The 342,660-nt window shown below is 40.6% G+C and carries 307 protein-coding genes, 1 tRNA gene, 2 other RNA genes, 11 pseudogenes, 1 riboswitch and 2 other annotated features; of the genes and pseudogenes, 44 read left to right on the top strand and 277 right to left on the bottom strand.

Annotation, left to right across the window (positions count from 1 at the left end):
* Positions 1–309 precede the first annotated feature (309 nt).
* The 26 genes and pseudogenes from LI126_RS03645 to LI126_RS03770 form a co-directional block, all read right to left on the bottom strand.
* Positions 310–2,049: a UvrD-helicase domain-containing protein gene (locus tag LI126_RS03645; protein WP_227164839.1), complete on the bottom strand. Its 1,740-nt coding sequence runs from the start codon at positions 2,047–2,049 to the stop codon at positions 310–312.
* The gene (locus LI126_RS03650) at positions 2,049–4,211 is read right to left on the bottom strand and encodes an ATP-dependent nuclease (RefSeq protein ID WP_227164840.1); all 2,163 of its coding nucleotides are present in this window, start codon (positions 4,209–4,211) and stop codon (positions 2,049–2,051) included. Before LI126_RS03650 ends, LI126_RS03645 begins: the two co-directional genes overlap by 1 nt.
* A gap of 132 nt (positions 4,212–4,343) precedes the next feature.
* A pseudogene (locus tag LI126_RS03655) lies at positions 4,344–5,438 on the bottom strand (helicase); the annotation flags it as partial.
* On the bottom strand, positions 5,431–7,287 hold the full coding sequence (locus LI126_RS03660; RefSeq protein ID WP_001820670.1) for a recombinase family protein: 1,857 nt from the start codon (positions 7,285–7,287) through the stop codon (positions 5,431–5,433). The pseudogene LI126_RS03655 and the gene LI126_RS03660, both read right to left, overlap by 8 nt.
* A 54-nt stretch (positions 7,288–7,341) precedes the next feature.
* A complete protein-coding gene (locus tag LI126_RS03665) occupies positions 7,342–7,533 on the bottom strand; it encodes a hypothetical protein (RefSeq protein WP_001820669.1) in 192 nt (63 codons plus the stop codon).
* 71 nt (positions 7,534–7,604) lie between these two features.
* Positions 7,605–7,835 carry a YdbC family protein gene (locus tag LI126_RS03670; protein ID WP_001206986.1) on the bottom strand — a complete coding sequence of 77 codons (231 nt, stop codon included), beginning with the start codon at positions 7,833–7,835 and terminating at the stop codon, positions 7,605–7,607.
* 45 nt (positions 7,836–7,880) lie between these two features.
* A complete protein-coding gene (locus LI126_RS03675) occupies positions 7,881–8,735 on the bottom strand; it encodes a ParB/RepB/Spo0J family partition protein (protein WP_000743700.1) in 855 nt (284 codons plus the stop codon).
* A gap of 8 nt (positions 8,736–8,743) precedes the next feature.
* Positions 8,744–9,709 (bottom strand): MobV family relaxase, encoded by a 966-nt coding sequence (gene mobV, locus LI126_RS03680; RefSeq protein WP_001820668.1) that lies wholly within the window; start codon positions 9,707–9,709, stop codon positions 8,744–8,746.
* A 517-nt stretch (positions 9,710–10,226) separates the two neighbouring features.
* A pseudogene (locus LI126_RS03685) lies at positions 10,227–11,259 on the bottom strand (AAA family ATPase).
* A gap of 154 nt (positions 11,260–11,413) precedes the next feature.
* Positions 11,414–11,888: pseudogene (locus LI126_RS03690) on the bottom strand (RNA polymerase sigma factor).
* Positions 11,889–11,971: 83 nt separating this feature from the next.
* On the bottom strand, positions 11,972–12,397 hold the full coding sequence (locus LI126_RS03695) for a sigma-70 family RNA polymerase sigma factor (protein WP_000323895.1): 426 nt from the start codon (positions 12,395–12,397) through the stop codon (positions 11,972–11,974).
* 94 nt (positions 12,398–12,491) lie between these two features.
* Complete coding sequence (locus tag LI126_RS03700) at positions 12,492–13,001, bottom strand: sigma-70 family RNA polymerase sigma factor (RefSeq protein ID WP_105116765.1); 510 nt, start codon at positions 12,999–13,001, stop codon at positions 12,492–12,494.
* 490 nt (positions 13,002–13,491) lie between these two features.
* Entirely contained in the window at positions 13,492–13,665 is a 174-nt protein-coding gene (locus LI126_RS03705; protein ID WP_002779755.1) for a cysteine-rich KTR domain-containing protein, read from the bottom strand.
* 51 nt (positions 13,666–13,716) lie between these two features.
* A complete protein-coding gene (gene tet(O), locus LI126_RS03710; RefSeq protein ID WP_000691758.1) occupies positions 13,717–15,636 on the bottom strand; it encodes a tetracycline resistance ribosomal protection protein Tet(O) in 1,920 nt (639 codons plus the stop codon).
* 366 nt (positions 15,637–16,002) lie between these two features.
* A pseudogene (locus tag LI126_RS03715) lies at positions 16,003–16,377 on the bottom strand (TnpV protein).
* Positions 16,358–17,041, bottom strand: a pseudogene (locus tag LI126_RS03720) (helicase); the annotation flags it as partial. The pseudogenes LI126_RS03720 and LI126_RS03715, both read right to left, overlap by 20 nt.
* A 255-nt stretch (positions 17,042–17,296) precedes the next feature.
* Positions 17,297–17,692: a flavodoxin family protein gene (locus LI126_RS03725; RefSeq protein ID WP_227164841.1), complete on the bottom strand. Its 396-nt coding sequence runs from the start codon at positions 17,690–17,692 to the stop codon at positions 17,297–17,299.
* Between the two features lie 17 nt (positions 17,693–17,709).
* A pseudogene (locus tag LI126_RS15860) lies at positions 17,710–18,492 on the bottom strand (alpha/beta hydrolase).
* A gap of 176 nt (positions 18,493–18,668) precedes the next feature.
* Positions 18,669–19,436, bottom strand: a complete 768-nt coding sequence (locus tag LI126_RS03735; protein ID WP_227164842.1) for a carboxymuconolactone decarboxylase family protein — start codon at positions 19,434–19,436, stop codon at positions 18,669–18,671.
* A gap of 28 nt (positions 19,437–19,464) precedes the next feature.
* Positions 19,465–19,935: a flavodoxin gene (locus LI126_RS03740; protein ID WP_227164843.1), complete on the bottom strand. Its 471-nt coding sequence runs from the start codon at positions 19,933–19,935 to the stop codon at positions 19,465–19,467.
* Positions 19,936–20,060: 125 nt separating this feature from the next.
* Entirely contained in the window at positions 20,061–20,942 is an 882-nt protein-coding gene (locus LI126_RS03745) for a LysR family transcriptional regulator (RefSeq protein WP_227156056.1), read from the bottom strand.
* 42 nt (positions 20,943–20,984) lie between these two features.
* Complete coding sequence (locus tag LI126_RS03750; protein ID WP_227156058.1) at positions 20,985–21,686, bottom strand: transglutaminase-like domain-containing protein; 702 nt, start codon at positions 21,684–21,686, stop codon at positions 20,985–20,987.
* Positions 21,676–22,344 (bottom strand): class I SAM-dependent methyltransferase, encoded by a 669-nt coding sequence (locus LI126_RS03755; RefSeq protein WP_227164844.1) that lies wholly within the window; start codon positions 22,342–22,344, stop codon positions 21,676–21,678. The genes LI126_RS03750 and LI126_RS03755 overlap by 11 nt, the downstream gene beginning before the upstream one ends.
* A 335-nt stretch (positions 22,345–22,679) precedes the next feature.
* Positions 22,680–23,552, bottom strand: a complete 873-nt coding sequence (locus tag LI126_RS03760; RefSeq protein WP_227164845.1) for a damage-control phosphatase ARMT1 family protein — start codon at positions 23,550–23,552, stop codon at positions 22,680–22,682.
* 81 nt (positions 23,553–23,633) lie between these two features.
* Complete coding sequence (locus LI126_RS03765) at positions 23,634–24,125, bottom strand: HD domain-containing protein (protein WP_155203130.1); 492 nt, start codon at positions 24,123–24,125, stop codon at positions 23,634–23,636.
* A 68-nt stretch (positions 24,126–24,193) separates the two neighbouring features.
* Complete coding sequence (locus tag LI126_RS03770) at positions 24,194–24,886, bottom strand: Crp/Fnr family transcriptional regulator (protein ID WP_155203132.1); 693 nt, start codon at positions 24,884–24,886, stop codon at positions 24,194–24,196.
* 98 nt (positions 24,887–24,984) lie between these two features.
* Between LI126_RS03770 and LI126_RS03775 the strand changes: the two genes are divergently transcribed.
* Together LI126_RS03775 and hcp are read left to right on the top strand one after the other, a co-directional pair.
* Positions 24,985–25,704, top strand: coding sequence for an ATP-binding protein (locus LI126_RS03775; RefSeq protein ID WP_155203134.1), 720 nt, complete (start codon positions 24,985–24,987; stop codon positions 25,702–25,704).
* A 17-nt stretch (positions 25,705–25,721) separates the two neighbouring features.
* A complete protein-coding gene (gene hcp, locus LI126_RS03780) occupies positions 25,722–27,326 on the top strand; it encodes a hydroxylamine reductase (protein WP_227164846.1) in 1,605 nt (534 codons plus the stop codon).
* 129 nt (positions 27,327–27,455) lie between these two features.
* Here the strand turns inward: hcp and LI126_RS03785 are convergent, their stop codons facing one another.
* Entirely contained in the window at positions 27,456–27,926 is a 471-nt protein-coding gene (locus tag LI126_RS03785; RefSeq protein ID WP_196020453.1) for a GNAT family N-acetyltransferase, read from the bottom strand.
* 203 nt (positions 27,927–28,129) lie between these two features.
* On the opposite strand from LI126_RS03785, the gene pepT reads away from it, so the two are divergent.
* Positions 28,130–29,356, top strand: a complete 1,227-nt coding sequence (pepT, locus tag LI126_RS03790; protein ID WP_227164847.1) for a peptidase T — start codon at positions 28,130–28,132, stop codon at positions 29,354–29,356.
* A gap of 124 nt (positions 29,357–29,480) precedes the next feature.
* Here the strand turns inward: pepT and LI126_RS03795 are convergent, their stop codons facing one another.
* From LI126_RS03795 to LI126_RS03935, 29 genes are all read right to left on the bottom strand, one after another.
* Entirely contained in the window at positions 29,481–31,298 is a 1,818-nt protein-coding gene (locus LI126_RS03795; protein ID WP_227164848.1) for a DUF6320 domain-containing protein, read from the bottom strand.
* Positions 31,295–32,245, bottom strand: a complete 951-nt coding sequence (locus LI126_RS03800; protein WP_055156621.1) for an alpha/beta hydrolase — start codon at positions 32,243–32,245, stop codon at positions 31,295–31,297. Before LI126_RS03800 ends, LI126_RS03795 begins: the two co-directional genes overlap by 4 nt.
* A 290-nt stretch (positions 32,246–32,535) precedes the next feature.
* Complete coding sequence (gene iadA / locus LI126_RS03805) at positions 32,536–33,684, bottom strand: beta-aspartyl-peptidase (RefSeq protein WP_015529810.1); 1,149 nt, start codon at positions 33,682–33,684, stop codon at positions 32,536–32,538.
* A 32-nt stretch (positions 33,685–33,716) separates the two neighbouring features.
* Positions 33,717–35,237: a putative basic amino acid antiporter YfcC gene (gene yfcC, locus LI126_RS03810; protein WP_020435618.1), complete on the bottom strand. Its 1,521-nt coding sequence runs from the start codon at positions 35,235–35,237 to the stop codon at positions 33,717–33,719.
* Positions 35,238–35,557: 320 nt separating this feature from the next.
* Positions 35,558–36,592 (bottom strand): alcohol dehydrogenase, encoded by a 1,035-nt coding sequence (locus LI126_RS03815; protein ID WP_227164849.1) that lies wholly within the window; start codon positions 36,590–36,592, stop codon positions 35,558–35,560.
* A 38-nt stretch (positions 36,593–36,630) separates the two neighbouring features.
* Positions 36,631–37,548, bottom strand: coding sequence for a 5'-nucleotidase (locus LI126_RS03820; RefSeq protein WP_196020444.1), 918 nt, complete (start codon positions 37,546–37,548; stop codon positions 36,631–36,633).
* A gap of 106 nt (positions 37,549–37,654) precedes the next feature.
* Positions 37,655–38,422, bottom strand: a complete 768-nt coding sequence (locus LI126_RS03825; protein ID WP_227164850.1) for a TIGR03915 family putative DNA repair protein — start codon at positions 38,420–38,422, stop codon at positions 37,655–37,657.
* Positions 38,422–39,927: a putative DNA modification/repair radical SAM protein gene (locus tag LI126_RS03830; protein WP_227164851.1), complete on the bottom strand. Its 1,506-nt coding sequence runs from the start codon at positions 39,925–39,927 to the stop codon at positions 38,422–38,424. Before LI126_RS03830 ends, LI126_RS03825 begins: the two co-directional genes overlap by 1 nt.
* 89 nt (positions 39,928–40,016) lie before the next feature.
* Positions 40,017–40,613 carry a class I SAM-dependent methyltransferase gene (locus LI126_RS03835; RefSeq protein WP_227164852.1) on the bottom strand — a complete coding sequence of 199 codons (597 nt, stop codon included), beginning with the start codon at positions 40,611–40,613 and terminating at the stop codon, positions 40,017–40,019.
* The gene (locus tag LI126_RS03840) at positions 40,610–41,224 is read right to left on the bottom strand and encodes a M48 family metallopeptidase (RefSeq protein WP_227164853.1); all 615 of its coding nucleotides are present in this window, start codon (positions 41,222–41,224) and stop codon (positions 40,610–40,612) included. The genes LI126_RS03835 and LI126_RS03840 overlap by 4 nt, the downstream gene beginning before the upstream one ends.
* A gap of 24 nt (positions 41,225–41,248) precedes the next feature.
* On the bottom strand, positions 41,249–41,485 hold the full coding sequence (locus LI126_RS03845; protein WP_227164854.1) for a hypothetical protein: 237 nt from the start codon (positions 41,483–41,485) through the stop codon (positions 41,249–41,251).
* A gap of 192 nt (positions 41,486–41,677) precedes the next feature.
* The gene (locus LI126_RS03850) at positions 41,678–41,941 is read right to left on the bottom strand and encodes a hypothetical protein (RefSeq protein ID WP_020435624.1); all 264 of its coding nucleotides are present in this window, start codon (positions 41,939–41,941) and stop codon (positions 41,678–41,680) included.
* Between the two features lie 298 nt (positions 41,942–42,239).
* Complete coding sequence (queF, locus tag LI126_RS03855; protein WP_015529797.1) at positions 42,240–42,722, bottom strand: preQ(1) synthase; 483 nt, start codon at positions 42,720–42,722, stop codon at positions 42,240–42,242.
* A gap of 11 nt (positions 42,723–42,733) precedes the next feature.
* Complete coding sequence (queC, locus tag LI126_RS03860) at positions 42,734–43,417, bottom strand: 7-cyano-7-deazaguanine synthase QueC (protein ID WP_055148056.1); 684 nt, start codon at positions 43,415–43,417, stop codon at positions 42,734–42,736.
* 21 nt (positions 43,418–43,438) lie between these two features.
* Complete coding sequence (gene queE, locus LI126_RS03865; protein WP_227164855.1) at positions 43,439–44,089, bottom strand: putative 7-carboxy-7-deazaguanine synthase QueE; 651 nt, start codon at positions 44,087–44,089, stop codon at positions 43,439–43,441.
* Positions 44,090–44,512, bottom strand: coding sequence for a 6-carboxytetrahydropterin synthase QueD (queD, locus tag LI126_RS03870; RefSeq protein ID WP_196020430.1), 423 nt, complete (start codon positions 44,510–44,512; stop codon positions 44,090–44,092).
* 285 nt (positions 44,513–44,797) lie between these two features.
* Positions 44,798–45,895 (bottom strand): glycerol dehydrogenase, encoded by a 1,098-nt coding sequence (locus LI126_RS03875; RefSeq protein WP_015529793.1) that lies wholly within the window; start codon positions 45,893–45,895, stop codon positions 44,798–44,800.
* A 171-nt stretch (positions 45,896–46,066) separates the two neighbouring features.
* Positions 46,067–46,609: a hypothetical protein gene (locus LI126_RS03880; protein ID WP_117861399.1), complete on the bottom strand. Its 543-nt coding sequence runs from the start codon at positions 46,607–46,609 to the stop codon at positions 46,067–46,069.
* Between the two features lie 141 nt (positions 46,610–46,750).
* A complete protein-coding gene (gene bilR, locus LI126_RS03885; protein WP_227164856.1) occupies positions 46,751–48,757 on the bottom strand; it encodes a bilirubin reductase, long form in 2,007 nt (668 codons plus the stop codon).
* Between the two features lie 102 nt (positions 48,758–48,859).
* Positions 48,860–50,785, bottom strand: a complete 1,926-nt coding sequence (locus LI126_RS03890; RefSeq protein ID WP_227164857.1) for an NAD(P)/FAD-dependent oxidoreductase — start codon at positions 50,783–50,785, stop codon at positions 48,860–48,862.
* A gap of 257 nt (positions 50,786–51,042) precedes the next feature.
* On the bottom strand, positions 51,043–52,065 hold the full coding sequence (locus LI126_RS03895) for a LacI family DNA-binding transcriptional regulator (protein ID WP_227164858.1): 1,023 nt from the start codon (positions 52,063–52,065) through the stop codon (positions 51,043–51,045).
* 332 nt (positions 52,066–52,397) lie between these two features.
* Positions 52,398–53,408, bottom strand: a complete 1,011-nt coding sequence (locus LI126_RS03900; protein WP_020435632.1) for a GGGtGRT protein — start codon at positions 53,406–53,408, stop codon at positions 52,398–52,400.
* A 14-nt stretch (positions 53,409–53,422) separates the two neighbouring features.
* Positions 53,423–54,115: an iron-sulfur cluster assembly scaffold protein gene (locus LI126_RS03905; RefSeq protein WP_023923083.1), complete on the bottom strand. Its 693-nt coding sequence runs from the start codon at positions 54,113–54,115 to the stop codon at positions 53,423–53,425.
* A gap of 330 nt (positions 54,116–54,445) precedes the next feature.
* Positions 54,446–54,970, bottom strand: coding sequence for a CinA family protein (locus LI126_RS03910; protein ID WP_020435633.1), 525 nt, complete (start codon positions 54,968–54,970; stop codon positions 54,446–54,448).
* A 3-nt stretch (positions 54,971–54,973) separates the two neighbouring features.
* Positions 54,974–55,516, bottom strand: coding sequence for a CDP-diacylglycerol--glycerol-3-phosphate 3-phosphatidyltransferase (gene pgsA / locus LI126_RS03915; protein ID WP_015529784.1), 543 nt, complete (start codon positions 55,514–55,516; stop codon positions 54,974–54,976).
* Position 55,517: 1 nt separating this feature from the next.
* On the bottom strand, positions 55,518–56,840 hold the full coding sequence (gene rimO / locus LI126_RS03920) for a 30S ribosomal protein S12 methylthiotransferase RimO (RefSeq protein WP_055156636.1): 1,323 nt from the start codon (positions 56,838–56,840) through the stop codon (positions 55,518–55,520).
* Between the two features lie 159 nt (positions 56,841–56,999).
* Positions 57,000–57,245 (bottom strand): DNA-directed RNA polymerase subunit omega, encoded by a 246-nt coding sequence (gene rpoZ, locus LI126_RS03925; protein ID WP_020435635.1) that lies wholly within the window; start codon positions 57,243–57,245, stop codon positions 57,000–57,002.
* 1 nt (position 57,246) lies between these two features.
* Complete coding sequence (gmk, locus tag LI126_RS03930) at positions 57,247–57,882, bottom strand: guanylate kinase (RefSeq protein WP_015529781.1); 636 nt, start codon at positions 57,880–57,882, stop codon at positions 57,247–57,249.
* 19 nt (positions 57,883–57,901) lie between these two features.
* Entirely contained in the window at positions 57,902–58,780 is an 879-nt protein-coding gene (locus LI126_RS03935) for a YicC/YloC family endoribonuclease (protein WP_118113786.1), read from the bottom strand.
* Between the two features lie 140 nt (positions 58,781–58,920).
* On the opposite strand from LI126_RS03935, the gene LI126_RS03940 reads away from it, so the two are divergent.
* A complete protein-coding gene (locus LI126_RS03940) occupies positions 58,921–60,657 on the top strand; it encodes an Rqc2 family fibronectin-binding protein (protein WP_227164859.1) in 1,737 nt (578 codons plus the stop codon).
* Positions 60,658–60,786: 129 nt separating this feature from the next.
* Here the strand turns inward: LI126_RS03940 and LI126_RS03945 are convergent, their stop codons facing one another.
* From LI126_RS03945 to pheA, 3 genes are all read right to left on the bottom strand, one after another.
* Entirely contained in the window at positions 60,787–61,671 is an 885-nt protein-coding gene (locus tag LI126_RS03945) for a DUF6612 family protein (protein ID WP_227164860.1), read from the bottom strand.
* 6 nt (positions 61,672–61,677) lie between these two features.
* Positions 61,678–62,970: an ATP-binding protein gene (locus LI126_RS03950; protein WP_195942021.1), complete on the bottom strand. Its 1,293-nt coding sequence runs from the start codon at positions 62,968–62,970 to the stop codon at positions 61,678–61,680.
* 84 nt (positions 62,971–63,054) lie between these two features.
* Positions 63,055–64,197, bottom strand: coding sequence for a prephenate dehydratase (gene pheA / locus LI126_RS03955; protein ID WP_020435639.1), 1,143 nt, complete (start codon positions 64,195–64,197; stop codon positions 63,055–63,057).
* A gap of 257 nt (positions 64,198–64,454) precedes the next feature.
* Here pheA and LI126_RS03960 point away from each other — a divergent pair, with 257 nt between their 5' ends.
* The 3 genes from LI126_RS03960 to LI126_RS03970 are packed head-to-tail and all read left to right on the top strand — an operon-like array spanning position 64,455 to position 66,418.
* On the top strand, positions 64,455–64,991 hold the full coding sequence (locus LI126_RS03960; RefSeq protein ID WP_055171104.1) for a nitroreductase family protein: 537 nt from the start codon (positions 64,455–64,457) through the stop codon (positions 64,989–64,991).
* Positions 64,992–65,020: 29 nt separating this feature from the next.
* Positions 65,021–65,941, top strand: coding sequence for an aspartate carbamoyltransferase (gene pyrB, locus LI126_RS03965; RefSeq protein WP_020435641.1), 921 nt, complete (start codon positions 65,021–65,023; stop codon positions 65,939–65,941).
* A gap of 36 nt (positions 65,942–65,977) precedes the next feature.
* Positions 65,978–66,418 carry an aspartate carbamoyltransferase regulatory subunit gene (locus LI126_RS03970; protein WP_015529774.1) on the top strand — a complete coding sequence of 147 codons (441 nt, stop codon included), beginning with the start codon at positions 65,978–65,980 and terminating at the stop codon, positions 66,416–66,418.
* 99 nt (positions 66,419–66,517) lie between these two features.
* Here the strand turns inward: LI126_RS03970 and LI126_RS03975 are convergent, their stop codons facing one another.
* The 12 genes from LI126_RS03975 to LI126_RS04030 form a co-directional block, all read right to left on the bottom strand.
* Positions 66,518–67,549 carry a 3-deoxy-7-phosphoheptulonate synthase gene (locus LI126_RS03975; protein ID WP_015529773.1) on the bottom strand — a complete coding sequence of 344 codons (1,032 nt, stop codon included), beginning with the start codon at positions 67,547–67,549 and terminating at the stop codon, positions 66,518–66,520.
* Positions 67,550–67,663: 114 nt separating this feature from the next.
* Positions 67,664–68,017, bottom strand: an RNA gene (gene rnpB, locus LI126_RS03980) — RNase P RNA component class A.
* 96 nt (positions 68,018–68,113) lie between these two features.
* Entirely contained in the window at positions 68,114–68,587 is a 474-nt protein-coding gene (gene rnhA, locus LI126_RS03985; RefSeq protein ID WP_015529772.1) for a ribonuclease HI, read from the bottom strand.
* Positions 68,588–68,620: 33 nt separating this feature from the next.
* Positions 68,621–69,088, bottom strand: a complete 468-nt coding sequence (locus LI126_RS03990) for a molybdopterin-binding protein (protein ID WP_020435645.1) — start codon at positions 69,086–69,088, stop codon at positions 68,621–68,623.
* Positions 69,089–69,388: 300 nt separating this feature from the next.
* On the bottom strand, positions 69,389–69,649 hold the full coding sequence (locus tag LI126_RS03995) for an HPr family phosphocarrier protein (RefSeq protein WP_015529770.1): 261 nt from the start codon (positions 69,647–69,649) through the stop codon (positions 69,389–69,391).
* A 27-nt stretch (positions 69,650–69,676) separates the two neighbouring features.
* A complete protein-coding gene (locus tag LI126_RS04000) occupies positions 69,677–70,000 on the bottom strand; it encodes a PTS sugar transporter subunit IIB (RefSeq protein ID WP_117497198.1) in 324 nt (107 codons plus the stop codon).
* Between the two features lie 144 nt (positions 70,001–70,144).
* A complete protein-coding gene (locus tag LI126_RS04005) occupies positions 70,145–72,040 on the bottom strand; it encodes a BglG family transcription antiterminator (protein ID WP_227164861.1) in 1,896 nt (631 codons plus the stop codon).
* 83 nt (positions 72,041–72,123) lie between these two features.
* A complete protein-coding gene (gene spoIVA / locus LI126_RS04010) occupies positions 72,124–73,596 on the bottom strand; it encodes a stage IV sporulation protein A (protein WP_227164862.1) in 1,473 nt (490 codons plus the stop codon).
* Positions 73,597–73,681: 85 nt separating this feature from the next.
* Positions 73,682–74,695, bottom strand: coding sequence for an NAD(P)H-dependent glycerol-3-phosphate dehydrogenase (locus LI126_RS04015; RefSeq protein ID WP_227164863.1), 1,014 nt, complete (start codon positions 74,693–74,695; stop codon positions 73,682–73,684).
* Positions 74,696–74,721: 26 nt separating this feature from the next.
* Positions 74,722–75,372, bottom strand: a complete 651-nt coding sequence (plsY, locus tag LI126_RS04020) for a glycerol-3-phosphate 1-O-acyltransferase PlsY (protein WP_015529766.1) — start codon at positions 75,370–75,372, stop codon at positions 74,722–74,724.
* 1 nt (position 75,373) lies between these two features.
* Positions 75,374–76,702 carry a ribosome biogenesis GTPase Der gene (gene der / locus LI126_RS04025; RefSeq protein WP_226870635.1) on the bottom strand — a complete coding sequence of 443 codons (1,329 nt, stop codon included), beginning with the start codon at positions 76,700–76,702 and terminating at the stop codon, positions 75,374–75,376.
* Positions 76,703–76,751: 49 nt separating this feature from the next.
* Positions 76,752–78,131 carry a DUF512 domain-containing protein gene (locus tag LI126_RS04030; protein WP_227164864.1) on the bottom strand — a complete coding sequence of 460 codons (1,380 nt, stop codon included), beginning with the start codon at positions 78,129–78,131 and terminating at the stop codon, positions 76,752–76,754.
* A 321-nt stretch (positions 78,132–78,452) separates the two neighbouring features.
* Between LI126_RS04030 and LI126_RS04035 the strand changes: the two genes are divergently transcribed.
* The 4 genes from LI126_RS04035 (at position 78,453) to LI126_RS04050 (ending at position 82,588) form a co-directional block, all read left to right on the top strand.
* Positions 78,453–79,454, top strand: coding sequence for an ABC transporter substrate-binding protein (locus tag LI126_RS04035; protein WP_015529763.1), 1,002 nt, complete (start codon positions 78,453–78,455; stop codon positions 79,452–79,454).
* A gap of 217 nt (positions 79,455–79,671) precedes the next feature.
* Positions 79,672–80,610, top strand: coding sequence for an ABC transporter permease (locus tag LI126_RS04040; protein WP_015529762.1), 939 nt, complete (start codon positions 79,672–79,674; stop codon positions 80,608–80,610).
* A gap of 8 nt (positions 80,611–80,618) precedes the next feature.
* The gene (locus LI126_RS04045) at positions 80,619–81,413 is read left to right on the top strand and encodes an ABC transporter ATP-binding protein (RefSeq protein WP_181966547.1); all 795 of its coding nucleotides are present in this window, start codon (positions 80,619–80,621) and stop codon (positions 81,411–81,413) included.
* A 209-nt stretch (positions 81,414–81,622) separates the two neighbouring features.
* Positions 81,623–82,588 (top strand): P1 family peptidase, encoded by a 966-nt coding sequence (locus tag LI126_RS04050; protein ID WP_227164865.1) that lies wholly within the window; start codon positions 81,623–81,625, stop codon positions 82,586–82,588.
* 178 nt (positions 82,589–82,766) lie between these two features.
* On the opposite strand, the gene LI126_RS04055 is transcribed toward LI126_RS04050, so the two are convergent.
* The 43 genes from LI126_RS04055 to LI126_RS04265 all read right to left on the bottom strand — a co-directional run bounded on the left by LI126_RS04055 (position 82,767) and on the right by LI126_RS04265 (position 123,733).
* Complete coding sequence (locus LI126_RS04055) at positions 82,767–83,105, bottom strand: hypothetical protein (protein WP_227164866.1); 339 nt, start codon at positions 83,103–83,105, stop codon at positions 82,767–82,769.
* 4 nt (positions 83,106–83,109) lie between these two features.
* Positions 83,110–83,544, bottom strand: a complete 435-nt coding sequence (locus LI126_RS04060; RefSeq protein ID WP_227164867.1) for an Rpn family recombination-promoting nuclease/putative transposase — start codon at positions 83,542–83,544, stop codon at positions 83,110–83,112.
* A 200-nt stretch (positions 83,545–83,744) separates the two neighbouring features.
* Positions 83,745–84,515 carry an FRG domain-containing protein gene (locus LI126_RS04065; RefSeq protein ID WP_227164868.1) on the bottom strand — a complete coding sequence of 257 codons (771 nt, stop codon included), beginning with the start codon at positions 84,513–84,515 and terminating at the stop codon, positions 83,745–83,747.
* A 295-nt stretch (positions 84,516–84,810) separates the two neighbouring features.
* Positions 84,811–85,797 carry a hypothetical protein gene (locus tag LI126_RS04070; RefSeq protein ID WP_227164869.1) on the bottom strand — a complete coding sequence of 329 codons (987 nt, stop codon included), beginning with the start codon at positions 85,795–85,797 and terminating at the stop codon, positions 84,811–84,813.
* A 109-nt stretch (positions 85,798–85,906) separates the two neighbouring features.
* Entirely contained in the window at positions 85,907–86,830 is a 924-nt protein-coding gene (locus LI126_RS04075; RefSeq protein ID WP_227164870.1) for a hypothetical protein, read from the bottom strand.
* A 62-nt stretch (positions 86,831–86,892) separates the two neighbouring features.
* Positions 86,893–87,693 (bottom strand): FRG domain-containing protein, encoded by an 801-nt coding sequence (locus LI126_RS04080; RefSeq protein ID WP_227164871.1) that lies wholly within the window; start codon positions 87,691–87,693, stop codon positions 86,893–86,895.
* Between the two features lie 34 nt (positions 87,694–87,727).
* Positions 87,728–88,999 carry a DUF4062 domain-containing protein gene (locus LI126_RS04085; RefSeq protein ID WP_227164872.1) on the bottom strand — a complete coding sequence of 424 codons (1,272 nt, stop codon included), beginning with the start codon at positions 88,997–88,999 and terminating at the stop codon, positions 87,728–87,730.
* A 32-nt stretch (positions 89,000–89,031) separates the two neighbouring features.
* On the bottom strand, positions 89,032–89,919 hold the full coding sequence (locus LI126_RS04090; protein ID WP_227164873.1) for a TIR domain-containing protein: 888 nt from the start codon (positions 89,917–89,919) through the stop codon (positions 89,032–89,034).
* Positions 89,879–91,141: a hypothetical protein gene (locus LI126_RS04095; protein ID WP_227164874.1), complete on the bottom strand. Its 1,263-nt coding sequence runs from the start codon at positions 91,139–91,141 to the stop codon at positions 89,879–89,881. Before LI126_RS04095 ends, LI126_RS04090 begins: the two co-directional genes overlap by 41 nt.
* A gap of 225 nt (positions 91,142–91,366) precedes the next feature.
* A complete protein-coding gene (locus tag LI126_RS04100) occupies positions 91,367–92,137 on the bottom strand; it encodes a hypothetical protein (RefSeq protein WP_227164875.1) in 771 nt (256 codons plus the stop codon).
* A 135-nt stretch (positions 92,138–92,272) separates the two neighbouring features.
* A complete protein-coding gene (locus LI126_RS04105) occupies positions 92,273–92,911 on the bottom strand; it encodes a DUF6088 family protein (protein ID WP_227164876.1) in 639 nt (212 codons plus the stop codon).
* 1,089 nt (positions 92,912–94,000) lie between these two features.
* On the bottom strand, positions 94,001–94,549 hold the full coding sequence (locus tag LI126_RS04110) for a DUF4231 domain-containing protein (RefSeq protein WP_227164877.1): 549 nt from the start codon (positions 94,547–94,549) through the stop codon (positions 94,001–94,003).
* A gap of 23 nt (positions 94,550–94,572) precedes the next feature.
* Positions 94,573–95,016 (bottom strand): hypothetical protein, encoded by a 444-nt coding sequence (locus LI126_RS04115; RefSeq protein WP_227164878.1) that lies wholly within the window; start codon positions 95,014–95,016, stop codon positions 94,573–94,575.
* A gap of 364 nt (positions 95,017–95,380) precedes the next feature.
* Positions 95,381–96,292: a macro domain-containing protein gene (locus tag LI126_RS04120; protein WP_227164879.1), complete on the bottom strand. Its 912-nt coding sequence runs from the start codon at positions 96,290–96,292 to the stop codon at positions 95,381–95,383.
* Positions 96,285–96,896 carry a hypothetical protein gene (locus tag LI126_RS04125; protein ID WP_227164880.1) on the bottom strand — a complete coding sequence of 204 codons (612 nt, stop codon included), beginning with the start codon at positions 96,894–96,896 and terminating at the stop codon, positions 96,285–96,287. Before LI126_RS04125 ends, LI126_RS04120 begins: the two co-directional genes overlap by 8 nt.
* A gap of 32 nt (positions 96,897–96,928) precedes the next feature.
* Positions 96,929–97,474 carry a histidine phosphatase family protein gene (locus tag LI126_RS04130; RefSeq protein WP_227164881.1) on the bottom strand — a complete coding sequence of 182 codons (546 nt, stop codon included), beginning with the start codon at positions 97,472–97,474 and terminating at the stop codon, positions 96,929–96,931.
* A gap of 61 nt (positions 97,475–97,535) precedes the next feature.
* Positions 97,536–99,410, bottom strand: coding sequence for a hypothetical protein (locus LI126_RS04135; RefSeq protein ID WP_227164882.1), 1,875 nt, complete (start codon positions 99,408–99,410; stop codon positions 97,536–97,538).
* A gap of 166 nt (positions 99,411–99,576) precedes the next feature.
* On the bottom strand, positions 99,577–99,924 hold the full coding sequence (locus LI126_RS04140) for a toll/interleukin-1 receptor domain-containing protein (protein WP_227164883.1): 348 nt from the start codon (positions 99,922–99,924) through the stop codon (positions 99,577–99,579).
* A 693-nt stretch (positions 99,925–100,617) separates the two neighbouring features.
* Positions 100,618–100,878, bottom strand: coding sequence for a hypothetical protein (locus LI126_RS04145; protein WP_227164884.1), 261 nt, complete (start codon positions 100,876–100,878; stop codon positions 100,618–100,620).
* On the bottom strand, positions 100,844–102,631 hold the full coding sequence (locus LI126_RS04150; RefSeq protein ID WP_227164885.1) for a DNA adenine methylase: 1,788 nt from the start codon (positions 102,629–102,631) through the stop codon (positions 100,844–100,846). Before LI126_RS04150 ends, LI126_RS04145 begins: the two co-directional genes overlap by 35 nt.
* The gene (locus LI126_RS04155; protein WP_227164886.1) at positions 102,603–103,517 is read right to left on the bottom strand and encodes an HAD-IIB family hydrolase; all 915 of its coding nucleotides are present in this window, start codon (positions 103,515–103,517) and stop codon (positions 102,603–102,605) included. Before LI126_RS04155 ends, LI126_RS04150 begins: the two co-directional genes overlap by 29 nt.
* A gap of 11 nt (positions 103,518–103,528) precedes the next feature.
* The gene (locus tag LI126_RS04160; RefSeq protein WP_227164887.1) at positions 103,529–104,527 is read right to left on the bottom strand and encodes a DNA adenine methylase; all 999 of its coding nucleotides are present in this window, start codon (positions 104,525–104,527) and stop codon (positions 103,529–103,531) included.
* 60 nt (positions 104,528–104,587) lie between these two features.
* The gene (locus LI126_RS04165) at positions 104,588–106,174 is read right to left on the bottom strand and encodes a dCTP deaminase domain-containing protein (protein WP_227164888.1); all 1,587 of its coding nucleotides are present in this window, start codon (positions 106,172–106,174) and stop codon (positions 104,588–104,590) included.
* Positions 106,175–106,207: 33 nt separating this feature from the next.
* Positions 106,208–106,834 (bottom strand): uracil phosphoribosyltransferase, encoded by a 627-nt coding sequence (gene upp, locus LI126_RS04170; protein WP_227164889.1) that lies wholly within the window; start codon positions 106,832–106,834, stop codon positions 106,208–106,210.
* Between the two features lie 193 nt (positions 106,835–107,027).
* On the bottom strand, positions 107,028–107,165 hold the full coding sequence (locus tag LI126_RS04175; RefSeq protein WP_227164890.1) for a hypothetical protein: 138 nt from the start codon (positions 107,163–107,165) through the stop codon (positions 107,028–107,030).
* A gap of 490 nt (positions 107,166–107,655) precedes the next feature.
* Positions 107,656–108,762 (bottom strand): Coenzyme F420 hydrogenase/dehydrogenase, beta subunit C-terminal domain, encoded by a 1,107-nt coding sequence (locus LI126_RS04180; protein WP_227164891.1) that lies wholly within the window; start codon positions 108,760–108,762, stop codon positions 107,656–107,658.
* 41 nt (positions 108,763–108,803) lie between these two features.
* Complete coding sequence (locus LI126_RS04185) at positions 108,804–110,342, bottom strand: oligosaccharide flippase family protein (RefSeq protein WP_227164892.1); 1,539 nt, start codon at positions 110,340–110,342, stop codon at positions 108,804–108,806.
* Positions 110,343–110,675: 333 nt separating this feature from the next.
* Complete coding sequence (locus LI126_RS04190; RefSeq protein ID WP_227164893.1) at positions 110,676–110,897, bottom strand: hypothetical protein; 222 nt, start codon at positions 110,895–110,897, stop codon at positions 110,676–110,678.
* Between the two features lie 54 nt (positions 110,898–110,951).
* Positions 110,952–111,242, bottom strand: a complete 291-nt coding sequence (locus tag LI126_RS04195; protein ID WP_227164894.1) for a hypothetical protein — start codon at positions 111,240–111,242, stop codon at positions 110,952–110,954.
* Positions 111,227–112,411 (bottom strand): O-antigen ligase family protein, encoded by a 1,185-nt coding sequence (locus tag LI126_RS04200; RefSeq protein ID WP_227164895.1) that lies wholly within the window; start codon positions 112,409–112,411, stop codon positions 111,227–111,229. Before LI126_RS04200 ends, LI126_RS04195 begins: the two co-directional genes overlap by 16 nt.
* Before the next feature lie 2 nt (positions 112,412–112,413).
* Positions 112,414–113,520 carry a polysaccharide pyruvyl transferase family protein gene (locus tag LI126_RS04205; protein WP_227164896.1) on the bottom strand — a complete coding sequence of 369 codons (1,107 nt, stop codon included), beginning with the start codon at positions 113,518–113,520 and terminating at the stop codon, positions 112,414–112,416.
* A 21-nt stretch (positions 113,521–113,541) separates the two neighbouring features.
* On the bottom strand, positions 113,542–114,492 hold the full coding sequence (locus LI126_RS04210) for a glycosyltransferase (protein WP_227164897.1): 951 nt from the start codon (positions 114,490–114,492) through the stop codon (positions 113,542–113,544).
* Entirely contained in the window at positions 114,482–115,780 is a 1,299-nt protein-coding gene (locus LI126_RS04215) for a glycosyltransferase family 4 protein (RefSeq protein ID WP_227164898.1), read from the bottom strand. The genes LI126_RS04210 and LI126_RS04215 overlap by 11 nt, the downstream gene beginning before the upstream one ends.
* Entirely contained in the window at positions 115,781–116,380 is a 600-nt protein-coding gene (locus tag LI126_RS04220) for a polysaccharide pyruvyl transferase family protein (protein WP_227164899.1), read from the bottom strand.
* A 236-nt stretch (positions 116,381–116,616) separates the two neighbouring features.
* Positions 116,617–116,799 carry a hypothetical protein gene (locus tag LI126_RS04225; RefSeq protein ID WP_227164900.1) on the bottom strand — a complete coding sequence of 61 codons (183 nt, stop codon included), beginning with the start codon at positions 116,797–116,799 and terminating at the stop codon, positions 116,617–116,619.
* 9 nt (positions 116,800–116,808) lie between these two features.
* Positions 116,809–117,594 (bottom strand): glycosyltransferase, encoded by a 786-nt coding sequence (locus LI126_RS04230; protein ID WP_227164901.1) that lies wholly within the window; start codon positions 117,592–117,594, stop codon positions 116,809–116,811.
* On the bottom strand, positions 117,591–118,880 hold the full coding sequence (locus tag LI126_RS04235; protein ID WP_227164902.1) for a glycosyltransferase family 4 protein: 1,290 nt from the start codon (positions 118,878–118,880) through the stop codon (positions 117,591–117,593). Before LI126_RS04235 ends, LI126_RS04230 begins: the two co-directional genes overlap by 4 nt.
* 3 nt (positions 118,881–118,883) lie before the next feature.
* The gene (locus tag LI126_RS04240; protein ID WP_227164903.1) at positions 118,884–119,948 is read right to left on the bottom strand and encodes a hypothetical protein; all 1,065 of its coding nucleotides are present in this window, start codon (positions 119,946–119,948) and stop codon (positions 118,884–118,886) included.
* 38 nt (positions 119,949–119,986) lie between these two features.
* Positions 119,987–120,565, bottom strand: a complete 579-nt coding sequence (locus tag LI126_RS04245) for an acyltransferase (protein ID WP_227164904.1) — start codon at positions 120,563–120,565, stop codon at positions 119,987–119,989.
* A 15-nt stretch (positions 120,566–120,580) separates the two neighbouring features.
* Positions 120,581–121,342: a glycosyltransferase family 2 protein gene (locus tag LI126_RS04250; RefSeq protein ID WP_227164905.1), complete on the bottom strand. Its 762-nt coding sequence runs from the start codon at positions 121,340–121,342 to the stop codon at positions 120,581–120,583.
* A gap of 21 nt (positions 121,343–121,363) precedes the next feature.
* Positions 121,364–122,368, bottom strand: a complete 1,005-nt coding sequence (locus LI126_RS04255) for an NAD-dependent epimerase/dehydratase family protein (RefSeq protein ID WP_227164906.1) — start codon at positions 122,366–122,368, stop codon at positions 121,364–121,366.
* Positions 122,369–122,424: 56 nt separating this feature from the next.
* Positions 122,425–122,955: an antiterminator LoaP gene (loaP, locus tag LI126_RS04260; RefSeq protein ID WP_227164907.1), complete on the bottom strand. Its 531-nt coding sequence runs from the start codon at positions 122,953–122,955 to the stop codon at positions 122,425–122,427.
* A gap of 199 nt (positions 122,956–123,154) precedes the next feature.
* Positions 123,155–123,733, bottom strand: a complete 579-nt coding sequence (locus tag LI126_RS04265; protein ID WP_227164908.1) for a hypothetical protein — start codon at positions 123,731–123,733, stop codon at positions 123,155–123,157.
* 269 nt (positions 123,734–124,002) lie between these two features.
* Between LI126_RS04265 and LI126_RS04270 the strand changes: the two genes are divergently transcribed.
* Both LI126_RS04270 and LI126_RS04275 read left to right on the top strand, forming a co-directional pair.
* Positions 124,003–125,151, top strand: a complete 1,149-nt coding sequence (locus LI126_RS04270; protein ID WP_227164909.1) for a tyrosine-type recombinase/integrase — start codon at positions 124,003–124,005, stop codon at positions 125,149–125,151.
* Positions 125,152–125,766: 615 nt separating this feature from the next.
* Positions 125,767–126,945: a ribose-phosphate pyrophosphokinase gene (locus LI126_RS04275; RefSeq protein ID WP_055148109.1), complete on the top strand. Its 1,179-nt coding sequence runs from the start codon at positions 125,767–125,769 to the stop codon at positions 126,943–126,945.
* Between the two features lie 70 nt (positions 126,946–127,015).
* Here the strand turns inward: LI126_RS04275 and LI126_RS04280 are convergent, their stop codons facing one another.
* The 7 genes from LI126_RS04280 to LI126_RS04310 all read right to left on the bottom strand — a co-directional run bounded on the left by LI126_RS04280 (position 127,016) and on the right by LI126_RS04310 (position 135,625).
* Complete coding sequence (locus LI126_RS04280; protein WP_020435679.1) at positions 127,016–127,492, bottom strand: methylglyoxal synthase; 477 nt, start codon at positions 127,490–127,492, stop codon at positions 127,016–127,018.
* Between the two features lie 150 nt (positions 127,493–127,642).
* Complete coding sequence (locus LI126_RS04285; RefSeq protein ID WP_227164910.1) at positions 127,643–128,527, bottom strand: NAD(P)-dependent oxidoreductase; 885 nt, start codon at positions 128,525–128,527, stop codon at positions 127,643–127,645.
* A 75-nt stretch (positions 128,528–128,602) separates the two neighbouring features.
* On the bottom strand, positions 128,603–129,277 hold the full coding sequence (locus LI126_RS04290; protein ID WP_055171022.1) for an acyltransferase: 675 nt from the start codon (positions 129,275–129,277) through the stop codon (positions 128,603–128,605).
* A 54-nt stretch (positions 129,278–129,331) separates the two neighbouring features.
* Positions 129,332–131,479, bottom strand: a complete 2,148-nt coding sequence (locus LI126_RS04295) for a DNA topoisomerase (RefSeq protein WP_227164911.1) — start codon at positions 131,477–131,479, stop codon at positions 129,332–129,334.
* Positions 131,480–131,505: 26 nt separating this feature from the next.
* The gene (locus LI126_RS04300; RefSeq protein ID WP_227164912.1) at positions 131,506–132,555 is read right to left on the bottom strand and encodes an aldose epimerase family protein; all 1,050 of its coding nucleotides are present in this window, start codon (positions 132,553–132,555) and stop codon (positions 131,506–131,508) included.
* A gap of 29 nt (positions 132,556–132,584) precedes the next feature.
* Positions 132,585–134,711 carry a polyphosphate kinase 1 gene (gene ppk1 / locus LI126_RS04305; protein ID WP_227164913.1) on the bottom strand — a complete coding sequence of 709 codons (2,127 nt, stop codon included), beginning with the start codon at positions 134,709–134,711 and terminating at the stop codon, positions 132,585–132,587.
* A 50-nt stretch (positions 134,712–134,761) separates the two neighbouring features.
* Positions 134,762–135,625 carry a patatin-like phospholipase family protein gene (locus LI126_RS04310; protein WP_226865630.1) on the bottom strand — a complete coding sequence of 288 codons (864 nt, stop codon included), beginning with the start codon at positions 135,623–135,625 and terminating at the stop codon, positions 134,762–134,764.
* A 269-nt stretch (positions 135,626–135,894) separates the two neighbouring features.
* On the opposite strand from LI126_RS04310, the gene LI126_RS04315 reads away from it, so the two are divergent.
* Positions 135,895–137,529 (top strand): ABC-F family ATP-binding cassette domain-containing protein, encoded by a 1,635-nt coding sequence (locus tag LI126_RS04315; RefSeq protein ID WP_015529731.1) that lies wholly within the window; start codon positions 135,895–135,897, stop codon positions 137,527–137,529.
* A 64-nt stretch (positions 137,530–137,593) separates the two neighbouring features.
* On the opposite strand, the gene LI126_RS04320 is transcribed toward LI126_RS04315, so the two are convergent.
* From LI126_RS04320 to LI126_RS04365, 10 genes are all read right to left on the bottom strand, one after another.
* Entirely contained in the window at positions 137,594–139,132 is a 1,539-nt protein-coding gene (locus LI126_RS04320) for a polysaccharide deacetylase (protein ID WP_227164914.1), read from the bottom strand.
* A 157-nt stretch (positions 139,133–139,289) separates the two neighbouring features.
* On the bottom strand, positions 139,290–141,443 hold the full coding sequence (locus tag LI126_RS04325) for a SulP family inorganic anion transporter (RefSeq protein ID WP_227164915.1): 2,154 nt from the start codon (positions 141,441–141,443) through the stop codon (positions 139,290–139,292).
* A 37-nt stretch (positions 141,444–141,480) separates the two neighbouring features.
* The gene (recQ, locus tag LI126_RS04330) at positions 141,481–143,442 is read right to left on the bottom strand and encodes a DNA helicase RecQ (RefSeq protein ID WP_227164916.1); all 1,962 of its coding nucleotides are present in this window, start codon (positions 143,440–143,442) and stop codon (positions 141,481–141,483) included.
* Positions 143,443–143,478: 36 nt separating this feature from the next.
* Positions 143,479–144,144 (bottom strand): YkgJ family cysteine cluster protein, encoded by a 666-nt coding sequence (locus LI126_RS04335; protein WP_055156682.1) that lies wholly within the window; start codon positions 144,142–144,144, stop codon positions 143,479–143,481.
* Between the two features lie 215 nt (positions 144,145–144,359).
* Positions 144,360–145,376: a UDP-glucose 4-epimerase GalE gene (gene galE / locus LI126_RS04340; RefSeq protein ID WP_117497225.1), complete on the bottom strand. Its 1,017-nt coding sequence runs from the start codon at positions 145,374–145,376 to the stop codon at positions 144,360–144,362.
* 201 nt (positions 145,377–145,577) lie between these two features.
* A complete protein-coding gene (locus LI126_RS04345; protein ID WP_055148135.1) occupies positions 145,578–146,498 on the bottom strand; it encodes a nucleotidyltransferase family protein in 921 nt (306 codons plus the stop codon).
* A 188-nt stretch (positions 146,499–146,686) separates the two neighbouring features.
* Positions 146,687–147,982, bottom strand: coding sequence for a phosphopyruvate hydratase (eno, locus tag LI126_RS04350; RefSeq protein WP_015529725.1), 1,296 nt, complete (start codon positions 147,980–147,982; stop codon positions 146,687–146,689).
* A 212-nt stretch (positions 147,983–148,194) separates the two neighbouring features.
* A complete protein-coding gene (locus LI126_RS04355) occupies positions 148,195–149,220 on the bottom strand; it encodes a threonine aldolase family protein (protein WP_227164917.1) in 1,026 nt (341 codons plus the stop codon).
* Positions 149,217–149,909 (bottom strand): flavin reductase family protein, encoded by a 693-nt coding sequence (locus LI126_RS04360; RefSeq protein WP_054753988.1) that lies wholly within the window; start codon positions 149,907–149,909, stop codon positions 149,217–149,219. The genes LI126_RS04355 and LI126_RS04360 overlap by 4 nt, the downstream gene beginning before the upstream one ends.
* Positions 149,910–149,988: 79 nt before the next feature.
* Complete coding sequence (locus tag LI126_RS04365; RefSeq protein ID WP_015529722.1) at positions 149,989–151,632, bottom strand: putative manganese-dependent inorganic diphosphatase; 1,644 nt, start codon at positions 151,630–151,632, stop codon at positions 149,989–149,991.
* A gap of 268 nt (positions 151,633–151,900) precedes the next feature.
* Here LI126_RS04365 and LI126_RS04370 point away from each other — a divergent pair, with 268 nt between their 5' ends.
* Positions 151,901–152,596: a S1 RNA-binding domain-containing protein gene (locus LI126_RS04370; RefSeq protein WP_015529720.1), complete on the top strand. Its 696-nt coding sequence runs from the start codon at positions 151,901–151,903 to the stop codon at positions 152,594–152,596.
* Positions 152,597–152,733: 137 nt separating this feature from the next.
* Here the strand turns inward: LI126_RS04370 and LI126_RS04375 are convergent, their stop codons facing one another.
* The 10 genes from LI126_RS04375 to LI126_RS04415 form a co-directional block, all read right to left on the bottom strand.
* Entirely contained in the window at positions 152,734–153,015 is a 282-nt protein-coding gene (locus LI126_RS04375; RefSeq protein WP_055156688.1) for a DUF2325 domain-containing protein, read from the bottom strand.
* Between the two features lie 414 nt (positions 153,016–153,429).
* On the bottom strand, positions 153,430–155,529 hold the full coding sequence (locus tag LI126_RS04380; RefSeq protein WP_227164918.1) for a heavy metal translocating P-type ATPase: 2,100 nt from the start codon (positions 155,527–155,529) through the stop codon (positions 153,430–153,432).
* A gap of 6 nt (positions 155,530–155,535) precedes the next feature.
* The gene (locus tag LI126_RS04385; protein WP_055148145.1) at positions 155,536–155,865 is read right to left on the bottom strand and encodes a DUF6110 family protein; all 330 of its coding nucleotides are present in this window, start codon (positions 155,863–155,865) and stop codon (positions 155,536–155,538) included.
* Between the two features lie 83 nt (positions 155,866–155,948).
* Positions 155,949–156,356 carry a Fur family transcriptional regulator gene (locus tag LI126_RS04390; protein WP_020435697.1) on the bottom strand — a complete coding sequence of 136 codons (408 nt, stop codon included), beginning with the start codon at positions 156,354–156,356 and terminating at the stop codon, positions 155,949–155,951.
* A gap of 67 nt (positions 156,357–156,423) precedes the next feature.
* Positions 156,424–156,786, bottom strand: coding sequence for a heavy-metal-associated domain-containing protein (locus LI126_RS04395; RefSeq protein ID WP_055163071.1), 363 nt, complete (start codon positions 156,784–156,786; stop codon positions 156,424–156,426).
* A 15-nt stretch (positions 156,787–156,801) separates the two neighbouring features.
* Positions 156,802–156,936, bottom strand: coding sequence for a hypothetical protein (locus LI126_RS15695; protein ID WP_015529715.1), 135 nt, complete (start codon positions 156,934–156,936; stop codon positions 156,802–156,804).
* Positions 156,937–156,948: 12 nt separating this feature from the next.
* Positions 156,949–157,131: a FeoB-associated Cys-rich membrane protein gene (locus tag LI126_RS04400; RefSeq protein ID WP_054753981.1), complete on the bottom strand. Its 183-nt coding sequence runs from the start codon at positions 157,129–157,131 to the stop codon at positions 156,949–156,951.
* Between the two features lie 106 nt (positions 157,132–157,237).
* The gene (feoB, locus tag LI126_RS04405; protein WP_227164919.1) at positions 157,238–159,421 is read right to left on the bottom strand and encodes a ferrous iron transport protein B; all 2,184 of its coding nucleotides are present in this window, start codon (positions 159,419–159,421) and stop codon (positions 157,238–157,240) included.
* Between the two features lie 59 nt (positions 159,422–159,480).
* On the bottom strand, positions 159,481–159,699 hold the full coding sequence (locus tag LI126_RS04410) for a FeoA family protein (RefSeq protein ID WP_015529712.1): 219 nt from the start codon (positions 159,697–159,699) through the stop codon (positions 159,481–159,483).
* Between the two features lie 48 nt (positions 159,700–159,747).
* Positions 159,748–159,957 carry a FeoA family protein gene (locus LI126_RS04415; RefSeq protein WP_055148154.1) on the bottom strand — a complete coding sequence of 70 codons (210 nt, stop codon included), beginning with the start codon at positions 159,955–159,957 and terminating at the stop codon, positions 159,748–159,750.
* 323 nt (positions 159,958–160,280) lie between these two features.
* Here LI126_RS04415 and LI126_RS04420 point away from each other — a divergent pair, with 323 nt between their 5' ends.
* On the top strand, positions 160,281–160,649 hold the full coding sequence (locus tag LI126_RS04420; protein ID WP_015529710.1) for a metal-dependent transcriptional regulator: 369 nt from the start codon (positions 160,281–160,283) through the stop codon (positions 160,647–160,649).
* Positions 160,650–160,749: 100 nt separating this feature from the next.
* Here LI126_RS04420 and LI126_RS04425 read toward each other — a convergent pair.
* From LI126_RS04425 to hypB (LI126_RS04435), 3 genes are all read right to left on the bottom strand, one after another.
* Positions 160,750–160,835: transfer RNA gene (locus LI126_RS04425), tRNA-Ser, on the bottom strand.
* 74 nt (positions 160,836–160,909) lie between these two features.
* Positions 160,910–161,575, bottom strand: a complete 666-nt coding sequence (hypB, locus tag LI126_RS04430) for a hydrogenase nickel incorporation protein HypB (protein ID WP_055148156.1) — start codon at positions 161,573–161,575, stop codon at positions 160,910–160,912.
* Positions 161,576–161,599: 24 nt separating this feature from the next.
* Complete coding sequence (gene hypB / locus LI126_RS04435; protein WP_055156696.1) at positions 161,600–162,268, bottom strand: hydrogenase nickel incorporation protein HypB; 669 nt, start codon at positions 162,266–162,268, stop codon at positions 161,600–161,602.
* 190 nt (positions 162,269–162,458) lie between these two features.
* Here hypB (LI126_RS04435) and LI126_RS04440 point away from each other — a divergent pair, with 190 nt between their 5' ends.
* The 4 genes from LI126_RS04440 to LI126_RS15765 all read left to right on the top strand — a co-directional run bounded on the left by LI126_RS04440 (position 162,459) and on the right by LI126_RS15765 (position 168,498).
* On the top strand, positions 162,459–162,950 hold the full coding sequence (locus LI126_RS04440) for a sporulation initiation factor Spo0A C-terminal domain-containing protein (RefSeq protein ID WP_227164920.1): 492 nt from the start codon (positions 162,459–162,461) through the stop codon (positions 162,948–162,950).
* Positions 162,951–163,195: 245 nt separating this feature from the next.
* Complete coding sequence (locus LI126_RS04445) at positions 163,196–163,894, top strand: ABC transporter ATP-binding protein (protein ID WP_227164921.1); 699 nt, start codon at positions 163,196–163,198, stop codon at positions 163,892–163,894.
* Positions 163,895–163,909: 15 nt separating this feature from the next.
* The gene (locus LI126_RS04450; RefSeq protein ID WP_227164922.1) at positions 163,910–166,276 is read left to right on the top strand and encodes an ABC transporter permease; all 2,367 of its coding nucleotides are present in this window, start codon (positions 163,910–163,912) and stop codon (positions 166,274–166,276) included.
* Positions 166,277–166,509: 233 nt separating this feature from the next.
* The gene (locus tag LI126_RS15765; RefSeq protein WP_196020334.1) at positions 166,510–168,498 is read left to right on the top strand and encodes a hypothetical protein; all 1,989 of its coding nucleotides are present in this window, start codon (positions 166,510–166,512) and stop codon (positions 168,496–168,498) included.
* A gap of 122 nt (positions 168,499–168,620) precedes the next feature.
* On the opposite strand, the gene LI126_RS04460 is transcribed toward LI126_RS15765, so the two are convergent.
* The 4 genes and pseudogenes from LI126_RS04460 to LI126_RS16280 all read right to left on the bottom strand — a co-directional run.
* Positions 168,621–169,001 (bottom strand): hypothetical protein, encoded by a 381-nt coding sequence (locus tag LI126_RS04460; protein WP_196020332.1) that lies wholly within the window; start codon positions 168,999–169,001, stop codon positions 168,621–168,623.
* A 40-nt stretch (positions 169,002–169,041) separates the two neighbouring features.
* The gene (locus LI126_RS04465) at positions 169,042–169,653 is read right to left on the bottom strand and encodes a hypothetical protein (protein WP_227164923.1); all 612 of its coding nucleotides are present in this window, start codon (positions 169,651–169,653) and stop codon (positions 169,042–169,044) included.
* Entirely contained in the window at positions 169,640–170,119 is a 480-nt protein-coding gene (locus tag LI126_RS04470) for an RNA polymerase sigma factor (protein ID WP_118114151.1), read from the bottom strand. Before LI126_RS04470 ends, LI126_RS04465 begins: the two co-directional genes overlap by 14 nt.
* 228 nt (positions 170,120–170,347) lie before the next feature.
* A pseudogene (locus LI126_RS16280) lies at positions 170,348–170,506 on the bottom strand (winged helix-turn-helix domain-containing protein); the annotation flags it as partial.
* Positions 170,507–170,623: 117 nt separating this feature from the next.
* Between LI126_RS16280 and LI126_RS04480 the strand changes: the two are divergent.
* Positions 170,624–171,553, top strand: coding sequence for an AEC family transporter (locus tag LI126_RS04480; RefSeq protein ID WP_196020326.1), 930 nt, complete (start codon positions 170,624–170,626; stop codon positions 171,551–171,553).
* Here LI126_RS04480 and LI126_RS04485 read toward each other — a convergent pair whose 3' ends face one another.
* From LI126_RS04485 to argC, 37 genes and pseudogenes are all read right to left on the bottom strand, one after another.
* Positions 171,554–173,296 (bottom strand): amino acid ABC transporter ATP-binding/permease protein, encoded by a 1,743-nt coding sequence (locus tag LI126_RS04485; RefSeq protein ID WP_227164925.1) that lies wholly within the window; start codon positions 173,294–173,296, stop codon positions 171,554–171,556.
* Positions 173,296–173,895 (bottom strand): annotated as a pseudogene (locus LI126_RS04490) (ATP-binding cassette domain-containing protein); the annotation flags it as partial. The gene LI126_RS04485 and the pseudogene LI126_RS04490, both read right to left, overlap by 1 nt.
* 7 nt (positions 173,896–173,902) lie before the next feature.
* Positions 173,903–173,965, bottom strand: a pseudogene (locus LI126_RS16285) (Maff2 family mobile element protein); the annotation flags it as partial.
* Positions 173,966–173,985: 20 nt separating this feature from the next.
* On the bottom strand, positions 173,986–175,599 hold the full coding sequence (locus LI126_RS04495) for a recombinase family protein (RefSeq protein ID WP_009255332.1): 1,614 nt from the start codon (positions 175,597–175,599) through the stop codon (positions 173,986–173,988).
* 110 nt (positions 175,600–175,709) lie between these two features.
* Positions 175,710–175,871, bottom strand: a complete 162-nt coding sequence (locus tag LI126_RS04500) for a transposon-encoded TnpW family protein (RefSeq protein ID WP_286161366.1) — start codon at positions 175,869–175,871, stop codon at positions 175,710–175,712.
* A 46-nt stretch (positions 175,872–175,917) separates the two neighbouring features.
* The gene (locus tag LI126_RS04505) at positions 175,918–176,760 is read right to left on the bottom strand and encodes an ATP-binding protein (protein WP_009255334.1); all 843 of its coding nucleotides are present in this window, start codon (positions 176,758–176,760) and stop codon (positions 175,918–175,920) included.
* The gene (locus tag LI126_RS04510; RefSeq protein WP_009255335.1) at positions 176,757–177,503 is read right to left on the bottom strand and encodes a phage replisome organizer N-terminal domain-containing protein; all 747 of its coding nucleotides are present in this window, start codon (positions 177,501–177,503) and stop codon (positions 176,757–176,759) included. The genes LI126_RS04505 and LI126_RS04510 overlap by 4 nt, the downstream gene beginning before the upstream one ends.
* Positions 177,493–177,699: a hypothetical protein gene (locus tag LI126_RS04515; RefSeq protein WP_009255336.1), complete on the bottom strand. Its 207-nt coding sequence runs from the start codon at positions 177,697–177,699 to the stop codon at positions 177,493–177,495. Before LI126_RS04515 ends, LI126_RS04510 begins: the two co-directional genes overlap by 11 nt.
* 188 nt (positions 177,700–177,887) lie before the next feature.
* Positions 177,888–179,510, bottom strand: coding sequence for a relaxase/mobilization nuclease domain-containing protein (locus LI126_RS04520; RefSeq protein WP_044983951.1), 1,623 nt, complete (start codon positions 179,508–179,510; stop codon positions 177,888–177,890).
* A complete protein-coding gene (locus tag LI126_RS04525; protein WP_009255338.1) occupies positions 179,482–179,877 on the bottom strand; it encodes a plasmid mobilization protein in 396 nt (131 codons plus the stop codon). The genes LI126_RS04520 and LI126_RS04525 overlap by 29 nt, the downstream gene beginning before the upstream one ends.
* Entirely contained in the window at positions 179,864–180,343 is a 480-nt protein-coding gene (locus LI126_RS04530; RefSeq protein ID WP_173011514.1) for a hypothetical protein, read from the bottom strand. The genes LI126_RS04525 and LI126_RS04530 overlap by 14 nt, the downstream gene beginning before the upstream one ends.
* Positions 180,344–180,411: 68 nt before the next feature.
* Positions 180,412–180,822 carry a hypothetical protein gene (locus LI126_RS04535; protein ID WP_015527903.1) on the bottom strand — a complete coding sequence of 137 codons (411 nt, stop codon included), beginning with the start codon at positions 180,820–180,822 and terminating at the stop codon, positions 180,412–180,414.
* Positions 180,823–180,879: 57 nt separating this feature from the next.
* Positions 180,880–181,077: a helix-turn-helix domain-containing protein gene (locus LI126_RS04540; protein ID WP_156066934.1), complete on the bottom strand. Its 198-nt coding sequence runs from the start codon at positions 181,075–181,077 to the stop codon at positions 180,880–180,882.
* Positions 181,055–181,513: an RNA polymerase sigma factor gene (locus tag LI126_RS04545; protein ID WP_431733421.1), complete on the bottom strand. Its 459-nt coding sequence runs from the start codon at positions 181,511–181,513 to the stop codon at positions 181,055–181,057. The genes LI126_RS04540 and LI126_RS04545 overlap by 23 nt, the downstream gene beginning before the upstream one ends.
* Before the next feature lie 158 nt (positions 181,514–181,671).
* Positions 181,672–182,376, bottom strand: coding sequence for a zf-HC2 domain-containing protein (locus LI126_RS04550; RefSeq protein WP_005946129.1), 705 nt, complete (start codon positions 182,374–182,376; stop codon positions 181,672–181,674).
* The gene (locus tag LI126_RS04555; protein WP_008818014.1) at positions 182,369–182,854 is read right to left on the bottom strand and encodes an RNA polymerase sigma factor; all 486 of its coding nucleotides are present in this window, start codon (positions 182,852–182,854) and stop codon (positions 182,369–182,371) included. The genes LI126_RS04550 and LI126_RS04555 overlap by 8 nt, the downstream gene beginning before the upstream one ends.
* Positions 182,855–183,143: 289 nt before the next feature.
* Positions 183,144–184,283: pseudogene (locus LI126_RS04560) on the bottom strand (ABC transporter transmembrane domain-containing protein); the annotation flags it as partial.
* A gap of 19 nt (positions 184,284–184,302) precedes the next feature.
* On the bottom strand, positions 184,303–184,641 hold the full coding sequence (locus LI126_RS04565) for a nitrous oxide-stimulated promoter family protein (RefSeq protein WP_055148185.1): 339 nt from the start codon (positions 184,639–184,641) through the stop codon (positions 184,303–184,305).
* Positions 184,642–185,067 carry a YbaN family protein gene (locus tag LI126_RS04570; protein ID WP_055148187.1) on the bottom strand — a complete coding sequence of 142 codons (426 nt, stop codon included), beginning with the start codon at positions 185,065–185,067 and terminating at the stop codon, positions 184,642–184,644.
* A gap of 398 nt (positions 185,068–185,465) precedes the next feature.
* Positions 185,466–186,284 (bottom strand): MarR family winged helix-turn-helix transcriptional regulator, encoded by an 819-nt coding sequence (locus tag LI126_RS04575; protein WP_195941956.1) that lies wholly within the window; start codon positions 186,282–186,284, stop codon positions 185,466–185,468.
* Positions 186,285–186,296: 12 nt separating this feature from the next.
* Positions 186,297–187,115, bottom strand: coding sequence for a metal-dependent transcriptional regulator (locus LI126_RS04580; protein WP_227164926.1), 819 nt, complete (start codon positions 187,113–187,115; stop codon positions 186,297–186,299).
* 32 nt (positions 187,116–187,147) lie between these two features.
* Complete coding sequence (locus tag LI126_RS04585; RefSeq protein WP_055163089.1) at positions 187,148–187,912, bottom strand: DeoR/GlpR family DNA-binding transcription regulator; 765 nt, start codon at positions 187,910–187,912, stop codon at positions 187,148–187,150.
* 42 nt (positions 187,913–187,954) lie between these two features.
* Complete coding sequence (gene pfkB, locus LI126_RS04590) at positions 187,955–188,872, bottom strand: 1-phosphofructokinase (protein ID WP_020435706.1); 918 nt, start codon at positions 188,870–188,872, stop codon at positions 187,955–187,957.
* 139 nt (positions 188,873–189,011) lie between these two features.
* Positions 189,012–190,169 carry a radical SAM family heme chaperone HemW gene (gene hemW / locus LI126_RS04595; RefSeq protein ID WP_227164927.1) on the bottom strand — a complete coding sequence of 386 codons (1,158 nt, stop codon included), beginning with the start codon at positions 190,167–190,169 and terminating at the stop codon, positions 189,012–189,014.
* A gap of 59 nt (positions 190,170–190,228) precedes the next feature.
* On the bottom strand, positions 190,229–192,043 hold the full coding sequence (gene lepA, locus LI126_RS04600) for a translation elongation factor 4 (RefSeq protein WP_155203304.1): 1,815 nt from the start codon (positions 192,041–192,043) through the stop codon (positions 190,229–190,231).
* A 16-nt stretch (positions 192,044–192,059) separates the two neighbouring features.
* Complete coding sequence (gene holA, locus LI126_RS04605; RefSeq protein WP_015529690.1) at positions 192,060–193,043, bottom strand: DNA polymerase III subunit delta; 984 nt, start codon at positions 193,041–193,043, stop codon at positions 192,060–192,062.
* Between the two features lie 65 nt (positions 193,044–193,108).
* Entirely contained in the window at positions 193,109–195,406 is a 2,298-nt protein-coding gene (locus LI126_RS04610) for a DNA internalization-related competence protein ComEC/Rec2 (RefSeq protein WP_227164928.1), read from the bottom strand.
* Complete coding sequence (locus LI126_RS04615; RefSeq protein ID WP_227164929.1) at positions 195,403–196,335, bottom strand: GerMN domain-containing protein; 933 nt, start codon at positions 196,333–196,335, stop codon at positions 195,403–195,405. The genes LI126_RS04610 and LI126_RS04615 overlap by 4 nt, the downstream gene beginning before the upstream one ends.
* A 10-nt stretch (positions 196,336–196,345) precedes the next feature.
* Complete coding sequence (locus LI126_RS04620; protein ID WP_055148198.1) at positions 196,346–197,719, bottom strand: sensor histidine kinase; 1,374 nt, start codon at positions 197,717–197,719, stop codon at positions 196,346–196,348.
* 58 nt (positions 197,720–197,777) lie between these two features.
* Positions 197,778–198,467, bottom strand: a complete 690-nt coding sequence (locus tag LI126_RS04625) for a response regulator transcription factor (protein ID WP_015529686.1) — start codon at positions 198,465–198,467, stop codon at positions 197,778–197,780.
* 36 nt (positions 198,468–198,503) lie between these two features.
* On the bottom strand, positions 198,504–199,205 hold the full coding sequence (locus LI126_RS04630) for a helix-hairpin-helix domain-containing protein (RefSeq protein ID WP_226900676.1): 702 nt from the start codon (positions 199,203–199,205) through the stop codon (positions 198,504–198,506).
* Positions 199,206–199,341: 136 nt separating this feature from the next.
* A complete protein-coding gene (locus LI126_RS04635; RefSeq protein ID WP_177999277.1) occupies positions 199,342–199,773 on the bottom strand; it encodes a DMT family transporter in 432 nt (143 codons plus the stop codon).
* A gap of 63 nt (positions 199,774–199,836) precedes the next feature.
* Positions 199,837–201,018 carry an aspartate aminotransferase family protein gene (locus LI126_RS04640; protein ID WP_055156725.1) on the bottom strand — a complete coding sequence of 394 codons (1,182 nt, stop codon included), beginning with the start codon at positions 201,016–201,018 and terminating at the stop codon, positions 199,837–199,839.
* Positions 201,005–201,907 carry an acetylglutamate kinase gene (gene argB, locus LI126_RS04645; protein ID WP_055163095.1) on the bottom strand — a complete coding sequence of 301 codons (903 nt, stop codon included), beginning with the start codon at positions 201,905–201,907 and terminating at the stop codon, positions 201,005–201,007. Before argB ends, LI126_RS04640 begins: the two co-directional genes overlap by 14 nt.
* A gap of 62 nt (positions 201,908–201,969) precedes the next feature.
* The gene (argJ, locus tag LI126_RS04650; RefSeq protein ID WP_015529681.1) at positions 201,970–203,193 is read right to left on the bottom strand and encodes a bifunctional glutamate N-acetyltransferase/amino-acid acetyltransferase ArgJ; all 1,224 of its coding nucleotides are present in this window, start codon (positions 203,191–203,193) and stop codon (positions 201,970–201,972) included.
* Between the two features lie 16 nt (positions 203,194–203,209).
* A complete protein-coding gene (locus tag LI126_RS04655) occupies positions 203,210–203,656 on the bottom strand; it encodes a GNAT family N-acetyltransferase (RefSeq protein WP_227164930.1) in 447 nt (148 codons plus the stop codon).
* Positions 203,657–203,680: 24 nt separating this feature from the next.
* The gene (gene argC / locus LI126_RS04660) at positions 203,681–204,721 is read right to left on the bottom strand and encodes an N-acetyl-gamma-glutamyl-phosphate reductase (RefSeq protein ID WP_015529679.1); all 1,041 of its coding nucleotides are present in this window, start codon (positions 204,719–204,721) and stop codon (positions 203,681–203,683) included.
* Between the two features lie 552 nt (positions 204,722–205,273).
* Between argC and LI126_RS04665 the strand changes: the two genes are divergently transcribed.
* Complete coding sequence (locus LI126_RS04665; RefSeq protein WP_015529678.1) at positions 205,274–206,503, top strand: argininosuccinate synthase; 1,230 nt, start codon at positions 205,274–205,276, stop codon at positions 206,501–206,503.
* A gap of 181 nt (positions 206,504–206,684) precedes the next feature.
* Here LI126_RS04665 and LI126_RS04670 read toward each other — a convergent pair whose 3' ends face one another.
* Entirely contained in the window at positions 206,685–208,049 is a 1,365-nt protein-coding gene (locus LI126_RS04670; RefSeq protein WP_227164931.1) for a radical SAM protein, read from the bottom strand.
* A gap of 304 nt (positions 208,050–208,353) precedes the next feature.
* Between LI126_RS04670 and LI126_RS04675 the strand changes: the two genes are divergently transcribed.
* Positions 208,354–208,926: a TetR/AcrR family transcriptional regulator C-terminal domain-containing protein gene (locus LI126_RS04675; RefSeq protein ID WP_227164932.1), complete on the top strand. Its 573-nt coding sequence runs from the start codon at positions 208,354–208,356 to the stop codon at positions 208,924–208,926.
* A 37-nt stretch (positions 208,927–208,963) separates the two neighbouring features.
* Here the strand turns inward: LI126_RS04675 and LI126_RS04680 are convergent, their stop codons facing one another.
* The 4 genes from LI126_RS04680 to nrdG form a co-directional block, all read right to left on the bottom strand.
* Complete coding sequence (locus LI126_RS04680) at positions 208,964–209,374, bottom strand: type II toxin-antitoxin system HicB family antitoxin (protein ID WP_227164933.1); 411 nt, start codon at positions 209,372–209,374, stop codon at positions 208,964–208,966.
* 28 nt (positions 209,375–209,402) lie between these two features.
* A complete protein-coding gene (locus LI126_RS15865) occupies positions 209,403–209,507 on the bottom strand; it encodes a type II toxin-antitoxin system HicA family toxin (RefSeq protein ID WP_334300928.1) in 105 nt (34 codons plus the stop codon).
* Positions 209,508–209,800: 293 nt separating this feature from the next.
* Entirely contained in the window at positions 209,801–212,233 is a 2,433-nt protein-coding gene (gene leuS, locus LI126_RS04690) for a leucine--tRNA ligase (protein WP_255651151.1), read from the bottom strand.
* 55 nt (positions 212,234–212,288) lie between these two features.
* Positions 212,289–212,521: a binding site (T-box leader), on the bottom strand.
* 55 nt (positions 212,522–212,576) lie between these two features.
* The gene (nrdG, locus tag LI126_RS04695; protein WP_227164984.1) at positions 212,577–213,116 is read right to left on the bottom strand and encodes an anaerobic ribonucleoside-triphosphate reductase activating protein; all 540 of its coding nucleotides are present in this window, start codon (positions 213,114–213,116) and stop codon (positions 212,577–212,579) included.
* Positions 213,117–213,469: 353 nt separating this feature from the next.
* Between nrdG and LI126_RS04700 the strand changes: the two genes are divergently transcribed.
* On the top strand, positions 213,470–214,375 hold the full coding sequence (locus LI126_RS04700) for a hypothetical protein (RefSeq protein ID WP_055170912.1): 906 nt from the start codon (positions 213,470–213,472) through the stop codon (positions 214,373–214,375).
* A 262-nt stretch (positions 214,376–214,637) separates the two neighbouring features.
* On the opposite strand, the gene LI126_RS04705 is transcribed toward LI126_RS04700, so the two are convergent.
* The gene (locus LI126_RS04705; protein WP_055170909.1) at positions 214,638–215,522 is read right to left on the bottom strand and encodes an HNH endonuclease; all 885 of its coding nucleotides are present in this window, start codon (positions 215,520–215,522) and stop codon (positions 214,638–214,640) included.
* A 134-nt stretch (positions 215,523–215,656) separates the two neighbouring features.
* Positions 215,657–215,836, bottom strand: a complete 180-nt coding sequence (locus LI126_RS04710) for a hypothetical protein (protein WP_227164934.1) — start codon at positions 215,834–215,836, stop codon at positions 215,657–215,659.
* 106 nt (positions 215,837–215,942) lie between these two features.
* Here LI126_RS04710 and LI126_RS04715 point away from each other — a divergent pair, with 106 nt between their 5' ends.
* Together LI126_RS04715 and LI126_RS04720 are read left to right on the top strand one after the other, a co-directional pair.
* Positions 215,943–216,491, top strand: coding sequence for an RNA 2'-phosphotransferase (locus tag LI126_RS04715; RefSeq protein WP_227164935.1), 549 nt, complete (start codon positions 215,943–215,945; stop codon positions 216,489–216,491).
* Positions 216,492–216,514: 23 nt separating this feature from the next.
* Positions 216,515–217,213 carry a metallophosphoesterase gene (locus LI126_RS04720; protein ID WP_055170903.1) on the top strand — a complete coding sequence of 233 codons (699 nt, stop codon included), beginning with the start codon at positions 216,515–216,517 and terminating at the stop codon, positions 217,211–217,213.
* Positions 217,214–217,580: 367 nt separating this feature from the next.
* On the opposite strand, the gene LI126_RS04725 is transcribed toward LI126_RS04720, so the two are convergent.
* Positions 217,581–220,166: a leucine-rich repeat domain-containing protein gene (locus LI126_RS04725; RefSeq protein WP_227164936.1), complete on the bottom strand. Its 2,586-nt coding sequence runs from the start codon at positions 220,164–220,166 to the stop codon at positions 217,581–217,583.
* Entirely contained in the window at positions 220,163–220,876 is a 714-nt protein-coding gene (locus LI126_RS04730) for a TetR/AcrR family transcriptional regulator (protein ID WP_081021279.1), read from the bottom strand. The genes LI126_RS04725 and LI126_RS04730 overlap by 4 nt, the downstream gene beginning before the upstream one ends.
* Positions 220,877–221,203: 327 nt before the next feature.
* On the opposite strand from LI126_RS04730, the gene LI126_RS04735 reads away from it, so the two are divergent.
* The gene (locus LI126_RS04735) at positions 221,204–221,536 is read left to right on the top strand and encodes a DUF285 domain-containing protein (RefSeq protein ID WP_227164937.1); all 333 of its coding nucleotides are present in this window, start codon (positions 221,204–221,206) and stop codon (positions 221,534–221,536) included.
* 62 nt (positions 221,537–221,598) lie between these two features.
* Here the strand turns inward: LI126_RS04735 and LI126_RS04740 are convergent, their stop codons facing one another.
* From LI126_RS04740 to LI126_RS04790, 11 genes are all read right to left on the bottom strand, one after another.
* Positions 221,599–224,031: a DUF7601 domain-containing protein gene (locus LI126_RS04740; protein ID WP_227164938.1), complete on the bottom strand. Its 2,433-nt coding sequence runs from the start codon at positions 224,029–224,031 to the stop codon at positions 221,599–221,601.
* Between the two features lie 202 nt (positions 224,032–224,233).
* Positions 224,234–230,425 carry a SpaA isopeptide-forming pilin-related protein gene (locus LI126_RS04745; protein WP_227164939.1) on the bottom strand — a complete coding sequence of 2,064 codons (6,192 nt, stop codon included), beginning with the start codon at positions 230,423–230,425 and terminating at the stop codon, positions 224,234–224,236.
* On the bottom strand, positions 230,418–231,089 hold the full coding sequence (locus LI126_RS04750; protein ID WP_227164940.1) for a Spy0128 family protein: 672 nt from the start codon (positions 231,087–231,089) through the stop codon (positions 230,418–230,420). The genes LI126_RS04745 and LI126_RS04750 overlap by 8 nt, the downstream gene beginning before the upstream one ends.
* Positions 231,090–231,153: 64 nt before the next feature.
* Positions 231,154–232,422: a DUF7601 domain-containing protein gene (locus LI126_RS04755; RefSeq protein WP_227164941.1), complete on the bottom strand. Its 1,269-nt coding sequence runs from the start codon at positions 232,420–232,422 to the stop codon at positions 231,154–231,156.
* A 56-nt stretch (positions 232,423–232,478) separates the two neighbouring features.
* Entirely contained in the window at positions 232,479–233,225 is a 747-nt protein-coding gene (gene srtB, locus LI126_RS04760) for a class B sortase (RefSeq protein WP_227164942.1), read from the bottom strand.
* 16 nt (positions 233,226–233,241) lie between these two features.
* Positions 233,242–233,769 carry a signal peptidase I gene (gene lepB / locus LI126_RS04765; RefSeq protein ID WP_227164943.1) on the bottom strand — a complete coding sequence of 176 codons (528 nt, stop codon included), beginning with the start codon at positions 233,767–233,769 and terminating at the stop codon, positions 233,242–233,244.
* Between the two features lie 241 nt (positions 233,770–234,010).
* Positions 234,011–235,579: a helix-turn-helix domain-containing protein gene (locus tag LI126_RS04770; RefSeq protein ID WP_227164985.1), complete on the bottom strand. Its 1,569-nt coding sequence runs from the start codon at positions 235,577–235,579 to the stop codon at positions 234,011–234,013.
* A gap of 129 nt (positions 235,580–235,708) precedes the next feature.
* Positions 235,709–237,868: an anaerobic ribonucleoside-triphosphate reductase gene (gene nrdD / locus LI126_RS04775; RefSeq protein WP_227164944.1), complete on the bottom strand. Its 2,160-nt coding sequence runs from the start codon at positions 237,866–237,868 to the stop codon at positions 235,709–235,711.
* A gap of 370 nt (positions 237,869–238,238) precedes the next feature.
* The gene (locus tag LI126_RS04780; RefSeq protein ID WP_227164945.1) at positions 238,239–239,651 is read right to left on the bottom strand and encodes an alanine/glycine:cation symporter family protein; all 1,413 of its coding nucleotides are present in this window, start codon (positions 239,649–239,651) and stop codon (positions 238,239–238,241) included.
* A 2-nt stretch (positions 239,652–239,653) separates the two neighbouring features.
* A riboswitch (glycine riboswitch) is annotated at positions 239,654–239,760 on the bottom strand.
* A 155-nt stretch (positions 239,761–239,915) separates the two neighbouring features.
* Entirely contained in the window at positions 239,916–240,341 is a 426-nt protein-coding gene (locus tag LI126_RS04785) for a flavodoxin (RefSeq protein WP_015527880.1), read from the bottom strand.
* 1 nt (position 240,342) lies between these two features.
* The gene (locus LI126_RS04790; RefSeq protein ID WP_227164946.1) at positions 240,343–240,954 is read right to left on the bottom strand and encodes a DUF3793 family protein; all 612 of its coding nucleotides are present in this window, start codon (positions 240,952–240,954) and stop codon (positions 240,343–240,345) included.
* A gap of 278 nt (positions 240,955–241,232) precedes the next feature.
* Here LI126_RS04790 and LI126_RS04795 point away from each other — a divergent pair, with 278 nt between their 5' ends.
* On the top strand, positions 241,233–241,652 hold the full coding sequence (locus tag LI126_RS04795; RefSeq protein WP_020435926.1) for a hypothetical protein: 420 nt from the start codon (positions 241,233–241,235) through the stop codon (positions 241,650–241,652).
* A gap of 120 nt (positions 241,653–241,772) precedes the next feature.
* Here LI126_RS04795 and LI126_RS04800 read toward each other — a convergent pair whose 3' ends face one another.
* The 4 genes from LI126_RS04800 to LI126_RS04815 all read right to left on the bottom strand — a co-directional run bounded on the left by LI126_RS04800 (position 241,773) and on the right by LI126_RS04815 (position 248,815).
* Positions 241,773–243,455 (bottom strand): hypothetical protein, encoded by a 1,683-nt coding sequence (locus tag LI126_RS04800; RefSeq protein ID WP_055170889.1) that lies wholly within the window; start codon positions 243,453–243,455, stop codon positions 241,773–241,775.
* Positions 243,456–243,643: 188 nt separating this feature from the next.
* A complete protein-coding gene (locus LI126_RS04805; RefSeq protein WP_055170886.1) occupies positions 243,644–245,089 on the bottom strand; it encodes a TrkH family potassium uptake protein in 1,446 nt (481 codons plus the stop codon).
* A gap of 10 nt (positions 245,090–245,099) precedes the next feature.
* Positions 245,100–246,458 (bottom strand): Trk system potassium transporter TrkA, encoded by a 1,359-nt coding sequence (gene trkA / locus LI126_RS04810; protein WP_117497308.1) that lies wholly within the window; start codon positions 246,456–246,458, stop codon positions 245,100–245,102.
* Positions 246,459–246,739: 281 nt separating this feature from the next.
* Entirely contained in the window at positions 246,740–248,815 is a 2,076-nt protein-coding gene (locus tag LI126_RS04815; protein ID WP_178741316.1) for an elongation factor G, read from the bottom strand.
* A 341-nt stretch (positions 248,816–249,156) separates the two neighbouring features.
* On the opposite strand from LI126_RS04815, the gene LI126_RS04820 reads away from it, so the two are divergent.
* On the top strand, positions 249,157–250,254 hold the full coding sequence (locus tag LI126_RS04820) for a prephenate dehydrogenase (RefSeq protein ID WP_117826206.1): 1,098 nt from the start codon (positions 249,157–249,159) through the stop codon (positions 250,252–250,254).
* Between the two features lie 23 nt (positions 250,255–250,277).
* On the top strand, positions 250,278–251,576 hold the full coding sequence (gene aroA / locus LI126_RS04825; RefSeq protein ID WP_055170874.1) for a 3-phosphoshikimate 1-carboxyvinyltransferase: 1,299 nt from the start codon (positions 250,278–250,280) through the stop codon (positions 251,574–251,576).
* A 179-nt stretch (positions 251,577–251,755) separates the two neighbouring features.
* Here aroA and folK read toward each other — a convergent pair whose 3' ends face one another.
* From folK to LI126_RS04890, 12 genes are all read right to left on the bottom strand, one after another.
* Complete coding sequence (gene folK / locus LI126_RS04830; protein ID WP_055171203.1) at positions 251,756–252,592, bottom strand: 2-amino-4-hydroxy-6-hydroxymethyldihydropteridine diphosphokinase; 837 nt, start codon at positions 252,590–252,592, stop codon at positions 251,756–251,758.
* Positions 252,593–252,599: 7 nt separating this feature from the next.
* Positions 252,600–253,415 carry a dihydropteroate synthase gene (folP, locus tag LI126_RS04835; RefSeq protein WP_015527869.1) on the bottom strand — a complete coding sequence of 272 codons (816 nt, stop codon included), beginning with the start codon at positions 253,413–253,415 and terminating at the stop codon, positions 252,600–252,602.
* Complete coding sequence (locus LI126_RS04840) at positions 253,412–253,903, bottom strand: HD domain-containing protein (RefSeq protein ID WP_055171201.1); 492 nt, start codon at positions 253,901–253,903, stop codon at positions 253,412–253,414. The genes folP and LI126_RS04840 overlap by 4 nt, the downstream gene beginning before the upstream one ends.
* 46 nt (positions 253,904–253,949) lie before the next feature.
* Positions 253,950–254,507 carry a GTP cyclohydrolase I FolE gene (gene folE / locus LI126_RS04845; RefSeq protein ID WP_055170872.1) on the bottom strand — a complete coding sequence of 186 codons (558 nt, stop codon included), beginning with the start codon at positions 254,505–254,507 and terminating at the stop codon, positions 253,950–253,952.
* A gap of 21 nt (positions 254,508–254,528) precedes the next feature.
* The gene (locus tag LI126_RS04850; RefSeq protein ID WP_055170869.1) at positions 254,529–255,839 is read right to left on the bottom strand and encodes a bifunctional folylpolyglutamate synthase/dihydrofolate synthase; all 1,311 of its coding nucleotides are present in this window, start codon (positions 255,837–255,839) and stop codon (positions 254,529–254,531) included.
* A 99-nt stretch (positions 255,840–255,938) separates the two neighbouring features.
* A complete protein-coding gene (locus LI126_RS04855) occupies positions 255,939–256,574 on the bottom strand; it encodes a precorrin-8X methylmutase (protein ID WP_015527867.1) in 636 nt (211 codons plus the stop codon).
* A gap of 13 nt (positions 256,575–256,587) precedes the next feature.
* Positions 256,588–257,580 (bottom strand): bifunctional adenosylcobinamide kinase/adenosylcobinamide-phosphate guanylyltransferase, encoded by a 993-nt coding sequence (locus LI126_RS15770; protein ID WP_331469870.1) that lies wholly within the window; start codon positions 257,578–257,580, stop codon positions 256,588–256,590.
* An 88-nt stretch (positions 257,581–257,668) separates the two neighbouring features.
* Complete coding sequence (locus LI126_RS04870; protein WP_227164947.1) at positions 257,669–258,469, bottom strand: MBL fold metallo-hydrolase; 801 nt, start codon at positions 258,467–258,469, stop codon at positions 257,669–257,671.
* Between the two features lie 29 nt (positions 258,470–258,498).
* Positions 258,499–259,038: a DUF3877 family protein gene (locus LI126_RS04875; RefSeq protein ID WP_195937284.1), complete on the bottom strand. Its 540-nt coding sequence runs from the start codon at positions 259,036–259,038 to the stop codon at positions 258,499–258,501.
* Between the two features lie 48 nt (positions 259,039–259,086).
* Positions 259,087–259,953 carry a DMT family transporter gene (locus tag LI126_RS04880; protein ID WP_015527864.1) on the bottom strand — a complete coding sequence of 289 codons (867 nt, stop codon included), beginning with the start codon at positions 259,951–259,953 and terminating at the stop codon, positions 259,087–259,089.
* A gap of 189 nt (positions 259,954–260,142) precedes the next feature.
* A complete protein-coding gene (locus tag LI126_RS04885) occupies positions 260,143–262,236 on the bottom strand; it encodes a beta-propeller domain-containing protein (protein WP_227164948.1) in 2,094 nt (697 codons plus the stop codon).
* A gap of 50 nt (positions 262,237–262,286) precedes the next feature.
* Complete coding sequence (locus LI126_RS04890) at positions 262,287–262,820, bottom strand: RNA polymerase sigma factor (RefSeq protein ID WP_227164949.1); 534 nt, start codon at positions 262,818–262,820, stop codon at positions 262,287–262,289.
* Between the two features lie 411 nt (positions 262,821–263,231).
* Here LI126_RS04890 and codA point away from each other — a divergent pair, with 411 nt between their 5' ends.
* Together codA and LI126_RS04900 are read left to right on the top strand one after the other, a co-directional pair.
* Positions 263,232–264,497 (top strand): cytosine deaminase, encoded by a 1,266-nt coding sequence (gene codA / locus LI126_RS04895; RefSeq protein ID WP_227164950.1) that lies wholly within the window; start codon positions 263,232–263,234, stop codon positions 264,495–264,497.
* A gap of 14 nt (positions 264,498–264,511) precedes the next feature.
* Positions 264,512–265,717: a PucR family transcriptional regulator gene (locus tag LI126_RS04900; protein WP_227164951.1), complete on the top strand. Its 1,206-nt coding sequence runs from the start codon at positions 264,512–264,514 to the stop codon at positions 265,715–265,717.
* Positions 265,718–265,939: 222 nt separating this feature from the next.
* On the opposite strand, the gene LI126_RS04905 is transcribed toward LI126_RS04900, so the two are convergent.
* The 10 genes from LI126_RS04905 to cobT all read right to left on the bottom strand — a co-directional run bounded on the left by LI126_RS04905 (position 265,940) and on the right by cobT (position 276,357).
* Complete coding sequence (locus LI126_RS04905) at positions 265,940–267,487, bottom strand: WD40/YVTN/BNR-like repeat-containing protein (protein ID WP_227164952.1); 1,548 nt, start codon at positions 267,485–267,487, stop codon at positions 265,940–265,942.
* Between the two features lie 81 nt (positions 267,488–267,568).
* Positions 267,569–268,249, bottom strand: coding sequence for an HAD family hydrolase (locus LI126_RS04910; protein ID WP_227164953.1), 681 nt, complete (start codon positions 268,247–268,249; stop codon positions 267,569–267,571).
* Positions 268,227–269,567: an MATE family efflux transporter gene (locus LI126_RS04915; RefSeq protein WP_155203340.1), complete on the bottom strand. Its 1,341-nt coding sequence runs from the start codon at positions 269,565–269,567 to the stop codon at positions 268,227–268,229. Before LI126_RS04915 ends, LI126_RS04910 begins: the two co-directional genes overlap by 23 nt.
* A gap of 25 nt (positions 269,568–269,592) precedes the next feature.
* On the bottom strand, positions 269,593–271,101 hold the full coding sequence (locus tag LI126_RS04920; RefSeq protein WP_227164954.1) for a cobyric acid synthase: 1,509 nt from the start codon (positions 271,099–271,101) through the stop codon (positions 269,593–269,595).
* Positions 271,102–271,115: 14 nt separating this feature from the next.
* Positions 271,116–272,165 carry a pyridoxal phosphate-dependent aminotransferase gene (locus LI126_RS04925; RefSeq protein ID WP_195937415.1) on the bottom strand — a complete coding sequence of 350 codons (1,050 nt, stop codon included), beginning with the start codon at positions 272,163–272,165 and terminating at the stop codon, positions 271,116–271,118.
* A 40-nt stretch (positions 272,166–272,205) separates the two neighbouring features.
* On the bottom strand, positions 272,206–272,790 hold the full coding sequence (locus LI126_RS04930; RefSeq protein WP_226870788.1) for a GNAT family N-acetyltransferase: 585 nt from the start codon (positions 272,788–272,790) through the stop codon (positions 272,206–272,208).
* Positions 272,778–273,770, bottom strand: coding sequence for an adenosylcobinamide-phosphate synthase CbiB (gene cbiB, locus LI126_RS04935; RefSeq protein WP_227164955.1), 993 nt, complete (start codon positions 273,768–273,770; stop codon positions 272,778–272,780). Before cbiB ends, LI126_RS04930 begins: the two co-directional genes overlap by 13 nt.
* Positions 273,767–274,381: a histidine phosphatase family protein gene (locus LI126_RS04940; protein WP_227164956.1), complete on the bottom strand. Its 615-nt coding sequence runs from the start codon at positions 274,379–274,381 to the stop codon at positions 273,767–273,769. Before LI126_RS04940 ends, cbiB begins: the two co-directional genes overlap by 4 nt.
* 86 nt (positions 274,382–274,467) lie before the next feature.
* Positions 274,468–275,220: an adenosylcobinamide-GDP ribazoletransferase gene (cobS, locus tag LI126_RS04945; protein WP_227164957.1), complete on the bottom strand. Its 753-nt coding sequence runs from the start codon at positions 275,218–275,220 to the stop codon at positions 274,468–274,470.
* An 18-nt stretch (positions 275,221–275,238) separates the two neighbouring features.
* Positions 275,239–276,357 carry a nicotinate-nucleotide--dimethylbenzimidazole phosphoribosyltransferase gene (gene cobT, locus LI126_RS04950; RefSeq protein ID WP_227164958.1) on the bottom strand — a complete coding sequence of 373 codons (1,119 nt, stop codon included), beginning with the start codon at positions 276,355–276,357 and terminating at the stop codon, positions 275,239–275,241.
* A 365-nt stretch (positions 276,358–276,722) separates the two neighbouring features.
* Here cobT and pckA point away from each other — a divergent pair, with 365 nt between their 5' ends.
* From pckA to LI126_RS04965, 3 genes are all read left to right on the top strand, one after another.
* Positions 276,723–278,327 carry a phosphoenolpyruvate carboxykinase (ATP) gene (pckA, locus tag LI126_RS04955; RefSeq protein ID WP_055156784.1) on the top strand — a complete coding sequence of 535 codons (1,605 nt, stop codon included), beginning with the start codon at positions 276,723–276,725 and terminating at the stop codon, positions 278,325–278,327.
* Positions 278,328–278,627: 300 nt separating this feature from the next.
* A complete protein-coding gene (locus LI126_RS04960) occupies positions 278,628–279,671 on the top strand; it encodes an SPFH domain-containing protein (protein WP_155203354.1) in 1,044 nt (347 codons plus the stop codon).
* A gap of 2 nt (positions 279,672–279,673) precedes the next feature.
* Positions 279,674–279,883 (top strand): hypothetical protein, encoded by a 210-nt coding sequence (locus tag LI126_RS04965; protein ID WP_015527809.1) that lies wholly within the window; start codon positions 279,674–279,676, stop codon positions 279,881–279,883.
* A 60-nt stretch (positions 279,884–279,943) separates the two neighbouring features.
* Here the strand turns inward: LI126_RS04965 and LI126_RS04970 are convergent, their stop codons facing one another.
* The 9 genes from LI126_RS04970 to LI126_RS05010 form a co-directional block, all read right to left on the bottom strand.
* The gene (locus LI126_RS04970) at positions 279,944–281,419 is read right to left on the bottom strand and encodes a cobyrinate a,c-diamide synthase (protein ID WP_227164959.1); all 1,476 of its coding nucleotides are present in this window, start codon (positions 281,417–281,419) and stop codon (positions 279,944–279,946) included.
* Between the two features lie 44 nt (positions 281,420–281,463).
* Positions 281,464–282,732, bottom strand: coding sequence for a precorrin-6y C5,15-methyltransferase (decarboxylating) subunit CbiE (gene cbiE / locus LI126_RS04975; protein WP_227164960.1), 1,269 nt, complete (start codon positions 282,730–282,732; stop codon positions 281,464–281,466).
* A gap of 119 nt (positions 282,733–282,851) precedes the next feature.
* A complete protein-coding gene (gene cobJ, locus LI126_RS04980) occupies positions 282,852–283,583 on the bottom strand; it encodes a precorrin-3B C(17)-methyltransferase (RefSeq protein WP_196020701.1) in 732 nt (243 codons plus the stop codon).
* The gene (gene cobM, locus LI126_RS04985; protein WP_227164961.1) at positions 283,580–284,410 is read right to left on the bottom strand and encodes a precorrin-4 C(11)-methyltransferase; all 831 of its coding nucleotides are present in this window, start codon (positions 284,408–284,410) and stop codon (positions 283,580–283,582) included. The genes cobJ and cobM overlap by 4 nt, the downstream gene beginning before the upstream one ends.
* A gap of 17 nt (positions 284,411–284,427) precedes the next feature.
* A complete protein-coding gene (gene cobI / locus LI126_RS04990) occupies positions 284,428–285,186 on the bottom strand; it encodes a precorrin-2 C(20)-methyltransferase (protein WP_227164962.1) in 759 nt (252 codons plus the stop codon).
* Complete coding sequence (cbiD, locus tag LI126_RS04995) at positions 285,183–286,352, bottom strand: cobalt-precorrin-5B (C(1))-methyltransferase CbiD (RefSeq protein WP_227164963.1); 1,170 nt, start codon at positions 286,350–286,352, stop codon at positions 285,183–285,185. Before cbiD ends, cobI begins: the two co-directional genes overlap by 4 nt.
* Positions 286,352–286,879, bottom strand: a complete 528-nt coding sequence (locus LI126_RS05000; RefSeq protein ID WP_227164964.1) for a cob(I)yrinic acid a,c-diamide adenosyltransferase — start codon at positions 286,877–286,879, stop codon at positions 286,352–286,354. The genes cbiD and LI126_RS05000 overlap by 1 nt, the downstream gene beginning before the upstream one ends.
* Complete coding sequence (gene cobK / locus LI126_RS05005) at positions 286,864–287,712, bottom strand: precorrin-6A reductase (RefSeq protein WP_227164965.1); 849 nt, start codon at positions 287,710–287,712, stop codon at positions 286,864–286,866. Before cobK ends, LI126_RS05000 begins: the two co-directional genes overlap by 16 nt.
* Before the next feature lie 20 nt (positions 287,713–287,732).
* Positions 287,733–288,134 (bottom strand): metal-sensing transcriptional repressor, encoded by a 402-nt coding sequence (locus LI126_RS05010; RefSeq protein WP_081016906.1) that lies wholly within the window; start codon positions 288,132–288,134, stop codon positions 287,733–287,735.
* A gap of 250 nt (positions 288,135–288,384) precedes the next feature.
* On the opposite strand from LI126_RS05010, the gene LI126_RS05015 reads away from it, so the two are divergent.
* Both LI126_RS05015 and LI126_RS05020 read left to right on the top strand, forming a co-directional pair.
* On the top strand, positions 288,385–289,623 hold the full coding sequence (locus tag LI126_RS05015) for an ammonium transporter (protein ID WP_227164966.1): 1,239 nt from the start codon (positions 288,385–288,387) through the stop codon (positions 289,621–289,623).
* Positions 289,624–289,673: 50 nt separating this feature from the next.
* Positions 289,674–290,039, top strand: a complete 366-nt coding sequence (locus tag LI126_RS05020; protein ID WP_020437135.1) for a P-II family nitrogen regulator — start codon at positions 289,674–289,676, stop codon at positions 290,037–290,039.
* Positions 290,040–290,088: 49 nt separating this feature from the next.
* On the opposite strand, the gene LI126_RS05025 is transcribed toward LI126_RS05020, so the two are convergent.
* Both LI126_RS05025 and LI126_RS05030 read right to left on the bottom strand, forming a co-directional pair.
* On the bottom strand, positions 290,089–291,237 hold the full coding sequence (locus tag LI126_RS05025; protein ID WP_020437134.1) for a cobalt-precorrin 5A hydrolase: 1,149 nt from the start codon (positions 291,235–291,237) through the stop codon (positions 290,089–290,091).
* A gap of 27 nt (positions 291,238–291,264) precedes the next feature.
* Entirely contained in the window at positions 291,265–291,801 is a 537-nt protein-coding gene (locus tag LI126_RS05030) for a zinc ribbon domain-containing protein (RefSeq protein ID WP_020437133.1), read from the bottom strand.
* Between the two features lie 188 nt (positions 291,802–291,989).
* On the opposite strand from LI126_RS05030, the gene LI126_RS05035 reads away from it, so the two are divergent.
* A complete protein-coding gene (locus tag LI126_RS05035) occupies positions 291,990–293,696 on the top strand; it encodes a S8 family peptidase (protein ID WP_227164967.1) in 1,707 nt (568 codons plus the stop codon).
* 58 nt (positions 293,697–293,754) lie between these two features.
* Here LI126_RS05035 and LI126_RS05040 read toward each other — a convergent pair whose 3' ends face one another.
* The 14 genes from LI126_RS05040 to LI126_RS05105 all read right to left on the bottom strand — a co-directional run bounded on the left by LI126_RS05040 (position 293,755) and on the right by LI126_RS05105 (position 311,012).
* Positions 293,755–295,008 (bottom strand): cation:proton antiporter, encoded by a 1,254-nt coding sequence (locus LI126_RS05040; RefSeq protein WP_020437130.1) that lies wholly within the window; start codon positions 295,006–295,008, stop codon positions 293,755–293,757.
* Positions 295,009–295,099: 91 nt separating this feature from the next.
* Positions 295,100–296,569 (bottom strand): ATP-dependent Clp protease ATP-binding subunit ClpX, encoded by a 1,470-nt coding sequence (clpX, locus tag LI126_RS05045; RefSeq protein ID WP_227164968.1) that lies wholly within the window; start codon positions 296,567–296,569, stop codon positions 295,100–295,102.
* A 13-nt stretch (positions 296,570–296,582) separates the two neighbouring features.
* Positions 296,583–297,608 (bottom strand): tRNA preQ1(34) S-adenosylmethionine ribosyltransferase-isomerase QueA, encoded by a 1,026-nt coding sequence (gene queA / locus LI126_RS05050; RefSeq protein WP_227164969.1) that lies wholly within the window; start codon positions 297,606–297,608, stop codon positions 296,583–296,585.
* 18 nt (positions 297,609–297,626) lie between these two features.
* Positions 297,627–300,047 carry a phenylalanine--tRNA ligase subunit beta gene (pheT, locus tag LI126_RS05055; RefSeq protein WP_227164970.1) on the bottom strand — a complete coding sequence of 807 codons (2,421 nt, stop codon included), beginning with the start codon at positions 300,045–300,047 and terminating at the stop codon, positions 297,627–297,629.
* 111 nt (positions 300,048–300,158) lie between these two features.
* Positions 300,159–301,178 carry a phenylalanine--tRNA ligase subunit alpha gene (gene pheS, locus LI126_RS05060; protein ID WP_015527792.1) on the bottom strand — a complete coding sequence of 340 codons (1,020 nt, stop codon included), beginning with the start codon at positions 301,176–301,178 and terminating at the stop codon, positions 300,159–300,161.
* Positions 301,179–301,242: 64 nt separating this feature from the next.
* Positions 301,243–301,517: a binding site (T-box leader), on the bottom strand.
* Between the two features lie 193 nt (positions 301,518–301,710).
* Complete coding sequence (locus tag LI126_RS05065) at positions 301,711–302,523, bottom strand: hypothetical protein (RefSeq protein ID WP_055156808.1); 813 nt, start codon at positions 302,521–302,523, stop codon at positions 301,711–301,713.
* Between the two features lie 326 nt (positions 302,524–302,849).
* The gene (locus LI126_RS05070) at positions 302,850–303,689 is read right to left on the bottom strand and encodes a YihY/virulence factor BrkB family protein (protein WP_020436050.1); all 840 of its coding nucleotides are present in this window, start codon (positions 303,687–303,689) and stop codon (positions 302,850–302,852) included.
* Positions 303,690–303,850: 161 nt separating this feature from the next.
* Positions 303,851–304,034, bottom strand: a non-coding RNA gene (gene ssrS / locus LI126_RS05075) — 6S RNA.
* A 200-nt stretch (positions 304,035–304,234) separates the two neighbouring features.
* A complete protein-coding gene (locus LI126_RS05080; RefSeq protein ID WP_020436049.1) occupies positions 304,235–304,582 on the bottom strand; it encodes a hypothetical protein in 348 nt (115 codons plus the stop codon).
* Between the two features lie 4 nt (positions 304,583–304,586).
* Positions 304,587–306,074 (bottom strand): threonine synthase, encoded by a 1,488-nt coding sequence (thrC, locus tag LI126_RS05085; RefSeq protein ID WP_020436048.1) that lies wholly within the window; start codon positions 306,072–306,074, stop codon positions 304,587–304,589.
* 136 nt (positions 306,075–306,210) lie between these two features.
* Positions 306,211–307,503: a Na+/H+ antiporter NhaC family protein gene (locus LI126_RS05090; RefSeq protein ID WP_020436047.1), complete on the bottom strand. Its 1,293-nt coding sequence runs from the start codon at positions 307,501–307,503 to the stop codon at positions 306,211–306,213.
* Between the two features lie 133 nt (positions 307,504–307,636).
* Positions 307,637–308,722, bottom strand: coding sequence for an aspartate-semialdehyde dehydrogenase (gene asd, locus LI126_RS05095; RefSeq protein ID WP_020436046.1), 1,086 nt, complete (start codon positions 308,720–308,722; stop codon positions 307,637–307,639).
* A gap of 115 nt (positions 308,723–308,837) precedes the next feature.
* The gene (gene argH / locus LI126_RS05100) at positions 308,838–310,217 is read right to left on the bottom strand and encodes an argininosuccinate lyase (RefSeq protein WP_054753472.1); all 1,380 of its coding nucleotides are present in this window, start codon (positions 310,215–310,217) and stop codon (positions 308,838–308,840) included.
* A gap of 156 nt (positions 310,218–310,373) precedes the next feature.
* Positions 310,374–311,012: an epoxyqueuosine reductase QueH gene (locus LI126_RS05105; protein WP_054753470.1), complete on the bottom strand. Its 639-nt coding sequence runs from the start codon at positions 311,010–311,012 to the stop codon at positions 310,374–310,376.
* A 134-nt stretch (positions 311,013–311,146) separates the two neighbouring features.
* Between LI126_RS05105 and LI126_RS05110 the strand changes: the two genes are divergently transcribed.
* Complete coding sequence (locus tag LI126_RS05110; protein WP_055166857.1) at positions 311,147–311,914, top strand: ABC transporter ATP-binding protein; 768 nt, start codon at positions 311,147–311,149, stop codon at positions 311,912–311,914.
* A gap of 40 nt (positions 311,915–311,954) precedes the next feature.
* The gene (locus LI126_RS05115) at positions 311,955–312,695 is read left to right on the top strand and encodes an ABC transporter permease (protein ID WP_373107512.1); all 741 of its coding nucleotides are present in this window, start codon (positions 311,955–311,957) and stop codon (positions 312,693–312,695) included.
* Positions 312,696–312,718: 23 nt separating this feature from the next.
* On the opposite strand, the gene LI126_RS05120 is transcribed toward LI126_RS05115, so the two are convergent.
* From LI126_RS05120 to LI126_RS05180, 13 genes and pseudogenes are all read right to left on the bottom strand, one after another.
* On the bottom strand, positions 312,719–313,837 hold the full coding sequence (locus LI126_RS05120; RefSeq protein WP_227164971.1) for a nitrogenase component 1: 1,119 nt from the start codon (positions 313,835–313,837) through the stop codon (positions 312,719–312,721).
* Complete coding sequence (locus tag LI126_RS05125; RefSeq protein WP_227164972.1) at positions 313,834–315,195, bottom strand: nitrogenase component 1; 1,362 nt, start codon at positions 315,193–315,195, stop codon at positions 313,834–313,836. The genes LI126_RS05120 and LI126_RS05125 overlap by 4 nt, the downstream gene beginning before the upstream one ends.
* Positions 315,188–315,964 (bottom strand): nitrogenase iron protein NifH, encoded by a 777-nt coding sequence (locus LI126_RS05130; RefSeq protein ID WP_055148546.1) that lies wholly within the window; start codon positions 315,962–315,964, stop codon positions 315,188–315,190. The genes LI126_RS05125 and LI126_RS05130 overlap by 8 nt, the downstream gene beginning before the upstream one ends.
* On the bottom strand, positions 315,957–316,229 hold the full coding sequence (locus LI126_RS05135; RefSeq protein WP_117539562.1) for a TM1266 family iron-only hydrogenase system putative regulator: 273 nt from the start codon (positions 316,227–316,229) through the stop codon (positions 315,957–315,959). The genes LI126_RS05130 and LI126_RS05135 overlap by 8 nt, the downstream gene beginning before the upstream one ends.
* A gap of 182 nt (positions 316,230–316,411) precedes the next feature.
* Positions 316,412–317,431 (bottom strand): hydrogenase expression/formation protein HypE, encoded by a 1,020-nt coding sequence (gene hypE / locus LI126_RS05140; protein ID WP_227164973.1) that lies wholly within the window; start codon positions 317,429–317,431, stop codon positions 316,412–316,414.
* Positions 317,432–317,482: 51 nt separating this feature from the next.
* On the bottom strand, positions 317,483–318,568 hold the full coding sequence (gene hypD / locus LI126_RS05145; RefSeq protein ID WP_020436037.1) for a hydrogenase formation protein HypD: 1,086 nt from the start codon (positions 318,566–318,568) through the stop codon (positions 317,483–317,485).
* Between the two features lie 29 nt (positions 318,569–318,597).
* Positions 318,598–318,807 carry a HypC/HybG/HupF family hydrogenase formation chaperone gene (locus tag LI126_RS05150; protein WP_015527775.1) on the bottom strand — a complete coding sequence of 70 codons (210 nt, stop codon included), beginning with the start codon at positions 318,805–318,807 and terminating at the stop codon, positions 318,598–318,600.
* Between the two features lie 26 nt (positions 318,808–318,833).
* Complete coding sequence (hypF, locus tag LI126_RS05155; protein WP_227164974.1) at positions 318,834–321,230, bottom strand: carbamoyltransferase HypF; 2,397 nt, start codon at positions 321,228–321,230, stop codon at positions 318,834–318,836.
* A gap of 16 nt (positions 321,231–321,246) precedes the next feature.
* Entirely contained in the window at positions 321,247–322,497 is a 1,251-nt protein-coding gene (locus LI126_RS16290) for a nitrogenase component 1 (RefSeq protein ID WP_442919966.1), read from the bottom strand.
* Positions 322,474–323,739: pseudogene (locus tag LI126_RS16295) on the bottom strand (nitrogenase component 1); the annotation flags it as partial. The gene LI126_RS16290 and the pseudogene LI126_RS16295, both read right to left, overlap by 24 nt.
* A gap of 22 nt (positions 323,740–323,761) precedes the next feature.
* Positions 323,762–324,529, bottom strand: a complete 768-nt coding sequence (locus tag LI126_RS05170) for a nucleotide-binding protein (protein WP_227164975.1) — start codon at positions 324,527–324,529, stop codon at positions 323,762–323,764.
* A gap of 354 nt (positions 324,530–324,883) precedes the next feature.
* Positions 324,884–326,254: a sodium-dependent transporter gene (locus LI126_RS05175; protein ID WP_055156816.1), complete on the bottom strand. Its 1,371-nt coding sequence runs from the start codon at positions 326,252–326,254 to the stop codon at positions 324,884–324,886.
* A gap of 3 nt (positions 326,255–326,257) precedes the next feature.
* Positions 326,258–326,854, bottom strand: a complete 597-nt coding sequence (locus tag LI126_RS05180) for a TetR/AcrR family transcriptional regulator (RefSeq protein ID WP_227164976.1) — start codon at positions 326,852–326,854, stop codon at positions 326,258–326,260.
* A 282-nt stretch (positions 326,855–327,136) separates the two neighbouring features.
* On the opposite strand from LI126_RS05180, the gene LI126_RS05185 reads away from it, so the two are divergent.
* Complete coding sequence (locus LI126_RS05185; RefSeq protein WP_227164977.1) at positions 327,137–329,677, top strand: YhgE/Pip domain-containing protein; 2,541 nt, start codon at positions 327,137–327,139, stop codon at positions 329,675–329,677.
* 1 nt (position 329,678) lies between these two features.
* On the top strand, positions 329,679–331,859 hold the full coding sequence (locus LI126_RS05190) for a YhgE/Pip domain-containing protein (RefSeq protein ID WP_227164978.1): 2,181 nt from the start codon (positions 329,679–329,681) through the stop codon (positions 331,857–331,859).
* A 79-nt stretch (positions 331,860–331,938) separates the two neighbouring features.
* On the opposite strand, the gene LI126_RS05195 is transcribed toward LI126_RS05190, so the two are convergent.
* The 6 genes from LI126_RS05195 to pdxR form a co-directional block, all read right to left on the bottom strand.
* Complete coding sequence (locus LI126_RS05195; RefSeq protein ID WP_020437170.1) at positions 331,939–332,925, bottom strand: BMP family protein; 987 nt, start codon at positions 332,923–332,925, stop codon at positions 331,939–331,941.
* A gap of 55 nt (positions 332,926–332,980) precedes the next feature.
* The gene (hydA, locus tag LI126_RS05200; RefSeq protein ID WP_020437169.1) at positions 332,981–334,372 is read right to left on the bottom strand and encodes a dihydropyrimidinase; all 1,392 of its coding nucleotides are present in this window, start codon (positions 334,370–334,372) and stop codon (positions 332,981–332,983) included.
* Between the two features lie 95 nt (positions 334,373–334,467).
* The gene (locus LI126_RS05205) at positions 334,468–335,925 is read right to left on the bottom strand and encodes an NCS1 family nucleobase:cation symporter-1 (RefSeq protein WP_117499531.1); all 1,458 of its coding nucleotides are present in this window, start codon (positions 335,923–335,925) and stop codon (positions 334,468–334,470) included.
* 190 nt (positions 335,926–336,115) lie between these two features.
* Positions 336,116–336,835, bottom strand: coding sequence for a response regulator transcription factor (locus tag LI126_RS05210; protein ID WP_117499534.1), 720 nt, complete (start codon positions 336,833–336,835; stop codon positions 336,116–336,118).
* The gene (locus LI126_RS05215) at positions 336,813–338,558 is read right to left on the bottom strand and encodes a cache domain-containing sensor histidine kinase (RefSeq protein WP_227164979.1); all 1,746 of its coding nucleotides are present in this window, start codon (positions 338,556–338,558) and stop codon (positions 336,813–336,815) included. The genes LI126_RS05210 and LI126_RS05215 overlap by 23 nt, the downstream gene beginning before the upstream one ends.
* Before the next feature lie 32 nt (positions 338,559–338,590).
* Positions 338,591–340,027 (bottom strand): MocR-like pyridoxine biosynthesis transcription factor PdxR, encoded by a 1,437-nt coding sequence (gene pdxR, locus LI126_RS05220; RefSeq protein ID WP_227164980.1) that lies wholly within the window; start codon positions 340,025–340,027, stop codon positions 338,591–338,593.
* Between the two features lie 99 nt (positions 340,028–340,126).
* Between pdxR and pdxS the strand changes: the two genes are divergently transcribed.
* Positions 340,127–341,008, top strand: a complete 882-nt coding sequence (pdxS, locus tag LI126_RS05225; RefSeq protein ID WP_226901200.1) for a pyridoxal 5'-phosphate synthase lyase subunit PdxS — start codon at positions 340,127–340,129, stop codon at positions 341,006–341,008.
* Position 341,009: 1 nt separating this feature from the next.
* A complete protein-coding gene (gene pdxT / locus LI126_RS05230) occupies positions 341,010–341,588 on the top strand; it encodes a pyridoxal 5'-phosphate synthase glutaminase subunit PdxT (RefSeq protein WP_226901201.1) in 579 nt (192 codons plus the stop codon).
* Between the two features lie 152 nt (positions 341,589–341,740).
* Here the strand turns inward: pdxT and LI126_RS05235 are convergent, their stop codons facing one another.
* Together LI126_RS05235 and LI126_RS05240 are read right to left on the bottom strand one after the other, a co-directional pair.
* Positions 341,741–342,103 carry a VOC family protein gene (locus LI126_RS05235; RefSeq protein ID WP_227164981.1) on the bottom strand — a complete coding sequence of 121 codons (363 nt, stop codon included), beginning with the start codon at positions 342,101–342,103 and terminating at the stop codon, positions 341,741–341,743.
* A gap of 24 nt (positions 342,104–342,127) precedes the next feature.
* Entirely contained in the window at positions 342,128–342,469 is a 342-nt protein-coding gene (locus tag LI126_RS05240; protein ID WP_117961726.1) for a VOC family protein, read from the bottom strand.
* Positions 342,470–342,660 lie beyond the last annotated feature (191 nt).

Raw genomic sequence — 342,660 nt, forward strand, 5'->3', positions numbered from 1 at the left:
ATATACATATCATATCAATTTAATACTTTGAATTCAACTAACAATGGAAAGAACCGCTCAACAGCGAGTACGTATTTCCTCCATCTGCTTATTTTTTGCATGACAAAAGGCAGTCATTATTGACTGCCCTTGCACAATTACGATATTCACTTATATCTTTATTATTACTGTCCTAATTCGTTTCCATTTCTGCAATATAATCCTATCTCCTTTCTGCCCCTATCGCTGTAAATAGCAAAAAAACAATTAAGATTTATTAGCTGTCCTTTCCTCCGCTCCATATTAACTACAATTATTTAATGACTTATTCTAAATTAAATTGTCGTATTTATAATCAATTGCTACTATCTCATCCGTTGATGTAAGCAGAGCTCCTTTTTTTGTTGTACGCCCCTGTTCAGAAAAGAGATATAATTTTTTTTTCGCTCGTGAACAAACAACGTATAATAACTTTTTTGTTTCACTTTCTCGATAATCGTGTGACTTTTTTATTATAGTATTCCAATGCGGAATATAACCATTTAGTATTCCAAACGCAATAACCGTAGTATATTCCTCACCTTTCACACCATGAAATGTATTGATAACCACACCCTCTTTTTCTTTAAAACATTGTTTAAATGTATCTACATCTGTAGATAAGTGGTTATTTTTTACTCTATCCTTAACCATTAAAATAAAATCTTCATATGCTTTCTGCAAGCGTGATTCTAGGTTTAAATCAATACCTAGTTCTATCAAAAAACTATTTATGGCTTTCTGTAAATATACCACACCATTTTCATCTGATTCAGATATAGAATTAATGATTTTTAAAACCTTATAATTATCTATTTTATCAAATAAATGAATCTTATATTCTTCTGTTAGAATCTCGATGATTTCACTTGCAATTTTCTTTCTTAAATAGATCTTTCGTCCAGACTCTGTAAATAGTAATTTTGAAATCAAATAAAAGACATTCATTGGATCATACTTTATCGGCGTGATATCTGGTGCATCAAATTTTACATTTGGCAATAATTCTTTAATTTTCTTCGATAGCGGAAAAAGCAACCACCATTGTGGTGCAATTATACATATCTCATTATCTGGAATTCCTCGAGATAGTTCTTCTTTTACAATATAAGCAATTTTCTCAAACAACTCAGATTTACTTATGGTATTATCATAAACCAAACATCCCTTTTCATCCTTTATGTCCGAGACTGCATATATTTTTGCACTCTGTAATTGAAAATTCGAGTAATAATCAACTATACGTTGCGTTGTACGATAACAACCATCTAGTCTTTTCTCTTGGAATTTTACTCCAAACTCTTTCTGCAATTCATCACAGGTCTTTGCAACTCCACCAAGTCCCCCATATATTGCCTGATCCGTATCTCCTACGAATGTTACTTGTATATTCTTATTACATTTTACAATACTGCTCAATATTTTATACTGAAGTTCATTCGTATCTTGATATTCATCCACCAGAATTGTTCTCATTATTCCAGCAATATTCTCCGCAATAAATTTATTCTGATTTACTAAATCATAAGATATGCTTAAAATATCATTAAAATCTATCTCTTTTTCATTTAATAGCTTTGTTTGATATTTCTCAAATATTTCCGGATATTTAAAAGGCTTATCATATCCAATATCAATTCCCAGTTCTTCTATTATTTCATCAGTATATTGTTTTGTGACATAATCATCTATGATATGATACCCTTTCCGCAAACGTTCATTGTACATTGTATAAGGTCTGATAATAAACTCAAGACAAAATTGATGTATAGTCCCTACCCAAACCTTATCCTCCGGAATATCTATTTTTTCTAGTCTTTCCTTAATTTCATCAGCAGCTCTATTGGTATAAGTTATCGCAATATTAAGTTTTTTTGAAGTAATATATTTTTGGACAGAATATGCTAATTTATAAGTCAATGTTCTTGTTTTTCCACTTCCCGGACATGCTTTAAGCAATATATTCCCCTCATTAACACAAACTTGCCTTTGCTGCGGATTTAATTTATCTAAAAAAGTCATGGTATCCATTATTCACACCAACCCCTACAATATTTGTCAACTTCTTCTAAGAATTTTGCAACAACATCATCCTTATATCTTTCTCTAAATTTTTTAATAAACTCCTTTCTTTCCTCCTGTGTTTTAACTTTTTCACTCTCTTTTTTCAAGGCTAATACTTCTTTTTCATCATATCCACTTAATGAATACTCTATCATTTTAAAAACGATATCTATCGAAATTACTTCTTTACTTGCAAATGCAATCGCTCCCAAAATATATTGTGGAACAGTAACTGCTATATCAATGTAATTTGAAAGGGTGGTGGCATACCAGCCCTTTCCCATATCTCTGGCTAATGTTAAAATTGTATTAGCACATGCCGCATCTGTTCCTTGTTTTAAATTTTCTTTATGTCTCTTAATCGTATTAGTATCAACATAATTTAATTCTACAACTTCACTAATATAGTCACTGTTCGCCCGTGCATCAGCCAATGCAAAATCAACTTCTAATGTATGTGGCGCAAAAAAAGACTCAACCCAAGGATTCGTGCCATATAAATCTGCTAACTTTTTCTTCCTACTTTTTCCTCTTTTCTCTGCCTCAGCTTTATATAATTTACTGTCTGTTTCTACAATTTGTATATCTTCATCGGTAACAATAGCACATGTTCTCTTAATTCTTTCTTCACTGAACAAACTTGCAATATATTCAAACGACACACTTCCTACATTGACCAAACCAATCCCCATCTCATCCAAAGATACTCCTAATGCATTTTTAATAAGATTTGGAATTAATATTTCTTCCCCATCACCTTCTACTAAAACAACTCCCTTTGAAAAAAGTAGAACTGACCGTTTAGAATCCAAATATCGTTCAATACAGTCGGATAATTTCAAATTCTTTAACTGTAAATTCTTTTTTCCAAATTCGTCAAGTCCCTGACTCGGTTGCATTGAAATACTATTGCTACCAATTGACTTCAGGATATTAATATTTTTCACCTCTGATACTTCCGCTAAATGAGTAGAATGTGTTGTTGTTATAATCTGAGTATAGTCTTTTGTTACTTTTAATTTATCGAATAGCGTTCTCTGAATATGTGTATGTATATGAGCCTCTGGCTCTTCAATTATCATGATATTTATCAATTCTCGTGTTCTATTTACTTCATATTCCACAATTTTTAAAGCCATATAAATCATGTTTAAATGCCCTAATCCCAACGAATCGATATCATTCTGTTTTGAAGGCTTCATAAATAAATATCGTGACAAAGAATTTATATCATCCTTCAATCCAGATTGTAAAATTATCTCTGGCGAATAGACCATCCCTATCATATCAAGTAGCTTTTCGTTGATTTTTCGTCCTACCAATTCAACTTGTTCCACTTCTGAAATAGACTTATTTAACTGAACAATTTCAGATTTAATTGTATTTAGCTCGGATTCTTTTATTAACGATTCTACTGATTCTATAATTCTTCTAATTGGATTTTTTGGCTTACCTAATTCGCTTGCAGCATCACGCAATGCGTCAATAAATACAACCGAAATGTGATCTTGTACATCTGCAATGTTCAATTTGCATCCTAAAATTCTGTCATCATCTTCATCAGGATCTGAACATTGTCCTTTTTCTAAGTCCCCAACAATTTTTGTATATATATCTTTGTCTGTAAAATCAGTTTGTGCTCTACTTGTATAATAAAACTCATAATCTGATATTTTTATCTTTTTTCTTTCTTCCTCAAACTCGGCAATATCTGTTATTTCACTCAATTTCTTTCTCACCTGCTTTTGTGGACGAATAAAAAGAGAAATAACACCAATATCATCTTCCCCACTCTTTATATAAGACTTTAAAAACTCTTCATTCTCATTTTCTGGTACAATTCCAGCACAAACCTCTGTTTCTTTGTCTTCAGAAGTAATTTTTCCAAATACTGCTGAGAGAATAATCCAATGTCCTTTCCAATTTCCCAACGAATCCGAAAAGTCATTTTCCTTTAATCTTTTAGTATTATAATAATATGTATCATCTAATAAAATTCTTAATGCTGTCATTGCATTAGATTTTCCCGAATCATTTTCACCAATAACTGTATTAACACCTTCAACAAAAGAAAAGCGTGCAGATCTAAGATTTTTATAATTAACTATCTGTAAATATTTTAAAAACATAGTTCAATCCTCCTATGATAATCTTCAATAGAATTTACTAGTATTATAACATACAATACAACATTTTAATAAAATATCTACTTTTTTACCGATAGGGAGGGAGGACCCTCCCTATCACATTATAATCTCTTTTTACCTCTTTTCTTTTGAAATATCTGGCGTTTCTAGTGATTTCTTCCCATATGCCTTCTCGCGCATCTGGGCAAGTTTCTCCTTGACAGATATTCGTCCTCTAGGGACATCCGCTACCTCCTGTGTACTTTCCGCCCTGTCCGGCTCGCCCTCCTGTGCCTGTGCGCTCTGCTCTCCGGTTTCTTCCTCCGGCTCATAATCGCCCATATCCAGCGCATTATCGCCTTTTTCGTCCATATTCAGAAGCGCATTTAACTCTGCAAGATGCTCTAACTTCTCCTCCAGTTCCTGCTCCTGTGCAAAAGGTTTTGTGACTTCCACCTTTGCGGTTTCAAGCTGATGCTCCACGTTGGAAAGCTTCTGCTTCACATCTGCCATTTTCCCGGTCATTCCCTCTAGTGCATTGGAAAGCCTTTGCAGATTTCCAAGCGGATCGGCTCCGATTTCCACCTCATGATTAAGACTTCCTTTTAAGCTGATCGTAAACTTTGAGAGGAACGAGTCAAAGGATACGATCAGGTTAAAGCCCTGATATTCCCCAATTGTAACCGCCTTGTTTGGCTGTTTTGCACTCCGGCACATATCAATCAACGCCGCACCCGCTTCCTTTTTATCCGTATAGGTACGGTTTCCTATCTTCATGGGAAAAGCATCCTTATCCACAGGCTTATGCGCTGCATAGGTCTGAATGTCCGTCCGATACCCTTCAAGCCTTTCTTTTAAGGCTGTGACCTGCATCGGGTAATGCTTTGCGATATTGTCCTCCAGACGGTAACGCTGGCTTGTGTGGTTCGCCTTTAAGAGTTTGAGTTTTGACACCTGTATGTCTAAGTCCATCTTCTCCTTGATGTAAGAGTTTCCGGTTGCAAGTGCCTTGACCTCTGCATAAGAAAGCGCCGCTTCGTCAATGTCCTCACTGGAACGTACTGGGGACTTGCTCGTCATGATCTGCCCGATAAACTTCTGCTTATTCTCAATGAGCTGCCATGAATAGCTGTCGAAGGTGCCTTCCGTCACATACCGGAAAATCTTGACATTATCATTCATATTGCCCTGTCGTAAAATACGACCTTCCTGCTGTTCAATGTCAGTCGGTCATTTTTTGCGGACAGTTCATACATGCTATCCTTTTCTGTTCTCTGCTCCTGCGTTTGCTCTCGTTTGATTTCTCCCTCCGTATCTTCTTGGCACAAGCAGGACAATACCTTGATGCACCAGAGCCCGGGACATATTCAACGCCGCACACCGTACAATTTTTAGCGGGCATTGCTGCCCACCGTTTTGTAGGTATGATATGTAATTCATCGACAAAGCCGATGAATTTATAGTAAATCTTGATTTCCTGCTTCACTGTTCCGTCTGCCATCTTCTCACGCTCCGAAACAAGTATCTTGTCTATGAGTGCGTTTATAACTGTTGCATCCAGTTCTTTTAAGCCTTGATAATTTCGGATAAGGGCGAGGAAGTCACGGATTCCCCGTGATTTCTCGTAGCTTTCATTAAGAGTTTCCGTCACCTCTTTCAGCCTTGCTTCAATTTCAAGCTGCTCTTTCTGGTATTTCCCCGACATCATCTCAAAATTCCGCTCGGTAATACGCTCCATGACCTTATCCTCGTAGAGAGAGGAAAACAGCCTGTCCAGTTCCGCAAGGCGTTTGTTCAGCTTCTTACGTTCTTTCTCTAATGCTTTCGCCCTGCTCTGGTCTGTTTCCGTGAGCCGCTTTTCTATGGCCCTGACCGCCTTTTCATCATTCACTGCCATATCCGCAAAACAGTTGATGTCGGCAAGAACGGCATTGAATAAATCCCTTGCTTCTATATTGTGGGCACTACACTCGCTTCTTCCGTTTCTTGCATAATTATTACATGAATACTGTACACAGTCGATAATCTCTGGGCGTTTCCTCCTGTGTACGTTCATTGCCCGCAGAGCACATCCGCAGTCCACACACTTGATAACGCCTGCAAAAATATTTACAAATCCTCCCTTGTTCTGTGGAAGCCTACGACTTGTAATAAGCTGTTGGACAATATCAAATTCCTCCTGCGTGACTATTCCCTCATGGGTATTGGGTATCACTTCCCATTCTTCGGGCAGCTTAGAGGGGCGTTTCTTGCTTTTCATATTGGCGGCAATCCGTTTGTAGCCTACAAGATTTCCCGCATATATCGGGCTTCTTAAAATGCTCCTCACGCTGTTCCCACTCCAAATATAGCGTTTGTCCTCGTTCCCCTCAAAATGACGTTCAAAGCCTGTTTCGCCACGCTCCGCCGCATAAGCGGCAGGGCGTAGGATATGCTGTTTATTAAGATGTCTGCAAATTTTGGCAACTCCATTCCCTTTTAATGCAAGGTCGAATATCTCTTTTACAACATGTGCCACTTTATCATCTATCAGCAGATGGTTGTGGTCGGCAGGGTCTTTGATATAGCCATAAGGGGCGGTAGTTCCCATGAATTTCCCCTGTTGAAACCTCGCCCGATATGCCGATTTTATCTTAACAGATATGTCAGCGGCATACATTTCGTTTAAAATGTTGCGGAAAGGCGTGATGTCCATAGCAGATTTATTCAAGGTATCTACGCCGTCATTGACCGCTATATACCTCACGTTATGCTCTGGGAAGAAAACTTCCAGATATAACCCACAATCAAGATAGTTTCTCCCCAGACGGGATAAATCTTTCGTAATCACGCAGTTTATCAGACCGCTTTCAATGTCTTTTATCATATTCTGGAAACTTGGTCTTTGGAAATTTGTACCAGAATAACCATCGTCCACATACGTTTTTGCTATGTGCCATCCCTGCTTTTTCACATAATCCGTGAGGATGGATTTCTGTGTCGCAATGCTCGCACTCTCGTTATCCGTACCATCGTCTTTAGATAAGCGGCAATAAATGCCGACTAAATAGATTTTCTTTTCTTCTTTGATTCCTGCCATACTGTAAAACCTCCGTATCTGTCCTATCTGTTTTCATGTCCCATTGCGTACATTCTAAGCGGACAGCCCCTCATTGTCGAAGGTGTCGCCCTCGGCAATCTTCTTCCGAATATCCTCGGAGATAATCGGGACAAACGCTTCTGTAACGGTCTGTGTGCCGACATATTCACGGCTGATTATCATCTGCACTGGTGCTTTTGGCACGATACGCTTTCTCTTTTTATCTGCTTTCTTATCCTCGCCCATACTTAAATCTTCCTTTCCAGACAGGGCAGGGAAGAGTTTGGAAATGTCCCCGCCCTGCCAATCAGATACCATTAATCCTCGCTGTTTAATTCTTTCTGTAATGCTTTAAGGAGTGCCGCCGCTTCATCAGCGTTCAGCGTGATTCCCTTGCCGCACTTTTCACGGTTCGGGGAAAAGCTGCGGATGTCATACTTCGGCTCTTTCCCATTCCATGAAATGAGATTGATTTCCTTTGTGTAGCCACTGTCGCCCGTAGACAATACTGCGATTTCCTTTACGATTTCATACTGGATTTCTCTCATTCTCCATACCTCAACTCTCTGTATTTACTTCCCGAAAAAAGAAGATTAGCGGCTGTCACGGTTGCGTTTCCTCTGCAACTCACGCTCCAAAAGTTTGATGATGGTTTCCTCCATCTGCTTCGGCGTTGTGTTCTTCGGAAAGTATTTTTTCAGCTTGCTTGTGTTGATTTTCAAGGTTTCTTTCTGGTTGCCCTTTTCCTCCGTCATAATCGCAAATATCGTATCCATGTCAAGCCGCCCGCTCTGGCTTAACTGTTTCATCCGCTGTGCCTGTGAGAGTGAGGGCGTTGCTTCTTCGCTCTCCATCGTGGCAAAGAGGTTTTCCTGCTCGTCTTTCTTCAAGAAGGACAGTTCCACCGCAGGCGTGAGGGCGATTTTCCCCTCGTCCACCATCTGCAAAATCGGCGGTATCAGTTCCGTCAGGCGGATAAAACGCTGCACGGTCATCCTGCCCACGCCGAAGCCCTGTGCCACCTTGTCGTCCGTCCGCAACTTCGTCACAACTTGTGACGAGGTTAAGTCTGTGCGGAAACCCTGCCGCTTCATGGCTTCGGATTTCATCTTGTAAGCAAACGCCCGCTCCGATGGCAGGATATTCTCACGCTGCAAATTGCTGTCTACAAGGGTGATGATGGCTCGGTCACGGTCTAAGGGCAGGACAAACGCAGGCACGGTATTTATCCCTGCAAGTTCAGAAGCACGGACACGCCGCTGTCCTGCAATCACTTCATAACCGTCCCCGTCCTCTTTCGGGCGTGTGATTATCGGCGTGACAATGCCAAATTCCTTGATGCTTTCCGCTAACTCTGACAGTGTTTCATCTTCTGCCACATGAAACGGATTGTCGGGGAACGGGTACAAGTCTTTGGTTTTTAACACCTTAAAATCCTGTTTCTTCATTCACATATCTACCTTTCTTTCGCTCTGCTTCTATGATTTTTCTGCAATTCTTCCAACACTTCGGGCGGTATTTTTGACAGCAGCCGCCCCATCTGCTCGTTGGTTCTCTGCAATTCAAATATCTTCTGATTCGCTTTCTGCACCTTTAGTTCCTGCTCGTACTTTTCATCACGCATACGCCCCGCATAGTCTGATTCCTGCCCAATTCTCTCTTTCAAACTGTCGATATACGCCTGCTGTTTCCCGATTTCCTTAGAGAATTTCTCCACGTCTGGCAGCCATGCAGAGAGTAAATCTAACGCTTTATCCCTTTTCTTCCCTGCGTTAAAGGCGTTGATGTCGGATAGGGCAGACACGATTTCTTCATACTGTTTATCAAGCCTGCCGCCTAATTTATAGAGCCATGTGGGGACGTGTTTCCGCTTGGTTTCCATTGAGGACTGCCCCCGTTCAAGCTGATTCCACCGTGAGGACATCCGCTCATGGTAGGCGGTCTGCCACTCGGATAATGATTTCTGGTTGCCTAAGATAGCTTTCGCTGACAGCTTATTGTCTGGCGTAATCGGCACAAAGCAGAGGTGCATATGGGGCGTTCTCTCGTCCATATGGACGACAGCGGAGAGGATATTCTGCTTTCCAACACGCTCCGAAATGAAGTCAAGAGCCGTCTGGAAATACGCTTTTTGTTCTTCGGGCGGTAACTGGTTCATAAATTCTGGTGAAGCTGTGATGAGCGTTTCCACCATCATCACGCTGTCTTTCCTTGTCCTGCACCCCGCTTCGGCTACCATGCGGTTAATCTCTTTCTTGTAGGTGTACTTTGGTGGTGCTATGAGATGGTAATTGTTTTTAGAGCGTTCCATATCTATATCTGGGTTGCTTTTGTAGGCTTCTTTCTTCCGCTCGTTGTGGCGTTCACAAGCCGCAACGCCGCCCGCTTTTCGTTTCTGGAAACGCAGGATTGCATAAGGCATAGGCGGATTCCTCCTTTCTTTCGGCGGGTGACCGTCCTTTGGGGTGACAGCGGTGACGGTGGTGACAGCAGTTTTGGGATACCCCCTGCCGACTGCCGCAACTGTCACCCTCACCCCCTGCATGACGGTCATGTCGATGATGACGGTGTTTTTGGGATACCCCCCTCGCAAGAGCCGTCACCGTCATGCCGCCATTCTTTTATCCGAAGCCGTAAGGCGTAGGATAGCAGGGCACAGCCCTGCCTTAAGGGAGTCCAGAGGGAACGTCTGGCACACGACTTTGCAGGGCAAAGTGTAGTGTGTTACACCCTGTAAACGCAGTCGGAAAAATCGGAATGATTTTTCTGACCGCAGGGGTGGTTTTACACGACCGAAAAGGGCGAGTAAATCTCACGCCTGCATTTTGCGTTTACGGGGTGTTCTCCCGTAGGGATGACAGCGGCAGGGTATCCTAAAATCACTGTCACCACCGTCACTGCTGTCACCCGCAGGGCAGAGCCGCCAGCTTTACATGGCTTTAAGCGTCAATGACAGTAACAGGGGGGTATCCTAATATCGCTGTCACCACCATCACCGCTGTCACCCGCCCTCCTTGCAAGGGCAATCCGCCTGCCGTCTTTCCTGCGGCTGTACTGGTAGCAGATACGGTTCTCGCTTAAAAATGTGGTGCGGTATTCATTCAGCCATTTCGTAATCACCGTGGGTATGGTTTCCGTTTCCCCCATAGCGGCTAACAGTTCCGTTGCCGTGCCTATCCATTCTTCCTTATCCCTCATAAAATCCACCAACCGAAAAAGGACATCTGGTATCGTTTCTTTCGCAAGCTGCTCCTGCGTTTTCCGCTCCACAAGCTCCCAACGGCAATCACGGAAACGCAGCGTGTATTCCTGATAAGGCGTGTCCCTGCCCGTCACATACAGCTTGGCGGTGTCAGACGCACGTTTCTCCTTTTCCAGAACAAAGGTAGCGTCCGCACTCCCCGTTAATCCTGTCGTCCCAGACACCTTGTTGAACACGTCGCTGTCATTCTGCTTTCGGATGTGGTGTACGACAATGACCGCCAGAGAGTGCCTGTCGGCAAAGTCTTTGATGAGGGAGATGTCCCCATAGTCGCTTGCATAGGCATTGTCTTTTGAAGCTGTACGGACTTTCTGCAAGGTATCAATGACAATGAGCCTGCTGTCTGGGTAATCTTTCAGATAATCTTCAAGCTGCACGATAAGACCGTCTGACAGCTTGCAGCTTGCCACGGCAAAGTGGAGCCGCCCGCTTGCTTCGTCCGTCAAACGAAATAACCTGTCCTGTATGCGGCAGAACGTGTCCTCAAGGCAGAGGTAAAGCACATCGCCCTCCATTGTCGGCATATCCCATAAAGGGATTCCCTGCGACACGCATAAGCATAGCTTCAGCATGAGCCAGCTTTTGCCTATCTTCTGTGAGCCGCAGAACAGCGATAAGCCTGTCGGGATAAGGCTGTCCACCACAAAGGATGGTTTCTCAAGCGGTTCATAAAGGAGCGTTTCGGCGTTGACTGTCTGTAACTTCTGCATGGCTTTCCTCCTTTCGGGCGGTGTCTTTGTTTTCGTTGCACATAGGCGTTGACCTCCTTAAAAATAGATTTACTCCCACGGAAAAAAGTGAGAGTATGTAATGCCGCCAATCCCACACAAATAAAAAACAGATTTCTTTTTCGGGCGGTGTCGGTCACGGTTGGAGATATTTCTTCAATTTCCGCCTTTACTTTCTCCTTTGCAATCGCAACAGATTTCTGTATTGCCGAAGCGGTGCAATGCTCCATAGCGGCGATTTGGTAAAAATTGAACTCATACTCGTAGTAGAGCAGGAAACGCCGCCTTTGTATCTCTGGAAGGCTCCCAACCGCCTTATAGAGCGTTTCATTCCGTTCTTCCTCAACCATGCGTTCATCAAGGCTCTTAGGCACACGCAACGCCCGTCTGTAAAGGGTTTCGTCCCATACCTCGTTAAACTCCCTGTGCCGCTCGTCCCATTAGAAAAGATTCCTGTTCCTGCGCTCCATCTGCCGAAACTCCATAAAGAACTGTTCCGACACTTCCAACTCGTGGGATTTGCCCTGCCCGTCCTTAAAGCTGATAAAATACCTTGTGCCGCTTTCCGTGGATTCCTCCCGAAGCGTGTATGCCTTAACCCTGTATGCCATCCTGTTGTCCTCCTGCAAAAAATGAGTGAGGGGATTTCCATCCCTCACCCAGTAGCCCGCAGGATGGCAGGCTGTTTTAGAAGCTATAAAATTTTCCGCAGCTTCTTCCGCAGATGGTCTAACCTCGCATAGATGGCACCAGTCGTCAAATGCACAAGCGGGGCAATCTCCTTTGTGGAATACCCCTGCATTTTCAGCAGGACGATTTTCAAGGTACGCCCGTCCACCGTGACTAATACTTGATAGAGATTTTCGCTCTCAATCTCTTCCAGTAACTCCGCAACCGTACCCACTTCCGCCTGCCGCTCCCTGCCTGCCATGTCCTCAAGATATTCCGCAACGTCATTCGTCCATCGGTAAAACCGCCTGTTGGAATTGAAGTCTGCCCTGTCCGCCATGCGTATCTGCTCAATGGTCGCTTCATCAACGCCGCACTCACGCAGCAGCTTTTCCTCCGCTTCTTTCCAGATACGCCATTTCCTGTCCTCCCGTCCGTGGTTGTATGCCATTCTTACTTCCTCCAATCAGAATTGATTGAGAGGGCAGAGAAAAGCCCCCTCATCTTCCCAAAGGAAAAAACAAGGGGGCTGAACGCCTTAAATTTTAATTTTCTATTATCTTTCTTAGTTTTATTAGGATTCTGGCTTTGCGTTTGTTTACAACGCTCTGGGTTATGCCCAACCTCGCCCCGACTTCACGCTCGGAAAGTCCGTCAAAAAAGATTGCCTGTATCAGCTCCTGTTCACTATCCGACAGCAAAGGCAGGGCGGCTTTCAGCCTGTCCACCATGACCGCATTGACAACGGTTTCTGCAATGTCCACCGCTTCATCAGTGATAAAGTCCAGAGGATTCCCCTCGCTGTCCGTAAATCCGTCGAGAGATAGCAGTCTATTCTTTGTATCTAATTTTTGCAGATAACGCCACCGTTCCTTGTCACGGTAGAAGTCTGTGTATTGCTCCCTCACGACTTCAAGCAGACAGCCTTGAATGGGGATAAACAGCTTGTCCATATAGGTCTGGTCGGATTCCCTGCAACGGCAGAACTCCGTGTAGGATAATTCCACATAGCCGCCACTTTCTCTGATATATACCTTTCTTGGTGCATATTTCACCATAAATACCTCCCATCTGAATTTTTGAAATGTAAAAAATCCAGATGGAGAGGCGGAGAACGACACCGCATATCAGAAACAGCCCTACGGCACTTTCCAACAAAAATCGACAAAAGAAAAACCGCAAAGGCTCTGTGACCTTTACGGTTATAGGAAATAGTAATTCTATTGTATGGAGATTGTACTTCTACTTTCAAGGTGAGAAGTACCGTTGCACTGGCAGAAATTTTTTTAACTGGTTTCCTGCCGTTCTCTGATATGCTATGTATTGATAAATTTTGCTTCGTATGAGCAGATAGATAACTGCCCGAAAAAAGGACATAAAAAAATCCCTCCAAATTTAAAAACAAATTCAGAGGGTAATTTAGGGTATAACAAAATAACCCACCCGAATATCGTTTTTTTTATTTGGTGAGTTTGTTCTTTCAAATACGAAACAAAAAGAGCCGATGATTCGTGAATTGTTCCACAATTTCATCGGCTCTGCGTCTTAAGCGTCTGGCTCTTTGATGACAGTTATCTTCAAGTTGTCAACTTTAATCAATCTTTCTTGTCTGCATTTTGGACAATAAAGGGGATAATTCTCCAAAACAGTGTCCTTCCTAATTTTATTACGGGTTTTGCTCCCACAAACAGGACACAATATCCATTCGCATTTCATCATAATTAGTCTCTAATCCTTTCAAATCTCATTTTATATGACTTTTGCAAGCTGTTAAGCTAACTTGTGGAACATATGCCGAACCTTATCTATACGGCTATTCGGGCGGCGGGGTTGGCAAATAAATTTACCAATAGCTGGCTGGTATCCTTTTAACTCTGTCAAGCAGACTCCCTGCCCATTTGTGAAATAAGTTAAATCGTTCCTGTATTCTTGAATACATCTAGCAGGGATTTCTCCTTTCAGAATGACCTCGTCATTCTTTATCTGAGTACTTACAATATCTGCACAATACCTTGGAGCATCATGATACGCCCGTGAGAGATATTCCTGCGGTGCATAAATTTCAAAGTGGAGATATGGCTCTAATAGTTCTGTCCCTGCTTTTTTTAAAGCCTGCTCCAATACGATAGGGGAAAGCAGCCGAAAGTCTGCGGGGGTACTTACAGGACTATAATACAATCCATATTCAAAACAGATTTTACAGTCTGTCACTTTCCATCCATACAGCCCCTGCTCGCAGCCATAAAGAACCCCCTCCATAACCGCATTTTGGAACGATTGATTTAAATATCCAAGTGAAACTCTGCTTTCATACTGCACTCCGCTTCCAATAGGGAGCGGCTCTATGGACAACCCGACAGAAGCCCAGAAAGGATTTGGCGGGACTTCTATGTGGATGGTATATTCTGCTTTTCTAAGCGGTCTTTCCATATATATAACAGTAGGCTCTTTTATTTCTGCCTCCACATGATATTTTTCCTCAAGGATGGCACAAATGACTTCCATCTGCACATTCCCCAAAAAAGAAAGTATAATCTCATGCGTTGTAGTATCCACATAATATTTTAAAAGAGGGTCGCCATCTGAAATTTCTGTAAGTGCCCCAAGCAATATTTCCCGCTGTTCAGATTTCTTTACTGCAATCGTTGTTTGGAGCATAGGGAGAGGATTTTCAATAAATTTTCTCTGCGGCAACAGTATTTCGTTCCCCAAAATACTGTTTAGCTGCAAAACATCATTTGGTAAAATTACAATATCACCAGAGCAGGCTGTATCGGATGAATATAATTCACCGTTTGTCGGAACACACATCTCTGTGATTTTTATTTTCTCTTTTTCAGATATTCTAATAACATCCCTCAAATGCAATGTTCCGCTATATATACGCACATAAACAAAACGCCGCCTTTTCTCTGAATATTCAATCTTAAAAACCTGCCCGCATAGTTCAGATTGACCTTCAGGCGTTGATGAATAAAATTTACTGGCAATTACTTCTATAAGCTGCCGAATCCCCAGATTGTTTTTAGCGCTTCCGTGATAAACGGGAAATAACGTTCCGTTTTGGAATCTCCTGTTTTCTTCCTGTTCCAGTTCTGACATTTTAAACGGTTTCCCTGACATATATTTCTCTAATAGTTCATCGTTTCCCATAATTACCGCATCCCACTGTTCCATATCGTCATTGTCCGTTACATTTATATGGGGATGCTGCCCAACCTTTTGCTTCACTATAATTTCCGAAGAAAGCTTTGCTTTCATTTCCCGATATACCATTGGCAAATCAATCCCCTCTTGGTCAATTTTATTGATGAAAAAAATTGTCGGAATCTTCATTATCTGTAGTGCATGAAACAGTATACGGGTCTGTGCCTGTATGCCATCCTTTGCAGAAACTAATAATACTGCTCCGTCTAATACGGATAAAGAACGGTATACTTCCGCCAAAAAATCCATATGGCCTGGCGTATCTATAATGTTGACTTTTACATCCTCCCACTGAAAAGATGTCACTGCTGTCTGGATAGTGATTCCCCTTTGACGCTCCAAATTCATTGTATCTGTCCTTGTTGTGCCTTCATCTACGCTCCCTAGTTCTGCAATTGCACCACTGGTATACAATAAACTTTCCGTTAATGTTGTCTTTCCTGCGTCAACGTGAGCCAGAATGCCTAAGTTAATTATTTTCATGTGATTTTCCTCCTATCAACACCCAAAAAAGGGCATAAAAATACCCAGTGATAAATACTCCTATCACTGGGTAAATAACTCCAATAGCCCCAAAACACTTATATGTTTTCGGGCATATAAAATTACATGATAAAAGTATTCTTAAACTGGGTACAAAAAACTAAGCCCCATATTAAAAGTGAAACGGGACTGCTACTTTTTGTTCCCACTATCAAATTGACAGTTTATTTAAGAATACCTTGCCGCATATTTATTAACTCCTTGTATAATACTGAATCTAATTATATTCCTTAACCCTTTATTTGTCAAGCTGACAAACTAAAGCAGAAAAAGCGGCAGGATTTCCCCCTGCCACTAATCATCTGTTTATGCAAAAATAATTTCCTTTTCCACAATCTCCCTCGCACAAGCCCTTATGTTATTGAGGCATCCTGTCCATTCTAAGGCGTTTTCTGCCTTTAGCTGTTCCGTTATGCCCTGTGCCTGTTTCATACCCTCTATGAGCCTTTCAAAGCGTTCCTGTGCCTGTCTGTTGATGTCGGCAAGGTAGGCGTTTAGCCTGCCGCTTGTAAGAAGATTGGTGTATGTAACTTTACGGTACTGTTTTAGATAATCTAAATGCCGTTGCCCCTAGATGCCTATTGCCTGTTCTTCTTCGGCGGGTACAGTTAAGCACGGTATCAAATAATCCCCTTGCCTTTCGTATTTGCCGCCCAGTTCCTCAAATAATGATTTTGCCATTGTCTGTTACCTCCACATTCTTTTTTATTTTGAATGTCCGCAAAATCCGTCCTACATCAGATGGACGCCAGGGCACATCCAAATGGTGTAATGCAATCAGTCTGTCCTGTACGTTGGTTCCGGCTCCCATTTTGGCAGTAGAACCCAACAAAAAACGAACCTGTCCGCTTCTTACCTTTGCAAACAGCTCCGCTTTCCTTGTTTCAGTATTGGCATTATGGATAAATGCGATTTCTTCCGGTGTGACACCCTTCTCTATCAGTTTGCCCCGAATGTCCTCATAAACATTAAATGTACCATCTCCTTTCGGTGTCGATAAGTCACAGAAGATAAGCTGTGCTGACTTCTGTTCCTTTGCTTCCTCCCAAATCTCAAATGCCTTGTCCACACAGGAGGTGGCTTTGGAATTATCCTCATCGGGAAGCATATCGTTGATTAAACGCTGGTCTAATGCCAGTTTTCTTCCGTCATTCGTGATTTTGAGCATATTATCAACCGTTGCATCTACTCCGCGGTCACGCACTGCTTCCGGTACAGGAAGCTTTAGCATATCCGGTGTCTGAATATCCGCACTTTCCTTGAAAAGTGAAATCAGCTCCAGCAGATTGAAAAACTTGGCAAACCTTGTCTTTGCCAGGTATCCGGTTCCCTCGGGATTGAGTTTGTCAAGATGATTTCTGTAACTTTTCTAAGTTAAACGATTTGTCCGTAAAGAAGCCGCCCAAAACCTCGTGTTTGCATATATCCTGAAGCACCGTATTCAAGGGCTTTTTGGCACTTTCGGACTGCTTTACATTTACGATAAATGTTGTTTTTCCTATACGTTGCGAATAAGAATATTTCTGTTCTTTGCTGCATCAATTCCACCGCCACCGACCATGCCTTTTAAGGAAGCCTTTTCAAAACAATCTACCCAGCCTTACAGCCCATTATAGGCTTTCTCAAATGCACTTTCATTATTCTCTGCCGCAGTTGCAATCATATAAATATCTCTGAATAAATAATCTGCCGAATATAAAGGATTCAATCTATCAAGAAGTGTTTTCATCTGACCGCACATCTCATAATAATAAATTGGGGTTGCATAGACAATAACTTCTGCATTCTTTACCTTTGCCATAATATCTGCAATATCATCCTTCTGTACACACATCCCAGTCCTCTGGCAGGATAGACAACCGATACAATATTTTATATCTTTTCCTTTCAAAGAAAGAAGTTCTACATCATGCCCCACTTCTTTTGCTCCCTTTGCACACTCATTTGCAAGTATGTCAGAATTGCTCCCTCCTCGAAGACTTGTCGATATGATCAATACTTTTTTTACGATAATTAACCAACTCCGTTTTCTTCAAAAAATTTCTGGATTTTATCAAATGGGATTACATCCAGGTTATCGTAAAGATCTGTATGAACAGCCTCTGGAATTGTTAGCAGCTCTTTATTGGATGTGTACTTGCTGTCCTTAATCATATTTTCATAAGCATCTTTTCCAAAATAATAGCTGTGTGCTTTTTCTCCATGAACGATGAGGACTGCACTTCTTATTTCATTACTGTACTTTAATATTGGCTGATTCATAAATGACATACATCCAATACTGTTCCAGCCATTATTGGAATTCAGGCTTCTTTTATGATAACATCTGCCTTTATAATACTTTTATTCTTGTATCGAGTGCAGCTGCGTTAAGAGCCATCCCACCCCAGCCACAGATTCCAATGATTCCTATTCTATCTTGATCTACCTCTTCCCGAACAGAAAGGAAATCAACAGCAGCCATGAAATCTTCTGTATTTATATCCGGAGAAGCCATGTATCTTGGATTGCCTCCACTTTCTCCCGTAAAAGAAGGATCAAATGCAATAGTAAGGTATCCTTTTTCAGCCATCGTCTGCGCATACAGTCCGGAACACTGTTCTTTGACTGCACCAAATGGTCCACTTACAGCAATCGCTGGATATTTCCCAAATGCATTTTTCGGCTTATACAAATCTGCAGCAAGTGTGATTCCATAACGATTTACAAATGTCACTTTCTCATGATCTATTTTTTCACTTTTTGAAAAGTTTTATCCCATTCAGATACTAGTTTTAATTCTTCTGCTTTCAACATAAATATAACCTCCATATGCAAATTGTCTTATAATTCAAGAATGCCTCGGCATTCTTGCTGCGAGGTGCGCGTCATGCAATTGCATGACATACTTCTACAGCGCACCTCTGCAATCCTGCCGGAGGCTATATCAGCTGGGGGATTGACTCCCAGCTGATATACTTTTTTCAACCTTCCTATTTTAGTTTTCTATATTCTTCATCACTTACCGGTTCAAGCCATTCATTGGAACTATTTTCGCCCGGAACTTCTATTGCCAGATGTGAAAACCATTCATCCGGTGCTGCGCCATGCCAGTGTTTTACTTCTGCCGGAATATTGATGCAGTCGCCTGGCTTCATTTCCACAGCTTCTTTACCTTCTACCTGATAATATCCTCTTCCGGCAACGCATACCAGAATCTGTCCGCCTCCACTTTTTGCATGATGAATATGCCAGTTATTTCTGCATCCTGGTTCGAATGTCACATTGAAAATTCCAACCTGAGAGGTAGAGATCGGTGCAAGAAAACTTCTGCCGGAAAAATACTGTGCAAAACAATCATTTGGTGCACCAATTGGAAATACCATCTCTTTTGCATGCGCGCGCATCGCTTCCTCTTCGTATGGCAAATCTCCTTCGCCTGTTTCCCACACTTCCTTTGCAAGATTGAAAACAGCCCATGCTTTTGGCCAACCTGCATAGAATGCGGCATGTGTGATCACTGCAGCAATCTCTTTTTGTGTCACACCATGATTTTTTGCATTTTGAAGATGATATTTTAAAGAAGAATCCGTAATTCCGGAAGCCATCAGAGCAACCACGGTAATAATACTTCTTGTTTTTACATCGATATCCTGGTTATTCCAGTTTTCACCGAAAAGTACATCATCGTTAAAATGTGCAAACTCCGGTGCAAATTCACCAAGTGCATTTTTTCCTGCTGTCTGTACTATTTTTTTCATATTCTGTATACCTCCATAGCACTGTTATTTATAAAGATTTTACCCACTCACTGATTTCCTGTTTTGTTCCACGATTTAACAGACTGCCTTCTGTGATCACCGCATCTGGTGCGGATATCTGCAATTCCTTTACAGTATTACCAAATCCACTTCCTCCGGATGTTGCAAAAAGCACAATCTTTTTACCACTGAAATCGTAAGCTTCTAAAAATGTATTGATGATTGTCGGAGCCACATACCACCAGATTGGGAATCCCAGAAAGATCTCGTCATAAGAACTCATATCGATCTCTTTTTCCATAATCTCCGGTCTGTATTTCTTATCACTCATTTCCACACTGCTTCGGGATTTTTTATTCATCCAGTCAAGATCTGCCTTTGTATATGGAATCTTCGGCTCAATCTCAAACAAATCCGCTTTTACTTCCTCTGCGATCATCTGTGCTACTTTTTTTGTTGTTCCGCTTGCACTGAAAAATGCTACTAATTTTTTACTCATAATAAAAAGCCCCTTTCTATACGTATTTTTCACAAAAAATAGATGTATAAGATTTACATTCATCTTACACATCTATTTTAAGCTCTATCGCTTCATTATGTCTAATGCTTATATTGAATTTTGTTTTATGCCTGAAAAGCATTAATCTCCTCGATCATTTTACGGACTGCCAAAGAATATGGGATATTCCGTCGCCAGGCAATCACCGTACTGGTCGTGATTTCAGGAGAAATTCTTCGCTGTACAAGAATATCCTCTCGCCAATACTTTGTTGCAGCACCCTCAATTGAAATTGGATACCCCAGTCCATTTGCTGCCATAACTCCGGCATTCGTTCCAAGATTACTTGTAAAAGCAATCTGCAGTTTCGAAAAGTCTTTTCCAAACCAATTGGCAAGTTCACTTTGAACATTTACTCTTTCCGGCAGGATCAATGGTTTTCCAATAAGATCTTCTTTTCTTATAAACTCTTTTTCTGCCAGCGGATCATCCGGCCGCATTCCGACACACCAGTGATCGCAATCTGTGATCCGGATATAATCCAGCCCTTCGGTGTCCACCGGCTCCATGAATAATGCAATATCTACAAGTCCTTTGTTCATCATCTCATACACTGCATCTGCTGTTGCAGTATGCAATACAATCTGAACCAGCGGATATTTTTCTTTATATGTTTTACATATCTTCGCCAATGTCTCCACTGCTGCAAATTCACCGCATCCAATGGTTATCGTGCCCTCTACAACCTCTTCTTTTCCTTTCAGTTCCTCAAGCGTTCTTTCCTCAAGATTAAGAATCTCTAAGGCACGCCTTTTTAATAAAATTCCCTCATCAGTAAGCGATATTTTCTTCCCGTTTCGAATAAATAATGTTATTCCCAGTTCCTCTTCAAATGCCGCCATTTGTCTGGATAGCGTTGGCTGGGTAATATGCAATTGTTCTGCTGCTTTTGTAAAGCTCTGTTCTTTTGCTACTGTTAAAAAATAACGTAATAATCTTAATTCCATGTCTTTATATTCCTACAAATTTTTAATTCTAAAAGTTTAAAACTATCGTTCTCTAATCTTCCTGACATTACGATTCATGAGGTGTCTTCCAATATGTCTATAAACAAATGCCTTAAAGGCTGAAATTTCTTGATGATGTTCCTTCAACAGTTCATCTGGACAATCATAAACACCAAAATCCTGATTGATTCCCTCGCTCTGAATATAAGTATTGTTCCTATCAAATTCGATAATGAGATTTCTGAAATCCTTGACTGCTACTCCATAACCGCAAAATGCACCTTTACATTCCGGATTTCGTTCCTGTAACTTCTTTATATAGGTTTTATCCAAAATGAAAGCTTCCAGTTCATACCACTGATTTTCAAAATTAATTTCTACCCAGCTATGGAAAATATTTTTTGGAGCATTACGGTAAACAAACCCGGTCATAGCTCCTTTCTGCAGGCTTTTATCAATCGTAAAACCATGTACTCTGCATGGAATATTGCAGGCACGTAAAAGTGCCATGAATAAAGTTCCTTTAGTATTACATTGTCCATAACCATCTGCAAGTACTTTTGAAGCCGAAATTCCGTCATCAATATTATATCCAAATAAAATATCATCTCTTACATAGTTGTAGATTGCCTTAATCCTTTCAAATTCACCCATTTCCTTCCATTTCATATTTTGAATAAGTTTTTGAATTGCCGGATTAGAAAAATCAACCATTCGTGTTTCCTTAAGATACTTATCTTTCATTTCCTATCGCCTTTCCCATAGGTTTTCTCACAACACAATGCATTCGCATACCTTTACGAATTTCAAATTTTTCTACTTTTAATCCTGCTTTTTTGCAACATTTTATGACCACATCTCTTGTTGGCACCTGGACATCTCCATGTCCGCATATATTTGCCAACGGCATTTCCAATGTATTCATTAGCCATACCAATACTTTGTTGTCACTGGTCACATCTCTAAGAACCAACCTTCCATTTGGGCGAAGACATCTCTTCACACTGTCAAAAAATGCCTGTGGATTCGGATAATGATGGAAACTCATAGAACAAATAATTGCATCAAATGAATCCTTTTCAAAAGGAAAGTTCTCACAGTCTCCTACAACAAATGTTGCATTTGAAATATTTTTCTTTTTTGCCTGTTCAATCATGGCCGGAGTCAGATCCAGTCCTGTATAATGTCGGTCTGGATATTTTTCTGCTAATAAAGAAATCATCGGAGCAGGTCCGCAGCCTGCATCCAATAAATCTCTAAATGGCTCCTTCTCTAATTCTTCCAGAATATCCGGATAATCTTTCTTGCACATTTCATAAATACCAGCATGGCTACTTTCATATCTTCCTGCTGCTTTTGTAAATTCTTTAATTGACAATTTTTTATATTCTTCATTTTTCATGCTTTTTCTCCAATCACAGTACCTTTTTCGTCTTGCATCCGCATTTCTTCATTGATATGTTCGAAAAAATTCATTGGCAAAAATAATTATCTTCAGCGGTATAGTATTAGTTCTATAGCTTATTGATTATATTACTTAATATCTGATATTCCATAATCTTTCATTATGTTAGTTTTAACTAACTATCTAGTATAAAGAAAACCGTGCAAAAAGCAAACTGTAATTTCACACGGTTTTCTTATGCTTAAGTATATCACTTACGTAATCATATAACAATATATTTCTTTCAACAATTTACAAAACTAGGCGGTGGAATTTACTCTTTCACACAAGTATTACTTTTTATTAGTTTCTCTTGCCATAATTCCTGTAAATTGTTCGACACCGAAACGTCTCATAAACATTTCACATTTACACAGGAATAAATAGTAAATATTTAATCCGCATCCACTTAGTCCTTCATAATTTCCCTGTCCCTTAGAAATTAACAGCTCAGCATTCTCAACCTCATCCATTGATTCCTTAGAGATTGCTCCAACCACATTACCTGGTAATCCGGTACCGTTTCCAAGTACCTTTTGTGCAACATCTTCCATGTGAATGTATTTTGCATCTTCTAGTGTAGCATCATTTAAAACTGGTTTGCCTCTTACAATCACAGTTATATGTAAATTAGGATTAATATCGCGAAGAGTTGAAATCAATAACTTATCTGTTACAATTTCTCCGCAGTTATCCGTAAAATAAACCAGCCTTTTCGCATTGACCAAATCGTTTTTAAAAACATCCAACAGTTTAGAATCTATATTTATATTTATTGCTTCATCTAATTGAGCTTTCAGCTCACCTTCATTTACATTTTCTAAAGCTCCAAAATCAATATAGTTTCCAACCATTGCATACTGTATTGCTGTTTTTAAATGATTTTCAGATGTATCAACTTTATTTTTCATATACGGAAAGTGATCAAGCATTAATTGATTGTAATGCTGTTTGATTTCTGTATAATCCATCACATTTCCAAAAAGTTCCTGACGAAGATTATCCATTTTTTCTGCAACCTGTGGTGTAGATACCCCATCACTATTCTTTACAATCTCCTTCACCTTATATTGATATTCTGTTATCTTTCCTTCTGTTGCATCAATAGGATATTTATTAATATTTCGTTTTATCTGACATTTTTTACATTCTTCATTTATTATCATAACTTCCGTTAATAACCTCCACTTTTGCCGTATTTAAATGCTGCTTTATCTTCACAGCTGGTCTCAGTATTCGTCTGATTATCAACTGCAAAAATCAAACATCTCCCTGCAAATCATTTTCCCGCATGTTGTTTTGAAAATACTTTCATAAGCTTTTAATGCAGCTTCTTTCGATAAACCATCCTCCATAATATTAACCAGGAAATCAGCCTCTACCAATATCTGATAATCAATTTCATCAATATTATTATATGTATGGTGATGTGCAATCAAATACTGGACACGATCAGATACATCTTGATCAAAGCCTAATTCTTTGAGCATCTTTTCTGCAATTGCAGGGCCTTCTTTTTCTTGTAATTTTCCATTGCAGTTTCCATATTTTTCTTCGCAGGAATGAATTCCAATATCATGTGTCAAAGCTGCTGCTTCAATGATAAACAAGCATTCCCTATCTACATTTTCTGTTTCTGCGATCAATTTTGCATAACTATGCACTTTACAAAAATGTTGAATCCTCTTTGCATCTCCTCTGTATAATTCAATCATTGCCAAATGTAATTTATTTATCATTTTAATGCTTCCTCCTCTTGCACTATATAATAGCTTTTGAATTGATTCTCTATTTTCCGTGACATATGTCACATTTTTATTCCTGAATCTGTGTCATTAGAAACGGTCAATTCAAAATGTTTTCTATTTGTTTTTAGATAGCCTTCTTTTTGTAACTTTGATATCTCTGTAGACATTGCCGCACGATCTATACAAAGATAATCTGCCAGCTGCTGCCGGTCAAAAGGAATATCAAAAGATAACGACGAATGTCTGATAGATTCTGCTGACAGATACGACAATAGTTTATCTCTGGTTGTTCGTTTCCCGACATGGGTGATCTTATCGTTCAGGATCAGTATCTTATTCGCCAGGACACTGACAAGGTTACGGATCAGTTTCTGATGATGCTCGCATGCCGTCGGGCAGGAAATAAGGAGTCTTTGGACATTCAGGGAAATAATTTCACAATCCTCATCTGCTATCACACTGATATTTAAAACAGCTCCCGGGCTTGCTGCATATGGCTCACCAAAAAAATCACCGGTATGGCATTTTGACAGAATATTTCGATGTCCCCAGAGATCTTCCTGAATCACAAGAACACAGCCTGACAGCACAAGTCCCATTACCTCGGTAGAATCTCCCGCTCTGAAAATATAAGAATTTCGTTCTTTGGAAGTTATTGTTGCATTTACACAATGCAATATGGATAATATCTCGTTATCTGTAAGGCCTTTGAAGAATGGACTGTTTCTTAGAATAGGCAAATATTTTTTCAAAATCGTTCCTCCTGTTGGAAATCAAACATACAAGTTGTATTTATTATACTATGATTCTAGCAGAAACAAAAGTGAAATGTTATAAATGGAGGGTAAAAATGATAAGAAAGATTATTCGAATCGATAAAGAAAAATGTAATGGATGCGGTGTCTGTGCAGATGCCTGTCATGAAGGTGCCATTGATATCATTAATGGAAAAGCAGAATTGGTGAGAGAACATTTCTGTGACGGACTTGGTGATTGTCTCCCGGAATGTCCTACAGGTGCCATTTCTTTTGAAGAAAGGGAAGCTCCTGCATATGATGAAGAAGCCGTAAAAGAAGCTCAGAATAAGAAAATTGCTCAAAATCAGGCAATGTCTATGCACACCGGCTGTCCTGGTTCTAAAATCATGCAGATTCGGCAGACAGAAACACCTGAGTCTGTAAAACCATCTTCAACCGTAGATTCTGTATCAAAACTTCAGAACTGGCCAGTCCAGATTAAACTTGCACCAGTCAGTGCACCATATTTTGACGGTGCAAAGCTTTTAATCGCAGCCGATTGCACTGCTTACGCTTATGCAAGTTTTCATAAGGATTTTATTCAGAATAAGGTAACATTAATCGGTTGCCCTAAATTAGATCAGGTAGATTATAGTGAGAAATTAACTGCAATCATTCAAAATAACAACATCCAAAGCGTAACGATCGTAAGGATGGAAGTTCCTTGCTGTGGTGGTCTGGAGATGGCAGCAAAAAAAGCGCTTCAAAATAGTGGAAAATTCTTACCATGGCAGGTTATAACAATAGGTATTGATGGGAAAACTATAGAATAAAAAAGGAGAATGCAATAATGGATAAGAAAATGTTTTGTTTTCAGTGTGAACAGACAGTCGGATGTACCGGCTGCACAGGAAATGCCGGTGCCTGTGGGAAAAAGGCAGATACAGCCAGATTACAGGATGAACTGACAGGTGCGTTGATCAGCCTTGCAAGAGCTGTTGACGGTTCAACTGCTATTTCTAAAAGAACCGGGCAAATCATAATTGAAGGATTGTTTACTACAGTTACAAATGTGAATTTTGACGATGCATCAATTGAAAACATGATACAAAAAGTCAGAGTTGAAAAAGAAAGACTGGTTCCTGACTGCAGCAAATGTCAGTCACCATGCGGTAAAACAGATGAATACGATATGCAACAACTGTGGGATGCCAACGAAGATATCCGTTCTCTGAAGTCTCTTATTCTTTTCGGGATTCGTGGGATGGCAGCCTATGCCTATCATGCAAATGTTCTGAATTATGAAGATGCCGAGGTGAATCGATTCTTCTGCGAAGCATTGTTTATGATTGGTTATGGAGAGAGTGTGGAAACTCTGCTTCCCACAGTGCTCAAAGTAGGAGAAATCAATCTGAAGTGTATGGCACTTCTTGACAAGGCAAATACAGAAACCTATGGAATACCAGAACCAACCGATGTGACACTTACAATAGAAAAGGGACCTTTTATTGTCGTAACCGGACATGATCTGAGAGACCTGCAGCTTTTACTTGAACAAACAGAGGGAAAAGGAATCAACATCTATACTCATGGTGAAATGCTCCCTGCCCATGCATATCCGTTCTTAAAAAAATTCTCTCACTTAAAAGGGAATTTTGGAACCGCATGGCAGAATCAGCAGAAAGAGTTTGATCATCTTCCTGCTCCGATTCTCTTCACTACCAACTGTCTGATGCCGCCAAAAAGCAGCTATGCTGACAGAGTATTTACAACAGAAATGGTTGCTTTCCCAGGTGCTGTTCATATCGATGAAAAGAAAGATTTTACGCCGGTTATTGAAAAGGCACTGGAACTGGGTGGTTACAAGGAAGATCAGATACTCACAGGCATCAATGGCGGTACAAAAGTGACAACCGGTTTTGGTCATGCGGCTATCCTGTCTCATGCAGGTACTATAATAGAAGCTGTAAAATCAGGAGCAATCCGTCATTTCTTCCTGGTTGCCGGCTGTGATGGTGCCAAACCGGGCCGAAACTATTACACAGAATTCGTAAAACAGACACCTTCTGACAGTATTGTCCTCACCCTGGCATGTGGAAAATTTCGTTTTAATGATCTTGAGCTGGGAGAAATCGGTGGTCTGCCACGGCTGATGGATATGGGGCAGTGCAATGATGCTTATGGTGCGATTCAGGTTGCTGTGGCACTTGCAGATGCATTTGGATGTTCCGTAAATGAACTTCCACTCTCCTTTGTTCTCTCCTGGTACGAACAGAAGGCTGTCTGCATCTTGTTAACACTTCTGCATTTAGGTATCAAAAACATTCGTCTTGGTCCTTCTCTTCCGGCGTTTTTGTCTCCTAATATTCTGAATTTTCTAGTGGAGAATTATGGCATTGCACCTATTACCACACCGGAAGAAGACATTAAAGCACTGCTGAACCATAGCAAATAAAGTTTTAACGGTTCAGCACCTTTACAGTTGCATAAGCTTTCGAGTTATCTATAAATTCAACAAAGCCGATGCGGGATTCAAAATCCTCCACCGGCTTTATTGATTGTAATCCCCGAAGTGAAAACGATCTTATAATATGTACTCCATTTGTCTTTCTTTTGTTCGCATTCCCATTTTTTCATAAAATTTCTCTGCGGAAATATTTCCTGCCCATACATTTAATGTTACTTCATAACATCCCAGCTGTTTCGCTTCACTTTTTACATATTCAAACAGACTTTCGCCAATATGCTGGCCTCGAGCCTCTTGATCGACACATAGATCATCAATAAAAAGAGACTTAAACTGCACCATATTATTTGAAAAGGGCTGCTCCTGTAATTGACAAAATGCATACCCCCTGCAAACATCATTCTCATCTACTGCAACATATATCGGCTTTTCTTTATTTTTCAGAAGCTCTGCCAATTCATCTATAGTATATTTTGTCGTACCCGGAATAAAAATATCAGGTCTTATGTCTGCATGAATTTGTAATACCTGTTTTAATAGCTCTAAAATTCTTGGAATATCTTTTTCTTCTGCTTTTCTGATAATCATTTTTACTCTCCCGTTATTATATTTGTTTTCTCCATCTACTTGTGAAAAAACAACGTCAATCTATTGTCCAGTATACCACATCACTGTTAAGAATACCATTCTTCCTATATGAATAAAAACGTACTTTTTCAGATTTTAAATATACACTTCCTGCCAAATATGATACGATATACCCAACAAATTACATTTTAAGGAGATTTTATATGAAAGCCTATGAACGTTTACTAAAATATGCAGTTATAAAAACACCTTCTGATGAATCCAGCGATTCAACACCTTCTTCTGCATGCCAGTTTGATCTAGCCAATCTTTTAAAGAAAGAAATGGAAGAACTTGTGGTTTCAAATATTCAGCTGACTGATAATTGTTTCCTCTACGGGAAACTTCCCGCAACAAAAGGATATGAGAATGTACCTGCTATTGGCTTTATCGCACATATGGACACTGTAGCCGATTACTGTGAGCAGCCGATTCGTCCGATTATTACAGAACATTATGATGGTAAAGAACTTGCTCTTGGTAATAGTGGATTAATTTTAAGCCCGGAAATGTTCCCACATTTGGAATCATTAAAGGGACATACACTTATTACCACAGATGGAAATACGATCTTAGGAGCTGATGACAAAGCCGGAATTGCAGAAATCCTGACTATGGTTGAACATCTGCAGGCGGAATCCATTCCTCATGGTCCGATTTGTATCGCCTTTACTCCTGATGAAGAAATTGGTACCGGTGCTTCTCATTTTGACATGGAGTTATTTGGTGCAGATTTTGCCTATACATTGGACGGTTCTATAGAGGGGGAACTGGAGTATGAGAACTTTAATGCATGCAGTGCTTCTTTTGATATTCATGGGGTAAGTGTGCATCCGGGCTCTGCCAAAGATACAATGGTCAATGCATGCCTTCTTGCTATGGAAATCAACAATCTTCTACCTTCAAACGAGATTCCACGCGATACAGAAGGATATGAAGGTTTCTATCATTTGATACATATGAGTGGAGATTGTGGACATGCTACTCTAAATTATATCGTCCGAGACCATGACACAGACAATTTTCAACGCAGAAAAGACAAACTCGCTGATATCACTAACGAGTTGAATAAAAAATGGGGAGAAAATACAGTTGAACTGCATATAAAAGATCAGTACTTTAATATGAAAAATATTATTGAAGAACATATGCACCTGATCGATAATGCAAAGCTTGCCTGTGAAAGAACCGGACTCACTCCAATTGTCTCACCGATCCGAGGCGGTACTGACGGATGCCAGCTGAGTTTTCGTGGTCTTCCATGCCCGGATATTGGTACAGGAGGTCATGGATATCATGGCCCTTATGAACATATTTCTGTTCAGAGTATGGATAAAGTAGTTGATATGATGATTGAACTTGTAAAGATATATTCTACATTTTCAGTATAATGGTGAATCCGATTTATAGGTTCTAGATGTAAAAAGCACAAGGGATAATTGATGTCCAGCTTGTGCTTTTTACTTTAGCAATTTATTTCTCTTTTAACTTTTACGCTCTTCTCTTCTGCTTATTTTATACATGCAGATTTTTCTGCATCTCTTCTTTAAATTCTCTTCCCTTGAACAAAATCACTGCTACAAGGAATAAGAAACACGTCAATGCTCCAAACATACTCACTGTTGGATTTTTCACCACCCCGCATAAAAGCAAGATTACCGGAAGGATTAATCCATATCCAGCGGCCATAATTTCATAAATAAGATACTCTCGCACCGGACTTTTCTGCACTTTAGCAGTTACAAACATTGCTGCAAGTGTAGATACACTCATGATCGGCAACACAAGATCTACAGACCAGCTGTGCCATCCGGTCAGTGCATCCCATATAAAACAGATGATTGTACCGATAATAAGCTGCCACATCGCATTTTTCAGTAGATTATGACGTTTGAAAAATCCGATTGACGAGGCAATCCACATCGTCACAACGCCTCCTGCTGTAAATAAAGTCCATCGAATTCTTGGGTGGAAATTCAAATCCGTAACAAGCATTGCCGCAACAATCGCAATACACAGAAAGCTATAGATCTTATAGACTTTCATTTCCTGTTCGCTTGGCTTACCTGTCTTTGGAAATTCAGGCTTTACTTTTTCAGATGTAATTCCCTGTTCTTTTAACAAGCGATAAAAGTTGCGTTCAATGTTCACTGTGTCGTATCTGGATGTAAATGCAAATGATAATTTATCCTGGAAGGAACACAAACATAATTCAAGCTTCGGGGTATTTGTATATACGCCAAATCGTTCAATATAAGGTACATAACTTGCAGGCATTTTAACTGCGCTCATATTAGAAAAGATTGCTGTTGTATTCTTCTCCGAATATTTTGCTCCTGCCTGAATACAAAGGTTTTTAAGTTCCAATGGCGCAAGTCTCAAAATCGGATGCAATTCCAGTGCTAGTAACTCGCTGATATGTGCTGACATTTTTTCTTTCGTTAATTCTTTCTCAAAAAATTCTTTCGTATATTTCAGAACTGCTTCAAAGCTTTGATCCTGTGTTGTAAAATTATATCCCGGTTCGATCCAGTTAAAAAAATTCAACATCGATGAAGACGGAAAAAACTTTCTTAGGTTAACCGGAACCATTAACACAACCGGCTTTTTCTTCTGCATCTTAGACATTTCTTCGTTTATTGCCATCATAAATAATGCTGTCAAAAAGATCGTCATGGATACTCCGAGTTCTCTGCTTCGCTTTAATACTGCCTGTACTGAGACAACAGATTCATGGACATGCAGATGATTTCCATCTTTCTTTTTCCTTCGTATCTGAAAAGCATTTAGTTTTCTTTTTTTCGGTCGTTTTTGATTTTTTGAATAATATTTTAAGAAACTGTCATCTTCCTGATCTTGTACAGTCATATCTTCCGGCAGTAATGTAATCTGTTCTAATCCTTCTTCTTTATGCACAAGGTATAAATAATTCTTTACCAGTTCTTTTAAGAATTCTGTTGCCCCTGTACCGTCTGTCAACACATGAAACACTTCAAAATTGATTCGTTTTTTATAATAAGTTACTTCAAATAGTAGGGTCTTCTTATCTCTTATATAGAGTCTGCTGCATGGCTCTTTATATTCTTCTTTAACAATCGGCCGTAGATTACACGGTTCAAGATAATGCCAAAAGAATCCCTTACGAAGTACCATTAAAAACGTAGGAAATGTTTCTATCGTCTGATTCAGTGCTTCCTGTAAAGCTTTAGGATTTACTTCTTCTTTTAATTCACAGTAAAATCGAAATACTCTTGTATCTTTTTTGTTACTGGCAGCAGAATATAATTTCGCTGCGTTGTCTAATTTCCTCCAGCGTGCGTTTTTCTTACTCACTGTGTTTCCCCTTTCAGAAATTCATTAATATAGGTGAAACTTTCCTGTACATGAAGCTGCTTGATCCCCAACGCGAAGTATCCATGTAATGCATCTTTAATCCGATGTATCTCCACATGATTTCCAGCCTCTTTCAAGCGTTCCCCATACGCTTCCCCTTCATCTCGAAGTGGATCAAATTCACATGTAAGGATCAATGTATCCGGCTGATTCGTTAAATCTTCAGCTATATATGGTGCAAAATAAGGATTCTTCTTATCCTCCTCATTTCTCGCATAAAGATCAATATAATCCTGCATTTTTCCGGCCGTCAAAAGATAATCGGATCCATTTTCCTTAACAGATACAAATGGTGAATTCTCTGTATAATCATTATAGGTAGCCGGATAGATCAGAATCTGTCTGTTTGGCATGAATTCTCCGCGGTCTCTTGCCATCAAAGATAATGCTGCGCAGAGATTTCCCCCAGCACTGTCTCCGATCAAAGTAATGTTTTCTGGTCTTATATTTAACATAAAATCTCCAGAATATACCGCTTTTGCAACAGCATAACAATCTTCCAGACCTGCCGGGAATTTATCTTCCGGTGCCAGTCTGTATTCAACTGCAACTACATATTGTCCGGTTGCATTCGCAAGCCGAGCGCAAATTCTTTCATAATTATCAATACTTTCTGTAACCCATCCACCGCCATGTATGAACAAAAGCAATTTTTTATCCTGAATATCATGCTTCTTTTCTTCACTTTCTCGAAAGCTTTTCTCGCTTGGAAAAAATATTCGAATCGGAACTGCATGACTTCCGTTATATATTTTCTCGTCTACTTTCTTATAAAAAATCTTCATTGGATCCAGTCGTTTTAAATCCGCCATATGACGAAATGCTTCCACTTCTACTCCATCAAAAGATAATGCTTTCAAGATTTTCTTTGCTGTCTGATTGATCAATAGTACATTCTCCTTATATCCGTTCTTATGTCTGTAAAAGACTACGAGTCCATTATATCATAAAGTGCTCTGAAAAATAAATTTAATGTTGAAAAAAGCACCAGCCAACTGAATGACTGATGCCTCTGACATCAAGATACTTTATTTGTAACTGTTCAGAGCCAAGCAAAATTTCAAAAAAAGGTATAAAATGCTTGCATTTTTTAGACCGTTTTTGAAATTTTATTTGGCGGATACGCCACACCTCCGAAATGCGTAGCATTTTGGAGGTTGGCTCTGAACAGTTACCTTTATTTTTTATAAACTGTGTTGCCTTTTGCAATCACTTCAACAAGCTGAAGTTCTTGATCAAGAATACAAAGATCCGCATCATAGCCTTCTTCAATCTTACCTTTTCCTTTGAGGCGAAGAATCTCTGCCGGATTAGATGTAATCGTAGAAATAGCTATTTCTAATGGAATTTTTGTTTTGAATACACATTCCTTTACTTCTTTCAGAAGGCAGCTGGACTGTCCAACGCCCATTCCAAGGAATTCACCATCACTACTATACATCGGAAGGCTTCCCTGTCCATCGGAGGAAATTGTCATACGATCAGGATTTACTCCTGCATCCAACATACGTTTGATACCATTGCATACACGTACTTCATCACAGATAGTTTCCCAATAGTCAATATCTTCATTTCCGGTAAAATCTACTGCTCCACCCTTCAGTGCATACTCAATTGACTTACAGAAAAGCATCTCATTCCGGTTGATATGTGTTGGAAGTATTTGAGAAGCCGGTATCTCTGTCTCATCTACCACCCGTTCAATAAGATCTAAGCATCTCGGACTGTCGCCAAGATGAACATTTACAATACCAGCTTTCCCGGAAAGAACGCCACCAAGTCTTGTATCAGCAACGACACGTGCAAATTCTTCAAAAGTCGGCTGTGAAGAACGATGATCAGAAATTGCGATTTCTCCTGTTCCAACAATTTCCTGAATCATCATAATGTCTTTTACAATACTGTCCGTCAGTGTGCGGACCGGAATCTGATAACTACCTGTATAGCAATATGCAGACATCCCCTGCTCATTCAAGCCTTTTGTCTTTGCAACCAGTGCACACATATCACGACCGATTCCATCTGTTCCAAGGCAGCCAACAACTGTTGTTACTCCAAACTTCGTAAGTCCTTCTATAGTTGCTTCTGGAGTACGGTTGGCGAATCCACCTTCGCCACCGCCTCCGAGTACATGAACATGACTATCAATGAATCCCGGAGTTAAAAGTAACCCCTCTCCATCGATCACTTCTGCATCAGAAAGAAATCCGTCTGCTGACATAGAACCTGCATCTTTAATCTTGACAATCTTGTCATTGATCGTCAATACATCTTTTTTCCCCAGATGCTGTGGGGCATAAACATCAATACTCTGAATTAATTTCATCTTAAATCACTTTCAATTATCAAATGCCTGTTTTAGAATCCAATTCCGACAGCGATCAGAACTGTAATAATTGCACCAATCATCAATACGCCAAGGAATTTCCACATGAATTTGATCCAGTTAGACCACTCGATCTTAGCAATTGCAAGAGATCCGATCAGACATCCTGATGTAGGAACGATCAGGTTTGTAAATGCATCACCAAGCTGGAATGCAACTACAGCTGTCTGACGTGATACACCTAACAGGTCTGACAGTGGAGCCATAATCGGCATTGTGATTGCAGCCTGTCCTGTTCCGGATACAACGAAAAAGTTGAATACGGACTGGAATAGATACATAAGTACTGCTGCAACTGCGCCGGATACTCCTGACAGTGCATTTGAAATATTATACATAATTGTGTTGATAACTGTAGGTGTAGTCGGATCAGATCCACCAAGAACCTGCATGATACCCTGAGCCATAGCAACAACAAGCGCTGCACCGATCAGATCTTTTGCTCCATCTTTGAAAGAAGTTGCAATATCATTCAATCTCATATCGTTCAGCTTAAAGATAACTCCGATCACACCGGAAACAATTCCCATAATAAAGAACTGTGTCGCGATCTCTGGCATGTAATATCCCTGAGTCATAACTCCCCAAATCACCCAGACTACGGTAGCAGCCAGTGTCAGAAGAACTAAAATGTGTCCAAGACCAAAGGAATGTCCTTCGTCAATACCTGTTTTTTCGTTCTGTTCACGGAAATACGCATCCGTCTCATATGCGATTGAGATTGTCGGAGCCTTTTTGATCTTTGCCGCATAGAACATCGTCATTCCACAGCCAAGTGCTGTAAATACTACCCACATTACCATACGGAATCCTGCTCCTGAGAATACGTCAATCCCTGCAATACCCTGTGCAATACCTACAGAGAATGGATTCATCCAGGATGAACCGAAACCAATCTGTGTTGCAACATAAGTAACAAGAACTGCAATAACGGAGTCATATCCAACTGCTACAAATAATGGACAAAGAATCATAGTAAATGGAAGTGCTTCTTCTCCCATTCCGAAAACTGCTCCACCAAGAGAAAACAGTACGAAAAGTACTGGAATCAACAGTTTTTCGGCTCCCTTTGCCTTACGGATCAATCCAATCAATCCGGATTCGATCGCACCGGTACGGATCATGATACCAAATGCACCACCTACTACCATAAGGAATGCGATAATCTCGATCGCAGAACTACTTACGATTCCGTTATACATATAGTTGAAGAATCCTGTTCCACCATCTCCACTAAAGAGTGCTACTCCTTCTGTTACTACGTTCCCTGCATCATCTGTCAGATACTGGAAACTTCCGTCTTTGATTACTGTACGGGTTTTCTCAACACCATTAATCATGTATGAAATGTCCTGTGTTTCGTAAAATCCCTTTGGTACAAGAAATGTCAGAAGTGCTGCTACAACAACTACTAAAAAGATAATGATGTAGGTGTCAGGCACTTGAAATCCCTTGTTAAAAGACTTTAACCCTTTTCCTTCTTTTTTGCTCATTTTTGAGTTTCCTCCCACATTTTTTGATATACTATGTTAGTGTACCATAGAATGCCGAAAAAGTAACTAAAAATTTATATATTATGTCAAATTGTTTGTCATTTTTTGTATTTTTATACATTTTAACCGTAAATAAATCTGTGATAATGCAAAAAATTAACGCTTCTGCCATAAAAACAAAAGCGTTATGATACAAAATCAATTATTACGAGTATGAAATTACAAATGTCCAATCAGACTATGATTATGCTTTCCATAATCCATTAAGATTACAATAAGCATAAACTTTCACTTCGCTCTTTTCGAATACTTGTGCTATCTCAACATTCAACAGCTACTTTTATAACACCATCTTTCTTATTCTCAAAGAGATCATAAGCCTCTTCAATCTTACTGAGAGGATAGGTATGCGTGATAAGGGGTTCGGTATTGATTTTTCCTTCAGCAATCAGTTTTAATGTTTCTTCACAGTCGCATCCATCCACTCCACCGGTTTTAAAGATGAGATTCTTACCATACATGTCTGGAAGTGGTAAGCTTTGTGCTTTATCGTAAAGTGCAACAACTGTCACAATCGCATTCGGTCTTGCGCATTCCCAGGCTAAACGAAATGTAGACTCTGCACCTGCAACTTCCAGGACAACATCTGCACCGCCGTGGTCACTTGTATTCTTAACAAAAGTCTCACATTCTTCCGGAGAAATAGTAAGTACATCTGGGTAATGTTCATTGATAAAATGTATACGTTCCTCATCTTTTTCACACATAATAATGTGTTTCGGATGCTTTAGCATAACACAAAGTAATGTACAGATACCAGTCGGTCCTGCACCGATGATCAACACCGTATCATCTTCTGTGATTTCAGAGATACGAGTTGCCCAGTAACCCGTAGCCAGTACATCTCCTACGAATAATGCCTGTCGATCGGTAACTTCATCCGGAATCTTATTTAATCCCTGATCTGCGAACGGTACACGCACATACTCAGCCTGACCGCCATCAATACGACATCCAAGAGCCCATCCGCCATTCTGATCCGTACAGTTATTGACATACCCTTTTTTACAGAAATAACATTCACCACAAAATGTCTCAACATTTACAGTTACTCTGTCTCCCGGCTTCACATGAGTTACAGCTTCGCCAACTTCTTCAACAATTCCAACCATCTCATGACCAACTGTAATTCCTGGAACTGCACGAGGAACACTTCCATGCTTAATATGTAAATCACTGGAACAGATACTGGCAAGTGTAACCTTTACAATCGCATCCCTTTCATGCATAATCACCGGTTTAGGTTTTTCTGTTAATTCAAATTTTCCTTTTGAAACATATGTATATGTCTGCATCGTTTTCCCCCATCATCTTCAAAATAATATAAAGTTGCTTATTCTTTTGGATTATCTCCATCACGATAAGGTACAGTAGCTGCCGGAACAACCGTTGAAGCCGGTTCGGTATGTATATCCTGATCATCAAAGAATATATGCGCTCCAAATGCTGCAAGTATTTCTGTCTTGCTGACACCGCCTAAGAAGAACGCTTCATTGATTGATACGCCCCAGTTGCGGAGCGTTTTCACTGCACGTTCATGCGCCGGAGCATTTCTAGATGTAACCAGTGCGGTTCGGATTGGCTGAATATCCTTTTCTTTAAACAGCTGTTGTACATAAGACAGCTTTGTCAGGAAGTTAGCAAACGGACCTTTTGCCATCGGCGTGTTCGCATTCGCTTTCTCATGTTCTTCAAATGCCTGTATTCCGTTCTTCTGAAAAATCTTTTCAGATTCGGCTGAAAAGAGAACTGCATCTCCATCAAAAGCAATACGGATCTGATCTATCTTTTGCTTTGCATCCGCATGTGCCGCTCCAGTCAAAATAAGACCCGCTGCAATTCCATCGTTAATAGCCGATTGTACATCAACAGAATTTGCTGACAAAAACAAGTCTGTCTTAAAGGCTTTTAAATAGGGAGCAATTTCCGCTCCGCTTGTCAAAGTCGCTCTTGTAATATCCAAGCCATAATACTGTATAGAATTAAAGATACGAAGACATGTGTTTGCATTGTTCCGTGACATAATGATCACTTCCACCAGTCTTCCCAATCCTGTGTTATTCAGTTTCAGAAAAGCTTTGATCAATTGGAACGCAGCACCTTTCTGAAGAATCTCATTCTCATGTGCTACCTGGTAAGCCTCATATGCTTCAACGCCTTGTTCTTCGAATATTTTATTCTCCTGTTCAAGATTAAATAAAGCTCTCGAACTAATCCCTATTACAAGAGGTTTTGATAAATCATATGGCATATTTTATCGCCTCCGATCAAAAAAAGAATCACGTATCAATCACATCTTTCTTACATTATACGTTTCCATACTATGAGATACAAGTAAGAATATATATAAGAAAAGATTATTTTTTGAATTCCACTGCGTGTTTTCTCTTCCACAGTGGAAATAAGTTACGCTGACATACATAATTCTTTCGTTCATCTATTGCAATCGCATGAAAGAATGTCTTCCACAGATCCGTATACTCATCTTCGTACTCTTCTGTCTTTCTCAATGTCTGAAATTCTTCATCTGTCAGATATCGGAGATAGTTCTCACCATCTTTCGGATGAACACAAGCTGTTTTGCGATTATCATCTATGATCATCCACTGTTCTGAAGGCATGCGGTCTGCAAAATGTCTGCCAATCAACATAATGACATCACTTTTTGGCTCCAGATGGCTGACATAGACGTTACTTGAATTCAATCGTTCAAATCGTGCGAACTCTCTGAAATGATGACTTTCGTTAGACACTTTACGACGCAATTCTAATATCCGCATCACACGTGGATTCGCATATTGCTGTAGTACACTCTCTCCAATTTTGAATCCGACACGAAGGAAATTATAAATTGCCTGCAGTGCATCTTCCTCGACAGATAAAGTCACCAAATAGATATTCAGATATGCTTCATCCGAAATATCTCTCCGAATCGAGCGAATTACTTTTTCTGCTTTGGAAAGATCTTGGTCTACATGAATATATTCATCAAATATCGTTTGCTGAAATACAGGTTCTTTTTTTAATTGTATCTGGTCATGACCAATCAGTAAAGCTTCAGACCATGCATCATAGATACAGGTCATGATATCTTCCAGACGGTCTTTACAAGTAAATATCTTCATCAGCATACTCCAAAATCTGTCAATGTCATCTGGGTAAATGATTCATTCGCATGTTGTGTGTTCCATAGATCTTTCTTGTCTACACTTATTAGTTGTCGCGTAATATAAGATGCCTCAATAGGAGTATGGTACATCTGTTTTCCGCCACACGTGATGAAATAATGCGCACGCTTTAATACTACTCCCATCTTCTTCAGGCTTGCATAATCAAGTCTGCCATAACGTCTTGCATAAGTGATACGACTTGCTGATTTCGGTCCGATTCCCGGAACACGAAGCAGTGTTGCATAACTCGCTTTCTCTACTTCTACTGGGAACTGCTCCAAATGGCGTAATGCCCAATCACACTTTGGGTCAATCATTTCATTAAAATTCGGCTGTTCTGAAGATAATAGTTCTCCTGCCTGAAATCCATAGAACCGCAATAGCCAATCAGCCTGATACAGTCTGTGTTCACGTAAAAGCGGTGGTGGCGTTCCTATCTCCGGCAACACATTATCTTCGTTCAATGGAATGTATGCTGAATAGAAGACACGCTTCAGATCAAAGCCTTGATACAATGCCTGTGTCGTCTGCAATAATGTATAATCACTCTCACCGGTCGCACCAATGATCATCTGCGTGCTTTGTCCTGCCGGAGCAAAACTACGCTTCAATCGGGACATATCATGAGGTGCCAACTGGTTCGCATTCTCCCAGGTAAGTGCATGATCCAGTGACGTGTATTTTTTGTAAGATTCTAATCGATTCATCTGAGAATTCTGAGAAATGGCTTTATCCTTCTTCTGAACATTCAAGCACTCAGAAAAAATACCTGCAATCAAAAACTTATTCCCGCCACTTCGCTCCATATAAGCTGACTTTCCGATTGCCATTCTGTGAGATGCAATCGTACTCTGCACCTTACCCATAGGATTCAGAATGTTCTGCATGGTCTTGTTTGGAGCCAGTGTATGCAATCCTTCTTCCGTGGGCAATTCAAGGTTGACACTGATACGATCCGCAAGATATCCTGCTGCCGCAAGTAGCTCGTCGGATGCTCCCGGAATCGTCTTAATATGAATATAACCGTTAAAATGGTATTTTGTTCGAAGCAGCAATAATGTCTCGCACATCTTCTCCATCGTATACGTCGGATTCCTTAAGATTCCGGAACTTAAAAACAAGCCTTCGATATAATTACGCTTATAAAACTCTACTGTTAAGTCACAGATTTCCTCCGGAGTAAAAGTAGCCCGCTTTACGTCATTGCTCTTGCGATTAATACAATACTTGCAATCATAGGCACAATGATTCGTCATCAAAATCTTAAGCAACGAAATACATCTTCCGTCTGCTGCAAAGCTATGACAAATGCCACATGCCTCTGCATTGCCGAGCTCTCCTTTCTTTCCCCGTCGGCTGGATCCACTTGAAGTACATGCAACGTCATATTTTGCTGCGTCAGCAAGAATCTGCAGCTTTTCCTGTGTTGTATAATTACTATTTCTAATTTCTGTATTCATATTTTCATTATACAAACAGTTGTTCGATAATGCAAGTATTATTTCGAACAGACGTTCTTTTATAACTGCTCAATATGTTTTGAGCATTCTTAAAATACCTGAAAAATCAAGATTTTTTCTCTATTATCCTCACCCGGAAACAGATCTGAAGTATTAATCTCATCATAAAAAATCAACTGTTCCTGAGTCATTAAAATACTGATATATTCTTCTGAAGGATAATAGAAAAATAATAATATATCTCTCGGATTTTCATAATAAGATTCGTAAATCCTTGCTAAAACTGACTGTAATATCTCTACAGAAAAAGGATTAAAAAAGTAACAGCGATCCACTTCCGACGGAACTTCATAATTTTCTGCACTGCATAATACAAACTCCGTGCGTGATGCGGAAACGGATACTTCTTTATTATCTGCTGCTCCTTTATAAATCCGTTCATCATACTCTACGCCTATTGTCTTGCATCTTGTTTGATACGAAAGATAAAAACATACCCGCCCTTTTCCGGTTCCATAGTCAATTAGAGTATTATTTTTCCTGATCAGTCCACTGTTTGCCAGGCGCTCCAATACCATATAAGACGTTGGTTCATAAGGATATCGATACTGATCTGAATGAGAGTCATCCCGCCCGGTTGTCTTTATCTTCAGGAGTTTATCCCATTGTGTTTCATTTTGATTCATTTCTTTCGATCCTTCATTTTTATGTTTGAAATATCCCCCGGTATTTTCCCAAGTTCTGTTACCATGTACATAATCTGGCTTCCTTCTTCTTTCAGCCACTTAATTGACTTTTTATAATCTGGGAACACCTTCTCCACTTCCGACCAAAATGCTTTCGAATGATTCATCTGTTTTCTATGGCACAATTCATGAACCACAACATAATCCAACACCTCAGGAGGCGCAAGCATCAACAGACAGTTAAAATTCAAATTCCCTTTGCTGCTGCAACTTCCCCATCTTGTTTTCTGATTTCTGATGGTTATATTCCCGTAAGTGACTCCGATTATTCTTGCGAAATATTCTACTCTAGCCGGAATTATTTTAAGAGCCTGGTCTGCAAGTGCCTTGATTTTATCGAGTGTCACGTTTTCTACATTTCCCGATTCAACACTTTTCTTCTTTACTTTTATTTCATTCATCTGTTTGCTTATCCAAGCTTCATTCTTATTAAGAAATTCCTCAATGTATTTCTCTGTGACACCATACGGAGCCCTTACAGTGACACTTAGATCAGAATTTACCTGAATAGCTATAGTTTTTCTTCGGGATTTAATTACTGTAACTTCCATAAAATGTACCTTTATAATAAATTTTTATATATTCTTTTGCATCTGATTGCGTACCTTATCAATCAACGTAACATCCGGCGGTTCTGTAAATGTCAGATAACTTGTCGTTAATATCTTTCCCGGTATACCTTTATCACGCAATTCAGCTAGTACTTGCTTTAACGGTACCAGTCCATCTTCGGTAATAAATGCCACGCTAATATAAAAAGCATCACAATGGCGAAGCTCTCGCTCAATTGCAACAGATACTTTTGTAATCATTTATAATTTCTACAATATCATTTAACGTACTAACTCAAATTATATCATACATACGTTTATCTGTGGAAATAAAGTGCATGGATTAGAATGGGTAGATTATTTAATTGTGAAATAATTTCCAAAATATATTCGTTTCTTTTTATTGACTTTTTGCTACTATGGGGGTACAATCGTAGCTAAGAAATGGGTTTTTTACTGAGTAATGTCTTCGGACTGGAAAAGGGTGCTCGTTTCTTTTTTTATGTTCATTATATCATACAGATACATTTTACCATCTTTTGCATGTCGAATAACCATTATTACATTAAAAACATTATATCTTTCAATTTCCCCAACTTCATTAAACACTGGCAAAGCAAATCTTGACTCATAACGATACCAACCATACATTGCATCTATAGTATGTTTTTCTTTATAATTTTCAGTAAATTTCTTTCCGGCTGCAATTTCAATCAATTCTGGTAATCCCTGTGCGGCATTAGCTTTTGCCTTCGCATTTGCTCCTTTTAAAATATGTGTATAATTTGAATGAGTATACTCATCCGGTAAATCTGTTCCAATATAAACTGCATCTATGCTATGTTGTCAATCAACTACCGTCTCACCTCTCATCATATTTTCGCCCATATGTTTTTATGAAATAGAAAAGACAGGCCCGAACTCCTTGTAAATCAAGGTTTTTCGTCCTGTCATTAATATAACATGTGCTCCTGTAACTGATATCAGCAAAGCACGTTTCCTCCGTTCTGTTATCTTACCGATTATCAATTTTCTCCGGAAACATATCATGATTACTCATACGATTCCAGGCAACCTGCTCCCAGTTGGTACCTGGCTTTCCATAATTACAATACGGATCGATGGACAAACCTCCACGTGGAAGGAATTTTCCCCAGACTTCTATATATTTTGGTTCAAGAAGCTTGACAAGATCTTTCATAATTATATTGATCACATCTTCATGAAAATCTCCATGATTTCGGAATGAGAACAAATACAATTTCAAGGATTTACTCTCCACAAGACGTTCGTCCGGAACATAGGAAATCGTGATCGTTGCAAAATCTGGCTGTCCGGTGATTGGGCACAGACTTGTGAATTCCGGGCAATTGAACTTGACGAAGTAATCGTTTTCAGGATGTTTATTCTGAAATGCCTCCAATACAGACGGATCATAATCCATACGGTATTCTGTTTGCTGATTTCCCAATAATGTTAAATTTTCTTTTTCTCTCATTGCTTCCTCCTCTATCTCAACGCAGGGTCTTCTACGTGATTCGCCTGAAATGCTGCTGCGCGATCAATGCATGTTCCGCATTTTCCACAAGGCTTCTCTCCCCCTTCGTAACAGGACCATGTCAACTCATACGGAACTCCCAGTTCTAATCCAATCCGTACTACTTCGGCTTTGGATACATTTACAAAAGGAGCCTCTATTTTCAGCTGATGTCCGGAGCCTTCCCAGATTGCTTCATTCATCGCCTGATTGAATACCGGTGAGCAATCCGGATAAGCAAAACCGGCAGAATCATCTGCATGAGCTCCATAATAAATCACTCCACATTCCTTACTCAGTGCGATACTTGCTGCCGAAGAAAGAAATAACCCATTTCGGAACGGTACATATGTGCTTACAGGCTTATCGCCATTTGTTTTTGAAATCTGCTCTGCGTAACTCTCCTCCGGAATTTCTTCCGTGGACTGTTGAAGCAGTGAACAATTGCTATATTGAAATATCTTGCTTAAATCCAGGAACAGATGCTCCACGCCATAATATTCGGCAACTGCTATTGCAGCCCTGATTTCTTTATCGTGCTTCTGTCCATAGGAAACCGAGAGTGCAATCACCTGCTCTTTCCCGTACTTTTTGATTGCCAGTCCTAATGCCGTTGTTGAATCAATTCCTCCACTAAAGAGAACTAATGCTTTCATCTCTATCACCTCACTACTTATTTATACGCCCCGTTCATTTGGATCCCAGATTACTTTATGCATCTGAATCTGCAGACGCACACCATTCAACCGATGTTTCAGCATAAATTCTACAATCTGCACTGGTTCTATGGATCCAAAAACAGGACTAAGATACACATGACACCTGTTTGTCAGATTATAAATCTGAATCACGTCCAGTGCTTTTAACAGATCTTTCTGGCTGCCACATACAAACTTTACAGTATCATCCTTTCCAAGCAGTTCCATGTTCTCTGGTATCATATATTCTTCGCACCCACTTGACGGTAACTTATAATCCATTGTAAATACCGGTCGTTCTTCACAAAATGCAGATAAATCAACTGCGCCATTTGTCTCAATTTCGACCTGTAAACCGGCTTGTAAAAGAAGGTGGATCAATTCTCTGATGTCTTTTTGCAGTAACGGTTCTCCACCTGTAAGTGTCACATTGTGAATTCCGGTTCCTAAAACATAATTTAAAATCTCTTCCGGGGTTTCCTCTTCATATGGGCAATCCGGTTCATTGGCCCACATAGTATCACAATAGCTACAACGCAGGTTGCACCCTTTGAAACGAACAAAGACTGCCAATTCTCCCGCCCGTGTGCCTTCCCCATTAATACTGGTGAATTTTTCTACTACTTTCATCTACTCTTCCTCATAAACCGCACAATTATTCGGTGTCTCATATACTTCCACACAATGAACCTCATATCCCAATTCCGTTAATTCCTTGTAGAAATAATATGCGAAATTCTCTGCCGTAGGACGAAAAGAAACTTTCTCCAGATGAAAGTCCTCATTCTGAAGTGCAGCTACTGTTTCTGCTTTCAGTGATCCTGTCTCGTAAATCAGACTATGATCAAAGGAATCGCAAAGTTTTTTCAGATCCTTTTTCAGATTACCAAAGTCCACTACCATTCCTCGTGTCTGTCCTTCTTGCTCCAGCTCCTGACTTTTGATTTTTGCAACAACATTCCAACGATGTCCGTGGATATTTCTGCATTTTCCTTCGTATTTCCATAAAAAATGCGCTGCGTCAAAACTGGCTTTTGTTTGCAAATAATACATATTTCAACTCTCCTGTATTTGAAATGTATGTACCTTTTAAGAGCTGTGTATCCTAAGCGGAGCGTTTTATATATATGGAAAATATTTCCTGAATATAAAAAGCTCTGCGTACTTCTTTGCACGCAGAGCCTAGAATCTTCTTAACTAGCCCTGGTTTTGTTTTTCGACAGGAAGGTACAAATGAACTGTCGGCTGTTTTTCACAGCATGAAAATTATACCACAGAAAATCAGTTTGTCAAATTGGTTTTTCTATTTTAACGAAATGGTGTCCTATTTCCTATATTCTATTCTCCCAGGAAATATCTTCCGTAAGCATCTGCTGCTTTAATTGCTGCGCATACAGTCTCAGGTGTCACCTCAAATGGCATGTTATGAAGTGTATCATTCTCTGCACAGGCTGCTGTCGCAACTGCCATAAGCTTCTCGTCTGTCACTTCTGTAATACCAAGTTCTTTTAATGTAACAGGAAGTCCCAGTTCAATGCACCAATCTATAATGTCTTCCAGTTCTTCTGCCGGAATGTCTTCCAGAACAAGCTGTGTGATTGTTCCAAATGCAACTTTCTCTCCATGATACATATGATGACACTCGTCCAAAACTGTGAATCCATTATGGATTGCATGTGCTCCTGCAAGACCGCCACTCTCAAATCCGATTCCACTAAGCAATGTATTAGCTTCAATTACCTTCTCAACAGCTTTTGTGCAGGCTCCTGCTTCCAGAGCAAGTTTTGCCTTCACACCTTCATTCATCAATGTATCAAAGCACAGTTTTGCGAGTGACATCGCTGCCATAGTAACATTTCCACCAGCACAAGTTGTTGCTTCGCTAGCCTGACAGGCTCTTGCTTCAAAATAAGTTGCAAGTGCATCACCCATTCCGGAAACTGTCAGTCTGACTGGTGATTTTGCAATGATTTCTGTGTCCATCAGAACCATGTTTGGATTAGCTGGGAGGAATAAGTATTCTTCGAATACGCCTTCATCAGTATAAATAACAGAAAGTGCACTGCATGGCGCATCTGTAGATGCAATTGTCGGACAGATCAGTACCGGCACTTCTTTGTAATAAGCAACTGCTTTCGCAGTATCAAGGATCTTTCCTCCGCCAATACCAATAACAACATCACAGCCCTTTTCATTCATAACGGCTACCAAACGATTAATTTCTGTCTTGCTACATTCTCTGTTGAAATACTCATACACTGGTTCAATATCATATCCTTCAAATCCAACTTTGAGAACGTCTTCAATACGTTTATACCCCGACTCTGTGATCAGTACAAGTGCTTTTTTACCATACTTCTGAGCATATTCACCCAGCTTTTTCATCTCACCTGCACCTTGAACATATTTGCTTGGACTACATAAAATATTTGCCATTTTTGTCTGCCTCCTAAACTCCTTATTTGTATGTTATTAAATTAACAATCTAAAGATATTGTAGTCCTTCTCAGCAAAAGTGTCAATAAAATCCAATTGAATTTTCTGTAAGAAATCGGCTATATAATCACTACTCACAGCTGTCTGTATCAAACAACCCTTTTATTCATCTCAACGTGCAAACACCCCTGCTAAAAATCCCCTCTTCTTCACCTGCTGGACTTCTGCCCCACTTCTCATAATCAGCGCAAACATTCCCATATTGCGAAGATCCTGCCGCAGGTTCACTGCCTGTTCTTCTGCCAAACCATCTTTTACTAAGAATGGCGTATCATTCAGGCTCACATTCTTCGGGAAATCATATTTTCTCGCGATGCTTACAAACTCTGACCTCTTTCCGATGTAATCAACCATACTTCCAAGCGCGATCACCTGTTTTGAAGGATACACCGATGGATCTACTTCATACACTTCTTTTTCATCACCGACTGGTTCAAACTTATATTTTGCTGTATAGAAATCCAGTGCCTCCTCAATATAAGAACACGCCTCTCCGTCAAGCTCTTCATACAAAACACACGGTAAACTCGCTACAATTCTTCTTGTTTCTGTTTTTTCCATTCCTGTTAAAATCTGCAGAAATTTAGCAACTTCCAATTCTTTTCCGTTACAATCAATTAATGTTACTTTATAAAATAGTTCTTTGTTTATCATAGCCTTGCTCCATTTTCATTTTTTATAACAAAAATTTTATTTTATTATAACTGAAACAGGGTGATACTGTCTACAGATTTTCTGTTTACAGCACCACCCTGTATTTTACTTATTTTCTCACTGAATAAAATTTAAAAATTCTCAGATTTCATTTCCAGCCTGATATCCGCTGCGGATTGCTGCTGAGATATCTGCTGTTCTCTCACCGCTACAGTCTCCAACATATACAAATGGAACTGTCAGCTTACTGTCGTCGAAGAGATTCTTCTTAGACCCAAGTGCATTCACAATTGTATCAGCTTCAATTGTAACCTCTGACTCGTCTTTTGTATTCACAGCATGAATCACATTATTCTCGATGGAATTCACTCTTGTATTCACATACTCTTTTACATCGTGTTCTTCAAAGTCTTTTTTGATCAGTGGCATTACTGTCTCGGATTCTCCTGTTGCAATCTGATCCAGCATCTCGACAATGCTTACTTTGAGACCTTTCTGTGCAAGGAATTCTGCTGTTTCAGTTCCAACTAATCCTCCGCCAAGTACTGCACATGCTCCACTCACTTCGCATCCTGCAAGAACATCCCAGGCAGAAACAACATTGCTGTCTGTAACAGACATTGGAAGATCCATGTTATGCGCACCGATGGCAAGAATTACATGATCAAACTTATTCAGCTCTTCACAATCTGCTTCTGTATTTAATTTCACATCTACAGAAAGTTCTGGTAGAATCTTCTCATAATATTCAATAGATCTTAAAATCTCGCTCTTTCTTGGCGGAACTGCTGCCAAATGAATCTGTCCACCAATCTTATCTGATTTCTCAAATACGGTTACTTCATGTCCACGTTTTGCTGCAACTCTTGCTGCCTCAAGTCCGGCGATTCCTGCACCTACAACTGCAACCTTTTTCTTCTCGTCTGCAGGTTTGATAAATATAGTTCCTTCGTTTCCGTTCTCTGCATTTAATACGCAGGAAATGTATTTACGTCCCTGAATTGCATCTACGCATCCTTTATTACAGTTCAAGCATTCTCTGATGCACTCTCCGGATATAGCTTTATTGGCAATATCTGCATCTGCAAGCATGGAACGTCCATAAGCTACGATATCGGCATCTCCGTCTTCGAGGATCTTCTCTCCTGCTTCTAAGCTGACAACACGACCAACTGTTGCAACCGGAACTGATACCAGTTTTTTCACTTCTCTGGCTACCGGAAGTGTCCAGTTATACGGAACATCTCCCATCGGCGGGATTGTATCTCCCATGTTTCCTGTATGGTTCGCCTGAGCAACCTGAATCATATCGATTCCAGCCTCATCAAGCATCTTTGCAAACCGGATTCCTTCTTCTGCCTCAAGTCCGCCTTTTCCACGAAGTGATCCATCAGGATTTACTGTAATGATTGGCAGTTTATACTCAATCATAAGATCCGGTGCAGCTTCTTTGATTGCTGCTACTACTTCGAGTGCATATCTTGTACGGTTCTCAAGACTTCCTCCATACTGATCTTCTCTATGGTTCAGAATTTTTGAACAAAGGGAACCAAGAAGACGATCTCCATGTACTTCAATCGCATCGATTCCTGCTTTCTGCGCCTTTGCTGCACATGCAGCGATACTGTTTTTAATATCTTCTAACTGCTCAACCGTTGCCTCTGTTACAAAATGCTGCATATCATGATGAAGTTTTGCATAAGCGCCTTTCGTAAGTCTGTCGCATTCTTCCATCTGTTTCTTTGCTTCTTCTGCGTTTCCCTCTGCCTGTGCTTTTGCCGCAGCCTGTCTTGCAATACCTGCCTCCATGATCATGCGTCCAACTCCAGGAACATCATACTCCGGATGGAATAACTGAAGTGCAAGCTTACAATCATACTTATGTAATGTATCTGCCAGATTTTTATATACTGGAATCTGACTGTCATCATAAAGCTTTGGTGTCGGTGAAGCTGTTCTTACAGGAGCTACATCTCCGATAACAACATATGCTGCTCCACCTTTCGCAAGTCTTTCATAGAAATTCAGACTTCTCTCCCCAATCGATCCGTCTCTTTCTTCATAACCTGTTGTGAGCGGTGGAAACATGATTCTGTTTTTAAAAGTAAGATCTCCAACTTTAATTGGTTCTGATAATTTATTCCCCATCTTTTTTCTCCGTTCTGCTTTATTTTTAATGTCTTTCAAATTAACATACTTGAGACTTCATGCATAATTTTTGTCAGCATTTGCTGACATCTCTTTTAGCAATTATAATTCTTCTGCCAGTTTATGTCCTGCAGCAATTGCATCTTTCAGAGTTCCGACTTTATCACAGTCTCCGATAAAATGAACTCTCTCTTCTGTAGTCTCTACCTTGTTCGGTGCATAACCGACTGCAAAGATCAGTGTATCCGCATCTGTGATATGATATTCCTGTCCGTCTTTCTCATAAGTGATCGTAGTCTCATCAACCTTCGTCACCTGACTGTTCAGTTCAATCTTCACACCTTTTCTCTTGAGTCTCATTGTCAGCTGACTCTTAGCTGCTCCGCCTTCACCCGGCATCAGTGATGGCGTCATCTCGATCACTGTAATGTCACGGTTTGCAGGGAACATGTCATCAATCAGTGGTGCAAGATAATCTGCTGTCTCACATCCGACCGATCCGCCTCCAAGAATAACAATCTTTCTTCCCGGATATTTTCTTCCTGCAAGTACATCATCTGCTGTCATTGTCTGCTTAAATACTTTGAATGGAGGGATTTCCTTCGGAACTGCTCCTGTAGAACAGACAACCTCATAATCCTTAAATTCTCCCGCAAGCATTTCCGGTGTTACTTCGCAGTTCATACGAACTTCAATTCCTTCGTTTTTCAGACGACGTGCCATGAATTTGATTACTTTACAAAGTTCCTGCTTGGCGATTGGAACTGCTGCAAGTCTTAAGAGTCCTCCGAACTCACCACTCTTTTCGCAAAGAACAACCTCATGTCCGCGTTTCTTGGCAACATAAGCCGCTTCCATTCCTGCCGGACCTGCACCGATCACAAGAACTTTCTTCTTCTCGTCTGCTTCTTTGATCTCGTCAGACTCTACAGATGGATTCACTGTACAGCTGATCGGATTACCAAACATGATTCCTGTCAGGCAACGTCCACATCCGATACATGGACGGATATCATCTGTTTTTCCTTCTGCAGCTTTATTAACAAATTCACTGTCACACAGGTTCGGACGACCAATCATACAGATATCTGTCTTTCCGTTTGCGATAAGTTCTTCCGCTACCCATGGTTCATTGATTCTTGCAACTGTAGATACCGGAATATTCACATGCTTTCTGATCTCCTCACTTGCGTGTGCATGCGGTGCCGGTGATGTACCAGGTGCAGGCATGGAACTTCCTCTCTTGATCGTATTTCCTCCGGAAACATGGATGAAATCAACACCTGTTTTCTCAAGCTGTTTGGATACATAGATCATGTCGTTCAGTGTCAGACCACCTTCACTGTACTCATCTCCTGAAATACGAACATCAATAATGAAATCATCACCACAAAGTTCACGGATCTTTGCAATTACTTCAAGTGTCAGTCTGAGACGTCCGTTAATGTCTCCGCCGTACTCATCTGTTCTCTTATTATAAAGTGGTGTGAGGAATCCACCGAGCAGTCCATGCGCATGTGCACACTGGATCTCGACTCCGTCTCCGCCTGCGATCTGGAAACGGCGTGCAGCCTCTCCAAACTGCTGAACAAGTACATGCAGTTCTTCTACTGTTACTGCTCTCGGTGCTGACTTCGCATAATAAGGACCGACATTGGACGGTGCGATCAGCTGAGGCGTTCCCGGAATTGGAAATGCCATATAAGCCGGATGAAATAGCTGTGCTAAGATCTTCGTATCATACTGATGCACTGCATCTACCAGTTTCTTCCATCCCGGAATATAAGAGTCATCATAGATTGACATATCTCCCGGCAAGTATGTATATACCGGCTCTACTGTCGTAACTTCTGTAACGATCAGTCCAACTCCGCCCTTCGCTCTGGCTGAATAATGCTCAACCAACGCATCTGTCACATAGCCTTTATCTGCCATGTTTGTGGAAATCGGCGGCATAAAGATTCTGTTCTTTACCGTTGTCTTCCCAATCTTAATTGGTTCAAATAAATGTGGAAAATATTCATTCATTTTCTGTTCCTCCAATTTGTTTTCTTTTCCCGTTCTTTTATCATCTCGCTGCAGATTGAAATTGATAAATTTTTCACTATTATATTATACCAGTTTTTTAATAATTATGGTGTTGTATTTGTATGATTTTTACAACTCATTCTCTTACAAATCAATATAATTATGCGAATAATCAAAAAGAGTTTCTGAATCTTGTGAATTTTCACACAATCCAAAAACTCTTTTTGTTCATCTTGTTCTTTTGTCTTACGATTATTTTAACTTATAATCATTTCTGCTTCTGTGTATATCTTAACTTTAGACATTGAATACTGACGAATCTTTTTATCCAGTAAATCCATTGTAAGAAGAACACCTTCTATTTCAGATATTCTCATTTGTACCAACTTTAGATCCTGATATATATAGTCAGGAATCATACCAAATCCGACAATTTTCACTTCCTGTGGGATGTTCACTCCATACTTTCGAAGCGCCGTCAACGCACCGATTGAAATCTGTTGATTTTCAAATAAAATTCCTTGCGGAAGCGGATTTTTTCTCAACCAGTCTAACAAAGTCTCCGTTATCTTTGGAATTTCATCTCCAAGATCAAGAATATGTTTTGCAGATGCAGTATCTTCGTTAGACTTTGTATTTAAAAATGCTTCTTTACGAACTCGATAATTATAATTATCTTTCCCTGTGCAGAAATAATAAATATCTGATGCACCTTCCTTGTACAGATAATCCACAGCACTTTTTAGCATTTGTCTATTGTCTGTACATACGCTGCTATACCGACTATCTGGAAGTTCACAGTCATAAAGAACCAATGGTTTTTTGATTCTTTCAAGCAGGTTTTGATCTTCTTCTTTTAATTCGGTTCCAAAAAGAAGAACGCCTGCCACAAAATCCATATTACATTCCGTAATTACTGCTTCTGTTTGCGCAATGTCATCATTTAAATACGTCACTCCATAAAGATATCCAAGTCTTCTTGCTTCAGAATCAAATGTAGCAAGTACATTTGACCAGAGATCTGTTTCTGAATTACACGCAGCACCTTTGCTGTGATTAACGATCACTATTTTGATCATCTGATTCACCGGATGGCCAGACACTGTAACGATATTCTCTTTTACCGGAATCACTCCGTTATTCTTCTTCATTTCTTCCAAACATTCCAAAACCATTCTTCTGGTTTCTTCATTCACACCGGGTTTTCCATTCACCGCAAGCGAAACTGTCGCTTTGGAAACTCCGAGATGCCTTGCAATGTCTACCATCTTTATCTTCATGTGTGATGCCTCGTTTTTTCTAGATTGTAGTAAAATTAATTTCAAAATCGTCATATATTCAAACTTTAACTATTTCTGAAAATGAATACTGTTCGTAATCATTAATTCTTATATTCCTTTATTATCCTATATAACTCATTGTTTTATTATTATAACAAACTATCTTGAAATAAGACAGTTTTTTGTGGGTAATATTTATGGATTATATTTTTGTTGCTCTTCATTTCATACATGTAGCTATGAACACATTTTTAGGAAAAATAAAAAATAGACAATGAACACTTTGAATTGCGAACATTGTCTATTTTCAACCTTTGATTTTACTGGGATTCTTAGAATTTACCAGCCTTTGCAGCTTCTTCTACAGCAACTGCTACAGCAACAGTCATACCAACCATCGGGTTGTTTCCTGCTCCGATAAGTCCCATCATCTCAACGTGAGCCGGTACAGATGAAGATCCAGCGAACTGTGCATCAGAGTGCATACGTCCCATTGTATCTGTCATTCCGTAAGAAGCCGGTCCAGCTGCCATGTTGTCTGGGTGAAGTGTACGTCCTGTACCACCACCTGAAGCAACTGAGAAGTATTTCTTTCCAGCTTCGATACGCTCTTTCTTATATGTTCCTGCTACTGGGTGCTGGAATCTTGTAGGGTTTGTAGAGTTACCTGTGATAGATACGTCTACATTCTCTTTCCACATGATCTTAACACCTTCTACTACGTCGTTAGCTCCGTAGCAGTTAACTTTCGCACGAAGTCCTTCAGAGTATGCTTTACGGAATACTTCTTTCAGTTCTCCTGTGTGATAGTCAAGCTCTGTCTCAACATATGTAAATCCGTTGATACGTGCGATGATCTGAGCAGCGTCTTTTCCAAGACCGTTCAGGATAACACGCAGAGGTTTTTTACGAACTTTGTTTGCTTTCTCAGCGATACCGATAGCACCCTCAGCTGCTGCGAATGACTCGTGTCCAGCCAGGAATGCGAAGCACTCTGTATCTTCTTCAAGAAGCATTTTTCCAAGGTTACCATGTCCAAGACCAACTTTTCTCTGATCTGCAACAGATCCCGGAATACAGAAAGACTGAAGTCCTTCTCCGATTGCTGCTGCTGCATCAGCTGCCTTTGTACATCCCTTTTTGATTGCGATAGCAGCACCTACTGTGTAAGCCCACTTAGCGTTCTCGAAACAGATTGGCTGAATTCCTTCAACCATCTTGTAAACGTCAAGACCAGCTGCTTTAGTTACTTCTGCAGCTTCTTCGATGGAGTTGATTCCATACTCAGCGAGTTTTGCAAGAATCTGTTTTTCTCTTCTTTCATATGATTCAAATAATGCCATTGAAATAGTCCTCCTTACTCTTTTCTTGGGTCAATGATCTTAACAGCATCGTCAACACGTCCGTACTGTCCTTTTGCTTTCTCAAGCGCTACAGCCGGCTCGTCTCCAGCTTTGATGAAGTCCATCATCTTACCGAAGTTTACAAACTGATATCCGATGATCTCGTCATCTTCGTTCAGTGCGATTCCTGTTACATAACCATCTGTCATCTCAAGATAACGAGGTCCTTTTTTCAGTGTTCCGTACATTGTACCAACCTGTGAACGAAGTCCTTTTCCAAGGTCCTCAAGTCCTGCTCCTATCGGAAGTCCGTCCTCTGAGAATGCACTCTGAGTTCTTCCGTAAACAATCTGAAGGAACAGTTCTCTCATAGCTGTGTTGATAGCATCACATACAAGGTCTGTATTCAGAGCTTCAAGAAGTGTTCTTCCCGGAAGGATCTCAGAAGCCATAGCTGCGGAATGTGTCATTCCTGAACATCCGATTGTCTCAACAAGTGCCTCCTGGATGATTCCGTCTTTTACGTTCAGTGTGAGCTTACAAGTACCCTGCTGTGGAGCACACCAGCCTACACCGTGTGTAAGTCCGGAGATATCTTTGATTTCTTTTGCCTTTACCCATTTAGCTTCTTCTGGAATTGGAGCTGCGCCATGGTTTACGCCCTGGGCTACCGGACACATCATTTCTACTTCGTGTGAATAAATCATGTTAATACTCCTTTCAATATGTATGATTTTCTTCGTATACGGTACACTATTTTTTTCGCACAAAAACTGACAGCTCTGCATTATTTTTTAACACTGAACTGTCTGCGCGGTGAGAAGTTGATTTGTCACCTGCCACAAACTCTTTCTCCCTGCACCATATGTATTTATTTTCGCACAATTTGTCGCATTCGTCAATCACAACTTTGACAAGATTTTCACCATCTGAGGGAAAGAATTATATAAATATGACACTTGACAAATTTATGTATAAGAAAAGCAGCTTCTGTATCCTTTTGGAAACAGTTACTGCTTCAACTTAATCTTTTCTTATTACACCGGCATCTCTTCCACCAGACGTTCCTTCAGCATCTCCAACGCTGCTTTCACAGTATCCAGTCTGTTCTCCATCCGGCTTCCATTCCAACGACACTCTTTCACTGTCGTCTTCCCATTCAGATAACATCCAATATATACAAGACCAACCGGCTTTTCTTCTGTTCCACCTCCAGGCCCTGCAATTCCTGTTGCACTTAGTGCCGCATCCGCATTCGCAGCCTTTGCCGCACCCTCAGCCATCTCATGCGCTGTCTGTTCACTCACGGCACCGTAAGTTTCAAGTGTCTCATGAGAAACGTGAATTAGACGTTCCTTTGCCTCATTCGAATACGTAACATATCCCTCGTTCAGCACATCTGATGCTCCTGCCACATTGACTAACGTTCCTGCAATCAATCCACCTGTACAGGATTCTGCTGTTGTCACATGAAGTTTACGCTCTGCAAGAAGATCTACTACAACTTCTTCCAGACTTTTCTCACCTGCAGCTTTCTCTTTAAAAAACCACTCCAGATACATCTCTTACATGCCTCCCTTTGTAAGAACCTCTCTGTTTGCCCACACATAGTCTACCAGAGAAATCACAGTAAGTGCTGTGGCAATCCAGATCAGTACTGTTCCAACCATGTCGAATACACCGCCAAAATCAGCAATCAGAACAATGATCATTGCCATCTGGGATACTGTCTTGAATTTTCCCCAGTAATTTGCTGCGATAACAACGCCATTATCAGATGCTACCAGACGGAAACCACTGATAATAAACTCTCTTGCAATAATAACAATAACAACTGCTGTCGGAAGTTTTCCTGAAGGAATCAGACAGATCATTGCTGAGCAGACAAGAAGTTTATCTGCCAGCGGATCCATAAACTTTCCAAAATTTGTTACAAGATTGTATTTTCTTGCAATCTTACCATCCAGCATATCTGTCAGACTTGCAACAATAAAAAGTACAAGTGCGATCCATTTATTCGCAGCTCCGCCTACATCTGTCAACATAAAGAAAACAAAAAACGGAACCATTATCACACGTAATACTGTTAATTTGTTTGGTAAATTCATACTACATCAACTCTCCTATCAAATCATAATCTAATGCTCCGGTCACTTTAACCTTTGCAAAATCTCCGGAAATCAATTCTACGTCAGTATTGATAAAGATCAGGCCATCTACATTCGGTGCATCACGATAAGTTCTTCCAACGTAGGCATTCTCATCTGCAACTTTACCTTCGATCATGACAAGAACTTCTCTTCCAATCATGTCTTCCGCTTTATCGAATGCAATTTCCTGCTGAAGTTCCATGATATCTGCCTGACGATCCTCTTTCACTTCTTCATCAATCTGATCTTCAAATGTGGCTGCCGGTGTATCTTCCTCCGGAGAATACGTAAATGCTCCAAGACGATCAAACTCAAGTGTGTCAATGAATTCCATCACCTCTTCATGCTGCTCCTGCGTCTCTCCCGGAAAACCTGTGATCAATGTTGTTCTAAGACAGATATCCGGGATTTCCTTACGAAGCTTCTGCACAATGTCAATCAGCTCCTGTTTTGAAGTTCTACGTCCCATTCTCTTCAAGATGGTATCATTCGCATGCTGGATTGGGAGATCAAGATAATGACAGATCTTCGGTTCTTCTTTCATTACCTGGATCAGTTCATCTGTGATTTCCTCCGGATAACAATATAAAATACGGATCCAACGGATTCCACTGATCTTGCAAAGTTCACGGAGCAGCTTTGGAAGAGATTTCTCTCCATAAAGATCTTTTCCATAAAGCGTTGTCTCCTGAGCAACAAGAATCAATTCTTTTACGCCCTGCTCTGCCAGATCCTGTGCTTCTTTCAGAAGGCGTTCCATCGGTACACTTCTAAAGTTTCCACGGATTTTCGGAATGATGCAGTACGTACAATGTTTGTCACATCCTTCTGCGATCTTCAGATATGCAAAATGTCCTCCTGTTGTTACAAGACGCTTCGTCTCCGGTAATGGAAGAGCATCAAGGTCAGCTGTCATAACTTCATGTTGTCCTGCAAGTGCCGCATCTACCGCATCCAGAATGCGATCATATGCAGTTGTTCCAAGAACTTCATCTACCTCCGGAATCTCATCAAGAATCTCCTGACGATAACGCTCTGCCATACATCCTGTAACGATCAATGCCTTTGCACTGCCATTCTTCTTATATTCTGCCATCTCAAGAATATTCTGGATGCTTTCCTCTTTCGCATCATGGATAAAACAACAGGTGTTGATCACAATAATATCAGCCTCCTGTTCATCATTCGTCATCTCGTAACCTCTTGAAGCAAGCATTCCAAGCATTACTTCTGTATCCACCAGATTTTTATCACATCCTAAGGATATAAAAAGTATCTTCATATATTAGTAAAACCTCCTGGTCATCCTCTCTAAAAAATATAAATAAATCTCACCTTCTGTGCATCATTTCATACATTCCATGCATGTACAAAACGTTCAACAACAACGTCAAAAGAGCAGATTGCACTTTTCTGCATCTGCTCCGTTACTGTTCTGATTCTACTCTTCGTCAGTGTCCTCAGGTAAGATCTTAAGCTCACCTTCATTCAGTTCTTCGATTGCAATGGAAAGCGGCTTCTGTCCGTCTTTCACAGGTACAAGCGGAAGTTCTCCGGCGATCAGCTGTCTTGCACGCTTAGATGTAGCCATTACGATAGAATAACGGCTGTTTACAACCTTAGAATCTCCCTCTTCAACGTCTTTGTTAACTACTTTCATCAAGTCAGTATAAGATGGATGCAGCATATTAATTTTCTCCTTTCAACTCTTCCAATTCTTCTTTTATGTCATTCATAAAATTCACATTGCGTGAACTTCTGTGGTGTTCTCCCTGGATAATAGAATGCATCTCTTCAACACAATCATCCAGTTCATCATTCACGACAAGATAGTCATAAGCACTCATTCCCTCTGCCTCTTCACAGGCACGGTTCATTCTGGACTCAATAACCTCCATCGTCTCTGTCCCTCTTCCTACCAGACGGGACTTCAGTTCTCTGGCATTCGGCGGTGTCACAAACATCAGAAGCGTATCCGGGAACTTTTCTTTCACTTTCAGTGCTCCCTGAATCTCGATCTCAAGAATCACATCTTTCCCTTCATCCAACATCTTCTCAACATATGCACGCGGTGTGCCATAATAGTTTTCCACGTATTTAGCATACTCTATCAATTCATTATTGGCAATCATTTTTTCAAATTTCTCCCTGGAAAGGAAGAAATATTCTCTGCCATCTACTTCCCCGTCACGTGGACCTCTTGTTGTCGCAGAGATGGATAAAGCATAATTCTCCGGATATTTTCTCATTAATTCTTTCATCAATGTACCTTTTCCGGCTCCTGAGAATCCGGATACGACAATCAAAATACCTTTTTTATTCATGATCCTGCCCTCTTTTACTCTATTCTATATTCTGTATCTGCTCTCTGATCTTCTCAATCTCTGTCTTCAGACTGATCGCATGATTGGAAACCTCGATATCATTCGCTTTAGACAAAATCGTATTTGCTTCGCGATTCATCTCCTGCGCAATGAAATCCAGCTTACGCCCGATTCCTTCTTTCTCCTCCAATGTTGCTCTCATATGCTGAATATGGCTCTTCAACCGCACAACTTCCTCATCTGTACAGATCTTATCTGCATACAGAATCACTTCTGCTGCCAGGCGGTTTTCTTCCATCTGTGTATCTGCCAGCAACTCAGCCACTTTCTCTTCCAGCTTCTGTCGGTATTCTGCCACAATCTGTGGAGAACGTTCTTCTACCGCAGCGACTTCCTGCTCCAGAAATGTAAGCTTCGCAAGAATATCTTTCTTCAGGTTCTCACCCTCTGTTATTCTCGTCTCAACAAACTGTGTAAAAGCCCCTTCCAGTGCTTTCTTCAGTCCATTCCAAAGCTCCTCTTCATCTTCCACTTGCTCTTCCATCGTAAGAACTTCCGGAAATCTTGCAAGTGCAGATACGCTGATGTCATTTTCCAGCCCGAATTCTTCTTCCATCTGCTTAAAATACTTCATATATTCTGCCGCGATCAATGGATTATATTTCACAGAGCTCTGCGCCTGTGACAGATCTTCATATGTAATAAAGATATCAACTTTCCCGCGGTTCGCATAAGACTTCAGAAGTGTCCGGATGGATGTTTCAAAAAAATTAAGTTTCTTCGGCATTCTGATGTTCACATCAAGATAACGGTGGTTTACACTCTTTAACTCAACGGTAAACTTCTTGGAATCCTGCTGAATCTCACATCTGCCAAAGCCTGTCATACTTTTGATCATTGTCTTCATCCTCTGTTTACTATAATCTAATCTATTATACATCAAATGTTTGTAAATGGTCAACAAGTCTTTTATAAAGATTCGATTTATGTTACAATTAAAAAATGTGAAAACAAACCTTTTATTCAGGAGGAAACAATATGGCTTTTGATGGAATCGTTGTGGCGAGTCTCACCAGCGAATTAAAACATAAATTATTAAACGGAAGAATTTCAAAGATTGCACAACCGGAAGCGGATGAGCTTCTTCTGACAGTCAAATCAACGGAAGGTCAGTATCGTCTGTCGATTTCGGCGGATGCTTCTCTTCCGCTGGTCTATCTGACCTCGAAGAATAAGCCAAGTCCGATGACTGCCCCAAACTTCTGTATGCTTCTTCGTAAACATATCAGCGGCGGCCGCATTGTTGATATCTGGCAGCCGGGACTTGAGCGTATTATTCATTTTACAATTGAACATCTCGATGAACTTGGTGACCTCTGCCGGAAAGATCTGATCGTCGAGATCATGGGAAAACACAGCAATATCATTTTCTGTAACGATCAGGGTAAGATCATTGACAGTATCAAACATGTATCTGCACAGATGAGTTCTGTCCGGGAAGTTCTTCCGGGAAGAGAGTATTTCATTCCGGACACCATGCAGAAAGTAGATCCGCTCACGGTAACTTCTGAAGAATTCGCAGCGCATCTGACAGGTAAACCAATGCCACTTGCCAAAGCAATTTACACAAGTTTTACCGGAATCAGTCCTGTAACCGCGGAGGAGATCTGCTCCCTTGCAGGAATGGATTCTTCTGTCCCGGCCCAGGAGTATTCTGCTGATATTTTACTTCATCTATATACACAATTTGAGATTTATTTATCCGCGATCAAAGAAGATACCTTTTCACCTGGTATTTATTTCGATGGAAAAGAGCCAAAAGAATTCTCTGCTCTTCCGCTGAGTCATTTTGTCAACTATACAAGGGTAGAATATGATTCTGTTTCCGAAGTACTTGAGACTTATTATTCGACACGCAGTCTCATTACCCGCATCCGACAGAAATCGGTTGATCTGCGTCACGTAGTTCAGACTGCATTAGAACGAAACCGGAAAAAATATGACTTGCAGCTGCGTCAGTTGAGAGACACAGAAAATCGTGAAAAATTTAAAGTGTACGGCGAATTGATCAACACTTATGGATACAATCTGGAGGAAGGCGCAAAGGCTCTTGAATGCCTGAATTATTACACCAATGAAATGGTATCCATTCCGATGGATCCATTAAAGACACCGCAGGAGAATTCCCAGCGTTATTTTGCAAAATATAACAAGCAAAAACGTACTTTTGAAGCACTTTCTGTTCTTTGCAAAGAGACATTGGACGAGATCACTTATCTGGAATCTATTCAGACAGCACTTGATATTGCACTGACAGAAGATGATCTTGCTGAAATCAAAGAAGAGCTCACAAACTCCGGCTATATCCGCAGAAAATATACAAAGAAAAAAGTCAGGATAAAAAACAAACCACTCCATTACATTTCCAGTGACGGTTATCATATGTATGTCGGAAAGAACAATCTTCAGAATGAAGAACTGACATTCCACTTTGCAGTCGGAAATGACTGGTGGTTCCATGCAAAACAAGCTCCGGGATCCCATGTCATTGTCAAAACACATGGGGATGAACTTCCGGACCGTACATTCGAAGAAGCAGCCAGACTTGCAGCTTATTATTCCAGCATGCGTGGTTCCGATAAAGTTGAGATTGACTACGTGGAGAAAAAACAGGTCAAAAAACCAAATGGTGGGAAACCTGGATTTGTCGTCTATTATACAAATTACTCCATGGTGATTGACAGCGATATCAGCAATATAGAAGAACTTGAGTAATATGAAACCTGTATAATATGAAAGAAGTGGTAATAACAAAAAGAAGGAAGACTTCAGCGGCATGAGCCCGGTCTGAAGCTTCCTTCTTTTTATATACCATCAACCACAGGATTTCTGGCAACGTTTCTTTTATTTCGCAGAATTCTTTATTTCATCCGGAACATGGATTTCATCCACCTTGTTATAGTCCGTAAACTGAAGCACGATCGAGTAAAGATTTACTTTCGTAGTCTCTCCGTAAGACTTATATAAATCTCCCATTACATCACTCATGTCTACAACGATCTTCGCCGGAAGCAGTTCTTCTTTGTAAATGTCAAAAATAACAGGAATTTTCAAATTACGGATTGCATCCTCCTCCGGGAGATTCACCAGATGATATGCTTCTACCATCTCTTTGCCAAGAAGACCCATAAGCTCCGTTCCTGTTACATCGCCATACAACTGATAACATGCCTTGCCATTTACTGTTGTCTCCTGCTCGGACAGGTGGAAAGACTCAAGCGCTTTCCCCTCCTGTGCAAAAATATTTCCGTCAATACCAAGGTGATTCTCGCTGCTTCCTTCTGCACTCTCTTTCTTCCAGGATCCATTCGTGCCACTATATGTCACTTGTTTTCCATCTTCCTCTACCTGATAAAGTTCCAGATCTGCAGATACTTCAGAATCTTTGATCGTCACCCTGGCAGTTCCTTTCGCATGACCAGCCGGAGGCTCTGTCGTGTTCTCCAGATCCATCTCCATGTTTACTTCCATCAGATTTAAAATATCAGACATCTGAATTGCCAGCTCCACATGGTTTGCTGAAGAAGTTACTTTCTGCATATTTTCCGAAGACTGACGAAAAATCTTCTTTGCATTCATCTTCCCGGCACATCCAGAACAAAACAGCATAACCGCAACAAATACGATCAGTAACTGTACAGATATCAGCTTTTTGCGAAATCCACTCTTGTTTTTCTCTTCTGTTATTCCATTTTCCAAGTTCTGTTTGACTCTAAAAGCCTTCCACACAATGCATTACTCCCGTCCTGCCAGATAATCAATAAACTGCTGTGCTGTTCTTCCAGACAAACCGCCATGAGACAGTTCCCATGCATTCGCCTCAAGAAGCAGCTGCTCTTCCGGCATATTGATTCCATTCTTTTTCGCAAGTACACGCACGATCTCCTGGAATGCCTTCTTATCCGGTGAACCGAAATAAATCGTAACGCCAAATCTTGCAACCAATGACAGCTTCTCCTGTACTGTATCATTTGTATGCATATCTTCATCTCTGTCCTGCTTATCACGGAATGTCTCGCGGATCAGATGACGGCGGTTTGATGTCGCATAGATCAACACATTCTTCGGTTTCTTCTCCAGACCACCTTCGATTACTGCCTTCAAATATTTGTATTCAATTTCAAATTCTTCAAAAGAAAGATCATCCATATAAATAATGAATTTATAATTTCTATTCTTAATCTGAGCGATTACATCATTCAGATCCTGGAACTGGTGTTTATACACCTCGATCATACGAAGTCCCTGGTCATAATACTGATTTAAAATAGCCTTGATCGAGGAAGATTTTCCTGTTCCGGCATCTCCGAACATCAGACAGTTATTTGCTTTCTTTCCTTCTACAAATGCTTTCGTGTTATCAACCAGCTTTTTCTTTGCATCTTCATAACCTACAAGATCATCAAGATGTACATGGGCAATGTTTGTAATCGGTATGATCTCCACATCAGAATTCTCCGGATGCTCCACACGAAATGCCTTGTGAAGTCCAAGTTTACCAACTCCAAATTCCTTATAAAACTGCGTCAGTGTACGCTTGAAATGATCTACGTTCTGCGTCGCGGCAAGGGCACGGCTGAGATCACAGATTCTGTCCCTGACACGACGGTTGAACACTTTACCGCCACTGTTACCACTCTTATAATCCATGATGATCTTCAGGCAGTCAGCGTCCAGACTCTTTTCCAGTTCCTCGAAATCATAGTCAAACATTTCCTTAAAAATAGCAAAATCATGAAGTGCAATCTCATTCAGACTACCTTCAATCTGTCCTACGATCTCACAGGAAGTGCTGTATGCATTCTCATCACTTGCAAGAAGAAATGTCAGATAAGTATGCCACAGATTCCCTTCAAAACCGTGGCTTACTGATAATTCCAAAAGTTCATTGATACAATCAAAAAGGAGTCCTCTTAAATCTTCTTTGTTATAAAATTCACTCTCATAATTATCAATCAGGAATGTGATATCCTTTAGAATCTCTCCATATTCCATATTTTTATACAGCATCAGTTCGTTTGTACGCATTCTAAATAACCTCTTTTCCAGTAAATCCCTCTAGAGCTTTCGCTCCACCTGCTCTGTATTCTGTTTTTCTATCTATTCTAATATCTAGTAATTTCCAAGAATTCTCAAATTCGTTGCTTCTTCTCTCAGTCCACGCAATGCATTCTTCACTGCTGCGTCCTCCAGACTTCCATCAAAATCTACAAAGAAACGATATTCCCACTGTTTTCCTTTCACAGGTCTTGATTCAATCTTTGTCATATTTATATTATTGTATACAAAATGTGACAGAAGATCATAAAGAGAACCACTCTGAGCCCCACTCTGATGCGGAAGTTCGAATTCAATACTGATCTTTGACGCATGTTTCAGATAAACCTTCTGATTCGTCACCACGATAAAGCGTGTACAGTTATCCGGCTCGTCATTTATATTATCTGCGAGAACTTCCAACCCATGAATCTTCGCCGCATAGGCACTACATACAGCTGCCTGTGCCTTATCTCCATCTTTTACTACTTTCTGCGCAGCGATTGCCGTATTCACTACGCTGATCTGCTGCCATTCTGCATGGTCATTCAAAAACCCTGTCGTCTGCATAAGGGCTTCTGCTTTCGAATAAACACGTTTGATATCTGTAAGTGTTGTTCCCGGAAGTCCTGACAAAGTATGCACTACCGGAAGGATCGTCTCAGCAACAATATAATTCTCAAATTCATCCAGAAGATCATACATCTCATTCACCGGACCTGCAGATGAATTTTCAATCGGAAGAACCGCATAATCCGCAGCCCCTTCTTCAATCGCAGTCATTGCATCACGGAATGTTCTTACATGAAAGCAATTCACATCTTCTCCAAAGAACTGATGCATTGCTGCTTCTCCGTAAGCACCTTCTGTTCCCTGGAACACAACTCTGGCAGTATCCTTCTCAAGAGAATCAATCTGAATAAAAGGAAGCCTTCCAAGTGCGCCTGCTTCTACCAGCTTCTGATACTGCAGTTTTCTGCTCATAGACATCAGCTGCGTATATAATTCACGAACTCCGTTCTTATCAAAATCATTGTCAACCTTTGATGCCACATCTGCAAGTTTCTCCTGCTCCCGCTGCCGGTCATACACTTTACGTCCGGCTTTCACCTTATAATCTCCAACTTCACGGCAGACATTCATTCTCTTCTGATAAAGTTCCACCATCTGGTTATCTATCTTGTCGAGCTCTACTCTCAGTTCTTCAAGTGTTGCCATCCTAACTTCTCCTTACTAAAAAACTCCATCCATACTGCATCTCTTTTATACTGATTTGTAACACAATTAATTATAGTAAAAACACTGCATGAACAGTACCAAGTATAATACATTTTTTCCACAAAATCTATCCTTTGAAAAAAGTTTATTTTCCTGTTGAAAATCTTCTCGTTTTAGTATATCATGGTATGGAATACGAGAACAATCGGTTTTTATCTGATTCAAGCGTCTCGAATAAAACATTGGGAGGTATACAAATGAACGTTTCTGATTGTATCAAGATGCGCAGAAGCATAAGAAAATATAAACCTGATCATATTGATCATTCTATTATTGATTCTATTATTTCTACTGCTTCCTATTCTCCGTCTTGGAAAAACACACAGATCACTCGTTATATTGCAATTGAAGACCCCTCTATTCTCAAAAAGATCGCTGATGATTATACCCCTGTTTACAATTCTAATATTATCCGTCAAATTCCTATGCTGGTTGCTGTTACTTTTATCAAAGGCAGATCCGGTTTTGAACGTGACGGATCCTACAGCACAAAAAAGGGAGACAGATGGCAGATGTTTGACGTTGGTGTTGCCTGCCAGTCTTTCTGTCTTGCTGCAAAAGAACAGGGACTTGGCACTGTGATCATGGGCATCTTTGATGAAGAAAAAATTACAGAACTTTTAGAGATTCCGCCAGAGAGGGAACTGGCAGCTCTGATTGCAGTCGGCTGGCCGGATGATGATCCGCAAGCACCTAAGAGAAAAGCCGTTACTGATCTACTAGAATATAAATAATGTGATTCAATCACACAAGGAGGTTACTTATGAGACATTTAATGAGCCCACTGGACTTCTCAGTGGAAGAACTGGACGAACTGTTGAAACTTGCGCAGGATATTGAGGCACATCCTGACAAATACGCACATGCCTGCGACGGAAAGAAACTTGCGACTTTATTCTATGAGCCAAGTACTCGTACACGTTTAAGCCATGAAGCCGCAATGCTGAACCTTGGAGGAAGCGTTATGGGATTCTCTTCCGCAAGCTCCAGTTCTGCTTCAAAAGGAGAAAGTGTATCTGATACAATCCGTACAATCTCCTGCTACGCAGATATCTGTGCAATGAGACACCCAAAAGAAGGTGCTCCGATGGTTGCCTGCCAGCATTCCAAAATTCCGGTGATCAACGCAGGAGACGGTGGACACCAGCACCCGACACAGACACTGACAGACCTTCTCACAATCCTTAACGTAAAAGGAAGACTTGACAACATGACAATCGGTCTGTGCGGTGACTTAAAATTCGGTCGTACTGTTCACTCACTGATCACAGCACTCGTGAGATACACAGGCATCCGTTTTGTACTGATCTCTCCAGAAGAATTAAGACTTCCGGAATACATCCGTCATGATGTACTTGACAAGATGAACATTCCTTACGAAGAAGTTGTACGTCTGGAAGAAGCAATGCCAAAGCTTGATATTCTGTACATGACACGTGTTCAGAAAGAACGTTTCTTCAATGAAGAAGACTACGTACGTATGAAAGACTTCTACATTCTCGACAAAGAGAAAATGAAACTCGCTCCGGAAGATATGTATATTCTTCATCCGCTTCCGCGTGTAAATGAAATCTCTGTTGACGTTGATGACGATCCACGTGCTGCTTATTTCCGTCAGGTTCAGTACGGAGTATATGTGCGTATGGCTCTGATCCTTACACTTTTGGATATTCACGTTGACTAATATAATCATATTTCATAGTACGAAAGGGGTAACAAAATGTTAGAAAATACATTAACTGTAGGACGCATCTCTGAAGGATTCGTTCTTGACCACATTGAAGCCGGCAAAAGCATGGAGATTTATAAATACCTTCACCTGGATAAATTAGACTGCTGTGTTGCCATCATCAAAAATGCAAAAAGTAATAAAATGGGCAAAAAAGATATCATGAAGATTGAATGCCCGATCGATTTCATGGATCTTGATATTCTCGGATTCATCGATCACAACATTACTGTAAATATTATTGAAAACGGAGAGATCATCTCCAAGAAACCTCTGACTCTTCCTAAGAAGATCAAAAATGTGATCCGCTGCAAGAACCCAAGATGTATCACATCAATCGAGCAGGGACTTGATCATGTATTTGTACTGACTGATGAAGAGAATCAGGTATACAGATGCCAGTACTGCGAGGAGAAATATAGCCGCAGATAATCCATCGTTTATCTATATCAGATGTGGGATTGACTCCCACATCTAATATAAGAGCCAGAACAGTTACCGTGTGTGGTATCTGTCCTGGCTCTTATAAATTTAACACTCTTCTGCAATTTTATAAATCAGCTTCTCTGTATCTTCCCATCCCAGACATGGATCTGTAATAGATTTTCCGTAAGTCATATGATCGCAGATCTTCTGATTTCCTTCTTCGATGTAACTCTCGATCATAACTCCCTTGACCATCTTCTTCACATCATCATTGTATCTTCTGCTGTGAAGAATTTCGCTGACAATACGAATTTGTTCTTTGAACTGCTTATTGGAGTTGGAATGGTTCGCATCAATGATCGCTGCCGGGTTTTTCAGGTCTTTCTTCGCATAAACATCTACCAGACGGACAAGATCCTCATAATGGTAGTTCGGAATACAGGTTCCATATTTGTCAACACCACCACGAAGAATTACATGTGCAAGATCATTTCCTTCTGTTGTAACATCCATTCCTCTGTAAATGAAGTTATGAGAGTTCTGAGCAGCAATTACGGAGTTCATCATAACTGAAAAGTCTCCACTGGTCGGGTTCTTCATACCAACCGGAATGTCCATTCCACTGGCTGTCAGACGGTGCTGTTGGTTCTCTACCGAACGGGCACCGATTGCCTCATAAGAAAGGATATCGTCAAGATAGCTTCTGTTCTCCGGATAAAGCATCTCGTCTGCGGATGTCAGTCCTGTCTCTTTGATCGCGCGGATATGCATTCTGCGGATTGCAATGATACCCTCAAGAAGGTTTGGAGCCTGATCCGGATCCGGCTGATGGAGCATTCCCTTATATCCTTCTCCTGTTGTACGTGGTTTGTTTGTATAAATACGAGGAATGATCATCAGACGGTCTGATACCTTCTCGTTCACTTTTGCAAGACGATTCACATAGTCGCACACAGAATCTTCATTGTCTGCGGAACATGGTCCCACGATAACAACAAATTTATCGGATTTTCCTTCAAAAATCTCCCGAATCTCCGCATCACGTTTCTTCTTGATCTCTGCCAGTTCTTTCGGAAGCGGGTATTCCGCCTTCAGGTTTGCAGGTAATGGTAATTCTGCATTAATTTTCATTCCCATGGTCTTAATTCCTCCGTTGTCTGTCTCTTGCAAAAGAATCTATCTCAAATAACTTCTTCCGCATTATTAATAACTAAAATACAAAAGGAGTTTCTAAACAGAAACTCCCTCCATTGATTGAGCAAAACGATAAGCCGGGTTATGTCGTTGAACAATCATCTATCTAGGCGCCGCGTTACCGCTGCGCTCAAGCGACCCACCTTAAGCGTGACGGGCAGCCACATTGCTTATATTCGGTCTTGCTTCGGATGGGGTTTACATGTGCCCTTCCTGTTACCAGCAAGGCGGTAGTCTCTTACACTGCCTTTCCACCCTTACCTGCACAAAATGCACAGGCGGTTTATTTCTGTTGCACTGGCCTGGGAGTCACCTCCACCGGACGTTATCCGGCATCCTGCCCTATGAAGCCCGGACTTTCCTCACCTGCGGCCTTTCGGCACTTGCAGCCGCGATTGTCTGTCTTACTCAACACAGTTTTCAATTATACTAAGAAATCCCTCTGTTGTCCACTGTTTTCAAGATTTTCTTCTTGATTTTTATTAATCAATCATTGTTTTCGAATTTTTACAGCCCTTCATCTACGATAAGATTTGTTCCATCTGCTGCAGTTGTCGCAAGCTCATCGCATCTTTCATTCTGTGGATGTCCATCATGCCCCTTTACCCAGTGAAATGTCACACTGTGTTTCTGCTTTGCTTCTAACAGACGTTTCCAAAGGTCTACATTCTTCACCGGTTCATTCTTCCCGCGTTTCCATCCCTTCTTGATCCAGCCGTCTACCCAGTGCTGGTTAAACGCATTCACAACATATTGTGAATCCGAATAGACTTCTACTTCACAGGAACGGTTTAAAGCCTCCAGACCTGCAATTACAGCCATCAGCTCCATTCTGTTATTCGTTGTCTTCTCATATCCCTGGGACAATTCCTTCTTATGAAGCTGTCCCTTCGTGTCGACATACTCAAGCACTGTTCCATATCCACCCGGTCCGTCCGGGTTTCCGCGCGCTGCACCATCTGTATATATTTTTACCAGCATTTTCAATCTCTCCTGTTATTCCATCCTTCTGTTTTATCTTAATGAAAAAGTATCTACCACCTGTACCACTTCTGGAAGTATATATTCTAGATCTTCCTTTGCCATCTTGGCACTCTCCGGCAGATTGATCATCAATGTCTTCTTTCTGATTCCAGCCTCTGAACGATCCAGAATCACTTTCTTTGTATGACGAAGATTATAAGCCCTGAGTGCTTCCGGAATACCTGGAAGCAGACGGTCTGCTGTCTCCCTCACAGCATCCGGCGCACAATGCTTCTCCAGGAATCCGACTGCTCCGGTTGTCAGAACCAGTTCAACCATTCCCGCATCTGCCAGCTTACAGAGCACTGTTTTCAGCATTTCTTTATCCTCTGGAAATGCTTTTGCTGCCCGGACTTCAATCCCAACCTGCTCCAGCATTCTTTTGAGTGATGCTGCCGCTGCCACATCCGCTTTTGCTTTATATGCCCCTGTATCTAATGATAAAATAACCGCTCTCATCTTCTGTCTGCCCCTTTCTTAATTCTACTATGATCTCCACTCGTACTTTCTCATTATACAGAACAATAAACTTTTGTGCAACTAGAACAAAGAATGTGCCTCGGCACATTCTTGCGCCTGCGGCGGTCGCTTGCGACGCCTACATTATACGCCGCAGTGCGCATCCTAAGCGGAGCGTTTTCAATAAAAACAAAAAGATGTCCTGACAGATCTTTCTTCCGGAGGGCTAATCCTTATTATCGATCTGTTAAAACATCTTTTCTTAACTAGAAATTAAATGAGTATATGTATGACTTTCTCTTACAGGTTTGCTTTGAAGAACTCTTCCATCTTAGCTGCTGCAGCTTCTTCGTTCTCACCTTCAACTGTTACTTCAACTTCCATACCTTTTTTGATACCCATAGCCATGATAGCCATCAGTCTTGTAGCGTCAGCTGTTTTTCCGTTTCCAGCGATTGTAACCTTAACTCCCTCAAGAGCTTTTGCTTCTTTTGCAAGCATTCCTGCCGGTCTTGCGTGGATTCCTTCGTTGTCCTGTACTACATAAGTAAATTTTGCCATGATACATTCTCCTATCTTTAATTTATTTTATTTATCACCTATTTGTCCAGACAGGTCTGGAAATGCCTGCTCCAGTACAGCCTTCGCATCCATTGCTCCGAAACGCTCCGGATCAATCCTGTCTATGCGGATGCCTTTGGACTCATACTGTTCTTTCAGGCTTTCGAACCGATGTCCCAGCTGCGGACCAAGCAGCAGAACATCTGTCTGACCTGTGTAACCCTGAAATGCACGTTCCGACATCGCTGTGACTGCGATTTCAAGATTCTCATTCCGAATCAGCCGTTTCATCTTATTCACTAAGAGGCTCGTTGAAATACCTGCCATACAGATCAATGTTAGATGTCTCATCGTCATTTCCTTTCCTGTCCCTCGACTGACCTTAATTTAACATATATTTTTAAAAAGCTCCACTCAAAAAATGACCACAATCAATGTGGTCACTTTTGAATCACTGAACATATAATCACATTCATCAAGGAGATTAAATACATTTTATTCTTCTGCTCTGCGCAATAACTGGATCAACCTGTCATAATCCGGATGACGAATCAGATTCTGCACATCTGCCGGACGAAGGATCAGATCTGTCGTTGCCTCATAGAACTGCTGCAGATTCTCATCCTCTTCCCTTCCGATCGCCGTCAAAAATACGACCTGCACCTTCTGCCGGAACCAGAATATCGGTTCTTTCAGAACTGCCACTGCAACAAAAGCACGCTCCTGGAAGGCACGCTCCGGGTGTGGAAGTGCCACCAGATTACCATAATCTGTTGGTGTAAGTTCCTCTCTCTTCAAAACAGATGCAGTGAATGTCTCCGGAAGTCCCTTCTCCTGCTCAACCTTCCGGCACAGGTTCTTCAGAACCTCATCCTTCGTCTTTCCTTCCACATCCGTAAAAAATAATTCCTTCTTAAAATATTTCTGCAGAAAATCCTTACTCTCTCTTACAAAAAGCTTTCTCACCCTGTCAATGTCATTGTCCTGCAGAAAGGAACCAATCTCCAAAATCGGTACCGGTACATAAGAAGAGATATGTACCGTTGTAAATACATAATCCACTTTTTCAAACGGAAAGTTCTCCAGTTCATAAAGATTACATACATAAATCTTTTCAATATACTCTTTAAATTCTCTGCTGTACTTATATCTGAGAATTTCTGAACTCGTCTTCCCAGATGCACATACGATCAGAATCGAAAACTTCTTCTGTTCATTCTCCTGCTGCTCCAGAGCCAGTTCAAGAACCTCTGCGAGTCCGGCAATCTCATCTTCTGAAATCGACTGCTGAAAATATTCCCCCAGTGCAATTGCCGCCTGGGACGCCATCGTATAAGAAAGCACATAATTCTTACGGATCTCTTCCAGCATCGGGTTTCGCAGGATCATATGATATTTCATACGAAGGACAAACGGAACCATATGTCGGTTCAGCTCCATACGCAGATGAAAATCATTCCTGAAATCAACATGGAATTCCCTGTAGATCATCTCCAGCATCTCAGTAATAAGACGGTCGATCTCGCTTTGCATCACGAAATTTTCCTGTTCTGTCTCACTGTCGATATAAACCTTCCCCACAAGCTGCAGTGTCAGATAATTCTTCTCATCCTGAGAAAAATGAATCTGATAATGCGTGCCCACCAGCTCTGTCAGTTCTTCCACAAACTGCTTCTCTTTTCTTCCAAGCATATCCGCTGCCTGCGATTCAACATATTTCTCCTGACGTATCCTTCGCATCGCCACATAAATATGTTCCACAAAGTCATTGTAAGCAATCTCAGAAAGTTCGATTTCATATTTCTTCAGACACTGATAGACCATTTTCCCCAGTGTCTCGATCTCATCCGTCTGATGCCGTCTTCCAATTCCTTCCAGACTATCCTGCTTTACAAAGACATCCACCATACACTGACGAAGATTAAATTCACTGCCTTCCACACGGATACCATATCCCGGCTTCTTATGAACTGTAATACCATACTTCTGATAAGTTTCCTCAACCTGCCGGAGTGTATTCGTCAGCGTCCCCTTAGAAATATAAAGGAAATCACACAACTCCTCTGACTTGATATATTCCGTTCTGTTCAGAAGATATGCAAGGAGAAAATGTACTCTCTCCTGATTATTCGACGGAATCACCGGATCTTCATTCTCCTTCGGATTCAGCAGTCCTTCGATACCTTCCGGCTGTCTTGGATTCAAATAATATCCGTACCTGGACTTTGATAAAATCTGGATTCCTTTCTTCTCAAGCTCCGGATTCAGTTCCTTGATCCTGACTCTTACCGTCTTCACGCCAATTCCAAGCTGACCGGCCAGTTCACTCGCAGTCACATGTTCTGTTTTACACAATAATTCAAGAATCTTTCTCTGTTGGTGATTCAGCAACACTGAATTCCTCGCTTTCTTTTGCATATTTTACTTACTGTTTATCTTATCATATTTTCCTGTAAAAAAAAAGCTCACGATCACTATATAATAATGCAGACCAGACCACCATTGCTGTCGTTTACGATCTTCTGCATAGAATCCTGCAGTTTTACCTGACTTTCTTCGTTGATCAGCGTAATCTTATTACGCATACCATCCATCACAAGATCTTCAATTGATTTGCCGAAAATATTCGTTCCCCAGACGCCTTGTGGACCTTCGCTCTCTTTTTTAATATATGCAACAAGGTCTTCTGCCTGTTTCTCACTTCCCACGATCGGTGCGATCTCCGTTTCTATATTCGCACGAATCATATGGATCGATGGTGCCTCGGAACGGATCTTTACCCCATATCTGCTTCCCTGCTTGATAATTACCGGCTCATCCAGATGAATTTCTTCTTTCTTCGGGCTGACTACTCCGTAGCCTTTCATCTTCACATCCGCAAATGCATCCTTGATCTGACTGAATTCTTCTTTTATAGAAGAAAGCTCTTTCATCAGAGAAATCAATTCATACTCACTGCGGATCTGAGTTCCTGTCAACTCACTCAACACTTCATAATAATACTTCTGGCAGAAAGAAATCCGCAATATAACCTTGCCTGTGTCCATCTCTACCTGATCCAACAGGATCTGGTCTATGTATGGACTTTCTGTCTTCCAGTCTTTTCCGGAGACACTCCGCAGATCCGACATCTGAGCCATATTTTTCTTCACATTCTCAATCAGATCTTTCTTGATTCTGTGATCGCATGACAACATTTCCACCCATTTCGGAATATAAAATTCTATTTCCGTAACAGGAAATTCATACAGTACCTGGCGCATCATTTCATAAATATCATCTTCCTTGAGCTGTTCACAATTCACCGGATAAACAGGTGCTGCATATTTCTCCTCAAGAGCTGATCTCAGACGTTCTGTCTCTTTCGAATACGGTTTCTGGCAATTTAATAAAATAAGAAATGGCTTCCCAATCTGTCGAAGTTCTTTCACTGTCCGCTCTTCTGCTGCCACATAGTTTTCTCTTGGCAGATCTGTCACACTTCCATCTGTAGTTACAACAAATCCAATTGTCGCATGATCGTGTATCACCTTTTGTGTTCCGATCTCGGCTGCCTTTGTAAATGGTATCTCATAGTCATACCATGGCGTCTTCACCTGACGCTCCTGCCCATTCTCGGTATGGCCATTCGCTCCATCCACCATGAACCCAACACAGTCTGCCAGCCGGATCTTCACCTCTATGTCATCTGAAAGCTTTACATCCGCTGCTTCTTTTGGAACAAACTTCGGCTCTGTTGTCATGATCGTAGTTCCCGATGCTGCCTGAGGAAGTTCATCTTGTGTCCGCTGCTTTACATGCTCTTCCTTAAGATTCGGCAAAATCAAAAGCTCCGCAAAACGCCTGATGAACGTTGACTTGCCTGTCCGAACCGGCCCCACAACTCCGATGTAGATTTCTCCGTTTGTCCGTGCTTTCATATCTTTGTATACCTGAAATGAATCCATAAAAATACCCCCTTGTTCTGCTGATACCAATGTATGCAGCCAGACAAAGGGGTATGACTTTTAATTTTATATTCGTTTCGTTCTCTTATTCTTCCCAGAGAAGAGAAGAGTTCTCAATCTTAGACTCACGAAGCATCAGATCATCTACTGCCTGTTTTGGATCCTTTCCTTCAAAAAGAACCTTGTTGACCTCATCTACGATCGGCATTGGAACCTCATATTTCTGTGCAAGCTTTGCAGCTGCTTTCGCAGAATAGACACCTTCAACAACCATGTTTACTTCCTTCATAGCCTCTTCCATCGACTTGCCCTGTCCCATTAAGTAACCGGCTTTACGATTACGGCTATGGACACTGGCACAAGTAACGATCAGATCACCGATTCCGGTAAGTCCACAAAAGCTCTCGAACTTGCCGCCCATCTTCACGCCAAGTCTTCCGATCTCAACAATACCACGTGTGATCAGAGCCGCCTTTGTATTATCTCCATAGCCGAGACCATCTGCAATTCCTGCCGCAAGTGCGATGACATTCTTAAGAGAACCTCCAAGCTCGATTCCAAGCATGTCAGGACTTGTATACACACGGAATACTTTACTGTTAAATGCAGACTGCAAGTACTCTGCTGTCTTTTTTGTCTTTGCACCGATCACGCAGGATGTTGGAAGCTTTCTTCCTACTTCTTCTGCATGTGTCGGTCCACTGAGCACTGCTACGTCCGCCTGCGGAATCTCCTGGCTGATCTGCTGAGACAGCGTCATCAGTGTATTTTCCTCGATTCCCTTCGCTACATCAACGATCATCTGCCCATCAACAACATACGGCTTCATCTTTGCCGCTGTACTCCTTGTAAAGATAGAAGGAACTGCAAGAACTAAAAAATCTTTTCCTTTAATAGCCTCTTCCATCTCATTTGTGATCATAATCTCTTCTGAAATATGGACACCCGGAAGTTTTGATACATGCTCCCGCTTCTCGCTCAACATCTCCACTTCTTTCGGATCGATCGACCAGACAGTTACATCATGTCCATTATCATGAAGAAGGATTGCCAGGGCTGTTCCCCAGCTTCCTGCCCCAAGAACTCCTACTTTTGCCATATCATCTCTCCTTTTCTTCGCTTCTTTTATTTCTTTGAACCGAATTTATTCTCTGTTCCATTCAACAGACGTTTAATATTGGCGCGGTGTCTGTACCATGCAAGTGCTGTAAGTAAGAACGTGATCACATATAACTCATATACCGCACCCTTCGCCATATCAAACCATCCAAGCTGTCCGAAGATCACCATCTGGATAAAAAACACTGCATAAGCAAGCAATGAACCAAGGGAAACATATCTTGTCACAAGCACCGGCACAAGAAAGAATGCCAGTGTGACAAAAAACAGGATGGAACTGTACGGCAGATGCCAGAAACAGTTGCTTACCACAAGTGCTGCCATAACAGCGATTCCCTTCCCACCTTTAAAATTCATATAAAATGGGAAGTTATGTCCCAAAGTAACTCCTGCTCCTGCATACATCATCAGAAGCGGAAGAATATTACTTCCATGATATATTGCACGGACAATGAGCACTGCTGCAAAACACTTCAACACATCTCCTGCGAATGTCATAAGTCCTGCTTTCAATCCCATAACACGCAGTGCATTCGTCGAACCGGAATTTCCGCTTCCTGCTTTTCTTATATCAATATGATGCATCTTTCCGACCAGATAACCGCTCTGCAGAAGTCCGCAGGCATATCCGATCACCAGACAGATAATACGTTCCATTCTACTGATCCTTTTCCTTTCTCTCACGGATGAAGAACTTCAGTGAAGTTCCTCTGAAGCCAAATGCCTCTCGGATCTTATTCTCAAGATATCTTGTATAGGAGAAATGCATCAGCTCCTTGTCATTTACAAAGATAACAAATGTCGGTGGCTTAACAGCAACCTGTGTAATATAGTAGAGTTTTAATCTCTTACCTTTATCTGACGGTGGCTGCTGCATAGCAACTGCCTCTGTCATGATCTCGTTGAGAACTCCTGTCGCAATACGAAGTGTCTGGTTCTCAATGACCATATCGATCATATCATACAGTTTCGGAAGTCTCTGTCCTGTCAGTGCAGATACATACATGATCTCTGCATATGGCATATAAGAAAGTACCTGACGGATCTTTCCTTCGTATTCTTTCATTGTCTTATCATTCTTCTCAATGGCATCCCATTTATTAACGACAATGATAACTCCCTTGCCTCTTTCATGAGCGATTCCGGCAATCTTCGCATCCTGTTCTGTGACACCTTCTGTCGCATCGATCACCATAAGTACAACATCGGCACGCTCTACTGCACTTACAGTACGGATGATACTATAACGCTCCAGTTCTTCCTTGATCTTATTCTTTCTACGAAGACCTGCTGTGTCGATAAAAATGTATTCCTTTCCGTTATGCACGATCTCTGTATCGATCGCATCTCTTGTTGTACCTGCGATATTGGATACAATTACGCGGTTCTCACCAAGCAGACGGTTTACGATAGAGGATTTACCAACATTTGGTTTACCTACGATTGCGATACGCGGACGGTCATCATCCTCTTCTGATGGATCCCACTCCGGGAAATGTGCTGCAACCGCATCAAGCATATCTCCAAGACCAAGTCTGGATGCTGCTGAGATTGGCACCGGATCTCCGATTCCGAGATTGTAGAATTCATAGACATCAGCCATATATTTATCAAAATTGTCAACCTTATTTACAACAAGGACAACCGGCTTACCGGAGCGGCGAAGCATATCCGCAACCTTAGAATCTGAATCCACAAGTCCCTGCTTTACATCTGTGATAAAGATAATAACATCTGCTGTGTCAATGGCGATCTGAGCCTGCTCTCTCATCTGGGAGAGAATGATATCACTGCTGTCCGGCTCAATACCACCTGTGTCGATCAGTGTGAACTCTCTGTCAAGCCAGTCAACATCTGCATAAATTCTGTCTCTTGTAACACCCGGTGTATCCTTAACGATGGAGATCATCTCTCCTGCCAGGACATTGAAAAGTGTTGATTTACCCACATTCGGGCGCCCTACAATGGCAACTACTGGTTTACTCATTCTATTCTTACCTTCCTGTTTTCTCTTATTTTCTCTTAAATAGTTTCTCTTAAGCCGTAGTGATCCTACGGTCTTTCATCTGATTCTCATCTATATCTGTGGGATTCGGACCTGCGACACCTAAAATAGCATCGATCAGATCCTGTCCGCTTGATTTTACAATATCTATAGGAACTTGTAAAGTATCTGATACTTCTTTCAATGTAAAGTCATCAAGAAAAATATCCTCATCCATCTTCAGCATATTGCATGGGATCAGAAGCCTGCTTCCAAGTGGCTGATCTTTTAATTGCTTCATCAGATCCTGTCCTGTGATCAGACCAGAGACTGTGATACGCTCTCCGAAGAAATCATTCCGGATACAATATGTGTGAACCTTAAGTCCCTCATACTTCTCCTCCATCTTCTTCGCCATACGCTCAAGATACGGATATGCAAGCTTTGCTGTTGCAAGAGAAATCTCTTCCTGATGTTCTCCGCTTTCCAGCTTCGCATAACCTTCTTCAAACTCATTAAATAAAAGACGAAGCATGCCGACTCCATTCTCCAGCTGAAGATATCCGTCATAACGTTCCTCTTCCGGAACTTCTTCCTCTGCCAGCAGATACCACTCATCTCCTGCATGAATAAAATGGATCCCGTATTCTGCGTAGACTTTCTTCTGCCATTTCTCAATCGTGCGAATGACTTCCTTTGCCTCTTCCTTTGTAAATGGCTCTAATGGATACAATCCATCTCGATACTTGGAAAGTCCAACCGGCACAACTGACACACTGCGTAAAAGCGGCAGATACTGCGTCAGGTCACGAATACTCCGTTCCAATTCTTCCCCGTCATTCACTCCACGGCAAAGAACAATCTGTCCGTTCATCTCAATGCCGCCCTGATACAGAATATCAACTTTCTTCAAAGCCTCCCCTGCAAAACGGTTATGAAGCATCTTACAACGAAGCTCCGGATTCGTCGTCTGGAACGAAATATTGATCGGTTCCAGTCTATAACGGACAATACGATTCATATCTTTCTCGCTCATATTTGTCAGTGTGACATAGTTTCCCTGAAGGAATGACAGTCTGGAATCATCATCCTTAAAATACAGCGTATCACGCATCCCAGGCGGCATCTGATCGATAAAGCAGAAAATACATTTATTATGGCAGGAATGATACTCATCCATCAGTCCCTTACCGAAATCAATTCCCAGATCCTCATCAACATCTTTCTCAATTTCAAGCTCCCATTCTTCCCCGTTCGCTTTTCGGATCACAACAAGCAGCTCCTCAGATTCCACATAAAACTGATAGTCAAAAATATCCTCGATCACCTGACCGTCAATCTCCAGCAGAATATCTCCCGGTTCAATCCCCAGCTCTTCCGCAATACTTCCCGGCCGCACATCTTCTATAATGTGTTCGTGCTTTTTCTTCATCTATAAAAATAAACTCCTTTATTCAATTCCATAAAAATCCTTCTGTTAATTTCTTTGCAGCAAAAATCCCCATATTATAGAAGAAAGACTTTCATGATTCTTAATTTTACACCATATCTTATAATATCACAATTTTCCAGACGAATAAAGCATTGTTTTTTTGCAACATTTTTTCAACAATCTTGCATTTTTGTTCCATTTTCACTTGACGTATCAAATAATCGTGCTATAATTTATCACATGACATCTTACAGTTTAGTGCTTTAAAGCGTAACGGTTTAAAGCGTAGATTGTATGAATCGAAAAAGGGAGGACACAATCATGAAATCTAAGAAAATTTTAGCAGTACTTATGGCTGCCGGAATGACACTTTCACTTGCAGCTTGCGGAAGTTCATCCGACTCTACAGATAAGAGCGCAGACAACGGATCTGATTCAGGAAAGACTTATAAGATCGGTATCTTACAGCAGTTAGAGCATGCTGCTCTTGACGAAGCAACAAAAGGATTTGAAGATGCCTGTACAGAAAAGTTCGGAGAAGGCAATGTCAAATTCGACCTTCAGAACGGCCAGGGCGAGCAGGCTAACTGTGCTACAATCGCAAATAACTTCGTAGCGGATAATGTGGATCTGATTCTTGCAAATGCAACAACAGCACTCCAGTGTGCAAGCGCAGCAACAAGTGATATCCCGATTCTCGGAACATCTGTTACAGACTACGCTACAGCACTTGATATCTCTGACTGGACAGGAACAACAGGAATGAACATTTCCGGAACAAGCGATCTTGCACCGATTGATGAGCAGGAGGCAATGCTCAAAGAACTCATTCCTGATGCTAAAACAGTCGGACTTCTCTACTGCTCCGCTGAACCGAACTCAGCATATCAGGCAAAGCTTTTCGCTGAAGCATTAGAGAAAGATGGAATCGCATACAAAGAGTACACAGCTGCTGATTCTAATGAGATTCAGTCTGTTGTAACAAATGCAGTTTCCGAATGTGATGCACTTTACATTCCTACAGATAACACAATGGCTTCAAACACAGAAATCATCAATAACATCTGTCTGCCGGCTAAGGTTCCTGTAATCGCCGGTGAGCAGGGAATCTGTAAAGGATGCGGTATTGCAACACTTTCTATCAGCTACTACGATATCGGATACAAAGCCGGTGAGATGGCTTACGACATCCTTGTAAACGGTGCTGACATTACTACAATGAAGATTGAAAGTGCCCCGAATGTAACAAAGATGTACAATCCTACCATCTGTGAGGAACTTGGAATTACTATTCCAGACGGATATGAGGCAATCGAAGAATAAGATTCTTCCATTCAACCGGAACATATTAATTAGAAGATATTAAACAGAACATATTTTTCTCAAGAGCGGGCTTCATCCAAATGAATGGTCGCTCTTGATTCTAGTTACTGTTCACTCCGTTCACAGCAACTTGGTCAAAATTCATTCCAAATCACCTTCGGTGATGGAATTATCTATTTATATGAAACAATAAAAAGAAAGATTAGAGGGATAAATCATGGCAGCATATTTCGCAGCCCTTGATCCAATGACTCTGGTACGTGCTCTCCCGGGCAACGTGGCCCAGGGCATTATCTGGGGAATTATGGCACTCGGTGTTTACATTACATTTCGTATACTTGACTTTGCGGATCTGACCGTAGACGGTTCACTTGCAACCGGTGGTGCAGTCGCAGTTATGCTCATCCGCGCAGGTGTGAATCCTGCACTTGCACTTGTCTTTGCATTTCTTGCAGGTATGGCAGCAGGATTTGTAACAGGAGTCTTACATACATTTTTCGGAATTCCTGGAATTCTGGCAAGTATCCTGACACAGATCGGACTTTACTCCGTAAACCTTGGCATTATGGGGAAATCCAACCAGGCGGTCAATGTCATGCAGTACAAACTGGTTGCTTCTCTTCGTTATGTAACCGGAGAAGGCAACTGGATCTTCTTCCTGAAATTAATCCTTGCAGCACTGATTCTGATCGCACTCTGCTACTGGTTCTTCGGAACAGAACTCGGTGCATCCATCCGTGCGACAGGATGTAACGAACAGATGGCTCGTGCTCAGGGTATCAATACAGGATTCAATAAAGTTCTTGCACTTATGATCTCCAACGGTCTTGTAGGACTTTGCGGTGGAATTTACGCACAGTACCAGGGCGCAGCTGATGTCAATATGGGACGTGGCGCGATCGTTATCGGACTTGCAGCAGTCATCATCAGCGAAGTGATCTTTGGAAAATTCTGTGCACACAGAAAAGCAGCTTTTGCCTTTACACTCGGCGCAGTCTTCATCGGAGCAATCCTTTACTACCTTGTAATCGCATTAGTACTCTGGCTGAAGATGCCATCTGATTATATGAAACTGTTCTCAGCTGTAGTTGTTGCATGCTTCCTCGCAGTTCCTTATATGAAAGATACTTACTTCAAGAAAGGACGGGCAAAATAATGGGATACATGTTAGAAATCAAAGATATTTATAAGACATTTAACGCCGGTACAATCAATGAAAAACGTGCCCTCAACGGAGTTAACCTCAACTTAAATCCTGGCGATTTTGTAACGATCATCGGTGGAAACGGAGCAGGAAAATCTACAACACTGAATGCGATTGCAGGTGTATGGGGAATCGATAAAGGAAATATCATCATCGACGGTACTGACATCACAAAACTTTCTGAACATAAACGTGCACTCTTCCTTGGCCGTGTGTTCCAGGATCCTATGACAGGAACCGCAGCAACGATGTCTATTGAAGAAAATATGGCCATCGCTGCACGCCGTGGTCAGAAAAGAGGTCTTGGCTGGGGCGTTACAAAGAAAGAACGTGAACACTATAGAGAAGCGTTAAAAGAACTTGATCTTGGACTTGAAGACCGCTTAAGCAGTAAGGTTGGTCTCCTCTCCGGCGGACAGCGTCAGGCGATCACGCTTCTGATGGCTTCCCTTAAAAAGCCGAAACTTCTGCTCCTTGATGAGCATACAGCCGCTCTTGATCCAAAGACTGCTGCAAAAGTACTTGCACTCTCCGACAAGATCATCAGTGAAAATAACCTGACAGCCATGATGGTAACACATAATATGAAAGATGCCATCGCACACGGCAACCGCCTGATCATGATGCATGAAGGAAAAGTCATCTATGATGTATCCGGAGAGGAAAAGAAAAACCTCAAAGTATCTGACCTTCTTGCAAAATTCGAGGAAGTCAGCGGCGGAGAATTCGCAAATGACCGTATGATGTTAAGTTAATCATCTGCATTATAATTATGCCATCTTCATAATAAACTTTTTATAACCTTAAAAGGAAAGACGATAGGTTCAAATATGAGCTTATCGTCTTTTCTTAAATAATCTTTCGTTTGTCTGTTATAAAACTCAAGATACCTGTTTATTGCATGAGATAAGAGAAAGTTGTACAATAAAGATACTAGTAAAACGAAAGATGAAAGGAAAAACTCATGAAAGAAATCTCCATCACATCCTTTGAAAACCTTAAAATCGGTCAAGCAGAAAACAGCGTGGCAGGCACCGGATGTACTGTCTTCCTGCTGGGAAAGAGCGGTGCTCCAGCCGGGCTGGATGTCCGCGGCGGCGGACCGGCTTCCCGTGAAAGTGAATTGCTTCACCCACTCGCAGCTGCACAAGCCATCCATGCCATTGTGCTGGCCGGAGGCAGCGCATTTGGACTGGATGCTGCTGGCGGTGTTATGCAATATCTTGAAGAGCATGATATCGGCTTTGATGTCGGCGTCACAAAAGTTCCACTCGTTTGTCAGGCTGATCTGTTTGATCTAACTGTAGCAGATGCACACATCCGTCCAGATGCCAAAATGGCCTATCAAGCCTGTATCAATGCTGAATGCGGCAACTATCAGGACGGAAACTATGGTGCAGGCACCGGTGCTACCGTAGGTAAACTGCTTGGAATGAGCCAATGCATGAAATCCGGCATCGGCAGCTACGCTGTTCAGGTTGGTCCACTGCAGGTTGGTGCTGTTGTCGCCGTTAACGCACTAGGTGATATCTATGACTCTGAAACAGGTCGCAAAGTGGCCGGACTCCTTGCAAACGACGGGAAAACTTTCCTGGACTCCGAGCTGCTCACATTACAAAATATTGATGTGAAAGAAAACAAATTTGTTGGTAATACGACCATCGGTGTTGTGTTCACAAACGCACAGTTTAACAAATCCCAGTTATGCAAAATTGCAGGTATGGCGCATGACGGCTACGCACGTGCCATCCGTCCGGTACACACCTCAGCTGATGGGGACAGTATCTATGCCGTCTCATTGGGAGATGTAGCTGCAGATCAGGATGTCGTAGGAGCACTGGGAGCACGTGTCATGGCTAAAGCAATCTTGCGGGCTGTACAAGCAGCAGAACCTTCCTATGGATTTCCTGCTGTATGCAGCCTGAAGTAAAAACTGACCCTGTGCTGGCAACAGCTGGTTCTGCTGTTGCCACTGAACAAAAAGATATCGAAGCTTCCGTGTGCCTCGATATCTTTTTTATCTGTCCTTAGAAGCTGTTTCAGACCAAGACCAATAGCTCTTGAATTCTCCTCTCAGCATTACACTGACAACAGCTTTAGGATTCTTTTTATAAATCAAATTCTTCCAACAACTTTTTCTGATATTGCTCATCAGCTGCTGCTTTCACGATATCATCTGTACGTCCACGCTTCGATAATTCAAGAATTAATTGATTAATCCTGCTTACTCCCAAAGTTTCTCCTTCTGCTCTTCCCGCTGCTCGTCCTTCTTCTATTCCAATCTTGCGTCCAGCCTCAATTCCTCGTCTTTCCGCGGTCAACATTCCGATATTATAATCCCTGATTGCTCGTTGTCTTGTCTCGTATTCTAATCTCTTCTTTTCATCTGCGCTTAATTTATCCAACACATCATATGCTTCTTCCAATTCAGAATTTTTCTTTGCCATCTCTTTAAAATCCTTTCTGTTTTTTCTGTAACAGGCTTGTCTCATTCTTCTCTTCCGGTGGAGGTTTCGACAATTCTAAGATATGCATCTCCATAAGATCTGTATACTCTTTTCCTGTTTTCGTATCACAAAATGCAATTCTCCGATAGCATTCTTTATCATCTCGAAAATGATCATATGCAAGAATACTCACATGGATACACTTCTTCAACCGGTCGTATCCCTCGCCTTCTTTTATTTCACTTGTATACATCTTACTCAAATAATAAACAGAACGATTTGCCCAGCAATCAAATGCTTCTACCTGCATTTCAAAATCAATCTGTTCTCCATCTTTCAGTTTCACCCGGACATCTAAAATCCCATACTTATCATCTTTCGATGTTTTGCATTGTGATATTTCTTTCTTAGTTGATACACTTTTCCTGGTTTTTCTCATTAATGGTGCCTGTCACCTTGTATGCCAATGCTTCCTGCCCACTTATTTTATCTGGAAGACTCCAGTTGTTGGATTTTCTTCTTTTTATCGCATTTTTTTGTGCCCGACACCGCACACTTTCTTAAATATAAATCCAATATCTAGCTTAATAACATATGGAGCGCACTGTCTGACACCTTTTGTATGACTTCATGAATATCTTAATATTTTTTACAAATTTCTTTGATTTGACTTTCCAGTTCTGGATAAATAAAGGCTTGATTTATTCCACAACTATTTAGTTCTGATAAGATGCCTGCTTTACGATCACTTGGTATAATTATTCTTTCTTGAATACAATTATTTTCTTCCAACGGATTAAATAAATTATCTTTATATTCCCCAAAATATGAAAAAAGTGTAAAATATCCATCCTGATTTTTGATTCTTTCATTCCGTAGTTTTGCTTTAATTCCAGCCATAGTACTCTCATTCAAAATTGGATCAACTGTAGGTGAATTAATTTGTATAAAATTATTTGAACGATCTGGAAATAACTTCTTTAAGAGCAAGGATAGCGGTACTTCGCTCTCATAAAACATAGGTATATTACATAATAATACAACACCATCTTCCTCTTTTTGTGTATCATCATTACAAGCAAAATATAATGCTATTAATGAATTGCCTGTAAAATCTAATAAACGAGTTGGTGTCCCATAATGTTGCATTTTCACCAGTTTTTCAAATGCGTCCAATCCCTCAAAATCATTTGGACATCTTCTAAGTATTTCATCTATTATATTCTTCTCATTCTCAAACCATTCTATTTTTCGAAATAATTTTGGTATACATTTCCAAGACTTATTTGCTTGTCCACGATATACAATTTTATCAAACCGCCCACCTTCAGAAATTTCTGGATATTTTTTATTTCCACATTCTCCAACATAATTTATAAAGTCACCTAAATCTTGAATTATCTTTTCCATATGTACTTCTCCATTCAGCAGATATTGTAAATTTAAAACAGCACTGGAAAATCATCGCATATTCTTGCGATGAGATTCATTTTCATCATCTTCTTCATCATCTATATCAAACAAAACAGATCTATTTCCAATCAATCTCAATAATTCCTTTCGCTCTTTTCTTAACATCTTTCATCTCTTCATACAACTTGTCTACATAATCAATCAGCCAAGCCAGTAAAATCAATAGATTTAGGCTTAACAGAATAGGGAGAGGAAATGTCTATCCTATTTTTCATTTCTAATTTTACTTCTGTTATCTTTTACTACAATTTAACATTTTCTCCGGCCAAGACATTGACGAATAACCATTTGAATTACAGATTTTTCCGTCTTCATTCTTAAAAAATTCGAGTTTGTCCTCCTGCTTATAACATCTTTTTCCTTGAATATCTTCATATTCATATTCAAACACAAGTGTTACACGACTATTATTTTCTGTTCCTTCTAAATGAATTTTTAACAAAATATTAATCTCATTGTGCGGAAGTAATGAGATATTTGAACCCAAATCCTCACCATTAAACCTAATCGAGACTTTATTAGCACTGTAATTTGCTGTATTACTCACTGTATACATAATAAATTTATATTTTTTTACTACTTCTTCATCTCGTGCATACTCTTCAAATGTTTCAGAGTCATAAGCCTCTCCATTTCCTGCCTTTTCTGCTGAAATTTCTAAAACTAAGCCATTACTTTCTCTTAAAGCCTTTAAATCGTCAAGTGTAAGTCTTACATATTTACTACTTAAAACCGGGCGTATTTTTTCAATATATTCTTCTCTCCGAATCTTATTCTCATGCTTAATCGTCATTCTAATTCCAAATAATGTTGCAAACGCTCCAATTAAAGCACTACCATAAATCTTCCAAAAAGTATGTCCTTTATTTATTATCATCACCAATACGCTAGTTTTCAATAAACAATAAAATATAAGCGGAACTGATACTATTCCAATTCCTACTAAAGTCGTATATATAATCGTATTTTTTGATATTTCAAAATTCAACTTTAAATTTGATACGATTTCAAAAATGGAAGAGATTATTACCGCCATGCCTATTCCTATTTTTGTATTGGAATTATTGTACACTAAATCTAATATGGTTAACACAATTATTCCTACATACGTAATCGTCCTACACAGCGGAAGTTGTTTATCTAACCATCCTTGTAAAGCTGAAATAATAATCATCAGTAATAAAATAAGCACTAAACATAATTCAATAACTATATACATTGTCATTCTGCTAAAATCCTTATATATACTTTTTCCAGTCCATTAGTTTTCATCTACATTCAATAGATATTTGTAAATTAAAAACAAAACTAAAATAAATCATCGTAATCTACAGTGTTTTTACCTCTCCCAAATTCTCTAAGATTTCCTTCACCATCACTTTATTTATCTTCAAATAACTGTCTACTACTTCTACAACCAATTCATTTCCATTCAGATTATATCCTATGTTTATTCCTTTATTTATTATCCGATTGAGTGCATCATTTACTTCCTCACGAGTTATACTTTTCTTCAATTCGACAAGGAATTTCTCCCTTTTCCAGATATTTTTTGACTTGTCCAAATTAGTTGGTTCTTCAAAATTGAATGTAAAGTTCTCCGGATGGATCGTTGAGACCGTTGTTTCATAATTTTTCAAATACGATTTTCTGTCTGTCGTATTCCGAATTTCTTTGATTTCACTCATAATACTGTTCAGCATTACTTCCATTCGATCTTCCTGTGAAACTTCTCCCGTCTTCATACTTGCTGATTCTGCCCGAACGATCTTAACAATTGAATTTACCTTTCCATCTCTTGTCGATATAAGCGCGTCTGTTATCTTCTCCCTTGCTTCCATGACATTTTCAAATAATCGTTCGCTGCTATACTGTACAGTATTAATTCCTGAAACATCGAATATCCGAGGAGTCTTTTCATCCTGAACTAATACAACCGGCTTATCATAAGCCTGACGAAGTCCTAATTCATACAACACATTCGGATTTCGGTTGCTTAAATCACAAAGTGCCATCGTACAATTCTGAACCGCATCGAAGATTTTGTTAATGATTGGATTACTGATTTTATCTTCATCCACCCGAAATGGTTCATAACCGGCAGCAATAATTGCCGGTTTAAAAATCTGATTATAGACCTTTGTAAAATGTCCTTTCGGATAATCTCCCTGGTCACTGATCGGCATAATTACAAAGCATCTTTCTTGTTCTTCTTGCAATTCTTTTGATTTCTTTTCTGTAGTATTCTCCACCTTATTCCCTCATTCATTTGAAGCATCTAACAATCCGTGACTTCCTAAAATCGTCTTTCTCTCTATTTCACATAATAATGTCTCTTCAGCCACAGCGTAAGTCCATCCAGTCCCGGATACGCAATTCGTTCATTTATATTCATCTGATCCAGCATATCCCGTACCCTCCACTTTATGTTCTTATCAATGACATATTTCTTTGTTTTCGTTGTATGTTCTTCCAAAAACCGCTCGATATCTTTCATCTGAGAAGGAACAACCGAAAAGTAAGAGTACTGATTGATGATTCTCTGATCGATTGACGGTGGTTCCAACAGCGCCATTGCTTTATCAGCCATCTCAGAATCATATTTCTCTAAATTTTCTGTCAGTTCTCCTAACATATCTACTGTGAACAGATATGCACTCCGCTCGTTCAATTTATCACGATATCTTTTGGGGAGTAATCCGTTTATTTCATTGATATCTATGCTCCAGACAACACAGTTATTGTTCTCCATGTTTGCGAGGTCTTCTCCACTTGTCGCAAAATGCAACGCCATCATCGGCGAATAGGACCAGTCTAACAATCTAGTCGGTAATCCGTGATGCTGACCAATAATCAACTGCCTCCAAATCGAATCCTTGAGCTCACTGTCTTCAATTGCTGCATACTTAGTGAAATTTCGTAATATTGATTTTTCAAGTTCCTTCTGCTTTTCTTTGCAATTGCGCTTTAAACTTGTAACCAATGAATAACTTTCATTCGGCAATCCTCTATAGAGACAGGCACTTCTAAATCTTCCTATCTTTTTATCTTCTTTCTGTTCATACAATAATGTACTTAATTCTTCAATTGTATTTAATTCTATAATGGTTATCATTCGTCATCCCCTCACATAATATCTACTCTGGCTTTTAATGATTCTCCTCTGATTTCTTCTTCAAAGTCACTGTATACCCCATTCCGGGTACTGCCCATTCAGGCAGTGTCAAACTACAAACACCAAAATTCTTCATCTCATTGGCTTCAAAAGATCCAGCATATGAATTACTAAAAATAGAGTTTGTTGAAGTTACAATTGAGAATTTCTTCTTCAATCCATCTCTTAAATGTATGTCAATACTAAAGTTCTTACATGGGAAGAACAAACTATATGCCTGGAAGAAATCTAAAGCAGGGCAGAGATAACTGCTTTTGTAAAATATATTTGCAGGATAGTTTTCTCCCATTGGTATTGATTTTTCACTTTGCACGCAATATCTCAATTGACCACGATTGTCATTTTTTGATATTTTCATTTTAAATTCATCCGTAAAATCAACATTGTTGATCAACAGTTTTTCAACATTATACGATTCTGCCTGTTGTTTTGTTGCAAAAAATTTCTTTCCGAAAGAACGATGCTTTGGATCTAGATATCTATACTCAAATTGATCCATGAGTTCTACTTTTATGGTTGTATCTGAATCTTTATAAATTTCTATAATCCGATGAAAAGAATTCATTATCCCCTGTTTTCTTACAACAGTAAGAAGATTTTTTCCCATCGTAGCAGCGAAATCTGACATATCCACATCTTTATAATAACGTTCTATATAAAGCGAAAGAATCTCCGCATACGTAGATGACAGTACTTCTTCTTTGACTGCCTCCCACTCTATTTCTACCGAATCAGCTCTTATCCACCCAATCAAATCATAGGATGAATCATTCATAACTTTTGTAATGTGGCTATAAACTTTTGCTTGTATGTCATCTATGCTCGAAACTTCAAGAGTCCAATTTTCCTTATGTAATCTTTTTACAAACTCTTCATATTTATCCGGATGATCCATTTCAAAAACCTGCGTATCACCTTGTTCAGCAGCTTTTCTATATAACATTCTCTTACTCAACACGATAACACATATCGGTTTATTTTTTGACATTGCATACCTGTATTCCCATTCAACAAATCCTATATTCTCTTTTTCGTAAATGGATCCATATTTTCCACCTATAAGTAAAAAGAAAATATCTGAGGCATCTATCATTTTTTTGATTGTACTTGTAATTGTATTGGCTCCTCCAAGCAATTCCATGCCTACCGGAATATGCCCGCTGTCCAATATAGCTTCAACTACTTTCGCACGTTCTTTTTCCAAATCATAAATTGTAGATGAAACAAATACCTGTAGTTTTTTCAATTTGAAATACCTCCGTATAAAACATCTTATAACTACTTTTTATTGTACTTTTGATAACATATATCAACGATTTTTCCAATACCTTCTGCTATCTCTGAATATGCTTTATCCCTATCTTCATATCCCTTAACTGACTTTCCGTTTTTCGGCAAAGCCAGTATATCCTTTAATGGTGTGTATTGCCATTGACAATCCCTTACAATTACCGGTACAACATAGCATTCTTCTTTCTCAGCTCTACTTATCGCATTTTTCATTTCTTTTTCATAACAATAATCGGAAGCTATAAAATCCGCACTAATCAGCAGAATAATAATATCACTCTGCTCAAGTTCTTCCTTAATCTCGTCATTAAACGAACTTCCAGGTAATAATTCTTCATCACTCCACATCTTAATCTTTTCAGATCTTTTTAATGGTGACATATGCTTATAAAGTTCATCTTTAAACGATTCATCTGCGTGTGCATATGAAAGAAATATCTTTACTTTCCGTTCCTTTTGAACTTCATCATGCCGTTCATATTCCACCGGGAATCGTAACTCATCTTTCTCTTCTCCCACTATTCTGAGACGCTTTTTTAAGTCAATCGATGATTGGTCATATCTTAGTAATGATTTCTTATCTATTTCATACAGAACTGTCGCTTTTCCTGCAATTTCATTCGGTATGTAATTCCTGTCACATTCTGGGCATACAAAACCGTTTCTTTCCAGTTCTTTCTGATATACGGTACAATCATTTCCACAATCGCACTGAAAATCATACTTTTCTTCCATCAAATTAGCATTTAACAATTCATCAATAAATGTTCCTAATTCTCTTTCCTCTACTCCAACCCACTCCTGTAATTGAAATGGATAAATTCTCCGCAGTTCATTACACGATATTTCTTTGATCTTGGTTTTTAATTTCTCCAACAGTTCCATTCGCATACTGATTATATATCTCCTCTGCTATCTCCAGATCTTCTCTTTTGAAACGAATCCTAGATTGTATTCCAATTTCAAGGAATTCATCCTTTGCCGCATTGTAAGCCAAAGACAGTTTTCCTCTGGTTCTGCTTTTTTCGATCCACAATCTATCAACCACTTTTGCATCTTCCAATGATTTTTTTAATGATAAAAATGTTTTTGTACAAAAAATAGGCATCTGACTTGATTCACTACTCATTATAGTCAGCACATGCTCAATATCCTGAAATTTTATCTTAGATACAATCATTTCCACTCCCATACCCCATACTGCTGTTTCATATTGCACGTCATAGAAATAATCGCAAATACACAATTTTTCAATCACTTTCTTCAGTTCTTCCTGAAAATCGAACACATATTTTGGAATTGAGCCTTCTTCCTGTTCACCTAAATGTTTCAGCGATAATTTTTCCAATGCTTTCTTCTCAAACTCACTGCTCTCCTGCTCTATGTTCCGTATCTCGTTATAAGCCGGAATCTTATTGTATAAATCGGTTACAATTCCCTGACTCATATTATGAAGTGCCTTTTTATGTTCAGACATATAGTTTCGTGTTATTACATTAAAGTTACTCGATAATAATCCTACAATACGATCCATATACTCTTCTGTCTTATAGTTCTCAGTCAATCCCTTACGATTCCATGCTTTGATGCTCATTGTTTCTTTCTTTAGATCAATCTCTACCGGATAGTAAGAACATGTCTCATTTATTCTTCCCGCCTCCCATGTTTCAGCATAACGTACTAATAGAATCTGAATTTTGGAGAGATTTCCTTTATAATCTGTTTCCGACGTAATTGCTGCTATCTTCTCCGGTTCCTCTTTTGATGGAATCGTTGTTAGAATACTATTAAAATTCAGTTCACTTTGTCCAAATACACGATTTAAATTTGAAACCCAATCCCTCAGATTCCTGATCTTGTTCAGAAAATCTAAATGATAAATCCTAATACACTTTCTCTTTCCGAAAAAAAGCTCCTCATATAAGAAATCTTCAAACTCCTGGATATCTATCTCCTTCTGTGCTATCAAATCGTTAACCCAATATTCAACTCTCTTTGCCTTCTCTTCCTCTGTTCTTACGTGCCCTTTCTTCTTTAAATATGTCTCGATATAGTTATCCCCTATATTAACTACAATCTTTCTACTCAATGTCAGCATGATTCTGCCTCCCACTTTATCAATGTCATCTGGTTCATCAAAAAATTTTTTGTCTTTTGTACAAAATATTCATTCAAAAAAGTGGATAATACATCTTAAAAATCGTCTTTTCAATTCCTCAGATCTATCATTCACTTCTTTCATCGCAAACCACCACTTGAAGTGGTGGTTTGCATCAGTATGACGCATTTCGACTTTGTTTTGAATGAGTAAGTTTCTATAGTATTATACTACATACATTGTTCCGTTTGAGTCCTGTAATTCTTTTATCTTTTTCTCTGCTCTCTCCCCTATCTCTGACATTTTTTTCTCATAATAACTCTGAATTTCTTTTCCATTCACATTATTGTTAGGATCATAGAAATTAAGATTGCTATTTGTGTTTAAATTCCAAACATCTTTTCTGTTATCCTGACGCTTCAGCTCCGCTTCTATATCATCAATCTTCTTTAACAATAATGAAAAAATCTGTTTGGATTCTGGATCCTTAATATCCTTTTCTGCGTTTTCAAAGGCAGCCGCTGTTTTTAACGTTGCAATGATCGGACCATAGTCATTTGCACTAAAATCAATTTTATTAACAAACTTTTTTATATTATTTTTTAATTCTGCTGCTCCTGTCGGATCATTTACATAAAATAATGTATTTTCTTCAATCATATCAAATGGTAATTTTGTATTTTTTTCGGCAATTACAATGGCTGGTTTTCCATAGCTATATCTCATTGCTAATTCAAACATAACATTTGGATTCAGAGTAGTTAAATTTGCAATTACTAAATCCGCATTATATACATTCTTTATCACCCGGTCATTTATCGAACCAATCTCAAATTCTCTATGTGCAACACGAATATCAAATTCACCACCTATGGCCGGTTCGATTGCCTGATCAATAATTCCATCTATATGTCTTCGTATTTCGGTATTGTCATCGCCGATAGGTGTAACAATAAAACAAGTTTTTCTTTTTATCTTTTGATTATTTTCTTTCACATTCTTCTCCACGCTGTCACCATCTTAGTTAATTCATCAAAATTCTTTGCATCAGGAGCTTTCTCCATCTCTCTCCGATATTACTGTGTACCGTGAGCAAAACTGTTGGAAATTGCATTCTTAAATTGTTCCTTGTCATTGTGCAAGTAAGCCTTTGTAAATCACCCTCGTTTCCACTAGATTTTTATATAGCTTATCAGGATAATACGAAAAGTACGGTTCCATCTCCGAAATGCTCAGGTTTGCATCATCCATATAGCGATACAGCTGATCCTGCAACTGCTTTCCTGTCACTTCTGAATATACCTCTACATCTTTCAGCATATCCAAAAACTGAAGTACTTTATAATTTTTCTCTGTTACAGGCACTTTCGGCTTTCGCACGATCACACGAGACTTTGCTAGAGATGTTTCTCGATAATCATTTGTTGCCTTGTTCGACACGACCTCATACATCATAGGGATCTGCGTAGTAAGCCCCATCTGGTTAAAGAACATCAGACCGCTCACATAGCCGCAGCGTTTATCTTTGTCCCTCAAATACTTACACTCCAGTACCTTTTCAGGTGTGAGCTGCGAACTAGACTTGAAAATTGTCTTTTTGGGCAAAAAGTAAATGCCATTATCAAAGCGTTTCACCTTGCCCGTATCTGCCAGCTTCTTAATCTGTTGACGAACATTTGTACGGGTCATGCCATCAATCTGAATGTCTACAAGAAAGATTGGCTCATTTTCTTTATAGTTATCTAACAGGTACTCATATAAAGTTTCCATACTCGCCTCCTGTCACAACATCGTGTATCATTATTTCTATTCTGTTATTATTATACCCACTTTTTGTAACAATATCAAGCCTGCTATTGTTGCAAAAAAGAAAAAAAGAAAAAGGCAGCTTCTTCCTACCCACTTATTTTATCTGGATTCAGATAAACAGTATCTGGAAGATTCCAGTTGTGGATTGCGCGTCCATTCCAGCGTTCCGGATGTTCTGCTTTGTGTCGAGAATTATCTCTGTCATCTTTACGATTATTTTCACCGCCAGTTACTAATGCGTAGATGCAAACCACCACTTGAAGTGATGATTTGTGTTTAACTTGTTCTAATTACTGATCCATTTTATAAATTCTTCTGAAAATTTTCATTTGGTCTTTATTCTTTTTATCGCATTTTTTGTGTGTCTGACACCAATGTGGTCAACTTAAATTCTTTTTTAATCTTAAGATTTCTCGATAATCAACCATAATTATCGAACCTCCCTATATGAATAGTCACACGTATCTTGTGCCAACTTCATTATAGGATAAATTTATATGAATGGCTCACCTTCCGTAAAGGTGGCTCTGAATCCCCGTGCAGATGGTTCCATGTCCAGACAGTTGGCTCAGAGAGCCTCGGAATAATCAGGAACAGACAGAACTCTGTCCACTTCCCTCTTCGGTTTCTTCAAATTCATAATTATTTATAATTCCTACCTTCAGCATTCGTCTGATAAGGCGGAGGATATTGGAATCTTTGTTCCTTGATCCTATAAGACGTATAATCCATTCATAGTCAAGATGTTAAAAAAATCCTTTAATGTCTGCATCCACTACATAGTTTATTGGTTTTCTCTCCAACATTATGTTTAGTTTTCGACTACCTGCATTTCTTTTGCCATCCTTCTTTTGGTTGTCTTCCATCCAAACCACGATGTCGGCCTTCTGATGGCTTTGAAATTTCGATGCTCAATAGCTATCCCTGTTTATCTTGCTGTCTACGCTTAGCCTACAACGTTACCGCGACAGATTCAAGACTTGCTTCAAATGCTGTGGTTAGCAGCTTATTTTTTTTTGGGGGGGATTCCCCCACCGAACTATATAACCCTTAGCTGGACGCACAGTCTGCCCCCGAGGTGTGGTCTTGACCCCGAGATGCTTCTGAACTCTTATGCGATATGTCTAGCAGCGTGTTATATGTATCTGACCATCTTTCATATTCTGAATCTTTTAATTTTTCTATTTCATTCATCAAGTGTTTTAAACTATGATCATTTGTCAAATCGCTCCAGTACAAAACCAATAATCTTTTGAGTCTTTCTATAGAATCCCTATAAATCTTCCATTTCTCTCTACACCCAGTTAATGCAAGATATGATGTAGAAAATGAAGCTACTAAAGAACACACTACTGTTACTAGTTTTATCACATCCACAGATACTATATTCAATGTATTAAAAGCAGTTACTATTAATGGTGCTATTATCCCAATAAAACTAACTAAATAAAATTTGAACTTATTCACACATGCATACTTTATATACCATTCTCCTAAACTTTTTATTCGATTCTTTAAAACTTCATCTGAAATATTTTCATACAATATTTTCAGGATTATCAGTTTTCTTTTGAGAGTTGGACCCCAATATGCTGTCAATTTAATAAGTCCGTACTTTTTATCTATTTCTTTTCTTTTAATTCTTCCTCTATCTTCTGTACGACAAACATAATTTTTCTAACCTTTGTCTCTTTTTGTTTTAATTTTATAGCTATAATACCAACTACTATAACTAAAAATATAATTAACGCAGCTGTAAATCCCAATGTCAAAGCCATATCCTGAATTTGAGATTTTTCTTGTAAATCAACAATCGATATGAACACCGCTAACAATGATATAATAACCGCTACAACACTCATATTAAACTCAATAAATCTTGCTTGTAAATATGCATCGCAACATATTTTATAATCCTCTATTACATGTTCTCTATTTTTATATCCTTTTGTACTTTTCTCTATTCTTTTCATCAAATGCTCTGTAAGAGTCTCTCCCATATTCAAATCATGGTCACACTCAGCCTGTTGGTACATCTTCATTAACTTTTGCAACTCTTTCTCCATATCCATCTTCTCCTTCTTGTAAAAACGTAAAAAGACAAAGTCTCCCTGTTCCTAAAGAAACTTTGCCTTTTTAATCACCACAAGTTAATTATACCACTTTTCAATAAAAGAACAATCCTCTACGTAAGTCTTTTTTGTTTTTGAAAAAGATAACTTTTTTATTCATTTAGGTGTAAAATTTACTGGAAGTTCACATTATTCCTGTTCCAAATCGGCTACCGATTCCGGCCACCATGATAAGTAATGTTGTTTTCATAAGCTCTCCTTACTGTGTATTGGTGTTTCATAAAGTCTGACTCTAATACCAAACTGAATCATCACTTCCTTTCATTTCATCCAGAAAAAGCAGAAATTTCAGTTAAGATTACTTAAATTCGCACTTATATTCCATATATTTCTTAACTTTTTTTAAGTCTACTTTATCGTCCAGATAGTCTTTAGGTCTTATGGAAATAATTAATTTTTGTACTATTTTATCATGAGAATTCACAAATCGATCAATCATATCCTCTATCACATTTTCTAATGTTGCTTCACGAATTGCAGCCTTTCCAGTCCCAATAAGAGGCATAGCAAGGTTATCACAATGTCCAAACTTATTTATAAATTCCAACAATCTATTCAATGCAGTATCAACATTGGTATAGTCCTGATTTTCCGGTTTTCCAAATTTATTTACATCATTAATAGCTAAAAAATAATAATGCTTTCCTCTGTAATCAACTTTAGCTACAGTTCCTATTGGATACTTCTTTGTTTGACCATGTATGTCTGAACTATCTTCACCCTCAATTCCCTGTTGCATAAGACTTTCAGCAATTAAGTTATCCAATTCACCTATATTATTTTTGAAATATCTAAGTTGAAATGCCCCCTGCACACTTTCCGAACTAATATAGTCGCCCTCCATCACTGTTCGGAAAAATGTATTGGTAGGTATAACATAGCTGGACGCTTTAATAGAAAATAAATCACTCACTTTAACTTCAATCTGCAAATCGGCATCTTCCATTGTTCCTTTGCAAGATATTTTTTCATGATTGTGAATAAAAGAAGCAACAATGCCAATCAGCACTAATCCTAACCAATAGTTTTTACACAATATTTCAGCTTTATCAAAACCTGCTAAATCTTTCAGAAGCACTGCAAATGCAAAAATCGATGAGATATATCCTATGGCTGTATACAACAACTTCCATACTGCATCCAGAGAATTTTTCTCGGTGCCAAAACTTTTTAACAACACTTTTATTCTATCCCACACATCCTTATTCATATCCAAGTGCATCCTTTATGTACTGATAATCTCCAACTCTTTTTCCCCATGAATTCTTTATCCAAAATGGATGCGCATCTTTTTCATAGGCACTCATATAGTCTGGAAGCCAGCCAGATTGTTTGTTTAATGAGTTATATACAATAATAATTGTCCTTTTTTTCTTTTCTGCCTGTCTAAACTCATGTTCAAGATAAGAGCATGTATTGATCTTACCATAATTTTCATCAGGTCCTGGAGTATATGTCCTTCCATAGATTTTACATATACCAGCTCCATTTGAATTTTGCTTATATGGCGTACATGCACACCCTTCTCCTTCACTGTTTCTCTTACAATAACTTCCTGCTGTCCGAAAAGCCGTTTTATCTCCTATGATAAATATAACTGCCGAAGAAGCATTAATCTGTCTATTAAATTCTTCCTTCAAATCACATGGACGACAGTCCTCATCTTCAGATATGCTTCCAGAAACCACCTGAGCTGTATCTACATAATCCACTTTATGTTTATTATCACGTCCCCATATATGAAGTTCTTCCACAACATCCCGATCACCATCATTTTCAGAATAATCTGCACTAATATAAACCCGTTTACTCAAAACTTGTTTTCTCCTTCCTCTTAAATAATTTCTTATTCAAAATAATATTCATACATTTTTCCATTTTCAAAATTATTCTTACCCCAATAGTCTAATGTGATTTCGTCTTGGAATAAAATTGCTTTCAAAACTTTTAAAGTTTGATTATGAGCACATACCAGAACATTCTTCTCTGCTTTTACAAGTCTATCCAGATAAAATGAATATACTCGTTCATAAAATTCACTAAACGTTTCGCCTTCAGGAATCGTTTTAAATACATTAAGCTTTCCCTTAATAAAATATTCTGGGAATTTCTGTTGCATTTCAAACCGTTTATTCCCTTCGAAAATACCCATGCAACGTTCTGTTAATCTTGAATCATAAACTACAGAATCCAACAACTTCGGACACAATTTTTCTAATGTCTGTCTACATCTTTTTAGTGGTGATGAATAAATTACTCCGGTAAAGTCGTCAATAAATTCTAGTGCCGTATCCTGTAAAATTGCTATATCCGCCTGTCCTGAAATACGTTTTGTTTCATTATACTCTGTTTTAACATGCCTTATCAATATAACTCTATGCTTCCCTGTCATTTACCTTCCCTTTCTTTGTATTGCAATACAGATACAAAGGCCTAAGCGTCTTTACAATTTCTCACTTCAACATTTTCTTTCCTCTTTCAAAAAATTCTGCCCCATCCTGAAAATCCCGAATATGTTTACCTTCAGTTATTCTTGACTTGGAATGTACTTTATATATTTCTCTATCAATTTTTAACTGTTTCTTTTTAAAGTCAGAACTAATAGATCGAACATTATCTATCACCTGACCCCATCCATGTGGCACCAAACACCTTTCTTCTCCATTGATTCTGATTTTCCAATTTTCATCAGATACTTTAAACAGATAAATATCTTTTCCAACGGATGAAAAAATTGGAAGTATTGTTCCTGGTTTTTCCACAAAAGTTCCTATCGCAATAGTAGAATCATTTGGCATATAATAATGATGAAACGTATTTTTCTTTATAAAAGCATCTTCTTGTATTCCAATCTGCTCTGCATACCATTTATGAATCTGCACATTATATTGTTCCAATTTATGAGCATAGGCGGCAAATTGTCTTGCATCTTCATCCTTAATGTATCTTAAATATCTTCCATTATCATGATATGTGCGTATCGAATCACTAAACCAGTTTTCTTCTACCGGATATAATCCCATATAAGAATCCTTAAATTCTTTCACTGAAGAATGCATAACAACATACAAAGCTTTATCATCCAGGCTTTGTGCAATCATTATAAAATGATTTCCATTGTCAAAACTAAATGAATATCCCTTCTCTTTTGTCGCTTTCATAACAATACTATCAATATATTTTTCAAATTCCTGATCACTCATTTCCGGAAAGTCATTAATTCGGTATACACTGCTGGAACATACATTCACAGTTGCATCAACTGGTATTATGGCTGTTCCACATTTCCATGTAACAAGCATTCCTGTTGCGAAGCCGCCCGCCAAACGCTGAACATTATTTGGAAAGCCTAAATCCAGAGACGGATAAATCATAATGCCACTACTTGGCACTTCAACACCATCAATCTCAAGTGTACTTGAATCATACTTTTTGAGCACCCCTTCAAATAATTCTTTTGTACGTTTTATATATTTAAGTAATACTGTCTGAGTTGCATCACCTAACAAATTTTTTGCCTTAAACAATTCTCCATATTCTCTTATATCATCAGATGGAATAAATGCCGCATTAATACGTGGTTCCTTTGTCCAATCTTCTGTCACATAATTTACAATTTGCGAATGATACAATTTATGCAGCTTCACACGATCATACTTTAATTCTTTAATTCTTTTTCTCCAATGTTGATGACTTTCCTGTGCCTTTGTTTTTACCTGTTGCGGTTTTAATGTATCTATTTCAAAATCTATTCTGGTACTTGTACTCATCAACTTTTCCAAATATCTGCGGTGTGCATCGTATTCTGAATTTTTCACATGAATATTTCGATACACTGAAAAGTCTCCTTTAAATCTTCCATCTACAGTCCATAATTTTGTACTTCTGTAACCCATATATTCTTCACTGATTACAGCATGATCAATTTCAAGCAATGGTACAAAATAAATATTAATTACGCAATTCATTTTTTTACATATTGGAATAATTTCAGTAATCAATGTATTCATTGTAATTGTCACACGACTTAAAGGCGTTCCAATTTCATATTCATTTACATTGCTAAACATTGATGGATCTACAATCAATATACAGACTTCTGTTATTTCTTTTGCTAAAATCGTTGATCTCAGAGGTTCAATTATTGTCATATCCGTACTTTCACTAAAAGCCTCATCTAATGACTGTCCTGCCAGGATAATCTTTCCACTTGCAAGATTAATAATCTTTTTTCTCGTTTCTCCAAAAACTGATGGGGTCAATTCAGCAATAAAACTTTTGTCATCTGCATAGAGAGATACTCCTTTACTGAACAGAAATTTTTCCAAAGCATCTTTTGAAAAACAGATTCTTTTTCCTTTGAAAAACGTTCAAATTCTTCACTGATTATTTCATCTGCTCTCAAAATATGTTTCCACTCCATCTGCTTATATAAAATTCCGCATAAGTGTAATATACCTTCTAAGTTAAACTCAATTCTGCTTTGAAAAAGCCTTAATGGATGTTCCGCAATTCTATTCTTATTATCAACATCAATAAATACAGGAATAACAAGAGAATCATACTCCGATGCGTATAAAGAGCTCCAGCTTCAAAATTCAACCATGGACGTGAAATATCTTCTCTTGTCACAAGTATAATACCTATTTTAGATTCTTTCAGTGCCTTATCAATTTCCTGAATCCACATTCTTCCATCAGTAATCTGCCTTGAACAAAAAACTATTTCATTTTCCTCAAATATTTTATTCAGCAAATCTGAAAGAAAATCCGCACACGTTCTCGCTTTGTTCTCACTCCAGCTTATAAAAGCTTTATTTTTCTTCTGTAATATTCCATCCATCGTGTTCTCTCCTTTCTTTACATAATAGTCCTCAAATAATCTCTAAGCCTGAATTTCTCTAGCTTTTAAGATACTTATATTTTTCATAAGGGCTGACTCAAAGAATCATATACTCATTCTATTATGTATTTTATGTAAATAATAAACACCTTTGTCATGGTCTTGTTTCAAAAGCAGTAATTCTGCTTTTCAAGCAAAGCTACAACGCTTAATTTAGAACAGCGTGTTATGGTAAATGTTTTGAAAATTGTAAGCTATCAACATCTATCATAATATCTCCTTCATGGGGGCTAACCCCAAGAGTTGTTCATAAATCTCTACTGTATTATCCATGCCACTTCACCCCATCAAACTTTTTTATATCATCTATGATATATCCGGTCAATATAATTTCATGTGTTTATACTTTTTTAATGGGTCGAGTAGATACATCCGTTACCAGATGTATCTACTCGACCTTACATTTGCTTTATAGATAAAATCCTATTCCTTCGATTCTTGTAACGTTCAATCAAGTGTAACGCTTCAAAATGACTTTTTATAATTTCAGTAGTTTGTGTTTCTGTTTCAAAGTCCAACCAGAAGGAAATTGGTAGAATATTGTCCTCTACATAAAAAACAGTTTTTAAGTAATCTGTCTGTGGAAGGATATCATAATGAAATGAATAATGGTTCTTTTTGAAATTGATTTTTTTACACAAACGCCTTTTCTCCAATGTTAATCAAATTACACTTATCCTCTTCAATCTCAGAAATAACTTTTCGAATGTCCGCATTATTAATGGTAATTCCTATTATCACCTGACAATCAGGCTCCAACTTCAAAATGCTATCGGAAAAGGCCCTCGTATCATCCGCTCCTATACTATGTTGCGCCGGCTCATCAAAAATCAGCATTCCCGGATGATTGCCTCCGCATTTATACTGCTGCTTTAAAAACAATACAGTATTCAACTGTTTTCCCTCTCACTCTTTCTTTCCTTTTTTTCCCTTGGCTCATATGCCTGTGTTCTACAGCATATATATATATGTCACATGGTTTTTTTTCTAAAACGCCCTCTATAACTCTTATCATATCCGCAGAGCCATTATTCGAATAACTCCATGCACATACATAGTTATTTTTCAACACTTCCGTAATAAGAAAGACAAATTGATTTTCTACTTTTCCAACATTCCGTGTAGAAAATTCTGACCGGAAACGTTCTCCTTTACTTATAGACCGTGTTCTGCTTTTATATTCTGAATCAGGATAATCATATCTTGCCAATGTTTCAAGAACATGATAGTATCTGCTATAATCATCTCTTTTGTATGGAGCATCAACATACACCAGTGCATTTCCAATATTGCGTGCTTTTAAAAATGCCAGTGCGTCCTGCCATGGTCCTGGGATTATGTGAATAGAGTTTTTTCTCTTTTCACTTTCCTCTGCAATTGCCATTAATCTTCTGGAAAATTCAAGCCATACTGATTTTTTTCTTTGATCAAGTATAGATTCCAGATTCTCCTGACAGATCTTTTTAGGTTGTGCAAAATGACCACCATAATTAGATGCAACAACACTTGCTGTTATAATCAAAACTCCTGTCATCCAGTCTTGTAACTGTTTATCCTCAAACTGTTCGATTGCATAACGGATGCTATCAATCTGAAAAGATTGTTCCATTCCAAAATAAATATTTGAAAAATAAGTAGTAAATAAACAATAGGGAAAGGATTTATGATTTTGTTTTCTTTGATCCACTAACAACTGAATCTGTTTTGAAGTATTATCTGTTGAAGAATACAGTTGTGTATTATTTACAAACTGCGTATAGAGGTCTAAAATCTTATTTTTATTCGACAAATCCATGTGAAATATATTGTTTTCAGTAATTATACTTTCGCCAAAGAGATCTTTTAATTTCTCCATGTTATATAAATAATCGTAATAAATTTGTGTTAATGCTTCTAATGCCCTGTTAACAGAAATTCCTTTTCCCTGCACTTTGGCTAATAGTGTGCAAAATAACTGCGAATCTGAAGCATATGTAGTTCCCAATTTTGAAAAAGTATTTGCTACGGAACCTGATCCACACATCAAATCTACAAACACACTTTCAGGATTACAATGTATGATAATTGATTCCATTACAAAATCAATTATATTTTTCTTAATCCCCATATAAGTGCTTGTATTTGCAAAATCATTATTTTCAAATTCCGTATACATTCCTTCTCTATTTTTTACATCATCTAAATAATGGATAACAAACAGATTGTCCGAAACTACAGTACACTCTGGCAGATTAAATGTCTTTTCATCTGTTTTCTCATAAATCTTATTCTCTGACAGAAATAAAAGGTTTCTTATATAAGCCGGAACTCTTTTCTTTTCGGTTCCTTTAAGCGTCTTAAGAAAAGTTCCGTCTGTTATTTTGGTAATATCGAAAAACACATCCATCCTAAAGCCAAAGAAAGAAATAATCTCGTCTGATATCTTATAATTCTGCTCGAGTAGTTTTTTGCATAAGTAAACGTCTTTTTCAATAAAATACTGTGTCTGCTCCCTGTTAAGTGAGACGATAAATCCCCTGTCTACAATATCATCCAATATTTCTTCATCATATTTTTTTTCAAGTTCCACACTAAGCCAGTTTTTCAACTCACAGTATGTATAAAAATATTTTTGCATGTTATTTCCAATACCTTTTCGCTGTTTCAATAACTATCAACATATCCAGATATCCCTCTGCACAATCTCTTCTGCACAAATAGTCAGCACTTTTTCTGGCAGTTGATGATGAATTTGCAACAGCCACACTAATGTCAGCTATCTTAAATAAATCGATATCATTATCATTATCGCCTATTGCCAGTATTTTTCCTTTTTTTTCACTGTCCCGTTTTTTTAGTTCCTCGATCAAAATACTCTTTTTATTCTGCACTGCACGTATTTCAATAAATCCACTTCCACTGTCTGTATAAGATACCTTTGGATTAGATTCTAAATATTTGATGATCTGACTGCCGATTAATTCTGTAAGTTCTCTTCTCTCAATTAAAATTGAAACTACTTTTTTATCCTTTATCTCTCGCAGGAGCATTGGTTTTACATAATTTCCATTTATATCTGTTCTTCTTTCAATATTTCCTGCATACCAGACTTCTTCGCAAAATTTGCCTGATGTAAAAAAGGACTGAATATCTGACATATCCTCATCACATGTATAGACATAGATTCCCGCCCCACATTTTCCGGCAAAACAGAGTAATGTCTGAACTTCCTCAAAAGCAATACTGCATTCTCTGATGATATGTCCGGTATTGTGTTCCAAAAGAACACCACCATTATATAATACCAGTGGTGTTCCATCTGCAATCCCCAATTGTTGAATCACATTGTAAGCTCCACGGTAAGGTCTGCCGGTAGCCACTGTTGTAATTACTCTTTTTTTTCGTAAATGAATTGTTTTTTTTCTTATCTGCTCAAATATTGGGCTGCTTCCCTTCGTAAGTGTTCCATCAATATCAGAAACAATATAATTGACCTCTGAAAACAAACAATATTCATTCAGCAGACTATTATTATCCGGTAAATATGATATCATTTTTTATTCTCTCACCTGCACACTTTAATAATATGATGCTTGTTTTCTTTTCTTTCATGACTTGATGTACTATATCCCTTACTGTTGAAATAACATTCTTTTTCTACTGTTCCATAGGAACTTAAAACTTTTTGTGCATCCTCAATTCGAATCAAGCCATAATCCGTATAATGAAATATGATACATTTTGCATCTGCATGGTCAATCAATTCCTTAAATGCTTCCAAAGCATGATTCTTCTTATTATATTCAGAAGTTTTTTCTCCTTCTAATCGAAACACTCCTGATTTCCCACTTGGTACCGGTACGACTCCTGCCGCTATCGTTTCTGGCAGGTGATAGTATCTTGCATAATTCCGTTCATTATACGGTGGATCCAGATATAATACATCACATTTACAGTTACTTACTAATTCGATTGCATCTGCCTTTAGCGAATAAGATGTTTTTCCCCTGGCTACCGGTAACATGGCAAATCTGAACTCTTTTAATGCACGTCTGTCAAATTGTTTCAAATATCCATAATAGGTTCCTGCTGTATTTGCCACCTTATCAAAAGAATTGATCAAAGATGCTACAAGTACTTTTCGTCCATTGTCAGTAATTAATTCTTCGCTATACCATTCCTGTATTAAGTTTATGCAGCCTTGAATTCTTTTTGCATTGTCCTTTGTAAAAAATCTCCTTTGCTCTGAATATTCCTTAATCAGCCATCCATCGTTTACAACTGACCGGTTCATCAGATTTTCAAATTGTTCTTTACTATTAATCTGTAATGCCTGATACAATTTTGTAAAGTCCGATTCCGCACTTCTTTCAATTAAAGTATACTGAAAAAAATGTGCAAAATTTAAGATATCACCTGTAATAACATGAAAATCTTTCTTTTTCATGTAAGAACCTACTGTTCCAATGCCGCCAAATGGATCACAAAAAATTCCTTCCCTATATTCCTTGATCAAATCATAAATTTGTTCTAATAGAAGCGTCTTTGAACCTAAATACCGCATGGTCATCTATTCCTTGCTGTCATAATCATAATATATGTATTTTCTGTTATTCCTGAACTTTTATCTAATCCGTTCCCTTATCTTCCGGATCACAAATTCTACAAAGCTGATCAATAATCTGCCTATGAAATCAAAGAGATGACTAAACAGCCATATTCCTATTGCAATAAGCATAACTTTAATCAAAATCGGAGAAGAATTAAATATTGGAATTATATATGTCTTCAAAAAAGCTTCTGCCTTTGTTGCAACTGTAACGATGATTCCACATGTAAAAAGAATTCCAACAATTGCCTCTACCATTTGATTTCTGAATGCTCCTGCAACACTTTTTATGAAATTTTTTCCTGGCTTTTTTGCATTTGCAAGCTCTTTGTTATCATCTCTGAATTTCGAAATTGGAGACACACTCTCTTTATCATAGCCATGAGTTCCTGTCTTATCACAATATTTTGCTGAACTCGGCTGAACTGTCCGAAACAGTAACAATTGGGCAACCTGAATTTCTGGATAGATACAAATAGAATTGGCTGTATTGTTCTTGATCTGAAAATGTATCTTTCCTTCATGTCCCGGCTGGATCACACTGGTTCCCAACTCTATTGAGAGTCCCAGCTGTGTATATGAAAATTTGGAAGAAACAAGACCATAAATATCATGCGGCATTGTTATACTTTCAACAGATGAACATAAAATCGTTTCATCTGGTTTTAACACATAACCAAGTGAAATATTTTTCTCTTTATAAATACTTGACAGCTTTGAATCCAGAACACATTCATCCTGTGCCATATCTATGTAATTATTAATCAAAGGCCTTTTAATAATTCGTATAGTACTGGACAAGGATAGTTGAATCGCACAGCCTGAAAGTATCTTTTTGCTTTCTGAAGCAGACAACGTATTCTCCTTATGTTTGATCAACAACTTGTCTTTCAGACGCTTTTCAATCATATACATAATATCGTCATCACTGAGTGGTCCCGGTATGCGGTCAGGTGATGTTGGCATGACCATGAGTTTCGGCAGAATGTAGTTTTCAAGACTTGAACAGATACTATATGGCTGGTCACCTTTTATCTCCTCATCAAAGTACTTCGTATTTTTTGAATATACACTTCTCTCCTTTTTTGCATGGGCAAATCTTCTCCGAAATTGCTCTTCGTCAATATTATTCTCTAGATCACTGCCATTCTGATACTGTGAGTCCATTTTTATAAATCTTTTTCTGAAAAACTCCTCTGTTAATGCCTCACTGTAATCCAAAAATATAATATATAAATGCCCCTTGCTCTTTGCTCTATATTCCTTGGAAATATTGATTGCATTTCCTACAGATGCATGGATTATAAAATTTGAATAACTATTGATCGCCTGTTCTATGTCTGATTTCTTGTATGCATAAATTATCTGGTCGCCATTATTTTTATATCTAAATGGACGATCATGTATAAATGCATCATTATCGATATCAGTCGCATTATCCTGATCCACATAATGATATTTGATTCCTTCCACTTCTCCGCTTTGTCTTTTTACCGGTTTCGTAGTATATGGAATAATGCTTGAAAAAGAATATAATTTCATAAAATGAGATAACGCTGTTTTTTTCCCTACATATGAAGGACCTGCTAAGACAAATAACATTCACTTCACCCCCATCAATTCAGATTTTCTTAATTATCCATATAATCTGTCTCCTGAATCTCCCACTCCCGGATAAATATATGCTCGTTCATCCAATCCATCTCGTTCGGAAGCTGTTATTAATGCTGTAATTTTATCTGAAAGATTGGAAATCCCCAATGGAGTCGACAATATTGATGCACAGATTATCTGTTTCGGCTCATACTTCGTAATTAATTCAACAGCAGCATTTACGGTACCTGCTGTTGCCAGCATGGTATCAAGAATAATGATTGTTTTACCTTGAAGATCAACATCTCCATTTTCATTTCTCGGAAATTTTGCTTTATCTATAACCGGAAGAACTTCCTCTGTTCTATGTGCCCACACAAAACCTGTTTTCGTCTTTGGCAATAATCTTTGATATGCACTAAGCATAGATACCCCTGCCCTTAATACAGGTACCAGTACTACTTCTTCATCAATGACGGGGCAGATTATCTGCCCAAGAGGAGTAGTGACATTTTCTTCTGTAGTCTGTAAAAATTTTGAAGTCTCTCCTGCAAGAAAAAAAGAAATGTTTTCCACCGCAATATTGCAGTTGTAGGTATCCGTGTCTTTGTTTCTGAATGATGCCAGAAAATAATCTATAATCGGATTGTTAACAATAATCTTCCTCATATACTCTCTCCCTTCAAGTGATAGGTACATCCACACTCTGCAACATAAGACGTTCCATCATCTCCCCAAATACTCACAAATATCCTTGAAACTTTGTTACCATAGCTTCCGAGGGGGCAAACCATGTTGTCTTCAATTTGAGTCCAAATCATCATTTTCTAATTTGGCCATAAACTTCTTGCTATTCCAAAGTTCAAAACTTTTCTCTATCCTTTGGCTTTGAAAATGGTTTTTGCATAGTAGACATCATACATTTTTCTATTATACTAGCTTGATAGATTAATTGCTTATGAAATGCATCGATTTTTCCATACATATACTGACCGATCATAATGCAGCATCCCGGTTCAGTTGCTGTACTGGTCTCCTGTAATATCACTCAATACTCCCATTCTCTAATGTGAGCCACACATGACTTTCCGATTTATTCTCTCTAGATGTGTATCAACTTCTTACATTGTCATATTCCAGAAAGTATCTCACCAGCAAATTGTAGACTATTCAACAGTTGCCTCTTGAAAACAGTTCAATAAAACCGTCTCTAAAGAATTCACCGTTCGCATTTGTCCTCAATATGGCGCTCCTAAACTTTTCAGCTAATTGAAAAATTTCATTATCAGTCATTGTCTTGGATCACTTAATTTTCCCTTCACATCTCAGCCGCCCATATAGACGTTGCCTGCCGCTCACCACGGAGAGGTGTGTGAAGATTTGAGCAGCTACCGTGTGGATAATATTATCCACACGGCCAAAAAAAGTTAGCACTTGATGCTTTTTGCTGATATCCCAAACTTATTCTTTATAGGAAAGATCATAAATACTTACTGCATTCTCCCCCCCCCGAAAGATTTTAATGTATTAAGGACAGATTTAAGTCGACGTTTGTAATACATCTTGGGGTAACATTTTGCAATTGCTCGATAAAAGCCTTTATCTATATTTTCAAAAAACAAATCCCTTTTTTCTGGCATTTCAGAAGGATGTCTTAATTGATGATTTGCTGCCACAGCCTTTTCCAAATCAACATCTCTGATTTCAAATCCCGCCGCACGAACAAGTTCAACGCCTTTTGGAGATTGGCACAGAATCAAAGATATTCCTTTTTTTTGTTCCATATCGCTAAGTTCACTTCCCCAAGAATCACCTAATGTGATATCAGAAACTCTTTCCAATGATGCATATCTGCATGAATAACAATTTTCTGTATAATCCAGCGATGTGAGGAAAGCAAAAGTGTACAAATCTTGTTGATTGTCAAAAGAAATTCTTTTATAGCCAGACTCCAATCCAAATGCCGTTTTATTTCGGAACTTCAAATCTTTAATTGCTGCAATGTCGATTCTATTCTCGTTTAAGAATCTTTCCAAAATTCGAGGAGATGGTGAACCATGACAAATCAAATCGACAGTATATAAATTTTCTCTGTTTCTTACAAAGTTCTTTAAAGCCGCCACTTGGCATGGTAGGCCAATAAACATCACCTTGTTTCCGTCTTTCAATTTCTCTGCAATTTTAGAATAAATATTAGCTGGATTACTCTTTACATATTTTGATCCAGCAAAACGTTTTGCATAATCAATGTCATTGGTGATGTCAAATAAGAATTGTCCATCTCTAAAAAGACATGCTGCGACATAGCCACCATTTAGTATAAATGTCTTTATCAGACCGGAGGCTGCACCCCCGGATGACGAGTGATTCCGCACAGCCGGAACCCAACCCTGATACCACTCGATAGGTTTTTCTTTTTTTGCCTCAGTGTTATTGGGGCATACTTTCTCACAGGCGCTACAATTGACACAAAGACTTTCATCAATTACAGCGTTCATTGTCTTTAACGAATCTTTTATGGAAATAGCATTTTTCTTACATACATCCACACAAGCTCCGCAACCGGCACACTTGTTCAAATCACATACCGTTTTCATTTCTCTTTCTCCTTTTCTAGAAAAGAACGATGAAAACCATATTATCTTGATTTTCTCTTAAAAATCATCTGAATAACTTTCTTCCGTTCGTTCTTATTGAATAACAAAATTAAAACCACAATATAGCCTACAATTCCTGCACACGCACAAACAAGCATAAATGTAAGCCATGAGTTTATAACGGCAAATCTTCTAATTGCTTCAAAAAGCGCATAAATAACGCAGGAAATGAGTATACTTTTAATCAGTGCTGGATAAAAAGTCAGCTTTGGCAAATTTAAAACATGAGAGCAATACAATGGTGTAACGATTGCATGTCTGACAATCATGAAGCACGAACTTGTTCCCGCGATAATAATCAAGGGATTAAAACTTGTTGCCTTCAAAAGTAGGAATTCCGTACCAATACTTGCTACACTGAATATTGTTGTAATGATTACCGATCCTTTAATCTTATTAGTAAGTGTATTCGCATAGTATAATCCTTCTACATACGCATTGACCAACAATGGCAACACCGTAAGAATCGAAAGAATCTGAATTGTATTTATTTCTTCTACTGACTTTCCATTAAGCCAAAGGGTATAAAATTCTTTGCCAAATACCACAAAACCTATAAGTGGGACTATCATCATGAAACTCAAGAAATTTATAGTGAATTTAAATTTTTCAATAAGTTCTTCTTTCTTGTTTTCAGCATACAATTTTGCCAATTCAGGATTGAAAACATTTGCTACAAGTTGTGGTATCTGAGCCAGAACAACTGGAATTTGTTTAGCTATTGAGAAAAGGCCCATAGCACTTGGATTAACAAAAAGATTCGTCACCAACAGATCAAGACCTGTTTGAAGCATCTTATTAAGACTCTCCAAGCTGACCCAGATACCGCTCTTTAAGATTTCAAGAACACGCTTTAAGTTGAAATACTCACGTTTAATCTTTATTTCTGGTAGAAGTTTTTTGGTAATACAATATTGCAACGTCATTGTAATAAGTCCCGTACAAATTGCTGCAATAGAATAGTACCACATATGTGGCACAAACAACCAGAACGAAACCACTAGTATAAGCACCCTCGTGATATTTGCAGTCATCTGTGCCAATGAATTCATGTATAATTTGTTTTTTATAAATGCGGCTACACCGAATACAACGCCAACTAAAGAAATTGCCGAGCTAAAAAAGGCTAAAATAACTGTAATTTTAACATCCTTAACTAAGCTGTCCGGAATATTAATCAAAGATTGGATATTGATGCACAAAATAACTGATGCAATCAAAACTATAATTCCAATAAAAGTATCCGCAAAAAAGACTGACGAGTAATATTCTCTCACCTTTTTTTCGTCATTTTTATGATAGGAAAGTGTAATAAATCTTCCGGCCAACGAATTGAGTGCAATAGTGATAACAGATAAATAGCTCACAAAGTTATTTACCAATCCGATGAATCCATATGCTTCCGTGCCCAATTTACTTATGATAAATGGTGTAAAGAAAAAACTAATAATCATATTAGTAGCAAACACCATCATCTGTGCTATTAAATTAATCAAAAAATCTCGATTACTGCTTTTCATATTCTTTCATTACTAGTCCTTTCTCATGATAAATTTATTCATCAACTTAATTGCTTTTCTTCGTGAGTATAAAAGCGTTTCATATATGCCCACAATTTTTACCGAAAACCACAATGGAGACTTCATTCTATTTTTACACGACTGATATAGTTTTTCCATTTGCCATGTATCGTAGTCCATCAACTTTTTTAGCGCAATGAAAGATATCGCACATCCATGCACTTTTGAACAAATTTTAATCACCTTAACACTATGGCACATCATTGCATACTGGGCCTGCTCAATATCCTGCTCACAAAATGCCAGCTCAAAATAATATATTGGAGAATCCCCCTAGATGCAATATGCTGCTCCAATACAATTTGAATTTTTTGAATACATAGCTTGCAAAAATGAATTTGTTTCTACATGCGTCCAATGATGCAGTAACGAAAACTGTCCTGCAAAATCTAGGCAAAACTTTGCATTAAGGCTAGATGCCAATATTGCAGCCATAAATCCACCCAAAGAGATTCCTACTGTCATTACTTCTAATCCGGTTGTTTCTTCCTTCATCTTTTCAATAATACTCTCTAAAGTATAATATCTTGAATTCAAGCCATTACTGTACTAGCTTAGCCATACATCCCTTATGTAAATTACTTTTTCGTGATCTACATCCAACGTTATGTTTTCCCACTCAAATCTATTGTTTTCTATAATTTTTGAAACAAAGTCTACCCTATCATCTTTTTTGTACAGTGCATTCGAAGAAAAGTATATATATGCCACACCATCTTTTTTCCCGGTTCGTATTTTTATATTACTCTCTTCAGATGCATATACTTCTTTTATATCAGGATTATTCCAATCCAATGTTTCCCAATTGTCATGACAATCCGTCTCTATGTCTCCACACACTGTTTGTCCTCCCATGCCAACCCAACAAAAGCAAGTAAAATAATGAATTTCAGGTTTAATGTTACTTCTACCATTGATAGTATTCCAAAAATATATATTCCACTTAGAAATGCATAGTCGCTTTTTTCTTTTCCTTTTTTTATCATCGCATATGCTAGAGCAAATATCATAGCAGTTCCAATTACACCACAAGACACCATGCTGTCAAATACGCCATTCTGTGCATTGTAAATCGGTAGTAAGCTATTACTTGTTAATCCCCTCAAACATATCCAATAGTTATGATCCAAGCCATATCCTATCAAATAATGTCCTCTCATCATTAAGAAAAATCTAGCATATGCTCCCATTCTCCCTGTTAATGTTATATCTTTTCCTAATACATTGGTAATAAAATTGCTAATAGCTGGCACGTTAAGAATTGCACTATTTACAATCAGCAGCAAATCCAATCCCAATGTCAATACGATAAAAAACAATGGTTTTTCCATGAGTTCATATATTGCTTTTTTCATAACAAGAAATACAGCCAAGATAACAAATGAAATGATTCCCGTTGTACAATTTACCGATGAAGCAATAGCTATGGACTCTAATAGAAAAGCTGCAAATACAATCCTATTGCTCTTTTTATTTATCTGATACACCGCTAAAAAGAATATCAATAAATAGAGATGCGTATAGCAGACATTAAATTTATTGCCAACCAAATATGCATCATTATGTAGTAAAAAAGAATACTTTGCTGGAAACACAACCATAAGCATATCATTTAGCACGCAAGAAATGAAACAGCAAAAGAATATTATCTTACATCCATAATCTACTTTTTTTGTTTCTCGAAAAATCTCAGCCGTAAAAAAAGTTTCGAGAATACTAAAGCCAAAAACCATGACACTTACATAGTCTGTTCCTTGATATCCACGGTTTAGGAAAGAGCTTGCACCACATAGAAACACAAAGAATAACAACCCCGCATTAAGCAACTGATATTCATTTTTTAACATTATACGGGCGCGTTTCAATATTACAACTCCGCCCAAAAATAGCATTAGAATTTTCAGTTCTCTATAATTGGAAATATGGAATGTACTAATATTTATAAATGAAGTAAAAGCAATGATTGTCGCCAACAATCCCATTTCCAAATCTATATATTTAATTTTCATTTTTACCTCTCTTTGGAAACCGACAAATTATCGCGTAAATAATTCATGCTTTTTGACATTTCGCTTTTCCGAATCAAATCGACATTTTTATAATCAATTTCATGCTGCAAAACGTCCCCTATTTTTCCCACATCTTTAATAAGCTGTTTTTCCAAATGTAATCTAACCAATAAATCCAAAAGCTTTTCCTGATTTGTGGAGCCTGTATTTGATTTGACCCTACAAAACGTTCCAAATTGCTTATGATATATGACAGAAAAGATCGTTCCATGAAATGTGTCTGTCACAATATAATCCGCATTCTTAAAGTACCCTAAGATTTCGTCTGGGCGACATACAATATGCTGGTCACAAAAATCTTGATAGTCGCACAAAGAAATGGTTATTAATCCGTTTTTGTGCGCAAACCTTATAATCTCTTTCTTTTCATCATCTGAAAAACGATTTGCATAGCCATACACAATCATATAGTTCTTCAGCGTTGGTTCCTTCCAGGATTCCTTTTCCACTCCTGACACTAAAACCGGATCCAAGTTTAATATTGGTTCTCTATTGCATAATTTTTTAATTATATTATATGAATTTTGGTCTCTTACTGATATAACTGAAAAACGATTCAAATCTCTCTTGATTTGTTGTTCAATATTGAAGAAGCATATTTTTTCATATGTCGTGCTCCCAAAAGAAGCGGCATATGTTATTAATTTTTTTGCCTTGCTATTTTCACCAAAAAAGTCTAAAGCAAATCCAACTTTAGGATTTCTTTGAGTACAGTTAAAGACCTCATCGCTTCCTACTATAAGAACATCAACTTTCGTATGGTATGCTTTAAACTTTGAAATTCCTAATAAAGGATAGCATTCAACAAATTTTTTCTGCTGTTCTCCATACTTTCTTAAGATATGGAATTTTATACTATCTTTAATTTCCTGATAAAACAGTTCTTTTTTTTTCTTTTTATCATTTCGATCTTCAATTAAAACATTGGTTTTATAATCAACAAAAACCACTCTGTGACCTAACGATTCAACCATCTTTTTCAGTGAATATGCTTGCATAAATGATCCATAATTCACAATTTTTTGCATTGAAAGAATGCCTACTAACATGATTTTCTCCTTTTCATATAACTATTTCTTTTTTATGTATACCTTATACAGTAACTCAAAATAGTATTTTCTTTCTCCCAATGGCACAAATCTATTTAATATAGCTGTATTTAATTGCGTGCGAGCGAGTTCTTTTACTCGTTTTAAATCTTTTTCACTTATCTGTGCAGCATCTGAAGCACTCCGCAATAAGGCACATGTACATCTAAACAAAAAATATTTTGCTTTTTCTTCAAGCTCTTTATATGTGTCTTTAACAAACTGGCAATTCAATCTTGCCTGTTCATAAATATCGAATTTTTGTGTGGTAAATGGTTTATTGCATATACTATTTTTGCGAATCAAGTAATTATATAAAGGCATCCCTGTCAGAACAATCTTATTACTTTCACTAAATAGTTTAGACGTAAAATTCAAATCTTCATGAAGTACCCCAACTGGATATCTACGCCCTCTGAACAGTTTCACCTTATAAAGTTTATCCCATGCTGCCGAATCGCAACCATCCCATACAAGTAGTTTTCCTATCGCCTGACAAGGTGATAATACTTGTTCCCTATCCGAGGTAAAATATGATGTTTTTGTACCATCACTTTCTTGAACCACATACCTTCCGCAGCATGAAATATCCGCCTCGTTTATGCGCATTCTTTCCTCAAGAACCTCATACATATTTTTTTCAATGCAATCATCGCTGTCAACAAAACCTATAAGTTCACCTGTTGCTCTATCTAATCCGGCATTTCGTGCATCAGAAAGTCCACCATTTTTCTTATGTATAACTGTTACTCGATTATCCGAGCAAGCTAACATATCACAGATCTTACCACTTTCATCTGTCGAGCCATCATCCACCAATATAATTTCAAGATTTTTATAAGTCTGCTGTAAAATACTTTCAACTGACTTTCTAACATATTTCTGTACATTATATACTGGAACAATAACGCTAATCAACGGCTTATTTTCCATCCTTATCTACCTCTCTATTTTTTTGCATAATTGATCTATAAATATCGATCAAAGCACTCAGGTTCCGATTCGCATCATGAGTTGTTTTTGCATGTTGTTTTGCATTTTTTGAAAAGTTTAAACATTTTTCCTTATTTTTAAATAACTCCATCACATAAAAAGCTAGCATATATTGTGCATCATGTTGGTACAAAAAGCCTTCTTCCTTATGTGTCAACATGTTTTTCACTCCACCAACATCAGAACTTACAACAGGAGTTCCTAAAATCATCGCTTCCCCTACAGAATTTGGGGAATTTTCAATTGATGAAGGAGAAACAAATACATTTGCCAATAAATACTGTTCCTTCATTTCTTCGGCATTTAAACTTCCCAAAAACTCAATGCTATTTTCCAGACTATACTGTCTTATAAGTTTCTCCAAATAATTAATGTATACAGATCTTTTTTGTTTTTCAATCCAATTTCTACTCAGTGGGCTTGTCCCTGTAACATATAGTTTTACATCCGGATAAAATCTTTTGATTATATTTAAGGCTTCTAACATATAATGCATTCCCTTGATACTGTTGTACCCTTGACTCATGAAAACGCTGTGCTTTCTGCATTTTTCGTAATTCCACTCTCCTAAGTAGAACTCCGGTCGAAGAGTTTCATTGCAAAAGTGGTATTCCGCAGATGGATTAATCTCCATTGTACAAGCTCTATCCCAATCTGTTCTTCCCATAATATGATGAACTTTTTGGATTGCCTGAATCTCATATGTTCCACGTAATTTCATCGTTTGTTTAGCTTTAATCGGATTATTCATGCGGATAATATCACGAATAGTCCACGACTTTAAAACGCAAATGGGAAGATTTGCATAGGTATGTTCTGCATACACTGATACCATTCCCTGAATTGAAATAACAACTTTATTTATTTCGCCACAGCTTTCTGCCGCCAAAACTGCTGACAAACTGTGTCCATACTCTGTCCCCATTATGTGTATAACATCAATTTGTGGGATTTCATTTAAAATTTCTTCAAAGATACGCTGGTGTGATTCTTCAAACTCCCAATCATATCTTTTTGTCTTTGGATATCCATAATATTGAATATTTTCAATTTTTCCCTTTATAACTTCTTTAGTTTTTCTTTGTGGAAAAACATAGAATATATTGCATTCTACAGTTTGCAACATCGCTATCGCTGCACTTACCCAACCTTCCTTAGGCGAAAACGGTAAATTTAATGCATCCGTTATTCTTTTTATTGGTGCATTACTAAAAATCACAACATTCATTTATGCTTTCCTTTCATCTTCTTCTAATCCACTTATGCCTTTCTTCAACGCAGCGAACCCAAGTTCAACATTCCTTCTAACTTTTGCCAGCTCTATACCAGAATCACAATACTCCCGTTTGAAGACTTCCAATTTATCTTTCCATTCATATGGCACGCAAATGCATCCCTGTTGCATTGCTAAAATCATAGCATGCATTCTTCCAGAAATGACATAGTCTACATCTTCTAATTGGCTCCAATACTCATCCACAGTATCAGGAAAAGATACACAACTTTTCTGCCAGACATATTTCTTTGAAAATTCTTCTGTTGTCTTTCTATCTTCTATTGTAGTTGAACTAAACAGAATAATAGTATCTGAATCAGTATAGGAATCTAGAATTTCTTTCCACTCATCAAAATACTCTTCTTTTGATTTGCTACCGCCTGCACTCTTGTAATAATCATACGATAAAATATTGCAACATACTTTCTTTCCTTTACTATTTTTATCGTATGTTTTTTTCTCTTTTCCATACAAAAATACAACATCCGGATAACAGGCGTTCTTGCATAACATTTCTCTACAACCTGCTTTGAATAAGCATCCCTCACGCAAATCTCATCGGCTTTTGCCAGTGCTGATTTATACCTCATGCGATAAATTGGGTTTGTATACCCTCCCCGATTTTCCAAAGGAACACAGGGATTTTTCTTTTATGTAACTGCTCTATCCAAATTTTCATAGCAGAATTAAAGTTCATATTTGTAGCTAAAAGCTCTCCGCCTCCAATAATAGCCGCGCTAATAGGTTCACTAATCTCATTTAGCTGCTTCTTTATCCACCTTCTATATCTACCGGTCAAGTTTAATCAGTCCAAGGATTTTTGAGGCAGTAGTCTGTGCTGGTTTTGCCATAATTGGAGCAAACTGCAACTCAAGTGGGTGAAAGTCTTTCAGTTCTTTCTTTAACGTCTTTCCAATTGCTACATCTCCTAAGTTATCAGTCCAGCCTTGATTTATAATAATAACCCCCATAGATTCTCCTCAATTTCCATAAATTTTGCTGATAAATCTCCTATATGCGCGCACAATAGACTTATTATTCAATACTTTTTTTCTAAGAGTTGGGAATGTTAACTTATGCTGGATTCCATATTTCAAACGCTCTGCTACTGAAAAATACATTTTTGTCAGTCGTTCTTTCTCACTTGCCAACAGTTTCTTTGCTTTATCTGTTGTACAAAATCCCCCACCTTGAAATGCAACAACAACTACTGGAAGATAAGTACATCTCACCTTTTCCTTAATAACGGCATATAACATTCTTTCTCGGTCTGCACTTACCGTATATGAAACATCATATCCACGTTTTTTCAGCATACTAGCTTTATAAATCGTTGCTTGATGACAGATCATTGATCTGTAGCAGAAATATTTTGTCAGTTTTTTAGGGGCGGGATCCACCACATCTAGTATTTGATTGTAACATCTTCCATAATACAAATCTCCTGGGTTTTTCTTAATTCCATTAGCAATATGTCCAAGAACCTCATAATCATAAAATCTGTCACCTGCATTCATAAAAATTAAGTAGTCACCTTGTGCAACTTCAATTCCTTGATTCATTGCATCATATATACCTGAGTCCTTTTTTTGTACAACATGAATCCTTTTATCCTGTGGTAACTTACTAATAGATTCATCTTTTGAAAAGCCATCTTTTACAATAATTTCAAACTCATCATAGGACTGCTTTAATGTACTCTCAACGGTCTCTAATAAATCATTTCCAGCATTTAAGCACACTGTTATGATACTAAATTTAATCATTTTCCTATCCTCCGCAAAACATTTCTTGCAAAGCTTTCTACTCCAATTACAGATATCGGATATTCTACTCTGATTATGTTTTTTATTTTCCGATTTAAACATCGATATTTTTTCAAATTTGTTCCCATGAAACTATCTGGTTCTATGTATTTCATTTTTTCGTCATTCAGGACTTTCAAAAAAAGTTGATTCCATTCTTTAATTATCTTATCTGGCGTGAATTTTTTGCACAGCTGAACACCGTCTCGCCCGTATTGTTCATTAAGTTTGTCATTCTTCAACAACATTATAATGTCTTTTGCAAAATCATTTGTATTTCCATAAAGCAGTCCGGTCTTTTCATTCAAAACGGTATCTAAAAATCCCCCTTTTGCAATGGTAACCACCGGCACATTCATACTTTCAAAATCGAGTGCGCTAATTCCAAAAGTTTCTGTCCGTCCCGTAGGGTTAATGACTCCCACACAAGTATCACGAATTACGTCATTCTTTTCGACACCAAGAACTCCAAAAAAGTGTACTGATGGCAAAATGTTTCCTTCATCATCAGTTAAGCCGGACATAAACTGTTCTTCATAAGATTCTTCTGCAATATTATATTTTCCCAATTTCGAGTTTCGACCATATAACTTTCCACTTCCAACAACATTAAGTGTTGCATCTGGAACCTCTTTCAAAATAGTTTTCCAAATAGCAGCAAGTAAATGAAATCCTTTTGTCGGAACTAATGAACCAATATACGTAACTGCATGGTTTTCTATCTTCTCTCGATGTAATTCACCAGTTTCTGGATACATATTATATATGTATGTTGACTTTTTAATAACAGTATGATCAATATATCGATCATACTGCTGTCTACCAACAAATACATTTGCCCTTGCATATTCGCATCTGCAAATTTTATTACAGAAATCGCTTAAATAAAAGTTATGTCCCCACAGAATTGTTTTGACTTTTTTTTCATCAATATGATTGAAAAAGCTCTGTGGAAGTGGCATACCATTGTGAACAGCACTAACAACAAGAATATCAATGCCTTCTTCTTTTGCTCTGTTTGGCAGATCGTCAATATCATTAACAATCACATAATTATCAACTTCTGGTAAATTTCCCTGATTAGCCACAAATAATGTAACCTTATTGTTTGAATAATACATCTTATATACTTGGGCTAACAGTAAGATACAATATTCGGTCCCACCTATTCCCGGATTACCCAACAACAAATTTTTACAATTAACATCTGCTATGTTTTCATTATTTATATAAATTCCAATATGCATTCTTTATTCCTTTATAAACTGCAACAACCTCTGTTCAAAATATTGGTCATCGTCCTTAATTTGAATATATTCTTTTTCATATGGATAACTTTTTAAATTTAAATTTTGATACCACTTTATAAACTCTTCAAAATCAAAGTTATCTATATCAGTAATATACGCATACTTATTAGTTTCCATTATTTCTGCCATATAAGAGCCTTTTGAAATAAGCATTGGCAATCCATAACGGATAGCATCATAAAGCTTAACCGTCATAGCTAACTTTTGTTGTGCATCGTTTGCGTATAAATTAAGCAAAACATCTGTTTGCTCTGCAAAAGATGAGATTTGATCTGTTGTATATCTACCTGTAAAAGCAATATTCTGATATTTGGCACAGTATTCTTTTAGTTCCTCTGTATGTCCTTCTCCACGATATACTAGTTCTATTCCAGACACATTTCCAAATACATCACAAATTTTTTTATTCCACTCGACCTGCCTTATCATTCCCCAAAAAACAATCCGAATATTCTGATTCTGTTGCTTCGGCAAAAATTCCATCTTCAGATTACTTACATTATGTGAAACTACAAATTTATTGCTTTCCCCTAAAACTTTTTTAAATCCCATTGAAGAAATAGCTGTGAATTGTGATTCAGTAATTAATTTTTTTATAATTTTCTTGCAGATAGAATTTTGTTCATATGTCAAATCTCTGTAGTCAAATATGTATTTTGAGTTTCTTACTGTTTTACTTAATATATAAACAGGTAATGCCGTTTGAGTTGTCAGCAAAATTATATGATCATACTTTTTATCTCGAATAATTTTGCAAAAAAACTTTATACAGCCTATAAAGCCTTTAACTTTTTTCCATTTGGGTTGATAATTACTCATCTTATATCGGTACGCTATCTTATTCCCTGAAAATGTTTTATACTTAATACTAGAATCCATGTCACGATCCCAATATAATACATCATAAGAAATACCTCTTGAGTCTAATATATCCGTATATTTATATAAAAATTGCATTAAATGTAAATTGTGAACTCCAACAATAGCTATTTTACTCATACCCATAATGCCTTTCCAAATTATATAACTACTCGCTTTTATTATTAAGAAAGTTTCTTAATAACCTTTGCTGGATTCCCAGCTATTATGCAATTATCTTCAAATCTACCGCTTACTACAGCTCCTGCTCCAACCACACAATTATCTCCCAAAACCGTTCCTTTTAAGATAATGCTGTTGCATCCAATAAAGCAATTTTTACCTATTATTACTTCTTTCATCGGAATAATATCAGTAAGTTCCCCTGGATGATCTGCATAGATTTGTTCAAGTCTTAAATTAGAATCTATTGGATGAAAATCGTTATCAATTATCTTTGCATTTCCACCTATCAACGTATTGTCTCCAATATAAATCTTCTTTCGTGCATATATTGTTGCCCCGGAAATGCCTACATGATCTCCAATTTTAATTTCTGCTCCATGTGTACGCGTCACAATAATTGTTCTTGAATACAATCCTACTAAATTACTTAAAAAGCTACTATTGATTGTTACATTTTCACCAATTTCAATTGTTGCACCTTTTTTGTTGAAAACAATCGGCATGCCTTTCAATAGCAAGTTTTTTCCATACTGCACTTTGGTCATTTTCATCAATACTTTGAACCAATTGCTACTCATAAATTCTTCCCTTCACTAGCTTATTATTGTAAAGTAAACTGCTTTGAACACTTCCCATCCATAAGACTCTATCCAATATATTTTTGAATATCCATTTCCTATGTATGCTTCATACTTTTCCTTGGCTCGTCTTATTACTTTTTTCATGTTTGTGTTTGTACTGACACCATCAGCAACAAAGTTAGTTATCACTTTATCAATTACTCTGATTTTCACACCTTTTTTTCGCATCTTGAGATATAAATCAAAGTCTGCATACGCACGAAACTTCTCATTAAATTTATATTTTTTATAAAGTTTTGTACTCATAAACATGCTTGGGTGATTCCAATGGCGGCTGGTTACTATTCCTTTTTCATCATTTTTAGACATTTTATTAGTAATTGTTCCATTTGGATTCACATAATGTAATCCCCCATATGTCAAATCAAAGCTATCCTCTTCATAGAATTTATTAATATTCTCCAATGCATCTAGTTCATACCAGTCTCCTGCATTAAGAAATGAAATAAAATCACCTTCTGCGAGATCTATTCCTTTATTCATTGCATTATAAATCCCATTATCTTTTTCGCTCACAATTTTCAAGGTAATATTCTTTTCTTCAAAATGCTTGGAATACTTTCTTATAATCTCTACTGTTTTATCACTGGATTTTCCATCGATAATGAGATATTCATAAGGAGTATATGTTTGATTCAAAACGGATTTTATGGTTTTTTCAATTACATCTTCTGCATTAAATACAGCAGTTACAACCGTAAACTTTAAGCTCATCCCTTAACCTTCTCCTTACTTTTAGAACAATCCTTCTTTATTACAATCATTGAACCAATCTCTAAAGCTCTCTTCTAATGTATAATGGAATTTATAATCTGAAGCTGCTAATTTCTTTCCACAAATATTAGTTGAAACCATCAATTTCTTTACACGATCTGGATGAATTCCAACTTTTTTTCCACCAATCGGACCTAATACAGAAGCAGCAAACATTAACAGACCTCCTGGAATCAATGGAATATTTCGTTTCATATTTATTGCTTTCTGCATTGTAGTACATATTTCTTCAATCGTATAAGCTGGCTCAAATGTACAATTAAAAATATCTGTTCCAACAAAATCATTATCAATCATCCTGTATTTAAAGAATCTGACCAATTCTTTCACATAAATGCTAGCTTTTACTGTATCCTTTCTTCCGGCATAGAAGAAATATCTTTTTTTCTGTCCTTTATATAAGCGGGTCATATTTCCATGTTCACCTTTTCCGTATACGATTCCCGGACGAACAATTGTCAGCTCCCTCTTCTCATCTTTTACCTGCCACATTTGATGTATTTTTTCTGCTACTAATTTACTGATTCCGTAAGGTGTGTTCGGTGTCGGTAATGTTTTCTCTGTTTTCAATTCTTCTGCAGCACCATAAGGAGCAATAGAACTTGTAAATAGTATTTTCTTAATATTATGTTTTTCAGCAAAGGCTGTTACATTTTCCGCGCCTCTGATGTTAGTTTCAAAATATGCGTGATCCGGATGTCCCGGTGTACGATGAACCGCAGCAAGGTTAAAAATAATATCATCCTTCGTAGGTTCAAAATCAAACTCAATTGCTTGTCTTACATCTAATCTGATATATTCAACGCCTTCATTTTTTTCTACGATTCCAGGTACAACACCTTCTTCTCCAGGCATAACAATATCCAAATCGTATATTTTATCACCCGGTTTTAAACATTCATCTTTTAATAAATGAATCAAATGAGTTCCTATAAATCCTGAACCACCAAAAATAATATAATTCATCTTTTTTTCCTCACATTTCTTTTAAATCATATCTTTCTATTTACTGATGAAAGTTTCTATTTATTAACCTTCCTCACAACTTCCAGCCCCACCGTCACCTTCGTCTTTCTTCCCAAAAACTCCAGTTCCAGCACTGCTGTCCGTTTATGCCGGTCAATCTTCATGACCTTCCCCTGATAATCTTTCAGAGGTCCGTCTGTTACAACCAACTCGGATCCAACCAGATATCCTTCGGACATCTTCAGAATCCTCTCATCACCCGTGTACCTCTGAAGGAATTCTACTTCCTCCTGATACAGCGGAATTGCTCCATCATCATCACCAAGTGTTTTTGCAAACTCCGGAATTCTTTTCAGAAGTTTCTGAAGTTCCTGCGGATGGTCACTGACAAAGAAGAGGTATCCAGGCAATAAATGAGCCAGCTGTTTTGTTGGCTGGCCTTTTACTTTTCTATATTTTTCATACGTTGGGATAAAGCATTCCTCGTATGCATCCGGATGATAATGACGGAATGTCTTACATAACTCCAGAACTCTGTCTTCCTGTCCACTTCGCACCCATACTGCATACCACATAATTTTATTCACTCAACTTTCCCTGATTTTAAGTGCGCTTCGCCATATCACAGGGAATTTCATGAAACATATCGTTTCTTTCTCTGTGACTCTCTTCTTTCCCTATGACCATATACACTGGAAACGCGGCGATGCGACGATTTCTTCCTGTATAATCCTGCCTGCCGCTCACCTGATTCCGATAAACTGCAGGGAATCATTTCTATCTATCTCAATTACTCTTAATTTCCTGACATCCTGCTTCTACCTGTAATTCTCCGTTCACTTTCCGAACATTGAATACAAGCGGATGTTCTTTTCCCCACTGTGGGTCTTCCTGATCTTTCTGATTCCATTCCTTCCATATATTAATGAAACTGTTATGGATCAGATTTTCTGCTTCCAGACGCGCCTGAACTGCTTCGTCATAATCTTCAAAAAGTCCGACATAATACCGTTTCCCTTTGAATCCGATATCCACGCGGTAACGGTTGCTGCTCTTCAGATAAAAGACACCTCGGAAACCACTTTCATTGTCTCTTCGTTTCTTTCTCTTCTCCAGAACTTCCACACAGGTTCCATCGACAAGGTGTCTTCTCTGTGCAATCTGCTTCTGGTTCTTGTCTTTCAGACATCCACAGCTTCTGTTATTGCCATTCATCAATGCACCTGCTGATACATCGATCTCATTCCCACATTCACAGACACAATGCCAGTACACAGAACCTCTATGGTCTCTGCGTTCTGTCGGATACATGGCAGTAAGTAGTCCAAACTTCTGTCCACTTAGATCTCTGGGGCTTCTTCCCATACTCATTCCTATCCTTATTCTGTTTTTGAATTTCGTAGAGTATACAACTCTACGAATTCATTTATAGTTAATTTACGGTTTAAAAAGACTTTAATCATTGATATCTTACTCTCATTATACGTTCAAGTCAAGGCAGAAATGTCGAAATTTGTGTATTCTTATCAATAATACGCGAAAATTTAATCGTTTTCATCACACAGCACTGCTTATTTTTTGTGATTATTGACTTATTTACCGTCAAAAAAATGGTCAAAATGGAGGAGAAAAACATGCCACGAAAAGGAGAAAATATTTACAAAAGAAAGGACGGACGCTGGGAAGCCAGATACATTTATGCATTCAAAGAAGATGGAAGTCCCAGATACCGTTCTATCTATGCAGCAGATTATTTAACTGTTAAGAAAAAGCAAAATGATGCAAAGAGAAAGATGGATCCACGTCTTTTTCAAAGTGTCCGCATGAAGAAGAACATTTCCTTTTATGGACTGCTTTGGTTGGAACGGCTGAAGCCTTTCAGCAAGGAATCTACTTATGTAAGATACCATTATCTTTTCAGTCACTATATCAGTCCTATGATTGGTGATCGCCTTGTCTATACGTTCAGTAATAAAGATTGTGAAGTATTTCTGAACAAGTTGTTGCTTTCAGGAAAAAGTGATGGTTCCGGATTGGCTCCGAAAACAGTTACCGATATCCGTTCTGTTGTCAAATTGATTTTAAAAACTGCTGAAAAGGAAGGGGAACTGTCTCTTTGTAATCCGGAACTTTGTCTTGTTAAGCCTGTCAGAAAACCGCTTCGGATTCTCTCTTTAAAGGAACAGCAAGCCTTGCAGGACTACTTATTAGGGAATCTGACACATAAAAACATCGGGACGCTGATTGCACTATATACAGGAGTACGTCTTGGGGAACTTTGTGCAATGCAGTGGAAGGATATTCATTTTCAGGAACAATATCTGGAAATATCTAAGACTTTACACAGAGTTAAGGATCACACAGATGATTCGGAACATAATACAAAAATCATTATCACTCCACCAAAAACAGAAAGCTCCATCCGTAATATTCCGATTCCGGATTTCCTGTTTGAGATCTTGCAGCAATACGTCCAATCTCACACGATAGATCCCGAAGCATATATCCTCACTGGAAAGAAGATGAGTTTTCGCGAGCCGCGGTCGATCGAATATTATTTCAAAAAAACTTTGAAAAAATGTCAGATCGAACCACTTCATTTTCATTGTCTGCGACATACTTTTGCAACACGTTGCGTAGAACTTGGGTTCGATATGAAGACATTAAGTGAGATTTTAGGACACTCCAATATTAACACAACTCTAAACCGGTATGTGCATCCTTCTATGGAGCAGAAACAACAAAACATGGATAAGCTAAACGCTGTATTTACCGTCAAATAATTGGTCATATCTTTTAAAAACCCCATAAATTCAACTTAATTTCATTTTTTTCGTAGAGTTGTATACTCTACGAAATTTATAACTGTTCAGAGTCAAGCAAAATTTCAAAAAACAGGTTTAAAATGCATAGCATTTTGGAGGTTGGCTCTGGCCAGTTACCATTTTCCCTTATACATGAAAAGAGCCTTAATATCTTCCACAATACCCTCGTATCATTCAGATATTAAAGCTCTTTTTATTCCTTTTATTTTTCTTTTCTTATACCACAGCTTCTATGATCGTCTTAGAATCCACTTCTACCTGCTGCACTCCGATTTCTTTCTTCTGATAAAAGCATGCGGACAGCTCATATCAATATTAAACTCTGCTGCACATTTTCCTACTTAAGATTCTACCATTGCACCTTATAAAAGGCAAGTTTGTTATTTTCTGTCTTGTTCTGTAAAAAATACATTTTATCGTCCACTCTCCGCCCTGCCCTCCTTGAATTTTCTCCTGAAAAATGGTATAACGTTAAATGTATAATGATTAATCTGTTAATTCTAATTAATCAATTCGCGTTACCGTCCGATTTCTTAAGACGGTTAAAAATTAATTCACACTGAGGAGAAGAAAATGACGAACATCGAAATGTTAGAAAACACACTCCCGATTGCACCTCTGAAACTGATTGCTATGGAGAGCTGCAAACCTCTGGGACAGAAGGTAAATGATTATATTGTTTCCTTCCGTGAGAACACGATCAACGAAGTAACAGAATCCCCACTTTACAGAAACTATAAGGCCAACAATTACCAGGTAGACTGTAGTTGTCCGAGATTCGGTTCCGGTGAAGCTAAGGGTATCCTGAAAGAGACAATCCGTGGTACTGATCTTTTTATCATGACTGATGTATGCAACTACAGCCTGACCTACACAGTAAACGGACATCTTAACCATATGTCTCCAGATGACCATTATCAGGATCTGAAGAGAATTATCGCTGCTGCAACAGGTAAGGCTCGCCGTATCAATGTTATCATGCCTTTCCTTTACGAAAGCAGACAGCACAAGCGTACAAGAAGAGAGTCTCTGGACTGTGCTCTTGCACTGGAAGAACTGGACGCAATGGGCGTTTCCAACATCATTACATTTGATGCTCATGACCCACGTGTACAGAATGCAATTCCACTTAGTGGATTTGACAGCTTTAACCCGCAGTATCAGTTCTTAAAAGCACTGTTCCGTGAAGTACCAGATCTGAAAGCTGACAAAGAACACCTGATGATCATCAGCCCGGATGAAGGAGCTATGCACCGTGCAGTATACTTCTCTAACGTACTTGGTGTTGATATGGGTATGTTCTACAAACGCCGTGACTACTCTACAGTTGTAAACGGAAAGAACCCGATCGTTGCCCATGAATTCCTCGGTGATGATGTGACAGGAAAGGATGTTCTTATCGTTGACGATATGATCTCTTCCGGAGAAAGTATGCTTGATGTTGCAAAACAGCTGAAAGAGCGTAAGGCCGGACGTGTCTTTGTATGTACAACATTCGGACTGTTCACAGACGGATTTGATAAATTCGATGAGTATTACAATAAGGGATATATCAGTAAAGTTATTACAACAAACCTTACATATCTCCCACCGGAACTTTATGAGAAACCTTACTTTGTAAAAGCTGATATGAGTAAATTTATCGCACTGATCATTGATTCCCTGAACCATGATGTGCCGATCAGCTCTGTTATCAGCCCGACAGATAAGATTCATGCTCTTCTTGAGAAGCGTGAAAAAGGACTTCTGTAAAAATCTATAAAAATACCTGCAAGATGTCAAAATTGATATCTGCAGGTATTTTTTTAATACTTAAATTATTTTATTTCATCTCCGCAACGCGGTCCTGAATCGTCTTATTGAAATTCTCAATCTGTCTGGAATAAGGCTCATTCATGAACTTGCTGTTCAGCATGAAGTCTGCTGTTGCAAGGTTGTTCGCAACCGGAATATCATATACTACTGCGATTCTAAGAAGTGCCTTAACGTCCGGGTCATGTGGCTGTGCCTCTAACGGATCCCACAAAAAGATCATGAAATCAATCTGTCCTTCTACGATCTTCGCACCGATCTGCTGGTCTCCACCAAGTGGACCACTGCAGTATCCTTTTACCGGAAGTCCTGTTTTCTCTGCGATCAGACGGGCTGTTGTTCCTGTTCCGCATAGGAAATGTCCCTGTAATACTTCTTTATTTCTATCACACCATTCAATCAGTTCTTTCTTCTTTCCATCATGGGCTACGAGTGCAATGTGTTTTGCTTTTCCAATTTCCATTGTTACAAAATTATCTGTAAGCATTTTCGTGTCCTCCTTCAAGTCTTCCTGTTGTTGATTTTTATATTCTTCAACAGTTTTTTCTCTGATGTCTATTATATTTTCTTTTCCCTGTTACTTCAACCTGTTTTGTTGATTCTTAACAGAATTTTTACGGTTACCATTCACAAATTTTTACTCTTCCGTATTTCGATGTTCTTCATCATAGAATTTCATCAACGCCTGTGTTCCGAGATCTCCGTATCCTTCCTGCTCAAGTTCTTCGTAATTGGCAAGAACCATACTGAGTACATCAAGGGAAAGTCCTTTTCTGTTCGCTTCGATCAGTGCAAGCTTCATATCTTTGATGAAGTGTTTCATAAAGAATCCCGGTGCATAATCATCTTTTAAGATCTTTGGTCCGAATGTGTCAAGCTGCTTGCTTCCTGCTGCCCCAGTCGCAACGGACTTCATGAATACTTCCGGATCCAGTCCCTGTTCTTTTGCATAAGTAAGTGCCTCGCACACACCGGACAGTGTTCCGGCGATCATGATCTGGTTCGCCAGCTTGCAGTGCTGTCCGCATCCAGCCTTACCCTGATAATTAATGTTTGTTCCCATTGCTTCAAAGAGTGGCATACAGGCTTCGTAATCTTCTTTCTCTCCGCCAACAAGGATGGACAATGTTCCGGCTTTCGCTCCTGTATCTCCGCCTGTGACAGGTGCATCCATCACATGGAAGCCTCGCTTTGTGCCTTCCGCGTAGATCTTCTCAGCAATCTGCGGACTTGTTGTTGTCATATCGATCAGATAAGCACCTTTCTTTGCACTGTCTAAGATATTCCCCTGGTCAAAGTATACTTCTTCTACATCCTGTGGGAAACCGACAATTGTGATAACTGCATCACAATCCTGCACGCAATCCTTGATCGACTCATGGAACTGTGCTCCTTCGCCGATCACATCTTCTACTTTACTCTTTGTTCTTGCATAGATATGTAATTCAAATCCGGCTTTCATGAGATTTCTGACCATGGATTTTCCCATGATTCCTACACCGATAAAACCTACTTTATTCATCTGCTTTATTCCTCCTGTCTAAGATAGCTCCCATGTTATCACACAGGAGCCATTCTTATCATTTTCTATTTTCAACTATCTTTCTTCTTTTGTCACAACTTCGCCCTGTTTTTTGTAAATACTGTTTGCCGGAACGAATCCTCGTACAGAGGAAAGTGGATAGATGTTACTGTGATTTCCAACAACTGTTCCCGGATTCAGAACGCTTCCGCATCCTACTTCTACTTCATCTCCAAGCATTGCGCCGAACTTCTTCATGCCTGTCTCAATCTTCTCTTCTCCGGCTTTTACCACAACAAGTTTCTTATCTGATTTTACGTTAGATGTAATTGATCCGGCTCCCATATGAGATTTGTATCCAAGAACAGAATCACCTACATAATTATAGTGCGGAACCTGAACTTTATTAAAAAGGATCACGTTTTTAAGCTCCGTGGAATTTCCTACAACAGCTCCTTCTCCTACGATCGCATTTCCACGGATAAATGCACAGTGACGAACCTCTGCATCCTTTCCGATGATTGCCGGTCCATTGATAAATGCAGTCGGAGCAACCTTTGCAGATTTCGCTACCCATACATTTTCTCCGCGTTTCTCGTATTCATCTTCGCTTAATGTAGCTCCAAGCTCAAGGATGAAGCTGCTGATCTTCGGAAGTACTTCCCACGGATAAGTAACTCCGTTGAAGATATCTTTTGCGATTGTCTGGTCTAATGAATAATTTTCTTTTACTGTTAATGCTTCTAACATGGTAATTCCTTTCTGCCGGCTAGAACCGACTTACATTTATGTCTTATTATTGTGTCATTTACTTTTGTTTCCTGTTTTTGTTCTACCTGTCGTTTTATTACTATTTACAGACGGATAAAACCCAGCGGCTTTTTCATAGCAGGCTCTAAGCTGATATTGATTGTTCAGCCCTTTCACCCCAACGGTTCTGCTGGTGATGAAATGATCGAGTTTTCTCATATATTCATCTGATGTGATGGAACCTTCTGCCACATAGTTCAGCCCCTTCTCCCAGCTTGCTGTAAGTTCCGGGTTCAAAAGTGACCGGATGGAATGATCAACAACATCATAGATCATCTCTCCCTGCAGCGTCGGTGTGATCACCTGTGTCTTCTTGTTCAATGCGAGATACTTGATATTCACAAGCTTTTTCAGAATCTCTGCTCTTGTCGCACTTGTTCCGATCCCGCTTCCTTTGATCTGGGCACGGAGTTCTTCGTCCTCGATCAGCTGTCCTGCATTCTCCATTGCAAGGATCATAGAACCGGAATTGTAACGCTTCGGAGGTGAGGTCTCTCCTTCTTTGATATCCAATGCTCTGACCTGAAGGACTGCACCCTTCTTTAATGACTTGATCACTTCGAACAATCCGGTGTCCAGGCTTTGATCGGAAGAATCGGAACCTGCCTCGTCATTTGTATCATTATTATTATTCTCACTGTTTCCATTACTGCTATCTTTTGTGGCTGTCTGAGAAGCTTTCTTCTTCGGAATGCCTGCCACTTTCAGATAACCTTCCTCAGCAAGTACTTTGAAGCTTGAGAAGAAGCTTTCTTCTTTGATCTTCGTCACGATAGCAACCTTCTGGTAAACTGCCGGCGGATAGAAGATACTTAGGAATCTTCGCACGATCAGATCGTACACGCCTTTTGCAGTAGAGGATACGGTATTTAGTGCATTCAATCCTTGTCCTGTAGGAATGATTGCATAATGGTCTGTGATCTGCTTGTCATTCACATAACGTGTCTTGGCAAGTGTCTTATAGCTTCCGAAACTCAGGATATCCTGCATATACGGTGCAGCCATCGGATATTTTGACAGCCCGTTCAGATTTCTTGTGATTTCCTTTGCCACTGCGGTAGACAGAACACGGGCATCTGTTCTCGGATAAGTCACAAGCTTCTTTTCATACAACTCCTGCACGATTCGCAATGTCTCATCCGGACTGATCTTAAATCTCTTGGAGCAATCATTCTGAAGCTCCGCCAGGTTATATAAAAGAGGGGGATTCTTCTTCTCTTTCTTTTTCTCAATCGACTCGATCCTGCAGTTCAATCCTGACTGTCCCTGTATTCCTGCTACATTTACAGACTCGTCATCCGGTGTCTGCAGGTATTGAATCAATTCTTCCGCTTTCTTGCGCTCCTTGAATCCATTTTCCTTATAAAGGTCATAGGACTCAAAATAGCGGGAGCCTTTCACTGCTCTCCACTCACCCTCGAACGTATGCCCCTGTGCATCAATTGTGCTGAGTACACGGTAAAACGGTGTCTTGACGAAATCACGGATCTCACGTTCTCTGCGCACAACCATGCCAAGAACACACGTCATAACACGTCCTACAGATACAACGGAATACTTCGTTTGCAGAAAATTTGAAATACTGTTGCCATATTTCAAGGTCAGCAGACGGGAGAAGTTGATTCCCATCAGATAATCTTCTTTGGCGCGCAAGTATGCGGATGCTCCGAGATTATCATACTCTGACAGATCTTTGGCTTCACGGATTCCTCGAAGAATCTCTTCTTCTGTCTGGGAATCGATCCACACTCTCCGGCGCTTTTTCCCCTCAACGTGTGCTTCCTGTTCCACGAGACGATAGATATATTCTCCCTCTCGCCCGGAGTCGGTACAGACATAGATCGTATCGACATCTTCCCGGTTCAGGATCCCACTGACAATCTGGAACTGCTTTGCCACTGACGGAATGACTTCGTATTTGAATTCTTCCGGGATAAATGGCAGCGTCTGCAAGTTCCATTTCTTAAGTGCCGGATCATATTCCTCCGGATAGCTCATCGTCACCAGATGGCCGACGCACCAGGTGACGATGGCTTCGTCTGACTCAAGATATCCGTCCCGTCGTTTTGTATTTAGTTTCAATGCTTTTGCGAATTCCTGGGCAACGCTCGGTTTCTCCGCAATGTATACTGATTTTCCCATAAACTAGTTATCTATCTTCCATTCAATTATTTTACACGAAATCTGTAGGCAGTGCGGGTATCGTATTTCTCACCTTTCTTACAGATCGGTCCCGGGAAGTTCTCGTGGTGGATCGCATCCGGATAGTACTGTGTCTCCAGACAGATCGCATCTCTCATCTCATAAACCGCTCCGTCTCTTCCTTTCACTCCGTCAAGGAAGTTCGCAGTATAGATCTGCACTCCCGGAAGGTCTGTCAGTACACTCATATGGATTCCACTTTCATCCCCAGCCACTTCTGCTACTTTATCAAATTCGCCTTCATTTTTCAATACCCAGTTGTGGTCGTATCCATTTCCGAATACCAGCGGTTCATAGTCTACTCCAATGTCTTTTCCGATTGTCTTATCTGTTCTGAAATCCATCGGAGTTCCTTCCACACTGCGGATCTCACCTGTCGGAATGGATGCTGCGTCTGCCGGTGTAAATGCATCCGCATTCAGCCATAATGTATGATTCAGAACGTCTCCGCTCTTATGTCCGTTCAGGTTAAAGTAACTGTGATTTGTCATATTGATGATCGTATCCTGATCCGGCTCTGCTTCGTAGTGGATCATCAAAGTATTCTCTTCATCCAGAGAATAGGTCACTTTCATAACAAGTGCTCCCGGATATCCCTGATCCCCATCCGGGCTGTCCATCTCAAATGTTACATGAGTATCATCTGCATCCACAACCTTCCACATTCTTCCGTGATAGAAATCAAGTCCGCTGTGCAAGTTGTTCTCTCCGTCATTCTTTGTCAAGTGATATTCTGTTCCATTGATCTCGATCACTGCCCCACCGATACGGTTTGCGTTACGTCCGACAGATGCTCCGAATGCATTTCCAAGTCCGGCTTCATATCCGGTTGCATCATCATATCCAAGTGTCACTTCTACCGGATTGTTATCTTTATCCGGAACAAGTACGCTTGTCAGCGTTGCTCCGAAGTCAGATACGCTGATCTGCATTCCTGCTTCATTTTCCAGTGTATATACGGTAGCCAATTCCCCTTTCGATGTCTTTCCAAAGTCTTTTTTCTGTAACGGTTTCATCTTTCTCTGCTCCTCCATCTCTCGTCCTTCTATTGTTTTTTTCTGAAAATCTTCAGTACGGTTGTTAAGAATCCTTCTTTTTTCTTCTTCGGCACATTGGCTGCAGCCGGACGTTTTGCCTGTGATGCTTCTCTCATAAAGGTCTCCTGTGCATTCACAAGACTTGCTCCGTCTTCCACCGGTTTCTTCACATATGTTCCGTCACTTGTCATCGCACGGGCTTTCACATTGTCAGAAAGCATTACATGAAGCTGATGGAACAGGCGTTTCCGAATCTCTACATCATAGACCGGGCACGCGACTTCTACACGCTTCTCTGTATTTCTTGTCATCATATCAGCAGATCCAATATAAACTGTTGCATCTGCTCCTTTTCCGAAGACGAAAAGTCTTGGATGCTCCAGATATCTTCCGACGATACTTGTCACACGCAGATTCTCTGTCTTTCCCTTGATTCCCGGGAGGATACAGCAGATCCCACGCACGATCAGATCTATCTTCACCCCTGCCTGAGATGCTTCTGTTACTTTTCGAATGAAATCCATGTCCGTAACAGAATTCATTTTCATAATGATTCTTCCGTTCTCACCTTTTGCAATTTCTTCATCCATCAAGGCAAGTACTTTCTGTTTCAGGCTTGTCGGTGAAACAATCAGATGCTTGTAAACTCCATTCAGATTGCTGATCGACATATTCTGGAAAAAGACTGCTGCGTCTTCACCAATCTCTTGTCTGCTTGTCATCAGCGAGTAATCGGTATACATCTTCGCTGTCTTTTCGTTATAATTTCCGGTTCCAATCTGTGTAATGTAATGAATTCCGGTACGGTTTCTGTATGTGATCAGGCAGATCTTGGAGTGTACCTTATAACCCTCGAATCCGTACAGAACACGGCATCCGGCCTCTTCCAGACGCTCGGACCAGTCAATGTTGTTCTGCTCATCAAAACGTGCTCTCAGCTCGATCAGGACCGTAACCTCTTTTCCATTCTCAGCCGCTGCGCAGAGATATTCTACAAGTCGTGCTTTCTTCGCCAGACGGTAGATTGTGATCTTGATCGTAAGAACTTCCGGGTCTGTTGATGCTTCTTTGATCAGCTGAAGGAACGGTTCCATGCTTTCGTATGGATAGCAAAGGAGTACATCTTTCTTCTTTATCTGCGGAATCACCTTACCCTCTGCAAGCATGGAAGACGGCTGCGGAGAAAATGGTACATCCACGAGCGTTGTTTTCTTCGAATCCGGAAGTTTATCAGCGATTGCAAAGATAAAGTCCAGCTTCATCGGCATCTTTGTTCGGAAAATGCATTCCGGATGGATATTGAATTTCTCACAGAAATATTTCTCCATCTCTTTACTCAGAGAATTGGCTGCCTCAAGACGGACAACGGCCATCCTTCTTCTCTTATGAAGTGTCTCCTGCATCACATGACGGAAATCTCCGCTGTCTGCATAAGCTTCATCATCCGGTGATACATCTGCATTTCTCGTTACACGTATATAGTTCTTGTCTGAAATCTGATACTGGTCAAAAACAAGATCAATAAATTCCAGGATAATCTTTTCCATACGGATATAACGGATGTCATACCCCGGAAGATAGAGAATATTAGAAATATATTGTGGTACCGGGATGATTCCGAGCATCGTCTTTTCTCCCTGCTTCAAATTCGCAACCACATACAGTTCTTTACTTAACAGATGTGGGAACGGATGGTTCGCATCTACGATCTGTGGGGAAAGCACCGGCATTACTTCTTCTTTGAAATATTTCTTTACAAACTTCTTCTCCTGCTGTTCCAGTTCCTTGAAGTCAAGACCGCAGACACCATACGGACTTAACTGTTTCTTGATCTCTGCATATGTCTTATCTCGTTCCTTGTAAAGTGGGGAAACAGCTCGATAAATTGCATCTAACTGCTGTTTTGCTGTCATACCGGATCGCTGATCGATCTTTTTGCTGTCTGCTGATGCCATATCATACAGACTTCCTACGCGGATCATAAAAAACTCGTCTAAGTTACTTGTGAAAATAGCTACGAATTTCATACGTTCCATCAAAGGAACTGTCTCGTCCCGTGCTTCTTCGAGAACGCGCTGATTGAACCGAAGCCACGATAATTCACGGTTCTGAGTTTCTTCTAAAATCTCTCTCATATAACTCAACTCCCTTTTCTCTCTTCTTTTAACAAGTCGATTTATTTTTATTACTGTTCAAGATACTTCAGCATTTCTTCTGTCTTTCGCTCCATCAGATGATATCCATGCTCATAAAATGCATGCAGGACATCCGGATGCTGTTCGAGCCGTGATACTGGTTTTACATGTGGACGAAGGACGTAGATCTCTCCACGCTTCTCAAGCTGATCCAGATAATTCATCGTCTTATTATAGATAAAACTTCTTCTGAAGATTGTCCGGACTGCATTCGGATAGGACTTATATGCCTGTCTGTAAAGCTTCTGCACTGCCGGTGAGATCACTTTCTTACGATAGCCCTGATTTCTCGTCAAGATCACTATGATCTTCTCATTCCCAAGCTTCTGTGCACGACGGATCGGAACAGAATCTGCAAGTCCGCCATCCAGATACGGGACACCGTCAATATTCACCATCGGAGTCACAAGCGGCATACTGCTTGATGCACGACAGATCTTCATCAATCGGTCAGGATCTTCTGTTTCCGTCATATATTCTGCATTTCCAGTCAGACAGTTTGTCGTTACCAGCTCACAGTGCATCTCTGACTGAAAATATGTATCAAAATCAAATGGGATCAGTTCATTCGGATATTTATCAAAAATCAAATCCATATTCATCAGACTTTTCTCCCTGATCGTATCTTTCACTCCATTAATATACTTCATATCTTTTGTATTCGGAATCATACAGTCCCTTGTACGTCCCGGCTGTCTGGAAACATAATCTACTGCATTACATGCGCCGGCAGACACACCGATCACATCTGAAAAATAAATATCCTGTTCCATAAGGTAATCCAGAGCACCAGAAGTAAATATGCCTCTTGTTGCTCCACCTTCCAGTACGATTGTTGCTTTCTTAAGTGCCATGGTTTCTCCTCTTTTCTACTGCTATTTATATTGTGAGATTCTTAGTAACATTATAACTTTTTACAATGGAAAGAACAAGGATTAGTTCTTATACATTTTCACACAGTTTGCCCTGCTTTTTCGTATGCATTTTTCTATTTCAGTACTTGTCAGCACCCTTTCTTCTATGTTAATATATGGATTGGTATGTTCTTATTCACACGTATTTGAAAAAGGACAATTATAACAACGTAATCACAATTCTAATTTATTTACAAGGAGACTTTCAAATGATTAGTGCAAATAATGTAACCCTTCGCGTCGGGAAAAAGGCGCTGTTTGAAGATGTTAACATCAAATTCACAGAGGGGAACTGTTACGGAATGATCGGTGCGAATGGTGCCGGTAAATCTACATTTCTTAAGATTCTTTCCGGACAGCTTGAGCCGACATCCGGTGATGTAGTTATCTCCCCGGGCGAGAGACTTTCTTTCCTTCAGCAGGATCATTTCAAATATGACGAATTCCCTGTTCTTGATACAGTTATCATGGGAAATGCACGTCTGTATGAAATCATGAAAGAGAAAGAAGAAATTTACGCAAAAGAAGATTTCACAGATGAAGACGGAATCAAAGCAAGTGAGCTGGAAGCTGAGTTCGCTACAATGGATGGATGGGAAGCAGAATCTGATGCTGCCAACCTTCTGAACGGACTTGGTATCGAGACAGAGCTTCATTATAAACTGATGAAAGACCTGACAGGTTCTGAGAAGGTTAAGGTTCTTCTTGCACAGGCACTGTTCGGAAACCCGGATATCCTGCTTCTTGACGAGCCTACCAACCACTTGGATCTTGATGCGATCGCATGGCTGGAAGAATTCCTGATCAACTTTGACAACACTGTTATCGTTGTATCCCATGACCGTTACTTCCTGAACAAGGTATGTACACAGATTGCCGATATCGATTACGGCAAGATCCAGCTTTACGCAGGAAACTACGACTTCTGGTACGAGTCAAGCCAGCTGCTGATCCGTCAGATGAAAGAGGCCAACAAGAAAAAAGAAGAAAAGATCAAAGAGCTGCAGGAATTTATTTCCCGATTCAGTGCGAACGCTTCCAAGTCCAAACAGGCTACTTCCAGAAAGCGTGCCCTGGAGAAAATCCAGCTTGATGAGATCAGACCTTCCAGCCGTAAATATCCTTACATCGACTTCCGTCCGAACCGTGAGATTGGTAATGAAGTTCTCACTGTAGAAGGACTTTCCAAGACAATTGACGGCGAGAAGATTCTTGATAATCTTACATTCACACTTGGCCGTGAGGATAAAGTTGCTTTTGTTGGTGGAAATGAGTTTGCTAAGACAATCCTCTTCAAGATCCTGATCGGCGAGATGGAACCGGATGAGGGAACATATAAATGGGGAGTTACAACTTCTCAGGCTTACTTCCCGAAAGATTTCGGCGGAGAATTCGACAATGACTACAATATCACAGAATGGCTGACACAGTACTCTGAGGAAAAGGATGTAACTTATGTTCGTGGATTCCTTGGAAGAATGCTCTTCTCCGGTGAAGACGGAGTGAAGAAAGTTGCTGTACTTTCCGGTGGTGAGAAGGTTCGCTGCCTGCTCTCCAAGATGATGATCTCAGGAGCAAATGTACTGCTTCTTGATGAGCCAACAAACCACCTGGATATGGAGTCTATCACAGCACTCAACAACGGTCTGATCAAGTTCCCTGGAGTACTTCTCTTTACTTCCAGAGACCACCAGATCGTACAGACAACAGCGAACCGTATCATGGAGATTGTTCCGGGCGGTAAGCTGATCGATAAGATCACAACTTACGATGAATATCTTGAGAGCGATGAGATGGCAAGAAAGAGACAGACTTACTCTGTACAGACAGATGATGAGGATTAAGATATAATTAAGAGCCAGAACAGACACCGTGTGTTGTGCCTGTCCTGGCTCTTTCTAATATTTATCAATTATTCACTCCATGGTGCGCTGCCACACTATCAACGGTCAGTCCTTTGAATGTGTATCCCTGACTTCTATAGTAATCAATAATCTGTGGCAATGCCTGTACGGTTGTATCTTTTGCATCTGTATCATGCATCAGAATATCAACATGATTTGCCGTGCAGGATGTTGCGTTGGAAACCAGCTTTTCTACCGGCACATTATTTCCGCTTGCGTCAGTAGAATCACAGTTCCAGTCAAAATACTGATATCCTTTGTCTCTCACTGCTTTCGTAAGTGTTGTCATCAATCCTTTGACATATTTTGCACTGATGGTGTTGCTGGATCCTCCCGGGAAACGAATGATCATGGATTTTGTTCCTGTGATACTCTCTACCAGATCCGATACTTTCTGCAGATCTGCGAAGTATGCATCTTCAGATGCGTAAACTGTTGCATAATCGTGTGTATAGGTATGAAGTCCGATCGAATGTCCTTCGGAAAAGGCTCTTTTTATCATATCATCATGTTCCTGATTATTTCCTGTAACGAAAAAGGTTGCCTTTGCATTTTTTTCTTTCAGGATATCAAGAATCTCTCCGGTATTCTCTGACGGACCATCATCGAAAGTCAGATAAACAACTTTCTCATTCCAATCCGGATTCTTCTTCACTTTGATCTTTCGCTCAATCTTTGTCTCATTTCCGGAACGGTCTTTTGCAAGATAGGTGACAATATAGGTTCCCGGTGTCGCAAAATCCACTTTGTCAGCACCCTGTACTTCCAATGTTGGCTCTGGATCCATATCATCCTTTATCGTAACCCCTTCATTCAAGTCCATCGTATCGCCCTGTGCAAGTTCTTTATCATCTGCTCCTTCAATAGTCGGTCCTGTTGTATCCTCTTCCAGATTCAGTGTTGATTTACCTTCTGTTTTATGACCGTCACTATCTGTTGCAGCAACAGTTACTTCGTATTTTCCTTTCTTCTCCCAGGAATCCTGTCCGACAAATTCAAGTGTGACATCTGATGCATCTTTTACTGATTCTACAAAATCTTCCGGCTTGATATCTTTCGGAAGTTCTGTTGTATAACTGTCTTTCATTTTAAGCTCAGGTGCTTTTGTATCCTTAACTTCGACTTCAGCTTTTACTTTTTGTTTACCATAGACATAGTAAACCGTATATTTTCCTTCTTTATTCGTATCTACTTTGCCTTCTGTCTTCACATCTTTCGCTTTTCCACCAACAACGAAACGGATGTTGGACATCAGATCCATACTTTCTTTCTTTTCCTGCGCGATCACTTTACTCCGTAATACAATCGGATTCATTTTAAAATAAGTAAATGTTGAAACTGCCGGAACTAATACAACGAGCAGAATCAATACGATTGCAATTCTCCTTCGTCTCTTGAGGCGTCGAATGCGTTGTTCATTCCTCTTGCGTCTCTCCCACTCTTTTCTAATGGAATCTGTGCTTTTTCCCATCGCGCTATAATGTTCGTAAAACGCTTGTTCTTTCTTGCGTTCTTTTTCTTCTTTTGTTTCTTTAGACCACATGCTTATCCCTTTTTTTCTTTTCTATTCTTAGAATCAGGGGACAATCAAAATTGTCCCCTGACTTTTTCTTCCATATTAATCATAGCATTCCTTTTTTGCAGAAACAAGGGAACTCCATCAATCCTAATGATTTATTAAGAATCTTAAAGATTGTTCTTTAGATTTCTTCATCTTTCCAGTGTTTCAGACGCTTTACTGCATCTGGATTCTGTTTCTCAAGTCTTCGCTCCAGCCGCTCTCTTCGCTCTTCAATATGCTCAACAATCTCTGGATGCTCTTTCAGAAGACGATCTCTAAGTTTTCTTCTTCTACGCTCGATTAATTCAATGACGAGTTTTTTGTTTTCTTTTACATCACTTGGAAGATCATCTAAGTGAAGTTCCATTCTGCGGAGCAACTCATCTTCATCAAGTGCTCCAAGTGAATTCCAAAATTCCAGTTTTTCTTTGATTCCTTCATCGGAAAGTTTTTCGAGATCTGTAATCTCATGGATCTGCTTCACAATAGAAAGCACTCGTTTCTCAATTTCTTTGACTGCATCATCACCAAATGCCCATGCAAACTCTTCCAATGTATTTTCTTCTTCTGCAGGAAGGGAAAAATATTCTCTTCGCTTAAGTTTTTCGAGATCTTCTTCTGGAATATCCAATGGGCAAGGCTGCTCAATCCCCGCATCATGAAGTGCCGCAAGAATTGTTCTTCGCACAGCACCTTCTTTTATCAAATGTCCGATTCCAAGCTTTCTCATCTGATCGTTAACTTCTCTGGAATGTTCTGTGATATAGAACTTAATTCCACGTTTTTTCAGACTTGCTGCAAGCATTTCGAGTGCATCTGCCGCTGTAATATCCAGGCTGTTGATTGCTGATGCGTCCAGAATTACGACCTTTGTATCCTCTTTGATGCTGTTTTCAATATCTGAAACCAGCACTTTGATATTTGCAAAGAAAAGGTTCTCACTAAATCTGTAAATAATCACATGCTTGATTGGATATGCAAAACGGTTTCTCTCCAGATCATAATAAACTTCTTTTCCCGGAATCATTCCACGGAAAGATCTCGGAGGGTTTGTAGCCCTTAAAATCACTGCTACAAAAGATAACAGAATTCCGATCACAACTCCGTAAATCGTACCAAGGAACAGCACACCGATCCCTGCTGCAATAAAAATATAGAATTCGTTTCTGCTTACTTTAAATAAGCGTACTGCAAGATGTGTCTCTACAACATTCATCAGTGCAGAGATTACGATTGCCGTCAATACCGGAACCGGAAGATATTCGATAAATCCGGTTGCACCTATAAGTACAACTGCCATGGTCAATCCCGCTGTAATGGATACAACCTGTGTCTTTCCTCCATACTGTTCATTCATGGAAGTCCTGGAAATACTTCCATTTACCGGGCAGCATCCAACTGCACCGGCAGCAAGATTTCCTGCGGCACAGGCAAGGATTTCCTGACGGTCATCCAGTTCATATCCGTTTTTGGATGCAAAATTGTTCTCTGACAAAAGTGTCTCTGCCATGATCACAACAGCAACCATAAGTGCTCTTCCCACGGCCTGTGTAAGATTGATTCCTGTAAAATCCGGGAAAATAAGCCGCGGAAGCCCTGGTTGAACTGCCTGCAGGAGAACTACACCATACTGGTTTACATGAAAGACAATTGTCGAGAGAACTCCGGCAATCATAATAACGATTGCCATCGGGAACTTTGGAATCAGTTTTTTGGATACAATCAAGATTACAAGTGCTCCAATTCCCATTCCAAAGGACAACCAGTTTATCTTTGTGATTGCCAGAAAAATATGTTCTGCAAGTTCTATGAATTCTCCAGTCCCCGCCGGGCTTCCCATCAGTTTCGGAATCTGCATCATAATAATTGTCACTGCAATACCACTGATAAATCCGCCCATAACCGGTGTCGAGATAAAATCAACAATCTTATCTGCATGTAAAAGATAAAACAACAATAACCAGAGTCCTGTAAACAATGCGATCAATGGTACATACTGCAATGCCTGGGCTGATTCTGCCGTCACTCCAAGTGTTGCCAGTGCAGCTCCGACAATTGCCGCCGGTGCCGCATCTACTCCGAAGATAAACTGTTTTGAAGTTGAGAGCATGGCAAATAGCAGGATCGGCAGAACAGATCCATAAAGTCCATACACCGCCGGAACACCTGCGATCTGTGCATACCCCATAGAGATTGGGATTGAGACCGCTGCCATGATAATTCCGCTTAAAATATCTTTTGGCAAATATTCTTTTTTATAATTTTTTAATGTTGAAAATATTTTTACAGACACTTTTATGTCACTTCTTTCTTTTACTTCTTTTTTGCTGTTAATTCTCTACGCTTCCAAATGGTCCGATGTCCAGAGGATTCTTGTTCTGAACTGCGTCTGTCCCATCAGCATCTTCTGATATACCGTAACCTTTTTTATCACCTGCTGTCACTTCTTGAATCTTATCAAGAAAAACTGCTCCGTACTGTTCATATTTCTTAAATCCCATACCGTGTACTTCAAGCAATTCCTCTTTTTCAAATGGAACAAGTACACACATCTCATGTAATGTACGATCTGAAGCGACCATATATGGCGGAATTCCTTTTTTCTTTGCCAAAGAATAACGCACAGAGCGCAATTCTTCGAATAATTCTCGGCTTTTATCTGTAAGATTCCCGAAACTCTCTCCCTTTCTATGAGACGCTTTCTTTCCACTTCCGGACTTCTTCTTTTCTGTAAGTTCTGACTTCTTGCAGCGAAGTTTCAATTCTCTCGATTTCAGTAATTCTTCTGACCGGTCTGTCAGTTTCAGGATCGCATAACGATCTGCGCTCTGTTGAAGGTATCCGTGTTCGAGCAGTGTATAAACTACGTCTTTCAGCCTCTGCTGAGAACATTTACTCTGTCTTCCATAAATGGAAAGTTCATTCATCCCTGCACTTCTGATCTTCGCTGTATTCGCTCCCGCCAGTGTGGAAAGGATCATTGTCATACCGTATCTCTGTCTGGATTCGCGCACACACTCGATCACGTCTGCCGCAATCTCTCCGACATCAAACTCTACGAATTCTTCCAGACAATTGGAACAATTCCCACAATGTTCTTCTGTCTCTTGTCCAAAATAATTCAATATGTATTTTCTAAGACACATGCTTGTCGTACAATAATTACTCATCTTACGCAGCCGGAGAACATCCTGTTCCCGGATCACCTGGAGTTCTTCTTCTGTGTATTCTCCAATCTGCTCTTTACTATCCAGCAGGAGCTGATTGATCATGATATCCTGCGGTGAATAGAAAAGGATACATTCTGCCGGTTCTCCGTCTCGTCCGGCTCTGCCTGCCTCCTGGTAATAATTTTCCATGCTCTGCGGCATATTATAATGAAGTACAAAACGGACATTGGACTTATCTATTCCCATTCCAAATGCATTCGTTGCGATCATAATCTCTGTCCTGTCATAAATGAAATCTTCCTGACTTTCATTTCTTGCCTCTGTCCCCATTCCTGCGTGATATCTTCCGACAGAGAATCCGGCATTCTGCAATTCCAAATAGAGTTCATCTACATTTTTTCTTGTTGCACAGTAAATAATTCCGCTGTCTTCTCTGTGCTGTGTGAGATATTCCTTGATTGCTTCCTTCTTCCCACGCGCCGTTCTTACTTCGAAGTAAAGGTTCTCTCTGTCAAAACCGGATACATTTATATAAGGAGATTCAAGATCAAGTACTTCAAGAATGTCTTCTCTTACTTTCTGTGTTGCTGTTGCTGTAAATGCACTGACGACCGGGCGTCTTGGAAGCTGGCGGATGAATTCTGTGATCTTCACATAACTTGGGCGAAAATCCTGTCCCCACTGGGAAATACAGTGAGCCTCATCGATTGTCACCATGGAAAGTTCTGTATGACATGCAAAGTCCAGAAACCGTGGTGTCAACAAGCGTTCCGGAGCGACATAGATCATCTTATATCTGCCTGCTGCTGCCAGTTCTAATGCTTTTGTAATCTGCCGTTCTGTCAGTGCACTATTAATATACGCTGCATGAACTCCTGCTTCATTCAGTGCCTTCACCTGATCGATCATCAATGAAATCAGCGGTGATACTACGATCGTGATCCCAGACATCAGAAGTGCCGGAACCTGATAACAAAGTGATTTTCCTGCTCCGGTCGGCATGATTGCCAGCACATCTCTTCCATTCAAAATCTGATCTACAATCTCCTCCTGTCCTTTACGGAAAGAATCGTATCCAAAAATTTCTTTTAATATCTGTGTTTTTCTACTGTTGCTTTCCATCTACTGATGCCTTTCACCTGTTGTTAACTTTCACTTCTAAAATCCAAACATTGCATTCAGTCTTTCCAGTCTTTCTTCAAATTCCGGATAAAACTGTGCTTCTTCCTCTGCCTGATAAGGCATTTGATAAAAGTTGCGGAGAACCACAACCGTCAGTACTTTCGCGTTCTGCTCATCAAGTTCTTTCATTCCTTCTTCACAGTTCTTAAGAAATGTATGCCATCTCCACACGAAATCTTCGTATCTCTTCTGATCTGCAATTCCAAGCCACTTCTTAATCTTCACTTTACCACGTTCCTGCTTCTTACACTCATGCACCTGGATAAAATACTTGAATCCATTCTCCTCATAAATACGTCCAAGAGGGAACAAACGGCAGATTCCCGGTCTGTATCCATGAATAGAACATCTTCCATCTTTCAAGAACAGACAGGCTTCTTCCTCTCCTGCCATCTTTAAATTAGGAAGTACCATCCCGTCAACTACATTCAATTCCAGATAGTTTGCAAGCAGTGTATCAAAATTCTCTTTTTTTCCGAGTTGCAATCTCCACAGATCCATTGGATCCAATATGATGGAATTTCCCATTCCCTGGCAGCATGCAGAGCAGCCTTCACAATCATGACAGTCCACCTTAACCATATCTCCGGAGGAATACAGACGTCCGTCTGAAATTTCATTAAGATCTACTTCGCGCTTCATTTTTCTATCTCCAATTTCTTCTGAATTTAATCGTGTTCTATTAGTATAATACAGATGGACTGTTGGTTGCAAGAGCTGTGTTATTGTTCGCGGTTGGTCAACATAATTTACAAATGATACAAAAAAGTTGTTGATGGCACAGGAAACTACACTATCATCGCGCGCCCCTGCTCATCAACAACTTTCTATTTCACATTATAAATGATTAATCAATCTTAATCCTCGTATCCGTTTGGATTCATGCTCTGCCATCTCCAGGAATCTTCACACATCTTGTTCAGATCTCTCTCAGCTACCCAGTGCAGTTCTTCCTTTGCCTTGGAAGCATCACAGTAACATGTAGCAATGTCACCTGCACGACGTGGTTTAATCTGATAAGGGATCTCTTTTCCACAAGCTTTGGAGAATGCTTTTACCATATCAAGTACGGAATATCCGTTTCCTGTTCCAAGATTATATACGGAAACTCCTGCTTTCTCTTTCAGTTTTTCTACTGCGCGGACATGTCCGATTGCAAGATCGACTACGTGAATATAATCACGTACACCTGTTCCGTCATGTGTATCATAATCGTCTCCAAATACACCAAGACACTCAAGTTTACCGATTGCGACCTGTGTAATGTATGGAATCAAGTTGTTCGGGATTCCCTTCGGATCTTCTCCGATCAGTCCGCTCTCATGAGCTCCGATTGGATTGAAGTAGCGAAGAAGTACGACATTCCACTCCGGATCTGCTGTATGAAGATCTGTCAGGATCTGCTCCAGCATCCATTTTGTCCATCCGTATGGGTTTGTACATGTTCCCTTTGGACACTCTTCTGTGATCGGGATAAATGCCGGGTCACCATATACTGTTGCAGAAGAACTGAAGATGATATTCTTCACGCCGTGATTTCTCATTACATCACAGAGAACTAAAGTTCCGGCAATGTTATTCTCGTAGTATTCGAGTGGTTTAACAACTGATTCACCTACTGCCTTGAGTCCTGCGAAATGAATAACCGACTCGATCTCTTCTTTCTCAAAGATCTCGTTCATTGCTTCTTTGTCGCGGATATCTGCTTTATAGAACTTCAGGTCTTTTCCTGTGATCTGTTTTACTCTGTCTACAGCTTTCTCTGATGCGTTGTAAAGGTTATCTGCGATTACAACATCATATCCTGCATTTAAAAGTTCTACACATGTGTGGCTTCCGATAAATCCGGCGCCTCCTGTTACTAAAATTGCCATTTTAAAATTCCTCCTCTGAGCTTTATTGCTCAAATTGCTGCTCCTCACAGTAACTGTGTTCAGCAGCTTGCTTATCTTTGCTTTGTTGTCTCTGATTATAACACATCCACCACAAAAATCTTTATACGAATAGTTCCTCTTATGGTAAAAATGTTGCATGATTATTATGATTCACAAATTCTGTAACTGACAACACATAATCTAATCCCACAATTTCTGTGGATAAAGACCTTCGTCTTTCAAAGCCTGTACCGCTGCAACTACAACCGGCTTGTCCTCTTTGTATGTAACTCCATACCATTTATCTTCGGATTCAAGCACTCTTACGGTTGCTCTGCCCTCTGCCAGAAGGTCACTGACTACGGATGGCAGGAAGTACTCACATTTCATCGGATTCTCCTTAATACCTTTATCAAGGAATGCCGGGAATCCTGCTTTGATCTCATCTAAAATACTTCTTGTGAATCCCCACATATTCATGGATACAAGAGTATCTCCGTCGATAGTTGTCCATGTCTCTCCGTCGTCTTCTGAGAAAGCGATTCCACCGTCACGCTTCTCGATCTTTGTACGCTCTGTGATTCCAACCAGCTCTTTCGCCTCATTGAGTTCACATACGCCACGAGCAACATGTCCGTTATCTGTAACTGTATTCTTCAGACGATAACCTACCATTGTATAACGGTACTTATCATCATCTTCATGTGTTGTAAGAAATTCATAGATCGTCTCAAATGCATGACGTCCGTAATAATCGTCCGCGTTGATTACTGCAAATGGTCCATCCACCTCATCGATCGCACTTAAAACAGCATGTGCTGTTCCCCAAGGCTTTACACGTCCTTCCGGAACTTCGTAGCCCTCCGGAAGATTGTTCAGATCCTGGAATACATACGCTACATCCATGATCTTCTCAATTCTCTTTCCAACGGCTTCTTTAAAATCTGCTTCATTTTCTTTCTTAATAATAAATACGACTTTCTCAAATCCTGCGCGTTTTGCATCAAAGATCGAGAAATCCATAATAATATGTCCTTCCTGATCTACCGGGTCAATCTGCTTCAGCCCGCCATATCTGCTTCCCATTCCTGCTGCCATAATGACCAGAACCGGTTTCTTCATAATGAAATCCTCCAAATATTATTAAATATTATGTTGCCTGACGGCAATTACATTTCTATTGTATGACATATAGCTAAAAAAATCTAGATGGAAATCAAAGAAATACATGCACAAAAATCCATGCATTTCATCCCACTGAGATCATAAAATGCATGGATTTTCCTGACTGTCAGGTTATTTTACTGATGTTATTTCACATTAAATGCGTCATTTCCCGGATATACTGCGCTTGTTCCAAGTTCTTCCTCGATGCGGAGTAACTGATTATATTTCGCTACACGCTCCGAACGGCTCGGCGCTCCGGTCTTGATCTGGCAGGTATTCAGTGCTACTGCAAGATCTGCAATCGTTGTGTCCTCTGTCTCACCGGAACGGTGGGAAGAAATTGCTGTGTAACCTGCTTTGTGTGCCATCTTGATTGCTTCAAGAGTCTCAGATACAGATCCAATCTGATTCAGTTTGATCAGAATAGAATTTCCGCATCCAAGCTTAATTCCTTTCGCCAGTCTCTCTGTGTTTGTGACAAAAAGATCATCTCCAACCAGCTGGACTTTATCTCCCAGCTCTGCTGTCAGCTTTTTCCAGCCTTCCCAGTCTTCCTCATCAAGTGCATCTTCGATTGAGATGATCGGATATTTCTCTACCAGTTTCTTCCAGTGGTCAATGAGCTGTTCTGAAGTATAAACTGTTCCTGCCTTTGGAAGTTTATACTCTCCAATCGTCCCTGTCTTCCATTCTGAAGATGCCGCATCCATCGCGATCTTGAAGTCTTTTCCAGGCTCATATCCAGCCTTCTTCACAGCCTCAAGAATTGTCTCGATTGCTTCTTCGTCTGATTTCAGTGCCGGGGCAAATCCACCCTCATCACCTACAGATGTTGCAAGTCCTCTGTCTTTCAAGATTCCTGCAAGTGCATGGAATACCTCTGTACACCAGCGGATGCATTCTTTAAAAGACGGTGCTCCCACCGGCATGATCATGAACTCCTGCACATCCAGTCCAGAAGAAAGTGCATGACACCCGCCATTTACAATGTTCATCATTGGAACAGGAAGTCTGTTTCCATTCACTCCTCCAAGGAAACGGTACAGCGGAATCTCAAGTGCATCTGCTGCCGCTCTTGCACATGCGATTGAAACCGCAAGAATTGCATTTGCGCCAAGATTTGATTTATCTTTTGTTCCATCTGCCTGGATCATTGCCTGATCAATTGCATAAGTGTCTCCTGCATCCATTCCAACCAATGCACTGTTGATCGTTGTATTAATATTTTCTACTGCACGGGAAACACCTTTTCCACCGAATCTTGACTTGTCTCCATCACGAAGTTCAAGTGCCTCAAATTCTCCGGTAGAAGCACCACTTGGAGCTGCACCTCTTGCTACAGTTCCATCTACAAGATGCACTTCTGCCTCAACCGTTGGATTTCCGCGTGAGTCGATAATTTCTCTTCCAATTACTTTTTCAATTTCCAGATAATTCATAGTTGTCCATCCTTTCTGAGGACTCCCTCGCCTGTGTTCAGGTATTACAGACAAAGGAGTATACATGATTTATTCACACAGTTAGTTTTCTCTAACCATATGTATTCTATCAAGTTTCTTTACAAAACGCAATATTTCTACATGATAATGATTCTCATTTTATAGGCTTCTACATATTATCTGCACTTGCTATTATTTATATTCTTACTTTTTTATAAATACTCCCTCAGCTTCTCAACCTTCTCCATATCTGTCGCCCAGCTCGTAGCAAATCTGACTACCGTATGTTTCTCATCCGTCTTCTCCCAGAAGCTGACCCTGACATTCTTCTCAAGTTCTTTCAGCTTCTCGTCTTCCATCTCAACAAAGATCTGGTTCGTCGGGGAATCAATATAGAAATCATATCCTTTTTCTTTCAGGATTTTCTTCAGTCTCGCAGCTGTTTCGATTGCATTCTTACTGATTTTCATATACAGATCATCTGTAAATAACGTATCAAACTGAACACCAAGGAACCAGCCTTTGGCAAGCAGTGCTCCGTGCTGTTTGATCAGCGTCACAAAATGTCTCGGTGCATTTTCTTTTGTAAATACAACTGCCTCTCCGCAGAAGGCACCTACCTTTGTTCCACCAATATAGAAAATGTCACAGTATTCTGCAATATCTTCCATTGTCACATCTGTATCTTCTACTGCAAGACCATATCCAAGACGTGCTCCATCGAGATACAGTGGAATATGGTACTGCTGACAGATATCAGAAAGCTCTGCGAGCTCGCCACGTGTATACAGTGTGCCATACTCTGTTGGGTGAGAGATGTAGACCATCCCCGGAAAAACCATGTGTTCATGATTCCCATCACTATAAAACTGATTCAAATAATCTGCCACATCTTTGGGCTGAATCTTTCCTTCCAGCTGCGGAAGGGTCAGTACTTTATGACCGGATGCTTCAATCGCACCCGCCTCGTGTGATGCAACATGACCTGTCTCAGCCGCGATAACACCTTCATAGCTCTGGAGCACGGAATCAATTACTGTCTGATTTGTCTGTGTTCCTCCCACAAGGAAGTAAATGTCTGCCTCCGGGCATTTACATGCCTGACGGATCTTTTCCTTTGCGAATTCACAATATGAATCATTTCCGTATCCTGTAATTCCTTCTTTATTTACTTCTGCCAGTCTGCGCAGGATTTCCTCATGTGCGCCTTCTGAATAGTCATTTTCAAATGAAATCATTTCTTAGCTTTTCCTTTCTTTCTGAATGTTGCATTTTTATTTACAGTTCTTTTCTCCGGAGATTTCTTGCTCCTTGATTCATTTTTTGTTGTGATCTTCTTAGCAGTTCGTTTGTCAACGGTCTTCTTTTTTCTCACGCTGTATCCAAACGTTCCGATCTTTTTTCCAAGTCCAAGATATTCTCCATGGGAATATGCCAGAAGACCTGTCTTATTGAGTTCGAATTTGCCCTTCTCATCCATATAGGACTCGTCCACCTGAACCGCTTTCACTTCTGCAAGAAACATATGGTGACTTCCAAGTTTCTCAATTTTTGTCACTACACATTCAATATTGACCGGTGCTTCTTCAATGACCGGTGCGTAAGTAAGCTTCTCTGCCTTTTTCGCAGTCAAATGACACTCTTTCCATTTATCCACATCCCGGCCGGAGCGCACACCACAGTAATCAGTCGCATGGGCGAGCTGTTCGGTTGTCAGATTGATCACAAACTCTCCGCTCTCTTCAATCATATGATACGAATATCTTTCCGGTCTTACGGAAATGTATACCATCGCCGGATTTGTACATACAGTTCCTGTCCATGCAACGGTAAAAATGTTCGTATTTCCTTCTTTATCTGCCGTACTTACCATAACTGCCGGAAGCGGGTAGACCATATTACCGGCTTTCCATACCTGTTTCGCCATTTCTCTTTCCTCCTGAAAACCGTCCCCTGTTACGGAGACGGTTCTGACTTTTCTATATTAAAAATTCTTATAACTGTTCTTACTGCTGCAATGCTGATACAAGTGCCGGAACAAGCTGTTTCTTACGTGATACGACACCTTTGAGCATCAGTTTCTGTGCATTATCTTCCAGATCATAAGCTCCGATAATCTTCTCTCTTGACTCATTACCACAGCAGATCAGTTCCGAAGATTCTGTAATAATATTTGTCAGCATAAAGAAAATCATATCCAGACTGTGATTTTGTCTTGTCTTTTCCATCTCCGGAAGTACTGTTGCCTTAATCTCTTCAAGCTCTTCTTCGCTCATTGAATTCACCTGACCAACACCAAATACCGTATCATTCACTGTAAACTGTTTGAAATCAAGGAAAAGAATCTCTTCTGCTGTCTTTCCTTTCAGGTTACTTCCTGCCTTGAACATTGCCTGCGCAAGCTTCTCTATATTGATCCCTGCAATCTCTGCAAGCTTTTTCGCTGTGCTTTCATCAAGTGGTGTGCAAGTTGGGGAACGGAACATCAATGTATCGGAAATGATCGCGGAACAAAGAAGTCCTGCATTCACCGGATCTATTTCGACACCATTTTCCTCGTACATCTGAGATACAATTGTTGCTGTACATCCAACCGGCTGATTTCTGAAAAATACAGGTCCGATCGTCTCGATACTGCTCAATCTGTGGTGATCAATAATCTCCTGGACATCTGCCTCTTCCACTCCGTCTACTGCCTGGTTCTTCTCATTATGATCAACAAGGATTACCTGTTTCTTGCTGACATTGAGAAGTCTTCGTCTGGAAACAAGACCTAAGAACTTTCCATCTTCATCTACAACAGGGAAGTCGCGGAAACGCTTGCGTGCCATCACTTCTTTCACATCATCTACATAATCATTCTTACGGAATGTTACAAGTTGATCCTTTGTCATGAAAGATCTTACCGGAATACTTTGGCTGATATGCTGCGCTGCCGTAAATGTATCATGCTGTGTCCAGATAACGACAATTTCTTTTGCCTCTGCCTGACGCAGAATATCTTCTGAGATCGGATCATTCTGGCAGACTACCATACAGCTTGCATCCAGATCAACTGCACACTGCTGTGCATCAATTCGATCCCCAATGATAACAAGATCATCTTTCTCGATAAAGCTTGTCATCAACTCTTTGCTTGATGCTGCAACAGTTACTTTTCCTTTATAAAAATAACCATGTTCATTTCCTGTTACAATTTCACCTTCTACTGCCGCTGCAATATTACGGTACTGTGTTCTTGCCTTCGCAAGCATTGTGTTATCATAGACTTCCATATAGGATTTCGCAATATCACCTTTTGTGATCACACCTTCCAGCACACCATTACGTGTGATCGGAATCGTATGAGTATTCATCTCTGACATCTTTTCCCATGCTGTACGGATTGAGAGGCTTCCCTGAATTTCCTGACTTTCTTTCAATTCCACATTTTTAATCTGTTCTCTAAGATCAGAAAGTAATAACGGAACTTTTACGCCAAAGTGTTCCAGTACATATTGTGTCTCCTCGTTAAGCTGCCCTGCACGACGAGGCTCATACGTTTCTCCGGTAATCTTTGTCTTAAGATTTGCATAAGCAATTGCTGTACAAATAGAATCTGTATCCGGATTCTTATGACCTACAACATACACCTTTTTATTCTCAGCCATTTTTCTATCTCTCCTTCTCAAATTTATCTCTTATTTACTTTTACACTCACATCAATTTATCTCTGTATTCTGTCGTCTTACATGAACAGCTTCTTCATTAAGTATTAAACCTGACAATTCACTATTCAATAAGTAGAGTAACATTTTTTTTCTATTAATCCAACCGCATTTTTCATTTTCTTCACGGATTTTGGCTCTTTTGTTGTATTTTTTCTCATACATATGTTATACTTTTGATTAACGAGAAAAAGAAAATGAGGTGCTTTTAATGAGCGAAGAAATGAAAGAATTACAGACAAATGAAGTAACAGAAACAATGGCAGACTATGAAGATCATTTCGATGATGCGAATCCATGGAACAGAGTCCAGGATTATATGGATAAGAAAACTGTTCTTCCTGTTAAAATTGAAGGTGTTGTCAACGGTGGCGTAATTGTAATGGTAGAAGGACTTCGCGGATTCGTTCCGGCTTCTAAGCTGTCCCTTTCCTATATCGAGAATCTGGAAGATTATCTTCTCAAGGATATCGAAGTACAGGTGATTGATGTTGACCAGGCGAATAATCGTCTTGTCCTTTCTGCACGTGAGCTTCTGAAGGAAAAGGAAAAAGCAGCACGTGATGCACAAATTGCAAGTATGAAGGTTGGAACTGTTCTGAAAGGAACTGTAGAAACACTTCAGAACTATGGAGCATTTGTAAAGTTGGAGAACGGACTTTCCGGTCTGGTTCACGTTTCACAGATCTCCCAGAAACGTATAAAAATGCCTTCTGATGTTCTCACAGTTGGCGATGAAGTTGAAGTGAAAGTCATCGGTATCAAAGATGGCAAGATCAGCCTTAGCATGAAAGCTCTCGAAGAAGACAAAGAGAAGGCTGAAGAGAAAGCTGAAAAGGTTGTGATTCCGAAAGCGGAAGATATCGGAACAAACCTTGGAGATCTCTTTAAAAATATCCAGTTATAGAAATTGGTGCTGTGATCCTGTTCAGATTGATAATCTGCGTAATTGGCAGCATGATACAGAAAAAGTCCCTTTCAGAAGTTTATTTCTTCTGAAGGGACTTTTCTATTTTCATAGTTTCAATAATTCAGCAATATTTATTATGCACAAACATTCTCCAGAATCTCTTCCAGTGCATTCTTACTGCTAGTGTGACAACGAACCACATCTGCATTACATCTGCCGGCTTCTTCTACTGCACAGCGAACCATTTTATGGGATACTGTGTTTGTGAAAAGAACGATCAGATCAGGACTTCCAATCTGTTTGCTTAAGCTTGCTGACATCTGGGTGAAGATCTTCGCCTTACAATTAAACTGTTTACAGACTTTCTTATACTGACATACCATTCTGTCATGTCCTCCAATGATTACTACACTCATACTGAACCTCCTGAAATTAAGATCTGATTATCTATTGCTTTACTTATTACTTTCCTGTATGTTTTATGAATTCATTTCCACATATCTTCCTTGTTCGTTAGTTGTGTCTAACCTATGTATTTACTATACTATAACGGAAACGTAATATCAATATTATTTACTGATAATGTTTCTCATTAGAATAAAGAATGTGCCTTGGCACATTCTTGCGCCTGCGGCGGTCGCTTGCGACACCTACCTTGTACGCCGCAGTGCGCATCCTGAGCGGAGCGTTTTTTATATGTTAGGAAAGAACTTTCCTAACATATAAAAAAGAACTACCGGGACAAACCTCTATAAAAGTTAATCCCGGCAGTTCTTTTTCTTGCCTTTTTTATTTTATATTGTTTCACTCAAGATTGCTGTTCACAGTAACTACTCAAGTTCTGTTCTTTTATTTTCATCCAGCAGATTCTTCATACTTCCAAGGCTTATCATCAATGTAGACGCATTGTGCAAAAGTGCAGATACTGTCGGCTGGACAATTCCTGTCACGCCAAGCAGAATCAGTCCTGAATTGATTCCGACGATATTTCTGTAATTCTTATGTATCCGCTTCATCATGGCATTTGCCAGAAGTTTCAGCGTCACAACTTCACGCAGATCATCTGCCGCAATCGTGATATCTGCAATCTCTCTTGCAATCTCTGCGCCGTCACTGATCGCAATCCCCGCATCCGCTGCTGAAAGAGCAGGTGAATCATTGATCCCATCACCGATCATAATTACTTTTCTTCCTTCTGCTTTTTCTTTCTCAACGAAATTCGCTTTATCTTCCGGAAGAACCTCAGCATAATACTCATCAACGCCAACGCGTTTCGCAATTGCCGCCGCTGTACGTTCACTGTCACCTGTCATCATAACGACTTTACGGATACCGGCTTTCTTCAGATTACGAACCATTTCTGTTGCCTCTTCACGAAGTGGGTCTTCAATGCAGATAACTGCAACAAGTTGTTTCTCGATTGCCAGATACAGATGAGAGTATTCTGGTTTTAGTGAATCGTATCTATCCTGATATTCGGATGGAATCGTACATCCTTCATCTTCGAAAATGAAATGACTGCTTCCGATCAGAACCTTTTTATCATCAATAGAGGAAGAGATTCCATGTGCCACAACATATTCTACCTTTGAGTGCATTTCTTCATGAGACAAATGTCTTTCTTTCGCTGCATCTACAACGGCCTTTGCCATAGAATGAGGAAAATGTTCTTCCAGACATGCTGCAATACGAAGCAGATCATTTTCTGAGTATTCACTGAAAGCAACAATCTCTTTCACTGTCGGCGTTGCCTTTGTCAATGTTCCTGTCTTATCGAAAACGATTGTATCTGCATCGGCCACGGCCTCTAAGAACTTACCACCCTTTACTGTGATATTGTTCTCGCCTGCCTCACGGATTGCCGAAAGTACAGTGATCGGCATCGCAAGCTTCAATGCACAGGAGAAATCTACCATCAGAACAGATAGTGTCTTCGTAATATTTCTTGTCAGGAGCCAGACTGCACCTGTCCCCAGTAATGTATATGGAACAAGTCTATCTGCAAGATGTTCTGCCTTCCCTTCTACAGAAGACTTCAGTTTTTCAGAATCCTCGATCATTGTCACAATCTTTTCAAATCTGGTAGAGCCTGATACCGCTTTGACAAGAACTTCAATCTCACCTTCTTCGAGAACTGTTCCGGCGAAAACAGACTGTCCTACACTTCTTCTTACAGGAAGTGACTCACCTGTAAGAGATGCCTGATTGACCATTCCTTCACCAGTAACTACTTCCCCATCAAACGGGATCACATTTCCCATACGGATCACAACATGGTCTCCCGGCTCAATATCTGATGATTTTACAAGAATCTCCTGTTCATTTCTCTTCAGCCACACTTTATTGACATTAAGTGACATACTGCGCGCAAGATCTCCGACAGACTTTTTATGCGTCCATTCTTCTATGATCTCACCAATTCCAAGCAGGAACATGACAGATCCGGCTGTAGCATAATCTCTACGGAATACGGAAACGCTGATTGCTGTAGCATCCAGGACAGGAACCTCTATCTTACCATGCATCAGGCAACGGATTCCGTGCCAGATATATTTCACTGATTTTACAGATGTAATCACTGCACGGACCGGCATTGGAAGGAATAACTTGCTTCCATAATGAAGAACTGTCTTCATGACCAGCTTTTCCTGATAAACAGCATTCAGCTCTCTTCCAGAACCTGCAGCAACATGTTCCGGAAGAATTGCATTTTCATAAGAAAACTGCTTCAATAAATTCAAGATCTCTTCCTTATCTCCAACATAACAGATCACAGCATCTGCGGTGCGTTCATATACTTTTACATCTGTTACATTCTTCTGATTGGAGAGAAACCAGGATAGAGTATCCGCCTCCGTATATGTCATCCTTTTCTGGACAACATGGATACGAAGGCGGCCATTGATCTCATGCTTTACAATAAATTTCATAGAGATTTAAACTTCTTCCTCTTTGAAATCCTGCGCACCTATATTCTCTTCCTGAGTTTCTGTCTCTTCTGCTTCTTCTGCTTCGTAGACAGCCTCAGCCTCTTTTGCTGCACGTGACTCATTGATCTGCTGAGCCTCTGCAAGGATATCTTCTGCATTCTCCTGAACAGTTGTTGCTGTCTTCATCACACAGTCTTTTGCTCTTAAAACTGCTGCTGTACAGTTTGTGTAAACTTTCTTTGCATCATCACTTGCAAGAATTTTCACTCCCGCTGTTCCGAAAAGAACACCTCCTGCAAAGATTCCTGCTTTTTTCAATTTAAATATATCCCACATTGTATAAAACCTCCTAAAATTTTTATACATCATATCAACTCACTATGCGGATAGTCAATTCTAACTGCATTTGTCGATAAATTTTATCGTTTATTATCCGGTAATTTAATTGATGTTACTTTTTGATCTTTTACATAACCGCAATGTTTCAGTCCTTCGCGGATCACCTTGTTCCACCCTGTTTCCGTAAGTTTAAAGATCGTATCATCATCCAGCATGATGATACATCCCCCATCTTCCGGACAATCCTGCGCACAATCAACTTTATACATATTTTTTCTGTTGATTGCTCCGATTTCTTCTAATGCATTGATCATTCTGTAAACAGTTGCCACACCGATCTTTTCATCTGCCTGGGATGCCTTATAAAAGATTTCTTTACAGCTTGAGCATTCATTTTCTAAAATAATATCAATCAACATTTTACGCTGTTTTGTGATCCGGCACCCGTTTTCTTTTAGTTTTTCAATAATCTGTTCTTTCTTACTCACGGTACACCTCCTGCTTCCTGGTTTTCGCTGTATCAGTTGCTTTGCCATCTCTCACAGAGTTTTACTCTTATGAGATAGAAGTGACCTCATACCCTGCTTTTTTTACTGCATTTTTCAAATCTGTCAGATCAATTTCTCTGTCGTAGGAAACTTCTGCACTATTGTCCTTTAAATTCACTTTTGCAGTAATACCGTCCAATCCATTCAATGCATTTGTTACGGTATTCGCACAATGCTCGCAGTGCATTCCTGAAATCTTCAACGTTTTTCTGCCAATCACCGGACCGTCTAAAAACTTTGTTTTTGCTTTCTTGTTGCTTCCTGAACCGCCTCCGCAACAAGGACCTTCTCCTTTAAAATGTTTGATTGATCCTTTCAGAGCCAACCCAAGCAAGATGATTACAATTAATATAATGATAATATCTGCCATTTTGTGATCCCTCTTTTAGTCTTCTTTCTCTTCTCTGTTTTCTCGCCATTTCTTGATCCACAGATAAATCTGATAGATGGATACACCAACAAGGTAAATCAAAAGAAATGCACCAAATGCGTAAAACATAGAACCTGTTGAATTTCCCATTCTAATCACCTTTTACTTTTTCTTTGTATATTGAGATTTTCCAGCTGCCGCACTGCATCCGCCGCAGCTTCCACAGTTGCCACTGCATCCGGCGCATCCGACATGTTTCCCTTCTTTATGGTTCTTATATCCTTTATAAATGAGAAAAATACAATATCCGATAATTAAAGTTATTATTACAATATTTGCTATCATTGTCATCAACACCTCTTTTTTCTCTTATTATAACAGAGAGCCGGATACATTTCCTGCATCCAGCTCTATTTTTCAAGAACGCTTTCACGTTCTTGTTTCTCTCATATTACGCTGCCTGCACAGAACGTTTTGAGTATACTTTCTGATCTTTGTACGGATCTGGTCTGAAGAGCATGAACAGAAGGAAGATCAATAAGATAAATCCTACTGCTGTACCTACGCCAAATGCTCCGCCTGTTACGAAAGATCCTACCTGGTATACGATCAGGCAAACAACATAAGCAAATACATTCTGGAACAGGATTGCAAACCAGAACCATTTTCTGGACTGCATCTGCTGTGCCATTGTCGCGATTGCTGCAAGACAAGGTGAGTCAAGCAGGTTGAACAGAAGGAATGTAAATGCTGCAATTGTTGACGGGAACCAGGAAGCAACTCCCTGCGCTACTGTCACTGCGTCTTCTGTATCTCCGGACACATTTGCAAGAACTCCCATTGTAGAAACGATTGCTTCTTTCGCTGTAAATCCTGAGATAGATGCTGCTACAGGCTGCCACTCACCAAATCCAAGTGGTGCGAACAGTGGAGCGATCACTCCGCCGATTGCTGCCATCAAGCTGTCTGCGCTGTCTTCTACAAGTCCAAATCCATCTGCTGTAAATCCGAATCCTCCAAGGAACCACATTACTACGCATGCAAGGAACAGGATTGTTCCGGCTTTGATGATGAATCCTTTCAGTCTCTCCCAAACATGAAGGAGAACTGTCTTAGCCTGTGGAATATGGTACTGTGGAAGCTCCATTACGAACGGAGCCGGTTTTCCTGAGAAAGGTTTTGTCTTCTTCAGGATGATTGCAGAAACAAGTACTGCAACGATTCCTACAAAGTACATCAATGGTGCAATGAAGGAGCTCTCCTGATATCCTGCTACTTCACCGGCAATAACTCCACCCATCATAGCAATAACCGGAAGTTTTGCTCCACATGGGATAAATGTTGCTGTCATGATTGTAAGACGTCTGTCGTTGTCCTGCTCAATTGTCTTGGAAGCCATGATTCCAGGGATTCCACATCCTGAAGAAATCAGAAGCGGAATAAAGCTCTTGCCTGAAAGTCCGAAATGTCTGAACACACGGTCCATGACGAATGCGATACGTACCATGTATCCACAGTCTTCAAGAATAGACAGGAAAAGGAACAGGATTGCCATCTGTGGAACGAATCCAAGTACTGCTCCAAGTCCGCCGATGATACCATCCACTACAAGTCCGTTGATCAGATCACTTGCTCCGACATTTGTAAGGAATCCTCCAACTGCCTCCTGAATGGCTCCAACGAATGTATCATTTGTCCAGTCTGTTACAAATGTACCTACTGTTGTGACAGATATGTAATATACAAGCCACATAACTGCAATGAAAATCGGAATACCGAGGATACGGTTTGTAACGATACGGTCAATTTTATCCGATGTTGTCAGTTTTTCTTTTGCTTTTTTAACAGTAGTTCCTACAATTTTCTGAATAAACTGATAACGTCCGTCAGTTACAATACTTTCCATATCGTCATCATGTTTCTTTTCCAGTTTTGTTCTTTCATCTTCAACAACTGCTTTTGCTGCACCTGAGAGCTTTATCTGATCTACAACTTTGCTGTCATTTTCAAGGAACTTTACAGCGTACCATCTTTTTTTATCTTCTGTAATTGTATCAGGAAGGATTTCCTTTACGCTTTCTACAGCAGCTTCTATATCTTTTGCAAAGATCTCACTAGGAAGTTTTACTTCCTTCTGCTTTGCAACTTTGATTGCTTCATCGATCAGTTCATCCAGACCTTTCTGCTTCAATGCTGAAATCTCAACAATTGGGCATCCGATCAACATGGAAAGACGTTTTACATCAATCTTAATGCCTCTCTTAGCGAGAAGATCGCACATGTTCAATGCGATTACAACCGGTACTCCTGTCTCAACAAGCTGTGTTGTAAGATACAGGTTACGTTCGATGTTAGTTGCATCAACAAGGTCGACGATTACATCCGGATTCTCATTCAGAACGTAATCACGGCTGACAACCTCCTCAAGTGTATATGGAGAAAGGGAATAAATTCCCGGAAGGTCAGTTACTGTAACGTCTTCCTTTTTGTATTTCTTATTCTTGATCTTACCTTCTTTTTTCTCTACCGTTACTCCCGGCCAGTTTCCAACATACTGGTTGGCTCCTGTAAGAGCATTAAACAGTGTTGTCTTACCGCAGTTCGGGTTTCCTGCAAGTGCAATTGTGATTGCCATTACTCTCTTTACCTCCTTAAATTCTAGAATCTCTCATCAGGTTCTTTGTATCTGTAGGCTTATTTAACCTCTACACACTGTGCATCTGCCTTTCTGACAGTAAGCTCGTATCCACGAACTGTAATTTCAACCGGGTCACCAAGTGGTGCAACTTTTCTGATAAAAAGTTCACTTCCTTTTGTTATTCCCATGTCCATAATACGGCGTTTGTAAGCACTGTCTCCTTCGATTTTTGTAACTACAACAGTAGTTCCTACTTTTGCATCACCTAAAGTCATAACACATACTCCTTTCTTAATTTACTCATCACTTTTTCAGCGTCTCAATCAGATCATGATATGGCGCGCCATATCAGCATTTACTGCTACTCTCGAATCTTTAATATTAACAATAACGTTACCGCCAATTGCAGATAGCACGATCACTTCTGCTCCGGGCACAAATCCAAGATTCGCAAGAAAACGCTTTGTCTCATCATTTCCGCTTACTCTCTTAATTGTATTGGTTTCGCCAATGTTGGCCATTGTAAGTGGCATAATCTCACGCTTCTTTCTTAAATGATATTAGAATCCATTCTCATTTGATATAGATTATTAAAAACAGTTGAGATTGATAATTTTTTTCATTTTCTCTTCCGCTCGTAAGTTAGTATATGCTAATCTCTATTAGTTGTCAATGACTAATTTGCAGTTTTTCTATTTTTTTCTGTTCAACGACTTTCCAAATCTATGTTGAATTTGTCTGGCAAATTATTTGCTGTGAGGAATAAATTATGATATACTAAGCAAAGACATGAAATTTCACTGTAAATAGTGATACAGATAAATTATAATTTATTATATAGAGGAGGCCATTACCTATGCATGTAAATGAATCATCTGAAAATTATCTGGAGACAATCCTCATGTTAAGCAAAAAGCTTCCTGTCGTACGTGCCGTCGACATTGCAACAGAGCTTAACTTTAAGAAATCAAGTGTCAGTGTGGCAATGAAAAAGCTCAGAGAAAGCGAACACATTATTGTATCTCGTGAGGGCTATATTACATTAACAGAATCCGGACAGGCGATTGCTGACATGATATATGAGCGTCACACTCTTCTCTCTTCCTGGCTTGAGAGACTCGGAGTTGATCCACAGATTGCCGCTGATGATGCTTGTCGTATGGAGCATGTGATCAGTGAGGAAAGTTTCAATGCAATTAAGAAGCATATTGTTTCTCATTCTTAAAACGAAAAAGCACTAACAGAAGAGTGATATCTCTTCTGTTAGTGCTTTTTTCTTACTTTTACTTATCGTTATAATGATACCTACATGGTAAATACACAAGCGGAGTTGGTGGGATTCGAACCCACGTGCCCCGGAGGGCTAACGCATTTCGAGTGCGCCCCGTTATGACCACTTCGATACAACTCCTTCTCTTGCATCTGCCAAAGCAGACACAAGAATAATTATAGCATTTTCCTCTGAAAAATCAAGGGAGAATTTGCTTATAGTTTTTCTCTTTCTTTCATAATCCAGTCAATCACCTGTTCCAATCCTTCTCCCGTTTTTGCACTAACCGGAAGAACAACTGCATTTGGATTTAATTTCAAGATACGTTCCTTAGCAAGTTCAAAATCAAAATCAAAATACTCCAGAGTATCTATTTTATTGATCAGCACTAGATCACTTACCTGAAACATCAACGGATATTTCAGTGGTTTATCGTCCCCCTCAGGCACACTAAGAAGCATCACATTCTTATGTGCCCCAGTATCGAACTCTGCCGGACAGACAAGATTCCCGATATTTTCAAGAATTAACAGATCAAGGTTCTCTGTATCATATTCAAGCAGTGCGCGCGATACCATATCCGCATCAATATGACACAATCCGCAATTATGGATCTGAATGGATTCCACGCCTGTCAGATCTGCGACTCTCTGTGCATCTAGACTTGTCTCGATATCTACATCCATCTCACCAATTCTCAGCTGATTTTTTATTCTGTTGATCAATGCACTTAATAATGTTGTTTTTCCACTCCCCGGTCCGGACATGACATTTAAGAATAGTGTCCCCTGGGCACTCATTTTCTCGCGGATTGCCTTTGAAGTAGCATCATTATCCGCAAATACACTTTCTTTTATCTCAATCACTCTGACGTTTCCCATGTTTTTATTCCCTTCTTTTATATATTATGCATTCACTTCCTGTATCTTTTCCAACAGATAATCAGCCAATTCCTTCATACCCTCTCCTGTCTTTGCAGAGATGTAAAAAATCTTAATCTGTGGATTCAATCTTCTTGCACATGCTTCAACATAGTCTTTTCGGAAATCAAAAACAGGTAATGCATCGATTTTGTTTATCACTAACACATCAGATACTTCATACATCAACGGATATTTTGCCGGTTTATCGTCTCCTTCCGGAACTGAAAGAATTGTCAGATTAAAGTTTGCGCCTGTATCAAACTCTGCCGGGCAAACAAGATTTCCAATATTCTCAAGTACAACAAAATCCAGCTCATCTCTGTCAAATGCTCTTATTCCTTGCCGTGTCATATCTGCATCTAAATGACACATTCCTCCTGTATGCAGCTGAATCGATGGAATTCCCGCCTCGATCAGTGTATTCGCATCTACATCAGAATCAATGTCTGCCTCCATCACACCCCACTTGATTTTCCCTTCAAAATACGGTTTCAATGCCAGAAGCGTGCTTGTCTTTCCACTTCCCGGACTGGACATCAAATTCATCAGACACGTTTTCTGTGCCTTTAATTCCTGACGTAACACCTGTGCATCTGCATTGTTGTCTTCAAGAATTGTTTCTTTTAATTCTATTACTTTTGCTTTTTCCATGCGTTCTCCCCTCGGTGTCGAACACCGCTATTATTTTCTTTTCATTATAACAAAAAGAAATAATTTTGTACATTTGTTTAGTCACTCATAAATTTTATCGTTACAAATATAATAAATACGTATATAATAGATATGATATCAAAAACAGGCTCTTCCTTCTTATCTATATTACTTTCTAAGGGGGACTCTCATGAACCACAATACACTCGTAATTGAAATCAAATCTACACTTGATAAACTTATTGCTGCCAGAACTAGTCTTGGTTATGATTACATTGTGTATGGATTACTCTTGATAAACGAGGATCAGACTCGTGTATCCAATATTACCAAAGCTTTGTACATCGATATTGCTGCCCATTATGAGACAAGCTGGTCTTGTGTAGAAAAAAACATCCGCAACACGGTCAATGCAATCTGGACTTCGGAAAATAAAACTATTCTTGAAATGATTTTCAACAGAACCTATATGGACAGAAAACCAACGAATAAAGAATTTTTGAATATTTATACGATTTTATTTTCTTATCACAAGAAACCGTCCCGACCCAATCAGAAGAAAATGTATCTTCCATCCTCTGCCCTGTCTGTAACAATAAATGTCAGGTACTCGAAAGCATGCTTTCTTTTGTGGCAAAACGACTTCAACCTGAACCTGACTGCACGCATGTATGAAATATAATAATCAATCCGTTTTTCAAAAAGGACCTCCCTTCAATCATCGGGAAGCCCTTTTTATATCTGAAATAATTATAATTTTTTACATTTCTTATAGTGTCTTTTTCATCTTCTTTGTGGTATAATCGTTAGTTGTAACTAACGTATACTATTCATTTCTAATATGTGTGAGTTTTATCTATCCTTTTTCCAAACAAGGGAGCCTGAAATAAGATAAACTCAATTCTCACACAAGACAGGAGGCTGACTATGTTTTTATCCTTAACCAATATCAAAAAATCCTTTGGACAAGGCGACAGTCGTGTAGAAGTCTTAAAAGGCATTGATCTATTGATTGAAAAAGGAGAATTCTGTGTTCTTCTTGGACCTTCCGGCTCGGGAAAATCCACTTTGCTGAATATCATCGGAGGTATTGACCGGGCAGACAGCGGGCAGATCACAATTGAAGGCGAATTGATGGAAAAAATGACTGCAAAACGTCTTAGTCAATACCGAAGAAAACATCTTGGATATGTTTTCCAAATGTATAATCTGATTCCCAATCTTACTGTGCGCGAAAATATTGAAGTCGGTGCTTACTTAAGTGATCACGCGTTAGATGTAGATGAACTTCTTGATACCCTTGGTCTTTCTGCACATCAGAAGAAGCTGCCGAATCAGCTCTCTGGTGGCCAGCAACAACGTACTGCCATTGGCAGGGCGATTGTAAAGAATCCGGATATTCTGCTCTGTGATGAACCAACCGGTGCGCTTGATTATAAAACGTCGAAAGAAATACTGAAGCTAATTGAAACGGTCAATCAAAAGTACGGTAATACAGTTGTAATGGTAACACACAATGATGCGATCAAAGATATGGCAGACCATGTTGTCCGAATTCGTGACGGTATGATACGAAAAAATTATCTGAACGATCATAAGGTCAGTGCCCAGGATCTTGACTGGTAAAGGAGGCAACAGACAATGAAAAATCCATTAAACAAACGTCTCCCCAGAGAATTCCGGAAAGACTTTGGTAAGTATCTTGTTATCTTCCTTCTTCTTGTAATAACCATCGGATTCGTCTCCGGATTTCTTGTTGCCGATGGCAGCATGATCAAAGCTTATAATGAAGGAATTGATAACTATAATACAGAGAACGGACATTTCCGTACTTCTGAAAAAATGAATGATGCGCAGATTCAGTCTGTGGAAGAAAATGGTATCCGTATCTATGACAATTTCTATCTGGAACAGGATTTAACAAATGGCAGCACAATGCGTATTTTTGCAAACAGGGAGCAGGTGAATCTTGCCTGCCTCATGGAAGGAGAATTTCCAAAAGCGGCAAATGAAATCGCCATCGACCGTATGTATGCTGACAACAATAAGATTTCCATCGGAGACACACTGAAAAGTGATACACAGAACTGGAAGGTAACCGGATTCATTGCTCTTCCGGATTACAGCTGTCTCTTTCAGAACAACAACGATTCCATGTTTGATTCTGTCAAATTCGGAATTGGAGTTGTAACGTCCGAAGCATTTGAATCATTGGATTCTCCACTTGTAAAATACTGCTATGCGTGGAAATACAACGATGAACCTACGACAGAGAAAGAAGAAAAAGAAGTATCTGATGATCTGATGAAAGCAATCAACAAGGAGGTTTCTCTGGAAGAATTCGTTCCGCGTTATCTCAACCAGGCAATCATATTTACCCGGGATGATATGGGAAGCGACCGCGCAATGATGATCGTATTTCTTTATATTGTAATTGCGATCATGGCGTTTGTCTTTGGCATTACGATCAGCAACACCATTGCAAAAGAGGCAAATGTCATTGGAACTCTTCTTGCCAGCGGCTACACCAGATATGAACTGATCCGCCATTATATGGCCATGCCGATCCTTGTCACACTGGTCGGTGCTTTGATTGGAAATGTTCTTGGCTATACGATCATGAAAGATATCTGCGCCGGCATGTATTACGGAAGCTACAGTCTACCAACTTATGTGACCGTATGGAACGCAGAAGCATTTCTGCTTACCACGATCATTCCAATCTTGCTAATGCTTCTCGTCAATTACACAGTACTTCGCAGAAGACTATCGCTTTCTCCTTTGAAGTTCCTCCGCAGAGACTTAAAGAGAAGGCAACAAAAGCATGCATTATCACTGAACAGAAGAATTCCATTTTTCAGTCGTTTCCGACTGCGTGTGATTTTCCAGAATGTCAGCAATTACCTTCTGCTGTTCCTCGGAATCTTATTTGCAAACCTTCTGTTGATGTTCGGTCTGCTCTTCCCTGCTGTACTCGATCATTATCAGACTGTTCTAAAAGATAATCTGCTTTGTAACTACCAGTACATTTTGCAGATACCGATCAACGCCATGGACGAAGATCATAAACTTGAAAGCCTTGTAAATATGCTCTATTTTCAGCACGAGGTAGAAACCGATAACCCTGATGCGGAGAAATTCAGCGCTTATTCACTGAAAACAACAGATAAGAAATATAAGGAAGAGGAAATCCTGCTCTATGGACTTGCAGATAACAGCCGCTATCTTCCGATTGATTTTCAGGAAACTGTATCTGACAAAGATGTTTCAAAGAAAGAGGATGCTTCTGATGCAACTCCTGCATACATCTCTTCTGCTTATGCAGATAAATATCTTCTGGATATCGGTGATGAAATTACTTTAAAGGAAGCTTATGAAGATGATACATACACGTTTTCTATTGAAGGAATCTACGATTATGAAGGTGGTCTGACCGTTTTTCTTCCACAGGATACATTCAATGAACTGTTTGACCTTGGTTCCGATTACTTCAGTGGTTATCTCTCTGACAGCGAGATAACCGATATTGACCAGAAATACATCGGCTCTGTGATCGACCTCGACAGTCTGTCTAAAATCTCCAGACAATTGAATGTTTCGATGGGAAGCATGATGTATCTGTTAGACGGATTTTCAATCGTGCTCTTTATGATTCTGATCTATCTTTTGTCAAAGATCATTATCGAAAAGAATGCACAGTCAATCTCTATGACAAAAATACTTGGATACTCTGACCGGGAGATCAGCAGTCTGTATCTGCTGTCTACAACCATTATGGTCGTGATCTTCCTGCTTCTGAGTTTTCCGATAGAAACAGTTCTCATGAACGCTCTCTTCCGCGGAATTATGATCAGCAGTATTTCCGGTTGGATCCCGTTGTATATTGATCCGGTCCTGTATGTAAAAATGTTCCTGCTAGGATTTGGAACTTACCTGCTTGTTGCATTGATTGAATACCGCAGAATCAAGAAAGTTCCTATGGATCAGGCCCTAAAAAATATTGAATAATCGTGACTGTACCTGCATCTGCTGCCTAAGGACGTTACTGTTCACACGATGTGCGACCAGCAACGCATCTCGCCATTTTAAATCGCCTTTGGCGATGGGGCGAGATGCATTCAAGCCAAAACATGTATCCTCCGTGTCAATCAGCGAAGTGATTGACACGGGAGTGAACAGTAACCTGCAAACTTCTAAGTTAGGCATAACAGTGCAGGTACCATTTGAAAGGAGGATTTCTCGTGAAAAGAAAACTATTACAAAAATTAGTTCCCGGTCTGTGCGCCAGTCTTGTCCTGGTTTCTGCCACAAGTCTGACCGGATGCTCCACTGACACAAAGACAGCTGCCACAGCTTCAGATGCTGACAAATCAGAAACGGTATATGTAAAAGCTGATGCAAGCGGAACGATAAATGAGATCAAAGTCCAGACAGACTTGAAAAATAACGGAACATCAAAGGAAATCAAAGACTTCTCAACTCTGAAAGACATAAAAAATACGAAAGGAAATGAGTCCTTCACCCAGTCCTCTGACGGAACGATTACCTGGGAAAACAAAGGGGAGGACATTCATTATGAAGGTACTTCTACAGAAGAACTTCCTGTAAATGTAAAAATCAGTTACACACTGGATGGAAAATCTATACAACCGGAAGATCTCTCCGGAAAAAGCGGCAAACTTGGAATTCGTTTTGATTATGAAAATACTACCGAAGAAAATGTAACCGTAAATGGTGAAGAGATGACTTCTCCGGTTCCATTCGCAGTGATCTCCGCCATGATCCTTCCGGAAGACACCGCTTCTAATATCCAGGTAACAAATGGTAAAATATTTACCATGAATGACCAGAGCGTTGTTGTCGGTTATGCCTGCCCGGGACTCAAAGACAGTCTGAAACTCACTGATTACGAACCTACGAAAGATGTCTCTATCCCAGAGTCAGTGGAAGTAACTGCAGATGTAACAGATTTTGAGATGGACTTTACTGCAACTGTGGTCTCCTCCGGTCTGTTTGAAGATCTCGAAGAGGATTCCTTTGACGATATGGAGGATGCCGCTGACAGCCTGCAGGAACTCGGAGATGCATCCGGCAAACTTGCTGACGGAGCAGCGCAGCTGCTGGGCGGTGCTTCTACTTATCAAACTTATCTTGGGCAATATGTAGACGGTGTCTCACAACTTGCCGAAGGAACAGACACTCTAGATGACGGTGTAACTGCACTTAATGAAAATTCTGGAAAGCTGGTTTCAGGTGCTTCTTCTCTTCAAAATGGTCTTGAACAGCTGAATTCTGCTCTCTCTGTCCAGATAAGCACGGATTCTGGTTCTCTTCCGTCTGCTGAGACACTTTCAGCACTTCAGGAACAGATCAAATCACTCAGCCAACAGCTGGATTCTGTTGACTCCTCTCTTGCAGAGGCAAAATCTTCTTTCGCATCCATCAACTGGGATACTCTGAAATCTTCTATCACAGAAGATGCAAAAGAACAGTCCAAAACTGCTGCGACAGATGCTGTCCAGTCTGCGATCGATCAGATTGTTTCTGAAACTGCATCAGATTCAGAATTATCAGAAGAATCTAAAAATGCTGTCAACGATAAGATGTCACAATTGAAGAATGAAATAAATGATACGATTGCATCTGCAATTGATCAGAACCTTGATCTTTCTTCTTCCTCCACAGATATCGATCAGCTGAAATCCGCCACGGAAGGAACATTAAACAGCCTGACGGAACTGATTGCTTCCTGCCATACTACGCTTGACCAGATGTCTTCCGGTGCCGGTTCCTTTACTGAGGCAATGCAGAGTCTTTCTTCTCTCAGTGAGACATTAAAGACTTTGCAGAGCTCACTTTCAGCTTTATCTGCCGGCAGTTTACAGCTCACTCAGGGACTTACCTCTTTCCAACAGGGAATCAGTCAATTGTCTGAAGGCAGCTCAACGCTCTCTCAAGGAGCTACTAAACTGGGCACAGCCGGGAAAGAACTAAAAGAAGGATACACAACCCTTGCCGAAGGAATCTCTTCTCTTTCTGAAGGACTTACTCTCTTTGATAAAGAAGGAATTCAGGAACTTGAAAAACTAGGCGGGGATGATCTGAAGAATCTCTCCAAAAGAATGAAAGCTGTCAAAGAAGCGGACGCTGAATACGATAATTATGGCGGTAAGTTAGAAGAACAGACCGGGGAAGTACGGTTTATTATTGAGACAGATGGGATTGATTAAGAAGAAGGCTTTGGGTCAATAGAAATGACCCAAAGCCTTCTATAATTTTTTCTACATAAATCTTGTTCTACATTCCACTGCCTGCCCAAAGCTCCACATATACTGTTGCTCTTGGAACCGCTTTACCTCTTTGTAACAGTAGCTGTTGCTGTAGTTGTATTTGTAGGTTTACAAACTCCACTTCCACTTTCAATAATATCCTTCGCTTCTAATTCTGCAAATTTTTTATCAGCTTCAGCTTTAGCCCGGTTGTTTTCAATAATTTGTTCCCTCAAATTCTTTTCGAATTCCTCTGGTGTAATATCTATCTTTTGCTGTTTCTCCATTGAATATGTGCGTAATTCTTCCGAGTTCATAAAATGAATATCCATCGAATACTCTTTATTCAATTTATCAATCACTGTCTGATACGGATCTTCTGATGCAGCACATACAGAAATAGCTGTAAAAATACTTAAAACCAATGCCATAAAAGTTACCATAAATTTAATTTTTATTTTCATATTCTACCCCAAAAACATATTTTTATTTCCAAACAATAATTTACTTTTTTAATGTAACAATACATTCTCCATTTACTAATTCAAATTTTATAACCTCCTCATATGAAATTTCTTTATTTTCATTGTAAACTACTATTTCAAATTCACATTCGTTCACACAATTTGGACTACTATTTGTTAACTTCTCATTTTCGCTACTATAAATTTGTCCAAATGTATTTGACTCGGGAATCCAATATATTTTTTTCCCTTTTTGGTAAATTGTAAAAATACTATTTTCTTTTTCTGATGACTTGCAATTATACATATAATTCTCTGGTATATCTATCTGAAAAATATAACCATTTCCTACCGGCGTTTCCATCAATTTTAAAGTTTCTTTATGTTCTGGTATTAAAACAGAACCTTTCTCATTTCCATCTTGCGTCATCGCATAAACTGTGATTATTGATTTATTTTTTTGCAAGATATTTGTAAACACACACAAAAAAACTATGGCAGTTGCAACTATCCCCGTTGTAATTCTCTTTATGTGAATTTTCTGTTTCAAATTTTTTCTTCTTTCAATCCCATCAAAAATTCTCTGTTTGGATTCTTCTGTAAATTCAATTCCAGTCACAGCACTTTTAATTGAATTTTTATCCACACTCATTCACTCCCAACTTCTTTTTTAATAATTTTCGACCTCGTTCCAAACGCTTTTTCACAGTCGATTCCGTAATTTTCAAAATCTTACTTATTTCAAAGCATTTATATCCTTCTACATAATACAATAAAAGTACTTCCTTATATTTAGATGGTAATTCTAAAAGGATAGCAAGTATCTGATTATCTATACTATCCTCAGGATATGTAGTCTTAATTGTTTCGATATTTATATATGGATGTTGTTTATAGAAACGCAATTTATCTTTACAAAGATTTATTGTAACTCTAATTAACCATGCCTTTTCATGTTCATAAGTTTCAAAAAGAGGCTTTTTTGTCATATATTTTATTAATACATCTTGCACTGTATCTTCTGCATCATACGTATTTTTAAGCATTACGATACATATTTTATATAGCATTTCTCCATATTTCTGAAACATCTCCTCAACTGAAGCTTGTTCAAGCATACCTTTCACATTCCTCCCCCGATATCCTACTCAATTCCTTTTATAATAAAACGTTTCAAAATTTAAAAAAGTGACAAATTTAATCAAATATTTTTCCTATCGTATCGACATAATATCCTCTGCACCAAAAATGTCTGTTACCATATTTATACATGGAAAATCTCCGTCATTCTACAACAGAACAATGGAGATTTCAAAATAACATATTTTCTTTTACTCTTTTACAATTCAACTGCCAGTTTTCTTTGAACCAACTCTCTCTAATCGTCCTAATTCAGACAACTCTTTGATCATTCTCTGAACAGTGCTTCTCGACAAAGAGACTCGTTCAATAATTTCTTTTTGCGTAATTGTTGGATCATTGCGCAACATATCAAGGAGCATTTTCGTATGCGATACAGATTTTACTTACACACTTTACTTTTCTTGAAAAAGTACTATACTTATTTATGGTTTAAATCAGTTCTATTATGAAAGACTTTACAAGAATACGGAGATAATTTTATGACCATCAGTATACTTCTCATGAAACAAATTGCACAGCTTTTTCTTATGATCTTTATGGGATACTTAATTGTAAAAACAGGTATTGTCGAGGATACCGACAGTAAGGTATTATCCAAAATCATCCTTTATCTGGTCATCCCTTGTGTAATTATAAACGCTTTTCAAGTTGATTATACTTCTGACACTGTGAGAGGATTGCTACTGGCTTTTATAGCATCTGTTCTTACACAGATTATCCTTCTTATTGTTGTCTCTGTTTTAGGGAAACTTTTTCATTTAAACGAAGTAGAAATTGCCTCTATCTATTACTCTAATTCTGGTAATCTGATCGTACCAATCGTAACTTTTATCTTAGGAAAAGAGTGGGTATTATATGGATGTGTATTCATGAGCGTGCAACTCATTTTTATATGGACTCACTGTAAGAAAATTATCAGCCAAGAGGCTTCTTATGACTGGAAAAAGATTGTCCTCAATATAAATATGATTTCTATTTTTATTGGAATCCTGCTTTTCTTTACAAAAATCCATTTACCGGAAATCATAAATGATTCGATAAGTTCTGTCGGTAATATGATTGGACCAGCAAGTATGATCGTAACAGGTATGCTTTTCGCCGGTATGGATCTGAAACAGATTTTTACAAATAAGAAAGTATATTTTATCTCTATTCTCCGGTTAATCGTATTACCCGTATTTGCACTGATTCTGATTAAGTTGAGCCATCTCGCTGCTTTTTCAGCAGATGGAGATAAAATCATGCTCATTGTATTTCTTGCAATCATTACTCCATCCGCCTCAACTGTAACCCAGATGTGTCAAGTATACGGAAATGATTCTCAATATGCCAGTGCGATCAATGTTGTTACAACACTGTTTTCTATTGTTACCATGCCGCTTTTAGTGATGCTATTTCAAATGTTTTAGCTATGAAATTCTTCCATTCTCCATTTCATATACCACATCTGCCACGTTCATTGTGGATACTCGGTGGGATACCAGGACAACCGTTTTCTTCTTGGCCGATTCTTTCAATGATTTTAAAATGATTCCCTCATTTAAAGAGTCGAGGTTCGATGTAGGCTCATCGAGCAGGATCAGAGGGCATTCATGGAGAAATGCTCTTGCAATTCCGATTCTCTGTTTTTCACCACCGGACAGCGTATCACCTAGTTCTCCGACTTCTGTATCATATCTTTTCGGAAGTGTCATAATGAAATCGTGGATAGAAGCCTTCTTTGCGGCTTCCATAATCTCTTCTTTGGATGCTCCCGGCTTTGCGATTGCGATATTATTTGCAATGGAATCATGGAACAGGTGTGTTTCCTGCGTGACATAACTTTCCATATCTCTTAAATGCCTGATCGGAATCTTTCGGACATCTGTACCGTCTACCGACATGCTTCCACCCTGCACATCCCAAAAACGCATCAGCAGTTTTAAAAGTGTAGATTTTCCGGAACCGCTCGCACCATGAATCCCTGTGATTTTACCCGGCTGTAATTTCAGTGAATAGTTATCTAAAATAACTTCTTCACCGTAAGCAAATGTTACGTTCTCTGCCTCTGCTCCTGTAAATTCATGTTCCATGCTCTCTGCACCAGAAGTTTCCACATCACCCGAAATTTCTTCCACAAGCGGTGTCTCTTCCAGAAGAGAAAGGACACGCTCACCACTTGCCAGTGTCTGGTTCAGGTTGTTGGAAAGGCTTGATAATGCTACTACCGGTCCGAAAGAACCCATCATTGCGATGGTACAGGTTAAGATTCCCTCGAATCCCATCACACCTTTGTCGTACAGCCAGATCGTCAATGCCAGCATCCCAAAAGATGCAAGCAGAATAACCATATTCGTAAATGAACGCTGTGAGCCTTCCATTTTGCTTAATGATTCCTGCATTCCTGCAAGATTTTTGGATTGCTTGCTCATCTGCTCTCTTCTCTTTTCACCCTGTCCATACTGAATGGTCTCGTCCAGTCCACGTAGGGAATCCAGGACAAAACTATTCAGTTCTCCAAAGTTTGTCCGAAATTCCATTCCCTTCTGACTGCCACGTTTTCCATTCCACATTGGGATAGCTACACCGACAATAAGATAAGCTGCCAGTGCAAGCAGACCTGCCAACCAGTGATATCTTCCAATAAAAATCACCATAATGATAGAAGTCAATGTTGCAATCGCAATCGGGGAAATGGTATGTGCATAGAACACTTCCAGTAATTCGATATCGGTTGTAATAATCGAGATTAGATTTCCCTTATCCCGTCCTTCCAGTTTTGCCGGGCAGAGTTTTCTCAGTGCAGCAAACACTTTGTGGCGGATGATTGCCAACAGCTTAAATGCAATAAAATGATTACAATACTGTTCCATATAATGTAGGATTCCACGAAGCACTGCAATTACAATCATGACTGTGATAATCGTTTTTACCGGGGTAAATACTAACCACATATTGTTCACCGGAACAATCATTCCGGCTACCCCTGACAGAAGTCCATGCATGATGACCTGCCCTGCCAGTATCGTCAGGAAGATTGCACACAAGTAACCTAATGTTCCAAGGATGATTGCTGCCAGCATGATATGGAGCAGGGGTTTTACCAGACCAATCAGACTTCCCATGATCTGGATGGCACTTCTGCGTTTGGTTGTATTCGTATTTTCACTCATTATGCCACTCCTCCTTTTCCATAGTTTTCCAATGCCATCTGACTTTCATACAGATGTCTGTACGCACCATTCTGGCTCATCAGTTCTTCATGCTTTCCGCTTTCTTTGATTTCTCCGTCTTTTAAGAAATAAATCCTATCAGACTTCACAACATTTGCCAGTCTATGGGAAATCAGAAGCACCGTCTTTGTCTTTGCCAGATCATGAATCACATTCATGATCAGTTCTTCACTTTCCACATCGATATTAGATGCAGCTTCATCAAAAATGTAAACCTTGCTGTCTTCTTTTAATAAAGCTCTTGCAATCACCAGTCTCTGACACTGACCGCCGGACAGGTTGCTTGCTTTTTCCAATAACTGTGTCTGTAAGCCACCCTGTGTCTGCAAGAACCCTAAGAGATTGACTTTCTGAAGAACAGCTTCCATCTCTTCTTTCGTTGCGTCCGGTTTTGCCATCTTCAGATTTTCTTCTACTGTACCTTTGAACAGATAACTGTTATGGCGAACCAGAACAACCCTCTGCATCAGATTTGTTTCATTCACTTCATTAAGCGGTACGCCACCGATGGTGATTTCTCCGTTATATCCCCTGTTCTTTTGCTTATGTGTGATAAAGAAGTAATAGAAGTGTAAAAAATTTTGCCGTTCCTATCCGGCACTTGCGCAGGGTGTCGGATAGGTCGGGCTTTATTCTTCGGGCAAGTCAATCTTGCCTACAAAGCTGTAATAAATATCAATGCGCTGGCGGCGTACTTCGTTCTCGTCATACTCACATTCATAAACAACGATTTTCTCCACCATTTCACGCAAAAGAGTGTGTGTCAGTTCTTCGATAGAAAGGTACTTGCGGACAACGCTCATAAACTTTTCAGCGTTTACCGTGGCTTCCTGTGCCTTGTCCAGCTCGCCCTGCAAAGCGGCGGCTCTGTCTTTCAGTTCCCGCTGCTCGGCTTCGTAGTCTGCGGACATTTCCATGAAACGCTCATCACTGATTTTCCCGTTTACATTGTCCTCATACAGACGCTTGATGTAGCGGGAAAGTTCTGCAATGCGGCTCTGCACCTGTTCAAGCTGCTTGGCTGCCGCCGCCAGCTTCCGCTTGCCGCCCATTTCATTCTGCTGGATAAGCAGCTTCACGAACCGGGCTTCGTGCTTCTGTGCATAGGCGGTCACTTTCCGCAGATTGTCCAGCACACCCGCCGTCAAAAGGTCGGTGCGAATGAAGTGCGCCGTACAGTCGGCGGTGCGCTTCTTATAGCTGCCGCAGATGTAGCAATCCTGCTTTCTCTTGTCGGTCTGATACCGCTGCTGGTACATCACATGACCGCAGTCGGCGCAGAACAGCAAGCCGGAGAACAAGCCCACATCATCGTAGCGGTTGGGGCGTTTGCGCTGCTTGCGTAACTCCTGCACCCGTTCCCATGTCTGCAAGTCGATGATTGGCTCATGGTGGTTCTCGAAAATCGCCTGTTTCTCAATGGGATTGTCTATGCTGTGCTTCATCTTGTAGGACGGTTTTTCCGTCTTGAAGTTCACAAGACAGCCTGTGTACTCCCGGTTTTCCAGAAGATGAACAACAGTATTGGTCGCCCACTTACATTCATAGCCGGGGTGGTAGCGGCGTGTGCTGCCTGTGCGCTGGTATTCCAGCGTCCCCGGCGTGGGGATTTGCTGCTCGGTCAGCATACGGGCTATCTTGGTAGGCCCGTTTCCGGCAAGGCAAAGCTGGTAAATCTGCTTGACTACCGGGGCGGCTTCCTCGTCAATGATGAAATTCTCGTCATCGTCCATGAGGTAGCCGTACACGGGCTTGCTGGTAACAGGCTTTCCGCTTAGACCTTTTGCTTTCTTAACTGCCTTGATTTTTTTGCTCGTATCTCTCACCATCCATTCGTTGAAAAGATTACGCAGCGGGGTAAAATCGTTGTCGCCCATTGCGCTGTCCACTCCGTCATTGATAGCGATAAAGCGGACGCCTTTCTGTGGGAAAAGCATTTCTGTGTACATTCCCACTTGGAGATAATTTCGCCCTAAACGTGACATATCCTTGACTATGACTGTGCCGACTTTTCCGGCTTCAATGTCTGCAAGCATGGCTTGAAACCCGGGTCTTTGGAAGTTCGCACCACTATAACCATCGTCCGTGTACCAGCAGAGATTGGTAAAGCCGTTCTGCTTGGCGTAGGTTTCTAAAATGCGCTTTTGGTTGGATATAGAGTTGCTCTCCCCCTGCAATTCATCTTCATGGGATAATCTCGGATAAAGGGCGGTAATAAGGTTTTGGGTTGTCTGTCTTAACATGGTTTCCTCCGTTTCTGACAGCCAGCCCCACTATTCCGTACTTCGATTGTACCACATGGCGGGGCGGCGTGTATAGCGGCAAAATGTGAAAAATGCTTCTTTACCGCCCGTCATATTGCCGATTTTTGTGTAGCAGCTTCCGCTTCCAGCACCTTAGCCATTTTGTCGGCTGCGGTTTCCGTGGCACTCTGCTTGAAAAAGCCGGACACCACAAGAACAGAGTTCCCTATGCGGATTTCCGTCACGCAGTCGGCGGGTGCGGTGCTTTTCATGCTGTGTTTGATATGCTCTTTTTTATCGGTCATAGGCAAACTCCTTTCAATCGTTCATCAGCTTTTTCAGCCGTTCCATTTTCTCCTGTGCCTTTTCCCTGCGGAAATTCACGCCGGAGCAGCAGACAGGGGTACACATCTCTGTTACCCGGTCATAAATCCGCTTGTGGGCTGTGTCCGGGGGATTGTTCAGCTCGTCAAGGCTTAGATTGGTCGTGACGATCAGCGGCTTTTCGCTTCGGTAACGACTGTCAATCACATTGTAGACCTGCTCTAAGCCGTACTCTGTTCCACGCTCCATTCCAAAATCATCAAGAATAAGCAGCGGATAGCGGCAGAGCTTGGAAATATATTCGTTCCTGCCCTCAAAGGTGGCGGCAAGGTCATTGAGGACAGCGGCGAAGTTCGTCATTTTTACGGAGATTTCCTGCTCCATGAGGGCGTTTGCAATGCACCCGGCAAGGTAGCTTTTGCCTGTGCCGACGCTGCCCCAGAGCAGATAGCCGATGTTCCCGGCTTTCATGTCCTCCCAATGCTCCACATAGAAACGGGCGGTTTTCATCTGCGGGTTTCTGCCGTTGTCATTGGCAAAAGTCCATTCCCGCATAGCCGGGTCGGTAAAGCCCAGGCGTTTCAGTTCTTCTACCTTGTCCCGGTGCTTTCTCTGCTGTTCGGCGGCTTCACGCTCCATGCGCTGCGCCCGCTGGCAGTCACACTCTGCCGGGTGTCGGTCACGCCCGAACAGGGCAACCTTATCAGCCGGAAAATAGGCTTCTTTCGGTGTCCGGCACTTGCCGCAGTAGAGTAGACCGTCCTCACCTGTGTAGTCCTCCGGCTCGGCGGTGGCTGCTGGTATCTGTAAACTCATATCTTCAAAAGCTGGTTTCATAGACTTTCTCCCTCCTTGTAGCTGTAATCGGGTATGCCCTTTTTCGGGGCAGCTTTAGCGGTATCGTCAGCCGCCCATCTGCGGATAGTGGCGGCATGGTTCTTGTATTTCCTCCCGGTAGAAGCGATATAGCCGGATAGCCGGTCAATGTAATACTCCCATTTGTCGGGCAGTTCTGCTTTCAGTTCAGAAAGCTCTGTATCTGTCAAAATCACATTTTTATATCTGCCGTAAGCTGCGGGGGCGGCTCGTCCCGGTTTTAACTCTCTCTCTTTTTCTATCTCTATATCTATCTCTTTCTTTATCTCTATCTCTGGTGGACAAATGTCCGCTTTTGCTTCGGACACTTGTCCACTAAGCCGTTTTTGCTCTGAAATCTTCATTCTTGCCCTGCGCTTACGCTCCCCCTCGGTAGAGGACTGACCGATGAAAAGCTCGATATTGCTCATATACAAAGCCCCGTTGTCCAGCGGTTCAACAAGCCCCAGTTTCATAAAGATTTGCAAAGCCCTCTCGACTGTGCCGACCTGCTGGCGGGTAATGGTGGCTATCATTTGGGCGGTGTAGGGGATATTTTCGTCAAGCTGCAAAGTGCCGCCGTATTTCAGCGATTTTAAGTACAGCTTCAAGAGGATATTGGAATACAGCATACCGTCCTGCATACTTTCCAGCAGCACGATAGCGTCATCGTCAAAATAGCTTTCTTTCAGTTTGAGGTAATAATATTTGCGGTTATCTGACATAATCTTGGTTCTCCTTATCTGTGGGGCGGGCTTTCCATCTCTTTGAATAATACCGGGGGCAGAGTACCACGATAGCCCTAAAACTCTGCTTGCAGTCATGGGTACAGCCCCGGCAAAGGGCATTGAAAGTAATGCGGTTTCGCTCATTGAGGAAGAACGCCCATTCCAGCCGCCGCTTCTTGCTCATTCTCGGCATGAAAAAACGCTCCTTTCTTCGGTTTGGTCGGGTATGAGGGGACAGGGGCAAAATCTGTATGTTCCCGGTGCCATTTTCGGGAAAAATCTGCCCTGTAAGCCCCGTTGGAAAGGTCAGGGGTATTGCGGATAGGGTATGGCATACCCCCCTGCCTTTTGTATGGTTTCGGTATCATTTCGGGGCGGTTTTTAACGCTCCTGTTCATGCTTTTTCTGTCGGCTCGGTGTGCCGTGTAGTATCTGCTCTGCGTTCCGTTTGGCGGTGGCAAGCTGCTCATACTCGGCTTTTGCGGTGCGGTAGGTGTTGTAAGCTGCGTTTTTCTCGGAAATGAGGGCTTCAATCTCCGTATTCAGCTTGGAAGTGGCGGGCAGCTTCTTTCCCGGTGCAAGCACCTTTAGCTGGCGCAGGGCAGCTTCATAGATGATAAATTCCGCTTCGTGGGACTGGCGGTAGTTCTCCGCTTTTCTGCCGGACAGCTTTTTATGAGCGTCAATGGTGGGGCGGGTGCGGCGGTAATCGTTGACAACCTTTCGCAGACTTTTCTTGTCGGAAATGCTCTGCTCAATGCCCCGCAGACTTTCCCTTGCTTCGGAAAGAGCTTTCCGGCTGCTCTCCACGGCTGCGTCCAGCTTGTCAAGGTCAAGCAGTTCGTTCTCCATGAGGAAGTTGTGGGTAGCCGCCATCTGTTTGAGGTTGTGCAGGGAAGCCCAACGGTCATAGCCCACGCCCTTGCCCTCAGCTCGCTTGGCTTCCCGGTCAACCATGCGCTGCAAGGTGTTGTCTGCCGGGGCGGTTTTTGCGGTTTTTTCCTCTCGCAAGCGTTCCTTTTGGGTGTGGGGGTATTCGGGTATGGCTGTGGTCTGTTCGGCGGCTCTGTGGGCGTTCTGCGTGAGCAGGGCAAGGACAGCAGCCTTGTCAAAATCGTCCCCCAGCTTCCGGGCTGTGATAGGCTTTGTCCTGTCCGGCGTGAGGTAGGAAAGCCGCCCCCGGCTCTCCTTGACAGTTACGCCCTCCCGCAAAAGCAGGGAAGCAAACTCGTCAAAGCTGCCAGCTTGGGAAAGTGCCTGCCGTATCGTCCGGCGCAGCTTCGCCTTGTCCGTTTCAAACTTGGTGGGCTTGGTCGGCTGTCCGGTGGCTTCTCTGGCGGCGTTCTCTTTATCAAGGGCAAGCTGCCCTTTCTTCTGCGCCCAGTATTCACGCTCGGTCACTCGGTTCTTGCTGCCATGCAAAAGGTCAATCTGATACAGATTTTCCCGGTGGCACATCTCCATGACTTCGGACTTGAAATATTCCATAGCTGCGTCTGTGCAGCGGTGCTTGCAGCCGTCCTTCGTGTCCGCTGGTCTGTCCATGTAGGGCAGAAGCGGGACGGCTTCAATCCGCAAGCTGTTTATGACGATATGCACATGAATGTTGCCAGAGTGATTGTGCCCGTCCGGGTGGGTGCAGACAATGGCTTGGTGTCCGGGGAAATGCTCGTTGCAAAATTCCTCGCCCAGCGACTGCGCCTTATCAACGGTCAGACCGTTGTCCGTTCCGTCCCGTGGGTCAAAGCTGATGATATAGTGGTGGGATTTCACATCTTCCCGTTTTTGGTTCTTGCCATAGCGGAGATTGGAGCGCAGACAGGCAACAGCAAAATCTTCTTCGCCGCAGTTCAGCGTGGCAAGGCGGTAGCCCTCACGGGGAACAAGCCGTCCGTTTTCATCAAGGGTGGGTTTCATGGTAAACTCGTCATGCTCAAAAGTGAGGTAGGCTTCCGCTGCTCCGTAGTCGGCATTTTTAGAGCTGATATGTTTGAATGTTGCCAACAGCTTCACCCACTTTCTGCAAGACTTCAAACTTCAAGGCTGCAAGGTCGGAAATGGCGGCTCGGACTTCGCCGGACAGGGCGTTATACGGTACGCCGTATTCGTTCAGATACCGGGCAATCTGATTGAGGTTGCCGCCGATCCTGCCGTATTCGGCGGTCAGCTTCCCGACAGCGGCAAGCAATTCATCATTGACCGGGGAAACGGTAACAATGGGGCGTATGGTTGCCCGTGTAATGGCTTGCCGGATAAATTCGGACTGGCTCATACCATAAGGGGCAAGCCGGGCGGTAAAGTCGGCGTATTCTTCATCGGTCAGCCGGGTCTTGACTACCCTGCTGCGGTGGGGCATGTTATATCGTTTCATAGGTGGTTGACCTCCTTTCTGTGCGTGGTGTCCTCTCACTAATAGGAGAAAAACGGGGTGTGTAGCGGAACTGTTTTTGAAATAATCCGAAAAGAATTTGCGGGAATTTTTCAAGCGGCGTAAGCCGCATAAGCAGGGTTTGGGGAAGGCACTCCCCAACAAGATTCCCGCAAGGACAAAATGAGCGATAAGCGAAATTTGGTACTGCGGTAGAATCTTGCTCTAAAAAACTACCGCTTTCCTCGGCGGCTCTGGTTTGCGGATATACTGGCTTGCTCCACCAATATAGCGATTGCGGCGGCGTGTTCTGCCCGCTGTTCACCACTACAACGGTGAAAAGGGGGCGTTTTGGCAAACGCAGCGAAAATTTTTTTATTTTCCCTGTCTGCTCCCTACAACAATCCGGCGGTGTGGTTTGCCAAAGATTTTTGAAAATGGGCGCAAAAAAAGCAGTAAACCTTTTCAAGATTTACTGCTTATCTGCCGCTGTGATGGGCGGCGGTATTAAATTGTCAGCCGTTTTTCAAATGGAATTTATCTGCAATCGCTTTCTTTCCGCTTTCCAATTCCTTTTCTGTAATCTTCCATAATCCTAACGCAATGATCTGCTATCTTTTGCATTCCGAGTTCTTCAAAAAAGGCAATTTGTATTTTCATCAGTTCTTCACAAACAGTCAACTTCTGCTCATCCATATTGCTAATAGCAAGCCATGGGAACGCTTTATATTTCTTAGTGTCCCCAATGAGAAAATTGTACCCTATCAACTCATTTTCACGGAAAACGAAATAGAATTGTGGGCCTGAACCTGGAACTGACTTTTCCATAATTTGCTGCATTGTTCTCACGCCGCCGTATGCCGGAAAAAAACCTATTCGCTCAAGAGCATTTAATATGTCAATCCTTTTATCTGTGGGTATGTCTCTATAATTGATAATCTGTTCCATTTGCTCTACCCTCATTGAAGTTTAATTTGTCAGGCTCTAATTATACAACTTTTCTGTTTAGCGGTCAAAGCGGAACTTCAACAGGCTTTCTATCAGTTGCCTGACGATATGCTCCTGCATATCCGTGTTAATCTGTCCGTCCATTTTCGCACAAGAGCGGACATATCCCGCATAATGGGATAGGACGGCGGCAACAGCTTCCGGGTCGCCCCCGCTTGCCTTAACGATTGTCTCATAGGGAAGTAGCTGGCTCATAGGACAAACCCTCCAACTCTGCCCGTAGCCGCCGTAAAATCATCTGAATACGCCGCCCGGTTGTGTTGCCAGCCCGTCCATATCTCCGTCCAATCTCCCTATGCGTCAATCGTTGGAAGTAGTACAAGAAAATGATTTCCTGTTCCATCTGTGATAGTGCGGACAGGGCTGCGGCAAGCTCTGGACTTTCCAAAAGCACCATCTGACCACAGACGAAAAGCGGATAGCTGGTCATGCCGGATTGCTCCGCAAAGTATTTATCTGTGGTACTGAATGGATAGTGTTTTTCTTCTATCAGATATTCAAGCGAGATTTCCCGCTTGCGGCGGCTCCGTATGCTCCGGGCTGCGTCTATGGCAGCGTGGCGAATAACAGTCTTGCAAAAGGCATCATATGTATGCCGGATATGTTCTTGATACTTTTCGTGTTCGGTCATGGAAAATCCCCATTTCTGAATAATGGCAGAGGGCGGCAGCATCTTGTGCTGTCGCCCTCTTGATTACCGAACAGCAAAGACGGGCGGGGCTGTCAACGGCGGCGCATTTGCGCCGTTCATCTTGACCGTTGACAGGCTCGGCTGGGTTTGCTATCTGCTCACGGCAATTCACTCTCATTGATAGGAATTGCCTCAAGTTCCGTATTCAAATTGTTCCAATAAGAGCCGATATCCGCACTTGTGAAATACTTAAAACCGCCTGCTGCTGACTTCAATTCGCCGTTTTTAACCCCATAGCAGGCGTAAATCAAATCGTAGCTTGTTCCATCTGAGAGGTTAAATCTAAAGCTGGTCACATCTGCTCCGGCAGTTTCCTCAGTCGTTTTGTCTTTTAGGGATAAGCCCTTGAACTTATCATACAGGGTCTTTATATCATTTTCAGCAACAACTACTTTCTTTTCTGCTGATGCAGGCACTCCGTCATAGTGGTACATTTCAACGTTTTCGACATCTTCAACCTCAAATGGGAAGTCGATTTTGACAGGCTCATAAGCAATGTTTATAGGTAACAGAAAGAGAGCTGTAAAAATTGCAATGATACAAAGAGCGATGGAAACGAGAACAGCAATCGTTATCTTTTTTCTGCCTCTCTGCTTTTCTTTTGCCTCATGGCGCATAATAACGCTTTCGCTTTCTTCGTGAAGAACATCTTCGCTCGTGTGAGAAAGCAATTTCTGATAAATTGCGTTACAGTCAGCACAGGCGTTCAAATGCTCTTTTACCATCTCTGCGCTTGCTTCGCTGCAAGCACCGTCAACATACAGCGGAAGAATATCTCGAACAATATCGCATTGTTTACTCATGCTTTTCATCCATCCTTTCTTGAATTTTTAGCTTTGCACGATGATAAGTAACTCTCGCCCATGATTCTGTTTTTCCAAAAATTGCAGCGATTTGTGAAAAAGATAGTTCCCCGAATACGCGAAGCTGAAAGACTTCTTTGTATGGTTCTTCCAAACGGTGAAGAACGAGGTGTATGCGGAACGCCATGTCAGAATCTGCAACTGAGTTCTCAACATTTTCATTTGATGGCAAGTCATTGATTTCACTCACATCAGCTACTCGCTGACGGCTTCGCATTTCATCATGGTAAAGATTTTTTGCTATGGAGCAGAGCCATGTCAATTCATCTGACTTACCTTTGAATTGTGATGTTGTAGAAACAGCCTTATAGAATGTGTTCTGCGTGATTTCCTCTGCTATCTCACGATTTTTGGCAAGAGAAATAGTATACGAGTATACCTGTAAATAGTAGGCTTTATAGAGCTTTTCATAGTCCATACTTGTCATCACCTCCTTCAGCTTCATAGGTTAGACGGAGAAATCGGAATTTCGTTACAAAGAAGTTTGAAATTTTTATACCTTTACGCTACTCTTGCTTTCTGCGGACTATTGGTAGACGCGCATTAACGGCAAGCAAAGAGATTGCTGTGTCAGCTTGATATGTTCAAATGCTAATTAAGTATAGCATACAGCTATGAATTTTTCTATTGCGTTCCCCTGACTTCGGAATAGTGGCAGGACTGGCTGTCTTTGTTTTGCTTTGTGCTTCTCTACCGTACATGAGCATTGCTGCAAGGATTCCGGCAATCGTACTCTTACCACATCCGGATTCACCAACCAGTGATACAAAACTTCCTACCGGAAGATTTAAGTTGATTCCTTTTAAAATCTCTCTGTCCTCTTCATAAGAAAAGTGCACATCTTTTAATGTAATATCTAACGCTCCATCCGGTAGTGTTTTTTCTCCTGCCTGTGGTTCTGGTAAATCTAAAATCTTGAAAATCTTATCACTCGCTGCCATACCATTCATTGCGATATGAAAGAACGAACCAAGCAGTCTGAGCGGCAGGAAAAACTCGCTGGCAAGCAGAACGATACATAACGTTCCTGCTACACCGATATTTCCTTTTAAGAATTCAGATACCGCAACCGCCATACCGATCGCAGCTCCACCATACGCCACAATATCCATCACGCTGGTTGAATTGAGCTGCATGGTCAGAACTTTCATCGTAATCCTGCGGAAGTTCTGGGATTCCACATCCATCTCGTCTGCTTTCTGCTGGTCTGCCTGATAGATTTTCAGTGTAGTAAGTCCCTGTAAATTCTCAAGGAACGAATCCCCCAGTCCGGTATAGATACTCCAATAGTTATTTAATAATCTCTTCGCCACTTTCTGTACGACTACAATTGAAATTGGAATCAGCGGTACACAGACCAGCAGGATGACACTCGCTTTCAGACTCACTCTACAAAGAATGATAAACAAGGTCAGTGGTGCGATCAGGCTGTAAAATAACTGTGGGAGATATTTTCCAAAGTATGTCTCCAACTGCTCCACACCTTCGGTTGACACCTGTACGACCTCCGAAGAGGATACTTGCTCACTGTAGGAAGCTCCCAGCTTCAACATTTTCTCATAAATCTTTTCTCTTAAAATTCTCTTTACATCTACACATGCAAGATACGAAGACCTTGCCCCCATCCGTTCGCATACAAATCGTATGATCACCACCAGTGCGAGGATCATGATTGTCTTCTCAATCACCGGCACTGTCACCGCACGATAGACTACGCGCTCCAACAAGTCAGCAATCGTAAATACTGCCAACACCTGTGAGAGCAATGCTGCCCACTGCCACAGGATGGTGTAAACAATATACTTTTTTGCGTGGGATAAAAGTCCCACCAGTCTTGTTTTAATCATAAAAATCTTATCCTTTTGTTTATTTCTTCGATTCTTTTTTACTGCATATCAAATGCCACACTGCAAGTGCCGGATGATACAGAAGCATCCTCGGTCCGGAAAACCGCATAACCTTCCGAATCTTCTCCCTCATCTCCGGCTTGTAGCAATGCACCTTACAGTTCGCACAGAATGTTTTCTCTTCCATAAAGGGACATTTCTGGCTTCTGAGTCTGGCATAATCCGAAAGTTCCTGACAGGAAGGACACATCTTTCCTGTCGTTTTGTCATATTCCTTATGATTCTTCCGGCAGTACAGCCGGATCATTTCTTCCACAACGCGCTGTTCCTTCTGCCGCTTCTTTTCGATTGAATCCATTTATTCTGCTGCCTCCAGTTCCTGTTCCCCAGGCTTTATCGTTTGAATTTTCAGGAAGAAATATAACAAATGACATACCCAAACCACTGCGATACAGATTCTTCCAATCGGTACATTCTTCATGCAGATAAAACCAATCAACATAACTGCTGTTACCATTCCGATAATCTTGCATTTTGTTCCCATGGTCATAGCTCTTTTCTGAACAAAACTATCCAGATGTTTCTTATATAAATTCGTTCCTATGAACCAGTCGTGCAGCTTCTTGGAACTCTTTGCAAAGCAAAACAGTGTTGCCATATAAAATGGAACGGTTGGCAGGATAGGAAGTACAATTCCTACCGTACCAAGTCCCAGGCAAAGAAATCCAAACACAATCCATACTATTTTTAAAGGATTTTTTCTCGTTTTATTTTTCTTCTCCATACACCTCTCCTTTATCACTTATTTTCATCTGTATTTATAAGATAATGATGGTCATTTCCGAACACGCAAAGTTAGTTTCTTCCATTTGTTGTTAGTTATGACTATTATCCTGTTAAAATATATATTATACTCTTTCTGATTGTCAATATTTTTCCACTTATTTCGTACCCTTAAGTACGAAATCTTCATTTTCTAATCTCCTTATAAATACGTTATTTTTCATATTATTTGATAATTTTTATCAATATTTTTTTCTTTTTACTTGTTAATAAATTGTAAAACAGCGGCATTATACCATAAAAAAAGAAGTACTATATGCTCCTGATTTTACATACATTACTTCTTTTAAGACATATTTATCAAATCTATTATCTGTTAACCTCTCGCATTTTTAACACTTAAAGCTTAAAAATCAATCGTGCTGTACTCTCTGGCATATGTGCTTCTCCAACCGAACTGGACACAGTAATCAAAAGATTTCCACGTAACGTTCCATGGTCAAAATTCTGAAAAACACATGCATTCAAAGGTATTTTTATCCTTCCGTTCTTTACATCTGCAATTTTATACATATCCCCTTGCAAATATTTCAGACAGGTAAGATGCCCTTTCATCTGTTTTCCATTAATCCGAGATACCGCATGCATTTCTCTGATTGTCAATTCGAGATAACAGCCTCTTTTATTACGTTTCACAATCCCGAGAGGTTCGAATCCATTTTCTGCCATGGATCGACGACTCCCATCTGTCTGCAGGATAGAAATCACAACTGGATGATTGCCATACTCCACAAGTTCTTCTATGTTTCTAATCTGATTCTGTTCTTTTTGCATTCGAATTTCTTTATTGATTCGCATATGGCTTTTTGTAAGTTCTTCCAGTCTTCTGTAATCAATATTTTCGATCATTCCTTTCAGAACATCATCGATTCCTTCTGTAATCCCACTGCGTTCCAGATACTCCCTAACGTCTTTTTGGACTTTCTGATGCCAACGGAGCATCTTTTTCCCTTTATCCGTGAATTCAAGACTTTCGGTCAAATATCCTTTTTCTATACAACTTTTAAAGAATCGGCTTACTGTTGGATGTTTTACGCCACATTTTGTAGCAACTGCACCAATTGTCCCTCTTCCCTTTTCCAATTGTTCCAATTCTGTCAGATACTGAATTTGTAATACTGTCAGATGATTAATTTCTACTGTCTGGTTCCTGGTCATGACTCAATTCCTCTACCATATTTCCACTTCTAGTTGTCCACAGTCCCACACTTCCGGTTCTGTCTGATTCTCCGGCATAAATGCAATCAGAAATTTTCCCTCAATCACTCTGTCATTCGGCTTTATAATAAATTCAAAGACTCTGGATGGAATCTGTTCTCCTTGTGCTCCTTGTTCAGCTAAAACCCACTGTTTATCATAGTTCTTATACCATAATCTTTTGTTTCCCAGACTGCTCACTTTCTGTAATTTAAAATAACCCTTTTTTGTTATTTCAAGAATTACATTCCTGGAATAACAATGATATTCCTTCTTTAATTTTCTAGGACAGCGTTGCTCCAGACTATACATCTGCATTGAAAAAATATAGTTTCCTTTTTCATAACGGTCTGTCAGTTCTGAATTTCTTATTCTTCTCTCATAGTACATGTTTTCATAATTGATAAACTGGCAGATTGCTCTCGTAGATTCATCGGTTACAATGTGTTCAATCCGACATGCATCCTGGTCTGCCGTCTTTTCATTTACACCAATAAACTGTAACATCTGACTGATTGAATTATGCCGGTAAATACAATCATTTCCTACAGATAGCCCATAATCTGTCAATTGTATCTCCTGTCCTGCAATTAATTTTTCAAGATATCCTTCCTTTTGCATCCTCTTGAGACACGCCACTATATCTCTTTTCTCCATTCTGAAATGCTGACAGATTCGTTCCAGATCTAATGAGATATTCTGTGTCTTCCAGATACACAACTGCTCTAAGATATCCTCTTCTTTCTCTGATTTTGAATGTGGAAAATTATGTTTTTCAGTACTTGTATCCATTTTTATTTCACCTTGCCCACTAAGAAATGAACTCAAATTAACGAGCTTTCTTCCACCCCTATCACACAATCCATCTCCTGATAATCTGCCGGACAGCAATCTGTCAGAATCTTTGCATTCGCAAAAGCAGAAAATGTCACTGAACTGATAGATCCGAATTTTGAATGATCTGCAAGGACAAACCTGTTCCTGCATCTCTCGATCGCCGTTTGTTTCACCAGAGCCTCATTCGCATCCGGTGTCGTGAATCCTTCTGCTTTTGTGATTCCATTTGCTCCAAAGAATCCTTTGGTAAAATGATATTCCTGCAGATTTTTCATTGCCTGGGCACCGATCACTGCCTCTGTAGAGTTCTTAAGTTCTCCGCCGATCAGAAACACTTTGATTCCCTTCGCTGCCAGTCTCTGTGCATGTGAAACAGCATTTGTCACAAAAACTGCATTGGTATGTCCAAGAGCATCAATCATATAACCTGTCGTTGTTCCTGCATCGAGATAAATAAAGTCTTCCTCCTCGATCAGTTCTGCCGCATATTGCGCGATTTTCCTTTTCTCTTCCACATAGAGTTCGCTCTTCTGCTCAACTGTCGGTTCATAAGCAGAGACAGTGCCTTCATCTTCTAGCGCAACCGCTCCGCCAAATACCTTGATAAGCTTTCCGGCTTTATGAAGTGCAGTAATATCTCTTCTTACCGTAGACTCTGATGTATCTAAGATTTCTTTCAATTCTGTTGCTGTGACACTTTTCTTCTCTTTCAGCAAATCCAATATAATCTGATATCTTTGTTCTGTAAGCATTTTAGTATCTCCTTTTAAAAAAGAACCTGAAGCCATGAATCCCTACCGCTCCTCCTTTACAACCTGTTGATATACTCCGGCAATCTCTTCTTTTGTTGCCAGATTCTCTGAAAATGCACTTGCACTTCCTGATGCAACTCCCATGTGGAATGCATGTCTGTATTCATGTTTCTCCATCCAGCCTGCCATAAATCCGGCTACCATAGAGTCTCCTGCTCCAACACCGTTTTTTAATTCCCCTTTCGGCGCCGGAGTATCATAAACACTTCCATCTTCTGCTACAAGAACGGCACCTTCTCCTGCCATGGATACAAGAACATTTCTTGCTCCTTTTTCCTGCAGTTTCTTTGCATATGGTACAACAGATTCTCTTGTCAGAAGTTCCACATCAAAAATCTCTCCAAGTTCATGATTGTTCGGTTTTATTAAAAATGGATGATATTCAAGAACGTTCAACAGCAGATCTCTCGTTGCGTCTACAACGATCATGACGCCTTTGCCATCAAGCTTCGCCATAATCTTCTGATACATGTCATCCGGCATAGATGTTGGAATACTTCCTGCCAGAAATAAAACATCACCTTCTCCAAGTTTGTCAAGCTTCTCCATCAGCTTCTCTACATCTTCCGGAGAAATCACCGGTCCACTTCCGTTAATCTCTGTTCCGTCGATTGATTTTAACTTCAGGTTGATTCGAGATACACCTTCATTGATCTCAATAAAATCAGATGCAACTCCCATCTCTTTGAGTCTTCTTTCAATCTCTTTTCCGGTAAATCCGGCTAAAAATCCAAGTGCAGTATTCTCGATACCAAGATTGCCAAGCACTGTAGAAACATTGATGCCCTTTCCACCTGGAAGGATCAGCTCTGAACTCGTTCGATTCGTAAGTCCAAGCTTAAAGTCCTCAACAGAGACAATGTAATCCAATGACGGATTAAATGTTACTGTGTAAATCATTTTGCATTCTCCTTCTCTCTGACCATTGTTTTTCTTTATGCTTGTATTATACGTTCAAACTCGTTCATAGTCAATCAAACTAATCAACAAATTTCATGACTGTTTTTGGTTGGTTTTGCACAATTTTGGTTTTCAGCCTTTAAAACAAGAACTCCGCCAGCACACAATTGCTGACATCCATCCCACGATGCGTCAGTCTGATTCGATCTCCACTAAATTCCAGCAATTGTTCTTCTTCTAATTTATCAAGAATTTTTCCATATACATCATTTGCATTCTTTCCAAAATAGTTCTGAAAATCTGTTCTCGAAACTCCCTCTACTTTTCGAAGCCCCAGATACATGAACTCTTCCATCTGCGATTCCACGGAAAGAATTTCTCTGTCAATAAGAATCGACTCGCCATTTCTAATCTTTTCAATATATGCTTTCCGATCTCGAATATGATCAAACCGCTCTCCTTTGATCAATGAGGAGGACCCTGCTCCAATCCCAAGGTATTCCGTTCTGTCCCAGTATCCCAGATTATGTCTGCATTCTTTTCCCTGCTTTGCATAATTGGAAATCTCATATCGATGCATTCCGGCTTCTGCGAGTCTTAGTATTGTCAACTCTCCCATCGCATATTCTTCTTCCTCAGACGGAAGTTTCCATGCGCCACGGTCTAATTTTCCTTTTTCATACCAGTCGTAAAATACTGTTCCTTCTTCCAATATCAAACTATATGCGGATATATGTTCCGGCTCAAGTGCCAGAACTTTTGAAAGTGTATCTTCGTAGCTTTCTATCGTCTGTCCCGGAAGTGCGGACATGAGGTCTATGTTCCGGTTTTTGAATCCAGCCTGTTCTATCAGTTTCCAAGTCTCAAGGAATTCTTCAAATGTATGGATTCTTCCTAGCATTTTCAGTTCTTCATTTTGTGCCGACTGAAGTCCAATACTCAGTCTGTTCACCCCTGCTGCTTTCATGGCATGAAGTTTCTCGATATCAACTGTTCCCGGATTCATTTCCATTGTGATCTCTGCATTCTCATTTACTGAAAATGTATGATAAATTGCATTAAAAATCTGTTCTATCTGTTCCGGTGTCAGAAGAGACGGTGTTCCGCCTCCCAGGAAAATGGTCTGAACTTCATACTCTCCAGATAATTCCTGATAACTCTGAATCTCCTGTACCATAGCACTGACATAAGCTGCCTGTTCTTCCTCTGTTCCACTTGCTGAAAAAAAATCACAATAATTACATTTTCTTACGCAGAACGGAATATGGAGATATAATTCTAAATTTCTCTTTTTCATCTTTAAATACAGAAAGATACTGTCTGATAAAAACAGTATCTTTTCCTTCCTTCTTTTATCTAGTTTTCATCCAGCTTCAGGACACTCATGAATGCACTCTGTGGAATCTCTACATTTCCAACCTGACGCATTCTCTTCTTTCCTTCTTTCTGCTTTTCAAGCAGTTTCTTCTTACGTGAAATATCACCGCCGTAACATTTCGCAAGAACGTCCTTACGCATTGCCTTAACTGTCTCTCTCGCAATAATCTTACTTCCGACTGCTGCCTGGATCGGAATCTCGAAAAGCTGTCTTGGAATCTCTTCTTTCAGCTTCTCACACATCTTTCTTCCACGCTCATAAGCGCTTCCTTCGAATACAATAAAGGAAAGAGCATCCACTTCTTCTTTGTTAATCAGAATGTCAAGTTTGACAAGCTCGGAACGTACATAACCAAGCATCTCATAATCAAAAGATGCGTATCCTCTAGATCTTGATTTCAATGCATCAAAGAAATCATAAATAATCTCGTTGAGTGGCAGATGATATGTCAACACGGCTCTTGTCTCTTCAATATATTCCATTCCCTGATAGATTCCACGGCGTTCCTGACACAGATCCATGATCGCTCCGATGTACTCGGATGTCACCATGATCTCTGCCTTTACCATAGGCTCTTCCATATATTCAATCTCTGCAGGATCCGGCATGTTTGTCGGGTTTGTCAGATCGATCACATCACCGTTTGTCTTATGGATCTTGTAAATAACACTCGGTGCTGTTGTAACAAGATCAAGGTTGTACTCTCTTTCCAGACGTTCCTGAATGATCTCCAGATGAAGGAGTCCCAAGAATCCACAACGGAATCCGAATCCAAGTGCTACCGATGTCTCTGCCTCAAACTGAAGCGCAGCATCATTAAGCTGCAGTTTCTCAAGTGCATCTCTCAAGTCCGGATACTTTGCTCCGTCTGCCGGATATAGTCCGCAATATACCATCGGATTTACTTTCTTATATCCCGGAAGTGGTTCTGCACAAGGATTCTCTGCATTCGTGATCGTATCTCCGACACGGGTATCCTTTACATTCTTAAGACTGGCTGTGATATATCCTACCATTCCTGCTTCAAGTGCGTCACATGGAATGAACTGTCCCGCTCCAAAAGTTCCAACTTCTACAACTTCTGCTTTCGCACCTGTTGCCATCATAAGCATCGGTGTACCTTTTCTGACCGTACCTTCCTTGATACGGCAGAATACAATAACTCCCTTGTAAGAATCGTACTTGGAATCAAAGATCAGTGCTTGAAGCGGTGCATCCGGATCTCCGACCGGTGACGGAATCTGCTGTACAATCTGCTCGAGAACTTCATGTACATTCAGTCCTGTCTTAGCAGAAATCAGTGGTGCATTCTCCGCATCGATTCCGATCACATCTTCTATCTCTTCTTTTACACGCTCCGGCTCTGCGCTTGGTAGATCAATCTTGTTGATAACCGGCATAACATCCAGATCATGATCCAGTGCAAGATATACATTCGCAAGCGTCTGTGCCTCAACTCCCTGTGCTGCATCAACAACAAGAATTGCTCCATCACAGGCCGCCAGACTTCGGGATACCTCATAGTTGAAATCGACGTGTCCAGGTGTATCGATCAAGTTGAAAATATACTCTTCTCCGTCATCTGCCTGATATACAGTACGGACTGCCTGTGCTTTGATCGTGATTCCACGCTCTCTCTCCAGATCCATGTTATCGAGAACCTGTGACTGCATTTCTCTGCTAGTCAAAAGTCCTGTCTGCTCAATGATACGATCCGCCAGTGTAGATTTACCGTGATCGATATGTGCTATAATACAAAAATTTCTAATATGACTCTGATCAATTGTTGACAATACTTCTTACCTCCATCTATCTTTCTGACTGTTTTACAATAAAAAGTTCTACCGCAAGATTGTCTGTCAGCAATCCTGTCTTTACATCCTGCTCCAACTGTGCCCCTTCTTCCATCACACGGCGCAGCTGTCCCATCTTAAACCGCTTCGCCTGTTCCATGTTCTTTCCTGCCACAAATGGATGTAAGCCTGCTTTAGACGCAATCTCTTTTCTTCCATACCCCTGGTTTGCAAGTGCCTTGACATGGAAAAGCATCCTGTACTGACGTACCAACAGAAAAAGAATACGCATCGGCGGTTCTTTTAAAGCCAGCAGTTCATAATACAGATCCAGTGCTTTCTGCTGATTTCCGGCTGCAACCGCATCTACCATCTCAAAAATATGATTCGTGATCTGCGTCACACAGACAGCATCAATATCTTCCTTCGTGATTGTATCCCTCTCCAGTGCATAACAGAATACTTTCTCCAGCTCTCCCTGGATATTTTCCATATCTGTTCCAACTTTATCCAGAAAATACACGATCACAGACTCCGAAATCTGCTTCTGCTCTTTTCGGACCAGACCTGCAACCCAGCGTTTCAAAGTTCCTGCATCCTGCGTGGACAGCTCTGCAATATATCCTTTTGATTTCACTGCTTTATAGAGCTTATTTCTCTTATCAATCTCTTCTTCCACAAAGATAAAACAGGTTGTCTCTGGCATGTCCTTAATATAATCCGCCAGATCTGCCCCTGCCGCAGTTTTAAAAAATCCCGTATTCTCAAATACGATCAGTCTGCGCTCTGCAAAGAAAGGTAAGGTCTCTGCAAGATCGATTGCTTCTTTCACTGGCGTATTCTTCCCTTCATAATACGAATAGTTCATCGTATCACCTTCCGGAAGCATTGCCTTCACAAAACGGTTCTTATACTGTTTCTTCAGATATCCTTCTTCTCCACAGAGAAGATATACCTGCTTAAATTGTCCTGATTTTAAATCTTCATTTAAGGTCTTCATAACTATTCTATTATAAATGAATAACCAACACTTTGACAAGAGCCTTTTTATCACCTATTCCTGTTTTATAAATACTTGTGAACCTTTATTTTTCGTCCATCGCTCCTTAGTGTAATTGCACCACATTCCTGCGTGGACAATACTTCACTTCCGATTTCCCGCAGGCGTTCCAGCGTCTCCTCATGTGGATGTCCGTAGCGATTTTCTATCCCCGCTGAGATTAATGTTAATCTGGGTTTCACAATCTGAAGAAATTCTTCACTTCCCGAATTCTTCGACCCATGATGTCCTGCTTTTAAGATTGGACAGCTTTCCAATGCTCCGCTTTCCACCAGCTGTTCCTCTCCTCTTCCTTCCAAATCTCCTGTCAGAAGCATTTGAAACGCCCCATCCTTCAATTCAAGTACAACAGATGCTTCATTTCCCGCTTCCAGACGAGGCATCTCCTCTTCCTTGCCACGAATACGCTCGTTTTTCCTCGTTGTCAACGGAGCAATGCATTTTAAATACGTTCCTGCTTTTTCTCCGGCATAAATTGTCAACACTCTCGTCCCATTTTCTTTCGCTATTTCTGCAAGATGGAGTAATTTCTCATCCATATATTCTTCCGGCGGCAGAACAAGCGCATCGATTTCCACTCCCTGTTTCTGATTTTGCAGAAGTTCCTGAATTCCATTGATGTGATCCGCATCACCATGTGTCACAAAAACATACTCCAGTTTTCTGACCCCCTGCGATAATAGAAACGGCTCTATCCGGTAAGTACCGACAGAAGACAGATCACTGCTCCCTCCATCCACCAGCATTCTCTTTCCTTCCCTGTCTCTTATAAAAATACAGTCCCCCTGTCCAACATCCAGAACCGTCACCTGAAGGTTTTTTGAATCATTATTGAGTATTCCGCATCCGCAGATCGATCCTGCTATGACAATACAAACAAGAAGTGAAAATCCCGCCTGTTTTCTTCGGTTATCTGTCTTATTTTTCATTGCATGAAACAGGAAGCACAAAAACAACAGCACACCATAGTAAATAAGCACCCACCATAACTCTGGCTGTCCGGTCACGATCCTGCTGCCCGGAAGCGCTGATGTCAGCTCACATAATTTATCATAGAAGGACAACAGGCGATCACAGCTTCTGAATCCAATTTTTCCTACGGTTCCCGATAATTCTGAAAACAAAATTCCACCTATACCTGTCAACATCACAAATGGAAACAACGGAATTAAAATAACATTCAAAACGAGTGCATACGGTGGTATCTCAAAATAATAATACAGCATGATTCCCAGAAGCATTCCATTAACAGCTAAACTAATCTTAAATCCTTCCCATGCTTTCAAACGTGTTTTCTGTTCAAAAATTGGATACAATAATAAAATCCCAAGAATTGCACCAAACGAAAGTAAAAATGCTGCGTCTAACAGATACAGCGGTTGATATATGCTTAAGATAGCTGCTGTAACCGCCAGGCTTGTAGGTTGATCCACATCTCTCCCGGTAATTTCTGCCCCCATGCGGATAAAAAACATAAGAAGTGCACGAAGACTGGACACCTGTGGACCTGTCATAACCAAATAAAAAAACAAAATCCCTCCTCCGGCAATTCCGGAAAACAGAAATGAATTTCCCATTCTTCTTAATAACCGGTAAACAGACATTCCGATCAGTGACATGTGTAATCCCGAAATTGCAAGCAGATGTCCTAATCCGTTCTTCTGATACAATTTTTTCATCTCCGGATCAAGTCCGCTCTTTTCTCCCAACAAGATTGCAGAAAGCATCGCGCCATGTGTTTTTCCCATCTGGCTTACAATCTTCCAGTTCCAGTAATTTTTCAGCCGGTCCAGCTGATTCCGTATGCTATTCCATCGTGATACAATCCAGTTCTTGTCTTTTTCAGACAAAACTATCTCCACCTGTTCTGCCTTTGTTAAAACCCCAACATGGATTCCCTGTTTTTGATAATAACTTTTTTGGTTAAAATTACCCGGATTCCTTGGCGGATGAAACGACTGTTTTGTCCCCCACACATTCAGCTTCTGTCCTATTTTCATTCTGATTTTTTTACCGGATTTATTATTTTTTATTGTTACAAGGATTTTCTTTTCTTTGATTATCTGATTCTTACTCTTTTGATCTGTACAAGAAACAACCGCATCTTTCAGATAAATTGCAGTTGATTGTGATTTATTTTCAATTTTATAAACCGTGCCCTCGCAAATCACATCTTTCTCATCTGAAATCAATGTTTCTGCAAGGGACGGTTTCTGATCTTTTGTATTCTGTAAAAAACTCACTCTTACAAGCTGTATGGCAAGCAGTATAAGACATACCATACAGAGCGGGCGTTTTCTCATTCTTTGTTATCTGCTGCTATCCAGTCCTGCTCTTCATTCAATGGCTGTGACAAGTCCACCTTCTCCATGTATTTTGCATTCGATTCACCATTGATCGTAATCTGTACCTGCCTTACTCCTGTTCCCTCTACAAGAGAATCCACAATAGAATAAATCGTGATCTCAGGCAGTACATCATACGCACTGATCAGAAATGTGCTGTCAAAATTCACATAACAGATTCCATCCTTTGTCGTTACACTCAACAGATTAGCCGCCGGATTGATCGTTGGATATGCCCCCTCCTCAGATGGGCCTTGCATCAGCTTTTCTACAATCAGTTTTTCTTTCAAGACATTACTGCTGTAATGAACGTCCACCTCTTGTTTGACCAGTTTGGATCCATTCTGATCTGCAAAATATAACTTCAATGTATCACTCTGATAAGAACTTAACGAAGAACCTGTCGTGTCAACAATATCGTCCTCATTCATCAGACCGACCTCATTTCCTTCATCGTCTTTGAGTGGTTCTCCTTCCACACGGACAGATACCGCATCAATTCCGTCAATCTGAAGCAGTGACTGCACAATTGCTGCCCGCATCAGTTTCTCATCTAAGGATTTCACTTCATAATATTCTTCGCTGAAATTAATCTCAAGGATACTGCCCTTTAAAGCACAGTCGAGCAATTTCACCTGTTCCGGAATTGCCTGTGTATATTCAATTTCATTCGTTGGTTTCTTCATCTCATCGATTACAGATTCCGCCTTTTTTATCGCAGAATTGCCGCTGATCTTAGCTGCAACCTTTACAAGTCCTGTCTTATCTGTATTCATACAGTAAATGTAAGATTCGCCTTCCTTTACTCCATAACGATCCCCACACGCAGTTACTGCGAGAGAAAGAATCAGAATAAGCAACACTGCGATCCCTTTTCTTTTTTTCATAACTTTTCTCCTAAGAAGCTGTATAGATCAATGGAATTCTCACAGTAAATGTTGTTCCTTCGCCTTCTTCACTGAATACTTTGATCGCACCTCTATGTGCAATCACAGCATTTCGCGCAATTGCAAGTCCAAGTCCTGTTCCTCCGATTTCTCTGGAATGAGATTTATCCACACGGAAGAAACGTTCAAAAACATGCGCCTGATCCTCTTTCGGAATTCCAATTCCTGAATCTTCTACTTTTACATAGAAAAATTTGTGGTCTGCATTCAATGATACATGAACCCATCCATTATCATGATTATACTTTACTGCATTTTCTACCAGATTGGAAATCGCAAGTGACAGCTTTGTCTCATCAATCTCCGCCGTAACCGGACGAAAGCTCTCCATTACGATCTCCACATTCTTTTTCTCTGCAATTGGTTTTAATCTCTTCAAAATCTGTTCCAGAAGTTCATTGATATTAATGGATTCAATATTCAGCGTCTGCCCCTTCTTGTCCATCTTCACAAGTGATAAAAGATCTGTAATGATCTTATTCTCACGGTCAATCTCTTTTGCAATATCACCCATGAATTCCTGATACATCTCAACCGGAAGGTTCTCCTGCTCCAGAAGTGAATCGGCCAGTACTTTCATCGATGTCATCGGAGTCTTCAGTTCGTGAGATACATTGGATACAAATTCTTCCCTGGAATCATCCAAAAGCTTCAGCCTTCCCATCATCTTATTAATTGCTTCACTGATACTTTTCGTTTCTGTAAATGTATCCACATGCAAAACATCGTCGCTATACCCTGCACTTACATTCTCGATCGTAGCTGCAATCTGATGCAGCGGACGTACTACACGATCTGCTGCAAACACTGCAACAATCGTCAGAAAAATCATCACAAGACCAATAATCACGCTCCCCTGTGTATATAATACATCCAGAGAATCCTCAATACTATCAGTTGAAACACTTGCCAGCATTACACCGCGAATCTGATCATCTCCGGGTATTGCAATCGGTGCAGTCACCTCGATATAATGATTCTTCTTATCATAATTATTCGTGCTCGTCCCCTTCATACAGCGCACTACACTTTCAGATACATCCAGCTTTCCCTCATCCAGACTGTAAGTATCCTTGACTACCCTCAGCTGATCGTCAATTACCATAACTCTTCCGTTATAAATGTTAGTCAGCTGATTCAGGCTGTCATTGACCACCTCTTGTGAGGTGTCCTCAAAATAATGGCTCGCACTGATCTGATTCGTTAAAATTGTACATTGATTCTGAATTTCTGCTGTTCGAAGTGACACAGCACGTGACTCATAGACTTTTACGATTCCAAATAGTGCTACTACGCTGGGCACAAGCCCGGCAAGAAGCACCATAATAAAAATTCGGAATCTAAGATTGTTAAAGATCTTTTTCTTAAATGAAAATGTATTCTTACCCCTGGAAATAATAACCCACTCCCCACTTCGTATGTACGTATTTTGGTTCACTTGGATTCTGTTCTATCTTCTCTCGTAAACGACGGATATGTACATCTACAGTTCTTGCATCACCCGGATAATCATATCCCCAGATCAGATTCAGCAGATTCTCTCTGCTGTAAACCTTATTCGGATTCATTGCCAGAAGCTCAAGCACATCAAATTCCTTCGCTGTAAGATTGATCTCACGTTCCCCGATGAAAACACGGCGTCCTTCGCAATCAATCTTCATATTTCCTTTCACAAGCACCGGACTGCCAGCCGGCTCTTCCTTGCGTTTCGCTGTTCTGCGCATGATTGCCTTGATTCTTGCCTTCACTTCAAGAATATTGAACGGCTTTGTGATATAATCATCCGCACCATATTCCAGACCAAGGATCTTATCCATATCCTCACTCTTGGCAGTCAACATAACAATCGGCATATCTGAAAATTCACGAATCTGCTGACATACCTGGAAACCATCCAGTTTCGGAAGCATGACATCAAGAAGTACAAGATCATACTCACATCTTCTCGCATATTCTAATGCTTCTTCTCCATCATAAGCGCAATCCACTTCCATTCCTTCCTGTTCCAGACTGAACCGAATCCCCTTTACGATTAATTTTTCATCATCAACAACTAATATCTTCTTGCTCATACTCCTCTTTCTGGCCGTTCTTCTGCCTGCCCGCTCCTATACCGTAATATCGTCTTTTATCTTATTAAACACGCCATCCTTGATTCCCTCGATCTTCTTGAGATCCTCTATACTCTGAAAGTTTCCATGCTCCTGTCTGTATTTCAGAATACTCTCTGCCTTTGATGCTCCGATTCCACTCAAGGTCATCAATTCTTCTTTTGCGGCTGTATTTATATTAATTTTATCACTGACTGATCCACCTGCATTTCCATTCGGATCTGCCCACTGACCGGAAACAGATTGTGCTGACTCCTCTGCTTCTTCCTGCGTTGGCACATAGATCCGCTCTCCATCACTCAAAGCTTCTGCCTGATTGATCCAATCTGCGGCAGCATCTTCTGTCATTCCACCGGCCGCTTCCAATGCTTCGTAAATCCGTGCATCTGTCCTCAGTTCGTACACCCCCGGAGCATTCACAGCTCCACATACATGAACATATAACGTCTCCGGCATTCCTTCTTCTGCATCTGTGCCACCCTGAGATCCTTTTTCTGACTCTGTTTTGGAATTTGAGGAATTCTTTCCTACATCAGATTCTCCCTCCAGTGTGAACTCTTCAAGTTCTTCCGCTGCGTCATGCTTCTCTGCACAGCCACACAATCCCATGGTCAAAAAAGCCAAAGTTAAAGTCAATACAATTCCTTTTAGCATCTGCCCTTTACGGCATCTGCATATTTTCTTCCATCCGTTCTTCATCCTATTGCCTCACTGTTCTCAGACAGTCAGACTTCCCCTTAAAACCGGACATAAATATTGTAACGAATTTTTCTCAAAAATACAATAGACAATTTAACGCTTTGTTACAGACTTGTTACAATACCCGCAAAACTTTCTATTTCCATTGGAAAAGAACAATTCCACCGGCTGCGATCAACAATCCAATCAATTTTCTCCATGAAAATGGTTCTTTTTCCATTCCGAACATTCCGGATAGTGAGATCAGATAAGCAACCGCCAGCTGGGAAACAACAATGAAAAGTGCTGATCTTGCAGGTCCCAGGGCATCCACACTTTTAATGACAGTCCATGTGATCCCTGCTCCGATCACACCTCCCAGCAACATATAGCGCGGCTGGACTTCCATAAGTGCTGCAACAGAGTCTCTTCCAGTTGCCAGCCAGACAAACAGACACAAAAAAAATGCTGAAAGTTGCACCCACCCATTGCTTACCCAGATTCCTGTCGTCTTTGTCACCTGCGCGTTGAACACTCCCTGTACACTCATCAGCGCACCTGATAGCAGTGCAATCAAAAAACCGGCCATAAGCTCATACCTCCCTATAGAAATAGTATAAGCAAATGCCGGCTTTTTTATGTATAAGATTTCTTATGCAAGTGCACGTTTCAGTTTTTCGATCATCTCATCAATATGCTTTTCTTCTACGATCAGCGGTGGAACAAAACGGATCACATTTCCTTGAGCCTGAATAATCAGAAGTCCTTCTTCAATTGTCTTTTTATTTACTTCTGCAAGAGGTTTTGTAATCTCGATTCCCTGCATCAGACCTTTTCCTTTTCTTTTGACAACACAGTCCAGCTCATCCACAAGCTCATCCAGTTTTTTTGTCAGATATGGAGCAACCTGATTTACATGTCCTACAATATCTTCACGTTCAAAAATCTCGATCACTGTCTTAACAGCTGTACATGCCAGTGGATTTCCTCCATAAGTTGCGCCGTGATCTCCCGGCTGCAGAGAATATTTTGCCACTTCTTCCGTCATTGCAAATGCACCGACCGGAATTCCGTTTCCGATTGCTTTCGCCATAGTCAGAATATCCGGTTTTACACCAAATCCCTGCCATGCAAACATATTTCCGGTTCTTCCCATTCCGCACTGCACTTCATCACAGATCATCAGGATTCCATTTTCATCACAGATCTTACGGATTCCTTCCATAAATTCCTGTGTTGCAAGATTGATTCCGCCTTCGCCCTGCAGCGGTTCCAAAATAATTGCACAAGTCTTATCATTTACCAGTGCTTTCACACTGTCAAGATCATTAAACTCTGCAAATCTTACACCTGGAACAACCGGCTCAAACGGTTCACGATAAGAATCATGTCCTGTCACAGAAACTGCTCCGAAGCTTCTTCCATGGAAAGAATTCTGCATTGCTATAAATTCATATCTTCCTGTCTTCTTTGTGTAAGCATATCTTCTTGCCGCTTTCAGAGCACCTTCATTTGCCTCTCCACCACTGTTTGTAAAGAAAACTCTGTCCATTCCGGAAATGCGGTTTAATTCTTTTGCTGCCTCTCCACAGCTCTCGTGGAAATAAAGATTTGATGTATGGTATAACTTATCAATCTGATCTTTTAATGCCTGATTCAGTTCTTTATTATCATATCCAAGTCCTGACACAGCAAATCCTGCTGCAAAGTCAAGATATTCTTTTCCTTCTGTATCATACAGATACATTCCTTCTCCGTGATCCAGTGCAATCGGGAATCGATTGTATACATGGATCAGGTTCTCTTCTGCCGCCTGTATTTTACTGTTCACCATCATAATACCTGCTTTCTTTCTGATTTAAAATTGCTGTACCGATTCCTTTGTTTGTAAAGATTTCAAGCAACAGACAATGTGGGATTCTTCCATCCAGAATATGAACACGGGATACACCACTTTCAATCGCATCAATACAATTCTGGAGTTTTGGAAGCATTCCACCTCCAATATATCCGTCAGCAATCAATTCCTTGGCTTCTTTGACCTCCAGTTCAGAAATCAATGTAGAAGGATCTTTTGGATCTTTATAAACACCTTCAATATCTGTCAGGAATGCAAGCTTCTCAACTTTCATTGCACGGGCGATTGCGCAAGCTGCATCATCAGCATTGATATTATACGTATTGTATTCGTCATCCATACCAACCGGGCAAATGATCGGAAGGAAATCTTTTTCCAGAAGGTCATACAAAATCTCTGCATTTACTTTCTTGACATCTCCTACGAATCCGATATCCTGTCCGTCTGAAAACTTCTTCTCAACCTGGAGAAGATTTCCATCCTTTCCACTGATTCCGATCGCACGCACGCCAAGACTCTCTACAAGCTGTACAAGACTCTTATTCACGCGTCCCAGAACCATCTCAGCAATCTCCATTGTCTCTGCATCTGTCACTCGAAGTCCGTTGATAAACTCTGCTTCTTTTCCGACTTTTCCAACCCACTTGCTGATTTCCTTACCACCGCCATGCACGATGATCGGTTTGAATCCACACAGTTTCAGAAGTGTAACATCCTCGATTACTCTGCGTTTCAGACTTTCATCCACCATGGCACTTCCGCCATATTTTACTACGATGATTTTACGGTTAAAGCGCTGGATATAAGGCAGTGCCTCGATCAGCACCTGCGCTTTATCCAGATATTTCTGCATATTGCTTGTCATTTTTTCTGTCTCCCTTTTTTATCTTTTCAGCGTCTTTAAAGAAATAATAATTTCTCTATAAATCAACTTCTGTAATCCGCATTGATATCAATGTATCCATGTGTCAGGTCACAGCCCCACGCAGTAGCTTCTGCATCTCCGGCTTTTAAGTCAGCAATGGCTGTCACTTTTTCCTGTGAAAGAATCTCTGTTGCCTTTTCTTCGCTATAATCTGTTGCTGTTCCATTAGCAATGATCTGAAGCTTTCCTGCACAGCTCTCGAAGAAAAGATCTACCTGCTCCGGATCAAACTGCGCTCCGGAATATCCCATTGCACAAAGGATTCTTCCCCAGTTTGCATCGTGTCCTGCGATTGCAGCCTTTGTAAGATTCGAGCATACAACAGATTTTGCAAGAACTTTTGCCTGCTCTTTTGTCTGTGCTCCGACAACCTTTACTTCAAAAAGTGCTGTTGCACCTTCTCCGTCTCCCGCCATTGCCTTCGCAAGTGTCTCATTTACATAATGAAGAGCCTCTTTGAATGCATCGAATTCCGGTGTGCCTTCTTTAATCTTCTCATTTCCGGCCATTCCATTCGCGAGAAGAAGTGCTGTATCATTTGTTGAAGTATCTCCGTCAACAGAGATCATGTTATAAGTATCCTCAACATCACTGCTCATTGCCGCCTGAAGTGCTTTTTTGGAAATTTTTGCATCCGTTGTAATAAATGCAAGCATTGTACACATATTCGGATGAATCATTCCGGAACCTTTCGCCATTCCTCCGATCGTTACTTCTGTATCTCCTGCCATAAATGTAACCGCAACTTCTTTTTTCTTCGTATCAGTTGTCATGATTGCTTTTGCAGCTTCTGTTCCACTTGCCAGATCAGCTTTCTTTCCCTTGGCAAGTTCTGTAATTCCGGCTTTGATCTTATCAATTGGGATCTGCATTCCGATGACTCCTGTAGAACCTACAAGAACACCTTTCTCATCGATTCCAAGAACTTTTCCTGCCTCTTTTGCTGTCTCTTCACAGTATTTCATACCTTCCTCTCCGGTACACGCATTTGCAATTCCGGAGTTTACAATAACTGCCTGTGATTTCTGTTTGCTCTCTACAATCTGTCTATCCCACTTCACCGGAGCTGCCTTTACTACATTCGTTGTAAATGTTCCGGCAACTTTACACGGTTTCTCACTGTAAATAATCGCCATATCTGTACGTCCCTGGTATTTGATTCCTGCTGCTGTTGCCGCTGCTTCAAATCCTTTTGCTGCGGTAACTCCGCCTTCGATAATCTTCATATGATCTGCTTCCTTTCTACTGTTCATTAAATGCTGTAATATTTTCTTCATTTAAAATAAAATCATAATAATTCACATCAAGTCGTTCCGTCCATCCGATTGTATTCCAAAATGCATTTCCTACATTATTCTGTGCAAATGCGATCAGGCAGACTTTATTAATTTTCTCTTCCTGAAGAGCTTTCATGCTATGCACGACCATGTCTTTTCCGATTCCATGTCTTCGGTATGCCTCATCCACACATACATGATAGAGACTTCCCTGTCTTCCATCATGACCACAGAGAATACTTCCGACGATTTTTCCTTCTTTCACTGCGACAAAACTCGTTGTCGGATTCCGTCGCAGAAAACGTTCGACACCTTCTTTCGAATCATCGATACTGCGGATTCCCAATCCCCGGATCTTCTTCCACAATTTATATACTTCATCATAATCCTCTATTGTCATTACACGTATCATACATACCACCTTTATCAATATAACCTATGGGAACATCGGAACGAGTTCAAGTCCTTCACTCTCCGGAAGACCAAACAGCAGATTCATATTCTGAACCGCCTGTCCTGCGGCACCTTTTACAAGGTTATCAATAGCTCCCATCATAATGATCCGTCCTGTTCTCTCATCGATCTTAAATCCAATGTCTACATAGTTGCTTCCTTCTACCCATTTGGTCTCCGGACACTGATCTTTCTCCAGAACACGAACAAATTTCTCATCTGCATAATATTTATCATAAATTGCTTTTACTTCTTCATATGTAACTTTTTTCGTAAGCTTTGCATACTCTGTCGCAAGAATTCCACGATTCATTGGAACTAAATGCGGTGTAAAGTTTAATACAACTTTCTCTCCTGCTGCATATCCGAGCTGTTCTTCAATCTCCGGTGTATGGCGATGTGTAGCTACTCCATATGCTTTGATATTTTCATTCACTTCACAGTAAAGATTCGGAAGCTTTGCTCCTCTTCCTGCTCCTGAAGTTCCAGACTTCGCATCGATGATCAGAGTGCTCATATCGATCAGTCCTTCCTTTGCAAGCGGATATGCTGTCAGGATAGAACATGTTGTATAACATCCCGGATTGGCCACGATACGTGCATCCTTCACTTTGTCCCGGTTGATCTCGCACAATCCATAGACAGCTTCATCAATATACTGCGGTGCTTTGTGTTCGATTTTATACCACTCTTCGTAAACCTTCACATCTTTCAGGCGGAAATCTGCACTGAGATCAATGATCTTTGTCTTTGAAAGGATTTCTTCATTGATCAGAGATGCACACAGTCCCTGCGGAGTTGCTGTGAAGATCACATCTACCTGCTCGGCAAGCTCATCCATGTTATCATCCATGCATTTTGCATCTACAATCTGAAACATGTTTCTATATACATCTGCATATTTCTGATCTACATAACTTCTGGATCCGTACCAGACAATCTCTGCATCTTTATGTCCCATCAATATTCTTACGAGCTCGCCGCCTGCATAACCGGTTGCTCCAATAATTCCGACCTTAATCATCGTTCTCAAGTCCTTTCTTTTACCATTTCCATGGGAGCCAATAGAAGTTCCCTGGGAATTGCATATTTACTGTACTGTGGTAACGTGTTACCGCAATCACTTCTCCTTATAATATACCACTTTAATCGGGATGTAAAGTATTTCCTGAAATTGAATGTATAAAAATACACTTCCCCTGCTTTACTTGCATAATAATACATCTTCCATGTATAATATGCAAGCGTTTTTTCAAAAAAGTTTGTATATAGTATTTTCCTACTATATAAAGATATATAAAAAAGGCGATGATATTGTCCTAAATATTTTTTTGATTTTCTTCTTATTTTATTCTTTTCATCATATCTTGTATATTTTTTCTTATAGCCTATTGTTTTATGCATTCTTTTTGTTTATTATGTGTGTCTTTATGCATTTTATTCATTTTTTTAAAATAATACTTGCATAATTATAAAATGTGGTGTATAGTATGTTTTAGCTTGTTAAAGCAGAAATCTTTAGAACTCAAGAAACTGAGAAACAGAAATTGATAAAATACATTCAGGAGGCAATAAAATGAGTAAAGAAAAAGTTGTATTAGCATATTCAGGTGGTCTTGATACTACAGCAATTATCCCGTGGCTGAAAGAAACATTTAACTATGACGTTATCTGCTGTTGCATCGATTGTGGACAGGGAGAAGAACTGGACGGACTGGATGAAAGAGCAAAACTTTCCGGAGCTTCTAAATTATATATTGAAAATATCATTGATGAATTCTGTGATGACTTCATCGTTCCTTGCGTAAAGGCCGGAGCTGTTTATGAGAACAAATACCTTCTCGGAACTTCCATGGCTCGTCCGGCAATCGCTAAGAAACTGGTTGAGATTGCACGTAAAGAAGGCGCTGTTGCTATCTGCCATGGTGCAACAGGAAAAGGAAATGACCAGATCCGTTTCGAGCTTGGTATCAAAGCTCTTGCTCCGGACATCAAGATCATCGCTCCATGGCGTATGACAGATGTATGGACAATGCAGTCCCGTGAAGACGAGATCGATTACTGTAAAGCTCATGGAATTGATCTTCCATTTGACGCAAAGCACAGCTACAGCCGTGACCGTAACCTGTGGCACATCAGCCATGAAGGACTTGAACTTGAGAATCCGGCAAATGAGCCAAACTACGATGATCTTCTCGTACTGAGCACAACACCAGAGAAAGCACCAGACAAAGATGAATACGTTACAATGACATTTGAAGCAGGTGTTCCAAAGAGCGTAAACGGAAAAGAGATGAAAGTTTCTGAAATCATCACAGAACTGAACCGTCTCGGAGGAAAACATGGAATCGGAATCGTTGATATCGTTGAGAACCGTGTTGTTGGAATGAAATCCCGTGGTGTTTACGAGACTCCTGGTGGAACAATCCTTATGGAAGCACATGACCAGCTTGAAGAGCTCGTTCTCGACCGTGCTACATATGAAGTTAAGAAAGATCTTGGAAATAAATTTGCTCAGATCGTATACGAAGGAAAATGGTATACACCACTTCGTGAAGCAATCCAGGCATTTGTTGATGTTACACAGCAGTATGTAACAGGAGAAGTTAAGTTCCGTCTCTATAAAGGAAATATCATCCGTGCCGGAGAGACATCTCCATACTCACTGTACAGCGAATCCCTTGCAAGCTTCACAACAGGAGATCTGTATGATCACCATGACGCTGACGGATTCATCAACCTGTTCGGACTTCCTCTGAAAGTTCGTGCTATGAAAATGCAGGAAGTAGAATCACAGAAGAAGTAAGAGGAATTTGTTGAACTTGGATTCATACAATTAAATCGAATACTTTCATTAGAATGATACACAAGGACAGCCCTACTATTACCATGGGCACCGGCCCGCTCTACCTCATCCCTTTGAAAGTATGTAACATAAGAGCCAGAACAGTTACCGTGTGTGGTGCCTGTTCTGGCTCTTACTTTAATTATCTCTCACCCCAAAGTTCGTCTGCTTTTGTTTTCCACTCTTTGGCGTAATGTTCGCATTTTCCGCAAAGGTGTTCTACAGTTTCCGGGGACTGAAGGTCTGTTGATTTTGCGCCGGTTTCGTGTACCATCTGCTGCAGTTTTTCTGGATTTTCGAGCATTGGGCACGGACGCAAATGATTGTTGTTAAATGGCTGATTGTTATGGTAAGCCATAAACAGTGGCTGGCGCAGTGCATCAAGCACGCTCACTTCTTTAATGTTTGCACTTGAATAATGGATAAATACGCATGGCTCTGCATCTCCATTTGCATTAATATGGAAGTAATTTCTTCCGCCGGCAATACATCCTCCTACAAACTCTCCATCATTCTGGAAATCGAATGCAAAGAGCTGTTTTCCACCTGTCAATCCACGGATCTCACGGATGCGGTGATACATGTATTCTCTCTGCTCTTTTGTTGGAAGCAGATCCAGTGCTGCATCATTTCCAACCGGCATATAATGGAAATACCATGCATAACGACATCCTTTTTCAATAATCATATCAAGGAATTTGTCGGATGTTACTGTGTCAATGTTAGCGCGTGTATAGCAGATTGATGTTCCAAAGATCAAGCCGTATGTTTTCAAAAGATCCATTGCATGCATAACTTTCTGATAAACGCCTTTTCCACGGCGGCCGTCGTTGACTTCCTCATATCCTTCCAGACTTATGGACAATGACAGATTACCAACACGCTGCATCTCCTGGCAGAACTCTTCATCTACAAGTGTTCCGTTTGTAAATGCGTGGAATACGCAGTCGTTGTGTTTCTCGCACAAACGGATGACATCTTTCTTTCTCACGAGTGGCTCTCCGCCTGTCAGCATATAAAGATAAATTCCAAGTTCTTTTCCCTGTGTGATCACACGATCCATATCTTCAAAAGAAAGATTCAAAAGATGTCCGTACTCTGCTGCCCAACATCCGGTACATTTCAGATTACATGCGCTGGTTGGGTCCATCAGGATCAGCCATGGAATGTTACACTGATATTTTTCACGTGACTCGTGCATTAACTTTGTTCCATAAAGCATTGCGTCAAATCCAAGATTTAATGCTGTTGTCTTAAGGACATGCGGATCTACTTCATCAAAAAGTCTGTTCAGATACTGAACCCATTTGTTGTCCGGATCCTGAATCATCTTTCTTGCAGCTTCATAAGACTCTGGCTGGAAACGATCTTTTGCAAAATTTTCTGTAAGATCTACAAGCTTAAGAAGTGCTTTCGTTCTATCATCTGTCTTGTTCATATATTTAAGTACTTTATCTGCTGCCAAACCAAATGCTGCTCTTTCTGCCTGAAATTTTAATCCTGCCATTTTTTTCACCTTTTCCTTACTTTTCAAGGAACCTTTCTTAAGTATAAGCTATTATTCCATACTTTAGCATTTTCCTTTTTTTCATGTAAGATTCAGTTTTTTCCAAATGTGCTGTAGTTTGAACATTTTCTTTTTGTTGTTCTTTTTTGGCTACAAATCACGTGAAATGTATCCGAAATATCAAGAAATTTCAACACTATGTTCTTGAAAAGTCATGTTAAAGAACTGTCAATCTTAGAAACTTTTTTAATCACATTCTCTTTTTTATGGTATAATATTTCCATTGTAGAAAGGATTTGAACAAATGACAGAAGTGAAAAAAGAACTGACAAAAGATTTGCTGGCACTCTCTTTCAAAGAACTTATTATGAAGATGCCTTTTGAAAAGATTACAGTTAAGATGATCACCGACGGAGCTGATGTGATCCGTCCAACTTTTTATAAACATTTTCAGGACAAATACGAAATCATCGAATATATCCTCGAAAAAGAAATCAAAGATAAGATCCAGGTACTGATTGAAAATGACATGGAAGACGATCTTCTCCGTCTTCTTTTCACCTGTCTTTCTAAAGACAAAGAATTTTATAAGAGACTTTATTTGATCGAAGGTCCTAACTCCTTCGATCATCTGATGTTCCAATTTATTTATGATACATTGCTTACATTATTAAACAAATATCCATTGACATCACCTGCGAAACTCCAGATACTCAGTCGCGAGACAATTGCGCGATTTTATACCTTTGGGCTCGCAGATTCTGTAAAATATGCGATCATGCATGATATCACATATACCCCGGAAGAGATTGCAGCTGCTTATGATTATCTGATTCATAACTCTGCATTTGATCTTGTGGAACATCCAAGAATCTGATGATACATAGAGGACTTAGGAATAATTTTTAGACATGTTACCGCAATCTTCCATTTACCCCTAATTTCACCATAAGAGCTTCTTGAAGAATCTGAGAAAAGTTAAGATTCTCTCGAATAGCCGCTTCATTTAACCATTCCGGAATACTGAGAGTCTTTTTTACAGCCTTTGATCTGTGCTTTCTCCGATACTCTGCCATATCAAATTCTATAATTACCAAAATCCCATCTTCAGGATCCACCGTTTCAAATTCTGATGCTTTTGGGATATCAGCACCTTCATCTTCTATACTGGACAATGACAAACCTAATGCATCTATCGCCATTTCATATGCTTCATCCATGCTATCGCCCTGTGTCATGCATTCAGGAAAATCTGGAAAGCTAACCCAGAAACCGCCTTCTTCTGCTTTATGAAAAACAGCTGGATAAAATAATCTATTCTTCATCAAATAACCTCTCTTTCAAGCGACAGGACTATCTAAGCCCTGCCTGTTTAAGTATTGCCTGCTCCAATCCTTTTTTTAAGTCCTTGGAGTGATAAGGAACAATTACCGTCTTATCAGTTTTCAGATTCTTCATTTTTACATGCTAACCATTCTGACTGATTACTTCAAATCCATTTTCTTTCAGGAGTTTTAGCATCTCCTTCGAGCTCATTGGCATCTTTTGTGTCTCCTTTCCTTATCATATTTATATGTTACTACGTAAAAATACGTGTGTCAACGTATTTTTACGTATCATTGCAAGGACGCTGGAAATCTTTAACCTTACTATATTTCTCTCCTCTTAGAAACTACGAAATCATAAAGTTAAACATCAAAAATAACGCAGACAATATCTCTACCATCTGCGCCATTTCTCATTTATTTGAATTATTTCATAACAATATTGATAATCTTCTTCGGAACATAGATCTCCTTGATCACATTTCCTGTCAGCTTATCAGCGATCGCCTCTTTACCTGCTGCGATTGCATCATCTTTGGAGATATCTGCCGGGATCTCGATTACAGCTTTTGTCTTACCGTTGATCTGAACCGGAATCTTGATCTCATCATCTTTCATCTCGTTCTCATCATATTTTGGCCATCCTGCATTGAAGATTGTCTCTTCATGTCCGAGCTGCTCCCACATCTCTTCTGCAAAGTGCGGTGCGAATGGAGAAAGAAGTACTGCGATTGTCTCGAGTGTCTCTTTGTCGATTCCGCCCTCTTTCTTTGCAATTTCCATGAACTTGTTATTGTACTCCATGAATCCGGAGATAACTGTATTCAGGCTGAAGCTTTCAAGTCTTGTTGTGATGTCATAAACCATTCTGTGACGAAGTTTGATCATCTCTTTTGTAGGCTGAACATCCTTCCCCTTGCTTTCCATAAGGATATTCCAAAGACGTTTCAGGAAACGGTTTACGCCGTCAATTCCACGGTCATCCCACTCTGCATCCAGCTCCGGTGGTCCTACGAAGAGTTCATACATTCTCAGGGAGTCACATCCGTAATCACGTACGAGGTCATCCGGTGATACAACATTTCCTTTGGACTTACTCATCTTAATTCCGTTTTTACCTGTGATCATACCCTGATTGAACAGTTTGTGAAATGGCTCATCAAAGTCGATTGCCCCGATATCGCACAGGAATTTTGTATAGAATCTGGAGTACAGAAGGTGAAGTACAGCATGTTCTACACCACCGATGTACATATCTACCGGAAGCATCTCGTCTGCTTTTTCTCTGGAAACAAGTGCTTCTGAATTGTGGTTATCTACATAACGCAGGAAATACCAGGAGGATCCTGCCCACTGTGGCATTGTGTTAGTCTCTCTCTTGGAATCACTTCCACAAACCGGACACTTGCAGTTTACCCACTCATCGATTGCAGCAAGTGGTGACTCACCTGTTCCTGTTGGCTCGTAGGAATCTACCTCTGGCAGACGAAGTGGAAGTTCTTCTTCCGGTACCGGAACATTTCCACACTTCGGACAGTGAATGATCGGGATTGGCTCTCCCCAGTAACGCTGACGGGAGAATACCCAGTCACGCAGCTTGTAGTTTACTGTTGCGCGTCCGATTCCCATCTCTTCGATCATATGTGGAGCTTCTTTCTTAAGCACAGAAGACTCCATACCGTTCCACTCACCGGAGTTGATCATTGTTCCGACTGCATCTGTATATGCCTCTGTCATATTCTCGATCTCTTCTCCGTCTTTTGCGATAACCTGAATGATCGGAATATTGAATTTTGTTGCGAACTCGAAGTCACGGTCATCATGTGCAGGTACACACATGATTGCTCCTGTACCGTAGTCAGCCAGTACATAATCAGACAGCCAGATCGGTGTCTTTGCTCCATTCAGTGGGTTGATCGCATAGCTTCCTGTGAAAACTCCTGTCTTCTCTTTGTCCTGCATACGGTCAACATTGGACTTCATAGATGCATCATAAATGTATTTCTCTACTGCATCTCTTGTCTCATCTGTTGCGAGAGATGCTGCCAGTTCGTGCTCAGGAGCAAGTACCATAAATGTAGCTCCGTGGAGTGTATCCGGTCTTGTTGTATAAACAGTGATCTTCTCATCTCTTCCTTCTACCGGGAAGTCAACTTCTGCACCGTAAGATTTTCCGATCCAGTCAGCCTGCATCTTCTTAACCTTCTCCGGCCAGTCAAGTTTATCAAGGTCATTCAACAGACGGTCTGCATATTTTGTAATGCGAAGCATCCACTGACGAAGGTTCTTCTTTGTAACCTCTGCACCACAACGCTCACATTTACCATTCACAACCTCTTCGTTCGCAAGACCTGTCTTACAGGACGGACACCAGTTGATCGGGAACTCTTTCTCGTAAGCAAGACCTTCCTTGAACATCTTAACGAAGATCCACTGTGTCCACTTGTAGAACTCAGGATCTGTTGTATTTACTTCCATATCCCAGTCATACAGTGCTGCGATATCATTGATCTGTCTCTTAATATTCGTGATGTTCGCCTCTGTGGATTTCGCCGGGTGAACGCCCATCTTGATCGCATAGTTCTCAGCCGGAAGACCGAATGCATCCCATCCCATTGGATGAACGATGTAGTATCCCTGCTGTAATTTATAACGGCTCCATACATCAGAGATTACATATCCTCTCCAATGTCCTACATGAAGACCATTTCCTGATGGATACGGGAACATATCCAGGCAGTAATATTTCGGTTTCTTGTTTCCGTCTTTTCCATTTCTTGGATTGACCGGTGTCTCTTCCCATTTCTCACGCCATTTTTTCTCAATGGCTTTGTGATTGTAAACAATCTTTGTACCCATGTACTTAATTCCTCTCTTTCATCAATATAAAGAAAAGCCTCTTCTTCTCATATATCCAAGAGACGAAAAGGCTTTAATTCCGTGGTACCACTCTTATTCATCTGACACAAAGTTCAAATGCACTCATTCATTCTATAACGGGAACTCCCGCCTCCGGCTAATCAATATAACATCTTTTCACCGAAAGAACTCCGAGGTCAGTTCAAAGTCTGTGCTGCTGTCTCACACCTGCCGACAGCTCTCTGAAAAGCATCTTTTCCTTCTACTACTCCTCATCTGCGTTTTTACAATATACCTATTTATTATAAAAACTATGCGAATATAAGTCAAGGCTTTTTTCCGTTTAAAGTCCTCTTTTTATTGCCGGTTTCCATTCTACAACCTTGTCTTGTTCCAGTGATTTCTTCACATCGATCAAGCGCTGATTTTCTGATCCTCTGAACAGCAGTGTAATATTTTTCTTATCTTCCTCGAATCTTCCATCCACAAGTACGTCCAGCATAGAAAGCATCTCATCCGTATACTCGCATCTCGCCCTGCTTTCTTTCTTCAATTCCTCATCGAACAAATAACCACTGTAACACCAGATGTTCTTCTTCGGATAACGTTCCTTCACTTTTCTTAAAAGCTTCACAAGCACTTCCTGATTCTCCGGTTCGAATGGTTCGCCACCAAGCAATGACAGTCCATCAATATAATTCGGCTTCAACGCTTCCAGAATCTCTTCTTCTGTTTCTTCCGTAAATTTCTTTCCATAATTAAAATCCCATGTCATACTGTTAAAACATCCCTTACAATGATGCCTGCAGCCTGACACGAAAAGGGCAACACGAACACCCTCTCCATTTGCAATATCACATTTTTTAATCTCTCCGTAGTTCACTTTGAATCCTCTTTTCCACTTATTCCAAAATACATTTCGTATCATAGCATTGATTGGAATTTTCTTTCCATTTATCCCTATCATACCATATCTTTTCATCTTTTGCTATCTTAAGTGATGCTGCTTAGAAGTAACAGTTCATTATCGAAAAGCATTGAATATTGTACATAAATATGTTATCCTATTTCAAAGCATATTTTCTAAAACATCTAAATTCATATAAACGGTTTCATTACAGGTAGAATACACCTGTCAAATCAGAAAATTCATGCTTTTAAAATCCATTATTTAAAGCAGAGGTTTTCTGATGAAGAGAGAACTTCTGTGAAAAATCACATAAGGAGGTCTCTTAGATGAAACAAAAGAGAAAACAATTGCCGGAAGAACAGCAACCGGCAGATGGAAAGCTGCTTCAGTGGCATCCAGCATTTTATGCAGACTTGCAGATTGAATTCAGAGAAGAAAAAGAAAAATTAAAATTTGAACGGGAGTATCTATTAAGTTCAAAGCCAATGGCAATTGATGTGTTGATCATTAAAAAGAAGAATGCGGAACCGATCCATAAAAATATTGGGAAAATATTCCGTAAGTATAATATCATCGAATATAAATCACCATCCGATTCCCTTTCCGTGGACGATTTCTATAAGGTATATGGATATACAAATTTTTATAAAGCAGATACAGGGAAGGTAAATGAAATTCCGATCCAGGAGCTGACAATCACCTTAGTGTCAAAACGATATCCAAGAGAACTGATCCGACATTTGAAAGAAGTCCGCCACTACATTATTGATAATCCGGAAGAAGGGATTTATTATGTAATTGGAGATATCTTACCGATTCAGATTCTTGTAACAAATCGATTATCGCCGGAGAAAAATCTCTGGTTATATAGTTTGACAGATACTCTGGAAGACATGTCTGTCACAAGACGGCTTTTAGAGGATTATAAAAAGAACAAAGAAGATCAGCTGTATCAGGCTGTTATGGAGATCATAGTAAAAGCAAACGAGAATCGGCTAAAGGAGGGAAAACGAGATATGTGTAATGCGTTATTAGAATTAATGAAAGATGAATTAGATGAAAAAAGAGAAGAAGGGATAAGAGAAGGCATAAAAGAAGGGGAATCTCTTGGAGAAAACAGGATTAATCAACTGATTTTGAAATTGTCCGAACTTAACAGAACTGATGAGATTCTCAAAGCAGCTGCAGACCGAGAATATCAGAAAAAATTATTGAAGGAGTTTGGACTTTAAAAAAGTCCAAACTCTAGGGATGGCACTCATTGACTTGCTGAAACTTTACATCCGTATCATCATATTATAAAATACTTAGATTTAAGTTCTTTTGATATCAGTAAGTCAAAAAATTGGAATTTTATGATGGATACAAACACTTCAACAACTATAAAGGCAAATCCAGATCTCAAAGCAAAATTTACAAGTACTCATTCAGGTACAAAAATTACATGGGAATAATACGAGAGGCGACAGATACTATTATTCCGTCGCCTTATTGTCACATTTTGTTACTTTTAGACCTATTGCATCTCCAACAAAGAGTTTGTAAATTACTAGCTTCCGTTTTCCCACCTTTAGAAATTGGGACAATATGATCGACTTCAAGTAATAAATTTGGTTCATTAAATACGCTATTACCACATATACAGCACGTATAATTATCCCTTTTCTTTATTGCCTCACGTAAATCGTTGGTCATCATCTGTCTCTGTGTCGTAGAGAACCCTTTTTTGTCCAGCTTTTTATATATTTCTGACTCAACCTTCGAAAGCAATGATGGTGTAATATTAATATCAAATGCTCTCTCACTTCTACCCGCTGGACTTACATATAAAAATGAAAACTCTGGTTCCACATTCTCTGCCAGTTTGTAAGATATATCACATACTTTATAAGGTATTTTATTTTTTAATGCAAACATTCTCACATGTGCTGGTAAATACTCACTTATATCATCTTCCAATATTTCCATATCATCCATCATTTGTTCATATAAATGCAAATATCTAATACAAAAATCAATTTTTTCGAGAGTATCTTGATCATATCCGATATCGCTATATTTGATCAAATATTTAACTACGTTATTAGAAGCATTTGATACTACTGAACTGGAACATGTATATTCTTGATCAAGTCCTAATTCATCTATATATGCCCAATAAGTCCGTAGTTCATTTAACAACTTGTTTCCTGCCTCAACACACTTATCTGATAAGGGTCTTGTTTTATTAAATAAGCTTCTTCTATTCTTATCTATATAATTATCAGCCACAGACCTGCAGATTGCTTGTATTATTAAAACTATAAGTGTTATAACTAAAGCTACTATTATTACTACTAAAACTACAAAAAGAATACTATCGTTTAGAGCTTGTTTCATTGATAACTCACCTGTATTTCATAATAATTAAAACTGCTAACATTATAGCAAGCAAAGGACAATTTTTCAATGATGTGCTTTTTTTTGCTCAAGTATAAATTATGATATGACAAACCACGAGAATCAAAGGAAAGTTATGACATTTCTTCAGCCTTTTTAATTTCTTCATCTGAAGCACCTGTATACTTCTTGATATCCTCTACTGGCATTTGCTGCGAAAGCATATGCCGAATAAGGCTCAAACGTCCTAGTTCTATACCTTTTTCTATACCGCGCTCTTCGATTCTGTAAGATAAATCAAACATTGTATTCATACACATCCTTTTCATTGCGAAAAATATTGTAAGAATAGTATAATAAATTTTATACAGTTAAGCAAACAGAAACGCAAACGTCAGATTACGGAAGAAGGTATGACAAATGGATCTAAATAAAACAAGTCGGTTTTTGAGTTTGATTTTACGACATCATCCAGAAAAGATTGGAATCACATTGGATACACATGGCTGGGCTTCTGTCGAAGAACTTTTAATCGGTATGTCAAAAACACATCCTATCGACATGGATACACTGGAAGAAATTGTTAAAACAGATAATAAGCAGCGATATTCATTTAATAAAGATAGGACTCTAATCCGGGCAAATCAGGGGCATTCCATTGTTGTTGATGTCGAACTTCTCAAGAAAGAACCTCCTGCAGTGTTATATCACGGGACAGGAAAAAAATACGTTTCATCCATTGATGAAAACGGACTAATTTCGAAAAGTCGCTTATATGTCCATTTATCAGATAACGAAAACACAGCAATCACTGTTGGTAAAAGACATGGAAAGCCCATTATTTATGAAGTTTTATCACATAAAATGTATATAGACGGATATGAATTTTATCAGTCTGTAAACGGTGTATGGCTCACAAAATCTGTGCCAATACAATACCTTAGGAAGATTTGTTCTCATGCTAATTAATATAGACAGGGAGGTGCTTTAACGTGAGTTTATATGCTATGGGAGACCTACATCTCTCCTTCTCAAACAATAAACCTATGGATATTTTCGGCCGACGTTGGAAGAATCATGTTGCTAAGATAGAAAAGAACTGGAAAAAGAAAATAACATCCAAAGATACCATCGTACTTACCGGAGATCATTCTTGGGGACGGAATTTAGATGAAGCACAGGAAGATTTAAACTTTATCATAAATCTACCAGGGCGTAAGATTCTTCTCCGCGGAAATCATGACATGTTCTGGGATGCAAAAAAAACACAAAAGCTCAACAATCTCTTTCAAGGAAAGCTCGAGTTCCTACAAAATAATTTCTATAACTATCAGGATTATGCACTTGTTGGAACAAAAGGATATTGTTATGAAGGAAAAGATTCGATAGAACATTTTTTAAAACTTCGTACTCGCGAGATAGATAGGCTTCGCGTATCATTCGAAGCTGCCCGCACTGCCGGCTATGATAAATTTATCATATTCCTGCATTATCCGCCGACAACAATCGGTGAACAGGATAGTCCATTCACAAAAATAGCTTTAGAGTATAATGTTTCCAAAGTAATCTATTCACATTGTCATGGGGAGGAACGCTTTGATGACAGCTTTAAAGGATACGTAGACGGGATTGAGTATAAACTTGTTTCCGGAGACTATTTAAATTTCAAACCTGAATTGATACTGCCATAATTTCCTAATGAACGTAAATCCTCTCACGAATGGATTTTCCTCTCTTTCAAACACAAAAGCGGAACAAAGTTCCGCTTTTGGTGTCTTCTCTGTAATTCTCTCTGGAGTTTATTTGTTCATTTCATCTGTGATCAGTTACCTTAAAAACTTATTGTTAATTACATTTTATCTCCAGAATCAACTGAATTAATTGCTCGGAAGATGGAACAAAGGAATGCTATTCCATTATCTGTTTTACTTTTTCTTTCTACTGACAACCGTTGTGCCAATGGCTTCATCAACATTAGCGTAGTCGGCAGACTGGACACACCCCAAGGTAAAGGTTAGGCGCTTACCTTTTCCACGCGGGTCAGGTAGCTGTCAGTCGTTACTTCTGCGTCACCTTGCCATTCTCATACAGCCAATTGGTGACATTGCCCTTGGAATCCGTCACGCGGATATAGAACTTGGTAATTTCCGTGTCGCTGGTAAAGCTCGTGCCGGTGAGATAATGTTTCCCATCGTCGGAATACTCCACCTTATCAATATCCACGCCGGTACCAGTTGCGGTGATGCGTGCCTCCCACGTTGTGGTCGTCGGGCGGTTCCACCACCACCAGCCGCCACCGCCGGAGGTGCGCTTGGTTACGGTCGCGCTGACCGAAACGCTGGCATTGTCCGGATCCAGTGCGCCGCAAACCGTGCACGCACCGTTTTCATAGGTGCAGTCGCCGGTCTCGGTCGCGCCGCAGATCGTGCAGGTTCTTGTGTGCTTGCCATCTTCCGCAGGCGTCCACTTGCCGAAGCTGTGCTCCGTGGATTCCATCGCGTCATACAGCTTCACATCCGCGTTTGTGTCCGACTTGGAAATCGACAGGTCTGTTCCGTCACCGACGAGATACCAGTTGGTCACCTTGGTGCTCGGACGACCCCACCAGCCCCACCAGCCCCAGCCGGAGCTTGTCTTTTCTTCCGTCGTCGTGTAGAACTTCGCGTCATACTTCCAAACATACGCCGTGTCACGCAAAACCAGCTTGCCGTTGTCAAAGGACAGGTACTTGCCGTCGGCATTCTGAATCGACCAGCCCGCCTTGTCATTTACCCACGCGAAGGTAAACGTGCCGTAGCTCTTGCCGTGGATGCGCATTTCGTGCGCGCCGTTGGAAATCTTCACTTCCTTGCCGCCCTTGCAGATCTTCGGCTTTTCCTTGTATTGCAGGGCTGCAATCGCATCTTCAATTGCCTTTGCCATTGCATCTACTTCGGATTGCTCGGTAATGTTCTTACCACGGACAACAGCGTTGACAGCGGATTCTACAGCGGAGAAATCCTTGTAGTCGTCCTTATTCAGTGCATTCGCCTTGGCAATGGCTTCGTCAACTTTGGTGTAGTCAGCATCCTTATATTGCAGGGCTTCAATCGCATCTTCGATCGCTTTCGCCATTGCATCCACTTCGCTCTGCTCCGTAATACTTTTACCACGAACAACAGACTTAACGGCGGTTTCCACGGCAGTGAAATCCTTGTAGTTGTCCTTCTTCAAAGCATTTGCCTTCTTAATGGCTTCATCAACTTTGGTGTAGTCCGCAGACTTGACGCACTTCAAGGTAAAGGTTCTTCGTCTATTCTTTCCACAATCATATTTGTATGTAACGCTATCTTGGTCACTATCCACTGTCAGCGTGTTTCCACTTACTGTCCCACCGCTCCAATCGCTTGTCTTGGCAACGTTGAAGTTTCCCGGCAAGGTGGAAAGGTCAAATGTGCGGTCATTGCCAACAACGATCTGGTAGATATTACCGTCACAATCCAGACCACTCATATCTGTGTTGCTGATATCCAGAGAGGTCAATTGGTTGTTTCTGCAGTCCAAATCAGTCAACGCCGTATTCTTGCTGACATCTAGAGATGTCAATTGGTTGTTTCCGCAGTCCAAATAAGTCAACGCCGTATTCTTGCTGACATCCAGAGCGGTCAATTGGCTGCTTCTGCAGTCCAAATAAGTCAGTGCCGTATTCTTGCTGACATCCAGAGCGGTCAACTGGTTTGCGTAGCAGTTTAAATAAGTCAGCACCGTATTCTTGCTGACATCCAGAGCGGTCAATTGGTTGCTTCTGCAGGCCAAATCAGTCAACGCCGTATTCTTGCTGACATCCAGAGCGGTCAATTGGTTGCTTCTGCAGTCCAAATAAGTCAGTGCCGTATTCTTGCTGACATCCAGCGTTGTCAACTGGTTTGCGCCGCAGTCCAAAGAAGTCAACGCCGTATTCTTACTGACATCCAATTTAGTCAGCGAATTGCCCCAACAGTGTAATTTCGTCAACGCCACATTCTTACTGACATCCAGAGCGGTCAATTGGTTATAGTCGCAGTCCAAATAAGTCAACGCCGTATTCTTACTGACATCCAGAGCGGTCAATTGGTTATTGAAGCATTTAAGAGACTTCAATGCTGTAAAATGACTGATACCGGTAAGATCGCTGATTCCTTTTTTTGCGCAGTTTATATTCTCGGCCGCATTGATCTCCGTATCGCTCAAATAATTGTCGTTGTCCTCGTCAAACGAAGAAGCAACAAAGCTGCGGAAATTTGCATCCGGAAAGTTGGTATTGTCAATAGCAACACCGGCACTCTGAACAGCGATGCCATTCTCTCCTTCGCCACTCATCTGTGCTAGAGTTGCTTCGGATTGTGTATCCGGCATATCGCTGTCCTGCTTCTCCTGAGTTTTCTCTCCTTCCAGCTGGGATTCTTCACCCTCGGCTGCTGGTTCGACATATTTTCCACAGTTTTCCGCCAAAGCTCCCTCTGCGCCGCAGATAGGGCACTCTGCATTCATTGTTTCTTCCGTGCAAGCCGTTTCGCAGGTGCATACAGGTGTTTCTTCCGTCTCGCTCTCGGCAAATGCCGTGGTCGGCACAAGACAGAGCACCATGCACTGAGCAAGCAGGATACTGAATAATCGTTTTCTCATCTTGTTCCCCCCATTTCACTATTCTTTGACAGCTTAAAATCGTATTTCATTTCCAGCATTGCAAACAGCTTATACATAACCTCTGTAGCAATTGCTTTAATATCCAGTGATTGAATAAAGGCAAGCACCTTTGCCTGTTCTTCCTCTGGCACACGATATACTCTCATTGCTGCCGTCAAAAAGCGACTGAGCTTGCGTTCCAACGGAAAATGAATATCACATTTTCTCGCCATATAGCTGCGCATCAATCCCGCCGTGCCAATTTCCATCTCATAAAAATCGCTCTCGGTATCATCGGGAAAATTTTCACCGAAAATCTGCTTCAGCTCTGCCGTAGTATGCAAGTAAATATATTCCGACGTATCGGGCAGGGAATAAGCTTCAATGTAGATTTCCCTCAGGTTCTCATTCAGCTCGGTCAGTGTCAGTTGGATCGCCGTTTCCACCGCATAGGCATAAACCGGTGGCAGCTTGCTGTCTGCAATGCTTCTTGCCACACCGAACTGTCCGCCGAACATCGTTTCGGTCAATTCCAGCAAAATTCTGTCCTTGGTAGGAAACAGATTCAAATAGCTTCCCCTTGCCACACCTGCCTCGTCCACAATCTGACTGACAGTGGTGTTTTTATACCCCTGCTCCAAAAAGAGACGGACGCATACGGTCAGTATTTTCCTCTTTGTTTCGCTGCTGTCTCTTCGCAAATATATCACCTCTCTTCAAATATTTTAGTATTTATACTAATAATATCACAGCAAGTACAAAAAGACAATATAAAAAGAGCCTGACGATTAATCGTCAAGCTCCATTTTTACTTTACATAACTTAAAAATCGTGAACTATATCAATTTTGCTACAAAAGTCAGCAACCACAAGGGTTTACGTATAAAGTTCACTATTTTTTTAATTAGACTTTATTGCAAAATGAACTTTATGATTCCACTTCATAATGTTTATTTTTCACCTACTACAATAAAGAGATTATTATGTTCATTCCCATCTATTTCTATTTCACTAACAGGTAGAAATAATGTTCATGGTTGTCTTATTGTACTAAGTTAATTGAAATAAAAAATATTGAAAATCTCTATACTGATGAATGTACTAATGTGGCTAGTATGTTTGATCAATGTATATCATTAAAAGAAATAAATTTAAAATATTTTGAAACAAGTAATGTAGAAAATATGAAATATATGTTTTTTGGTTGTTCTAGTTTGAAATACTTAGATTTAAGTTCTTTTGATATCAGTAAGTCAAAAAATTGGAATTTTATGATGGATACAAACACTTCAACAACTATAAAGGCAAATCCAGATCTCAAAGCAAAATTTACAAGTACTCATTCAGGTACGAAAATTACATGGGAATAATACGAGAGGCGACAGACCCTCGTCTCTTAAAGAGAGCTGTTGCACATAGCAACAGCTCTTTACTATCTTGTCTCCTTCCGTTTCTTCCACAAAATGAATCCAACTCCTCCAATTGCAAGAATCACAAGCACGAATGGTATCTTCGTGTTCATATCTGCAAGTGTCGGGACTGATCCGTTCTTTGTATTTACAAATGAAACGGTTGTATCGGCTTTTATTGTTCCTGTAGCATTCTTCTGAGTTACTGTATACCCGTTTGATTCACCGTCTACCTCGGTAACTGTATAAGTACTTTGGGAAGGAATTCCTTTGATGACTATAGTCTCCTCATGTGCCAATGTGAATTCGTACACATCATTCTTAAGCTGCATCGTTTTAGTCTCGTCACCTTTTGTATACTCCAATTCTGTCGGCAAGACTTGTCCTTCCGGAGCTGTCAACTTAAGTTGGAATTGGAATTGTTTTGTCTTGCTTCCCATGCTTCCCTCTACCGTCTTTTCGACCGTTAACTGGCGTTTTGCTTCATAGGTATTCTTCACTTTGATTTCTGATGACGTATCTTTTTTGATTTTGCCCCTCCAGGCAGTATTGTTTAACAAAGAAGGAGTCCAATCTTCATATGCTGTTTCTTTTACATCATATATCGCACCCTCCGGCAATCCGGTAATATAAGCGGATTCTCCGTGTTTTAAGGAAATGCTTCCCTTTCCGTCTTCATCAAAATAAATGGTTCCTGTCTTCGTGCCTTTGCCCTTCCCACTGTCTAAAGCAAAACTTCCCTGAAGCGGTTTCTCGTCCTTTGTCTTCATGATAAGTTCAAAACGGAATTCTTTCTCTGTGTCGGCTCCATCGCCATCGACTATCTTGGACAACATCAGGTCTCCAGTTTCTACTGTGGACAACTTATTAATAATGGTATATTTTTTGCCGGTTGTTGTATCTTCCCCTGTAATCTTAGATTCATATCCAGATACCGGATCTTCTTTGACTGTATAAATGTATGGGGTTTTACTATTGACCGGAAATTTATCCATGTCTTTAAAAGTAGTCTTCCATCCACCCGACTCGTCTAACTTTGCAGTGGCGATCATGTCACCTTCTTCATCTTTCGATGTACTCTGGTATAGATGCACTGTAATCTCAGACGGGCGAAGCTTCTCTGAATTGTTATTGTCTTCCCAGCTTTTCTCGACTTCAATATCTACCGTATCCGTTTTCGGTGCCGGTTTTCTGTTGGTAAATGTGATCACTGCCCTTTCATTTGCATCCAGTGTCTCTTTCTGTGTAGCCAGTTCCTTATTTGATTCATAATTCTGGTTCTGACTCATGACTGCAATCAGATTCGCCGGACTCTTTTCATCTGCAATCGCATAGGATGCTGTATAATCATTCGCAGCTTCCTTGATCTGATAGTTGCTTCCGATTGGAAGATTGACAAATTCAGCGGTTTCTCCATTCTTTAACTGGAATTCTACATAAGCTGTTCCGGCAGCATTTGAAGTTATTGATTGACTTCTTATAGAAGTATCAGCACTTGTAATATTTACCGTATAACTCTTCTGTGCCTTCAGTCCTGTGAGTGCAGCTGAAAAATAGAATTCATCTGTATCTCTTCCATTCTCAACCACTTTCTTTACCTTGAAAGAACCTGTCGGGTCTTCCGGTGTCTCTCCTCCACCCGGATTGGAACTAATCTTTGTATTCGTATATTTCACTTCTGTTGTTACATCTTTTTGAATCTCTCCTGTTGAAGTGTCGTTCTCTGTCGCAGGATAAGTTCCTACAGCCACTTCTGTCTTATATCCCTCTGTCGCTTTTTCTTTGATCTTCCATGTAACACCAGCCGGGATATTCCTTAGTTCAACAACATCTTTATCCTTCAAGTAAACGGTTGCATTTCCATCTTTGAAATTCACGTCACCAAATGTGGTGCTTCCTTTTAGTTTATCGCTAAGCGTAGAATCCGTAGATGTCAGATTGATCTCAAAGAGGAAATTCTGTGATGAATCAGCACCCTTACCGGCAACGACTTTCGAAAGCTTTAGGGAACCATATTCTGGCTCTGTAACGGTTTCCTCTTCGTTGGTGATGGAGAAATCTGACTGATTACTTATAGCTGGATCCTTTCGTTCGCCCTTTCCAACCACCTTATATCCATCCGGAACTTTCTCTTCCCATCCATAATACACTGCACCCGGATCTTTTGTCTGGAACAGATATTCCCACTGATCTCCTTTTTTCACCAGAGTGACATCTACTCCTACATTGCTATCCGTATCCATCGTCCAGGTGTTCTCATCTACTTTAACCCAGGTGCCTCCTGTTGTACTATATGTCGCATCCTCTGCCGAAGTACTCCCTTCTGTTGAATACGTCGTCGTAGTACCGGGTACACCACCGGATGCCGCGAATGTGGTCATCCCTAGAAGCAGGATCACTGCGAGACATTCCAGTATCTTTTTTGATAATCGGAATGGTTTGTCTCTTTTTTTCAATTTCTATCAACTTCTTTCCCTTGCCGTATCCACATATTCCCTTCCTGTTGATACCGGTCTTTGATATTTTTTCGCCATATTTTTCGCCGCCCTTACGGGCGGTCCCTCTTTTCTTCCTTCTCGTCGGGATACGGGGACTATGCCCCGCATCCCTGGTAAATTGCTTCTCCCCATATCGTGCCACACTTTTTGATGACTCGTGTCATCGCTCAAGCGTGAAGCCGACTGAAACACCATAGGTGTAGTACGCATTACTAGAGCTGACGGGGCCCGCTTTACCTAGCATCAGCACTTTTTGATTAAGACCTTCATACGACGAGCGCAGCCACGCCCCAAAAAAACCACCGATTGCGTTTCCAGTGATTGAGTTTGCAATGCATGGTCTTCTTGCATATTCAACGCCTTCGAATGTATATTTAAACTTCTTATATACACTGCCTTCTAATGGATGGTTATAAACACTATAGCTTATCATATCCGCCACTTCATTTGAACTAAATAACCACAGTTTATCATTTGTTGTTTTTAGATTATCTTCATTCTTCTGATTATTTACGGAATCATACTTCACTTTACGCTTTCCGATTGCAGCCTGCAGTTCTTGCGGGAAGGTTGCGAACAGACAGTTATATGGTGTATAAATGTTTGCAGACTTATTCACATCACTTGATGCATTATTACTGTAGTTATTCTCTCCTTTGTCGGTCAAATCGTCTGCACCGTTTAGCATTGCACGGATCCTGGTCGCTCCCCATCCATCTGTGTTGGTTCCATAAGTTCCGCCATTTGGATGCCATCTCAGATTTTCAAAACAGGTTCCTTTATTTGTTACAAGTTCATAGTACAAGGTGCTTGGACCATCTCCGGTTTCCATGATAGGATCAAATTGTTCACTTAAGATCGTCGTTGTTGTATTTTTACTAAGTGCTACGCTGTGAGTACAACCTTCTTTAATACAATCTTCATATACGTATGGATCTGTCTTATTCCATTCGATAATCGTGTTCCAATTATCATTATGTACACAACGATGCTCATGTCCTGCCTCTGTTATTCCACTTGGATTATGGTTCTTAAAGCGCTGTACATAATTCTCTCCCAGTGCCGGGCCAAAGGTTAATCCTCCTTTTGAGATATTACCAGTTGCTTCATCATATACATCATCCACACAGATTCCATAGATTGCTACTGCATATTTCATCGGTGGCTTATAGTGAGCATAGACGGTGATATCCTCTGTTAAGTTTTTAACAGGATTTCCTGACTTATCCACCTCATATTTTGTTCCATCTTTTTCCTGTGTATACCATCCAATGAAACTATTTCCTTCTTGTTTTGGTAAAGCATATGTTCCACTCACTAAACTTCCATCTGCTGAATATACCATCTCATTTATAGTCACACCACCTGCAAAGGTTCCTCCATTTGCATCAAAGGTAATCGTATATCCTTTGAGATCTTTCGACGGTTTCTTCGTGGAAATTGTCATATTCGGAATCTCTCGTTGAGCATTTGTCTTACTGTCTTTCCAGATTTTTGTAAGCTTTACCACTCCTCCTGTCGGAATATTTTTGAAATCATAGATCTGTGCTGAACTTATTGTTATCTTTTGAAGTCCATCGATCGTAAAGTCCCCATTACTCTTTACAACAACGGTATAAATCGTTGTATTTAATTCATAGTTTTCCGGTGCCTTTGTCTCTTTCAGCTGATAAGTTCCCGACTCCAGCCCTTTGATCGTTACGATTCCATCACTGCCAGATACTCCTGTTTTGTCTGTATTCGTTCCGTAATCGGATATTCCGGTCAAGGAGAATTCTGCACCTTCCAGATAATTATTTGTTCCATAAGTGCTGGTCTTTATAAACCGGATACTGTGCAGTGGTTCGTTTGTGATCGTGTAAGTACTGTCTGTATCTCTCTTCACTTCGCTTCCATCCGGATTACGAAGGATTACCATACCGCTTTCATTCACCTGAACCGTCCATTCTGTCCGGCTTAAGATATAACCATCTTTCGCCTTTGTCTCAGAAAGCTTGTATGTTCCAAGTTCCAGGTTATTGAATGTCACCTCGCCGGCGTCATATTTTCCTGCATCTTTTCCTTCGGATGCCGCCTGTTGGAATACATCGTTTCCATAATCAGACGTTCCGGTCAGAAGGAATTCCACATCATTGATTGGATTTTCTGTAATGCTGTCTATTTTCTTAAAGTGCAGATCTCCATGAATACGAGGTGCATCTTTTACAAGGAACTGTCCGTTTGCATCATGGCTCTGTCCTGGCATTGTTACAGTTCCCTTTCCGTCAATCTTCACAGTGTAGACGGTTGTGTTTAATAACCAGTCATTCGTACAGGCTGTTTCTAAGAGTTCGTAGGTTCCTTTCTCAATCTCTGTAAAGCTGAATTCTCCGTTTCGGTCAGATACCTTCGTAGTCTCGTAGGTTGTTCCGTAATCAGAAGTTCCGCGAAGCAGATAGGTCGCTCCGGATGCAGGAATTGTATCATCTGTCTCATCCACCTTTTTCAGCCTAATATCTCCGGTCACACGGTAATGCAGCGAAGTATAATCCTGATGTAAGAACTGCGGTGTTCCTGCTGAAGTTGCGTCTTCTCCGTGGAGAAAGTTCTGCTGCATATAGATATTATTATAAGCCACCGGATCCGCATCATTCGTGCTGTCTGACTCTGGTGCTTTCATATAAAGGGTAAAGGAAAGAGACTTCTGTCCTTCCAGAATAAATTCTGATCCATCTGTCTTCTTGCTTGCATCGACTGCGACAGCATGTGCATCCTCAAGCTTATGCGTCTTTAAGAATTCATTATATTCAATCCATACCAGTGTTCCATCTTCCTGTTTTTCTGTCAGATCATGATGCTGATTGAGATTCATCCGATCCACGGTTGACAGGTATACAACCGGCTGGATTCCATTCTCTCTTAATGTAGAGACATCGATTCCTGTAAGTGTTCCTTTCCAGTCGGATACTTTTACTTCTGTAGTCTGTCCCGATGAATTATAATAACTTTCCAGTGAATCATAGAAGATCAGATTTTTACAGCGGGTCACTTTATTGTTCGCCACACGGATCCTGTAGGAATAGTTTCCACCCTGGTTCACATAAGATTCGTTCCGATACTCGTCTTCTTTTTCATTCTTGACTTGTTTTTTCAGACCATTGTTTCCTGCCATCAGAACATGGATATAATGTCTGGCTTCTGCATAGAGGAATTTATTTCCACTTGAAGCGGCATCCAGTCCTGCCATCAGATTCTTTTCTGTGATCGAACCACCATCATCCGGCGATCCACTCGCGATTTTCGCATTCCCAGTCTCATATGCTGCTGAATTCAACAGATTTTTGCCGTGATCCTGGATCGCATCATAATCATGTGAGGTCTGATAAGAAACCTGATACCCTGTTGTAGTTGGCTCTTTGATCTGTATCGTCACCAACGTGCGTCCTGTATCCTTATAATTTTCTTTTAATGTAATGTTATAATTTCCGTCATTTAATTTTGACCCGGAAGCCTGCACTTCAACAGAGCTTCTTGTCAGCGCTGCCCCTGCCGGAAGCAGATCATAGAAAGTACCGGCATCCTGACGTAAATAATGTGATCCGTCATTATCTGTATAACGCTCCTGCACCTGCACACGCCAGTTTACAAGATACCGTTTCTTGCGTTTATCATTTTTTGTCTGTGTGATATCTTTTCGTATATCGGAGGTCGATATCACCTTCTGAATGTAGTCTGATCCGCTCCGCGTTCTCTGAAAGATAATTCTCTCTCCCTGCTGCATCGTGCTTTCTGCCTGATTGTTCAGCTCGACCTTCGTTTTTTCTCCGATGATTCCAAGGACATTCGCTGTTCCTTTCAAAGAGACGGACAGATCCATATTCAGAGTGGTATAGTAGTAAGCATTCGCACAAGATAACCGTACTCCTTTGACTCCGGCTGCGAATGTCAGATTTCCGCCGGAACTATCCGTTACCAACGTGCTCTCTGTAGATTCATAGCTGCCTGTCTTCATACTGTAGACCGCTGCTTTTTTCCATGCATTAGCCCCATCTTTTGTACCGGTACGAACTTCAATTGTTATTTTGTCTTCGTCTTTGTAGTTTTGAATCGCTGTTTCTGTAAAACTTTTCTTATCTTCGTTATAGGTAGCAGTACGCATCTTTGCGCTCCACCGGATTCCAAGGATATCATAGTCCTCATCGTTGAGTGATGTTCCTTCCAGAGATAAGGTATCATCAACAAGCTTATAAGATACCTTCTTCTTACCATAATGACCTGCCAGTGCATCTGCTTCTGTTCCTGGTTCTTTCCCTTCCTCTAGCGTGTATGGATACGGATATCCTGTCATGGACATACTAAATTTTAATGGATCTATGGATTCTTTCGTTTCACTGACAAGTTCATCCAGTGTATAATCTGAGATATCCTGTGAAGAATATACTCTTGAGTCCTGACCATAGATACCATATTTCTCTGAGTACAGTCCCGCAGTTGGAATCTCGTAACCCGGATCATTCTTCTCCTGGTTCTTATAGGTCCATGTCTGTGAGGCATCCGCTGTGGTTGAAGAATCCTTTCCGTCTGTTGCTGTCACAGTTGCTTTGATCTTATTGGAGAGCGTATAATTTTTATCTGTTTCCAATTTCTCATCTGCCTGTGTTTTGCTATAACGGGTCAGTACATAGTCATAACGGGTTCCATCCCAGCGGTTGTTTTCTGAGGTATTCTTCTTTGTAAATGTACTTTGTCCTGAGAATTTATACCCCACCACGTCTCCTGACAGATCCGTGAACGAATCATCCAACTGAAACGTATAAGGGGACGTAATCTTGTTGACAGAACTTCGAATTTCCCACACCAGATAATAATATTGTTCCGCATCTGCCGGTTTGTCTCCCCATCCGCTTTGCCATTCGCTATAATAAGACGGATTTGGCATTTTCTGTGTCCATGCAATCGTAGCATGGGTATCTATATATACCGGATCACCTGTCGCTGTTTTCTCATCACTGGTCCCATTTGTTCCCTTTACCTGAATCGAAGCGGTCATCTTATCAGATGGTTCCATATCTTTATAATCTAATGTGGATTTCGTCGTACTGTATCCAACTTCGATATAACCTGCATTTGTAGTGGTTTTTTTATAATTAGAAATGATTACTTTATTATTCTCTTCATCAATCTCATAGACAAAGTCTATGTCATCCCCTTCCTGCACTTCTGACTTTAAGAGATACGGACATTCGAATGTATCTGCCCAGTTTCCATCCCTGTCTTTTAAGATGTGCAGCGGAAGTTCGAATCTCAATGCTCCCGGCTCGTCTGAAACAAAATAAGACAGATTATAGACAAACAGATGTCCTGATGCCGATTCTGTCGGATTCCATACCCATTGACTGGCTGAATTCTTCGTAGCTCCATCTGAAAAAACGACATTAAGCTGCTCCACATTTACTTTATCTTCCGAAGCCACGGAAGCTGTTTCTCCTGCCACTGTACCGGAAGGACTTTTCTGAAGTTTTGGTGCCTCTGTTTTCTCCTCTTTTTTCTCCTCTTCCTGTTTCTCTGTTGTCTCTACAAACAGGAATGGACTCATGCTCTCTGTTTTGAATTCAATGTACGCAGGAGCATCCTCTGTCTTATCATAAAACTGGTAGTCCAGTTTCTCCCATTCATTTCCTTCTTCTGTTTTTTTCTGATGATAAAGAAGTAACTTTTCCTCCTGATTCAGTGCTTTCAACTGCTGATAAAGTTCTTCCTCACCTGGTGTTATGGTTACTGTTACTTGTTCTTTCTTTTCCTGTTCTTCTCCGGCTTCATTTACAAAGCCGATCTCCATTGGAAGGTTCACTTCCAAAAGTTCTTGTTTGTCTTTCTCAAGATAGAGGTTTAAAGACTTCTTCAGATTGTCAAGACCTTCTCCCTCTAAGACATTGATCTTTCCGACAGCATCTTCCGGAAAGTCTGTCTGCGCTGTCAGTGTCACAGACAGTTCCGGACTGATCTTTTGCTGTGCATCTTCTTTTTGTTTCTCTTCCTGTTCTTCTCGCTGTGCTGTATTATCTGCCTGCAGAACATTGGCCGGCTGTACCTGTTCCTGATCTGCTGTAGTTTCCTGTGGCTTCTGGCTCTCCTGTGCTTCCTGTGGTTGCACTTCAGACTGTTCCTGTAAGTTGTCATTTTCCGGCGTTTCATCCTCTGGCACTGCATCTACTGCATCTACTTCTTCCGGATCTATTTCTTCCGCCTGAACCTGACCGATGTGTTCAAAATGTGGCAGGATAGAGCTGTTGACCATAGCCATGATCAGACAAACGCTTAAAATCCTTCGATACCATTTTCTTTTATCTGATGGATTCTGGTTGTTATTCATGCTCTTTTTCCTCCCCTCTTCTTCTGTATTTCTTCCAAAATGCAAGTATCAGAAGTATTCCTGACGCACCCAGGATTACACTCCACTGTAACAGATCTGTCGCATCTCCTGTTTTTACTTTTTGTTTGGTTTGCCTCGTCTGTCTGGTCTCGGTTTTTCCCTTCGCTGTATCCGGGTTGTTCTGAGACGGTTTTTCTGCTTCCCTTGTATTTTTGAATACAAGTTCTGCTTTCTTCTCATCCGACCCTTGCAGATAAAGGATTGGCTGGGCGAATAATTTGCCTTCCTCATTTTCTATCACACAGACATCAACCTGATATTCTGTGCTGTCATACGTGGTCTTCTTATCCGCCCCGGCAATCTGGCTGACGGTGTAGTAATAGGTTCCCGGATAGGAGTAACTTATCTGGAAATATCCTTTTTCTCCGCTTTTCAGTCCCAGCTCCGTCTGTATTATCTCTTCAAATTCAGACGGAGCTCCCTTTATCTGATATTGGAAAGTTTCTTCCGAATCAACTTTTTCACAAGAAACCGGAATGCTGACTGTTACCGACTTTTCTGTATGCTCTGCCGCCTCCACACTTATGGAGTTACATACCGCAGCACTTAGCAGTGTCATGACCAGTATTGTAATCGCTATGACATTCTTTTTCTTATCATGCATTCGTACATAACTCCTTTCTCGTATAGGGTTTCTTCCCTGCATACTATCTACCTTCCTTATCGGATTACTCTGCGTCATCCTCTTTCTTTCTCATCTTGATTGTTACCATTCCGGCTGCACCAAGTAATGTTACGGCTGCGAATGGGGCAACTGTCATGATGACACCTGTTGGGATGACACCTGCACGGGTGTTGAGGTAACCTGTTGTAAGGTCAGTAGATACGATTTTTCCATCAACCGGTGCGGCTTCTGTATTTGTCTTTGTTGTTACAACTGGATCGTCTTTTGTATTCGCTGTAGACTTGTAATCTTCTGTATTCTCTGTTACTTTATAGTCTGTATTTTTTGCAATACCCTGAACAGTTACCTGCTGTCCGTGCTGCAGATAGAATTTCTGTGTTGCTTTACCAGTAGCGTCTGTTGTAATAGATGTAACATTTGCTTGTCCAGCATTTGCTTTAATTGTTGCTGTATTTGTTCCTGATGTAGCGTCTGCGTCGTCAATAACAACATTATATTTTGTATTTGGCTGTGCCTTATCAATATTCAGAGTAAACTCGAAGTATTTATCACGGGAAGCCTGATTACCTGTAACCTGTTTTCTAAGAGTCAGGTCAGATGTATCATAGCTGTTTGTAAAGCCCTGGGATTTTGTTTCTACATATTTGCCAGTAGAACCAGCGTTCTCTCCAGCTGCTACGTCTGGCTCATCGTTTTCATTGGAATGCAATACATATCCTGCGATTGTCAGTTTCTTTGTAAATGTTCCATCAACATCTGCAGATGCGTCATTTACATATACATCAAGAACTCGAGTTAGGTCAGCATCGTTTGTAATAGCCTGGTTAGTACCGGACTCTGTGATGATATAACGATATACACCTGGTTCTGTAAATGTAACTGCTGATAAATCAAGTTTAGCTGTCTTCATAGCATATTTCTGTTTTGTGCTATCTAGATCCTTTACATAAGCATCTTTTGTTGCGTCATGTTTATCGGAATTATCGCCCTGTTTGAACACGATTTTGTTTGCCTCAGCGCCTTCTCCAACTCCTGCCATAGTGATCTTATCTGCATCAACACCAGCGAGAACCTGGAACTGCTTTCCATTAACATCGTAAGCCTTTGCATTACCTGCTGTTACTGCATATGTGAATGTTGCATTCGGTACATTTGCTTGACTGTCCATTACCAGATATTTGTCAAAAGTAGTTGTTTTTGTTCCTTCAATTGTACCGTAATTTGTTCCTGCCGCAAATACTGTTGTTCCGTTCAACAGCATTGCCATAGTTAACATAGTTGCTCCTGTTTTTGCAATAGTTCTTTTTTTCATAGTCTTTTCTCCTTTTTTCTTCTTTGTTTCGTATAATTAAGCAAGTAGACTTCTTGCTAATTATCATGTGTTTTTGTCGGATGTGGATTCGTCAGTTCTGCGAATACAACAACTCGGTAGACAGAATCCGGATATTTGCAGGTAGACAGTGCCACGATCCGGGTATCTTCTGTCAGATGTTCCTCTACATCTTTTCTGTAATTTTCTGATGTCTTTCTTATATGATCGATGATGTCTTGTAGCTTATAGGTTGTCGGTGAGAAGATCAGATCATCTGTCGCTTCCGTATTCATAACAGCAAAGAGATTAAGATCATAGGTCGTATCCCCAACGATCAATTCTCCCTTCGTATGCTTCTTGAAAAAATCTTCTTTTAGATAAGAATGAAGTGACCCGAACATATAGTTTCCTTCCATGTGATGACCGTAGATCAAAGAATAGGAATCTGTGAAATCCGGCTGATTCCGAAAGTCCAGGAAGATAGACCCTGACAGGGAATAATCACCGTATGGATCTTTATTCAGATATTCTTCATTATCAATACCCTGCATGACAGGATAATCAATATTCGTACCTTCCAGAGATACCCACGCCACCATATTTCCTACAATTTCTCTGTCAACTTCTTCCGCTTCATAGCCTGGTTTATGTTTCAACAGACTCGTATCATTTGCATGTTGATAGACAAGGTAACTGTCGATCAATGCATATAAACCGATCAGAAACAGTAGAACACAGATCAGAAAAACGAACGCATCTTCTATCTCACTTAAGATATGGATAACTTTTTTAAACTTGCTCATGTGATTTTCCCCAATTTTAAAAATTCCTTCGTCTCATAAGGAATAAAAGCTTTCCTTTGATCTGACTCTTTTTAATTCCACCGAGCTCCCGGCTGTCAGTTGTGATCTGCCGGAAATCATTTAAAATAAAGTATTCATCTTCTTTTAGCAACAGCGGATAGTTCACCTTCCCCTTTTCCGCTTTATAAGTCTCATATGGATTTTCTTCAATCGGCTGATAATCATTGACCAGATATCCGCCTTCTTCTGCAAATGTAACACTTTGACCTCCGGATGCAACAATGCGTCCTACCCGCTCTTTCCCCTTTTCATCCTCATAGAGGACAACATCATTCAGATAGATCTTGTCTAACCGGTAGAAGATACAGAAGTCTCCATCTTTCACATATGGATACATGCTGTTTCCCGTCATTCGGAAAATCTGGAATACAAATGTCAACAGACACACGATAATCAAGATCAGTACAACTGTTTTTCGTATAAAACGAAATAAAAACCTGTATTTTCCCACTTTTTTCTTTTTGTCTTTGGTATTTTCTTCCACCAGCGAACTCCCCCATCCGAGTTAATCTATCTATAATGTCCTATGATTTCAACAATACGTTTATTCTTTCGAACTTTTTCACTAATTAATTATATATTTTTAATATTTTTTGTGTAATGCGCCAAATGGTTATATTTTAGCCCTCTCTTTTTGTCTAAAGTGTGCCAAAAAAATAATGAGCTATCGCACGAAGCGACAGCTCATTATTTTAATCTCTTATGAACTTTATCTGATTTTTTCACTACATCTTTTCAACAATCCGCATCAGCATCAATCCGTTACGGACAATCAGCATTTCTGCCGGATTACTAAAGTCTATCCCTGTTATCTCTACAATCTTACGCAAGCGATACATAATTGTTCTATAGTGGACGAACATCTCTTTTGAGGTTTTCTTCTGACTTTGATTATTGTTCAGAAAGCATTCTAACGTATCAACCAAATCTCCTTTTTTCTGAGTATCATAATCATAAAGTTTACACAAGGATTCCGGTATACAGGCCCACAGTTGTTCTTTGTTCTCATGTTTTGCAAGCATACGGAAAAAGCCTAGTTTTGAAGAATCCACAACGGATCTGTCTTTATCTCCAATCACAGTTCGAATCATATCTATATATTCGATCGCTGTCTGAGAATCTTCAAACGATTCTTTCAGTTGTGAGTATCCTTTTACGCGCTTTCCAATACCGATCACGAAATTGATCTCTATTTCTTTTTGAATCAGTTGATTTTGTATGCTCTGTTGAATATTCTCCAGGTTCTTCCTGAAATCGTATTCGCTTTCTTCGTCCTGTTCTTTATGAATATAGATAATCTGATTCGTATTACAATAAATATAGCTTTTTGGTAACAGATGCAGAAGTTCTTGTTTTACAAATTCTGTTGTTTCCAATTGAAGTGGAGTGAATTTTGCTGCATTGTCTGGCGGCACCAGACAACAGGTAATGACCCGGAACTCATCTGTTTTCTTAAGGCCCAGGATATCTGCCACTTCTCTAAGTTCGGTGTTGGTAAGAGAACCATTTAACATGCGGTAGCCAAGATCTTTATGGTATTTCTTTGCAATGTTCTCTTCTGCTGCCCTCCGCATCAAAAGATATTGTAAAACAACAATTGCATTTTCCAGACTGATAAAGTCTAATGCGGTTAATGCTTCATTTTTTTCCGTGATAACCAGATAGAATCCCATCTGTGTATAAACATTAAATTTCTTGATGTATTCTGTATACACTCTCGTCTGACGCAGATAGGGATATTTTGCAACCGTGACATCGGGTCTGTATTCTTCCACTTCTTTAGCAAATTCAAACCCTGTCAACGTTGGATCCGTAGTAGCAATGCAATTCCTGTTTTCATCATATAAGGACAATGGATTTCCAACCATTCTGTCTATCTGCTGAAGAATATTATCAATATTTTTCAAGATGTCTAATTCATTTAACAGAAGTACACTCAGATTATCATGTGTTGTTTTAAAATAGGACAGCTTTGCGATCTTCAGATCGAATATCTGCATCAATACATATTTAATAATTCCCCAATAATACATATCTGCCGGTATTTCTATAACCGGCAGATGATATTCTTCTGAATACTGCATCAGAAGATCAAACAATCTTTTTTGTGACTCTGTCTGTTGATTTCTCTTTACAATAAATCCACTGATCTGTAACTTTACGAATTCTTCCATATGTTTCTGAAATTCGCTCTCACTGACGCCTTCATATGCTTTCAGACTTGTCATGAGAATTTCTCCGCCGGCCAAATATCTTTCCATATCCGATGTCTCGATAATCTGGATTCCGCTTATCTCCTTATTGCCCCCCCAGAAGCACTATTGAGCAATTTCATCCCCGGAAACTGATTCGAATCAAGCAGATCTTTTATTGTATAGTTCATGGATCTCTCTCACTCTCTTTTCCCCAGTCGGAGATCAATTCTACAGATGCAGAACTCTCTCCTTGATCTCCTGCGTTCTTCCCTGATTCCAGAACTGCGTTCCGATATATCCGCAGGTACGTCTTGCAACATTCAGTGTATCCTGATTGCGGTTTCCGCAATGCGGACACTCCCATACGAGCTTTCCTTCCTCATCTGTTATGATCTGGATCTCTCCGTCATATCCACACTCCTGACAGTAATCGCTCTTTGTATTCAGCTCCGCATACATAATGTTGTCATAAATGAAACGGATGACCTGAAGTACGGCTGCAATGTTGTCTTTCATGTCCGGAACTTCTACATAGCTGATGGCTCCACCGGAAGAAAGTGCCTGGAACTGAGATTCAAACTTCAGTTTTGAGAAAGCATCAATCTCTTCTCTGACAAATACATGATAGCTGTTTGTAATATAACTCTTATCTGTAATTCCAGGAACAATGCCAAATCTCTTCTGCAGACATTTTGCGAACTTATAGGTTGTACTTTCAATCGGTGAACCATAGATACTGAAAGCAACGTTCGTCTCCTCTTTCCACTGGTTACATGCATCGTTCATGTGCTTCATAACATCCAGTGCAAATGGTGTAGCCTCCGGGTCTGTATGGGATTTTCCTGTCATATATTTCACACACTCGTAAAGTCCTGCATATCCAAGAGAAATCGTTGAATATCCTCCATAGAGAAGTTTATCAATCGGTTCTCCCTTCTTCAGGCGGGCAAGTGCTCCGAACTGCCACAGAATCGGTGCTGCGTCAGACAGTGTTCCTTTCAGACGGTTGTGTCTGCACATCAATGCGCGATAGCAAAGTTCCAGTCTGTCATCAAAGATCTTCCAGAACTTATCCATATCTCCACCGGAAGAAAGTGCAACATCAACAAGATTGATCGTAACAACTCCCTGATTGAAACGTCCGTAGAACTTGTAATTCCCGTTCTCGTCTTTCCATGGGCTTAAGCAGCTTCTGCATCCCATAACCGGGAAACAATTTCCTTCTTTAAGCTCTTTCATCTTTTTCTCGGAAATGTAATCCGGAACAAGACGCTTTGCAGTACACTTTGCAGCAAGTTCTGTCAGATAATAATATTCGCTTCCTTCTTCGATATTATCTTCTTCCAGAACATAGATCAGTTTCGGAAATGCCGGTGTCACCCATACTCCTGCTTCATTCTTAACTCCCTGATAACGCTGACGAAGTGTCTCTTCGATAATCATCGCCAGGTCTTTCTTCTCTCTCTCGTTCTTTGCCTCGTTCAAATACATGAAAACTGTAAGGAACGGTGCCTGTCCGTTTGTTGTCATCAGTGTGATCACCTGATATTCGATTGTCTGGACACCCTTTGTAATCTCTTTCTTCAGTCTTCTCTCTACGATCTCATTGAGCACATCTTCCGGATATTCCATTCCGACCAGTTCCTGCTCGCTGATCACTTCCTTGCGGATCTTCTCTCTGGAAACATCTACAAACGGTGCCAGATGAGCAAGTGAGATGCTCTGTCCACCATACTGGTTACTTGCAACCTGGGCAATAATCTGAGTTGCGATATTACATGCTGTAGAGAAGCTGTGTGGTTTTTCAATCATTGTACCGCTGATCACGGTTCCGTTCTGAAGCATATCCTCCAGATTCACAAGATCACAGTTGTGCATATGCTGTGCATAATAGTCAGAATCATGGAAGTGAATGATTCCTTCTCTGTCTGCCTCCACAATATCATGTGGGAGAAGCATTCTTGTTGTCAGGTCACGGCTGACCTCTCCTGCCATATAATCTCTCTGTACGCTGTTGACTGCCGGGTTCTTGTTCGAGTTCTCCTGCTTTACATCCTCGTTGTTGTACTCAATCAGTGACAGAATACGATTGTCTGTTGTATTCGCCTTACGTACGAGGGATCTCTTATAACGATATCTTACATACTTACGTGCAAGTTCAAAAGCTCCGGTAGCCATAATCTGATTCTCTACCATATCCTGGATCTCTTCTACGGATACTGCACGATTCAACTTGTTACACTTGAATTCCACATATTCTGCGATATCTTCAATCTGGCTGTCTGTCAGCGTACGCTCCCCATTATCCTTATCCGCTTTCGTCACAGCAACCACAATTTTCTGTATATCAAATGTCTCTTCCGACCCATTTCGCTTGATAATTTTCATTGATCAGTCTCCTCACTTTTTCTTATTCTTGCACGATATCTTGTGTTTTATCCGTTTCTATCGTGCTGTCTGATACTTATTCTAATACAAAATATAGTATAATGCAATCCCCAAAACACAGTATCATGTATTTTCAGAACATCTGCTACATTTTTTGAGTTTTTCATTTAACTGATAATCTTTACTCCATCTGTTATACAAAATCAAAACTGTCTATGAATTATCTGTCTACTCATTCTCCTTTCACACCTGCGGAAAAGGCAGCCAACGGTCCTTATTCAAGGACTTTGGCTGCCTTTTCTTTCGTTTTATTTCAGGTAATAATTCTATTTATTTTTCGAATTCACAGATAATTCGGTCAATTCTTTTTCTAATAAGATCCGTTATGTTTTGCATGGAAATCTCTTGTCTCTTTGATGATCACTCCGTTCAATGCAAGAAGTGCGATCAGGTTCGGGAATGCCATCAGTGCATTGAAGATATCTGCGATATTCCATACTGCTTTTACTGTCATATAAGGTCCAATGAATACTGCAAGGATATACAGGATACGATATCCCATTACAACTCCTTTATTTCTGTTAAACAGGTATTCCACGCATCTCTCGCCGTAATAGTTCCATCCGAGAATTGTTGTGAATGCAAAGAATACAAGACACAGCATCAGGGAGAATGTCGCTACGAACGATGGGAATGGAAGTCCTTTCTGGAAAGCATCCATTGTGATTGCCACACCTTCAAGTTCCGGGTTCAGCCAGGAACCGGCGATCACGATAGAAAGTCCTGTCATTGTACAGATTACAATTGTATCAATAAATGTTCCTGTCATAGACACAAGTCCCTGACGGACCGGTTCTTTTGTTCTTGCTGCAGCTGCTGCGATCGGTGCACTACCAAGTCCGGACTCGTTTGAGAAGATTCCTCTTGCAACACCTTTCTGCATTGCTACGAACATGGATCCAACCGCTCCTCCTGCAAGTGCACTTCCTGTAAATGCAGATTTCACGATAGAAGCCAGTGCTGTCGGAACAGCTGTGATATTTGTAATAATGATGATTACTGCAAGTCCTACATAAAGAACTGCCATAAATGGTACGATAATTTCTGATACTTTAGCAATTCTCTGGATTCCTCCAAGAACTACAAGACCTACACACACTGTCAGGAATAATCCTGCGATCACAGTAGCCCATGAATAATTTCCTCCGAACAGGGAAATTGTATGTGCCATATCCGGATCAAAGAAATTCTTAACCGCTGATGCAATACTGTTTACCTGTGTAAATGTACCGATTCCGAAGAGACCAACTCCGGCTCCGAAGAATGCGAAAATCTTCGCAAGCCATGTCCACTTCTTACCCATTCCATTTTCAATATAATAGAATGGTCCGCCGAGTACATGCCCGTCTTCGTCGATTGTACGATATTTGATTGCCAGAAGACCTTCTGCGTATTTTGTCGCCATTCCAAAGAATGCCGCAATAACCATCCAGAACAATGCTCCCGGACCACCAAGTGCGATTGCTGTTGCAACACCTGTGATATTACCGGTTCCGATTGTTGCTGACAGAGCCGTACAAAGTGCCCCAAAGCTGGTCACTTCTCCGCTACCGTCTTCTTCATCTTTAAACATGAATTTGAAAGCTTTGCCAAGATGCCTGATCTGTACAAGACCAAGTCTGGCTGTTAGAAAGATACCTGTTGCCATGATGAGGCAGATCAACGGAAGCCCCCACACAGCATTGTCGATTGCAGTGATGATTTTGTCGATTTGTGCAAACATTTCTTTATTCCTCCATCCTTTTGCCTGAGAGACTCGCGGCATGTAACTGCATCCATGACCGCTTACACCTTCGGCGCTCTTTTTAAAGAGACTCTCCTGAGTATTGCTGTCATTCACGTCAGATGTAAATGACAGCAAGTTTTCTCTTTCGTGCTTTAACACGATAAAATTAAGAATAGCACTATGTTATAAGAAATGCAATACGTTTCAAACATTTTTTCAATTAAGAATACTAATATTTATTAATAAACATTAACAATAAGATTATTCTGCCAGCTCTTTTCCTGCTGCCTTAAGTTCTTCAAGTACGTCATCCTCCGGAGCCTCATTTGCGATGATTCCTTCTTCACGGATCAACTGTGCCCCAGCATTTTTCATGCGGTCTGCCCAGTCTCTCATCCATTCTCCGTCTCCCCATCCATAAGAACCGAACAGAAGAATCTTCTTCCCTGACACATAAGATTCCAGTTCTTCTACAAATGGTTCCATCTCAGATTCTTCAAGCACCTCTGCCCCCATCGCCGGGCACCCAAGCGCAAATGCAGCTTCTTCTGCCACTGTCTTTGCATCTGCATCCCCTACTTCCAGAAGTTCTGCTTCCTGACCTGCCGCTTTGATTCCTTCGGCAACCGCCTCTGCCATTGCCTGTGTATTACCGGTTCCACTCCAATATACAACTGATATACTCATTTTATAAATTCCTCCACTTTCTTTGATTCAATGCAATTTCACGGATGTTTTTCCCATCCAGATACTCATTCACCGCACAAACCTTTGCACGGTCATATTCATGAAAAATCATTCTCGCTTTTTCAGGATTACTATATACTTTCCAGTATCCTGTCATAATAAAATCTCTGCCTTCTTTTTCAATAAAGCTCTGCACATCTGCCGTCGGATATCCGAGAAAAGCCCCAATCTCATGTGGGAATCCAATTCCTTGTGCAGTACACTCGCAGATACGTTCTGACAGATGTGCCAGCATTTCCTCGATATTGCTTTCCTTATATCCGTATTGTCCGATCAGTTCGCGGAGTTTTGGCTGGTTCATATATTCTTCCAGCTCTTTGGGGCGATAGAAAAGGACAAGGCATTTCCCCTCTGAGCAAGATAATTTATAAAAATCGATCTCCATCCCGGAAAACATTTCTTCCAATTCAGAATATGATTCATTTTCCATTGAAATCAGGCCAGATACTTTAAGCCCTTTCAGAAAAGGCGCACACTGTAATATAACCTGAAACCCAAGCCTCACCTTCCGGTCTTTATTTTTTAGATAGTAGGATAATACTTCCGTCGGCATATCGTTCTCCTTAGCTTTATTTTGAGAATAGTTTTCATTCAAGTATTATGTTAACATAAATGAAAATGATTTTCAATACAGTTTTTGAGAACTTTTCTCATTACCGTGATGGCATCTTACTGCTCATTTCTTATGGTAATTCCGCATAAAACTTTTTCAAATTTTAACACTTTTTTAGTTGTTACTCACATATCTTTAGTGTATAATGAATTTATAAATATTTGAGAGGTGAGAAAATCTCAAACATTATACACACTTACATAAAGGAGAGATTCGCCATGGTAAATTTAATCACAGGCCCAAGAGGCAGCGGAAAAACACAGCAGATGATTGATCTTGCAAACGAGAAGGTTAAGACTTCTTCCGGTAATGTCGTATTTATTAAAAGGAGCAGCAAAGACACTTATTCTGTAGATTTCAATATCCGTGTCATCAAGATGGCTGATTATCCTGACATCCTTACCTTAGAAGAATTCGTAGGTTTCCTCTATGGTATGGCTGCTGGCAATCACGATATCGAGGCTGTTTTCATTGACAGTATCTTAAAGCAGGCTAATATCACATTAGAAAGTCTTCCGACATTCATCGAGAAATTAAATAAGATTTCCGAAGATGCCAAGATTGACTTCTACCTCAGCGTCAGCGCAGATAAAGCTGAGATTGCAGATGTTGACACACTTGGATGCACAGTTCTGTAAGTATTTACAACGTAGTGTAACACAGGATTCGCCCTTCTGGGTCTGAATTAAATGTTTTCAGGAATCAAAAAAGAAGTACTTCCGTTTTCCGGTTGTACTTCTTTTTTTCGCTTCTTTCTCTTATTCTGTCTGTGCAGAATCCCCTGCCGTATCTTCTGCCTGCTCTTCTTTCGCAGCTTTTGTGCTGATCTGTTCACTCGCTTTTCCATTCAGGGAAAGAACTGTATCCACCTGCTCCCCCTTCTTATACTCAACTGTGACTTCATCTCCGACATTAAACCGGATAATATCAATAAAATCTACAACAGATACATCAAAGATCTCATCCGAACCTTCAAGCATGATATAATAATGAGAATCACCGTCTATAACGCCCTGGGCGATCTTTGTGATCTTAGCTGTCAGTGTCTCTACGGATCTTGTATCCTCAGCTTCTGTCTTGATCCCGTTCTTATACATCAGATTAGTGTAAGACTCCTCGCATTCACTGACCGTATCTCCAATTGCAACAATCTGATATTTCTGCACATTTACCATCGCATACTTCTTCACCAGACCGGCATCATCCTTCAATGCAATGAAATAGGTCGGTTCACCGGAAATATTTAAAAGCAGTGGGAATGTTGCCGTATAGTGCAGATTCTGTACCTGCCCTTCTGCGGAAGACATCGCTGAACTCTCTGTTGCTCCTTCAATCTCATAGAACTTTGTCTCCATTGTTCTCTGATTCATCAGAACAAACCCTACATTCGATTGGTCTCCGGTAATCGAGGTAACACCTGTGTATACCCATACATCGTCATCGATTGCAAGATAATTGTATCCGTCAGTTGTATTCAAGCAGTCTTTCTGCCCCAATACACTATTAAAGAAACCATGTTTCAATGTTCCGTGATAATTATAAAGCTCAACTAACAGATCTGCGGAATATACTCTGTCAACCCACTGTGGGACATCCTCAACTGCATAATCCTTCGTTTCTCCTGTGATCGCATTGCAAAGTACAACTCTTCCGATTGTTGTTCCACCGAATAATCCGATATTGTACTTCTTCACCGGGCAAATCCAGTACGGAACCCCGTCTTCATCAATTTCAAAACTCAGATCATTAAAAATATAGGTCGGATAGTTAAATCTCAGATGACGGTAAATATTTCTGTTAAAATGATCACTTGTCGTGTACTTCATCCCTTCACTCAGTTTTACGAGTTCCGTATTCTGTGTTGCCATATCAATCTTGATATAGGCCGGGATTCCTTCTCTCATGTTCGTAAACCATTTGATCACGCTGGCATATTTCAAAGGAGAAACTCTCACCGGCTGATCCTGATAGTTGATCTGGGAATACAGTTCATCTACCTCGAACTGGGATACCATATCTACCATACTTCCCATCTTCCTGTCACCGAGAAGCTCTGCTGAATCCTTATCCAGCAATGGAATCTGATCAAAAGATAATTCTTCGATATCTTTCGTAAATTCTCCATTCTTCACCGTCAAAAGTTCCTGATACTTCTTCGCATTCACAATTGGAGAAGACAAAACTGATCCTGCCACATATGCGATCACAAGCACCGCAAGGATTCCAAGGATCACCTTTAATCCCTTTGACTCTTTCCAGTCGTAACGGTTTAAATTTTTCTTTCTGATAAATACCACAGCTGCCAGAATGACCAACACCACAAGATACATCCAGAATTCTGAGGCATGAATATTGATCGCCGGGAGTGTCACATAGTAATAGATTCCAATCAACAGAATCACTCCTATGACAGCTGTCACTTTCATTTTAAATTTGTTCATCTCACCTCTTCCTTTCTTTCATTTTACGTAATTGTTCAGAGCCAACCTCCAAAATGCTACGCATTTTACACCTGTTTTTTGAAATTTTGCTTAGCTCTGAACAGTTACCATTTTATCATATAAAAATAAAATGTGCGAAAAAATCTGTTTCATTCAAATTTTTCCGCACATAATTAACAAAAAATCGTCTAGAATCTTCTTCTCCAAAGTTCCGGAGAAAGAAGAAGCAGGTATGGGAAGATCTCTAATCTTCCAATCAGCATATCAAAGCAGAATACCAGCTTGGATACTGCTGAAAATGGGTGGAAATTCATCACAGGTCCTACCTTTGAAATTCCAGGTCCTACATTGCTCATCGTAGTAAGTACTCCACTAAATGTTGTCGCAAAATCAAAATTATCAATAGAGACAAGTAAAATTGATACAATCATAATTATAATGTAACACGTCAGATAGAGATTTACATTCTTCAATGTATCCTGTCCGATTTTTTTGCCATTGACTTTGATGATCGTAACGGCGTTCGGATGTAACATCTTACGCACTTCTCTGCGGATTGATTTCACGATGATCAATAAACGGCTTACTTTAATACCTCCTCCGGTGGATCCTGCACAGGCTCCCACAAACATAAGTGCCAATAATATTGATTTCGAGAGTTCCGGCCACTGGTCATAATCTGCGGTTGCAAATCCGGTTGTCGTAATGATCGAACCGACCTGGAAAGATGCATAGCGGAATGCATGTGCAACCGTTCCATAAATCTTGAGGATATTTCCTGTGATTATAGCGATTGACACACCTACTATTCCAAGATATGCCCACAGCTCTTCATTTTTCAGAATGGATTTCCAGTCTTTGAGCAATATGAAAAAGTACAAGTTAAAGTTAATTCCAAACAAAATCATAAATACTGTGATCACACCATCAATATATGCACTGTCGTAGAAGCTGACGCTTGCAGCTCTATTAGAAAATCCTCCCGTTCCGGCAGTACTGAATGCATGTAAAAGTGCATCATACAAGTTCATTCCGCCAAAAAGCAGAAAAACCACTTCTGCTGCTGTCAGAACAAAATACATTCCATATAAAAGTCTTGCGGTATGTCTTGCCTTTGGGACAAGCTTATCCGCCTCCGGTCCCGGTACTTCCGCACGCATGAGCGGCATTGCATTCTCATCATCCAGAGATGTGATCATCATAACAAATACAAGTACCCCCATACCACCGATCCAGTGTGTAAAGCTTCGCCAGAAGGAAATTCCCATTGGCAGAGCCTCGATGTCTACCAGGATTGTAGATCCGGTTGTAGTGAAACCGGAAATCGTCTCAAAAAGTGCATCAACATAATGTGGAATACTGCCCGAAATTACAAACGGAAGCGCTCCGAATGCGGACCATAAAATCCATGCAAGCCCAACAATAACAAAACCTTCTTTTCCGTAAATCTGCTTTGAAGCCGGAAGCTTCCTTCCGAACACCATATAAATTACGAGCAAGATTGCTGCTACAATCAGAAAAGAAATTACGCTTTTTTCATGATATATCAGGGAAACCAACGCTGGGATCAGAAGAAGTAATCCTTCGACTCCCATCATTTTTCCCAAAATATATACTATCATCTTCTTATTCATCGCGCTGCACCTACATTAAAATATCTTTAATATCTTCAATCTGTTTTTCCATCGTGATAATGATCACATTATCTCCTACCTGAATACAATCATCTCCGCTCGGAAGAATGATCTGACGTTTTCTTGCAATACATGCAATCAGATTATTCGGTTTCAACGAGAGATTCTTCAATGGAATTCCTGTATAATTTGTCTCAGCCTTAACAATAAATTCCAGTGCTTCAACTTTGTCATCAACCAATTGATACATTGTCTCAACATTCGCACTTCCCTGAGAGTTTTTACGCGCTCTGACATAACTCATGATTGCGTCTGCTGTAGCTGTTTTAACAGAAACAATACTGTCAATTCCAAAGTCTTCTACCATACGTGCGCGTCTGTCTTCATTGACTTTCGTAACAATTTTGTCCACATTCTGACTCTTTGCAAAAAGAGAAAGTATAATGTTCTCTTCATCCATCCCTGTCAGGGAAACAAATGCATCCGCTTCATCAATCCCTTCTTCTACAAGAAGATCGTGATCTGTTGCATCTCCATTAATAATGGTTGCTTTTGGAAGTAATTCGCAAAGTTCTTCACATCTCTGGCGATTCTGTTCTATAATCTTCACCTGCATACCAAGTGTGCTAAGCTGAAGTGCAAGATAGTAACCAACTCTTCCGGCTCCACAAATAATGACTTTTTTGATTTTGTCCTTACGCTTTCCATTTGCTTTAAAAAATGCCTCTAAATCTTTATGAGATGCCGCAATATGCAGACGGTCTCCTGCACGCATCCTGTATTCTCCATCTGGAATGCAAACTTCATCTCCATGTTCCACTGCACAGACAAGCAGACGGATCTGGAACCGGTTATACATTTCCGCAAGGCTTAACCCTGCCAGGCTGCTTCCCTCCGCAACCGGTAATTCAATCAATTCTACACGTCCCTTCACAAAAGTCTCCACCTGACTCGCATCCGGGAAGAGCAGAAGTCTGCTAATCTCATCTGCCACGATAAGTTCCGGGTTTACAGCCATACTAAGATGCAGATCTTCTTTCAGAAGTCCGATCTGACGATAATAAATCGGATTACGCACACGGGCAATCGTATGTCTTGCACCTAATTTTCTGGCGATCAGACAGCTTAACATATTGCATTCATCTGCTGATGTACAAGCAATCACCAGGTCGGCATGCGCTACATCTGCCTGTTTAAGTACTTCTGCGTCTGCGCCATCTCCCGTCACGCAGGCAATATCCAGACGATCCATAGCAAATCTCAACTTATTTTCATTACTGTCAATCATTATAATGTCATATTTCTCGGCGGAAAGTTGCTTGGCAAGCTTGTAACCAACCTTTCCGTCACCGATAATAATAATCCTCATTTTCTTATCCCTCATATTATTATAATAATCTTATAACTGCTCTACACAGTCACTTTATGTCACTGTTCACAGGATTTCATAAACAACAACATACCTGTCTAATGCAGACAGGCAGATGAATTATAGCATCTTTGTTTTGAAAGTACAACCATATTCTCAAACTTGTGATTTTTTTGTGAAATACAATGTTACTGTTTTTTCTAAAACAAGCAATAAGAGCGTGCTACCCACTCCTTTTTATCAGCCGGATAACACACTCTTTGTATTGCCTGAATCTTTAATTATGCTTCTTCTGCTCTTGCAGCAATTTCTTTCTCCTGTACATCAGATGGAGCCTGCTCATATCTTGCAAATGTATATTCGTAAGATCCTCTTCCACCTGTCATGGAGCGAAGTGTTGTGCAATAGCCAAACAGTCCTGTCATTGGAATATCTGCTTCAATAACCTGCTTTCCTCCGGCTACCGGTGTCATGCCAAGCACACGGCCTCTGCGTTTGTTCAGGTCTCCCATGATATCTCCTGTGTAATCATCCGGAACTGTAACTTTCAGGGATGCGATTGGTTCAAGAAGTACTGGAGATGCCTCCAGGAATCCTTTCTTGAATGCCTGGATTGTAGCTGTCTTAAATGCCATCTCCGAAGAGTCTACCGGATGATAGGATCCGTCGTATAAAGTAGCTTTCACACCAACTACCGGATATCCGGCAAGAGGTCCTTTCACTACAGATTCCTGCAAACCTTTCTCTACCGCCGGGAAATAGTTCTTCGGAACTGCTCCTCCAACAACACATTCTTCGAATACAAATGGAGTTTCGAGATCTCCTGATGGTTCGAATTTCATCTTAACATGTCCGTACTGTCCATGTCCGCCGCTCTGTTTCTTATACTTGGAATCAACGTCAGAATTCTTACGGATTGTCTCACGGAATGCAACTTTTGGTGTCTCCAGTGTGATCTCTACTTTATATCTTGCCGCCAGTTTACTTGCTACGATCTCAAGGTGCTGCTCACCCATTCCATAAAGAAGAGACTGTCTGTTCTCACTGTCATTCACAGCTTTCAATGTAACATCTTCTGCTGTCATTCTTGCAAGAGCCTGTGATACCTTATCTTCATCGCCTTTATTCTTTACGCGATACTTCATATATGTATATGGTACAGAATAATCTGTCTTTGCATAAGATACCGGTGTTCCCTTTACGGAAAGAGTATCTCCTGTTCTTGTATTTGTCAGTTTACCGATTGCTCCGATATCACCTGCGAAAAGCTCTGTCACTTCGCTTGGCTTACTTCCGCACATGGTATAAAGTTTACCTGGTTTCTCTTCTGCGTCTGTGTCTGCATTATAAAGTACATCATCTCCTTTAAGTACTCCGGAGCATACCTTTACGAAAGAGTATTTTCCAATAAATGGATCTACCATTGTCTTAAATACATACGCTGATTTTGCTTTTGCGAAATCATAATTTGCTTCAAAAATCTCGTTTGTTCTGCGGTTGATTCCTGCACAGGTTCTCTTATCCGGACTTGGGAAGAAACGAACAATATCTGAAAGCAGATTGGCTACTCCCTGTGCCTGGATATTGGATCCCATCGCAACCGGTACGATATCCCCATCCATTACTTCTGTTCTCATGGCTGCACGGATCTCTTCTATAGAGAATTCCTCACCATTAAAATAGCGCTCCATAAACTCTTCACTTGTCTCTGCCACAGCTTCCATAAGAGAATCTCTCAAAATCTCAAGGTTCGGCATACAGTAATCCGGAATCTCGCACTCTTCTCTCTGTCCAATGCCTGTATATCTTCTTCCGGCATTCTTAATAATATTAATATATCCTACAAGCTTCTCATTCTCACGGATCGGCTGGAAATGTGGTGCGATTTTCTTTCCATATCTCTCTGTCAGATCTGCTACTACCTGACGGAAACTTGCATCATCCACATCCATCTCTGTCACATAGATCATTCTCGGCAGATTATATTTGTCACAAAGCTCCCATGCTTTTTCCGTTCCAACCTGTACTCCTGCCTTACCAGATACTACGATAACCGCTGCATCTGCTGCACTGACTGCCTCTTCTACTTCTCCGACAAAATCAAAATATCCCGGTGTGTCAAGAATATTGATCTTCGCTTTCTCCCACTCGATCGGTACCAGACTTGTGCTGATTGAAAATCCACGTTTCTGCTCCTCTTTATCAAAATCGCTCACCGTATTGGATTCGGAAATCTTTCCCATACGATTCGTTGCACCTGATACGTAGAGCATCGCCTCTGCAAGACTTGTCTTTCCGCTTCCACCATGACCAAGTAATACCACATTTCTGATTTCGTCTGTTCTGTAAACCTTCATACTGCTGCCTCCTTGTTATGTAGCTATTATGCACATCGTTTTTTTGTCATCGATATACATACCATGGGTATATTGTACTAAATATTCTGATTAATTACAACTATTTTTTACATTTTATACAATTTTAACTTTCTATCATAAAGCTATTCTTTGAAAACACTCCGCTTATATATAGAAGCAATATTGTGTTGCTGTTCACACAATGTGCGACCAGCAACACAATATTACCAATTTACTTTTACAGAGCAAAGTGTTAAAATACGAATATATGTTTCTTACTGATTTAAGATTTCTGAACAGTAAGATATGTTTTGCACAACAACAGAAAGGATTTTACAACTATGAATGCTAAAAAAATTGGATTTATCGGACTTGGACTTATCGGCGGCTCTATTGCGAAGGCAATCCGCCAGTATTATCCGGATTACGACATCATCGCATTCGATAAAAATAAAGAATCCCTTGCACTGGCAATCCAGGAAGGCACTATTCATACTTCCTGTTCATCCATTGATGACAATTTCAGGGGATGTAACTACATTTTCCTCTGTGCACCGGTCACTTACAATGCTGCCTATCTTTCCCAGCTGAAAGATCTCCTGGATGAAAACTGTATTCTCACAGATGTCGGAAGCGTGAAGACTTCCATCCACGAAGAGGTAATTCGTTTGGATATGGAAGCAAATTTCATTGGTGGACATCCGATGGCCGGTTCTGAGAAGAGCGGATTTATGAATTCCAAAGCTCATTTGATTGAAAATGCATACTATATCCTGACTCCTTCTGCTAAAGTAGCGGAAGAAAAAGTGGATGCTTACAAAGACTTTGTTTCATCTTTAAAAGCTCTTCCTGTTATTCTGGATTACCACGAGCACGATCATATTACCGGAACGATCAGCCACCTGCCGCATATTATTGCATCCACACTTGTGAATTTTGTACATGATACGGATTCGAAGGAAGGGATGATGAAAGCGTTGGCCGCAGGGGGATTTAAAGATATTACAAGAATTGCTTCTTCCTCCCCGGTCATGTGGCAGCAGATCTGTCTGAAAAACAGTGAGAACATCTCCCAGATCTTAGGTGAATATATTGAAGCTCTTTCGCATGCAAAGGATCTTGTGGATGAAGGAAATGAACCTGCCCTGTACGCTCTGTTTGAGAATTCCAAAGATTACAGGAACTCCATGCCGAACGGATCTGCAGGACCGATCAAAAAGCAGTTTGCACTTTATTGTGATATCATCGATGAAACAGGTGGAATTGCTACGATTGCCACAATTCTTGCAAGTAATAACATCAGTATCAAGAACATCGGAATCATCCACAACCGTGAATTTGAGGAAGGAGTTCTTCGTATTGAATTTTATGATGAAGATTCTGCAAACAGAGCTTCTGTACTTTTGCAGAAATACCGCTATGTCATCTATGAAGTCTGATAGCAGAAATGAGGAATAAGATTATGGAATTATGTAATATTACAGGATTAAAAGGAAAAGTTACAATACCGGGAGACAAATCCATCTCCCACCGCTGCATTATGTTCGGCTCGATTGCAAACGGAACGACGCAGATCCACAACTTTCTCTCTGGTGCCGACTGTCTCGCGACTATCCGTTGTTTCAGAGAGCTTGGTATTGAGATTGAAGTTGAGAGCGATTATTCTTCCGTTATCGTACACGGAAAGGGATTGCATGGACTGAGTGCTCCGGAGAAGATCCTTGATGTGGGAAACAGCGGAACAACAACGAGACTGATTTCCGGTATTCTCGCCGGACAGCCGTTTGACTCTAAATTGTCCGGAGATGAATCACTGAACTCCCGCCCAATGAAAAGAATCATTGAACCATTGACACAGATGGGCGCACATATTTCCAGTATTCTCCGCAATGGATGTGCCCCGCTTTATATTACCCCTGCGCAGCTTCATGGAATCCATTATGATTCGCCGGTTGCCAGTGCGCAGGTGAAATCCTGTCTGCTGCTCGCCGGTCTTTACGCAGATGGAGAGACCTCTGTCACAGAACCGAGTCTTTCCAGAAACCATACAGAATTAATGCTGAAAGAATTCGGTGCAGATATCCGCTCTACTTTTGAGATTGGTTCTTCCAAAGCAACCGCTATCATCCGTCCTTGTGAAGAACTTTACGGACAGGAAATCACAGTTCCGGGAGACATCTCTTCCGCTGCTTATTTCATTGCTGCCGGACTGATCGTCCCTGATTCTGAAATTCTTGTAGAAAATGTAGGAATCAACCCGACACGTGCAGGAATCTTGAGAGTATGTGAAGATATGGGTGGTGATATCACCCTCCTTAACGAACGTACAGAAGGTGGGGAAAGAATTGCAGATGTTCTTGTCCGCACAAGTAGACTGCATGGAACTACAATCGAAGGAGACATCATCCCAACTTTGATCGATGAGATTCCGGTTATTGCAGTTATGGCAGCCATGGCAGAAGGTACTACTATAATCAAAGATGCTGCCGAACTGAAAGTCAAAGAAACTGATCGTATTGAGACTGTAACAGATAATCTGAAAGCAATGGGCTGTGATGTAACACCTACTGAAGACGGAATGATCATCAATGGCGGAAGACCTCTTCATGGTGCTTCTATTCATACTTTGTTAGACCACAGAATTGCAATGGCATTCAGTATTGCTGCACTTGTTGCAGAAGGTACTACAAAGATTCTTGACAGTAAATGCGTAGATGTGTCTTACCCAACATTTTATGACACCTTTGAGCAACTGCTCTAAAAGAGTTGCTCAGACATTTTTCAACCACAAAGAGCTGAACAGAAGTTTTCAATATACTTCTGTCCAGCTCTTATTTACGCGAACAACGAGCCAAAGTCCGTGCTTGCACGAGACCTTGGCGACTGTCGCGATAACTTGAGAAACTCGCAGAGCGTGTTTCTCATAGTTTTTAACAGCCTCTAATTATCATTTTCTTTCAGTTCAACAAGCATCTCGCAAACGCTTTTTCCACTTATCGGATGGCGCTTATACGGAGCGATCTCTCCCAACGGTTCCAGCACGAATTTTCTCTTGTGCATCTCTACATGCGGAATACACAGATCCGCCTCTTCAAGAACAAGATCGTCATAAAAAATAATATCCAGATCTAATGTTCTCGGACCCCAGTGAATGATTCGCTCTCTTCCTGCTTCTTTCTCAATTCTGTTCAATTCAGCTAAAAGCTCATATGGATAAAGCAGCGTGCGAAGTTTCAGACAGCCGTTCAGGAAATCCGGCTGATCTGTCACTCCGTAGGGAGGTGTCACAAGATATTCAGATACGACCTCAACTTTACTTGTCGGAAGTTCATTCAATGCCTTTACTGCATTATCCAGATACATCTTACTGTCCCCAATGTTAGATCCTAACGCAATGTATGCTGTGTGCCAGCCACGCTCTATCTTCACGCTGACTGTTTTTAACGGAAGTCTTACAGGCGCCCATGGTTTCTTGATCTCTATAGATATTTTTTCTATTCTGTCCCACTCAAGAAGCAACGCTTCAGCCAGTTCTTCCGCTGCACGTTCTAATAACTGATAGGTATTTTTCTGTAAAAACTCAGTAATAAATGCACTAACTTCTCCGTAGTGGATGGACGCTGTCAGATCATCTGTTTTTCCCGCCATCCTGGTATCTGTAAAAAGCACTGCTGAGACAACAAACTTCTGTCCTAACGTATTTTCCTCCGGAAACACACCATGATTTGCAAACACTTCCAGATCTTCAATTCTGATTTCATCGAACTTCTTCTGCATCTGTCCTCTATACCTCATGTTCTCTCATTAATGCTCTTGTCATACGGATTGCTCTCTTATTCTTCTCCACATCATGAACACGGACAAATGCACAACCCTTCTGCACTCCGTAAACTGTTGTAACCATCGTTCCCTCTTCACGTTCTTCTACCGGAAGATCCAGTGTCAGACCGATCACTGATTTTCTTGAAGTTCCAAGAAGTACCGGATATCCAAGTTCTTTCATTATTTCAAGTTTATCAATAATTTCGAGATTCATCTCGTATGTCTTGCCAAATCCAACGCCTGGATCAAGAATGATCCTATCATCTGCAATCCCCGCGTCCTTCGCAATCTTCACACATTCTTTCATGTCATCCATAAAGTCTGCAAGGAAATTCTGATAATCTGTATTCTCGCGATTATGCATCAGACAACACGCTACTCCTGTTTTTGCTATCAATCCTGCCATCTTAGAATCATATTTTAATCCCCAGATATCATTCACAAGATCCGCGCCTGCTTCAATTGCCGCTGCTGCAACTGCACTTTTATAAGTATCAATCGATACCGGAATATCAAATTCTTCTTTGAGTTTTCGGATTACCGGAACAACACGCGCAATTTCTTCCTCTTCTGTAATCTGTACATGTCCCGGACGAGTTGATTCTCCACCGACATCAATGATGTCCACACCTTCCTGAATCATCTGCTTCGCATGTTCGATTGCACGATCCAATCCGTCGTATCTTCCTCCGTCAGAAAAGGAATCCGGTGTTACATTCAGAATTCCCATGATATAGGTATTTTTCTTCAGGTCAAATTCTTTTCCGCCAATTCTCATATCTCTATCTCCATATTCTTCTCTTCTTCCGTCCAGTTACACTGTTTCTGTGCCGGGCAGGAATGGCACATACGCGAGCGTTTGTCACTATCATAAAACAATTCTTCAATTGGTTCCATTCCCTCATGTTTTCTGCGATGACCACGGATAGCCCGAAGAATCTGTTGCTGTTCCTCTTCTGTAAACTGTGCATCTTCAGGTAATGTTGTTAAAATCTCTTTTGCAATCTTTTCACCTGCTACTTCATGTGGAATTGTCCATTTATATTGAAATGATTTTCCAATGTCATGAAGTACTGCTGCCGTATAGATCACATCTTTCTCAAACCCAAGGTTCTCTTCCAGATTTTTAATATATGCGATCCTTGCTACATCCAGAAGATGTGTCATCTGATGACAGCAAAAGATACGCTCCTTCTCTAACCGCTTGATTCTTCCATAATAATCCTGATAGATCCAGTGATGGACCACTTCGTTTAACCGATACATATTTTCCTGTTTCAAGTCTGTTCACTTCTTTTCCTTTACGTATTCTTTATCTTCCAAGCATACGGAAGAATCTTTCTTCTAATGTCGGGTCTGTCTCAAACACACCTCTCCGTGCCAACGTAACTGTCTGGCTTCCCGGTTTCTTGATTCCGCGCATTGTCATACACATATGCTCTGCTTCCACCATAACAAGAGCTCCCTTCGGCTGCATATACTCCATCAATGCGTCTGCAATCTGTCCTGTCAGCTGCTCCTGGAGCTGAAGTCTTCTTGCAAATACTTCTACCGTACGCGCCAGCTTACTCAGTCCTACCACCTTACCATCCGGAATATAGGCAATATGGGCTTTTCCATAAAAAGGCAGTAAATGATGCTCACAGGTTGAATAGAATGTAATATCTTTCTCTATCACCATCTCACTGCTTTCTACCGTAAATGTCTTCATAAGATGAACTCCCGCATCTTCTTCCATTCCACCATATATCTCTTCATACATTCTGGCGATCCTGCCAGGTGTATCTATAAGACCTTCGCGGTTCACATCTTCACCGATTCCTTCCAACAAAAGACGGACTGCCTGTTCTACTTTTTCATGATCTATCATTTTATATTTCTCTCCTATATCTCACTGCCGGTTATTCAACACGATCCGCTGAACCTCTCCAAGATAAGACAGGGATCCGCATGCAAGAATCACAGTTTTCTGTGCAATATCCTTGCCTTGGGTCATTGCCTCTTTACTTGCATCCTCAACAGCTGTTTCGATGGTCTGTTCAGCTTTCACTTTCTGACAATGTTTCTTCACTACTTCTGCCAGCTTTTCTGCCGGAAGCGTCCTCTCCTTATTTGGAAGACTAACAGTATATATACTTTCTGCCAACGGGCAAAGAATAGATGTGATTTTCTCATATTCTTTATCTTTAAAGACTCCCATGATAAAGATTTTCTTATAATCCGAAAAATAACGTTCTACCGTCACTTTCAGCTTTAATGCTGCGTCTTCATTATGCGCTCCGTCTACGAAAAATAACGGGGACTCTGACAGGCAGGTAAACCGTCCTGTCCATCTCGTCTTTGAAAGCCCCTCTCGCACCTGCGCTTCTGTAATTCGATACCCCAGTCTGTTCAGACAGCGGATAACTTCGAGCGCTGTTGCAAGATTCTCTCTCTGGCACTGGCCTGCAAGCGGACTATGCATCTTTTCATATTCTTTATAAGAAAATGTAATTCCGTGGTAGGAATCTTCAAAAATCATCATCTGTTCCGGCTGCGCTTCTGTGAAAGGACATCCTTTTTCTTCTGCAGTTTTTTTCAGAATCTCCCGAACATTTTCTTTCTGCTTCGCAGATACTACTGCACATCCAGGCTTAATGATTCCAGCCTTGTTCTGCGCAATCTCTTCCAACGAATCTCCGATCACACCAAGATGATCCACACTGATCGTTGCAAATGCTGCACACACCGGTGCTCCGATGATGTTCGTCGCATCCAGAATTCCTCCAAGACCGGACTCCAGTACGACCAGATCACATTTTTTCTTCTTAAAATACAGAAAAGCTATTGCCGTTTCTGCTTCAAAGACTGTCGGAGATTCCTCTCCGGCCGCCTCCATCCGGGCAATAGCTTCTTTTACATTCTCTGTCAATTCTGCAAATTCATCTTCCGGAATCCATGTTCCGTCAATCTGAATCCGCTCCAGATAAGAGATTACTGTCGGTGAGACATAGCGCCCGGTTCTGTATCCTGCCTCACTTAATATTGTTGAAGTGTATGCAAGCACAGATCCCTTGCCATTCGTTCCTGCAATGTGTATAAACTTTAAGTCATCCTGTGGATTCCCAAGCTCACGCAACAGACCTCGAATCGTATCTAAGCCAAGTACACTTCCGTATTTCGACATCTCGTCCAAATATACCCTTGCTTCTTTATAGGTCACGTTTTGTTCCCTCTCTATTCTTTTTTCTAATCAAACAGTCTTATAATACCACTATTCTATCTTTCTAACAAGTTCTAACAAAGTTTTTTTGCATCTGTTTTACATCTGATATAATAAAGCATTGCAAATACATGCGGCAATATTGCTTCCACCTTTTCTTCCCCGTGCCACGATCGACGGTGTATCTTCCAGACTTAAGATCAGTTCCTTTGACTGCACGACATTTACAAACCCTACCGGAACTGCAATGATTAATTCCGGATTAATCTTTCCTTCTTTGATCAACTCATAAAGCCGTACTAAAGCTGTCGGTGCATTTCCAACTGCAAAGATAGCCTCTCTTCCCAGTGCAGCTGCCTTATCCATACTTGCCACCGCTCTTGTTGTGCCATTCTTTTTCGCCATCTCTGCCACATCTTCATCCGACATAAAACAAAGCACTTCACTGCCATACTCTGCCAGACGTTTCTTATTAATTCCTGCTTTTCCCATCTGTGTATCTGTGATAATCGGCACACCTCTGCGGATAGCATCCTTTGCTTTCTCCACAACACCTTCTGTAAAAACAAGACTGTCCGCATACTCAAAATCAGCGCTTGTGTGAATACAGCGTTTCACGATCAGTTCTGTCTCCGGACAGAGAATCTTTCCCATCTCTTTTAATTCTTCTGTTATAATCTCAAAACTTCTCTTCTCTATTTCAGAAGGAAGTACCTGTTCTATCTCTGAAAGCATCCCTAATTTCCTTTCACTTTATTCTCTGCGGAATCCCACACACAATTCGTTCCACACAATCCGCCTGTTCTGCAAGTTCCGTCATGACACGCCCGTGAAATTCCCTGTATTCTCTTTCAAAATCATCGATAGGTACAAGACCGTATCCTATCTCGTCACTAATTAATAATTGAAGGCTTCTATTGTTCTCAAGTATCGTCAGTAATGCTTCCTTTGTTTTTCCTTCTAAAAGCCAGCGTCTTGTAAAAGAATTGAATTTATTGATTGCCACACAATTTCTGATTTCATCCAGCGAACAATTAATCCCATCTGTCAGCCCAAGTTCTGGATAAATTTTCGTTGCATATTGTGTTTTTCCCTGAAATGCACCACCTATAATTATATGAACTCTATTTTCTTTCTGACACATCACAAACTCTCCTGATTTGTTACTGTCCACGCCAGGTTTTTCTGTTCTATTGACTAGCGTATCCGGTTTCTTTTTCTGCTGTGCAATTCCATAAATAACTTCTGTCACCTGATCTGCCATCACTGCAATTTCACAGTTAATCCTTCCTAGAATCCTTTTGTATTCTTTCATCTCCGGCGAATCCGGAACCGATTCAGAAAACACTTCATTTGTCACAATCACCAGATTCGAACACTGTTGATTCAATTCTCGGATCCCTTCCAGAATGGCTTGATCTGCATAACATCCTGCACCGGATTCCATATACATTTCATTTGCCACGAGATTCGACATACATTCGAGAAGCACATCTGAGCCTTGTAATGATCCCTCTTCCAAATGTAGCTTAAGTCCTGTATACCACTCTAATGTCTCAAACCCTTTTCCTTTACGAAGAATACGGTGTCTTTCAATCTTCTTTTCTGTCTCTTCTCCATAAGGATACATGGTTGCAATATAAAAGAGAGGCTTCGGATCCTGCCTGTTCCATTCACAGATCCGGCTTTCCGCATAAGCTGATTTTCCGCTTCCGCTGCCTCCTGTTACTAACTCAAGCATTCTCCTTCACCTCTCCCTGAATTTATCAATTCAACCTGATCATAAACAAAGTATAGCATATAACAAACTTGCTGTGGGATTAAATTTCTTATAGTTCTATCACATCCAGATCATCCGGCACAAACAGATTTCCGTCATAATAAGCTTTGCCTTCTTCCAGATACAACTCCTGTCTGTGTTCAATATTCTTATCTTCTGTATGATACAGAATCAGATTCTCCACATTCAGGTCTGATGCCATCCCACATGCATCTTTTACTGTGGAGTGATGCTTCTCATATGGCTTGAATTCATCCACCTGTCCGTAGAGACAGAATGCCTCATGCAAGAGCCATGTACTGTTCTCAGCATATTTCTGCTCCAGTTCATTGTACGGCTCATCTCCGCAACAGGTCAGTTTCTCATCCTCATCTAACTGCATACAAAATCCAAACTGTTTTGCCTTTGTAGAATGAATATCGAAAAATGTTACTTTCTTTCCAATAATCTCACGTTCTTCTCCATCTTCTACTACGACCATGTGAAGACGATCATCTATATATTTCATCTCCTTCGCCGAAAGAACTTCACCTGCCATCTCTTTCAGAATACGGATTACTTCTTCGTGTCCGTAAATTGTAGCTTCTCCTTCGTATTTTCCTCTATTCATATTCTGAAGAATCATACGCATCATCCAGATAATTCCAAGAAGATGGTCGATATGCTTGTGTGTCACAAAAATATCTCTCATATCCATCCAGTTAAGTCCTGCTGCTTTTAACTGATGAAGAATCGTATTTCCGCCACCACCGTCTACCATAAAATGACGGTCGTCATCACTGATCACAAAGCATGTGTTATAACACTCCGTGACGGTTGCATTTCCTGTTCCAAGTATTGTAAGCTTCACTTTTTTCTCCTTTTTGTCTGACCTGACAGTTATTTTCCAAATCCAAATTCTTCATAATCTTCCGGCAGGAATCTATGGTAAATGATATGGCATCCTTCATCTTTAAAGCAATACCGGTAAGTATCCTCCGGATCATTTTCAAAGCAGATCATATAATCAAATTCATCGCTGTGCATCTCTTCGATCGTAATCTGAGCCGAATGCTGACGGAACAGTTCAAAGATATCTTCCATCTTGCAGCCATGATGAGAGATCAACCCGATCAGGTCTTTGATGAATTCATTCTCTTTCATATTATTATGTACATATTCTGCACCTTCCTCCGGAATATGAAAACAGAACCGCTCCCCCTTATTTGTCACTTCAACACTTCCAAGCTTCCCTTCTTCATACTCGGAAAACCGGCTCAATTTTTCCTGCATTCCTGTCTCATCCACATCTAACTGAAAGAAATGATTCAGAGAACTCAGCGGATAATACAGACGAATCTTCTCCTTACGGTAGCCCAGCTTCGCCTGTTCTTCCTTTATTACATCTATAATATTTTTCTCAAGTCTTGCAAAATCCATGATTTTATAATCCTTTTCATCTGAAATATATTTGGCTTCAAACAGTTTCTATTCTTTTTCTTCCGGTCTTTTATTATAGAAGAACATCCATGCCGCCATCGCGAGAATGATCACATATCCCAGCACACTGTACTTGTCCGGAACCTGTCCGAAAAGAAAGTATCCGAGAATCGTAGAGAAAATAATCTGTGAATAATCATAGATCGATATCTCTTTCGCAGGTGCATGATAATATGCTGCGGTAATTCCAAATTGTCCTCCTGCTGCCGCAAGCCCGGCACCAAGCAGTGCCAGCATCTGCGTTCCTGTCATCGGATGATAGTTAAACAGCAGATACGGAAGTGTCACGATGCAGGAAAACCCTGAGAAAAACAGAACAACAGAGCTTCCTTTCTGACCTCTCTGACCAAGAATCCTTACCATTGCATACGCAATACCAGCACCGATTCCTCCGCATAGACCGATCACTGACGGAAAGAGTTCCATATTTGTAAAGGTTGGCTTAATGATAAACAGGCTTCCGATAAATGCAACAAAAATTGCAATTGCCTGCGCCGGTTTTAATTTCTCTTTCAACAGAAGAAACGAAAATAAAATAACAAAAAACGGAGACATTTTGTTCAGCATAGATGCATCCGAAAGCACCAGATGATCTACTGCATAAAAATTACAAAGGATTCCCATCGTGCCAAATGTTGCACGCAAAACCATATAACCTAAGTTTCCCTTCTTGATTTCAAATCCGTCACCACTTCGCACGATCATTATAAGTGCAACAAAGAATGCAACCAGATTTCGGAAAAAGCTTTTCTGTATGGACGGCACATCCCCCGCAAGCCTGACACAGGCACCCATTAACGCAAATGAAAATGCCGATAATATAATAAAGCAAATTCCTTTATTTCTGGAACTCATGATTTCTAACCCCTTTTCTCTTATTACAAAACTACAATTTCAAACAAATTTCATCTCCTATTAGTATAATTTTCGTCTTACAAACTGTCAATCCAAAATATTGTAACTGTTCAGAGCCAAGCAAAATTTCAAAAAAAGGTATAAAATGCGTAGTATTTTGGAGGTTAGCTCTGAACAGTTACAAATTGTTTACAGAACAATATCATCCATCTTCTCAAATCCATTCATGGAATAAGATTCTATCATATTTCCGCTTACAAGATAGAATACGTCACCAATATACAGTCCTCTGCTGCCTTCATATCCGCTCAGCTGTCTGCTCATCACTTCTTTGAATCCTTCTGCCTCATCATACGTATACAACTGATAAGTCACTCCATCATGATAGGTAACAAACCCGAACAGATTCTTCTGAACATCTACAAATACACCTTTATAATTGTATCCTACATCTGTGCCATAGCTTTCTTCAATCGTATACTTATTTTCCTCTGTTACATTGGATGGATCTGTAACATTAAACATCGAAAGTTTCACACCTTCTGTTGTAAATCCATCTTCACTTACATCCATCCCTATGCCAAGCAGTTTTCCGTCTCCATATGGATGCAGATATTCGGAAAATCCAGGAATCTTAAGCTCTCCAAGAATCTTCGGATTCTCCGGGTCTGAAAGGTCTACCGAGAACAATGGATCCACCTGCCGATAAGTAACGAAATATCCTGTATCTCCCATAAATCTTGCGGAATAGATTGTTTCATCTTTTGCCAGATTGTGAATGGAGCCAATGATCTCCAGTTTGTCATTCAGTACATAAAGTGAATTTGTACCAGGTACCGCATCCTTTACATTTTCTGCCACATCCTTCTCAGTCACCTTACTTGCATCTGATTTATCCGATGTTCCGCTCTTATCAGCCGTCTCATCTGCGGTCTCATTCAATGGCATAATATCATCATTCGAATAAATTTCATCAATTGTTGTAACTAATCTAAGGTTTCCTTCATACTCGTCAATGCTGAAAGAATCGTTCAGCATTCCCTTGATCTTCGTCTGCGCAACACCAGCAAGCTTTCCGTCTGTATAAGAAATCTTGCGGATCAGCGTTCTGCTCACATCTGAATCTTCATAATAATTACTTGTAATATAAATATTATTTTCGCTTACATAGCACACATCTGAATAACCAAAGACTGCCTTACTGTCTGTTTTTTCTGACGGATCATCTAATGAAAATGCTGTAATGATCGTATATTCATTTCCTTCTGCTTCCTGTGGCATATAAATATTTTCCGCTTCAATAGATTTTCCCTGCACTTCCGGAATATACCACAGATCTCTTGCCGTAACATTGTCTTCATAAGGATGGAACTGACTAAGCACATAGACATATCCATCCACAATCCTGGATGTATTATATCCTCCGCTCTGTTCCATGTTACCGATCTCTTTCGGATTTGACGGGTCACTGGTGTCATATACCTGGACATACGTATTGCTCTCATAATATCCATCATAAGCTTCTGAAACTTTTGAATCCTCTGAATTTCCCACCTGTCTTCCTAATGTTCCAAACAGAACTAATTTATCATCCTGTACATAAATGTCTTCTACATAGCGTTCTGCATCCTGTTCGATCGAGGCCAGCTTTTCCATGGACCCATTGTCAATAGCTGTAATCGTCACAACACTCCGACACAGTGTATAAATGTTTTTTCCATCGGTTTTGACAATATCGGCTTCCCCCACGCCGTTCTCACGGACATTCGTATCCGAATACCCCCCCGTGTCACTAACATTACTGCTTTCTGCTGTTGCTGCATCTGCCGAAGACGCACTTTCATACAGTCCGATAGCCATACTGTTGTTATCCCGTGCCATCTGCTTATTATATTCTTTGATACATTTTTCAATTTCTTTATAATCTTTCGCTGTTGTAAGTGTCTGGGTTGTCTCTGTCTGATCTGCTGCTGATGCGATAGTCGCTGCATCTAATGTTTTGTTGTTTCCTTTGTTGATCTGCTTGATTCCAACTGTCGCTCCAACTATCACACAGACACATGCCGCCGCTGCGATCGGCACAATACGTTTCCAGTTCTTTTTCTTCTTTTGTGTTTTTGATCCCTGCTGCTTTTCTTCCTGTCTTGCCTGAAGCATTTTCTGAATTGCCTCCGGTTCCAGTGAGTCCGGAAGAATCACATCATCTGCCATCTGTCTCAAATCCTGCTCTAAACGATTTTCATCCTCAATCTTCTTGTTGTTCTTTTCTCTATTTTCTTCCATCTTTTCCGCCTCCTTCTTCTATTCTTTTTTCAACCCCATCTCTTATAAGATCATCCTGCTTCCAACATCTTACGCATCTTCCCAAGTGCCCTGCTTTTCTTTGATCGAACCGTTGCAGCATTCATCTCAAGTATCTGCGCGATTTCTTCACTTCCATATCCAGCGAACACAGAATACGAAAGTATCATACGCTCTTCCTCCTCAAGTCTTGCAAATGCTTCCTTCACATCAAAATGCTGCTCATAGTCCGGTTCATGTCCAGCCTCTGGTGTCTCTTCCTCTGACACATGATTTCCACGCTTTCCCAACATTTTTCTGCATTGATTTCCTAAAATTGTAAAAATCCAGCTTTTAAAACTACTCTCATTCTTGAGCTTCGCAATATTTTCAAATGCAGATATAACGGTCTCACTTACCGCGTCTTCTGCATCTTCTGTATGCTTCATCATATATAATGCGAATTTATACATTTCCTTGCAAACGCCGGCATATAACAGGGAAAATGCTTTCGTATCTCCATTCTTCGCCTTGCGAACCAATTCCTCTTTGAATTGTATTTCCCTTGAATTTTCTTTATCCTTCATTCGTTCCCTCCTCTCGAATCATCTTTTTCATTTGAAGATTCTTATAACCATTTTTATGAATCACCTGTATTGGTTCATGAAGTCTATGAATAGTTTCACATTATCTTTATTATAGGTTATATACACTAGAGTCTACAAATAGAAAAACTGTTGCAGATAAAAACTAAGAATTCCTTAATATTTTCATATGCAAAACAATAAAAAGACAGCGAGATACCGGTATTTTGTGTGTAACGCACAAAGTGAATTGACTTTTTTTGTACGCAAGAATAAAATAAAAGCGTTGATTTTGCATTTTATTGACTGTATTCTGACCAGATGCTATGATTTGTGCGTAAAGAACAAATAGCAACCTAACGGTAATGACATTATTTCAAATCATTACTATTAATGAGAAAAGAGGAATACGGTATGAAGGGTTCAAAATTATTTAAGAATGTAAGGCTAAAAGGTCAAAAAGAACTTGTTTCTATATTAGTTGAAGATGGAATTTTCAAAAAAATCGCAGCAGATATACCACAGGAAAAAACTATGGGATGTGAAGAAGTAGATTTAAATGGACAACTGGTGGTTCCACCATATGTAGATCCACATTTGCATCTTGATTATGTATTTACAGCAAGCCTTGGTGAGGAAAACGGATCGGGAACTCTTTTTGAAGGAATCCAGCGTTGGAGTGAATCAAAAGGAAATATGACTGTTGCACAGATGAAGGAACGTATTTACAGTGGAATAAGAAAAGAGATGCTACATGGTGTTCAGGCTATCCGAACACATATTGATGTGACAGATCCGACATTTACGGGTCTTAAAGCTGCACTTGAAGTAAAAGATGAAGTAAAAGATATCCTTGATCTGCAGATTGTTGCATTTCCTCAGGAAGGAATGTACGCATACAAGGGCGGTGACAAACTGGTAGAGGAAGGACTTAAGATGGGGGCTGACTGTGTTGGCGCGATACCTCATTTTGAACTGGCCCGAGAGTTCGGTGAAAAATCAATCCACAAGACAATCGAACTGGCTGTCAAATATAATAAGCTTATCGACGTACATTGTGATGAGACAGACGATACGCAGAGCCGCTTTTTGGAGTTGTTGAATGCATTGGCACTTATGGAAGGTATAGGCACAAGAACTACAGCCAGCCACACATGTTCCTTTGGTTCAGCGGATAATAGTTATGCATTCAGAATGATGAAGCTTTTCAAAAAATCAGGCATTAATTTCATCTCCTGTCCTACTGAGAATGTATATCTTGAAGGACGCCAGGATACCTATCCGAAGAGACGAGGAATCACAAGAGTAAAGGAACTTTATGACAATGGAATCAATGTATGTTTTGCACAGGATTCCATGTCCGATCCTTGGTATCCGCTTGGAAACGGAAATATGATGATGATTCTCGATCACGGAATCCATCTGGCACAGATGATGTCACCTGAAGAGATTACGAATGTTCTTGATCTTGTGACAACGAACGGAGCTGTGACCATGAATATTACAGATCACTACGGAATTGAGGAAAATAAGCCTGCAAACTTTATCGTGCTTGATGCAAAATCAGAATTTGAAGCAATATGTGAGAGAGCAGGAATCACTGCTTCTGTCAGACACGGTGAATTTTTGTTCAAAAAAATTCCTGCAAAGGTAACAGGAGCTATTGACCTGCTGAAATAAAAGGTGGGAAAACAATGTTTCAGTGCAAGGATCTTCTATCACTTACGACAATGTCACAGGCAGATGTAATAGCCGGATCGGGTGGCATGGAAAAGGGCATACGCTGGTCTTATAAGGCAGAGAATATTAATTTTGAGAAATGGGTACGTGGGAACGAACTTTTAATAGTAAGTGCTCCGGTAACACAGCGAAAAAATTTTGATCTGTATCAAACAATAAAAAAGGCAATTGAACTTAATATGTCGTGTGCTCTTTTATTGATGGGCGAGAATTATGTAACACAGATTAACGAAAAGGTAATAGATTTAGCAGAAAATAATGATTTTCCGCTTTTCACCATACCTTGGAATGTGCCACTTTTAGACTTTTTTGAGGAACTGGGACACGCCATATCATATCTAGATGACAGAAAAGATATAGAGGACAGTCTGCTTGCAGAGATTATTTTTGGAAACTGTACCAATACATCCAGTATCGAGCAGAAATGCAGGCAAATGGGAAATGATCCAGGAATGTTAGAACAGGTTTTCGTGTTACATCTATGTAAAAAAAGTTCGGAAGAGACATGCAATGAATTAAATCAGGGAATTACAAATGACAAGATAAGAAACTATGCACAGACTCTAAAAGAATATTTTGCTGAATGTGATTATCCTGCAATCATTTCCTGCTATGGCGACAGGATCATAGGTTTTATAAAAGACTGTACAGATGATCGCAGGAAGATAATAGAAATTTTTGAACAGTTTGGTGAGTTTTTGCAAAATGACCTGAACGGAATTGAATACACTCTCAACATAGGTGAAAAATGTGAAAGCATATCCAAATTGCAAAAGAGCTTTCATGAGACCTCTAAAACAAACTCCGTATTGGAGCATATTAACAGGAAAAATGAAATCATCTTCTATGATGAGATGGGATTTTACCGTATGCTGATGTCGTATGAAAATACTGCGCCAATGCAGCGATTTGCGGATGAAGTGCTTGATTCTATCATACAGTATGAGAAGAAAGCTCATACACAGTTGATGGAGACAATGTGGGCCTATTTCGAGTGTGACTGTAATCTGCAGAGAACAGCTGATAAACTGTTTTCACATAAGAACACTGTGAAATACAGATTACAGAGAGTAGAACAGCTTACAGGAAAGAGTTTTGCGAACAGATTCCAGAGTCAGGAGCTATACAATGCACTGATGATCTATTATTTTCTTGAGTAAGGAGATTTTCAGATATGTTACCAATTATCGGTAAGTAAATGTACAGCTGGAATAGCAACTATTAATGAACCTTGACAGCTTAACAGCATAAGCAGCTGTTCTAAACTCTTCTAGTGGAATTTTATGCCCTTTTGACGGTTGAGTGCGCGGTATTACGACTACATGGATCAATTTTCAAGTTCATGGTACAGTTATCAGTTTAAATATTGTTCTGTGAATAATTCAGGATAAGTTATTTTCATCAAACACTCCGGTAAAACTCCAGTTCTCCCCCTGATCTTCTGATGTGAATACAATCCCTTCTGTCTCGCCACTCTGCGTCATCACATGAATCGTGTAATTCTCTCCATCCTTCTGTGGCATTTCCAGATACTGATAATCATCAGGCGTGAAGCCATATTCCTGCATATGCGGCGGATATTCTGTCACAGTATCCATCGGAAGTTCTATCTCCTTCAGTGTCTTTCCACCGTCTTTTGTAACATAAATAGATGAATGTGTCTGCGATGCCCCACTTAGACCGATGAAGCCAAACTGTTCATCGAAAAATTGTATCCCTTCTCCTGCTCCGCCATTTCCGTCGAATGGATCTTCATTTACTGTTGTCCAGTTATATCCACCATCTGACGTAGTTTCCAGTTTGTAATAACGTGTTCCAAGAGCCGCATCAACAACTGAAAGTTTCCAGCCTTTCTGTTCGTTTAAGAAGAATCGGACAACACCACTTCCGTCCGTATCAACTGTCCAGGTATTATTCTCTTTCCCCTGTTCTTTTGCCTGCGAATCTTTCTCCGCCTGCTCATTCTGGCTGATCGTATCAGGACTGATATATTCCGGTTCCATCATGTAACGTACCGGAGTCACAGATTCATCCTGCGGAAGATACAGGGATACTTCATATCCAAGTGCTTCCCCACCGCTATCCAAGGCTGTAAAATCAGTCATGCCGCTGACTTCTCCGTCACCATCCACATCTCCCGGAAGATAAACAAGACCTTCCGAAGAGGCGAAGGAGCGTTTTCCATAATACAGAATCTCATATTCCGGCGGATTATCTGTAAATGCGTAATTCAGATTCCATTGTGTCACCTGCATCTTACAATCTGATTTTTCCAGAATGGTAAACATAGGATCTAATTTCTTGTCATCATCATAATCTGCATTTGCATAACCTGCGATCTGCACAACAATCTTATCACTTTTATCGATATCATAATCAATCAGATAGGTCTTGTCTTTTCCCTTTTCATTCTGTCCGTAGAGATAGGCCGACACGCGGGTTATCGTTCCGCCTTTATCAAAGGACATCTCAAAACTATCTGTGATATATAACTCGTCCGGAAGTTTCAATTTCTTATTGATATCTTTTATCAGCCCTTCTGCGCCATCACGAAAGAAATTGTTATGTTCATACTCTATTTTCTTTGTCTTAAACAGGCTGTCTACCTTCCAGGACAATGCGCCATTATAAGGAATCGCAGTATATACGATATAAGAAATACATCCAACCGTAACTACAAGTAGAATCAAAAGTTCTGTACCAAACACTGTTTTCCTGAGTGTGCCTTTCATTTTTAAAGGATTTTCCTTTTCTGCAATCAGGCAGCCGATCCAGATACAAAGACTGAGTACCAGAAGGATACCTAAAGCCAAAAATGCAAACTTCAGCTGTCTGATGCTTCCGTACTTGCAAAGTACACAGGTCACGAGCAAAAACAAAATGTAATAGAGAATACTAAGCTTGCCAAATATAAATTTCAGTTTTTTCATTCAATCACATCCTAATAATACTTCCAGGTCTACTATTTCTAAGTATTCTACTCAAAAAAATTTTATATCGTTCATTTATTTTTACACTTTTTCTTGACCAAAATGTAAAAATTTCATGATCTTTTCTATATTCTCCTTTGTCCAGGCGGTAATCTCGAGCACTGCATCCGGTATCTCCTGGTCTCCGGAATCCGGATTATGCATCCAGATACATGGCATCTTAGCAGCCTTAGCAGCCTTTCCTCCATTCGTTGAATCTTCGATTACAATACACTCATCTACCGGTACGCCCAGCTGCTTCGCTGCAAAGAGAAATGTATCCGGTGCCGGCTTTGGATTCTTCACTTCATCTCCACTTGTCACGACATCGAAATATTTCATCAGATCCAGCGTTTCCAGTGTCTCTGTGATTACAGGTTTTGGAGAAGAAGAGGCCACGGCCAGGCGATACCCCGCATCTTTCAGACAGCAAAGCATCTGCCCTACTCCCGGCATCTCAGGGAATCCGTCTCGCGCAATAATTTCATCTTTCTTCTCTTTCATAATCTGATTCATAACTTCAAGACTTTCAAATGTGATTCCGTAATTTTCTTTGATCAGATTCATGAAATGGAATCTTGTAGATCCAATGCATGGTTTATATACATCGTAATCTAAGTCAATTCCATATCGTTCTTTAAAAATCTCTACCCAACATTGATAATGAAGCGGTTCTGTATTGATCAAAACCCCATCCATATCAAAAATCACTGCTTTTATCATTCTTATATCCCAACTTTCTATAAAAGATCAATGTTAATGTGGTCGCTACGATCCAACCAAATGGCCATGCCATCCAGATTCCGGTACTTCCAAAGCTTTTTGTCAAAACCAACGCAAATCCGATTCTCAAAATAAGATCCGGAACTGTTGCAACTACAAAATAGACCATCGCTCCGGAACCTCGGATAATTCCATCTGTCATCAGCTTAATTACAATCATAAAATACCACGGCGATACTATTTTCAGAAATGCCATTCCTGCGCTGATCGCCTCTACACTCTCTGCACCTAAGAATAGCCCCATCATCTGACGACTGAAAATGAAATACAGAATAACAAACGGTAATGCCGTAAGCTCTGACAATTTCACTCCGGTACGGAATCCCAATGGAATTCGTTCTTTCTTTCCCGCGCCGATATTCTGTGCCGTATAACTGGATAGACAGGAACCAAGTGTCATAAAGATATTAATGGCAAATGTATTCAGCTTGATCGCTCCCGAATATCCCGCAACAACTGCTGAACCGAATTGATTTACAATTCCCTGCACAAAAAGATTTCCTACACTCAATACGCTCTGCTGAAGAATGCTTGGAATTGCAATCGCCATGATCTGTGCAAATAATTTCTTATCAAACCACGGCTGCTTTTCTTTCCCGGCAAATTTCTGCAATCTTCCGAGAAGTGTTACTAATGCAAGCACGGCTGACACACCTTGTGCGATAAATGTTGCCCAGGCAACACCGCTCACACCCCACTGGAATTTTGCTACGAAGATGTAATCAAGAATAATATTTCCAGCTGAGGAACCAAGCAGAAAATATAACGGTGTCTTAGAATCCCCAAGTGCTGTAAATACTCCGGTACACACATTATAAAGCATCAGGAAGATAATTCCGAAAATGTAAATTTTCAAATATAAAACTCCATCTGCCATAATATTCTGTGGTGTGCGGATCCATCTCATCATCTGATGATTAAAAAAATACCCGAATAATGTCAGCATGATTCCCAGCACCATAGAACTAAGAAATGCTGTTGTAACCGCACGCTTCACACCGCCCCGGTCTTCCGCTCCGAACAGTCTTGATACGACTACGGAGGCCCCCAGATTCATTCCCACGGCAAATGCCATGAAAATAATTGTGATCGGATAAGATGCGCCGACTGCTGCCAACGCATTTTCTCCTGCAAATCTTCCCGCAATCATACTGTCTGCGATGTTGTAAATCTGCTGGAACATCACACTGAACAACATTGGCAGAAGGAACCGCCATAATGTCTTATTCGGATGTTCTTTCGTTAAATCTGTAACCATCTTTTTGCCTCTCTCATTACAAACTCTACAATCCAATAATTCTATAAATTTCTTTCATATCCAGACTGGCACGAACGATATCTGCAAGTTTATCATACTGTTCTTCCTTATAAGCCTTCCAATCTACTGCCTGTACTGTCTCTGGATCATATCCTTTTTCTTTTAATAAAGCTGACAAGAAACCACCTGACATTTCCGGAGAATCAAAAATTCCGTGCACATAACAGCCATAGACATTTTCCTTCTGTGAACCATCCGGATGTCCTTGTTGTAGCGTATCAGAATCATTTTCTATTGTTACAAGCCCGGATGCGTGCTCATCAAGAATCGTCTCTCCCATATGGATCTCGTATCCTTCGAAAGGAAGTCCTTTCATCTCTTTCAGGATTCCTTTCATCTCGCCAAATGTTCCATGTACTCTGGTTCTATGTTTCTCTGGGCGGAACACAGTCTTTGTATCCAAAAGTCCCATTCCCTGTATAGTTCCTCCGTACTCTTCTCCTGTTGGATCTGAGATTTCCATTCCAAGCATCTGGTATCCGCCACAGATTCCAAAGACCGGTTTGTTCTGTGCGCTGTGTTTCAGGACTCTTGCTTCCAGTCCGTTCTGACGCATCCACAAAAGATCGCTGATCGTATTCTTTGTTCCCGGAAGGATCACCGCATCCGGATTTCCAAACTCAGCCGGAGATGAAACATATCTTACGCTCACCTCTTCCAATGCTTCTAAAGGTGCTAAGTCAGTAAAATTAGAGATCCTTGGGAATCGGATCACTGCCAGATCAATCAGTCCCGGCTTCTCTTTTTTCTGAAATCGTTCCGTCAGACTGTCTTCCTCATCCAGATCTAAATAAAAATACGGAACTACTCCCATTACAGGGATATCTGTCTTTTCTTCCAACATTCGAAGCCCCGGTTCCAGAATGGATACATCTCCACGGAATTTATTAATGATCGTTCCTTTGATCCGCGCTTTTTCATCCTCTTCAAGAAGCATTACAGTTCCGGCGATCTGGGCAAACACTCCACCTCTATCGATGTCTCCGACAAGAAGCACCGGTGCATCTGCAAGCTTTGCCATTCCCATATTTACAATATCATCTTTTTTCAGGTTAATCTCTGCCGGACTTCCGGCACCTTCAATTACAATGATATCATACTTTTTTTCTAACTTATGATATGCATCCATAATTGCCGGAATATATTCCTTCTTATGGCGGTAATACTCTCTTGCAGCCATCACTCCGATTGGTTTTCCATTGATGATCACCTGAGATCCTGTATCGTTCGTCGGCTTAAGTAAAATTGGATTCATTATTGCTTCCGGTTCAATCCCTGCAGCTTCTGCCTGCATCACCTGAGCTCTTCCCATCTCCAGTCCTTCTTTTGTGATAAAAGAATTGAGTGCCATATTTTGGGATTTGAAAGGTGCAACTTTGTATCCATCCTGTTTCAGGACACGGCAAAGACCTGCTGCCAGTGCGCTCTTTCCGACATTCGACATCGTTCCCTGTATCATAATTGATTTCGCCATATTTTTCGCCTCCTTCACTGCTTTGACAGGATTGTTTCAAATGCCCGTAAAAGAACATCATTTTCCTCTTTTGTCCGCACCGCAATCCGATACCAGCCTTTGCTCAATCCTCTGTAGTTCCCACAATCTCGAATCAAAATCCCCTGTTCTAACAGTTGATCAAACAATGGGATTTCACTATATAATAAGAAGAAATTTGCCTTTGTTGGAATAAATCTAATCCCAAACTCACGCATTTTCTTTTCCATGCGCATTTTTTCTTCCACGATTTTGTTTCGTATTTTCTGAACTCTCTGTTCTTCTCTTTCTGTCAGCGCTTCTATCCCTGCTGCCTGCGCCGGAACCGACACACTCCACGGCTGACGGATCTGCTGCATGCTCTCTCGCAACTTTGCATCTGATGTCATCGCATATCCAAGTCTTAATCCCGGGATTCCATACATCTTTGTAAATGCCTGTACGAGAAAAAGGCTCGGATGATCTGTCACCTTTTTCACCATGGTATATTTCTGCGTTTCTTCCAGAAATTCGATAAAACACTCGTCTAAAACAAGACGAATCTTCTTTTCTTCACATCGCGTAAGAATCTGTTTCATCAGCTCTGGTTCGATCACCTGGCCTGACGGATTCGATGGGGAGCATAAAAATACAAGATCAATATCCTCTGTCAGTTCTTCCAAAAAGCTTTCTGTCAATGCAAAGTTATTCTCTCTTTTCAACTCATGATAAATGATTTCGCAGTCTACCGTCCGAAGTGCCTGTTCATATTCTGCGAAAGCCGGAATCGGAAGCAATGCTTTCTTTGGTTTTTCTGCAAGAACGACAGAAAAGAACAGCTCCGCTGCTCCATTTCCTAAAAGGAAATATTCTTCCGGCAGACTTTTTTTCTCTGCCAGTCTCTTTCTGAGCCGTCTGCATTGACTGTCCGGATAAAGACTCACTTCATCCATCGATCTTTTTGCCGCTTCAAGAACTTCTTCTGACGGACCGTAAGGATTTACATTAACTGAAAAATCCAGCACATCTCCATATGTATAAATGTCTCCTCCGTGTACATATTCCATGAATCTTACTCCTACTTCTTTATGTGTTTCGTTTTTAACCTTAAAGTACTGCCTCCAGCTCCTCGCGATTCTCTTCCATCCATTTGATTGGCTTTGGATGTTTAATCTCCGGATCCAGAAGCTTTTCCATCCAGACCATATTATACCAGCGGTCAAATTTGTATCCGCAATGATAGAATTCTCCTACCATGCGGTATCCAAGATGTGCATGGAACTGTGCGCTGTTCTTTGTCAGATATTCATCTTCAACTTCCGGATATCCAATGCATGCATATAGATTGCAAATGTTCTGAGCGTACAGTACTTTCTCCAGTGCCTCATACAGCTTTTTACCTACTCCGGTTTTCTGCCGGTCTTTTCTTATATAAATTGTTGTTTCCACTGCCCAGTCATATGCTGCACGACCTTTAAATGCCCCCGCACAGCTATATCCAAGAATCTCGCCATTCTGTTCTGCGACCAAATACGGGTACTTTTTCATCGTCTGACGCATTCGATCTTTGAATTCTTCCAGTGACGGAACTTCATATTCAAATGTAATCACTGTATCCGTTACATACGGTGTATAGAGCGCCAGAAGTTCTTCTGCATCTTCCATTTTTGCAAATCGAATCAATAAATCCATAACAATAAACCTCCAAAGACAACCATCATCAGTATCGTTGTCATATACATTAATTTCCCGGCACGAAGAATATCCTCCGGTTCAATCTTACGGATTGCATCGCCGATATAATCCTTTTTATAGACTTTCCCGAAATAAACCGCATCCCCGGCTAACTGTACATCAAGCGCTCCGGCGCATACCGCCTCTGACTGGGCGGAATTCGGACTTGCATGTTTTCTCTTATCACGCAGATAAATCTTCCACGCATTCTCTCCATCCATCCCCGTCAAAAATGCTGCAACAATCATAAACCACGCAGTCAACCTCGCCGGAATGTAATTAAACACATCATCCATCTTTGCCGGTATCCTTCCGAAATACAGATATTTTTCATTTTTGTATCCAAGCATAGAATCCATCGTATTCACTGCCTTGTATAAGAATCCAAGCGGTGCGCCGCCAATCAAAAGAAATAATAACGGAGCCGTCACGCCGTCGGAAGTATTCTCCGCCACAGTCTCTACCGCTGCTTTCGTCACACCTTCTGCTGTAAGGTTCTCTGTGTCTCTTCCGACAATCATGGATACAGCTCTTCTTGCACCAGGCAAGTCGTCTTCTTTTAATTTCTGATAAACCTTCCTACTTTCTCCTACAAGACACCGCGCCGCAAATATCTGGTAACACCAGAAGGTTTCCAAAAGAAACCGTACTGCCGGATGAACCTTTCCTGCAGCAAATAAGAGTACCGCCGGTACAAGAAAGGATAACGAAACTGTCAGAATCCATAAAATCCCTCCTGCCAGAACTTCTCTTTTATTTTTCTTCCTTTGTTCTGATGCAGGAATCCGACTGCACAACAACTTCCGCAATCCTTTTTCCAACACACTGATCAGGTTTCCGATCACGCGTATCGGATGGTACATCCAGACCGGATCTCCGAAAATGCAGTCTAACAAAAATCCTATGATACATGCCAGGATTATCATCTTCCCATTCATTCTATCGCGCCTCCCAGTTTTTGAATTTCATAAAATCTGTGAACGCCGGACTTCCACTCTTCTTCGTCAACAAGCATTCTATATCCTCCGCCATTTTCCACCTGCCAGTGATAAAAATCTTTTTGGTCTTCTGCCAATTGTTCCAGCACAGCCATAATCGTTCCTCCATGAACGACAAAAGCTGCACCTTCTACATTTTCTTTGCATAATCTATCCACCTGACAGAGCATACCTCTCACACAACGTGAACGGAATTCCTTCTGTTCCTCCCCTTCCGGAAATGCAATCGTTCCACCGGAATCCAACCATGCCTGATATTCTTCTCTATCTTTCAGTTCTTCATATGTCTTACCTTCAAAAATACCAAAATCACATTCCTTTAACAATACTTCCTGCGTGATCTGGTTCTTCGGATAAATCAACTCTGCCGTTTGAATACATCTCTTCATTGGGCTGACAATCACTTGCTGTACCTTTGGATAGCTATCTATTTTATATTTCTGTTTAAAGTTCAGTACTTCCTGTTCTGACAGTTCTTCATCTGTACTTCCAATATATTGTCTCTTTTCATTGCCCGGTGTCTTCAGATGCCGGATCAAAATAAGCTCCATAAATCACTCCAAAAAAATCTATTTTATTTCATTTTCATTTCTATAATAAAGCATCTATCATAAAACATTTATATGCAATAACATTTCTAGAATAATGCAAGCACTGCCAGCATAAACAGCTCACACAACTGCAGGAAGTATCCGGCAAGATCACCTGTAATTCCACCAAACTGTTTTCTGCTAAACTGATAATAGTAAAAGAAAACAGCAAGTCCGACAACTGCTGCTGCCGCTCCGCATACTCCTGCTGTCAGATAGAATCCGACTCCTGCTGCCACTAGCCATAGGATCAATACGATCCTTACATTTCTCTTCTGTGCACCATCCTGAAAAGTCCGAAGCAGCCCACTGTTCTTCGCTGCCTGAAATGTCACAACAGAAATTCCACTCAATGAACGTGAAAACACGAACACGAGTGCTGTTGCAAATAAACGTTCTGTTCGCATTTCACTAAAAATCCCCGCACACAAAAGGAAGTAACAACAAAGACTGATGATCGCAAATGCTCCCGTATGAGGATCCTTCAGAATCTCCAGTTTCTTCTCCCGGTCTCCATAAGAACTTTTTGCGTCCATTGTATCTGCGAATCCATCCAGATGAATTCCTCCTGTTATAAAAACCGGAATCAAAGTCAGTACAACTGCATGAAAGAAAGTTCCTTCTCCCTTCCATACTGTGATCAGGTTCCCGGCAACTATTTCCAATACTCCAATTATAACTCCGACCAATGGGAAAAAGCACATCGCATATCTCATATTTTTTTCATTCCAGTCAACCCGCGGCATCGGAATCTTAGAATACATAGCGATTGCAATGATCATTGCGTTCAATAACCACATTTTTCTTACTCCTCATCTTCACTTAAGTTCTTCATACTGCTCTACTTTAATCTCTTCAAAAGTACTCATCTTCCGATAAACATTCACACCCATCTCAAGAAGTGGAATTGCTGCAACTGCACCACTACCTTCTCCAAGAGACATCTTCGCATCAATCAGATATGGAAGTTTCAGCTCTTCTAAGACCATTCGCCCCGCCGGCTCTCCGGAGCAATGTGATGCCAGGATATAATCCGCCGTCTCAGGAACCATACGCACTGCGCACAATGCCGCTGCAGAAGAGATGAACCCATCGATCAGAACCGGAATATGATAGATCGCACCTCCGAGAAATGCACCTGCCATTCCGGCAATATCAAGCCCTCCGACTTTGGACAAGACATCTAAAATATCTTCCTTGTCCGGCTGATGCTTTTCAATTGCTCTCTCAATTGCACGAATCTTTCTATTCAGCCCTTCTGAACTAAGGCCTGCGCCTCTCCCTGTCACATTTTCTACACTTTCATCAAGCAGAACGGACACAACAGCACTGCTGGTCGTTGTATTTCCAATCCCCATCTCACCGGTTGCGATCAGATCATACCCTTGTTCTGCCAGCTCTTTGACCTTTCGTATGCCAATAAGAACGGCTTGTGCAGCCTGTTCTCTTGACATTGCAGGTTCCATCGCCATATTCTTTGTTCCGTACATCACTTTGTCTTCCGGATCTGTCACCGACGGAACATCTGTCACCATTCCGATATCGATTGGAAATAAGTCCACTCCGGCGGTCTCTGCCATAATACATACGCTCGTCGCACATTTTGTAAAATTATCCGCAACGATTGCTGTCACTTCCTGTCCGGTCTGGGTCACTCCCTCTGAAACAACTCCATTATCCGCACAAAAGATCAGTAATCCTTTCTTTTTAATCTCAAAATCTGCTTCTCTTCGGATTCCTGCCATCCGGATCACGGCATCTTCCAGTTTTCCTAAGCTGAACAGTGGTTTTGCAACTGTTTTCCATCGTCTTTTTGCCTGTTCTTCATAGGATTTCTCCACCGGTTTTATCATTTTGAATTTTTCAATCAATAATCTTTCATTTTCTTTCATCGACATCTTTTCATTTTTTGTCGTTTTTCTTTCATCATCTACCATTGTTATGTCTGCTTTTCTTATTATTTTCTTCTGATCTATAGTTTGTCTTTCTAACTTCACAAGCCAGTTTTTTTCGCATTTTCTGGCATCATTCTCCTATTTTATCATAATTTTTTTCATTCTGATATATAAAAAAGCAACGGAATCTGTCATATTTTCCTTGTAATTTTTCATTTTTTGACATTTTTCTTTTTTCTTCTTGCATTTTTAATATGAAATCTTTCATTTTTCCCAGTTCTTTGTTAAAAAATTTACGGGATTTTTATTGATTTTCTTCACATAATATGTATAATTAAAAAAGGATATGAAAAGCTTGCATGAGCAGCATTTTATTCTATCATTAGAAAGAAAGAGGTATATGTAAGATGGCAAAAATTGATTTAAGTAAGTATGGCATTACTGGAACAACAGAAGTCGTATACAACCCTTCCTACGAATTATTATTCGAAGAAGAGACAAAACCGGAACTTGAAGGTTTTGAAAAAGGACAGGAAAGTGAACTCGGTGCTGTCAATGTTATGACAGGTGTTTACACAGGACGTTCTCCTAAAGATAAATTCATCGTTATGGATGAGAACTCCAAAGATACAGTTTGGTGGACATCTGATGAATACAAGAACGACAACCACCCAGCTACAGAAGAAGCTTGGGCAGCTGTTAAAGATATCGCAATCAAAGAGCTCTCTAACAAGAGACTTTTCGTTGTAGATGCATTCTGCGGTGCTAACAAAGATACTCGTATGGCAATCCGTTTTATCGTTGAAGTAGCTTGGCAGGCACATTTCGTAACAAATATGTTCATTCAGCCAACAGAGGAAGAACTTGAGAACTTCGAGCCAGATTTCGTTGTTTACAATGCTTCCAAAGCTAAAGTTGAGAACTACAAAGAGCTCGGACTTAACTCTGAGACAGCTGTACTTTTCAACATCACAAGCAAAGAGCAGGTTATCGTTAACACATGGTACGGCGGAGAGATGAAGAAAGGTATGTTCTCTATGATGAACTACTTCCTTCCACTTAAGGGAATTGCTTCCATGCACTGCTCAGCTAACACAGACCTCAACGGAGAGAACACAGCAATCTTCTTCGGTCTTTCAGGAACAGGTAAGACAACACTTTCCACAGATCCTAAGAGACTCCTCATCGGTGATGACGAGCACGGTTGGGATGACAACGGAGTATTCAACTTCGAGGGCGGATGCTACGCTAAGGTTATCAACCTTGACAAAGAGTCTGAGCCAGACATCTACAACGCAATCGTTCGTGACGCTCTTCTTGAGAACGTTACACTTGATGAGAACGGAAAGATCGACTTTGCCGACAAGAGCGTAACAGAGAACACTCGTGTATCTTACCCGATCAACCACATTAAGAACATCGTTCGTCCAGTATCTTCTGCACCGGCAGCTAAGAATGTAATCTTCCTGTCTGCAGACGCTTTCGGAGTACTTCCTCCGGTATCTATCCTGACAGAGGATCAGACACAGTACTACTTCCTGTCTGGATTTACAGCAAAACTTGCTGGTACAGAGCGTGGAATTACAGAGCCTACACCAACATTCTCAGCTTGCTTCGGACAGGCATTCCTTGAACTGCATCCTACAAAATATGCAGAGGAACTTGTTAAGAAGATGGAAGTTAGCGGAGCTAAGGCTTACCTTGTTAACACAGGATGGAACGGAACAGGAAAACGTATCTCCATTAAAGATACTCGTGGAATCATCGACGCTATCCTTAACGGAGCAATCAACAAAGCTCCTACAAAGACAATCCCATACTTCAACTTCGAAGTACCTACAGAGCTTGAGGGTGTTGACACAGGAATCCTTGATCCTCGTGACACATACGCTGACGCTGCTGAGTGGGATGTTAAGGCAAAAGACCTTGCTCAGAGATTCATCAAGAACTTCGTTAAATACGAAGGAAATGAAGCTGGTAAAGCACTTGTTGCTGCAGGTCCTCAGCTGTAAGATTGTTCTTGTATTCCAAAATTCTGGGATTGATAGAATAAATATATAAAAAAGCTGTGAAAGATGAAATTGCTTATCTTTCACAGCTTTTTTATATATTAGGAAAGTCCTTTCCTAATATATAAAAAACGCTCCGCTCAGGATGCGCACTGCGGCGTACAAGGTAGGTGTCGCAAGCAACCGCCGCAGGCGCAAGAATGTACCAAGGCACATTCTTTGTTCTTGTTGACTTCTTTTTCTAAAAGTGATATCATAATGATATCAAATAAATTTCATTTTATTTCCAGAGGAGGAATCACTATGAATGAAAAAATATTATCAAATAAGAAAAACGGAATGGGAATGCTTCTGCTCTTTTGTCTGCTCTATCTGATCGCAATAGCAGGATGTATTCTGTCTGCAATTGCACTGGAACATGAATTCTCAGCTCCACCGGTTATCGCTGGACTGGTTATCAGTATTATCTGGCTATGTATTGGATGGATTCCATTCCTTGGACTGAAAGTGTTGAAACCGCAGGAGGCCCTGGTTCTTACACTTTTCGGAAATTATATCGGTACACTGAAAGAAGCCGGATTCTATTTTGTTAATCCATTCTGTACCAGTGTAAACCCTGCTTCCAAGACAAAGTTGAGTCAGAGTGGAGATGTTGATAACAATTCCAAGAAGGGAGCAAATCTTTCCAGTCTCCTGGGTGTTTCTACAACAGGAACCACTGAAGAGTCTTCAAGCAAAAAGATTTCTCTCAAGGTTATGACACTGAACAACTCCCGACAGAAGATCAATGACTGTCTCGGAAATCCGATTGAGATTGGTATTGCCGTAACATGGCGTGTTGTAGATACTGCGAAAGCTGTCTTTAATGTTGATAATTACAAAGAATATCTCTCACTTCAGTGTGATGGTGCTCTTCGTAATATTGTCCGCATCTATCCATATGACACTGCTCCTGATGTCGATACAACCGGTGACGGAAAGGCTGATGAGGGAAGTCTCCGTGGCTCCAGTGAGATTGTTGCAGCGCGAATCCGTGAAGAGATCCAGACGAAAGTGACAGACGCAGGGCTTGAGATCATCGAAGCAAGAATCACATATCTTGCTTATGCACCGGAAATCGCTGCTGTCATGCTCCAGCGTCAGCAGGCTTCCGCTATCATCGATGCAAGAAAGATGATTGTAGACGGAGCAGTCGGCATGGTTGAAATGGCTTTGGATCAATTAAGTGAAAAAGAAGTGGTAGAACTGGATGAAGAACGTAAGGCTGCTATGGTATCCAATTTGCTCGTAGTTCTGTGTGGAAACCATGACACACAGCCAATCATTAATTCCGGAAGTCTGTACTAGAGATGGCTGAAAAAGATAATAAAAAGAAGCAGGTTCCTCTCCGTCTCTCCGCTAAACTGTATGACGCAATCGCAGCCTGGGCAGAAGATGATTTTCGTTCCGTAAACGGTCAGATTGAATATCTTCTGACTGAGTGCGTCAGGCAGCGGAAGAAAAATGGAAAATATGTTTCCGAACATTTGGACGAACCGATTGATCTGGATATTTCATAGAGCCTAAAAAAACAGCAGCAGATGTTATTATAACGACATCTGTTGCTGTTTCTCTTTGTTCTATTCTCTGTAACCGCTTCTGCATTTTTCTACAAAACGCTCCGCAAATTCTTTACAAGATGGGTAATACAAATGCGGATATCCCGCCACGAGATTCTCTTCCAGATGCATGCATTCCCATTTTCTCTTTCCATCCGGCTTGACAGCAAGACAGTCACTTCCACTGTCTGTGCTATCCCAGTAATGAAACTCGTGTGCACGGATGTTTTCCCCCGGAAGAATCCAGCTGTTCGCTAAGCTCTTCTGTTCTTTAAACTCAGAGATTGGATTCTCATCAGGACTTCTCTGCAAATTCACATATCCAAATCGAACCAGTTTACCTGCCGGAAATGTTTTTCCATGGATTCGCCCTACTAATTTCCAAACATTTCCATCTGCATCCTCCATTTCTTCATGAAGATACATAAATCCGCCACACTCTGCCAGACATGGAATCTTATCATCCAATGCTCTTCTTATTGATTCAAGCATGCTCTGATTTTCTGCCAATTCTTTTCCATACAGTTCAGGATAACCGCCACCGAGAAGAATTCCTTTCACATTTTCAGGAAGTTTTTTATCATGAAGCGGACTGAATTCCACCACTTCACAATCAAGGCTTTCTAATAGTTCAAGGTTATCTTTGTAATAAAAACAGAAAGCTTCGTCCCGCGCCACTGCGATTCGGACTGGATCGTTCTTACTTTTTAAATATCCAATTTTCTCCGATTCTTCAATAACTTCTGTTTTCCATACTGCTGCTTCACCGGCAATCTTTTCCAGCAATTCAAGATCCACTGTTTTTGCCAGAATTTCTCCCGCCTGTCTTACCTTCTCCTGCAGATTTTCCATTTCCTGCGGTGTTACAAGTCCCAGATGACGGCTTTCCAGATGAAAAGCTTCATTTTCCGGCATGTAACCGACAATTTTAATCTCGTCATGCCCGATTCTCGCCAGTTCATTCTCCAACATTTCTTTTAATCTTGGATATAGCATTGCGGATACTCTGTTTAAGAGAATTCCACGAATATTGCTATCCGGACGAAATTCAACAATTCCTTTCACCGTAGCTACAAGTGTCATTGCTGCACCTCTCGCATTAATCACAAGGATCACTGGCAATCCTAGCGTCTGTGCGACATCATAAGAACTTCCTTTTACAGAATCAAGTGACATTCCGTCATAGAACCCCATAACGCCTTCGGTTATAGTAATATCCGCATCTTTCGTATGCTTTAGGTATCCCTCTTTCAAAATGTCTTCTTCCGAGAAGAACAGATCCAGATTCTTAGAATCAACGCCAAGAACTTCTCTATGAAACATAGGATCTATATAATCCGGGCCGCATTTACACGCACATACACGCTTTCCCTCTTGCTTAAACGCAGACATCAGGCCACAGGCTGCAGCTGTCTTTCCACTATTACTGGAAACAGCAGACAACAAAAACCCTGGATTTTTTTTCTGATTTTTATTATTGCAAGCATTCTCTTTCATTTTTCTCATGATTCTCCTGTCTGTTTGTTTCCTTTTCTCTCATCTTATACCTGTCCAGGCTTTCTTCCATCTGCGGAAATAATATAAACCGGATTCTGTCCCATCATCATATGATATCTTCCAAGAACCTTTGATCTTGCTGCACTCACTTGCAGAATCTCCGCATCTGGGAGAACCCCTTCGTCCACAAGCCCCATCACTTCACTGACTGTCTCAAGAGAAATTGCATTAATCACGATTCGCACATCCGGATTTTTCCTCTGAAGTAATTGGACAATCTCTCGTAAGTTTCCCGAACTCCCGCCGATAAATGCATGTGTCGGTGTTTCCAGTTCCTCTAATGCATGTGGCGCAAGCCCTTCTATGATTCGCACTCCGTCTGTCCTAAATTTCTTCCGATTCTGATCGATCAGTTCAACACCTTCCGGATTCTTCTCAATCGCATACACACGAATCTGCTCACCTGCACGTGCAATTTCAATAGAAACGGAACCTGTTCCGGCGCCGATATCATACACAATTGCATCCTCGGTTAATTCAAGCTCTGCTATACTGACAGAACGCACTTCCGACTTCGTCATTGGCACCTTTCCTCGAATAAACGCTTCGTCTTTCAGATGCATACCTGCTGCTTTACAATAAGATGAATTTTCCACAAGAACCGCACAGAGTCCTTCAAAATCTTCTGCCTTCATCTCGTACAATTTGCCCGAAAGTATCTTTTCTTCCTCATAAGACATCTGACATCCCACATGAACCTGCACATCCCCTAAGCCATACTCTAGTAATGTCTCATAGAAATGACGCCCCGTGTCTTTTCCTCCGAGAAGCAGAAAGGTCTTCGAATGTCTGTGAATCGTCTGTACAAAATTCATGTCTTTTCCATGAAGACTCAGGATTTTTGCATCTTCCCATGAAACACCGACTTTTGATGCAAGATAAGAAAGTGAGGAAATTCCGGGGAGGATTTTTATTTTCTTTTCCTCAACAAGGCTCAATTTTTCCAGCAACTGATTCCGCAAATTCTTCGCTCCACTATAAAATCCTGTATCTCCGGAAAGAAGAATTACAATTTGCTTATACTCTTTGTGTTTCTGAAGATAAGATATGATCTTTTCCGTTCTATATTCTTGATACTTGGTGCATTCTCTTGTACACTTTTCCTCAGAATTTCTAAGCTTGATTGCACAAGCAAGCATTCGTTCTGCTCCAATCAGGCAATCAGCCTCTTCTATCAATTTTCTAACTTCTGCCGTAATTAATTCTTTAGATCCCATTCCTATTCCCGCAAGGATAATTTGTCGTGATTCCATTTCATCTCCCACTATATAACTATTTTTCCCTTGATTCTTTTGGTTTCTATCTGCTATAATAAAATCTAGAAACGGGTTTTTACCACACTTCTTGTTGTGGCCTGCCCGTTTCTTTTTTCTTATAACAGTTTATACCCCCTCGGTGTCACCATCCGCCCATTCAGTTCCATCGTCCTTGAATTTCCGATAAACACGGTTGTAAACATATCCACCTTTGTATCTCTAAGTTCTTTCAATGACAGAATCTGATATGTTTCTCCTTCACGTCCGATATTCTTCACATAACCGCAGATATTTCCCACATCTCTGTACTGAAGCAGTATATCACAGGCTTTCTGCAGATAATCTGCGCGCTTCTTACTTGACGGATTGTAAAGACAGATGACAAAATCAGCCATTCCTGCCGCATGTAGACGCTTCTCAATCGTCTCCCATGGTGTCAGAAGGTCACTTAAACTGATTACTGCAAAGTCATGCATCAAAGGCGCTCCAAGAACAGCTGCACCTCCTGATGCCGCTGTAATTCCCGGAACAACTTCTATCTGAATCTCAGGATATTCTTTTCCGATTTCAAAGATCAATCCTGCCATTCCATATACTCCGGCGTCTCCGCTACAGATCATTGCAACGTCCTGACCTTTTTCTGCTTCTTCAAAAGCCATTCTGCAGCGTTCCGGTTCTTTCCGCATCGGAGTGCTCAAAAATATCTTATCAGGAAACTGCTCTTTCACAAGATCAATATAAACATTGTAACCAATCAAAACAGGGCAATGCTCCAATACTTTCTGTGCACGCACTGTCATCTGCTCTTCTGCTCCCGGTCCGAGTCCTACTACATATACTGTACTCATTTGCTCTGTCCCTCTGCTTCCTGTCTCATCTCTGTGCTTTGATTCTCTCCGGTTTGTCCTAATTCCTTCTTAGAACAGGATGCTTGTCTGAATTCTGTCGTAAATGTCGGATCATAAAGCTTTGATCTCTCATAAGTCCCGTCAAGCACTTCTCCGACTACGATCAGCGCTGTCTTGGTGACATCCGCCTCGCGTGCAGTCTGTTCCAGCGTTCCTACCGTACAACGAAGTACTTTCTGTTCCGGCCAGGTTGCCTTATAGACAATCGCTGCCGGTGTATCTTCGCTGTATCCGCCTTCGATCAATTCTGCTGAAAGCTCCTTTAACAGTCCTGTGCTCAAGAATAAAACCATCGTCGCCTGATGTGCCGCAAAGCTTCTGACTGACTCTTTCTCCGGCACTGGTGTCCTTCCCGCCATTCTCGTGATCACGACAGACTGAGAGATCCCCGGCAATGTATACTCTGCTTCCAGTGCTGCCGCAGCTCCGCAAAATGAACTGACACCCGGACAATCTTCATATGGTATCTCAAGTTTCTTCAGTTCATCCATCTGCTCTCGGATCGCACCATAAAGGCAAGGATCTCCTGTATGCAGACGTACGATTTCTTTTCCGTCCCCATGGCCCTTCACCATCACTTCTAACACTTCTTCCAATGTCATCTTTGCACTATTATATATCTCACACTTTCCTTTACACAGTTTAAGTAATCCCGGGTTCACAAGAGAACCCGCATAGATCACGATGTCTGCTTCTTTCAAAAGTCTTTGTCCGCGTACTGTGATCAGATCTTCTGCTCCCGGACCTGCTCCTACAAATGTAATCATAATTCTTCCTACCTTTTCTATCTTTTCCTGTCTTTTACAATTAGAAGGGAATAGTATCCCGCATCTTCTGAAATCTCTTCCACTGATCGGACAATACGTTCGTCGTCCATTCCACAGTTTTCTACAAGACAGATATCCTGACTGCTCCCCTGTAAAAACTCTTTTATCTGTCCCATCTTTTTCCCGGTCTTCATCAGAATCTTTGTTCCCGATAACTGCAGACCTTCTCCTTCCTCATAAGAGCCCGGTAAAATATGAATCTGCTCTTCCTGTTCTCCAAGTGGCTGATTCAGTCTTGCAGCTGCTGCACAAAAAGATGGGATTCCTGAAACTGTCTCAACCTGATAACCATCCTGTTCAATCATCTGCTCTATATACATACATGTAGAATAAACCGTTGGATCTCCCAGCGTCAGGAATGCCAGATTCCATCCTTTCTCAAGAAACTGCTCTATCACTTCTGCTCCCCGTGCATGAATCTTTCTCAGCTTTTCCTTATCTTTGATCATTGGCATTGGGAGAAAGAGAATCTGCTTTTCCTTAAGCTCTGAAACTGTCTGCACTGCAATCTGATAAGCTGTACAGCTTTCTAAATATCCTGCTGCTCTGTTTTCCATCTCATTTTGTTCTAGCAGTAGCGGCTCTGTCAATTCTCTATTTGAAACCGGAAGTACTATTACATCACAGTCCCTGATTGTTCGAACTGCTTTTAATGTCATTAATTCAGGATTTCCCGGTCCCACTCCGATTCCATAAAATTTTCCTGCTTGTTTCATCTATTCTCCTGTATCTTCTTTAACAACTCATCCGCATTTTCTGACTTTCCAAGAATGCCATCCTCTGTTGAAAATAAAATCACACCGATTTCCAATTCTTCTCCTGCTCTGTTCTTCAAGAAGAATTCAATACGTTTCATCACACTTTCCATCACCGGCTCAATCAACTTCTCCCTGCGCAGTATTTCCATTGCTTCCGTTGTATTGATACAATCCATGATTTCTCGCACAACTGCTGCATCTGCACCATTCATTGCTGCATGCACACCAAGCACTTCCATTCGACAATCTGCCTGTCTGGAATGCGTATTCATCACTCCTGCGGCCAGCTTAATAAACTTTCCTATATGTCCGATCAACAAGATTCCTTTCATTCCAAGAAGCTTTGCATCCTCAATTGTCTCACCGACATAATTACTGCATTTTACTGAAAATGCGGTGTCCACATGCAGCTTTTTCCGTAAGAAGTCCATCCCATAATTTCCCGGGACAACATAACACCAATCTGTTCCATTTTCTTTGAGCATCTTCATTTCCAGATAAATCGTATCCGTCAGTGCCTTCTCACTCATTGGTTCCACGATACCTGTTGTTCCTAAGATTGAGATTCCTCCCTCAATCCCCAGTCTTGGATTAAATGTCTTCTTCGCAACCTCTGCCCCTTCCGGCACGGATAGGCGTACTTGCAGATTTCCTGTATATTCATACTTCCTGCAAACTTCTTCCACTGCTTCACAGATCATTCTCCGCGGTACTTTGTTGATTGCTGCCTGACCGATTTTCTGTTCCAGTCCAGGCTTCGTTACACGGCCGATTCCTATACCACCATCCAGATTGATTTTCTCGGAAAGATCCACACTATTCTCCGAATTTATTTTACTCTTCTTCTCTACCTTTTGAACTGTTGCATAAACAAGTATTCCATTCGTCACATCCGGATCGTCTCCACTGTATTTTCGCACTGCACATGAAACTTCTGACTTCTTACGCATGATCTCTTCCAACTCAAGATACAGTTCAATGCCCTTCGGCGTCAGCAGTCTCACCTGGCGAATCTCTTCTCCCGACAATAACATCTCTGCTGCCGCTTTTGCCGCCGCTGCCGCACAGCTTCCGGTCGTATATCCCATCTGAAGTCCCGATCTTGTTCTTCCGATTTCCTTCATCAATATTCAATCCCTTTTCTCGCGTAGATTCCCTGATCAAACGGATGCTTCACTTTCTTGATTTCTGACACATAATCTGCCAGTTCTACAAGCTTTTCATCCGGATTTCGTCCAGTCAATACAATCTCCAGTTCTTTTGGTTTCTTCTCCAAGAACTCGATTGCTTCCTCCTTCGGAATCAAATCATACTTATACGCTGCCATAAACTCATCGATTACAAGCACATCATATCTTCCGGTAAGAATCTCCAGTTCAATCGCTCTCCAAAGCTGCAAGTAAGTTTCCCTTACTTCCTCCTTTTCCTCTTCCGAAAGATTTTTAAAAAAACCATAAGACTTTTCAAGATGAAGTACTTTAATCTGAGAAATATCATCGAGAATCGCCAGTTCTCCGGAAGATTCATTTTTTAAAAACCGGGTAAATAAAACCTTAAGTCCACTTCCTGCAGCACGTACTGCAAGTCCGATTGCCGCTGATGTCTTTCCTTTTCCGTCTCCACAATAAATGTGTATCAATCCCTGTTCCATTTTCTCATCTCCTGTTCTGCTTCCTCTACCGACAAGCCTTCCTCTATCGGCCTTCCAATTACGAGAAGAACTGCACCTGCCTGCTCTGCTGCTTCAAGCTTTTCTGCAAATCCTCCATTCTTTCCGGATTCTTTTGTTACGAAATATTTTGCCTCTGTCTGATGAAGAAGTGCAAGATTCATTTCCCTGGAAAACGGGCCCTGCATTGCAATCAGATGCTTCCCTGAAAATCCGAGATCTATGCTCTGCATCATTGAAGGGAGTACGGAAAGTACTCTTGCATAGCACCGCTCTTTATAATTTGTCAAACGAGTATATTTATCCAGTTCTTTACTGCCTGTTGTTATCAGTATATTTCCCTGCGTCTGCTCGAGATAGTCCACGGCCTCTTCCACGCTATTCACACAGACTACAGAACTGTCACTCTTAGTAATCGCATTTGTTCTTTCACAAGCAAACTTTTCTGACCTGACTGCCCTTGCTTCTGTCAAAAAATCTCTTAAACATCGTAAATACTCTATTCCACTGTTTTTACATGCCTGCTGTATATTTTCCGTCACTATAACTGCAAACGGATGCGTCGCATCTATGACAAGCCCCACCTGCTCTTTTTCAAAGAATATTTCCATCTCCTGCTGATCCATACGTCCGTGAATCACTCGAAGTTCTGATTTCTTATGCTTCTCTTTTCGCAACTGCAGATCATTTTCCAATAATTCTTCCCCATATTCTGTCGCAGCACTTACGATACAGGGAATTCCTTCTTTAACGGCGTATTCTGCCAGCTGTCGTCCCTCTGTCGTACCGGCAAAAATAAGAATATTTTTCTTCATCAAATCACCCACATTTATATTTATTTAATAAACTTATCGATTGCCTCGTCAAGAGCACGGATTGTCTCCATATCATTCTGCTCAATAGCTTCCACAATACAATGATCCAGATGATTCTTCAAAATCACTTTTCCTGTATTATTGATTGCAGAACGAACTGCCGCAAGCTGGATCAGTACTTCACTGCAATCTTCATCGCGCTCCACCATTCGCTTCACTGCCTCAAGATGTCCGATTGCTCTGGATAAACGATTCATTACCTTCTTCTTTTCTTCTGCACTGTGTACATGACGGTGAACATGTCCTGTGCCGCCATGATTGTGATGATGTACATGTGACTCTGCCACCCCATCTCCGTTATGATGCACGTGGGTATATTCTGTTCCGTCCTCACGGAAATGCGTATGCTCTTTCATAATCATCCATCGAACCCTTTCTTTTTACTCTGTCACTGATTATAAAGCAAAAACACGTTTTCTTCAACTTGTTCCGCATAAGTTACTTACTGTTCATACTGTGTGCGACCGGCAACCACAAAATTTTCTCTTGCATTTTTCCAAAAGCCGTGATATCTTAATATGCAAGACAAAGACGTCTGACAGAAAGGTAAGAGATTGCCTTTCTATCAGGCGTCTTTTTTGCATTATCAGATGAATTGGGAGGATTTAGAAAATGAACACCGGAAACACTGCTTTTATGATGATCTGTACTGCGCTTGTCTTCTTTATGACACCGGGACTTGCCTTCTTCTATGGCGGTCTTGTGCGGAGAAAAAATGTATGTAACACAATGATGGCCTGCGTTGCGATCATGGGACTATCTGTTCTTCTTTGGACCATGTTTGGCTATTCTCTTTCTTTTGGCGGCAACCACGCCGGAATTATCGGAGATTTTCGCTGGGCTTTTTTAAATGATGTTGGCTGGGAAGCCGGTCCGTATGCGGATACCATTCCGCATCTTGTATTTGCTGCATTCCAGATGATGTTTGCCATGATTACTCCGGCACTGATCACCGGTGCTGTGGTCGGAAGGATGAGATTTAAGGCATTATTCGCATTTATTGCACTGTGGTCTTTCCTCGTTTACTATCCGATGGCTCATATGGTCTGGGGAGAGGGAGGATTCCTTGCAGCAATCGGCTCCGTTGACTTTGCAGGTGGAAATGTAGTACACATCAGTTCCGGTGTCAGCGCCCTGGTTCTCGCAACATATCTTGGCAGAAGAAAAGGATACGAAAAAACATCTTACCGTATCCATAATATTCCTTTTGTTGTGCTTGGAGCTTCCCTGCTCTGGTTCGGATGGTTTGGATTCAATGCAGGAAGTGCCCTGGCGGCAGATGGACTTGCAGCCCATGCATTTATGACAAGTGCCATTTCTTCCGCAGCTGCTCTCGTATCCTGGATGCTGATCGATGTGATCAAAGACGGGAAGCCTACTCTGGTCGGTGCTTCTACCGGACTGGTTGTCGGACTGGTTGCTATTACACCGGGAGCAGGATTTGTTCCGATCTGCTCTTCCTATATCATCGGTGCACTGGTCAGCCCGATCTGCTACTTTACAATGAACTTCATTAAGCATAAACTGAAAATAGATGATGCACTGGACGCTTTTGGCTGCCATGGAATCGGCGGTGTATGGGGTGGAATTGCAACCGGACTTTTTGCAAAAACTTCTATTAACTCTGTTGCAAGATGGGACGGACTGGTCTTCGGTAATGTTCATCTCTTCGTTGCACAGGTATTAAGCATTATCATCACTGCGGCTGTTGCAGTTGTCGGTACTCTGATCTGCATTGGAATTATCCGTATCTTCACTCCACTGCGCGTAAATCAGAAGGAAGAAGCTCTTGGACTGGATATCTCCCAACATGGCGAAAATGCATATCCGTCCTTCAACGGATTCGACTAATATAATCTGTCCAAAATTTATATATCCATTAATACAGGAGGATTTTTAAAATGATGATTAAAGTAGAAGCTATCGTTCGGGAAGAGAAATTTGAGGATGTCAAGGCTGCCTTAAATGAAATAGAAGTCAATGGTATCACTGTCTCCCAGGTCATGGGATGTGGTGCACAGCGAGGTTATAAGGAGATTGTCCGTGGTTCTGAGATTGAGATTTTCATGCAGCCGAAAATCAAATTTGAAATTGTTGTCTCTTCCGAAGAATGGGAGAAAAAAACAATCGAAGCAATCCAGAAAGCTGCCTATACCGGTGAAGTCGGTGATGGTAAGATCTTCAGCTATGAAATCCGGAGTGCCATGAAGATCCGCACCCGTGAGACAGGATATGATGCACTCCAGTCAAAAGAACAGATACTTTAGTAGAAAAAAAGTTCCAGAATGTCGGAAGATTCTGGAACTTTCTTTCGTTTTAAAATTGAAGTGTTACTTCTGTCTCTGTCAATGCCACCGTCATCTGCTCTCTTATGCACTTGGGACACAGCAGTTCTCCGTCAGCATCTGCTGTCCGTGCGGCTCTCTCACACACATTGTCAACACCTGTCACCTGTTTCACAAACCGTGATGTGGCTGATACCTCTGTAATCTTCTCTAACTGTTCTGCCGGATAAGTTGCAAACGGTACTTTATATTTCTGCGCATAGGCCAAAATCGCAGGTTCTTCTTTCTTAAGATCGATCGATGCAAGCTGTTTTAACTGCGTAGGTTCAAGTCCATACCCTTCCAGAACATCGTTTAGACCCTTTTCAAAAAGTTCTTTTGAAATCTGTTTTCTACAGCCTACTCCTGCCGTGATATTGATTGGATACAAAAGGAGAATGCATGGCTTACGCTCACATCCACATACGTTATTCCTGACATCTCCCCACAGAGAACCCGCTAGGGATTCCACGAACTGTCTCCCTTCTTCTGCGGTCTTTGTGATCACGATCACAGGATGTTCCTCTGCAAAGGAGTACAATTCTTCCTGTGAACCACATAGTATAAGTTCTTTTAAACAGCTTTTCTGAAAATCTTCCTGTTCAAATACCAGTCCTTCACCGATCCACAGACCGACCTGCTTTCCATCCAGCACTGCAGCTGATATCTGCTTCGCTGCTTCGCGCTCTGTAAAATGCAGGTGATTCTTCTTTGCAAAAACATCTACTGCAAATTTTCCCTGAACATCTGTCGCTGTTGTCTGTACCGGAACTGCGCCGGTCCATACTGCAAGCTGATTGGAAAGTTCCACCGCACCCCCGAGATGTCCTGACAGCAGTGGGATCACATACCCTGCTTTTTCATCCATGACTACAACCGCTGAATCAGTGAATTTATCCTTTACATAAGGCGCAATATATCTCACTGCGATTCCAACTGCACCAATAAAAAGGAAGGATGTCTCTCCCCATCCTTCCCTGATCAGCTCTTTTGGATTGTCCGGAAACGGAAGAATGTCAGCGAATGCATATCCGGCAGGTGCATAGTTCTGACACGTAATCCCTTCGTTCCGAAACTGACTTCCAATTCTCTCACCAAGTCTTGTTCCTGCCTGTGTAAAACTTAATATAACAACCTTCACGTTCCATTCTCCCTTAAATCCTTGAAACTATTCTTCTGTCTCTTCTTTCACAGACTCTTCTACTGCATCCACTGCTTCTTCTGCGGCCTCAGTAACCGCCTCAACTGCTGCTTCAGCAGCCTCTGCAACGCTCTCTTCTGCTTCCTCTGCCTCTTCTCTTACTTCCTGAGCCAGATCATCAGCTTCAAAAATATCTTCTTCCTCTGCTACAGGTGATCCGCAGTATGGGCAGAAAGCCATATCTTTCGCAACCATCTTGCCACACCGTGTACACTCACACGCACCTTTGAGCCCTTCAATCTTATTCTCATACTCTTCCATGCTTTCCTTGCGGCTTGCAATTGCCTCGCACAGTCCCTTGGAAGCCTCATCCAGTTCTTCTCCATTCTCAAATCTGTCATAAATACTCTGACCAAGTTCCATCAGATCTTCTGCATTTCCTCTTGCAAGCTCTCTGATCTGTGCTTTTAATTTCTGTATCTCAATCGCGTCTCCTGCCTTTGCTGTCACTGCCTCTGCTGTCTCGCTCAGACGTTTTCCTAAATCTTCAAAAAAATCTTTCATACTGAAATCTCCCTTCTTATCATTGCTGTATCATCTCAACCACCAGAAAGGTGATCTACAATTTCTCTTGGTCTTATTATATCGTATTCTTCCAGTTTTTGAAGTCATTTTCTATTATTTTTAGACTAATTTCATAAATAGAATCCTTCTTGCATATCCTTTCTACAACTCAACTCAGGAGTCATCTTATGAATGATCTTGAAACTTGCAGGGAACAGATACTCTCCGAAGATACACGCGACTTCATCAGTAATCCGCTGCGTACTCCACTGTTCAATGAACTTCTGAAAAAAGATCCATGCATCCAGGATGCCGGGCTTGGATATCAGTGCATTTACTTTTCCAAAGAACTTGTAGAGCCAATCTCTCTGGCGCGTTTTTCTTACAATTCCATTCCGAATTGTTTTGCTCCTGTCGCTATGGAAACATTGAACCAGACCGGCATCCTTCCTGTGCAGAACTATCCGGCACTTCAATTAAAAGGAAAAGGCGTTCTGATTGGATTTCTTGACAGCGGGATTGACTATCAAAACAAAGTTTTCCGCAATCTGGACGGTACCACGCGAATTGCGGCACTTTGGGATCAGACTATTCAAAGCGGAACTCCACCCAGAGACTTCTTCTACGGAAGTGAATACCGTAAGGAAGAGATTGATCTGGCACTTTCTTCTGATTCCCCACTGTCACAGGTCCCTTCTGTCGATATCGACGGACATGGAACTTATATTGCCAGTCTCGCTGCCGGAAATGCTGACGCTGACGAACAGTTTCTTGGAGCCGCTCCGGAATCTACTCTCGCTGTTGTCAAATTAAAACAAGCGAAGCAATACCTGCGGGATTATTATTGCATCACGGAAACAGCCGTCTGCTATCAGGAAACAGATCTGATCCTTGGATTAAAATATCTGAATGATCTGGCAGATGAACTGGGGCTTCCACTTGTCATGTGTATCACTATAGGCTCTAATCTTGGCGGTCATGTCGGCACGCTTCCGCTTCCCGCATTACTCGGCAGCTACAGTCTGATGCCCGACCGGATTGCTGTGGTCGGCACGGGAAATGAAGCAGACAAACGTCATCATTATTTCAATACGATCCAGTCAGAAAATGACCGTAAAACTGTAGAGATCCGGGTTGGTGAAAATGTATCCGGTTTCACTTTGGAACTTTGGGTACTGATCCCCAATCTCTTCTCAATTTCAATTATTTCACCGTCCGGGGAAAATACATCCAAAATTCCATTTCATGTAGGCACAAGCGCAGACATTGATTTTCTCTTTGAAAAGACCCGCGTCTCTGTTGACTACCGGCTTCTGGTCGAAAAAGCAAACTCTGAACTCATCTTCTTCCGTTTCCGTACCCCGGCAGAAGGCATCTGGAAAATCATCGTAGAACCGACCCGCCTGATTAATGGTGATTTCCATATCTGGCTTCCTGTCACAGAATTTTTAGACGGAGAAGTCTATTTCCTTGAATCAGATCCTTACACGACTCTTACAAACCCGGCCAATGCTCCCAGTCCTCTGACGGTCTCCTATTACGACGGCAGCAATGGTGCAGTCGCCCAGGCATCCGGACGCGGCTATACAAGAACAAGATTTGAAAATCCTTCTATCACTGCTCCCGGGATTAATATCAAAGGAGCTCTTCCAGGAGACCGTTTTGCCGTGCGCAGCGGCTCCTGCGCCGCAGCTGCTATCACCGCCGGGGCAGTCGCACTTATGTTAGAATGGCAGCTCTATGAACGCAAAATGCCCGGCATCGACGTATTCCAGATCAAAAGCCTTCTTGTTCTTGGAGCCATCCGACCAGACAGTATGGAATACCCTAACCGTGAATGGGGATACGGACAATTAAACCTCTATAACACATTTGAGGTCATGAGACAGCTTTAACTGTCCCATGACCTCAAAGTTTCTACAATATCTTTTATCGATTCTTTTCTCTTTTGTTCTATCTGTTATCTTCTCGATTCTCATAGTAGCTTGTAACCTTCTTAGCATCTTCTACCTGTGTTGACGGTCCTGTTCCAGGAGCGAACACTACTTTCAGAAGAATCGGTGTGATGACTGTTGTAATAACAACCACTACGATAACCGGTCCTAAGATGGAAGAACTCATAAGTCCGAGTGCGGAACCTTTACTTGCTACGATCAAGGCAACCTCACCACGGGAGATCATTCCCACTCCGATTCGTTTCGCCTGATAATTCTTGTAACCACAAATCTTTGCACCAAGTCCACAGCCGACTATCTTAGTAAGAACTGCCACAACTGTAAGAGCAACTGCGAACATAATGATGGATACTGACATCTGTGGAAGGTTTACCTTCAGACCGATACTTGCGAAAAATACCGGTGACAGAAGCAGGTAAGACAACGTATCAAACTTAGACTCCAGATAAGTAGATCTCTGTACGTTGGAAATAATTAATCCTGCGATATATGCACCTGTAATATCTGCAACACCGAAAACTTCTTCTGCGATAAATGCCATAAGCAGGCAGAATACAAATGCAATAATCGTATGACGATGCAGTTCCTTCTCAGCTCCGTCAACCCATTTCTTATACATCTTATAGAAAACAAATCCTACAACACCTGAAAATACGAAGAAGCCCACGATTTTAATCAGAACCATTCCAATCTTTACAGAATCATCTGCAAGACTTGTAACGATTGTCAGTGCGATAATACCGAGAACGTCATCAATGATCGCAGCACCAAGGATTGCATTTCCTGAACGGCTCTTCAATGCTCCTAATTCTTTCAATGTCTCTACTGTAATACTTACAGACGTTGCTGTGAGTACAACTCCAATAAAGACATTCTGAAGAACTACAGGGGATGACAGGTTGCTTCCTGCCATGCTTGGACGGTTAAAGAACCAGGCAACACCATAACCTCCGATCAGTGGAACGATCACACCACAAAGAGCAATAATAAAAGAAGCTTTTCCACTTGCTTTCAGCTCTTTGATATCCGTCTCCATACCTGCAGTAAACATCAGAACAATAACTCCGATTTCTGCAACTTCATGGATAAATGAAGTCTCTGACAGAATTCCAAATCCTGCCGGTCCGAGGATCAATCCCGCCAGAAGTGCGCCAACAACCTGCGGCATCTGTACTCGTCTTGTTAATAGTCCAAGTAATTTTGTAGATATAAGAATAATTGCTAAATCCAGTAAGTATCTGTATGTGTCCATTTTTTTCTCTTCCTTTTTGTGATTTTTTTTAACTAATTCCCCAATCAGTTTTCAGATTTTTGAACAAAACTTCTCTTTCTAAAATCTCACTTTATCCATCTAATCTCGGTACTGCCTGACCTCTCAACTGAATAACCGGTCCGCCGGTACCTTCTATATAAGCTCTTGTAATTGTTACTTCTCCAATATTATCATCTTTCGGAATCTCATACATAATATCCAGCATAAACTCCTCAATGATCGCACGCAGTGCTCTGGCTCCGGTATCTTTTTCCATTGCCTTTTCTGCGATTGCTTCTAATGCGCTGTCATCAAACTCAAGTTTTACTTCATCCAATGCCAACAGCTTCTGATACTGTTTTAAAATTGCATTTTTCGGCTCTTTTAAGATCTTGACAAGCATCTCTTTGTCGAGTCCCTTTAATGTAAATACAATCGGAAGACGTCCTAAGAACTCCGGGATCATACCGAATTTTCTTAGATCCTCAATTGTCACCTTAGAGAGCAGCTCTTCATCATGCTCGACTGTATCTTTCAGTTCTGCATTGAATCCCATCGACGTTTTCTTCTGCAGACGCTCTTTGATAATGTCTTCAAGATCCGGGAATGCACCTCCACAGATAAACAGAATATTTTTTGTATTCACTGTTGTCAGTGGAACCATTGCATTCTTGCTGTTCGCGCCTACCGGAACTTCAACTTCACTTCCCTCTAAGAGTTTGAGCATTCCCTGCTGCACAGATTCACCACTCACATCTCTCTGACTGGAAGTTTTTTTCTTGGCAATCTTATCGATCTCATCGATAAAAATAATTCCCTGTTCCGCACGCTCAACATCATTGTCTGCTGCTGCAAGAAGCTTGGAAACAACACTTTCGATGTCATCACCGATATATCCTGCCTCTGTAAGAGATGTTGCATCTGTGATCGCCAACGGCACATCTAAAAGCTTCGCCAGTGTCTTAACCAGATATGTTTTACCACATCCTGTAGGCCCAATCATGAGCATATTTGATTTCTCTATCTCAATCTCATCCATTGTTCCGGTTGCCACACGTTTATAATGATTATATACCGCTACAGAGATTGCTTTCTTTGCATACTCCTGTCCGACAATATATTCATCCAGACGGGCTTTGATCTTATGAGGCGCCGGAATCTTTTTAATATCCAACTGTTTAAACTCTTTCGGTTTTTTCTTCTTCTGTTTGATCTTCTGTGCCTTTGGCTGCAGATTATCAAGATCCGAAAGGTTCAAAAACTGTACCCCCGGAATGTTCATCATGCTGCTTAGATCCATAGAACTATTGTTCATCATATCAAAGCTTCTCTGCATACAATCCGGACATACTGCGATATTATTCGGAAGCTCAACCATCTTCCCAGTCACACTCTCCGGGCGATGACAAATAAAACATATTCTCTCATATCCGTCATCATCTTTTTCAGAATGGTCAGAAGTTGTCACTTCTTTTTTTTCTTCTTCCCTGCCAGTGTCCTGTCTGTTGTCTTCCTTGTTTGTCTCTTCTTCATCTACAATGATAAAATCATTTTCTGACATAGGTTGTCCCTTTCTATCGTATGAACATCGCATCCCCAAAACTGAAGAAACGATATCTTTCTTTTACTGCCTCCTCATACGCTGCCATCACATGCTCTTTTCCGGCTAATGCAGAAACAAGCATGATCAGTGTAGATTCCGGCAGATGGAAGTTCGTGATTAACGCATCCAGAATCTTGAACTGATATCCCGGATAGATAAAGATTTCTGTCCAACCACTGCATTCCTTTAATCTTCCATTCTCATCGGCAGCGGATTCGATTGTTCTGCAGCTTGTTGTTCCGACACAGATGACACGATGTCCTGCTTCTTTTGCATGGTTGATCTTCTGTGCAGACTCTTCAGTAATCATATAAAATTCTGAATGCATATGGTGATGCTCCACATCATCTACCTTCACCGGACGGAACGTTCCAAGTCCGACATGAAGTGTAACCGGTGCAATCTCTACCCCTTTTGCACGAATCTCTTCCAAAAGCTCCGGTGTGAAATGAAGTCCGGCCGTCGGTGCTGCCGCAGAACCGGAGTGTACCGCATAGACAGTATTATATCTGTCCTTATCCTGAAGCTGATGTGTAATATACGGTGGAAGCGGCATCTGTCCTAACTGGTCCAGAATCTCCTCGAAGATTCCTTCGTATTCAAAATGGATCAGACGATTTCCTTCCTCCACTACATCCATAACTTCTCCGACAAGCAGGCCGTCTCCAAAGCTGATTCTTGCTCCCGGTCTTGCCTTTTTTCCAGGCTTTACCAATGTCTCCCAGACATCATCTGCTCCTCGTTTTAAAAGAAGCATTTCTATCTTTGCTCCGGTGTCTTCCTTTGCTCCGATCAGTCTGGCCGGAATTACTTTCGTATCATTGATAACCAGACAATCTCCTGGATTCAGTTCATCGATAATCTCACGAAATACATGATGCTCTGTCTTCCCTGTCTCTTTATCAAGTATCATAAGGCGGGAGGAAGAGCGGTCCTCCAAAGGATCCTGTGCGATCAGTTCCTCCGGAAGATCATAATAAAAATCACTTGTTTTCAATGCTCTTACCCTCTCTTCTTACTTTCTCAACTCAATACCAAGTTCTTCCAGACCGGAAAGAATGCGATCCATTGCTGCTGTAATTTCAGCTTCTTCCAGTGTCTTATCCTTTGCACGGAATACGATAGAATAAGCAACTGACTTGAATCCTGCTTTGATCTGAGCACCTTCATAGATATCAAACAGGTTAAAGCTCTCTAAGTGAGCGCCGCCCTTTTTCTCGATCACATCTTCAATCTGTCCGACAAGGATTTCTTTCGGAACAACCATACTGATATCTCTTGTCACTGCAGGATATTTTGCAATTCCTGTGTATTTTCTGTCAAATGTAGCATATGGGATGATTTCAGGCATATCCAGAACTGCAACATATGCGCGCTCACCGATTCCATAGATATCAGCAACTTCCGGATGAACTTCTCCAAGATATCCAACTACTTTTCCATCATAAATGATGTTTGCCTGGCGTCCCGGGTGAAGGAATGACTTTCCTGCATTCGGATCGTATTTCTCTCTGCCCTTCATACCGATTTTCTCAAAGAACTCTTCCACTACACCTTTCATGTTGAAGAAATCTCCATCTCCATACATTCCAAGTGTAAACTGCATTCTCTCATCCGGAAGCTCTGTCAGTGGAAGTTCTTTTGGAATATAAATATTTCCCATCTCATACAGACGGACATTCTTATTTCTTCTGTTATAGTTTGTTGCAAGAGAAGTCAGCATACCATTTAAGGATGTTGTACGCATGATACTATAGTCTTCTCCAAGCGGATTCATGATTGAGATTGCATTGCGAAGCTTTGAATCCTCTGGAAGAAGAAGTTTATCAAATACCTTCGGGCTTTCGAAGGAATAAGACATTCCCTGACTGAATCCACAGAACTCAGCAATATCACTTGCAACCTGCTCAATACGAAGCTTGAACGGAAGCTTACCTGTTGTAGCCTCTCCAGACGGAAGTGTTGTCGGGATATTGTCATATCCGAAAAATCTTGCAACTTCCTCTGCAAGGTCAGCTAATCTGAACAGATCGTGACGGAATGTCGGTGCGATCACTTCTTTTGTCTCTGCATCGTAATCAAGATCGATTTTCTTGAAATATCCAAGCATATCTTCCTCAGAAATATTTGTTCCGAGCATGCGGTTGATCTTCTCTGCATCAAATGGAACACGTACAGGCTCTTTCTTCTTGCTGTATACGTCAATTGCTCCTCCGACAACTTCACCTGCTCCAAGCTCTTCTACAAGCTGGCAGGCACGGTTCAGTGCATCCATTGCATTGTTCGGATCAAGTCCCTTCTCAAACTTACCGGAAGCATCTGTACGAAGTCCGACACGCTTACTGGACTTACGGATATTCACCCCGTCAAAACAAGCTGCCTCAAAAAGCATTGTCTTCACGTTATCTGTAATCATGGAATTCTCTCCTCCCATGATTCCGGCGATTCCAACAGCCTTTTCTCCGTCACAGATCATCAGAACATCTTTGTCCATTGTTCTTTCCTGTCCATCCAGTGTAACGAACTTCTCTCCATCCTGTGCATTCTTAACTACGATCTGATGTCCTGCAAGTGTATCAAGATCATAAGCATGCATTGGTTGTCCGTACTCTTCCATTACATAGTTTGTAATATCAACCAGGTTGTTGATCGGACGGATTCCAACAGATGACAGTCTGCGCTGTAACCACTTTGGTGATGGTCCGATCTTAATATTCTTAACCGCTCTTGCGCAGTATCTGGAACACAGATCTGTATTCTCTACAGTCACCTTTACATAGTCATTGACATCCTCATCATTTCCTGTCTCTGTTACAACCGGTGGTTTAAACTCTTTATTAAATGTAGCAGCTGCTTCACGTGCGATACCTACTACACTGTAGCAGTCTACACGGTTTGATGTGATCTCATATTCAAAAACAACATCATGAAGACCAAGAAGTTCTATCGCATCTGCTCCAACCTCTGTGTCCTCCGGGAAAATGTAAATACCATTCTCCGGCTGTTCCGGATACATCTCCTTTGTAGAACCAAGTTCTTCGATAGAACACATCATTCCGTAACTTGGAACTCCACGGAGTTTTCCTTTCTTGATCTTAATTCCACCGGCAACTCTCTGTCCCGGCTCATGTCCGCCTGCAACGCGTCCACCGTCTAATACAACAGGAACTTTCGCTCCCTCGAACACATTTTTTGCACCTGTTACGATCTGTATAACCTCTGTACCGATATTCACCTGGCAAACTACCAGCTTGTCCGCATCCGGGTGTTTCTCAATTTTCTCAATCTGACCCACAACGATCTTGTCAAGGTCTGCATCCAGCTCCTCGAATCCTTCAACCTTTGTTCCTGTCAGAGTCATTGCATCTGTATATTCCTGCGCTGTCACGTCAAGATCCGGGACATACGCTTTGATCCATGATAATGAAGTATCCATTTTATATCTCCTTTTTTAGTTTAATTTCATCAAAGGGGCGGCTCTAAAATCCAACGGCTCTGCGCCGTTGCCGCGCCGCATTCGCGCCGCTTGAAGATTTTATCGCGCTCGTTAGAACTGTTTCAGGAATCTGATGTCGTTCTCGTATAATAAACGCATATCGTCGATCTCATATTTCAGAAGAGCGATACGCTCCAGTCCTACACCGAATGCAAATCCGTTGTACTCTTCCGGATCAATTCCGCACATCTCGAGAACATGTGGATGAACCATACCACATCCAAGAATCTCGATCCAGCCTGATCCTTTACAGAAACGACATCCCTTGCCGCCACACTTAAAGCAGCTTACATCAACCTCAGCACTTGGCTCTGTAAATGGGAAATGATGTGGACGGAATTTTGTCTTTGTGTCCGGTCCAAACAGCTCTTTTGCGAATACTTCAAGTGTTCCTTTCAGGTCAGCGAAGGAAATGTTCTTGTCGATCACAAGACCCTCGATCTGATGGAAGGATGGTGAATGTGTTGCATCTACTTCGTCGGAACGGAATACACGTCCCGGTGCGATCATACGAATCGGAAGTTTTCCCTGCTCCATCACACGGGCCTGTACCGGAGATGTCTGTGTACGAAGTACGATATCTTTATTAATATAGAAAGTATCCTGCTCATCCTTTGCCGGATGATCTGCCGGAATGTTCAGCTTCTCAAAGTTATACAGATCATACTCAACTTCCGGTCCTTCTACAACTTCATATCCCATGCCTACGAAGATACGCTCTACTTCTTCCAGTGCGATTGTGTTCGGATGTCTATGTCCTACACTGTTCTTCTTAGATGGAAGTGTAACATCGATTACTTCTGCTTTCAGCTTCTCTTCACGAATCGCTTTCTCCATTCTTGTCTTAGATTCCTCTAAGAGTTCCTCAATTGCTGCTCTTGTATCATTCACAAGCTGTCCAACCTTCGGACGTTCCTCCGGTGCAACATCTTTCATTCCTTTTAATACGGCTGTCAGTTCACCTTTTTTACCAAGAAACTTTACACGCACGTCATTGAGTTTCTCCGGAACGTCAGCCTCCTGAATTCTTGCGACTGCTTCCGCTTTAATCTGTTCCAGTCTTTCTTTCATCGTTTTCTCCTTTCTTAACTCACTTATCAGGGACGAACGTTTTCATAAAGAAAGACCTCATCCCAAAAGGGACGAGGTCTGAATCACTCGCGGTACCACCCTGATTCCTGCATTCTGATCTACAGGCACTCTAAGTTGTGTAACGTACAACATACGACATTCTCTACTTTTCACATCCGAACATATCCGTTCTCCTGACTGTCCCTTAGATGCTTCCTTTCAAAAATGCAGCTCACGTGTGAATTTCAATCGCTATCTGAACTTAAGAGAACTTTCAGCCGATGATTCTCTCTCTCTGCAAGAAAACAGGTCTCTACTGTGCACGATCTTCGCTTTTCAAATCTAATAAACTTTTCATATTCTAAGTGAATTTACCAGTCTATTTTAACACAGCATTTCTTTTTGTCAAGTCTAAATGAACTCCTATTATAGTGTACAATTTTTGTTTGATAAAAAGAAAATTGCCAAAAGCATCTGTTTAGACACTTCTGGCAATTATGTATTATCTTAATTCAAATCAAGACAATTCTTATTATCTACGTGTAAATCTCTTTCTGAAAATAACAGTAACAATTGCAGCACCACAAATAGCCATTACAAAAACATTCATTGCGATATTAGCTGTATCTCCTGTCTTAGGAGCTTCTGTCTTTGTTGTTTTCTTATCTGCTGTATCTACTTTCTTGTTTGTATTGTCATTTGTTTTGTTATTATCCTTTTCTACAGCTGGTTTTACCGGAGTTGGATTTACAGGTGTAGTTTGATCTGGAGTCGGCTTTGGATCTGGAGTTGGAGTCGGCTCTGGATTTGGAGCTGGTTCTGGATCTGGAGTCGGAGTCGGCTCTGGATCTGGAGTTGGAGTCGGCTCTGGATCTGGAGTTGGCTCCGGATCTGGAGTTGGTTCTGGATCTGGAGTTGGTTCTGGATCTACAGCCGGAATCTTTTCTACGATCATAATGCGTACACGCAGTGTGCCATAAGCTACTTTAATCTTTGTCATCTGTGGTACACATGATACGAGCTGATATCCTTCTGGCAGCTGGAAATCTGTTCCAAGTTCAAATGTCTTTAATACACCCTCGCCTTCTGCAGCTGATTCTTTTACTGTTGTGCTTCCAACATACTCACCTTTTACTGTTGCAAATGTCACATTCAAAACGGCCTCTGCTGTTTCTGCCGGAATAGACTCTACATCCATTGTATGTTCAGATGTCACTCCAAGCGGTACGTCAACATTTGTCGTCTGATCCTCACTTGTTTCAGCAGCAAAAACATTCAGCGAATTAACCAGTAACATCGCTAATGTAAGGCTTGAAATAAGGAGTTTTCTCATCCTCTTTTTCATAACAAATCTTTCCTTCCTTTCTTAATTATGAGTATAAGTCTCTTTTGTATGACTTCTAACCCCCCTTCTTATAAATTATCGCAAAAACCATTTTAATTATAAAAAACAATTTTTACTATTTCAAAAATCTTTCGATATAATATATAGAGACACTCATTACATCAAAAAACTTCTGACTTCCATCTTGTATCTGAGAGGCTATACCGCTAATAACATCAATTCTGTCTATTATCTACCCAATCTTTACATTGCGGCATATTCATACGTTTGTAGTATACGCCTTAATTATTCTTCTGTCAATTATTTGTGTACTTTTTGTGTTTTTCTTATTTTCTGCTTTTAACCCCTTCTAAAATTGCATTGATTTCTCCCCCAAGCAGAATAATATACATACACGTATATAACCACAACATAACAAGAATGATTGTTGTAAAACTACCATACATATTAGTGAATCCTTTAAAAATATCCAAATAAACAGAAAAGATAAAGGACAGTACCATCCAGCCGCAAGCTGTAAAGAATGCGCCCGGCAATTGTTTCCGAAGAGTCGTCTTTCCTTCCGCACCACGATTTGGAAGATACTTGTACACCAGATCCCAGAAGAAAGTCAGAAGCGGAAGTGTGAAATAAATCCTCAAATGTATAATCTTATGAATTGCTTTGCTTATAAGCGGTGCATGTTCATAAACCACAACACTGATACTGTTACCGAATACGGAAAGCACCAATGAGAGCATAATTGCCACAAGGAACAAAAAAGTATACATACATGCTCTTGCGCGAAGGTAAAAATAATTTCTCGTCTCTGTGTTTTGATAAATGCAGTTCAATCCATATGTTACAGAAAGTACTCCTTTCCCCGCTGACCACAAAGCTACAAGGATTGTCAAAGGAATGATCGTACCGGAAGTCATATATACCTGATTCACAATACTTTCAATCATTGGGCTGACTGTGGATGGAAATACCGGAAGTACAGCCTCCATCACATCCGCTTTCGTCACTGGTGTAAATTGTACCATTGTTAAAAGCAACATAAAGATAGGAATCAATGAAAGCACAAAGAAATATGCCGCCTGTGCTGCGAAAGCTCCCGTGTGATGCGAACTCACGGTAGCTGCAATTCGCAATCCACGATCTTTTATCTTATTAAACTTCTCCATTTTCTTTAACTCCCCAGGTTAAATACTCAGAACGGCTTATGTTTCTTCTCAGCCGTCACGAAATTGTTACTTCATGGATAATACCATAACTATTCTCAATATTCAAGCAAAAAAGAAAGACAGCCGAATCTCTTCAGCTGTCCCTTAACTTTATCTTTTGTCTAATCCCCAAAATGCCGTTCCCTGTATTTTGAGTCCTAGCCACGGCTAGGTGGGCAACCTCATCCTGCTTTTCTGCCGTCCACTGCAAAAACGGAGGCCTGGCATATTACTCAGTCTTATCGGAATCCCTTTTTAAATAATGTAGGTTCAAAATATCAGGGTTCTCGCACATTTCAGGTTTTTCTTCTTTCTTAACCTATTGCTATTATACTCCATCCACATCATTTTTACAACTGTAAATATGTGGATTTTTGCATTTACGCGAGCAACGAGCCAAAGTCCGTGCTTGCACGAGACCTTGGCGACTGCCGCGATAACTTGAGAAACTCACGGAGCGTGTTTCTCATAGTTTCTGTCAGCAAAAAGAAACGGAACTGACATTTTTAATAATATCTGTTTCTGAGATTTCTTGTATAAACACCGAACCAGATCAATACAATAAGGAAAATAATCATTGCAACTGTATCTACTATTGTCATTGTATGAACATAACAGTGAATCACATCGATCACTCCATAGATCACAGATACCAGTCCAAAGACAAAAAGTGCCGGAGCTGTTTTTGCTATATAAGCCTCTTTATCCTTACATTTTTTATAAGTATAATCTTTTCCCAGGAGAATTGATGCATTGATCTCGCCCTTTACTTTCATTATAACAAAGGAATACAATGCGTAAATTCCACAACATAGAACAAAAATACCTATAAATCCCCACAAGCTGTTATCCATTTTTTTACACCCCAAGAATATTTTTTACTGTCTCTTTCATCTGATCTGCATCACACTCTGTTGTATGACGAACCTCTGCATCACGGATTTCTTTGATCGCATTTGGAATCGGGAAGCCAGATACTTTTTCAAGCTCATCAATCAGTGCAAAGTCTTCCATCTCATCATACTTCGGATCAATTGCTGTCATAACGTTGCGTACGAACTTGTACGGACTTGCTGTGGAAGCAACCAGACATTTCTTCTCGTCCTTTGTATCTTTACGATACTGTGCACACACATGTGCTGCAACTGCTGTATGAGTATCCATCACATATCCTGTCTTCTGATATGTGTCATGGATCGTCTCTTTCACTTCTTCTTCTGTCGCAAATCCTCCGACAAAGTCTTTCAGACCTTCCTTCATCTCAGCTGTGATCTCATACACACCTTTTTCTTTCAGCTGTGTCATGAGCTCTACATCCTTCTGTGCATCCTGTCCTGCGATTGTGTAGATCAGACGCTCCAGGTTGCTTGAGATCAGAATGTCCATGGACGGTGAAGATGTCAAGATAAATTCTCTGTTTCTGTCATAGACACCTGTCTGGAAGAAATCAAAGAGAACCTTGTTATCATTGGAAGCACAGATCAGTTTTGCGATCGGCACGCCCATCTGTTTTGCATAATATGCAGCAAGGATATTTCCAAAGTTTCCTGTCGGAACTGTAACATTGATCTCCTCGCCTGCCTGGATCTCTTCATTCTCAAGCAGCTTTGCATAAGCATATACATAATAAACAACCTGCGGTACAAGACGTCCGATATTGATGGAGTTTGCTGATGAGAACTGATATCCCTTCGCATCTAATTCTGCTGCCAGCTCTTTGTCTTCAAAGATTGCCTTCACACCGCTCTGTGCGTTATCAAAGTTACCATGGATTGCTACAACAGAAGTATTCTCTCCCTTCTGTGTCACCATCTGTAATTCCTGAACGTGGCTTACGCCTCCCTTTGGATAGAACACGATGATCTTTGTTCCCGGAACATCTGCAAAACCTGCAAGTGCAGCCTTACCTGTATCTCCGGAAGTTGCTGTCAGGATCACGATATCATTTTTCACCTGGTTCTTTCTTGCGGAAGTGATCATCAGATGCGGCAGGATAGAAAGTGCCATATCTTTAAATGCGATCGTTGCTCCGTGGAACAGTTCCAGATGATAAGTATCTCCCACCTTCACAAGTGGTGCGATCACTTCTGTATCAAACTTTGAATCATAAGCACTGTTGATGCAGTGTTTCAGTTCTTCTTCTGTAAAATCTGTAAAGAACTGTTTCATAACTGCATAAGCTGTCTCCTGATATGACATGTCTTTAAGTTCATCCATTGTTACATCCAGCTTCGGAACGGATACAGGAACAAACAGTCCTCCATCATCAGCCAGTCCCTTTAAGATGGCCTGTGAAGCTGTAACAGTCTTGTCTGAATTTCTGGTGCTTTTGTATAATAGATTCATCCTTACATCCCTCTTTTATCTTGATTTCTTACTTTTAGTTTCCAGTGAAAATCACTCTTGTCTGCAAGTATAACACAACTTTTCTTATACCACAAGAAAATATATTATTTTTGCTTTTTTAAGTTACCACTTTACTTTACTGTAGTTTTTTACTCTGTGGCCGGAAGATGATTGCCAAAACTCCGCATACTCCCATAAGAAGCGGATAATACAGATTCGGAATAATCTGAAGCGGTGTCAATCCAGTCAGTGTTGCTGCTGACAGAAGCTGTGCTCCGTATGGAATGATACCCTGGCCTACAGATGTAAACATATCCAGAAGTGAGGCTGATCTTCTCGGATCTACATCAAACTCTTCACTGATTTCTTTTGCGATCGGTCCTGTCATAACAATGGCAACCGTATTATTTGCTGTACATGCATCAACAAAAAGGGCAAGAAGTGCGATTCCGAATTCTGCTCCTCTTCTTCCATTGATCTTGCTCTTGATCAGATTCAGAATGAACTGGATTCCACCATGCTCTTTCACAAGTGATACGATACATGCTACGATGATAGAAATAACTGTGATGTCATACATTGATGTCACACCATTTCCAACAACCTGGAACATTTCAGAAAGTGCAATATGTCCCATGCTTACACCTACGATCAGGGAGATCACAATTCCGCTGATCAAAACAACAAATACATTGATTCCGATAAGTGCTCCAAGAAGAACAACCATATACGGAAGAACTTCCCAAAGGCTGTAACTTAAGTTTTCCTCCAAATGGAAATTCATATTTCTTGTTACAAACCAGAAGATTAATACTGTAATAATCGCTGCCGGAAGAACGATGAAAAAGTTTGCCTTAAACTTGTCTTTCATTTCACATCCCTGTGTCTTAACTGCTGCAATTGTTGTATCAGAGATCATAGAAAGGTTATCTCCAAACATAGCTCCACACACAACTGCTCCGATGCAGATACTAAGTGCAAATCCTGTCTTTTCACTGATTCCAACTGCGATCGGTGCAAGTGCTGCAATCGTTCCCATGGAAGTCCCCATAGAGACCGAAATAAAACATCCGATCAGAAACAGACCTGCAACTGCAAAATGTGCCGGGATCAATGACAATCCTAAATTGACTGTACTGTCTACCCCACCTGCTGCAGTAACTGCACCTGAAAAACCTCCGGCGCAGAGAAAGATCAGGCTCATCGTAATGATGTTTTCCTCACCAACACCTTTGGCAATCACTTCAATCTTCTTGTTAAAACTCAATTCTTTATTCTGCAAAAATGCAACAAACAATGCAATCAAAAACGCAACGATCGCCGGCATCGCATAAAAATCTTTGAACACAATTCCCGCACCGAGAAAAATGATCAAAAACACTCCTATTGGAAGTAGTGCAATCGCTCTTCCTTTTTTCTCCTTCTCCATAAAATCCTCCTGCTCATACCATTTTTATTTTTATCCCCATTTTCTTTCATCGGACTGGCAGCTGCCTTCCCGATTTGTATACGTATAAAAGGCAGTGACTATTTTTGTACTGCCACTGCCTTTTTCTATTTTCTTATTTTGCTGCAATATATCCTTTTGCTGTCAATGCCTCTGCACAGAGAACTGCTCCACCTGCTGCACCTCTTACTGTGTTATGGGACAGTCCGATAAACTTGTAATCGAACATTGTATCTTCTCTCAGACGTCCGATAGATACGCCCATTCCACGCTCGTAGTTCACATCCTCTGTTACCTGTGGACGGTTGTCCTCTTCAAGGTACTGGATAAACTGCTTCGGAGCACTCGGAAGTTCTGCTTCCTGTGGGAATCCCTTGAATGCTACAAGCTTCTCGATCAGCTGCTCTTTTGTAGGCTTCTTCTCGAAGTTGATGAATACTGCTGCTGTATGTCCGTTCAGAACCGGTACACGCACGCACTGGCATGTGATCTTCGGAAGCTCTGCTTTCACGATCTGTCCGTTCTCTACTTTACCAAGTACACGAAGCGGCTCCTGCTCGCTCTTCTCTTCTTCTCCACCAATGAATGGGATAATATTTCCAACCATTTCCGGCCAGTCTTTGAATGTCTTACCTGCTCCGGAGATTGCCTGGTATGTTGTAACAACCAGTTCTTTTGGTCCGAACTCTTTCCATGCTGCAAGGCAAGGTGCATAGCTCTGGATTGAGCAGTTTGGTTTTACTGCAATGAATCCGCGTGTTGTTCCAAGACGTTTCTTCTGATCTTTGATCACTTCAAAATGATCTGCATTGATCTCCGGTACTACCATCGGTACATCCGGTGTCCAGCGGTGTGCACTGTTGTTAGATACAACCGGTGTCTCTGTCTTCGCATATGCTTCTTCAATTGCTTTGATCTCGTCTTTAGACATATCCACTGCACTGAATACAAAATCAACTGTAGATGCTACATGCTCTACATCATTTACATTCAGGACTACCAGCTTCTTAACTGCTTCCGGCATCGGTGTATCCATTTTCCAACGGTCACCTACTGCTTCTTCATATGTCTTACCTGCGGAACGCGGGCTTGCTGCTACTGTTACAACTTCAAACCATGGATGATTCTCAAGCAGAGAAATAAATCTCTGTCCTACCATACCTGTTGCTCCAAGGATACCTACTTTTAATTTCTGCTCCATTGTTTTCTTCTCCCTTTTCTTCTTATTTTCTATTTTCTATCCAAACGTTCTTTTTCAATTCCCATTATATAATGAAAGAAAACATTCAGTTATTTTTGCTCGCTGTAATGATTCATTACTCTGTCACAAGATAAGCTTCTTCGATTGCGATCACTTTCTCCATTGCCGCTTTTCCCGGTGCACCGATCGTATTTCTCATCTCTACACAGGTTTTCATGCTGATCGCATCATAAATATCTTCTTCAAACACCGGTGAGATGGCTTTGAATTCTTCCATTGTCATATCATCCAGTGCTTTCTTATGCTCAATGCAGTACAGTACGAGTTGTCCAACGATTCCATGTGCATCGCGGAACGGAACTCCATGATTCACCAGATAATCTGCTGCATCTGTCGCATTGGTAAATCCATGCTTCGCACTCTCTTCCATGCGTGCATCGTTAAACTTCATTGTCTTAAGCATTCCTGTAAAGAGCGCCAGACATCCTTTTGTTGTATCAATTGCGTCAAATACGAGTTCTTTGTCTTCCTGCATGTCTTTGTTATAAGCAAGCGGAATTCCCTTCATCGTTGTCAGAAGAGAGGTCAATGCTCCGTAAACTCTTCCTGTCTTACCACGGACAAGCTCTGCAATATCCGGGTTCTTTTTCTGTGGCATGATACTGCTTCCTGTACTGTAAGCGTCATCAATATCCACAAACTGATATTCGTTGGAATTCCAGATGATTACTTCCTCCGAGAATCTGCTCAGATGCATCATCACAGTTGACATTGCTGACAAAAGCTCGATCAGATAATCTCTGTCAGATACAGAATCCATACTGTTCAGTGTCGGTCCTGCAAAATCCAGAAGCTCTGCTGTGTACTCTCTGTCAAGCGGATAAGTTGTTCCGGCAAGCGCTCCGGCTCCCAACGGACAGTAATTCATTCTCTTATAAATGTCTTTCATTCTGGATCTGTCACGCTTGAACATCTCGAAATAAGCTCCCATATGATGTGCAAGAGTGATCGGCTGTGCTTTCTGAAGATGTGTAAATCCCGGCATGTAAGTTTCGACATTCTCTTTCATCAGTTTCAGAAGAACTTCCAGAATCTCTTTCAAGAGTACGTCAAGCTCAATAATCTCATCTCTTGTATAAAGTCTCATATCCAGTGCAACCTGGTCGTTTCTGCTTCTTCCTGTATGCAGCTTCTTTCCTGCATCCCCGATCCGGTCGATCAGGTTTGCCTCAACAAAGCTGTGAATATCTTCATATTTATCTGTAATCTCAAGTGTTCCGTTTTCCACATCCTCACGGATTCCGTTCAGTCCGTCAATGATCTGCTTCTTCTCATCCTCAGTCAGAATTCCCTGCTTTGCAAGCATTGTCACATGTGCAATACTTCCTCGGATATCCTGCTCATAGAATCTCTTGTCGAAAGAGATGGATGCGTTAAAATTATAAACCAGCTGATCTGTCTCTTTTGTAAAACGACCGCCCCATAACTGTGCCATCTGTCTTTCCCCTTTTCTATTATATCGTATTTGCCCATTAGTTTATCACACTAAAGTGTCAAATGTCTACTACAAACTTGCAAAATATACCTGATTTCGACGAATTCTGTAGATTTTTTCTTATTTTCTGCTATTTTAATCACTTCTTCCGTCATTTCACACACATTTTTCTGCCTGACGTGCTTTATAGGAGAACTCACATCCACAATAATCCTGACGGTAAAGACCATAGATTCCAGACAATTCGATGGATCTCTTATATCCATTCTTCTTCTTGAAATCAGAAAGCAGATACTGTACACCATATTCTTCACCGACACGTTGTCCGATCTCATTCAACTTTTGTGCATTCTTCATCGGACTTATGCTAAGTGTTGTTGTAAAATAGTCGAATCCTCCGGCCACTGCAATTTCTGCGGATTCCTTCAGACGAAGTTCATAGCATCCCATGCATCTGGAACCGCCCTCTCTCACTTCTTCCAATCCTTTTGCCATCTCATAGAACCGATCGCGGTCATATTTACCGGCTAAAAATGATACCGGATACCGGAAATGCATCTCTTCAATCAATTTCTGTTGTTCCAGGATACGCTTTGTGTATTCACTTTCCGGATAAATATTGGGATTATAATAGAAGACAGTGATTTTAAAATACTGTGATAAATACTCTAATACATAACTACTGCACGGTGCGCAGCAACTATGTAGTAAAAGAGTTGGTACTTTTTCTTCCTTTTCCAGTCTTGTCAGAAGCTTCTCCAGTTCTTTCTGATAGTTTATTTTCTGTAAGTTCATTTTCATCATTCTCCTGTATCTTTGTTCCAGATCAATCATTCCTTTTTTCTAAAACGCCTGACATGTTCATTGATTCACTCTCAGGATTATTTTTACATATCATAACATTAACTACTACTGAAATGGAGTCTTCAATGAATTCTCTTCTGGAACTTCATAACATATATTATTCTTATCACACATTGGACGCAGAAACAAGGGCTTTATCTGATCTTTCCTTTTCCGTGCAACCTGGAACCTTCACAGCAGTTGTCGGTCCTTCCGGATGTGGCAAATCTACACTTCTCTCCCTGATCTGTGGATTGATGAAGCCAGATGCAGGAGAAATCCTGTTAAATGGTATCCCTCTCAAGGAAAATTCTCCCCTGATTGGCTATATGCTCCAACACGATCATTTACTGGACTGGCGCAGTATTTACCGGAATGTCACCCTCGGTCCGGAAATCTGCGGCACACTGAATACTGCAACCAAAAAACGTGCGTATGAGCTTCTCGAACAATATGGTTTAAAACAATTTGCTTCTGCACGTCCCTCCCAGCTTTCCGGAGGAATGCGCCAGCGTGCCGCCCTGATTCGGACTCTGCTGCCTGATCCGCAACTCTTACTGCTTGATGAGCCCTTTTCCGCTCTGGATTATCAGACCAGGCTCACCGTCAGCGACGACATCGGCCAGATTATCCGACAGAGTGGAAAGACTGCACTTCTTGTCACTCATGATCTATCGGAAGCAATCAGCCTTTCCGACCGGGTCATTGTCCTCACCAACCGTCCTGCCAATGTCCGTTGCGAAATTCCGATTTTCTTTAAATTAGAACAAGACACACCTTTAAATCGGCGGAATGCACCTGAATTCAAACACTACTTTAATCAAATCTGGAAGGAGCTAAACCATGACAACTGAGCATCTTCGTTTTCTCAAAAAAATCCGCAGACGCCGACGGATGGTCGTTTTTCTGCGGATTCTGATTCTTTTCTTATTCCTGTTACAATGGGAAATCTGTGCCGATACCGGAGTTGTTGATTCCTTTATCTTCAGCAGCCCTTCCCGTATCGTAACCTGTTTTCTGAAAATGACAGAGGATGGTTCTGTCTTTCACCATATTGGAATCACCTTGTATGAGACGCTTGTCAGCTTTCTTCTGGTCACACTTACCAGCATTCTGATTGCAATCCTCCTCTGGTGTTTCCATGGACTCTCCGAAATTCTTGACCCTTACATGGTTGTCCTGAATAGCCTGCCAAAATCTGCCCTGGCGCCCTTACTTATTGTCTGGCTGGGTGCCAATACCACAACCATTGTTGTTGCCGGAATGTCCGTTGCAATTTTCGGAAGTATCCTGAACCTCTACACCAGTTTTTCTACGATCGACCAGGAAAAAATTCGTCTGATCTACACACTACATGGAAAACGCAGGCATGCGCTGACCAAGGTGGTTCTTCCTGGTTCCATTCCGGCAATCATCAGTAATATGAAAGTCAATATTGGACTTTGTCTTGTCGGAGTTATCATCGGTGAATTTCTAGCCGCAAGAAGCGGACTTGGATACCTGATCATCTATTCCAGCCAGGTATTTAAACTTGACTGGCTTCTGATGAGTATCTGCATTCTATGTATCATTGCAGTGCTGTTGTATGCGATAATCGGTCTGATAGAAAAGTGGTATCTGAAAAAGACGGGGTGACAGTATCAATCTGTCATCCCTACTTATTTATTTTTTAGAAACATTCTCCCTGAAAATGCTATGTGCGCTCTCTCATAAAACTCGCACTCAACCGGGCAGATTGGGCGATACAATGGATCTGCTACTACGATTTGAGCGTTTTTCAGGGCGTTTTCCATCTCTTCTTCACCGCATATCTTCAGATCATGCTCTCCCAGCAATCCTTCTGCATTCTCTAAGGGACAGAGTATCCTTGTTTTATAATGGTATCTTCTTTCGATAATTGCAGCAAGAGATCCAATTGTAACCGGTTCTCCGATCAACGTAATTATTTTTTCAGAGTTACCAGTTCCTTGTAAATTCTCTCTTCTCCGATCTTCTATAGCGGGAATCTGGATGCGTTTTTCCAAAGCTTCACTGATTCTCTCCGCATATTCTTTATAAGGTGTTCCAATCACATAAGGCGTTCCATATTTTTCTTTCAGCATCTTCGCTGCCCTAAGCCCGACAGAGGATATCACAAGATTCATCTCCGCTTTTCCTGCCTGTGCCAGATCTTCCAAAGAATCTTCCATCGCCCATGTGGAAATCACCTTCCACTCATACTGCTCAAGATTCTTTTTTAGTTCTTCTACTTTTGAAATCGGACCAAAATCGAGAGGTGTTGCTCCAAGCAGATTTACTGTACGTTCTGAACCATTTCTGTCTTCCATTTGCTCCGGAACAAATCTTCTCGCAATTTCCTCCAGTGCCTTTCCTGCACCATACACATAATCATGCATTCCATTCGTTGGCACTGCGAAGGCCGGAATCCCCGTCTCTGTCTCAAGCACTTTCGCCAAAGCCGGAAAATCTGTTCCATTCATAAATGGAATCGGTGAACTTACAAGAGCAATAAATTTCGGATGTAATTCACCTGCCGCTTCTTTGATATCAGATAAGAATTTTTCATCATTCCCCATCACTGCATCAATCTCTGTTAATCCGGAAATAAAGATCAGACTGTCCTGATTGTACCACCTGATTTCATCATGCGTGTTATAAGTGGAATTACAACCGGAAGGATCATGTATAACAACCATCCCACCTAATTCATATAGTGCAGAACAGACTCCGGATACATCTGAGGTATAAATCGGTATAATTCGATATGCCTGTCTCATATACAGCTTGTACACCCCCATCCTTTTTTTACAATAAGCGTTTTTGGATCTTTTTCTTCTGAAAATGCTTCTTCCATTAGTTCGGCAGTCCTGCGGATTCCGTCAAACCCCTGTAACCCTGCTCCCTGAACAAGATTTACAAAATATCGGCTTCCTGTAAACCATGCTGCCTTCTGGCCGATTGCCAGAATCTTATCCGTTGCATGCTCCTCATGTAGCAGACGCATTTTCGCATGGACTGTTGAACGAAGTTCCAACTCCGGTTTCTTCTCTTTCAGCCACGCAAAAGCTTCTTTTTCTTCTGGACTTATACTGTCCAGATACACCGTCTCTACGTTGAACCCATGTGTCAGTAACAGTTTCGCCAATCCAAGCGGACGCGGATGGAATGTATAGTCGATTGCAATCGGTGTGTTTCCGATCACTTGCCTCGTGTGTTCTAATGCCGCCTCACAGAGTGAAATTTTCTTTTCTATCCATGGTAACAGTTCCTGATTGTCTTCAGGTTTTAAAGTATTCCACAAAATCTCTTCTTCCTTCTTGATTTCTTCATAATCAAAACTCAGTGGGAGATAAAGAAATGTTCTGTCCAGTCGTTTTGCCAAAAGTTCTATCCCATATTTTCCAGATGGATAACAACAGAGAAATGTTCCTGCATTTCCCAATTCTTTATACTCTTCCCATGTTCTGCAGCTCTGCAATTCCCTAACTGTATAACCTGCTTTTGGTAACAATTCTTTCAGATCACTACTTTGATCTAAGGCAAAGTCACTTCCCAAAATAGAAATCTGTTTTGTATCCATTTTATCAGGTTCTGAATCCAATGACTCATACATTGCTTTTCTGAGTTTCTGATCCGGTGTCGGTCCGTGCTTCTGCATGATTGGATCCATATAGCATCTCAGAAATGTGATTTCCGGGAATTGTTCTTCCAATTCTCTGTAAATTCTTTCCAGATCACATCCGATAAAATGATGAATACAGACTGTAAACAAAAGAATCGCCTTCGGCATTTTCTTTAATTTTCTTATAAGATCTGCCGTCCCTTCGATTGTCAGATCTTCCAGGTCTCCATTCAGCAGATTCTGTTCTTCCACGATCACAAAGGAAAATCTGTCTTCTGCATGCATCTCTGCTGCAGTAAGCACAACGCCCCGCATACAGTTGTCCGCACAGACATAAATCTGATGTGCTTCCGGAATCAGCATTCCAGTATGAACGATATTCCAACAGCCATGTGCCGGTGAATTAAATTCCAGCCCTTGTGGGAACGGAATTGGATAGGATGCGTCTTTTATGCTGACAACCGCATCTTTCTCACTGATCGGCCAGGCTGATTCTCCAACTTTTCTAAGCATTTGACACCTCTTGTTTTTCTCTCACTTTCATCAGGATTGCTTTGGCAAGTATACGATATTCTTCTGCCATTTCACTTTCCGGAAATGCTTCAAGAACGGTCTTTTTCTGTTCTTCTGCCTGCTGAACAAGATCACTTCTTGTCAAAGTTCCTACGATACTTGTATGAAAATCTTCCGCCAGTTCTTCTACTTTCTCCTCCTCACGCGGGACATTTCTTCGATTCAGGATCAGCCCTCCCAGTGTGGCATATCCGCGATTCTTAAAGTTTTCTACCGCCATAGCAATATTCGCACCTGCATGAATCGCCATATTTTCTCCAGATGTAACAATAAAGATCTTGTCTGCATACCCATTTCGCATCGGCATAGAAAATCCACCACAGACAACGTCTCCGAGCACATCATAAAGCACTACATCCGGCTGGTATTTCTCATATGCACCTGTCTCTTCGAGTTTTTCCAGTGCAGTTATGATTCCGCGTCCTGCGCACCCAAGTCCCGGTGTCGGGCCGCCTGCTTCTACACAGACAATTCCTTTGTATCCAATTTTCACAATATCTTCCAGTTTCAGGTTCTGTTTCTTTTCCTGATACATCTGAAGTACGGTCGGAACCTCTTCCCCATGTCGGAGCAGAATCGTTGAATCTGCCTTTGGGTCACATCCAATCTGAAGAACCTTTAATCCCTGCTCAGCCAGTGCTGCTGCCACATTGGAGACTGTTGTTGATTTTCCGATTCCACCTTTTCCATATACTGCAATTTTAATCATTGTGTGCCTCCGCTTTTGTAATGATGTTTGAATAGGCAGTCTTCGCTGACACACCTTTTAATCTTCCAATCTTTCCGGAAAGGCTGCTGATCATATCTTGCGGTGCATCAATTGCAATACTGATGATATTAATTCCCTTTTCCCTGTATGGAATCCCCATACGCCCGATAATATAATTTCCGGCTTCATGAAGAAGATCATTCAGTGTAACGATCGCTTCCGGATTTTCCACAATTATGGAGATTACTGCTACTCTTGTATCCATTTTGACTCCTTTCCGCATTTTGTTATATCGCTCTCTTCCGTTCCTCATGCTACAGCTCAATTCCGCTCATGCTTCATTTCGCTGTATGGCGTTCGCCATATGGAGAAAGTTGTCTCTTCTTGCTTATGTAAGCTAGCTTGCAGCGCATGAAGAGACAACTTTCTCCGCATTTCGGAACTGATTTAGCATATTCTAGGCAACAACTCTCCACCTGGCTGTGGGAGGAGGGACTGGGTTCCGATTTCTGTCATGCGTATTACCTTGCCTGGGTTTTCTTCTGTAATCGTTCCGATGATCGCTGCATTTTGAGAGTATGGACACTGGTGAAGTGTCTCTACGATCTTTTCTGCCTGTTCTGCCGGAGCAATGATCACCATTGTTCCTTCGCAGGCAAGATAAAGTGGTTCAAGTCCAAGCATTCCACAGACTCCCTGCACTTCGGTAGCTACCGGGATTTTTGCTGCATCAATCTGTACTCCAACCTGGCTCTGTCCTGCAATCTCGTATAATACAGTTCCGACACCGCCTCTTGTCGCATCGCGGATCACATGAAGTTCATGTGTCGTGTCCATAACAGCCTCCACCGTCTTCCAAAGTGGGGCGCAGTCGCTCTTCACATCTGCCTCGATTCCGAAATCTTCTCTCGCAAGAAGGATCGTGCATCCATGTCGGCCGATATCTCCGGTTACGATAACTGCATCTCCTGGCTTCGCAAGTTCTCCGCCAACCTGTACGCCATCTTCAATTTCTCCCATTCCGGTTGTTGTGATAAAGACTCCGTCTACCTGTCCTTTTCCGGCGACCTTGGTGTCTCCTGATACGATGCGAACACCTGCTTCTTTCGCTGTTTTAGCCATTGCCTCCGCAATCTGCTTCAGTTTCTCCATTTGGAATCCTTCTTCAATCACAAATGCACAAGTCAAATATAATGGTTTTGCCCCCATACAGGCCAGGTCATTTACTGTTCCGCAGATAGACAGTTTTCCAATATTTCCTCCCGGGAAAAATGCCGGAGATACGATAAATCCATCTGTTGACACTGCCATTTTCCCAACCGGCGGATTTAATACAGCTGCATCATCTGCTGTCAGATCCGGATTTGCAAAATGTGCTGCAAATACTTTGTCGATCAGTTCTGAAGTCTGTTTTCCGCCTGCTCCGTGTGCCATTGTAACTGTCTGGCTTTCTATTTTTTCGCTCATATTATTTCCTCTTTTTCCGTCACTGTTCACAGTAACCATTTCTATTTTCTTCTATACTCCGTACATGAAATAAGCGGAACACGCACCTTCATTTGAAACCATGCATGCTCCTACCGGATGCTGCGGTGTACAGACTTTTCCAAATACTTTGCAATCTGATGGCTTACATTTTCCCTGTAAAACATCTCCGCAACGACAAGCTGGATTTGCTCTTCCTTCCATTTCCGGAATCTGATATTTCACTCTTGCATCAAACATTTCCCACTCTTTACGAAGCTTCATTCCGGAATCTGGAATCACTCCAAGGCCACGCCATTCACTGTCGCAGGATTCCATCAGTTCATCTACAAGACGCTGTGCCTCTTTGCTTCCTTCTGCTGTTACTACTCTTGGATAGCAGTTTACAAAAAATGGTTTTCCTTCCTGGTAGCGTTTCAATGAAACAGCCAATGCTGTCAGCAGTTCTTTCGCAGTAAATCCTGCTACAACTCCACTGACTCCCTCCTTTGTCAGAGATTCACACAATGCCGTTCCGGTAATTGCATTTACATGTCCCGGATAAAGAAACACATCTGCACTTCCTTTTAATGCTTCATAAGCTCCCGGCATCGTCTTATTTGCCGTCAGGATAGAATAATTCTCTAGTTGTTCTTCTTTCGCTTTCTTTACTGATAAGCAAGAAGAAGGTGTTGTTGTCTCAAAACCAACGGACAGGAACACGACTTGTTCCTCCGGATGTAACCTCGCATATTTTTCTGCATCTGCCGGTGAATAAACAATCTGGATCTTTGCGCCCTTTTCTCTCGCTCCCGCAAGACTCATCTTTGTTCCCGGTACACGGACAAGATCGCCAAAAGTACAGACTGTCACACCTGCTTGAAGTGCAAGCCACACTGCCTCATCAATAAACCCAACCGGTGTCACACAGACCGGACATCCCGGTCCTGAGATCAGTTCCACCTGCTTTGGAAGTAATTTGCGGATTCCAAGGCGAAAGATCTCATGTGTATGTGTTCCGCACACTTCCATAATGCGAACCGGTGGTCCATCATACTGCTCGATGATTTCCCTCGCTGTTTTTCTTTGTTTCTCATTTCTTTCAGATGTTTGATTTTTTGTTATATCCTGCATCATCATTTATTCTTTTCACCTCACTGTTCACTGCTCTATAGCAGTTCTTCCATAAGCTGATCGGTCTCTTCGTCATCTTCTTCTGTGATCTTTGCAATTGCGACTCCGGCGTGCACCATCACGTAATCGCCCGGCTCCAGATCTTCTAATAACTCTGAAGATACTTCTCTTTTCGCACCACCTGCATCTACCACTGCAGTTCCGTCACTGATGCGAACCACTTTAGCTGATAATCCTACACACATTTTTCTTATTCCTTTCTTTTTTAACTCTATAAAATCGGAGTTTCCTCTACACACTCATGATTCATTCCATAAAATGCCTGACCAAGCGCAATTCCTCCGTCATTCGGCGGAATCATCTGATGTGTCAGCACATGAAAACCATTTGCAATTAATCCGTCTTCCGTCAGACGAAGCAGTAATCCATTCTGAAATACACCGCCACTAAGTGCGGCTGTCTGACATCCGGTTTTCTCTTTAGCATGGATACATGCTGTGACAATCTGCTCTGCAAGTCCTTTATGAAATTCATAAGCTGCCTTTTCTATTAAGTCCTGATCAAATGTATCTTCTGCCACTGCATTTTCGCCAATATTGCTAACCACTTCGACTGCTGCCCTCACCAGTCGACTTGTCAGAAGAAGTTCTCTTCCGTCGTCTGCTGATTCAATTAAACACTTCTGCCCGTCTAAGACATTTATTTTCTTCTCACCAGATCTTTTTTCATAAGCTTCTGCTGCGAATTCCAATGCCATGGAGGCTTCTCCTTCAAAAGAAGATTTCTTTCGAATTCCAAGTATCGCACTGATTCCATCAAATAATCTTCCTGCACTGGTTGACTCTACCGCATTGATCTTTCTCTCAAGCATCGCAAGCTGAACTTTCGCTTCTTTTTCCTCGCAAAGACCAAGTTTCTGAATGATCTGCATCGCCTCATCTTTTGATTCAGATATTTGCCAGATTAAAGAAACTGCGATACGCCATCCTTCTTTTGCTGATAGGTCGCCTCCAGCCTGTAAAAATGGTTCAATACTTCCGATTCTCCGGAATCCGTCAAAATCTGCCAGAAGTATTTCTCCGCCCCATATGGTTCCGTCCGTTCCATAGCCGGTTCCGTCAAAAGATACTCCGATCACCTGTTCCATCCAGTCATTCTCTGCCATACAGGATAAGATGTGTGCATAATGATGCTGCACTTTCAAAACAGGAAGTCCCAGTTCTTCCGCAACCACCGTCGAATTATATTTGGGATGCATATCGCAGACGACAACGCTTGGTTCCACTTCCAACAATGTTTCCATCCGCTGTATTGTCTCTTTCAATGCATTTACCGTTCTTAAATCTTCTAAGTCCCCCACATAAGCCGAAGGATAAAATCTACTATCCACACCGATACAGAATGTATTTTTCAATTCTCCGCCGACAGCTAATACCTGTCCTTTCCATTTTCCTGACGTCTGGATCGGAAGTGGCGCATATCCCCTTGATCTGCGAATCATATATGGTCTGTTTTTATAGAAATCCATCACGGAATCATCTGCTCTCACACGAATTTTTCGATTGTGAGACAAGATGCAGTCACAAAATTCCGAAAGCTCTTCGAGTGCTTCCTCATCCGATCTGCAGATTGGCGCACCGGATACATTTCCACTGGTCATTACGAGAAAATCCGGCATCTTGATTCCATCCGGATATTGAAATAGAAGTAACTGCACCGGCGCATATGGAAGCATCACTCCTACTTTTGGATTGCCCGGTGCGACAGATGAACACAGCTGCTTCGATTCTATCTCTTTCCTCACCAAAAGAAGAATCGGCTTCTGATGTCCAGTGAGAATTTCTTCCTGCTCCTTACTCAACTCACAGACACTTTGCACTACATCAGGATTTCTTGCCATCACTGCAAACGGTTTCGCCGGGCGGCGTTTTCTCTTTCTTAACAGTTCCACTGCTGCCTCATTTGATGCATCGCAGCAAAGATGAAATCCTCCGATTCCCTTCACTGCTACGATTCCGCCTTCGGAAATCACTCTTCTTGCTTCCGTAATTGCATCAGAACCTTTCATGTCTATCGTTCTATCAGAAGTTTTGATCAAATAAACTTCCGGTCCGCACATATTACAACAAACCGGCTGCGCATCGTATCTTCTGCTTTCCGGATTGTAATATTCTGCCTCACATTCCGGACACATCGGAAATTCTTTCATACTCGTACGCTCTCTGTCATATGGAAGAGCATCCAGAATCGTAAGCCGCGGACCACAACACGTACAATTAATAAACGGATGTAAGTATCTGCGATCCTTGGGATCATACAATTCTTCCTTACATTCCTCACAGATTGCAATATCCGGAGAAATAAAGATCTCTCCTTTTGTCTTCTCGCTTTCTATGATAGAAAAGTCCGGATATTTTTCCTTTGTATCCAGTATTTCTTCTGAAACCTTAAGAATCGCTGCACGTTTTGGCGGACAGGTACGAACTTTCTTAATAAACAGATTCACTGCCGTCTCGCTTCCCTGTGCGAAGATTTCAACATAAGGTCCACGATTACTGACACTTCCTCTGATCTTACAGGAATCTGCATGTCGACTGACGGTCGGACGGAATCCTACGCCCTGTACAATTCCATAGACACGGATTTTCTTCGTTATCTCCTTCTCCATAGACTTTTTCCTCCCGTTATGACTCCTGCAGTTTTCCTGAGACTGCAAAATGCCGTATATTAACAAATGTTCCTTTGAATCCCGGTACCAGGCCTCTCATATTTTCATCTGCAAAGACAATGTCATAGTTCCCATTTTGAACAAGCTTACAATAATCCATCTCTTCTTTCAGTGAAAGATCTCCTTCTTCTGAAAGCTCGGATTTCATCATAAACCAGCTTGCCACCGTAACTTCTGTATTCTGTTCATCACTTCTTGTACGAATTTCCTGTCTGATGGCATTTGCAATCACCTGCTGATGAATGATCAGTATCTTTTTCCCAGCATAATCAAGTTCAGGTATCAATTCATCTACAAATGGATATCCCACTTCATACGGTGTGCCAAATTCTTTTTCCAGATATTTTGCTGTCTCGAGTGCCGCCGGTGCTACAACCAGATTCTTATCTGCAGAGCCTGCTGTCTTTACTTTATCAATACCTACTCTCATTCCATAGCAAATATAATGCGTATTCTCATTTTCTGATTTCCGGAACTTCTCTTCTATATTCAGGTCACTGACATCATGTGGCGTCAGACCGAGAACTCCGATTTTCATCTTTTTAGAAGAATCGTCTTCTTCTGAAGCTTCCTTCTGTGATGCTACATCTTTTCCTGCAAATGTCTTGAATAAAGTCAGCCATGCCTTCTCTTCTCCCACATCATACAGTTCCATTCCGTTCGTATCTACAGTCAGAATCGGAAGATTTGTCTTCTTCTCGCACATTCTCTGTAATGCTCTATAATCCGTTGCGATCACAGCCGGAACCGGAGTACCGATCACCGCTGCAAAATTTGCATCAATCTTCTCTGCTGCATCCGTAAGTTTCGCAACAAGCCTGTCATCTCTTCCAAGGATTGCATCCATGTCACGCAAGCCCGCACTGAAAATCGCACTACGTTCCCCGAACCAGCGCGGTTCATCGAATCCGCATACATTTCCTGTACAGCCTCCCGCATCACAAATAACAAGAATTCCTCCCAGTTCATAGAAAACGGACGCTGCACCTGACTGATCCGGTGCAAATGGAGTCAGTCCTTTCCAAAGACCACGTACAGAAACTGCGTTTTCCTTTGCACTGACTTCTTTATTGAGCCATCCTTCCGAATTCTCCTTTGCATCTGCTTCTTGTGAATCTGCACCGATCACTTCCACCTGTTTCTGCAAAACATTACCTTCTGCCTGTTCTGTCACAGCCAGTTCCAGCGCCTCAAACAGTCTTCTCACGCCTGCATATCCGAAAGGCTGTCTCTCCTCATTCCAATGGATTCCTTTTGTGTTCGGATGATAATAACAGGCATCCTTTCCGATTGTCAGTGTCACGCCACTTTCCGCTGAATCGTAATAGAGCATCGTCGGTTCCATATTGGAAAAAATCTTTGTCTGCGGACTTAACTTTTTCAACTGTCTGATATAAATAAAGTTCTCCCCAGTAATCGTTCCGTAGATTTCTGCTACTTTAAATCCATATTTCACCAATGCTAATGATAATTCAAACGGATCCGCATTTGCACATTCCCCAACAGCAAATACCGGGTCCGGACAGACTTTACGAAAACTTTCAATTGCTTCCTGTGCCTGTTTTTTCTGTTCCTCTACATGAAATTCTATTCCAAGTGCTGCGCCAAATGCCTGATACTGGCTTCCAATTTTATCAATCTGATAAAGTCTGCGCAGTTCGATAAATGGAATCTTTAATCTGTCATGAAAATCCTCTGCTGCAAATCGTGCCTCCGGGTGAAGAACAAGATTAAAATTCGCCTCAGACATTTTCTTATATTCTTCAAAATCTTCACATCTCGAAATCTCATGAATCGTTTTCACACCTGCCTCTTGAAGCAGTGTATATAATTCACAGTCATCTACGAGTGGTGAAAAGTATCCGAGCAGATTTACTACATTTCCTTTTTTATGTCCTGGTTCAAGAAGTGAATACAGAGACTGTCTCACATGAACCATTGGTGGCTTTCGTCCCTCTCGTGTCAATGCATACATATAACATGGACGCACCGGAAGTCCGGCTTTTTCTTCCGCTTTTCTACAGACACGTTCCATATCTGTTCCAAGAAGGGCATCCACACAGGTAATACAGATCATCACAACGGATGGTTTCTTCTCAAGACCTTCACAGATTGATGCAACTGCTTTCGGGATTTTCTTTAGATGACGCCCTGTTACAATATCAGTCTCATCCATGCAAAGGTAAAAGAAACGGTTATTATATTCTTTCATTGAACTGATCATGGACGTATTTCTTCCACAGCACCCCGGTGCCACGATCAGCATGATCGATCCCGGCACTGCAAGTCCTGCTCTTTTCACTCCAAACCCTTCTGCTCCTGGAGAGTTAAAGGCAAGCGTAGCCGGCGAACTATAGATTAAATGTTCCCCTGACTGAAACTGTTTCGGAAGATTATCCTTTCCTCTTTGTTCCAGTTCTTCCGCTGTACAAAAATATGCTTTCTTCATATATTTTCCCTCGACTTATATTTTATCTCACACGTTCTGTTTCATCCTCTAACAGCTTTTCTGCCAGTTCAAAGAATCTCTTACTGATCTCAGAATCTGCGTCGCCTTCGATCACAGTCTTTCCCTGATCTTCCCAGCGTATAATCTCATCACTTCTTGGAATCTCACCAACAATAGGAATCTTTTTTTCTTCTGCAAATGCCTGTACCTTCTCCGTTTCATTTTCCACATTTCTATGATTCAGGATCAATCCAAAAATTCTTGCATAACTGCGATCTTCAAAGTTACGCACTGCGCTGGAAATATTGTTAGCCGCATACAATGCCATCTTTTCTCCGGATGTAACAAGCACAACCTTCTCTGCATATCCTTCCCGGATCGGTGCTGCGAATCCGCCACAGACAACATCCCCAAGCACATCATACAGAACAACATCCGGTTTGTATGTCTCAAACAACCGCAAGTCTTCTAATAACTGAAATGTCGCTATGATCCCGCGTCCTGCACATCCTAGTCCCGGTGTCGGTCCGCCTGTCTCGATACAGAGCACACCACCGAATCCTTCCTTTGCGATCTGATCTAATTCTTCCGGCTCCTCATCCTCTTCTCTCATATAATTCATTACCGGACGCAATGGCTCGCCGCCTAACAGATTGATCGTTGAATCTGCTTTCGGATCACATCCGATCTGAATTACGCGCTTCCCCATAGCGGCAAATGCTGCTGCCAGATTCGATGTAATCGTGGACTTTCCAATCCCACCTTTTCCGTAAATTGCTACCTTTAACATATTGCTGATCCTCCCATTTTATTTCCCTGGTAAAGAGAAAGACCCTTCTTCCCCAACGGAAAAAGAGTCTGTTAAAATCACAAAATATTTTTTTGTCTAAACGCTTCTTTACAACTATTCCCGCTCGGTATCTCTTACTTCCTTGCCGTCAGAGTCTATATTCTATTCAAAATCCATGTCTTTATTGCTATGAGATATCTCTCTGCTGCATTCAGATTGAAACGTATTCTTTCCGTTTGGAACAGTTGTAAATCTCTTGCAAAACCATTAGTTAAATTATAACTTATCACTAATAGAATGGCAATGAATTTCTGGTTATTATAGCGTTTTTTATTTCACAATATTGTTATTGTTTTATCCAACAAATTTACTCCAATATCCCTGCACAAAGATAAATAATACGATCAATGGCAGAATATAGGATACATAGAATCTGGCCCAACCCGGGAACTTGATTCCACTTCCTGCATTCGCTTCTTTCTGGAACTTATCCCAGCCCCAACCATAGCGGCTTGTACAGAACAGAAGGTAGATCAGGCTTCCGATCGGAAGCAGGTTATTACTTACAATAAAGTCCTCAAGGTCCTGAATACTGCTTCCTGCTCCCAGAGGCATGAAGCCGCTCCATATGTTGAATCCAAAAATACATGGAAGGGAAAGTACAATGATCGCGATCAGATTTCCCACAACCGCCTTTGTTCTTGAACAATTCGTTAAATCCATCACAAATGCGATCAGATTTTCAAACACGGCAATGATTGTAGAGCATGCTGCGAAAAACATACAAAGGAAGAAAATTGTTCCCCAGATTCTCCCTGCACTCATTGCATTGAAAATGTTCGGAAGTGTGATAAAGATCAGACTCGGACCACTGTCCGGCTGGACATTAAATGCAAAGCAGGCCGGAAAAATAATAAATCCAGCGATCAATGCAACTAATGTATCCAGAACTGTTACGCAGACTGCTTCTCCTGTCAAAGTTCTTTCTTTTCCGATATAACTTCCAAAGATCGCAATCGCACCGATTCCAAGACTTAATGTAAAGAATGCCTGTCCCATCGCTGCGAAAATAACTTCTTTCAATCCTGCTTCTGCTGCTTTCTTAAAATCAGGAAGAAGATAGAACTCCAGTCCTTTCTCTGCTCCCGGCAATGTCACGGAACGCACTGCAAGAATGATCATCAACACGAAAAGGAGGATCATCATTTTCTTTGTGATCTGCTCTACACCTTTCTGAAGTCCCATACAGACGATTCCAAAGCACAGCACAACAACAAGGATCATACAGATTGTCATTGTAACAGGCTGTCCAAGAAGTGATGTAAATACTCCGGTCACACCATCCGCATCAAGTCCTTTAAACTCTCCGATTGCCATCTTTCCTGTATATAGAAGAAGCCATCCGCCGATTGTTGTGTAGAACATCATTAAAAGATAGTTTCCACCGATTCCAAACCATTTATACCAGTGCCACTTTGTTCCCAGTGGTTCCAGACGGTCAAAGGATAGTGCAATACTTGCCTGACTTCCACGACCCACTGCGAATTCCATTACCATGATTGGCAATCCCAACAGAACAAGAAACAGCAGATAGATCAGAACAAATGCTGCTCCTCCATACTTTCCTGTAATATACGGAAAACGCCAAACATTTCCCAAGCCAATGGCACATCCCGCTGAGATCAGGATAAATCCCAGACGTGAGCCAAATTTCTCTCGTTTCATTTCTTAGTTGTCCTCTCTTCCTTCTTTAGTGTCATAAAATGCTGTAACTGAACTTACAACCATTCGATAAGCCATCTCTGCTGCATATTCCGGTGTTTCCTTTTCGCCTGTTTCCAACCATGTTTTCACAAAACCGAGACAACCGTTCAGGCAATAAGAATAAAAATATTTCATTTCACCTGTTTTCTCCGGTACAAGAGCTGCAAGTGACTCCCGGCTCTTTTCCTCTAAAAGCTGCTCTAACTTATGTACAAAACCAATATCCCCATGTGGTCCTACAAGCGCACTTGCAATCTGACGATTTTCATCAAGCACATGAAATAAATCCTGAATAAAATAGTAAACGGTATCTTTTCCCGGATCAATTGGATGTTCACGGATTGCGCGCTGCATCTCTTCCATCATTTCATTTTCAACTTCTGCAAGCAGCCCCGGTATATCAGAATAATGCAGATAAAAGGTAGAACGATTGATATCCACCGTATCTACCAATTCTTTTACCGTAATCTCTCTGATACTCTTCTCCCTCATCAATTGAGCAAGACCTGTTTTAAGCTGACTTTTTGTCTTTCTGACTCTGCGATCTGTCTTCTTCTGCATCTTCTCTTCCCCCCTTTATAACTTACAGTACTACTGACCAATAACTCTCTACTCTGTTTCTATGACTTAAATGAATGATTTTGTTACTGTTCACTCCCGTGCGAACAGTAACATGATTTTCTCCACCTGCTAGACATTTTTCAATCTTTCGTCTATTATTAGACATATCCAGTGTTGATTAATGGTTGTAAATTAGTTTCTACATTAATATAATACTTTTTGACATGAAAATCAACATTGTATCTATTACTAGAAATATTTTTAAGAAAAGGAGTTTTATCCATGAGAAACGCATTTCGGATTTTTCGCCGCGATATGAAACGCCTGCTCCGTAATCCGGCAGCAATACTTGTTTTGATCGGAGTATCTATTCTCCCCTCACTCTACGCATGGTTTAATATTGCAGCAAATATCGATCCTTATGCCAATACTTCCGGCATCAAGGTAGCAGTAGCAAATCTGGACACCGATGCCACACATGATGATCTGACGATCAATGCCGGCAGCCAGATTATTGATCAACTAAAAGAAAACAACCAGTTAGGATGGACATTTGTTTCCAAAGATGCTGCTATTGAAGGAGTTAAATCCGGTGAATATTATGCAGCAATCATTATTCCGCAAGATTTTAGCGAATCCCTGCTAAGTGTCCTGTCCGGAAAGATTGAAACTCCGGAACTTGAATACTATATCAATGAAAAACTCAATGCAATTGCGCCAAAGATCACCAGTTCAGGTGCAAGCACGATCCAGACACAAATAAACAATACTTTTTCCTCTGTTGCATCTGAAACAATTGCAGAACTTTTGAAAGAATCTGTATTCAATATTTCTGACTTTGTTGATTCCACAACTGAGGATATCAACAGCCTGCTTGCCAAAGCTGAGAACAATATTCAGGAATATGCTCAGCTCCTGGATCAGTTTCAAGCTGGTTCAGCTAATACAAATGCGCTGATACAGAATGCGAAAAATGCAGCCGATTCACTCGGAACTGCTGCCTCTTCCGGTGCAAATGCACTGTCTGATGCAGACAAGATCATGCAGACAACAAGATCCTCCGCAGGAGAATTTTCTTCTTCACTCTCTCAGGCACTTTCCGACGGAGAACTGCTGCTTGGGAAAGCTAACAGCTCCGCATCTGCCGGAATAACTGATCTTGCAACTGCTGCCGGCAGGATAAATACTTCTGTCAGTACCGCTCTTGGTTATGCCAATCAGGTCAACGAATTAAATGCAGACATTCTTGCAGACATGCAAGATCTCGCAGACCAGCTTCCTGGAATAATTGGTGATCAGATCACTGCAAAGATTTCCACACTTCAGGCACAGAACCAGCGGAATAATGAATTGATCAGCAGCCTGCAGACAGGAAATGACGGAATACAGGATGCATTGGATACAACTACAGCAACCCAGGAACAGCTTGCTGCTCTTACAAAAGAAAATATTGATAATCTACATACATTCCGCTCTTCTCTGGATCAGAATATCCTGCCACTGCTCAACCAGACGTTGGATACCTTTTCCTCTCTGACCGGTCAGGTAACCGGAATGCTTAACGGTGTTCCTGCCACTTCTGATCAGATGAACAGCATGCTTGATCAGCTGACTACAGGATTATCAAATACAACTGAATTACTGAACAGAACAAAAGATGCATTAGGCGCTGTTGAGAATAAATTAAACACACTTCAGACAGATCTCAATGCCATCACAAGTTCGGCTACTTATCAGAAACTGCTCTCTTTAGAAGGCATTGATGCAGATTCAATTGCTTCCTTCATGTCTTCTCCTGTAGAGATCAATACAGAGACATACTATGCTGTCGATAATTACGGTTCTTCGATGACACCTTTCTACTCCAACCTTGCAATCTGGGTCGGTGGTATCGTACTGATCGCAATCTTCAAGATGGAAGTAGATAAAGACAGCTCCATGCATGGCTATGGACCGACAACATTATATTTTGGCCGCTGGCTCTTATATATGGTTGTTGGGCTTATTCAGGGATTCATTGTCTGCCTTGGTGATACACTCCTTCCGGGAGTTCAATGTAATCATCCGTCACAATTTATCCTGACAGGAATGGTTTGTTCCTTTGTTTATGTAAATATTATTTATGCGCTGTCACTTACATTTAAGCATATTGGTAAAGCGCTCTGTGTTATTCTCGTAATCCTGCAGATTCCTGGTTCTTCCGGAACCTACCCGATTGAGATGACACCGGCATTTTTCCAGAAACTGCATCCACTTCTTCCATTTACCTATGGTGTGAATGCTATGCGTGAAGCAATTGCCGGTTTCTACGGTTCCAACTTCCGCAACGATCTTCTGATCCTGCTTCTGTGCTATGTACCGATCTCTCTGCTTATCGGACTTGGACTACGCCCGGCTCTTTCCGGACTGAACCATCTGTTCGACAAGAAACTGGCAGAGACAGAATTTATGATGTGCGAACCACACGAAGTAGAACTTAGCAGAAGTACACAGCTTTCCATGCTCTTACAGGCATCTCTTTCCATCGAAGACCTTCGCCTTGTAACAGCTGAACGGGCACAGAAATTTGAAAATAATTACCGGAAGATGGTTCGTATCGGCTTCCTTGCCATTGCGATCATCCCTCTGATCTTCCTGATTCTGATGTTCAGTCTCGAATCAAAGATCGTGTTCCTGACTTTGTGGATTATCTCTATTATCGCAATCTCTGTATGGCTGATTGTTATAGAATATATCCATACAAAACTGGAGGAACAAAAAGAAATGGCCGGTATGTCCTATGAAGAGATGCTTGAAAACTTCCGTGGAAAGGAGGCAGAATAATTTGAAGAATATTTTCTTAATCTTTAAAAATGATGTGATGAAGATTCACAAAAATGTTATCGCTATGATTGTTATCATGGGAATCACTGTAATTCCGACTCTCTATGCATGGTTTAACATCTCAGCGAGCTGGGATCCATACGGTAACACAGGCGAACTGAAACTTGCCGTTGCAAGTGATGATGAAGGATACACCGGAGAACTTATTGCTGTAAAGATCAACATGGGGGATCAGATTCTTTCTTCTCTGCATAAAAATAAGCAATTTGACTGGGTTTTCACTGATTCTAAATCCGCACAGAAAGGTGTAAAATCCGGAAAATATTATGCAGCGATCGTCATTCCGAAAGATTTCAGCCAGAAAATGATGAGTGTTTTCTCCTCAACTACAGAACATCCGGATCTGACTTATTATCAAAATGAAAAAGAAAATGCAATTGCTCCGATCATTACAGGAAAAGGAGCAACTGCTGTCCAAAAGCAAATTAACGAAACGTTTATTGAAACCGTCGCACAGACTGCACTGGATGCTTTTCAGATTGTAAGTTCTGCTGCACAGGAAGCCGGGGATGACTCTATGGTTGATCATTTGATCGATAACTTAAATCAGATGGGAACCGATCTTGGTTCTGTTGCCGGAACCGTTCAATCTTTATCCGATATGACTGATTCAGCCATCACAATGTTAAACACAACAACGGAATTCCTTCAGGAAAGCGGTTCTGGTACAAAGTCCAGCGTCAGCTCCCTGGAAAATTCAGATTTAAGTTCCCTGGCATCTTTAGTATCCGGTACATCAAAGACAATTTCTGATGCTCTGACACAAAACGCCAGCTTTTACACCGCTGTTTCTGATGCTGTTGACAAAGCCTTAGACTCCTATAATAGCGATGCCCAGGCTGCGTCAAATGCCCTGACTTCTGTCAGCAGTCGTGTACAAACTGTAATTGATGAATATACGAAACTGTCTGATGCTCTGACAGCGATTGCAAATGAACACCCTGAGCTCACGATTTTAAATGATGCTGTTGCCAGCATTAACCAGAAGATACAGTTGGCAATTGATCGTCAGACGGCAATCCGCGATAAAATAAATGCTGCTGCCGAAGCACTTCCTACAGCTACTGCAAATGCTGCTGAATTAAAAAGCGAACTTGACACCCTGATCGTTCAGGCAACATCATCTGTCACAGAAGTTAAGACAACATATGAGAATAATGTAAAAGGAAATCTGGACAGCCTTTCTGCCAATCTGGATTCCACAACAGGCTCCATTTCTTCCATGCTTGGAGATCTTGATAAGAGCATTCAGAACATTGCTGGTGTCACAGGTTCTACTTCCGACGGACTGACAGGACTTCAGAAGACTCTTTCGAATTCCGCTGAACTGTTGAATGAGGCCTCCGGAAAATTAACTTCACTGGCTGCAACACTTTCCTCCGAGGATTCAAAGGATCTTTCCGCTGTGACAAACCTGTTATCAGAAGATCCGGAGACAATCGCCTCTTTCCTCTCCTCTCCAGTCAAACTGGATGAAAAAAAGATTTATCCAATTGAAAATTACGGGTCTGCAATGACTCCATTCTACTCCACTCTTGCGATCTGGGTAGGTGCTGTTGTTATGGCTGCCATGCTAAAAGTCACTGTAGCTGATTCTACAAAGAAGAAACTATTCCATCCGAAAGAATATCAGCTCTATATCGGACGTATCCTACTTCTGATCATTATCGGTTTCATGCAAAGTGCACTCATCTGTCTTGGAGATCTTTTCTTCCTTGGTATTCAGTGTAAGCATCCGGTAATGTTTGTACTAACCGGTATGTTCACAAGCTTTGTCTATGTGAATCTGATCTATGCACTGACTGTCTCCTTTGGAGATATCGGTAAAGCAATTGCCGTTGTCCTGATGGTAATGCAGGTTGCAGGAAGTGGTGGAACATTCCCGATCCAGTGTGCACCGAAGTTTTTCCAGGTTGTTTATCCACTTCTGCCGTTCACACACAGCATGAATGCGATGCGTGAATGTATTGCAGGATTCTACGGAACAACTTATGCTACAGAGCTCAGCAAACTGGCAATCTTCCTTGCACCGTCACTGCTGCTTGGTCTTCTGCTCAGAAAACCAATCATAAAGATGAACGATGCATTTATGGAGAAGCTTGAAAGTACACATCTGATCTAATGTAATGGTCTAAAATATATAACTACAAAAAGCCCCCTAAAACATTACCGTGAACGGTTCTGTTTTAGGGGTTCTCTTATTATTTCATATTATTTTCTACCGTCTGCTGTACTTCCTTCGATACTTCATCTGTAAAAATCGGAATAAAAATTTCTTCTTCGATACCTACTCCATAAACTTCATTACCATTGAGTTTTCCATCCATATAATGATCCAAAATCCAGGAATATATTTTTCCGAAATCAAACTTAATCGATGCTGCAACCGTTCCCGGAGCAAGATCATTTTGATTCTCCGAAAATCCAATCACCTTTACTCCATTTTCCTTTGCAGCCTCAATGCAGCCATTTCCAACTTTATTTGCGTAAATAAATAAAACATCTGCACCTTTTCCGATCATTTGGTTTGCAATCTCTTTTCCAAGTTCCTCATCTTCCCAACTATTCGCATAGGCCCTGAGTACTGTTGCATTCGGAAGCTTTCTATCCGCAGCCAGCTGACGAACATCCTTTTCATACTGATCCAGCAAGGTCTCCATTGCCTCATTCGGATAACCGGCAATGATGCCAAGTATTCCTGTCTTCGTCAGATTTCCACCAATGATTCCCGCCAGATGGCTTGCCTCCTCTTCTTTTGGATAAACAGAAAATGTATTTTTACCTGATGCCGATCGGCCATTTAAAATACAAAAATCAACTTTCGGATAATCTCCTGACACAGAAGAAACAACCTCCTCGAACTGTGATCCTGCAAGTATGATCAGATTATAATTATCTTCTGCATATCTACGAATCACTGCCTCAAAGTCTTTCTCTTCGACATTACTCTGATACTCCAGATCAATTTTCTTATCTTTGTTCTGATTTGCAAGAATCCCTTCGTAATTTCCCGTATTCCAACTTTGATCATTTGTATCTCCCGGAAGAATTACAACAACTTTCGGCTGATTGGCCGGAATAATTTTTCGGTAAGTAGTTCCTTCGATTACTGCAACAATGATAAGTAATACTGCAACAATGATGCCTGTCTCAGCTTTTATTTTCTTTTTTTTCCTGGTATCTTCCATGCCTTGTTATCCTTTATTTTTGAGTTCTGTATATTTCAGATCCTCTGACTTTCGATTATAAATCTCCTAAAAAAGGTTTTCTATAGAGATACTTTCCATCTCCTCGATTACCTTTAAATTCATTATTTTCAGCGATGATATTTCCTCTCTGCATTACGAGATCAATCTTTCCGTGCAGATCTGTTCCTTCATAAGAAGTATAATCAACAGCTCCGTGCATCATCTTGTGAGTCAATGTCTGTTTTGCATCAGCATCAATAATCACAAGGTCTCCATCTGCTCCCGGTTCAATAATTCCCTTCTTAGGATACATTCCGTACACCTTTGCCGGATTTGTACAGGCAACTTCTACCAGCTTGTTGATGCTGATTTTGTTTTTCATTACACCTTCTGAGAAAAGAAGAATCATTCTTTCTTCAACTCCCGGAGCTCCATTCGGACATTTTCTGAAATCATCCTTGCCGTCCTGTTTCTCTTTTGCATAATTGAATGGACAATGATCTGTCGCAACGATCTGAATCTCTCCTGCCTCTAATCCTTTCCACAGCGCATCAAGATCCTGCTGTGTACGAAGCGGTGGAGACATAATATATTTCAATCCATCCGGATCTTTATATCTGTCTTCTGTAAGTGTCAGATACTGTGTACATGTCTCAACAAAAATGTTTTTTTGTCCGTTTCTTCTTGCTTCTTCAACTGCTTCAAGACTTTCCTTACAAGAAAGATGTACAATATACACCGGTGCATCACCTGCAAGCTTCGCAAGATAAAGGACTCTTCTTACAGCCTCTGCTTCTGCAAGATTCGGTCTGCTCTTTGCATGATAGATCGGCGCTGTCTTTCCGGCATCACCATATTCTTTCTTCAGATGCTCTACCACATAATGATTCTCGCAATGGAATGCTGTGATTCCATGCAGTTCTTTCATCTTCTTAAGAACTTCTAAAATACCATCATCATCAATCTTATAGCCATAAGTCATATAAACCTTTGTGCTCTGGACTCCGTCATCCATCATTGTCTCAAGCTCATTTAAAATAGACTCGTCTACATGCTGGACTACTCCATGGAATCCATAATCGATAACAGCTTTATCGTCTGCCAGTCCATGATATACATCCAGTTGATGATGTAGCGGGCATCCTGCCGGTCCGAATCCCATATGGTCTACGATTGTTGTAGTTCCGCCGCATGCGGCTGCAACAGTACCTGTATAAAAATCATCTACTGCTCTCGCGATTCCGACATCAATATCCATATGCGTATGAACATCAACACCTCCCGGAAGAACATATTTTCCTTTCGCATCGATCACCTTATCTGCATCCCCAAATTTTGCTTCCAAGTTCTTTCCGATACATTCGATCACACCATCCTCAATCAGGACATCTGCTTCATAAGTGTCCTCCGGTGATACGATCATTCCATTTTTTACAAGTGTTTTCATGATACTTCCACTCCTCTCTTAGTTTCAGTTATGCTTCTACCGCAGTCTATGCTTTCCATAGCTGCGGTGATTTTTTTGCCTGATGAGTGCTGTTTCTAACCTCTTTTTGCTGCTTTAATATAGATAAAGTATGCAAGACCTGCACCGATACTTCCTACTACATATGCATTGTCAAAGATAAATTTCAGTGGTGCAATATATTTTCCGGCAAAGATAATGATCATTGCTGCCACAAAAATAATGATGATCGGTACATTAAAGCCTTTTGAATAATAATATTTTCCGCCGTCTTCCTTGTACATATCAACCATATCAACCTCTGTCTTATGCTCAAACAGATAGGATACCAGATATAATCCTGAGATAGGTCCCAGCAACGCTCCAAGCATTCCACATACATTATAAATCAAATCGTACGCACTTGCCAGTGCATTCCACGGCTGAGCAAATAAAGCAAGTACTGCTGCAATCAAAGCAGCCTTTTTGTAGCTTACTTTCTTTGCAAATAAAGTTGCGATAACATTTGTCGGTGGAACCAGATTTGCTGCAACATTTGTTGTCAGTACTGCCATAATAATGAACAACGAGAAAATAATTACAATAAACGGATTGTCAAATTTACTTACAAGAACTGCCGGCTCCCAGATTGCTTCTTTAAATACAATTGCTGCTCCTGCTGTTCCGCAAATTCCTACAAAGGAAATGAATGCTGTCATTACAGGTGCCCCGACAAGCTGTCCTACTGCCTGTGCCTTCTGTGTTTTACAGTTCTTTGTGAAATCTGCCATAGACAGTGCAATACCACCGTCAAATGCAATCATTGAAGACAATGCTGGGAAGAACAGTTTCCAGAAATTCTTGGATGGATCTCCCTGAAGAGATGGGTCAGAAAGAAGTTTCGACACACTCCAATCTGCACTTCTAATTCCCCAGATGATTACGATAAAGCTCAACACGATCAATACCGGTGCTGCAAACTTTTCCAGTTTCTGTAATGCACTGGATCCTGATCCTGCAATATATACGTTCATTGCCCAGAATAATAAGAACGAAATAAATAAACCTTTAAATCCAAGTCCATGCCATGCTGGAATAATTGCTCCGATAATTGCATTAAGTGCCTGACCGCCAATCCATGCCTGAACACCGAACCAGAAACACCCAAGTACTCCACGGACAATTGACGGGACTACAGTTCCTTTTGATCCAAACACCATTTTACTGAGCATCGGATAACCAAGTCCATACTTTGTACCGAAATGTCCAAGAACAACTGCAAAAATCATAACAAGTGTATGTCCTAATACAATCGTTAACAATGCCTGTGCCCATGACATACCGGATACGATCAGTCCACTTGCCACCTGATATACTGCGATAGATACAATCATACCAATCCACAGATTTCCCATGTCCCATGCTGACCAGTTACGCTCTTTTGAACTCAATGGTTTTGTCGCATCTGCATAATTATTTTTGTATTTATGGATTTCCTTTTCACCTTCCGGTGTCAATTCTACCATATCGCCTATCTGTCTTTGAAAAGCCCCCATAATGTACCTCCATTGTTTTTTATTTTTGTTTCGATATATCATTTGCGCATTGATATCTTATACTTCAATTTTAGTACATTTTGTTGCATTTTCAATGTGATAGCTTTCTACTTTTGTTTAATATTTACGGTTTTTATGTTAGATTTTCTACATTTCCATGAGAGAATTATTTAAAATATTTTTTTATCTTTTATTGTTTGTTTCTGTATTCTGTCGGCGTAAGATTATATTTTTTCTTAAACATACTGCTGAAATAACGAACATCGTTAATTCCCACTTTTTCTGAAACTTCTCCTATTCTAAGCTGCGGATTCTTAAGAAATTGACAAGCTTTCTCCAACCGGTAATCTATAATATATTCAGATACATTCTGACCTGTATGTTTTTTAAACAACTCACTCAAATAGTTGGGCGTGATACAAAGTTGTTCTGAAATCTTTGTCAAGGTCAGCTTTTGTGAATAATTCATAGAAATGTAGTCCATCGCTTTCTGAACAAAAAGATTTGTCACTTTCATTTCTTGTTTTTCTTCACTCCGAGGTTTCTGAATATTTTTCTCAATTTCTTCCAGAATTCCAATCAATTCTCTGGCATTTGTAGGCTTTGTCAGATATCTGGTCACACCAAGCTCTATTGCTCTCTGTGCAAAAGAAAAATCACTATAACCACTTAATATAATAATTTTTGTATTCTCATCCTTTTCACGGATTCGATTGATCAGATCCAGACCATTAATCTCCGGCATCTTAATATCAGTAATAATCACATCCGCATAAGAAACAGACAACTGTTCCAGCGCTTCCATGGCATTTTCAAATACACCTGTAATCTCAAATCCAGGTCTGGATGACAATAATTTTGATAGACCATTCCTGATCTTCGGTTCATCATCTACAATTACGATTTTCATCTTCTGTAACCTCCTTTGCCTGATCCACTTCTTCTACTGGGAGAAGAATAGTAACGGTTGTCCCTTTCTGCCATTCACTGTCAATTTTTAATCCATATGCCTCTCCAAAATGCAACTGGATTCTACGATGTACATTTCGCATTCCAATATGCTTTCCACTGATTTCATCTGACATAATACTCTCCCTAAACCTCATCAAACGATCTGGCTGCATACCGATTCCATCATCTGTTACACGTATCTCAAGAGTTCCTTCTCTGACAATCGCTTGAATCTGGATTCTGCCCATCTCCTTCTTCTTCTCAATTCCATGCAGAATCGCATTCTCCACAATCGGCTGAAGAATCAGCTTCGGAACAAAACACAGCTTTGCTTCTTCATCTATTTCTATCTGAACTGTCAGACGATCTTCTAATCGGTTCTTCTGAATACAAAGATAACTTTCAATATATTTTAATTCTTCCTCAAAAAGTACAAGCATCTCTTCTCCATGAAGTGAATATTTCAAAATATCTCCTAAAGATACTACAACATCACTTATCTCCCATTCTCCCTTTTCAATTAACATCCAATTGATAGAATCTAATGTATTGTAAAGGAAATGTGGATTGATCTGAGCCTGAAGTGCTGTAAGTTCTGCATTCTTCTGTGCCAGTTTTTGTTGATATACTTCCATAATCAATTGGCGTAATCTACTGACCATATAATTAAAAGACTGAATCAGCATTCCTATTTCATCATGTGCTTTTGATTCTATCTGTATTTCAAAATCTCCTGCTTCGACCTGTTTCATAGCATTTTTCAATCTCCCGATTGGCCTTGTAAATGTATAGGACAAAATAAAAATTCCAACTCCTGCCGCCAGCATTGCCAGCAAAACAAGGCCCATAATTGCTTCTCGAAGTCTCTTTGCCTGTGGAAAGAAATCATCTGTCGAAACCACTGAATAAGTCTCCCATCCGGTCAGTCCATTATACTGCCTACAGGCAAAATAATCCTTATTATCCCAGTTGAATTCATATCTTCTAACTCCTTTTTCCATCCCTTTTGTTACGACATCTCCCCAATCATAAATATTCGTCTTATTCGAGCACAGAACATTTCCGGCGCAATCCACCAGATAAGTGTACTGATTTTGAAAGGTACTATAATTATTCAACATCAAAAGTCCAAATGTCTCCGGATTCAATTCTATCGCAAGAATTACCTTATTGATAGAACTTATAAATGTTACTACTTCTTCTGCATTTTTCTGACAAAGCGAACTTCCTTTTTCCGTCCAGGTACCATCTCCAACAAGGTTACTTGCTGCATTCTCATATACTTCCATCCGCCTTTTATCATTCACTGCCTGGCAGCCTGAATAGCTGTAATACACGGTTCCATCTTCATTCATCAGTATCAAATCTGTGCAGCTTGATATAAGATTTAAAAGCCCTTCCATCCAATCATTTAATTCTTCTGTTTCTTCCTGCGTATGTATCTCTTTTTTCAAATATGCCCTCACGATTTGACTGGATTTTACATTTTCAGCCAGACGATTGATCTGCTGAACCTGACTATTAATAGAGATATCAATTCTGTTAATTGTATCAGCCATCTCTTGTTCTTTGTTTTCCAATACAAGATTTTTTGCATTTTGATAAGAAAAATATCCAATCATTGATCCCATCAAAAGCACCAGTATCAAAAAAGAGAGCATTAACTTCTTTCGCAAAGTCATTTTATCTTTCTCCCTCCATACTTTTCTCCATGTCATTCCACTTGTGTTATCATCTTTGCAACATATTCCATTTTTTCACAATCAACAAATGAATAATTCATAACATAAATATTTTCATACTTTTTCTTCTTCTCACTTGAATGATAATAGGATGACAATGCAGCCAGCTTAATTCCTTTGCTCTTCATTTTATCCAGAAATTCTTCTTCACTCAGGTTTGTATCTACTTTCATTAAAAAATGTACTCCTGCATCTTCTTCCAGAATCTGGATTTTAGTTTTCAATACTCCCTGTAAAAATGCTTCCAGGATCCGGTCTCTCTTCTGCTGATAATAATTACGCAGCCGGTTAATATGTTTCTCAAATGCCCCTGAATTCATAAACTGCGCTAACGTATATTGTTCAAAATTTGATACCGTACAGGAATAAAAAGAAAGTTCTCTGTAAAATCGTTCTGCCAATTCATCCGGCAGCACCATATAACTGATTCGCACTGTTGAACACAAAGTCTTGGAAAATGTATTCATATAAATCACTTTTCCCGATACATCAATGCTCTGAAGTGATGGAATTGGCTTACCATTCAATCTAAGTTCACTGTCATATTCATCTTCTATAATATATCTATCTTTCGTTTTTGTCACCCAGCCAAGTAACTCATAACGTTTACTGATTGGCATTACCCTTCCGGTTGGATAATGATGCGATGGAGAACAATGTATCACATTGATTTCTTTTTCTTCCAGTTCTTCTACCTTCGGTCCGTCCTCTTCTATTTCTATATACTCATAACAAGCTCCCATACTGCGATAAATTTTTGCGATTTTATGATATCCCGGATTTTCAACTGAATATTTCAATTCCTTTCCCAAAAGCTGAATCAAAAGACTGGACAAATATTCTGTTCCAGCACCAATAATGATCTGTTCCGGCCGCACCGTCATATTTCGGAATGCTTTCAGATAATCCGCAATGCTTTGTCTTAATTCCATTACTCCGCCACACGGTGGATTAAGCATCAATTCAGTCTGATAGTCATTCATTACTGCCCGCATCGTCTTTGTCCAAATAGAAAATGGAAATGCACTCTGTTCCGTCTGATTACTCGTAAAATCTGCAATATAAGCATTTTTTCCACCAGTAAGGTTAAGCTTATTGCTGTAAATTCTATTTTCTGATAAAACACTCTCATTTTTCATTTTGTCATCGCGTAGATCTACCACATAAAATCCGCTCTTTGGAACAGAATAAATATATCCCTCTGCTGCAAGCTGCCCATAAGCATTTTCTACTGTAATTACACTTATAGCCAGATTTTTTGCAAGTGCACGCTTTGATGGAAGTTTTTCTCCACTCTTAATTTTCCCTTGAATAATGTCATTCTTAATACATTTATACAAATATTGATAAAGCGTATCTGACCCTATATTTTCAAAATTATATGTCAACATATTTACTTTTTTCTCCATTCTGACCTTTTTGAATATATTAAAACTGAGTATTTTTATATAGTCACTTTGTCATTATACTATTACCTATCGAATTAGTAAAGAAAAGGAGATTTAAAAATGAGTACAAATAATGAACGTTATGAATTGAATAAAAATCTGGCACAGATGTTAAAAGGTGGAGTGATCATGGATGTTACAACTCCGGAACAGGCAAAAATTGCAGAAGCTGCCGGTGCATGTGCTGTTATGGCGCTGGAAAGAATTCCGGCTGACATCCGCGCTGCTGGTGGAGTTTCCCGTATGAGTGACCCGAAGATGATCAAAGGAATCCAGGAAGCTGTTTCAATCCCTGTTATGGCCAAATGCAGAATCGGACATTTTGCAGAAGCTCAGGTACTTCAGGCAATTGAAATCGACTATATTGATGAAAGCGAAGTCCTTTCACCTGCAGATGATGTCTACCATATTACCAAAAGAGAGTTTGGTGTTCCATTTGTCTGCGGTGCAAAAGATCTTGGCGAAGCACTCAGACGTATCAATGAAGGAGCTTCTATGATCCGTACAAAAGGTGAACCGGGAACCGGTGATATTGTTCAGGCAGTTCGACATATGCGCAAAATGAACAGTGAAATTTCCAAACTAGTAAGTATGCGTAAAGATGAACTTTTCGAGGCAGCCAAACAGTTGCAGGTTCCTTATGATCTTGTCCTTTATGTACATGAAAACGGAAAACTTCCTGTTGTAAACTTTGCTGCCGGCGGTGTTGCAACTCCTGCTGATGCTGCTCTTATGATGCAGTTAGGCGCAGAGGGAGTCTTTGTCGGTTCCGGTATCTTCAAATCCGGAAATCCGGCGAAACGTGCTGCTGCTATCGTACAGGCCGTTACAAACTATACAGATGCAAAACTGATCGCTGAACTTTCATCTGACCTTGGTGAAGCTATGGTCGGCATCAACGAACAGGAAATTGAACTTCTCATGGCAGAAAGAGGAAAATAAAATGACAATCGCAGTACTTGCCCTTCAAGGAGCATTCATAGAACACGAACAAATGCTTCAAAAGCTTGGAGTTCATACCATTGAACTCCGACAGGCTTCTGATCTGCAAAAAGATTTTGATGGGATTATCCTTCCCGGCGGTGAAAGCACCGTTCAGGGAAAACTCTTACACGATCTTAACATGTTCGAACCTTTAAAAGAAAAGATTCAATCCGGAATGCCTGTTCTGGCCACTTGTGCCGGAATGATTCTCCTGGCTTCTGACATTGCTGAACAAGACGAAACCTATTTTGAAACCATTCCTATGACAGTCAAACGAAACGCCTACGGTCGCCAGCTTGGAAGCTTCCATACAAATGCTGAAGCAGCCGGTATCGGTGAAATTCCTATGACTTTCATCCGTGCCCCTTTTGTAGAATCCGTTCATGCTGACGCTTTCGGAAACACACCTGAGATCCTCAGTATTGTAGAGAATCGTATTGTGGGAGTGAAATATAAGAATCAGATGGCATTTGCATTTCATCCGGAATTAGATCAGGACACACGGATTCATGAAGCATTTCTAGGGATGATCAGATAGTTATCGCAGCATTCTCCAAGGTCTCGTGCAAGTACGGACTTTGGCTCGTTGCTCGCGTAAATAAAAGAAACCGACAGGATGTTTTCTAAATGAGCTTATCATTTTCATCCTGTCGATTTCTTTCTTTTTACTAGTACTATTAAGCAGGTTTTTTACATTGGTGTTCCAACCTCTATCAAATTCCCATCCAAATCATAAAAACGAACAATCTTCTGTCCCCAGCTATGCGTCATCAAACGATTCACAAACTTTATATTCGGATAAAGTTTGTCCAGTTTTTCGACAAAGACTTCGATATTCTTCTCCTCAAAATATAGCTCACAGGAATTGCTCTCTGAAATGATATCTCTTTCCAGAAAGTTCTTCCAAATTGTTTTCTCCTGAAGAACAAGTCCCTCTGTCAGAATGACATTTCCTTCATTATCAAGTATTACATCAAGTCCAAATAAATCATGATAAAATTTCTTCGATTTCTCGATATCTTCTACAACAATCAAAATATTTCTTAATCTCATACTTCATAATCTCCTTGTAAGGTTTTATGCATCTACTTTCCACTCTGCCAGCGGTTTTAGCTCAATCTTTGTTCCATTTGGAAGCGAAAACCAATGGTCATTGATTGCTTTTACCGGATACGCTTTGATTTTCTCCATAATCTCTGCTTCTGAATCTACTGCAATGGAAATATGATCATATCCATTTTCTGATGCTGCATCCAGCTCCTCTACTTCGCAAAGCTGGATACCTTCTTTGTACCAGCATTTTCTTCCCGGTTTTTCACCGATTTCTCTCCACATATGCATCTCAAATACATCTTCAAAAAAATGTTGTGCTTCTTCATATAATTTTGTACGAATTGCCGCGTGATCGATTCTTGCCATCCTGACACACTCCTTTTTGCTTATTCTACTACCTCTATATTACGTTATTTCTTTTTATTTTTCATTATAAACTCAAATTGTTTAACAAAAAAAACAGCGCTTTCGCACTGCTTCTCATCCCTTTCTATATTCCATGTACCTTCAAAACTACATACAGTTAAAACCAACATCATCATCCAAACCTATCACTG

This window comes from Mediterraneibacter sp. 210702-DFI.5.30 (assembly GCF_020560115.1).
Taxonomy (GTDB): Bacteria; Bacillota; Clostridia; order Lachnospirales; family Lachnospiraceae; genus Mediterraneibacter; species Mediterraneibacter faecis.

Excerpts from the sequence above, each read along its gene's own strand:
- LI126_RS04385 (WP_055148145.1), bottom strand. The coding sequence starts at position 155,865 with ATGTGGGATATATTTAAATTGAAAAAAGCAGGAATCTTTGCAGGAGGT.
- holA (WP_015529690.1), bottom strand. The coding sequence starts at position 193,043 with ATGAAGACCTTAAATGAAGATTTAAAATCAGGACAATTTAAGCAGGTA.
- LI126_RS04780 (WP_227164945.1), bottom strand. The coding sequence starts at position 239,651 with ATGTTTGCACAAATCGACAAAATCATCACTGCAATCGACAATGCTGTG.
- LI126_RS04710 (WP_227164934.1), bottom strand. The coding sequence starts at position 215,836 with ATGAATACAATGTTTGATTTATCTTACAGAATCGAAGAGCGCGGTATA.
- LI126_RS04055 (WP_227164866.1), bottom strand. The coding sequence starts at position 83,105 with ATGGCAAAGAAAAATTCTGAATTGGAAGAAGCATATGATGTGTTGGAT.
- LI126_RS03645 (WP_227164839.1), bottom strand. The coding sequence starts at position 2,049 with ATGGATACCATGACTTTTTTAGATAAATTAAATCCGCAGCAAAGGCAA.
- LI126_RS05175 (WP_055156816.1), bottom strand. The coding sequence starts at position 326,254 with ATGAAACGAGAGAAATTTGGCTCACGTCTGGGATTTATCCTGATCTCA.
- LI126_RS03970 (WP_015529774.1), top strand. The coding sequence starts at position 65,978 with ATGTTAGAAAATACATTAACTGTAGGACGCATCTCTGAAGGATTCGTT.
- LI126_RS05240 (WP_117961726.1), bottom strand. The coding sequence starts at position 342,469 with ATGGCAAGAATCGATCACGCGGCAATTCGTACAAAATTATATGAAGAA.
- LI126_RS04480 (WP_196020326.1), top strand. The coding sequence starts at position 170,624 with ATGACCATCAGTATACTTCTCATGAAACAAATTGCACAGCTTTTTCTT.
- LI126_RS04665 (WP_015529678.1), top strand. The coding sequence starts at position 205,274 with ATGAGTAAAGAAAAAGTTGTATTAGCATATTCAGGTGGTCTTGATACT.
- argJ (WP_015529681.1), bottom strand. The coding sequence starts at position 203,193 with ATGAAGATTATCGAAGGCGGAGTTACCGCAGCAAAAGGATTTGAAGCA.
- LI126_RS04205 (WP_227164896.1), bottom strand. The coding sequence starts at position 113,520 with ATGTTAGTAGGCATTCTTTCAATGCAAAAAATTGTGAATTATGGATCA.
- argH (WP_054753472.1), bottom strand. The coding sequence starts at position 310,217 with ATGGCACAGTTATGGGGCGGTCGTTTTACAAAAGAGACAGATCAGCTG.
- yfcC (WP_020435618.1), bottom strand. The coding sequence starts at position 35,237 with ATGAGCAAAAAAGAAGGAAAAGGGTTAAAGTCTTTTAACAAGGGATTT.
- LI126_RS03745 (WP_227156056.1), bottom strand. The coding sequence starts at position 20,942 with ATGGAATTAAGATTATTACGTTATTTTTTAACAGTAGCAAAAGAACAG.
- cobS (WP_227164957.1), bottom strand. The coding sequence starts at position 275,220 with ATGTGGTTATTGAACGCAATGATCATTGCAATCGCTATGTATTCTAAG.
- trkA (WP_117497308.1), bottom strand. The coding sequence starts at position 246,458 with ATGAGGATTATTATTATCGGTGACGGAAAGGTTGGTTACAAGCTTGCC.
- LI126_RS04370 (WP_015529720.1), top strand. The coding sequence starts at position 151,901 with ATGAGCGAAGAAATGAAAGAATTACAGACAAATGAAGTAACAGAAACA.
- hypD (WP_020436037.1), bottom strand. The coding sequence starts at position 318,568 with ATGATGATGCAGGATATAACAAAAAATCAAACATCTGAAAGAAATGAG.
- cobI (WP_227164962.1), bottom strand. The coding sequence starts at position 285,186 with ATGAAACAAGCAGGAAAATTTTATGGAATCGGAGTGGGACCGGGAAAT.
- LI126_RS04210 (WP_227164897.1), bottom strand. The coding sequence starts at position 114,492 with ATGGAAAATAAGCCGTTGATTAGCGTTATTGTTCCAGTATATAATGTA.
- leuS (WP_255651151.1), bottom strand. The coding sequence starts at position 212,233 with ATGGGTACAAAGATTGTTTACAATCACAAAGCCATTGAGAAAAAATGG.
- LI126_RS04140 (WP_227164883.1), bottom strand. The coding sequence starts at position 99,924 with ATGGATGGAATATTACAGAAGAAAAATAAAGCTTTTATAAGCTGGAGT.
- LI126_RS04280 (WP_020435679.1), bottom strand. The coding sequence starts at position 127,492 with ATGCTTACAGATAATTTTGTAACAATGGAAATTGGAAAAGCAAAACAC.
- cobT (WP_227164958.1), bottom strand. The coding sequence starts at position 276,357 with ATGGTAGATGATGAAAGAAAAACGACAAAAAATGAAAAGATGTCGATG.
- LI126_RS03820 (WP_196020444.1), bottom strand. The coding sequence starts at position 37,548 with ATGCCATATGATTTATCAAAACCTCTTGTAATAGGGATTAGTTCGAGA.
- LI126_RS05070 (WP_020436050.1), bottom strand. The coding sequence starts at position 303,689 with ATGGAGAAGTTTAATAAGATAAAAGATCGTGGATTGCGAATTGCAGCT.
- LI126_RS15865 (WP_334300928.1), bottom strand. The coding sequence starts at position 209,507 with ATGAAGAATCTGAAAACTGATAAGACGGTAATTGTTCCTTATCACTCC.
- LI126_RS04440 (WP_227164920.1), top strand. The coding sequence starts at position 162,459 with ATGAACCACAATACACTCGTAATTGAAATCAAATCTACACTTGATAAA.
- LI126_RS05030 (WP_020437133.1), bottom strand. The coding sequence starts at position 291,801 with ATGAAAGATTTTTTTGAAGATTTAGGAAAACGTCTGAGCGAGACAGCA.
- LI126_RS04200 (WP_227164895.1), bottom strand. The coding sequence starts at position 112,411 with ATGAAAATTAAATATATAGATTTGGAAATGGGATTGTTGGCGACAATC.
- LI126_RS04485 (WP_227164925.1), bottom strand. The coding sequence starts at position 173,296 with ATGAGTGAAAATACGAATACAACCAAACGCAGAAGTGCCATCCAGATC.
- LI126_RS04555 (WP_008818014.1), bottom strand. The coding sequence starts at position 182,854 with ATGGACTATGAAAAGCTCTATAAAGCCTACTATTTACAGGTATACTCG.
- LI126_RS04310 (WP_226865630.1), bottom strand. The coding sequence starts at position 135,625 with ATGGCACTTAAGAAAGCAACAATCGTACTGGAAGGTGGAGCAACAAGA.
- LI126_RS05015 (WP_227164966.1), top strand. The coding sequence starts at position 288,385 with ATGAACACCGGAAACACTGCTTTTATGATGATCTGTACTGCGCTTGTC.
- LI126_RS04035 (WP_015529763.1), top strand. The coding sequence starts at position 78,453 with ATGAAATCTAAGAAAATTTTAGCAGTACTTATGGCTGCCGGAATGACA.
- LI126_RS05125 (WP_227164972.1), bottom strand. The coding sequence starts at position 315,195 with ATGCTTAGAAAAGTTGGAGAATCAGCCTGGCCGATCAGTGAGAAAGAT.
- LI126_RS03740 (WP_227164843.1), bottom strand. The coding sequence starts at position 19,935 with ATGAGTAAAAAATTAGTAGCATTTTTCAGTGCAAGCGGAACAACAAAA.
- LI126_RS04030 (WP_227164864.1), bottom strand. The coding sequence starts at position 78,131 with ATGAAGAAAAAGCACGAACACATTATAGAAGATGTGCGGCCGGGAAGT.
- LI126_RS04550 (WP_005946129.1), bottom strand. The coding sequence starts at position 182,376 with ATGAGTAAACAATGCGATATTGTTCGAGATATTCTTCCGCTGTATGTT.
- LI126_RS04285 (WP_227164910.1), bottom strand. The coding sequence starts at position 128,527 with ATGAATAAAGTAGGTTTTATCGGTGTAGGAATCATGGGAAAATCCATG.
- galE (WP_117497225.1), bottom strand. The coding sequence starts at position 145,376 with ATGGCAATTTTAGTAACAGGAGGCGCCGGATTTATCGGAAGCCACACA.
- LI126_RS04400 (WP_054753981.1), bottom strand. The coding sequence starts at position 157,131 with ATGATAGCAAATATTGTAATAATAACTTTAATTATCGGATATTGTATT.
- LI126_RS04785 (WP_015527880.1), bottom strand. The coding sequence starts at position 240,341 with ATGAGTATATCAGTTGTATATTGGAGTGGAACCGGTAATACACAGGCA.
- iadA (WP_015529810.1), bottom strand. The coding sequence starts at position 33,684 with ATGAAATTAATTCAGAGTATTGATGTTTATGCCCCACAGCATCTGGGG.
- LI126_RS03875 (WP_015529793.1), bottom strand. The coding sequence starts at position 45,895 with ATGGCAAATATTTTATGTAGTCCAAGCAAATATGTTCAAGGTGCAGGT.
- LI126_RS04635 (WP_177999277.1), bottom strand. The coding sequence starts at position 199,773 with ATGGCCGGTTTTTTGATTGCACTGCTATCAGGTGCGCTGATGAGTGTA.
- LI126_RS05040 (WP_020437130.1), bottom strand. The coding sequence starts at position 295,008 with ATGGACACATACAGATACTTACTGGATTTAGCAATTATTCTTATATCT.
- LI126_RS04965 (WP_015527809.1), top strand. The coding sequence starts at position 279,674 with ATGGCTGAAAAAGATAATAAAAAGAAGCAGGTTCCTCTCCGTCTCTCC.
- LI126_RS04245 (WP_227164904.1), bottom strand. The coding sequence starts at position 120,565 with ATGAGTAGCAATTGGTTCAAAGTATTGATGAAAATGACCAAAGTGCAG.
- LI126_RS05210 (WP_117499534.1), bottom strand. The coding sequence starts at position 336,835 with ATGAAAATCGTAATTGTAGATGATGAACCGAAGATCAGGAATGGTCTA.
- LI126_RS03960 (WP_055171104.1), top strand. The coding sequence starts at position 64,455 with ATGAACGTTTCTGATTGTATCAAGATGCGCAGAAGCATAAGAAAATAT.
- pheT (WP_227164970.1), bottom strand. The coding sequence starts at position 300,047 with ATGGATACTTCATTATCATGGATCAAAGCGTATGTCCCGGATCTTGAC.
- LI126_RS04675 (WP_227164932.1), top strand. The coding sequence starts at position 208,354 with ATGACAGAAGTGAAAAAAGAACTGACAAAAGATTTGCTGGCACTCTCT.
- LI126_RS03975 (WP_015529773.1), bottom strand. The coding sequence starts at position 67,549 with ATGGGAATGAAAATTAATGCAGAATTACCATTACCTGCAAACCTGAAG.
- LI126_RS04805 (WP_055170886.1), bottom strand. The coding sequence starts at position 245,089 with ATGAATAAGAAGATGATAGTATATATTTTGGGAAAAATGATGGGAGTC.
- LI126_RS04115 (WP_227164878.1), bottom strand. The coding sequence starts at position 95,016 with ATGGAGAAAGAGTTGCAAAAGTTAATGAAGATGTACCAACAGGCTGAG.
- LI126_RS04700 (WP_055170912.1), top strand. The coding sequence starts at position 213,470 with ATGAAACAAAAGAGAAAACAATTGCCGGAAGAACAGCAACCGGCAGAT.
- LI126_RS04525 (WP_009255338.1), bottom strand. The coding sequence starts at position 179,877 with ATGAAACGATATAACATGCCCCACCGCAGCAGGGTAGTCAAGACCCGG.
- LI126_RS03890 (WP_227164857.1), bottom strand. The coding sequence starts at position 50,785 with ATGAATGAATATTTTCCACATTTATTTGAACCAATTAAGATTGGGAAG.
- LI126_RS03785 (WP_196020453.1), bottom strand. The coding sequence starts at position 27,926 with ATGATTATCAGAAAAGCAGAAGAAAAAGATATTCCAAGAATTTTAGAG.
- LI126_RS04610 (WP_227164928.1), bottom strand. The coding sequence starts at position 195,406 with ATGAGAAAACGCCCGCTCTGTATGGTATGTCTTATACTGCTTGCCATA.
- LI126_RS04365 (WP_015529722.1), bottom strand. The coding sequence starts at position 151,632 with ATGGCTGAGAATAAAAAGGTGTATGTTGTAGGTCATAAGAATCCGGAT.
- LI126_RS04420 (WP_015529710.1), top strand. The coding sequence starts at position 160,281 with ATGCATGTAAATGAATCATCTGAAAATTATCTGGAGACAATCCTCATG.
- LI126_RS03830 (WP_227164851.1), bottom strand. The coding sequence starts at position 39,927 with ATGAATACAGAAATTAGAAATAGTAATTATACAACACAGGAAAAGCTG.
- LI126_RS05010 (WP_081016906.1), bottom strand. The coding sequence starts at position 288,134 with ATGATTATGAAAGAGCATACGCATTTCCGTGAGGACGGAACAGAATAT.
- LI126_RS04515 (WP_009255336.1), bottom strand. The coding sequence starts at position 177,699 with ATGCCGAGAATGAGCAAGAAGCGGCGGCTGGAATGGGCGTTCTTCCTC.
- queE (WP_227164855.1), bottom strand. The coding sequence starts at position 44,089 with ATGAAAGTAGTAGAAAAATTCACCAGTATTAATGGGGAAGGCACACGG.
- LI126_RS04790 (WP_227164946.1), bottom strand. The coding sequence starts at position 240,954 with ATGCCGACGGAAGTATTATCCTACTATCTAAAAAATAAAGACCGGAAG.
- LI126_RS04505 (WP_009255334.1), bottom strand. The coding sequence starts at position 176,760 with ATGAAACCAGCTTTTGAAGATATGAGTTTACAGATACCAGCAGCCACC.
- pepT (WP_227164847.1), top strand. The coding sequence starts at position 28,130 with ATGAAAGCCTATGAACGTTTACTAAAATATGCAGTTATAAAAACACCT.
- LI126_RS04880 (WP_015527864.1), bottom strand. The coding sequence starts at position 259,953 with ATGAGTTCCAGAAATAAAGGAATTTGCTTTATTATATTATCGGCATTT.
- ppk1 (WP_227164913.1), bottom strand. The coding sequence starts at position 134,711 with ATGAGAGAGATTTTAGAAGAAACTCAGAACCGTGAATTATCGTGGCTT.
- hypB (WP_055156696.1), bottom strand. The coding sequence starts at position 162,268 with ATGGAAAAAGCAAAAGTAATAGAATTAAAAGAAACAATTCTTGAAGAC.
- LI126_RS04360 (WP_054753988.1), bottom strand. The coding sequence starts at position 149,909 with ATGGCGAAACAGGTATGGAAAGCCGGTAATATGGTCTACCCGCTTCCG.
- LI126_RS04415 (WP_055148154.1), bottom strand. The coding sequence starts at position 159,957 with ATGCCACTTACAATGGCCAACATTGGCGAAACCAATACAATTAAGAGA.
- LI126_RS04230 (WP_227164901.1), bottom strand. The coding sequence starts at position 117,594 with ATGATTAAATTTAGTATCATAACAGTGTGCTTAAATGCTGGAAATGAT.
- LI126_RS04045 (WP_181966547.1), top strand. The coding sequence starts at position 80,619 with ATGTTAGAAATCAAAGATATTTATAAGACATTTAACGCCGGTACAATC.
- LI126_RS03735 (WP_227164842.1), bottom strand. The coding sequence starts at position 19,436 with ATGAAAAAAATAGTACAGACAGCAGGAAAAAATGCACTTGGTGAATTT.
- eno (WP_015529725.1), bottom strand. The coding sequence starts at position 147,982 with ATGAATTATCTGGAAATTGAAAAAGTAATTGGAAGAGAAATTATCGAC.
- queF (WP_015529797.1), bottom strand. The coding sequence starts at position 42,722 with ATGAGAGAAAAAGAAAATTTAACATTATTGGGAAATCAGCAAACAGAA.
- LI126_RS05120 (WP_227164971.1), bottom strand. The coding sequence starts at position 313,837 with ATGAGACAGGCATATCGAATTATACCGATTTATACCTCAGATGTATCC.
- LI126_RS05110 (WP_055166857.1), top strand. The coding sequence starts at position 311,147 with ATGAATTCTCTTCTGGAACTTCATAACATATATTATTCTTATCACACA.
- LI126_RS04875 (WP_195937284.1), bottom strand. The coding sequence starts at position 259,038 with ATGGATTTTGCAAGACTTGAGAAAAATATTATAGATGTAATAAAGGAA.
- LI126_RS04930 (WP_226870788.1), bottom strand. The coding sequence starts at position 272,790 with ATGGATTTATTGATTCGATTTGCAAAAATGGAAGATGCAGAAGAACTT.
- LI126_RS04615 (WP_227164929.1), bottom strand. The coding sequence starts at position 196,335 with ATGAAAAAAAGAAAAGGGATCGCAGTGTTGCTTATTCTGATTCTTTCT.
- LI126_RS05180 (WP_227164976.1), bottom strand. The coding sequence starts at position 326,854 with ATGCAGAAGAAGACAGATCGCAGAGTCAGAAAGACAAAAAGTCAGCTT.
- rpoZ (WP_020435635.1), bottom strand. The coding sequence starts at position 57,245 with ATGCTGCATCCATCTTATACTGACTTGATGAAAGTAGTTAACAAAGAC.
- LI126_RS04910 (WP_227164953.1), bottom strand. The coding sequence starts at position 268,249 with ATGATAAAAGCAGTGATTTTTGATATGGATGGGGTTTTGATCAATACA.
- LI126_RS04465 (WP_227164923.1), bottom strand. The coding sequence starts at position 169,653 with ATGAGTGTGGATAAAAATTCAATTAAAAGTGCTGTGACTGGAATTGAA.
- der (WP_226870635.1), bottom strand. The coding sequence starts at position 76,702 with ATGAGTAAACCAGTAGTTGCCATTGTAGGGCGCCCGAATGTGGGTAAA.
- LI126_RS04925 (WP_195937415.1), bottom strand. The coding sequence starts at position 272,165 with ATGGAATATGTACACGGAGGAGACATTTATACATATGGAGATGTGCTG.
- LI126_RS04270 (WP_227164909.1), top strand. The coding sequence starts at position 124,003 with ATGCCACGAAAAGGAGAAAATATTTACAAAAGAAAGGACGGACGCTGG.
- LI126_RS04380 (WP_227164918.1), bottom strand. The coding sequence starts at position 155,529 with ATGAAATTTATTGTAAAGCATGAGATCAATGGCCGCCTTCGTATCCAT.
- LI126_RS04355 (WP_227164917.1), bottom strand. The coding sequence starts at position 149,220 with ATGATTTCATTTGAAAATGACTATTCAGAAGGCGCACATGAGGAAATC.
- LI126_RS04750 (WP_227164940.1), bottom strand. The coding sequence starts at position 231,089 with ATGCATGATAAGAAAAAGAATGTCATAGCGATTACAATACTGGTCATG.
- argB (WP_055163095.1), bottom strand. The coding sequence starts at position 201,907 with ATGACAAGCAATATGCAGAAATATCTGGATAAAGCGCAGGTGCTGATC.
- LI126_RS03880 (WP_117861399.1), bottom strand. The coding sequence starts at position 46,609 with ATGATAAACAAAGAACTATTTTATAAAGTAACATTAATTGATTGTAAC.
- LI126_RS04545 (WP_431733421.1), bottom strand. The coding sequence starts at position 181,513 with ATGACCGAACACGAAAAGTATCAAGAACATATCCGGCATACATATGAT.
- LI126_RS04450 (WP_227164922.1), top strand. The coding sequence starts at position 163,910 with ATGAAAAATCCATTAAACAAACGTCTCCCCAGAGAATTCCGGAAAGAC.
- LI126_RS04855 (WP_015527867.1), bottom strand. The coding sequence starts at position 256,574 with ATGCTTTCAGAGATAGAACAGGTACTTCCTTCTGAAATAGAGAAGAGA.
- LI126_RS05235 (WP_227164981.1), bottom strand. The coding sequence starts at position 342,103 with ATGAGATTAAGAAATATTTTGATTGTTGTAGAAGATATCGAGAAATCG.
- pyrB (WP_020435641.1), top strand. The coding sequence starts at position 65,021 with ATGAGACATTTAATGAGCCCACTGGACTTCTCAGTGGAAGAACTGGAC.
- LI126_RS04410 (WP_015529712.1), bottom strand. The coding sequence starts at position 159,699 with ATGACTTTAGGTGATGCAAAAGTAGGAACTACTGTTGTAGTTACAAAA.
- LI126_RS04320 (WP_227164914.1), bottom strand. The coding sequence starts at position 139,132 with ATGTGGTCTAAAGAAACAAAAGAAGAAAAAGAACGCAAGAAAGAACAA.
- LI126_RS04535 (WP_015527903.1), bottom strand. The coding sequence starts at position 180,822 with ATGGAACAGATTATCAATTATAGAGACATACCCACAGATAAAAGGATT.
- LI126_RS03905 (WP_023923083.1), bottom strand. The coding sequence starts at position 54,115 with ATGATTTATTCACACGAAGTAGAAATGATGTGTCCGGTAGCCCAGGGC.
- LI126_RS04265 (WP_227164908.1), bottom strand. The coding sequence starts at position 123,733 with ATGGGAAGAAGCCCCAGAGATCTAAGTGGACAGAAGTTTGGACTACTT.
- LI126_RS04630 (WP_226900676.1), bottom strand. The coding sequence starts at position 199,205 with ATGAAGAACGGATGGAAGAAAATATGCAGATGCCGTAAAGGGCAGATG.
- LI126_RS05080 (WP_020436049.1), bottom strand. The coding sequence starts at position 304,582 with ATGGATAACAGCTTGTGGGGATTTATAGGTATTTTTGTTCTATGTTGT.
- aroA (WP_055170874.1), top strand. The coding sequence starts at position 250,278 with ATGGAATTATGTAATATTACAGGATTAAAAGGAAAAGTTACAATACCG.
- LI126_RS04670 (WP_227164931.1), bottom strand. The coding sequence starts at position 208,049 with ATGGCAGGATTAAAATTTCAGGCAGAAAGAGCAGCATTTGGTTTGGCA.
- LI126_RS04540 (WP_156066934.1), bottom strand. The coding sequence starts at position 181,077 with ATGAGCCAGCTACTTCCCTATGAGACAATCGTTAAGGCAAGCGGGGGC.
- LI126_RS04335 (WP_055156682.1), bottom strand. The coding sequence starts at position 144,144 with ATGAAGCGCGAAGTAGATCTTAATGAAATTTCAGACGGACGTCTGTAT.
- LI126_RS04130 (WP_227164881.1), bottom strand. The coding sequence starts at position 97,474 with ATGACAGGGAAGCATAGAGTTATATTGATAAGGCATGTTAAAACAGAG.
- LI126_RS04620 (WP_055148198.1), bottom strand. The coding sequence starts at position 197,719 with ATGGTGCTTCTTGCCGGGCTTGTGCCCAGCGTAGTAGCACTATTTGGA.
- LI126_RS03900 (WP_020435632.1), bottom strand. The coding sequence starts at position 53,408 with ATGGCATTATTTGAATCATATGAAAGAAGAGAAAAACAGATTCTTGCA.
- LI126_RS04300 (WP_227164912.1), bottom strand. The coding sequence starts at position 132,555 with ATGAAACCGTTACAGAAAAAAGACTTTGGAAAGACATCGAAAGGGGAA.
- LI126_RS04715 (WP_227164935.1), top strand. The coding sequence starts at position 215,943 with ATGGATCTAAATAAAACAAGTCGGTTTTTGAGTTTGATTTTACGACAT.
- clpX (WP_227164968.1), bottom strand. The coding sequence starts at position 296,569 with ATGTCAGAAAATGATTTTATCATTGTAGATGAAGAAGAGACAAACAAG.
- LI126_RS04225 (WP_227164900.1), bottom strand. The coding sequence starts at position 116,799 with ATGGGGGTTATTATTATAAATCAAGGCTGGACTGATAACTTAGGAGAT.
- LI126_RS03825 (WP_227164850.1), bottom strand. The coding sequence starts at position 38,422 with ATGAAGATATTTACTTGTAAAGACCGTCTGGAAGATATCATGACCTGT.
- LI126_RS04215 (WP_227164898.1), bottom strand. The coding sequence starts at position 115,780 with ATGAATGTTGTGATTTTTAGTAATGCACCAATAAAAAGAATAACGGAT.
- argC (WP_015529679.1), bottom strand. The coding sequence starts at position 204,721 with ATGATTAAGGTCGGAATTATTGGAGCAACCGGTTATGCAGGCGGCGAG.
- LI126_RS04890 (WP_227164949.1), bottom strand. The coding sequence starts at position 262,820 with ATGAAGGATAAAGAAAATTCAAGGGAAATACAATTCAAAGAGGAATTG.
- LI126_RS04820 (WP_117826206.1), top strand. The coding sequence starts at position 249,157 with ATGAATGCTAAAAAAATTGGATTTATCGGACTTGGACTTATCGGCGGC.
- LI126_RS03840 (WP_227164853.1), bottom strand. The coding sequence starts at position 41,224 with ATGGAAGTTACAGTAATTAAATCCCGAAGAAAAACTATAGCTATTCAG.
- mobV (WP_001820668.1), bottom strand. The coding sequence starts at position 9,709 with ATGCCTTATGCAATCCTGCGTTTCCAGAAACGAAAAGCGGGCGGCGTT.
- LI126_RS04745 (WP_227164939.1), bottom strand. The coding sequence starts at position 230,425 with ATGAATAACAACCAGAATCCATCAGATAAAAGAAAATGGTATCGAAGG.
- LI126_RS04160 (WP_227164887.1), bottom strand. The coding sequence starts at position 104,527 with ATGCGGTATTTAGGTTCAAAGACGCTTCTATTAGAACAAATTTATGAT.
- hemW (WP_227164927.1), bottom strand. The coding sequence starts at position 190,169 with ATGAAAAAGAGAAATTTAGAATTATATCTCCATATTCCGTTCTGCGTA.
- LI126_RS03660 (WP_001820670.1), bottom strand. The coding sequence starts at position 7,287 with ATGGCAGGAATCAAAGAAGAAAAGAAAATCTATTTAGTCGGCATTTAT.
- LI126_RS04185 (WP_227164892.1), bottom strand. The coding sequence starts at position 110,342 with ATGAAAAGCAGTAATCGAGATTTTTTGATTAATTTAATAGCACAGATG.
- LI126_RS03895 (WP_227164858.1), bottom strand. The coding sequence starts at position 52,065 with ATGAAGATAAAGATGGTAGACATTGCAAGGCATCTCGGAGTTTCCAAA.
- LI126_RS04565 (WP_055148185.1), bottom strand. The coding sequence starts at position 184,641 with ATGGATTCAATCGAAAAGAAGCGGCAGAAGGAACAGCGCGTTGTGGAA.
- LI126_RS04255 (WP_227164906.1), bottom strand. The coding sequence starts at position 122,368 with ATGAATTATATTATTTTTGGTGGTTCAGGATTTATAGGAACTCATTTG.
- LI126_RS03990 (WP_020435645.1), bottom strand. The coding sequence starts at position 69,088 with ATGAGAGCGGTTATTTTATCATTAGATACAGGGGCATATAAAGCAAAA.
- LI126_RS04585 (WP_055163089.1), bottom strand. The coding sequence starts at position 187,912 with ATGCTTACAGAACAAAGATATCAGATTATATTGGATTTGCTGAAAGAG.
- LI126_RS04470 (WP_118114151.1), bottom strand. The coding sequence starts at position 170,119 with ATGCTTGAACAAGCTTCAGTTGAGGAGATGTTTCAGAAATATGGAGAA.
- LI126_RS03950 (WP_195942021.1), bottom strand. The coding sequence starts at position 62,970 with ATGCGTACAAACGAACTGATGCTGTATAAAAATATGGAATATGGAGAG.
- LI126_RS04800 (WP_055170889.1), bottom strand. The coding sequence starts at position 243,455 with ATGAACAAATTTAAAATGAAAGTGACAGCTGTCATAGGAGTGATTCTG.
- LI126_RS04250 (WP_227164905.1), bottom strand. The coding sequence starts at position 121,342 with ATGAGCTTAAAGTTTACGGTTGTAACTGCTGTATTTAATGCAGAAGAT.
- hypF (WP_227164974.1), bottom strand. The coding sequence starts at position 321,230 with ATGGAGAAGGAGATAACGAAGAAAATCCGTGTCTATGGAATTGTACAG.
- LI126_RS04080 (WP_227164871.1), bottom strand. The coding sequence starts at position 87,693 with ATGATAACCATTATAGAATTAAATACAATTGAAGAATTAAGTACATTA.
- LI126_RS05035 (WP_227164967.1), top strand. The coding sequence starts at position 291,990 with ATGAATGATCTTGAAACTTGCAGGGAACAGATACTCTCCGAAGATACA.
- LI126_RS04375 (WP_055156688.1), bottom strand. The coding sequence starts at position 153,015 with ATGAGTGTAGTAATCATTGGAGGACATGACAGAATGGTATGTCAGTAT.
- cbiD (WP_227164963.1), bottom strand. The coding sequence starts at position 286,352 with ATGAAGGAAATCGGAAGAACAAGATCGGGACTTCAGATGGGATATACG.
- LI126_RS04235 (WP_227164902.1), bottom strand. The coding sequence starts at position 118,880 with ATGCATATTGGAATTTATATAAATAATGAAAACATAGCAGATGTTAAT.
- nrdD (WP_227164944.1), bottom strand. The coding sequence starts at position 237,868 with ATGAAAATTATCAAGCGAAATGGGTCGGAAGAGACATTTGATATACAG.
- cobK (WP_227164965.1), bottom strand. The coding sequence starts at position 287,712 with ATGAAGAAAAATATTCTTATTTTTGCCGGTACGACAGAGGGACGACAG.
- LI126_RS04940 (WP_227164956.1), bottom strand. The coding sequence starts at position 274,381 with ATGGAGCTTATTTTGATCCGGCATCTGAAGACACCGGGCAATGAAAAG.
- LI126_RS05205 (WP_117499531.1), bottom strand. The coding sequence starts at position 335,925 with ATGGGGGCTTTTCAAAGACAGATAGGCGATATGGTAGAATTGACACCG.
- LI126_RS04290 (WP_055171022.1), bottom strand. The coding sequence starts at position 129,277 with ATGTTAGAAGCATTAACAGTAAAAGAAAATTATTCATTAGACCAGACA.
- LI126_RS03910 (WP_020435633.1), bottom strand. The coding sequence starts at position 54,970 with ATGTATCTGGAGTGGTTTTTTAAAGAGAAAGCTGCAGGTGAGAAAAGT.
- LI126_RS05000 (WP_227164964.1), bottom strand. The coding sequence starts at position 286,879 with ATGGAACAGGGATTGATACACATTTATTGTGGAGACGGAAAAGGAAAG.
- spoIVA (WP_227164862.1), bottom strand. The coding sequence starts at position 73,596 with ATGGATTCATTTCAGGTATACAAAGATATGAAAGCACGGACAAACGGA.
- LI126_RS05215 (WP_227164979.1), bottom strand. The coding sequence starts at position 338,558 with ATGACTTTGCGAAAGAAGTTAATGCTCTCTTTTTTGATACTGGTGCTT.
- LI126_RS04905 (WP_227164952.1), bottom strand. The coding sequence starts at position 267,487 with ATGAAAAAACTGAAATTTATATTTGGCAAGCTTAGTATTCTCTATTAC.
- pheA (WP_020435639.1), bottom strand. The coding sequence starts at position 64,197 with ATGGCAACACTTGAAGAACTGAGAGTAGAGCTCGACAAGATAGATAAC.
- LI126_RS04900 (WP_227164951.1), top strand. The coding sequence starts at position 264,512 with ATGTTTCAGTGCAAGGATCTTCTATCACTTACGACAATGTCACAGGCA.
- LI126_RS15695 (WP_015529715.1), bottom strand. The coding sequence starts at position 156,936 with ATGGGAAATTCAACAGGTTCTATGTTTTACGCATTTGGTGCATTTCTT.
- LI126_RS04000 (WP_117497198.1), bottom strand. The coding sequence starts at position 70,000 with ATGAGACATCTAACATTGATCTGTATGGCAGGTATTTCAACGAGCCTC.
- LI126_RS05150 (WP_015527775.1), bottom strand. The coding sequence starts at position 318,807 with ATGTGTGTAGGATTATCAGCTAAAGTGGTTCGCATCAGTGACGGAACT.
- LI126_RS04680 (WP_227164933.1), bottom strand. The coding sequence starts at position 209,374 with ATGAAGAATAGATTATTTTATCCAGCTGTTTTTCATAAAGCAGAAGAA.
- LI126_RS04345 (WP_055148135.1), bottom strand. The coding sequence starts at position 146,498 with ATGAAGAAACCGGTTCTGGTCATTATGGCAGCAGGAATGGGAAGCAGA.
- LI126_RS03665 (WP_001820669.1), bottom strand. The coding sequence starts at position 7,533 with ATGGGCGAGGATAAGAAAGCAGATAAAAAGAGAAAGCGTATCGTGCCA.
- LI126_RS03650 (WP_227164840.1), bottom strand. The coding sequence starts at position 4,211 with ATGTTTTTAAAATATTTACAGATAGTTAATTATAAAAATCTTAGATCT.
- pdxS (WP_226901200.1), top strand. The coding sequence starts at position 340,127 with ATGAGTACAAATAATGAACGTTATGAATTGAATAAAAATCTGGCACAG.
- LI126_RS04275 (WP_055148109.1), top strand. The coding sequence starts at position 125,767 with ATGACGAACATCGAAATGTTAGAAAACACACTCCCGATTGCACCTCTG.
- pckA (WP_055156784.1), top strand. The coding sequence starts at position 276,723 with ATGGCAAAAATTGATTTAAGTAAGTATGGCATTACTGGAACAACAGAA.
- LI126_RS04580 (WP_227164926.1), bottom strand. The coding sequence starts at position 187,115 with ATGGATACAAGTACTGAAAAACATAATTTTCCACATTCAAAATCAGAG.
- LI126_RS04295 (WP_227164911.1), bottom strand. The coding sequence starts at position 131,479 with ATGGGAAAATCAGTATACATTGCGGAGAAACCGAGCGTTGCCCAGGAA.
- LI126_RS04445 (WP_227164921.1), top strand. The coding sequence starts at position 163,196 with ATGTTTTTATCCTTAACCAATATCAAAAAATCCTTTGGACAAGGCGAC.
- LI126_RS04105 (WP_227164876.1), bottom strand. The coding sequence starts at position 92,911 with ATGGAAACTTTATATGAGTACCTGTTAGATAACTATAAAGAAAATGAG.
- pgsA (WP_015529784.1), bottom strand. The coding sequence starts at position 55,516 with ATGAATTTACCAAACAAATTAACAGTATTACGTGTGATAATGGTTCCG.
- thrC (WP_020436048.1), bottom strand. The coding sequence starts at position 306,074 with ATGAATCTATTATACAAAAGCACCAGAAATTCAGACAAGACTGTTACA.
- hcp (WP_227164846.1), top strand. The coding sequence starts at position 25,722 with ATGGATAAGAAAATGTTTTGTTTTCAGTGTGAACAGACAGTCGGATGT.
- hypB (WP_055148156.1), bottom strand. The coding sequence starts at position 161,575 with ATGGGAAACGTCAGAGTGATTGAGATAAAAGAAAGTGTATTTGCGGAT.
- folK (WP_055171203.1), bottom strand. The coding sequence starts at position 252,592 with ATGCAGAAGAAGTTCGATGAAATCAGAATTGAAGATCTGGAAGTGTTT.
- LI126_RS04180 (WP_227164891.1), bottom strand. The coding sequence starts at position 108,762 with ATGAAAACGGTATGTGATTTGAACAAGTGTGCCGGTTGCGGAGCTTGT.
- LI126_RS03835 (WP_227164852.1), bottom strand. The coding sequence starts at position 40,613 with ATGAATCAAAATGAAACACAATGGGATAAACTCCTGAAGATAAAGACA.
- cobM (WP_227164961.1), bottom strand. The coding sequence starts at position 284,410 with ATGATTACATTTGTAGGAGCAGGTCCGGGAGCAGAAGATCTGATCACA.
- hypE (WP_227164973.1), bottom strand. The coding sequence starts at position 317,431 with ATGAGCGAAAAAATAGAAAGCCAGACAGTTACAATGGCACACGGAGCA.
- LI126_RS04240 (WP_227164903.1), bottom strand. The coding sequence starts at position 119,948 with ATGGGTATGAGTAAAATAGCTATTGTTGGAGTTCACAATTTACATTTA.
- LI126_RS05130 (WP_055148546.1), bottom strand. The coding sequence starts at position 315,964 with ATGATTAAAATTGCAGTATATGGAAAAGGTGGAATCGGAAAATCAACA.
- codA (WP_227164950.1), top strand. The coding sequence starts at position 263,232 with ATGAAGGGTTCAAAATTATTTAAGAATGTAAGGCTAAAAGGTCAAAAA.
- LI126_RS03775 (WP_155203134.1), top strand. The coding sequence starts at position 24,985 with ATGATAAGAAAGATTATTCGAATCGATAAAGAAAAATGTAATGGATGC.
- cobJ (WP_196020701.1), bottom strand. The coding sequence starts at position 283,583 with ATGAGTACAGTATATGTAGTAGGACTCGGACCGGGAGCAGAAGAGCAG.
- gmk (WP_015529781.1), bottom strand. The coding sequence starts at position 57,882 with ATGAATAAAAAAGGTATTTTGATTGTCGTATCCGGATTCTCAGGAGCC.
- LI126_RS04050 (WP_227164865.1), top strand. The coding sequence starts at position 81,623 with ATGAAAGAAATCTCCATCACATCCTTTGAAAACCTTAAAATCGGTCAA.
- LI126_RS04815 (WP_178741316.1), bottom strand. The coding sequence starts at position 248,815 with ATGAAGGTTTACAGAACAGACGAAATCAGAAATGTGGTATTACTTGGT.
- LI126_RS04120 (WP_227164879.1), bottom strand. The coding sequence starts at position 96,292 with ATGAATAAGGATGTGTGGGATAGAATAAAAGTGTTGTTAAAAAGTTTT.
- bilR (WP_227164856.1), bottom strand. The coding sequence starts at position 48,757 with ATGGGGAATAAATTATCAGAACCAATTAAAGTTGGAGATCTTACTTTT.
- pdxT (WP_226901201.1), top strand. The coding sequence starts at position 341,010 with ATGACAATCGCAGTACTTGCCCTTCAAGGAGCATTCATAGAACACGAA.
- LI126_RS15770 (WP_331469870.1), bottom strand. The coding sequence starts at position 257,580 with ATGCTTGAGTTAGTAACAGGAGGCAGCGGAAGCGGAAAATCAGCTTAT.
- srtB (WP_227164942.1), bottom strand. The coding sequence starts at position 233,225 with ATGAGCAAGTTTAAAAAAGTTATCCATATCTTAAGTGAGATAGAAGAT.
- LI126_RS04570 (WP_055148187.1), bottom strand. The coding sequence starts at position 185,067 with ATGGAGAAGAAAAATAAAACGAGAAAAAATCCTTTAAAAATAGTATGG.
- feoB (WP_227164919.1), bottom strand. The coding sequence starts at position 159,421 with ATGGCAATCACAATTGCACTTGCAGGAAACCCGAACTGCGGTAAGACA.
- LI126_RS04885 (WP_227164948.1), bottom strand. The coding sequence starts at position 262,236 with ATGGAAGAAAATAGAGAAAAGAACAACAAGAAGATTGAGGATGAAAAT.
- LI126_RS04065 (WP_227164868.1), bottom strand. The coding sequence starts at position 84,515 with ATGGAAAAGATAATTCAAGATTTAGGTGACTTTATAAATTATGTTGGA.
- folE (WP_055170872.1), bottom strand. The coding sequence starts at position 254,507 with ATGATAGATCATGAAAAAGTAGAACAGGCAGTCCGTCTTTTGTTGGAA.
- LI126_RS03815 (WP_227164849.1), bottom strand. The coding sequence starts at position 36,592 with ATGCAGACATATACATATGTTTCAAAAGGAAAATTTGAATTAACAGAA.
- LI126_RS04960 (WP_155203354.1), top strand. The coding sequence starts at position 278,628 with ATGAATGAAAAAATATTATCAAATAAGAAAAACGGAATGGGAATGCTT.
- LI126_RS04315 (WP_015529731.1), top strand. The coding sequence starts at position 135,895 with ATGATTAGTGCAAATAATGTAACCCTTCGCGTCGGGAAAAAGGCGCTG.
- LI126_RS04510 (WP_009255335.1), bottom strand. The coding sequence starts at position 177,503 with ATGTCAGATAACCGCAAATATTATTACCTCAAACTGAAAGAAAGCTAT.
- pdxR (WP_227164980.1), bottom strand. The coding sequence starts at position 340,027 with ATGGAGAAAAAAGTAAATATGTTGACATATAATTTTGAAAATATAGGG.
- LI126_RS04395 (WP_055163071.1), bottom strand. The coding sequence starts at position 156,786 with ATGGCAGATATTATCATTATATTAATTGTAATCATCTTGCTTGGGTTG.
- folP (WP_015527869.1), bottom strand. The coding sequence starts at position 253,415 with ATGAGAATTGGCGGAAAAGAATTTGACCTGAAGAAAAATACCTATATC.
- plsY (WP_015529766.1), bottom strand. The coding sequence starts at position 75,372 with ATGGAACGTATTATCTGTCTGGTGATCGGATATGCCTGCGGACTTCTG.
- LI126_RS03750 (WP_227156058.1), bottom strand. The coding sequence starts at position 21,686 with ATGAAAGATAAGTATCTTAAGGAAACACGAATGGTTGATTTTTCTAAT.
- LI126_RS04625 (WP_015529686.1), bottom strand. The coding sequence starts at position 198,467 with ATGAGCAAGAAGATATTAGTTGTTGATGATGAAAAATTAATCGTAAAG.
- cbiB (WP_227164955.1), bottom strand. The coding sequence starts at position 273,770 with ATGAATGGGAAGATGATAATCCTGGCATGTATCATAGGATTTTTGTTA.
- LI126_RS04920 (WP_227164954.1), bottom strand. The coding sequence starts at position 271,101 with ATGGCGAAATCAATTATGATACAGGGAACGATGTCGAATGTCGGAAAG.
- upp (WP_227164889.1), bottom strand. The coding sequence starts at position 106,834 with ATGAGGAAGATTATTGTTAACAATCCGATTATAGATTATTTTCTGGCA.
- LI126_RS03675 (WP_000743700.1), bottom strand. The coding sequence starts at position 8,735 with ATGAAGAAACAGGATTTTAAGGTGTTAAAAACCAAAGACTTGTACCCG.
- LI126_RS04495 (WP_009255332.1), bottom strand. The coding sequence starts at position 175,599 with ATGTTAAGACAGACAACCCAAAACCTTATTACCGCCCTTTATCCGAGA.
- LI126_RS03670 (WP_001206986.1), bottom strand. The coding sequence starts at position 7,835 with ATGAGAGAAATCCAGTATGAAATCGTAAAGGAAATCGCAGTATTGTCT.
- LI126_RS04460 (WP_196020332.1), bottom strand. The coding sequence starts at position 169,001 with ATGAAAATAAAAATTAAATTTATGGTAACTTTTATGGCATTGGTTTTA.
- LI126_RS03765 (WP_155203130.1), bottom strand. The coding sequence starts at position 24,125 with ATGATAAATAAATTACATTTGGCAATGATTGAATTATACAGAGGAGAT.
- queD (WP_196020430.1), bottom strand. The coding sequence starts at position 44,512 with ATGTATTATTTGCAAACAAAAGCCAGTTTTGACGCAGCGCATTTTTTA.
- LI126_RS04795 (WP_020435926.1), top strand. The coding sequence starts at position 241,233 with ATGGTAAATTTAATCACAGGCCCAAGAGGCAGCGGAAAAACACAGCAG.
- LI126_RS03695 (WP_000323895.1), bottom strand. The coding sequence starts at position 12,397 with ATGGCATACAACCACGGACGGGAGGACAGGAAATGGCGTATCTGGAAA.
- LI126_RS04755 (WP_227164941.1), bottom strand. The coding sequence starts at position 232,422 with ATGAAAAAAAGAACTATTGCAAAAACAGGAGCAACTATGTTAACTATG.
- LI126_RS05135 (WP_117539562.1), bottom strand. The coding sequence starts at position 316,229 with ATGGATACAAGAGTAGCAGTAATCTCCATAATTGTGGAAAATCCGGAA.
- LI126_RS04725 (WP_227164936.1), bottom strand. The coding sequence starts at position 220,166 with ATGAGAAAACGATTATTCAGTATCCTGCTTGCTCAGTGCATGGTGCTC.
- LI126_RS05020 (WP_020437135.1), top strand. The coding sequence starts at position 289,674 with ATGATGATTAAAGTAGAAGCTATCGTTCGGGAAGAGAAATTTGAGGAT.
- LI126_RS04190 (WP_227164893.1), bottom strand. The coding sequence starts at position 110,897 with ATGAAGGAAGAAACAACCGGATTAGAAGTAATGACAGTAGGAATCTCT.
- LI126_RS05105 (WP_054753470.1), bottom strand. The coding sequence starts at position 311,012 with ATGAACTTACAGAAAATAAACTATCAGAAAGAACTGGAGAAGCTTCTG.
- LI126_RS04655 (WP_227164930.1), bottom strand. The coding sequence starts at position 203,656 with ATGATACGTGTAATGACAATAGAGGATTATGATGAAGTATATAAATTG.
- LI126_RS04155 (WP_227164886.1), bottom strand. The coding sequence starts at position 103,517 with ATGATATCATATTTACCGGATAATAATAGTCTGCTGAATGAATATTGT.
- LI126_RS03760 (WP_227164845.1), bottom strand. The coding sequence starts at position 23,552 with ATGATAATAAATGAAGAATGTAAAAAATGTCAGATAAAACGAAATATT.
- LI126_RS04840 (WP_055171201.1), bottom strand. The coding sequence starts at position 253,903 with ATGTATCGGTTAAACGAAGTGGTCCATCACTGGATCTATCAGGATTAT.
- LI126_RS04015 (WP_227164863.1), bottom strand. The coding sequence starts at position 74,695 with ATGGCAAAAGTAGGAGTTCTTGGGGCAGGAAGCTGGGGAACAGCCCTG.
- LI126_RS05195 (WP_020437170.1), bottom strand. The coding sequence starts at position 332,925 with ATGGAAGATACCAGGAAAAAAAAGAAAATAAAAGCTGAGACAGGCATC.
- LI126_RS03935 (WP_118113786.1), bottom strand. The coding sequence starts at position 58,780 with ATGATCAAAAGTATGACAGGCTTTGGCAGATGTGAGATTCAGCAGGAT.
- LI126_RS03845 (WP_227164854.1), bottom strand. The coding sequence starts at position 41,485 with ATGATTACAAAAGTATCTGTTGCAATTGAGCGAGAGCTTCGCCATTGT.
- LI126_RS04575 (WP_195941956.1), bottom strand. The coding sequence starts at position 186,284 with ATGACCAGGAACCAGACAGTAGAAATTAATCATCTGACAGTATTACAA.
- LI126_RS03995 (WP_015529770.1), bottom strand. The coding sequence starts at position 69,649 with ATGGCAAAATTTACTTATGTAGTACAGGACAACGAAGGAATCCACGCA.
- LI126_RS03755 (WP_227164844.1), bottom strand. The coding sequence starts at position 22,344 with ATGAAAAATGAAGAATATAAAAAATTGTCAATTAAAGAATTTACAAAA.
- LI126_RS03940 (WP_227164859.1), top strand. The coding sequence starts at position 58,921 with ATGGCTTTTGATGGAATCGTTGTGGCGAGTCTCACCAGCGAATTAAAA.
- recQ (WP_227164916.1), bottom strand. The coding sequence starts at position 143,442 with ATGGAAAGCAACAGTAGAAAAACACAGATATTAAAAGAAATTTTTGGA.
- pheS (WP_015527792.1), bottom strand. The coding sequence starts at position 301,178 with ATGAAAGAAAGACTGGAACAGATTAAAGCGGAAGCAGTCGCAAGAATT.
- LI126_RS04970 (WP_227164959.1), bottom strand. The coding sequence starts at position 281,419 with ATGAAAGAGAATGCTTGCAATAATAAAAATCAGAAAAAAAATCCAGGG.
- LI126_RS04175 (WP_227164890.1), bottom strand. The coding sequence starts at position 107,165 with ATGATCGGTCAGTATATGTATGGAAAAATCGATGCATTTCATAAGCAA.
- rimO (WP_055156636.1), bottom strand. The coding sequence starts at position 56,840 with ATGAAGATACTTTTTATATCCTTAGGATGTGATAAAAATCTGGTGGAT.
- LI126_RS04705 (WP_055170909.1), bottom strand. The coding sequence starts at position 215,522 with ATGAAACAAGCTCTAAACGATAGTATTCTTTTTGTAGTTTTAGTAGTA.
- LI126_RS04070 (WP_227164869.1), bottom strand. The coding sequence starts at position 85,797 with ATGTATATAGTTATTGAATTATGTTTAGTGCTTATTTTATTACTGATG.
- rnhA (WP_015529772.1), bottom strand. The coding sequence starts at position 68,587 with ATGCTGGTAAAAATATATACAGATGGTGCAGCGCGCGGAAACCCGGAC.
- LI126_RS04095 (WP_227164874.1), bottom strand. The coding sequence starts at position 91,141 with ATGCTGACATTGAGTAGAAAGATTGTAGTTAATATAGGGGATAACTAT.
- LI126_RS04640 (WP_055156725.1), bottom strand. The coding sequence starts at position 201,018 with ATGGTGAACAGTAAAATACAGGCGGCAGAAGAGAACCTGATCCATGTA.
- LI126_RS04915 (WP_155203340.1), bottom strand. The coding sequence starts at position 269,567 with ATGGTTACAGATTTAACGAAAGAACATCCGAATAAGACATTATGGCGG.
- LI126_RS05065 (WP_055156808.1), bottom strand. The coding sequence starts at position 302,523 with ATGAAAAAGAGGATGAGAAAACTCCTTATTTCAAGCCTTACATTAGCG.
- asd (WP_020436046.1), bottom strand. The coding sequence starts at position 308,722 with ATGGAGCAGAAATTAAAAGTAGGTATCCTTGGAGCAACAGGTATGGTA.
- pfkB (WP_020435706.1), bottom strand. The coding sequence starts at position 188,872 with ATGATTTACACAGTAACATTTAATCCGTCATTGGATTACATTGTCTCT.
- LI126_RS05170 (WP_227164975.1), bottom strand. The coding sequence starts at position 324,529 with ATGTTAAAGGTAGCAATTTACGGAAAAGGTGGGATTGGAAAGTCCACG.
- LI126_RS05090 (WP_020436047.1), bottom strand. The coding sequence starts at position 307,503 with ATGGAGAAGGAGAAAAAAGGAAGAGCGATTGCACTACTTCCAATAGGA.
- LI126_RS04165 (WP_227164888.1), bottom strand. The coding sequence starts at position 106,174 with ATGTTATTTGTCTTAGCAGGTCCTTCATATGTAGGGAAAAAAACAGCG.
- LI126_RS03705 (WP_002779755.1), bottom strand. The coding sequence starts at position 13,665 with ATGATGAAATGCGAATGGATATTGTGTCCTGTTTGTGGGAGCAAAACC.
- LI126_RS04040 (WP_015529762.1), top strand. The coding sequence starts at position 79,672 with ATGGCAGCATATTTCGCAGCCCTTGATCCAATGACTCTGGTACGTGCT.
- LI126_RS04060 (WP_227164867.1), bottom strand. The coding sequence starts at position 83,544 with ATGAGAAAAACCAGGAAAAGTGTATCAACTAAGAAAGAAATATCACAA.
- LI126_RS05185 (WP_227164977.1), top strand. The coding sequence starts at position 327,137 with ATGAGAAACGCATTTCGGATTTTTCGCCGCGATATGAAACGCCTGCTC.
- LI126_RS05115 (WP_373107512.1), top strand. The coding sequence starts at position 311,955 with ATGGTCGTTTTTCTGCGGATTCTGATTCTTTTCTTATTCCTGTTACAA.
- LI126_RS04500 (WP_286161366.1), bottom strand. The coding sequence starts at position 175,871 with ATGAAAAGCACCGCACCCGCCGACTGCGTGACGGAAATCCGCATAGGG.
- queC (WP_055148056.1), bottom strand. The coding sequence starts at position 43,417 with ATGAAAGCATTAGTTCTCTTTAGTGGAGGAATTGATTCAACAACGGCA.
- cbiE (WP_227164960.1), bottom strand. The coding sequence starts at position 282,732 with ATGGAATCACGACAAATTATCCTTGCGGGAATAGGAATGGGATCTAAA.
- hydA (WP_020437169.1), bottom strand. The coding sequence starts at position 334,372 with ATGAAAACACTTGTAAAAAATGGAATGATCGTATCACCGGAGGACACT.